The 461373-nt window shown below is 70.5% G+C and carries 350 protein-coding genes, 1 tRNA gene and 7 pseudogenes (2 of these 358 running past the window's edge); 188 read left to right on the top strand and 170 right to left on the bottom strand.

The window, feature by feature from the left end; all coding sequences use genetic code 11:
- Positions 1-1721 carry the 5' portion of a protein kinase domain-containing protein gene (locus tag WME75_RS18100; protein ID WP_437492434.1) on the bottom strand. It extends 262 nt beyond the left edge of the window, so only the first 1721 of its 1983 coding nucleotides appear in the window; its start codon is at positions 1719-1721; the stop codon falls past the left edge of the window.
- A gap of 124 nt (positions 1722-1845) precedes the next feature.
- Between WME75_RS18100 and WME75_RS18095 the strand changes: the two genes are divergently transcribed.
- The 7 genes from WME75_RS18095 (at position 1846) to WME75_RS18065 (ending at position 14562) form a co-directional block, all read left to right on the top strand.
- A complete protein-coding gene (locus WME75_RS18095; RefSeq protein WP_437492432.1) occupies positions 1846-3714 on the top strand; it encodes a sigma 54-interacting transcriptional regulator in 1869 nt (622 codons plus the stop codon).
- A complete protein-coding gene (locus tag WME75_RS18090) occupies positions 3711-3896 on the top strand; it encodes a hypothetical protein (protein ID WP_437492430.1) in 186 nt (61 codons plus the stop codon). Before WME75_RS18095 ends, WME75_RS18090 begins: the two co-directional genes overlap by 4 nt.
- Before the next feature lie 237 nt (positions 3897-4133).
- Complete coding sequence (locus WME75_RS18085; protein ID WP_437492428.1) at positions 4134-4418, top strand: hypothetical protein; 285 nt, start codon at positions 4134-4136, stop codon at positions 4416-4418.
- A gap of 33 nt (positions 4419-4451) precedes the next feature.
- Positions 4452-5495 carry a hypothetical protein gene (locus tag WME75_RS18080; RefSeq protein WP_437492427.1) on the top strand — a complete coding sequence of 348 codons (1044 nt, stop codon included), beginning with the start codon at positions 4452-4454 and terminating at the stop codon, positions 5493-5495.
- 4 nt (positions 5496-5499) lie between these two features.
- Positions 5500-6849, top strand: a complete 1350-nt coding sequence (locus WME75_RS18075) for a hypothetical protein (RefSeq protein ID WP_437492425.1) — start codon at positions 5500-5502, stop codon at positions 6847-6849.
- The gene (locus tag WME75_RS18070) at positions 6849-12230 is read left to right on the top strand and encodes a trifunctional serine/threonine-protein kinase/ATP-binding protein/sensor histidine kinase (RefSeq protein ID WP_437492423.1); all 5382 of its coding nucleotides are present in this window, start codon (positions 6849-6851) and stop codon (positions 12228-12230) included. The genes WME75_RS18075 and WME75_RS18070 overlap by 1 nt, the downstream gene beginning before the upstream one ends.
- Before the next feature lie 211 nt (positions 12231-12441).
- A complete protein-coding gene (locus WME75_RS18065) occupies positions 12442-14562 on the top strand; it encodes a protein kinase domain-containing protein (RefSeq protein ID WP_437492421.1) in 2121 nt (706 codons plus the stop codon).
- 176 nt (positions 14563-14738) lie between these two features.
- Here WME75_RS18065 and WME75_RS18060 read toward each other — a convergent pair whose 3' ends face one another.
- The 5 genes from WME75_RS18060 to WME75_RS18040 form a co-directional block, all read right to left on the bottom strand.
- A complete protein-coding gene (locus WME75_RS18060; protein WP_437492419.1) occupies positions 14739-17063 on the bottom strand; it encodes a peptide ABC transporter substrate-binding protein in 2325 nt (774 codons plus the stop codon).
- A 179-nt stretch (positions 17064-17242) separates the two neighbouring features.
- Entirely contained in the window at positions 17243-18259 is a 1017-nt protein-coding gene (gene galE, locus WME75_RS18055; RefSeq protein ID WP_437492417.1) for a UDP-glucose 4-epimerase GalE, read from the bottom strand.
- 192 nt (positions 18260-18451) lie between these two features.
- A complete protein-coding gene (locus WME75_RS18050) occupies positions 18452-20863 on the bottom strand; it encodes a peptide ABC transporter substrate-binding protein (RefSeq protein WP_437492415.1) in 2412 nt (803 codons plus the stop codon).
- Between the two features lie 151 nt (positions 20864-21014).
- Positions 21015-21392 (bottom strand): type II toxin-antitoxin system RelE/ParE family toxin, encoded by a 378-nt coding sequence (locus WME75_RS18045; RefSeq protein WP_437492414.1) that lies wholly within the window; start codon positions 21390-21392, stop codon positions 21015-21017.
- Positions 21389-21667, bottom strand: coding sequence for a type II toxin-antitoxin system prevent-host-death family antitoxin (locus tag WME75_RS18040; protein WP_437492412.1), 279 nt, complete (start codon positions 21665-21667; stop codon positions 21389-21391). The genes WME75_RS18045 and WME75_RS18040 overlap by 4 nt, the downstream gene beginning before the upstream one ends.
- A gap of 142 nt (positions 21668-21809) precedes the next feature.
- Between WME75_RS18040 and WME75_RS18035 the strand changes: the two genes are divergently transcribed.
- Positions 21810-26279 (top strand): hypothetical protein, encoded by a 4470-nt coding sequence (locus tag WME75_RS18035; protein WP_437492410.1) that lies wholly within the window; start codon positions 21810-21812, stop codon positions 26277-26279.
- A gap of 29 nt (positions 26280-26308) precedes the next feature.
- Here WME75_RS18035 and WME75_RS18030 read toward each other — a convergent pair whose 3' ends face one another.
- Together WME75_RS18030 and WME75_RS18025 are read right to left on the bottom strand one after the other, a co-directional pair.
- Positions 26309-27310, bottom strand: coding sequence for an OmpA family protein (locus WME75_RS18030; protein WP_437492408.1), 1002 nt, complete (start codon positions 27308-27310; stop codon positions 26309-26311).
- A gap of 240 nt (positions 27311-27550) precedes the next feature.
- A complete protein-coding gene (locus tag WME75_RS18025) occupies positions 27551-28600 on the bottom strand; it encodes an RNA polymerase sigma factor (RefSeq protein WP_437492406.1) in 1050 nt (349 codons plus the stop codon).
- Between the two features lie 148 nt (positions 28601-28748).
- Here WME75_RS18025 and WME75_RS18020 point away from each other — a divergent pair, with 148 nt between their 5' ends.
- The 3 genes from WME75_RS18020 to WME75_RS18010 all read left to right on the top strand — a co-directional run bounded on the left by WME75_RS18020 (position 28749) and on the right by WME75_RS18010 (position 30701).
- Positions 28749-29345 (top strand): L,D-transpeptidase family protein, encoded by a 597-nt coding sequence (locus WME75_RS18020; RefSeq protein ID WP_437492404.1) that lies wholly within the window; start codon positions 28749-28751, stop codon positions 29343-29345.
- Positions 29346-29451: 106 nt separating this feature from the next.
- Positions 29452-29877, top strand: a complete 426-nt coding sequence (locus WME75_RS18015; RefSeq protein WP_437492403.1) for an EVE domain-containing protein — start codon at positions 29452-29454, stop codon at positions 29875-29877.
- 32 nt (positions 29878-29909) lie between these two features.
- The gene (locus WME75_RS18010) at positions 29910-30701 is read left to right on the top strand and encodes a hypothetical protein (protein ID WP_437492401.1); all 792 of its coding nucleotides are present in this window, start codon (positions 29910-29912) and stop codon (positions 30699-30701) included.
- A gap of 217 nt (positions 30702-30918) precedes the next feature.
- Here the strand turns inward: WME75_RS18010 and WME75_RS18005 are convergent, their stop codons facing one another.
- Complete coding sequence (locus WME75_RS18005; protein WP_437492399.1) at positions 30919-31743, bottom strand: fatty acid desaturase; 825 nt, start codon at positions 31741-31743, stop codon at positions 30919-30921.
- Positions 31744-32098: 355 nt separating this feature from the next.
- Here WME75_RS18005 and WME75_RS18000 point away from each other — a divergent pair, with 355 nt between their 5' ends.
- The 5 genes from WME75_RS18000 (at position 32099) to WME75_RS17980 (ending at position 39109) form a co-directional block, all read left to right on the top strand.
- A complete protein-coding gene (locus tag WME75_RS18000) occupies positions 32099-33181 on the top strand; it encodes a fatty acid desaturase family protein (RefSeq protein ID WP_437492397.1) in 1083 nt (360 codons plus the stop codon).
- A gap of 11 nt (positions 33182-33192) precedes the next feature.
- A complete protein-coding gene (locus WME75_RS17995; RefSeq protein WP_437492395.1) occupies positions 33193-34050 on the top strand; it encodes a hypothetical protein in 858 nt (285 codons plus the stop codon).
- Positions 34051-34323: 273 nt separating this feature from the next.
- Positions 34324-36942, top strand: coding sequence for an efflux RND transporter permease subunit (locus WME75_RS17990; protein WP_437492393.1), 2619 nt, complete (start codon positions 34324-34326; stop codon positions 36940-36942).
- A 513-nt stretch (positions 36943-37455) separates the two neighbouring features.
- Complete coding sequence (locus WME75_RS17985) at positions 37456-38571, top strand: AAA family ATPase (protein WP_437492391.1); 1116 nt, start codon at positions 37456-37458, stop codon at positions 38569-38571.
- Positions 38558-39109, top strand: a complete 552-nt coding sequence (locus WME75_RS17980) for a hypothetical protein (RefSeq protein ID WP_437492390.1) — start codon at positions 38558-38560, stop codon at positions 39107-39109. Before WME75_RS17985 ends, WME75_RS17980 begins: the two co-directional genes overlap by 14 nt.
- Positions 39110-39158: 49 nt before the next feature.
- Here the strand turns inward: WME75_RS17980 and WME75_RS17975 are convergent, their stop codons facing one another.
- Complete coding sequence (locus tag WME75_RS17975; protein ID WP_437492389.1) at positions 39159-40232, bottom strand: hypothetical protein; 1074 nt, start codon at positions 40230-40232, stop codon at positions 39159-39161.
- The gene (locus WME75_RS17970; protein WP_437492387.1) at positions 40213-41193 is read right to left on the bottom strand and encodes a hypothetical protein; all 981 of its coding nucleotides are present in this window, start codon (positions 41191-41193) and stop codon (positions 40213-40215) included. Before WME75_RS17970 ends, WME75_RS17975 begins: the two co-directional genes overlap by 20 nt.
- A 350-nt stretch (positions 41194-41543) precedes the next feature.
- Here WME75_RS17970 and WME75_RS17965 point away from each other — a divergent pair, with 350 nt between their 5' ends.
- From WME75_RS17965 to WME75_RS17945, 5 genes are all read left to right on the top strand, one after another.
- Positions 41544-41849 carry a hypothetical protein gene (locus WME75_RS17965; protein WP_437492385.1) on the top strand — a complete coding sequence of 102 codons (306 nt, stop codon included), beginning with the start codon at positions 41544-41546 and terminating at the stop codon, positions 41847-41849.
- Positions 41850-41911: 62 nt separating this feature from the next.
- Positions 41912-42769, top strand: a complete 858-nt coding sequence (gene bufB / locus WME75_RS17960; protein ID WP_437492384.1) for an MNIO family bufferin maturase — start codon at positions 41912-41914, stop codon at positions 42767-42769.
- Complete coding sequence (locus tag WME75_RS17955; protein WP_437492382.1) at positions 42753-43616, top strand: HvfC/BufC family peptide modification chaperone; 864 nt, start codon at positions 42753-42755, stop codon at positions 43614-43616. The genes bufB and WME75_RS17955 overlap by 17 nt, the downstream gene beginning before the upstream one ends.
- Positions 43617-43625: 9 nt before the next feature.
- On the top strand, positions 43626-44057 hold the full coding sequence (locus WME75_RS17950; RefSeq protein ID WP_437492380.1) for a secondary thiamine-phosphate synthase enzyme YjbQ: 432 nt from the start codon (positions 43626-43628) through the stop codon (positions 44055-44057).
- A gap of 134 nt (positions 44058-44191) precedes the next feature.
- Positions 44192-44944, top strand: a complete 753-nt coding sequence (locus tag WME75_RS17945; protein ID WP_437492378.1) for a lysophospholipid acyltransferase family protein — start codon at positions 44192-44194, stop codon at positions 44942-44944.
- 33 nt (positions 44945-44977) lie between these two features.
- Here the strand turns inward: WME75_RS17945 and WME75_RS17940 are convergent, their stop codons facing one another.
- Positions 44978-45880: an SGNH/GDSL hydrolase family protein gene (locus WME75_RS17940; RefSeq protein WP_437492376.1), complete on the bottom strand. Its 903-nt coding sequence runs from the start codon at positions 45878-45880 to the stop codon at positions 44978-44980.
- 148 nt (positions 45881-46028) lie between these two features.
- Between WME75_RS17940 and WME75_RS17935 the strand changes: the two genes are divergently transcribed.
- The gene (locus WME75_RS17935) at positions 46029-47408 is read left to right on the top strand and encodes a site-2 protease family protein (protein ID WP_437492375.1); all 1380 of its coding nucleotides are present in this window, start codon (positions 46029-46031) and stop codon (positions 47406-47408) included.
- A 49-nt stretch (positions 47409-47457) separates the two neighbouring features.
- Positions 47458-47913, top strand: a complete 456-nt coding sequence (gene dut, locus WME75_RS17930) for a dUTP diphosphatase (RefSeq protein WP_437492373.1) — start codon at positions 47458-47460, stop codon at positions 47911-47913.
- Positions 47914-48631: 718 nt separating this feature from the next.
- On the opposite strand, the pseudogene WME75_RS17925 reads toward dut, so the two are convergent.
- Positions 48632-49516, bottom strand: a pseudogene (locus WME75_RS17925) (serine/threonine-protein kinase); the annotation flags it as partial.
- A gap of 380 nt (positions 49517-49896) precedes the next feature.
- Between WME75_RS17925 and WME75_RS17920 the strand changes: the two are divergent.
- Complete coding sequence (locus WME75_RS17920) at positions 49897-52638, top strand: phosphoenolpyruvate carboxylase (protein WP_437492371.1); 2742 nt, start codon at positions 49897-49899, stop codon at positions 52636-52638.
- 171 nt (positions 52639-52809) lie between these two features.
- Positions 52810-54009 carry a 6-phosphofructokinase gene (locus WME75_RS17915; RefSeq protein ID WP_437492369.1) on the top strand — a complete coding sequence of 400 codons (1200 nt, stop codon included), beginning with the start codon at positions 52810-52812 and terminating at the stop codon, positions 54007-54009.
- Between the two features lie 138 nt (positions 54010-54147).
- On the opposite strand, the gene WME75_RS17910 is transcribed toward WME75_RS17915, so the two are convergent.
- The gene (locus WME75_RS17910; protein WP_437492367.1) at positions 54148-55155 is read right to left on the bottom strand and encodes an anion permease; all 1008 of its coding nucleotides are present in this window, start codon (positions 55153-55155) and stop codon (positions 54148-54150) included.
- Positions 55152-55769 carry a DUF47 domain-containing protein gene (locus tag WME75_RS17905; protein ID WP_437492366.1) on the bottom strand — a complete coding sequence of 206 codons (618 nt, stop codon included), beginning with the start codon at positions 55767-55769 and terminating at the stop codon, positions 55152-55154. Before WME75_RS17905 ends, WME75_RS17910 begins: the two co-directional genes overlap by 4 nt.
- A 132-nt stretch (positions 55770-55901) precedes the next feature.
- Here WME75_RS17905 and WME75_RS17900 point away from each other — a divergent pair, with 132 nt between their 5' ends.
- On the top strand, positions 55902-57701 hold the full coding sequence (locus tag WME75_RS17900) for an ATP-binding protein (protein WP_437492364.1): 1800 nt from the start codon (positions 55902-55904) through the stop codon (positions 57699-57701).
- Positions 57702-57743: 42 nt separating this feature from the next.
- Here WME75_RS17900 and WME75_RS17895 read toward each other — a convergent pair whose 3' ends face one another.
- Positions 57744-58235, bottom strand: coding sequence for a hypothetical protein (locus WME75_RS17895; RefSeq protein ID WP_437492363.1), 492 nt, complete (start codon positions 58233-58235; stop codon positions 57744-57746).
- Between the two features lie 312 nt (positions 58236-58547).
- Positions 58548-59048 (bottom strand): peptidylprolyl isomerase, encoded by a 501-nt coding sequence (locus WME75_RS17890; RefSeq protein ID WP_437492361.1) that lies wholly within the window; start codon positions 59046-59048, stop codon positions 58548-58550.
- Between the two features lie 179 nt (positions 59049-59227).
- On the opposite strand from WME75_RS17890, the gene WME75_RS17885 reads away from it, so the two are divergent.
- The gene (locus tag WME75_RS17885) at positions 59228-59878 is read left to right on the top strand and encodes a hypothetical protein (protein ID WP_437492359.1); all 651 of its coding nucleotides are present in this window, start codon (positions 59228-59230) and stop codon (positions 59876-59878) included.
- A 407-nt stretch (positions 59879-60285) separates the two neighbouring features.
- Here the strand turns inward: WME75_RS17885 and WME75_RS17880 are convergent, their stop codons facing one another.
- Together WME75_RS17880 and traA are read right to left on the bottom strand one after the other, a co-directional pair.
- On the bottom strand, positions 60286-62202 hold the full coding sequence (locus WME75_RS17880) for an OmpA family protein (RefSeq protein ID WP_437492357.1): 1917 nt from the start codon (positions 62200-62202) through the stop codon (positions 60286-60288).
- The gene (gene traA, locus WME75_RS17875; RefSeq protein ID WP_437492355.1) at positions 62199-64412 is read right to left on the bottom strand and encodes an outer membrane exchange protein TraA family protein; all 2214 of its coding nucleotides are present in this window, start codon (positions 64410-64412) and stop codon (positions 62199-62201) included. Before traA ends, WME75_RS17880 begins: the two co-directional genes overlap by 4 nt.
- Positions 64413-64713: 301 nt before the next feature.
- Here traA and WME75_RS17870 point away from each other — a divergent pair, with 301 nt between their 5' ends.
- The 5 genes from WME75_RS17870 to WME75_RS17850 all read left to right on the top strand — a co-directional run bounded on the left by WME75_RS17870 (position 64714) and on the right by WME75_RS17850 (position 69168).
- Positions 64714-65532 carry an SDR family NAD(P)-dependent oxidoreductase gene (locus WME75_RS17870; protein ID WP_437492353.1) on the top strand — a complete coding sequence of 273 codons (819 nt, stop codon included), beginning with the start codon at positions 64714-64716 and terminating at the stop codon, positions 65530-65532.
- 96 nt (positions 65533-65628) lie between these two features.
- Positions 65629-66797, top strand: a protein-coding gene (locus WME75_RS17865) for an IS3 family transposase (RefSeq protein WP_437492351.1) whose coding sequence is annotated in 2 segments (ribosomal slippage) — positions 65629-65881 and positions 65881-66797 — 1170 coding nt in all. Because the reading frame shifts where the segments join, the coding sequence is not laid out codon by codon here.
- Positions 66798-67243: 446 nt separating this feature from the next.
- Complete coding sequence (locus WME75_RS17860) at positions 67244-68599, top strand: SBBP repeat-containing protein (RefSeq protein ID WP_437492350.1); 1356 nt, start codon at positions 67244-67246, stop codon at positions 68597-68599.
- Between the two features lie 54 nt (positions 68600-68653).
- Entirely contained in the window at positions 68654-68887 is a 234-nt protein-coding gene (locus WME75_RS17855) for a hypothetical protein (protein WP_437492348.1), read from the top strand.
- A gap of 152 nt (positions 68888-69039) precedes the next feature.
- A complete protein-coding gene (locus tag WME75_RS17850) occupies positions 69040-69168 on the top strand; it encodes a hypothetical protein (protein ID WP_020736078.1) in 129 nt (42 codons plus the stop codon).
- An 18-nt stretch (positions 69169-69186) separates the two neighbouring features.
- Here the strand turns inward: WME75_RS17850 and WME75_RS17845 are convergent, their stop codons facing one another.
- The gene (locus tag WME75_RS17845; RefSeq protein WP_437492347.1) at positions 69187-73461 is read right to left on the bottom strand and encodes a DNA topoisomerase 3; all 4275 of its coding nucleotides are present in this window, start codon (positions 73459-73461) and stop codon (positions 69187-69189) included.
- A gap of 483 nt (positions 73462-73944) precedes the next feature.
- Between WME75_RS17845 and WME75_RS17840 the strand changes: the two genes are divergently transcribed.
- The gene (locus WME75_RS17840; RefSeq protein WP_437492345.1) at positions 73945-74610 is read left to right on the top strand and encodes a hypothetical protein; all 666 of its coding nucleotides are present in this window, start codon (positions 73945-73947) and stop codon (positions 74608-74610) included.
- 196 nt (positions 74611-74806) lie between these two features.
- Here the strand turns inward: WME75_RS17840 and WME75_RS17835 are convergent, their stop codons facing one another.
- A complete protein-coding gene (locus tag WME75_RS17835) occupies positions 74807-74950 on the bottom strand; it encodes a hypothetical protein (protein ID WP_437492344.1) in 144 nt (47 codons plus the stop codon).
- Between the two features lie 433 nt (positions 74951-75383).
- On the opposite strand from WME75_RS17835, the gene WME75_RS17830 reads away from it, so the two are divergent.
- The 3 genes from WME75_RS17830 (at position 75384) to WME75_RS17820 (ending at position 79593) form a co-directional block, all read left to right on the top strand.
- Entirely contained in the window at positions 75384-76877 is a 1494-nt protein-coding gene (locus WME75_RS17830) for a pectate lyase family protein (protein WP_437492342.1), read from the top strand.
- A gap of 116 nt (positions 76878-76993) precedes the next feature.
- The gene (locus WME75_RS17825; protein WP_437492340.1) at positions 76994-78100 is read left to right on the top strand and encodes a vWA domain-containing protein; all 1107 of its coding nucleotides are present in this window, start codon (positions 76994-76996) and stop codon (positions 78098-78100) included.
- Between the two features lie 437 nt (positions 78101-78537).
- Positions 78538-79593: a pectate lyase gene (locus WME75_RS17820; protein ID WP_437492338.1), complete on the top strand. Its 1056-nt coding sequence runs from the start codon at positions 78538-78540 to the stop codon at positions 79591-79593.
- 12 nt (positions 79594-79605) lie between these two features.
- Here WME75_RS17820 and WME75_RS17815 read toward each other — a convergent pair whose 3' ends face one another.
- Together WME75_RS17815 and WME75_RS17810 are read right to left on the bottom strand one after the other, a co-directional pair.
- Positions 79606-80280: an HD domain-containing protein gene (locus tag WME75_RS17815; RefSeq protein ID WP_437492336.1), complete on the bottom strand. Its 675-nt coding sequence runs from the start codon at positions 80278-80280 to the stop codon at positions 79606-79608.
- Positions 80277-81266, bottom strand: a complete 990-nt coding sequence (locus WME75_RS17810) for a diguanylate cyclase (RefSeq protein ID WP_437492334.1) — start codon at positions 81264-81266, stop codon at positions 80277-80279. Before WME75_RS17810 ends, WME75_RS17815 begins: the two co-directional genes overlap by 4 nt.
- 109 nt (positions 81267-81375) lie before the next feature.
- Between WME75_RS17810 and WME75_RS17805 the strand changes: the two genes are divergently transcribed.
- Complete coding sequence (locus WME75_RS17805; RefSeq protein ID WP_437492332.1) at positions 81376-82701, top strand: sigma 54-interacting transcriptional regulator; 1326 nt, start codon at positions 81376-81378, stop codon at positions 82699-82701.
- Positions 82702-82754: 53 nt separating this feature from the next.
- Here the strand turns inward: WME75_RS17805 and WME75_RS17800 are convergent, their stop codons facing one another.
- The 15 genes from WME75_RS17800 to WME75_RS17730 form a co-directional block, all read right to left on the bottom strand.
- Positions 82755-83576: a hypothetical protein gene (locus tag WME75_RS17800; protein ID WP_437492330.1), complete on the bottom strand. Its 822-nt coding sequence runs from the start codon at positions 83574-83576 to the stop codon at positions 82755-82757.
- Between the two features lie 28 nt (positions 83577-83604).
- Positions 83605-85329, bottom strand: a complete 1725-nt coding sequence (locus tag WME75_RS17795) for a protein kinase domain-containing protein (protein WP_437492328.1) — start codon at positions 85327-85329, stop codon at positions 83605-83607.
- 304 nt (positions 85330-85633) lie between these two features.
- Positions 85634-86815: a vWA domain-containing protein gene (locus WME75_RS17790; protein ID WP_437492326.1), complete on the bottom strand. Its 1182-nt coding sequence runs from the start codon at positions 86813-86815 to the stop codon at positions 85634-85636.
- 152 nt (positions 86816-86967) lie between these two features.
- The gene (locus tag WME75_RS17785) at positions 86968-87168 is read right to left on the bottom strand and encodes a hypothetical protein (protein ID WP_437492324.1); all 201 of its coding nucleotides are present in this window, start codon (positions 87166-87168) and stop codon (positions 86968-86970) included.
- A 356-nt stretch (positions 87169-87524) separates the two neighbouring features.
- Positions 87525-89195 (bottom strand): pectate lyase, encoded by a 1671-nt coding sequence (locus WME75_RS17780; protein WP_437492322.1) that lies wholly within the window; start codon positions 89193-89195, stop codon positions 87525-87527.
- 101 nt (positions 89196-89296) lie between these two features.
- Complete coding sequence (locus tag WME75_RS17775) at positions 89297-89656, bottom strand: cupin domain-containing protein (RefSeq protein ID WP_437492320.1); 360 nt, start codon at positions 89654-89656, stop codon at positions 89297-89299.
- A 24-nt stretch (positions 89657-89680) separates the two neighbouring features.
- Positions 89681-90352 (bottom strand): bifunctional 4-hydroxy-2-oxoglutarate aldolase/2-dehydro-3-deoxy-phosphogluconate aldolase, encoded by a 672-nt coding sequence (locus WME75_RS17770; RefSeq protein WP_437492319.1) that lies wholly within the window; start codon positions 90350-90352, stop codon positions 89681-89683.
- Positions 90349-91443 carry a PfkB family carbohydrate kinase gene (locus WME75_RS17765; protein WP_437492317.1) on the bottom strand — a complete coding sequence of 365 codons (1095 nt, stop codon included), beginning with the start codon at positions 91441-91443 and terminating at the stop codon, positions 90349-90351. The genes WME75_RS17770 and WME75_RS17765 overlap by 4 nt, the downstream gene beginning before the upstream one ends.
- 5 nt (positions 91444-91448) lie before the next feature.
- Positions 91449-92207 carry a 2-dehydro-3-deoxy-D-gluconate 5-dehydrogenase KduD gene (kduD, locus tag WME75_RS17760; RefSeq protein ID WP_437494860.1) on the bottom strand — a complete coding sequence of 253 codons (759 nt, stop codon included), beginning with the start codon at positions 92205-92207 and terminating at the stop codon, positions 91449-91451.
- 7 nt (positions 92208-92214) lie between these two features.
- On the bottom strand, positions 92215-93537 hold the full coding sequence (locus WME75_RS17755) for an MFS transporter (protein WP_437492316.1): 1323 nt from the start codon (positions 93535-93537) through the stop codon (positions 92215-92217).
- 53 nt (positions 93538-93590) lie between these two features.
- Positions 93591-94409 (bottom strand): 5-deoxy-glucuronate isomerase, encoded by an 819-nt coding sequence (locus tag WME75_RS17750; protein ID WP_437492314.1) that lies wholly within the window; start codon positions 94407-94409, stop codon positions 93591-93593.
- 154 nt (positions 94410-94563) lie between these two features.
- The gene (locus tag WME75_RS17745) at positions 94564-96315 is read right to left on the bottom strand and encodes a carbohydrate porin (protein ID WP_437492312.1); all 1752 of its coding nucleotides are present in this window, start codon (positions 96313-96315) and stop codon (positions 94564-94566) included.
- A 714-nt stretch (positions 96316-97029) separates the two neighbouring features.
- Positions 97030-98322 (bottom strand): TRAP transporter large permease, encoded by a 1293-nt coding sequence (locus WME75_RS17740; RefSeq protein WP_437492310.1) that lies wholly within the window; start codon positions 98320-98322, stop codon positions 97030-97032.
- Between the two features lie 20 nt (positions 98323-98342).
- Positions 98343-99011: a TRAP transporter small permease gene (locus tag WME75_RS17735; protein WP_437492309.1), complete on the bottom strand. Its 669-nt coding sequence runs from the start codon at positions 99009-99011 to the stop codon at positions 98343-98345.
- The gene (locus tag WME75_RS17730; RefSeq protein WP_437492307.1) at positions 99011-100063 is read right to left on the bottom strand and encodes a TRAP transporter substrate-binding protein; all 1053 of its coding nucleotides are present in this window, start codon (positions 100061-100063) and stop codon (positions 99011-99013) included. Before WME75_RS17730 ends, WME75_RS17735 begins: the two co-directional genes overlap by 1 nt.
- Positions 100064-100690: 627 nt before the next feature.
- Between WME75_RS17730 and pheS the strand changes: the two genes are divergently transcribed.
- Both pheS and pheT read left to right on the top strand, forming a co-directional pair.
- Entirely contained in the window at positions 100691-101740 is a 1050-nt protein-coding gene (gene pheS / locus WME75_RS17725) for a phenylalanine--tRNA ligase subunit alpha (RefSeq protein ID WP_437492305.1), read from the top strand.
- Between the two features lie 33 nt (positions 101741-101773).
- Positions 101774-104248 carry a phenylalanine--tRNA ligase subunit beta gene (gene pheT, locus WME75_RS17720; protein WP_437492303.1) on the top strand — a complete coding sequence of 825 codons (2475 nt, stop codon included), beginning with the start codon at positions 101774-101776 and terminating at the stop codon, positions 104246-104248.
- A 261-nt stretch (positions 104249-104509) separates the two neighbouring features.
- On the opposite strand, the pseudogene WME75_RS17715 reads toward pheT, so the two are convergent.
- Positions 104510-104695 (bottom strand): annotated as a pseudogene (locus tag WME75_RS17715) (alcohol dehydrogenase catalytic domain-containing protein); the annotation flags it as partial.
- 62 nt (positions 104696-104757) lie between these two features.
- On the opposite strand from WME75_RS17715, the gene WME75_RS17710 reads away from it, so the two are divergent.
- The gene (locus WME75_RS17710) at positions 104758-105111 is read left to right on the top strand and encodes a hypothetical protein (RefSeq protein ID WP_437492301.1); all 354 of its coding nucleotides are present in this window, start codon (positions 104758-104760) and stop codon (positions 105109-105111) included.
- 54 nt (positions 105112-105165) lie between these two features.
- Here WME75_RS17710 and WME75_RS17705 read toward each other — a convergent pair whose 3' ends face one another.
- On the bottom strand, positions 105166-106383 hold the full coding sequence (locus WME75_RS17705; RefSeq protein WP_437492299.1) for an MFS transporter: 1218 nt from the start codon (positions 106381-106383) through the stop codon (positions 105166-105168).
- A 158-nt stretch (positions 106384-106541) separates the two neighbouring features.
- Here WME75_RS17705 and WME75_RS17700 point away from each other — a divergent pair, with 158 nt between their 5' ends.
- The 7 genes from WME75_RS17700 to WME75_RS17670 all read left to right on the top strand — a co-directional run bounded on the left by WME75_RS17700 (position 106542) and on the right by WME75_RS17670 (position 114746).
- Positions 106542-107678: a pirin family protein gene (locus WME75_RS17700; RefSeq protein WP_437492298.1), complete on the top strand. Its 1137-nt coding sequence runs from the start codon at positions 106542-106544 to the stop codon at positions 107676-107678.
- A 752-nt stretch (positions 107679-108430) separates the two neighbouring features.
- Positions 108431-109276, top strand: coding sequence for a PAS domain-containing protein (locus WME75_RS17695; protein ID WP_437492296.1), 846 nt, complete (start codon positions 108431-108433; stop codon positions 109274-109276).
- A 368-nt stretch (positions 109277-109644) separates the two neighbouring features.
- Positions 109645-110517, top strand: a complete 873-nt coding sequence (locus tag WME75_RS17690; protein ID WP_437492294.1) for an ABC transporter permease — start codon at positions 109645-109647, stop codon at positions 110515-110517.
- Positions 110514-111368: an ABC transporter ATP-binding protein gene (locus WME75_RS17685; RefSeq protein WP_437492292.1), complete on the top strand. Its 855-nt coding sequence runs from the start codon at positions 110514-110516 to the stop codon at positions 111366-111368. The genes WME75_RS17690 and WME75_RS17685 overlap by 4 nt, the downstream gene beginning before the upstream one ends.
- Positions 111365-112411: an ABC transporter substrate-binding protein gene (locus tag WME75_RS17680; RefSeq protein ID WP_437492290.1), complete on the top strand. Its 1047-nt coding sequence runs from the start codon at positions 111365-111367 to the stop codon at positions 112409-112411. Before WME75_RS17685 ends, WME75_RS17680 begins: the two co-directional genes overlap by 4 nt.
- Positions 112408-112863, top strand: coding sequence for a nucleoside deaminase (locus tag WME75_RS17675; protein WP_437492288.1), 456 nt, complete (start codon positions 112408-112410; stop codon positions 112861-112863). The genes WME75_RS17680 and WME75_RS17675 overlap by 4 nt, the downstream gene beginning before the upstream one ends.
- Before the next feature lie 275 nt (positions 112864-113138).
- Positions 113139-114746, top strand: coding sequence for an amidohydrolase family protein (locus WME75_RS17670; protein WP_437492286.1), 1608 nt, complete (start codon positions 113139-113141; stop codon positions 114744-114746).
- Positions 114747-114807: 61 nt separating this feature from the next.
- Here the strand turns inward: WME75_RS17670 and WME75_RS17665 are convergent, their stop codons facing one another.
- The 6 genes from WME75_RS17665 to WME75_RS17640 form a co-directional block, all read right to left on the bottom strand.
- Positions 114808-115770 carry an SMP-30/gluconolactonase/LRE family protein gene (locus WME75_RS17665; protein ID WP_437492284.1) on the bottom strand — a complete coding sequence of 321 codons (963 nt, stop codon included), beginning with the start codon at positions 115768-115770 and terminating at the stop codon, positions 114808-114810.
- Entirely contained in the window at positions 115758-115937 is a 180-nt protein-coding gene (locus tag WME75_RS17660; protein WP_437492282.1) for a hypothetical protein, read from the bottom strand. Before WME75_RS17660 ends, WME75_RS17665 begins: the two co-directional genes overlap by 13 nt.
- Positions 115938-116194: 257 nt before the next feature.
- Positions 116195-116419, bottom strand: a complete 225-nt coding sequence (locus WME75_RS17655) for a hypothetical protein (protein WP_437492280.1) — start codon at positions 116417-116419, stop codon at positions 116195-116197.
- Between the two features lie 130 nt (positions 116420-116549).
- Positions 116550-116924 carry a cytochrome c peroxidase gene (locus WME75_RS17650; protein ID WP_437492278.1) on the bottom strand — a complete coding sequence of 125 codons (375 nt, stop codon included), beginning with the start codon at positions 116922-116924 and terminating at the stop codon, positions 116550-116552.
- 888 nt (positions 116925-117812) lie between these two features.
- Positions 117813-118388, bottom strand: a complete 576-nt coding sequence (locus WME75_RS17645) for a hypothetical protein (protein ID WP_437492276.1) — start codon at positions 118386-118388, stop codon at positions 117813-117815.
- A complete protein-coding gene (locus WME75_RS17640; protein ID WP_437492274.1) occupies positions 118385-119014 on the bottom strand; it encodes a hypothetical protein in 630 nt (209 codons plus the stop codon). Before WME75_RS17640 ends, WME75_RS17645 begins: the two co-directional genes overlap by 4 nt.
- Positions 119015-119240: 226 nt before the next feature.
- Between WME75_RS17640 and WME75_RS17635 the strand changes: the two genes are divergently transcribed.
- The 6 genes from WME75_RS17635 to WME75_RS17610 all read left to right on the top strand — a co-directional run bounded on the left by WME75_RS17635 (position 119241) and on the right by WME75_RS17610 (position 126237).
- Positions 119241-120158 carry a JmjC domain-containing protein gene (locus tag WME75_RS17635; protein WP_437492272.1) on the top strand — a complete coding sequence of 306 codons (918 nt, stop codon included), beginning with the start codon at positions 119241-119243 and terminating at the stop codon, positions 120156-120158.
- A 567-nt stretch (positions 120159-120725) separates the two neighbouring features.
- A complete protein-coding gene (locus WME75_RS17630; RefSeq protein WP_437492270.1) occupies positions 120726-121538 on the top strand; it encodes a multinuclear nonheme iron-dependent oxidase in 813 nt (270 codons plus the stop codon).
- Positions 121535-122179, top strand: coding sequence for a hypothetical protein (locus tag WME75_RS17625; protein WP_437492269.1), 645 nt, complete (start codon positions 121535-121537; stop codon positions 122177-122179). The genes WME75_RS17630 and WME75_RS17625 overlap by 4 nt, the downstream gene beginning before the upstream one ends.
- A 52-nt stretch (positions 122180-122231) precedes the next feature.
- On the top strand, positions 122232-123515 hold the full coding sequence (locus WME75_RS17620; protein WP_437492267.1) for a glycosyltransferase: 1284 nt from the start codon (positions 122232-122234) through the stop codon (positions 123513-123515).
- Positions 123516-123579: 64 nt separating this feature from the next.
- Positions 123580-124179: a 2OG-Fe(II) oxygenase gene (locus WME75_RS17615; RefSeq protein WP_437492265.1), complete on the top strand. Its 600-nt coding sequence runs from the start codon at positions 123580-123582 to the stop codon at positions 124177-124179.
- Between the two features lie 75 nt (positions 124180-124254).
- On the top strand, positions 124255-126237 hold the full coding sequence (locus WME75_RS17610; RefSeq protein WP_437492263.1) for a radical SAM protein: 1983 nt from the start codon (positions 124255-124257) through the stop codon (positions 126235-126237).
- Positions 126238-126355: 118 nt separating this feature from the next.
- Here WME75_RS17610 and WME75_RS17605 read toward each other — a convergent pair whose 3' ends face one another.
- A complete protein-coding gene (locus WME75_RS17605) occupies positions 126356-127441 on the bottom strand; it encodes a hypothetical protein (protein WP_437492262.1) in 1086 nt (361 codons plus the stop codon).
- A 303-nt stretch (positions 127442-127744) separates the two neighbouring features.
- On the opposite strand from WME75_RS17605, the gene WME75_RS17600 reads away from it, so the two are divergent.
- The 4 genes from WME75_RS17600 to WME75_RS17585 all read left to right on the top strand — a co-directional run bounded on the left by WME75_RS17600 (position 127745) and on the right by WME75_RS17585 (position 134004).
- On the top strand, positions 127745-128077 hold the full coding sequence (locus WME75_RS17600) for a hypothetical protein (RefSeq protein WP_437492260.1): 333 nt from the start codon (positions 127745-127747) through the stop codon (positions 128075-128077).
- Between the two features lie 12 nt (positions 128078-128089).
- Entirely contained in the window at positions 128090-131272 is a 3183-nt protein-coding gene (locus WME75_RS17595; RefSeq protein ID WP_437492258.1) for an SNF2-related protein, read from the top strand.
- On the top strand, positions 131269-132186 hold the full coding sequence (locus WME75_RS17590; protein ID WP_437492257.1) for an SWIM zinc finger family protein: 918 nt from the start codon (positions 131269-131271) through the stop codon (positions 132184-132186). The genes WME75_RS17595 and WME75_RS17590 overlap by 4 nt, the downstream gene beginning before the upstream one ends.
- A gap of 519 nt (positions 132187-132705) precedes the next feature.
- Positions 132706-134004 carry a glucuronyl esterase domain-containing protein gene (locus tag WME75_RS17585; RefSeq protein WP_437492255.1) on the top strand — a complete coding sequence of 433 codons (1299 nt, stop codon included), beginning with the start codon at positions 132706-132708 and terminating at the stop codon, positions 134002-134004.
- Between the two features lie 67 nt (positions 134005-134071).
- On the opposite strand, the gene minE is transcribed toward WME75_RS17585, so the two are convergent.
- The 5 genes from minE to WME75_RS17560 all read right to left on the bottom strand — a co-directional run bounded on the left by minE (position 134072) and on the right by WME75_RS17560 (position 141026).
- Entirely contained in the window at positions 134072-134386 is a 315-nt protein-coding gene (gene minE, locus WME75_RS17580; RefSeq protein WP_437492254.1) for a cell division topological specificity factor MinE, read from the bottom strand.
- A gap of 11 nt (positions 134387-134397) precedes the next feature.
- Positions 134398-135225: a septum site-determining protein MinD gene (gene minD / locus WME75_RS17575; RefSeq protein WP_437492252.1), complete on the bottom strand. Its 828-nt coding sequence runs from the start codon at positions 135223-135225 to the stop codon at positions 134398-134400.
- Between the two features lie 396 nt (positions 135226-135621).
- A complete protein-coding gene (locus WME75_RS17570) occupies positions 135622-138387 on the bottom strand; it encodes a sensor histidine kinase (RefSeq protein WP_437492250.1) in 2766 nt (921 codons plus the stop codon).
- Between the two features lie 9 nt (positions 138388-138396).
- Positions 138397-140547: an ATPase domain-containing protein gene (locus WME75_RS17565; RefSeq protein ID WP_437492249.1), complete on the bottom strand. Its 2151-nt coding sequence runs from the start codon at positions 140545-140547 to the stop codon at positions 138397-138399.
- Entirely contained in the window at positions 140544-141026 is a 483-nt protein-coding gene (locus tag WME75_RS17560; RefSeq protein ID WP_437492247.1) for a hypothetical protein, read from the bottom strand. Before WME75_RS17560 ends, WME75_RS17565 begins: the two co-directional genes overlap by 4 nt.
- Positions 141027-141540: 514 nt before the next feature.
- Between WME75_RS17560 and WME75_RS17555 the strand changes: the two genes are divergently transcribed.
- From WME75_RS17555 to WME75_RS17545, 3 genes are all read left to right on the top strand, one after another.
- Complete coding sequence (locus tag WME75_RS17555; RefSeq protein ID WP_437492245.1) at positions 141541-142305, top strand: S1 family peptidase; 765 nt, start codon at positions 141541-141543, stop codon at positions 142303-142305.
- Positions 142306-142552: 247 nt separating this feature from the next.
- Positions 142553-144427, top strand: a complete 1875-nt coding sequence (locus tag WME75_RS17550; RefSeq protein WP_437492243.1) for a D-arabinono-1,4-lactone oxidase — start codon at positions 142553-142555, stop codon at positions 144425-144427.
- Between the two features lie 482 nt (positions 144428-144909).
- Positions 144910-146037, top strand: a complete 1128-nt coding sequence (locus WME75_RS17545) for a substrate-binding domain-containing protein (protein ID WP_437492241.1) — start codon at positions 144910-144912, stop codon at positions 146035-146037.
- 37 nt (positions 146038-146074) lie between these two features.
- Here the strand turns inward: WME75_RS17545 and WME75_RS17540 are convergent, their stop codons facing one another.
- Positions 146075-146239, bottom strand: coding sequence for a hypothetical protein (locus WME75_RS17540; protein WP_437492240.1), 165 nt, complete (start codon positions 146237-146239; stop codon positions 146075-146077).
- Between WME75_RS17540 and WME75_RS17535 the strand changes: the two genes are divergently transcribed.
- Positions 146238-146681 carry an NADAR family protein gene (locus tag WME75_RS17535; RefSeq protein ID WP_437492238.1) on the top strand — a complete coding sequence of 148 codons (444 nt, stop codon included), beginning with the start codon at positions 146238-146240 and terminating at the stop codon, positions 146679-146681. The two genes, WME75_RS17540 and WME75_RS17535, sit on opposite strands and share 2 nt — an antisense overlap.
- A 96-nt stretch (positions 146682-146777) precedes the next feature.
- On the opposite strand, the gene WME75_RS17530 is transcribed toward WME75_RS17535, so the two are convergent.
- Positions 146778-147464, bottom strand: coding sequence for a hypothetical protein (locus tag WME75_RS17530; RefSeq protein ID WP_437492236.1), 687 nt, complete (start codon positions 147462-147464; stop codon positions 146778-146780).
- Between the two features lie 109 nt (positions 147465-147573).
- Between WME75_RS17530 and WME75_RS17525 the strand changes: the two genes are divergently transcribed.
- Positions 147574-148539, top strand: coding sequence for a DUF4423 domain-containing protein (locus WME75_RS17525; protein ID WP_437492235.1), 966 nt, complete (start codon positions 147574-147576; stop codon positions 148537-148539).
- 96 nt (positions 148540-148635) lie between these two features.
- On the opposite strand, the gene WME75_RS17520 is transcribed toward WME75_RS17525, so the two are convergent.
- Positions 148636-149307 (bottom strand): cyclase family protein, encoded by a 672-nt coding sequence (locus tag WME75_RS17520; RefSeq protein ID WP_437492233.1) that lies wholly within the window; start codon positions 149305-149307, stop codon positions 148636-148638.
- Between the two features lie 316 nt (positions 149308-149623).
- Between WME75_RS17520 and WME75_RS17515 the strand changes: the two genes are divergently transcribed.
- Positions 149624-151345, top strand: a complete 1722-nt coding sequence (locus WME75_RS17515) for an ABC transporter substrate-binding protein (protein WP_437492231.1) — start codon at positions 149624-149626, stop codon at positions 151343-151345.
- A 29-nt stretch (positions 151346-151374) separates the two neighbouring features.
- On the opposite strand, the gene WME75_RS17510 is transcribed toward WME75_RS17515, so the two are convergent.
- The 3 genes from WME75_RS17510 to minC all read right to left on the bottom strand — a co-directional run bounded on the left by WME75_RS17510 (position 151375) and on the right by minC (position 155209).
- Positions 151375-152964, bottom strand: a complete 1590-nt coding sequence (locus tag WME75_RS17510; RefSeq protein ID WP_437492229.1) for an MSCRAMM family protein — start codon at positions 152962-152964, stop codon at positions 151375-151377.
- Positions 152965-153172: 208 nt separating this feature from the next.
- Positions 153173-153745, bottom strand: a complete 573-nt coding sequence (locus WME75_RS17505) for a hypothetical protein (protein ID WP_437492227.1) — start codon at positions 153743-153745, stop codon at positions 153173-153175.
- Positions 153746-154363: 618 nt separating this feature from the next.
- Positions 154364-155209 (bottom strand): septum site-determining protein MinC, encoded by an 846-nt coding sequence (minC, locus tag WME75_RS17500; protein WP_437492225.1) that lies wholly within the window; start codon positions 155207-155209, stop codon positions 154364-154366.
- 210 nt (positions 155210-155419) lie between these two features.
- On the opposite strand from minC, the gene WME75_RS17495 reads away from it, so the two are divergent.
- Positions 155420-156211 (top strand): hypothetical protein, encoded by a 792-nt coding sequence (locus WME75_RS17495; RefSeq protein WP_437492223.1) that lies wholly within the window; start codon positions 155420-155422, stop codon positions 156209-156211.
- A gap of 149 nt (positions 156212-156360) precedes the next feature.
- Here WME75_RS17495 and WME75_RS17490 read toward each other — a convergent pair whose 3' ends face one another.
- From WME75_RS17490 to WME75_RS17480, 3 genes are read right to left on the bottom strand one after another with little or no spacing between them, the layout of a single operon-like run.
- The gene (locus WME75_RS17490) at positions 156361-156933 is read right to left on the bottom strand and encodes a hypothetical protein (RefSeq protein WP_437492221.1); all 573 of its coding nucleotides are present in this window, start codon (positions 156931-156933) and stop codon (positions 156361-156363) included.
- 2 nt (positions 156934-156935) lie between these two features.
- Positions 156936-158297, bottom strand: a complete 1362-nt coding sequence (locus WME75_RS17485; RefSeq protein WP_437492220.1) for a hypothetical protein — start codon at positions 158295-158297, stop codon at positions 156936-156938.
- On the bottom strand, positions 158294-159223 hold the full coding sequence (locus tag WME75_RS17480; RefSeq protein ID WP_437492218.1) for a hypothetical protein: 930 nt from the start codon (positions 159221-159223) through the stop codon (positions 158294-158296). Before WME75_RS17480 ends, WME75_RS17485 begins: the two co-directional genes overlap by 4 nt.
- 162 nt (positions 159224-159385) lie before the next feature.
- Here WME75_RS17480 and WME75_RS17475 point away from each other — a divergent pair, with 162 nt between their 5' ends.
- Entirely contained in the window at positions 159386-160237 is an 852-nt protein-coding gene (locus WME75_RS17475; RefSeq protein ID WP_437492216.1) for a DUF350 domain-containing protein, read from the top strand.
- The gene (locus tag WME75_RS17470) at positions 160234-161508 is read left to right on the top strand and encodes a glutathionylspermidine synthase family protein (RefSeq protein ID WP_437492214.1); all 1275 of its coding nucleotides are present in this window, start codon (positions 160234-160236) and stop codon (positions 161506-161508) included. The genes WME75_RS17475 and WME75_RS17470 overlap by 4 nt, the downstream gene beginning before the upstream one ends.
- A 280-nt stretch (positions 161509-161788) precedes the next feature.
- Here WME75_RS17470 and WME75_RS17465 read toward each other — a convergent pair whose 3' ends face one another.
- The 7 genes from WME75_RS17465 to WME75_RS17435 all read right to left on the bottom strand — a co-directional run bounded on the left by WME75_RS17465 (position 161789) and on the right by WME75_RS17435 (position 169750).
- Positions 161789-163267, bottom strand: a complete 1479-nt coding sequence (locus tag WME75_RS17465) for a serine/threonine-protein kinase (protein WP_437492213.1) — start codon at positions 163265-163267, stop codon at positions 161789-161791.
- Between the two features lie 408 nt (positions 163268-163675).
- The gene (locus WME75_RS17460) at positions 163676-164302 is read right to left on the bottom strand and encodes a DUF1349 domain-containing protein (protein ID WP_437492211.1); all 627 of its coding nucleotides are present in this window, start codon (positions 164300-164302) and stop codon (positions 163676-163678) included.
- Between the two features lie 253 nt (positions 164303-164555).
- A complete protein-coding gene (locus tag WME75_RS17455) occupies positions 164556-165446 on the bottom strand; it encodes a helix-turn-helix domain-containing protein (protein ID WP_437492209.1) in 891 nt (296 codons plus the stop codon).
- 140 nt (positions 165447-165586) lie between these two features.
- Positions 165587-166507, bottom strand: a complete 921-nt coding sequence (locus tag WME75_RS17450; RefSeq protein ID WP_437492207.1) for a pirin family protein — start codon at positions 166505-166507, stop codon at positions 165587-165589.
- A gap of 16 nt (positions 166508-166523) precedes the next feature.
- Positions 166524-166961, bottom strand: coding sequence for an OsmC family protein (locus tag WME75_RS17445; protein ID WP_437492205.1), 438 nt, complete (start codon positions 166959-166961; stop codon positions 166524-166526).
- Positions 166962-167497: 536 nt separating this feature from the next.
- Complete coding sequence (locus tag WME75_RS17440; protein ID WP_437492203.1) at positions 167498-168418, bottom strand: transposase; 921 nt, start codon at positions 168416-168418, stop codon at positions 167498-167500.
- 378 nt (positions 168419-168796) lie between these two features.
- Positions 168797-169750, bottom strand: a complete 954-nt coding sequence (locus WME75_RS17435) for a hypothetical protein (RefSeq protein ID WP_437492201.1) — start codon at positions 169748-169750, stop codon at positions 168797-168799.
- 328 nt (positions 169751-170078) lie between these two features.
- Between WME75_RS17435 and WME75_RS17430 the strand changes: the two genes are divergently transcribed.
- The 3 genes from WME75_RS17430 (at position 170079) to WME75_RS17420 (ending at position 174288) form a co-directional block, all read left to right on the top strand.
- On the top strand, positions 170079-170990 hold the full coding sequence (locus tag WME75_RS17430) for an NAD(P)/FAD-dependent oxidoreductase (RefSeq protein ID WP_437492199.1): 912 nt from the start codon (positions 170079-170081) through the stop codon (positions 170988-170990).
- A 517-nt stretch (positions 170991-171507) separates the two neighbouring features.
- On the top strand, positions 171508-172536 hold the full coding sequence (locus WME75_RS17425) for a hypothetical protein (protein ID WP_437492197.1): 1029 nt from the start codon (positions 171508-171510) through the stop codon (positions 172534-172536).
- Positions 172537-173061: 525 nt separating this feature from the next.
- Positions 173062-174288 carry a vWA domain-containing protein gene (locus WME75_RS17420; protein ID WP_437492195.1) on the top strand — a complete coding sequence of 409 codons (1227 nt, stop codon included), beginning with the start codon at positions 173062-173064 and terminating at the stop codon, positions 174286-174288.
- Positions 174289-174361: 73 nt separating this feature from the next.
- Here the strand turns inward: WME75_RS17420 and WME75_RS17415 are convergent, their stop codons facing one another.
- On the bottom strand, positions 174362-175543 hold the full coding sequence (locus WME75_RS17415) for an endo-1,4-beta-xylanase (RefSeq protein ID WP_437492193.1): 1182 nt from the start codon (positions 175541-175543) through the stop codon (positions 174362-174364).
- Between the two features lie 644 nt (positions 175544-176187).
- Between WME75_RS17415 and WME75_RS17410 the strand changes: the two genes are divergently transcribed.
- Positions 176188-176991 carry a phytanoyl-CoA dioxygenase family protein gene (locus WME75_RS17410; RefSeq protein ID WP_437492191.1) on the top strand — a complete coding sequence of 268 codons (804 nt, stop codon included), beginning with the start codon at positions 176188-176190 and terminating at the stop codon, positions 176989-176991.
- A 41-nt stretch (positions 176992-177032) separates the two neighbouring features.
- On the opposite strand, the gene WME75_RS17405 is transcribed toward WME75_RS17410, so the two are convergent.
- From WME75_RS17405 to WME75_RS17395, 3 genes are all read right to left on the bottom strand, one after another.
- The gene (locus WME75_RS17405; protein WP_437492189.1) at positions 177033-177596 is read right to left on the bottom strand and encodes a DinB family protein; all 564 of its coding nucleotides are present in this window, start codon (positions 177594-177596) and stop codon (positions 177033-177035) included.
- Positions 177597-177668: 72 nt separating this feature from the next.
- The gene (locus tag WME75_RS17400; protein ID WP_437492187.1) at positions 177669-178622 is read right to left on the bottom strand and encodes a hypothetical protein; all 954 of its coding nucleotides are present in this window, start codon (positions 178620-178622) and stop codon (positions 177669-177671) included.
- A gap of 2 nt (positions 178623-178624) precedes the next feature.
- Positions 178625-179260 (bottom strand): hypothetical protein, encoded by a 636-nt coding sequence (locus tag WME75_RS17395; RefSeq protein ID WP_437492185.1) that lies wholly within the window; start codon positions 179258-179260, stop codon positions 178625-178627.
- Positions 179261-179920: 660 nt separating this feature from the next.
- Between WME75_RS17395 and WME75_RS17390 the strand changes: the two genes are divergently transcribed.
- On the top strand, positions 179921-181324 hold the full coding sequence (locus WME75_RS17390; RefSeq protein WP_437492183.1) for a right-handed parallel beta-helix repeat-containing protein: 1404 nt from the start codon (positions 179921-179923) through the stop codon (positions 181322-181324).
- Between the two features lie 141 nt (positions 181325-181465).
- On the opposite strand, the gene WME75_RS17385 is transcribed toward WME75_RS17390, so the two are convergent.
- Positions 181466-183187, bottom strand: a complete 1722-nt coding sequence (locus WME75_RS17385) for a glycoside hydrolase family 5 protein (protein ID WP_437492181.1) — start codon at positions 183185-183187, stop codon at positions 181466-181468.
- A gap of 796 nt (positions 183188-183983) precedes the next feature.
- Here WME75_RS17385 and WME75_RS17380 point away from each other — a divergent pair.
- The 5 genes from WME75_RS17380 (at position 183984) to WME75_RS17360 (ending at position 189535) form a co-directional block, all read left to right on the top strand.
- Positions 183984-184226 carry a hypothetical protein gene (locus tag WME75_RS17380; RefSeq protein WP_437492179.1) on the top strand — a complete coding sequence of 81 codons (243 nt, stop codon included), beginning with the start codon at positions 183984-183986 and terminating at the stop codon, positions 184224-184226.
- Between the two features lie 316 nt (positions 184227-184542).
- On the top strand, positions 184543-186021 hold the full coding sequence (locus WME75_RS17375) for a DUF1592 domain-containing protein (protein WP_437492178.1): 1479 nt from the start codon (positions 184543-184545) through the stop codon (positions 186019-186021).
- 2 nt (positions 186022-186023) lie between these two features.
- Positions 186024-187454, top strand: coding sequence for a DUF1552 domain-containing protein (locus tag WME75_RS17370; RefSeq protein WP_437492176.1), 1431 nt, complete (start codon positions 186024-186026; stop codon positions 187452-187454).
- 96 nt (positions 187455-187550) lie between these two features.
- On the top strand, positions 187551-188972 hold the full coding sequence (locus tag WME75_RS17365) for a M64 family metallopeptidase (protein WP_437492174.1): 1422 nt from the start codon (positions 187551-187553) through the stop codon (positions 188970-188972).
- Positions 188969-189535: a hypothetical protein gene (locus WME75_RS17360; protein WP_437492172.1), complete on the top strand. Its 567-nt coding sequence runs from the start codon at positions 188969-188971 to the stop codon at positions 189533-189535. The genes WME75_RS17365 and WME75_RS17360 overlap by 4 nt, the downstream gene beginning before the upstream one ends.
- Positions 189536-189567: 32 nt before the next feature.
- Here WME75_RS17360 and WME75_RS17355 read toward each other — a convergent pair whose 3' ends face one another.
- Positions 189568-190626: a LacI family DNA-binding transcriptional regulator gene (locus WME75_RS17355; RefSeq protein ID WP_437492170.1), complete on the bottom strand. Its 1059-nt coding sequence runs from the start codon at positions 190624-190626 to the stop codon at positions 189568-189570.
- Positions 190627-190750: 124 nt separating this feature from the next.
- Here WME75_RS17355 and WME75_RS17350 point away from each other — a divergent pair, with 124 nt between their 5' ends.
- The 10 genes from WME75_RS17350 to WME75_RS17305 all read left to right on the top strand — a co-directional run bounded on the left by WME75_RS17350 (position 190751) and on the right by WME75_RS17305 (position 206114).
- A complete protein-coding gene (locus WME75_RS17350; RefSeq protein ID WP_437492168.1) occupies positions 190751-192457 on the top strand; it encodes a ribulokinase in 1707 nt (568 codons plus the stop codon).
- A gap of 11 nt (positions 192458-192468) precedes the next feature.
- Positions 192469-193974, top strand: a complete 1506-nt coding sequence (araA, locus tag WME75_RS17345; protein WP_437492166.1) for an L-arabinose isomerase — start codon at positions 192469-192471, stop codon at positions 193972-193974.
- A gap of 10 nt (positions 193975-193984) precedes the next feature.
- Positions 193985-194683 carry an L-ribulose-5-phosphate 4-epimerase gene (locus WME75_RS17340; RefSeq protein WP_437492165.1) on the top strand — a complete coding sequence of 233 codons (699 nt, stop codon included), beginning with the start codon at positions 193985-193987 and terminating at the stop codon, positions 194681-194683.
- A 113-nt stretch (positions 194684-194796) separates the two neighbouring features.
- Complete coding sequence (locus WME75_RS17335) at positions 194797-195738, top strand: ABC transporter substrate-binding protein (protein WP_437494858.1); 942 nt, start codon at positions 194797-194799, stop codon at positions 195736-195738.
- A 146-nt stretch (positions 195739-195884) separates the two neighbouring features.
- Positions 195885-197408: a sugar ABC transporter ATP-binding protein gene (locus tag WME75_RS17330; RefSeq protein ID WP_437492163.1), complete on the top strand. Its 1524-nt coding sequence runs from the start codon at positions 195885-195887 to the stop codon at positions 197406-197408.
- 53 nt (positions 197409-197461) lie between these two features.
- The gene (locus WME75_RS17325) at positions 197462-198463 is read left to right on the top strand and encodes an ABC transporter permease (RefSeq protein ID WP_437494857.1); all 1002 of its coding nucleotides are present in this window, start codon (positions 197462-197464) and stop codon (positions 198461-198463) included.
- Positions 198460-199455 (top strand): galactofuranose ABC transporter, permease protein YjfF, encoded by a 996-nt coding sequence (yjfF, locus tag WME75_RS17320; RefSeq protein WP_437492161.1) that lies wholly within the window; start codon positions 198460-198462, stop codon positions 199453-199455. Before WME75_RS17325 ends, yjfF begins: the two co-directional genes overlap by 4 nt.
- A gap of 451 nt (positions 199456-199906) precedes the next feature.
- Positions 199907-200839, top strand: coding sequence for a non-reducing end alpha-L-arabinofuranosidase family hydrolase (locus WME75_RS17315; protein ID WP_437492159.1), 933 nt, complete (start codon positions 199907-199909; stop codon positions 200837-200839).
- A gap of 582 nt (positions 200840-201421) precedes the next feature.
- Entirely contained in the window at positions 201422-204631 is a 3210-nt protein-coding gene (locus tag WME75_RS17310) for a glycosyl hydrolase 115 family protein (RefSeq protein ID WP_437492157.1), read from the top strand.
- A 292-nt stretch (positions 204632-204923) separates the two neighbouring features.
- On the top strand, positions 204924-206114 hold the full coding sequence (locus WME75_RS17305) for a zinc-binding metallopeptidase family protein (protein WP_437492155.1): 1191 nt from the start codon (positions 204924-204926) through the stop codon (positions 206112-206114).
- On the opposite strand, the gene WME75_RS17300 is transcribed toward WME75_RS17305, so the two are convergent.
- The 4 genes from WME75_RS17300 to WME75_RS17285 form a co-directional block, all read right to left on the bottom strand.
- On the bottom strand, positions 206089-208152 hold the full coding sequence (locus WME75_RS17300; RefSeq protein ID WP_437492153.1) for a PAS domain-containing sensor histidine kinase: 2064 nt from the start codon (positions 208150-208152) through the stop codon (positions 206089-206091). The genes WME75_RS17305 and WME75_RS17300 overlap by 26 nt on opposite strands.
- Before the next feature lie 295 nt (positions 208153-208447).
- A complete protein-coding gene (locus WME75_RS17295; RefSeq protein WP_437494855.1) occupies positions 208448-209725 on the bottom strand; it encodes a serine hydrolase domain-containing protein in 1278 nt (425 codons plus the stop codon).
- 635 nt (positions 209726-210360) lie between these two features.
- A complete protein-coding gene (locus WME75_RS17290; protein ID WP_437492151.1) occupies positions 210361-211491 on the bottom strand; it encodes a substrate-binding domain-containing protein in 1131 nt (376 codons plus the stop codon).
- 89 nt (positions 211492-211580) lie between these two features.
- Positions 211581-212888, bottom strand: a complete 1308-nt coding sequence (locus WME75_RS17285) for an ABC transporter substrate-binding protein (RefSeq protein WP_437492150.1) — start codon at positions 212886-212888, stop codon at positions 211581-211583.
- Positions 212889-213547: 659 nt separating this feature from the next.
- Between WME75_RS17285 and WME75_RS17280 the strand changes: the two genes are divergently transcribed.
- Positions 213548-214522: an SGNH/GDSL hydrolase family protein gene (locus WME75_RS17280; RefSeq protein WP_437492148.1), complete on the top strand. Its 975-nt coding sequence runs from the start codon at positions 213548-213550 to the stop codon at positions 214520-214522.
- Positions 214523-214619: 97 nt separating this feature from the next.
- Here the strand turns inward: WME75_RS17280 and WME75_RS17275 are convergent, their stop codons facing one another.
- From WME75_RS17275 to WME75_RS17255, 5 genes are all read right to left on the bottom strand, one after another.
- Positions 214620-215999, bottom strand: coding sequence for a cytochrome P450 (locus tag WME75_RS17275; protein WP_437492146.1), 1380 nt, complete (start codon positions 215997-215999; stop codon positions 214620-214622).
- A 117-nt stretch (positions 216000-216116) separates the two neighbouring features.
- Entirely contained in the window at positions 216117-216935 is an 819-nt protein-coding gene (locus WME75_RS17270) for a hypothetical protein (protein ID WP_437492145.1), read from the bottom strand.
- Entirely contained in the window at positions 216932-218074 is a 1143-nt protein-coding gene (locus WME75_RS17265; RefSeq protein WP_437492143.1) for an aromatic ring-hydroxylating oxygenase subunit alpha, read from the bottom strand. Before WME75_RS17265 ends, WME75_RS17270 begins: the two co-directional genes overlap by 4 nt.
- A 77-nt stretch (positions 218075-218151) precedes the next feature.
- The gene (locus WME75_RS17260; RefSeq protein ID WP_437492141.1) at positions 218152-218928 is read right to left on the bottom strand and encodes a hypothetical protein; all 777 of its coding nucleotides are present in this window, start codon (positions 218926-218928) and stop codon (positions 218152-218154) included.
- Positions 218929-218965: 37 nt separating this feature from the next.
- Positions 218966-220048 carry a latent transforming growth factor beta-binding protein gene (locus WME75_RS17255; protein ID WP_437492139.1) on the bottom strand — a complete coding sequence of 361 codons (1083 nt, stop codon included), beginning with the start codon at positions 220046-220048 and terminating at the stop codon, positions 218966-218968.
- A 908-nt stretch (positions 220049-220956) separates the two neighbouring features.
- On the opposite strand from WME75_RS17255, the gene WME75_RS17250 reads away from it, so the two are divergent.
- A complete protein-coding gene (locus tag WME75_RS17250) occupies positions 220957-222468 on the top strand; it encodes a hypothetical protein (RefSeq protein WP_437492137.1) in 1512 nt (503 codons plus the stop codon).
- An 84-nt stretch (positions 222469-222552) separates the two neighbouring features.
- On the opposite strand, the gene WME75_RS17245 is transcribed toward WME75_RS17250, so the two are convergent.
- Positions 222553-223908, bottom strand: coding sequence for a sialate O-acetylesterase (locus tag WME75_RS17245; protein ID WP_437492135.1), 1356 nt, complete (start codon positions 223906-223908; stop codon positions 222553-222555).
- A gap of 203 nt (positions 223909-224111) precedes the next feature.
- On the bottom strand, positions 224112-224786 hold the full coding sequence (locus WME75_RS17240; protein WP_437492133.1) for a universal stress protein: 675 nt from the start codon (positions 224784-224786) through the stop codon (positions 224112-224114).
- A 397-nt stretch (positions 224787-225183) separates the two neighbouring features.
- Between WME75_RS17240 and WME75_RS17235 the strand changes: the two genes are divergently transcribed.
- The 3 genes from WME75_RS17235 (at position 225184) to WME75_RS17225 (ending at position 226869) form a co-directional block, all read left to right on the top strand.
- Positions 225184-225975, top strand: coding sequence for a CBS domain-containing protein (locus tag WME75_RS17235; protein WP_437492131.1), 792 nt, complete (start codon positions 225184-225186; stop codon positions 225973-225975).
- Between the two features lie 190 nt (positions 225976-226165).
- Entirely contained in the window at positions 226166-226453 is a 288-nt protein-coding gene (locus tag WME75_RS17230) for a hypothetical protein (protein ID WP_437492129.1), read from the top strand.
- Positions 226450-226869, top strand: a complete 420-nt coding sequence (locus tag WME75_RS17225) for an outer membrane protein assembly factor BamB family protein (RefSeq protein ID WP_437492127.1) — start codon at positions 226450-226452, stop codon at positions 226867-226869. The genes WME75_RS17230 and WME75_RS17225 overlap by 4 nt, the downstream gene beginning before the upstream one ends.
- A 145-nt stretch (positions 226870-227014) precedes the next feature.
- Here WME75_RS17225 and WME75_RS17220 read toward each other — a convergent pair whose 3' ends face one another.
- On the bottom strand, positions 227015-228247 hold the full coding sequence (locus WME75_RS17220; protein ID WP_437492125.1) for an FAD-dependent oxidoreductase: 1233 nt from the start codon (positions 228245-228247) through the stop codon (positions 227015-227017).
- 89 nt (positions 228248-228336) lie between these two features.
- Between WME75_RS17220 and WME75_RS17215 the strand changes: the two genes are divergently transcribed.
- From WME75_RS17215 to WME75_RS17200, 4 genes are all read left to right on the top strand, one after another.
- A complete protein-coding gene (locus tag WME75_RS17215) occupies positions 228337-229347 on the top strand; it encodes a LysR family transcriptional regulator (RefSeq protein WP_437492123.1) in 1011 nt (336 codons plus the stop codon).
- Between the two features lie 354 nt (positions 229348-229701).
- Positions 229702-230112: a CBS domain-containing protein gene (locus WME75_RS17210; RefSeq protein WP_437492121.1), complete on the top strand. Its 411-nt coding sequence runs from the start codon at positions 229702-229704 to the stop codon at positions 230110-230112.
- A gap of 269 nt (positions 230113-230381) precedes the next feature.
- Positions 230382-232115, top strand: coding sequence for an acyl-CoA carboxylase subunit beta (locus WME75_RS17205; RefSeq protein ID WP_437492119.1), 1734 nt, complete (start codon positions 230382-230384; stop codon positions 232113-232115).
- A 2-nt stretch (positions 232116-232117) separates the two neighbouring features.
- The gene (locus tag WME75_RS17200; RefSeq protein WP_437492117.1) at positions 232118-235033 is read left to right on the top strand and encodes a biotin carboxylase N-terminal domain-containing protein; all 2916 of its coding nucleotides are present in this window, start codon (positions 232118-232120) and stop codon (positions 235031-235033) included.
- A 20-nt stretch (positions 235034-235053) separates the two neighbouring features.
- On the opposite strand, the gene WME75_RS17195 is transcribed toward WME75_RS17200, so the two are convergent.
- A complete protein-coding gene (locus WME75_RS17195) occupies positions 235054-236292 on the bottom strand; it encodes a YncE family protein (RefSeq protein WP_437492115.1) in 1239 nt (412 codons plus the stop codon).
- Between the two features lie 558 nt (positions 236293-236850).
- Here WME75_RS17195 and WME75_RS17190 point away from each other — a divergent pair.
- From WME75_RS17190 to WME75_RS17175, 4 genes are all read left to right on the top strand, one after another.
- Positions 236851-237789, top strand: coding sequence for a hypothetical protein (locus WME75_RS17190; RefSeq protein WP_437492113.1), 939 nt, complete (start codon positions 236851-236853; stop codon positions 237787-237789).
- Positions 237790-237983: 194 nt separating this feature from the next.
- Complete coding sequence (locus WME75_RS17185; protein WP_437492111.1) at positions 237984-240512, top strand: catalase; 2529 nt, start codon at positions 237984-237986, stop codon at positions 240510-240512.
- 813 nt (positions 240513-241325) lie between these two features.
- A complete protein-coding gene (locus tag WME75_RS17180) occupies positions 241326-242171 on the top strand; it encodes a glycoside hydrolase family 11 protein (RefSeq protein WP_437492109.1) in 846 nt (281 codons plus the stop codon).
- A 525-nt stretch (positions 242172-242696) separates the two neighbouring features.
- Positions 242697-244259, top strand: coding sequence for a hypothetical protein (locus tag WME75_RS17175; RefSeq protein WP_437492107.1), 1563 nt, complete (start codon positions 242697-242699; stop codon positions 244257-244259).
- A gap of 110 nt (positions 244260-244369) precedes the next feature.
- Here the strand turns inward: WME75_RS17175 and WME75_RS17170 are convergent, their stop codons facing one another.
- Complete coding sequence (locus WME75_RS17170; protein WP_437492105.1) at positions 244370-246688, bottom strand: nitric-oxide reductase large subunit; 2319 nt, start codon at positions 246686-246688, stop codon at positions 244370-244372.
- Between the two features lie 409 nt (positions 246689-247097).
- On the opposite strand from WME75_RS17170, the gene WME75_RS17165 reads away from it, so the two are divergent.
- Positions 247098-248453, top strand: a complete 1356-nt coding sequence (locus WME75_RS17165) for a PQQ-dependent sugar dehydrogenase (protein ID WP_437492103.1) — start codon at positions 247098-247100, stop codon at positions 248451-248453.
- Positions 248454-248488: 35 nt separating this feature from the next.
- On the opposite strand, the gene WME75_RS17160 is transcribed toward WME75_RS17165, so the two are convergent.
- Positions 248489-249979 (bottom strand): MFS transporter, encoded by a 1491-nt coding sequence (locus tag WME75_RS17160; RefSeq protein ID WP_437492101.1) that lies wholly within the window; start codon positions 249977-249979, stop codon positions 248489-248491.
- Entirely contained in the window at positions 249976-250521 is a 546-nt protein-coding gene (locus WME75_RS17155; protein WP_437492099.1) for a hypothetical protein, read from the bottom strand. The genes WME75_RS17160 and WME75_RS17155 overlap by 4 nt, the downstream gene beginning before the upstream one ends.
- A gap of 180 nt (positions 250522-250701) precedes the next feature.
- Here WME75_RS17155 and WME75_RS17150 point away from each other — a divergent pair, with 180 nt between their 5' ends.
- Positions 250702-251604: a LysR family transcriptional regulator gene (locus WME75_RS17150; protein ID WP_437492097.1), complete on the top strand. Its 903-nt coding sequence runs from the start codon at positions 250702-250704 to the stop codon at positions 251602-251604.
- 261 nt (positions 251605-251865) lie between these two features.
- Positions 251866-252513 (top strand): histidine phosphatase family protein, encoded by a 648-nt coding sequence (locus tag WME75_RS17145; RefSeq protein WP_437492095.1) that lies wholly within the window; start codon positions 251866-251868, stop codon positions 252511-252513.
- Here the strand turns inward: WME75_RS17145 and WME75_RS17140 are convergent.
- Positions 252482-253504 carry a phosphotransferase family protein gene (locus WME75_RS17140; RefSeq protein WP_437492093.1) on the bottom strand — a complete coding sequence of 341 codons (1023 nt, stop codon included), beginning with the start codon at positions 253502-253504 and terminating at the stop codon, positions 252482-252484. The two genes, WME75_RS17145 and WME75_RS17140, sit on opposite strands and share 32 nt — an antisense overlap.
- Positions 253505-253771: 267 nt before the next feature.
- Here WME75_RS17140 and nhaA point away from each other — a divergent pair, with 267 nt between their 5' ends.
- Positions 253772-255178: a Na+/H+ antiporter NhaA gene (gene nhaA, locus WME75_RS17135; protein ID WP_437492091.1), complete on the top strand. Its 1407-nt coding sequence runs from the start codon at positions 253772-253774 to the stop codon at positions 255176-255178.
- A 31-nt stretch (positions 255179-255209) separates the two neighbouring features.
- On the opposite strand, the gene WME75_RS17130 is transcribed toward nhaA, so the two are convergent.
- Both WME75_RS17130 and WME75_RS17125 read right to left on the bottom strand, forming a co-directional pair.
- Positions 255210-256949 carry a DUF389 domain-containing protein gene (locus WME75_RS17130; protein ID WP_437492089.1) on the bottom strand — a complete coding sequence of 580 codons (1740 nt, stop codon included), beginning with the start codon at positions 256947-256949 and terminating at the stop codon, positions 255210-255212.
- Between the two features lie 142 nt (positions 256950-257091).
- Positions 257092-259296, bottom strand: coding sequence for a bifunctional alpha,alpha-trehalose-phosphate synthase (UDP-forming)/trehalose-phosphatase (locus WME75_RS17125; RefSeq protein WP_437492087.1), 2205 nt, complete (start codon positions 259294-259296; stop codon positions 257092-257094).
- Positions 259297-260122: 826 nt separating this feature from the next.
- On the opposite strand from WME75_RS17125, the gene mbhE reads away from it, so the two are divergent.
- From mbhE to WME75_RS17085, 8 genes are all read left to right on the top strand, one after another.
- On the top strand, positions 260123-262441 hold the full coding sequence (gene mbhE, locus WME75_RS17120; protein WP_437492085.1) for a hydrogen gas-evolving membrane-bound hydrogenase subunit E: 2319 nt from the start codon (positions 260123-260125) through the stop codon (positions 262439-262441).
- Complete coding sequence (locus tag WME75_RS17115; protein ID WP_437492083.1) at positions 262423-262845, top strand: MnhB domain-containing protein; 423 nt, start codon at positions 262423-262425, stop codon at positions 262843-262845. Before mbhE ends, WME75_RS17115 begins: the two co-directional genes overlap by 19 nt.
- A complete protein-coding gene (locus WME75_RS17110) occupies positions 262842-263192 on the top strand; it encodes a sodium:proton antiporter (RefSeq protein WP_437492081.1) in 351 nt (116 codons plus the stop codon). Before WME75_RS17115 ends, WME75_RS17110 begins: the two co-directional genes overlap by 4 nt.
- Complete coding sequence (locus WME75_RS17105) at positions 263189-264679, top strand: proton-conducting transporter transmembrane domain-containing protein (protein WP_437492079.1); 1491 nt, start codon at positions 263189-263191, stop codon at positions 264677-264679. The genes WME75_RS17110 and WME75_RS17105 overlap by 4 nt, the downstream gene beginning before the upstream one ends.
- Positions 264680-264683: 4 nt before the next feature.
- Positions 264684-265181 carry a Na+/H+ antiporter subunit E gene (locus tag WME75_RS17100; protein WP_437492078.1) on the top strand — a complete coding sequence of 166 codons (498 nt, stop codon included), beginning with the start codon at positions 264684-264686 and terminating at the stop codon, positions 265179-265181.
- A gap of 1 nt (position 265182) precedes the next feature.
- Entirely contained in the window at positions 265183-265464 is a 282-nt protein-coding gene (locus tag WME75_RS17095; RefSeq protein ID WP_437492076.1) for a monovalent cation/H+ antiporter complex subunit F, read from the top strand.
- The gene (mnhG, locus tag WME75_RS17090) at positions 265454-265882 is read left to right on the top strand and encodes a monovalent cation/H(+) antiporter subunit G (protein ID WP_437492074.1); all 429 of its coding nucleotides are present in this window, start codon (positions 265454-265456) and stop codon (positions 265880-265882) included. The genes WME75_RS17095 and mnhG overlap by 11 nt, the downstream gene beginning before the upstream one ends.
- Before the next feature lie 62 nt (positions 265883-265944).
- Positions 265945-266403: a hypothetical protein gene (locus tag WME75_RS17085; protein ID WP_437492072.1), complete on the top strand. Its 459-nt coding sequence runs from the start codon at positions 265945-265947 to the stop codon at positions 266401-266403.
- An 8-nt stretch (positions 266404-266411) separates the two neighbouring features.
- Here the strand turns inward: WME75_RS17085 and gspC are convergent, their stop codons facing one another.
- The gene (gspC, locus tag WME75_RS17080) at positions 266412-267362 is read right to left on the bottom strand and encodes a type II secretion system protein GspC (RefSeq protein WP_437492070.1); all 951 of its coding nucleotides are present in this window, start codon (positions 267360-267362) and stop codon (positions 266412-266414) included.
- Between the two features lie 193 nt (positions 267363-267555).
- Here gspC and WME75_RS17075 point away from each other — a divergent pair, with 193 nt between their 5' ends.
- The 3 genes from WME75_RS17075 to WME75_RS17065 are packed head-to-tail and all read left to right on the top strand — an operon-like array spanning position 267556 to position 270852.
- Positions 267556-267900, top strand: coding sequence for a hypothetical protein (locus tag WME75_RS17075; RefSeq protein WP_437492068.1), 345 nt, complete (start codon positions 267556-267558; stop codon positions 267898-267900).
- Between the two features lie 37 nt (positions 267901-267937).
- Positions 267938-269482, top strand: coding sequence for an ATP-binding protein (locus WME75_RS17070; protein ID WP_437492067.1), 1545 nt, complete (start codon positions 267938-267940; stop codon positions 269480-269482).
- On the top strand, positions 269479-270852 hold the full coding sequence (locus tag WME75_RS17065; RefSeq protein ID WP_437492065.1) for a sigma-54-dependent transcriptional regulator: 1374 nt from the start codon (positions 269479-269481) through the stop codon (positions 270850-270852). Before WME75_RS17070 ends, WME75_RS17065 begins: the two co-directional genes overlap by 4 nt.
- 369 nt (positions 270853-271221) lie before the next feature.
- On the opposite strand, the gene WME75_RS17060 is transcribed toward WME75_RS17065, so the two are convergent.
- Positions 271222-271521, bottom strand: coding sequence for a hypothetical protein (locus WME75_RS17060; protein ID WP_437492063.1), 300 nt, complete (start codon positions 271519-271521; stop codon positions 271222-271224).
- A gap of 9 nt (positions 271522-271530) precedes the next feature.
- Between WME75_RS17060 and WME75_RS17055 the strand changes: the two genes are divergently transcribed.
- On the top strand, positions 271531-271674 hold the full coding sequence (locus tag WME75_RS17055; RefSeq protein WP_437492061.1) for a hypothetical protein: 144 nt from the start codon (positions 271531-271533) through the stop codon (positions 271672-271674).
- Entirely contained in the window at positions 271671-274319 is a 2649-nt protein-coding gene (locus tag WME75_RS17050; protein ID WP_437492059.1) for a KGGVGR-motif variant AAA ATPase, read from the top strand. The genes WME75_RS17055 and WME75_RS17050 overlap by 4 nt, the downstream gene beginning before the upstream one ends.
- Before the next feature lie 22 nt (positions 274320-274341).
- Here the strand turns inward: WME75_RS17050 and WME75_RS17045 are convergent, their stop codons facing one another.
- Complete coding sequence (locus tag WME75_RS17045) at positions 274342-275706, bottom strand: TAXI family TRAP transporter solute-binding subunit (protein ID WP_437492057.1); 1365 nt, start codon at positions 275704-275706, stop codon at positions 274342-274344.
- Between the two features lie 367 nt (positions 275707-276073).
- On the opposite strand from WME75_RS17045, the gene WME75_RS17040 reads away from it, so the two are divergent.
- Positions 276074-276946: an HPF/RaiA family ribosome-associated protein gene (locus tag WME75_RS17040; RefSeq protein ID WP_437492055.1), complete on the top strand. Its 873-nt coding sequence runs from the start codon at positions 276074-276076 to the stop codon at positions 276944-276946.
- Positions 276947-276999: 53 nt separating this feature from the next.
- On the opposite strand, the gene WME75_RS17035 is transcribed toward WME75_RS17040, so the two are convergent.
- From WME75_RS17035 to WME75_RS17025, 3 genes are read right to left on the bottom strand one after another with little or no spacing between them, the layout of a single operon-like run.
- Positions 277000-277416, bottom strand: coding sequence for a hypothetical protein (locus tag WME75_RS17035; RefSeq protein WP_437492053.1), 417 nt, complete (start codon positions 277414-277416; stop codon positions 277000-277002).
- A complete protein-coding gene (floA, locus tag WME75_RS17030) occupies positions 277413-278405 on the bottom strand; it encodes a flotillin-like protein FloA (protein WP_437494853.1) in 993 nt (330 codons plus the stop codon). Before floA ends, WME75_RS17035 begins: the two co-directional genes overlap by 4 nt.
- Entirely contained in the window at positions 278405-279799 is a 1395-nt protein-coding gene (locus WME75_RS17025) for an NfeD family protein (RefSeq protein ID WP_437492051.1), read from the bottom strand. Before WME75_RS17025 ends, floA begins: the two co-directional genes overlap by 1 nt.
- A gap of 165 nt (positions 279800-279964) precedes the next feature.
- Here WME75_RS17025 and WME75_RS17020 point away from each other — a divergent pair, with 165 nt between their 5' ends.
- Together WME75_RS17020 and WME75_RS17015 are read left to right on the top strand one after the other, a co-directional pair.
- Positions 279965-281440 carry an ATP-binding protein gene (locus WME75_RS17020; RefSeq protein WP_437492050.1) on the top strand — a complete coding sequence of 492 codons (1476 nt, stop codon included), beginning with the start codon at positions 279965-279967 and terminating at the stop codon, positions 281438-281440.
- Between the two features lie 184 nt (positions 281441-281624).
- Positions 281625-283460 carry a TrkH family potassium uptake protein gene (locus WME75_RS17015; RefSeq protein WP_437492048.1) on the top strand — a complete coding sequence of 612 codons (1836 nt, stop codon included), beginning with the start codon at positions 281625-281627 and terminating at the stop codon, positions 283458-283460.
- Positions 283461-283499: 39 nt separating this feature from the next.
- On the opposite strand, the gene WME75_RS17010 is transcribed toward WME75_RS17015, so the two are convergent.
- Entirely contained in the window at positions 283500-283781 is a 282-nt protein-coding gene (locus WME75_RS17010) for a hypothetical protein (protein ID WP_437492046.1), read from the bottom strand.
- On the opposite strand from WME75_RS17010, the gene WME75_RS17005 reads away from it, so the two are divergent.
- Positions 283750-285510 carry a TrkH family potassium uptake protein gene (locus WME75_RS17005; RefSeq protein ID WP_437492045.1) on the top strand — a complete coding sequence of 587 codons (1761 nt, stop codon included), beginning with the start codon at positions 283750-283752 and terminating at the stop codon, positions 285508-285510. The two genes, WME75_RS17010 and WME75_RS17005, sit on opposite strands and share 32 nt — an antisense overlap.
- Positions 285511-285547: 37 nt before the next feature.
- Here the strand turns inward: WME75_RS17005 and WME75_RS17000 are convergent, their stop codons facing one another.
- Together WME75_RS17000 and WME75_RS16995 are read right to left on the bottom strand one after the other, a co-directional pair.
- Positions 285548-286444 (bottom strand): hypothetical protein, encoded by an 897-nt coding sequence (locus WME75_RS17000; RefSeq protein WP_437492043.1) that lies wholly within the window; start codon positions 286442-286444, stop codon positions 285548-285550.
- A 408-nt stretch (positions 286445-286852) separates the two neighbouring features.
- Positions 286853-287749, bottom strand: a complete 897-nt coding sequence (locus tag WME75_RS16995; RefSeq protein ID WP_437492041.1) for a hypothetical protein — start codon at positions 287747-287749, stop codon at positions 286853-286855.
- Between the two features lie 320 nt (positions 287750-288069).
- Here WME75_RS16995 and WME75_RS16990 point away from each other — a divergent pair, with 320 nt between their 5' ends.
- Positions 288070-288369 carry a potassium transporter TrkG gene (locus WME75_RS16990; protein ID WP_437492040.1) on the top strand — a complete coding sequence of 100 codons (300 nt, stop codon included), beginning with the start codon at positions 288070-288072 and terminating at the stop codon, positions 288367-288369.
- 37 nt (positions 288370-288406) lie between these two features.
- On the opposite strand, the gene WME75_RS16985 is transcribed toward WME75_RS16990, so the two are convergent.
- The 3 genes from WME75_RS16985 to WME75_RS16975 all read right to left on the bottom strand — a co-directional run bounded on the left by WME75_RS16985 (position 288407) and on the right by WME75_RS16975 (position 290327).
- The gene (locus WME75_RS16985; protein WP_437492038.1) at positions 288407-289303 is read right to left on the bottom strand and encodes a hypothetical protein; all 897 of its coding nucleotides are present in this window, start codon (positions 289301-289303) and stop codon (positions 288407-288409) included.
- Between the two features lie 344 nt (positions 289304-289647).
- Positions 289648-289974 carry a DUF6968 family protein gene (locus tag WME75_RS16980; RefSeq protein WP_437492037.1) on the bottom strand — a complete coding sequence of 109 codons (327 nt, stop codon included), beginning with the start codon at positions 289972-289974 and terminating at the stop codon, positions 289648-289650.
- 71 nt (positions 289975-290045) lie between these two features.
- On the bottom strand, positions 290046-290327 hold the full coding sequence (locus WME75_RS16975; RefSeq protein ID WP_437492035.1) for a hypothetical protein: 282 nt from the start codon (positions 290325-290327) through the stop codon (positions 290046-290048).
- Positions 290328-290640: 313 nt separating this feature from the next.
- Between WME75_RS16975 and WME75_RS16970 the strand changes: the two genes are divergently transcribed.
- Positions 290641-291417, top strand: a complete 777-nt coding sequence (locus WME75_RS16970) for a hypothetical protein (protein ID WP_437492033.1) — start codon at positions 290641-290643, stop codon at positions 291415-291417.
- A gap of 291 nt (positions 291418-291708) precedes the next feature.
- Entirely contained in the window at positions 291709-292233 is a 525-nt protein-coding gene (locus tag WME75_RS16965) for a GNAT family N-acetyltransferase (RefSeq protein ID WP_437492031.1), read from the top strand.
- Positions 292234-292320: 87 nt separating this feature from the next.
- Here WME75_RS16965 and WME75_RS16960 read toward each other — a convergent pair whose 3' ends face one another.
- Positions 292321-293604 carry a hypothetical protein gene (locus WME75_RS16960; protein WP_437492029.1) on the bottom strand — a complete coding sequence of 428 codons (1284 nt, stop codon included), beginning with the start codon at positions 293602-293604 and terminating at the stop codon, positions 292321-292323.
- Between the two features lie 247 nt (positions 293605-293851).
- On the opposite strand from WME75_RS16960, the gene WME75_RS16955 reads away from it, so the two are divergent.
- The 8 genes and pseudogenes from WME75_RS16955 to WME75_RS16920 all read left to right on the top strand — a co-directional run.
- Positions 293852-295432 carry a CotH kinase family protein gene (locus WME75_RS16955; RefSeq protein ID WP_437492027.1) on the top strand — a complete coding sequence of 527 codons (1581 nt, stop codon included), beginning with the start codon at positions 293852-293854 and terminating at the stop codon, positions 295430-295432.
- A gap of 124 nt (positions 295433-295556) precedes the next feature.
- Positions 295557-296240: a potassium channel family protein gene (locus WME75_RS16950; protein ID WP_437492025.1), complete on the top strand. Its 684-nt coding sequence runs from the start codon at positions 295557-295559 to the stop codon at positions 296238-296240.
- A 166-nt stretch (positions 296241-296406) separates the two neighbouring features.
- The gene (locus tag WME75_RS16945) at positions 296407-299175 is read left to right on the top strand and encodes a TonB-dependent receptor domain-containing protein (RefSeq protein ID WP_437492023.1); all 2769 of its coding nucleotides are present in this window, start codon (positions 296407-296409) and stop codon (positions 299173-299175) included.
- Positions 299175-300305, top strand: coding sequence for a hypothetical protein (locus WME75_RS16940; RefSeq protein ID WP_437492021.1), 1131 nt, complete (start codon positions 299175-299177; stop codon positions 300303-300305). Before WME75_RS16945 ends, WME75_RS16940 begins: the two co-directional genes overlap by 1 nt.
- 141 nt (positions 300306-300446) lie before the next feature.
- The gene (locus WME75_RS16935; protein ID WP_437492020.1) at positions 300447-301529 is read left to right on the top strand and encodes a hypothetical protein; all 1083 of its coding nucleotides are present in this window, start codon (positions 300447-300449) and stop codon (positions 301527-301529) included.
- Positions 301530-301536: 7 nt separating this feature from the next.
- Positions 301537-302259 carry a hypothetical protein gene (locus tag WME75_RS16930; RefSeq protein WP_437492018.1) on the top strand — a complete coding sequence of 241 codons (723 nt, stop codon included), beginning with the start codon at positions 301537-301539 and terminating at the stop codon, positions 302257-302259.
- A gap of 289 nt (positions 302260-302548) precedes the next feature.
- Entirely contained in the window at positions 302549-303085 is a 537-nt protein-coding gene (locus WME75_RS16925; protein WP_437492016.1) for a sugar dehydrogenase complex small subunit, read from the top strand.
- Positions 303086-303125: 40 nt separating this feature from the next.
- Positions 303126-304052: pseudogene (locus tag WME75_RS16920) on the top strand (FAD-dependent oxidoreductase); the annotation flags it as partial.
- Between the two features lie 519 nt (positions 304053-304571).
- Here the strand turns inward: WME75_RS16920 and WME75_RS16915 are convergent.
- The gene (locus WME75_RS16915) at positions 304572-304898 is read right to left on the bottom strand and encodes a DUF2399 domain-containing protein (protein WP_437494851.1); all 327 of its coding nucleotides are present in this window, start codon (positions 304896-304898) and stop codon (positions 304572-304574) included.
- Positions 304899-305236: 338 nt separating this feature from the next.
- On the opposite strand from WME75_RS16915, the gene WME75_RS16910 reads away from it, so the two are divergent.
- Entirely contained in the window at positions 305237-306274 is a 1038-nt protein-coding gene (locus WME75_RS16910; protein WP_437492014.1) for a hypothetical protein, read from the top strand.
- A gap of 48 nt (positions 306275-306322) precedes the next feature.
- Positions 306323-307669, top strand: a complete 1347-nt coding sequence (locus tag WME75_RS16905) for a hypothetical protein (protein WP_437492012.1) — start codon at positions 306323-306325, stop codon at positions 307667-307669.
- A 72-nt stretch (positions 307670-307741) separates the two neighbouring features.
- Here the strand turns inward: WME75_RS16905 and WME75_RS16900 are convergent, their stop codons facing one another.
- Positions 307742-307939, bottom strand: a complete 198-nt coding sequence (locus WME75_RS16900; RefSeq protein ID WP_437492010.1) for a hypothetical protein — start codon at positions 307937-307939, stop codon at positions 307742-307744.
- 172 nt (positions 307940-308111) lie between these two features.
- Here WME75_RS16900 and WME75_RS16895 point away from each other — a divergent pair, with 172 nt between their 5' ends.
- Positions 308112-309221 carry a glycosyl hydrolase 53 family protein gene (locus WME75_RS16895; protein WP_437492008.1) on the top strand — a complete coding sequence of 370 codons (1110 nt, stop codon included), beginning with the start codon at positions 308112-308114 and terminating at the stop codon, positions 309219-309221.
- Between the two features lie 177 nt (positions 309222-309398).
- Here the strand turns inward: WME75_RS16895 and WME75_RS16890 are convergent, their stop codons facing one another.
- Positions 309399-310805 carry a spondin domain-containing protein gene (locus WME75_RS16890; protein WP_437492007.1) on the bottom strand — a complete coding sequence of 469 codons (1407 nt, stop codon included), beginning with the start codon at positions 310803-310805 and terminating at the stop codon, positions 309399-309401.
- 411 nt (positions 310806-311216) lie between these two features.
- Here WME75_RS16890 and WME75_RS16885 point away from each other — a divergent pair, with 411 nt between their 5' ends.
- The 18 genes from WME75_RS16885 to WME75_RS16800 all read left to right on the top strand — a co-directional run bounded on the left by WME75_RS16885 (position 311217) and on the right by WME75_RS16800 (position 341071).
- A complete protein-coding gene (locus WME75_RS16885) occupies positions 311217-312077 on the top strand; it encodes an SDR family NAD(P)-dependent oxidoreductase (RefSeq protein ID WP_437492005.1) in 861 nt (286 codons plus the stop codon).
- A 150-nt stretch (positions 312078-312227) separates the two neighbouring features.
- Complete coding sequence (locus tag WME75_RS16880) at positions 312228-313202, top strand: response regulator (RefSeq protein WP_437492003.1); 975 nt, start codon at positions 312228-312230, stop codon at positions 313200-313202.
- Positions 313203-313307: 105 nt separating this feature from the next.
- Positions 313308-319397 carry an AAA family ATPase gene (locus tag WME75_RS16875; RefSeq protein WP_437492001.1) on the top strand — a complete coding sequence of 2030 codons (6090 nt, stop codon included), beginning with the start codon at positions 313308-313310 and terminating at the stop codon, positions 319395-319397.
- 75 nt (positions 319398-319472) lie between these two features.
- The gene (locus WME75_RS16870; protein ID WP_437491999.1) at positions 319473-321077 is read left to right on the top strand and encodes a DUF262 domain-containing protein; all 1605 of its coding nucleotides are present in this window, start codon (positions 319473-319475) and stop codon (positions 321075-321077) included.
- Complete coding sequence (locus WME75_RS16865; RefSeq protein ID WP_437491998.1) at positions 321074-321643, top strand: HipA domain-containing protein; 570 nt, start codon at positions 321074-321076, stop codon at positions 321641-321643. Before WME75_RS16870 ends, WME75_RS16865 begins: the two co-directional genes overlap by 4 nt.
- A 216-nt stretch (positions 321644-321859) precedes the next feature.
- A complete protein-coding gene (locus tag WME75_RS16860; RefSeq protein ID WP_437491996.1) occupies positions 321860-322855 on the top strand; it encodes a DUF2169 family type VI secretion system accessory protein in 996 nt (331 codons plus the stop codon).
- Positions 322842-323414, top strand: a complete 573-nt coding sequence (locus tag WME75_RS16855; RefSeq protein WP_437491994.1) for a hypothetical protein — start codon at positions 322842-322844, stop codon at positions 323412-323414. Before WME75_RS16860 ends, WME75_RS16855 begins: the two co-directional genes overlap by 14 nt.
- A complete protein-coding gene (locus WME75_RS16850) occupies positions 323411-325612 on the top strand; it encodes a type VI secretion system Vgr family protein (RefSeq protein ID WP_437491992.1) in 2202 nt (733 codons plus the stop codon). Before WME75_RS16855 ends, WME75_RS16850 begins: the two co-directional genes overlap by 4 nt.
- Positions 325609-327792 carry a type VI secretion system Vgr family protein gene (locus tag WME75_RS16845; protein ID WP_437491990.1) on the top strand — a complete coding sequence of 728 codons (2184 nt, stop codon included), beginning with the start codon at positions 325609-325611 and terminating at the stop codon, positions 327790-327792. The genes WME75_RS16850 and WME75_RS16845 overlap by 4 nt, the downstream gene beginning before the upstream one ends.
- Positions 327789-328247, top strand: a complete 459-nt coding sequence (locus WME75_RS16840) for a hypothetical protein (RefSeq protein WP_437491988.1) — start codon at positions 327789-327791, stop codon at positions 328245-328247. The genes WME75_RS16845 and WME75_RS16840 overlap by 4 nt, the downstream gene beginning before the upstream one ends.
- 20 nt (positions 328248-328267) lie before the next feature.
- The gene (locus WME75_RS16835) at positions 328268-332281 is read left to right on the top strand and encodes a DUF6531 domain-containing protein (RefSeq protein WP_437491986.1); all 4014 of its coding nucleotides are present in this window, start codon (positions 328268-328270) and stop codon (positions 332279-332281) included.
- Position 332282: 1 nt separating this feature from the next.
- Complete coding sequence (locus WME75_RS16830; RefSeq protein WP_437491984.1) at positions 332283-333188, top strand: hypothetical protein; 906 nt, start codon at positions 332283-332285, stop codon at positions 333186-333188.
- Between the two features lie 5 nt (positions 333189-333193).
- Complete coding sequence (locus tag WME75_RS16825; protein ID WP_437491982.1) at positions 333194-335734, top strand: type VI secretion system Vgr family protein; 2541 nt, start codon at positions 333194-333196, stop codon at positions 335732-335734.
- Complete coding sequence (locus WME75_RS16820; protein ID WP_437491981.1) at positions 335734-336717, top strand: hypothetical protein; 984 nt, start codon at positions 335734-335736, stop codon at positions 336715-336717. The genes WME75_RS16825 and WME75_RS16820 overlap by 1 nt, the downstream gene beginning before the upstream one ends.
- Positions 336714-338045 (top strand): hypothetical protein, encoded by a 1332-nt coding sequence (locus WME75_RS16815; RefSeq protein ID WP_437491979.1) that lies wholly within the window; start codon positions 336714-336716, stop codon positions 338043-338045. Before WME75_RS16820 ends, WME75_RS16815 begins: the two co-directional genes overlap by 4 nt.
- Before the next feature lie 6 nt (positions 338046-338051).
- Positions 338052-339698 (top strand): hypothetical protein, encoded by a 1647-nt coding sequence (locus tag WME75_RS16810; protein WP_437491977.1) that lies wholly within the window; start codon positions 338052-338054, stop codon positions 339696-339698.
- A gap of 753 nt (positions 339699-340451) precedes the next feature.
- On the top strand, positions 340452-340688 hold the full coding sequence (locus WME75_RS16805; RefSeq protein WP_437491976.1) for a type II toxin-antitoxin system Phd/YefM family antitoxin: 237 nt from the start codon (positions 340452-340454) through the stop codon (positions 340686-340688).
- Positions 340685-341071 (top strand): type II toxin-antitoxin system VapC family toxin, encoded by a 387-nt coding sequence (locus WME75_RS16800; RefSeq protein WP_437491974.1) that lies wholly within the window; start codon positions 340685-340687, stop codon positions 341069-341071. Before WME75_RS16805 ends, WME75_RS16800 begins: the two co-directional genes overlap by 4 nt.
- Positions 341072-341252: 181 nt before the next feature.
- On the opposite strand, the gene WME75_RS16795 is transcribed toward WME75_RS16800, so the two are convergent.
- Complete coding sequence (locus WME75_RS16795) at positions 341253-341693, bottom strand: helix-turn-helix domain-containing protein (RefSeq protein WP_437491972.1); 441 nt, start codon at positions 341691-341693, stop codon at positions 341253-341255.
- A 73-nt stretch (positions 341694-341766) separates the two neighbouring features.
- On the opposite strand from WME75_RS16795, the gene WME75_RS16790 reads away from it, so the two are divergent.
- On the top strand, positions 341767-342633 hold the full coding sequence (locus WME75_RS16790; protein ID WP_437494849.1) for a class I SAM-dependent methyltransferase: 867 nt from the start codon (positions 341767-341769) through the stop codon (positions 342631-342633).
- Between the two features lie 106 nt (positions 342634-342739).
- Here WME75_RS16790 and WME75_RS16785 read toward each other — a convergent pair whose 3' ends face one another.
- From WME75_RS16785 to WME75_RS16775, 3 genes are read right to left on the bottom strand one after another with little or no spacing between them, the layout of a single operon-like run.
- The gene (locus tag WME75_RS16785; protein WP_437491970.1) at positions 342740-343468 is read right to left on the bottom strand and encodes a WG repeat-containing protein; all 729 of its coding nucleotides are present in this window, start codon (positions 343466-343468) and stop codon (positions 342740-342742) included.
- Positions 343465-345813 (bottom strand): glycosyltransferase, encoded by a 2349-nt coding sequence (locus WME75_RS16780; RefSeq protein WP_437491968.1) that lies wholly within the window; start codon positions 345811-345813, stop codon positions 343465-343467. The genes WME75_RS16785 and WME75_RS16780 overlap by 4 nt, the downstream gene beginning before the upstream one ends.
- Complete coding sequence (locus tag WME75_RS16775) at positions 345810-348338, bottom strand: hypothetical protein (protein WP_437491966.1); 2529 nt, start codon at positions 348336-348338, stop codon at positions 345810-345812. Before WME75_RS16775 ends, WME75_RS16780 begins: the two co-directional genes overlap by 4 nt.
- A gap of 99 nt (positions 348339-348437) precedes the next feature.
- On the opposite strand from WME75_RS16775, the gene WME75_RS16770 reads away from it, so the two are divergent.
- The 5 genes from WME75_RS16770 (at position 348438) to brxC (ending at position 354645) form a co-directional block, all read left to right on the top strand.
- Positions 348438-348725: a hypothetical protein gene (locus WME75_RS16770; RefSeq protein WP_437491964.1), complete on the top strand. Its 288-nt coding sequence runs from the start codon at positions 348438-348440 to the stop codon at positions 348723-348725.
- 221 nt (positions 348726-348946) lie between these two features.
- Positions 348947-349516, top strand: coding sequence for a BREX-6 system BrxE protein (gene brxE / locus WME75_RS16765; RefSeq protein WP_437491962.1), 570 nt, complete (start codon positions 348947-348949; stop codon positions 349514-349516).
- Positions 349513-350394 carry a DUF1819 domain-containing protein gene (locus WME75_RS16760; protein WP_437491961.1) on the top strand — a complete coding sequence of 294 codons (882 nt, stop codon included), beginning with the start codon at positions 349513-349515 and terminating at the stop codon, positions 350392-350394. Before brxE ends, WME75_RS16760 begins: the two co-directional genes overlap by 4 nt.
- Positions 350391-351029, top strand: a complete 639-nt coding sequence (locus WME75_RS16755; protein ID WP_437491959.1) for a BREX protein BrxB domain-containing protein — start codon at positions 350391-350393, stop codon at positions 351027-351029. The genes WME75_RS16760 and WME75_RS16755 overlap by 4 nt, the downstream gene beginning before the upstream one ends.
- A gap of 4 nt (positions 351030-351033) precedes the next feature.
- A complete protein-coding gene (gene brxC / locus WME75_RS16750; RefSeq protein ID WP_437491957.1) occupies positions 351034-354645 on the top strand; it encodes a BREX system P-loop protein BrxC in 3612 nt (1203 codons plus the stop codon).
- Between the two features lie 22 nt (positions 354646-354667).
- On the opposite strand, the gene WME75_RS16745 is transcribed toward brxC, so the two are convergent.
- From WME75_RS16745 to WME75_RS16730, 4 genes are read right to left on the bottom strand one after another with little or no spacing between them, the layout of a single operon-like run.
- Complete coding sequence (locus WME75_RS16745) at positions 354668-354955, bottom strand: hypothetical protein (protein ID WP_437491955.1); 288 nt, start codon at positions 354953-354955, stop codon at positions 354668-354670.
- Between the two features lie 56 nt (positions 354956-355011).
- Positions 355012-355539: a hypothetical protein gene (locus WME75_RS16740; RefSeq protein WP_437491954.1), complete on the bottom strand. Its 528-nt coding sequence runs from the start codon at positions 355537-355539 to the stop codon at positions 355012-355014.
- A gap of 1 nt (position 355540) precedes the next feature.
- Complete coding sequence (locus tag WME75_RS16735) at positions 355541-356017, bottom strand: hypothetical protein (protein WP_437491952.1); 477 nt, start codon at positions 356015-356017, stop codon at positions 355541-355543.
- On the bottom strand, positions 356008-356634 hold the full coding sequence (locus WME75_RS16730) for an HD domain-containing protein (RefSeq protein ID WP_437491950.1): 627 nt from the start codon (positions 356632-356634) through the stop codon (positions 356008-356010). Before WME75_RS16730 ends, WME75_RS16735 begins: the two co-directional genes overlap by 10 nt.
- 267 nt (positions 356635-356901) lie before the next feature.
- On the opposite strand from WME75_RS16730, the gene pglX reads away from it, so the two are divergent.
- Complete coding sequence (pglX, locus tag WME75_RS16725; protein WP_437491948.1) at positions 356902-360921, top strand: BREX-6 system adenine-specific DNA-methyltransferase PglX; 4020 nt, start codon at positions 356902-356904, stop codon at positions 360919-360921.
- Between the two features lie 486 nt (positions 360922-361407).
- Here the strand turns inward: pglX and WME75_RS16720 are convergent, their stop codons facing one another.
- Positions 361408-361812: a hypothetical protein gene (locus tag WME75_RS16720; RefSeq protein ID WP_437491946.1), complete on the bottom strand. Its 405-nt coding sequence runs from the start codon at positions 361810-361812 to the stop codon at positions 361408-361410.
- The gene (locus WME75_RS16715; protein WP_437491944.1) at positions 361790-362815 is read right to left on the bottom strand and encodes a hypothetical protein; all 1026 of its coding nucleotides are present in this window, start codon (positions 362813-362815) and stop codon (positions 361790-361792) included. Before WME75_RS16715 ends, WME75_RS16720 begins: the two co-directional genes overlap by 23 nt.
- 780 nt (positions 362816-363595) lie before the next feature.
- Between WME75_RS16715 and WME75_RS16710 the strand changes: the two genes are divergently transcribed.
- The 4 genes from WME75_RS16710 to WME75_RS16695 all read left to right on the top strand — a co-directional run bounded on the left by WME75_RS16710 (position 363596) and on the right by WME75_RS16695 (position 370787).
- Complete coding sequence (locus tag WME75_RS16710; protein WP_437491943.1) at positions 363596-364210, top strand: hypothetical protein; 615 nt, start codon at positions 363596-363598, stop codon at positions 364208-364210.
- A 73-nt stretch (positions 364211-364283) separates the two neighbouring features.
- Complete coding sequence (gene pglZ / locus WME75_RS16705) at positions 364284-367277, top strand: BREX-6 system phosphatase PglZ (RefSeq protein ID WP_437491941.1); 2994 nt, start codon at positions 364284-364286, stop codon at positions 367275-367277.
- A gap of 2 nt (positions 367278-367279) precedes the next feature.
- Positions 367280-368614: a BREX system ATP-binding protein BrxD gene (gene brxD / locus WME75_RS16700; RefSeq protein ID WP_437491939.1), complete on the top strand. Its 1335-nt coding sequence runs from the start codon at positions 367280-367282 to the stop codon at positions 368612-368614.
- A 7-nt stretch (positions 368615-368621) separates the two neighbouring features.
- Complete coding sequence (locus WME75_RS16695) at positions 368622-370787, top strand: DEAD/DEAH box helicase (RefSeq protein WP_437491938.1); 2166 nt, start codon at positions 368622-368624, stop codon at positions 370785-370787.
- 89 nt (positions 370788-370876) lie between these two features.
- Here the strand turns inward: WME75_RS16695 and WME75_RS16690 are convergent, their stop codons facing one another.
- The 6 genes from WME75_RS16690 to WME75_RS16665 all read right to left on the bottom strand — a co-directional run bounded on the left by WME75_RS16690 (position 370877) and on the right by WME75_RS16665 (position 374826).
- A complete protein-coding gene (locus tag WME75_RS16690; protein WP_437491936.1) occupies positions 370877-372109 on the bottom strand; it encodes a hypothetical protein in 1233 nt (410 codons plus the stop codon).
- Between the two features lie 6 nt (positions 372110-372115).
- A complete protein-coding gene (locus WME75_RS16685; RefSeq protein WP_437491934.1) occupies positions 372116-372679 on the bottom strand; it encodes a DUF262 domain-containing protein in 564 nt (187 codons plus the stop codon).
- A 70-nt stretch (positions 372680-372749) separates the two neighbouring features.
- Positions 372750-372992, bottom strand: coding sequence for a hypothetical protein (locus WME75_RS16680; RefSeq protein ID WP_437491932.1), 243 nt, complete (start codon positions 372990-372992; stop codon positions 372750-372752).
- A 47-nt stretch (positions 372993-373039) separates the two neighbouring features.
- Positions 373040-373786 (bottom strand): AAA family ATPase, encoded by a 747-nt coding sequence (locus WME75_RS16675; RefSeq protein ID WP_437494847.1) that lies wholly within the window; start codon positions 373784-373786, stop codon positions 373040-373042.
- A 196-nt stretch (positions 373787-373982) separates the two neighbouring features.
- A complete protein-coding gene (locus WME75_RS16670; RefSeq protein ID WP_437491930.1) occupies positions 373983-374468 on the bottom strand; it encodes a 3'-5' exonuclease in 486 nt (161 codons plus the stop codon).
- Positions 374469-374493: 25 nt separating this feature from the next.
- Complete coding sequence (locus WME75_RS16665; RefSeq protein ID WP_437491929.1) at positions 374494-374826, bottom strand: hypothetical protein; 333 nt, start codon at positions 374824-374826, stop codon at positions 374494-374496.
- Positions 374827-374897: 71 nt separating this feature from the next.
- Between WME75_RS16665 and WME75_RS16660 the strand changes: the two genes are divergently transcribed.
- Positions 374898-375749 (top strand): hypothetical protein, encoded by an 852-nt coding sequence (locus tag WME75_RS16660; RefSeq protein ID WP_437491927.1) that lies wholly within the window; start codon positions 374898-374900, stop codon positions 375747-375749.
- Between the two features lie 13 nt (positions 375750-375762).
- On the opposite strand, the gene WME75_RS16655 is transcribed toward WME75_RS16660, so the two are convergent.
- Both WME75_RS16655 and WME75_RS16650 read right to left on the bottom strand, forming a co-directional pair.
- Complete coding sequence (locus WME75_RS16655) at positions 375763-379101, bottom strand: protein kinase domain-containing protein (RefSeq protein WP_437491925.1); 3339 nt, start codon at positions 379099-379101, stop codon at positions 375763-375765.
- Positions 379098-380519 carry a sigma 54-interacting transcriptional regulator gene (locus WME75_RS16650; protein WP_437494845.1) on the bottom strand — a complete coding sequence of 474 codons (1422 nt, stop codon included), beginning with the start codon at positions 380517-380519 and terminating at the stop codon, positions 379098-379100. Before WME75_RS16650 ends, WME75_RS16655 begins: the two co-directional genes overlap by 4 nt.
- Before the next feature lie 292 nt (positions 380520-380811).
- On the opposite strand from WME75_RS16650, the gene WME75_RS16645 reads away from it, so the two are divergent.
- Positions 380812-382725: a M6 family metalloprotease domain-containing protein gene (locus WME75_RS16645; RefSeq protein WP_437491923.1), complete on the top strand. Its 1914-nt coding sequence runs from the start codon at positions 380812-380814 to the stop codon at positions 382723-382725.
- A gap of 212 nt (positions 382726-382937) precedes the next feature.
- On the opposite strand, the gene WME75_RS16640 is transcribed toward WME75_RS16645, so the two are convergent.
- From WME75_RS16640 to WME75_RS16630, 3 genes are all read right to left on the bottom strand, one after another.
- Positions 382938-383369, bottom strand: coding sequence for a hypothetical protein (locus WME75_RS16640; protein ID WP_437491921.1), 432 nt, complete (start codon positions 383367-383369; stop codon positions 382938-382940).
- Between the two features lie 149 nt (positions 383370-383518).
- Complete coding sequence (locus WME75_RS16635; RefSeq protein WP_437494843.1) at positions 383519-383791, bottom strand: immunity 53 family protein; 273 nt, start codon at positions 383789-383791, stop codon at positions 383519-383521.
- Between the two features lie 295 nt (positions 383792-384086).
- Positions 384087-384401 carry a hypothetical protein gene (locus WME75_RS16630; protein WP_437491920.1) on the bottom strand — a complete coding sequence of 105 codons (315 nt, stop codon included), beginning with the start codon at positions 384399-384401 and terminating at the stop codon, positions 384087-384089.
- A 223-nt stretch (positions 384402-384624) separates the two neighbouring features.
- Between WME75_RS16630 and WME75_RS16625 the strand changes: the two genes are divergently transcribed.
- The 3 genes from WME75_RS16625 (at position 384625) to WME75_RS16615 (ending at position 387528) form a co-directional block, all read left to right on the top strand.
- Positions 384625-385134, top strand: coding sequence for a hypothetical protein (locus WME75_RS16625; protein ID WP_437491918.1), 510 nt, complete (start codon positions 384625-384627; stop codon positions 385132-385134).
- Positions 385135-385437: 303 nt separating this feature from the next.
- Positions 385438-386025: a LysE family translocator gene (locus tag WME75_RS16620; protein ID WP_437491915.1), complete on the top strand. Its 588-nt coding sequence runs from the start codon at positions 385438-385440 to the stop codon at positions 386023-386025.
- Positions 386026-386088: 63 nt separating this feature from the next.
- Positions 386089-387528 carry a PLP-dependent aminotransferase family protein gene (locus WME75_RS16615; RefSeq protein WP_437491912.1) on the top strand — a complete coding sequence of 480 codons (1440 nt, stop codon included), beginning with the start codon at positions 386089-386091 and terminating at the stop codon, positions 387526-387528.
- 55 nt (positions 387529-387583) lie between these two features.
- Here the strand turns inward: WME75_RS16615 and WME75_RS16610 are convergent, their stop codons facing one another.
- The 6 genes from WME75_RS16610 to WME75_RS16585 all read right to left on the bottom strand — a co-directional run bounded on the left by WME75_RS16610 (position 387584) and on the right by WME75_RS16585 (position 393854).
- On the bottom strand, positions 387584-389368 hold the full coding sequence (locus WME75_RS16610; RefSeq protein WP_437491909.1) for a protein kinase domain-containing protein: 1785 nt from the start codon (positions 389366-389368) through the stop codon (positions 387584-387586).
- Between the two features lie 6 nt (positions 389369-389374).
- The gene (locus tag WME75_RS16605) at positions 389375-390130 is read right to left on the bottom strand and encodes a PP2C family serine/threonine-protein phosphatase (protein ID WP_437491907.1); all 756 of its coding nucleotides are present in this window, start codon (positions 390128-390130) and stop codon (positions 389375-389377) included.
- Complete coding sequence (locus WME75_RS16600) at positions 390127-390810, bottom strand: vWA domain-containing protein (protein ID WP_437491904.1); 684 nt, start codon at positions 390808-390810, stop codon at positions 390127-390129. Before WME75_RS16600 ends, WME75_RS16605 begins: the two co-directional genes overlap by 4 nt.
- Positions 390811-390917: 107 nt before the next feature.
- On the bottom strand, positions 390918-391379 hold the full coding sequence (locus WME75_RS16595) for a hypothetical protein (protein WP_437491901.1): 462 nt from the start codon (positions 391377-391379) through the stop codon (positions 390918-390920).
- Between the two features lie 232 nt (positions 391380-391611).
- Positions 391612-393042 (bottom strand): serine hydrolase domain-containing protein, encoded by a 1431-nt coding sequence (locus WME75_RS16590; protein ID WP_437491899.1) that lies wholly within the window; start codon positions 393040-393042, stop codon positions 391612-391614.
- A gap of 59 nt (positions 393043-393101) precedes the next feature.
- Positions 393102-393854 carry an SDR family oxidoreductase gene (locus WME75_RS16585; protein ID WP_437491896.1) on the bottom strand — a complete coding sequence of 251 codons (753 nt, stop codon included), beginning with the start codon at positions 393852-393854 and terminating at the stop codon, positions 393102-393104.
- 124 nt (positions 393855-393978) lie between these two features.
- Between WME75_RS16585 and WME75_RS16580 the strand changes: the two genes are divergently transcribed.
- Positions 393979-394893, top strand: a complete 915-nt coding sequence (locus WME75_RS16580; protein ID WP_437491893.1) for a LysR substrate-binding domain-containing protein — start codon at positions 393979-393981, stop codon at positions 394891-394893.
- Positions 394894-395023: 130 nt separating this feature from the next.
- Here WME75_RS16580 and WME75_RS16575 read toward each other — a convergent pair.
- The 3 genes and pseudogenes from WME75_RS16575 to WME75_RS16565 form a co-directional block, all read right to left on the bottom strand.
- Positions 395024-395176, bottom strand: a pseudogene (locus tag WME75_RS16575) (cytochrome P450); the annotation flags it as partial.
- Positions 395177-395197: 21 nt separating this feature from the next.
- A complete protein-coding gene (locus WME75_RS16570) occupies positions 395198-396625 on the bottom strand; it encodes a carotenoid oxygenase family protein (protein WP_437494841.1) in 1428 nt (475 codons plus the stop codon).
- A gap of 301 nt (positions 396626-396926) precedes the next feature.
- The gene (locus tag WME75_RS16565; protein WP_437491890.1) at positions 396927-398390 is read right to left on the bottom strand and encodes an FAD-dependent monooxygenase; all 1464 of its coding nucleotides are present in this window, start codon (positions 398388-398390) and stop codon (positions 396927-396929) included.
- 341 nt (positions 398391-398731) lie between these two features.
- Between WME75_RS16565 and WME75_RS16560 the strand changes: the two genes are divergently transcribed.
- From WME75_RS16560 to WME75_RS16545, 4 genes and pseudogenes are all read left to right on the top strand, one after another.
- On the top strand, positions 398732-399460 hold the full coding sequence (locus tag WME75_RS16560) for a dienelactone hydrolase family protein (RefSeq protein WP_437491887.1): 729 nt from the start codon (positions 398732-398734) through the stop codon (positions 399458-399460).
- A 133-nt stretch (positions 399461-399593) separates the two neighbouring features.
- Positions 399594-399716 (top strand): annotated as a pseudogene (locus tag WME75_RS16555) (LysR family transcriptional regulator); the annotation flags it as partial.
- 398 nt (positions 399717-400114) lie between these two features.
- A complete protein-coding gene (locus WME75_RS16550) occupies positions 400115-401272 on the top strand; it encodes a hypothetical protein (protein WP_437491884.1) in 1158 nt (385 codons plus the stop codon).
- A gap of 210 nt (positions 401273-401482) precedes the next feature.
- On the top strand, positions 401483-402304 hold the full coding sequence (locus WME75_RS16545; protein ID WP_437491882.1) for a hypothetical protein: 822 nt from the start codon (positions 401483-401485) through the stop codon (positions 402302-402304).
- 365 nt (positions 402305-402669) lie between these two features.
- On the opposite strand, the gene WME75_RS16540 is transcribed toward WME75_RS16545, so the two are convergent.
- Together WME75_RS16540 and WME75_RS16535 are read right to left on the bottom strand one after the other, a co-directional pair.
- On the bottom strand, positions 402670-403308 hold the full coding sequence (locus WME75_RS16540; RefSeq protein ID WP_437491879.1) for a hypothetical protein: 639 nt from the start codon (positions 403306-403308) through the stop codon (positions 402670-402672).
- Positions 403309-403466: 158 nt separating this feature from the next.
- Positions 403467-403880, bottom strand: a complete 414-nt coding sequence (locus WME75_RS16535) for a winged helix-turn-helix transcriptional regulator (RefSeq protein WP_437491876.1) — start codon at positions 403878-403880, stop codon at positions 403467-403469.
- 283 nt (positions 403881-404163) lie between these two features.
- On the opposite strand from WME75_RS16535, the gene gstA reads away from it, so the two are divergent.
- The 7 genes from gstA to WME75_RS16500 all read left to right on the top strand — a co-directional run bounded on the left by gstA (position 404164) and on the right by WME75_RS16500 (position 413477).
- Complete coding sequence (gene gstA / locus WME75_RS16530; RefSeq protein ID WP_437491873.1) at positions 404164-404784, top strand: glutathione transferase GstA; 621 nt, start codon at positions 404164-404166, stop codon at positions 404782-404784.
- A gap of 351 nt (positions 404785-405135) precedes the next feature.
- Positions 405136-406647 carry a hypothetical protein gene (locus WME75_RS16525; protein WP_437491871.1) on the top strand — a complete coding sequence of 504 codons (1512 nt, stop codon included), beginning with the start codon at positions 405136-405138 and terminating at the stop codon, positions 406645-406647.
- Between the two features lie 478 nt (positions 406648-407125).
- On the top strand, positions 407126-409024 hold the full coding sequence (locus tag WME75_RS16520) for a hypothetical protein (protein WP_437491868.1): 1899 nt from the start codon (positions 407126-407128) through the stop codon (positions 409022-409024).
- 151 nt (positions 409025-409175) lie between these two features.
- Positions 409176-410507 carry a xylose isomerase gene (gene xylA / locus WME75_RS16515; RefSeq protein ID WP_437491865.1) on the top strand — a complete coding sequence of 444 codons (1332 nt, stop codon included), beginning with the start codon at positions 409176-409178 and terminating at the stop codon, positions 410505-410507.
- Positions 410508-410587: 80 nt separating this feature from the next.
- Positions 410588-411268, top strand: coding sequence for an MOSC domain-containing protein (locus WME75_RS16510; protein ID WP_437491862.1), 681 nt, complete (start codon positions 410588-410590; stop codon positions 411266-411268).
- A 253-nt stretch (positions 411269-411521) separates the two neighbouring features.
- Positions 411522-412358, top strand: coding sequence for an AraC family ligand binding domain-containing protein (locus WME75_RS16505; protein WP_437491859.1), 837 nt, complete (start codon positions 411522-411524; stop codon positions 412356-412358).
- Between the two features lie 255 nt (positions 412359-412613).
- Positions 412614-413477, top strand: a complete 864-nt coding sequence (locus WME75_RS16500; protein ID WP_437491856.1) for a family 16 glycosylhydrolase — start codon at positions 412614-412616, stop codon at positions 413475-413477.
- 365 nt (positions 413478-413842) lie between these two features.
- Here the strand turns inward: WME75_RS16500 and WME75_RS16495 are convergent, their stop codons facing one another.
- Positions 413843-414205, bottom strand: a complete 363-nt coding sequence (locus WME75_RS16495; protein WP_437491854.1) for a DUF1330 domain-containing protein — start codon at positions 414203-414205, stop codon at positions 413843-413845.
- Between the two features lie 218 nt (positions 414206-414423).
- On the opposite strand from WME75_RS16495, the gene WME75_RS16490 reads away from it, so the two are divergent.
- On the top strand, positions 414424-415338 hold the full coding sequence (locus tag WME75_RS16490) for a LysR family transcriptional regulator (protein ID WP_437491852.1): 915 nt from the start codon (positions 414424-414426) through the stop codon (positions 415336-415338).
- Between the two features lie 326 nt (positions 415339-415664).
- Here the strand turns inward: WME75_RS16490 and WME75_RS16485 are convergent, their stop codons facing one another.
- The 16 genes and pseudogenes from WME75_RS16485 to WME75_RS16410 all read right to left on the bottom strand — a co-directional run bounded on the left by WME75_RS16485 (position 415665) and on the right by WME75_RS16410 (position 434260).
- Positions 415665-419162: a hypothetical protein gene (locus WME75_RS16485; protein WP_437491849.1), complete on the bottom strand. Its 3498-nt coding sequence runs from the start codon at positions 419160-419162 to the stop codon at positions 415665-415667.
- 49 nt (positions 419163-419211) lie between these two features.
- The gene (locus WME75_RS16480) at positions 419212-419751 is read right to left on the bottom strand and encodes a hypothetical protein (RefSeq protein ID WP_437491846.1); all 540 of its coding nucleotides are present in this window, start codon (positions 419749-419751) and stop codon (positions 419212-419214) included.
- Between the two features lie 13 nt (positions 419752-419764).
- Complete coding sequence (locus WME75_RS16475; RefSeq protein WP_437491843.1) at positions 419765-420379, bottom strand: DotU family type IV/VI secretion system protein; 615 nt, start codon at positions 420377-420379, stop codon at positions 419765-419767.
- Positions 420376-422061 carry a type VI secretion system baseplate subunit TssF gene (locus WME75_RS16470; RefSeq protein WP_437491840.1) on the bottom strand — a complete coding sequence of 562 codons (1686 nt, stop codon included), beginning with the start codon at positions 422059-422061 and terminating at the stop codon, positions 420376-420378. The genes WME75_RS16475 and WME75_RS16470 overlap by 4 nt, the downstream gene beginning before the upstream one ends.
- A 9-nt stretch (positions 422062-422070) precedes the next feature.
- On the bottom strand, positions 422071-422649 hold the full coding sequence (locus WME75_RS16465) for a hypothetical protein (RefSeq protein WP_437491837.1): 579 nt from the start codon (positions 422647-422649) through the stop codon (positions 422071-422073).
- A gap of 5 nt (positions 422650-422654) precedes the next feature.
- Positions 422655-424289, bottom strand: a complete 1635-nt coding sequence (locus WME75_RS16460; protein ID WP_437491835.1) for a hypothetical protein — start codon at positions 424287-424289, stop codon at positions 422655-422657.
- A gap of 22 nt (positions 424290-424311) precedes the next feature.
- The gene (locus WME75_RS16455) at positions 424312-424677 is read right to left on the bottom strand and encodes a GPW/gp25 family protein (protein ID WP_437491832.1); all 366 of its coding nucleotides are present in this window, start codon (positions 424675-424677) and stop codon (positions 424312-424314) included.
- A 75-nt stretch (positions 424678-424752) separates the two neighbouring features.
- Complete coding sequence (gene tssK, locus WME75_RS16450; RefSeq protein WP_437491829.1) at positions 424753-426024, bottom strand: type VI secretion system baseplate subunit TssK; 1272 nt, start codon at positions 426022-426024, stop codon at positions 424753-424755.
- 18 nt (positions 426025-426042) lie between these two features.
- Entirely contained in the window at positions 426043-426612 is a 570-nt protein-coding gene (locus WME75_RS16445) for a hypothetical protein (protein ID WP_437491827.1), read from the bottom strand.
- Between the two features lie 69 nt (positions 426613-426681).
- Positions 426682-428286: a type VI secretion system contractile sheath large subunit gene (tssC, locus tag WME75_RS16440; RefSeq protein ID WP_437491824.1), complete on the bottom strand. Its 1605-nt coding sequence runs from the start codon at positions 428284-428286 to the stop codon at positions 426682-426684.
- 78 nt (positions 428287-428364) lie between these two features.
- A complete protein-coding gene (locus WME75_RS16435; protein ID WP_437491821.1) occupies positions 428365-429432 on the bottom strand; it encodes a type VI secretion system contractile sheath small subunit in 1068 nt (355 codons plus the stop codon).
- 120 nt (positions 429433-429552) lie between these two features.
- Positions 429553-430449, bottom strand: coding sequence for a hypothetical protein (locus tag WME75_RS16430; RefSeq protein WP_437491818.1), 897 nt, complete (start codon positions 430447-430449; stop codon positions 429553-429555).
- On the bottom strand, positions 430446-431447 hold the full coding sequence (locus tag WME75_RS16425; protein ID WP_437491815.1) for a type VI secretion system protein IglI family protein: 1002 nt from the start codon (positions 431445-431447) through the stop codon (positions 430446-430448). Before WME75_RS16425 ends, WME75_RS16430 begins: the two co-directional genes overlap by 4 nt.
- Positions 431448-431479: 32 nt before the next feature.
- Positions 431480-432529, bottom strand: coding sequence for a hypothetical protein (locus WME75_RS16420; RefSeq protein ID WP_437491813.1), 1050 nt, complete (start codon positions 432527-432529; stop codon positions 431480-431482).
- 198 nt (positions 432530-432727) lie between these two features.
- Positions 432728-432931 (bottom strand): annotated as a pseudogene (locus WME75_RS16415) (AMP-binding protein); the annotation flags it as partial.
- A gap of 423 nt (positions 432932-433354) precedes the next feature.
- Positions 433355-434260: a hypothetical protein gene (locus WME75_RS16410; RefSeq protein WP_437491810.1), complete on the bottom strand. Its 906-nt coding sequence runs from the start codon at positions 434258-434260 to the stop codon at positions 433355-433357.
- Positions 434261-434620: 360 nt separating this feature from the next.
- Here WME75_RS16410 and WME75_RS16405 point away from each other — a divergent pair, with 360 nt between their 5' ends.
- Entirely contained in the window at positions 434621-435838 is a 1218-nt protein-coding gene (locus WME75_RS16405; protein ID WP_437491808.1) for an eCIS core domain-containing protein, read from the top strand.
- Between the two features lie 129 nt (positions 435839-435967).
- The gene (locus WME75_RS16400; protein WP_437491805.1) at positions 435968-436354 is read left to right on the top strand and encodes a DUF4280 domain-containing protein; all 387 of its coding nucleotides are present in this window, start codon (positions 435968-435970) and stop codon (positions 436352-436354) included.
- 111 nt (positions 436355-436465) lie between these two features.
- Here the strand turns inward: WME75_RS16400 and WME75_RS16395 are convergent, their stop codons facing one another.
- The 9 genes and pseudogenes from WME75_RS16395 to WME75_RS16355 form a co-directional block, all read right to left on the bottom strand.
- Entirely contained in the window at positions 436466-439558 is a 3093-nt protein-coding gene (locus tag WME75_RS16395; RefSeq protein ID WP_437491802.1) for a DUF3427 domain-containing protein, read from the bottom strand.
- A 76-nt stretch (positions 439559-439634) separates the two neighbouring features.
- Positions 439635-440909, bottom strand: a complete 1275-nt coding sequence (locus tag WME75_RS16390) for a hypothetical protein (RefSeq protein ID WP_437491799.1) — start codon at positions 440907-440909, stop codon at positions 439635-439637.
- A gap of 2 nt (positions 440910-440911) precedes the next feature.
- The gene (locus WME75_RS16385; protein WP_437491797.1) at positions 440912-442321 is read right to left on the bottom strand and encodes a hypothetical protein; all 1410 of its coding nucleotides are present in this window, start codon (positions 442319-442321) and stop codon (positions 440912-440914) included.
- Positions 442322-443072: 751 nt separating this feature from the next.
- Entirely contained in the window at positions 443073-443459 is a 387-nt protein-coding gene (locus WME75_RS16380) for an SMI1/KNR4 family protein (protein WP_437494839.1), read from the bottom strand.
- A gap of 39 nt (positions 443460-443498) precedes the next feature.
- Positions 443499-443789: pseudogene (locus WME75_RS16375) on the bottom strand (HNH endonuclease); the annotation flags it as partial.
- A 27-nt stretch (positions 443790-443816) separates the two neighbouring features.
- Positions 443817-444233, bottom strand: coding sequence for an Imm26 family immunity protein (locus WME75_RS16370; protein WP_437491795.1), 417 nt, complete (start codon positions 444231-444233; stop codon positions 443817-443819).
- A gap of 209 nt (positions 444234-444442) precedes the next feature.
- Positions 444443-444637: a hypothetical protein gene (locus tag WME75_RS16365; RefSeq protein ID WP_437491792.1), complete on the bottom strand. Its 195-nt coding sequence runs from the start codon at positions 444635-444637 to the stop codon at positions 444443-444445.
- Positions 444638-444900: 263 nt separating this feature from the next.
- Positions 444901-451527 carry an RHS repeat-associated core domain-containing protein gene (locus WME75_RS16360; protein WP_437491790.1) on the bottom strand — a complete coding sequence of 2209 codons (6627 nt, stop codon included), beginning with the start codon at positions 451525-451527 and terminating at the stop codon, positions 444901-444903.
- Between the two features lie 465 nt (positions 451528-451992).
- Positions 451993-453414 carry a hypothetical protein gene (locus tag WME75_RS16355; RefSeq protein WP_437491788.1) on the bottom strand — a complete coding sequence of 474 codons (1422 nt, stop codon included), beginning with the start codon at positions 453412-453414 and terminating at the stop codon, positions 451993-451995.
- Positions 453415-453811: 397 nt separating this feature from the next.
- Between WME75_RS16355 and WME75_RS16350 the strand changes: the two genes are divergently transcribed.
- Entirely contained in the window at positions 453812-455083 is a 1272-nt protein-coding gene (locus WME75_RS16350; RefSeq protein WP_437491785.1) for a Kelch repeat-containing protein, read from the top strand.
- A gap of 159 nt (positions 455084-455242) precedes the next feature.
- On the opposite strand, the gene WME75_RS16345 is transcribed toward WME75_RS16350, so the two are convergent.
- Entirely contained in the window at positions 455243-455470 is a 228-nt protein-coding gene (locus tag WME75_RS16345; protein ID WP_437491783.1) for an addiction module protein, read from the bottom strand.
- A gap of 745 nt (positions 455471-456215) precedes the next feature.
- Positions 456216-456512 carry an Ada metal-binding domain-containing protein gene (locus WME75_RS16340; protein ID WP_437491781.1) on the bottom strand — a complete coding sequence of 99 codons (297 nt, stop codon included), beginning with the start codon at positions 456510-456512 and terminating at the stop codon, positions 456216-456218.
- 289 nt (positions 456513-456801) lie between these two features.
- On the opposite strand from WME75_RS16340, the gene WME75_RS16335 reads away from it, so the two are divergent.
- From WME75_RS16335 to WME75_RS16325, 3 genes are all read left to right on the top strand, one after another.
- The gene (locus WME75_RS16335) at positions 456802-458178 is read left to right on the top strand and encodes a YecA family protein (protein ID WP_437491778.1); all 1377 of its coding nucleotides are present in this window, start codon (positions 456802-456804) and stop codon (positions 458176-458178) included.
- 413 nt (positions 458179-458591) lie between these two features.
- Entirely contained in the window at positions 458592-459491 is a 900-nt protein-coding gene (locus WME75_RS16330; protein WP_437491775.1) for an MbnP family protein, read from the top strand.
- Positions 459488-460534 (top strand): cytochrome-c peroxidase, encoded by a 1047-nt coding sequence (locus tag WME75_RS16325; protein ID WP_437491772.1) that lies wholly within the window; start codon positions 459488-459490, stop codon positions 460532-460534. Before WME75_RS16330 ends, WME75_RS16325 begins: the two co-directional genes overlap by 4 nt.
- Before the next feature lie 256 nt (positions 460535-460790).
- On the opposite strand, the gene WME75_RS16320 is transcribed toward WME75_RS16325, so the two are convergent.
- Positions 460791-460866: transfer RNA gene (locus tag WME75_RS16320), tRNA-Lys, on the bottom strand.
- Positions 460867-461106: 240 nt separating this feature from the next.
- Between WME75_RS16320 and WME75_RS16315 the strand changes: the two genes are divergently transcribed.
- On the top strand, positions 461107-461373 hold the 5' end (the start) of the coding sequence (locus WME75_RS16315; RefSeq protein ID WP_437491769.1) for a S1 RNA-binding domain-containing protein. It continues 498 nt past the right edge of the window; only the first 267 of its 765 coding nucleotides appear in the window; the start codon lies at positions 461107-461109; the stop codon falls past the right edge of the window.

Below are 461373 nucleotides of genomic sequence, written 5' to 3'. Positions count from 1 at the left end.
GTCCCCACGATCTCGCCGAGGACCGTATAATCGAGCCGACCGAAAGCCCTTGATCCGATTTCGCCCGAGATCATTGGGCCCGTGTCGACCCCGATGGAGACGCCGTGAGTGAAGGGCGAGTCCTCACCGGTGCGCAGGGCGAGGGCGTGGAGCTGGTCACGCACCGCAATGCAGGCCTCGAGCGCGCGAGAGAGGTGCCCCTCTCCACGGAAGGTGGCCATCATCGCGTCGCCGAGGAATTTCTCGATGACGCCGCCTCGCCCGGCGATCTCGGGGATCATCACCTCGAAGTTGGCATTGAGCGTCCATATCGCATCCTCGGGTGGCGCCTCGCCCGCGGCGGCGCGAAAACCGGCAATATCGATGAAGGCCACGGTCCCCTGCCACTCCTCGATTCGACCTTGATCCGGCGCGGCGCTGCGAATCCGCTCCACCAGGCTCGGGCTCACGAACATTCGCAGCGCGTCGTTCTCCTCGGTCGAGCGCGCGGTCTTGCGCAATTCAATCACGCGCCGCAGAGTCTTCTGAATGGTGGCCTCGAGGTCCTTGAAATCGATCGGCTTGACGAGGAAATCGAACGCGCCACGGTTCATCGCGGTGCGGATGTTGGTCATGTCCCCGTACGCGGAGACCATCACGGTCTGCACCGTCGGGTTGATCTCGGCGACGCGTGAAAGAAAGGTGAGCCCGTCCATGCCGGGCATGCTGATGTCGGAGAGGACGACATCGACGTCGGGGTGTTTGCGGAGCTGGTCGAGAGCGGTCTCGCCGTCGGTCGCAAAGATGAAATCGTATATTGACTTGCGGATCTGCTGGCGGAAGCGCTGCCGGACGAGCAGCTGCACGTCCGGCTCGTCGTCGATGACGAGGATCTTCGCGGGGCCCCGGTCCTTCGGCTCGGCCAGCGCGGCGAAGGCAGCGGCCATGTCGCGGGCGGACGAGAAGCGCTGGGCCGGGTTCTTCGCCAGAGCACGCTCGAAGAACCTGTCGACCTCCGGCGAGAGATCTGGCACGAGGCTCGACGGGGGCGGGAATGGCGCGATGGCGATGTTCATGATCATGGAGGTGAGCTGTTGCCCCTGGAATGGGGGCGAGCCCGTGAGCGCACTGTAAGCGACGACGGCGAGCGACCAGAGATCGCTGCGGTGGTCGACCTGCGAGCAGCGGACCTGCTCCGGGCTCATGTACAGCGGTGTCCCCACGGGGACGTCAGGCGAGGTGATGTCGTCCCCCAGCATCGACGCCACGCCAAAATCGAGGATCTTGACGACCTCGCCGGCGTCCGTGCGGGCGAGGAAGAGGTTTGCCGGCTTGAGATCGCGGTGCACGATGCCCACGCCGTGCGCGGCCGCGAGGCCCCGGCTCGCCTGGGCTACGATCGAGACGACAGCAGAGAACGGCAGGCGCCCGGCGCGCCGGAGCCTTGCGTCGAGGTCCTCGCCCTGGAGCAGCTCCATCACGATGTAGGGGGAGCCCGCATCGAACCCATAGTCATGGATCTGCACCACGTGCTGATTGCAGAGCTTGGCGATCGCCATGGCCTCCAGCTCGAAGCGGGTGCGCGAGACGGCCGAGGCGGCATGCGCGGGCGCCATGAGCTTCAGGGCCACCGGCCGCCGCAGGTGCCGGTCGAGCGCCTCCCAGATGTGGCCCATGCCGCCCTCCCCGATCGCCGTATGGAGCTCGTATCTGTCGGCGATGACGCGCTCGGGGACAGCCATGGTGGGATGCTAGCGGAGGGCGACGTTCTCCGTCAACGACGCACAGCCCCTCACGCGGGCCCCCCGAGCGTTGCCCGTCGTGGTCGAGCGTCCTGCGCTCTGATAGATGTGACCTTGAGCCAGGATGTCCGACCAGCAAGCCGAACGACAGCACGCCAGTGCGACGCAGACGCTCGCAGACCACCCCGCGTCCCCGCTGCTCACGCGAGCGGGACGCAGCGTCGCGCTCCTCGTGCACCACACGAGAGGGGTGCAGAGCGCCCTGCTCGCGCCTGACGAGCCCTTGACAATCGGACGCACGGCGCCCGCGCGCCTGTGCATCGAGGATCCGACGCTGTCGCGCGAGCACGCGCGCTTCTCGCTCGCCGGGGGACGGGTGCGTGTCGAGGACCTCGGATCCCGCAACGGCACGCGCATCGCGGGCCGCCGCGTGAAGGAAGCCGAGCTCGACATCGGCGACGAGGTGTTCCTCGGTGGCGTGGTCGTGCGGATTGAAGCCCTCGGAGCGACGGGCGAGCCGCTCGGCATCGAGGGCGAGGACAGGCTCCGGCGCCACGTCGACGAGGAGCTCGCGCGGGCCGAGCAGTTCCGCCGGCCCTTCGCGCTCCTCTTCGTGCGCTCCGTGCACGCGGGCTCGGCGGGGCCGGACGACTGGCACTGGCTCGAGGTGCTGCGCGCGCGTCTGCGCCCCGTCGATCGGATCGCGCTCTATGGAGTCGACACGGCGCAGGTGCTCCTGCCCGAGACGGGGGCGGACGACGCCGAGCGCATCGCGCGCGCTATCGCGGCCCCGGCCCAAGGCGACGTCGACCTGCTCGTCGGCGGCGCGGTCCATCCGGACGCGGGCAGCACGGCGGAGGCGCTCGTCGAGCGCGCGCGCGATGCCGCACGCCGCGCCTCACCCGCGCGTCGGGTCGAGCTCGTCACGAGCTCGTCCTGGACGGTCGAGGAGACCGTGGGCGGGGCGCCCGTCGCGGGGACCGCGATGCGCGAGCTGCTCGCGACCATCGAGCGCGTGGCCGCCTCGCGGATCCCGGTCGTCTTGCATGGCGAGACGGGAACGGGGAAGGAGGTATTGGCGCGACTCATTCATGATAGCGGCCCGCGCAATACGCGGCGCATGGTGCGCGTCAATTGCGGGGCCATCCCGAAGGATCTGGTGGAGAGCACGCTCTTCGGGTACGAGCGCGGCGCGTTCACGGGCGCGCTGCAGCAGCAGAAGGGCGTCTTCGAGGACGCCAACGGCGGAACGGTCTTTCTCGACGAGATCGGCGAGCTGCCGCCGGCCGCACAGGCTGCACTGTTGCGGGTGCTCGAGACCGGCAGCTTCAGCCGGGTGGGCTCGCCGCGCGAGATCGAGACCGACGTCCGCATCGTGGCAGCGACGCACCGCGATCTCGAGACGATGTGCGAATCGGGCGCGTTCCGGGCCGACCTCTATTATCGGCTCGGGGGGGTGGTGATCGATATCCCGCCGCTGCGCGAGCGCAAGGGCGAGATCGAGCCGCTCGCGTGGCGCTTCCTGCGCGTGGCGAACGAGGCCAATGGGCGGAGCGTGCAGGGCATCGCCAGAGCGGCGCTCGATCTCTTACAGCTGTACAACTGGCCCGGGAACGTGCGCGAGCTGCGCAATGCCATCGAGCGTGCGGTGGTGGTGACGCGGGGCGCGCTCGTGGGGCCGGAGGACCTGCCGGCGCGCGTGCGGGCAGCGCGCGCAGACGCGGAGCACGCGTCCGATTCTGGACGAGCGTCGGATCCTGAGCGCACATCTCCCGACATCGCCGCGGGCGCCCTTCCGCCCTCACCGCCGCCCTCCAGCGTCGAGGGCGCGCCGGTGCGGGGGAAGCTGCAGCAGTACGAGGCGAAGATCCTCCGCGATACGCTGGAGGCCGCGGGATGGATCCGGACGGAGGCGGCGAGGCGGCTCGGGATCCCGGTGCGCACGCTGTCGTACCGCATGAAGGTGCTTGGCGTGGCCAAGCCCGGTACGTGACGGAAGCCGACACGTACGTCATTGCTTTGACGATGTTGCCAGCCGGAGGCGGCCGGCAAAGTATTGCCGGCAAGAAGTTGCCGGCCGGCAAACGGTCGCTGTCGCGTTGTCCAGCACGTCCGATTTTTGTGCTCTGCACCGTCTCGGTGGTCCGCGAACCGCTGGCACGCCCGCTGCACTGACAGCTTCGCGTCGGGGAAACGAAGACCTGCCGGTTGACCCAGCAGCATCGGCGACTCCGACACGCGGCGCGCCTTTGCGGCGCGTCCGGCAGGACTCACGACGCGCGCGGCGGACGACGTCGACGCCAGAAGCCCCAAACGGAGCCGGGGGCGACGCGCGTGAGGGCCCAGGTGCGGTTCACGAAGGACGACGCGGGGCGATGCCCCTTGCCTTGCAGCGTCTCTTGAGGAGGCAACATGACTACACCGATCCCGTCCGCGCGATTTATCGAGTTTCTCAACCGCGTCGATGACCGAGAGTTCACGAAGCGGTTCCACGGCAACCCAGATGGGGTGATGAAGGAATATGGACTCAGTAGAACCGAGGCGGCTGCGATAGCCGACGCGGAGTACCTCAAGGGGTCATCGCGCGATGCCCAGGAGCAAGCTCTGCGGAAGATGTTCGAGAAGGTCGGGCTCGATCCAGACCTGTACACGGCTGTCATCAAGAAGCTCGCTGATAGCTACGATCCCGCCTGGTAAGGAGGCGCGGGGAGGCCTCGCGCTTGGTTCACTATGACTTGGCCGCTTGAACAGATCTTCGACCGTATTCGCTCTCATATCCCAGGGGCGCTCGTCACGCCGGGCGCCTGGGAGAGCGTCCTCGGAGCGGCGCGGCGCCTCCCGCCAGTCGTATCGTGCGCGTACCTCGAGTGCCGCCTCGGCCCGGGCGCGGCCGAGGTCGATCTCGGCGCCTCCGTGATGGCGGCGGAGGGCCCGATCCTCATGGCAGCTACGCCGACAGGCCTGCCGTCTTCGGGAGAGGAGGCCACGATCTGGGGCCGCGTCCAGGAGCTCGCGCGCATCTGGGCGGACCCGGCGTCGCCGCTCCATGCTCGGGTCCCCGTGATATGGCTCGAGCTCGACAGCGGCGAGATTACCCGCGGTCGTCTCATGCCCTCGGTGCTCCTGTGCGTGGACCCTTCTCTGCCGAAGGGCTCGGCCTCGCCGGACGCAATTGGCCACGGACTCGACGACTGCGCGCCGTCCCTGCAGGCGGCGCTCTCGGCGCTGTCGAGCGAACCTCTCGCACCCGAGGCGCGGGCCGCCCTCCATCGCTGCGTCGAGGCGCTGCCGGCCGGCGGGCGGATCGTCCACGTCGGCTTCATGGTGACGCGCCGCCCCACGGTGTTGAAGCTCTTCGCGGCGATGGAAAGGGAGCAGGTGCTCGGATACCTCGGCGCGATCCGCTGGCCAGGCTCCCTCGCCGAGGCGGCCTCGCTGATCGACACGTTCGGCGCGGGTCCCGACACGTTCCGGGTCGACCTGACGATCGGGGAGAGCTTGCTTCCGCGGCTCGGGATCGAGTTCGCGTCGAGGCGCGGCGCCGACCCCGGCCGGCGCGCCCTAATCGACCGCTGCGTCGAGCATGGCCTTTGCACACCCGAGAAACGAGACGCGTTGATCTCATGGACCGGCTCGACGCGCGAGGCGATCCCCGGGTACGCCCGGCCGGTGCGCCTTAGCCGCTGGATCGACATGAAGATCGTCCATCGCCCTCCGGAGCCACTCGAAGCCAAGGCCTACCTGGGTTTCATGTTCCACCTCTCACTCCTGTGACACCATGTTCAGCAAGATCAAAAACCTCTATTTCGCTCCCCTCATTTTCCTGGTCGGGACCATCGTGTGGTGCGGGTCGCGCCCTGATGCGGCGGTGCTTGTCCCCGAGGGCGAGGTTTACCTCTACTGTCCCGGGTATGAGAACGATCTACCGAAATTCGTTGACGCGTTGATGGAAGGCGCGGTTCTGCCCGACAAGCTCACGCCTTGCCTCCCTCTCGACGTCAACAAAAGCCTGAAAACGAACATCGTCGACGGGAAGACGGACCGGGCGATCCGTCAGCTCGACGCGTTCGGCTGGCAGATGTTCATCGCGCTGAACTGGCCGGTCGAGCAGGACGGAGGGTACCTGCGCTTCGCGCGGAGCCTCGGGGGCCCGGGCGCTCCTCGCTGGTACGGGTGGGACACGTCGGAAGATGTCTTCAACGTGAAGGGAGACGTCCCGGGGGGGCGGCACATCCTCTCGGACCGGCAGGCGGACATGCATCAACTTTGGGATCAGCGAGGCCAGCTGGTAGGCTTCGAGGTCCAGATGAACCAGGTTGCACGTGACACAATTAGAAACAACAAACTCAACACGGCGGAGGGACAGAGCGCAGTGCTCAGCCGTGTGCTCTTCCCGTGGGGTCTGGCCAACACGGATGAAAAGCGGCTGGGATCGATGGTCATCAAGCTCGCATGGAAGGCGCTGGGCGCGCAAGATCATCGGGAACGGTTCTTCCGGCGGGCGGCCGAGATGCCGGGCTCGCCGGAGCAGCGCGAGTTCGGGCTGGTGGGCATGCACATCGGGTACAAGCTGTCCTTCATCGATTCCAAGTGGGTGTGGATCACCTTCGAGCACATCGACGGCGTGGACGACGGGGGCGAGCCCGCCTGTCCGGCTCCGGCGCTGCCGCCGCTCGCGGAGCCGCTCTTCTATGACAAGCAATGCAAGCCGGAGGCCTGTCCAAAGAACGACCCTGAGAGCAAGAACCCCCACCTGGGTCCCAACCGGAAGGCCACCCAGGTCGTCCGGCGGGTCCCCATCCAGCCCGAGACAGTGGACTTCAATTGCAAGGTACGCGCGCTGCTGCACGCCCACGCGCCGCAATCGCCGGCACAGTTTTACAAGCTGATCGCCGCGCAGTCGGCCGTCAGGCGAGGGGAGAAGTGGCAGTACGTCCCATCCCACTCCCAGAACACGCTGCTCGAGACGTATCAGCAAGATTCCGAGAAAGAGGAAGAGCGCGGGTGCATGCAGTGTCACCTTCGTGCGCCGCTCAAGGCGAAGAACGAAAGCGGCGTCTTCATCGATGATCCGGGGCAGGGCGACTTCATGTACATGCTCACCCAAAGGCTTCAAATCCAGCAGTGATGCACCACCGCTATCAAGGCACCATGCACGATATTCCTGGGTATCAGACGAAGAGCGTCCTCCACGAAGGAACCCGGCTCGTCACGTACCGGGGCATCCGGAGAAGCGACGGGGCTCCTGTCCTCCTCAAGATGGCAGCGGCGGAGTACCCCTCGATGGAGGACACCGCCGGGCTCCGGCACGAGCATCGCCTGTGCAGCGGCCTCTCGCTCCCCGGCGTCCTCGCCCCCTACGCGATCGAGAATCACCAGGGCCGTCTGGTGCTCGTGCAGGAGGATTTCGGCGGCCTCCCGCTCTCCGCGTTCGCCCCCGATGCCATCGACATCGACGCGCTCCTCCGCCTGGCGATCCAGCTAGCAGGCACGCTCGGCGATCTCCACGAGCGTAGGATCGTCCACAAGGACATCCACCCGGGCAGCATCTACCTCGATCTGCGCACCGGCGCCGTGAAGCTGACCAACTTCGGGATCGCCTCGCAGCTATCGCGCGAGAACCAGAGCGCGCTCAGCCCCGCCGCCATCGAGGGGCTGCTCGCCTACGTGTCGCCGGAGCAGACGGGGCGGATGAATCGCACGATCGACTATCGCACCGACTTCTATTCGCTGGGTGTCTGCCTCTACGAGCGGCTCGTCGGCGGTCTCCCCTTCACCGCGACCGATCCAATGGAGCTCGTCCACTGCCATATCGCGAAGAAGACCGACCCGCCACACGCGGTGAGCGCTGCGCCCGCGGGCCTATCCCGGCTCGTGATGAAGCTCCTCGCCAAGACCGCGGAGGAGCGTTACCAGAGCGGGCGCGGGCTGCGCCGGGACCTCGAGCGCTGCCTCGATCAGTGGACGAGCGAGGGTCGGATCGCGCCGTTCGAGCTCGGGCGCGACGACGCCGCGTCGACGCTCCAGCCCCCCCAGAAGCTCTACGGGCGCGAGGCGGAGCGGGAAACTCTCCTCGCCTCCCTCGAGCGCGCCATCGAGGGCAGCTCGGAGATGGTCCTCGTCGAGGGGTACGCCGGGATCGGCAAGTCCACGCTGGTCCACGAGATCCAGAGACCCATCGTGCAGCGGTGCGGCTATTTCATCTCCGGCAAATTCGATCAGCTCGAGCGCGAGTTACCATATTCCTCATTCATCCAGGCGTTCCAGAGCCTTGCCCGCCAGATCCTGACCGAGGACGAGGCGCGGGTCGCCCGGTGGAGAGAGCGGCTCCGCGAGGCGCTCGGCGGGATCGCCCAGGTCATCATCGACCTGATCCCCGACGTGGGGCTCGTCATGGGCCCTCAACCGCCGGTGCCCGCGGTCGGCCCCGCGGAGTCGCAGAACCGGCTGAGGCTCGCCTTCCACCAGTTCATCGAAGTTTTCGCGCAGCAGGAGCACCCGCTCGCCGTTTTTCTGGACGACCTCCAGTGGGCGGACTCGGCGTCGCTGAACCTGCTCCAGGGTCTCATGCTGGAGCGTGATACACGGCATATACTGCTGGTCGGCGCTTACCGGGATAACGAGCTCGCGGCGGAACATCCCCTGTCGCTGCTGCTGGACAAGCTTCAGAAGGCCGCAAAGCCGTTGACGCGCGTGTCGCTCCGCCCGCTCTCGCCGGCCGAGCTGACCCAGCTCCTCGCCGACACCCTTGCATGCCCGGAGGCGCGCGTCGCCCCGCTCGCGACGCTTCTCTTCGGCAAGACCGAGGGCAACCCGTTCTTCGTGCGCGAGCTCCTGCACGAGCTCCACAGCAGCGGACTTCTGGTCTTCAACCCCGAGGCTTCGGTCGAGCGGCCGGAGGAGGGCCCGTGGACGTGGCGGCTGGAGGACATCCGGACAGCGCGCATCGCGGACAACGTCGTCAACCTCATGGTCGGCAAGATTCACAAACTGCCCGTTGAGACCCAGGAGATGTTGAAGCTGGCGGCGTGCCTCGGCGATCGCTTCGACCTGAACCTTGTCGCGCTCGCGGGTGAAAGGACGCCCGGCGAGGCGGCCTCCCTGCTCTGGGAGGCGGTCGGTGAGGGACTCATCACGCCGGAAGGCAGCGCGTACCTGCTGCTCCAGGACGCCGCGCCCGAAGACATCGCCGCGCTGAAGGACGTGCCGATGCCCTACGCGTTCGTCCACGACCGCGTGCAGCAGGCCGCCTATTCCCTCCTCGACACGGGCAGGCGCGAGGAGATCCACCTCCGCGTCGGGCGACTTCTGCTGCAGCGCTACGATGCCGAGCGCAGGGAGGAGAACCTCTTCGAGATGGTCAGCCACCTGAACGCGGGCGCAGCGCACGTGGTGGATGCCAAGGAGCGACGCGAGCTCGCGGCGCTGAATCTGCTGGCCGGACGCAAGGCCAAGGCGTCGAGCGCGTACGAAGCGGCGCTACGGTTTCTGGCCGCGGGGACCGCGCTGCTCGGCGAGGGCGCCTGGGACACCGATTACGATCAGATGTTCGCGCTAGCGCTCCAGCACGGCGAGTGCGAGTACCTGACCGCGCGCCTCGCGGAGGCGGGAGAGCGCTTCGTCACGCTCCAGGAGCGCGCCCGAACTCGCATGGATCGGGTCACCCTCCACACGACGCACATGACGCTCCTCCTGCACCTCGGGCAGCTGGACAAGGCCATCGACGCCGGGCTCACCGCGCTCCGGCTGCTCGGCCTCGCGCTACCCGCCGAGCCGAGCGCGGCCCAGGTGGGGCTGGAGCTCGTGAAGGTGCAATGGGGCCTCGCCGGGAAGAGCGTCGAGAGCCTCGCGGCGCTGCCGGATCGCATGACCCCCGAGATCCGGGCGGGGATGCGTCTGCTCATGAACCTCTGGTTTCCCACGTACCTGCGGAAACGCGAGAAGCTGGTGGCCCTCTTGATGCTCAAGATCGTCCAGCTCTCGCTGCTCCACGGCAACACCTCGACGTCGTCCTTCGGCTACGCGTTCTACGGCGTGCTCCAGAGCTCGATGTTCCGCCGGCCGCGCGCCGGGGCTGAGCTCGGGAGGCTCGCCCTGGAGCTCACCCGGCGCTTCGACGACCCCCCGGTGACGAGCAAGACGCTGTTCATCATCGCCTGCTTTCTGATACATTTCACGACGCACCCGCGGGCGGGCGTCGAGTACTTTGAGCAGGGGCTCAAGTACAGCCTGGAGGCGGGGGATCTCATCCAGGCCGGCTTCTGCGCGAGCTCGCGGCTCCCGCTCGTGGCCCTGCTCGGGACGCCCCTGCCCGAGGTGGCGGCCGAGACGCGGCGCTACCTCGACTTCGCGTCGCGCATCGGCGCCCCGCCGGTGATCCGGGTCGGCAAGGCAGTGCAGCGCTGGGCGTCCCTCCTCCGAGACGCCGCGCCGGCCGCCGTGAGCGACGCAGATTTCATGTGGGATCAGACGCCGGAGATCCCGGGGCCGGACACCTTCCACGTGCTGCATTTGCAGTCCGCCTACCTGCTCGATCGCCACGACCTGGCGATCGAGATCGCCGAGAAGATCCAGAAGGAATATCCGCATTGGCTCGAGCCGAGCATGTATATCACCGCATACCACGCGTTCTTTCACGCGCTCGCGGTAGTGGCGGTCTATCCCACCGCCCCTGCTAGCAAGAAGAAGGGTTACGGCGGGGTCCTGAGGCGGGGCCGGAGCACGCTCAAGCGCTGGGCCGAAAGCAGCCCCCAGACGTCGTCGTTCAAGTACGCGCTGCTCGAGGCGGAGGCGGCTCGCCTCGAGGGCCACGAGGCGCGCGCCGTGCTGCTCTACGACCAGTCCATCGCGCAGGCGCAGGAGCATGGATTCGTGCAGTACGCCGCGCTGGCGAACGAGTGCGCGGCCCGGTTCTACCGCGCCCGCGGGCAGCTCCGCGTCGCCCAGGGCTACGCGGAGGAGGCTCGCTATCTCTATCTCTCTTGGGGGGCGATGAGGAAGGTCGCGCTCCTCGACGAGCGATACCGCGACGTGCTCAGCCGGTCGGGCCCGAGAGGCGCGGCAGAGCCACCCCCCGAGCGGCTCGAGCTCCCGCATTCTGTGCGCCTGGATCTCACCTCGGTCATCAAGGCCGCCCAGGTCCTGTCCAGCGCGCTCGTGCTGAGCGACCTGCTCCGGCAGGTCATGCAGATCGTGATCGAAAATGCCGGCGCGCAGCGGGGATATCTCATCCTGGCCGACGGCGAGCGGCTCTTCATCGAGGCCGCGGGCGCGACGGACCAGGCTCACGTCGTCGTCCTCCAATCCATGCCGGTCGACAGCTGTCCGGACATCGCACAGTCGGTGGTCCACTATGTTCACCGCACCAGGCGGGACGTCGTCCTCGACAATGCGTCGGAGGAGGGCCTGTTCACCCACGATCCCTACGTGCTCCGGCAGCGGTCAAAATCGATCCTGTGCACCCCGCTGGGCCTGCACGGGCCGCTCGGCCTGCTCTACATCGAGAACAACCTGACGAACGGCGCCTTCACACCGAAGCGGATCGAAGTGCTGCGCCTGCTCTCGTCGCAGATCGCAATCTCGATCGAGAACGCTCGCCTCTACGCCAACCTGGAGCAGAAGGTCTCGCAGCGGACGGAAGAGCTGCGGCAGAATAACGTCGACCTGGAAGACACGCTGAAGCACCTTCGCGCCGCGCAGGCGCAGCTCGTTCATCAGGAGAAGCTTGCCGCCCTCGGGAAGCTCACCGCCGGGATCGCGCACGAGATCAGGAATCCGCTCAACTTCATCAACAACTTCAGCGTGCTCGGCAATGATCTGTGCGACGAGCTGATCGACGCCGCCGCCGATCCCGATCTCCGCGTCGCCGCGGTGTGCGATACCTTGAGCGACCTGCGCACGAGCACGCAGAAGATCCTCGAGCACGGCAGGCGGGCCGACGGCATCGTGCGTTCGATGCTCGAGCTCTCGCGTGTGCGCACCGGCGAGCGGCAGCCGGCGGAGCTCAATACGCTGATCGAAGAGTACGTCAAGCTCGCGCTTCCCAGCCTCCGCGACAAGGGCGACGAGCCCGAGGTCCAGCTGCTCCGCGACTACGACCCGTCGATCGGAGCAGTCGAGCTGATCGCGCCGGAGATCGGACAGGTCATGTTGAACCTGCTGAGCAACGCCCTGTACGCGGTCCGCGAGAGGCGAGCCGCCGAGCGGCGCTCCTATTCGCCCAGGGTGACCGTACGCACGCGCTCCGTGGGGGATCTCGTGGAGATCTGCGTGGAGGACAACGGGCCAGGGATCCCGCACGGCATCCGCGACAAGCTCTTCGAGCCGTTCTTCACGACGAAGCCTTCCGGACAAGGGACCGGCCTCGGCCTGTCGCTCTCGTACGATATCGTCGTGCAAGGCCACCGCGGGCAGATGACGGTGGAGAGCGAGGAAGGTCATTCCACCACCTTCCGCGTCTTGCTTCCGCGCGCCCGCGCGCACGATGAAGCGGCTCGCGAGCTTCGCTAGCGCCGATTCAATCACGATGGACTACGAGGACGCGAATCCGTGGAAAGATCTCGCGAGCTCGGTGATAGACATGATTCTATATTCCTGCGTGGACGCACTGTGCGACACCTACATCTGATTACGTTAAGTCGCGTTGAGCCCCGCGTCGCCCTGTCGCGGCCGGCGTGATGCCAGTTGACGCGATATGGGCGCGGGCGTAGGCAATGCTCGTGTGAAGGAGCGAACAGTCGGCGGGAGGTACGCGCTGGGGCGCGAGATCGGCCGCGGCGGCATGGGGGTCGTCTGGGAGGCCTTCGATCAGCTGCTTCGCCGGCCGGTGGCGACCAAGCTGATGATGCCCGAGAACGTCGTCTCCTTCGAGGCACGACGTAATTTCGAGCAAGAGGCGATGACGGTCGCCCGGCTCCGGAACGAGCACATCGTCCAGGTCTACGATTACGGGATCGACGAGGGTTCGCCGTACATCGTCATGGAGTTGCTCGAAGGGGAGGACCTCGAGAGCAGGCTTGGTCGCGCGTGTCAGCTTCCGGCGACGGCCGTGCTGTCGTTGCTCAGGCAGATCAGCTCGGGCCTCGAGGCCGCGAGCCTGGCAGGCATCGTCCACTGCGATCTCAAGCCGGCGAACATCTTCCTCGCCCGGGGCGCGTCCGGCGAAACCGTGAAGATCCTCGATTTCGGGGTGGGATGGCGGCTGTTCGAGGAGCACGATTGGCCGCGCGCGCGCCTCGGAACCCCGGCGTACATGAGCCCGGAGCAGGTCCGCGGCGCGGTCCCCCACCCCCTGACCGACCTCTGGTCGCTAGGCGTCATCGTTTACCGCGCGCTCACCGGTCGCTTTCCGTTCTCTCACGAGAAGCTGCCGGAGCTCTTGATCAGTATTTGCACTGACCCGTTCCCGCCGCTGTCGTCGCTCAACGCCGCCCTGCTCCCCGGCTTCGATCGATTCTTCGAGCGCGCCCTGGCGAAGGACCGGACCCGGAGATTCCAATCGGCCCGCGAGCTCTGCGCAGCGTTCGCCGCGGTATGCGGCGCGGGCAGCAAGCTCGCCAAGATCCTCGTCGTCGATGACGAGCCCGACATCCAGCTCCTGCTGGAGCTGCATTTCCGCCGAAGCCAGAGCGGCGCCGCCTACGAGCTCATCTTTGCCGACAACGGCCAGCTCGCGCTCGACGAGCTCCGGCGACACCAGGACATCGACGTCATCGTCACGGACCTCAACATGCCAGTCATGGACGGGCTCACCCTGCTCGAGCACATCCCCGAGGTGAACCCGCTCGCGAGGACGGTCATCGTGTCCGCGTACGGCGATATGATCAATATACGTCGCGCCATGAACCGGGGCGCATTCGATTTCCTCTGCAAGCCGATCGACCTCGATGACCTGGAGACGACCCTCGAGAAGTCCCTCCGCGCCGTGGAGCAGCAGCGACAGAAGGCCCAGGCGAACGAGGAGAACGACCTCCTGCGGAAGTTCACGAACGCGGCCCTGGTCGAGCGGCTCCGGGCGCTCGGGCCCGCGGGCGCGGCCGCGAGCGAGGCGCTGGACGCAACCGTCGTATTCATCGACGTCTTCCGGTTCACCCGCGTCGCGAAGGAGAGTCCGCCCGCCGAGGCCACGCGGCTGCTCAACGCCAATTTCGAGGTGATCGTCCCGGAGCTCCTGGCGCAGGGCGGCGTCGTGGACAAGTTTGTCGGCGACGCCGCGATGGCCGTGTTCCACGGGCCGGATCACCTCGAGCGGGCGCTCAGGGCCTCGATGGCCGTGCGCGGGCAGATCGAGACGATGGCTCAGCGCACGGGCAAGGACTCGCCTTACGCTCACGGCGTGTGCACAGGAGTCTCGACGGGGAGCGTCCTCGCGGCGGAGGTCGGCTCGCATGCGTGCGCGCGGCTCGGCTACACGGTGCTCGGCGAGGCCGTGAACGCCGCGTCACACCTGTCGCGTGCAGCGCTGTCCGGAGAGATCCTCGTCGATGAGGCGGTATGTCGTGCCGCCCGGAAGGGTTTCACGTTCGAGGACGCCGGCGCGCGGAGCATCTGGCCCAGGGCGGAGCCAACGACGGTGTACAGGGTGCTGGAGCGCGGGGCGGCGCGGCCCCTGCTCGGCGACGAGCCGACGGCCGTGGTGGCCATGGAGCCCACGCGGGCAAACCCCCGCGCCGCCGATTACGCCCCAGGCGACGAGGAAATCGCGGAGCAACGCGACGCTCCTCCGCACGTGCCGCGCGCTCGGATGGACGAGGTGCATGGTGCCCGCGCGCCAGGACCACTCGGGCAGCACCTGGACGAGGCGCCCGCTCGTCAGCTCGGGCGCGGCGGGGAGCCGCGGTAGCGGGCCGATGGCGTACGGGGCGCGACCGATGCCGACCGCGACGAGGCGATGGCCACGATCACCGTGCGCTCGATCTCGGCGTCACGCTGCGCGGGCCGGGGGCGGCGCGAGGATCAACGGGCGGCCCGAGTACGTGAAGGCCGCGTGCGACGCGTCGCTGGAGCGCCCGGGAACGCTCACTGCCCCCCTCCCAGCCGCCCCGGCGGCGGCATCTCCAGCGCCGGCGGGGGCTCGCCTGCCGGCCTGTGCTGCCAGTCGGGGTCGATCCAGAGCCATTTGATGAGCTGCGTGTTCCGCGCGTTGGGGATGTACCCCCTCACCCACGGCTTCACCAGGGTCGACTTCTCCTCGAAGTAGAGCGGGATCCTGAACATCCCGTCGAGCGCCCGCCGCTCGGCCGTCCGGAAGAGCCGGATGCTCTCCCTCGGATCGGCCATCGCGGCCGCCTTGCGGATCGTCTCGTCGAACTCCGCATCTGCCCAGCCGCTCCGGTTCTGGGGGCTGTACGACAGGAACGTCCCGAGCCACGTCTGCGGATGGTTGTAGTCGGCGTACCAGGCCAGCCGGATCACCTGGAAGTTGCCGTCGCGGAGGTTCTTGAGCATCACCCGCCACTCCTCGTTCCGCAGCGTCACGGAGACCCCGAGGTGGCGCTTCCACATGTCCTGGATGGCCACGGCGACCTGCCCGTGCCCCTCGCCCGTGTTGTGGAGCACCTCGAGCGGCGGAAACCCCTTCGCGCGGAGCGTGTCCCCCTCGCGGACGACCTCGTATCCGGCCTCGGCGAGCAACGCACGGGCGCGCGCGGGGTCGTGGCTGACCTCGGGGCTCGAGAACGGATCTGCGCCGCGCGCCCTGTCCTCCGCCACCTGCTCGGCGTAGCCGGATCCGGTGATGTCGGGCACGTAGTGGGTCGCGGGCTTCCCCATCCGCGTGATCTTCTCGACCAGCTCGCGCTTGTCGATCGCGAGGTTCAGCGCCCACCGCACGCGCGGGTCGTCGAGCGGCGGCTTCCTCGTGTTGAGCTCGTAGTACACGGTCGAGAGGTAGTCGATCCGCCGGAGGTCCTTCTTCCCGGACAGCCAGCCGAGGTGGTCGTACGGGAGCTCGGAGTTGTCGCCCAGATAATCGAGGTCCCCTGCCTTGTAGAGCTGCAGGGTGGCGTTGTACTGGGCGATCTCCATCCAGACGATCCGGTGGATCCTGAGCGCGTCATGGGCCCAGTACGCCGGGTTCCGCTTCATCGTGATCTCGTACCGGAACTTCCACTCATCGAGCTGGTAGGGCCCGTTGACCACGATGTTCTCGGCGCGGAACCAGAGCTCCGGCTCGCCGCGCGCCTCGAACGGCTCGATGACGTCGCGGCGCACCGGGAGCAGCGTGACGAAGCTCGTGAGATCGGTGAAGTAGGGCGTGGGCTGCTCGAGCTCCACGTCGAGCGTGAGGTCGTCCCGGGCCCGCACGCCCACGGCGGCGTCGTCTTCGACGAGCGCCGATGCCGCGACGAACCCGGCCGCCTCGGCGGGAAGCGGCGCCACCCGCGGCGCGGCGGGGTCGTACGTGGGGAGGGCCGCGTGGGGCGCGACAAGGGCGTACTCGGCGGACGCGGCCGGCGCGAGCAGGCAGCCCGGGAGATAGCCGCGGCCCTGCGGCCCCTGGAGCTCGAACCAGCGGTCGGCCGCGCCGTTGCAGGCGACCGGCGGGCCGGCCGCGAGGAGGGCGACCTCGGCGTCCCGCCACCCGCCGCCGGGGACCGCGTCGAGCGGCGCGGGCACCGGGGCCGCGCCGGCCGCGTCGAACGAGAGCCGCTCGCCGGCGCCGGTCTCCTCGTCGGGCTCGGCGTACGTCACCGAGGCCACCCCGGGAGGCGGCGCCGCGAGGGGCGGCACCCCCGATGCCACCCGGGCGGGCGACTGACCGAGCACGACGACGAACGCCCCCTTGGGGAGCTCGATCGCCGGCGGCGCGTCGGGCCGCGGCGCGGTGCGCAGCAGGGTGGCCTCGCGCAGCGCCTTGAGCTTGCCCAGGTTGAAGAGCTCGCCGTTCTTGAGAATGTGCAGGTTCGCGGCGGCGAGCGAGGCGGTGGAGGGGCGCAGCACGCGCTTCCACGCGTACTCGAAGTCGTGCGCCGTCACCGGCTTGCCGTCCGACCAGCGCGCCTCGGGCCGCAGGTGGAACCGGAAGATCCGGTTGTCGTCGCTCTGCTCCCAGCGCGTCGCCGCCCCCTGCACGGGATGGAGATCGCCGGCAGCGTAGGTGGTCAGCCCCTCGAACAGCTGCTGGAGCAGCGTGATGCTCACGGAGTCGACGGCCTTGCCGGGATCGAGGTACTCCGGCTCGTCGCCGTTGTTGACGTAGAAGGTCGCGACGTCCTTGCCGGTGCGCGCCGTCGTCCCGACGTACCCATCGCCCTCGCCCGTGCACGCCGCGAGCGCGAGCAGCGCACCGAGGAGGGCGACGCGCGGGCGCAGTGGCTCGTGGGTGAGAGCGAACGGCGTCATCGCGGCTCCTGGGTCCCGGGCTTCATGAGAGAATGAAGCGCAAAGTCACAGAGGACACAGAGGGAAGAAGAGAAGAGAGATGAAAGAATCTCCTTCTCTCGCCTCTGTGCCCGCTGTGCCTCTCTGTGGTTCAAAATCCTCCCATCACGGGATCAGGAACACGCCCGGGAGATGCCGCGTCAGTCGGCGAACCCCTTCGGGTTCTGCTCCTGCCAGCGCCAGCTGTCGCGGCACATGGTCTCGAGATCGCGCTCCGCGCGCCAGCCGAGGAGCTCCACCGCGCGCGCCGGATCCGCGTACACGGAGCCGACGTCCCCGGGGCGCCGGGCGACGATCTCGTGGGGGACCCGCTTCCCGCTGACCTTCTCGAACGCGGCCACCACCTCGAGCACGGAGTATCCGCGCCCGGTGCCGAGGTTGACGGTGAAGCTGTCGCCGACGGTGAAGATGCGCTTCAGCGCGGCGAGGTGCCCGAGCGCGAGGTCGACCACGTGGATGTAGTCGCGCACGCCCGTGCCGTCCGGCGTCGGCCAGTCGCCGCCGAACACCTGGAGCTTGTCGCGCCGCCCCACGAGCACCTGCGTGATGAACGGCGTCAGGTTGTTCGGAATGCCGTTCGGGTCCTCGCCGATAAGCCCGCTCGCATGCGCGCCGACCGGGTTGAAGTAGCGCAGGGACGAGAGCGACCAGCCCCCGGTGGCCGCGACGTCGCGCAGGATGTGCTCCACCATGAACTTGGATTGCCCGTAGGGGTTGGTCGGCCCGAGGCGGCACGCCTCGTCCAGCGGCACGCGCTCCGGATCGCCGTAGACCGTGGCCGACGAGCTGAACACGAGCTTCCGCGCGCCCCGGGCGTCGAGCGCCTTGAGCAAGCACACGGTCCCGGCGACGTTGTTCTCGTAGTACGACAGCGGCTTCGCGACCGACTCGCCGACCGCCTTGAGCCCCGCGAAGTGGATCGTCGCGTCGATGGGATGCTCGGCGAGCAACCGATCGAGCCCCGCGGCGTCACGGATGTCGCCCTCGACGAACGTCACCTGCTTGCCGGCGATCCGCTCCACGCGCTCGACGGCCGCCTTGCGGCTGTTGCAGAGGTTGTCGAGGATGACCACTCGGTAGCCCGCGTGGAGGAGCTCCACGCAGGTATGCGAGCCGATGTAACCCGCGCCTCCGGTGACCAGGATCGTCTTGCTCATGTCGTTCTCCCGAGAGGGTCCATGCTGCTCTCCCCTGGATGAGGCCATGGCCCAGGCCAGCACGTCAACGGGCACGTCCCCTCACCCCCCGCGGCCGCTCGGCCGCGCGAAGGCGTCGCGCCGCGCGTCCGAGCGGCCGCGCGGCGCGGCTGTCGGACGGCGACGGAGATCGTGGTGGACGGGAATCGGCTGTCAGGGCGCCGCCGGCCCACCCAGCGTCGGGCCGAGCCGGCCCGGCGCCGGGAACTCGAGCTGGGGAAACGCGATCTCGTTCGACGGGTTGTCGCGCCAGCGCGGGTCGATCCAGAGCCACTTCACGAGCTGCACGCTCCGCGCGTTGCCCTTGAACCCCTTGACCCATGGCTTCACAAGCGTCGACTTCGTGTAGAAATACAGCGGCAGCTTGGGCATGCGGTCGACGGCCCGCTTCTCCGCCCTGCGGAACACCTGGATGCTCTCCTTCCGACCGGGCGTCGCCGCGGCGGTGCGCATCAGGTCGTCGAACTCCTTGTCGGCCCAGCCCGTCCGGTTCTGCGGGCTGTAGGAGAGCAGCGTGCCGAGCCACGTCGCCGGGTGGTTGTACTCGCCGATCCAGCCGAACCGCACGACCTGGAAGTTGCCGTCGCGCACGTTCTTGAGCATCACCTTCCACTCCTCGTTCCGCAGCGTGGCGGAGACGCCGAGGTGACGCTTCCACATGTCCTGGACAGCGACGGCGATCTGCTTGTGCCCCTCGCTCGTGTTGTAGAGGATCTCCAGGGCCGGGAAGTTCTTCGCCCGGTATCCGTCGCCCTCCCGGACGACCTCGTAGCCCGCCTCGGTGAGCTTCGCGCGGGCGCGCTCCGGGTTGAACAGGACGTCCGGCGACGAGAACGGGTCGACCCCGAGCCTCCTGTCCTCGGCGAGCGCCTCGTCGTAGCCCGAGCCCGTGTAGTCCGGGACGTAGTGCGTGGCCGGCGTCTGCCCGCCCCGCGTGATCTTCTCGACGATCTGCTGCTTGTCGACCGCGAGGTTGAGCGCCCAGCGGACGCGGACGTCGTCGACCGGCGGCTTCCTCGTGTTGAACTCGAGCCAGTACGTGGAGAGGTAGGGGAACCGCTTGAAATCCTTCTTTGTCGACAGCCAGTCCAGGTGCTCGGCGGGGAGCGAGGAGTTGTCGCCTCCGTAATCGAGATCTCCCGCCTTGTAGATGTTCATCGCGGCGTTGTACTGCTCGATCTCCAGCCAGACGACGCGGTGGATCTTCAGCTTGTCGCGGTTCCAGTACATCGGATTCCGCTTCATCGTGATCTCGTAACGGAACTTCCACTCATCGAGCGTGTAGGGGCCGTTGACCACGATGTTCTCGGGGCGGAACCAGAGCTCGGGCTCGCCGCGCTGGGCGAACGCCTCGATCACGTCCTTGCGCACGGGGAAGAGCGTCACGTAGCTCGTGAGATCGGTGAAGTACGGCGTGGGCTGCTCCAGCTGCACGTCGAGCGTGAGGTCGTCCCGGGCGCGGACGCCGACGGCGCCGTCGTCCTCGACGAGGAGCGCGTCGGGCACGAACCCCACCGGGAGCTCGCCCTGCGCGGCCGCGGGGGCCGCCGCGGCGTCGTACGTGGGGAGGTCCGCGTGCGGCGCGACGACCGCGTACGTCTCGCGGGGCGCGGCGCCCGCGCCGTCCTTGCCCGCGGCGGGGGGGACGAGCAGGCAGCCCGGGAGGAAGCCGCGCGCGCCGCCCCGCTCGACCTCGAACCAGCGATCGGCGGCGCCGTTGCACTGGCACGGCGGGCCCGCGCGGACGATGTCGACAACAGCGCCCTGCCAGCCGCCGCCGGACGCGGGGCCGAGCGGCGCGGCGCCGCCGGCGGCAGCGTCGAACACGAGCCGGTCTCCGGGGCCGGCCTTCGCGTCGCCCTTCGTGAACGTCACCGCGGCGGCGCCCTCCGGCAGCGCCGCGAGCGGCGCGATCGCGGTGTCGACCTGGATCGGCGAGCGCGCCAGCACCACGACGAACGACCCCTTGGGGAGCTCGATCGCGGACGGCGCGTCGGGCCGGGCGGCCACGCGGAGCGGCGCGGCCTCGCGCAGCGCCTTGAGCTTGCCGTGGTTGAACAGCTCGCCGTTCTTCACGATATAGAGGTTCGTGGCGGCGAGCGAGGCGGTGGAGGGGCGCAGCACGCGCTTCCACGCGTACTCGAAGTCGTGCGCCGTCACCGGCTTGCCGTCCGACCAGCGCGCCTCGGGCCGCAGGTGGAACCGATAGATCCGGTTATCGTCGCTCTGCTCCCAGCGCGTCGCCACCCCCTGGACCGGACGGAGGTCGCCGGCGCCGTAGGTGGTCAGCCCCTCGAACAGCTGCTGGATCAGCGTGGAGCTCGCCGAGTCGTTCGACTTTCCGGGGTCGACGTACTCGGGCTCCGTGCCGTTGTTGATGTAGATCGTCGCCTCGTCCTTGCCGACGCGCGCGATCGTCCCGGCGTACCCGCCTTCGCCCTCGCTGCACGCCGCGAGCGCGAGGCACGCGAGAGCGAGCGCCGCGAGGGCGCCCCGCGCCGCGCGACCGGCGCTCCCGCCACCCCCCTCGCCGCCGGCACCTCGTCGCTCCGGAGCCCGTCGCATGCCGCGGGAGTAGCACGGCGCCCGGGGGGCAGGAAGGCAGCGGCTGCCTGGTCCGGGCGCGTCGCAGGTGATGCGTGGCCTCGCCGCGAGGCGGCTGCACGGCCCGGCGGACTTCGCTACGGCCGCACGGAGATCCAGGACGTCCGTGCGCTCACCGGCGCCAGAGCGCCCGCAGGTCGAACGAGAGCTGGCGATGGTGCTTGATGGCGAGCAGATGAATGCGCTCGCCGCTGAGCGCATAGAGCAGCAGATAATCGCCGGCGATGTACTCCCGCAGCGACGAATCGGGGCCGAGACGGCGCTGGAGCGCCTGGATCCGCGCCTCGACCTCGGCCGATTGCGGCGCTCGCGCCAGGAAGTCGAACCCGATCTGAGGAGAGCTCTCCAGGCTCGGGATCACGTCGTCGAAGACAAGATCCAGCAGATCGCCGAAAGCGGAGGCGAGCTCCGCCTCCTCCAGAAACCGCCGAATTTCGTCCAGGTTGCGCTCGAAGTTCTCGGTGACCCGAACGGCGGCGCGACGGCTCATCGGCCGTGCTTTTCGCGGAGCTCCTCGACGCTCAGCGTTCGCCCTGCCTCGAGATCGTCGAGGCCCCGCTCCGCCTCATCCAGCAGCGTGAGGTGGACGTGCTCCCGCTCGAGGCGATGGTAGTGATCGAGCCTGCGCGCGTCGACGAGGGCGATGTAGCTTTCCCCGTTCCGCGTGAGGATCTTCTCGTGGCCCGCGCGAACCTCGTCTGCGAGCTCCGTGAGCCGGGCCTCCGCCTGGCTCAGCGGTACGATGTCTTCGGGAGAAATCGCCATGCGGTGCCCCTGTCGCATCGAGTTGAACGGATCTGGTAACGGATCCCCCGGGTCGTCGCAACCCGGCGGGGCAGTCGACCTCATCGAGCCGCGATACTACCGCAGCCAGCCCGCGGTCTTCGTGTAAGGTCGCGCGCCCGTCATGCTGCACGCCCGCGTGGTCGCCTCGTCGCGCGCTCTCTCGGTCTGCTCGGCGCTCGTCCTCGGGCTCCTCGCCGTCGGCTGCGGCGGCGCGGGCCCCCCGGGCACGGCGCCCCCACCGGCGTCGCGCTGCGATCCGGCGCACCTCGACGCGTGCGAGCGCGCCCTCGCCGCGGCCCTCGCCGAAGGCCGCGCGCCGCGCGAGCTCGCCCTGGGCTACGTCGAGGCCCGCGCCGCCCGGGACGCCGGCGACCCGTGGGCGCTCCTGCTCCGCGATCTCGACCGCCGCGGCGGAGCGACGCCGCGCGTCGCGGTCATCGTCGAGGCAGGCGCGGAGGCCGCCGGCAAGGCGCAGCGCGGGGGCGCGGCGGACGCGACGTGGATCCGCGCCGCGCCGCTGCCAGCCCCCGGCGCGCTGGGCGCCGACGCGCTGCTCCTCGCGATCGGCGAGGCCCTCGGGGTCGAGCACCTCGTCCACGCGCGCGCTCGCGGCGGCGGCGCGGTCCAGCTCTTCCCGAGCGACCCGCTGGCGCCGTTCATGGCCGGCGTCGCGCCGATCGCGCGCGGCGACGCGGCGCTCGCGCGCGTCGCGGACGACATCGCGCTCGCGGCGCTCGTGCGCCGCGCCTTCGGCGCCGCCGGCGGCTTCCGCTACGTCGAGGCCGCGCGCGCGGCCGACGCCCTCGCCGCCGCGCTGAAGGGGCGCGACCCGAACGACGAGCCGGTGCTGCGCGGCCGGTACGCGCTCCAGCTGCTCGGGACGGCCGGCGTCGCGCTCGAGGACGCCGGCGACGCGACCGGCGCCGCCGGCGCGCCCGCGGCCCCCCGGCTGGATCCTCCGCCCGCGCCGGGCGACACGCCCTACGGCGACCTCCTCCGCGTGCGCACGGCCCGGGACAGCCGCGCGGCGTGGCGCGCCCGCGGCGCGGCGGTGCTGCGGGCCGTGCCGGCGGACCGGCGCGCCGCGCTCGACGACCTGCTCGGGAAGGCCCCGGGCTGCGGCCGGGACGTCGCCCCGCCCATGGCAGGCGCGCGCGACCTCGTGTTCGCCGCGGCGCTCGCCGGCGCCCTCGCCCCGAGCGACGCCGCGGCTGCGCCCGCTGCATCGGCTGCGCCCGCTGCATCGGCCGCGCCCGCCGCCGGGAGCGCCGCGGCGGAGGCGCCGGGCAGACGGCTGCCGCTCGACGCGTGGCTGCCGCGCTACGAGGCGCTCGTCCGCGCCGTCGATCAGACGAGCACCGCGTGGGCGCACGCGCCGAGCCTGCTCTACGAGCGCGGCCCCGCGCCCGCCGCGGGCCAGGCGGGCAGCGCCGTCCACCGGCGCGTCACCGAGCTCGGCCTCGCGCACCTCGCCGCGCTGCGCGCGCTCGCCGAGGCCGAGCCGCGCCGCTACCGCGCGCTCGCGCAGATCCCCCTCGCCTACAGCCCCGGGGTGCTCGCCGACGAGCGCCTCCGCGACGCCATCGTCGACCTCACGCAGGTCGCCGTGCAGCGCCGCATGGCCGACGCGCGCGATCCGGAGGCGGTCCTCGGCGCGGCGCTCGCCGGCGTCTTCGCGGGCATGTCGTACCCGCCCGAGGTGCAGCCCGCGCACTTCCTGGCCCTCCAGGGCGCCCTCACCGCCAAGCTGCGCGGCGACCTCACCGCGCAGACCGGCTGGGGCGTCGCCGGCCTCTACGCCGCCGACGCGCTGTACAAGCTCCTCTCGGATCGGTCGCCCGATCTCGCGTTCTCGTCGGCGCAGATCGAGCGCGCGCTCTCGCCCGCGCCGGCGCTCCCCTACCCCGGCCTCGCGGCGCTCGCCGCGAGCCTCTCGCGCTACGCCGCGCTCGACGCCGCCGGCGCGCTGGATCCGCGGGCGATCGACGCGGCCCGGCTCCCTCCCGAGCGCCGCGCGGCGCGCGACGCGCTCCGGCGCGCCGTCGCGGGGCTCGCGGCGCGCGACGCCGGCGCCGGCGCGGCGGGCGACGTGGAAGCGCCGCCGCCCGGCCTCGTCGAGGACGTCACCGCGCTCGCCGACGGCGTCATCGCCGTGCTGCTCACCGAGCGCTCGCGCAAGCCGCCCCCGGCCACGGACGCCTGCCCCGCCGCGGGGCGCGGGCCGAGCCCCGAGGCGCGCCGCGCGCTCGCGCGGCTCGGCGACGTCCGCGGCCGGATCCTGCTCGCGCCGCGGTACAGGCAGGGCGACGGCGCGTGGGTGCGCCGGGCGCGGCTCCTCGTGACGCTCCTCTCCGACGCGCTCGATCTGCTCGCCGCGCCCAGCGCCGGCGCGGCTCGCGCGGCGAGCCGATCGAGCGCCGGCGCATCGGAGCCCCGCGTGCGCTTCACCGTCCCGACCGCGGACGCCGAGGCCGCCGTCGCCGCGGGCCTCTCCAGCTGGGGCGACAGCGGCCTCCCGGACGCGCTCACCGGCGGCTACGCCCTCGCCCGCGCGCTCCTCTCCTCCGCCACCGCGGAGCGCTTCGCAGAGCAGAGCGGCGCCCCGATCGGCCGGGTGCTCCGCGGGCTCGCCGCGGCGTTCCGCGAGGACACGGCGCAGACCGGCGCCGGGCAGGGCCCGGGCGGCGGCGCCCTCCTCGACGCGCTCGCGTCGCTGCCCGCCTCCCGGACGGAGGGCGACCTCCTGGGCCTCTTCGTCGGCTACGCCCGGGCGCTCTCGGCGCTCGGGCTGCGCGATCAGGCGGACCTCGGGCTGCTCACCTCGCTCCTCGGCGCGGCCGTGGTGGGCAGGCCGCCGTCGCCGGAGGCCGTCGCGCTCGCGAGCGAGAGCGGCAGCCGGGTCGCGTGGGTGCTCTCGTACCTGAGCGAGATCGCGGAGGCCCGGCGCGGCGTCGTCCCGGACCCGTCGGCCTACGCGGACGCGATGCGCAAGGCGTCGGACGACGCCTGCCAGACGGCCGACGCGGGCGACGTGCTCGCGATCATGGGCGCCGTGCGCGACTTCGCCGGCGGCCGGCGCGCCGAGGCGCGCGACGCGCTCGACAGCGTCCTCGCGGCCGCCGACGAGCGCGGCCTGCGCGTGCCGCGCATGACCTACCGCTACCAGGAGATGACCGCGACCCGCGTCTTCTCGCTCAGCTTTGACGTCTCGTACGGCGGCGGGCTCCTCGAGAGGTCGACGAGCTTCCAGCTCGGCCTCGGCCTCCGCACCCGCGGCGAGCCCTCGGGCGCCCTCACCGCGGCGCTCGCGCCCGAGGGCTCGCCCCGCAGCGACGAGGACGCGGGGCGCGCCTACGTCGGCGCCGCGGCGCTCGCGGCCGCCTACCACTTCCTTGATGGCGACGCCGAGCGCGGCGCCGCCGCGGCGCGCCGGGCCATCGCCGCCCTCTCGTTCGGCCTCCGGCTCGGCGAGCGGGCGCTGCGCCAGGACCAGCCGCTCGCCTGGGGACAGGACGCGCGCGCGCTGCTCGCGATCGACGCCCAGCTCGCGGCCGAGGCCGGCCACCCCTTCCTGGCCGGCGACCTCTGGACGCTCGTCCGCGGCCTCTTGCCCCCGGACGCGGACGACGCCGCGGTCGCGGCGCTGCTCGATCCGCTCCCGGCGGGGCTCGCCGCCGCTCCGGGCATCCAGCCGCTCGTCGCGAGGACCGCGCGCTCGCTCGCCGTGGTCGCCGGCCCGCTCGCGTGCACCGGGGCGAGGGTCGAGCTCGGCGGCTATGAAGCGCCCGACTGCGACGCCTACCCGCTCGCGCTGTCGCTGCGCATCGCGGACGTGCTCGGCAAGCTCCCGCACCTCCGGCGCGCGGGCAGCGCGGCGGCGTGCCCCGCCCTGCGCAGCCTCGACGGCTTCCTCACGGCCGCGGAGCGGGGGACGTACGATCCCGACGCGTTCACGGCCGCCGTGGAGGCGCTGCGCCGGAGCGGCCGGCTCTACGACGCCGGCGTGATGCTGGCGCGGCAGCGGCGCGAGGGGCACTGCGGCCCGCTCGTCCTCGCCGCCGCGCGCGCGCTCGGCCGCGCGCCCTCCCTCGGCCCGGCGCTGCGCGCCGACCTGCTCAGCGTCGCGGTGAGCTGCGCGGCCGCGGCGCTCGACGGGAGCGTCGTCGACGACGTGCTGGCGCTCGACGGCGAGACGCGCGCCCTCCCGGACCTCGGCCGCAACCTGAGCGTCGTGCTCTTCGCGACGGAGCTCGCCGTGCGCGCGGAGCGCTGGGACGTCCTCGCGAAGCTCGCGAAGCAACCCGAATTCGTCGACCGGTGGAGGGGGGACAACGCCGAGGCGGCGGCGACCGCGCACCTCATCGAGGCGGCCGCGGCCGTGCTCGCCGGCGAGCCGCCGCCGCGCGACGCGCGCGACCCCGGCGCGCACGCGAGGCTCTGCGGCGAGCCTCCGCCCGGCGCCCGCGCCGCGACGTGCGCCGACATCCAGCGCCTGCGCGCTGGCGCCGTGCCCGAGGCGCAGCGCCGGCAGCGCGCGAAGGAGGCGCTGGAGCGGCTGCTCGCCGCCGCGCGCGGGCAGGCCGCCCCGTAGCCGCCTGCCCCGAGCCCGTCGCCTCGCGCCTACTTCACGCTGGCGGGCTTCGTCTCTGCCGGCTTCTGATCGGCGGGCTTCGCCGCGGCGGGCTTCGTGTCCGCGGGCTTCGCCGCCGCGGGCGGCGCCGCAGCAGCAGGTTGCGCGGCGGCGGGCGGCGCCGCGGCGGGCTTCGCCTCGGCCGGCTTCGCCGCGGCCGGCTTCGCCGCGGCGGGCTTCGCGTCGGCGCTCTTCGGGGCCGGGGCGGCCTTCGGCGCGGAGGCGGGCACGCCGGCCGGCTTGAGGCCCTTGGTGGCGGCCGCGGCGCAGGCGAGCTCGACGCCCGTGTCCTTGCCATCGAGCCGCATGATCTTGATCTCGACCCGGCGGTTCTTCTCCTTCGCCTCCTCGGTCTCGCCCGGATCGGTCGCGCAGTGCGCGCCGTAGCCGGCGGACCGCACCCGGTTCTTCTCGACCCCGAGCGCCACGAGCGCCTTCACCACCGCGTCCGCGCGCTTCTTCGTGAGCGTCACGGTGGCGTAGTCGCTGCCGACCTTCTCGGAGTAGGCCGCGACCTCGGCGAACTGGATCTGCGGATGGTCCTTGAGGATCTGGGCGATGTTGGCGAGGAGCTCCTGCGAGGCGGGCTCGATATCGGCCTTGCCGGCGGCGAAGGCGATCTTCTCGTTGAGCTTCACCTCGCTGTCGAGGAGAGCGACCCTCGGGACGTCGGGACAACCGTCCTCGTCCTTGTAATTGTTCTTGACCTCGGCCTCGGTCGGGCACTTGTCGGCCTCGGCCACGATGCCATCTCCGTCCGGGTCGGTGGACTTGCAACCGTCCTTCGCGTCGGGCGGGAGGCCGTCCTCTTTCTCGGCGACGCACTTGTCAGCGCCGTCGTCGATCACGCCGTCCGCGTCCGCGTCGGGGGGCGGCGGCGGCGGGGCCGGGGGCGGCGGCGGCGCGGGCGGCTGCGCCGGCGGCTGCGCCTGCATCTGGGGCTCTCTCGCGCAGCCGCCGTTCGCGGCGAGCAGCGATACTGCGAATGCCATTCCAAGCCATCTCGTGGTTCGCATCTCCGGGGCTCCTCTCCTTGGCGTCGTTGATTGCGCCGAGCGCCAGCGTGTTTAGACGACTGCGCCGGAAACTGCGAGATTTAATCGCACGGCGAGGCGCGCGGCTCCCCCTCGGCAGCGCGTCGGACGCCGCTCCGGAGGTGACAGCGCCGCTGGCGAGCCATCGAGATCGACCCGGCCCCCCCGGCGGGTCGTTCGCTTTCCCGGCGGACGGAACTAGCGTTTCTTGGACGAGAAATCCATCGTGTCAGGCGCCACCTTACCCTTCAGATCAGGCGCCTGCGGCTTCTTCGACTTGAGCGGTTGTCGCACGGGCGCCGACAGCGTGGGTGGGGGTGCGGACGTCGGCGTGGGCGGCGGGGCGACCTTCTGGCGGGGCTGTGGCGAGGTGCGAGCGTCGTTCGAGTCCCGCTCTGTCGGCTTCTTGACGGGCCCCGGCGCCGTGGGCTCTTCGGTCGGGGTGCGGAGCGCGTCGAGCGCGCGCTGGCGCGCCGCCGCGACGCCCGGCGCGGTGCGGCCTCGAGGATCGAGCCGGTCCGCCTCGTCGAGCTGGTCGAGGCACCGGCGCCACGCCGCCTCGTCGCAGGCGCGCAGCGCTTCGGCCCGCAGCGAGCGCGCGCGATCCAGCGGATCGAGCGGCGACGGCGCCTCGATGGGCGGGGCGCTCGGCAGCGGCTCGGGCAGGGGCGCGACCTCGGGCAGGTCCCTCGTCGAGCGCAGGAGCCGGACGAGGACGATCGCGAGGATCGCCAGGGCTGCGACCGCGGCGAGCTCCGCGAGCCAGCGCTCCCGCATCCACCGCCGCATCCGCGACACGCGCTGCCGCACCCGCGCGGCGGGCACCTGCTCCTCGGCGGCGATGCTCTCGAGCTTCTCTCCTTCCCCTTCGCGGGCCATCCACGAGAGCGTCTGCTGCGCGTCGCGGGTCGCCGCGGCCTGCTCTTCTGCCCAGCGCGCCAGCTGGCGCGCCTCGACGGGCGGCGGACCGACCGGCAGGTCGGGCAGCTCGGTCGCGGTCTCCCGGAACGAGCGCCGGTGGTGGTCGGCCACCTTGTGGCGCGCGATCCCGAGCAGCCAGCGCCGGAGCTCCGTCGGATCGGCCGGGCGCGCGGGCGAGGCGAGCGCGTCGCAGAGGACGGTCTGCACCACGTCGTCGACCTCGCCGCTCGGCACCCGCCGTCGCACGAACTCCTCGAGGGCGCGGCGGATCCCTGGCTCGGCCAGGGGGTTCGTCGCGGGGGCGCTGCGCTCGGTGGTCATCGTCATGCTCATCGACCTCTGCATCGCGCGGTGGCCGCGGAGTGTGACGAGCCCGATCGAGAATACGGCAGACCTCGCGTGGGCGTCACACTCCGTCGCGCGGGGCCGACGGTCGGGCATGGTCCTCCCGCCCCCTGCTGTCCTCGCCGCCGCGATGCTTGCCGCGTCCCTCGCCCTCGCGGCCCCTTCCCTGACCGCCGTCTCGAACGGCCTGCCTGGCGCGGCGCCGCCGGCGCGGGCGCCCGCGGGTCCCGTCCTCGGCGCTCCGGCCGCTGCCGCCCGCGCGCCGCGCCCCCCGGGGGCCTCCTTGCCGCGGGTCACCGAGATCCGCATCGACAAGAGCGAGCACACGCTCGATCTCGTGGCGGGCGACGAGATCGTCCGGTCCTACCGGGTCGCCCTGGGGCCGGGTGGGCCGGGGCCGAAGCTCTACGAGGGCGACCGGCGGACCCCTGTCGGCACGTACCGCGTCGCCGGCCGCATCAAGGGCCTGTTTCATCAGTTCCTGCTCGTCAGCTACCCGAACGAGGAGGACCGCCGGCGCTTCGCCGAGCTCAGGCGGCGCGGCGAGGTCCCGCCGGGCCGCGGCGTCGGGCACAGCATCGGGATCCACGGCGTCGGCGGTGTACTACGCGCCGGCGTGCACAAGGAGAGCGACTGGACGCTCGGGTGCATCGCGCTCGACGACGACGAGATTGACGAGGTCGCGCGGCGAACGCCGGACGGCGCCAAGATCGTGATCACTGATTGAACGGGGGGGTGCTAGGGTAGCCGGTCACATCGACGGGCTGTCCGCCGATGATGGGAGCGCGACGGCCCGACCGGCGCCGCCCTCATGCCCGCCCGGGAGATCGTGCATGTCTCGCCGTTACTGGCTGATAAAGAGCGAGCCTCAGAAATATTCGTTCGCGCAGCTCATGCGCGATGGCCAGACGATGTGGGACGGCGTCCGGAACTTCGAGGCCCGCAACAACATGCGGGCCATGAAGCAGGGGGATCTCGTGCTCTTCTATCACTCGAGCGAGGGCAAGGCGGTCGCGGGCGTGGCGCGCGTCAAGCGCGAGGCGTACCCCGATCCGACCGCCGATGCGGAGGAGGACTGGAGCGTCGTGGACATCGAGCCGGTCGCGCCGCTCAAGGCGCAGGTGGCCCTTGACACGATCCGCGGCGACGAGTCGCTCGTCGAGATCTCGCTCCTGAAGCGGTCCCGGCTGAGCGTGGTGCCCGTCTCGAAGGAGCACTTCGATCGGGTGCTGAAGCTGGGCAAGACCAAGATCGCTTGACGCGGGCGCCCGGGGTAACGACTAATCCCGGCGTGAACCTCCGCCTTGGAGCCCGAGCTCTCGCCCTCCTCTTTCTCTCCAGCATCGCGTGCGGCGGCCCGCCGACGCCGTCCCCGATCGAGGGCGAGCCGATCTGCCCCGACTTCGAGATCGGCGCGGCGCGCGCGCCGATGCGCGGCAGCCTTCGCTTCCCGGTCGCGCTGACGGTGCGCGACGGCAAGGATCCGATCACGCGGACGACGCTCACCGGGCGCCGGTCGAAGGACGATCCGGCGAACCGCATCCTCCTCGGTGACGAGGACGCCGAGTACGAGATCGAGTGGGCGCAGTGCGAGAACGAGCGCGCGCCGAGGGCGCGCAAGCAGGCGCGCGACACGAAGGACGCCGCCGAGTACGAGTGCGGCAACGCGGCCGTGTACAAGACCGACAAGCTCGTCACCCGGAAGGGCGACGCCGCGTCGCGCACGGTCCGCTTCGCGGCCCCGCCGAAGCCGGAGTGCTGGGAGAGCGAGATCCCTCCGGCCGAGCCCCCTCCCTCGCCCGACGCGGGCGCCGAGCCGGCGGCCGCCGATGCGGGCGCTGCCGAGCCGGCGGCCGCCGACGCGGGCGCGGCCGACGCGGGCGCCGCCGGTGCGGCGGCCACGGGCGCCGCACCGGCGCGGGTGGACGCGGGTACCTCGCGCGATGGGGGGGCGGGCGGCGCTGCCAAGCCGCTCCCCCGCGCCGCCGGGAGCGACGCGGGTTCCCCCAGCGCGGCCGGGGGCGACGCGGGTTCCCCCCGCGCAGCCGGGAGCGACGCGGGTTCCCTCCCGCAGGGCGACTAGCTAGCGGGCGCGGAGGGGTCATCCCTCCGGGACGTAAGGAGAAGAGAAAACAACGCAAAGGCGCAAAGGCGCAAAGACGCAAGAAGAGGTCAAGAGACGCGAAGCCGGGCGCACCGGGACGCCAGGGCTCTCTCTCCTTCTGGCGTCCTTTGATTCTTTCTCTTCTCCTTGCGCCTTTGCGCCTTTGCGTTTTATTCTCTTCTGGCCGCTCGCGGCCCTAGCTGCGCCCACCGGGCTTCGTGATCGGCAGCCCCGGCGCCAGCTTCGCCGGGTTGAACATGCCCGCGCGTTTGTGGTGATTCGCGTGCATGTAGATCCCGTGCCAGAGGAGGTTGCCGAGCCGGTAGTACCCGTGGTTCAAGTTCACCGGCCTGAAGTCGCCGTCCGGCGAGAACGCGTTGTGCGTCGACCAGTTGAAGTGCACGAGGTGTAGAAAGCCGAGGATCGACGCCGGCACGAAGAGGAAGAAGAACCCGATCGGGCCGAGGACCACGTACCAGCACGCGATGAGCAGCAGGTTCGTCGCGTAGCTCACGTAGGCGCGGATCCGCTCGTAGCGGCGGCTCTCGGGCGTATCGCCGTAGAGCTCGAAGTAGATCTGCTGGAGCTGGCGCTCCACGTTCACCACCGTCCTCACCAGGAACACCCAGTAGCTGGCCACGACCGGGTGCGGATCCCTGTCGACATCATCCGAGTAGCGATGGTGGCGCTGGTGGATCACCTCCCACGAGGCGAACCGCGTGAGCGCCACGAGCCCGCAAAGCTCGCCGACGAGCCGGTTGATCGGCCGGGGAAAATTGTTGTGTGTCGCGTTGTGGATGAACACGCTGCAGAGGATCTGCGCATGGCAGACCAGCGGCAGGAGCAGCCAGAGGCGGTTGTCCCATCGCTCGATCAACGGCTCGTACCCGCCGAGGTGCATGCACGCGAGGAAGGTCGCGCACGCGAGCGCGTAGAACCCGTCGTAATAAAGGTAAAAATACCGGTTTCGTCGGAGCTGCGTGAACGGCAGCGACGTCAACGTGGAGACGATGACAGACACGTGCTTGAGGCCTCCCCCGCGCCCGAGGCGGCGCAGCGCTGGCGCGGATCGGACCGCGCAGCGCCCCCCGCGCCCCGGGCTGCTGCCGCCTGGACTCGCACATCGCCAGTCCAGGCTCCTCGAATACACCGGTTCGTCACTTCCGTCCACGGTCTCTCCATGCGCCCGCCCCGCTTGGCTGGATTTCGTCGCGCGCGGCCGGAACCCTGCGCGCAACGCGCGCGTGCGAACGCGAGTTCGCAGCTCGCCGGGAATCCCGGGAGACGCGCGACGCGGGTGACGCGACCGTGCGAGGCGCCTCCGCGCGGCTCTCTCAACATTGTTTGGGCTAGGCAAGGATGATAGTGACGGTGGGGTGACAGCCGAAGTCGCCACACCAGCTCCCGCATCCAGCGGAGCGGAGCGCCCCGGCGCGACCGGGGCTTCGGGGAGGGACGAGTCGCCCGCTCAGGGGGGGACTGCGGGTCAGCGGGGCGCGGTCGCGTGCAGCCTGCATCGGGACGCGCGCCGCGAGCCCTGGCTCCTGAAGCACCCTGCCGAGCGGCGGCAGATCGGGATCGTCGCCGCCTACCTCGGCGTGCTCGCCGCGATGTTCTGCGTGCCCGCGTGCCGCAACGTCCTCTTCTTCGCGGCGGCCTGCGGCCTGAGCTTCCTCAACGCGGTGGTCATCCACAACCACCTGCACCAGGGCATCTTCCGCAGCCGCCGGCTGAACAGGCTCTGGCGCTGCGTGCTCAGCTTCGGCGCGCTCTACCCGGCGTCGGCCAACGTCCCCTCTCACAACCTGGTTCACCACCACTTCGACGACGAGGGCCAGCCCGACTGGGCGGCGCCGGAGCACGTCTCGTTTCGGTGGAACCTCCTCAATCTGCTCCACTTCCCCAACGTGGCTGGGCCGAACACCTTCGCCGGCGTCGCGCGCTGGAACGCGCTCGCCGGCCGGCGCGAGATCGTCCGGCAATACCGGTTCGAGATGGCCTCCGCCTTCGGGCTCACCGGGGCGCTCCTCCTCGTCGATTTCTGGACGGCGCTCTTCTTCGTCGTGCTCCCGCAGCTCTACGGCGCGCGCTGCATCCTCCGGATCAACCTCCTCCAGCACGACGGGTGCGACGTCCAGAGCGAGTGGAACCACTCGCGCAACTTCGTCGGACGCGCCTTCAACTGGATCATGTGCAACAACGGTTACCACACGATCCACCACAACCGGGCTGGGCTGCACTGGTCGGTGCTGGCCGAGGCGCACCGGCGCGAGGTCGCGCCGCGCATCGATCCGGGGCTGAACGAGCCGAGCCTGCTCGGCTACCTGCTCCGGACCTACGTGCTCCGCTTCCACCGTCCGTCCCCCCGCGACGTCGCGCAGGCCGAGCGGTCCGCCCCGTCGATCGAGCTCTCGCCGCGCGCGCTCCGCCGCGCGGAGGCCGAGTCCGCCAGCGTGTAGGCGCCCGAGCGATGCTGTCGAGAGAGCTCATGGGCGCCCTCGCCCTGGCCATCCTCTGGGGGAACACGCTGCTCATCGTCGCGGCCGCGCTCAAGCAGCTCGCCGCCGTCGCGGCGACGCGCCGGCGGCTCGGCCCGCCGCGCGGCGACGGCGCCTCGCTGATCGAGGCGCGCGTCCTCGGCGGCGGCGGGCGCGGCGGCGCGCTCGCCGGCCGCCGGATCGAGCAGGTGGGCCGCGCTGGCGCCGGGGGCCGCGCGCTCGACGAGATCGTCTTCGCCGACAGCGCCCACGGCGGCGAGATCTACGGCGGCGCCGTCGTCGCCGGCGGGCGGATGATCGCGGTCGCGCCCGCCGTGGAGAGCGAGGTCTGGGTGTCGCGGGACGAGGTCCGCGCCGCGTCCGCGTGCCCCTCGGAGGCGCGGTTCGACGAGGCCTACAAGCACGCGCGCAAGCCGCGCGGCTTCTCCAGGACCGTGGAGGCCAGGATCTGCGCGGGCGCGCCGGTGTGGCTGCTCGGCGCGGTGGAGGGCGGCGCGGGCGGCGCGGGCGGCGTGGATCGGATGCGCCCGACGCTCGTGTCCAGCATGGATCCGCGCGCCTTTTGCCGCGGGAAGCTCGCGCTGCTCTCGCTCGGCGTGGCCGGCATCCTCGGCGCGCTCGTGGGCTGCACCGCGCTCGCGCTGTCGCGGCCGCGCTTCGGGCCCGCGAGCACCGCCGGCGCCGCGCTCTGCCTCGCGTTCTTCCTGCTCGTCCAGCCGCTCGGGGCCGCCCTGCGCGACGCCGCGCGCCCCCCGAGCGCCGCGCCCGCGCGCGGCCGCTGGGTCCGGAAGCGCGCGGTCAGCGCCTCGCGGGCGACCGCCTCCGGCTAGAGACGAGAGCAGCCGATCGAACACGTCCCCTGGCAGCCGGCCGAGCCGCTCGGCCGAGCGCTCGGCGCCGAGCTCGGCGTGCCACGTCACAGATTTCTTGCTATCGCTCCCCCGCGATCCTCGGCCGCCGCTGAGCGACCTCGGCCTCGCCCTGCCGCCGCGCCGCGCGCGATCCGCTGTTCCGCGGGGAGTTCGTTCCCTAGGACGACGTAGTCCACTCCGGCGCGCTCGCGCCCGCACCGCCTCCTTCAGCCCCGGATCCCTGACCTCCTCATGCCCTCTCCGCAGCTTCCACCCACGGCGCCTCGCCCGTCGACCTCCCCCTCCCAGGACCCCTCACCCCGCGCCGCGCCGCCCTCCTCGAAGGGCGGCGGGCTCACCGCGCGCCTCGCCGAGCTCCAGGTGAACCGGCCTGCGCTGCCGCTGCTCGCGGCCGGGCTCCTCACCGTCATCGCCCTCTTCCTGGCGACGCGGCTCCAGGTGCTGACGGGGTTCGAGTCGCTCCTGCCGGCGTCGCGGCCCAGCGTGCAGGAGCTCGACCGGGTCGCGGCCAAGACGGCCGGCGTGTCGACGCTCTTCGTCGTGCTGCAGGGCGGCGAGGGCACGCCCACGGTCGCGCTGCAGAAGGCCGCGGACGCGCTCGTGCCCGAGATCGAGCGGCTCGGGCCGCCGTGGGTCGGCAGCGTCGAGGACGGCGTGCACGAGGCCTTCAGCTATCTCTCGCCGCGCGCCGGGCTCTACGTCGAGCGCGACAGGCTCACGAAGCTGCGGGACGACATCGAGGCGCGGTACGCCTACGAGGTCAACAAGGCGACCGGCGCGCTGCTCGACGACGACGAGCCGCCGCCCGAGGTGAGCGCCCGCTCGATCGAGCAGAGCCTCGGGCTCCAGGGGATCGACGCGGGGCGCTACCCCGACGGCTACTACCAGTCGAAGGACGGCAAGACCGTCGTCGTCGCCATCCGCTCGAAGGTGCTGGCGAGCGATTTCGCCGCCGGCACCGAGGCGATCCGGCGCGTGCGCGAGGTCGTCGATCGCGTGCACCCCGCCTCGTTCGACCCCGGGATCACCTATGGCCTCGCCGGCGACCTGCAGACAGGGATCGCCGAGTACGCGGCGATCAACGAGGACCTGACCGACGTCGGCGTCGTGGGCGCCGCGCTCATCGCCGCGGTCGTGTTCCTCTACTACCTGCGCGTGCGCATGCTCGTCGCCATGCTGATCACGGTCGGCACCGGCGTCGCCTGGACGTTCGGGGTCACCCAGCTCGCGCTCGGCCACCTCAACATGGCGACCGGGTTCCTCTTCTCGATCGTCGCCGGCAACGGGATCAACTTCGGCATCATCTACATGGCGCGCTACCTCGAGGCGCGCCGCGGCGGCGCGAGCCTGCTCGAGGGCGTGCGCGTCGCCCACCGCGAGACCTGGCTGCCCACGCTCACGGCCGGCTGCGCCGCCGCGGCCGCCTACGGCTCGCTGCTCGCCACCGACTTCCGCGGTTTCCACGACTTCGGCCTCATCGGCGGCGCCGGCATGGTGCTCTGCTGGGTCGCCACGTTCGTCGCGCTGCCGAGCGTCCTCGCGGTGATGGAGCGGCTCAGCCCCCTCGACCGCGAGTCGCCGGGGTGGCTCGGCAGGTTCCGGCGGCGCACCCAGGGCGGCATCGCGTTCGGCGAGCCGTTCGCGCGGCTCGCGGCGCGGAGCCCGGCCGGTCTGACGGTCGCGGGGCTCGCCCTGGCCGCGGTCGGCCTCGTCGCGGCGGTCGGCTACGTGCGCGCCGATCCGATGGAGTACGACCTCCGGAACCTCCGCAACGACGAGCGGGTGCGCGCCGAGCAGATCCGGCTGGGCGCGCTCGCGGAGGAGATCACGGGCTACGTGGGCACCGACGGCATGGCGATCCTCGTGGATCGGCCCGAGCAGGTCGAGCCGCTCCGCGCGGCGCTCTACGCGCGGCGCGACGCGGCGTCCGAGGGCGAGAAGCCGTTCAAGGAGATCTACGCCCTCCAGGATCTGGTCCCGAGGGATCAGGACGCGAAGATCCCGCTGCTCCAGGAGATCAAGGAGCGCGTCCTCCGGGCGAGGAAGCGCGGCCTCCTCGGCGACGAGGACTGGAGCCGGATCCAGGCCATCATTCCGCCGGACGATCTCGCGCCGTTCGGCATCGACGATCTGCCGGCGGGGGTGGCGCGCGCCTTCACGGAGACGGACGGGACGCGCGGTCGCATCGTGTACATCAGCCCGATCACGTCCGAGAGCGTGCACGACGCGCACTACCTCTTCCGCTGGGCCGACGCGTACCGCGAGACGCGGCTCCCTGACGGCAGCGTCGTGCGCGGCTCGGGGCGCGCGGTCATCTACGCGGACATGTGGGCGGCGGTCATCGACGACGTACCGCCGGCGGTGCTCTTCTCGCTGGCCGCGACGGTCCTCGTCGTGCTCGTCGCCTTTCGCGGCGGCCGCCCGGCGTTCGCCGTGCTCGGCGCGCTGCTCGTCGGCGTCTTCTGGATGGCGGGGTTGCTCGTGCTGACGGGCGTGAAGCTCAACTTCCTGAACTTCATCGCCTTGCCGCTGACGTTCGGCATCGGCGTCGACTACGCCGTGAACATCGTGCAGCGGTACGCGCGCGAGGGCGCCGGCGGCGCGCTCACCGCGGTGCGCGAGACGGGCGGCGCGGTGATCCTCTGCAGCCTCACGACGACGCTGGGCTACCTCGCCCTGGTCCGCTCGCAGAACCACGCCGTGCGGAGCCTCGGCGTGGCCGCCGTGATCGGCGAGCTCGCCTGCCTCTTCGCCGCCGTGCTGGTGCTGCCCGCGGCGCTCGTCTGGCGCGACCGGCGCCGCCCCAAGGGCGCGGAGAGCTTCGTCGCCGTCGGCCGCCCGACGACCTGAACGCGGCGGCGGCGCTCCGCTCGCCTCCTGGCGGACGCGAACCGTCGCGACCCCCCCGGCGCCGGCCCTCCTGACGGACGCGAACCGTCGCGACCCCCCGGCGCCGGCCCTCCTGGCGGACGCGAACCGTTGCGATCCCCCCGGCGCCGGCCCTCCTGACGGACGCGAACCGTCGCGACCCCCCTGGCGCCGGCCCTCCTGGCGGACGCGAACCGTCGCGACCCCCCCGGCGCCGGCCCTTCCTGACGGACGCGAACCGTTGCGACCCTCGGCGCCGGCCCCCTCCCAACGGTTGCGATCCGTTACGGCCCCCGGCGCCGGCCCCCTCCCAACGGTTGCGATCCGTTACGACCCCCCGGCGCCGGCCCCTCCCAACGGTTGCGATCCGTTACGACCCCCCAGCGCCAGCCCTTCTCAACGGTTGCGATCCGTTGCGGACCCCACCCGCTACCCCCTCGCGTGTGCCAGAGAGCCGTCAGCTCGGCCCGTGCTATGAACCCGGGAAGCAACGCCATGTCCCCGAGGATCGCGCGCCTCTACGTCAACAACTACCGCTGCTTCATCAATTTCGAGCTCCAGCCGGAGCGACGCAGCTTGCTCGTGGGGTACAACGGCGCCGGCAAATCGTCCCTCTTCGATGTGCTCGCCGCGATCCAGGATCTCGTCATCTGGAACAAGGAGGCGTCCGAGGCCTTTCCGCCGGAGACCGTCGCCAGGTTCGGCGGCTCGATGGAGCAGCGGTTCGAGATCGACGTCGAGTCCGAGTGGGGCGTGTTCCGATACGCCCTGCGCCTGTCGCACGACGTCGATCGAGGCGAGACCGCGATTGCGTCGGAGGAGGTGACGCTCGCCGGAAAGCCGCTCTACGGCTTCGTCGAGCGGGAGGTGCAGCTCTACGGGGACGACCACAGGCCGGCGAAGGAGACGTTCTCGTTCTCGCCGCGCAGATCGTTCCTCGCGTCCCTGGAGCCGAAGCCGATGAACACGAGGCTCACCTGGCTCAAGACGTTCCTCCACCGCATCTGGGTGCTGCGCCTCGAGCCCGCGCGCATGACCGCGCTGGCGCGCACGGACAGCGACATGCTCCTGGAACGCGACGCATCCAATTTCGCATCCTTCTGTCGCTATCTCCTGCAGGAGGAGCCGGACGGCCTGCAGCGCGCTCAGGAGCCGCTCCGCGAGATCATCCCGGGTTTCCATCACCTCCGCATGCAAACGGCGGGTCGTACGAAGGTGCTCGTGGCCAGGTTCGGCTATCCAGGCGGCGAGGCGTATGACCTCGACTTCGACGCGCTGTCGGATGGTCAGAAGACGCTCATCGTGCTGTACGTGCTGCTCCACGCCGGCATGCAGCATGCGACCGTCCTCTGCCTCGACGAGCCGGACAATTTCGTCTCGATCAGCGAGATTCAGCCTTTCCTTGTCGCGCTCGCGGATGTGAGCGACGAGAGCGGGCTGCAGGTGCTCCTCATCTCGCATTCCTCCGAGGTCATCGACTACGTCGGAGCCTCGGAGGCGATCCTCCTGGAGCGGCCGGAGGGCGGGCACACCCGCGTCGGATCGATCGCGGCGGGAGGGCCGCTGCGCCTCTCCGAGCGCATGGCGCGAGGATGGCATGTCGCATCCTGAGGTCAGGCTGGTCGCCCTCTATGAGGACAAGGCACACGACAGCTTCTTGCGACGCTTCTTCAAGAAGCACCCCGGTCACGGGCGCGTCCGCTTCGAGAAGTGCGTCGACTCGAGCGGCGTGCTCAAGAGGCTGGGCGCCGAGGTCGACGCGCTGCGCTCGCAGAAGCACCAGCAGAACCTTGGCCTCGTCGTCGTCATCGACGCCGACGAGAAGGGGCTCTCTCACCGGCTGAGCGAGCTCGATGTCCGCATCGGGGCCGACACGAGCGACGGCAGACGCACCGCGGCAGAGCGCATCGCCTTGGTGGTCCCTGCGCTCGAGATCGAGACCTGGTACGTGCACCTTTGCGATCCCTCGGCCCGTCCGGTCGACGAGACCAAGGACTACAAGACGAGCCCCACATGGCGGGAGCTGGCGAAGGACCTCAGCGCCGCCTCGCGCCGCGCGGTGGATGCATGGCCGCCCGCGCCCGACCGTCCGGATCCAGCATCGCTCTCTGCCGCGCGCAACGAGCTGAGGCGCGTCGGCCTCGACTGACGCCTCGGCGTGGCCGCGTGATCTGCGCGGCGTTCTCGCGGCGCGCAGATCACGGCGCGCGCAGATCGGCGCAGCACCGCACGCCGGTCGAGTAGTCGAAGTGCGTGACATCGTGCGACACGACGCGCGACATGCACCCTTCCCTTGTCGCGCGCGCATAGAACCCACCGACGAAGGTGCCCTCCGGATCGTCGATCCACTCGTCCAGATTCCCCACCATGTCGGCGATCGCATCGCCCTCCCACGCGCTCGCGCACGCCGCGGTCTCGCCCGTCCGCCGCAGGAGCGGCGCGCCGCCGACGCGTACCAGGTTGAGCCGCGGATCGCTGTGCCCGAGGGTCACGTCGCGGTGGAGCACCGCGGCCGGGTGGCTCTCGCGGAACACGTTGCACTGCCCGTCCGCGTAGGTCGGCCCGTACGGGAACTGCTCGTCGCGCTCGCCGCGGCACGCCGTCCGCCACTCCTCGAGGGCGCAGAGCCGCTTGCCGGCGTTCCGGCACGCGAGCTCCGCCTGCGCGCCGCTCGTGTAGCCCTGCGGGAGCACCCCCCGGCGCGACACGGCGCGCGGCTCGAACTCGCGCTGCTTCTGCCACCCGGGGAGGAGCGGCAGCTCCATGCGCCGCGCCTCCGCGTCGCCGAGCTGAAGCCGCATCTTCGACCATGCGCGCTCGACCGACGCGGCCGCCTGCCGCGAGGGCGGATAGAACGCCGAGATCTCGAGGCCCGTCTCCCTGTCGAGCAGCACCGCCTCGTAGCGATCCACGCAGAACCGGCGCTCGACCCGCACCATCTCCGGCGGGCAGCGCGGCTCCGCAGGGGGCGCCGGCGCTCTCGGCCCGGGCGGCGCCCCCACGAGCGGCGGCGCCGCCTCCATGGCGCCCGCCCCCGCGTCCGTCGCGCCGGCCCCGGCATCCACGGCGCCGGCCCCCGCGTCCGTCGCGCCGGGCTCCCGCTCCGAGCGGCAGCCGGCGAGCGCCGCGCACGCGAGCGCTGTAGAGACGAGCGCCGCGCACGCGAGCGCCGCGACGAGCGCCCCGCGCGCGAGCGCCGCCGCCGCAGCCGCTCTCGCGTCGCGGCGGCCGGCGCGAGGCCGCTCGGGGCGCTCAGCGGATCGCGCCGGCATAGGGGTCCATGGACGCGGGCTCGCGGCAGAAGAAGCGGCGGAGCACGAGGTAATGGTGGAGCGGCAGGAGCCGCGTCTGCTCCCGCATCGAGAGCCCCATCCGGCTGATCTCGGCGCCCGGGAACGGCGTCTTCGGATAGCAGCGGACGATCCCGGAGAGCGCCTCGTACTCGTCGAGCAGCCCGAGCACGTGACCCACCTCGTGGGCGAGCACCGGCAGCGACCAGCCGGCCCGCATCGCGCTGAAGTAGGGCGTCCGCCCGCAGGTCGGCGAGAGCGGCACCGCGAGGTCGACCCGCAGCGCCCTCCCGCGCGCGTCGTCCGCGAGCACGAAGTCAAAGTCGTACCGCACCGGCAGCCCGAAGGCGCGCGCGTCGCGGTTCCAGTACCCCTCGACCTCGCTCGACCAGCGCGCGAGCAGCGCGCGGATCGCGGCCGGCGTCGCCCTGGCCGTGAACTCGCCGGAGCCCGGGCAGGCGTCCGTCGACGCGGAGCGCGCGTACGGCGTCCCGCGGCACGCCATGGCGCCCCCGAGCGCACCGGAGAGCCCGCAGTCGGGCAGCTCGAGCCAGCCCGCGCCCGCCGGCGGCTCGACCGCGATGCGGACCTCGACCTCCCACGCGCCGCCGCGCCGCCGCACGAGGTAGCTCATCGGGCCGAAGAAGAGGCCGTAATGCGGCATCATCCCGGCGATCCGTCGCTCGCCCTCCGGCACCTCCCCGCGGAAGACGTCGCGCGGCGCCGGCAGGCACAGGTACGCGTCCTTCGCGATCGTGTCGGCCAGGATGTCCCGGAACGTGGCCTCGCGCCCTGCGAGGAGGGCCCCGCTCATCCCCTCGAGCTCCGCGGCCACCGCCGCGACCGGAAGCTCGCGCCCGGAGGTCGCGCCGCCCGCCACGCCGGCCCCCTCGCGCGCAGCACCCCCGCAAGCCGCTGCCCCCAGCGAGAGCGCCGCGAGCACCGGGAGCGCCGCGCCGCCGTGGACGCTTTGTCTTGCGCCTGCAATCTGAAGAGAGTTACGTCGTCCGTGAAACGTTGCACGGTGGCGGTGCGTCCGGGCCGCAGCGGACACGCCGCCGGACGCCGTGCGCGCAGGGGGGACTCGCGTGGGCGTGGAGGTCAACGCCGCTCACTTACGGGGAGTCGGATGAAGAATCAACGCGCCCAAGGTGAAACCGCGGAACCGGGCGGGCGTAGTGACGCGTAGCGACGGGCTCGGCGCGGTCGCGGAGACCGGCGAGGCCCGATGAGCCCAGACGCGCGGGCGCGCCATGCGGGCGGGACACGCGCTGGGCTCGGTGCACTCGACGAATGACGAAGGTGGAGGTTCAGATGGCGATGGATATGGGCAGGTCGTTGGCGTTCACGGCGGTGTCGGGCATGGTGGCGGGCCTCGCGGGCTGCGGCTCGGCGCCGCCGCCCACCGCCGAGACCGGGACCCCCCCGGCCGAGCCGGCGACTGCAGAGGCGCCCGAGGCCGGCGCCAAGGCGTGCTGTGCCGGCAAGAACGAGTGCAAGGGCAAGGGCGGCTGCAAGTCCGATACCCACACCTGCGCGGGCCAGAACGAGTGCAAGGGCAAGGGCGGCTGCAAGCCGGCCGACTGCGGCGGCCACTGAGCGGCTGAGGCGCGCGACAGCCCGGCCCGCGGGGGCCGGGCGACGCCGCGACGTGGTGACCCATGGCGAACCTCGAACGCATGCGGCTCGGGCTCCCCGACCTCGGCGTCGGCGTCGGGCTGCGCATCCCGCACTACCGCCACATCTTCGAGCACCGGCCGCGGGTCGACTGGTTCGAGATCATCAGCGAGAACTTCATGGTCGACGGCGGCATGCCGCTCGCCAACCTCGAGCGCGCCCTCGCGAGCTACCGCCTCGTCCAGCACGGCGTCTCGCTGTCGATCGGCAGCACCGATCCGCTCGATTTCGATTACCTCCGCCGGCTCAAGGCGCTCGTCCGCACGGTGCGCTCGCCCTGGGTGAGCGATCACCTCTGCTGGACCGGCGCGCACGGGCTCAACCTGCACGACCTCTTGCCCCTGCCGTACACGGACGAGGCCGTGCGGCACGTCGCGGCGCGGGCGCGCGTGGTGCAGGACTTCCTCGAGGTCCGGCTCGCCCTCGAGAACGTGTCGAGCTACCTGACCTTCACCTCGAGCCGCATGAGCGAGTGGGAGTTCCTCTCGGCGGTCGTCGACGAGGCCGACTGCGGCATCCTGCTCGACGTCAACAACGTCTACGTCTCCGCGTACAACCACGGCTTCGACCCGGGCGCCTACGTCGACGGCGTGCCGCACCACCGGATCGTGCAGGTCCACCTCGCCGGCCACACGCACCACGGCAAGTACATCCTCGACACCCACAGCGATCACGTGGCCGACGCCGTGTGGGCGCTGTACCGGCGCGCGCTCGTCCACACGGGCGACGTCTCGACGCTGATCGAGTGGGACGACGATCTGCCGGCGTTCGAGGTCCTCGCGGCCGAGGCGGAGAAGGCGCGGGCGATCCGCGAGGAGGTGGCGCGTGCGCGCGCCGCCTGACGCCGCGCCCCCGGCCGGGCTCGCCTCGCTGATGGGCGAGCTCACCCGCATGTTCACGGCCGGCGCGCCGCTCCCCGGCGACGCCGAGCTCGCCGGCAGGTGCCGCGAGCACGTCGCCGGGAACGAGCGGCTCACGCCCGCCGAGCAGGCCGACATCTACCGGCGGCAGTTCTGGCTGCGCCACCACGACGCCCTCCGCGAGGACTACCCCGCGCTCGCGCACGTCCTCGGCGAGGACGGCTTCGACGCGTTCTCGCGGGCGTACCTCGCGGCGCACCCGCCCGCGAGCTTCAGCCTGCGCGACCTCGGGCGTCACGTCGCTGGCTTCGCGGCCGCGCACGAGGGGTTCCCCCCTGCCCTGGCGGAGCTCGCGCGCGAGGTGGCGCGCTACGAGCACGCGCTCGTCGATCTGTTCGACGGCGCATCTCCGCCGCCGCTCGATCCGGCGAAGGTGACGGGCATGCCGGAGGAGGGCTGGTCCACCGCCCGGATCGTCCTCCACCCGCTGCTCGCGCTGATGCAGCTCCGCTACCCGGCGCACGTCCTCCGCAGCGAGCTCCGGCAGGGCCGGTCGCCGGCGCTGCCCGCGCCCCGCGCCGTCCGCCTCGCCGTCTTCCGCAGCGCCGCCGATCTCACGATCCGCTACGAGGAGCTCGAGCCTCCGGCGTTCGCGCTCCTCGAGGCGCTCGGGCGGGGTGTGCCGCTCGTCGCGGCGTGCGAGGCGGTGGCGGCCGGCGAGGCGGCGGGCGTGCCGCTTGGCGCGCGGGTCGGCGCCTGGTTCCAGCAGTGGACGAGCTGGGGGCTCATCGCCGACGTCGTGCGGGGCGCCGGCGTCGAACGCGGCTAAGATGGCGCGGTGACCACCATCGTTCAGCGCACGCTCGAGGTCCGCACGAGCGGCCGTGGTTTCGTCGACATCACGCGCGAGGTCGCGCGCGTCGTCGCCAGCGCCGGCGTCGACGTCGGGCTCTGCGCCGTGTTCCTCCAGCACACCTCGGCGAGCCTCGTCATCCAGGAGAACGCCGATCCGGCCGTCCTCCGCGATCTGGAGCGCTGGATGTCGCGCCTCGCGCCGGAGGGCCGCGAGTACGAGCACGACGACGAGGGCCCCGACGACATGCCAGGTCACCTCCGGAGCGCCGTCACCCGATCGAGCGAGGTGATCCCGATCTCGGGCGGCCGCCTCGCGCTCGGGACATGGCAAGCCCTGTATGTCTGGGAGCACCGTAGTTCTCCCCACGCGCGCCGTGTGGTCGTGACCGTAACGGGCACCACAGCTGCGGGTTGAGTGGTATACTCGAGGTGTTCGACTCCTGGATGAGCTCGGCGCCCCCCGAGGGCTGCTCGTCCGCCGCGCGCGGCAGGGCCTGCCCGCGGGCGAGCGCACCACGCGACCCCTCACCCTTCAGCGGAAACAGAGCGATGAGCCTTCAGACGACGTTCATGGGGATCCTCGACACGGCCCGGATCTGCGTCCCGACCGTGGTGGACGCGGTGATGGGGCGCGTGACGCTCGAGCGCTGCGATGAGCGGCTGGACTGGTGGGCGCGCAAGGTCCTCGAGGACGCCGACGTGGATCTCGTGGTGCGCGGGCGTGAGCATGCCGCCGGCACGCGGCCGTTCGTGGTGATGTCGAACCACCAGAGCCTCTTCGACATCCCGGTGGTGTTCCGCGCGATCCCCGGGCGGCTGCGGATGATCGCCAAGAAGGAGCTCTTCAGCGTGCCGGTCTTCGGCCAGGCGATGAAGGCGGCCGGGTTCATCCGGATCCACCGGGGCAATCACGTCCAGGCCAGCGCGAGCCTGCAGGTCGGCGCCTCGATGCTGCAGGACGGCACCCGGGTCTGGATCGCCCCGGAGGGCACGCGGAGCAAGACGGGCGCGCTCCTGCCGTTCAAGAGCGGGGGCTTCCGGATGGCGATCGAGACGAACACGCCGATCCTGCCGGTCGCGATCGACGGGACGCGCCACGTGCTGAAGGCGAAGAATTTCGTGGTGCAGGAGCACCACCGGGTGGTGGTCACGATCATGCCGCCGATCGATCCGGCGCCGTACGGCGCGGGCGGCCGCAGCCGCCTCATGCGGGACGTGCGCGCCGCGATCGCGGGAGCCCTCGGACACGACCCGGGGCTGAGCCACCGGGGGGCGGGGGTCGCGACGTCGTCGCCGGCGTAGGGCGTCCGGCATCGGTCGCCCGGGCCTCCGAGATCAGAACCTCTCTATTTTTTGCTCGGATTTCTGCTCGGATTGCCGCTCGGACGCCGTCCCGCCCTGCTGGAGCGCGCTCTCCGGCGGCTGCGCCCTGGAACGGTGCTCCTCCGGCGGAGGCAGCCGGAGCGACCAGGGGCTGCGCCTCGCCGCCGGGTCGCCCTCCTCCTCCTCGCCGGGCGGGAGGTGCTCCGCCATGAGCCAGGACCAGAAGGCGTCGGCCCAGCGCGCGCCGCCCACCTCGTTCGGGTGGATCTTGTCCTTCTTGCGCGGGAGGGGGCCGGGGACCAGCGCGTCGGAGTCGAAGAAGCGGCACGGGGCCGAGTTCGTCCGGATCACGTCGATGATGCCGGTGTCCTTCCGCCAGAGCGGAGGGGAGACCCACACGCACGGGCGGCCGCCGATCGCCTTGATGATCCGCCGGATGGCGCCGGCATGGGCCGGGGGGTTGACGTTCTCCACCTCGTTCGCACCGAGGCTGATGATCACGAGGTCCGGCTGGTAGTTCGCGACAAGGAGCTCCATCCTGGAAGCCCAGGTCACCGTGTACGAGCTGGTCTCCGCCTTCACCGCGTAGCGCACGCGGTGCTCCTCCATCCGCGGACGGAGCGCCTGCGCGAAGCCCGCCAGCGCGAACGAGTCGCCGATGTGGAGGACCGCCGTGTTGGGCGGAACCGTGAACGCCGGCGGCGCGACGGGCGGCGGCGCGACAGCAGCCCCGGACGGCGCAGCCGGCGCTGCGGCCTCCTGGACGCGGCCCGCGGCCGGGGCGGCCCCGGACGGCGCCCCGCCGGCGGCCTCCCCCGGCGAAGACGGCCCGGGCGGCGGCGCGGCGCTGCACGCCAACCCCGCCGCGGCCACCCCGGCGAACGCCCATCTCCCGACCCGGATCTCCCTGCCCATGCTCGCTCCCACGGCCGCGTCCAGCGGGCGGCCGGAGGCGCCGGAGGGGCACGCGGCCGCGCGAAAAGGTCGCGCGGCGCACTCTAGGGCAGGGCGCGTCCGCACGGCAATCATTGAGCGGAGCGCCCCCAGGCCTTATTACATGCGCATGGGCTTCCGTCTGTTTGGAGTCTCGGTCGACGTCCAGCTCGGGTTCTGGCTCTCCGCCGCGCTGCTCGGGTACGGGATCGTGGCCAGGGAACAGTACCAGCAGTTCCTCGTGTGGATCGTCGTGGTCTTCCTGTCGGTCCTCATGCACGAGTTCGGTCACGCGTTCGCCATCAAGCGGCACAAGATCGAGCCGGAGATCACGCTGCACTTCATGGGAGGGACCACGACCTGGCGGTCGCTCCTGCCGCTCGGGCGGGTCCAGCACATCCTGATCAGCCTGGCCGGCCCCTTCGCCGGATTCCTCGTCGCCGGAATCCTGCACGTGGTGCTCCTCTACGTGCCGGGGCTCTCCGCCCTCCCCGTCATGGTGCTGCACGGGATGGAGACGCTCATCTACGTCAACGTGTTCTGGGGCATCCTCAACCTGATCCCCGTGCTCCCGTTCGACGGCGGCCACGTCCTCGAGCACGCGCTCGGCCCGCGGCGCGCCCGGCTGACGGCGGCGATCTCGGGCGTCGCCGCCGTCCTCCTCGCCATCCTCTTCCTGCGGATGGGGTTCTTCTTCTTCTCGTTGATCCTGGTCATGTCGGCGTTCCAGAGCCTGCAGCGGTTCCGCAGCGAGCCGGCGGTCTCGTCGCCCGTGGTCAACCGCCGGCGCGCCGCGCTCCACGAGGAGCCGGTGCCGCCCGAGACGGCGGTCCTGCTCCAGCGGGCGCGCCGGGCCGTGGAGGGCGAGCAGACGGGCGAGGCGATGGCGCTGGCGAACGAGGTGCTCGCGCAATCCCCGGCGCCGCCGAAGCACGCGCTCCGGGAGGCGCACGAGCTCATCGGCTGGTCGCACCTGCTCCTCGGCGACGCCAGGCGCGCGGGGGAAGCGATCGCGCAGGCGCGCAAGCACGGCGAGCCGGATCCGGCGCTGGTCGGCGCGGTGCACCTCGCGCTCGGGGAGCTGAAGCAGGCGCGCAAGGCGCTCGAGGCGGCCCGGGAGGCCGGCGACGACCGCAAGGAGATCGCGGGACCGCTGATCCGGGTGCTCGTGGAGCTGGGCGAGGTGGCGCGGGCAGCGGCGGTCGCGCTCGACATCGTGGAGCAGCTCTCGGAGGAAGACGCGCGGAGGATGGCGGAGATCGCGTTCACGCACGGCGCGTTCGACTGGTCGGCGCGGCTCTACGAGGCGATCTTCCGCCGCGCCGGCAAGAGCGAGGACGCGTACGGCGCGGCGCGCGCGAGCGCCAAGGACGGGAACCAGGAGGCGGCGCTCGATCTGCTCCGGCGCGCTGTCGCGGCCGGCTTCTCGGATCGGGCGCGCGCGTGGTCGGACACGGCGTTCGAGGCGCTCCGCGGCTCGGCGCTCGAGACGGTGCTGCCGCGCCCGTGAGCCGAAATCCCTGACGGGATCTCCGGCGCGCTGGACTAGGCTCCGGCGCGTGCGCATCCAGGTATCTTTCCTCCGGGTGGGACCGGTCGAGGTCCCGCCGCCCGCCTACAAGTCCGAGGGAGCCGTCGGGCTCGACCTCTGCGCCGCCGTCGACGCGCCGGTGACGCTCGCGCCCGGGGAGCGGAAGCTCCTGCCCACGGGCTACGCCGTCGCCCTCCCCGACGGCCACGAGGGGCAGGTGCGCCCGCGCTCCGGGCTCGCGCTCCACCACGGGATCACCGTGCTCAACTCGCCCGGCACCATCGACCCGGACTACCGCGGGGAGATCAAGGTCGTCCTGATCAACCTGGGTGCGGATCCGTTCACCGTGAACCGGGGCGATCGGATCGCCCAGCTCGTGATCTGCCCGGTCGCCCTCGCCGACGTGGTCCTGGTCCCCGCGCTCGCGCCGACGGCGCGCGGCGCAGGCGGCTACGGATCGACGGGCGTGCGCCGGGAGCCGTAGGTCCGCGCGTCGTCCCATCGCGCGCCGCCGAGGTCCTGGGATCGCGCGGCCACCGAGCGCGCTACCGATCCGACGCGAACAGCCGGACCACGGCGATCCCGATCCCCAGGACCACGAGGCCCACCGCGAGGTGGAAGAGCCGGAGCGGGCCGACGCCGATGCGCTGGCCGTCGAGGAGCAACGACGCGGCCCCGAGATCGAGGAGCGTGATGATGACGGCCGCGCCCGCGAGCCGCACCGGCAACGCGAACATGGCCATGAGCTCCGCCGTGCTCAGGCTGTGGCGCGCGGGCGCGCGGTCCATCCTCGGGGGCGGCATCCTGGACGGCGCGTGGGACGGCCTCGCGAAGGGCGCGGGCGCCGGGGGAGACCAGTCGAGCGCGAGCGGCACGACCGGCTCGGTCGGCAGGCTGTGCGGCGGGAGACGGCCGCCGCGCTCCGGCAGATCGCCGAGCGGCGGGGAGCGGCCGCCGCGCTGCTCCGGCAGATCGATCTCGCGCGTCTCCAGGTCCGCGAGCGCCGCCGGCCACGTCAGGCCCGCGCCCGGGAGATGCGAAGCGCGCGAGGATCTCGGCGCCGCGGGCGACGCCGAGGGGCGGCGGGCCGCGGGCGGCGCGTGGCTCCGGCCGGGCAGCGCGATCGGCGGCGCGCTCTGCGGCAACCCGAGCGCCTGCTCGACCTCGTCCCAGAATGCGCCGACGTCCCGGAAGCGCTCGCGCGGATCGACCGCGAGCGCCCGCCGGAAGACGCTCTCCAGCGCGTCGGGCACGAGCACGCCCTCGTTCCTCGGGGAGGGGCGGCGCTTCTCGTCGAGCACCGTGCCCATCATGGCGACGTGATCTCCGGCGATGATCTCGCGGCCGGCGAGCGCCTCGACGATGGTCACGGCGAGGCCCCAGACGTCGGTCCAGGGGCCCGTCTTGCCGAAGCGCTTCGGCGCCCATTGCTCGGGCGCGCCGTACGCGGGCGTGAACGCCGTCGAGAGGCCGCCCGACGTGGTGGCGGTCTGGCCGGCCATGACCGTCGCGGCGTCGCGCGCGCGGGCGATCCCGAAATCGAGGATCTTGACGACCTCGGCGCCGTGGAGCTGGGCGAGGAAGAGGTTGGCCGGCTTGAGATCGCGGTGCACCACGCACGTGGGACCGTTCGGCCCGGGGAAATGGTGCGCCGCCTCGAGCGCCCGCGCGACCGGGGTGAGCAGCCGGATCGCCTCGCCCGGCGAGAGCGGCGGCAGCCGCTCTGCCGCGCGGGCGGCGATGTGGCTCGCGAGCGTGCTGCCCTCGAGCCACTCCAGCGCGATGAACGGGACGAAGACGCCGGTCGCGGCCGAGATCACGTCGTGGTGCAGCGGCCGGACCACGGCGGGGATCGCGGCCGAGAGGCGGAACAGGAGCTCCGCCTCCTCGCGGAACTTGTCGAGGAACTGCGCGCGCAGCTGCTCGGGCAGCGCCCCGGGGACCTTGAGGCACTTCAGCGCGACCGGTGCACGGAACGCCTCGTGGTACGCCCGGTACACGACGCCGAAGCCTCCTTCGGCGACGACCCGCTCCACCTTGAACGCCCCCTGGGTCGTACCGACGATCCCGAAGACGTCATCGGTCATCCGCCGGAGCGTACACGAGCTCGATGCGGCTTCGAAAGGACCGGAGGCGCGGGCCTCGCAGCGGCGCCTGCTTGCCTGGCTGGCTGGCTGGCTGGCTGGCTGGCTGCCTAGCCGCGCGTATCAGGAGCGCCTCCGAGAGCCGGGGCTCCGGCCCACAAACGTCGGCCCTCGCCCCGCCGCGCACGCACCCGCTCCGAGCGCGCTGCCGGCAAGACATCGGGGCGAAAATGCAAGAGAAAAAGAGCAATCATTTTGACGACTTCCGCCATCATGTAAAATCTCTCCTCTGCAAAACGGCCCGTCCCGCGGGAGCGCCCTGGTCGTCCGCCCGGGCCACACTCGGTGGTCCGTTTTACGCCGCGTCGCGCTAGGCTCGCCGCATGCCGCCGCGTCGCCGTGAGGTCGATCGACCTCTTCGCAAAGAAGTCCGCCTGCTTGGCCGCCTGCTCGGTGAAGTGCTGATCGAGCAGGAGGGTGAAGAGCTCTTCGCGCTCGAAGAGCGCATCCGCACGCTCGCCATCCGCCGGCGCCGCGGCCCGAGCGACGGGCGCGCGCACGCATCCGCGGAGCTCACGAAGCTGCTCGCGAGCCTGCCGCACGATCGCATCGAGCCCGTCATCCGCGCCTTCACGGTCTACTTCCGGCTCGTCAACCTCGCGGAGCAGCACCACCGCATCCGCCGCGCGCGCGCCTACGCGAGGGACCCCGACGCGCGCCCGCAGCGCGGCTCGCTCGATGCCGCGATGCGCACGCTCAAGGACGCGGGCGTGCCCGCGGAGCGCGTGCGCGCCGCGCTCCGCACGCTCGACGTGACGCTCACGCTCACCGCGCACCCGACCGAGGCCGCGCGGCGCACCGTCCTCGAGAAGCTCTACCGCATCGCGAAGAACCTCGAGGAGCGCGACCGCTGCCAGCTCACGCCGGACGAGTCGGCGAGCAAGCTCGCCGAGATCCGCGAGGAGATCGCCGCGGTCTGGCAGACCGACGAGGTGCGCCGCGACCGGCCCACCGTGGGCGACGAGGTGAAGAACGTCGCCTGGTACATCGAGGAGATCCTCTGGGATCTGCTCCCCGATCTCCACGCCGCGATCGGGCGCGCGTTCGAGGCCGCGTACGGCGAGCCGCTCGCCGCCGAGATCGTGCCGCTCCGCATCCACTCGTGGGTCGGCGCCGACATGGACGGCAACCCGCTCGTCGTGCCCGCCGTGCTCGAGGACGCGCTGTTCGCCTACCGCGTCCGCGGCCTGCGCCGGCTCATCCGGGCGGCGCGCGAGCTCGGCGGCGCGCTCTCGCAGTCGCTCCGCCACGTCACGCCGCCGCCCTGGCTGCTCGCCTCCATCGAGGAAGACGCCGCCGCGATGCCCGAGGCGGCCGCGCACTTCGGGCCCCGCACCGAGGGCGAGCCGTGGCGCCGCAAGCTGCGGTTCATCGAGGCGCGCCTCACCGCCACGCTCGAGCACGCCGAGCACGGTCGCGCCGAGGCCCGCGCGCGCTCGGGCCAGGGCCCCGCCCACGAGGGGCGCGCGTTCGTGCGCCCGGAGGAGCCGACGCTCGCCGTCCCCTACCGCGAGCCCGCGGAGCTCGAGCGCGACCTCGCGCTCGTCGCCGACAGCCTGAAGGCCGCGCGCTGCGCGCACTCCGGCGAGCGCCGCGCGCGGGCGCTGCTCTCGCAGGTGCGCGCGCTCGGGTTCGCGCTCGCGGAGCTCGAGATGCGCGCCCCCGCCGAGGACGCGCGCGCCGCGGCGGCCGACGTCGCGGCGGGGCGCGTCGAGCCGGCGCAGATGGGGCCGGAGGCGCGCCGCGTCTTCGAGGCGCTCCAGCGCATCGCCGCCGCGCAGCGCGACGGCGGCGAGTCGGCCTGCCGCACGCTCGTCCTGTCGATGACCCAGAGCGAGGACGACATCCTCGCCGCGCTCGCGTGCGCGAAGGCCGCCGGGCTGTGGGACGAGGCCAGGTCGTGCGCGCGCATCGACGTCGTCCCGCTGTTCGAGTCGCTCGGCGCGCTGAACGACAGCGCGCGGATCCTGCGCGCGCTGCTCGCGCACCCGGAATACCGCCCGCACGTCCTCGCCCGCGGCGTGCAGGAGGTGATGATCGGCTACAGCGACTCCGGCAAGGAGGTCGGCCTGCTCGCGGCGAGCGCGGCGCTCCGGCGCGTGCAGGAGACGCTGCCGAAGATCGCCGCGGAGGCCGAGCTGCCGCTGCGCGTCTTCCACGGCCGCGGCGAGTCGGTGGCGCGCGGCGGCGGTCCGGCGCACCAGGCGCTGCTCGCCCTGCCGGCCGGCAGCGTCGGCGGCCGGTACAAGGCGACGGAGCAGGGCGAGGCGCTCGACCACAAGTACGCCCGCCCCGAGCTCGCGATGCGCACGCTGGAGCTCATGCTGAGCGGCGTCATCCTGCACACGCTGGGCGCGCAGCCGCGGCCGCCCACCGCGTCCGAGCTGCGCTACGCCGCCGCGTTCGACGAGCTCGCCGAGTCGGGCCGGCGCGTCTACCGCGCGCTCGTCTGGGAGGAGCCCAGGTTCGTGGAGTTCTTCACGGCGGTGACCCCGATCGACGAGATCGCGCGCCTGCCGCTCGGCTCGCGCCCGAGCAAGCGGCGCGCGGGCGGCCTGGAGTCGCTGCGCGCGATCCCGTGGGTCTTCGCGTGGACGCAGAACCGCGCCATCCTCCCGGGGTGGTACGGCGTCGGCAGCGGCCTGGAGGCGATGGGCCAGCGCCCCGAGGGCGCGGAGCTGCTGAAGGAGATGATGGCGTCGTGGCCGTTCTTCCGGGCCGTCATCGACAACGTGGAGATGGTGCTCGCGAAGGCGGACATGACGATCTTCGCGGGCTACGCCGAGCTCGCGCCGGCCGCGGCGCAGAAGGCGGTCGCGCCGCGGATCATCGCGGAGTACCGGCTGACGCGGTCGTGGCTCAAGCGGCTCACGGGCAACCGGCGGCTGCTCGAGGGCAACCCGACGCTCCAGCGGTCCATCTCGCTGCGCAATCCCTACGTCGACCCTCTTTCATTCCTGCAAGTCGAGCTCCTGCGGGCGAGCCGCGGCGGGGACTCCGGGTGCGATCGCTCGCTCCTGCTCACGCTGAACGGCATCGCCGCCGGCATGCGGAACACGGGGTGATCGTCGCTGCGTCGCAGCGCGACGCGGTCGTCCAGGCCGCGACGCGGCGCGCTCGTCGAGCGCCACGCGGCGCGGCACGGTCGTTCAACGCCGGGCGTCGTCGGGCGACCGCATCGAACGCGTGACAATCGCTCGGCCAACGCTGGCGCCGCGTGGTAGAAGGCCGGCGCCATGACCAGCATCGTCGAGTTCGGACGTCCCGACACCCTCCCGGCATCGGACAAGCGCCTGCTGCTCGTCTTCGACGGCGGCAATGCCCCCGGCTACTCCTCGGTCGCTGTCGCGCTGACCGAGGAGGCGGCGCGACGAGGCTACGAGGTGTGGGCCGCGACCGAGGGCTTCCGCTCCCTGACCGCGGACGCGCGCACTCAGCCCCAGTTCGAGCGCCTCATCATGAGCCGCCGCCAGCGCTACTCGCTGCTCGCGCAGGGCATCCCGGCGCGCTCGATGGGGCGCCGCGTGCTCGACGCCGGCAGCGATTTCCGGAGCGAGCGCTACAGCGGCTTCCTCGATCGCGCGCGGCGCAAGCAGGCCGCCGTGACGTTCAAGGAGCAGGGGTTCACGCACCTCATCTGCGTCGGCGGCAACGGCACGTTCGAGGGCATCAAGGCGTGGCTCGACGAGTTCGATGTCCGCCCGCAATCCGGCTTCGTCAACGTCTCCATCGACAACGACCTGGAGGGAGATCGCGCGATCGGCTTCCTGTCCGGCGTGGAGACGGGCGCCAACATCGCGCGCGGGCTCTACGAGGACGCGTACACGCACAAGCGCATCTACCTCCTCGAGATGATGGGCAACCGCAGCGGGCGGCACGCGCTGCACTGCGCGGTGGCGGCCCGGGCGCACCTCATCGTGCTCCCCTTCTTCCGCTTCCCCCAGGACGTGCTGAGCGAGCTCGCCGAGAGCCTCGGGCGCGCCGACTACGCGCTCGTGATCGTCGCGGAGGGCTACGAGGCCGAGCGCCGCCGCAAGGAGCACCCCGGCGTGTCGGCGAGCGTGTTCCTGAAGCAGCAGCTCGAGGGCGCGGGGCTCCGCGACTCCCCGGACAAGCGCGTCATCGCCGAGCCGTTCAGCCGCTACATCCGCGGCATCCGCCCCGCCTTCCTCGACGTGTCGGCCGCCTTCCTCAAGGGGTCGCTGCTCCTCTCGGCGTTCGATGAGGGGCGCACCGAGGTGATGCCGTACGTGCTCGCCGCGAACGACGTCGGCGTGCTGGATTTCGCCTCCATACGCCGCGAGGACGGGGTCGAGCGCGCCTTCCTGCCGCTGCTCGACCGGCTCGACCTGCAGCGCTTCAAGACCTGGATCCTCGACCACTTCGTCAGCCTCGGGGCCAGCCGCCCGAGCCGCGCGCCCGCGCCGCTCGGCTGAGCGGCGCGGCTCAGGCGACCGCGCCGGCCCGGCTGGTCGCGCGCGCGGTCCTCGAACCGCCGCCACCCGATCTCCGGGTAGGCGGCGTGGAGCGCCGCGAGGTCGACGCGCGCGCGGCGAATGCGCTCGGCCGGGCGGTCAGGGCTCGCCGCTGATCATGCGCGCGATGGTGTAGACGGTCGCGGAGAGGATGGCCGAGGCGGGGATCGTGAAGATCCAGGCCCAGACGATGCGGCCGGCGACGCCCCAGCGGACCGTGGAGAGGCGCCCGCTCGTGGCGCCGACCCCGACGATCGCGCCCGTGATCGTGTGGGTCGTGCTCACGGGGATGCCGAGCGCCGTGGCGCTGAACAGCGTCGCCGCGCCGGCCGTCTCGGCCGCGAAGCCGCCCACCGGCTTCAGCTTCGTGATCTTCATGCCCATCGTCCTCACGATGCGCCAGCCGCCGGAGAGCGTGCCGAGGCCCATCGCGGCGTGGCAGACGAGCACGACCCAGAGCATCGGCTTCGGGTCGTCGCCGCCCTGCTGGATCCCGGTGGAGATGAGGAGCGCCGTGATGATGCCCATCGTCTTCTGGGCGTCGTTGCCGCCATGCCCTAGCGAGTAGGCGGCGGCGGAGACCAGCTGCAGCCGGCGGAAGCGGGACCCGACCTTGCCGGGCGTCCAGCCGCGCGCGAGCACCCGGATGGCGTGCATGAGCGCGAACCCGATGATCGCGCCGAGCAGCGGCGACACAAGGATGAACGCCGCCGTCTTGCCGAAGACCGTCGCGTCGAGCACCGACAGCCGCTCCGCGCTCTTCACCGCGGCCCCGGCGAAGCCGCCCATGAGCGCGTGCGACGACGACGACGGCAGCCCCCACCACCACGTGAGCAGGTTCCAGATGATCGCGCCGAGCAGGCCGCCCAGGATGACGTTCGGGGTGATGAACGCCGGCTCGACGCCCTTCGCGATGTTGCGCGCGACCGTGGGCTCGAACAGGGCGAACGCGATGAAGTTGAAGGTGGCGGCCCAGATCACCGCGGTGCGGGGCGACAGGACGCGCGTCGAGACGATCGTCGCGATCGAGTTGGCGGCGTCGTGAAAGCCGTTGATGTAATCAAACACCAGCGCGATCACGAGGATGGCGAGGATATAGGTCGTCATGCGTGCTCGAGCACGATGCCCTCGATGATGTTCGCGACGTCCTCGCAGCGGTCGGTCGCGCTCTCCAGGAGGTCGTAGATGTCGCGCCACTTCATCACGAGGAGCGGGTCGTTCCCCTTCTTGAAGAGCGCCGCCAGCGCCGTGCGATAGTGCCCGTCGGCCGTGTTCTCGAGCTTGTTGATCTCGACGCAGAGCTCGAGGAGGTGCGGCTGCCGCTTCAGGTCCCGGAGCGACTGGACCGCCGAGCTCGTGACGGTGCACGAGTCGACCACCGCCTGCGCGAGCTGCCGCGCCTCCGGCAGCGTGTCGCCGACCTCGAAGAGCACGAGCCGCACGCTCGCCGCGTCGATGCAGTCGAGCACGTCGTCGAGCCGCGTGATGAGCGCGTGGATCTCCTCGCGATCGAGCGGGGTGATCCAGGTCTGGTGGAGGGCGGCCAGACATCCGTGGGTGATCTTGTCGCCCTCGTCCTCGAGGTCGGAGATGCGCTTCGACAGCGCCGGCGCATCGGCGGGCCGGTCGAGCATCTCCAGGAGGAGCTCGCTCGCCGCGACGCTCCGCTGCGCGTGGTTGGCCAGCGCGTCAAAGAAGACCGCATCACGGGTCAGTCCCATGCAGCGGGGCGTTTACCCGTCTCCGCGCATCACGTCAACGAGTCGTCACGAAGCAGACAAAACCAGGTAACATCATCCTCTTCGCCCCCGTCGCGCACGAGGCGCGCGCCGGGCGCTCGGCACGCGGGTGACATGGGTATTCGGAGCAAGCTCATCGCGTTCGCCGTGGGGATCGCGGTCCTCGCGGCGGTGGTGTTCGACGTCTACGTCGTGAAGACGCTCGGCGCGGAGCTCGGGGAGCACACGGAGGCCGATCTGGCCGCGCGGACGGCGCTCGTCACCGAGAGCGCCGCGAGGACGGTCGACCTCGCGGCCGAGGCGCCCGCGCTCGCGGAGGCGCTGTCGGCGAGCGCGGGGGCGCGCGTCACGTTCATCGATCCGAGCGGCGCGGTGCGGGGCGACTCGTCGGTCGCGCCGGAGCGGCTCGGCGAGCTCGAGGCCCACGCGACGCGCGACGAGGTCGCCGACGCGCGGCACCACGGCGCGGGGCGCAGCGAGCGCGTGAGCAAGACGACGCGGATGCGGATGCTCTACGCGGCGCGGCGGCTCGACCGGCCGGACGGGCCGTGGGTCGTGCGGCTCGCGTTCGAGCCGATCGCGATCGATCGAAGCCTGTCCGCCGCCCACACGCGCGTCGTGGAGGGCACGATCCTGGCCCTCGTGCTCGCCGTGGGCGCGGCGCTCGTCGGGGCGCGCGCGCTCTCCGGGCGGCTCGTCTACCTGACCGGCATCGCGCGGGAGATGCGCGCCGACCTGAGCCGGCGCGCGCGCGTGCAGGGGCGCGACGAGATCGCCGCGCTCGGCGGCGCGCTGGACGACCTCGCCGAGAGCCTGGAGCGCTCGCGGCGCGAGCTCGGGGGCGAGGGCGAGCGGTTCGGCGCGGTGCTCGAGTCGATGCGCGAGGGCGTGCTCGTCACGGACGAGCGGGGCGACATCACGCTGGTCAACCCGTCGCTCTCGCAGCTGCTCGGCATCCGCGGGGACCCGGTCGGGCGCCCGCCGATCGAGGTGCTCCGCTCCGCGAGCCTGCACGAGCTCATCGAGGAGGTCTCGCTCGCGCGCGCGGCGGCGACGCGCGAGATCCAGATCGCGCCCGCGGCGCCGGGCGCGGCGGGGCCGCCGGGGCGCCGGGTCCTCCTCGTGAACGCGGCGCCGCTCGCGCTGCCGGCGCAGGGCCGCGGCGCGGCGGGGGTCGTCGCCGTCTTCTTCGACGTGACGGAGCTGCGGCGCATCGAGGGGCTGCAGCGCAACTTCATCGCCAACGCGTCGCACGAGCTGCGCACGCCGGTCGCGTCGATCCGCGCGAGCAGCGAGACGCTGCTCGGCGGCGCGCTGGACGACGCGGGGGCCGCGCGGGATTTCGTCGAGGTGATCGAGCGGAACGCGGCCCGGCTGCACCGGCTCGTGAACGATCTGCTCGACCTGTCGCGCATCGAGGGCCGCGAGCGGCCGCTGTCGCCGGGCACGCTCGATCTCGCGGTGCAGGCCGAGGCGGCGGTGGCGCTCCTGCGCGGGCGCGCCCTGGACAAGCGGAGCGAGGTGATCGTGGACGTCGCGCCGGGCACGCTCGTCGCGGCGGATCCGCGCGCGCTCGACCAGGTCCTGACGAACCTCGTCGACAACGCGATCCACCACACGCCGGAGGGCTCGCGCGTGGAGGTGCGCGCGAGGCCCGTGAACGGGCGCGTCATCGTCGAGGTCGAGGACGACGGCCCGGGCATCCCGGCGGTGCACCAGGGTCGCGTCTTCGAGCGGTTCTACCGCGTGGATCCGGGGCGCTCCCGCGCCTCGGGCGGCAGCGGGCTCGGCCTGTCGATCGCGAAGCACCTCGTCGAGGCGATGAGCGGCGACATCACGGTGGCGACCGGCGACGCGGGCGGCGCGCTCTTCCGGGTGACGTTGCCGAGCGCGGCGGACAGCGCCCAGAGGTAGCCCGGGCGCCGCGCTGCCGGCCTCGCGCGGCGGGGCGGGCGCTCACGGCGCGCAGGCGGTGCGGCAGTCGTCGAACGACTTCTGGCACGCCGCCGGATCGGCGAGCTTCGGCATGCCGCCGTCCGCGGGGAACTGCGGCGTGAGGCAGGTCTGGAGGATCGACTGGCACTTTGTGGCGCACGCCGCGAGCTTGCTCGAGAGCGCCCCCGCGTCGGGCGTGGCGGGCGCGCCCGCGTCCTTCGGGGCGCCGCCGTCGCCACCGTCCAGAGGCGAGCCGGCGTCCGTCTTGGTGCCCGGCGCGGCGGGCTGCACCGGGGGGGCCTTCGCGGTCGCCGGGGGCGCGATCGGGGTCGGCGTCGCGGCGGGCACGGTCCCGGTCGCCGCTGGCAGCGGCGCCGTCGGGGGCGGCGCGGGGACGTCGGTCGGCGCCGGGGCCACCTCCTCGGGGTCGTCGCTCGACTTGCATGCCGCGACCAGCAGCGCTGGCGAGGCGATCATCACGGTGAGGGCAACGACGAGCTTGTGGGCGCGCATGGGTGCTTCATGCTGCGCCTCCGCCGAGAAGGCAACCCTCGCGCGCGGCGCGCGAGGTGCTGGACCGCGCGCGAGGCGATCGGCGGAGCGCCGCGCGCGCGGTGGGGGCATTTGCCCAGAGAGATGTCACATGAAGGCGGGAAGGCGGGAAGATCATTGATGATTCCCTTCCCGCCTTCCTGTTCAAATGACCCCACCACCCCGCGCGCGTCGCTTCAGTCGACGTGCGGGAGCTGGAAGAGGTGGCGTGTTGCGGCGCGAGATCGAGGCGCGCGCAAAGGGGTCTCGACGTGCCCAGCCTCGGCAGGAGGGCTATTCGGTCCTGAAGATCACGTGGAATCCATAGCGGGTCTCCACGACGTCGCTGAGCTGATGGAGGTCGAGATCGAACGCGGCATCGGCGAAGGGCGGCAGGACGTCGGCGCGCTCCACGGTGCCGAGCGAGCCGCCGCGCGACGCAGCGCCCGCCTCCTCGCTGTACTCCGCCACCACGACGTCGAGGTCGGCGCCGCCGCGGATCTTGTCGCGCGCCTCCATCGCGCGCAGGCATGCCTCCTCGCGCGTGCGCGTCGCGGCCTCGGCGCGGTCGGCGCCGGCGTAGCGGACGAGGATGTGCTTCACGCCGATGCGCGACGGCTCGTCGGCGCGGGCTCGCCGCTTCGCGTTGGCGGCCGCGAGGCATGCGGCGGCGCTCGGGGCGCTCGCCTCGACGGGGGCGGCCTCGCCCGGAGCGGCCTGGGGCGCGCCGCACGCGGCGGCGAGCGCCGCACCGAGAAAAAGGGCGAGAGGAGAGCGTCGTTCGTGCGGGCGCATCGTCCGCGAGCATAGCCAGGCGTTCACGAGATCGGAACATGGGGCGTACGCGGCGACCCGCGGGGGGGGTCTACCTGCCAGGGAGCGCTTGCTGCCAGGGGGCGGCTGTCCTGCGGATCAGCATCGGTCGTGATGCGCGGGGTTTGCATCGCGCGTCGCATCGCTGGTAAGAAGGCATCATGCAGCGCCTCCTCCTCTCGGCGGCACTGGGTGCCGCGCTGATCGTCGGTTGCAGCACCCCCTTTCGGGACAAACGCACGCCTTCCGGCGAGTTCTGCAGCGACATGCACGTGGTGCCGGCAGGTCAGCTGCCCGATCGCGAGTACCATCGCCTTCAGCCCATCGCGAGCGATCCCGAGGCCCGGACGGAGGCGGAGCGCCTCGAGTCGCTCCGCAAGGCCGCGTGCATGGTCGGCGGCGATGCGGTCATCGAGGCGGTCAACGAGGAGATCCGCACCGAGGACGGCCGTTATGCCAGCGTCGCGAGCGGGACCGCGGTGATCTGGGTCCGCCGCACGGACGGCGAAGCGAAGCCGATGACGTTCCATCCGGCGACGAAGCCCGCCGAGTCAGCGGCGCCGGCCGAGCCGGAGGCGCCGCCCCCGGATCAGGCTGCGCCTCCCTCGGAAGAGCCGTACGATGACGCCCCTGCGCCTGCGGCCTCGGCTCCTCCGGGCAAGCCTGGACAGCCGGCCAAGCCCGGTGCGAAGCCCTCGTCGCCGGCCGCCGCCGCGGCCTCGGCGGCCAAGCCTTCCTCGCTCGCCCCGCCCTCGTCGGCCACCCCGCCCTCGTCGGCCAAGCCCTCATCGCCGCCCGCGCCGAAGAAGTAGCGCGACGCAGCGCTGCAAGGGCCGCTCCGCCGCGGCTCGGCGCTCGATCTGCCCTGTCCTCCGCGAGACGCGCTGAGGGGGGTAGGCCGTGCGTCTCGCGTGGACAGGGCTTCTATCCAAACAGCCCCATCGACCTCTGCGACCTTACAGAGGCAGTGTTCTTCGCCGGTGTAGACAAGGTAGCTGGAGAACAGCCCCGTCGACATCCGTAGGCCCACGGGGACCGTGTTCTTCGCGCGGCGCGGGGAGGGCCGATGTCCGAGCCCAATTGACAACGCTCCTCCGGCGACGCCGGAGGAGCGTTGTCTCAGGCGAGTCCGGCGGGCCCCCGCGCCGCGCGAAGAACACGGTCCCCGTGGGCCGGGCAATCTGGCGCGCTCGCCCCCCCTGGGTCGACGCTCTCCTGGCTAGCGAGCCCCGGGAGCGGGCGCGGTGCCTTTCGGCGGCGCCGCCGGCGGCTGGCTCGACGAGGAGGGCGCCGGTGCCGGCGGCGCGGGGCTTCCGGAGCGCGGCAGCACGCCCGATTTGCTCGGGAGCCCCCCCGCCTCGCCGCGGTTGGGCAGCGGCGCTGCGCCGCCGGGCACCCCGCCTGCCGGCGGAAGCGCGGAGCCGCCGCTCGGCAGCACGTTCGACTTGAGGACCCCCTGGCCAGGCAGCGTCCCCTGGGTCGGCAGCGTGCCCTGCGATTTCTGCGGCAGCAGGCCGCCCGACGGCAAGATCTGCTCGCTCCCCTCGGGCGAGCCGGTGAGCGGCTTCGGCCCCGCGTTGCCGTAGCGCAGGATGCGGAAGACCACGCGCCGGTTCTTCGACGTCATGAACTGGCAGTCCGGCGTCAGCCGGTCGTCGGGCCCGACGCAGCCGGCGTCGTCGTAGATCGGCTGCGTGTGCCCGTAGCCGACCGCCTGGAGCCGCGAAGGATCGACGCCCTTCGCGATCAGGTACGCCATGACGCTCGCCACGCGGCGCTGCGACAGGGCCATGTTGTACAGGTCGGTCGCGCGCACGTCGGTGTGGCCCTCGATCCGCACCTCGCGGATGTCCGGGTTGTCGACGAGCACCTGCGCGACCGCCTCGAGGGTCGGGTTCGAGTCCTCGAGGATGATGTCCCTGTCGGTCGCGAAGTGGACCTGCTCGGTGATCACGATCTCGTCGCCCTTGATGAAGGCGAGCGGGCAGCCGTTCTTGCCGTGCGGGCCGGCGGGCTTGTCGGGGCACTGGTCGTCGCGATCGAAGACGCCGTCGCCGTCGGTGTCCAGGTCCGGACAGCCGAAGTTCTCGGGGCTCCCGGGCACGTCGGGGCAGCGGTCGGCCGCGCCGATGAGGCCGTCGCGATCCGGATCGTCGTTGTCGCGCTGCTGCAGGCGGTTGATCTCCTCCTGCTCCTGGGAGGTCTTCGGCTGCCACGTGATGACGTTGAAGAAGCGGACCGCGGGCGCGCCGAAGCCGCACGCCGCGCCGAAGCTCCCGCCGAAGGTGATCGTGATGCCGTGCTTTGTCTGCCAGCGCAGGCCGAGGAGCGCCTCGGCGGGGACCTGCCCGGGGTCGTCGGGGTAGCTCGTGAGCGACGGGTAGCCGTACACCTCGCCGATGACCGACAGGCCCCAGCGCTGCACGACGTACTGCTCGGCCGCCACGCCGAACTGCGCCATGTCGCCGACGCGCACGCCCGCGAACTGGTTGTCGGGCCGCAGCCAGATGCCGGCGTTCGCGGCGAGGAGCAGCCCGAAGTTGAACCGGTAGTCGGCGATGAGCGTCGCGCCGCCGCTCAGCGCGCCGTCGCTGGCGAACGCGTTCTGGTCGCCCGTGGGGAAGTTGAGGTTGCCCGAGATCGCCATCCCGAACCCCTCCTTGACCTGCTCCTTCCGGTTCAGGTACGGGAGCGAGATCTTCGTGGAGAGGCGGAGATCGCCGACGGTGGTGCTCTTGACCGACCCCTCGGTGCCGAACCGGCGCATGTTGCCGCCCTCCTGGAAGAGGATGAGCGGCATGGCCATCGTGACGTCGAACACGTCGAAGAAGCCGATGCCCGCGAGCAAGGCGAGCTCGAGGCGCCCGGTGATGGCGTTGACAGCCTCGTTCGTATCGTCGCCCGCGAGGAAGAGCACGAGCGGGTCGGCCGCGATGTCGCTGTAGAGGCCGATGGTCGGGGACAGGTTGCCGATGACCTCGGACTTCTGGACCATCACGAGGTCGCGCGGGGCAGCCGCCGGTCGGAAGACCTGGGCGTCGAAGCGCCCCTCCTCGGCGAGCGCGGGGCGCTCGGTGACGGTGGCGGAGAGCGCGAGGGCCGCGGAGAGCGCGAGGAGGTGCGGGCGCCTTTTCACGAGGCACCTCCGCCGTACCGCCGGCGCTGGCGTTCGAGCAACGCGAGCATCGCCAGGGCGATGATCCCGAACGGCCGCGGATCGGCGTTCCTGTCGCCGACGACCGAGACGCTGCAGATGTCGGCGAGGGTGCCGCCGCACGCGACGTTGTCCGGCATCGGGCCGAGCGCGCACTCCTTGGCGTCGGCCGCGTCGGTCCAGCGGCAGTGCTCGTTGCCGAGGCAGTCCACGTTCGACTTGCAGGAGATGTCGCAGGTGTTCGTCGAGAGGTCGCAGGTGTTGCCGCAGGGACACTGGGTGTCGGCGTAGCACTCGACGCACGCCTGGCCGTCGCAGTAGGGGGTGTCCTCGGCGCAGGTCGCCAGGCACCCGGGGTCGCACTCGTGGGTCTCGGGGTTGCACGTCGTGCCGGCGCACTGCTCGTCCGAGGTGCAGCGCACGCAGGCGGCGGTCTCGGCGAACTGGCCCATGCAGAACGGCGTGTCGCCGTCGCAGCTCTCGCAGCGCAGCCCGCAGCGCCGGTCCTTGACGCACTCCTTGCACTCGCCGCTCAGGCAGTACTGGCCCTCGCCGCAGTCCATGTCGTTGCGGCACGCGGCGCACGCCGTCCCGACGGGCCCGGGGAGGCAGAACGGCACCGGGGGCGTCTCCGGGTCGTTCGGGTCCTCGGGGCGCATGCAGTCGACGCACCCTTCGCCGCAGCAGTTCGGCTGCGCGTTCGTCGGGATCTCGTCGACGCAGTGGCCCGTCGGGGTGTGGCACTTCTTGCCGGCGGGGCACTCCGCGTCGACGAGGCACTCGACGCACATCGTGACGCCGCCCGGCTCGACCGCGGCGCAGTTCATCTGCGTGCCGTTGATCCCGTTAGGGCAGCAGTTGCAGGAGTTGCCCGCGCACTGGTCGGCCGTGTCGCACGGGACGCAGGTGCGCTCGACGCAGATCTCGCCGCGCGCGCAGTCCGGGTCCTCGTCGCACTCGTACTCCTCCTTGCACTCGTGCGTCTCGGGGTCGCAGACGAAGCCCTCGCGGCAGTCGGCGCTGGTGCGGCACTGGCCGCACTCACGACCCGCGTTGGTGTTGATGCAGAACGGCGTGTCACCCTTGCAGGGCGAGCACTCCTCGCCGCAATAGAACGCCGTGTCGCACGGGGCGCAGAGGGCGGCCTCGTTGCAGTAGTAGCTCCCAGGACAGCCGTTGTTCCCGCCGTGACCGACGAATCTGCGCTCGCACTGCAAGCACTGATCGAGATCGGGGAACGACGGCGAGCCGAAGAGCGTCTGGAAGAACTGCGTCGGCTGGAAGACGGTGAAGCCTTTCTCGTTCAGCTTCACGACGGGCGGCTCGTCCGCTGGGCGGTGGAAGTCCTGGAACTCGCCGACGAAATAGGACATCTCGAGCGCCGCGTGCTCGGCGACCTCCGCGTGGTGGATCTCGATCGGGTACAGGCCTGGCTTCTCGAACGTGACGGTGTTCGTGAGGCGCCAGGTCGGCAGGCCGAGCTCCGGCGGCCGGGTCATGACCGTCTTCATGGTCGTGACGCCGTCGTAGAACGTGAGGTTCACGGCATCATCGGCGTAGAAGCCGATATGGACGGGCTGGCGCGCGAGAGCCTCCGTGACGGCCAGGAACCCGCGGAGGCGGGAGCCAAAGGGAATCTCCGTGTCGTTGTCACGATCGTCCCACGGGAAGCTGCAACCGCCGACCCCGCAGGCCGGCGACAGTTCCCTGAAGTCGCCGTAGCTCCGCGGGTTGTTTATGTCGCCAGCGGTGTTGTTGTTGCTCAGATCCAGGAGGCTTCGAATGACGTAGTCGAGACGTGGCTCCCCGTCCCTGTGCTTCGTGGGATCATCGATAAGCCCGTTGGTCCCGCCGACGAAGTCGGGCAGGAAGACTTGCGCCGGCCTGTCTTTCGGGATGACCGACGCGGCGCAGAGACCGGTGCCCTCGACCTCAGGCAACTGCTCGATGGCGGGCTCTGAAACGGTGACCGGTTGCGGCGGCGGCGGCTCCTCCTGCGCGCGCAGGGGCGACGACAGCGCCGCAGACAGGGCCACAGTCGCCAGAGCGATGCCTCGAATACGCACGGCTCGCTCGCGGGTCCGCTGCGTCGCCCGCGAGTCCTCTGCACCCGAAGTCTGAAGCACGAGACCAAGGCTAGCCGCTCCGCGCCGCGATCTGCAAGAGGAAGGCTGCGAAAGCCCGCTCCGCATGTAGGCGACGGTCCTCTACCGCCCCATGGTGCGATGCTGCCATACGCGCGAGACGGCTGGCCAACAGCACGGGCGATCGGCCGCACACGCCTGGAGCGGATGGTCTGGTGACGGGAACGGCACGCGATCGACACCCACGCGCGACCTGCGGCTCCCCTGAGCCGATGACGCGCACGGGGCACCCGCGCGTTCTTGCTGCGTTGCGGCAAGATTGTGCGGAAAGAGCGCTGGCCGGGGCACCCGCTGGTCAGCGGCACGGCCCGCTCGCGATCCTGGACGAAGCCGCCTAAAGGATCGCTTCATGACGACTACCTCGGGCCTCGCCATCGTCACAGGCGCCTCGTCCGGCATCGGCGCGGAGATCGCACGGCAACTCTCGGCGCGCGGGCAGCCGGTGCTCGCCATCGGCAGGCGGGCGCACCGTCTTGAGGAGCTCTCCGCGCGGGCGGGCGCCGCCGGGCACGCGCCCATCCACCCGCTCGAGCTCGACGTCGCCACCGAGGGCGCAGCCCTCCGCGTGCGGGATCGGGCGCGCGAGCTGGGCGGGGCAGCCTGGCTGGTCAACAACGCCGGCACGACCCGGTTCGGGCCCTTTCTGGAAGGCGATCCCGCTGCGCAAGCCATGCTGGTGCGGCTCAACTGCGAGAGCGTCGTCGCGCTGTGCGCGGCGATCGTCCCCGATCTCGTGGCGCGCGGCGGTGGGCGCGTGCTCAACGTCGCGTCGCTCGCCGCGTTCCAGCCGACCCCGGGGCATGCGGTCTACGGGGCTACCAAGGCGTTCGTGCTCTCGTTTTCCGAGAGCCTGTCCGTGGAGCTCGACAGGACCGGCGTCACCGTGACGGCCCTGTGCCCGGGGCCCGTGACCACGGAGATCTTCGACGCGGGCGCGCCCGGCGTGCCACGCAAGAAGCCGCCGTTCGAGATCTCCGCCGAGGAATGCGCCGCGTACGGGATCGCGGCGGCCGATCGGGGTGACGTGGTCGCCATCCCGACCGCGCTGAGCAAGGCCACGGCCCAGCTCGCCCGCGTCCTCCCTCGCGCGGCGATACGCCGGCTCTCGGCGCGGATAGGGCTCTCGATCCTCGGCTATGGCGGTCTTCCGCGAGGTGCCCGAGGCTAGGACGAGAGCCCCGGCTCGTCCCGGCCGAGGCATCGGAACCAGGCCCTGGTCCTCCCCCGCTTCCGTGGACACCCCCGGAGGCACCAGGAGGCAGGGATGGGACGGAGAAGGAGGAGGGCGTTCACGCCCGAGTTCAAGGCGGAGGCGGTACGGCTGGCGAAGGCGGGCGACCGGAGCATCGGCCAGCTGGCGAAGGACCTCGACCTGACCGAGACGGCGCTGCGCGACTGGATCAAGCGCGCGGACATCGACGCGAGTCATGGCTTGTCGGGGGCGCTGACGACGCCGGAGCGTGAGGAACTGCAGCGGCTGCGCCGCGATGTGAAGCGGCTGGAGATGGAGCGCGACATCTTAAAAAAAGCGGCGGCCTTCTTCGCGAAGGAGAGCGAGTGAAGTTCGCGTTCATCGACGCGGAGAAGGTGCATTACCCGGTGCTGGTACTGTGCGCGGTGCTGCAGGTCGCGCGCAGCGGCTACTACGCATGGGCCAAGCGCTCGGAATCCCCGCGGGCCAAGGCCGATGCGCTGCTTGGTGCGCATATCAGGGCCGTGCACCAAAAGAGTCGGGGCAGATACGGCAGCCCGCGCGTGCACGCCGAGCTGCGTGCTCGCGGCATCCATGTCGGCAAAAAGCGGGTCGCACGGCTGATGCGTGCTCAAAGGCTCGCAGCGTGCAGGACGCGGCGCTTCCGCTGCACCACCGACTCGCGGCACAACGGCCCGATCGCGCCGAACGTGATCGCGCGGCAGTTCGACACCCAAGCCCCCAACCAAGTCTGGGTGACCGACGTGACGTACATTCCCACCGGCGAGGGCTGGCTGTACCTGGCCGTGATCCTGGACCTGTTCTCGCGCCGTGTGGTCGGCTGGTCCGCGAGCGCGACCAACGATCGCGCCCTGGCGCTCGCCGCGCTGACGCCCGCCTTGAGGGCGCGCCGTCCAGCGCCTGGGCTGGTGCACCACTCGGACCGCGGTAGCCCCTACGCCAGCGACGACTACCGCGGGGTGCTCGGGGCGCATGGGCTCATCCCGAGTATGAGCCGCGCCGGCGACTGCTGGGACAACGCCGTGGCCGAGAGCTTCTTCGCGACGCTGAAGGCGGAGCTGGTCGAGCAGGAGCGCTACCCGACGCGAGCGGCCGCTATCGCGTCGATCGGCGACTACATCGAGAACTTCTACAACCTGAAACGACGGCATTCACGGCTCGCCTACATGAGCCCGATCGAGTTCGAATTGAAGACCTACGTGACCGCGTTCGCGGCATAGTGAAACTGTCCGCGGAAGCGGGGGAGGACCACCCCTGCGCGCCGCGTCGGCGTGATAGCCTCCGCGTTAGCGTCGGCGCCCTCTCCTTGCGGCTTCCGGGCGCGCACGAGCCCATGCAACGACAAGCACGACCTTACGCGCTCGCTTCCCTCATCGGCCTGGGCCTGTGCGCCAGCGGGTGCGCGCTAGTTCTCGGTCTCGACGAGTTCTCCGACCAGGCTCCAGGCGGCACGGGGGGAGCCGAAGGTCTGGGGGGTTCTGACCGCACGGGTACTGGCGGCGCGGGAGGCACTGAGGATGAGGCCCCCGCATGCACGCCGGACGTGTCGGATGTGTGCTACGCCGGCCCACTGGGCACCAGGAATAGAGGCGCGTGCCGGGAAGGAATGCGCACATGCGGCGCCGACGGGACCTGGGGTGCCTGCGATGGTGAGGTCCTCCCCGCGGTGGAGCGCTGCGATGCAGCGGACGACGAGAACTGCGACGGGTTCCAATGCATTGTCTGGGCGACCGGGTTCGAGCAAAATGGCAGCGCCACGGCTTCCGCTATTGCGAGTGACGCCGAGGGAAACGTGTTCGTCAGCGCAGGTTTTTCAGGGACGATCACGATCGCAGGGGAAACCTTCTCCTCTGCCAGTGGGTCGAGCGATGTGCTGGTCCTCAAGCTGAGCCCGGCCGGTGTCCCTCTCTGGGCCAAGAAGTTCGGCGATTTCGGCGTGGACTATGTCACGGACCTCGCCATCGACTCCAAGGGAAATCCAGTTTTGGTCGGCCAGAGCCCTCAAGGGGGAGTTGACTTCGGCGGTGGACCGCTTCCGGAGGGTCCGTTCATCGTCCGACTTGGCGCATCGGGCGAGTATCTTTGGAGCAAAGGCCTGGGAGGCCGCGGCACACTCACCGGAATGGCCATTGACTCGAGCGACGACATCATCATCACGGGGAGATTCAGCCTGCCCATCGATCTTGGCGAGGGGCCGATCACGCCTGACGGCGAGGACATCCTCGTGGCCAAGCTCGACGGTGCCACCGGGCGCGTGAGCGGACCGGACCACTGGGCGCGCACGTTCAACGGCTCGTCATGGTACGAAGCTGCCACTGCTGTTGCGGTCGATAGCTCGAAGAACATCTTTTTCCTCGGTTGGTCGGATACGACAATCAATTTCGGCACTGACAATGCGCCGCTCCGAGTCGATGGTACCCAATTTGTCGTCAAGTTGACACCAGCCGGAAGGTCCGTGTGGGCCAGAGCGCTCAACGAACCTAGCTCAGGCCCCATCGATATAGCGAATATCACAGTGGACCTGTCAAGCCGTCCTGTGATAGTGGGCTCGTTCGCTCAGGAGATACATATTGGCGAGCACACAGTAATCGGAGGGGCCGGAACCGATAGAAACGTCTTCGTGCTGCAGCTCGAGGCGAACGGGATGCCCCGATGGTTGCGCGGGTTCGGAGAGGCTACCAGCGTTCAGCACGGGTTTGGAGTCACTCGGGATCCTTCTGGCAATCTCATTGTGGTCGGCACTGCGGAGGGAGAGGTCGACTTCGGCAGCGGCCCATTGAAAGCACAGGGACTTCAGAACGCCTTCGTCGCCAAGTTCACGCCCGACGCAGAGCTCGTATGGAATCACCTCACGGCGAACACGGGCGAAGACACGCTGCGCGTGGTCGCCACCTCACCGGAAGGCGAGACGCTCATCGCGGGCACGACGACCGGTCCGTACGCCGACTTCGGCACGGGACCGCTACCCGGCACCAGCGACGGGGATCGGACGCGCGTCTTCATCGCCAAGCTCGGCCGGTAGCAGGTCCTATCTCAGAAACGCCAGCTGGCTCACGGGGACCGCGGCATATCGGGCTTGACCAACCTGAACCCGCCGGAGGTGAACGTCGAGGCGCGCGGCGACGTGTCCTGCGATCTCTCGGGCTGCTCGGGAGACGTCGAGGTCGTGCCGGGCGCGGGCAAGGCCCTGTCCGGCTGCACCGCCGAGCCGGGGCGGACCTCGCCGTTCGCCACGACCGGCGTCGCCGCGGCCCTCGCCTCGATCGGGCTCGCCGCCGAATCGCAGGACGTCGCGCAGGTGAGCTCGTAGCGAAACGCCCCAGTGTGGCGCGCGCACCCAGGTGCGCACCCACGAGCGATCGGAACCATCGCCCGGACGCGGGAACAGCGCACCCTGCGCGAATTGGCACCCGCGTTGCTTCGCTCGTCGAGCACCCCGACACGGGGCCGGAGGTCACTTCGATGAGCAAGATTCTGCGTGGGATTGCGGCGGGCTATGGCGCGAAGAAGCTCGGAGGCGGGTGCTTCAGCACCATCCTCATCTTCGTCCTGCTCTGGTGGGTGCTCGGCCACTTCGGCATCTTCCGCTGAGCGCCGCCCACGCGTCGCTCAGCTCGACCGGCCCTTCTTCCGCTGCGCCTTGCGAGCGAAGAACGCCCGCCGCGGGTCCGACGATTTCGCGCCTTGCCGCTTCTTCACCTTCGGCGGGATCTTCGCGAGCGGGACATCGCTGACGCCGCGCGGATCGCCGAGGCGGCCGCGCGGCGTCAGCGACGCGCGCTGGTAGGCGATGCGCTCGCCCGCCTTCTCGAACGACTCGTCGCGCACCTCGACGAGGCCCGCGCGCACGAGGCCGCCGAGGAGGTGCTCGAAGTCGCGCCGCTCGAGCGACCCGTCGGCAAACGCCTCGCGGTGGAGCCGGCCGGTCGGCTGCTCGCCGTCGCGTAGCGCCGCGAGGATCCTCGCGATCGCCTGCGCCTCGTCGCGGCTCGGCGCCCGGAACTCCCGCGCCGCGCACGCGGCCGGCGCGCAGGCGTCGCAGAGGCCGCAGGGCTCGCCGGTGTCCTCCTGGTCGCCGAAATGGCGGACCAGGTGGAGCATGCGGCAGCCGTGGCTCTCGGTGAACCGCGCCATCTGCACGAGCTCGGCGAGCTTGTGGCGCCGCTGCGCCTCGTAAGGCCCGCGCCACCCCGGCTCGCCCAGGGTCACGCCCCCGTCCACATCCACGCGCGCGCCGCCGTGGATCCAGAGCTTCTCCAGGGCCTTGTCCGCGACCTCGGGATCCATGTCGAGATCGCCCAGGACCGCCTCCCGCGGGCGCGGCTCCGCGGAGAGGGTCCCCTCGATCCGCTGCAAGATCGCCGGATCGGGGTAGTCGCGCTCGTGGAAGAACTCGTGCATTCGCCGGTCGACATACGAGTGCATCAGCACGGCCCGCGACGGGAGCCCATCGCGGCCGGCGCGGCCGATCTCCTGGTAATAGCCCTCCAGGCTCCCGGGTAGCCCGGCATGGATGACCGTGCGGACATCGGGCTTGTCGATGCCCATGCCGAACGCGACCGTGGCGACGATGACCTCGGTGCTGCCGTCGAGGAACGCTGTCTGGATCCGGTCGCGCACCGGGGCGGCGAGGCCCGCGTGGTACGCCTCGGCCGGGAGGTCCCCCGCGAGGCCGGCGGCGAGCGCCTCGGCCTCCTTCCGGGTCGGCGCATAGACGATCGCGGGCGTCCGGCCCTCCTGCCCGAGCAGCGCGCGCACCCGGGCGGGGCGCTCTCCCGGGCTGACCTCGAGGATCTCGATACCCAGGTTGCTCCGCCGGAAGCCGTGAATGAAGCGCGCCGCGGACGTGAGCCCGAGCTGCTCGACGATATCGTCCTGCACGACCGGCGTCGCTGTCGCGGTGAGCGCGATGACGGGCGCTGGACGGAGCGCCGGGAGCCGCTGGCCGAGCATGCGGTAATCAGGGCGGAAGTCGTGGCCCCACTTGGAGATGCAATGGGCCTCGTCGACGGCGACGAGCACCGGCTTTCTGCGGGCGAGCAGCTCGGGGAAGCCGGGCACGCGGAGCCGCTCGGGGGCGATGAACAGGAAGTCGAGCGCGCCGTCCAGGTAATCGATACAGACCTTCCGGGACTCGGCCCGGCTCCGGCCGGAGTGGATCCGCTCGGCGGCAAACCCCCACGCCCGGAGCTTCGTGGCCTGATCCTCCATGAGGGCGATGAGCGGGCTCACGACGAGCGTCGTGCCGCCGCGGGCGATCCCGGGGAGCTGGTAGCAGAGCGATTTGCCGGCGCCGGTGGGCATGACGAGGAGCACGTCGCTCCCCGCGGCCGCCGTCCGGCAGACGGCCTCCTGGTAGCGGCGGAACGCGCGAAAGCCGAAGCACTGCTGGAGCAGCTCGAGGAGATCCGCCGGCCGGCGCGCCGGCGAGGGCGCGGCGAGCACGGCGCGCGGCGAAGGAGATGCGACGGCCGCCACGCGCGCCGCGGAAGGCGCGGCGGCCGTTGCGGCGCGCGCCGGAGTCGATGCCACGGCCGCTGCGCGCGCCGGAGTCGACACCACCGCCGCTGCGCGCGCCGGAGTCGATGCCACCGCCGCTGCGCGCGCCGGAGTCGACGCCACCGCCGCTGCGCGCGCCGGCGCCCGAGCCGACATCGGTGCGACGGCCGCCGCCGCGGCCGTCTGAAGGGCGCCGCGCGACGCGCTGCCCGCCGCGCTCACCGCGCTGCCACCTGGAGCGCGGCGGGGCGGCGCGCTCGGCGCCTCGCGGTCTCGGACATCCGGCGCCGCGGACGCAGCGCCGCGGCCGCTCCCGAAGGCCCGCGGCTCGCCGCGCTCCGGAAACGGAGACGCCCGCTCTTCCGGCCGAGGCGCAGCGCCGCCTGCCGGGCGCCGCCCGGCGCTCACCTCCTCCACCACATGGCGCACGTACGACTCGATGCCCTCCATGAACGACGGCAGATCGCCGCCGCCCCGGGCCATGCGGGCGAGCTTCGCCTCCCAGGCGCCCGTCATCGCGGGGCTCTTCACGTCCGCGTGGACGACCTCGATCAGCCCGACGCCCTTGTCGGTCGCGTGCAGCAGCTTGCCCTGGCGCACGATGTACTCGCGCCGGAGGAGCGTCTCGATGATCGCAGCCCGCGTGGCCGGGGTGCCGAGGCCCGAGTCCTTCATCGCCTCGGAGAGCTCCTTCTCGTCGAGGCTGCTGCCCGCGGTCTCCATCGCGGTGAGCAGCGTGGCCTCGGTGAAGCGCGGAGGCGGGCGCGTCTTCTTGGACTGCGCCTGCGCGTCGAGCACGAGCTGCACCTGCCCCCGCGCGAGGCCCGGCGGGAGCCGCTGATCCGCGGTCTCGCGCTCGCCTTCCCCCTCGCCCCCTTCGCGCTCCTCGTGCCCGTCGCCGCTCGATTCCGCCTTCCTGCGCGGCCTCGCCGGCTGCTTGCCGAAGCCGATGTCGAGCACCTTCCACCCGACCTTCTCCACGACGCTGCCCGCGCTGTGGTAGCGGTCCACGATCGGCGCGCCGGCGCCTTCGCCCCGGGCGCGCGTGGTGATCGCGGTGATGACCGTGGTGATCGAGGTGACGTGATCCTCGTGCCACGCCGAGAGCAGCCGCCGGCAGATGAGATCGAAGATCTTCTGCTCGTCCGACGAGAGCTCCGCGCGCGAGGACCGTGCGCCCGTGGGGATGATGGCGTGGTGATCGCCGATCTTGCCGTCGTCGACGAAGCGCTTGCCGAGCGGCCGGGTCCCCGTCCCCGGGGCGAGCATGCCCCGGTACGAGCCCTCGATCGCCTGCACCACGGCGCCGAGCGTGGCGGCGATCTCCGTCGAGAGGTGCCGGCTGTCGGTGCGCGGATAACTGATGAGCTTCCTGCGCTCGTACAGGGCCTGGGCCACCTCGAGCGTCTTCTGCGCGGAGAAGCCGTAAAGGCGATTGGCGTGCCGCTGGAGCTCGGTCAGGTCGTAGAGCAGCGGCGGCGGGAGGCGGCGAGACTCGGACCTCACCGCGTCGATGCGCGCCTCGCCGCGCCGGGCCCGCTCGACGATGCGCCGCGCCTCCTCTCCGTCCGGCGGCAGGCGCCTCCGCGACGGCGCCGTCTCGCCCTTCTCGTCGCCGCCGCCGGGTCCCGGCGCCTCGCGCGGCTCGTCGACGGCCGGTTTGTCGCGGAAATACGTGCCCTTGTAGGACGCGTCCGCCGCGCCCGCGCCGTCCTCCCGGAGCGGGCAGAAGGTCGCGACGACCTCGAGGTACGGCTCCGGGACGAACCGCCGGATCGCGAGCTCGCGCTCGACGACCATGGACAGCGTGGGCGTCTGCACGCGGCCGACCGAGAGATCCTGGTCGAAGACGAGGCTGTAGGCGCGCGAGAGGTTCATGCCGACGAGCCAGTCCGCCCGGCTGCGCCCGCGCGCGGCGTCGGCGAGGCCGTCGTAGCTGCGCGCGTCGCGCAGCCGCCGGAGCCCGTCGCGGATGGCGTCGGGGGTGAGCGACGAGATCCAGAGCCGCTCGACCGGCTTCTTGCAGCCGGCTGCCTCGTAGAGGTAGCGGAAGATGAGCTCGCCCTCGCGGCCCGCGTCGGTCGCGCAGACGACGCGCTCGACGTCGCGCCGGCCCAGGATCTTCCGGACGATCTCGAACTGCGCCCGCGTCCCGGGGAGGACGACGAGCGGAAACTGTGCGGGCAGCATCGGCAGGAGGTCGAGGCGCCAGCGCTTCCAGGCGGGGTCGATCTGGTGCGGCTCGGCGATGGCGACGAGGTGCCCCACCGCCCACGTGACGACATAGCCGCCGCCCTCGAGGAAGCCCTCGGCGCGCCGCGAGGCCCCGAGCACCGCGGCGATGTCGCGGGCGACGGCGGGCTTCTCTGCGACCACGGCGATCATGCGGCAACCATGCGACGACCCGGGGGCGACGGGCATCGCCGCGCCGCCCGCGGGGCGTTGATAGCGCGTGCCGCGCCCGGGCGGTATGGAGAAGCGCGCCGACGGCGAGGCCCGCGCTCCGGCGGCCATGCGCCGCGCCGGGCGATCACGGGCCGGGCCGGGCGGCCGCGAGCGGCGCCGCACCCCGCTGGCGCGCGACGCGGCGTTCGCCGCGAGCTGAGCGGGCTCGCTGGAAACGGTCGATTCGTGTCGTCGCCTTGACACACGCGCGCCGCGCGGGTTCACGTATTTCCCGGACGCACGGCGCCGCGCCGGGGAGCGCGGCGATCGGGAGAGAGGGGCATCGCGATGCGTGATTTGAAGGGGATCGTCGAGGTGGAGCTGCTCGTCGAGGAGAACGGCGCGCTCACGCCGACGCCGGAGTAGGTTCACCGCGACACGACGTACGTCGAGGGGCGGTCTGGCCAGCGCTATGCGCTGAGCGTGCGGAACCTGACGGGCGGGCGCGTGGAGGTGTTGCCCTCGGTCGACGGGCTCGACGTGCAGAGCGGCAAGGACGCCTCGTTCGACCTGCGAGGCATCGTGATCAGGCCGCATGACTCGTTCGAGTTCACCGGGTTCCGCATCAGCGACGCCGAGGTCGCGACGTTCCGGTTCGGGAGCATCGAGCAGTCGTACGCCGCGAAGATCGGCAAACCCCGCAACGTGGGTGTCCTCGGCCTGGCGGTGTTCGAGGAGCTGGCGCCGCCGCCCCCGCCTCCTCCACCCCCCTTCACGCCGCCGCCTCCGCCGGCGTTCGGCGGGCCGCCGCCGCCGGCCGCGGTGCGCGCGCCGGCGCCGCTTCCGGGGGGGTACGGCCCGCCGGCGCCCGCTGCTCCGCCGGCCCCGGCCCCGGGCTTCGTGCCGGCGCCCGCGGCGCCGAAGGGGCTGGGCACGACCTTCGGCGAGCGGCGCGAGTCGCGCATCACGTCGACGCAGTTCGACCGGGCGACGCCGAAGCCCGCCGCCGTGCTGGTGATCCGCTACGAGCAGCGCGAGGGGCTGCGGGCGCTCGGGATCGACGTGGACGGGCTCCACCAGCGCGAGACCGCCAGCCCCTTCCCCGCCGAGACCGGCTTCGCCAAGCCGCCGCCCGGCTGGAAGGGGTGAGCGCCGGGCACATCGGTTTCGTCGCCGGTCGCCGCCGGCCACCGCCAATCTGCGCACCGATGCCAGGCGCGAACCGTCGTTCCGGCGAGGAGAGCGGCGACCGTCAGGTCAGTACGCCTCGCCGGTCAGCACGCCGGCGCCGGCAGGGACGAGCGTGGGATGGAGTCGTCGGCGGGCGCCGCTCCGCCGCGCGCCTTCAGATCCGCCCGGCCCCGGCGTAGCTCTTGACCAGCGCCGGAACGTTCTCCGTCGGGTCCGCGGTGTAGGAGTACATCGCGACAGGGCCGAACGCCGTGCCGCGCGTCCCCGCTGGCCCGGTGGCGCGCAGCGATGTCGTCACGGGCTGTCCACAAGGCGCCGCTGGAGCTCCCGCCGGTGGCTGCTGATCAACGTGCGGTTGACACGTGGTGCGTCGATTTCGTCAAGCACGTCAACCAGTGGTTGACTCGGCGTCGCCACGGCGCGCTGCGACAAGGGTTTTCACGACGCGAGCGCAACGCGGCTTCCTGCGGGCCGGAGTGACCGCCGGCAGGCGGCTTCGAGAGGGCGGCCTCGTAATTGCTTATCGCGCTGCTCGCGGGCAAGGCGCGGCGCCGGCCAGGTTCGTCGACCGGCACCTCACGCGTGGCCCGGACTCCGCGATGCACAGGGCGCCATGCCGGGGCGCGCGTGCATCGCGCAGCGACGGTCAGCCGCGGTGCGCTGTTGTCGTCCGCGCGAGTTCGGCGCCTGAGCGCGCGGGTGGAGTGGGTCAATTCGAAAGGGGTTGTTGCATGAAAGCCGCTGTTCTCTCGTTCGTCTTCCTCGGTAGCGCGGTCCTGGCAGGCTGCACGGGCGCAGCAAGCGCGCCCGGGCCGAGCGATGAGGCGGCCGGGCAGGGCGGCGGCGCTCCGGGCGCGGGCAGCCACGGCAGCGCTGCGAGCGCGGGCGCTCAAGGCGGCGCCGCTGGCGCAGGTGCGGGCGGCCAGGGCGGCGGCGCGACCTCGGGCGGCCAGGGCGGCGGCGCGACCTCGGGCGGCCAGGGCGGCGGCGCGACCTCGGGCGGCCAGGGCGGGGCCGGCGGCGCGGACGGTTCAGCCACCACAGGCTCGGGCGGCTCGGGCGGTTCGGGGCCCGTCGGGGAGGTAGGCATGGTCCTCAAGGTGACGAACCTCGACGCGGACGGCCCGGGCTCGCTGCGCGAGGCGATCGAGACGCCCGGGCCGCGCACCATCGTGTTCGAGGTCGGCGGGATCATCGATCTCCACAGGGCCCGCCTCAACATCACCGAGCCCTTCGTCACGGTCGCCGGCCAGACAGCCCCCTCGCCGGGCATCACGCTGATCCGCGGCGGGATGAGGATCAGCACGCACGACGTGCGGATCGAGCACCTCCGCTTCCGGATGGGCGACGCCGGGGCTGCGCCGGCGTCGGGGTTCGAGCCCGACGTCACGACGGATGGCGCCTCGGCGTACAACATCGTGATCGACCACTGCTCGGTGGCGTGGGGCGTCGACGAGAACCTATCGGTCTCGGGCCCCCGCTTCGACGGCCCCACCGGCACATCGCGCCGCGTCACCCTCAGCAACAACATCATCGCCGAGGGGCTCCTCGAATCCGTCCACGAGAAGGGCTCCCACTCCATGGGCACCCTCGTGCACGACCACTGCACCGACGTCACCGTCGTCGGCAATCTCTACGCCCACAACAACGAGCGAAACCCCTGGTACAAGGGGTTCGCGACCGGGGCGATCGTGAACAACGTCGTCTACAACCCCGGCAGGTGGGCCATGCGGCTCGGCCCCGTCCTCAGGGAGTGGGAGAGCTCGGGCGTCACGCCGGAGCCCCCCAGGGTCAGCATCGTCGGCAACTACATGCGGCACGGCGTCAACACGAAGCCTGGACTCCCGCTGGTGGACACCAACTCGCTGGGATCCGCCTACCTCGAGGACAACATCGCCGTGGATGCCCTCGGCGCAGCGGTGCTTATCGCCTCCCCGGCGATCGTCATCCTCCCCGAGAAGCCCGTGTGGCCCGAGGGCCTCGTGGCGCTCCCCGCAGCGTCGGTCGTGGACTCGGTGCTCGCGAACGCGGGCGCGAGGCCCAGAGACCGCGACGAGGTCGATCTGCGCATCGTCGCAGACTTCCTGTCCGGAGGCGGCATGTTCGTGAACAGCCAGGACGAGGTGGGGGGCTACCCGACGGCAGAGCCGACCTCGCGGTCGCTGGAGGTCCCGGCCGAGGACATCGAAGGATGGCTCGAGCGTCTCGCCGGCGAGCTCGAGTAGCGGGCGTCGCCCGCCCTGTCGCCGAGGCCCGCTGGGCGAGGCCGCTGCTCGTGGAGAGCAGGCGCCGGCGCGGTGCTCGCGATGACATCACCAGGATTCCGCTTACAGGAGGCAGCATGCTGAAAGCATCATGGATCTGTTCCGTCGTCATGTTGGCAGCGCTATCAGGCTGTGCGTCGAGCAACGAAGGCGACGGCAGCAGCGGCGAGCCGGGCGCCGGCGGGCCGGGCTCCGGCGGCGGCCCCGGCTACGGCGACGGGACGGAGGGCCCGGGCGGCATGCCCGGAGACTTCAGCAGCCCCGACGACGGTACCGGCGAAAACGTGGACTGCGGGCGGCAGAACTTCAACGTCGAGCGCAAGCCGGCCAGCCTCCTGCTGGTCCTCGATCGCTCGGCGTCGATGCTGGACGATCCGAACGGAGACGAGGGGACACCGTCGAAATGGGACATCGTCGTGCCCGCCTTGCAGGAGGTCATCACGGCGACCAACCCGTCCGCCTCCTGGGGCCTGAAGGTGTTTCCCCAGGGAGACAGGGCGGGCAGCTGCAGCGCGGAGAGCTTCCCGAGCGACATCCTGATCCCGATCGCGACGAACAACGCGTCCACGGTGAACCAGGCGATCTCCAGCACAACCGCCGAAGGCGACGGCACGCCGACAGGGGATGCCATCAGCACGGCGGTCGAGTACCTGCAGTCGATCCAGAGCGACGACCCCAAGTACATCCTGCTCGCGACGGACGGAGACCCGTCGTGCCCCAAGAGCGACTCGGACGAGTTCGCCGTGCAGGCGATAACGAACGCGGCCGCCGCCGGCTTCCACACGTTCGTGATCGGGATCGCAGCAAGCTCGAGCAAGATCGAGACCCTCGACGGCCTCGCCGTCGCGGGGCTCGAACCGCGCCAGGACCCGGATCCGCTCGCGCCCAAGTTCTACCTCGCGGCCACGAAGGACCAGCTCGTGACGTCGCTGATGACGATCACGGGAGAGGTCTCGACCTGCCTGTTCCCGCTGAGCGCGCCGCCGCCGAACCCGGACCACGTCGGCGTGTTCGTGGGGGAACAAGCGGTCGCGCAGGACACCACGGGCGCGGACGGCTGGAACTATACGGGGCCCGACATGATGACGATCAAGCTGTATGGCTCCGCGTGCGAGCAGGTGGCGAGCAGCGGCGCCGGCTCCGTCAAGGTGATCTTCGGCTGCAAGGACGACCCGATCTTCTGAGCTGCCGTGCGCGCGCCGGCCGGGCGCCGTGCTCGGCCGGCGCGCGGATCCGATGGGGGAAATCGCCGCCGCCCTGGGGGCGCCCTCCCCCGGAGCATGGCGCGCTGTTCCCGTGCGGCGGGAGCGCGATCGGCCCGTGCGCGGAGCCCCTGCGCGTCAACCGCGATCGTCAACCGGTGTCGACCTCGCGTTGACACGTCGACCGCAACACACGTCCGCGCGGCGGCCCGACGTGCCGCCGCGCGATCCTGGATCGCCGCTTGCATTCACCTCGACGCAGAGGCCAGCTGAACGACGTGAGGCGTGGGTTCGTGGTTGCCCCCTCGACGGGGTTGCGTCGAGGAATCGACGGCGCCGGCAGGCGTCGTGCAGGCGCTTCCGGGCCGCGGGTCGTCCATCGTGAATCCAGAACGAGAGGTAGCGAGATGAGATTCGGAATGAAGTCAGCTTTCACTTTGCTGCTCGTGATCGGCGCCGCCGGAGCTTCCCAGCTCGGCTGTTCGGACGACGCGGCGACGCCGGACGACGGCGGCGAGGGGGGCAGCAGCTCGAGCAGCAGCACCGTCGCGACCAGCGGAAGCACGAGCGCCGCGACCGGCGCCGGCGGCGGCAGCTCGAGCAGCACGACCACGAGCACGAGCGCCGCGAGCGGCACCGGCGGCGGCACCACGAGCAGCACGGCCGCGAGCAGCACGAGCAGCGGCGCGGGCGGCGCGGGCGGCGAGGAGCCGCTCGGCAACGAGATCCCGACGGAGATCCCGGCGCCCACGAACGGCGGCGGCGAGATCAGGACCTCGACGACGGTGCTGAAGAACGCCGCCAACGGCGGCCAGAACGTCTACGACTTCAACAACCAGAAGATCGGCGTGAACAACACCGCCGACTGCGACGACGGAGAGGGCCAGAAGACGGTGTTCGAGGTCGAGGACGGCGTGACCGTCAAGAACCTCATCATCGCGGGCGGGCTCCCCGGCGGCAACGGCATCGTCTGCAAGGGCGACTGCACGCTCGATCACGTCTACTGGGAGGACGTCTGCGAGGACGCGGCGACCAACAGCGTCGACGGCGCGACGATGCGCATCAACAGCTCGATCGCCCTGCACTCCGCCGACAAGATCTTCCAGCACAACGCCAAGGGCGGCTCCACGACCATCGTCACGAACTCGTACATCGCCGATTTCGGGAAGCTCTGGCGCTCCTGCGGCGATTGCACCGCCAACGGCGGCCCGCGCAACCTGATCATCGACAACGTCCGGGTGGACGGCGTGAAGACGACGATCGCGGGCGCGAACCAGAACTACAGAGACACGGTCACGATCACGAACCTCTACGTCAAGGGGGGATACGACGAGGAGGACGACAAGCCGAAGATCTGCCAGGAGTACCGGGCCGTCACCGATCACATGGGCGAGTCGGAGAAGCTCCACGGCGGCGCGAGCCAGTGGAACACCGACACGTGCCGCGTGAGCAAGAGCGACATCAAGAGCTGGTGAGCGCCGAGCCCGCTACGCGCCCGCGCCGAGCTTCCGGCGCAGGTTGTCGCGGGCGAGCGCCTCGAGGCGCTCCCGGAAATACGGCGAGAGGAAGATGTGCTCCGCCGCGAGCAGCCTCTCGAAGAAGCTCCGCCGGCCCGCGGCGTAGAGCTCGGGCGGCACGGCGCAGTACTCCGCGGCGATCGCCCGGTCGTACGCGTCGAACGCCGCCGCGTCGCTGCCCAGGATCGCCATGTCGCAGTCGAGGAACAGCGCCTCGTCCTCGCCGACGTCGGCCGGCCCGAGCGATCCGTGGCGCGCGGTGAGCAGGATGAGCCGCGCGATGAGGTCCTCGTCGAGCCCCTCGCCCGGCAGCCACCGCGCCACCGCGTCGCGCGCCAGCTCGGCGCTGCGCGCCTCGTTGTCGCGGCGGCCGGGCGCGTACACGGCGTCGTGGAAGAGCGCGGCCAGGAACACCTCGCGCGGCCTCCCCCAGCCGACGTCGCGGCCGACCTCGTCCACCCGGCGGAGCACCTCGCGCACGTGGTCGAGGTCGTGGTACGCGCGCCCGGGCTCGCCGTACGCCGCGCGCACCGCGCGCCACAGCGGCTCGGGCAGGACCAGCCCGTCCGGCGCCTCCGGCGGCGCATCCACCGCGTCCCCGTCGGCGCGCGCCTCGCCCTCCCCGGAAGCGCCGTCCGGCCTCACACGAGCACCAGGTCCTCGGGGCGGAACCGCTCCCCGTCGTACGTCGCGATGCGCCCCTTCTCGATGACCTTCGCGTGGTTCTTGGCCAGGTTGGCGCGCCCCTGGATCTCGCGATCCGTCAGGAAGCAGTCGACGTCGGCGACGCACAGCCCGGCCGAGACCGTCAGCGACCGCTCGATGCGGCGGTAGCGACGGCGAGCGAGCCGCTCCTGCAGCGCGCGCAGGAACTCCACCGCCCACGCGCGCGTCGCGTTCGGCAGCGTGATCATGTACTCGTCGCCGCCGAACCGGTACGCGTGCCCGTGCGCGAAGACCTGCGCCTCGATGCTCTCCATCAAGGGCGGGAGCACGTGCAGATCGACCGCGGTCTCGGTGTGCTGCACGTTGAACGCCTTGAAGTCGTCGATGTCGATGAACGCCACGGCGATCGCGGCGCCGCGCAGCGCGCAGCGCGCCCGGTAGTGCGACAGATCCGGCAGGAAGAGCCCGGGCGCCTCGAGGATGTGGAACTTCTCGTCGTACTCGCGCGGCCGCAGCGGCGGCGCCTCCGGCAGCACGGCCTCGGCGTGCCGGATCGACATGTAGTCCGTCAGCTGCGGCACCTGGAGCGCGCGTGTGGCCCCGAACCACGGCGCGGCCATCAGCTGCTCCAGCCCGTGGACCTCGCGCCTGAGGTGCCGGATCGTGTCGGCGTTCACGGCCTTCTGCAGCGGCTCCTCGATCGCCGTGGCGCTGTCGCGCCGGAGGCTTATCAGGATGCGCTTGAGCAGCGGGCCCTGCGTGTCGTGGATCTGCACCTGCGGCTGGCGCAGCTCGAGCTGCCGGCCGAGGAGGCTCAGCTGCCCGATGAGCTCCGTCACCTCCGGCGGCTCGTAGCCGCGGAACTCCTGCCGGATCACGTCGGCGACGTCGCGGCGGAACGCGTCCGTGAAGCGGGCGACGCAGTGGGACAGGGTCTTGGTCTCCGACGGCGTGAACTCGGGCATCCCCGTGAGGATAGCCCGGCAGCGGAGCCGTCCAGCGCCCGGGACGCACCGCGCGCTGGAAATCCGCGCTGAATTCGGAGATGCTGCCCTCTCCCTCCCCGCCCGTTCAATGCACGACCTCACCCGGACGATCACGACCCTCCGCAGCGACGCGGTCGAGCTCCCGGACCTGCGCGTCCTCGTCACCCCACAGAAGGGCCCCCCGATCGAGGCGACCCTCGGCGTCGCGCCGCTCGTCCTCGGCACGAGCGGCGAGTGCGATGTCGTCATCCCCGACTCCCGGGTGTCGCGCCGCCATGGCCAGCTCCGGCTCACGCCGCGCGGCGTCGTCCTCACCGACCTCGGCAGCAAGAACGGCACGTTCATCAACGACGTGCTGATCATCGAGGGCTTCCTCACCCCGAGCGCCGTCGCCTCCCTAGGCGGCGTCCCCCTCACCGTGCGCGTCGGCGGCGCCCCGGTCGTCGTCCCGCTCTCCACCTCGGCCAGCTTCGGCGAGGCCCTCGGCAGCAGCGTCCCCATGCGCGCGCTCTTCGCCCGCCTGGAGCGCGCCGCGGCCACGTCGGAGACCCTCCTCCTCCTCGGCGAGTCCGGCACCGGCAAGGAGGTCCTCGCCCGCGCGATCCACGAGGCGAGCCCGCGCGGCGGCGGCCCGTTCGTCGTGTTCGACTGCAGCGCGGTCGCCCCCAACCTCATCGAGGCCGAGCTCTTCGGCTACATGAAGGGCGCGTTCACGGGCGCCCAGACCGCGCGCGCCGGCCTGCTCGAGGAGGCGAGCGGCGGCACGCTCTTCCTCGACGAGATCGGCGAGCTCCCGCTCGATCTCCAGCCGAAGCTCCTGCGCGCCCTCGAGGCCCGCCAGGTGCGCCGCATCGGCGCCGCCGCGTACACGTCCTTCGACGCCCGCGTCATCGCCGCCACGCACCGCGACCTCCAGGGCCGCATCGCGTCGGGCACGTTCCGCGAGGACCTCTACTACCGGCTCGCTGTCGTCGAGTCCGTCGTGCCCCCGCTGCGCGAGCGCAAGGAGGACATCCCGCTGCTCGTCGAGCGCTTCCTCGCGGCGCAGGTGCCCCCGCGCTCGCTCGCCGACCTTCCCCCGAACGCGCTGGAGCTCCTCCGCGGGCACCACTGGCCGGGCAACGTGCGCGAGCTCCGCAACACGGTCGCGCGCCTCGTGCTCTTCCCTCACCTCGCCGAGGAGGCGATCGTCAAGGTGGCGCCGCGGCCCACCGACACGGGCGTCGGCCAGTTCGCCGCGCTGCCGCTCCGCGAGGCGCGCGACATGGTCGTCGAGCAGTTCGAGCAGACCTTCATCGCCATGAAGCTCCGAGACAACGGCGGCAACGTCGCGCGGGCCGCCGCGTCGATGGGCGTCTCCCGGCAGCTCGTCCACCGGCTGATGGAGCGCTACGGCATCCGCAGCAAGGGCTGACAGGCCGGGCGGCGCGCGCACACGGCGCGGCGCTCAGGGCGCGCGGCGCGGCGTCAGAACGAGCCGCGGAGCGAGAGCCCGGGACCCTCGGGCGAGAAGGAGAAGCCCGCGACCGGCGCGGCGGGGACGACCGGGTCGAGCTGGAAGTACAGCATCGCGCCCACGGAGGCCGCGAGGAGGCCCACGCCCGCGGAGATCCCGCCGGCCTTCCACGCGAGATCGATCGCCTCGACCTCGTCCGCCGTACACCCGGGCGCGCACCTGCTGCGGAGCTCGCTCCGGTCGAGGTGCCCCTTGATGCCGAGGAACGCGCCCACGCCGAGACCGACCGCGCCGGCGCCGGCGAGCACGAGCGGCCAGCGCTGCCGCACCGGCGCGGCGGTGCCGGCCCCGGCGCCCGGCGGCGCCGCCGCGGGGAAGCGCACCGCGATCGGCAGCGCCTTGTCGCCCGGCGACACCGTGACCACGGTGGCGACGCGCGTCCCGGCCGCGTCCTCGAAGGTCAGCGTGTGGCGCCCGGGATCGACCTCGATGGGATCCCTCGGGAGCGCCTCGACGAGCGGCGCGCCGTCGAGGAGCACGCGCACGCGGCCCGGCGCGCGGCCCTCGGCGGACGTGGCCGACAGCGCGACGCTGGGCATGTCGCGCTCGACCCCCTCGCTCCAGCTCTGGCAGTCGCGGGCGAGCATCGCCGGGCACGAGCTCACGCAGACGCGGAGCTCGGACCGGGCGCGCAGCAGCGCGCGGTCGCGCAAGAGCTGCTGCGCTTGCTCGTACGACGCTGCGCACGTCTCGCCCACGCCCTGAGCGCGCGCGCGCGCGCTCGTGAGCAGCGTGACCGCCGCGGCGAAGGCGACGAGGAGGCCCCGTTTCATCGTCGCGTAAGCTACACGCTCCCGTCGTTCACAAGCACTCACGCTTGATCCGACGGATGCCGCTGCCGTCCAGGTAGTAGGGGGGCACGCAGCGCGAGCGCGGCCGCGCGCTGCGCGCGGGGGTCGCGGCGCGCACGCCCGCAGCGCGCTCCGGCGCGGCCCCGCGCGCGACCGGCTTCGGCTCCGCGGCGGCGTTCAAGGAGGCCGCAGGCGCCCGCGCGGCCGCGCTGGCGGCGGGCGCCTCCTGGACGGCCGTGGAGCCCTCCGGGACGGCCGCGGAGCCCTCCGGGACGGCCACGGAGCCCTCCGGGACGGCCGTGGAGCCCTCCTGGACGGCCGTGGAGCCCTCCTGGACGGCCGTGGAGCCCTCCGGGACGGCCGCGCCCGCGGCGGGCCTCCCCGGTGCCGAGGCGACGGCGGGCGGCGAGGACTCGCCGACGCTGGCGTGCTCGGCCGGCGCGAGCTCCGGACGCGCGCCGCAGCCCCTGCCGACGGCCAGCGCGAGCACCAGCGCGGCGGCCCCGATCGCCAGCGTGGAGGCGCGGACGAGCTGCGCGCTCGCCCGCCGCGCCGGCCCCGCCGCGACGATCGGCGTCGCGAGGGCGGACGCCAGGGGCCGCGCCATGTCCTCGACCGTCCTCGTCATCGTCGCGACCGTCACCGCGGCCCGCTGCGCGCGCGCGCGGTTGCTGGACGGCAGCGCCGGGCGCGTGTCGACCTCCCGCAGCGGCGCGTGCTCCGCGGCGGCGGGCCTCGACGGCGCCGGCGCCGGCACCGCGCGCCGCTGCGACGTCTCGATGGCGGCGAGGCTCTTCGCCCGCGCCTCGAGGAGCGTCCCCGCCGTCGCCTCGACCCACGCCCCGACCACGCGCGCGCTCGCCGGCGGCAGCACCTCCTCCAGGGTGGCCGCCATCTCCAGCGCGGTCGCGTAACGCCGCTCGGGATCCTTGTCGAGGCCCCGGAGCACCACCGCGTCGAGCGCCTTCGGCACGTCGCCGTACGCGCTCGGCGGCTGGACGACCCCCTCGAGGACCCGCCCGAAGATCTCCGCGTCGCACTCTCCCGTGAACAGCCGCCGCCCGGTGAGGACCTCCCACAGAACCACCGAGGCGGCGTAGATGTCGGCACGGCGAGTCAGCGGCGCTCCGCGCAGCTGCTCGGGCGCCATGTAGCAGAGCTTGCCCTTGAGCTGCCCGGCGCGGCTCACCTGGCTCCGCACCGCCGCGCGCGCGATGCCGAAATCGAGCACGCGCGAGATCCCGTCCTCGCCGACCAGGATGTTCTGCGGCGACACGTCGCGGTGGACGATCTGGAGCGCGGCGCCGCCCTCGTCGGTCGCCTCGTGCGCCGCGTGCAGGCCAGCGAGCGCGCCGGCGATGATGGCCGAGCCGACCGGCCGCGGCACCTGGACCCCTCGCCTGCCGGCCTCGCGCAGCAGGCTCGAGAGCGCCTCGCCCGCGATGTACTCCATGACCACGAAGAGCTCGCCGTCGGCCTGCACGCTGTCGAGCGTGGTGACGACGTTCGGGTGGCGGATGCGCACCGCGAGCCGCGCCTCGTCGAGGAGCATCGAGGAGAACTCGGGGTCCCTGGCGAACTGCGGGTGCAGCCGCTTGATCGCGACGGTACGGGCAAAGCCATGGGCACCGACGAGCCGCCCGAAGTGGACGGACGCCATTCCCCCGGACGCGATCACGCCGTGGAGCGTGTATCGATCGAGGGTCCTGCCCTCGCGCTCCTGAGCCGTTGCCATCGTTGCCCTGTTCTACAACATCTCGGCAGCGTTGCTGGATCGTAACATGCGCTCCCGTGCTCAGCTGCAGATGACGCCGAGCGGCGGGGAACGGGCGCTCGACCGAGAGGCGGAGGAGGTGTGACCCTCCGCCTGGAGCAGGTCGCGCTCGCCGTCGAGCGCTCCTGCCGCGAGGCGGGAGCAGGGCTCGACTGGATGAAGGTGCAACTGCGCGTGTCCACCGTGTCAACTCCCGGTTGACACGGGTCGGCGCCAGCGGCGCGCTGGCGGGCCGAGCGATGTGCGCGAGCGCGGCGGCCTCCGGTTACAGGGGAACCTCGATCACGCTCTCGCACGTGAAGTCGACGCTCAGCTGCGCCGCCACGTCCGTCTGGACCGTCGTACACGTGTCGACGCAGAGCACGATCTGCGTCGGGCTCGCGGGCTCGTCGTAGCGCCAGGCGTCCTCGGTCGCGCAGCTCTGATCGTACACGAGCTCCGTGGTCGCATTCGAGCCGTCCGAGTAGACCACACGGACCTTCTCCTTGTCGAAGCTGCTCCCGTCGGGGGGGAGCGGGATCGCCATCGTGCACGAGACCGCAGCGCTGCGGATCCGTTCGACGGCCGCCTTGAACGCGGCCGTGGTCTGCGAGGGATCGCCGGTGTCGATGAGGACGGCGCTCTCCGTGCCGCCCGCGGCGGCGATCTTGTGCAGGTCATCGAGGGTATCCGGCGCGCCCGGGATCGGGGGATTCTCGACCCCGATGACGTACGTGAAGGTACTGTCCGCGAGCGCCGCCTGGGCGTCGGCCACGACGGCGTCGATCGTGTCGGAGGCCTCGTCGCAGCCCTGCGGGTAGCCGTCCGTCACGAGCACGATCGCGTATTTCCCGGGGTTTTGCTGTCGCTGCGCCCCGATGAACGCGCTCGTGCCCCGCATCACCCACGCGGTCGGCGTGCCGCCGCGCCAGTCGCTCGAGGTCATCGGCTCGATCTGGTCGAGCGCCGCGCCGAACGCCGGAGAGGGGAGCGGCGTGAGCGGCACGTCCGGCGTCGTGTAAATCCCGGTCTCGCACCTGTCGTCGTCGTCGCCCGGCGCGGGGAAGAACGTGAGTGACGCCGTGAGCCCTTCGGCCCCGGCATCCGCGAAGAACTGCTTGGTCGCCGCGACCACGGGATCCCACTTGAGCGACTTGTCGTGCCAGTCCTTGTCACCCTTGCCCATGCTCCCCGACACATCGAACGCGAAGGCCAGGTACACCGGCTGAAGGGAAGCCGCCGCCGTCTGGGTGGCGCACGCTCCGTCTCCGCCCGTGGGGCTGCCGCTGCCCGCGCCGCTCGATCCGGGGCCGGCCGCGCCGCCGATATCGAGCGAGCCCCCTTCGCCAGAGGTGCCGCCGGAGCTCGTCCCTTCACCTTCTTCTCCCCCATCGCTCGGGCTGCTGCCGCACCCGAGCCCGACCGCAGCCACGCTCAGCATCGCCATGGCAACTGTAAGCACTCTCATATGTCGTCGGCTCCTTGCACCACCGCATGCCGGGGTCGTGCCGCCAGCAACGAGTCACCGGGATTGCGCGTGGTCCCAGGCCTCCAAAGCACACGGGGTGCCAGGGCGCGTGAGGCGCCGTCGTCGATGGGGTGTGCGGGGCGCAGGCGCCGCTATCTCGGGCCAGTGCACCGTGTCACGACGTCCTTCAGCGAGGCGTCGGCCGTATCCAGCGTGACCGTGTAAGGCGGGGTGAACGCGCTCCCCTGCCCTGTGTCCTTCCGGGTGGTTTCCGACATGCCGATGTAGGCATTCCCACTCGCCACGATCTGGGCGGTCGGATCGCCGTCGTAGAAGACGTGCGGGTCCTTCACCCCGTCGAAGTGCTGGCGTCGATCTTGAGGTTCTGGAGGATGACGTTCTGGATCGGCGCGTCGATCGACTTCCCCCGGACCTGGAGGCGGCCCCGGAGGGTCGCGCCAGGGCCCATCCCGATCAGGGATTGAACCGATTCGACGTCTCATACCCCATGGCCGTCTCCTGACTCCTGTGCTGAACGTGACGCGATCCACCCTCACGCGCGCCTGCGCGGAGCCTCACTCGACCTCGAAGGCGCCGAGGGTTCCGGCGGTTGCTGTACCTCTGTGGTTCCTTCCTTCATTGGATCATGGACAGACCTCGGCGACGCGGCACCAGCGAATCAGGGGCGAGGGCGGCCGTCGCGGGGCGCTCACTGCACCGGCGAGACGTAGGAGATGAGGACGCCCATGTTCTTGATGAAGCTCTCCACCGAGATGCCCGTCGGCGACACCTCGGCCTCGTACGTCGCCGGCGCCTTGACCGGATCGTAGGGCGAGGTGTCGTTGCGGTCGCCGACGTGCGTCGTGGCGTAGGTGTCCTCCAGGTAAGGCTCGGCGCTGCCAGCGCCGATATACGGGTTGGTGAGCATCTTGATCGTGGTCGGCCAGTAGCCCTCTGCGTTGAGCTCGCTGACGAGCTTCTGCGCGTCCTCCTCGGTCACCGCCGGGGTCGTCATCGTGCGGCCGGCGTAGAGATCGTCGAGCTTCACCTCGCGCAGCGAGAAGTACCGCGGCAGCTCCACCGGCCCCGTGATCGTGAGGGGCGAGCCCGCCGTCAGCTCGTCAGGCGACATGGCCTTCAGCTCCTCGTAGCGGGTGCGCATGGCAGCCACGTCGAGCTTGCGCGCCTGCCCGTAGTGGCCGATGGGCTTCTCGGGGTCCTTGTCGAAGTGATACTCGCCGTTGACGACGTTCGAGCCGCGCCGGTGGACGTAGAGCGGAACGTCGGTCCCGATCTCGATGTACGTGGGATGCGTGAAGTCAGGGAAGATCGCCGCGGCCTCCGGCGGCAGCTTGACCTTGTCCAGCCAGTCCAGCGCCTCGGGCACGCGGGCGATGAATTTCTCGTCCCCGGTCAGGTTGTAGAAATTGAGGAGCTGCTGGATGTTGTTGGTCGTCGTGTGCGTGGTCAGCGCCGTGGGCTCGTACGTGCGTGCGCCGACCGGCATACCGTCGCGCGTGAACTGCAAGCCCCACGCGGCCTGCGGCGCGGGCTGCTGCAGGGCGACGAAGCTGTTCATGGCGAGCTCGACGTTCTCGAGCAGCTGCGATTCGCCCAGCGAGAGGTGGCACATGATGAGGAACTTGATGTTCTCTCCGGCCACGTCGTCGTTGAAGGTGATGAGGCTCGTGTAGTCGGGCTTGTCGTCCTTGCCCATCAGCGGGAAGCGCTGCGGCCAGCCGCCCTCCGGGTACTGGCTCGTGGTGACGAAGCTGATCGCCTTGTAGAGCGGGTCGCGGAACCGCTCGTCCTTCTTCTCGAGGTACATGCGCAGGAGGAGCTGCGAGGCCACGGCGGTGCCGGCGTCGTCGAACGTCGCGTTGCCGTAGTAGTGCTGGAACTCCTCGAGCCGCCAGCCGTTCTTGCCGATGGTCTCGTACCAGTCCTTGAGCGACTCCTCGCCCTCGAAGTCGTGGATGTAGTTCCAGCCGCCAGCCTCGTGCTGGGCCGCGATCAGGGCGAGGGTGACCTGCTCGGCGGCCTTGTAATAGAGCTCGTCGCCGGTCGCGTGGTAGGCGTCCAGGTAGAGGTGACCCATCGACGGCGTGCCGGGCGGCTGCACCCACAGCATGGTGCGCTTCGCCTCCATCTCGCCCCAGCTCCGGGAGAGATCGGGGAGGTAGCTCCACACGTAGCCGCCCTTGTACGCGACCGTCTCGCTCATGAAGGTGGCCGCGCGCCTCATCGCGTCGAAGAACGGCACCATCTCCGGGGGCACGTCCGGGCCGGGACCTGGACCGGGCTCCGGGTCGCTGTCCCCGCCGCAGGCGGCCAGCACGACGGGCAAGAGAATCGACATCGCGAACATTCTGCGTTTCATAGGCTCCTCGGTCGCACGGATCCCCTGCGTCGGCCGCAGGGACCGTCAACAAGACGTCATTGTGAATGGGTGAGCAGGAGACGCCGGCCGGTCCCCTGCGTTCAGGGTCTGTAGTCCTCGCGCGCCGGCGTGAACACGTCGAGCACGACGCTCGGCTCGAACGCCCAGGCCTGGTGCTCGACGCCCCCGCGCACCACGAAGCTGTCTCCGGGGAGCGCCTCGAACTCCTCGTCTCCGCACGAGAACTTGAGGCGTCCGGAGATGACGTAGACCAGCTGGTCGTGCGGGTGGCTGTGGCGCGCGCCGGCCCAGCCGAGCTCCATGTGGTGCTCGACGAGCATCATGTTCGGGTTGTGGGCGAGGATGCGCCGCTCGAGCCCCGGCTCCGGCGTGAAGAACACGACCTCGCGGCCGGACACGCGCACGAGGCTCGGAACATCTCTCTTTTGATCGTGGATCATGCTTCTCCTGGCTCCTCGGGACGACTACGTGTGTGCGCCGTTCTTGAGCTCGGCCCGCGCGGCGCTGACCACGGACATGAACTCACGCGCGCGCTCCGTGAGGACCTCGTCCCCGCCGGCCGCGAGCGCCGCGGCGTCGACGAGCTCGCCGCCGACCCCGAGCGCCACGGCGCCGGCCTCGATGAAATCCTTGGCCGTCGTCAGGTTGACCCCGCCGGTCGGCATCATCTTCACGTCCGGGAGCGGCGCGCGCAGGGCGCGCAGGTACTTCGCGCCCCCCATCGCGGAGCACGGGAACACCTTCACCGCGTCGGCGCCGGCGCTCCACGCGGCGATCACCTCGGTCGGCGTGAGCGCCCCGGGGAAGACCGCCTTCCCGAGATCGTGCGCCGCGCGGATGACCTCCAGGTTGAGCCCCGGGCTCACGATGAACTGAGCGCCGGCCTCGATGCACCCGCGGGCGGCGTCCGCGGTGAGCACGGTGCCCGCGCCGACGAGGACGTGGCCCCCCATCCGCGAGGCGATCTCGTGAATGACGGAGAGGGCGTCCGGCACCGTCATCGTGATCTCGATCACCTCGATGCCGCCCGCGCGCAGGGCGCGAGCGGCCCGCACGGCGAGCTCCCCGCTCGGCGCGCGCACCACGGGGACGACGCCTATCTCCTCGATACGGCGGACGACTTGCTCCCTGTTCATCGCTCGATCCTCGCGCCGGCGCCGCTCATGGCCCTCCGCACCTCGGCGAGCGAGGCCATCGAGGTGTCCCCCGGGGTCGACATCGCCAGCGCTCCGTGCGCGACGCCGCACTCGAGCGCCCACTGCGGGCTCTGCTCGGCCAGGAGGCCGTAGATGATCCCCGACGCGAAGGAGTCGCCGCCCCCGACGCGGTCCATGATCTCGATGTCTCGCTGGGGGACCTCGTAGAACTCGCCCTTGATGTACAGGATGCCGCCCCAGCCGTTCACGCTGGCGGTCTTGGCCGTCCGGAGGCTCGTGGCGACGACCGAGATGTTGGGGTACGCCGAGACGACCTCCGAGATCATCCGGCGGAACCCGTTCGTGTCGAGCTGGCTGTAGCTGCTGTCCACGCCGGAGATCTCGAAGCCGAGGCCCGCGACGAAGTCCTCTTCGTTACCGAACACGCAGTCGACGTACGGCATGAGGGAGCGGTTGATCTCGCGCGCCCTCTGCTGGCCGCCGAAGTTCTTCCACAGCGAGGGCCGGTAGTTGAAGTCGTAGGAGATCCGCACGTCGTGCTCGCGTGCGGCCTCCATGGCCTCGCGCGCCACGGCGGCGGTCGTCTCCGACAGGGCGCAGAAGATGCCGCCCGTGTGGAACCAGCGCGCGCCGCGCTCGCCGAAGATGGCCTTCCACGGGAGATCGCCGGGCTTCAGCTGGGACGCCGCGCTGTGGCCTCGGTCCGAGCACCCGGCGGCGGCGCGCGGACCGAAGCCGCGCTCGGTGAAGTTGAGGCCGTTCCGCACCTCCCGGCCCACGCCGTCGTAATCGACCCAGCGCAGGTTCGACGTGTCGACCCCGCCCTGGAGCATCAGGTCCTCGATGAGGCGCCCGACGGCGTTGTCCGCGAGCGCCGTGACGACGGCGGTCCGGAGCCCGAAGCAGCGCCGGAGCCCCCGCGCCACGTTGTACTCCCCCCCGCCCTCACCGACGTCGAACGTCCGCGCCGTGTGGACGCGGCGCTCTCCCGGGTCGAGGCGCAGCATCACCTCCCCGAGGCTCACCTCGTCCCACTGACACCCTTTTGCGCTGCGAATTTGCATCTTCATACTCCTCATCGGCTCATCCAGCCGCCGTCGACGACCAGCACGTGGCCGTGGATGTACTTGCTCGCCTCCGCGCACAGGAAGAGCGCCGCTCCCGCGATGTCGCTGCCTTCGCCCCAGCGGCCCGCGGGGATGCGCTCGAGGATCTGGCGGCTTCGCGCCTCGTCGGCCCTGAGCGCGGCCGTGTTGTCCGTCGCGATGTAGCCGGGCGCGATGGCGTTCACGTTGATGCCCTTGACCGCCCACTCATTCGCGAGCGCCTTGGTCAGCTGGGCGATCCCGCCCTTGGACGCCGCGTAGGCGGGGACCAGGATCCCGCCCTGGAACGAGAGCAGCGAGGCGATGTTGACGATCTTGCCCGACCCCTGCTCGAGCATGAGCTCCCCGGTAAGCCGCGACAGCCGGAACGCGGACGTAAGGTTGACCTCGATCAGGAGGTCCCAGTCCTCGTCCGAGTACGCGACGGCCGGCGACCGGCGGATCAGCCCCGCGTTGTTCACCAGGATGTCGATACGCCCGAGCTCCGCCTTCGTCCTCCGGACGAGCTCCGCGTGCGCCGCGCGATCGGCCAGATCCGCGGCCATCCCGGTGGCGCGCCGCCCGAGCCTCCGCACCGCGGCCATCGTGGCCTCGCCCGGTTCGTCCTTGCCGTGACAGGCGATGTCCGCGCCGGCGGCCGCGAGCGCCGTCGCGATGGCCGCGCCGATCCCCACGGCCGAGCCCGTCACGAGCGCGACCTTGCCGTCCAAACGAAACGGATCGTTCATCATTGTCCTATGCCTTCTTCAATCGCGCGGCCTCGAGCCGCGGCACGAGCACGTGAATGATGGCGAGCGCCAGGATGTAGGCAGACGCCGCCATGAGGAACAGCGTCGAGTAGCTCCCGGTGAGCTGCAGGACGCGGCCGGCGATCTGCGCGATGAGCATCCCGCCGATGGCCCCGGCCATGCCGCCGAACCCGACGGCCGACCCCACGGCCTGGGACGGGAACATGTCCGTGGTGAGCGTGAACAGGTTCGCCGAGAAGCCCTGGTGTGCGGCGGTGGCGAGGCCCAGGAGGAGCACCGCGACCCACAGCGAGTCGGTCCGCGTCGCGAGGAAGACGGGCGCGACGCCGAGCGCGCACACGAGCATCGCTGTCTTGCGCGCCGCGTTCGCCGTCCAGCCGCGGCGCATCAGCATCGAGGAGAACCAGCCCCCGGCGATGCTGCCCACGTCGGAGAGCAGGTAGATGGTGACGAGCGGCGGCCCGATCTGGAGGAGGTTCAGCCCGTGCTTGCGGTTGAGGAAGTCGGGGACCCAGAACAGGTACAGCCACCAGAACGGATCGGTCATGAACTTGCCGATCGCGAACGCCCACGTCTGGCGGTGCGGGATGAGGGTGAGCCAGCCGATCTTGCCCGGCTCCGGCGACGGCTCGCTCGTGATGTACGCCCGCTCCGCCGGCGTGACGCGCGGGTTCTCCGCGAGGGGGGTGTAGAAGATCATCCAGGCGACGATCCACAGCGCCCCTAGCGCGCCCGTCAGCGCGAAGGCCGCGCGCCAGCCCCAGGCCACCGCGATCCATGGCACCACGAGGGGACACACGATCGCGCCGATGTTGGTCCCGGAGTTGAACAGCCCGGTCGCGAGCGCGCGCTCCTTCTTCGGGAACCACTCCGCGATCGTCTTGAGGGCGCCCGGGAACATCCCGGCCTCGCCGATGCCGAGGGCGAAGCGGGCCGCGGAGAGCCCACCGACGCTGCCCACGAGCGCGTGCGCCGCCGCCGCCAGGCTCCAGAACCCGACGGCGAACGAAAACCCGCGCCGCGTCCCGATGCGATCCATGAGGCGGCCCATCGTCAGCATCCCGATGGCGTAAGCGGCCTGGAACGCTGTGACGATGTTGCCGTAATCGAGTTCGTTGAAGCCGAGCTCCTTCTGGAGCGTCGTCTTCAGGACGCCCAGCACCTGGCGATCGACGTAATTGATCGTCGCGGCGGTGAAGAGGAGGAAGCAGATCACCCAGCGGTATCGCCCGATGCCGGCGCCCGCGCCGCGCGGCACCTCCGCAGGTACGTCAGCGACGCCCATCGTGGGCTCCGATTTCATGACCATGAAGCTATCCTCCTCACTGGAGCCCGGGTGACGCTGGCTCGCTCCCGCAATGGCTACTTGAGGCTTGCTTCGAGGCCGGAGCCGCGCTGGCTGAACTCCGGCTGGACATTGACCACGCCGAACACCCGATCTTCCCGCTCGCGGTGCGCAGCCATGAGCCAGACGAAGTTGATCGGGTGCCCGGGCGCCGCGACGTTCGGATGGTAGCCGGCCGGCATCAGCACGGCGTCGCCGTCCCGCACCACGGTGACCACCTCGGGCGTCTCCGGAGACGTGTAGACGAGCTGCACGCCGAACGCCGGAGGCGGCATATCGAAGTAGACGTACATCTCCTCGAGGATGTCGGTGTGCTCGTGCGGCGGCCAGCTGGTCCAGTGTCCGGGGGCCGACCGCGTGAACCCCGCGACGATGCGGCCCGCCTGCACGTTCTTGCCGAGCAGGATGCTGAGCTCGCGCGTCGTGGCGTCGCCGCCCGCCGTGAACTTGAGCGCCGCGTCCTTCTCGACGTCCCTGTAGCGCACGACCTGAAGGGGGTAGTCCCCCTCCACCTCGGCGCCGCACTCGACGAGGTCGACCGACGCGCTCGTGCTCACCTCGACGGTCGACCCGCGAGGCACGTAGATGGCGTCGTACCGCCCGAGCGCGATCGTCTCCCCGCCGTTCACCTGCACGGCGCACTCGCCGGCCATGCAGAGGAGCCCCACCTCGCGCCCGGAGGTCTCGAAGAGCACCTTCGACGCGGTCCCGTCGAGCAGGATCCGACCGTAAAACAGGCGCTTCATGGGGCTATCGGCCGGCGTCACGGAGAGCCTCCGCCCCTTGTGCGACGCGGTTGCGCGGACCACGACCTGCTGAGGATTGACTGGTTTCATCGCTTCAAGATCTTCTTTCTTTTGCTCAGACCCAATGAGTTCGCTTGCGTGTCACGTCGACTGTCGTGCCCGAGAGGGAGCGCGCGCGATGGCGCCGGGCCCTCGAGGGCAGCGGCGCGCTCGCGCGGCGAAGCTCCGAAACTGCGTATTTCCGTCAGAAGGCCGGGCTCGCCTTGATGTTCCACTCGACGTTCAAGCCGATGAAATGCTCCCACGTGCGCTGGCTGAACACGTCGTCCTGCGGATAGAGCGCCTTCGCGCCCTCGTCGCGCCGGGTCACGAGCCAGATGAAGCGAAACTGCGGGCGCTTGAAGTCGCCCTTGCCCGCCGCGTTCAGGAACGGCACGAGCCCGAAGCGCACGAGGCTCGCGCTGTGGTGGCTGGCTGCGGCGTGCGCGCCCGGCGCCGCGGGATCGGCGGGGGGCGGGACCCTACCGCGCCGCTGCGCCTGGTAAGAGGCCTCGACGGCGATACCGCCCCAGTCGCGCAGGAAATAATGCGGCCGCACGACGAGAATGCCTTCGTCCAGATCGGCGAAGTCGAACGGCTCGCTGGCGTTGCGGAACGAGCGCACGTACCCCGAGGCCATCAGCCCGAGTGGCCCCGTCTCGTAGTTGGCGCTCATGGTGAACATGAGCTCGTGCGCGCCGCTCGCGGTGCCGTCCGGCGCGGGCTGAGAGGGGGAGCCGAACTCGCCGTGCGCCGCGAGATCGCCCGCATAGCGGAGGAAGAGGTGCAGGTGCCCGTTGTTCACGCCGGTGGACGGGCTGACCTGCGCGCCGATGACGTACCCGGAGTCGCGCGGCAGGCTCTCGTGCACGCCGGTCTCCGCGGTCTCGCGCGTGCCCGACGGCATCTGGTGCAGCTCGCCGTAGAGCACGCCCTTGACGCCGCCTTTCTCCCCCACCGGAACGGTGTGGCTCGCCTTGAAGCTCGTGATGAGCCGCTGGCGATCGAGGAGGTTGACGGTCGCCGTGCCGGGCTGGTTGAGCGCCGGCGCGCGATCCACCGTCTGAAGGTAATACGGCGTGAGCGGCCGGTTGATGCCGGCGTGCGCCGCGAAGTACGTGCGCTTCGAGGGCAGATCGTAGCGGACGCCTCCGCCCAGCGTGTTCAGCCAGTCGAGCGGCCAGAAGTCGAGCAGCTCGGAGTTGTCACCGCGGTACAGGCGCGAGCCGATCCACACGGACAGCCCCTTGACGCCGAGATCTCGCTCCTCGACGAAGGCGTTGCGGAGCGACGTGTTGATGTTCCACGGCCTCGCGTTGTTGTAGTGGAGGGTCGGGGCGTCTATGGCCAGGCGGACGGCGACGCGCGTGGTGGCGCCGGTGGACTCCCAGTAATCCTGCCGCTCCAGGTCCAGCTGGACGAACGTGGACTCGTCGAGGCGCGAGCCTCTCCAGACGATGTCGGCATCGCGCGCCGGCCCCCCCTCTCCGTCCGTGGCCGCGACGGCGCGGCCGACGCCGCCGAAGAAGAACCCGCTCTCCGGAGGCGCCGGTGGCGTTGAGGGCTCTTCTTTCTGCTGCGGCTGCTGGGAGGGCGCGATGGCTGCGGCGGGGGGCTCGGCGCCTCCGGCGTCGGGGGCCGGAGCCGCGCCCTTCGCGGGCTCCGCCGCGGCCGGCGCCTCCGACGGCGGAGCCGTCGCGTCGGCGGGAGCCTCGCCCGGCGAGGGCGTCGGCGTCGCGGGAGCAGGCAGCGGCTGTCCATGGACGACCGCTGGAGACGCGCAGAGGGCCGCGCCGAGCAGGGCACCGACCAGGTTGCGCGCGCTCGCCCATCCTCTCCCGCCCGCGACGCGGGTAAACGATATGGACGCGTCTCCGTCTGTCGAGCACGAGCTGCGCTGCGGATCGCGCCGAACATCATGCCCAGGGTGGCAACAGGGATTGACGATCGAATTCAAGGGTACGCCGATCTCGTGGAGGGTTGGAGCTGCGCCAGCGCGAGCAGCGGGGCTGTCGTCGCGGCGAGCGAGACCCGACAGCACGTCCTGTGGCTCGCTCAGCGTGTGGTGCGCTGGCAGCGTCCACGCTGTCCACGCTTGAGTGCAAACGACGAGCCAAGGGCACACAGGGTGTTCGCGACGCCATGGCGCGCGCGCCTTGCCGAGGTCGAATTCCAGACCAGGCTCGTCTGCAACCGGCTTTGCGCCGGATCCGACCCGAGCGCACGACGTGCCCTGAGGCGACCCGGCGACGATCTGGCATGCTCACGCTGGACGAGAGGCAATTTCCCCCGGAACGCCGTAAACCCCGGGTTGACACGGGCGACAGCCGTGGTTGACGCGCGGGCAGTGCTCACATTTGCGCGGAGAGAGTTCACATGAAGGCGGGAAGGCGGGAAGATCCTTGATCTCTTCTTCCCGCCTTCCCGCCTTCCCGCCTTCATGTTCAAATTCAAATTGGAGCACTACCGACGCGCGCATGGACCGGCGCTGCCGCGCGCGGGTGCCTGCGGGAGCGGCGCGCTCCCGATGAGCTTCTGAGTCGAGGAGGGCTTGGATGGGGCGCCGGAGCGGAGCTCCTCCGGCGGTGCGCGGGGCGGTGCCGGCGTCGAGAGCGGTCTTCCCACCCTGTCGACGTGGCGCGCTGAGCGTCGCGGGCGCGGGGGGCGCGCCTCAGAGGTTGAACTGTGCCGGAAGCCAGAGCGAGAGCTGGGGCACGTAGCTGATGAGCATGAGAGCGACGATCATGGCGGCGAACATCGGGAGCATCGGCCGGACCACCCTGGCGATCGTTGTCTTGCCGACGCCGCACCCCACGAACAGGCAGGTGCCCACCGGCGGGGTGCACAGGCCGATGCACAGGTTCGTGACCATCAGGATGCCGAAGTGCACCGGGTTCATGCCCATCTCCGTGACGACCGGGAGGAAGATGGGCGTGAAGATCAGGACCGCAGGCGTCATGTCCATGAAGGTGCCGACGACGAGCAGGAGCACGTTGATGATGAGCAGCGTCGCGACCGGGTTCTGGGAGATCCCCAGCATTGCCTGGCTGACGCTCTGGGGCACCTGCTCGAAGGCGAGCACCCAGCTCATGGCCTGGCTGGCCCCCACAAGGATCATCACCACCGCGGTGGTCTTGGCGGATTTGAGCAGGATACGCGGAATGTCCCTGAGCTTGACCTCACGATACAACAGCGCCCCCAGCAGGAACGCGTAAGCCACGGACACCGCGCTGGCCTCGGTCGCCGAGAACACCCCGGTGAGGATCCCGCCCATGACGATCAGGATCATGAGCAAGCTGGGGATCGCCTGGGCAAAGCTCCGCACGATCACGCCGAGCGGGACCTTCTCGCTCACGCCCACCGCCTGCTTGCGGTTGGCCAGGAACGCGACGATCATGATGCACAGGCCCACGAGGATGCCCGGGATGACGCCGGCCAGGAACAGCGCGGCCACCGAGACGTTCCCGGCGACCACGGCGTAGACGATCATGATGTTGCTCGGGGGGATCAGGAGCCCGGTCGTGGCCGACGTCGTGGTCAGCGCCACGCTGAAGTCCCTGCCGTAGTTCTTTCGCTCCATCTCCGGGATCATGAAGCCTCCCACGGAGGAGACGGCGGCCGCCGCCGAGCCCGAGACGGCCCCGAAGAGCATGCAAGTCAGCGTGTTGACGTAGGCGAGGCCGCCGTGAAAGCGGCCGACGACGGCGCTGGCGAAATCCATGAGCCTGCGCGCCATGCCGCCCTCGCCCATGAGCACGCCGGAGAGGACGAAGAAGGGTATGGCGAGCAGCGGGAAGCTGGCGATGCCGGTCGACATGCGCTGAGCCACGATGTAGGCCGTGGGCACGTCGCCGAGCGAGGCGATCGTCAACACCGTGGAGAGGCCGATGCAGACGGCGACCGGGACGTTGAGGAGGAGCAGCGCGAAGAAGCTGAACACCAGGATGAGGACTTGGATTTCCATGGCGGGCCCGGGCTGAAGGGTTACGCGTCGGTGACAGGCGCGCCCTTCCGGGGCGACGCCTGCCCGGTGAACAGCTCCACCAGGTTTTCGATGCAGAACGTGAGGAAGAATATCCCGCTGATGGGCACGGCCAGGTAGGCGTACCCCACCTGGAGGCCGAGCGCGGGCGATACCTGCCTGGCCTCGAGCGTCTTCGAGACGAGCGTGAAGCCGCCGTAAGCCAGCGCGAAGCCGGCGAAGGAAGCCACCAGGAGCTCGATGGCGATCGCCGCGACGCGCTGGGCCGCCGGATCCATCTTCCCGACGAAGTAGTCGACGCCGAGGTGCGCCTTTTCGCCGTAGGCGAGCCCGGCGCCGAGGAGCGAGATCCAGACCAGGAGATAGACGGCGAGCTCCTCGGTCCAGCGGCTCTGGTTGCCGAGCACGTAGCGAGAGAACACGCCCCAGAGGGTGTCCAGCGTGAGCGCCGCGAACGCGGCGACCAGCACGACTTCCAGCATCCTGATCAGACCCGCGTGCAGCCGGAGGAGCGGCCCGATGGCGCCCGGCGCTCGCTCCCGCGCGTTCGCCGGATGGGCTGGCCCGTCCGGAACCGCCTCCGGCGCTTGCGCCGGCGGCGGAGGCTCCTGAGAGACGCTCGTCTCCTCGTCATCGAGGACAAGCTCGACCCCGCGCTCCTGAGCGCCCATCACTTGACCTCCTGGATCCGCTTGACGAGCTTGCCGAGCTCCGTGCCTTCAAGGCGGTCGTACATGGGCTGGACCTGCCTGCGGAACGGCTCCTTGTCCGGCTCGTGGACGGTCACCCCTGCCTTCCTCAGCCCGTCCAGGGAGTCCTGGGTGCCCTTCTTCCACGCCTCGCGCTGGAACGCGGCCGACTCGTCGGCCGCCTCCTCGACCCACCGCTGCGCTTGCGGGGAGAGCGACTCCCAGATCTGCTGGCTGAACAGGATGATGTCGGGGATGCGCGTGTGCTCGTCGAGCGAGTAGTGCTTGGTGACCTCGAAGTGACGGCTCGTGAAGAGGCTGGGCGGGTTGTTCTCGGCCCCGTCGACCATCCCCTGCTGCAGCGCGGAGTACAGCTCGCCGAACGCGATCGGCGTCGGCGCGCCGCCCATCTGCGAGATCATGTCCATCGCGGTCTTGCTCTGCATGACCCGGAACTTCTTGCCCTTGAGATCCTCAGGGCTCATGACGGGCGCGTCCCTCGTGTAGAAGCTGCGGCTCCCGGAGTCGTAGTAACAGAGGCCCCTCACGCCCACCTTCGTCCCGGCCGCGGCGAGATCCCTGCCCACGTCGCCGAGGAGCACCTTCCAGTAGTGGTCCTCGTCCCGGAAGAGGTAAGGCAGCCCGAAGATCGCCATCTCCGGGATGAAGCCCTCGAGCGGCGCGGTGGAGGTCTTGACCATCGCCAGCGCCCCTCGCTGCACCTGCTCGATGCTCTCGGTCTCGCTGCCCAGCTGGCCGTTGGGGAAGATCTGTAGCTGCACCGCGCCGCCCGATCGCTTGTCGAGCTGCTTCGCCATGTACTCCATGGCGACGTGCACCGGATGCGACTGATCGAGCGCGTGCGATAGCTTCAGGACCACTTTCTTCGCGCCGGCGCTCACCGCGCCGGACGCTTGCCCTGCGCTCGATCCCTCGGCGGACGCGGGGCGGGCCATCATGGAGAAGGCGCCGGAGGTGAGGATGATCCCCAGCAGGCAACCGAGCATGATGAAGGAGACGGATTTCTTGTCCATATCGATGCACGCTGGAATCGGGTTGATCGGTGAATGGTTGAACGGTACGGCGCAGCGCGGCGATGGCCCGGCCCGGACGGCCAACGGCGGCCCGCGGCAGGCGGGCCTCGAGGGCAGCCGGGCGCGGAGCTGCGGGGCGCTCCACAAATCGACCACGGTCACGGTCACGGTTTTGCAATCGCTTTTGCAATCGCTGCGCCAGGGAGGGAGCTGCGCTCTCCCGCGCTCTCCGAGCGCTTCGCGGGTCCTCTCGCTTCGGCCGCCTGGCCTGGCTCGATGAGCACCACCAGAGTCGGCGGCGCGACGCGGCGTCATCGCTCGTCGCCGGCGCCGGCGGGAGAGCGGCACGGCGGAGATCCCCATGCAGGCTGCGCCGACGCTGCTGGAGCCCCGTCAACCTCGAGTTGACCGAGCGCGGTCAACCTGGAGTTGACTGCGTGGACATCCGTTGTTGCGCGTGGGGCGTGGCGCCGATCGGGCCGGCTCCTCGTGCGCCGGCGGCCCGCGCCTCGTGACGAGGCGCGCTCCGTCGCCGCCGCCCGAGCCCCGGACGTCCCGCGCGGGCTGGCGCAGGGCGGGAGGTCACGGTCTTGCGTTGCCATGGCCTCTGAGGTAAGGGGGGCGGCAATGAGTGGTCCCGAACTCGGCCGCCTCATCGACGAGGTCGATCGCACGGTGGACATCCAGTTCGCCGCCGTCGGCGATCTCGATGAGCTGAACCGCCTGTATGCCAGCCTGCTTGGGCGCCGCGGCTCGCTCAATGCCTTGATGAAGCAGCTGCCCGGGGCGGCCCCAGAGGAGCGCAAGCTCCTCGGCCAGCGCCTCAACGCGGTCAAGGGCCGCGTGGAGCGCGCCCGCGAGGAGGCGACGGCTCGGATCAAGCGGACCGCGCGCGATCGCGAGCTCTCCGCGCCGCCCCTCGATATCACCCTGCCCGGCCGCTGGCGCGCGCCCGGCCGGCCGCACCCCATCATGCGGACCCTCGACGAGATCGTGGATATCTTCGTCGGGCTCGGGTTCGACGTGGCCGAGGGGCCGCAGATCGAGCTCGCGCGCTACAACTTCGATCTCCTCGGCTTCCCGGCGGATCACCCGGCCATGGACATGCACGACACGTTCTACGTGGCCGGCGATCCGGGCCAGAACGTGCTCCTCCGCACGCACACGAGCCCGGTGCAGGTGCGCGAGATGCTCTCCCACCCTCCGCCGGTCATGATCGTCGCGCCCGGCGTCGTGTACCGGCGCGACGACGACGCGAGCCACAGCCCCATGTTCGTGCAGATCGAGGGGCTCGTCGTCGACCGCGACGTGTCCCTCGCCGACCTCAAGGGCCTGCTCGAGGTCTACAGCCGCCGGATGTTCGGTGAGAACACGAGGACGCGCTTCCGGCCGAGCTACTTCCCCTTCACCGAGCCGAGCGCCGAGCTCGACGTGTCGTGCCTCGTCTGTTTCGGCGCGAACCGCGCCTGTCCGCAGTGCAAGGGGACCGGCTGGCTGGAGGTGCTCGGGTGCGGCATGGTGCACCCAACCGTGCTCAGGAACGTCGGAATCGACCCGGAGATCTACACGGGGCTGGCGTTCGGCATCGGCGTGGATCGCACCGCCAACATGAAGTTCGCCGTCGACGATATCCGCGCCTTCTACGAGAACGACGTCCGCTTCCTCGGAAGCCTCTAGGCGGCTCTCCCCTCGCTGCAGCGCTGACTCCCCATGTTGATATCCTACAAGTGGCTTCAAGAGATCCTCGGCGCCGATCCCGGCGTCGACGCGGTGACGTCGGCGCTCGGCCGCGGCGGGCTCGAGGTCGATCGCGTGACGCACGTCGGCGCCGCGCTGCGCCCGGTGGTCCTCGCGAGCGTCGTGGCGACGCGGCCGCACCCGAGCAAGAAGGGCCTCACCCTGGTCCGCGTGGACGCCGGCGGCGGCGGCGGCGGCGGCGGCGGCGAAGGGAGCGAAGGCGTGGAGGTGGCGTGCGGCGCGCCGGTCATCCCGGCCGCGCCCGCGCTCGTCTGCTATGCGCCCGTGGGCGCGCAGGTCGTCGATCGCAGCGGCGCGCTCGTCACGCTGACCGAGAAGGCGGTCGCCGGCTTCACCTCGGCCGGCATGCTCTGCGCCGAGGACGAGCTCGGGCTCGGGTCGAGCCACGAAGGCCTCCTGACCGTCGAGGGCGGGCGCCCGGGGCAATCGCTGCTCGACTGGGAGCCGCGCCTCGAGGACTGGATCATCGAGCTCAGCGTCACCCCGAACCGGCCCGACGCGCTGGGCCACCTGGGCGTCGCCAGGGACGTGGCCGCGGTGCTCGGCATCCCCTTCCAGCCGCCGGCCGTCGCGACGCCGGCACAGGCGAGCGGCGGCGGGGCGCGGGCGTCGGTCGAGGTGCGCGACAAGGAGCGGTGCCCCCGGTATGCCGGCCAGGTGATCGAGGGCATCCGCGTGGGCCCCTCGCCGCTCTGGGCGCGGGTGCGGCTGAATCGCCTCGGGGTCCGGCCGATCAGCAACATCGTCGACGCGACAAACCTGGTGATGCTCGAGCGGGGGCAGCCGCTCCACGCCTTCGATCTCGACAAATTGCGGCTGCCGATCGAGATCCGCAAGGCCCGGCCGGGCGAGACGTTCGTCGCGCTCGACGGGCAGACGCTGTCCCTGAACGAGGACGACCTCGTGATCGCCGACGCGGAGCGCGCCGTGGCCCTGGCCGGCGTGATCGGGGGCGCGGACAGCGGCGTCACCGCGACGACGCGGCGGGTGTTCCTCGAGTCGGCGTACTTCGAGCCGCGCGGGATCCGCAGGTCGGCGCGCCGGTACGGCTTCCACACCGAGGCGTCGCACCGCTTCGAGCGCGAGGTGGATCTCTCCGGGGTCCCGCTGTCGCGCGATCGCGGCAGCGCGCTGATCTGCGAGCTCGCCGGCGGCGAGGCGGCGGGCGAGCCGATCGACGCGTACGTCGCGCCCCGCGCCCTGCGCCGCCTGACGCTGCGGCTGCCGCGGTATGAGCGCATCATCGGCGCAGAGGCCCCGGCGCGGACGCGCGAGATCCTGGAGACGCTGGGGATCTCGATCGTGGAGCAGCAGGCGGATCGGCTGCTCGTCGATGTGCCCGCGCACCGGCCCGACATCGCGGAGGAGATCGACCTCATCGAGGAGGTCGCGCGCGTCGCCGGCTACGATCAGATCCCGAGCCGGCTCCCGCGCGTGGGCGCGGCCCCCGCGGGCGCGAAGGGCGATTACCGGCTCCGGCGCAGGGTGCGCCAGATCTGCACCGGGATCGGCCTGCACGAGGCGGTGACGTACTCGTTCCTGTCGCCGCAGGAGCTGAAAGCGGCGCGCTACGACAGCGCGCCGCTCCTCCGGCTGCTCAATCCGCTCTCCGAGGAGAAGTCGGTGATGCGGCCGTCGCTCGTGCCGGGGCTGCTGACGGTCGCGCAGCGCTCGCAGCGGTACAACGTGCCGCGGGTGCGGCTGTTCGAGGTGAGCCAGGTGTTCCTGCCGCGCCAGGGCGAAGCGGGCGGCGCGAGCGGCGCGGAGCAGCCGGCGCGGGTCGAGCGGCCGCCGGTCGACGAGCCGACCCGGCTGACGGTGCTCCTCGCGGGGCCGCGCGACAGCTATCTCACGCGGCCCGAGGACGTCGATTTCTACGACGGCAAGGGCGTGGTCGAGGCGGTGCTGGCGGAGCTCGCGGGCAGCGTGGCGCCCGAGTTCGACCTCGGGGGCGAGCCCCCGCCGTGGGCGCACCCGCGCAAGGGCGCCCGCGTCACGCTCGATGGCCGCGCCGTCGGGTACGTGGCGGAGCTCCACCCGGACGTCCGCGACGCGCTCGAGATCACGACCGGGGCCGTTGTGGCGGAGCTCGACCTCGCGGCGGTGGCGGCGGCGTACAAGGCGCCGGCGGCCGCGAAGCCGAGCCGGTTCCCGGCGATGCGGCACGACGTGGCGCTGCTGCTGCCGCTCGACGTGCCGGCGGGCCAGGTGCTCGAGCTGCTGCGGGCGACCGCCGGGGAGCGCTGCGAGAAGGTCGAGCTGTTCGACCGGTACCGCGGCAGCGAGCTCCCGCCGGGGACGCACTCGCTGGGGTTCGCGCTGTGGTTCAGGTCGCCCGAGCGGACCTTGACGGACGACGAGGTCGATCGGTGGACGAAGGCCGCGGTGGACGCGGTGAAGGCGCGGTTCGGGGCGCAGCAGCGCTGAGCGAGGCGGGCGGCGGGGTCCGAGCTCAGGCTTGCTGAGCTCGGACCTGCGCTGGCCGGTCCTCTCCGGCGAGCCGGGCTGGCAGAGCGTCATCGCAACCGGCGAGCCCCTCTCCCGCGCGAGCGGCCCGTCGATGAAAAGCGGGCCGCGCGCGCTGTCCGACGAAGTCGAACACGACCTTCGCGCCCGGAGCCCCGCGCCATTTCAACAGAGCGTCTTCAACAGCTCCTCGCGATAGTTGTTCGCAAGTTCCTCACCCTATTCGGCATAGCTGCCGGGGTTTCCGGCGTATCCGCCGTCGACGTACCAGACTTCGTCACCAACTCGAACGTGATGGACAAGCGAACCTGTTTCCTCGACGATACCCACTCCGTCGATACCCAGTATCGTCTTCGCTCTGGTGGCCTCGCCGTCGCCATCATAGACCGTGCCATTCTTCCGGTTCTCGCCCGCCCCGGAACCTTCGCGTCCAGCGCCTGTCTGGAGCCGTATCCAAGGAGGACTTCGTCATGGCTGAAGCTTTCCATATGGGCGGCTGGGGCATGTACCCCACGCTCGTCTTCGGGCTCCTGCTCCTCGCCGCATCCGTCCGTTATGCCCTCTCGCCCGAGCGGCGGTTCGTGCCGCTCCAGATCAGCCTGGGGATCCTGACGCTGGTGTCCGGCGGCCTCGGGTTCGTCAGCGGCACCATCAAGTCGCTCACGTTCATCGGCGCGGTGCCGCCCGATTCGCGCTGGCTCTGGATCGTCGGCCTCGGCGAGTCGCTCAACAACGTTGCGCTGGCGCTCGCGCTGCTCGTCCTCTCGTCCCTCGCCGCCACCGTGGGGGCTTATCGCCTCTCGCAGATGAACCCCGCCCGCTGACGCCCGCGCCCCGAGCCCACCCTCGGCGCGCCGCCGGGGGACGCGGCGGCAGGGCTATGTGCGCTGGGCGGCGGCGATGGCGACGCGCCGCTCGATCCCGAGGAACAGGAGCGGGATCGCGAGCGTGAACGCGATCGAGAGGGCGGCGACGACCGGCATGCCGTCGAGGCGCCTGTCCGGGAGCTCGTGGAGCAACCTGGCCGACCAGAACGCCGCGATCGCGGCCGCCATGTGCTGCACCGCCGACTGCATCGAGGTGAAGCGCGCCCGCTCGGCGGGGCGCGGCACCTTCGACGTGAGCGTGTTGTACGAGACGTTGCGGAAGGTCATGCCGAGCATGAAGACGATGAAGATGCCGAGCACCGGCAGCCCCGGCACGTACGAGAAGAACCCGGCGTAGAGGATACCGACGAGCACCGCCGCTCCCACGGAGCCCGTCTGGAACGCGCCGAAGCGATCGACCAGCGGGCCCACGGCGCGCATCGCGACGAAGCTGACCACGCCCCCCGCGAAGTAGAGCAGCCCGAGCCGCTCGCGCGGGTACCCGAGGTTGTACTGCACGTAGGCGGAGATGTTGGGGATCACCAGGAACGACGCCATCGTCACGATCGCCGTCGTCGCGTACGAGAGCATCACGAGCGGCCGGCCGAGGAGGGCGCGGAGCTCGCTCGGGGCGCTGCCTGACGACGGCGCGCCGGCGAGGTGATCTCGCATCGAGGGCAGCAGGAAGATCGCGAGCCCGGCGACGAGCAGCCCGAGCGCCGCGACGGCGAAGAACGGCAGCGGGAAGCCGCCGCGCCGGGCGAGCTCCAGCCCGGCCGGGATGCCGAGCACCGAGGCGACCGAGAACGAGCCCATCACGACGCCCATCGCCTTGCCGCGCCGCTCGGGCGGAATGACGTCGGCGACGATGGAGAACGCGACGGAGGTCGCGGGCCCGCCGAACGCCCCGGCGAGCACGCGCGCCGCCAGGAGGCTCGGCAATCCGGTCGCGAAGCCGCCGGCCGCGGTGCCGACGACGAGGCCGAGCATCGTCACCGCGAGCGCGCTGCGCCGGTCGAACCGGTCGAGGAAGAACGCGCCCGCGAGGCCCGAGAGCGCGGCCGCCGCCGTGTAGCTACCGCCGATGAGGCCGATATCCGACATCGAGATGCCGAGGGCGACCGCGAAGTCGGGCCCGAGCGGCATCACCATCACGAAGTCGAGGACGTTGATGAACTGGACCGCAGCGACGAGAAAGATGATGCTCCGCTCGGAGCGACGTGTGGACACAAGGATCCACTCTAACGTCAGAGCGACGCTCGGACGAGAGGATACGAGCCGCCGAGGCGCCAGGGTCGTCCGGGGCGCGGGCGGCGCCGGTGGTTGCTCCCGGGGCAACGCCAGGTTGCGCGTGCGCACCGTTGTCCCTCCCCGTGGGGCACTTTACAATGGCTGCCATGGATCGCCGCACTGCCCTCGGTGCCCTCGCCGCGACGCCCGTGGTCGCCGCGTGCGCCCGCGCCGAGCCCTCGCCCAGCCGCACCGATGAAGCCGCGCTCGCCGCGGAGGACGTCGTCCGCGACGTCGCGCCGCTCGGGCTCGGGTCCCCCTGGGAGACGCTCGACCCGTTCCTGTTCTGCGTCCACCACGACGACGCGTATCCGGCCGGCAACGAGCGGATGGGGCCGGCCGCCTCGCTCGCGGGCCGCGCCATCGGCCGCGATTTCGCGGGCAAGGACGGCTGGCGCATGTACCACGGCGGCGTGGTCCCCGGCTTCCCGCAGCACCCGCACCGCGGCTTCGAGACGGTGACGGTCGTGCGGCGCGGGCTCATCGATCACTCGGACTCGCTCGGCGCGGCCGCGCGCTACGGCCGCGGCGACGTCCAGTGGCTCACGGCGGGGAGCGGCGTCGTCCACGCGGAGATGTTCCCGCTCATCGAGAAGGACGGGCCCAACCCGCTCGAGCTCTTCCAGATCTGGCTCAACCTCCCGCGCGCCGACAAGCTCGCCGACCCGCAGTTCGTGATGATGTGGGGCGACACGATCCCGAAGCAGCTCGTGCGCGACGCCGCGGGCAGGGCGACCGAGATCACCGTCGTCGCCGGCAACTTCGGCGAGCTCCGCCCGCCGGCGCCGCCGCCGAGGTCGTGGGCCGCGCGCGCGGACGCCGACGTCGCGATCTGGACGCTCACGATGGCGCCGGGCGCGCGGTTCGCGCTGCCGGCCGCCTCGCCCGGCACGAAGCGCGCGCTCTACTTCTTCCGCGGCACCGAGCTGCGCGTCGGCGCCCGCCGCGTCCCCGCGGGCCACAGGATCACGCTCCGCGACGGCGCCTCCGCGCTCCTCGAGAACGGCCCCGACGAGGCCGAGATCCTGCTCCTCCAGGGCCGGCCCATCGGCGAGCCCGTCGCGCAGCAGGGCCCCTTCGTGATGACCTCGATGGCCGAGGTCCAGCAGGCCTTCATCGACTACCGGCGGACCGGCTTCGGCGGGTGGCCGTGGCCGAGCGACGACCCGGTCCACCCGCGCGCGGACGGCCGGTTCGCGCGGTACCCCGACGGACGCATCGACAAGGCGGGATGACCCTCGCCGGCGCGAGCCCCACCGGCGGCGCTCCCTGAACGCCGTCCGGAGCGGGCGCCGCGGACCCCGAAGCTCTGATCGACGTCCTTCGTCCCGGGGACGTCCTCTTCGTCCCGGGGACGTACGCGAGGACCGCGCCGGTCACCGCCGCGCGCACCTCGGCGGCGGTGACCTCGCGTGTCGAATCCGAGCAATCGAACCGACGAGCCGACCGAGCCGCGGCAGCCCCGAAGAATGGGTGAGCAGGTGCCGTAGTGTGAACCGCGGCGAGTCGGCGGTTGGCTCCTTATCTTCTGAGCACCGCTCTGGATCTCACGGGCTCCGCGAAACAATAGCCGTAGTACTCCGCGGCTCCGGCTCTGGTAGATGTGCTCAAGCTACAGCTCGAACATCGCGCACCGCGAGGGTCGGATCTCCACGAGGGCGAGGAACGTCTTGGTCGAGATCCACAGCTTCCGTCCGCCCGCTTCGGTGATGCGCTCCGGTGATGCGCTCCGGTGATGAACACGAGCCGATTGAGAGCGCCGACACGAGCCATCGACCACGCTTGACAGGCGTTGCGCTCCAGACAATCATGCGCTAAATGTGGCGGTTAGCACGTGGTGCCCTGAATGCAGCTCGAGCCAGACAACGATACGCCGCTTGACGAACAGGTAGCCGCGCTTCGGAGGCGCGTCGCGGAGCTGGAGGAGGAGCTGGCCGAGGCGCGACGGCCGCGCGCGCAGAGGCCTTCGGAGCAGCCGCATGGGCTGTTGACCCAGTTCTTCTCGGTGGACGCCTCCGGCCACGCCGCGCTCCTCGACGCGATCCCGGCGATGGTGTTCTTCAAGGATCGAGAGCACCGCTACCTCGCCGTCAACAAGGCCTACGCCGATCACTATCGCCTCTCGGCCGAGAAGATCGTCGGGAAGCGCGACGAGGAGATCTTCGTCCCGGAGGTCGCGCGCAGCTACCGCGAGAACGACGAGATCATCATGTCGGACGGAGTCCCGCGGCTGAACGTGGAGCTCCGGTGGAAGCTCGAGGACGGGAGCGACGGCTGGACGCTGGAGAACAACGTCCCCTTCCGCGACGCCGGCGGCCGCGTGATCGGGATGGTCGGGGTCGTGGTCGACATGACCGCGCGAAAGAGGACGGAAGAGGCGCTGCGGCAGATCGAGTCCGACCTCCTCGCCAGCCAGTCGCGGCTCCTCGAGACGATAGCCGCCCTCTCGACGCCGCTCCTGCCGATCGACGAGGGTGTCCTCGTCCTGCCGCTCGTCGGCCACCTCGACAGGGCGCGGTGCCGCCAGCTCATGACAGCGCTGCTGCAAGGCGTGGAGCGCCATGACGCCGAGCTCGTGATCCTCGATCTCACCGGCGTTCCGCTCATCGACAGCGACGTCGCGGATCACCTCCTGCGCGCGGTGCAGGCCGTGTACCTGCTCGGCGCGCAGTGCGTCCTGGTCGGCATGTCCGCGAGCACCGCCGGCTCGCTCGTGCAGATGGGCGAGGCGCTCGACGAGCTCGTCCTCCTGAGAGACCTCCGGGCCGGCGTGCGCTACGCGATGGCGCGGCGGAGGGCCATGGCCCACCCCCCTCCGATGATGCACCGGTAAACGGCGAGCCACGCCGCCCCGCTCTCCCGCTCTCTCTCGCCGCTCGTCGGGCGGCCTTCGGTGGGACTCAACCTCTCTCCTCGCACCTCCACCCAGCGTGCGCGACTCTGGACGCGAGCCCACGCCGCGGCGGAGTCCACCGGCGCGCGGTTGCGTGGCGGCGTGGCGGCGTGGCTCAACGACGCGTCGATGCGCCAGATCCCACTTGACGGTCTGCCGCCGGACTGGTGACATCGCTTCGGGATCATCCTCACGAAGGTCGGTTGGAAGGTCGGTTGATCGCCTGGCGCACAGGCGCGGACCATAGCTCGTCTTCGGGGCTGAATCGCCTCCTGGCTGGGCTCGTTCTGCCTCGGATGAACGTCACGATGGGAGGCACGGAGGCCTTCACGAGGATGCTTGTCGACCCGAAGCTGCGCGCGCCGTCGCGACAGTGCGGACAGGCGCCGCCCCGCTGGCTCGCGCTGGGCCGCGCTCTCCCCGGCCGGGCTCGCCTGCCGCTCGGGGCGGCGGGCTTTCTGCTGATGATCGCGGTCTACGCCTGGCTCCCCGATCGCGACGGGGCGAGAGCCGCCATCGTGCCGACGCTCGCGAGCATCGGGCGCGCCATGGCCGACGCGCTCGTCGCGAAGGAGCTCTGGATCGACGTCCAGCACAGCTTCCTGCGCGTCACGGCCGGGTTCGCCGCCGCCGCGATCCTGGCGGTCCCCCTCGGCGTGCTCGCCGGCGCGTTCCGGTCGATCGCCGCGCTGCTCGAGCCGCCGACCGAGTTTCTCCGCTACGTCCCGGTGCCGGCGCTGATCCCGCTGGTCATGATCGTGGCGGGCATCGGCGAGGGCGCGAAGGTCCTCCTTGTGTTTCTGGGCACCTTCTTTCAGCTGCTGCTCATGACCGCCGACGAGGTGCGGCGGGTCCCGGCGCCCCTGCTCCACGTCAGCCGGAGCCTGGGAGCGAACCGGCGCGAGATCGTCTGGCGCGTCCTGACCCCGGCCGCCCTCCCCGGGATCTGGAGCGCGCTGCGCATGTGCAACGGCTGGGCGTGGAGCTACGTCGTCGTCGCCGAGCTCGTGGCGGCGACCGAGGGCCTCGGCTTTCGCATCCTGCGCTTCTATCGCTTCCTCCAGACGCCGAGCATCTACGCCTACCTGCTGGTGCTGGGGCTCCTCGGCCTCGGGCTCGACTGGGTGTTCCGCGCGACCTCGCGCCGCCTCTTCCGCTGGACGCCGGGAGGCGGGGCATGAAGCTGTCGCTGCGCGGCGTCGGCAAATCGTACTCCGGTCGCGGCGGCGCGACGAACGCCCTCGCGCCGCTCGACATGGACGTCCGCGAGGGCGAGTTCATCAGCCTGGTGGGCCCCTCCGGGTGCGGCAAATCGACGCTCCTGCACATCGTCGCCGGGCTCGAGCCGGCGACCGCCGGCGCCGTCGAGCTCGACGGCGAGCGCGTCCTCGGCCCCGGCGCCGAGATCGGCCTCATGTTCCAGCAGCAGACGCTGTTCCCCTGGCTGAGCGTGCGGGAGAACGTCCGCTTTCCCTTGACCCTCGCCCGCAACCGCGCGCGCGCGCCCGGGGGCGCTCGCGACCGGCAGGCGGCCCGGATCGAGAGCCTGCTGCGCCTGGTGGGGCTCTGGGACTTCCGCGACGGCTACCCCGCGGAGCTGAGCGGCGGCATGCAGCAGCGCGCCGTCCTCGCGCGGGCGCTCGTCGTGCAGCCCGAGGTGCTGCTGATGGACGAGCCGTTCGGCGCGCTCGACGCCCAGACGCGAGAGCAGATGCAGGAGCTCTTGCTCCACCTCATCCAGCACCACCGCATCACGACGCTGTTCGTCACGCACGACGTGGACGAGGCCCTGCTCCTCGCCGATCGCGTCGTCGTCTTCTCCGAGCGGCCAGGCCGCGTCCTGGCCACGCTCGACGTGACCTTCGCGCGGGCGGCCCGCTCGTCGGAGCTCAAGCTCGACGAGGCCTTCCTGCACCAGAAGCGGGAGATCATGGCGTTGCTGCGCGGGCGCCCTCGATCCGAGACACAGCGCGACCGCCTGCTGTTCGGGCTCACCCACACGCAACTGGAACAGGGAGAAGGGGGATCATGAAACGAAGGACCGTCTTGCAAGAGCTCGGGGCAGCGCTGGCCTGCCTCGTCCTGTCCGTCGGCTGCTCGAACAAGGACGCGGCGCCGAGCGCCCCGGGCGCCGCCGCCGGGTCGAGCGCGCGCGCCGGGGCCGCGGCGCCGCCTCCCACGCAGATCAAGCTCACCGTCGGTCACGACCTGTGGATCGGCTACTCGGGTGTCTTCCTCGCGAACGAGCTCGAGCTCTTCAAGAAGGCCGGGTTGAGCGTCGAGCTCAAGCCGTTCTCGAACCCCGGCGACACGCTCGCGGCGCTGGCCTCGGGCCAGCTCGACGTCGGCCTCACCACCCTGCAGAACCTCGCGGTGCTGAACGGCAACAGCGAGACCGACGTCGTGGCCATCGCCCTGGTCGACAGCTCGAACGGCGCGGACGCCGTGGTGGCGAAGGAGGGCATCGCGACCCTGGCCGACCTCAAGGGCAAGACGGTCGCCCTCACGCTCGGCGAGGTCAACCACATGCTGTTCCTCTTCGGCCTCCAGAAGAGCGGTATCGGCCCCGGCGACGTGAAGATCACGAGCATGAGCGCCGACGACGCCGGCGCCGCGTTCGTCGCCGGGAAGGTCGACGCCGCGGTCACCTGGGAGCCGTGGATCACCAAGGCGACAAAGCACGGAGGCCACGTGATCTTCACGAGCGCCAGCATGCCCGACACGATCACGAACTCTGTGGTCGTGCAGCGGTCCAGGCTCGCCTCGGGGAGCGAGGCCTACGGGAAGTTCATCAGCGCCATCGATCAGGGGGTCCGGACATTGCGGAGCGAGCCCGAGAAGGCCTATCCTATCATCGGCAAGTACTTGAGTGCTTCGCCCGAGGACGTGAAGGGCATGCTGAGCGGCGACAAGATCTACGACCTGGCCGACAACAAGCAGCTCTTCGGCACCGCGGACAAGGCCGGCCCCGTCTATGCATCGTTGAAGTCCGTCGTCGACTTCACCGTCCAGTCCAAGCTCGTCAAGAAGGCGCCGGCGCCGGAGTCGCTGCTCGACCCGAGGCTCGTCCGATGAGCCGCGACGAGGCGCTCATGGCGCGGGCGCTGGAGCTCGCGCGCGGCGCGCAGCGCGCGGGCGAGCCGCCGTTCGGCGCCCTGGTGGTCGCCCCCGACGGCACGATCGTGGCGGAGGCGACCGACGAGGTGAACGGCCAGCGCGACCTCACGTACCACGCCGAGGTGGGCGCCGTTCGCCGCGCCTGCGCGGCCGTCGGGCCAGACTTGCGGGGCTACACGCTGTACACGACCGTGGAGCCCTGCCCGATGTGCTTCACCGCGGCCTGGCTCGCCCGGGTGAGCCGCGTCGTCTTTGGCTGCACGATGCGGGAGGTCACGGCGGCGACCGGCGGCGCGCAGCGCGAGCTGGCCGTCCCGGCGCGCTGGATGAACGAGAACTCCGGCGCGCCGCTCGATCTGGTCGGCGGCGTCCTCGACGATCAGTGCCTCGCGCTGTTCGGCCAGGCGTAGCGCGCTCGGGACTGGCGGGCTCGCCCTCGGGCCTCTGCGCGCGGGGACTGTTGCTGAGGAAGCAGCGCCGCTGAACCGCTGCTCGGATCCGAGCAGCGCGCGGGGCGAGCGCGCCGGAGGGGCGCCGAGATCTGCGGCCAGGAGGGCAAAACCCACCGGCGCCGGGGCCGAGGCACGCGCGTTGCAGCCAGCGTCTGACAGCTGACGGCGCTCCGGCACGGCCATCGACCCTCACCGGCGACATCGGCGCGCCCCTACCCTTCTCCGGAGTCTTCATGACCGACCGTATCGCTCGTCTCAAGGCCTCCCGCTCCGTGGCGGTCAAGGAAAAGCTCGACTACCCTGTCATCGACACGGACATCCACACCAACGATTACTCGCCGGCGCTCGAGGATTTCGTCGCCACGTACGGCGGCGCCAAGCTCGTCGACGATCTGCGCAAGGCGCTGAGCTCCCGGCGCCGCAACGCCGAGAACAGCAGCGGCAAGGACTGGTACAGCCAGACGCCCGAGGAGCGGCAGCATCACCGCACGGTCAGGTCCCCGTGGTGGGCGCGGGTGACGCGCAACACGCTGGACGTGGCCACGTACCACCTCCCGTCGCTGCTCGCCGAGCGCCTGGAGGAGCAGGGCTCCGACTACTCGGTGCTGTTCCCGAACAACACCCTCGCGCCGCTGGCCGTGAAGGACCCGAGCGCGCGGCAGGCGCTGCAGCGCGCGATCAACCATTATCACGCCGAGCTGTTCCGCAAGTACAGCGACCGCCTCACCCCGGTGGCCGGCATCCCGCTGAACACGCCGCAGGAGGGGATCGAAGAGCTGGAGTTCGCCGTCAAGAAGCTCGGGCTCAAGGCGATCAACATCGCCGGCGGCGTGCGCCGCCCGATCAAGGCGATCGCCGAGAAGTACCCGGCGGACCAGCACCCGGAGATCGCGAAATACGCGACTTACATCGATTTCTACGGTCTGGACAGCGAGCACAACTACGATCCTTTCTGGGCGAAGGTGGTCGAGCTCGGGGTGCCCGTGCTCACCCACTATGGCAGCCAGGGCTGGACGGGGCGCTCGTCGATCAGCAATTACATGAACAACCACATCGGCCATTTCGCCGACGGCTCGGAGGCGTTCGCCAAGGCGCTGTTCTTCGGCGGCGTCACCCGCCGCTTCCCGGGGCTGCGCATCGGCATGCTCGAGGGCGGGGCGGACTGGGGCGCGCGGGTCTACATCCACCTGGTCGACCGGTTCCACAAGCGCGGCCCCGAGGGCCTGAAGCACTACGACCCGGCGGCGACCGATCGCGCGCTCCTGGCCGAGCTGTTCCGGCGGCACGGCGCGGATCTCGTGAAGGGGCGCTCCATCGAGGGCGAGCAGCTGATCGCCGACACGCTCGGGGCCAGCTACACGAGCGACGCGCGCCAGCCTGGGCCGGAGCACCGCAACGACTTCGCGGCGGCGGGCATCGAGAAGGTGGAGGACATCCGCGATCGCTGGGTGAACAACTTCTTCTTCGGGTCCGAGTCGGACGACCGCACCCTCGCCGCCGCGTTCAACGACAAGGCGAACCCGCTCGGCGCGAAGATCAACGCCATCTACTCGTCGGACGTCGGCCACTGGGACGTCCCCGACCTGACCGAGGCGCTCGCGGAGAGCTGGAGCCTCGTGGAAGAGGGCGTCATCAGCGCCGAGGACTTCAAGGCGTATGTCTTCGAGAACCCGTACAAGCTCTACACCGAGGCCAACGCGAGCTTCTTCAAGGGCACGCGGGTCGAGGAGAAGCTGAAGCGGCAGGCGTCGGCCAGAGGCGCCGGCGACGAGCGGCGCGGCCCGCAGCCGGGCGCCCGGAGCGAGGGCTCACCCGGCAAACCGGTCGAAGTGAGCGCGTAGCCGCGACGGCATCGGCTGTCGCCCGGCCGGCCGGCCGCCGCGGCGAGCTCGACGGAGCGGATCACCGCAGGTGCGCGAGCGGGAGCCCCGCGACGGGCGCGCGGAACGTGAGGAGCCGCGGCATCGCCAGCGACCCCATGTAGCAGGTGCGGAGATCGGGCCCGCCGAACGTGATGCTCGTGGGCAGCTGCACGGTGTCTCCGGCGCAGGCGCCGAGATCGGCCGGCTCGATGGTGCCGCTCCGCTGCTTCACGGTCATCGCCTCCAGGACCGCGGGGCGCGGGTCCTCGAAGACGGTCTGATAGCTGCCGTCGGGGAAGATCACGGCGAGGCCGTTGCGGCAGACGGCCGCCACCCAGAGGTTGCCCTCGGCGTCGAAGGCAAAGCCGTCCATGTACCCGCCCACGCCGAGGCTGTCCGGGCCGAACTGCTCGGGATCGCCCAGGCTGCCGTCGTCCCGCACCGGGAAGCGGAGGAGGCGGCCGGGGATGGTCTCGACGGCGTAGAGGAACTCCTCGGCGGCGTCGAGGCGCACCTCGTTGGTCATGCTGAGGTTGTCGGCCACGATGCGCGGGCCCTTCTCGTCGACGAGCACGATGTACCCGTCGCGGAGGTTGCCCGCGACGGCGTTCCACCACGGGAGCTGCCGTGTCAAGACGGAGATCCAGAGGCGGTCCCGCGAGTCGATGAAGCAGAAGTTCACGGCGCCGAGGGGCTTGCCGTCGATGGAGTCGAGGAGGACCTCGGACCGGCCGTCGCGGTGGAGCTTGTAGACCTTGCCGCCGGACAGGGCGGCGACGATGAGGTTCCCCTGCCGGTCCATCGCCATGCCGTTCGGCTCGCCCACGTCCGGGCCGAGGGTCGCCTGCCTGCCGTCCGGATCGATGCGCGTCGCGATGCCGCGGGCGTCCGAGCTCCAGAGGGTGCCGTCGGCCTCCGCAATCACACACTCCGGCCGGACAAGCCCCTGCCCAACGTGCTCGATCCGCGACGGATCGAGGGTGAAACCCCTCACAGATGACATGAATTGACCTCCCGGCACGGCGCCTCGCCGCGCGCGCTCGACGCGGGCGAGCATAACATCCCCGTCCCGTTCACGAGGGGGATCTTCTTCGCGCTGACCACGGGGACGCCCTGGTAGCCGCGCGCGCCACCGAAGGCGGCGCCGTCGACATATGCGACGAGAACCACGAGTCCGACGATGGTTTCGGCAGGGTGCTTCGAACGGGGGATGATAACAACGCTGGAATGACGAGACTGGCGGTGTCCGCCCCGGGGAAGGACATCCTGGACTCGACGCCACCGCGTTCGTCGCCTGTCCGGGGAGCTGTCGGCTCGGGCTCCCGTGACGGGTCCGTCCCAGGACCCGGACGGCAGCAGGGTCGAGGCGCGATACAGCAAAGCGACGCCGCACGCGCTGGCGCGTCGACCGCGGGCGCGCGCGGTGCTCAGAGCGGGTTGAACGGCTCGAGCGGGGGCAGGTCCTTCGCCCTGCGCCCCTCGGCGCCGATCGCCGGGATCTCCTTGATCTTCTCGCGCGCACGGCCGGTGCCGTCGTCGATCGCGGTCCACTCGTTCCAGAAGTGGCCGTCGGCGACGAAGAGCTGCGGGTGATCGAACGGCGCCTGCTCGAAACGGACCCGCTCGTCCGTGAGCGCCTCCAGGAACGCCACCAGCGCCTCCTTCTCGCCGTCCGTCAGCCCGAGCGGCTCGATGTCCGGATCGAGGTTCGTCCGATTGGGCCCGAACCCCGTCGTGTCGCCGTCCTCCCCGTCGCGCCGGTTGCCGCCGCGGTTGTAAAATTCAACGACCTGCGCGAGCGTCAGCGCGCCGCCGTTGTGGAAATAATAGCGGCCAGTTGCTCGCCTGGAGCGCGTAGTTCGGTCCGCCTCTCGCGCCCGCCCCCGTGGGGTCGAACCGCTCGCGCCGCTCGGGGTCCTGGTTGCTGAGCCCGGGGCTGAGCTGGTTTCTCTTGCGATGGTCGGCGCCGGCGTGGAAGTGGCATGTCGCGCAGGCCACGCCGTCGCTGCCCGCCTGCATGTCCCAGAACAACGCCTTCCCGAGCGCGACGGCCTTCTCCTTGCTCTTGACGTACCGAGATAGGTTGTCCGGCTCCGGGACCCGGACGCCCCGGAGCGAGCCGATGGTCGGCGGCGGATCGCCCGGTGCGGGCGTCACGCCGTCGTCCGGCGAATGCGACGTCGGCGGCTCGCTGCCCCCGGGCGCGACAGGCGATGACCCGCCCGTCGCGAGCGACGACCCCGGTCCGGGATCTGCACCTCCAGAGCCCAGAGGCTCGTGTCCACCCGAGCCCTGAGGCCCGTATTCCCCGTCCGAGCAGCCGGCGGTCGCCGACAGGCCTATAAGGACGCCGGCGATCACCGCCCCGAGCCCGCATGAACGCGGGCCGCCAGGAAAGTCTCTAACAATCACGAGAAAACCTCCTTCGCTGCTGCGCGAGTGAATGACAGGCGGCGCGAACCGGCCCCCTCGCGGGACAGCGCGAGTCGCGGGCCTGTTCGTCCGTCCTGCGACGAGCGGATCTCGCGGGCGCCGACGTGTCGACGACGCTCCGCCCCCGTCGTTCGAGTTTCCTCAGTCCATCCGAGCCTCAGAAGGACACCGCGTGTCCAGGGCGCGCATCTACGTCTCCTCTCCTCACGGCGATCTCCTCTCGTCGCGGGCGCATGAGCCCGCGCGATGGATTCGAGGGACAGGACGGCCTCTGTCGAGGACCGGGCGAGGAGGGATAAGGGGGCAGCACGTCTCCCCTCATCGTGCCGGCGCCGCGCCGAGCAGGGTCAGCCGTGCGCGCCGCCGAGACCCTGACTCATCCACCGGCGCGCGGCAATGTGGTCGATGCCGCATCACACGCAGGAGCGACCCCAGCGCGGAGCGCCTGGCGATCGAGGGCAAGGCGGGATGGCTGGACTCGCCTCTTCGAGGAGGCCTTGAAGGAACGGGAAGAATGCCGAAGGAGCGCCGCCGCCTACATCCGCGACGGCGCTGCCCGTCCAGGGTTGGGGCCAGCGACCCAGGTTGGGGCCGGCCAGACTGCGCGCTCGATCAGCGCGAGCGCTTCCCGAGCGCGCGCTGCTTCGCCTTCAGGTACGCCGCCTCGTCGACCGCCTCGTCGTGCGCGAAGCGGACCAGCGCGGGCACGACCGCGGCCTCCCACGCCTCCGTGAGGCGGAGCGCGAGGAAGTCGCTGAAGAGCGCGTCGAGCGTCGCCTCGAGCGCCTCGACCAGGCTCATCCGCTCGTAGAGCACCTCGTGGACCTCGTCGTCCTTCTTCGTGAGCTCCGCCGGGATCGACAGGTTCGCGAGACCGAGCGTGTCCCCCTTGAAGAGCCACGCATACTCGCGCTCGCCGGACACCAGCCGCAGGCGCGCCTCGCGCGGGAGCTTGCCCTGACGCAGCGCCTCCTTCGCCTCGGGCGCCGCGCCCGGCGCCGCGGTCTTGAGCACGCTCTCATCCTTCTCGAAGGCGAGCGTGAGGCGCGCCTCCAGCCAGAGCGCGCACGCTGGCTCGCCCGTCGGAGCGAGGTTCGTCTCGAAGAGCATGCTCTCGAACCAGAGCCAGAGCAGAAACTCGCGCCCGACGAAGCGATTGCGCTCGATGCGCTCGACGAGGTCCGTCACTCCGCAGCTCCGGCCCGCGCGAGCGAGGTCGGCTCGAGCGCCTCCCAGAGCTTCTCCGCGCGCGCGTCCAGCTGGCGCCGTTCCGCCGCGGTGCCGGGGCTCTCCGGGACCAGCTTGAGGCGGAACGTCTTCTCGAAGAGATCCTGGACGAGGAGGTGCACGCGCGGCGACTGGCTGAAGAAGCGCGCCATGCCGGTCCCCGTGTTCCAGACGAGGTCGGTGCTCCTGGTGACCGGGATGAGCTGCCGCCGGAGCTTCTTCAGCACGAAGAGCTTGAGATCGGCGCGCGCCTTCTTCCCGAGCCGCTCCAGGCCCTTTCTCTCGAGCAGCGCCGCCTCCGCGTCCCGGAGGTGGACCTGCAGCAGCGGCTTGGGCACGACCCAGCGGTCGACGCGCAGGCCGAGGCAGACGTACTCGTTGAAGAAGACCTTCTCGTGGTCGAGGTCCACATCCATCGGGTCCTCGATCGAGCACCACCCGTGGCGCTCGCTCTCGTCTTCCTCCGGGACGAGCGGCTGCGAGGCGGCGGCGCGGACGCGCCTCATCGACGTGCCGGCGAGGTTGTCGGGCGGATCGCCGAGCACGAAGAACCGGGAGAAGGTGAGCTTGCCGCGGAGAGCACCCAAAGTCGCGCCTGCGTAGAGGCGAGCCACGCGCGACGCAAGGGATTTGGGACCTCCACGCACCGGGATTCAGTTGCCGCCCGCGGCGCGATAGCCGTCGAAGAGCGCCCTGGCCTCGAATCCATCGCCCCGGGGCAGTCGCCCCGAGGTCCCACGGGCAGGCCATGCTTGACAGGGGCGAGAGCCCTGGCGTCTCCTGTCCACCGCGGCTTTTTTCATGCCCAGCCCCATGGAGTTGCTGATCCCCGGCTCGCTCGACGACCTCCTCAGCGGCGCTCGTACCTCCGGGCGCTCGCCGAGCCGGCCCCTCGCCTCACCGCCGAAGGGCGTGGATGGGCTCGCCGGCCTGCCCACCGTCGAGGCGGTGCTGGAGGCGATAGCGGAAGGCCGTGTGCATCCCGGGGAAGTGTTCTTCATCGACGCGACGTCGGAGTACGTGGACGCCAAGCGCTTCCTCCGGGCGGAGCCCGATGCGGAGCTCGACGGTGAGGCGGTGCGGCGCTTCTTCGAGGTGGAGGGGGGTAGCCTGCTCCTCACGGGGGTGCAGGACTGCTTCCCGGCCGTCGGTGCGCTCACCAGCGCCCTGTCCGGAGCGCTCTTGGCCCAGGCCAACACGAACCTTTACCTCACGCCGGGCGAGGCGCAGACCTTCCCCCGCCACTGGGATACCCACGACGTGGTGGTGCTCCAGCTCGAGGGACGCAAGCGGTGGATCCTCTACGAGCCCCTCCTCGAGGCGCCGCTGCACCGCCACCACGCCTGCCGCACCGCCGAGCTCCGCGAGATGACCCCGCGCTGGGGCGAGATCGAAATGCAGCCGGGTGGAGCGCTGTACATCCCCCGCGGCTATCTCCACGAGGCCACGGCTGTCGGGGGCCCCTCCCTCCACATTTCCTCCGGGATCCACCGGATCACCTGGCACCGCCTCGTGGAGGTGATGGTGGCTGACGCGCTGCGCGAGTGCGCCGAGGACTTGACCTTCCGGGGAGACTGCCCCGCGGGCGGCGCGCACCTCGCAGCAACGGTCCGAGAGGGGATCGCGCCCCGCGTCGAGGCGCTGGTGAAGCGGCTCCGCGCGATCGATGCAGCGGAGGTGCTCCAGTCCCTCACCGAGCCGGCCGACGGGGATGGGAGCGATCCGAGCTAGAGAGCTAAAGAGTGAGAGAGCGAGCCCCGGGTCCGCTCGCGCGGGGCGCTTTTTCTTGCGGATGGGTGCGACCCCTCGGTAATCTGTAAGGGCTATCTCCCCTGCGGCCGCTGCAACGCCGCGTACTGGTCATGGCCCACTGCTCCAAGGAGACCACAGATGTCTACAACGAACCGCTCCAGAAAGGTGAACGTCCCCAAGCCCGCCGCCAGCGCGCACGTTTGCCGACATGATCCGACGCCTGTCACGCGGAAGATCAACGTCCCCAAGCCCGCCGCCAGCGCCCACGTTTGCCGGCACGACCCGACGCCGAGCAAGAAGACCAAAATTTCGCCGTAGTGCTGGAGGTGAGTCGCCATTCCCTCCGGCCGCTGGGTGACACGGCACGCCCCGGAGGGGACGACCGCCTGCAGGGACTCCTCCTGCAACTCGCGCGAGCTCGCCCGTTCCGGCCCATGTCGTCGCACGGCGACGGGCGAGCTGGATTCACCGATTCACGTGGACACGTTGTAGACCACCGGAACGCCTCATCGCCCGCGGCGGCGGCCTCCTCACGGGAGTGATCCGATGGCTGTTCACATCGGCATGAGCTACCATCCGGCTCTTCACGACCTGCTGTGGCGAGCCAGGGACGAGGGGCTCGTCGACTTCCTGGAAATACAGCCGGAGCGATACATCTACAGTCACTTCGAGAGGGGCCAGATGAAGCGGCTACTCTCCGACTTCGGCACGTCGTACTGCTTTCATTTCGCCTGCAACTCGCTGGGCAGCGCCGACTATCGCCTCGATCGCAACGCGCGGCAGCGTCGAAGCATCGTCAATCGGTTGGCCCCGACGTGGTGCTCGGATCACCTGACGTCGTGCCGCATCGGCGACTTTGACCTCGAGAAGAACCTACCTCTGCTGCGGACCGACGAGACGCTGCAGATCCTCGTGGAGAACATCAAGCTCTTTCAGGAGGGCCTCGCGGCGCCGTTCCTGCTCGAAAACATCGCCCTGATGTGGGAGCTGAAGCGATCGACGATCGCCTACGACGACTTCTTTGCCCGGGCCGTCGAGATGGCCGACTGCGGCATCTTGCTCGACCTCCACAACCTGTACGCCGACCAGCTCAACCACGGGCTGGACCCGAGAGCGTTCATCGATCGCATGCCGGCGCGCCGTATAAGGCAGCTCCACCTCGCCGGAGGCTCCTCGCACGACGGTTACTATTATGATGGCCACGATCACTCGGTCCCCGAGGTCGTCTTCGAGCTGCTGGAGTACCTCCTGGCCCGGGTGACCCCGGAGGCCGTGATCCTGGAGCGTGAGGCGCGCTTCAAGGACCTCCCCAGGGTGTGGGATGATCTCGTCCGGATTCGAGGGATGTGCCAGCGATGAATCGCACGAGCGTCGCCCGCTGGCAGGAGCGGTACCTGAAGAGCCTCGTCCATGGTGGGCCTGTCGAAGGAGCTGATCTCAGGGGCGAGCTATCCCGGTACAGCGAATCGTGCCTGGCGAGCATCGCGACGTCCTTCAGGGCTTCGGTACAGCACTCGGTCAAGAGCCACTACCCGGTGTTCTGCGGCCTCACGGCGAGGAGGCGGCGGCTCTGGGACTGCGTCACTTCTCAAGTCAGCATGGATACCGATCGAGGAGCCATGATCAAGAAGATCTTCGGCGTCCTGTATTCATGGGCGGAGCGCCTGGACAGCTCATGTCTCTACAGAGACCTCCTGAGGGTGGAGCGGGCGGTCGCCCTCGCGCAGTTTCATCAGGCGCGGCCCCGGATCACGGGGCGCTTCAAGATAGACACCTCCCGCTTCGGGATCCATGACAGCGGCCATCTCTACTGCATGAAGCTCGCATCGAACGTCATGGACCTGTATCCAGCCATCGATCGCATCAGCGTCCTTCAGGGCAGCGAAGAATCCATCTACGCGATCTACTACTCGCGCGACCGGCAGAGCGTGATGACGCACCGGCTTTCGCGGCAAGCGGCCGAGGATCCCGGCAATCTGTTGAGAGGTGAGTTGAGCTGAGGCGGACGCCGGGCGCGCCTGCGCCTGCGCCTGCATCGAGGAGATTTGCGCGATGAAGATCTGCATCATCAGCAAGTTCCCACCCATTCAAGGGGGCGTCAGCACCCGGACCTACTGGATGGCATATGCGCTCGCCAAGCGCGGCGATCAGGTCTGGGTCGTCACGAACGCCGACGAAGCAGAGGCAGATTGCCGGATGGTCATGACCCCATCCGACAGGCGGCGGCTACACGTCCGCTTCGCGAATGGTGGCTCCGTCCGCTGCGTCTCGTCGGAGCGCCCTGCGTACGACCTCTACGTCCCCTGGGCGAACCCGTACGTGACCAAGCTGGCCTCCATGGCGACGGACACCGTCAGGGAACATTCCTGCGATCTGATCTACGCCTACTACCTGGAACCGTACGGGATGGCTGCATCTCTCGCGGCGCAATGGACGGGGGTCCCCTGCGTCCTGGCGCACGCGGGGAGCGACATATCGGTCCTGATGACGAGGCCGTGGCTGAGGACCTCCTACGCCGAGATCCTGAAGCGGGCGCACAGGGTCGTGACGGCGAAGCACTTCGATGACCTCTTCGTGGGGCTCGGAGTGAAGAAGAGGCGGCTCTACCACCTCGGCTCCGACTCCCTCCCCACGCACTGCTTCCGCCCCGGTGCGCCGAGGCTCGACGTGAACGAGCGCCTGGCGCAGGCGCTCGCCAGCGATGACTGGCTCCATGCGTGCTTCCGCGAATCCGCCCCGAAGACCTTCGATCCCCGTGTCCCCACGCTCGGGATGTACGGCAAGATCGATCATGCGAAGGGCATGTTCGACTTCATCCGAGCGCTCGGAATCGTGAAGCGTCGGCGCGTCGACGTTCAGGCGATCATGATGTGCGGCGGCGCCGAGAGCAGCTGCCGCGAGCTCGCCGCGTTCATCCGCGAAAACCGGGTGGAGGAGAACGTCTGGTTGCTCCCGTTCATGCCGAACTGGGTGATCCCGAGCTTCATCAACGCCACCACAGCGACGTGCTTCCTGGAGCGAGACTTCTTCATCGATTACCACACGCCGGGCGTACCGAGAGAGGTGCTCGCGTGCGGCAACTGCCTCATCCTGTCGGGCGATATCCACAAGAAACGAGGTTACAAGGAGGGCCTCGTCGACGAGGAGAACTGCCTCCTCGTGCCGGATCCCAGGGACCACGAAGCGCTGGCCAGCAAGCTCGAATGGGTCGCGCAGAACCCCGGGGAGGCGGAGAAGCTCGGGCGTCGTGGTCTCCTCCTCTCGCGCATGTGGGAGGATTTCGACGAGTACATCGAGGATCTACATACCATGTTCCATGGATTCGTCAGCGCATAGGGCTTCACCGCGCTCCCCCTCCCCTCCCGGATGCTCGCCGCTGCTCCCTGAGGTATCGCTGGCGATGAAGATACAAGAGACGACGGTCAACGGACGCAAGGTCATCCTCGTGGATCACCTCTTCCGCAAGAAGAAGATCGAGCAGGTCTACCGGACCCTCTCGGAGTCCTACGTCTACTACCGAGGGCAGCTCAGCTCGAGCGCGGATCATTTCCCGAAGATGGTGGCGCACTTCGTGGACCTCGAGGCGTTTCAGATGCTCTTCTTCTACGAGGAGGTCTTCGGTCTCATGAAGCGGTGCTACGCGGACGTGCCCCTCCACCTCTACAAGGCGTACGTCAATCAGACGTGCTACGGCGACGTCAACTACCCGCACGTCGACTGCAAGCCGCGTCGCCGAGACATGACGGTGCTCTACTACGCAAATCCACGCTGGGACCGCGAATGGGGAGGAGAGACGATGCTCTACGACGACTCGGGGGCCTTCAACCTGGCCGTCTTGCCGGCTCCTGGGCGCGTCCTGATCTTCCCGGGCGCGACATGGCACTGCGCGGGCATTCCGAGCAGAGTGTGCCCCGTGTCGCGGTTCACGCTGGCCATGAAGTATACGCTGTCCGCGAAGGACGCGCGGGAGTACCGCTCGATCCGGCCGCGAGATGCGTAATCGAGGCTCCGTGCTCAGGGACAGAGCGGCGATTCGTGACACGAAAATACGCATTCAATCGATTGGGTGGTCGCCATGAGGATCAAGATACACCTGGTGTCGATGCCGTGGGCCGATGTCTATGTCCCCTCGGTCCAGCTCGGCGCGCTGAAGGCGCATCTTGATGTCGCGTTCCCTGGCCGTTTCACGACCCATACGTACTCTGCATTCTGCTCGGTGTTCCTCGACGCCGGCGAGTCGGACCTGTACTCGGAGCTCTCGGAGTTCAGGGAGTTTCCGTACTTCCTCCTCGCGCTGGAGCGGTTCATCCGGCCGCGCGCGTCCGTCGAGGGAGCCCCCTCTCTCGACGAGCTGCTCTCGATCGTGAACGCTCCGAAGCGCGGTCGCGTCAAGCTCACGAAGCGCTCACTGACCCGCCTGAGGAGCGCGACGCACAGGTACATCGACGCAGCGCTGGGGCCGGAGCTCATCCGGAATGGCGTGAACCTGATCGGCTTCACGCTCAATTACAATCAGGTCTATTCATCCATTTACTGCGCCCTCTACCTGACCCAGAGGTACCCGGATCACAGGTGCGTCTTCATGTTCGGGGGAGCGAGCGCGGCAGCGACCAGCGTCGCCGACGTGCTGAAACGGCTAGGTATCCGCGGGTTTGGTGTGCTCGGAGAGGGGGAAAAGAAGCTCGAGCGGCTCGCGGGGGCCTACCTGCGGACCCCCCTGAGCGAGATGGAGCGTCTCCACGAGAGCATCCCCGGCGAGGTACAGGGGATCTATGACATCCAGACCAACCAGATGGATCTCTTCAGGAGAGATCCGGCGAACTTCGCTTCGCAGCTCGCATCCATCCGAGACCTCGGCGTCCCGGATCTGGAGGAGTATTTCCGGGCCATCAGGAGAGTGTTCCGGGGTGCGGAGGCGATCCGGCCGTTCAGCAAGAACGTGATGGTCCCCGTCGAGGGGAGCCGGGGATGCTTCGCCAAGTGCGATTTTTGCGGCATCAACGTCAACTGGGAGGGCTTCAGAAAGCGACTCGCGGCGGATATCGTCAAGGACGTGCTGTCCGTCGTCAAGCGCTACGGGGTGCGGCGTATCCTGTTCATGGACAACGTCTGCGACACGTGGGCGGAGGGCTATGCCGATGAGCTGATACGGCTCAATATCCAGATTCCGGCGACGATGGAGCTCCGGGCGCACCACCCTGAGAGGTTCTGGACAAAGCTGGTCCTGGCCGGGGTCGATGCTGCTCAGGTCGGGATCGAGTCCCTGTCCTCGTCCCTGATCCGACGAATGAACAAGGGGACCAGGGCGCGGCAAAACATCCTCGTTCAGAAGTGGTTGAAGGAGCTGGGCATCCGCTCGCTCTCGAATCTGATCATCGGGCACCCCCGCTCGACGATGGATGACATCGCCGAGACACGGCGGATCATCAAGGAGACGCCTCACCTGGGGAGCTACAGCCTGTCGGATTATACGTTGTCTTATGGAAGCCCGCTCTTCAACCAGCTCGGTCCTGATGAAATGGCGCGGCTCAGGCCCGATACCTATCTGGAAGGACTGGAGGGCGTCGAGCGATTCCTCGTGCCGTACTACGGCTACTCGGCGCCCGAGGAGTGGTTCGAGCCCGGCGTGAAGGAAGGCTGGCGTAGCTTTGCCGGGTGGTACGAGGAGCTCGTCCAGTGGAAGCGCGGGATACCGGCCATGGAAGTTCACAGGGTGAGCCCGGGCGAGCTGCTCATCAGGGACGAGCGCTCCGGGGATCTCGTCGAGACGGTTCTTGAGGGAGAGCTGGCGTGCATCTATGATCTGTGCCACGCCGGCATGGAGCCAGGGCGAGCGGCAGCGGCCGCCGGGCTCCAGCAGGAGAAGGTCCTGCGGCTGCTTGGTGAGCTCGTCGAGCGGCGCCTCGCGCTCGAGGTGGAAGGCCACTTCATCTCCCTGGCGCTGAGGCCCAGGGATGAATTGCTCCGAAATCACTACGTAGCAGCGGCGAGCCGCGAGACGGAGGCGACGAGGCCCACGGAGGCGAAGCCGCAGGCGAGACGGCTCTCGCTGATATGATGGCAGCGGGATCACGACCAGTCCGATCGCGCCAACCGTGCCTGAGAGCAAGGATGGAACTCGCGGAGCGTTCGCGCTCGCAGGCAAGGCGCGTGCTTCGCCGTCCGATCACCCGGCATTACTTGATGATGGCCGGATCCTCGATCGTGAAACACTCGACCGACGACGCCGCGTATTTTACGGCGTTGTACCAGAACTGCGGGATCTGAAAGACCTGCGCCGCTGATCTCTGATAGCAGGGGCTGTTCGGGTCCGTGAACATCTGGGGGTTGAGGCACGACGCCGTCCCGAGCCATTGGCCCGAGTAGGTCACCCACTCGTCGCCATACGCGACGACACGGCCTTTGCCGACCTCCTCGTGCACCGCGAAATTGTTCGTGCCGTCGGTGCAATCGACGATCGCGGTCGTCGACTTGATCGAGCGCGCGACGTAGGCGCCCACGCTCTGGATGTCCTTGCCGATCGGGGTGTCCTGGTTCCAGGTGCCCACGCTCCCGGGGAGGGGTCCGCCGACAGGCACCGGGCCGCCCCAGCAGTTGCAATTCGGGCAGCCGTTCTGCGCAGGATCCAGCACGCCGTTGGCGTTGAACTGGATGTCCGTGAACGAGAGGAGCTGGTTGGTCGCCGTGACGTCGTGGACGGTGCATCCCTGTCCATTGCACTGATAACCGCTCAGCGCGATGAGACCACCGCCATTGTTGACCCAGTCCTTGAGCGCGTTCACCTCGTCAGCCGTGAACTGCCAGGGCGCCCCGTCGTCGTTCTGTACGCCCTTCGTCACCATCCACTGAAGGAGTATCACGTCGTACTTGGCGAGGAACTCCGGCGTGAGCGTGGGCTTCTCCGTGTTGTAGTTGTCGACCTGGGCCGTGCTCTGCGTGTTCAACCAATTCTGAAGCGCCGTGGTGCTGTCACTGCTGCACGGACCCCAGACACCTTCGTGGCCGATCGACGCGATGTTGATGCAGGTGCAGTTGCCTGCGTCATCGCAGGTCGTCTGGTTACCGGCGTCAGCCGGCGACGTGCTGCCCGAGCCCGAGGTCGTCAGCCCGAAATCGTCGCCAAAATCGTCGCTGCTGGTGCTGCTGCTGCTACCGGCGCCGCTCGAGCTCTGGCCGCCCGCGCCATTTCCCGTGGTGTTGCCCTCGCCGCCACCGGCGCCCGCCGAACAAGCGATGACGGGCAGCCAGAGGGATGCGAGCACAGCGCAGAAGCGAGTCGCGAAACGAGGTCTTATCATGATCCATGAGACTATCACTCCCCGCGCCTCGTTCGAGGTCCAAATTGATGAGGAAGCTCGCCACCCGCCGGCGCTACAGGCTCCTCGATCCCCGGCCGCGAGCGCTCCCCCTCCCCCCCTTCCCCGCTCCTCCCCCCCCCCGCGCGGCGGCTCCGGCGTGAGCACTGCCCCATCCTCTCCCGGCCGGGCCATGCGTAGGCAGCGCTACGAGCATGGCGCTCGGCCCGCGCGGCGCTCTGAGCGCAGAGACGCGCACGTAGGGTGTGGGTGAAAGAAATCGGCGCAAATGAAACGACCGGGTGCGCGGGCGCCGGACGCGGGCAACGTGACGCCGTGCGCCTCGTCTGCCCGCCGGTCGGGCTCGTCGTGCATCCACCTCAGCACGCCCCACGGCGCGCATTCCATCAAGCCATGATCTTTTTCCACGATAGGTTCTCCGATCCGCGAATCGGAGACTCCAAACAAATTCTGGCAATTTACTGGCTCATGACGGAATGGGTCACATCCGGGGTTCAGCGGCTGCGCTCCCGCCCGGCCAACCGCTATTTTTCACCGCGCGACGTGCGAAGCCCCTTTTCGTCCTGCCCGGTTGTGCAATGAATCTGCGCGTCGATGCCGCTCGTCTTTCTGCCCGACGATCTCCGCTTCTTCCTCTGGGACGACACGGCCCCTGAGCGGCTCGCGGCCCGGTCGCTCGGCGCGACGACCCCGGCGGAGGCGGTCGTGGTCTCCGAGACGGGCCGTGCCATCAGGAAGGCCGGAGAGGCCGCGCCGCTCCTTGACGGCGTGTCCGCCCTCGCCCGCATGGCCCAGGACGACCTCGGCCGAGCGCCGCCGTCCGTCGCCGCGTGGAGCCTGGCGAGCAAGCTCGCGCTCGACCTCGTGGTGCGCGAGCGGGTCGTGCCTCGCGTCACGCCCGCAGGCGCCACCGGCGGCAGCGCGGAGGCCCGCTGGGCGGCGTCGCTCGCCGCCCCGGAGGACGCCGCGCGCGTCGCGGCGCTCGCCCGCGCCATGCCGCCGGCGGCGCACGCGGTGCCGGCGGGCGCGCAGGCCGCGGTCGATCGCGAAGGTCGCGGGCGCCCCCGCGCGGCCGCCGCCCCGGAGGTCTGGTCCGCCGAGGCGCTGCTGCGCGCTTTCCTGGACGCCGTGGCGGACGCGCTCGCGCGCGGCAGCGCGACGAACCGCCCGAAGGCGCCGCCGCGGCGGGCGCACGCGCCCTGGGAGCACCGGCTGGTCCTCGCCCTGACGGGCGCGCAGCCCGCCCTCGCCACGGAGGGGCTCGCCGAGCGCGCGCTCGTCGCCGACCTCGACGCCTGGGTCCGGCCCGCGCTCGGCGCCTGCGACGCGCTGCGCGCCTGCTTCCGGCTGGAGCTGCCCGAGGGCGACCGTGGCTTCGTGCTCCGCTTCCTGCTGCAGGCCACCGACGATCCGAGCCTCCTCGTCCCCGCCGCCGACGTGTGGAAGGCCCGAGGACGCACGCTGAAGGCCCTCGGGCGCGCGTTCTCCGACCCGCAGGAGGCGCTCCTCGGCGCGCTCGGCGCCGCAGCGCGGCTGTTCGCGCCGATCGCGCGGGCCCTCGGCGAGGCGCGGCCGGAGCGCGTGGACCTCGATCCCGCGGAGGCGTGGGCGTTCCTCGCGCAGGCCGCCCCGGCGCTGAGCGAAGCCGGGTTCGGCGTGGTCGTGCCGGGCGAGCTCCTCGCCTCGGGGCAGCGCCGCCTGCGCCTCCGCATGCGCGTCGGCGCGACGGGCCGCACGGCCGGCGTGGTCGCGGGCAGCGCCGGGCTCGGCCTCGACGAGGCGCTCGCTTTCGCGTGGGAAGCGGCGCTCGGCGACGAGCCGCTCTCGGCGCGCGAGCTCGCCGCGCTCGCGCGGCAGAAGTCGCCGCTCGTCCGGCATCGCGGGGCCTGGGTCGTCGTGGTGCCCGAGGAGCTCGCCGAGATCAAGCGGCGCCTCGAGGCCGGCGGCGGGCGCCTCTCGACGCGCGAGGCGCTCGAGGTCGCGCTCGCGGGCGAGGCCCAGGTCGACGGCCTCTCGGTCTCCGTGGTCGCCGAGGGGGCGCTCGCGCACGCGATCGCGCGGCTGCGCTCGGGCGCGGAGCGCGCCGCCGCGCCGCCGGAGGGGTTCGCGGGGACGCTGCGCCCGTACCAGGCGCGCGGCGTCGCCTGGCTGCAGACGATGGCGAGCCTCGGCCTCGGCGCCTGCCTGGCCGACGACATGGGCCTCGGCAAGACGGTCCAGCTGCTCGCGTTCCTGGCGGGCCGGCGGGCGGCGGCGCCCGAGGACGCGCGTCCGGCGCTGCTCGTCGCGCCGACGTCGGTGGTCGGCAACTGGGAGCGGGAGGCGGCGCGCTTCGCCCCTGCCCTGCCCCTCGTGCGCCACTACGGCGAGGGGCGCGCCCGCTCCGCCGAGGAGCTCGCGGCGCGGGCCTCCGGCGTGGCCTCCGGCGCAGATGGCGCGCAGCGCGCGGGCGGCGCGGAGGCCGCCCGCGACACGGGCGGCGGGCTCGTCGTGACCACGTACGGCCTCCTCCGCAGGGACGCCGCGATGCTCGCCGGCGTGGACTGGGCCGCGGTCGTGCTGGACGAGGCGCAGAACATCAAGAACGCCGCCTCGCGCACGGCCCGCGCCGCGCGCGCCCTCCGCGCCCCGCACCGCATCGCGCTGACCGGCACGCCCGTCGAGAACCGCCTCGCCGAGCTCTGGTCGATCCTCGAGTTCGCGAACCCCGGCCTGCTCGGCCCGCTCGAGGCGTTCCGGCGCACCTACGCGGTGCCCATCGAGCGCTACGGCAACCGGGAGGCCGCAGAGCGGCTCCGGCGCATCGTCGGGCCGTTCTTGCTGCGACGGGTCAAGACCGATCCGGCCGTGGTTCCGGACCTCCCGCCGAAGATCGAGGCGCGGGTCTTCTGCACGCTCACGCGCGAGCAGGTGACCCTCTACCAGGCGGCGCTCGACGAGGCGATGCGCCGCATCGAGGAGGCCGAGGGCATCGCCCGGCGCGGGCTCGTGCTCGCGCTCCTGACGATGCTCAAGCAGATCTGCAACCACCCCGCGCAGTGCCTCGGGGAAGCGGGGCCGCTCGCGGGCCGGTCGGGCAAGCTCGCGCGCCTCACGGAGATGCTCGAGGAGGCGCTCGCGGGAGGGGATCGCGCGCTCGTGTTCACGCAGTTCCGCGAGATGGGCGACCGGCTGGTCCGGCACCTCGCGTCGTCGCTCGACACGGAGGTCCTCTTCCTGCACGGCGGCACGCCGAGGCTCGCGCGCGACGAGATGGTGCGGCGGTTCCAGGGCGATCCGCGGGGGCCGCGCGTCTTCGTCCTCTCGGTCAAGGCCGGCGGCACGGGGCTCAACCTGACGGCGGCGAGCCACGTGTTCCACTTCGACCGCTGGTGGAACCCCGCGGTGGAGGACCAGGCGACGGATCGCGCGCACCGGATCGGGCAGCGGAGCGCGGTGCAGGTCCACAAGCTCGTGTGCGCGGGCACCGTGGAGGAGAAGGTCGACCGGATGCTGGAGCAGAAGCGCGATCTGGCGGCGCGGGTCGTGGGCCAGGGCGAGGCGTGGATCACCGAGCTCGACAACGCGTCGCTGCGCGAGCTGTTCGCGCTGTCGCGGGACGCCGTGGCGATCGCGGGCGAGCTGGACGACCGCGACGAGCCGGAGGGCGAGCGGGGCGAGCGGGACGACGACGGTACGCCGGACGGCGCGCCGGAGGAGCGGCGCGGGCCACGCGGCGCCCGGGGGCGGGGTGCCGGGCGCAGCGTGCCGCGTGCGCGAGGAGAAGCGCAGACATGAGCCCGCCGGCGCGCTGGGTGCCGTTCCATCGCGAGGTCGGCCCGAAGCCGCCGCCGCCCGCGCGGGGCATCCGGATGAAGCGGGCCGGCGCGACCTGGTGGGGCAAGCGCTGGGTGGAGGCGCTCGAGCGGATGTCGCCGGACGACGCGGCCCGCCTCGCGCGCGGGCGCACGTACGCGCGCGCCGGGCGGACGCATGACCTCACGGTGAAGCCGGGCCTCGTGACCGCGCGCGTGACCGGCTCGCGGCCGCAGCCGTACAAGGTGATCCTCACGCTTGCGCGGCTCGACGACGCCACGTGGGCGAAGGCGATCGCCGCCATGGCCGAGCGGGCGAAGTTCGCGGCGGACCTGCTCGCGGGCCGGATGCCGGAGGAGATCGACGAGGCGTTCCGGAGCGCCGGGGCGAGCCTGTTCCCGGAGCGGTCCGAGGACCTCACCACGGCCTGCTCGTGCCCCGACTGGGCGAACCCCTGCAAGCACGTCGCCGCGACCCACTACGTGCTCGGAGAGGCCCTCGACAAGGATCCCTTCCTGCTGTTCGAGCTCCGCGGGCGCACGCGCGAGCAGGTGATCGAGGCGCTCCGCGCCGCGCGGGGCAGCGCGCCGGGCGGCAAGAGAGCGCGTGGGGGCCAGAAGGGCGCTCCCTGCGCCGCCGAGGCGCCGCCCGTGGCGACGGTGACGCTTGGCCCCATGGAGGCGAAGGACTTCGACGCCTGGCGCGAGGCGCCGCCGGCGCTCGACGTGACGCTCGAGCCGCCTTCCGCGCATGCGGCGCTCCTGACCCAGCTCGGCGCGCCGCCGGGCTGGACCGAGGAGCGATCGCCCGCGGAGCTCCTCGGCCCGCTGATCCGGGCGGCGTCCGAGCGGGCGCGGGAGATCGCGATGGCGGAGGGCAGAGAGATCACGGAGTGATCTGGGCGTACCCGCGCCTGCTGCGGCGCCTCGTTCGCCGCTGTCGTCGCCGTGTCCGCCGCCAGGGTGTCCCCCCACGACAAGCACCGCACGACCGCGTGCAACCAGGGACGAACTCAGGCGACGCGGCACTCTACCTGGGCTGAAGTTAGCCATTCTCACTGAATCTTCCGGCGCTGTCATTCGACCAGGACTCACCGTTCAGGCTCGCACGACGGTCGTCCCGTCGCGCCGTGAGCCGAATGAAGGCACCACCTTGTGCTTGACATCGAAACACGTTCGAATGTCGTATCGCACAGCGATGCTTGCCGCCGTTCCGGTGAGCGCAAGTCCAGCCGATGAACATTGATTATGCCCACCCCAGAAGGTCCATCCATGCGAACGTTTGCCCCTCGAATCACCGGCGTTGCCCTCGTTCTTTGCCTCGCAGCCGCTGCCTGCGGACAGTCCGAATCGAGCCCGTCCGGGCAAGGAGGCGCGGGCGGCTCGGGCGCCGAGAGCGCGACGAGCAGCGGCGACATGACGTCGAGCTCCGGCCCGGGCGGCGACATGACGTCGAGCTCCGGCTCGGGCGGCGACATGACGTCGAGCTCCATCTCCGGTTCCAGCTCCGGCTCCAGCTCGGGCTCGGGCGAGACCGCTGTCGAGAACGAGAGCGCCGATTGCGACGTTGCTGCCCTGCCGGAAGCAAGCGCCCTGAATCAGATTCCCAAATTACCCGACCCGTTCACCAAGCTCGACGGAGATCGCATATCCACCAGAGCAGAATGGCACTGCCGAAGGCAGGAGATACGCAAGCAAGCTGAGAAGTATATCTACGGCGAGAAGCCGACGCCCGACGTGGTGACCGGCACCGTCACCGAGAACAAAATCTCTGTGCACGTCGAGGCCCAGGGCAAGGAGATCGACTTCAGCGCCGACATCGTGTTGCCCTCGAAGGGGCGAGCCCCCTTCCCCGCGATCATCAACGTGGGCACGAAAGGCGGGATCGGCGGCATCACGCTGGGCGAAGGCCGCATCCTGGACCAAGGCGTCGCCGTCATCTACTACAACCACAATGAGCTCGGCAGGGAGGGCACCCCGGAGCAATCCAGAGGCAAACCCAACCCGGGGAAGTTCTATGACATCTACGGCGGCGACCACTCCGCAGGCCTCTTGATGGCATGGGCCTGGGGCGCCAGTCGAATCCTCGACGTCCTACAGATGTCGGGGGGCGACATCATCGATCCAACCGGCGTGGGTGTCACGGGATGCTCGCGCAACGGCAAGGGCGCATTTGCCATAGGCGTCCTCGACGATCGAATCGCGCTGACGATCCCCCACGAAACGAGCACCGCCGGGGTCCCGGCCTACCGCATCGCCGACGTGCTGGGCAGGGAGCGGACGGACCACAACTACTACGGGCTCAACTGGCTCAGCGACAACTTCGATCCATTTGTCTTCAAGAACAACGTCTCGAACGCCGTCAAGCTCCCCATCGACACGCATACCCTGATCGCGATGATCGCGCCGCGCGGCCTGCTCGTCCTCGAGAACCCGCATCAGGCCCAGATGGGCGCCCCGGCGGGCCATACAGCCACCGTGGCCGGAGCAGAGGTCTACAAGGCGCTGGGCGTGGAGAAGAACATCAGCTACCACTCGAAGGTCGCCGACAAGGCGCATTGCTCGTACAAGAACGAATACACCGTTCTCCTCGTCAGCAATATTGCGAAGTTCCTGAAGCACGAGGGCGAGGCCGCCGGAGAGCTCGTCGTGGGCTCGGGCGGCTCGCTCAGCATGTCGGACTGGGTAGACTGGGAAGCTCCGACGCTGAAATGACGGCGCTGTTCGCCGATCTTCTGTGGAGCCCTGGAGCCGGGTCGAGGCGCGCCACGCGCGCCTCGCGTCAGCAGTTCCGCGAGGCGGGGGCGCCCCCGCGGGACACGGCGGCGCGCACGGCGGCCCGCTCCGACTCGGAGAGCACGACGTTCAGCTCGAGCACGTCGCAATCGCCGCTCCGCTCCACGTTCACGCTCACCTGATCCAGATCGATCCGCTCGTACTTCGAGATGACCTGGAGCAGCTCCTGCTTGAGCCGTGGCAGGTAGTCCGGCTCGCCCGTCGTGCGCACGCGCTCGCGCGCCACGATGATCTGCAGGCGCTCCTTCGCCAGGGTCGCCGACTTCGGCTGCGTCCTCCGGAAATAATCCATGATCGACATGGCAGATCCCCCTAGGCGGTCGCCGCCTGGCCGCCGAAAATTCGGCTGAAGAACCCCTTCTTGGCCGACTCCAGGAAGCGGTGCGGGCGCTCCTCGCCGAGGAAGCGCTGGACCACGTCGAGGTAGGCCTGCGCCGCGTCGCTCGTCGGATCGAGCACCACGGGCGTCCCGGCGTTCGACGCCTGGAGCACCGCCGTCGACTCCGGGATCACGCCGAGCAGCGGGATGCCGAGGAGCTCCAGCACGTCCTGGTACGCCAGCATCTCGCCCTTGGCGACGCGCGCCGGCGCGTACCGCGTGAGCAGGAGGTGCGTCTTGATCGCCTCCTCGCCGAGCTCCGCCCTGCGCGTCTTCGCGTCGAGCAGGCCGAGCACGCGGTCCGAGTCGCGCACCGAGGAGACCTCGGGGTTCGTCACCACGATCGCCTCGTCGGCGAAATACATCGCCATCTGGGCGCCCCACTCGATGCCCGCCGGCGAGTCGCAGAAGATGTACTCGAAGCCCGCGGCGCGCAGCTCGTCCAGGATGCGCCCGACGCCGTCGAGCGTCAGGGCGTCCTTGTCCCGCGTCTGCGAGGCGGGGAGCACGTAGAGCGTCTCGATCCGCTTGTCCTTGATCACCGCCTGGCGGAGCGTCGCCTCGCCGCGGATCGCGTTGACCAGATCGTAGACCACGCGGCGCTCGCACCCCATCACGAGGTCGAGGTTGCGCAACCCCACATCGAAATCGATGGCAATCGTCTTGTAACCGAGAGCCGCGATACCGGACGCGAGGTTTGCGGTCGTGGTGGTCTTGCCGACTCCGCCCTTGCCCGAGGTGACGACGACTACCTTTGACACCAGAAACCTCCTTAAATAATAGTTCGAAAGACGTGGCTGTCCGACGGCCGAGCCCGCTCGGATGCCCGTCTCTCCGGCGCTGAGGAGGCGCCGTCGACGTGGTGAGAGCTCGGCGCCCACCCGATTCCATCGAGGCCGGGGGCGCGCTCGACTGGGTACGTCAGGGCGCGACGAACGAACAACTTTTTTGCGGCGAAACTTGCAGCGTACCCCGACCGGCAACCTGGATCCAAGTTCCCTACATGTAGGCACGTGCTAGATCCCGTGGATTTTGCGGGATTTTCGCGATGATGAGGCGGCCTGGTCGCCTGGATCTCGGGATCCGTTGCCCCGCTGCCCCTGCGCGCGCGCCCGGTGACGCGCCCCTCATGCAATGAGGCTCGTCCTTCGCGCTGGTCAGCCTCGATCGCATGGGGCGGCGCCCCCTGCGGCTTGCTCCGGCGTGGCCAGCGGGAGCGTGAAGAAGAACGTGGTGCCAGCTCCGGGCCGACTCTCCGCCCAGATCCTCCCGCCGTGGGCCTCCACGAAGCCCTTCGCGATCGTGAGCCCCAGCCCGGTCCCCAGACGCGCCGTCTCCGCCGCCTGCCAGAACTCGTCGAAGACGTGAAGGAGCTGATCCGGAGGGATCCCCGGCCCTGTGTCCGCCACCGCGAAGCGCGCCTCGTTACCGCGTAGCTCCGCTCGAGCGGTGATGGTCCCTCCCGCGGTCGTGAACTTGATGGCATTGCCGATCAGGTTCGCCAGGATCTGGAGGACCCTCTCGCGATCGCAGAGCACCTCGAAGCTGCCCCCGCCCGGGAGCTCGCCCTCGAGCGCCACGTGCTTCTCCGTCGCCAGCGTCTGCTGCATCGCGAGAGCGTCGTGGACGAGGGCGTCCGCCGCGTGCCTCTGCGTCACCATCGACAGCCGACCCGCCTCGATGGCAGCGACGTCGAGCAGGTCGCCGATCAGCCGGAGCATCTGCTGCGCAGCGACGCGGATGATCTCGGCCTTCTTCCTGCCTTGCGCTCCCGACTCGCCGGCTGGCAACATCTGCATGAGGAGAGCCGAGGCCACCAGGACGGTGCTCAACGGGTTTCTCAGGTCGTGAGAGACGATGGCGAGGAGATCGTTCCGCGTGCGAATGGCCCGCCGCGCCTTCTGGTACAGGCGCGCGTTCTCGAGGGCCGTGGCGGTCCGGCGCGCCACCTCTTCGGCCACCGCCAGATCGGCGATGGAGTAGCGGCGGCCCGACTCCGTCCCCACGAACGTGAGCGCGCCGATGGTCCGCCCGCGGGCCAGGAGCGGCACCACCATGACCGTTCCCGAGCTTTCTGCGTGCAGGGCCTCCTTTTGGCCCTGGTCGTCGGCGACGCTCTTCAGGGCGAACTCGGTGCTCGCGGAGAGGATGAGGAGCGGCTCGCCCGTCCGCAGCACCCTTGCCTGCGGCGTCTCGCGGCCCGGCCGTCCGGCGATCTGCTCCATCCGTTCGGCCATCCCCTGCTTCGCGGGGTCGACGGAGGTCTGCTGGAGGCGCTCGACGCGGCCGTCCTCCTCGATCAGATCGACGAAGTAGAGATCGGAGAGGGCGGGCACGAACAGACGCGATATCGCGGCGACCGTCTCTGCGTAGTCGAGCGACGAGGCGAGGACCGAGCTGACCTCCGCGAACAATCGCTGCGCCTTCTCGGCGCGCCTCACCTCCATGATGTTCTGGAAGACGAGCACCGCCCCCGACACCTGCCCTTCTCTCTTCAGAGGGGCGAACGTGCAGCTGACGTGGAAGGCCGCTCGATCCCGGCGTAGGAACAGGTCCTCGTCGCCCCGGGCCGGCTCGCCCGTCCGGATCGCTCGCAGCGCGGGGTGCTCTTCGTCGGGTATGGATGTCCCGGTCGCGTGTTGAATCCGGATGACCTCCTGAACGCCTCGCCCCAGGACATCCTCCGCTGTCCAGCCGAGCAGCCGCTCGGCGGCGGGGTTGAAGAAGATGATCCGCCCTTCGAGATCGATCGCGAGCACGCCCTCGCCGATGCTGCCGGTCACCGCGCGCGTGAACTCGAGCTGGTCACGGACCCGCTCCTCCGCCACCCTCGCGGCGGTGACATCCATCGAGACGCCTTGGAGCCGAGGCCCGCCGGCGCCGTCCTTCTCCAGGTGCACGCGGGTGTGGAGCCAGAGCACGCCGCCGTCCGCCGTCCGACAGCGATGGTCGCAGCGCTGGTCCCGCTCGGACGCCAGCGTCCTTCGAAACGTCTGCTCGAGCGCGCCGCGATCGTCCGGGTGGACGCAGCGGCTCCAGAAGTCGGGCTCCGCGAGCCACCGCCCGCGCGGATGGCCGAGGAGCTCCTCGGCCCGCGCGCTCACGTAGGAGACCAGAAACGTGCGCGCGTCGGCCTCCCACACGAACGAGCTATCGAGGTTGTCCACCAGCGCCTCGTAGCGCTGCCGCAACGCCTCGGCGGCGGCCCGGTGCCCGTCGGACTCGGCCTGTCTCCGCTGGGCGAGCTCACGCTCCGCCTCCGCGGCCGCCTGCTTGGCGTCGATGGCCGCCTGGCGATCGAGCGCGATCGCGAGCTGGTTGACCACCGCGTTCACGAACACGAGGTCCGGCTCCTCCAGACGGGCAGCACCCTCGACCTGGAGAGCGCCGAAGATCGGCCGCCGCTCGACGACGAGAGGGAGGAGGACGAAGTACCCGCGCTCCTCTGCCTCGGCCCGCTGGCCCCTGGCAGGCTCTCCGGAAGGCACGGTCGTCGTGGTCGGCTCGCCCTCCAGGTCGACCGACCACGCGGCATCCGATCCGGCGAGATAGGCGTACGAGGTCCTGGCATGAGACTTCGCGGCGTCAAGTCGATCGGCGCTGACCTCTTCGGCGTTCCAGACGATGGTCTCTGGCTGAGGGCGGCCTGGGCCCTCCAGGATGAGGAGCGCGGTGCGGAGGGGGAGCGCCCGCGCGACGATCGCGAGGATCGCCGGGACGGTCCGTCGGACGCCTTCGAATTGCGTGAGCTGTTTGCTGATCTCGTAGAGATACTGGACGCGAGGATACGCGCGCTCGAGACCTCCTGAGGCCGAGCTGTCGTCGCCGCGCCGCTCCGGCTGCTCCTCCGTGCGCTGGTCGCCGCGCCTCCGCTCCTCCTGGGGAGGACTTGGCAGCTCGTTCGTCCGGCGACCGGCGCTCATCCCCGCCCCCTAGGCCTTGTTCTTCTCGAGCAAGGGGGAGGACTCGCCGGCGCGCTCTCCGATCCGGACGCCTCCCTTCCCGACGGAGAAGTAGTAGGCGCCGAAGTCGTGCTCGCTGCCGCGCGTCTTCACGACCACCAGGGTCGGCCGGATCTCTCCTGGCAGGCGCGTATACCGGAGCACGACGAGGTTGTCGGCCACCGGAGAGAACTTGCGGTCGGTGATGGTCTCGCTGGAGTACATCGCGCTCGACTCGAGCGTGAGCAGGCAGGTCACGTCGAGCGCCTTGAACCGCGTGACCAGCGCGTAGAGGAGCTGCCGCAGCTCATCCTCCGCGATGCCCTCGTTCTCGAGCTGGCTCACGCTGTCGAGGACGAACCGACGCGTCTTCTGCGCGCGGATCTTGTCGGTCAGGAGCGAGAGGAGCTGACTCGGGCGGACACGCTCCCGCGAGAGATAGATGACCTCGGCAAGCCCCTGCTCGGTCGCCTCCTGGAGGGGCAGCCCCAGGGCGCCCGCGGCACGGATGATCTGTGCGGGCCCCTCCTCGAGCGCCACGTAGAGCCCCGGCTCCCCGCGCTTGCAGCCTTCGAGGATGAACTGCAGCGACAGGGTGCTCTTCCCGATGCCCGCGCTCCCGGAGAGGAGGGTGACGCTGCGCGCGAGCAGCCCTCCGCCGAGCAGCGCGTCAAACCCGGGTACCCCGGAGGGCAGGCGCAGCTCCGTCTCCAGGGGTAGCGGCGGCTCGGCGAACGCCGCCTCCGCGCTGTATCGCGGATAGATGATGATCCCGGTCGGGCCGATCATGATGCTGTGTCGACCCTTGAGGTGGGCGGTGTTCCTCAGCTTGTAAATCTCGATGTAGCGCTGGCGCTCGAGCCCTTCCTCCGTCGAGGAGAGGAGGACGACCCCGTCGACCACGGTCTCCTCGACGCCGAAGCGGCTGATCTGGTTGGCGCCGTAGGGGATGTCGGTGGCGAAGAAGCCGACCGCCTGCGCGTTGTGGACGACGCTCGCGAGCTGGAAGATCTTCTCCCGGTCGATCTGCGGGTCCTTGACCTTGTGCAGGAAGACCGAGACCGAATCGACCGCCACGCGCCTCGCCTTCATGCCGAGGATCCGCTCGTTCATCATGAGCAGGTGCCCCTCCACCATGATGTTGGGCTGCGGGATGAACACGATCTCGATCATCCCGCGCTCGATCTCGGCGTCGATGTCCCAGCCGAGGCCGCGGGCGGTCGCGAGCAGCCGCGCCTCGCTCTCCTCGAAGGAGAAGAAGATCCCTCTCTCGCCGGCCTTCGCGCCCCTGTAGATGAACTCGAGCGAGAGCACCGTCTTGCCGGTCCCCGCCACGCCGGCGATGAGGAGGCTGGAGCCGCGCGGGATTCCGTCTCCGAGGAGGTCGTCGAGCCGCGAGATGCCGGTCTTGAGGCGCGGCTCGTTACCCCCGACGTCCGCCCGGTAGATGGTGAGGCGAGGCGCGAACACGTCGATGCCGGCCTGCGTGATGATGAACGCGTGCTCGTCACGGCTGTGGTCGGTGCCGCGCATCTTGACGATCTGGAGGACCCGCCGCTGCTCGCCGGAATCCTGGCGCTGGTGGGCCAGGATCAGCCCGTCGACGATCGAGAACAGGGGGTTCGTCTCGATCTCGCTCTGCCCGAACTCTCCGAGGAGGAACGTGGTGGTCTCCCACGCCATGAGGCTGATCGCGAGCTCGTAGCCGAACTTCCGGAGCTCTTCCTTCGACCCCGCGAGATCGTCGAAGACCTTGAAGCTGTCGATGACGACCATGGCCGGCTTGACCTTCTTGACGTGCTCCATGATGAGCGCCGAGGTCCCGTCGAGGCCCTTCGTCCGAAAGATGGCGCCGAGGTCCACGAACTGGATGGCCTCGTCGAGCTGCTTGGCGTCGAAGAAGTCGAACTGGCTCAGGAAGCGCAGCGTCTTCGCGGTGGGCTCCGAGAGCGTGTTGAAGTAGAGGACCCGCGCCGTGGCCGAGGCGTTGTGGAAGCAGATCTGCTGGGTGAGGATCGTCTTGCCCGCGCCCGGCGGGCCGGCGATCACGATGACCGAGCCCTTCGGCAGCCCACCGTCAAGCAGCGCATCCAGATTTCGCACCCCCGTCTCGATGCGCGCGATGGCCGTCTTCTTCGTCATGACTCAGCTCCCTCGCCGTCCTCGCCCTCGTGGGGCCCGGGCGCGCTCGCCGTCCCTCGCTCGGTCCCGCCCGCCTCCTCCTGCCGCGCGAGACTCGAGAGCTCCGCGTGAAGCGCTGACGTGAGGATCTCCGCCGTCAGGTTTCCGAGGACGACGAGGAACTCGATCATGATGAACCGGATCCCCTCCGCGAGCTGGTCGCGGCGCAGGCCGCCCGCACGATCGTGAAGCTTCTCGCAACAGAGCCCGGTCGACTCCACACGGAGGGACGAGAGCATCGTGTATCGCTCGGAGGCGTTGTAGAGTACGCGATTCAAGATGGCGCCGAGCGTGACCTCTCCGAGGGTGACCAGGGCGCGCCGCCACAGGGCGGCGAAGGCGCGTTCGAAGACCTGGACGAGACGCTCGGCTGGCAAGCCCTCGGCGGCCCGCTGCATCCATGCATCGACGCAGGCGCTGTGCTCGCTCGCATCACGCATAGGCGCTACATCGCGTCTGGGGATCGCTGAGCGCCGCAAGCACGGCCGAGTATGAGCGTGCTTCGCGACGAGCGTCAAGGTCACCGTCGCATGTGGCCGTTCATGAGGTGCTCGTCTGCTCGATGATTGCCCGGCCCCGCGTGCGTCCGTCCGCGGCGGTGTCGCGAGGCCTCTGTGCATGCGTCCGCCACGCGTCCGCCACGCGTCTCGCCGTGCTGGAGGGCGGTCCCCCGCTGGCGCCCTGCGTGCTCATCCAGGGCGCCCCGCGCTTCCGATCGATAGGATCGTCGTGATGCGCACCAGAGAAAAGAACCGTCTGTGCGATTCGAGCGAAGGACGACCGGGGTCGCCGGCATCCACAAGGTAGCGATCGAGCGGCGGCGCAGGATCCAGCCGAGCCTCGAGAACCGAGGCCGACGGGGTTGCCGGCGAGCGTCATTTTCCGGCCCTCGGGGCAGCTCACGCCCACGCCCGGACCCAGCTCGCCCAGCTCAACAATCAAGCGGAGCTTATCATGAGAAAAGGCATCGTATTCGTGGCGGCAGCATTCCTTTCAGCGTGCGCGGGAGAGGTGGACGACCTACCCCTGGCCGAGACGGACGCCACGGCCGCAGGCATCATCGGGGGCACCATCGACGAGGGCGATCCGGCCGTGGCGATGCTGCAGATCACCCGTGGGGACGCTTCGGTCACCTGCACCGCTTCGGTCATCGCTCCGAAGGTGCTCCTGACTGCAGCCCACTGCGTGCAACCGGGCAGGGTGCAAGGCGCGACGCTCAGGGCCTTCTTCGGCACCGACTCCCGGAGTGAGGAGGAGACCTGGGTGAACGTGAAGGAGACCCACTTCGACCCCGAGTACGACCACGCGGACATCCATGCGGGGCACGACATCGCGGTGGCCATTCTCGAGGAGCCCGTCGCCATCCAGCCGCTGCCCTACAACCGGGCGCCCATGACCGAGGACATGGCCGGCGAGCCGGTCCGGCTGATCGGCTTCGGCGATGATGACGAGATCTTCGGGTGGAGCGGCGTCAAGCACCACGTGTCCACCATCGTCAACACCGTCACCCCGCTCCTGCTCGGCCTCGGCGACGCGGGTCACCACACGTGCCAGGGAGACTCGGGCGGGCCTGCGCTGATGGACATGAACGGCGTCCCCACGATCGTCGGTGTGACGTCGTTCGGCAACGCGAGCGCCCCCCGCATCTGCACCGACGGCTGGGATACACGGGTCGACCTCTACCTCGACTTCATCGATCAGTTCGTCAACGCGCCCTAGCACGCTGTCGCCCAGGGGCGAATTCGCGGCGGCTCACCGGTGCGCTCCGCCGCTCTCCACGAGATCTTCGGGCGGCGCGGCGACGGATCGCGCCGCGTCAGGTCGCCGCGGAGCAGGAACGCCACGTCCCTGTGTAGGTGCCCCACCAGCGTCCTCAGCCGCGGGGGACCGCGAGATCTCGACCGCTGAACGTGGACCTTGACTGGCTCGACGGGCTGCGTTGTTCTCCTCGCCCGAGGAGAATACAATGATACAGACCAGCAAAAAGGGACCCGACGGATATTGCCACCCCGCGAGCGAGGAGGAGCTCCTGGCGCTCGTGCAGCTAGCCCTCTCGGCATCACCGCCGCTCCAGCTCCGTGTGCGCGGCTCGGCGCACTCCGTCGCCAGGTCGATCTACACCGACGGCTACAGCGGCGCGGGGGCCCCGCCGGACGGCGCCATGGACGTGATGCTCGACAGGTATCGCGCGATCGGGCCGATCACCCCCGTGGACGGCGACCCGGATCACGCGATCGTCGAGGTGGAAGCCGGGTGTAACCTGGGGAAGAACCCCTACGATCCGACGCAGACATCGACGTGGCGCAACAGCCTCGACTACACCCTCCAGCAGGCGGGCTGGGCGCTCGAGGACCTGGGCGGCATCTCGCACCAGACGGTCTCCGGCTTCCTCTCCACCGGGTCGTCCGGCGGCTCGCTCATGTACTCGATCGACGACGATATCGTCGGCTTCAACCTCATCGACGGCACCGGCAAGCTCTGGGTCGTGAACCGCGACGACGCCGACCAGGAGAAGCGCGATCTGTTCTTCGCAGCGGGCGTGTCGATGGGGCTCCTCGGCGTCATCTCCAAGGTGCGCTTGCGCGTGCGGCGCTCGTTCAACCTCAAGGGCTCGCAGATCACGAGCTCCACCGCCGACGCGCCGATCGATCTCTTCGGCGACGGGTCGGACGGCAAGCCCAGCCTGGAGCGCTTCCTGCGCGAGACGCCGTACACGCGCCTCATGTGGTGGCCACAGAACGGCTTCGAGCGTGTCCAGATCTGGCAGGCGTCGCGGATCGACCCGGAGCCGGGCTTCAAGCCGAAGCCGTACGAGGAGCTCGGCCGCGCGCCGCAGCTCACCTCGCTCGCGGGCTCGCTCTTTTACACGCTCATCGGCAACCTCGACGACATCTCGGCCGTCCCCGGCAAGCTCACCGACTGGTACGCCCACCTCGACGGTGTGCTCTCGAGCGACAGCGACGTCAACGCGTGCAGCGGGCCCACGCCCGACAAGACGCACACCCGCAAGATCACGCAGGCGGAGGTGCTCGGCCATCTCGGCGGCGTTCTCAGGGATGCGCTCGCCAGACGGTCCAGGTCGCTGGAGGGCCAGGAGCACACGCGCGCGCTGCTCGGCACGGTCGAGCGCAAGGAAGGGGGCCTGCTTCATGACGTCATCGCCGGCATCATCACGGAGCTCGTGGCGCTGCTGCTGAACGGGGCGCTCGGCTCGCAGCAGGCGCAGATCCTCGCGAGCTTCCTGGAGCGGGAGATGCCGTATCTCATCAAGGACATCCTGAGCGCATTTGTCCCGATCGGAACGCAAGAGTTCTGGGATACGTGGATGTGCGGCCTGCCGATGGACAACCAGATGGACGACCAGCTCTGGCCCACGTGGTTCACGGAGCTCTGGATCCCCGTGGAGAAGACGGCCGACGTGATGCGAGCGCTCAAGACGTGGTATGACGGGGGCGGCGACGCAGCGACGGCGTACCAGCACGCCGGCTCGTTCTCGTGCGAGCTCTACGCCGCGAGGAAGAGCGAATTCTGGATGAGCCCCTCTTACGGCGCCGATGTGTTCCGCGTCGATGTGTTCTGGTTCGCGCTCAACGGCGGGGATCTGAACGATTTCTACAAGCCATTCTGGGAGTTGCTGAAGCCGTTCGGCTTTCGCCCGCACTGGGGCAAGTTCGCGCCGCCGCCGAGCTCGGGGAGCTGGGTCGACTACTATCGCCAGAACTTCCCGCGCTTCGACGATTTCATCGCGCTGCGCGCGAAGCTCGATCCGCAGCAGATCTTCGTCAACGACTACTGGCGCGCGAACCTCGGGATCCCCGCCAGGACGAAGAAGCCGCAGTGAGCTGTGTGAGCTTCGTCGCGACCGGCAACCAGGCGGCCGGCAAGCTGGCGGGAGAGCACCTCGGATGAGCTGTTGAACCAGCGTCGTTCTTTCCTGCGCCGGCATCCCATCGACGGCCATGCTGAGCAGGCGAGAGAGACCGTAAGAGATCGTAAGAGACGTGCGGCCGCCCAGGGGTCCCTCTCCTCCCGTCTCCTGTCGCTCCCATGCTCACATTTCGGCCTAATAACCGTGATCCACGGACATGGACATGGACACGGACATGGCCAAGGAGCGCGCTTTCCGAAGACGAATGCCCGCTATCGTGGCCCGAATTACATCAACAACATGAAGACCGCTGCGATCTTCATTTCGCTGCTCGCATGATTGTTTTCGTGCCCCTTGACGGCCCGTCCTCGGGCGTCGTAACAAGAAAGATCGAGCAGGCACGCTGGGACACCGCCCGCGACCGAGCGAACCCACGGACGAGGAGGAGGGATCTCATGACGACGATTGGACGATGCTGGATGGCGGCTTTCGGGTTGACGCTGACCACGGCGGCGTGCGGTTCGAGCGATCTCGCCGCCGAGGGCACGGACGTCACACCCATCACGCGAGCGCAGACGCCAGACAGCGAGTTCACTCCCGTGGAGCTCGAGGCGACCGTCGACAGCCTCGTCGCCGAGATGAACAAGAGCTCGCTCGAGCCGATGCAAATGGTGGTCCTGCTGAAGAGCCTCTCCGACTTCTTCGAGCCGATCGCCACGGGGGCGAGCCGAGCCATGGGGGAGCTCGAGGTCACAGGGAATGTGCTCGGGCCCATTGACCACTCGGACGATGTTACGACAACGCAGGACCTCCAGAACCAGCAGATCGATCTGGCGGTGGCGGACGGCGCCGGGGGGATCGCCGTCTCGCCCTTCGGCGACGTCAACATAGCCGCCATCGACAAGGCGGTCGCGAACGGGGTCCACGTGGTGACGCTCGACACCGATATGGCCGCCTCGAAGCGCTCGCTCTACGTCGGATCGCTCAACAAGTCTGCCGGCGCCACGGCCGCGAACACCCTGCTCACGATGCTGCCCGAGCCTCCAGGCACGGTGTTGATCCACGGCAGCATCGGCACGGATTGGATCGACGGATACGAACGGACGCAGGCGGCGCAGGACGTGATCGGGGAGGCCGGCTACACGTTCATCGTGACCCAGGCCGTCTTCGGCGACAACGAGGCGTACGACGTTGACTGGATGAAGTCCCGGATCGTGACCGCGGATCCGCCCGTCATCGGGCTCCTCGGCCTGTTCAACATCTCGCACCGGTGCGTGCTGGCCGCGGACGCCGCGGGCATACCGGATGTCCCCATCGTCGCGTTCGACTTCGACCCGAAGACCGTCGACTACATGCGCCAGGGGCGCATCAGGGCCACACACGCCCAGCGGCAGTACTACGAGGGTTACCTCGTGCCCTATATCCTCTACGGCATCCAGACCATCGGCCTCGACGCCACAAAGGAGATCCTCTCGCCGCTGATGGTCGACGGGAATAAAGTCAACATCGGCTTCGACATGGTCCCGTCGGGCAAGATCGACGCCTACAACGACTTCCTCCACACGATCGGCGTGATTCAGTAGCGGGGTCGCAGCGCGCGAAGGGCCTCGTGCGGCGCCGTCAGCAGCTCGACGCCCGAGGATCCTGGGTCCGGCCCGGCGGCGCCGAGGTGGCGCAGGGGGCGACCTCGCGACCCGCGGGCGGCTCGCGCAGCCCGCCGGGCAGGAGCCGCCCCGCGCGGTTCCCGCCCGGCGTCGCGGGCGCCGTGGGATAGACTGGGGCCATGACGGTCATCCGCTTCTATCGCGCCGGCGACGCCCACGGGGCCTTCTCCAACTTCTCGCGCCACCCGGTCTCGCTGCAAGGCAAGGTGTGGCCCACGACCGAGCACTACTTCCAGGCCCAGAAGTTCGCCGGCACCGACCACGAGGAGGAGATCCGCAAAGCCCCCGGCCCCGGCGAGGCGGCCCGCATGGGCCGCCAGCGGAGCCGCCCGCTGCGCCCCGACTGGGAGCAGGTGAAGGACGACATCATGCGCGAGGTGGTGCTGGCGAAGTTCACCCAGCACGAGGATCTCCGGCGCGCCCTGCTCGACACCGGGGACGCCGAGCTGGTCGAGCACACGAAGAACGACGCCTACTGGGCCGACGGCGGCGACGGGAGCGGGCGGAACATGCTGGGAAAGATCCTGATGGAGATCCGCGAGCAGCTGCGCCGCCCGGCGTGAGGGCGATCCGCCCGCTCCGGAAGGACCGAGAGGCCGTCGCGGGCCGCTCGACGGCGCCGCGGCGGCGAGCTGCAGCGCGCTGCCGCGGCGCGGCGCTCAGAACTCCGCCACGCGGAACGAGTGCCCGGCCACCGCGGCGTCCGGCCCGCTCCCGATCGGATAGCTCTCCGCGAGCCCGCCGATCGAGCCCTCAACGGCGCTGCTGCTCAGCATTCCGATCAGCCAGACGAAGACCTCCCTGAACTCCGCGGGATCTACCTCGGTGACCTCGTACGAGCCTTGGAGCGCGGCGAGATCGATCGCGTGGGTGAAGGTCGCAGCGCCGACCTGCGTGGCCCTGAGCGTGACCTCGAACGAATCGTCGAACGCGCCGTCCTCCGTCGAGAAGGCCATCGGGACGTCGATCTGCAGGTGATCGGAGCAGCCAATGTCGTTCCCCGGCTCGGCGCCGCTCGATCCGCTCCCGTCCGTCGGTCCCGCGAAGCGTGCGGCGACGAGCTCGCCCACGGAGAGCGTCGCTGTCGTGCTGCCGCCCGTCGCCCACGTGAGCGGGACGGAGCGCTCGCCGGAGACGGCAGAGAGCGCCTCTCGCGCCGAGAAGCCCAGCGGCGAGACGTCGTCTGCGCCGATGTCCTCCCCCGCCTTCTCCTCGCACCCCCCTCCCTCGTGGACTCCGCCGATCTGGCCGCCCTTCGGGCCGCCGCCCGCGCCATCGACGCACCCGAGGAGCCCTACGCCCGTCGCCGCCGCAAAAGCCAAAGAAAGCCAGCACCGCTCGCTCATGTTCATGACCTCCTGCGGCCTACCTTGCGTTCGCTCTCGAGGAGACGCCAGCTCAGCTTCGCACATTCCATACCGCAAAAAGGCCTTCAGATGTGCGAAACTGCGCTATGTGGACCATGAATCCCTCGCAAAAGAGCTGATCCGCGCGCTCCGCGGACGGCGCTCGCAGCTCGGCTTCAGCCGCCGGCTCGGCTTCCGCACCAACGTCGTCTACACGTGGGAGTCCGGCAGACGCTGGCCGACCGCGGCCACGTTCCTCGTCGCGGCGCGGCGCGCTGGTGTCGACGTCGCGGGGGCGGTGGGGCGCTTCTTTCCATCGACGCCCGCCTGGCTCGCGCACACCGACCCGGCGTCCGCCGAGGGCGTCGCGGCGCTCCTCTCGGAGATGCGCTCGATCTCGCCCATCGTCGACGTGGCGCGGCGCGCGGGCAGGAGCCGCTATGCGGTCGCGCGCTGGCTCTCGGGCGAGGCCGAGCCGCGGCTCCCGGACTTCCTGCGGATGGTCGAGGCCTGCTCGCTGCGCCTGCTCGACTTCGTGGCCCTCTTCGCCGATCCGGCGGCGCTCCCGGCCGCGAGCGCGGCGTGGCGCACGCTCGAGGCCCAGCGCCGCGCCGTCTACGAGGAGCCGCTGCTCCCCGCCGTGCTGCTCGCCCTGGAGATGCCGTCGTACCGCGCGCTGCCGCGCCACGAGCCGGGCTGGATCGCGCGGCGGCTCGGGTTCCCCGTCGAGGACGAGGCGCGCTGCCTCGAACGGCTCGCCGACGCCGGCCAGATCCGGAAGAGCCGCGGGCGGTGGACCGTCGCGCCGATCCGGACGGTGGACACGCGCCCCGACCCGGACGCAGAGCACCGGCTCAAGTCCTTCTGGGCCGGCGTCGGGCTCTCGCGGCTCACGCGCAAGGCCGAGGGGCGCTTCTCGTTCAACGTCTTCACCGTCTCCGCGGCCGACCTCGTGAAGCTCTCCGAGCTCCACGTGAGCTATTTCCAGAACATGCGCGCGGTGATCGCCGAGTCACGGCCGCCCGAGCGCGTTGTCGTCGTGAACCTGCAGCTCTTCCCGCTCGACGGCGACTGAGCCGCTCACGACCGCCGCGGCGGCGCCCCGAGCGTCCGCCGAGCGTCCGCCGCGGTCGGCCGCGGTCGGCCGCGCGGCGCGCGCGGCCGGTGCGATTCACACCATGGCGAACGCGCGCACCGGGAAGGTGCCGAGGGCGCGGACCTTCACCGGAACGGCGAAGAAGCGGGCCCCGGCGGCGGGGAGCGCTTCGAGCCCGGTCATGTGCTCGCAGATCGGGATGTCCGCGCCGAGCAGGACGGAGTGGACCGGCCGCGCGGGATCGGCCGTGTCATCGATGTTGTAGGTGTCGACGCCCACGAACGCGACGCCGGCGCCGGCGAGGAGCTGCGCCGCGTCCCGCGTGAGGAACGGGTGTCCCTCGAAATAGCGGTCGGTGCGCCAGTGGGCGCTCCACCCCGTGCGCACGAGGACGGCCTTTCCGGCGAGCTCGAGCCCCTCGAAGGCGTCGGCGTCGATCGCGCGCCCGGACCGGCCGCGCGCCTCGATGACCACGCTCTCCAGATCGGCCAGCGATTCGAGCGGCAGGCCGGCGAGGTCCTTGCCATCGGCATAGCGATGAAACGGGCTGTCCACGTAGGTGCCCGTGTTCGCGACCATGTCGATGCGCCCGATGTGGAATTCGACGCCTTCCGCGTAGACGCCGCGCGACTGCTCGCGCGAGAGGAAATCGCAGAGGACGGGCGCCGGCACGCCCTTGTACGTGATCATGCCGTGCTCGACGGCGTGGCTCAGATCGATGAAGAGTCGCGAGACGGGGGTGGTCACGGTCCGCTCCTTGGGAGGGTCTCCACGCGCAGGGAGCCTCCTGTCCGCCCGGCGGGGTCCCCGGGCCGCCGCCAGTTTCGCGAAAGGACGCGAGGAGATCCAGAAATCAGGCAAGGCCGGTAAGTTGACACGTGGCGACACGCACCGATAGAGTGTGACCACGGGGGCGTCGCGCACTGCCCCGGGGCTCCTCGGGCGAGCGTGATGTATTTGTGCCTCAGCGGGCGCGGGTTCGGGTGCTGTCATTGAAATGGAGCGTCGCGGGGAGACCGAGGTCGCCCGCGTGGAGAACTTGATGCCTGGGATGAGTCGAGCCATGCCGCGCCATGCTTTCATCCTGTCGGCGCTGGTCCTGTCGGGTGGTGCCACGGCGGGCTGTCGCTCGAAGGGAGGGACGCAGAACACCTCCGCCGCTCCGGAGCAGGCGGCGACGCCGGCGCCGGCGGCGCCCACGCCGAAGCCCGCGAAGGGCGCGACGATGGTCACGATCGCGCGGGAGCAGCAGGCCACCTGGGTGCGCAACTTCAACCCTCTGCTCGCCGAGGGGAACGTGCGCTTTCCGACGGTCGCCGGCATCTACGAGCCGCTGCTCGTCTACAACACGATGAGGACCGACTACACGCCGTGGCTCGCGACCCGGTATGCGTGGAGCGACGGGAACAGGAAGCTCACGTTCACGACCCGCTCCGGCGTCAAGTGGTCGGACGGAAAGCCCTTCTCGGCGAAGGACGTCTCGTTCACGTTCGCGCTGATCAAGAAGCATCCGGCGCTCGATCTCTCGGGAGTATGGAGGTTCCTCGGCGCGGTGACCGCGGAGGACGAGACCACGGTCGAGTTCATCCTGAGGCGGCCGTATGTCCCTGGGCTCAGCTACATCGGCCACCAGCCGATCGTGCCGGAGCACATCTGGAAGGACGTCGCCGACCCGGTCACGTTCGCGAACGAGAACCCCGTGGCGACAGGGCCCTTCACCGAGGTGAAGGTCTTCCAGAACCAGGTGTACGAGCTCGGCAAGAACCCGCACTACTGGCAGGAGGGCAAGCCGGCGGTCGACGGGCTGCGCTTCCCGGCGTACCCGGGCAACGATCAGGTCACCCTGGCGCTCGTCAACGGCGAGATCGACTGGGCAGGCGCGTTCGTGCCCGACATCGAGCGGGTCTTCGTCGCCAGGGATCCGGCGAACCATCATTACTGGTTCCCGCTCGTCGGCGGCACGGCCACGCTGTACCCGAACTCGACGAGGAAGCCGTTCGACGACGTGCGCGTGCGCAAGGCGATCAGCATGGCCATCGACCGGGACCAGATCGTCAAGCTCGCGGCCGACAATTACACGCACGGCGCGGACGCGACGGGGCTCGACGACTCGTACGAGCGGTTCCGGAGCGAGAAGGCGGTGGCGGCGGGCGACTGGGTGAAGCTCGACCCGCAGCGGGCGAACCAGATCCTCGACGAGGCGGGCTACCCGCGGGGCGCCGACGGGATCCGGACGAGGAACGGCAAGCCGCTGCGCTTCGAGATCAACGTGGTCAGCGGCTGGTCCGACTGGGTCCGAGCGGTGCAGATCATCACGCAGAACCTGCAGAGCATCGGTATCGACGCGTCGATGAAGACGTACGACTTCAGCGCGTTCTTCGCGGCGCTGCAGAAGGGCACGTTCGACATGTCGATGGGGTGGACCACCGTCGAGCCGACGCCGTACAACTTCTACCGCGATCTGATGAGCGCGGAGCTCGTGAGGCCGGTCGGCGAGATGTCGGCGCGCAACTGGCACCGCTTCGGCGCCAGGGAGGCCGACGGGCTCTTCCGTGCGTTCGAGTCCGCGACGGACCCTGCCGAGCAGAAGCGCATCCTGGACGCGCTGCAGATGATTTTCGTGCAGGCCGCGCCGGTGATCCCGCTCTTCAAGAACCCGTCGTGGGGCGAGTACAGCACGAAGCGGTTCACCGGCTTTCCCACCACGGAGAACCCGTACGCCAAGCTGACGCCGAACAACCCGCCGGAGTACCTGCTCGTCCTGACCGAGCTCCGGCCGAGGTGAAGGCCCCGGCCGGGCCGGGGGGCGGCGGCTCAGTTCGTGTCCTCGGCGGCGGGCCTCGGCTTCACGTCGAGGTTCACGGTCGTGACGCCGCCCTCCTCGACGTACGCGCCTTGGCCCGCGGGGGTGGCCGTGGCGGTGACCACGTAAGCCCCCGGTGCGACAGAGGGCACACGGAAATTGCCGTCTTTGTCGGTCACCGACGTGTGGCGCTCGAAGCCCTTCTTGGGGCCGCGGTTCGAGGCGATGAACAGGCGGATCCCGGCGAGGGGCTTGTCGCCGGCGGTGACGCGCCCCCGGAGCTCGCCGGTCCCCTCGCCAAAGAGGGAGATGTCGCGTTTCACTGTCATGCCCTCCTTGACCTTCACGGACACCATGGTCGCCTGGCTGCCATCGCGCAGCTCGACGCGCACCCTCCCGGCGGGCAGGTCGTCGATGCCATAGCGCCCCTCTTCATCGGCCAGCACGTTCACGAAGCCGACGGAGCGGGCGAGGAGCGTGATCTTGGCGTGGGGGATCGGCGAGCCGTCCTCCCGGCGCGCCACGCCGTGGAGGCTCCCGCCGGGGGACATGACCACCTTCACCGGCTCTACCTTGCCGCAGTCGGAGATGTTCAAGGCCAGCGTGGTCACCGCGTGGCTCCCGTCGTAGGCGCGCACCTGGACGTCCCCCGTGGGCACATGCTCGAGCCGGAAGGTGCCGTCGTCCTCGGTCTTCGTCTGCTGCACGTCGGCCGAGGATTGGAGGGCCTGCTCGCTCAGGGAGCCGGTGCCGAGTCGCGACTCGGCGTCGACGAACACGCCCGGCAGCGGCGTGCCCTGCGAGTCCTCCACCCTCCCCGAGAGGGCGCACCCACGGGAGAGCGCGAGCTCCACCGTGCCCGTCTGGCCGCGCTCGACGGTGAGCGCTTCGGAGAACGTCGGCGCGTGCTCCTCGGCCGTGGCCTTGAGGATCACGTTCCAGTCGGGGATCTGGTCGATGCGGAAGGTCCCATCGGGGCTCTCGAACGTCTGTGAGTACATCGCCGGCGGCGCCGGCGCGTCATCGGGAACGGCGGAGAGGACATCGATGGTGAAGCGGCGCACCGGCTCCTTGCGCTCGTCGACGACGCGCCCGGTGATGACGCCGCTCTGCGACAGCACGAGACTCACGGTGTCGCCGCTGTGCGCGATCGTGCTGTTCGGGCCGTAGCCGGCCAGAGCGACCTTGAGCTGGTATGTCCCCGCCGGCAAGCTGAGCTCGAAGCGCCCGCGCTCATCGCTCGTCACGGCGCGCGCGGTCGAGGGGATGTTGCCGGCGACCTCGAAGGTCGTGGCGACGACGGCCGCGCCCGCGAGCGTGTTGCCGTTCGTGTCGTAGACGTCGCCGACGATCCGCGGGCTTTCGGCCTCGCGCGGCCGGGACGGCGTGGGGGCCTTCAAGAGGGCCCGGTTCCGGTAGGTGGACGGTCGCCTGCGCGTCTCGCCTTCGGCCTCCTCGCTGCTTGCGGAGAGGGTCTCTTCGGCCCTGGGGCGGGCGAGCAGCAGCACCGTGGCCGCGATGGCGAGGGCGAGCAGGGCGAGCAGGAGGAGCCTGCCAGAGGATCGGTGAACGAGGCTTGTTCGTGAGCTGTGCTGTTGCATCGTCGTGTCTCCAGGTGGCGTACCCCGGCGACCGCGCGGTCGTGCGGTAGACGCCTGGCACAAAAAGGGAGAGCCGCCGGCGAAAGCCGGCGACTCCCTTCCCGCCAGAGACCGGCGCGCGCTGCCGCCGGTCACCGGAGCTCCCGTGTGCACTCCGGGAGCTCCGGACGGCCGCCGATCTGCGGCGTTCCGGATCGTGCGTCGAGGATCAGCCCTCGGTCACCGTCCCGTCGCTGTCCGCGTGCTCGCCCTCCTCGTCCTCCTCGTCCTCCTCGTCCTCCTCGCGGTCGTTCTCCTTGGCCTCGAACCAGCAACTGTAGTCGATGTAGTCGAGATCCTTGAAGCTGCACGCGCCGTACAGGTTGCCTTCAAAGTCTGAGCCTCCCGCAAACACCTTGACTGTCCGGACCTTGTTCTTGAAGAGGAGCTTGCTCTTCTTGTTGCGATCGTTGGCGACGAAGGTCGGCTTCTCGTCGATCTTCTTGCAGTCGTAGTTACCGGACGTCAACTTCTGCAACAGGTAGAAGTTGGCGGACTCCCGCACATCCCCCTTGAACTTCACCCTGCATGCGCTCGCACAGAATTCGATCGGGTAACCGAGGTATTCCCCCGCATCGTCATCCTTGAAGAAGGGATCGTCGCACCTCAGCTCGTTGGCGTCGCTGATATCGTCGTACCCGGTATCGATCTTGACGTCGAACCTTTGAATATTCGCCGCCATCGCGCTGGCGGAGAGCGTCACGGCAACGAGGACGAAAGACGGAAGAAGCATCTTCTGCATGGAACCCCTCCAATCATGATCACAGATACACGATCTCACGCCGGGACAGCTCGCCCGGCGCACAGCTCCGCATCGACCTGTGGTTCGGCGACGTCGGTCGCCAGCTCACCTGCCACTTGCGGGCCCGAAGGCGGTCACGCGCTCCGTCGAGCTCTGCGTGACAGCGAGCGGTAAGCTATTCCACGACTGCGCCGGTGCAAGCGCTTTTTCAGTTGGTGGTTTTGTTTCAGGGTAGTCGCGCTGGACGATAACTGTTTGTTCCAGCGTCGCCAGCTTGCGGGAACACGGGGTTTGTCCTCGCACCATCGCGCCTGTCTGGATCTGTCACCGATGCCCCGGCGGTGCTCCGGACGCGAGATGTCGACCGTCTCTGGTCCCGCAGAGGGCGTTCGAGCCGAACGTCAGCCGCCGTGTGCGAGCGGCGGATCTGCGGCGAAGGCTGCCAGTACGAACGCGCTCGTCCCGGGTGGTTTTCCGTGGAGGAGGCTCGGGAGCCCATGACGGCGAGGCCCCGGCGGGCCGTTCGCCCCGGATGGCGAGCCGCGGCGTCCCGAGCGGCGCGACGGGCTCGACGGAACGCCGCCGGCGCTGGGATCCCCGCCGGAGGGCGCCTGAGCGCTACAGCCGCGTGATCACGAGCCCGTCGTTCTGCACCGAGATGCGGGCGGGCTTGCCTCGGTGCTCGTCGGGGATCTCGTCGGCCATGAGGTAGCGGCCGGCGATGGAGACGAACTCCGCCTCGAGGCTCATGCAGAAGATGCTCGCGTCCGCGTTGTTGTGGGCGCCGGCCATGGCGCGGCCGCGGAGCGGCGCGTAGACGTGGATGTTGTCGTTGGCGATGAGCTCCGCGCCCGAGCTGACCGGCGAGAGGACCACGAGGTCGCCGTGAGGGACGTAGATGACCTGCCCGCTGCGCACCGGCTGCCGCAGTGTGAGGCCCGCGGGCGGCGGCTCGCCGGCCGCGTCCGGCGCCGGCGCGGCGTCCCTCGAGCGCCGGGCGGGCCCGGCCGCGCCGCGGTCCGCGGCCGCCCCTGCCGCCCCGCGGTCCGCCCCCGCAGGTCCTACCGCCACGGGCCCCGGCGTGGGGGTGTTTCCCTCGGCCGGCGAGTCCTTTCGCGGCGAGCGGGTGAGCGGCGTCCGCAGCACGCCGAGGCCGGCGGCGACGGCCCGCTCGCGCTGGGCGTCCGTCGGGTTGCGCACGGCGATGGGCACGAGGTTGTGCTTGCGCAGCAGCCCGGCGAGCGCGCCGAGGTCGACGGGCTCGTCGCCGAGGGCGTCGAGATCGAGCAGGATCGGCAGGTGCAGGAAGAAGTGCGGCATCTGCGAGATGTGGCCTTCGAGCTGACGCTCGATGGCCGAGACATCCGCCGTCCGCAGACAGAGCATCGTCATCGCGGGCATCGTGCCCTTGAGCGCAAATGCCTGCTGCTCCTGCCGCTTCTCCCCTCGCCTGCCCGACACCATCGCTGTCCTCGCTCGCAAAAAGGTGCTTCCGCCGCGGCACTGTACCCCGGATCCGTCAGCGCGCGCCGGAAAAACCGGCGGGCTCTCCGGCCGTCAGTCGGGCGTCACGGCCGGCGGGCCGCCGGTTGGCTGGTCGCCGGTTGGCCGGTCGCCGGTTGGCTGGTCGCCGGTTGGCTGGTCGCCGCGGACGATGCTAACGGTGGTTTGCCCATGCCCACCGCGCGCCGCGCCTCCGTACGGCGGCTCGACCCTCATCTCGGCTCGTCAGCCTCCTCGTCCTCGTCCTCCTCCTCCCCGCGCACGGGGGATCCGCCCGTCGACGCGCTCGATCGCCACTTCGCCCTGGAGATACCCCGGGTGTTCTCCGAGGCGGAGCGCGCGGCGCTCGTCGCGGGGGTCCAGGCCGCCCGCGATGAGTGGACTGCCGACTTCGGCGGCGAGCAGTTCTCGCTGGGGCGCGCCTTCTACACGCACCTGGAGCAGGGGCGCTCCCGGCTGTACTTCGCCGACGCGGCCGCCTCCGACGCCCGCGTCGAGCGCCGCCTCCCCGGGCTCCAGCGCCGGATGCGCGAGCTCGTCGCGGCGCTCACGGGCGGGCTCGCGCAGCCCCGGCGCGGCTTCTGCGGGCCCGGGGTGCACATCTTCCCCGCGGGGGAGAAGGTCGCGCGCGAGGGCGGCGTCATCCACTTCGACACGGAGGGGCTCTCCGACTACCACCTTTCCCGGCGGCTCCGCGCGATCACCGTCGTCGTGATGCTGGATCTCCCCGACGCGGACGGCGGGCTCAAGCTGTGGGACGTCCTCTACGACGGGCGGGACGACCCGGGCGACGAGGCGCTCTCCGCGCGGAGCCTCATCGCCGGCTACAGCCCCGGCGGCGCGCTCGTCATCGACAGCTATCGCCTGCACCAGATACAGCCATTTCCCGGCGACCGAGACCGCATCTCCGCGACGGTGCATGCCGCAGAGATCGACCGCGGCCGGTGGGAAACGTGGTTTTGAGGCGCCGCTCCAGCGCGATGTATAAATCTATATAAAAAGCAAGACACCAGGATAAGATCCTCCGTCCTCTGCCCCCTTCGCGTCCTTGGCGTTCTTGGCGTCCCTGGCGGCTTTCTTATCCGCCAGGCGCGGGCGAGCGCCGCTCTGCTCTATACGATCTTGCGCAGGTAGTGGAACTTGGGATCGGTCAGATCCTCGGCGGTGAGCGCCCAGCCCTCGTCGCGCGGGATCAGGTAGATGACGTCCGACTTGACGCTGGCGAAGCTCACGTGCCCGAGGTTCTGGAGGATGTGGCCGAACACGTCGCGGCGCCAGAGGCGGTCCTTGGGGACGTCGCAGATGGTGCGGATCATCCGATCGGTGGGCGAGCCGTGGAGCAGGAGGAACGCCATCGTGAAGGTCAGGTAGCGCGGCTGCCCGCGGTACGGATCCGCCGTCCCCGACGGCCCCTTGCGCGCCCCCTCCTCGGTGATCATGCCGCGGGCCCACATGCCGTAGTCGTTGAGCGCGCGGGAGTCGTCGTCGAAATAGTCCCAGCACCCCTTCTCGAGGACTGGCAGGTTGGACAGCAGCGCCACCTGCGCGCGGCGGTACTGGTGCCACTTCTGGTTCAGGCTCATCGTCTCGCAATGGCCCTGGATGGACTCGTGCAGCGTGCGCTGCAGGGCGCTCCCGGGGTCCAGGCGCGCGCACACCTCCATCGCGAAGATCGAGTGCTCCACGCCTAGCCTCCGTACCCGCCCGAGGCCCGGTTCCACGAGCCGCTCCGGCTGAGCGCCGCCCCGAGGATCGCGCCGGTGCCGAGCGCCACGACGACGGGCACCGTCCCGAAGCCGGTCGGGCTCGGCGGCGTCGCGCCTGCGGCGCTGCTGGTCGAGAACGGCGTCGCGCGCGCCGCCGGCGCATAGCTCTTGCCCGGCCGCCGCACGGCGGGCTCGACCGGCGCCTGCTTGAGCGGGGGCGGCCCCCACGGATAGTCCACCCAGAACCAGCCGTGCGACCTCGCGCTGCTACCGTAGTAGTACGGAGGCCAGTCCTCGGTGGCGTCCGCGGGCCTCGCCTCCGTGAGATCAGGCGCGAAGGCGCTCGCGGCCATCATGCCCACGCGGAGCTGACGCATCCGGTAGGCCACGAGATCGTCGTTGAGATCGTCGGACTCGGTCGTATCCGCCTCCGTGGGCACGACGTACAGCACATGTCGGACCCCGCGGTCCCAGAGCGCGTCGGCGGACGGCAGCCGCGCGACATGCCGGTTGTCGAACTGCGTCGCGTCGTCCGAATACGGCGAGAGCCGCTGGCGATCGAGGACGAACATGGTCGCGCGCGGGCCGGGGTGCGGGCGGGCGAAGAGCGGCTGATAGTACGCCGCCGCGGCGAGCGTCTGGTGCGCCTTGACGACGCCGCGTGGGTGCGGCCAGTTGTCGAAGGTGAACACCGGATCGAACGCCTCCGCCGCGCCGGCGGCGAAGGCCACCGACTCGGGGCCGTCCAGATCCACGATGACCGCGATGTCCCGGCGCAGGCCGCTGGCCGTCCGGGCGGCGAGGAGCAGCGACGCGAGCGCCTTGCCGCTCCGGTAGGCGCGCTCCATCGCCGCCGTGAAGATCGGCCGGAGCACGTTGCCGAGCGGCGTGATCGGCGCCGGATCCCCCTGGGCGACGAGCGTGGGCACGGCGGAGGGCGACTCGAACAGCGCGGGAACGTAGTAGGCGCGCAAGGCCTCGTCTCCGGGCCTGAGGTCCGTCGCCATCCTCGCGATCGCCGCCTGGTCGAACGGCTTCCTCGACTCGCCGTCGAACGTGACGCTCTCCTGCGCGGCGCCGAAGCTCCAGCCGAAGGTCCGCTGCATGTCGAGCGCCCGCTTCCTCTGGACCTCGTGCTCGTCGTCGGAGCACCCGTCGGCGGCCACGGCGATCGCCGCCGCGAACCCGGCGAGCCCGACCGCGCCGAGCGCGACCATGATGGCGCTCCGCCGCGAGGCGTCCTTCGGCGCCTCGGTGAGGCCCTTGTGCCACCAGCGCGCGCCGACGATCCCCGGCTTGTCGAGCACCTCGGCCCGCTCGAACGGCTCGTCCAGCCGGCTCACGCGGCGGCCTCCCCGGCGTCGCGCGGCGCGCCCGCGTCAGCCGCCCGCGCGGCGGCCCCCGGCGCCCGGCCGTGGTCGCGCCGAAGCGCCTCGATGAGCTCCGGGGTGAACGTGCCGTCGATGCGCACCGAGTACCTGAAGAACGGATCCGCCTCGACACCGTGGTAATCGTGATCGTTGAACCAGTAAGCCCGGCCGGCGACAGGCGTCCTCCGCCGCGCCCGCTCGTCCCACAGGAACAGGCGCTTGTTGCCCGCGGGACAGAGGGTGATGAAGTGTTCGGGCTCGCGCTCGACGCTCCGCCCCTCCCCTGCCACGCCGTCCCCGTCGCGGTGCACCGTGCCGTGATCGTTCGCCTCGAGACCCATGATGTTGCAGCGCCCGATCGACGAGAACGGCAAGCGCTTCACGTAGTCGATCGTCTTCGGGAAGAACGACCGCGCGAGGCGGGTGAAGTCCTTGCCTTCGCTCCGGCTCTTGTCGCTCCAGAGGCGGTTCGGGATCAGCTCGACATAGACCTTCCAGGGGAAGTAGACCCCATGGCGGAACTTGAGCCAGAGCATCTGCCGCCGCGAGAGCGGGATGTCGCGCTCCTCGCCGAACTCGAGGGCGTCGCGCGCCGAGCGGTCGATGGCCGAGGGGTCGTCCGAGAGGCGCTGGAACGTGGCGAACTCCTCGTCCTTGAGGCCGCGGATCACCTCGCCGTAGTCCCCGAGCGCCTCGCCGAGGCGCGACGGCGGCATGATGCCCATCGTGCGGTGGCTGCCGCCTGTGTAATCGATCGGCACCTGCGTGAGCCCGAGGCAGATCTCCTCGTGGATCTCGCCGAGCGGGGCGAGATCGAGGTACGGCTCGAGGTCGATATAGGGCCGCGCAAAGATGCCCTGGATGCCCTGAGTGCCGGAGTCGCAAGGAGGTTCGACCATGGTCCGTCGCGGAGGCCGGGCCGTCGCCGGCCGGTGGACCTACCCATATCACAAAGGGCGGGCCGCCCCGCAAACCCGCGAGCCGGAAAGCGCCTCGCGCGGGCCTTTCGCGGCGCGCGCTGGGGCTTGTGACGGCGCTGCGCGTTCTGTAGCGTGCGTCCCATGGATCTGTCCTACGTCATGGGGTTCGGGCTGGGCACGACGCTCGCTCTGCTCGCCCTCCTGCGCATCGGGCAGAGGATCTTCTCGCCGGCGCACACGGTCGCCCGCGATCTCACGGAGAGCAACGTCGCGCGCCGGCTGCTCACGGTGGGCCAGGTCCTCGCGGTGTTCCTCGTCGCCGCGAACGCCGTCAAGAACTGCCTCGACGGGTCGGGCTTCGCGCGCGATCTGCTCTGGGTGAGCGCGTTCGCGGTCGTGGGCCTGCTCCTCGTGATCGCGACCGGCCAGCTCGGGATCCGGCTCCTGCTCAAGGCGCGGCTCCCGGCCGAGATCGAGCGCGGCAACGCGGCCGCGGGGCTCGCGGCGGGCGCGCACTACGTGGCGACCGGGCTCATCACCTCGCGCGCGATCGCGGGCAAGGATCTCGGCGATCTCGCGATCTCTCTCGGCTTCTTCCTGCTCGCGCAGATCACGCTGCACGTGTTCATCACGCTCTTCCGGGCGCTCACCACCTACGACGACGCCGAGCAGATCCAGGGCGAGAACCTCGCCGCAGCGCTGAGCTACGCCGGCGTCTCGATCGCCGTGGCGATCATCATCGCTCGGGCGCTCGAGGGCGACTTCGAGGGTCTCTTCGTCTCGCTGAAGGGCTATGGCGGCGTGCTGCTCTATCTGTTCGCGCTCTACCCTGTCCGGCAGCTCCTCGTGCAGAGCCTGCTGCTCGGCGCGCCGCTCGCGCTGCGCGGCGGCCGCCTCGACGCGGGCATCGCGGCCGACCGCAACGAGGGCATGGGCGCCCTCGAGGCGGCGACTTACCTCGCGACCTCGATCGCCATCGCGCGCCTCCTATGAGCGACGCTGTCCGGGCCTACGACGCCTTCGCCGCGAGGATCGTCGAGACGGGCCTCATCACCGACCCCTGGATCGACGGCGCGCCGCGCTTCCGCGAGGAGCCGGTGCTCGTCACGGCGGCGGAGCAGCGCGCCCTGTACCGGGCCGCCGAGGAGGTCGCGGCGGTGTACAACGAGCTGTGCCTGCTCGTCGCGGACGAGCCGTCGCTGCTCGACGACTTCTTCTGTCTGACGCCCTGCCAGAAGGCGATGTGGCTCTCGTCGCAGCCGCTGTGGCACGGCGTCGCGCGCGCCGACGTCTTCCTGACCGACGAGGGCCCCGCGATCGCCGAGCTGAACTGCGACACGCCGACGGGCGAGGCGGAGGCGGTCGTGCTGAGCGCGCTCGCGGCGGCGGACCACCCGGGCGCGCTCGACCCCAACCGCGAGCTCGGCGCCCGGTTCTGCGCGATGGTGGACGAGGTCGCCCGCGCGCTCCTCGGCGAGGCCGCGACGCGGCGCCTCGGCTTCGTCTATCCCACGGAGTTCACCGAGGATCTCTCGGTGATCCGCCTTTACCGGCGCTGGCTCGAGGAGCGCGGTTACGCGGTGTTCCTCGGCTCGCCGTACAACCTCGGTCACGACGATCGGGGCCTGTCCCTGTTCGACGTCCCGTTCTCGATCCTGCTCCGCCATTACAAGACGGACTGGTGGGGGGAGCGCTCGAGCGTGTGGACCGACGAGCAGATCCCCGACGCCGAGCCGCTCGCCGGCCCGCTCGGCGCCGTGCTCTCGGCGGCGGCCGACGGGCGCGCCGCGATCTTGAACCCACTCGGCGCGGTGCTGCCGCAGAACAAGCGATCGATGGCGTTCATGTGGGAGCACCTCCACCGCTTCTCGCCGCAGGCGCAGTCGGTGATCCAGCGCCACGTGCCGGTGACGTCGCGGCTGGAGACGGTGCACCCCGAGCTGCTCCGCGCGCAGCGCGAGGACTGGGTCCTGAAGAGCGACTACGGCGCCGAGGGGGAAGAGGTGATCCTCGGGCGCCACACGTCCGACGACGTGTGGCGCGCTTCTCTGGCCAAGGCCCGCGAGGGCCGGTGGATCGCGCAGCGGTACTTCGCGGCCCTGGAAAACGAGCGGCGGGAGTCGGTCAATTACGGCATTTACCTCATCGCCGGCGAGGCGTGCGGCATCTACGCGCGCGTCCAGGCCGGCATGACGGACGCGACCGCGCTGAGCGCACCGGCGCTCGTCGTGGGCCAAAGCGTGGCCGGACCCAACCTGGGATAGCGGGATAGCCGACCCCGGGATAGCCAACCCAGGTTGGCGATGACCCGACCCAGGTTGGCGATGACCCGACCCAGGTTGGCGATGATGACCCGACCCAGGTTGGCGATGATGATGATGATGACCCGACCCAGGTTGGCGATGACCCGACCCAGGTTGGCGATGACCCGACCCAGGTTGCGGCATGGAGTGCGGCAGGATCGTGTCCTTCGAGAACGTCGATACCAGCAGCTCGGGCGCGCTCGACTTCAGGCCGACGAGCGGGATGGCTCGCCGTCGCTGCTCAGAAAATCGCGCTCTTCCGCACACCTGCGTCGGTCGAGCGTTGTCGCGGGGGCGCTCCGCCCGTGCTCCGCGGCGCCTCGGACGCGCGGACGGGGCGCGCCGCGGCGGGTCGCGGCGCAGGCTCCACCGGCGTCGCGGCGAGCCGCGGCGCTGTCAGGGGCGCCGCCGTCGCGAGCGGCGCTGCCGTGGGTCCGGCCGTCGGGACCGTCGAGCGCACGCTCGCCTGGGGCGCCCTCGGCGTCTGCGCCGTGGGAGCGTGGCGGACCACCGCGCGCGCCTCGTCGCCAAACGCCCGCAGCGCCGCGGAGGTGCCCTCTGGCCGCTGCCGGGGCAGCGCGGCCGCGAGCGCCATCCCCAGCCCGAGCGCCACGAAGAGGCCAGCCGCCGCGATGTGCACCTTGGTCCGCCGCGGCGGCGCAGCGAGCGTCGACGCAGCAAGCGCCAGCGTGCCAGGCGCGTCCGGCGCCCCGACCGCGGCCACGAAGGAGGCGATCATCGGCTTGATGGACGGGAATCGCTCTGCAGGATCCAGGGCGAAGGCGCGCGCGAACCAGCTCTCCAGCTCCGGCGGCGCCCCCGGGGACAGCGTCGACAGCGGGGGTCGCCCGCTGGAGAGGACGGAGGCGAGCACATCGGCGATGTTGCGGCCGGCGAAGGGCTGCTGACCGGTGAGCGCCACGTGCGCGACCACCGCGAGGGCCCACATGTCGAGCTGCGGATCCGCGTGCCCGTCGCACGTGTGCTCGGGGCTGAGGTAGGCCGGCGTGCCCAGCACCACGCCCTCGGCGGTCTGGCGGGGGAAGTCGGCCGCCAGATCCTGGCGGATCCACTTGGCGATCCCGAAGTCGGCGACCTTGGCCCGCAGGCGGCCGTCGCGTCCGTCGCGGAGCAGGATGTTCGATGGCTTGATGTCGCGATGCACGATCCCGAGGCCGTGCGCCACCGAGAGGGCCTCTCCGATCTGGCAGAGGAGCGCAGCGAGCTCGACCGCCGGCACCGGCCCTCGCTCCTGGATCAGCTGCCGGAGGGACCGGCCGCGCACGTACTCCATGACGAGGTACGGGCCTGTCTCAGGATCCTCGCCGGCGTCGTGCACGGTGACGATGAGGTCGGTCTTCCGCCCCAGCTGCGCCGCGACCTGCGCCTCGAAGCGGAAGCGCTCCATGAAGTCGATGGCCAGGTTCTGGCGAGGAAGCACGAGGAATTTGAGCGCGACATCGAAACGCCGGACACGGTCGTGTGCGCGCCAGACCTCGCCCATGGCGCCGTGGCCGAGCGGATGCACGAGCCTGTACCGTCCGGCGACGATGCGGTCTGGCAGGAGCGCCGCTCGAGTCTCGTCCTGTCCGGCGCCGCGCGGAGCGGCGGGACGCAGCTGCGACGACGGCACCGCCTGCTCGCTGAGCGTGGCAGCGTCGCGCGCGACGTTCTTCGCCGGGGCATCGGGCTGTTGACCCGGAGCGGGCGGCTGCAGCACGCCCGTGACCTTCGTACCGCCCCCGTGTCCCAGACCGGTGAGTGTACCCAAAGAGGGACGACCTGAGGCGAGAGGCCGGGACATGTCCGCAGCGTATCGCGAACGCGGTGGCCTTTGAATCGCGAACACCCGGGATCGGTCGCGCATGGATGCCTGCAAACCCACACGTACAGCGTCGCGAGGTGCACCTTTGCAGCACGCGCCGATGGCTGGCGCTCACGGCCCGGTGAGGGGCGTCGCGCGCTGCGCCGAAGACGCGGTGCCCCTCATGTGCCCCGGTCCTCCGCGGATGTGGGGAAGCCGCGCGCGCCAGCGGGTGATGCGCCGTTGACGACATGTGCGCGAGCGGCATGCGAAAGCCGGTCGACGGCGGACTGACCAGCGGCCATGGCGCCGGCGCTCGCGGCGTCACTCTCCGCTGCGGAGATCGCCGAGCCTCCGCGGCGCGAAGCGGATATCCTCGAAGACCGCCGTACATTCATCGCCCGTCGGCGACTGCGCCGAGAAGCCGACAGCGGCGTCCCCGGCGCTGTCGAAGGCGAAATAGCGGATGAGCCGCCACGCCGTCCCGTCGACGGAGGCGTGAAACGCGTAGGCTCGACCGAGCCGCGCCACGCGCAACCAGACGTGGTCGCTGCCGACGGCGAACGCGTTGCAGTCGTCCGACAGGCCGCGTGTGACGACGGAGACGATCGTCGGCTCACGCTGCGGCGAGAGCTCGAAGCAGAGCTTGGCCCACGCGCGCTCGTGCGCCCAGAGGAGCAGCACGCCGGCATCGTAGACCGCCGAGAAGCCGACGGTCACCCGCGCGCTGACGATGAAGTCCCCCTGCGGGGTGCCGAGCAAGCGCGGCGCGGTCAGCGCCTCGGCCGTGCCTTCCGGATCGATGAACAGGTCGGTCTTGCTGCCTGCCGTGATCGTCAGGCTCGATCCGTCCCCGGCGCTCCAGCTCTTCGGCGGCGGCTCCCAGAGGAGCGACATCGGCAAAGGCGCGAGATGGATGGGCTCACCTGCTTCCTTTCTCTCTTCTTGCATTGAGCAGATGTTACCAGGATCTGCGTCCGCCTCGCTGCTAAGTTGCGGCTGCACGTCAGCGGCGAGACCTGACAGGTCATGGCGCAGCGCAACCCGACCCAAGTTCGCCGGTGGTGCAATCCGACCCAGGTTGCAATCCGACCCAGGTTGGGGAGGCGACCCGACCCAGGTTGGGGGCAACCCGACCCAGGTTGGGGGCACCCCGAACCTGGGTCGGGTTGCTGGTTGCTGCCTGGATGCGTCGCTGGCTCGCTCAACCCAGGTCAGCTGAGATCGACCTGGGTGCGTCGCTGGCTCGCTCAACCCGGGTCAGCTGAGATCGGCGGCGGTGCTGGGCACGCCAGGCGGCGGGGGTGACGCCGTGGTGGCGCCGGAACAGCCGCACGAAGTGGCTCGGGTCGGCATAGCCGACGCGCTCGGAGATCACGTCGACATACTCGTCGGTCGCGAGGAGCCTGCGCCGCGCCTCGGCCAGACGTCCCTCCACGATCCACGCGACCACCGTGCGCCCCGTGGCCTGCTTGACCGCGGTCGTGACGTGGGCCGGCGTCCGGCGCACCGCCGCCGCGACCTCCTTCAAGGAGAGCGGCCCGAGGCACCGGGCCTCGATCACGGCCAGAGCCTCGGCCACGATCGAAGGACGCGGCGTCGGGGCGGCCCGGGCAGTGCCGCTCGCGCGCACGACCTCCGCGAGCACCAGGGCGAGCAGGCTCTCGGCGACGACCGGCAGCGCGCCCGCAGCTTGCTGCTCGCGCTCGAGCTCCCGGAGCAGATCGAGCACGTACGCCTGTCGCGCTCCCGGCAGTTCGACCACAGGAGATGCCCCGTGGCGCACGCGGTCGAGCGGAGCGAGCAGGTCGCCGTAGCGCGCCGGGTCGAGACACGTCCGGCAGAAGCCGATCCCCCACACATCCGGGCGGCTCGCGGACAGGACGCGGTGCGCGTCGCCTGCGGGAATCAGGTGGAGATGTCCGGCCCGCAGCTCGAATTCGCCGCGATGCTCGACCCGCATACGGCCTCCGACGTGCAGGGCGAGGGCGACGTAGGTGTGGACCGCCGGGCTCCGCATCGGTCGCATGATGTCGCCGGAGCCCGCATGCCGCATGAAACGGATCGGCATGGGGCCGAGATCGTCGTGGCTCATCGGCGGAGCGTACCACCTCTTCGTGGGCCTGGCTGCGCGAGTGGCGCGGCGACCGAAACGAGGCCAAGGCCATCGAAAAGGCGGCCAAGGACGTCGCCAGCTCGTATCCCCGTGATCCCGGAGCCGGCCGCACGCTCACGTCAGCCGCCCTCCGGGAGGGGGATGAACTCGGCGTCATCGCCGGGGATCTTGGGGAAACGGCCCTCGCGCCAGTCGGCCTTCGCTCGCTCGATGCGCTCCTTGGAGCTCGCCACGAAATTCCAGTAGATGTGGCGCGGTCCGTCGAGCGGGGCGCCGCCGATGAGCATGAGGTTCGTCTTGCCGATGGCCTGCACGGCGACGTGCGCGCGCGGACGAATCACGATCATCGCGCCCTCGCCGAAGCGCTTGCCGTCGCAGTCGATGGCCCCGTCAATCACGTAGATGGCGCGCTCCTCGTGCTCGTCGTCGATCGGCAGCGTCGCGCTGGCGTCGAGCTGCGCATGCACGTAGAGCGTCGGCGACAGGACCCCTGTGGGCGCCTCCGCGCCGTACGCGGTCCCGGCGATGACGTGCAGCTCCGCGCCGTGGCGGCTCACGACGGGCATCGTCAGGCGCGGGTGATGCTCGAAGCGCGGCTCGATCTCCTCGTCACGCTGCGGGAGCGCGACCCACGTCTGGATCCCGTGCATCCGTGCGCCGCGCGCCCGCACCTCGGGCGCCGTCCGCTCCGAGTGGACCACGCCGCGCCCCGCGACCATCCAGTTCACGTCGCCCGGCCGGATCGGCTGCTCCGAGCCGACGCTGTCGCGATGCACGAACTCCCCGTCAAGGAGATAGGTGATGGTCGCGAGCGCGATGTGCGGGTGCGGTCGAACGTCGATCCCCTGCCCCGGTCCGAACTCGACCGGCCCCATGTGATCGAAGAAGAGAAACGGCCCGACCTGCCTTCGCTGCGTCGATGGGAGCGTGCGTCGCACCGCGAAGCCGCCCAGATCCCGCGGTCGCGACTCGATCACGAGCTCGATGACCGAGCTGTCTGCGTACAGGCACTCCGGCTCCTTGTCGGGATATCGGCTCATCGAGATCTCCTGGTTCTCACGGCTCCCCCGGATCGACGCTGGCTCCAAAGGAGCCCTCAAGGTGTGCGGTCTCGAGCACCACGTCCGCCGTGGTCATCAGCTCGTGGATCAGGCAGCGAGCGATCACGGCGTGGAGCCGCGACCGAGCGGCCTCCGTCAGCGGGCCGTGAGACGCGAGGCGGATCTTGAGCACAGACTTCCCACGGCGCTCCTCGTTATCGTCGCGCTCGACGTGGGCCTCGACGCGCTCAAGCGCGATCCCCTTCTGCTCCGCGTACAACGTCGCCGTCAGCGTCTTGCATGCGGCGAGCGCCGCGTCGAAGTAGTCGTGCGGTCCCAGCCCAAAGTCGCGCCCCCCGGCCGCCTCCGGGACGTCGGCGCAAAAGATGTGCCCGCGCACATGAAGGTACTGGACGAGCTCGCCTGGACTCTCTGCCTCGCAGTGGATCGTCATCGGAATCTCCGCTCCACCGCGTACGGCCGCGTGCGGTTGGTTCGAGAGCCGACCGGCTGCCGCGCCGTCGTGGGAGAGCCTTGCTGTCCGCCCGTAGCCCCAGGAACATGCTCCGTTTTATCTGGAAAAGCAATGGCTGTAGTCGAAGATCAAAGATCAACGGACCCGGGTTGACAAAGATCAACGGACCCGGGTTGAAGATCAACGGACCCGGGTTGGCCGGTCGGGTTGACCGGTCGCCCGGTTAATCGATCGCCGAATCGACGAACCCGGGCTGCCCCATCAAGCCACGTCCGTCATCCGGTACGGAACAATTCTATCTGGCCCATTCGGCCCGACAGCGCCTCCGACGGCCTTACCTTCGCGCCGCTTCATGCGCTCCCGGCGCAGCATGACGGATGCGCATTCATTCTCGCATCCTGCCTCAAGGATGCGCCACTCGCTCCGCCGCATCCAACCGCACATTCCCCTCCAACGACGCGTCGAAGCCGTGGTCTGCTCCCGTCCGCCTCGCTGTCGCGCTCCCGTGGGCCGCTCTACACTGCGAGCGCCACATCCGTCACGCTGGCGCCATGAAACGTGCGCATCCACCACGTCCCCGCCGGGAAAAGGACGCTGCGCACGCCGGCGCACCATCGTCCGAGCGCGGCGCGGTACGACGCGCGAAACGCTCGCACAGCGGCCGCGGCGGTTCGCCATGCCTCACCCTGCTCACGGCCGACGGCGAATGTTGGATTGCGCTCGCGTAGTCCCTCGGAGCTCTTCGCTCGGTCGTAAGGGGAGACCTTGCTGACCCGCTCGGCACCCAAGACGCGGAGCCCTCGGCGCTCCACCTCCGCACGGGCCTGCGCTTCCTGACGCTCGAGCTCGGCAGCGACCTGCTGCCGAAAGCCCTCCGCGCTCTCCTGTTCGATGCCTGGCGGCAGCGCCAGCGGCAGCGTCGCGTCCTCGACCCACTGCGGATTCTCCGGGTCGAGATACGCCGAGGGGCGCCTCGCGTGCAGCGCCCCACGGCCGAGCTCCCCCACGTCCACCTTGACGCCCGGCCATTCCCTCGCATGCCGGACCAGGCCAGCGGCCACTGGGTTCGCGAGCACGTAGGCCATCTTGTCCACCACCGCCGCCGGTGTCGCGAGCCGTACCACGCTCGTGGCCTCGTGGTCCCATACTGGCCCTTCCCACTTGCGCAGCACCTTCGTGCCCAGCGCGACCAGGCGATGGAAGAACTGCAGGAAGCGCGGTAGCACGCCCTGCACATCGGTCACAACGAGGTGCAGATGCGTCGACATCGCGCAAAGCGCGTGAACTTCGACGCCGAAGCGACGGGCCGAGACTGCGAGGGCATAGATCAACAGTTGGTTGATGGCCACATCGGGCCGCAACAGAAAGTGCCGCCGAAGGACCCGACGGGTCAGCAGGTACGTCGCGCCGGGAGCGATCTCACGAGGCTGGCTCATGGCCGGGGCGCAGAAACAAGCGCCGTGCCGCGAGTCAGTGGCAATCATTTCAAGGACTTGCCCCGCGCGGCGGGTGGCGGCGGCCGATTTCCGCCAGTGCCCGCCACGCTCGTCCTATGTCCCGGTGCTGCCCCAACCCGCCCTGCGGCGGCGGCGCTCTCTCGGCGGCGGCGGCGGCGCTCTCAACCTGGGGCACGTATATCCCCGACCGAGGTTGCCTCCCGACCGAGGCTGACCGAGGTTGCGCCGACCGGGACCGGGACCGGGACCGCGACCGGCGACCGGCGCCGACCGAGGTTGGGTTACGACGACGACGTTGGGTTCGCGGCGAGGTTGGGTTTGCGGGGCGAGCGTCCGAGGCGGCGCCCGTCCGAGGTGCTACCGCGCGAGCCGCTCGAGCGTCTCCTCGACCGATGGTGCGGCGAGCCCGAGCTCCGTCGACCCGTAGCGCATGAGCGCCCGGCGGTCTGGTGGGGAGAGCGGCCGTGCGCGAAGAGACTTCGCCGCCGCGACGGCGTCGGCGCCGCACGCTGCGGGTAGGCTCGAGTCGAAGCGCAGCGCCCGGTGCATCCGGAGCATCGCGAGCACGTCAAGCGACGCGCCCGCGTAGTGCGCGATCTGATCGAGCAGGAACGTCGCCAACGCTCGCGGTACGGGGACAGCGTCGGGCACGTCCGTCGCGCGGAGCTCGTAGACGACACGCTGCTTCGACGGCAAGAACGTGGTTCGGTCGAACGTCGCGTCGCACGCGAGGAAGATCTGCGACGTCGGGACCAGCACGCGTACTGCCGGCGTCACGTCCCACGCGGCGATCGTGTGATTGCTCGTTGGCCAGAAAAGGCCGACGCCTCGGACGTCGAGCCGGCGCGCGAGCCCCGCGAAGAGCGCAGAGAGCTCGTCGCACTCCGCGGTCGCCGAGGGGGCATCTGACGACGCCAGCGGAGGTTTCTGCCTCCACGCGGCCCAGATGTGCCTGGCGGTCGGGTCGCGATCCGTGATGCTCCAGCGCAACCGAAAGGGGCCACCGTCGCGCGTCATCTCGAACAGCGTCCGGACGCGCACGAAGTCGCGGACACGCGCGGCGCTGCACTCGATCCTGTGCTCCGCGCAGAAGCGCTCCGCATCGGGGCGGCGCGCCTCCGTGGCGCACGCGTCGATGCGTGCGCCGAGGCGTATGGCGAAGTCGCGCATCGGCAGCGCTTCGGGAAGCGCCTCACGCTCGGTCGAGGTGCAGGTCTCGGCGTGAGCGGGAGCAGCGGGAGCGGCGAGCGCCGCGGCGGACGCGAGCGCGAGCAGGTGACGAGTTCCGGGGGGCAAGCGGCGGTACGGCATGCCCCCCCATCGCGTGACGGCGGCGGATTGTGACCGGATGCACCTTCCGAGCCATCACGGAAGAAGCCCTCTTTCCCGCTCACGCGCCTCGTGCCATCGCGCATCGAAAGAACCGACCATCCCGCCGAAAGACCGCCTCTTACGAGGGCGGGCGTCGGAAGCTACATCCTGGCTCGATGAGGATCCCGACATGAGCGTTGAGCTGACCCGCCGCGAATGGCTCGAGACGGGCGCACCTCTCGGTCTGGCGCTCCTCGTGCTTGGATGCTCCCGCGCTTCGATCGCTGTGCCCAACCCCGTTTTTACACCAGCACAAAGGAGAGAACTCATGCCGTATGACGCCGTGATCGTGGGAGGAGGGCCCGCGGGCCTGTCCGCAGCGCTCACCCTCGGTCGAGCCCGAAAGCGGGTCCTTCTGTGCGACGCCGGTCCGCCCCGCAACGCCGCGGCGGCCCTCGTCCACGGCTTCGTCACGCGCGATGGAACGCCGCCGTCCGAATTTCGCCGCATAGCGCGTGAGCAGCTCGCGCCCTACGACTCGGTCGACGCGCGCGACGTGCGGGTCGAGGGCATCGACGGCGATGCAGGGCAGTTCGTCGTGAGGACCTCAGCGGGCTCCGTGGAAGCCCGCCGCGTGCTCCTCTGCACTGGAATGGTCGACGAGCTCCCCTCCCTTCCGGGGTACCGTGAGCTCTGGGGCCGGAGCGTCTTTCAGTGTCCGTACTGCCACGCCTGGGAGGTGCGCGGCAGCGCGTTCGGCTATCTCGTGCCCGCAGCCGAGTGGCTGGAGTGGTCGATGTTCTTGAAGGGGTGGACGGACGACGTTGTCGCCTTCACCGACGGCGCGTTCGCAATTCCCGACGAGACGCGGCGGAAGCTCGATCGGGCGCAGGTCCGCATCGAAGAGCGGCGCCTCGCCGGGCTCCGCGCGCGCCAAGGACACCTCGCGGCCGTGCAGCTCGAAGGAGGCGCAGAGGTCCCTCGAGATGTGCTCTTCGCCAGGCCACCGCAGCGACAAGGGCCGCTCGTCGGCGCGCTGGGGCTCACGCTGGATGATCAAGGATTCGTCGTCGTCGACGGCCACAAGCAGACGTCGCGGCCCGGGATCTACGCCGCAGGAGACCTGACGACGCCCGTGCAGAGCGCGATCCTGGCCGCCGCCGCCGGCGCGCAGGCAGCGGGCACGCTGAACCACGAGCTGACATTGGCGCTCGTCCTCACCTCGACACCGTCACGGTGACCGTAGGTCTATAGTCGCTCAGCGCTGCCCATCCGGGGCCCGGGCGTCAAGCCCCAGCGCGAGCGTCGACCACGGGACCGCAGGTCCCTCTCACCGTTCGGAGCCGATGATGAACACTCGAATGCGCACAATGTCGGTGATGTCAACCTTCGTCGGGCTGCTCGTGGTAGCAGGTTGCGCATCGGGCGCAGGCAGCGACCCCGAGGGCGACGATGGCAGCTCGGCCTCGCCGGGCGCGACCTCGAGCGGGGGCTCGGGCGCGGGCGGGGGAGTCACGACCGGCGGCACATCGGGAGCTGGCGCGCCTGGTTCGGGCGGATTCGACGGCTCGGGCGGAACGGGCACCGGAGGGTCGGGGGCTGACGAAACGGGCGCCGGTGGAGCGGGGGCTGGCGAAACGGGCACCGGTGGAGCGGGGGCTGGCGAAACGGGCACCGGTGGAGCGGGGGCTGGCGGCAGCAGCGGTGGCGATGCGGCGTATCCCTGCGACGGGGACGCGAGCGGCTACAACGCCGTGGTGACAAGATCGGGATCCAGCTGGGTCGCGCAGAACGGCAGCCGCAACGTCTACAGCGGTGATGACATGCGATCCGCGATCCAGGCGGCGCTCGATAGCCTCAGCTCCGGCCGTACCAGCAAGGAGAGCGTCCTGGTTCAGGGCTCGGGAACCATGAGCGCGAGCTCGCGGCTGAGCGTCCCCAGCTACACCGTGCTCAACATCTGCGGCACGATCGACGTCACCGGCAGCGGGTCCGGCGACATGGCGCCCCTCTACGCGCGCGGCCGGACCGACATCGAGATCCCGAACGTCTCGATCAGCGGCACCCCGCTCTACGCCATGTTCTTCCGCGACGTCGAGGACCTGCGCCTCGGCCACGTCGAGCTGCGCGTCTCGAGCGGCCTCGGGATCCGGATCGACAATCATGGTCGCTCGGACCGCGCCGACAAGGTGACCAACATCGACATCGACCATGTGTACGCCGAGGGGACCAGCTCACACGGCGTGGAGACCTACGGCGTCGACGGCCTCCGCATCGGCACCGTCATCGCGCGCGACACCGGGGAATGTGGTCTCCTCCTGAACGACACGGTCAACGCCGAGATCGGGACGGTCGACGCCGTGAACGCGGGCGCGGGCACCGGCTACGCGGCGTTCCGCCTCGCCAACCGCGCAGGGCGCATCGGCAGCAGCTACCCCACCAACATCCGCGTCGGCGAGGTCATCGCCCGCGGCGGCGGGCGCGGGATCTTCTGCGTGTCCGAGAGCGGGGGCTTCACGATCGACCGCATCGACGTCGCCGACACGGGCAGCAACTCGATCCTGATCGAGAACTGTCACAACGTGAACGTCGCCGCGGAATCCGGGATCGTCACCGGCGGCGGCGACATCCGGCTCGCCGCACGCGATGAGTTCGCGAACTCCTCCGACATCACGATTCAGAACCTCACGCTCACGAACACCGCCGTCAACGAAAATCCCTGCGCCACGAACAGCACCTTCAGCAATCTCATGCTGGTGAACACGCGCGCCAACACCTGCGATTAGCCCCCAACGCAGCCCGGGTCGGCCGGCCGAGCCGGGCTCGCCTGCCGGTATGCAAGCCCACACTCCCACGACGGCGCGCCGACGTCGGCGCCGGCTCCTGCTCGTCTCGCTGTCGCGTGCCCCGACCGGACTGGACCCTCCGGGGTAGCCGGCCCTCCCGATACTGGGCTACCCCCAACCTCGGTCGGATCGTGCCCTCGATGCGTAGATTGATTATTGATAGAGCATCGCCTTCCCACGAGGGCGGATCGCCACGGCCCTATCGGTCATCCAGCGCGTACGGCCCGGCTGGACTACAAGTACCTTGTACGCTCGCCGCATTGCGCCGTGATGGTTTCACTATGATGCGACCGCTTTTCGGACCGCATTCCGCGCAAAGAGCAGCGTCATCGATTATACTCCTCGCCGATCACGGGGTTTCAGCGAGGCGCGGCTCTAAAAAATTCCGCCTCAGGTGGCCTCTCGTTTCTATGTGCGTCGTGCCGGCGTACCGCGCCTGACACGCGATCGAAGAGGAGTCGACTTATGAGATTGCCTACGATGGCCATTGCCTTGTCCATGGTGAATTTGGCCAGCGCCGCCTGCAGCGGGGCTCCGGAGGGCACCGCGGGCGACGGCGGCTCGCAGAACGGCACCGGCACCGGCGCCGGCACCGGCGCCGGCACCGGCACCGGCACCGGCGGCGACTACGATGACAGCTTCGGCGCAGGAGACGTTCCGGGGCCCGGCGGTGATTCAGGTGCGACCGGCGCCAGCAGCGGCGGCTCGACGGCCGCGGGGCAGGCGTGCGCCACCGAGACGTCCCAAGCGGGATTCCAGCAAGTCTACCTTGCGTTTGCGTTCGACGTGTCGGCCAGCATGGGGTCGAACGACGTGGCCTGGCGCGATCGGTCGCTCAAGTGGGATCCCATCTCCGCCGCGACGAAGCAGTTCTTCGAGGATCCCGGGTCCACCGGGCTCAGGGCCTCGATGACGTTGTTCCCCGGCCCGGCGCGGATGTGCAATGGCGACACCTACTTGACGCCGGACGTCGCGATGACCCCGCTGCCCTCTCCGGCGTTCGGCGAGGCGATGGATTCCGTCGTGCCTCCGATCGCCCGCAGCTGGCGCATCGGCACGCCGACGGCCTTCGTGATCGAGGGCACGACCGCGTTCATCGAGGAGCAGCGTCGGCAGAACTCCGGGGAATACGCGATCGTGCTCGTGACCGACGGCTATCCGGAGCAGTGCACCGGCCCGGCGAACTCGGTCGAGGCCGTCGTCGAGCGCGTCGCGGCGGCGCGCGCCAGCGGCATCTCGACCTTCGTGATCGGGGTCGAGAATCCGCCGGTGGAGGGCGCGCCGGCGAGCCTCGAGAACCTGCGCGACATCGCGGCGGCGGGCAATACAGGAGAGGCGTTCATCATCGACACCGGCAACGCTGCGCAGACATCAGCCGCGTTCAAGGAGGCCATCAACGAGATCCGCGGCGCTGCCGTCTCGTGCACGATCCCGATCCCGCCGCCCCCCGATGGGAGGTCGTTCGACAAGCAGAAGGTCGACGTGAAATATACGAGCGCCGTGAGCAGCACCCCGACGACGCTCGTCTATGACCAGGCATGCGCGGCCGCGGGCACATGGCGCTACGACGACCCCGCGAACCCGACCGCGATCGTGCTCTGTGATGACACGTGCGCCGTGGTGCAGTCCGAGGTCGAGGTGTCTCTGGGCGTCGACTTCACCTGCGAGGACGTGCTCGAAATCCCGTTGTGATCATCGAAGTGCCTACGCGAGCGAGATCCCTCCGCGGAGGGATCTCGCTCGGGTTCACCGCGTCAGCGTGAGCTCACTCACGCTCGAGGAACTCCATCAGCCAGCTCATGGCCGGCCGCATCCTGCCGTCCGAATGCTGGATGCCGGTGTTGTCCCTCCACGTGGCGCCGACGATGTAACCCCACAAGGTGATCCCGGGGACCGAGGGGTGATTCCAGAACATCGTGAACTGTTCCTCCATCACCTTCTTCTGCTGGTTGTCGTCCGCGATGCCGATGTCGTACTCGGTGATGTACACGGGCTTGCCCAGCTTGGCCATCGCGTCGATGTAGCCCTTGACGGTGTTGGTGTTGATCTTGAACGCGTCGTGGGCCTGCGCGCCGAGGGCGTCGACCGGGGCGCCCGCGTCGATCACCGCCTTCGCGATCTTCATGAAGTTGTTGTGGTCGTTCGGGTACTCGATGTTGTTGTAGTCGTTGAGGATCAAGACCGCTTTCGGGCAGTACTCGCGAGCCCACTTGAAGGAGTTGACGATCCAGTCCCAGCCGCTGGCGCCGTCGCCGCCGATACCGTTCTTGTAGGAGGGCGTGGTGTGGGGCGGCGGCTCGTTGACGACGTCGATGTACTTCGTGTCCGGGTAACGCTCGCAGAACGTCCGCATCCAGTCTTTCACGGCCGCCTGCTGATCCGTCCCGGAGAGGTTCGCGATCCAGCCGGGTTGCTGGCTGCCCCACACGAAGACGTGGTGCTTGAAGATGATGTTGTTGTCCTTCGCGTACTTGTAGATCGCGTCGAGCTTGCTCCAGTCTCGGTTGCCGCGGGACGACTCGACCTCTCCCCACTTGCCCTCGTTCTCGGGCGTGATCTGGTTCCAGTGCTTCGCGAAGCCATCGCGCACAGCGCGGTTCGTCGTGATGTTGCCGACGAACTTCCCGGTGGGGGGCTCGTCGCCTCCGCCGGTTCCGCTGGCCGAACCACCCGACCCGGCGCCGCCTTCGCCCGAACCGCCGGTCGTCGAGGAGCCGGTCGTCCCCGGACCTCCGGTACCGCTGGTGGTCGATCCGCTGGTAGCCGCCGTCCCAGTGCTGCCGCTGCCGCTGGTGCTGGTGCTGGTGCTGGTGCTGCTCGCTCCCCCCGTACCGCCGGCGCCACCGTCGCCTCCGTCACCCCCATCGGCGCATGCAGAGAGAGTCGCGAGCCCGAGCGCGATCCACGTCGTGCCGCACAGCCATCGAGAAGAACGGTTCTTGTTCATATTGGACTTCCGCAAGTTGAGCGATTGGAGTTGGTGATTCTTGAAGAGGGAGAGCCGATGGGCAGCGGCACGAGCCGGAGCGCACACGCTCAGCGATACGCACGCCAGCAGCTCGGCACCCACAATTCCCGCCAAGCCTGGGAGTGATCATGGCACGCGCTCGAAATTGCTCGCAATTGGAGGCGTGGCGACCCGACCCGGGTTGAGCGCTCCGCGTTGCGCTTCATATTGCGGTCGCATGTTAAATTTCCACCTGAAGCCGAATATCGTGCGACCTGTGCTGGCCACCCGACCCGGCCACCCGACCCAGGTTGAGTTGGCGCCGCCGCACGTTACAGTAACACGGTAACACCGTGCCTAAAGTTGCACAACCGGACCCTGGGTCGGGTGGCTGATCGGATCGACCCGAACCAGGTTGGGGTCGCTGGCGGCACAACCGGACCCTGGGTCGGGTGGCTGATCGGATCGACCCGAACCAGGTTGGGGTCGCTGGCGCTGGCGTTCGGTACCGTCCTACACCGCCGATCCACCCGGGCGACACAACCCAGATTGGACCGACACGCCCCAGGTAGGCCGCACCACCAGCAAGCCCGTCCCCGCCCACTTGCACCGTCGAAACCGCGCGTCTAGCGTGGTCCGCGGCCATGATCGAGCTGAGCCATTCGCAGGTCGAGCATTTCATCGCCGACGGATTTGTCCGCATCGATGCGGCATTTCCTCGGAGCCTCGCCGACGAGGCCCGCGCCATCCTGTGGCGTGACACAGGCATGGCTCCAGACGACCCGAAGACCTGGACGAAGCCGGTCATTCGACTCGGGCAGTACGGCCAGCGACCGTTCGCCGACGCCGCAAACACGCCAGTGCTCCGAGCCGCGCTCGATCAGCTGGTCGGCCGCGGGCGCTGGCAGCCGCCGACCGCTCTCGGCACGTTCCCCATTCGCTTCCCGTCGCCCGACGACCCGGGCGACACGGGCTGGCACATCGACGCGAGCTTTGGCACCGAGATCCCCGACTTCATGGAGTGGCGCGTGAACGTCATGTCGCGCGGCCGCGCGCTGCTCCTGCTGTTCCTCTTCTCGGATGTCAGCGAGGCCGATGCGCCGACGCGCATCCGAGCGGGATCGCATCTCGACATCGCGAGGCAGCTGGCGCCTGCAGCCGAGCAGGGACTGACCCTGCGTGAGCTGGCCGCGAACGGCTTCGCGGAGACGGCGCAGCGACCGCAGGTGCTCGCGACGGGCGAAGCGGGGACGGTCTATCTGTGTCACCCGTTCCTGGTCCACGCAGCGCAGCCGCACCGCGGCACGCATCCGCGCTTCCTGGCCCAGCCGCCACTGCTCCCGACCGAGCCGCTGCAGCTCGAGCGCGAGCGCGGCGACTATTCACCTGTCGAGCAAGCCATCCGCCGGGCGCTCGCCGGAGTCGACCAGCGACCCGACCCAGGTTGAAGCAGCCGTAGCCCTCTGGCGAAGACGCGCAGGTTTGCCCCCTACCTGCGCAGCCTCCGCGCATAGAGGAAGCGGGCGTAGCCGATCTCCGCGGCGTTCTTGGTGAGCTCGACGTTGGCCCACGCGACGACGTCACCGAACGGACGGTCCTGGAACGGCCATCGCGTCCGCCGCGTCGAGCGCAGGTCGTCGTCGGTGGCCTGCTCGAGCGCCGCTCGCCACTGTTCCTGAAGCCCGCTGAGCCACGCGCGCACGTCGTCGGCGCTACCAGGCCACGTCACGCTCTCGCGAGCGAGAGCTCCGTCGCCGAAGGAGTGGTCGAGCACCATGGACCACCAGAAGCCGAGATGCCACGTCAGCCACGCGATGCTCGCCGGGCCGAGGTCGTATCCCTCGTGCTCCGGCCAGTCGGCGCGCCACTGGCCATCGGGGGTTTTGCGGACGTGCAATCCCTCGTCAGCAGGGCGCCACAGGCACTCTTCGGTGGCGAGCCCGTCGAGGTGGAAGCTGGTGAGCTGCCACGCTATCTCGAACTGCCGGATCAAGTAGCCACGGGCCTCGCTGGCCATGGGCGGCGTCGGGACGTCAGGGCTGTCACCTCTCATGGCCCAGAACCTAGCATGGCCGCCCGCCGCCGTGCCTCCTCGCGCGCCCGCGCGCGGGAAGCCTCCCGGCGGTCATTCCTGCCGCCGCCCCTCCGCGTGCTCCGCCAGGAGCCCGCCCAGCAGATGGAACTCCAGATAGGCCCGCGCCACGTCGGTCGCCCCGGGCAGCGCCTCCCTCGCCTCCCCCAGCGCCACCCAGCCGCCGCCCTGCTCGAACCGGAACGAGAGCGTCTCCCCCTCGGTGAGCCCGCGCTCCCGCACCCGCCGCAAGATCGACACGCCCTCCAGCCCGAACAGGAACAGATCGCGGGCGATCACCGCGTCGAGCCACCGCTTCGACAGCGCCGTGAGCGACATCTCCCACGACCCTTCGCGCAGCATCTCCGGCACCGATCCGCGGCGGATGAGCGGCGCGTTCGCCCCGTCGAGCGACACGAGCTGCGCCCGCACGATGCCGTGATGAACCCCGAGCGCCCCGAACCCCACCGACAGATCCGCGACGCGATAGCCCGCCTGCGCCGGATCCTGCGCCGCGCCCGGGCGTAGATCCCGCGTGGCCATGATCGCCTTGACCGCGCGCAGAGCGAGAGACGGGCGCAGGCAGAGCTCACGCACCTCGTCGGGCGTGAGCGCGACGACGCGGGTGACCGCGTCCTTCACGATCACCTCGAAGGGCTCGAAATCGGCCGTCACCAGGGGCTCGCCCGCGCGCATGTGCCGGTGCAGATCGAACGAGAACACGCGCCCCTTCTTGAACACCTTGAGGTGCACTCCGAACGGGGATCTGCGCCCGCTCGCCGTGGTGCCCTCGGCCAGCAAGAGGACATCGCCGATGACGGTCTTCTGCGGGTAGGGGTGATCGTTGTAAAGAACGATGCGCCGCGCCCCGGTATCCAGATCGACCTGGGAGCGAGCATCGTCGAGGGCCAGGCGGTTGCCCTCGTGATCGCCGCGCGTACCCAGCCCGGCAAAGGGGCAGCGGACGCGCCCCGCGAAATGGTAAACCCCTCGATCACGAAAGCGCATGTTCACCCCCAGGCCTGGGGCGCAACACCCCGGCCGAAGACAGGCGCCGAGCCCCACTCCGCCACAAGCAGCGCGCCCAGCGACGCGCCTGCCATCAGCAGGCGCGCCGACCAGGGCGTGGGCGCGAAGTACGCCATTTCTCTGGACGGACGGTGGGCGAGGTTCACGTTGAGCGCCGGGTCGGTCGCGAAGTAGCTCAGCAGCAGCAGCGCGACGAACGCGCCCCAGGCCGAGAGCGCGCTGCCCGCGGGCAGGCCGTGCTGCGCGAGGTGGAGCGCGGCTGCCGCGGGCGGCGAGAGGTGCGCGGCGACCGCGAGGGGCGTCGTCTTTCGGGTGGCGATGACCTCGATGAGCCACGCGGGGACGCCCACGCCCACAGAAAAGACGAACGCCGGCCCGAGGAGCCACGCAGACCCGGTGAGGAGGCCGAGCGCCACGGCGAGGCCCGCGACGTGGCAGGCGAAGAGCATCTCGCCCATCCTGCCGGTGCCGAGCTTCTCCTGCACGTACCTCGCCAGAATCACGAGGAGCGGCAGGGCGCAGGACACCTCCAGGACGCGCACGAGCGAAGGGTAACCCGCCGCGCCGTCAGGTGGGAAGCGGCTCGCACGCTCACAGGCGTCGAACGGCGTGGGCACGCGGCGCCCTCCGTCCACCGTCGTCCGGTGCCCGTTCTCCACTCATCTCCACGATGGCGCGCTCTCCGGTATCAACTGCCCTGCTGCGTCGCGCCGCGCTCGTTGTGCCCACCCGGGAACACCGCTCATGCCGGACACAGGCCGTAGAGCTCCAACACGAACGCTGCCGGGACGCGCCAGGAGATCCCTCTGTCATCGATCCAACATTGATTTGCCAGGCCGCCTCTCGTTCGTCACATCTTGGTTTAACGACGTGACCCTCATCAAATATCAGGAAAACGCATGCCGTTCACGCGCTGGATCATAAGGACCTGGACGTGTGGCCTGTTCGCGCTCATCTCCGCCCCAGCCGGGGCGGTGGTGTCCCCGGCCAGCTCCGGCGGCTCCAGCGCTGCTTGGGGCTACCACCCTCCCGCGGAGGAGAGCGCCGCGTACCCCGACTTCTGCAGCCTCGATGCGCCCTACACCGAACCGCCGTTCACGGCAGACGAAGATACCCTCGAACCGTGCCCCACTTACGCTACCGAGTCGCCGCTCTGCACGGGAGATTTTTGTCCCGAGAGCAAGGTATGCGCTGGCACTCGCGTACTGCACGAGGATCTGAACGCGTGCCAGGGGCCGACCTGCTGTCTGGCGGGGTCCGTCGACCCGGACGGCGTGGTGGATGTCCTGCCTTACCTGACAAGGCCGGCGGAATGGCCCTTCTCCGCCGACCCCTCCGTGGACCGCAGCGACAACGTCGACGACAGCCCGGGCATCGCGCAGGCCATCGAATGCGCAGCGTCATTGAGGAACGCCAGGCGCACGGTGGCCTTCCCCGCCGGGCGGTACGTGCTGCGCGCTCCGCTGCGACCTCATTATAACGCGTTGACCCTGGCGGGGCCTGAGCTGTCTCCCGACGCCGCCCCTGGCGATCCGGAGACCGCGACGCTGGTGGCGATCCCCTGCAATCCGGAGCAGTTCCCCGGGGCAATCCAGGTCAGCCGGGCCGTCAGGCCGAACGGGCATGTGGTCGACGCAGTCGCTGGGCTCCGGATCCGCAATCTGCAGATCGAGCTCACGGAGGGGCCAAGAAAGACGGCCAACAGCGGGATTCATATCAACAACTGCTCGTCCTGCGAGGTGGAGAACGTCATCATGCGGTACGCGCCGCTCTCACCTCAGCTGCCTTCCTGCAAGCCTGGCAACCTGGATGGAATCACCTTTGCCATGGGGTCGGGGGGCGTGATCCGGAACGTGATCGTGGACGGCGTACCGAAGGGCGGCATCTACCTGGCATCGGTCGCCAGATACCATGCCACACCCCCGATCCTCGTGGAGAACTGCGAGATCAAGAACATCAACGGCCCCATCGGAGCCGGCGGGATCAAGATCGTCACCGCGAACGTGACCGTGCGGAACTGCGAGGTCCACCATAGCCTGATTCACCCTGGCGATGGCTCCACGACCGCCTACGGTGGGCACGGTTTGTGGATCGCGGCCCAGGTCCCCAGCAGGATCGCTCTCCCGGGCTCGGTGCCCAGGAATGTCGTGGTCCAGGACAGCTATTTTCATCACAACGGCGGCGCTGGCGTCGCCATGGCGAGCCCCGTCGTGAGGGAACGCCCGGAGCGGATCGTGCTCCGGAGGGTCAAATCCGCTTACAATGGGTACCATGGCGTGCATCTCCAGGCGGGCAACTACGTGGAGCTCCATGATCTCTGGTCCTGGGGCAACGGGTATTACGGCGTTCACCTGCAGTCGCGGACGTCGCTGGCCACGAACGCGCTCCGGGTCGGAACCGTGATCCTGACGAACCCGCTCGTCTTCAACAACGCCTTGCGTCCGGCGTCGGGCGCCTACCCTGGTATCATGATCCAGGCCAGCAACGTCACGATCTACGGGGGCGAGGTCGCGCGGTGCAGCGCATCGCGCGGGAGGCAGTCGAGATCCGTGCAGCAGCTATGCTGGCTGTCGGGTCCGACAGACGGAGAGGCGCTCTTCTACCCGGAGCACAACCGCGTCGCGGGCGTGGGCACGCACGACACGAGCGCGCCGGAAGCGCTTGTATGCCCTCATGAATGAGCGACGTCCGGCCGCGCTCGCGCCGCTCGGAGATGCCGTGGCGTGAAGCGCCGGTCATCCCGCCGTCGCTGTCGCTGGCCACAAAGAAGAACCGCCCGCAGGTCCAGGCCTGCGGGCGGTCATCATGATCCGCGACTCGGTCTACTTGAGACGGGCCAGCATCTCGACCTTCTCCGCGTCGAGCCCCGTCCAGGTGCCCCAGCCCGACTTCTCGGCATCGGTGTACGCGTGCTCGTAGATGCCACCCGTATCACCCGACTCGGGGTTGATGGACCAGTAGGTGAAGTCCGTCATCCCCTTCTTGATCAGGTAGTCGACGTACATGTTCTGCCACTCCCAGTCGTAGCGCTTGCCGGCAGGCAAGTGCGCCCACTGCTCGGCCAGCGCCGGATCCATCTCGTTCTTCGGCCAGGTCTTCACGCCGCCGAACTCGCCGGTGATCACGCAGAACTTCTCGTCGTGCAGGAACCCGAAGTGCTCGTCCCACTGCTTGCCCAGGGTCTCGACAGCCTGCGCGTTGCTCCGCTCCACGATCAGCCCGCACCCGGCCGCGGCGGCCGCCTCGTCCTCGAGCCCTTCGCATCCGGCCTTCGACTGATCGACGTGCTGCTTCTGAACGAACACCGCAGGCCCGTAGGTGTGGGGCGAGAAGCAGAGCCGATCCTTGGGGATCTGGATCGGGTAGGCCGTCTGTCCGTAGAAGTTCTCACCCCAGTTCGGGTTGAGGTTCTCATCGCCGTGGGGCTCCGGCTCCAGCTCCAGGCCCTTGCCGCCCGCGATCTGGTGGCTGCCCGAGACGCCCTGGACCACCGCGATCATGTCGTCATTCTCTTCCTTGATGACGTCGTAGCAGGCCTTGGCCATATCCGCCCACTCGCGCCAGCTGTACTTCCACGGCTCGTTGAAGCAATCGACGCCGATGATGTTCTTGATCCCGAGCTTCGCGGGCAGCTTCGCGATCGTACGGATGTCCGCGAGCCACTTGTCCATGTTGTAGGCATCATCGCCCTCAACGCAGTTGTAGTCGTCCGCCTTGTAGTCGTAGTTCTCGCGCTCGCTGTCGACGTACGGCTTGTTGTCGTCGAGCCTGCCCGCGCGCCACCCGAGGTGGTTCGAGCAGGAGTGGATGCCCACGATGACGTTCAGGTTGTTCGCGGAGGCCTGCTTGAGGAAGTCCTCGAGCGCCTCGAGGGCGTTGGCGTACGGGTAGACGCTCTCGTCGTTGTTCCTGATCCGGGGCGTGGTGGTGCTGTAGTTGCCGTCCGGGTGGCTGGCGACCAGGGTCTGCGGCGCGATGGGAAGCCGGATCGTGTTGAACTTGAGATTGGAGCTCTTGAGCTCCTTCATCGTGTCCTCGATGGTGCGCGGGGCAGAGTTCTCCGCCCACCACATCGACCCGATGAAGAGCTCCATGGCGCCGGGACGATCGAGATCGTCCTGCCCCTCGAGCCCGAACCAGTTGCCGCCGCGAACCTGGAACTCCGCGCCGTCGGCCGTCAGGCGGCCGTTATCGGGGTTGACCCGGAATTTACCGGCCGGCGAGTCATCGGTGGCCGGCGTGGGGTCCCCGTTCGGGTTGGTGGTGCCGCCACCGGCGCCCGAGCCCGTGGGGGTGCCAGCGCCCGCGCCCGAGCCCGTCGGGGTGCCAGCGCCGCTGCCGGTCGGGGTGCCAGCGCCCGCGCCCGAGCCCGTCGGGGTGCCAGCGCCGCTGCCGGTCGGGGTGCCAGCGCCCGCGCCAGCGCCGGCGCCAGCGCCGCCCGATCCCGAACTGCCCCCGCTCGCGCTGTCACCGCCGCAGCCGATGGCCAGCAGACCGGCGAGGGAGAAGGAACACAAGAAGATATGGCTTCCTCGGATTCTCATAACTTAGCTCTTTTCGTTAAGCACAAATTCAGCGCACGGAACACGGAGTCGAGCGTTCACGCCCCCCGTGATTCGACCGCTAGCCACTTCAAGATCAACGCTTGATCGCGCTCGATAGTCGACCCTGCGCAGAATTCGCAGACAGGCAACACACCACCGGTTGCCAACCGGCCGTGTACACTACCCGCCATAAAACAAGGGGTCAAGATGGGACGTGCCCCTCAATGTCGGGATGGTTGGATAATTACTGATAGAGTGTCGCTTTCCCGCGAGAGTGGATCCCTACACGAGCTATCTCACCAACCGTCGCGTGCAGCAGGGCTGAACGATGCGGCCGCCATCACGAGGAGCTTGACTTTCGGATCGCCGACGGATTTCTCGGCCCCCCAGCACGATGTCATGATGCCTTGTGTCAAGCCCCCACGGCATCATGATGCCCCGTGTCAAATCCCGGGCAACGGTGTGTCAATGCAACGTTCGCGGCAGCGGTCGCACTCGGTGGGAGGCACCGAGCTGGACCGGTCGTCCGCCTTGTCGGTCATCAGGTCCGGAGAATGGCCCCATGCGGACCGATCGGAGTTGACCTCGACTATGTGAGCGATCACAGTCGGCGCGAGGCTCCGCCTTCTCTGCTTCACCTTGCAGCGGGGCGTCATGCGCACCGGGACCTTCGTCCTCGACTTCAGCGCGATGAGAGACGGCGTGATGGCGGGCTTGATCCCGCTGCGCGATGCGTTGGCCTGCCTCGAGCTCAAGAAGGCGAACGACATCACGGCGGTTGCCCGCGAAGGCTGCCATGGTCGACGGTCTGACCATGAACAGCAATCCGTTCACCGCCGGCACGGTGACCGAGGTCGCGAGCGCCGCCGTCCCCGGCGGCACCTGGATCAGCGGCGCAGCGGCTCCGATCCGGGGCGGCCGCGCGGCGCGGTCCCAGCTCGCTTGCCACAGCCAAGATAGCCATGGGACTATCCACGCAGCACGGCGGACTCACCGGGAGGTATCGTGTGAATCGATCTTCGTTATTGGCCGCCGCTGAAGGCGGTGCTCGCGCCGCCTTGGAGCACGCCCGCGGCAAAGCTCCGAGGCGCTTCGAGGACCGATGTCGCGCAGCCGAAGCCCTGAAATCTTCCACGCGCGATCCTGATCCGAGCGTCGCGTGCGAGCGCCCGGAGGTGGAAACGTTCACTCGCAGCAAGCTCGCCTCTCGACTGCGGGGAATGATCGCATGCGCTTCGCTCCTCGTTGCAGGGTGCGTGGGCGAGCTCGGCGACGGCGCGCTCCCCCCGGGCGGCGACGCGAATCCCTCAGGGAGCGGAGACGGTCTGTGCAACCCGCGGCTGGAGCGACGGATCGTGCTGCTCGCCGACCTGCAGTTCTCGAACGCCATCCGGGATCTCCTGGGAGAGGAGGCCATCGAGCTGGACCAGGCGCCGGACGCGCGGACGAAGCCGTTTGTCAAGAAGGGCGTCGTGGCCGGGACCTCCCTTGTGCATTCGCGGCTCGCGAGGGCCGCCTATGCGGCCGAGAGCCTCGCGGGGCGCTTCGAGCAGGTGACCGGCTGCGCCCCTGACGGAGACGACGCCTGCGCCAAGGCGTTCCTGACGCGGTTCGCGCAGCGGGCGTTCCGCCGGCCGATGGACGCGACGGAGCTCGACAACCTGTGGTCCGTGGTTCGCCTCGGGAACGAGACGAGCTACGAACGCGGCGTCTCGCTCGCCGTCGAGGCGATCCTCGCGTCCCCCTCTTTCTCCTACCGCACCGAGCTCGGCGACGGCGCGGACGGCGATGTGGTGAAGCTCTCGGCGCACGAGACCGCGAGCGAGCTCTCGTTCTTCTTGACGGACAGCCTGCCCGACGCCGATCTCGCCGCCGCCGCCGACTCCGGCGCCCTCAACGACCCGGCGGAGCTGATGCGCCAGACCGAGCGCCTGCTCGAGAAGCCCGAGACGCGCCGCAGCCTGAGCACCACGCTGATCGCGGCGTGGGGGCTCAGCAACCTGTTCGGCACGGTGAAGGATCCAGGGCTCTTCCCCGAGTACACCCCGGCTCTCCAGGCAAGCATGTTCCACGAGACCGAGCTGCTCCTGGAGGAGCTCCTGTGGAACCGCGGAGCGGACGTGTCGGCCCTGCTCACCTCGAGGGAGACGTTCGTGAACGGTCCGCTCGCGCAGGTCTACGGCGTGGAGCACACGGGCGCGACCCCGGAGGAGTTCGCGAGGGTCGCGCTGCCGGCCGACGAGCGCGCCGGGATCCTCACGCAGCCCGGTCTGCTCGCGGCGCTGTCCCGGACCGACAACACGAGCGTCGTCGCGCGAGGGCTCTTCGTGCACGGCGCGCTGCTCTGCATGGGGAAGATCGCCGCGCCGCCGGAGTCGGTCGCGGACGCGATCCAGGAGTTGCTCGATGCCGACCTGACCGAGCGCGAGCGCGCCGACGCGCGCGCCGCGAACGGCACCTGCGCGGGGTGTCACAACCAGTTCGACGCGTTCGGCCTGCTGCTCGAGCAGTACGATCCGGTCGGCCGGTACCGTGACACCCTCGATGGGGAGCCGATCGACGCGCGCGTCGACCTGACCGGCAGGGGCGACATCGGGGGGATCTACGCGAGCGCCGTCGAGTTCGTCGACGCCGTCGCGGAGACCGATGGGTTCGCCACCTGCATCACGCGGCACCTCATGACCTACGGCACGGACGACGAGACGCTCACGCCCCGCGCCTGTCAGGTCGAGCGCGTGATCGCGGCGCTGCCGGAGGGCCAGCGGACACTAACCAACGTCGTGAGAGCCATCGTGACATCGCCGGCGCTGACCGAGCGCGCCAAGGGGGATTGACTGTGCGTTACAACCTCTCCTATGCATGGTCTCGCCGCCGCTTCCTGCAAGGCATCGGCGCCGCCGCGGGCCTCGTCACGGTGCTCAAGGGCCTCGAGTCGGCCGCGGAGGGCGCGACGCCGCCGAAGCGCTTGCTGATCGTGCAGCGCCCGGTGGGCACCGTGTATCAGAACTTCTGGCCGCAAGGGGAAGGGACCGACTTCACGCTCTCCCGCATCCTCGACCCGTTCGCGGCCATGAAGGCTCGCATGGTCGTGATGCGCGACCTGAAGCTGCCCTTCGATGGGTCCGTCGGCGGCGGCCACGAGCGCGGAACGGTGCTGATGGCCACGGGGCAGCGGACCAAGCAGCTGTATCCGGGCAACGGCGGCGACGACCCGATGGCCGAGGGGGCGAGCATCGACCAGCTGCTCGTGAAGCAGTCGCTCGAGCTCCAGGGCCCCCCCATCGCATCGCTCCAGGTCTCTTGCGACAACCGCGCCGACACGCCCGAGGTGTCGACCCGCCACATGTCCTATTCGGGTCCGCGCGCGCCGATGAAGCCCTACTACCAGCCGCTCGAGGCGTACCGGCGGGTGTTCGGCACGCTGATGCCGGGCGGCCCGACGGACGACAACCTGGATGCCCTGGCGCGGGCGCGCCTGGAGAAGAAGAGCGTGCTCGACTTCGCGATGAAGGACCTGAAGCGCCTTCAGAGCCTCGCGCCGAGCTCGCAGCGAGAGGCGCTGGAGGGGCACGCCGCCGCCATCCGCGAGGTGGAGAAGGAGTTTGACGCGGACCCGAGGGATCCCGCGTCCTGCGGCGTCCCGCAGGAGCCAGAGACCATCGACGTGAGCGGGCACATCGATCCCTACGAGAGCTCGCACGTCGTCTCGGAGCGCGACGACCTGAAGCACGCGCGCATCGGCGCCCTGCATTTCGCCGTGATCAAGGCCGCTTTCCGCTGCGACCTGACGCGCGTGGTCACGTTCCAGTGGGCCCCTGGCACGAACCACGTGAGCTTCGGCGAGCTGTGGCCCCCCGATTCCTCCATCTTCAAGGTGCACCACACAACGAGCCACGATCCCGATACGCGCGACACGCTCGAGTTCCTCACGCGGGTAGAAGAGTTCTACGCCGGCCACGTCGCCGGCTTTCTGCAGGAGCTCGCGGAGACGGAGGACGTGGCCGGCGGGAGGCTGCTTGACAGCACGCTGGTCCCCTACATCACGGAGGTCGGCACGCGAACGCACAACTGGGACAACATGCCTTGGTTGCTGTTCGGCGGCGAGGGCACAAAGCTGCGCGGCGGGCAGGTGTGGACCAACAGCGATCGCGGCCTCCGCTCCACCAACGACGTGTGGATGGCGTGCGCGGCCGCCTTCGGTGTCCCGGATCTCGTGATGGGGGACAGCGACCAGCGGACCACGGCGATCGAGGGGCTGTTCGGGTGAGCGGAGGCCGCAGGGGGCTCGCGCGCGCCTGCGGCGCGGGCCCCCAGCTCCCGCTGGGCGTCGATGCCACCGGCGAGAAATCGTGAGGCGAGAGCGATGAAATCGAGCTGCATGCTGCGCGTCTTGAGTCTTGTGGCGCTCTGCGCTTGCGGCGAGGCCCCCGGCACCGACACGGCGACGACGGGCAGCGGCGGTACGTCGGAGGGCGGCGACCTCGCGGCGGGCGGCTCAACCGGCGGCGGTGCAGCAGGCAGCGGCAGTCCCGGCGCGGGCGGCGCGGGCGGCGCGGCCCCGGGCGGCTCTGCCGGCACGGGCGCCGGGGGAGCCTTCGTTCCCGGCGGCGATGGTGGAGGCGGCTCCGCTTACGTCCTCGATTGCGGCACGAATGGCGTGGCCATCGAGAGCGCGGGCCCACCGGAGAACCGCGTCAACTACGTCATCGTGGGCGACGGCTACGACGCCACGACCGTGAACACAACGTACCTCGAGCACGTCGAGGCGGCGATGGGCCTGCGCTTCAGCAGCCCGATCGGCGAGCCGTACGGCAGATATCGCAAGTTCGTCAACATCTGCGCCATCAAGCTGGTCAGCCCCTCGAACGGCGTCCCAGGAGCGCTCGGTTGCTCGGGCGACGACGAGAGCCGCCTCGCAAACTGCGATACCCGTGCTGCGGATGACGCGCTCAAGGCGAACCTCCCCGACGAGCTCGAGGTCGACTGGCACGCCATCGTGTTGAACAACAGTCGCTGGTGGAACACGGGCGCCTCGTGGATGCTCTGGTCCGGCGGGCATTCGGACGCCGCCGGAGCGGCCCTGCATGAAGGTGGCCACGGCTTCCATCAGCTGGCCGACGAGTATTGCGCCAAGGCGACGGGCTCGGGCTGCGGCGCGAACACGTGCAGCGGCAGCGGCACCGAGTACGTCGAGGTGAACTCGACGAGCGATTGCACGACGACCGCGGGCAAATGGGACAAGTGGCTGGGTCATGACGCCGCCGACGCCACGGGCCTCCAGGGCACCTTCGTCGGCAGCCGCTACGTCGACAGCGGACAGTACCGCCCGTCTTCGAACTCGATGATGAACAGCCTGTTTGGAGACAACAAGGACACGAGCTTCAACCCGGTCTCGCGCGAGAAGATCATCATGGATATCTGGATGCGCGTCACGCCGATCGACTCGACCGATCCACCCGCTGGCGACGTCACGGCCCCGGCGACGCTCGCGGTCAACGTGATCGACCCCGAGGTCATCAGCGTCGATTGGACGCTCGACGGCGACGTGATCGCGACCGACGGCGGCCCCGTCTACAACGTCGCCGCGGCAGGCCTCGCCCCGGGCACGCACACCATCGTCGCCAGGGCCTACGACAATGCCGGCGAAGAGTGGGTGCGTTACCGCAGCGGGGAGTGCCTCGACCCGCCGCCCTCGACGAACCCCCGTCACATCGATCCCTGCTGGGGTCGCGACAGCTGGCTCCGCTCGCAAGAGACGGTGACGTGGACGGTGACCATCCCGTGAGGTCGGCGCGCGGGCGCTGGTTCGTTGCCGCGCTGATCGTCCTCGGCGCGGCGCTCTACGTCGTCCATCGCTCGCGAGAGCCCGATGGACGACGGCTGCCTTCATCTCGGCAGGGAGCGTCGCGGGAAGAGGCGCCGCGCGAGGGAGCGTCGCGCCGCGCGTCGGCCGGACCGCCCGCGGTGCTCGGCAGCACCGAGCTCGCCGCGGCGGCCCTTGACCTGCCCGTCATCGGGCCGAGCCCCGACGACCGACACGACGGCCCCGCTCACCCTCACCCGATCACGCCGCGTCACCTCGAGATCCAGCATGAGAACGGCCTGATCGCGCTGCTGAACGACGCGATGAGCGCGCGGAACGGCGCGCGCATGCGTGAGCTCGTGCACGAGGTTCGTCGCACGCACCCCAGGGACTCGGACCCGCTCCAGGACGGCTACGAGATCATCGCGGACTGCCTGGAGGCGCCCGGCGAGGCGTCGAGAGCGGCGGCGGAGGGCTACTACGCCGAGCATCGCGCCTCGACCGTGAGGCGCTTCGTGCGCACGATCTGCCTCGAAGGGCGTTGAAACGTGAACGCCTTAGGTCCCTCCCCGCGGGCTCACGGGTGCCTGAGGACCGCGGTGCTCTTGCGCAGGACGAGCTCGGTCTCGACCACGACGCGCGACGAGGAGCGCTGGCCGCTCTCGATCTGGTCGAGCAGGAGGTGGAGGCACCGGCGTCCCACCTCGGAGAAGTCCTGGCGGACGGTGGTGAGCGGGGGCGTGAAGTAGGCCGCCTCCGGGATGTCGTCGAAGCCGACGATGCTGATGTCCTGCGGCGGCTCGCGCCCGCTCTCGTGGAGGAAGCGCAGCAGGCCGAGCGCCATCTGGTCGTTCGCCACGAACACGGCGGTGACGCCCGGCGTGCGCACGAGCTGCGGGGCGAGCGCGTAGCCGGAGCGCGCGCTCCAGTCGCCGCGCAGCGGAGGCGGGATCTCGGCGCCGGCCGCCACCAGCGCCGAGCGCCAGCCGTCGATGCGCTGGTCGGCCTCGAGCCAGTCGGGCGGGCCGGCGATGTGCCACACCGTCCTGTGCCCCAGGTCGAGGAGATGCCGCGTCGCGGCCACCGCGCCCCCGAGCTGGTCGACGGCGACCACCGGGAACGAATCGTCCGGCCCGCCCTCGACGGCGACCACCGGGACGTCGGACGTGAGATGGCGGAGCGCGTCCACCGCCGACCGCTGCGGGGCGATGACGACGATGCCGTCGGCCCCCTGATCGCACAGCCGCTGCACGGCCTCCACCACCGGCGCGCGGCTGAGCGACTTCAAGCTCGCGATGCTGATGCCGTAGCCGGCGTCGTGCGCCGCCTCCTCGATCCCGAGCAGGGTCGACGCCGGACCGTAGAGCGCCGTGTCGAAGCTGACCACGCCCAGCGTCCGCGACCGCCCGGTGACGAGCGCCTGCGCGACCGAGCTGGGCCGGTAGTCGAGCTGGCGGATCGCGTCGAGCACCCGCTCCCGCGTGTCGCGATGCACGTGGGGGCTGTCGTGCAGGACCCGCGACACCGTCTGATAGGAGACGCCGGCGAGCTTGGCCACATCCACCATGACCGCGGCCCGGCGCCCGCCCTTCTTGACGCGGCGCTCCGGAAGCGGCCTCTCAACCTTGTCCGTCATCGGGGCGGGAGAATAGCCGTTGGCGGACGGATTGGAATTGACATCCATCATGTGAACGTTCACATTGTGTTCCGGGCCATCCTTTTTTGGCTCCGGCTTCGGCTTCACCTTGCAGCGGGTCGTCATGCGCATCGGGACCTTCGTCATCGGGATCGATTTCGGCACCGACTCCGTTCGCGCGGTCGTCGCGGACGCGAGCGACGGCGGGCTCGCGGGGGCTGCGGTCGCGCCGTACCCGCGCTGGGCGCAAGGGCTCTACTGCGACCCGCACGCGCACCGGTTCCGCCAGCATCCGCTCGACTACCTCCATGCCATGGAGGCGTCCGTCCGCTCGGCCCTGAAGCAGGCGGGCAGCGACGTCGCCGCGCGCGTGCGCGGGATCGCGGTCGATACAACCGGATCCACGCCGGTCCTGGCCGACGCGAAGGGCCGGCCCCTCGCGCTCTGCCCCGGCTTCGAGGAGGACCCGGACGCGATGTTCCTTCTCTGGAAGGACCACACCGCCGTGGCCGAGGCGGCGCGGATCAACGAGGTCGCCCGGACCTGGGGCGGCGTGGACTACACGAAATTCGAGGGCGGCGTGTACTCCGCCGAGTGGTTCTGGGCCAAGGTGCTCCACGTCATCGAGACAAATCCGGCGGTCGCGCGCGCGGCGGTCACCGTCCTGGAGCACTGCGACTGGATCCCCGCCGTCCTGACCGGCACAGACGATCTCGGGAGGATCAAGCGGAGCCGCTGCGCCGCCGGCCACAAGGCGATGTGGCACGCGGAGTTCGACGGCTATCCGTCGAACGAGTTCCTGGCGAAGCTGAATCCGCGCCTGCCCGCGCTCAGGGCCACGCTCGGCGCGCAGACCTGGACCGCGGACGCGCCCTTCGGGATGATCTCGCCCGGGTGGGCCGCAATGCTCGGTATCCCGGGTGACGTCGTCGTCGCCGTCGGCGCGTTCGACGCGCACATGGGCGCGGTCGGCGGCGACATCCAGCCGCACCACCTGCTCAAGGTCATGGGCACGAGCACGTGCGATATGCTCGTCGTCCCGAAGACGGGCGCGCCGGAGGTCCTCGTCGCCGGGATCTGCGGCCAGGTCGACGGCTCGATCCTCCCCGGCGCGATCGGCTACGAAGCGGGGCAGTCCGCCTTCGGTGACGTCTTTGCCTGGTTCAAGCGGCTCCTCAGCTGGCCGCTGCTCGCCATCCCCCCTGCCCTCCCCGGCGCCGGTGGCTCGCCCGGGGAGGCGCTGGCCGAGGCGGCGCCGCGCGCGGCGATCGCCGAAGAGGTCATCGACCGGATCATCCCCGAGCTGGAGCGGGCGGCCGCGGAGATCCCGCCGGATCAGAGCTCGGTGATGGCGCTCGACTGGCTGAACGGCCGGAGGACCCCGGACGCGGACCAGCGGCTCAAGGGCGCCCTCGTCCGCCTCGACCTCGCCACCGACGCTCCGCGGATCTACCGCGCGCTCGCCGAGGGGATCGCGTTCGGTTCGCGCTCCATCGTCGAGCGCTTCCGGTCCGAGGGGCTCCGCATCGACGGCGTCATCGGCGTCGGCGGGGTCGCGCGGAAGAGCCCGTTCACCATGCAGGTGCTGGCGGACGTGCTCGACATGACCGTCGAGGTCCGCGCCGGCGAGCAGCCGGTGGCCCTGGGCGCGGCGATGTTCGCCGCCACGGCCGCCGGCCTGCACGCCTCGGTCGAGGACGCACAGCGCGCGATGTCGCCCGGGACCGAGGCCCGGTATCGGCCGGACCCTGAGCGCGCCAGGCGCTATGACGCGCTCTACCGGGACTATGTCGCGCTCGGATCGTTTGTGGAGAGGAAGCTGACGCAATGAGCAGGGTCGCGATGAAAGAACTTCGGGAAGACTTCGAGGTGTGGTTCTTGACCGGCAGTCAAGACCTCTACGGCGAGGAGACGCTGAAGCAGGTCGCCGAGCACGCGCGGGAGATCGCCGCGCATCTCGACGCCTCCGGCAAGCTCCCCGTCAAGGTCGTCTGGAAGCCGACGCTCAAGAGCCCCGAGGCGATCCTCGCCGTCTGCCGCGAGGCCAACGCGACGCCGCGGTGCGCCGGCGTGATCACGTGGATGCACACGTTCTCGCCCGCGAAGATGTGGATCGCGGGGCTCCTGCGCCTGGAGAAGCCGCTCGCGCACCTGCACACGCAGTATAACCGCGAGCTCCCCTGGGACAGCATCGACATGGATTTCATGAACCTGAACCAGTCGGCCCACGGGGACCGTGAGTTCGGGTACATCGGCGCTCGCCTGCGCATCGACCGGAAGGTCGTCGTCGGCCACTGGATGGACGACGACGTCCTCGCCAAGCTCGACGTCTGGGCGCGCGCCGCCTGCGCCATCCTGGACGCGCGGCGGCTCAAGATCGCCCGCTTCGGCGGCATGAACATGAGAGAGGTGGCCGTCACCGGGGGCGATCGCGTCGAGGCGCAGGTCAAGCTCGGCTGGTCGGTGAACGGCTACGGCATGGGCGATCTCGTGGGGCGGATCGCCGACGTCGACGAGCGCGAGGTCGATCGCCTCGTGGCGGAGTACGACGAGGCGTACTCCGTCGCCCCCGCCCTGAGGAAGGGCGGAGATCGCCGCGGCGAGCTGCGGTACGCGGCGAGGCAGGAGGCGGCGATGCGCTCCTTCCTCGAGGAGGGCGGCTTCGGCGGCTTCACCACGACCTTCGAGGACCTGCACGGGCTCAAGCAGCTCCCCGGCCTCGCGGTGCAGCGCCTCATGGCCGAGGGCTACGGCTTCGGCGCGGAGGGCGACTGGAAGTCCTGCGGCCTGGTCCGCGCCCTGAAGGTCATGTCGGCCGGCCTGCGCGGGGGCGTCTCCTTCATGGAGGACTACACCTATCACCTCGTCCAGGGGAAGGAGCGCGTCCTCGGCGCCCACATGCTCGAGATCTGCCCCTCGATCGCCGCGGGGAAGCCGTCGCTGGAGATCCACCCGCTCTCCATCGGCAGCAAGGCGGACCCTTGCCGGCTCGTCTTCGACGCCGGGACCGGGCCCGCGGTGAACGTTGCCATGATCGACATGCGCGGCCGCATGCGGATCGTCGCCAACGAGCTCGAGGCGGTGGCGCCCGACAGGGCGATGCCGAAGCTGCCGGTGGCGCGCGCGGTGTGGATCCCCAGGCCGGATTTCAAGCTCGCGTGCGAGGCGTGGATCCTGGCCGGAGGCGCCCATCACTGCGCGCACAGCCGCGCCCTGACGATGGCGCACGTGGAGGACTTCGCCGCCATCGCCGGCGTGGAGGTGGTTTGCATCGGCGAAGGGACCGAGATCCGCGCGCTCAAGAACGAGCTCCGCTGGAACGACCTCGCCTACCGGATATCGCACTGAGGGACGGGATGTGAGCACGACCTATCGAGAGCTGCGCGAGCGCGCCTGGGAGGCGAACCTGGAGATCCCGCGCCGGGGGCTCGCCATCTACACCTTCGGCAACGTCTCGGCGTTCGATCGCGACCGGGGTGTCCTGGCCATCAAGCCGAGCGGCGTCGCGTACGATCGGCTATCGGCCGACGACATGGTGGTGGTCGACCTGGAGGGGAACGTGGTGGAGGGCAAGCTCCGCCCTTCCTCGGATACCCGGACGCACGTCCTGTTGTACAAGAGCTTCCGCGGGGTGGGCGGCGTCGTGCACACGCACTCGACCTACGCGACGAGCTGGGCGCAGACGAGCACGCCGATCCCGATCTACGGGACGACGCACGCGGATCACCTGGCCGAGGACGTGCCGTGCACCGAGATGATGCGCGCGGACGCCGTGCAGGGCGACTACGAGACGGAGACCGGGAAGCAGATCCTCGAGTGCTTCAGAGAGCGTAGCCCGGCCCACACACCGATGGTGCTCGTGGCGGGCCACGGCCCCTTCGCGTGGGGAGAGGACGCCGACAAGGCCGTGTACAATGCGGTGGTGCTCGAGGAGATCGCGAGGATGGCGTTCATCACCCGCGCGATCCACCCAGGCGCCGCGCGCCTGCCCGACGCGCTCGTGCGCAAGCACTTCGACCGGAAACACGGGAAGGGCGCGTACTACGGCCAGAAGTGACGCCGGACGTCGCGGGACGACGGCGAGGACGACCAAGATGCCCCGCGGGACGGGGCGATGGACACGATGAAAGGAGCTGCGCCTTGAAGAGGAGCAATTTTGTCACCACGACGATGGTGGCGCTGGCCGGGCTGGCGCTGATCCTGGCCGGGCTGGGATGTCAGAAGGAAAAGAAGCAGATCACGCTCGGGTTCTCCCAGATCGGCGCGGAGAGCGAGTGGCGGACCGCCAACACAAAATCGATCGAGGAGGCCGCCAAGACGGCCGGGTTCGACCTCAAGCTCTCCGACGCGCAGCAGAAGCAGGAGAACCAGATCAAGGCCATCCGGTCGTTCATCGCCCAGAAGGTCGACGTCATCGCCTTCTCGCCCGTGGTCGAGACCGGCTGGGAGCCCGTCCTGCGCGAGGCCAAGGCGGCCAAGATCCCGGTCATCCTGACCGATCGCGCCGTGGACGTGAAGGACGACAGCCTCTGGGTCACCTTCATCGGCTCGGACTTCGTCGAGGAAGGCCGCCGCGCGGCGAAGTGGCTGGACGAGAAGACGAAGGGTCAGAAGGACCCCGTCAACATCGTCGAGCTGCAGGGCACCGTCGGCTCGGCCCCCGCGATCGACCGCAAGAAGGGGTTCGAGGAGATCATCAAGGACAGGCCCGAGCTCAAGATCATCCGCTCGCAGACGGGTGACTTCACGCGCGCCAAGGGCAAGGAGGTCATGGAGGCGTTCCTCAAGGCGGAGGGCAAGAACATCCACGTCCTCTACGCCCACAACGACGACATGGCGATCGGCGCGATCCAGGCGATCGAGGAGGCCGGCCTCCGCCCGGGCAAGGACATCCTCGTCATCTCCATCGACGCGGTGAAGGGCGCGTTCGAGGCGATGATGGCCGGCAAGCTCAACGTGACCGTCGAGTGCAGCCCCCTGCTCGGGCCGCAGCTCATGAGCGCGGTCAACGACGTGGTGGCAGGCAAGACGCTGCCCAAGCGCATCGTGACCGAGGAGGGCGTCTTCCCGATGGAGACCGCCGCCCAGGAGCTCCCGAAGCGCAAGTACTGAGCGCCGGGGACGCGCTCATCTGCCCATCGAGATTTCACGGAAAGGTCGGGGACGGGGGGAGCTTCTTCCCGCCTTGGCCTCGGTTCGGTTGACAGCGCTGTCCGGGCGCGCGCGGCGGCGATCTCCGCGCCGGGAGGATGGGAGTGATGGGGAGCGACGTCGTGCCCGTGCTCGAGATGAAGCGGATCTCGAAGAGTTTCCCCGGCGTGCAGGCGCTCCTGTCCGTCGACTTCCGCCTGCTGCCGGGGGAGGTGCACACGCTCATGGGGCAGAACGGCGCCGGCAAGTCGACCCTCGTCAAGGTCATCACCGGCGTCCACCCCCCGGACGCCGGGCAGATCCTCCTCGATGGCCGGGAGATCAGGCCGTCGAGCCCGCAGGACGCGCAGCGGGCGGGCATCAGCGCCGTGTTCCAGGAGGTGAACCTGTGCACCAACCTGTCGGTCGCCGAGAACATCTACCTCGGGCGTGAAGGCGAGCGCCCCTTCGCCATCCGGTGGGGGGAGATGCGCCGGAAGGCCGCCGCCCTGCTGTCGGACCTCAACGTCCACATCGACGTCGCCGCGCCGCTCTCGACCTTCTCCCTGGCCGTCCAGCAGATCGTCGCGATCGCGCGCGCGCTCAGCGCCAGGGCCAAGATCCTCATCCTCGACGAGCCGACATCGAGCCTGGCCGAGGACGAGGTGAAGACGCTGTTCTCGGTCATCCGGCGCCTCACGGGGCAAGGGATGGCGGTCCTGTTCATCACGCACTTCCTCGACCAGGTGTTCGAGATCTCCGACCGGATCACGGTGCTGAGGAACGGCCAGCGGGTCGGCGAGCACCTGGCCGCGGAGCTCTCGCGCATGGAGCTCGTCACGCAGATGGTCGGGCGCGACGTCGCGGACGAGGGCCCGACCCGGGCCGAGCGCGCCCGGGCGGCGATGCCGGCGGGCGGGGCGGCGCCCTTCCTGCGGGCACGCGGCCTCGGCAAGAAGGGCTCGGTCAGGGACATCGACCTCGAGGTGTGGCCCGGGGAAGAGCTCGGCATCGCCGGTCTCCTGGGCGCCGGAAAGTCCGAGACGGTGCGGCTCCTGTTCGGGATCGACAGGGCGGACCAGGGCACCATCGAGATCGACGGCGCAGCGGCGCGCATCGGCTCGCCGCTCGACGCGATCGCGCGCGGGCTCGGGTTCTGCCCCGAGGACCGGAAGCTCGAGGGCATCCTCGGCGACCTCTCGCTGCGCGAGAACATCATCGTCGCCCTCCAGGCCAAGCGCGGCATCTTCCGCAACCTGTCCCGCGCACGACAGGACGAGATCGCACGCACGTACATCCAGCGGCTCGGCATCGTGGCGGCCGACGCGGAGGTGCCCATCTCCAAGCTGAGCGGCGGCAACCAGCAGAAGGCGCTCCTGGCCCGCTGGCTGGCGACCGACCCGCGCATGCTGATCCTCGACGAGCCGACCCGCGGCATCGACGTGGCGGCCAAGGGCGAGATCATGGGCCAGGTCATGGATCTCTGCGACCGGGGCATGGCGGTGGTGTTCGTCTCGTCCGAGATGGCCGAGGCGCTGCGCTACTCGGACCGGGTCGTCGTCCTGCGCGACAGGCGCAAGGTGGCCGACCTGGCCACCGGCGAGACAAACGAGCAGGCGGTGTACCAGATCATCGCGGGAGGCCCGGCGTGAGCGCGGCGGCCGCCTCCCTGCGCCGGCTCACCCGGAGGAGCGCCTTCTGGCCGATGGCGATGCTCGGCCTCCTGCTCCTCTTCAACCTCGTCATCAACCCGCAGCTCTTCGCGATCACGGTCAAGGACGGCCACCTGTACGGCAGCGTCATCGACATCCTGAACCGCGCGGCGCCGCTCATGATCATCGCCATGGGTCTCACCCTGGTGATCGCCACCCACGGAATCGACATCTCGGTGGGCGCGGTCGTCGCCATCTCGGGCGCGGTCGCGGCGGCGCTGATCGGCGGCGAGCTGGCCCTGCGCGGCGGGACCGGCATGGAGGACGTGACGCAGTTCCCGCTGCCGATCGTCATCGGCGGCGCGCTCGGCGTGGCGCTGGTCTTCGGCATGTGGAACGGAGCGCTCGTGTCGCTGCTCGGCCTGCAGCCGATCATCGCGACCCTGATCCTGCTCGTCATGGGCCGGGGCGTCGCCCAGCTCATCACGAACGGCCAGATCCTCACGATCTATTACAGTCCTTACCATGTCATCGGGAACGGCTTCCTGCTGGGCATCCCTGTCTCGCTGTTCATCGTGGCGGGCGTGGGCGCCGCCCTCTGGCTGCTGACCCGCAAGACCGCGCTCGGCATGTTCGTCGAGGCGATCGGCGTGAACCCGATCGCCTCGCGGCTGGCCGGGATCCGCGCGCGCTCGATCACCTTCGCCTGCTATGCGGTGTGCGGCCTGTGCGCCGGCATCGCCGGGCTCATCGTGAGCTCGAACGTCAAGAGCGCCGACGGCAACAACGCGGGCCTGCTCTTCGAGCTCGACGCCATCCTGGCCGTGGTCCTGGGCGGGACGTCGCTCTCCGGGGGCAGGTTCACGCTGGCGGGGAGCGTCATCGGCGCCCTCATCCTCCAGACGCTCACCACCACGATCTACTCCGTCGGCGTCCCGCCCGAGGTCAACCTGGTGGTGAAGGCCCTCGTCGTCTTCCTGGTCAGCATCCTGCAATCGCAGAAGGTCAGGGATCTCATCGGAAAGCAGCGCGCAGGGAGAGTGGCCGTTCCATGAGCAACACCGCAGCTGCGGCCAGGCCGTCCGTCCGGATCCCCCCGAGGCACCTGCCGCTCGCCGTCACCATCGGCCTCTTCGCGCTCCTGTTCGGGGCCGGGTCGTGCCTGTTCGAGGGGTTCTTCTCGCTGCAGGTGTTCCTCAACTTCTTCATCGACAACGCGTTCCTGGCGATCGCCGCCATCGGGATGACCTTCGTCATCCTCTCCGGCGGGATCGATCTCTCGGTCGGCTCGGTCATCGCGCTGACCACGATGGTCTCGGCGTCGCTCGTCGAGCACCACGGCGTCAGCCCGGCCGTGGTCATCCCGCTCGTCCTGGCCATGGGCGCGGGCTTCGGCCTCGTGATGGGGTTGATCATCCAGTACTTCGAGGTCCAGGCCTTCATCGTCACGCTGGCGGGCATGTTCCTGGCTCGCGGGCTCTGTTACCTCATCAGCATCGAATCCATCACCATCAGCCACGGCTTCTACGTCGACGTCTCGTCGCGCCGCATTCCTTTCCTGTTCGACACGTCGATCACCTGGAACGTGGTCATCGCCCTTGTGCTGTTCGCCGCGGCCGTCTACCTCGCGCACTACACGCGCTTCGGCCGCACGGTCTACGCGATCGGCGGGAGCGAGCAGTCCGCCCTGCTCATGGGCCTCCCGGTGCCGAGGACCAAGGTGCTTATCTACACCTTGAGCGGGTTCTGCTCGGCGCTGGCGGGCGTCGCCTTCACGTTTTACATGGTGTCCGGCTACGCGCTGCACGCCGGCGGCATGGAGCTGGATGCCATCGCCGCCGTCGTCATCGGCGGCACCCTGCTGACCGGCGGCTTCGGCACGGTCGTCGGGACCCTGTTCGGCGTGCTCATCCACGGCACCATCCAGACCCTCATCATGTTCGAGGGCACGCTCAGCTCCTGGTGGACCAAGATCGTCATCGGTCTGCTCCTCCTCGTCTCCTGCCTGCTCCAGCGGCTCTTCGAGCGACGCGCCCGGCCGGCATGACACGAGCGGGATGAAGGGAGCGCCGTTCAAGCGCGTGTTGCGCCAACAGGCCTTCGTGCTCGTGCGATGATCGTTCTGGAGTCGCGCGGGAATTCATAGTTTCACGACAAGCAGCTTGGAGGTCACCATGCGTTCATGGGCAGCAGGATTTGTCACCTTCGTTGGATTGATCATCGTGGGTTGCGCCTCGTCCGACACAGAGCCCACCTCGGAGGCGTCGAGCGCCTCGTCCGGGGCGACCGCGGGGAGCTCCGCGGGTCAGGGTGGATCTGGAGCTGGAACCGGAACCGGTACCGGTAGTGGAGGCGGCTCCACGAGCGGAAGCGGCTCCACGAGCGGGGGCGGCTCCACGAGCGGGGGCGGGGCGCAAAACGAGGGCGGTTCTCCGAACGCCGGCGGTGGCGGCGCCGGCGGCGCGGCGGGCGGCGATGCCTCGTCCACGGGCGGCAGCATGAGCCCTGGCTGCGGCGTGCCCACGAGCTTCAAATGGGAGTCGTCACCCGCGCTGATCACCCCGCCGAGCGGCTCTGTGTCCATCAAGGACCCGACCGTCCTGTTCCATGACGGCAAGTGGCACGTGTACGCGACGCACTATTCCAACAGCTACAACATGACGTATCTGAGCTTCACCGACTGGGACAAGGCCGGGGCGGCGCCGAAGACGCTCCTGAGCACGAACCCCAACCTGACCGGGTACAAGTGCGCCCCGCAGCTCTTCTACTTCGCGCCGCAGGACCTGTGGTACCTCGTCTATCAGAGCCAGCCGCCCACCTACTCGACCACCAAGGATCCGAGCGACGTCCGATCCTGGTCAGCGCCTCGGACCTTCATCGCGAACGAGCCCGCGATCGTCACCCAGAACAAGGGTTCAGGGACGTGGATCGACTTCTGGGTGATCTGCGACGACGCGAATTGCCACCTGTTCTTCTCCGATGACAACGGGCACCTCTATCGAAGCCAGACCAGCAAGGCCAGCTTCCCGGCTGGCTTCGGCACGCCGGTCATCGTCATGAGCGACGAGAGGTTCGACCTGTTCGAGGCCGCCAACGTCTACAAGATCAAGGGCTCGGACAAGTATCTTCTGATCCACGAGAGCATCGGCGACGGTCGGTATTTCCGCTCCTGGACCGCGGACAGGCTCGACGGGGCCTGGACGCCGCTGGCGGACACGCAGGCAAACCCCTTCGCGGGGAAGAGCAACGTCACGGGCGCCGGCTGGTCGAACGACGGGATCAGCCACGGTGAGATGCTCCGCGATAACCCCGACGAGACCATGACGATCGACACCTGCAACATGCAGTATCTCTTTCAGGGCCGGACCAGGGCCGGGGCCGAGTACAATTTGCACGAGTACAGCCTCGGACTGCTCACGGATGCGAGGTGATGTGAAGCCGTGACGATCCGAGCCGCTCGGACGAGCCCTGCGCTGGCATCCGTGGGCCTGCCGTCTCGAGCGTGAACGGCCGCGCGGCTGACAAGATCGCGCGCGCCACCGGAAGTCCCCTCGGCGACGGGACGAAGGGCGCGCCGCCCTCGCTGCGCCAGGCGTGATCAGACCGGCACGCTCCGGGAATACCTGAGCCGATCTGAGAGCCGCGAGCCTGGGGACTCCAGCGCGCCGCCCTGCGCGGGCAACGGGCGACAATCGACAACCTGGGTGATCTGGCAGGGCGAGCAGGCAGGCTCCGTCCTCCGCTGCAGCCTCGTGGTCACAAGGAGCTGCGTGCTCGCGTCTCTTTGTGTCTCTGATCGCGAAAGCGCACCTCGCGCGTGCGCTGGGGGCGTCCATGCGAGTGAACAGCCGGGAAGGCCGCACATGACAATCACGGAAGAAGATTGCAGAGCCAACGAATTGACGCGATCCAGCCAGGAGACCGCCCGCGCGCGGCGCGCCGGTCGTCCGTGCGCCGGCCCAGGCAAGCGAGCGCTCGGCGCGCTGTGGACCACGTGGAGGCCCATGGTGCGGATGGGGATCCTCTGCGGGGTGCTGCCCCTCTCCTTGTCGGTGCTGGGGGGCGCTTGTTCGGGATCGGACGGCGCGTCGCCGAAGCCCGGCGATCCGGGCGCGCAGGCGGGAGGAGGTGCAGGCGCGCCGACGGGAGGTGATGGCGCAGGCGCGCCGACGGGAGGTGGTGGCGCAGGCGAACCGACGGGAGGTGGCGCGGGTGAACCGACGGGAAATCCGGACCCGCCGCACCCCGAGGATCCGGAGAAGTACGTCGCGTTCGAGCCCGGGCCCGAGCGCTTCCCCATGGTCGCCGCCGGCAAGGCCGCGCCGCTCGTCGTGAGCTCGAGCGACTACGCGGGCGTTGTCCGGGTCGTGAGCGACCTCAAGACCGACATCGGCCGGGTCACCCAGGTCGAGCCCGAGATCTCGCTCGACGAGATCCCGGCGGCGGACGACGTGGTGATCATCGGGACCCTGGGCAAGAGCCCGCTCGTGGACCAGCTTGTGAGCGAGAACAAGCTCGATGTCACCGACATCGCAGGCCGGTGGGAGACGTCCCTCCTGCAGGTGGTGGACAACCCGGCGCCGGGCGTTCGCCGCGCGTTCGTGATCGCCGGCAGCGACCAGCGCGGGACGATCTTCGGCGCGTACGACGTCTCCAGGAACATCGGCGTGTCGCCCTGGCACTACTGGGACGACGTCCCGGCGCACAAGCACGGCGAGCTGTACATCCTGCCCGGGCGCTACTCGCAGGGGGAGCCGAAGGTGAAATACCGCGGCTTCTTCATCAACGACGAGAACCCGGCGCTGGGCACCTGGGCGCGCAACACCTTCGGCCCCGCGCCCAACTCGAGCCGCCCGAACGGCTTCAACCACGAGCTCTACGCCCACGTCTACGAGGTCATGCTCCGCCTCAAGGCCAATTACCTGTGGCCGGCCGTGTGGGGCAGGTCGCTCTTCGACGACGACCCCGAGAGCCAGGCGCTGGCCGCCGAGTACGGCATCGTGATGGGGACCTCGCACGAGGCGCCGATGATGCGGGCGCAGGACGAGTGGGATCGCTTCGGGCAATCCGGAGGCCGGTACGGCGGCAACGGGCAGTGGAACTTCGACAGGAACACGGAGGCGCTGAAGAAGTACTGGGCCGACAGCATCACGCGGATGAAGGACTACGAGAGCGTGGTGACCGTCGGGATGCGCGGCAACGGCGACCTGCCCATCGACAACGGCGGCAACATCGATCTGATGCAGCGGATCGTGGCGGCGCAGCGGGAGATCCTGGGCAAGGTCACGGGCAAGGACGTCACCACCATCCCGCAGGTCTGGACGCTCTACAAGGAGGTCCAGGCCTTCTGGGACGACGGCATGCGGGCGCCGGACGACGTGATCATCAACTGGTGCGACGACAACTGGGGCAACATGCGCGAGCTGCCCGATCTGTCGGCGCCGGAGCGGTCGGGCGGCTACGGGCTCTACTACCACTTCGACTACGTGGGCGGCGGCCGGAACTACAAGTGGGTCGACACGACCCTCCTCCCCAGCGTCTGGGAGCAGCTCCACCTGTCCTATCGCTACGGCGTCGATCGGCTGTGGGTGGTGAACGTGGGCGACATGAAGAACGAGGAGCACCCGCTCGAGTTCTTCCTGGACTACGCGTGGAACCCCGATCGGTGGCCGGCCGAGCGCATCCCGGTATGGGAGCGGCAATGGGCGGCGCAGCAGTTCGGGCCGGAGCACGCGGCCGAGATCGCCGAGGTGCTGACGATGTACTCAAGGCTCCAGTCGCGCCGGAAGCCGGAGCTGCTCAACCGGGTCATCACCCTCAACGCGAACGCCAGCATCGCCACGAACCCCAGCAGCGCCGTGGTCTACGCCGACGGCAGCCCCTTCAGCCTGATCCATTACGGCGAGGCGGAGCGGGTCGTCGCGGAGTGGCAGGCGCTCGCAGCCGAGGCGGAGCGGCTCAACGAGGCGCTGCCGGAGGCGTACCGCGACGCCTACTACCAGCTCGTGCTCTACCAGGTGAAGGCCAGCGCCAACCTGTACGAGCTCCGCCTGGCCGGGTTCAAGAACATCCTCTACGCCGCCCAGAAGCGCGCCGCCACGAAGGACATGGCCACGACCGCCGAGGCCCGGCTCGCCGACGACAAGGCGATGTCGAGCTACTACAACAACACGCTGGCCGGCGGGAAGTGGAAGGGCTTCCAGACGCAGCCCAAGATCGGCTACGGCGGGAACTATCCGGACTCGGGCTGGCAGCAGCCGGAGAGGAACAACGTCGCCATCGAGGACTTCATCTGGCCGGAGCTCCGGCAGATCAGCCTGCCGAGCGGGGCCGACATGGGCGTGGCCATCGACGGGTCGGACCGGGTCTGGCCCGCGCAGGGCACGGCCGCGGTGCTGCCCGAGCTCACCCCGTTCCAGACCCAGCCGGCCCAGTACATCGAGGTCTTCAACCGCGGTCAGGCGCCGTTCGATTACAAGATCGAGCCGTCCGTGCCCTGGGTGAAGGTCTGGCCGAACAACGGCGCGATCGAGAAGGAAGTGCGCGCCACCGTGACCGTCGACTGGGAGGCTGCGCCCAAGGGGACCACGGAGGTGCCGATCACGGTGACGGGGCCGAACGGCAGCTCGGTGGTCGTCCAGGCCATCGTCAAGAACCCGGACGTGAACCGCGACGCGCTCGAGGGGTTCGTGGAGAGCAACGGGTACGTCTCGATCGAGGCCGAGCACTTCACGCGTGCCGTGGGCGCGGACCCGATCTCGTGGCAGCTCATCCCGGACATCGGCCGGACGGCCGGGGGTATGACGCCCTTCCCGGTCACCGCGGCCAGGCAGACGCCCGGCGGAGAGAGCCCGCACCTCGAGTACAAGATCAACACCTTCACGTCCGGGAAGGTGACGGTCTGGGCCTACCTGTCGCCGAGGAACAACGTGCTGCACTCCGACGGGCTGAAGTACGCCGTGTCCATCGACGACGGGCAGCCGCAGGTCGTCAACGTCACCACCGCGCTCAACGGCATCCCGATGAACAAGTCGTGGGAGAGGAACACGTCGGACAACGTGAATCTCACGTCGACCACGCACACCATCGCTCAGCCTGGCGAGCACGTGCTGAAGTTCTGGATGGTCGACCCGACCGTGGTGGTGCAGAAGCTCGTGGTGGACACGGGTGGGCTCAAGCCGAGCTACCTCGGGCCGCCGGAGAGCTACCGCGCGAAGCCGTAGCGAGGCGCGAGCGCGCAAAGGCCCGGGATCCCCTCGTGGGCGGGCGATCCCGGCCTGGGCCACCACCGACGCCCCAACCTGGGGCGACCCAACCTGGGTCGGGTCGACGGGGGGCGACCCAACCTGGGTCGGGTCGACGGCGTTTTGCCACACTGAGACACTCCGCGACGTCCGCGCGCGCGATGGAGCGTCGAGCGGCGTCAGGCGCACGACGGGAACATCGCGCCCCCTGCCTGGCACATAGCTTGCCAGCAAGAAGGCGATCGCTCACCCTAGAGACCCCTCCACCCTCATGCCCACCCGCTTTGAAAGTCTGATCGCGCGCCTGCGCAGCGTATGGAAGCCGACCAAGCAACCCACCGCCCCGCGCGCCTACCGTTGCCAGTGCGAAAGGCCGGTGTTCTTCCGCAACAGCGAGTGCCTCGCCTGCAAGACGCCGCTCGGCTATGAGCCCGAGCGCGCCCAGGTGCTGCCGCTGAAGCCCGGCCCGACCGAGGGCGACTTGCAGCTCTGGCACGATACGGCGGACCCGCCCCGCCTCTATCGACGCTGCGGCAACTTCGACTCGGCGTCGGGCTGCAACTGGCTCGTCCCGGCGGCCGCCGAGACGCCCGCGCTTTGCGACGCCTGCCGGCTCAACCGCACCATTCCGGACCTCTCCATCGCCGATCACGAGGCGCGATGGCGCCGCATCGAGACGGCCAAGCGACGGCTCGTGTCGCAGCTCCTCGCGCTGAACCTGCCGGTGAAGTCCAAGATCGGCGACGACCCGGAGCGCGGCCTCTGCTTCGACTTCCTCGCGTCGCCGCCCGACGGGCCCAGGGTGATGACCGGCCACGCCGACGGCGTGATCACCCTGAACGTCGAGGAGGCGGACGACGCCACGCGCGAGCGCATCCGCGCCGCGATGCGCGAGCCCTACCGCACGCTGCTCGGGCACTTCCGGCACGAGGTCGGCCATTACTACTGGGACCGCCTGGTGCGCGACACCGCGTGGGTGGCGACGTTCCGGGAGCTGTTCGGCGACGAGCGGCAGGACTACGCCGCAGCGCTGAAGACCAACTACGAGCAAGGCCCGCCGGCCGACTGGCCGCAGCGCTTCGTCAGCGCCTACGCCAGCATGCACCCGTGGGAAGACTGGGCCGAGACCTGGGCCCACTATCTCCACATGGTCGACACCGTGGACACGGCCCTCAGCTTCGGCATCGACGCCGACGACGTGGAGCTCGACGCCGAGCCCTGGGGCACCGACGCGCTGTGGCGACCGGACGCGCCAGGGGCCGAGGGCTTCCTCGGCTTCCTGAACGCCTGGGTGGAGCTGACGGGCGTCCTCAACGAGCTGTCGCGCAGCATGGGCCAGCACGACTTCTACCCGTTCGTGCTGCCGCGCCCCGCCGTGGCGAAGCTGCAGTTCATCCACCTCGTGGTGAACGGAGCCCCCGCCCCGGCGCCCGCCGCTACCCCAGCCCCTTCGGCCAGGTGAACGAGAAGGCGGCGCCGCGCCCGACGTCCGAGTCGAGCACGACGGCGCCGCCGCTGCCCTCGACGATCTTCTTCACGAGCGCGAGCCCGACGCCCGTGCCCTCCGACCTGTCCCGCGCCTCCAGCGTCTGGAAGATGACGAACACCTTGTCGTGGAAGCGCGGCGAGATGCCCGGCCCGTTGTCCGCCACCGTGAAGCGCCAGTGCGAACCGACGTCCGCGCAGGAGACGACGGCGCGGCCGCTCTCCCTGTCGCGGTGGTGCTTGATGGCATTGCCGATGAGGTTCATGAAGACCTGCTGGAGCAGCGTGCGCTCCGCCACGACGCTGGGCAGGAGGCCGGCGACCTCGACGCGAAAGCCACCCGGCGGCGACAGGAGATCCACGACCTCCCCGATGAGCGGGCCCACCGCGACCACCTCGGTGGGCACCCGGGTGCGCCCGACGCGCGAGTACTCGAGGATGGCGTCGATGAGCGCGTCCATGCGCTGCACGCGGTTGCGCAGGAGCTCCAGGTTCCGCTTCGATACCTCGCTCAGATGCTCGTGCTCGTCGTCCTCGATCCACTGCGAGAGGTTCGCGATGCCCCGGAGCGGCGCCTTGAGATCGTGCGACGTGACGTAGGCGAACTGGTCGAGCTCGCGGTTCGAGCGCTGCAGCGCCTCGGTGAGCCTCGCCAGCTCTTCCGCGCGCTGGCGCAGCGCGAGGTCCGCGCGGGCGCGCTCGATGGCGATGGCGGCGAGGCGCGTCGCGACGCGGACGACCTCCTCGTCGGCGGCGGTCGGCACGCCGGGCGACGGCCTGTACACGGCCCAGGTGCCCAGCACCTCGCCCTTCGAGGAGAGGATGGGCGTGGACCAGCAGGCGCGCAGCCCGAGCGGGAGGGCGAGCTGGCGGAAGTCGGCCCAGAGCGGGTCGGTCGCGATGTCCTCCACGACGACCGGCGCGCGGCGGTGGGCGGCGGTGCCGCACGAGCCCGCGCGCGGGCCGATGAGGAGCCCGTGCACCGCCGCGTTGTAGGACGCCGGCAGGCTCGGCGCCGCGCCGTGGAGGAGTCGGAGGCCGTCGTCGCTCGCGAGCAGGACGGTGAAGCGGCGGCCGGCCGCGAGCTCCTCGGCGTCGCTGCACAGCGCCTCGAGCGTCTCCTCCAGGCCCTGGTGGAGGGCGATCATCTCGAGCACCTTGCGCTGCCACGCGAGGAGGATCTGCTGCCGGCGCTGCAGCGTGGCGTCCATCATCGAGCCGATCATGCGGATGGCCTTCCCTGCCCCGTCGCGCAGCACGAGGCCGCGGTCGTAGATGATCGCGTACTCGCCGTCGGCGCGGCGGAAGCGGTACTCCTCGCTCCACGTCGTCGCGGTGCCCTCGATCGCGTCGTGGATGCTGCGGTAGACGCGATCGAGGTCGTCCGGGTGGATGCGGCCCATCCAGCTCTCGGGTCCCGGCTCGAGCTCGTCGAGCCGGTAGCCGAAGGTGCGCTCGAAGTTCTCGCTCCACCAGACCGTCTCGGCGGCGAAGTCCCAGTCCCAAAGGGTGTCGTTCGTGGCCCTGGCGAGGAGGTGGAAGCGCTGATCGCTGAGGCGCAGCAGGTCCTGCGCCCTGCGGCGCGGCGTCACGTCCTCGAGCGCGCCCTCGTAGCGCACGACGCGCCCGGTCGTGTCGCGGATGGCGCGCGCGGTGATGCTGACCCACACGCGCGTCCCGTCGAGGCGGACGAACTCGATCTCGTGGCCGTGGACGGCGCCCTCGCGGTCGAGGATGCCCATGATCTCCTGCCGCTCCCTCGGGTCGCTGTAGAAGGTCGGGACGGGCAGGTCGAGGAACCGCGTGTGATCCGCGTAGCCGAGGAGGCGCGCGAACGCGCGGTTCGCGTCGATGAAGCGCCCCTCGGGCGTGGTCGTGAAGAGCGCGACCGGGCACCCGGCGTAGAACGAGGCGAGGCGATCGTCGCCGGCGAGCGGGGCGAGCTCCGCCTCGGCGCTCGCCTCCTCGGTGCGGGTCGCTGCGTGGGATGGGGTGATGCGGAGGTCGTCGTTCATTCGGGAGGGATCTCGCGGCGGGGACACCTCCCTTTGAGCGCGCGCGCCCACGACGGCAAGCGTCATGCGGTCCGCCGCAGCATCCGGCGCACGCCCAGGCGGACGGCCGTGTCCGCCGCGCCGCGCGTGGCCACCCCGGGCGATCGCGGGCGCGCGCCCCAGGGACAGCCTCCTCGCTGTCGATCACCGGAGGCGAGAAGCGCCTCCGGCAGCGGCGGTGTGATGTGCTGAATGGGCGCGAGCGCTGCGAGGGCACAACGCCGCTCCTGCCAGGGCGAACGATGGATTCAGACCGCTACGGGACATCCATCATCGACAGGTTGACCGCGTCGCTGACCTCCTCCGCGCGGATGTGCTCGATCATCGCGTCGAAATCGTCCCAGTACCACAGCTGGTCCTCGTCGACCCCGAGGTGATCGTAGCCCGGGAGCCCGTGGTTCGTGAGCAGGACGATCATGAGGTCCCGCGCCGGATCGGGGTCGATGACCAGGAGCGTCCCGGCGCCGCCTGTCTTGCTGTAGGCGACGGTCGAGGTGTGATCGCCGCCGGGCCACGCGCCCGGATCGACCACCTCCCATCCGAGCCCCTTGCCCGAATAGAACAGGTTCTGGGCGAACGTGATCGCCGGCGTGGGGAGCCCGAGGTCGCCCGTCTGCAGCGTCGTCATGCGCTCCACCGAGGACCGCGACGTCACCCGCTCCCCCGGACAGACGAGGAGCATCGGGTTGCAGAGCACGTCGGGGCCCCGGACGTGGACGCCCCGGTTCAGGAGCATCTGCGCGAACTTCGCGAGATCGAGCGCCGTCGAGAACAGGCCGTCGCACCCGGTGAGGTGGCCGTGCTGAGAGGTGCCCGTGTTCTCCTCGACGTCGTAGTCGGTCTCGTCCTGGACCTCGCCCCGCAGGTAACGCCCGCGCACGCTCGACCAGGCCGTCCCGACGAAACGATCGCTCTTCGCCGGCATGTGGAGCTTCGGCCGGTACGAGGTGCTCGACATGTCGAGCGGATCGAAGATGTACGCCTTCATCAGGCTCTGCAGCGAGCTGCCGCCGGCCTTCTCCAGGACGTGACCGAGAAGGCGAAACCCGAGATCGCTGTAGAGGACCTTCCGGCTCGGCGTGTAGAGCAAGGGCGCCGTGAGCATCGTGTGCCAGCGGTCGCTGGCGCCCAGGACGCCGTTCGCGTCCATGTCCTCGCCCGATACGTAGCGCATCAGGTCCCTGATCGTCACGAGGCGCTTGTCCGGGTTCGAGGCGTCGGCGAACTCGGGGAAGTACGACACGACCGGGTTGTCGATCTTGAAGCCGGGGAACCGGCCGGACTCCTGCATCCTCATCGCCAGGAAGACGGTGAACGGCTTCGTCATCGACTCGAGATCGAAGATCCCGTCGAGCGGCATGGGCGGCGAGGGCATGTCCGGCCAGCTCGCGTTGAAGCCGTCCCGCACGCCCAGCGCCTCGTGGAGCACGATCCGCCCGCGGCGGGCGACGAGGAGGACTGCGCCCTTGAAGTCGCCGCCCGCGATGGCGTCCTCCAGCGCCAGCGTCGCGCCGCGCAGCCCGGCGCGGCTCATGCTCACGGACTCCGGCTCCGCAGGCTGAAGGCGACGCGGCCACGCGCCGCTCGAGGGCTGAGAGACAAGGCCGTGAGCGACGTCCGGCGCGCCGAGACACGCCAGGACCGCCACGCAAGACACGAGAAATAACGTCGTTCTCATGGATGATGTCTCCTCGCCAGAGCTGCCCGGCGACAAAAGATCGAGACCTTCATGATAACGCGTTCTCCAGCGCGTCAGCTAGCCAGGTTTGTCCCGACATGCAGGCTGGTTCCACCTGGGCTCACGCCGCGCGGACACGGCGTGTCAAGACGAAACGAGCTCTCTTGTGCGTAGGTGACGCCGCTCTGCACACGTGTCCGATGAGCGCTCGCCAACAGACACGCTGCCAGACGTGACACAGATCACACGTCGTGAGTCGCGGTGACTCCGGCGTCGTCGCTCCGTTGTGACGCGGCGTGACACCGGGGTCGCCGGCAGCGCCCACCCGGCCTGTCCGAGCGCTCCTCGACGGCCGGCCGCCCGCCCGCCCGCCCGCCCGCCCGCGCCTACCGGCGGTAGCGCCGCTGGAGCCGCTTCATGAAATCCGGTGTGAACACGCCGTCCGCGCCGAGGCGGCCGTATCCGTTCTGGATGCTCCAGCCACGACGCCGCTACTGATTCGCGCCGATCGCGTCGAGGAAGGCGTTGTAGTCGTCGACCTTGTCCCCCGGCACGACGTCGAGGCCGAGGTTGAACCGGCTATCGTCGGCCATGTGCGAAGCGAGGATGTCTCTGGTCGCCTCGAGGCCGATGCTCTTCATGCCGTAGAGGATGTACGGCACGATGTACCCCTCGTAGTACTGCCGCTGGACGTGCGTGGCCAGGATGCGGCCGTCGCGCATGTAGCCGACGGTCTTCGGATCGAAGTCGAAGGCCACGATGGGGAGGCCCGGCTGGGCCGCGGCCTCCGCGGCCATCGCGCAGCGATACGAGACGCTGAACAGGCCGAGCATTCCCACGACAGGCGGGTCCGCGGCCTCGATCGCGGTCTTCATCGACTCGACGTCCTCGAGCTCTTTCTCGTTGGACCAGATGATCGAGCTCACCACCACGGTGTAACCGGCGCCCTCGAGCGCGGCCTTGGCGTGCTGCGTTCGATCCACCCCGTCGACCCAGGTCTCATCGGTGCTGCCGTGGATGATCACCGTCCCCGGCCCCTCGGGCAGCTGCTCGATCAGGGTTTCCCCTGCCGTGGTTCCGGCAGACGTGTTGCTGGTCCCAACGTAGATCGAGCGCCTCGAGTCCTTCAGGTCGGTGTCGAGCGTCACCACGTGGATCCCCTTCTCGGCGGCCTCATCGAGGACGGCCGCGTTGCCGTCGCCGAACGGCGCGACGCCGATCCCCTCGGTGCCGCCCGCCACCGCCTGTCGGATCTGTTCGTTCTGGTGCTCCACCCTCTCTTCCAGCTCGCCCATCCGGCCGAGGCCCGCGACCACGTTCCCCGTGGCCCCGAGCTCGCCCATGGCCCGGCCGGCGCCGGTGGCGACCGGCGCGAAGAAGCCGTCGATGGACTTCACAAGGACCGTCATCTGCATCGGCTCGAGCGAGCTCTCGTTGATCTTGGCGACGAGGTCGTCGATCGTCGCCTCGAGCTCCACCGGGGTGAATTCGTTCTCGACCGTCGGCGCCCGCTGGATGGGCTCGACCTTCTCGTCATCTCCGGGTGTGTCGCTCGATCCGCACGCCGCCGTCGTCAGCATGAGCCCCAGCGCCGTCATCCAGCATCGTCCGGTCCTCGTCATCGATCCCTCCTCTTGCTTCATGGCTTCAATCGCTCGCGGAGCCCCTGCGTGAGCGCCTCACCTGAGTGATGATCGAGCTCGCGGCGAGATCATTGGCGGAAGACGCAATCCACGGGAACGGGGGTGAGGTCGACGAAGGCGTCACCGTCAATGGTCCACCGCTGCATGAAATGGTGCTTGCTCGCCCCGTAGTCGTCGAACTCGTACTCGGCCGCTGCCCCGACGTACCGCAGCGGGATCCCCGCGCGGAGCTTGGCCATCGCCGCCTTCATGTCCCGCCACGAGGCCGCGTCGTGGCCGGGGCTGTTGAGCTCGCGGATGATCTTCTGCAGCTCGTATCCGGAGGACGGGATCGTCCCGGTCGTCGCCTGGGCGTACACGAGGCCCATCGCGAGGAGGACGACGCCGTCGTAGTAGAAGTGAGCCGCGGGCAGCGGCGCCTCGCCGTCCCACCGGCGCGAGAAGCGCCCGATGAAGGCGGCGGCGTTCCCGGTCGTGCAGTCGACCGTCTCCTCGGCCCCGCCCGCGACATGGCACTCGCTGCGCAGGCTGAGCGACGGAGATACCCCCAAGAATCCATCGAGAGAGCCCTTGGGGATGTTGGCGATGAGCACCTCGGTGCGCAGCGCAGGACCGAGGAACCAGGTGCCCGGGCGTCCGGAGACGGCCCATTCGGTCACGATGGTCGAGGCGGTGGCGGGGTACGCGGCCAGGAGCGTGCGTTCGGCGTGTGACGCGGACGCAGCCTTGATCTGGCTCGTGTACGTCCGCTCGCCCGACGTGAACGTCACCGAGGGGAGGAGCGTGCCCCCGAGCGACGTGAACCGGGTCGAGAACGCGCTGCTGACGCCGATGTTGTAGTCGTCCCGTGCCGTGAGGCTGTTCACGGTGTCGATGTCCTCGAGGACGGCGAGCTTCGCCAGGGCGCAGCCGACGTAGAGCGAGGAAGGGGCGAGCCGCATCCGCCCTCCCCTCGTCTCGCTGCGCGCGACCGTGGGCGCGGCGTACCCCGGCAGCATGTGAAAAACGTCGAGCGCCTTCACGTCGTGCGCGATCTCGCGGGCGAGATCGTTCTCCTCGGGCCCTATCAGGTAGGCGACCCGATCCGTGTAAAGCAGCTGGATCAGCTGCTCGATCCCACGCTCCGGGCTCGAGTGGCTGTCCCGGCTCCGGAGGTCGAACGGCCTCCCGTCGAGCCCCCCCGCGGCGTTCACGTCCTCGACGGCGAGCAACATCGCTTGCTCGAGGTTCCGGCCGATGGCCGACTCGCTGCCGGAGAAGGGCAGGAGGGCCCCCATGACGACCGCGTCCTCGGGGCCGGCGGGCGCCGTCGGAGCGCATGAGGCCGAGCTGAGGGACGCGAGCCCCACGAGCAGCCCGGTCCCCACGCAGCGCATGAGTCGTTTGCGTCGTTTGCGACAAACGATCCGCTCGCCGCCTCGATCCGAACGATCCGAAGCGGCAGGTATCCCAAGCAACATGTTCGCCCCTCGAGCGCGGATGACAACGCACCGAGGAGCGTTCTGTCAAGGGCGCATTGTTTATATCAGAGAGGATCGCGGCGGAGCATCGCGTGGACGTTCGAGCCACGATGCAACGCGACGCACACTCGTCCGACGCCGCTTGCCGTTTTCAGCGCCGTGATCTCGGTCCGTACATCGCGGCGTTCAGGCCGAGATGTGGGCATGACCACGCGGGTGGGGCCGGTCGTGGACGGGCCCGACGCCGGGCTCTCGGGGCGGCTTCATCGCGCCTCGTTCGATCTTCGGCGAGCTGCGCTTCGATGTGTGGGTGACGCGCCACGAGCCGTCCACGACCTGAGGAATCCCCTCAAATTTTTCGGAAAAAAGCGCCGAATTCGACTCTCGCCCGAATTGTGCAGTCCGCCGACGTGGGCGTGACGTCTCGCATCGAGGCATAGGCGGGTATGCCTATACCTGGAGCCAGGTGGCTCGGGTACGACGTCGTCGCAGTCACCTGCATCGGGCGATGCGAGGGCGGACGGAGATCTTGGAACAGAGGGGCGAGGGATGCATGGATGGATTGTTGACATCCGGTGGATGAGATCCTTTCGCACCTTGAAACCTCGGCGCCGAGCGGACACTGGAGAAATAAAATGCGGTCAATACGTTGCTACTTTGTTAAAAATCTGAGCGTTCTCGGTCTCCTGAGCATCGGCCTTTGGGCCTGTGGTGAGGCGAATGACGAGGGTACGTCCTCGACCGGCGGAGGCGCCCCTGACGGGGCCACCAGCGGCCCAGGGACGACGGCTACGGGCACGGGCGGTATGGGCCCTGGCGGCACCGGAGGCTCAGCGACCGGGAGCACCTCGGGCAGCGGCGGCGCAAGCACCGGGCAGGCCAGCAGCTCGGCCAGCGGCGGCGAGGCGGGCGGCACAGGCGGAGTGACGACCGGCACAGGCGGAGAGACGGGCGAGTGCGTCAAGGGCCAAACCAGGGGCAATCAAGTCGCGGTCATCGGCGAATCGTTCATCGCCGCGACTCACGGCATCACGCAGCAGATCGAGAAGCAGGCCAAGGCCAACGGCTCCCTCGCCGAGGGCGAGCGCTATATCGACAACTCGGTCAGCGGCACGACGCTGGCCGACGATCAAATCCCCAGCCAGTACCGCAAAGCTGCGGAGAACGGCATGATCAAGTACGTGCTGATGGATGGGGGCGGGAACGACTGCTTGTTGAGAGGGGACGGCGACGGAGCCCTCGCGGCGGCGGAGTCGTTGTTCGAGACCATGGCGGAGGACAACGTCGAAAAGGTGCTCTATTTCTTCTATCCAGACCCCATCGGAAACCAGTTCTCGTCGCTCAAGTCCTGCCTCGATACGCTCCGGCCGAAGATGAAGGCACTGTGCGACGGGCTCACGTCGCCGAAATGTTACTGGTTGGACCTTCGTCCGGTCTGGAACGGACACAACGACTACACGCAAGACGGAATCCACCCCACCTCTGCCGGTAGCATCGCCACCGGAGATGCAGTCTGGGAAGCGATGAAGACGAGCTGCGTCGCGCAGTGACGAGCGTGGGCGGCGTACCACCGCCCGTCTCTCGACGCGCCGCTGCAGCGGTCCTCGAGCGGAAGGCGCGTGGCATGGCGCTGCCGGGCGTGGCGCGTCAGCCGTCGAAGCGGACGCGCGTGCCCGCCGCGGGGCGGTGCACCGGGAGGTAGCGCGAGGCAGGGAATCCGTTCTGGAGCCTGGGGCCCGAGGCCGGGAGGAGCCGCCCGAGCGCGACGAGGAACTGGACGATCTCCATCCAGGCGAAGTGATAGCCGAGGCAGAAGTGCGCGCCGCCGCCGAACTGGGCGATCTCGAGCGGCGAGAGCGCCTCCTTGCGGCCGAGCCAGCGCTCGGGGCGGTAGCTGTCCGGATCCGGGTAGAGCTCGGGATCGCGCGAGAGCAGGATCAGCGGGATGCCCACGATGGTCCCGGCGGGGACGGTGCGGCCCTCGAGCTCGAAGTCGGCGACGGCGCGGCGGGCGTCGTGAGCCACAGGCGGGTGGAGGCGGAGCGCCTCGCGGAACACGGCCTCGGCGAAGGGGAAGCGGCGGAGATCCGCGGGCGAGCGCGGGAGATCCGCCGCGCTCGACGCCTCCTCGCGGAGCGCACGCCAGATCGCGGGGCTCTCGGCGAGGTGGGCGACGCACCAGGCCATGGTCGAGGCCGAGGTCTCATGGCCGGCGAGGAGGAGCAGGCGGAGGTTGCCCACGAGATCCTGCTCGGAGAGCGGCTCGCCGTCCTCGTCGCGGGCCTCTAGCAGCGCGGGCAGGAGGCCCTTCTCCTCGCCGCGGGCGCGCACGTCGGCGAGGATCCGGCCGATGCGCGCGTCGAGCCAGGCGCGGGCGCGGAGGCCGCGGCGTCGCGGCGAGCCCGGCACGTCGAAGGGCAGGTTGAGGACCACGAGCATCAGATCCTCGTAGTTGTGGCGCCACTCGGAGAGCTCGTCGTCCTCGACGCCGGTGATCTTGAACATCACCTCCAGGGCCAGCTCGCGGCTCTCGCGCAGCAACGGGACGTCGCGCCGGCCGACCCAGGAGCGGACCTTGCGCTCGACGCTCGTCGCGATGATCGCGCCGACCTCCGCGGCGTCGAGGCCCTTCGGCGAGAAGGGCCCGTTCATCGCGGTGCGGAGGCGGCGGTGCGAGGCGCCGTCGTGGGCCATCATCGTCTGACCGAAGAGGTGGCCGACGCCGCGCTCGGTCAGATACGAGGAGTCGAGGGCCTTGCTCTTGAAGAGCGAGAAGGACTCGTTCGAGGCGTAGACGAGCTGCCAGGCGTCGACGCCATGGCTCCAGAAGAAGAGGGAGCCGAAGCGGCGCCGGCCCTCGCGGAGCAGGCCGAGCTCGTCGACGGCGATCGCCGGCATGTGGCCCACGACCGGGAAGCGGCCGGGGAGGATGGGGAATCCATGCCGGGTCTCGATGCGGCGGGCGAGCGGGTTGCGGCCCTGAAGGAGCGGGAGCTCGGCGATCGAGGCGGGGAGGACGGTGCTCATGGCGTGTGTGACCTCGTCTTGTACCACCACGCCGGCCCGGCATGGGCGCCGGAATCGGAGGGGAGCGGACCCCCGGCCTGCCCGAGCGCGCCTCGCCGACCGAGCGGTTGCCCGCGCCTACCGCCGGTAGAGCCGCTGGAGCCGCTTCACGAACTCCGGCGTGAACACGCCGTCCACCCGGATCGAGTACCGGAAGAACGGGTCCGGCTCGACCCCGTGGTAATCCATGTCGTTGAACCAGTAGACGGGCGCGCGCACGATCGTGCGCTCCTCCCCTGCCCTGTCGCAGACATAGAACCGCTTGTCGCCGCGCGGATCGAACGAGATGGACTGCGCCGGCCCGAGCGCGCCCCCCGGCTCGGTGTCGCGGTGCGCGGGCGCGTGATCGTTCGCCTCGAGGCCGAAGATCACGCACCGCCCGATCTCGGCGAACGGCAGGCTCCGGATGAAATCGACCGTGCGCGGGAACACCGCCCTCGCCTCCTCCGAGAAGTCCTTGCCCGCGCCGGAGTGCTTGTCCTCCCAGCGGTCGTTCTCGAGCAGGTGATAGCAGACCTTCCAGGGGAAATAGACGCCGTAGCGGTACTTCAGGTACAGCACCTGCGCCCGCGTGAGCGGGTGATCGGTCTCGTCTCCGAACGTGTACTCGCCGCGCCGGTCGAGATCGAAGGCGGACGGGTCGTCGGCGAGCGCCACGAAGTCGCGGAGCTCCTCGCGCGAGAAGCCGGCGATGACCTGCCCGTAGTCCACATAAGGGTCCTCGTGCACCCACGGCGCGACCACGCCCATCCACTTCAGGCTGCCGCCGGTGTACGAGGGCTCGACGCGGCAGAGCCCGAGCACGATCTCGCGATCGAGCTCCGGGAAGCAGGACGTGTCGAGCAGCGGCGACAGGTCGATGTACGGGCGACCCCACAGGCCGCAGAGCTTGCTCATCTCGTCCTCGCGCCGAGCGCCGACAGGTACCTCCGCGCGACCATGCGGTCGAAGGCGTGGACGCCGTCCTCCACCATGGCGTAGGTCGACGGCGCGTAGCCCGGCGCGCGGAGCCCGCGCTGCTGGCGCTCGCAGATGGCGCGATCCTCGCGGTTCACGGCGTCCCAGAAGGCGAACACGTCGGCCGGATCGAAGCCGGGGGTGAACGCCGCCGGATGGAAGTAGGTGTCGGCGACCACGAGGGTCCGGTCCGGCGCGCGCGGGGTGAGCCGGTACGTGAGCAGGTAGTCGGGCTGCAGGCTCGTGAGCAGGCCCGGGAAGAGCATGGCGTCGCGCACGCGCCGCCGCTCCGCCTCGGGGACGATGAGCGGCCGCGCCCCCCGCCCCGCGCTCGTCGAGACCGTCTCGGCGCCGGGGGCGAGGTCCATGATCCCGCCGAGCCACGGGCCGTCCCGGCCCCAGGACACGGCGTCGCCGCACGGGGTGAGCCGCTCCAGCGCGGGGTGCACGCGCGGAAAGTGGTGCGACTCCTGGAAGTTCTCCACGCAGAGCTTCCAGTTCGCGGCGACCTCGTGCTCCACCCGCCTGCCCCGCCGGAGCGAGCGCAGCTCGGGGCGCGTGAGCCACGGCGGCGCGTCGCCGAGCGCGCTCTCGAGCGAGGGCGCCCCGGGGTCGAGCGTCACGAAGAGGAAGCCGAGGAGGGCGCCCGCCCGCGCGGGCAGGAGCCCGTGCGCGCCGCGGTCGAAGCCGGGGGGCGCGTGGGGCGCCGCGCGCAGGGCGCCGGAGAGCTCGTAGGTCCAGCCGTGGTACGGGCACGCGAGCTGAGAGAGCCGGCCGCAGGCGCCGTCGAGCAGCGTCGCCGCGCGGTGGCGGCAGACGTTGTGGAACGCGCGGATCTCCAGATCCGCGCCGCGGAGGACGACGACCCCCGCCGGCGTGAGCGGCGCGAGCAACCACTCGCCTGGACGGGCGATCTCGTCCTCGCGCCCGACGCAGACCCAGGAGCGCCCGAAGATCTCGGCCTGCTCGAAGGCGAGCACGCCCTCGTCCCAGTAGGCGCGCGCCGGCAGCGGGCGAGCGGCGGGGAGCGGCGCGAGCACCGCGTGGAGATCGGCGGGGGAGAGAGGCAGCTCCGGCAAGCGGCGCGATGCTACCAGAACGGGCAGCCCGGCATGCGTCGCGCGCCGCGCCGCGCCGCGCCGTCGGAGAGCGCGGCTCAGGGGGTCGGCTGCGCGCTGGGGCCGAAGGTCAGATCCGCCTCGTCGACCTCGACGCCGCGGAACCGCTGCACGTCGACGCACGGCGCGTCGACGTGGGGTGGGCACAGGTCGCCGTCGCACGTCTCCTCGGTCGTCCGCGTCACGACGCCGCTGACCGTCGACCCGTCGACCGTCATGGAGATCTGCACCCGGAGGCTGGAGATCCTCCTCGTGTCGCCCACGATCTCCCGGAACCGGTCCTCGTCCCCGTCGTCGTCGGCGTCGACGAACGGGTCCTCCACCTCGTCGCGATCGTCGTGCTTGTCGCCGTCGGTGTCGACCTCGTCGTCGCTCGTCGCGTCCAAGTCGTCGTCGCCGTCCTTGTCGGCGTCGACGAACGGGTCGATGTCATCCGCGATGCCGTCCCGGTCGGCGTCGGTGACCCTCTTGCGGAAGGGAAACTCGACGTCCTCGGAGCGGCCCTCGAAGAGGTAGGGATCGTCGTCCGTGGAGCCCTTCAGCGCGAGCCCGCCGATGTCGAGCACCGCCTCCTCGTTGCTCGGGAGGTAGAGGAGCAAGGTCTGGCCGTCCCGGAACGTTGTGGTGTCGTACTTCTCCGCGAGGAGCGGCCTGTCGTCGGGGAAGCAGCCAGGCGTCTCCTCGGACGCCTCCAGGGCGACGCGGTACACCGCGTAGTCGCCCGCCGAGAGGCCGCCGCAGGAGGCGACGCCGGCCAGAGAAGCCAGGAGGGCGGCGCGGGCCGAAAGCGCAAGAATGTCTCGTCGATCAAGCATGTTCATCTCCTCCGCAGCGCTGAGGGTAAGCCACGGTTCAGCACTCGAATGCGCTGCTCGCGCCGCACGAGTAGTAACACTGTTCGCAGTGCAAACATGTGTCGTAGTTGTAGTAAAGATCCCGCCCGTCCGGGTGCGCCTCCAGGCATTCATTGACGCAGGCGTCGTCCGCGCAGGTCACCATGCACTGGGCGAGGTAGAGGCAGTCGTCGCTGATGATGCACGCCTCGAGCTCGTCGGCGCAGCTCCCCTCGTTCGCGCACGCGATGCACCCGCTCGTGTCGTTGCCACAGACGGCGAGGTCGTCGCAGGCGGCGGGGGGGACTGTGCAGTCGACGACGTCCGTGCCCTCACCGCAGGAGCCGGCGCCCTCGGGCTCGTCGCACACGTCGTTGTTCGTGGTGGGGCACGGCTCGCCTGCTGGGCAGTCGGCGCGATCGGTGCCCTCGTCGCAGAGCCCGGTGCCCTCCGGCTCGTCGCAGACACCGTTGTTCGCCTCGGCGCAGGTCATGACCATGCAGTCGATGACGTCCGTTCCCTCGCCGCAGAGCCCGGTGCCCTCCGGCTCGTCGCACGCCCCGTCCTGCACCGACTTGCACGGCACGAGCTTGCAGTCGTCGACGTCCGTGCCCGCCGGGCACCGGCCGGTGTTCTCGGGCTCATCGCAGATGCCGTTGCCGGTGTACGGACAGAAAGAGAGGCAGTCGGCGGGGTCGGTCCCGGCCGGACACGTGTCGGTGCCCTGGGGCTCGTCGCAGATGCCGTCGCCCGCGCTGGGACAGTGATCGCGATTGCTCGGCTTGAGACAGCCGAGGAGGGCCGCCGCATGGGCGTTGCAGACCTCGGCCAGGTGATGACCCTCCACACACCGGCCCTCCAGACGGACACAATCGACGTACGCCGTGTGCTCGTCCTGGCAGCGCTTCTTGGCCCGCTCCTCGACGGCCTCCTGCTCGGCCTCGCACAGCCCTTCGCTGTCCCCGGAGCAGTCCTCGCAGGCGCAGCGCGCCTCGCAGACCGTCGCGTAGGCTGGCCGCTCGCCATCGCCGCGATCCGAGCTGGCGCACGCGGCGAAACTGCTGACGAGAGCTGCTGTGATCATCACGTGTCTGACACGCATGGGGTCTCCTCATCATCTTCTGAAGCGAGGGGTCGTCCCGCGGGGGCGCAGAGCGCCGCCGCGAAGCCGGCGAGGGCATACGACACGGCTGGCGCTGGAAGCTCCAGGTAACCTTCACCTGCGCACACCGCGCTCGATCCGCCTCTCGCTTCGAATGTGACTGTAAAATTCTGCCAAAGGAAAACGGCTACCTATACCAGCTCAGAAGGCGACCGGTCAATCACCGAGGGGACGCGCGGGCGGCGAGCAGCGGAGTGCGCGCCCCCGCGCTGAGCTCGGGCCGGGGAGAGGCGCAAGGGGGAGCGCGCAGCCCCGCGACCGCGCGGCGACGTGTGGCATGGGAGGCGCGCGGGGCGCTCGAGGCGGGGCGAGGTCAGCTGGAGGAGGGCGCGGTCGGGAGACGGGCGCGGCGGCGGGGCTCGAGGCGAGTGGCTCGGAGCGGGTGAACTCCTGAGGAAGCAAGGCGATGCGCGCGGGCGCAGGAGATATCAAGGACGTGCGCGAAGGCGCATGAAGAAGAGAGGCGCGCAGGTCGTGAGGAGGGCTCGCGCGGCGGAGGTAGAAAACGATCCTGCTGCCGGCAATGCGTGCTCCGTGAGCCGTGAAGCGGACGCGACAATCCCGCGCCGTCGCCCGTCGAAAAGCTGCTCTTGGCGGTGCCGGCGCGGAACGAGGCTCCGCGCCGCGGAGGAGGGGGCGGAATTCCCGGGTGCATTTGGCGCGGGAGAATGGAGACGGGGTGAAAAGATCCGTTGGCATCCGTGCCGTTTCGACAGAAGATGCGCGTGCGCCCATCGCGCTGCGGCGCCTCGCCTCCGACGGCCGGCACCGCGTCACTGGACCCCTACCGGCTTGGAGAGCAGCGGATGAAGATGCGATCTTTGGTGTGTCTGTTTGCACTTGGTTTGATGACCGCAGCGTGCGGCGATGACGACCCCTCGACCCCCGGGAGCGGCGGCACCGGGGGCGACGGCGGCGCCTCGACGACCAGCGGCACCGGCACCGGCGGCGACGGCGGCGGCACCGGCGGCGACGGCGGCGGCACCGGCGGCGGCGGCGGCGACGGTGGCGCTGGCGGCGGCACCGGTGGCGGCGGCACCGGTGGCACCGGCGGCACCGGCGGCGGCGACGGTGGCGCTGGCGGCGCCACGTCGAGCTCGGCGAGCACCGGCACCGGCGGCGAGGGCGGCGACGGCGGCGGCAGCGTCACCTCGTCGAGCTCCGCCACTACCGGCACCGGCACCGGCGGCGACGGCGGCGGCAGCGTCACCTCGTCGAGCTCCGCCACCACCGGCACCGGCGGCGACGGCGGCGGCAGCGTCACCTCGTCGAGCTCCGCCACCACCGGCACCGGCGGCGACGGCGGCGGCAGCGTCACCTCGTCGAGCTCCGCCACCACCGGCACCGGCGGCGACGGCGGCGGCAGCGTCACCTCGTCGAGCTCCGCCACCACCGGCACCGGCGGCGACGGCGGCGGCAGCGTCACCTCGTCGAGCTCCGCCACCACCGGCACCGGCGGCGCCGGCGGCGGCGAGCTCGGCGCCGACGGCGCTGCCTGCGCCAGCCCTGCCGAGTGCGCCGGCGGCGTCTGCTTTGATGAGACGGGAACCGGCTTCCCTTACGGGCACTGTACCGGCGCCTGCGTGACGGACAGCGACTGTGCCGGCGGCGGCACATGCGTCGCCGTGAGCACGTCCCTGAGCCTCTGCGTCGCCCCGTGCGAGACAACGGCCGACTGCCGTGACGGCTACATGTGCGACTTCGACTACACTTGCTGGCCGGGCTGCACAAGCGACGCGGAGTGCCCGGATGTGGGCGTGTGCGACGTGGGATCGGGCTTCTGCGAGAAGCCGGGGAGCCCGGACGCCGCCCCTTGCACGGTCGACAACGACTGCGCCGGCGGCCGGTGCCTCTCCGAGGCCAGCAGCGGCTTTCCTGGCGGCTACTGCCTGGGCGACTGCGATCCGGAGATCGGCGAATGCGCCGGCGGCGGCGCCTGCATCCCGTCGGGCGCCGGCGGCTACTGCGACATGCTGTGCGAGACCTCGGAGGACTGCCGCGAGAGCTATGCGTGCACGGACGGCACCTGCTGGCCGGCCTGCACCAGCGACGCTGACTGCACGCTGGCGGGCTACACCTGCACTGACTCGGGTCGCTGCGCGCCGCCGCCGGGCGATACCGCCGACGGAGGCACTTGCACCGCCGACGCCGATTGCGCCGGCCTCATCTGCATCAACGAGGCCGACTACTTGTGGCCGGGCGGCTACTGCATCAGCGATTGCTACCCGGACACCGGCACTCCCTGCGACGAGGGCGACGTCTGCGCCGATGACGGCTTCTGCTACACCGGGTGCGCGGCGGACGGCGACTGCCGCGAGGGCTATGAGTGCTGGGAGAGCATGTGCTTCCCGTTGGAGTGAGCCAGCGACGGTGAGCGCCCGCAGACGGCCCGTCCGATGCGACGACGGGCCGCTGCGGCCCTCTCCCTGAGGCGATGAGCCTCTTCAGCTGAGCTCGCCCCCGTCCTGGCGGCGGCGCAGGCCGGCGAGCGCGATCAGCGCGAGCGCTGCCGCCGTCGGCCCATGACCCGCGCCCCCCGCCGTCCCGCAGCTGCAGCCGCTGCTCCCGCCGGCGCCCCCGGGCGCGGCCCCGCTCGATCCAGCCGCGCTCCCGGCGCTGCCCGTGGCCGCCGTGCTCCCGCTCGAGCCGGCCGTGGCGCTCCCTCCTCCCGCACCTGCGCTTCCGGTGCTCCCGGCGCTGCTCGCCGCCGCCGTGCTCCCGCTCGACCCGGCCGTGGCGCTCCCTCCCCCCGCGCCCGCGCTCACCGCGCTGCTCGCCGCCGCCGTGCTCCCGCTCGATCCGGCCGTGGCGCCCCCTCCCTCCGCGCCCCCGCTCCCGGCGCTGCTCGCCGACGCGGTGCTCGACGGGCCCGCCTCGGCGGCCAGCGCGAGGTACGCCTCGGCGAAGCGCTGGCCGAGGAGCTGGTACGCGGCGGAGTCGAAATGCCACGCGTCGCTCGGCGGCCGCGGGGTGAAGTCGTCCGTGTCGACCCACGCGACCCGACGGTCCTCCTCGGCCACGGTCACCTGCGCCGCGCGCACGGCGTCGATGTTCGCCTCCTTGCCGGCGGCGATGGGCCCGCCGTTCGCGGGGTAAAGGTTGTCGCTGATCCGGCCGAGCACGACGGGGAGCTCGGGGACGCCGAGATCCGCGCGGACCGCCGCGATGAAGGCGCGCAGCGTGTCGCCGTAGCTGAACGCGGCCGACCACCCCGCCTCGTTCTCGCCCTGCATCCAGAGGAGCGCGGCGATCTCGACGTCGTGCCCCTCCGACTCGAGCCGCGCCAGGGCGTTGTCGAGCCGCGTCGGCTCGTCGGGGTAGCGGAGGGCGCGATCGCCGGCGTACGTCGCGGAGTCGAGCTTGCCGAGGAGCGCATGGTAAAGCTGGGATTTGTAGAGCACCTCCGGATCCGGCGCGAGCCCGCGCCCCCAGTGCTCGACGAGGTTCGTGCCCCCCTGCGCCACCTTCACGATCGCGATCCGGTGCTCGGGGTACGCCTCCGCCATCGCGCGGCCGAACGTGATCTCGGGCCCGTAGCGGCGCGCCTCGCCCTTCGGCTCGAGCGGCCCCCAGTCGGCGCTCGTCGCCGCGGCGTACGGCCCCCCCTGGCGCGCGTCGGGGTTGTGGTGGTCGTACCAGATGTCGGGCTGGCTCTGGATCTCGGCCGGAAGAGCGGCGCCCACGCCATAGCCGACCATGTTGGACTGGCCCGCGAGGACGAACACCTTCACCGGCTGCGCCATGGCCGACGCGGAGAGGGACATCACGCCGGCCGCAAGGACGATGCAAGACCGCTTCATGACACGCTATATCCTCCGCGCACCGCGCAACGTCAACACGCCGGGGGGGCGCCGCCGCGCGCCGCGGGAGGACGGGGGCGACGAGGGAGAGCAGAGACGGCGATTCTCGATGATGAATGCGTCGTTTTTCCGTTCCCGGCGCATGCACAGGGAGGTCAGGCGCTGCCTGGCAGGTGCGCAGTCCCGCCGGGCTCGCCTCGCGGTCACGTCCCTTCTGGCGTCGCGTGATAGGCAGCGCTCGACGCCGCGTAGACCCCGTTTGTCGCGTACGAGTAGCGGTGCGGCCGGACATGGTGCTCCGAGTGGCGTGCGCACCAGAGCTCGGCGCCGCCGGTCTCCTCCCGGCGCTTCAGGCACTCCGGGCAGGGCGGCTCGATCTCGGGCACCCGGCCGGCGGTCGCGTGATCCTTGGGCCGCATGATCGACACCGGGCAGCGCGCGAGCCGGGCGACGCGCTCGGCGACCGAGCCGAGGAGCAGCCGTTCGAGGCCGCGGTGGCCGTGCGAGCCGACGACCACGAGATCGGCGTCGAGGTCGGCGGCGAGCTGAGCGATGTTCCCGGCCGCATCGCCGCGCCGGAAGTGGACGACGACGCGCTTCAACCGCCTGCCGTCGAGCTTGCCACCCATGGCGCGGACGCGCTCGACCGCGCGCAGCTGGAGCTGCTGGAGCGCCTCGTCGGGCGTGGTGGCCGCCACGGGCACCCTCGAGAGCCCGATGCCGACCCAGCTCTCGGGCTCGACGTGGACCGCATGCACCTCCGCGTTCTCGCGGCAGCAGGCGGACTCGAGCGCCTGGTCGAGCGCACGGTTGCTCAGATCCGAGAAATCGACTCCGACGACGACAATGAACCGACCTGTTGCGCTCACGCTCGACATCACATCCTCCTCACCCTCGTTGCCAGCCACCCGGGCGGATGGCTCCGCTCAGCCCGGCACTCCGCCGGGCACGCTGCACGGACGAATTCGACGCACGCGACGCACGCGACGTACGTGACATATTCGACTTATTCAACGTACTCGCACGCTCCGTGCCACGCGTTCCGGACGCCGGAAAGCGGGCCGCTGGCGCGCGGTGGGCGCGGGCTCCCTCGCGAGCGGGACGCAGGGCGTGCATCCCGTTCGTCGCGGCGCAAACGGCGCGCGGCGGCGCGGATGCGGCCGCGGCATTTCAGGGCCGCCTCGGCGTTCGGGGGGATCTCGGGCGTGGCACGGGCGGTGCTCATCCGAGCGAGCGCCTCGAGCGAAGGTCGCGGAGGTGAGCGGAGAGATGACGATGACGACCCTTGGACCGATCAACGGAGAGCACCCCATCCCGCGCCACGCGCTCCGCAGCACGCGCATCGTTGGAGACGACGGCGAGGAGTCGGTCGTCGCGACCGTCTACTGTCCGTTGAAGGAGCGCTCGGCCACCGTGCCGGAGTGCGAGTCGTGCACTCGATTCCACGCGCTGCACTTCGACGCGCCGTCGCGCAGGACGTCCGTCGTTTGCGATACCGGCCAGTGGACCTCGGAGGTGAAGAGCGCGGATCCGCTCGCCAGCGTGAGCGACCACGTGAATCCGGCGGCGCCGCTCGCCGGCATCATGACCCGGGACGTCCTCTGCGTCCGGCCGGAGGTCACCGTCGACGAGATCACGACCCTGCTCGTCCGCCACGGGATCAGCGGGATGCCGGTCGTGGATGCCGACGGCAAGCCGGTCGGCATGGTGTCACGGGCAGACCTCCTCCGGACGGCGCAGGAGCGCGGCGACACCGAGGAGTCGGAGCGTGCGACCTTGCACCTCGACGAGGTCGCCCCGCTCGACATCGAGCTCGAGCAGGGCTTCCACGTGGTCGCGCCCGTCAAGGTCACCGCGCGCGACGTGATGACCCCCGTCGTGGTGCAGCTGCACGAGAGCGCGAGCATCCGTCAGGCAGCGTCGCTGATGGCCTACGAGGGCGTGCACCGGCTGCCGGTCGTCTCGGACGACGGCAGGGTGGTCGGCATCCTGTCGTCGCTCGACGTGCTGCGGTGGTTCGGGCGGAGCTGCGGATACCTGATCCCGCCGGCGCGCATGCGGGTCTGAGGGGAGCGCGAGGGGTTGGAGGGGGCCGTCCGAGATCGCGGCCGCGACCTTCGCCCTGACGAGCTCCGCGAGGCCGACCCCGCACGTCCTGGCGCCGGCAAGGTTGCCGCCCCCGCACGCTCGACCAGGCGGACAGCGGCGCCCCCAGGTTCGCGGCGCTGAGCACCGCGCCCGGTTGACGCTACGCGGGGTGCTGAAGATCTCGATCCTCCATGCGCGTGTCGCTCGATCGATGGCGCTGTACGAGCCGATGGCGCTGGACGAGCACGCCGAGGATCGGGATATCACCGAGGACCGAGACCAGATGGAGGTGCGGGCGGTGTTGCGCGTCCTCGCCTTTCCGCCGGGAGCCCATGCGAGCGCGCATCGTCCGCCGTGCGCACGGCGCGCGACCGCGCGGGTGCCCGCAGCTTGCCGCGCTGCCCCCCCTGCTGATAGCTGCTCGCTGGGCGCAATCAGGAAGAGAGGCAACGGATGAGCGAATACCGGACAATCGCGGCGGCGCCGGTGCTGGTGGCGGCGTTCCTGGATCAGATCTTCGGCGTCGACCCGGTCACCGGGCGCGTGCTCTGGGAGCACAAGCAGGGCGGCGCCGGGTATTCGTCCACCGCCCTCCTGATCACGCCTGCGGCGATCTACGCGGCGACCTTCAGCAGCGTCGCCTGCCTGCGTTACCCGACGGGCGAGCTGCTCTGGCAGGCGGAGACCGCCACGCAGGGCCGCGCCACGCTCCTCCTGGAGGGAGACCGGCTCTTCGTCGCCAAGCAGGGCGAGATCGAGTGTTTCTCGTTCACCGGCCAGAGCCTCTGGCACAACCGGTTCAAGGGCAAAGGGATGGCCGCGGTCGCCCTGGGCGTGCCGGGCAACGTCGCCCAGGCCGACGACAAGGACTGACGCGCACCGAGGCGTCGAGGTCCGGCGAGGCTCGTCCAGGTCGGCCAGGAGGCCACGTTTCACATCGATGTCGATTCCCGTAGAGCGCACCGCCGGGCGCTCCGGAGGAGATGCGCCGCCACGTCAATGGGAGATGAGCGATGGCTCATCCGCGAGTCCCCTCCCCGCCCCCGCGCACCTCGGCCCGCGCCTCCCAGTCGATGCGGTACGCGTGCACGCGCGCCTGCGCGGCGGCGCCGATCCGCAGGAACAGCGGCAGCGCCCTGTCGCGGAACCACTCCGCCACCGGGCCGGCGACGGCCTTGCGGCTGCCGTGCCGCCGCGCCTGGCGGACGATCGCCTCGACGCGCGGCCGCCGCAGGCGCTCGAAGGCCGCGAACGCCTGCTCCGGCTCGGCCTCGTCCCGGAGGCACATCGCGAGGAGCATGCCGTCCTCCATGGCCAGCGACGCGCCCTGGCCGGCGTGCGGGGTCGCCGCGTGCGCCGCGTCCCCGATGAGGCAGACCCGGCCGGCGTGCCAGCGCGGCATCGTGAGGATGTCGTGCAAGGGCCACGGACCGAGCACCTCCGGTGTCGCGCGCACCACGTCGGAGATCCAGCCCGGATCGCCCTTGTGCAGCGCGAGGATGCGCTCGCGCAGCGGCCCCGGCGAGGCGGCGCTCCCCGGGTCGGGCTCCCCGCTGTTGTGGAACCACCAGATCTCGCCCCCCGGCGCCGCGAACGCGCCGAAGAACGCGCGCCGGCCGAACACCATCACGTTCCATCCGGGCGAGAGCGGCGCGCCGGGGCAGCGCGCGAACCCGCCGAAATCGAGGAGCCCCGTGTAACCCGGCGCCGGCGCCTCGGGCAGCGCGCTCGCCCGCGTGCGCGAGCGGAACCCGTCGCACCCGATGAGCACGTCGCCGCGCGCCTCGCCCGCCTCACCGCCCTCGCCGAAGCGCGCCACGACCTCGCGCGGATCCGACCGGTCGATGTCGGTGAGCCGCATGCCGTACCGGATCTCGACGCCGCGCCGGACCGCCTCCTCCGCGAGCTCCGCGCGCAGGGCGCCGCGCCGGATCATCACGAGCCCCGCCCCGAACCGCCGCGCCGCGTCGCGCTGGTCGATCACGCCGATGCGCCGGCCGCGCGCGTTCTCGAAGCGGATCCCCGCGCAGGGCGCGCCCCGCGCCTGTACCGCGGCCGCCATGCCGAGATCGGCGAGCACGTTCATCCCGTTCGGCGCGATGCCCAGGAACGCCCCCTCGCGCTCCAGAGGCGCCTCGCGCGCCTCGAAGATCGTCACCGCCACGCCGAGCCGCCGCAGGAACATGCCGAGCACCGGGCCCGCGATGCCCCCGCCGACGAGGATCGCACGCCGCACACCTCGCTGTGTCATCCCGAAACCTCCTCTCGATGTCCGGGCCAGCATGGGGGCGACTGGCACTCATTGCCAGTGATGATCCGTGATGGTAATCATCACTACCCGTGAACTTATCGGCCATCGACCTCAATCTGCTGCTCGTCCTGCACGCGGTGCTCGAGGAGCGAAGCGCGGCGCGGGCGGCGCGGCGGCTCCACGTCACGCCGTCGGCGGTGAGCAACTCGCTCGCGCGGCTGCGCGCCGAGCTCGGAGACCCGCTCGTCGTGCGGAGCGGGCGCGGCCTCGCCCCGACGCCCCGCGCGCAGGAGATCGCGCCGCGGCTCCGGGCGGCGTTCGGGGAGATCGCCGGGGCGCTCGAGGGGGAGCGGTCGTTCGACCCGAAGGCGACCGCGCGCGCGTTCGCGCTGGCGTGCTCCGACGTCGACCAGATCTGCAGCTTGCCGGCGATCGCGCGGTCGTTCGCGGCGGAGATGCCGCGCGCGAACCTCCGCGTCGTGAGCGTCGACCACCTCGAGGCGGCCGGCGGGCTCGCCGGCGGCGACATCGACGCGGCGCTCGCGCCCGCCCACCCGCTCCCGCCCGGCCACCACGCCGCGGACCTCTACGAGCAGGACAGCGTGTTCGTTGTCCACCGCGATCACCCGTGCGCCCGCCGCCGGCTGACGCGCGAGCTCTTCAACTCGTTGCGCCACGTCGACATCCACCTCGCGCTCGGGCGCGGCGGCATCGGCAACCGAGCCGCCCAGGAGCTGCTCGCCGCCCACGGGCTGCACCGCCAGATCGCCGTCACGGTCCCTACCTTCTCCGCCGCGGCGGTCGTCGCCGCGAGCACCGATCTCGTCGCCGGCATGCCGCGCCGCATGGCCGAGGCGCTCGCGCGGATCGCGCCGCTCGCCATCGTCGAGCCGCCGTTGCCCGCGATGATCTTCCGCATGCAGCTCGTCTGGCACGAGCGGACGCACCTCGACGAGGGCGCCCGCTGCTTCCGCGAGCTCGTCATCGCCGCCCTGCGCGACGGCCCGCGCGCGCGCGGCCACGCGACGGAGAGCAGGCGCAGGGCGAAGAAGCGGGCCGCGCCCTCGGCGCGAGCCGGAGGGCGGAAAGGCGGGAGTTGACCTCCGTCCTCCATGGGAATCCCCACCTCGAACCCCCTCTCGACAGCGCGCGAAGAGGTGGAATCCGTTCCGTCCGACGCGGCCCGGCGAACGGCTTGCGTCCGCGCGCAGCCGCTGCGGGCGCGCGCTCGGGGACGGCGGGGGCTCGCACGTCCAGCGCGGCGCAGGCCGTGCATCGGCTCGGGCAACGCGTCGGGGCAACGCGCTCAGCCGCGTTGGCGGCGGTACCGTGAGCGCCGAGTTCCACCCAATGGTCCGCATCTTGCTACCCCATCAAATACCGAATCACTGAATCCGTGAATCACGAATCACGGTCACGAACCATCACGCAAGCCCAGCCCCGGCGGAGGCCCCATGAGCTCTTCCACGCTTCGCATCCAGGACTGCATGACCAGGAGCCCGCACTCGATCGGCGCCGATCAGAAGGTCGGCCTCGCCCGCACGCTCATGCGCGGGCATCGCATCCGGCACCTGCCGGTGCTGCGCGGCGGCCGGCTGGTCGGCATGATCTCGGAGCGGGACATCTACTGGATCGAGACGCTCAAGGACCAGCAGGGCGATGATCTCCTCGTGAGCGAGGCGATGTCGCCGTGCCCCTACGCCGTCGCGCCGGACGCGCGGCTCTCCGAGGTGGTCCGCGAGATGGCCGAGCGCAAGTACGGCTCGGCGGTGGTGCTGGACGGCGCACAGGTCGTCGGCGTCTTCACGACGACCGACGCCCTGGCCGTCCTGGCCGCCTTGCTCGCCGAGAAAGAGACCGCCTGACCGCGGCCCGGCCAGCGCGAAGCGACAGCCGGTCATCGCCCGTCGCACCCGGACCGGATAACCCACCTCGTCCCGGTGAATCGTGAGCTCCACGAGCGTGCGCTTCGACGCGCTCGCCTCCCCCGCGCCGGCGGCCGGCCCGAGCAGCAGCCGAGGTCGGGGCCCCGTGCCGCGCCCCACACGCGCCCCACGCGGGCGCCGGCCCGCGCCTCGCCGGGCGCGCGAGGTGCGCCCGGAGATCGCGCCATGGTACAGTGCATGTCCTGTCCATGAGTCCCCTTGATCGCAACGAACTAGCCACAAAGCCCGCCGCCGTCGTGCCCTCGCTCGACGATCCGCTCGACGAGCGCTCCGGCGAAGCGGCCGCGCCCGCCTCGGCGTACGACGCCGCGCTGCGGGAGGCCGAGGAGCTCCGCCGGCGCCCCTATGTGTCCGCGGGCCCGGAGAACATCATCCGGCAGCACAGCAAAGGCCGGATGACGATCTGGGAGCGCATCCGCGTGCTGACCCCCGAGCCGCCGCGCGTCATCTTCGAGAACTGGGGGCCCAACCTGGACGGCGCCTCGCTCGTCACGGCGATCCTGCGCATCGGCACCCGCGACGTCGCGCTCTACGGCCACGATTTCACGATCCGCGCCGGGTCGATGGATGCGACAAACGGCCGCAAGCTCGCCCGGCTGTTCCAGCTCGCGGGAGAGCGGGGGATCCCGCTCGTCGGCCTCAACGACAGCGCCGGCGCCTACGTCCCCGCGGGCGTCGGCGGGCTCGACGGCTACGCCGAGGCGTTCGCGGCGCTGCGCAAGATCAGCGGCGTGGTGCCGAGCATCATGTGCATGTTCGGGTTCAACGCGGGCGGCGGCTCCTACCTGCCGCGGCAGGGCAGCTTCGTCATCCAGCCGGGCGGGACGTTCTTCGGCCTGACCGGGGCGGCGGTCGTCAAATCGGTCCTCGGCGAGGTGGTCTCGCCCGACGACCTCGGCGGCCCGCGCGTCCACGGCGCCTCGGGCGTGGCCGATCTCACGGTGCCCGACGAGGTCGGCGCGCTGCGCACCACCGTCCGCCTGCTCGGCTACCTGCCGAGCAACAACCGCGAGAGCCCGCCCTTCCAGCGGACGAGCGACCCGCTCGACCGGGAGACGACCGAGATCGATACGCTGCTCCGCAGGACGATCTCGTCGCCGACAGGCTACAATACGCCGCTCGATATCAGCATCCTCATCCAGCGCATCTGCGATCACGGTGACTATTTCGAGGTGCAGCCGCAGCGCGCGCGCAACACGATCACGGCGTTCGGGCGGATCGGCGGGCGCGTCGTCGGCTTCGTGGCGAACAACAGCGCGGTCGCGTCGGGGCAGATCGACGTGGCGGCCGCCTACAAGAACGCGCGCTTCATCCGCTTCTGCAACCTCTACAACATCCCTCTCCTCTTCATGGAGGACACCACCGGGTTCCTGCCGGGAAGGGAGCAGGAGGCGATGGGCATCGTGCAGGCCGGCCGGGCGATGCTCGACGCGATCATCGACGTGCGCACCCCGCGCATCCTGCTGCTCGTGCGCAACGCGTTCGGCGGCGCCTATGCCTCGTTCAACAACTACGCGACCGGCGCGGATGTCGTCCTCGCGCTCCCCACGACGCGCGTCGCGGTGATGGGGCCGGCCGGCAAGGAGTTCGTCTACAAGGACGAGCTCCGCAAGGTGCGCGCGCAGGCGAGCGCCAGGGAGAAGGCCGGCGTCAAGGAGCGGCTCGGCCGCGGCACGGACGACGCGAAGGCGAAGGCCGAGGCCCGCGAGGAGGCCGCGGCGTGGCTCAAGGCGAGAGAGGCCGAGTTCAGCGCGCGGTACGAGCGGGAGCTCATGAACCCGCGCGAGGGGCTCAGCCTGGGCTCCATCTCGCGGCTGGTGATGCCGCACGAGCTCCGCTCGGTGATCGGAGAGAACCTGGAGTTCCTGCTCCGCCATTACCAGCCAGGGCCGTTCGCCGGCGTTCAGCGGGAGTTTCATTGACCATGGATGGTTTCGTGAGCAAGCGCGGTTACGACCGCAATCCGATGGTGGTGCGCGACCGCAGGCTCGGGCGATCGAGCTCGGCGTGGGTGCGCTCCTTCGCCGCCGAGGACGTGCGGCCGCTGATCGTCGGCCGGGGTCCGATCCGGAAAGAGGCGATGGACGTCTTCGCCCAGATGGGGATCGAGCGGTACGGCATCCTCCTGTCGGAGAAGGACTCGATCGTCTACACGCACGCGCTGGCGCCCGAGCTGCGCTGCATCCACCCCGCGCACGTGCACCGGGTGAAGGACTATACAGGCGCGACGAAGGACGAGCGCGTCAAGCGGATGCACGAGATCGTCGCGATCGCCCGGGAGGGCGGCTACACGCACGTGTTCGCGGGCTACGGCTTCATGGCCGAAGACGAGGAGTTCGTGCGCACCCTCGAGGAGGCGGGGCTCGTGTTCATCGGCCCTCGCTCGTCGGTCCAGCGCGCCGCCGGGCTCAAGGACGAGGCGAAGCGCACGGCGCTCGCGACCGCGGTCAGCGTGACGCCCGGCATCGACGACGCGACCCGGCGGATCGTGCTCCGCAAGTGGCCGGATCACGCGGCGCTGCGCGCGGCCGCGGCCGAGCGCGGGCTGGGCGGGCCGTCTCTCGCGGCGCGGCTCGCCGGGGAGGTCCCGCTCGCCGAGGCGGCGGACGCGCTGCTCGCGGCGGCGTACGCGCGGCGCGTGGATCTCTACACGACCGACGAGCTCTGCGCGGAGCTGGAGCGGGGCGCGGCCGAGCTCCTCGCCCGCCACCCGGGGCGGCGGATCCGGCTCAAGGCGATCGGCGGCGGCGGCGGCAAGGGGCAGCGGCTGCTCGCCGGCATCGCGCCCGGCGCGGCGGAGCCCGAGGCCGCGGCGCGCGCGCGGGCGGCCGAGGTCCCCGCGCTGGCGCGGGAGGTCCTCGCCGAGGTGAAGGCCGCGGGCGTCGGCGACAACAAGAACATCCTGCTCGAGCTCAACATCGAGGAGACACGGCACAACGAGATCCAGCTGATCGGCAACGGCGCGTGGTGCGTCGCGCTGGGCGGGCGCGATTGCTCGCTGCAGATGCACGAGCAGAAGCTGCTCGAGGTGGCGATCACGCAGGAGGGGCTCCGCGAGGCGATCGAGCGGGCGCGCGCGGCGGGCGACCCGCGCGGCGCGGCGTCGCTCGAGCGCGAGCTCGCCTCGCTCGCCCGGATGGAGGACGAGGCCGAGCGGTTCGGGCGGGCGGCGGGGCTGAACTCGGCCTCGACATTCGAGTGCATCGTCGAGGGCGATCATCACTATTTCATGGAGGTCAACACCCGGATCCAGGTCGAGCACCGGGTGTCGGAGCTCTGTTATGCTCTCCGCTTCGAGAGCCCGGACGATCCGGCCGACGCGTTCGAGGTGACCTCGCTCATCGAGTGCATGGTCCTCCTCGCGCGCCACGGGGAGCGGCTGCCCCGGCCCATCCGCGCGCGGCGGGAGGGGTCCGCGGTGGAGGCGCGCCTCAACGCCACGAACGGCGCGCTGGAGCCGCACGCGGGCGGCGTCATCGTCTCCTGGAGCGACCCGCACCCGCACGAGATCCGCGACGATCAGGGCATCTGCGCGAAGAACCCCGACACGGGGGTGTTCATGCATTACCGGCTCGCCGGCGCGTATGACAGCAACATCGCGCTCCTCGTGACCTACGGCGGCTCCCGCGAGGAGGCCTATCTGCGGCTCTGCGAGATCCTGCGCACGACCACGCTGCGCGGCAGCGATCTGCACACGAACCTCCTGTTTCATTACGGGCTCGTGCACTGGTTCCTCGCGCGGAGCGTGTGGGCGAGGCCGACGACGCGCTTCGTGGTCCCGTACCTCACGCAGGTCGGCCTGCTCTCGGTGGAGCTCGGGGGCCTCGATTTCGACGCGATGTGGGCCGAGCTCGGCGCCCGTCACGCGCGCCGGCTGGCGGCGCTGTCCGGGGCCCCCGATGGCGCGGACGGGGCGGCGCTCAGGAAGGTCTTTGCGCTCAAGGACACGCTTGTGCGCCGCCCCGTGGAGCGGATCTGCGCGGAGCCGCACCTCCTGTCGGCGTGGCTCAGCCGGAACATGGGGGCGTTCGAGGTCCGGTCGGGGCGGGTGCGCTGGCTCAAGAACCCGGTCGAGGTGCTCGCGGACACGTACTGGCTGCTCAACATGGCGCCGCAGCCGCACGCGCCCGCGGCCCACGCGATCTGGGATCACGACCAGGAGCTCCTCGCGCGCGCGCTCGGCTTCTATCGCCGCCTCGGCGAGCGGATGGGCCAGGCGGGCAGCGCGCCGTCGTGGCCTGTGCTGCGAGAGGTCCTGTCCCAGGACACCGCGCCTCCCGGCCATGACGGCGAGCTCTGGCGGAGGGTCCGCGGCTCCCACCTCGGCTTCCAGGCGGGGCTGGAGCTCCTCGACGCGCTGGTCCTCGCGGGAGAGGCCGCGCGCTTCTTCGAGCTCCACGTGCGGGAGGACGGGACGGTCGCCCTCCCCGAGCGCCTGCTCGACAGCGAGCTCTCGGCCCGGATGCGCAAGGTCCTCGCGCCGCCCCCCGCGATGCGGGCGAACGAGATCGTCGCGGTCACCGGCGGCATGTTCTACGCGCAGGAGGCGCCGGATCGGCCCGCCTTCGTGACGAAGGGGAGCCATTTCGACGCCGGCGATCCGCTCTACGTCCTCGAGGTCATGAAGATGTTCAACAAGGTGCTCGCGCCGTTCTCCGGCACGATCGAGGAGGTGCTCATCGACGGCGGCGAGGGGACGATCGTGCAGAAGGGACAGCCGCTCTTCCGCGTCAGGCCGGATGAGGCGCACGTGGAGGAGGACGCGGGGGATCGCAAGCGCCGCCGGCGCGAGCAGACGATGCGGTATGTGGACGCCGTCTTCGACCCGCAGGGGTTCTGAGGGAGGAACCGCGACGTTCCTTATCGCGATCGCGCCGCGACGCGCGCGAACGCGTCGGGAAAGAGGCCCACCTCGGCCTCGCTGCGCGTCTCCAGCGTCTCGGGATCGAGCCGGAGCACCTTGCCCGGCGTCACGGTCTGGTCGCCCTCGCAGACGATGAAGAGCCCGTGCTCCTCGTCGAGCTCCGCGAGGTGCGGCCTGAAGCATTCCCCGCTGATGTTCCGGATGACAGCGTTGCTGTCGTCCTGGGTCATGCCGATCCGCACGATCGTGTCGGGCACCTGCGTCGGCACGTAGATGGCGCTCCCGTCCGGGGTCCACGCGCTGACATAGGGCGCACCGATCGTGAGGATCGTCCTGGAGTCGTCGAACGTCCCCGACGCGACATCGAAGAAGCGCACGTCCCTGCTGTCGGTGTTGCTCACGGCGATGGTCTTCTGATCGGGCGACATGACGGCGGCATAGGGCCCGTAGGACGACGAGTGGGAGTCCGACGGCAGCGGCGGCCCGACAGGGATGAGCTTCACCTCGGCGTCCGGGTCCGTCAGGTCGACGATCGCGAGGGCGTCGTCGCCATAACAGGCGACGTAGGCCCGGGCGCCGTCCGGCCGCGAGAGGGCGATCCCGTTCGCGGCCTTGCAGACCGGGATGAGCGTCGGCGCGGCGGCGCCATGAGGCCAGTCCGCGTCGGGATCCAGGACCGCGAGCGAGGAGCGCGCCGCCGCGGGATCCTCCGGGTTGTCGAGCGCGCGCTTGAGATCGAAATGAGAGACGACCACGCGCCCGCCGTCCTCCGAGATCACGATGTCGCCCGGGTTGGCCTCGACGCGCACCTGCCCGAGGATGCGCAGGTCGTCGAGCGCGAGCTTCTGGACATAGCCGGCCACCGCGCTCCCGCCGTGCACCGCGTGGGGGCCGCTCGAGCCGGCGATGGCAGGGTACGACAGCGCGATGAAGAGCGCGCCGCCCGCGGCGTCCACGGCCACGCGGTGAGGCCCATCGATCGTCACGGGCTCGCGGCCCACGGGGAGGACGCCGAACCGCTCCCCGGTCTCGAGCGCGATGAGGGAGATCGTATCGGAGAGGCTATCGGTCACCACGCCCATTCCGCCGTCCGGAATCACGATCTCCGGACGCCGGTTCGGATAGGCGTCGCCCTCGTAAGCACCGTGGCGAGTTTCGATGATGGGATCGGGGTCGCTGCAGCTCGCCAGCGTCGCCGCCGCGAACGCACAACCCAGGAATCGCGCAATGACCATGGATGACCTCGAGACGAGCGCCGCCAGCCCGTGCTCGCCGCATCGTAGCAGCCGCCCGCGCAGGACGCGGCTTGCCCTACCACAGATCAGCCCGCCCGTGCGCTCCAGAGGCGCCTGACCGACGGCCGCTCCGGACGACCCTCGCCCAGGCGACGTCGGCGCCGAGCTCGCTCTCGAGGCACGCCGAGCCCACACTGTAAATTTTTACACGACCGGGGCCAGCATCCCTCCCCGGAGCGGCCGGTGCGCCCGCGAGCGCCGCGGTGAGGTGCGCGCTGTCATCTCCGGATCTGGGCCACGAGGACAGCGGCATCACGACGTCGAGCCGCAGGTCAGCGCAGCCCCTCGACACGGCGCCTCCGACATGGACCGCAGGCGGGCTCCTGTCACACGGGCATGACACCACGGCGTCACGACTGCATGACAGCGCCACGACGCTGTACCACGTTGCTCGCTCCTGATGGGCTGAAATCCGGGCGATCCCCGGGGTAGGCGCGCAGGCACGGTCAATGCAATGCTCTGAATGCGCAGGGTACACAACCAGAGACGGAGACAAGCATGTTCTACGACAGACGCATTCTGGGTGGTCTCGTCGCAGTTACGCTGCTCGCAGCAGGCTGCGCGGTCGAGATGGGCGATACGGGGGGAGCTTCGGAGGAGGCGTCGGCGAGCCAGGCCTCGCATGATTTCAGGCAGAAAGCCCCCGAGGAGGGCGCCGGCGACCCGCCCGCTCGAGACCTCGAGAGGGTCGAAGGCAAGGTGCTGAATCGATTCGTGGTGCCACGTGTCGGGACCGTATCGCTGATCGACGAGGATCCGCGCAGCGCGGTGCCCCAGATCGGCGTCCTGGTGGTCTCTTCGCCCGAGGACGACAAGCTGTTGCCGCTCGTCCACGAAGACGGGACCGAGATCACGCCGGTCGAGTATCTGCTGAGCGCCGACGCCTCGGCAGAGGTCTCGCCGCGGCTCCTCGAGCAGCATGCCTCGATCACCGGAGGCTACCAGATGCTCTCCGTGGTCTACAACGCGGGGCCGGAGGTGACCGCCGGGAACTGCGCGGCGGCCTCATGGCAGAGCTACTTCGACGATCAGACGCTCTCGTTCGGCGGCGTGGACGATTCCGAGCAACTGCTGAACATGACCACGTCGTTGCCGAGCTGGACAGCGAGCGGCTATCTGGGCAAATATTCGCGCATCGTCGCGGGAGCCTGCTTCGTCAGCCAAGGCGACGGCCACGACGACCTGACGGTGAGGATGGAAAGACGCGTCGACGGAAGCTGGCAAACCGTGAGTGGAACGCAGGCCACGCTCAATACGACGATCCATGGCGGCAAAGACCGCTATCTCTACATGAGCGGCTCGTATTGTTATGACCACGAACGCCGCATCACCGTCGCTGGGCGTCCCCCGGGGGGCATCTATCCACCGGACAAGTTCCACCTTTCGGGCGCGTGGGGAGGGCAGGCGAACGGCTGCTGGATCGCGTCGGGCGGCTGACGCGCGCCCCTCCCTACCCCTTCCGCGCTGGTCGTGCGCGCTCCGGCAGGGCGGCAAGCTCGTCTGCTCGGGGACAACACCGCGAGGCGCCGCAACGGACCCGGCCGCGCGTCGGTCGCCCGGGCGCCCGCCTGAAGCACGAGCGTTGGTGTGCTCCTTGCTGAAAGCCCCGGCTCCCCCCCGGAGGCCATCGCATGACCGATCCCAAAGACCCCGCGAAATCATCGTCAAAAGAGCCGGCACCGCGCGAAAAGGGCGCGGGCAGCGCCAAGCAATCGATGGGCGGCCCGTCGGCGAAGCCGCGGGCGGCGCGGCCGAAGCGCAGCCTCCTCGAGCGCGCGGCGACCGCGCTCGGCAGCGGGACGAGCAGCGACGACGCCGGCGTGCGCAACGTCGCGGCCGCCGACCGCCTCGACGCGAAGGTCGACGCCACCGAGGCGCTCGTCGCCGCGATCCCCGAGAACGTGAACAAACCCGCCGAGTACGCGCTACGCGGCCAATTGCCACAGGTGCCGCAAGGTGCCACGGCGACGCCCGAGAACCTCGACGCGACCGCGAGCACGATCACCGAGAGCAACGAGTCCGAGAAGAACGGCGCCAAGGCGGCGCCGGGCGCGAACCCGAACCAGGGGCCGCTGCAGAAGCACCGGGTCGACTCGCTCGGTCGGGCGCTGACGACGAACCAGGGCGTCCCCGTCGGGGATAACCAGAACTCGCTGCGCGCGGGGCTCCGCGGCCCGACGTTGCTCGAAGACTTCATCCTGCGCGAGAAGATCACGCACTTCGACCACGAGCGCATCCCCGAGCGCGTCGTGCACGCGCGTGGCTCGGGCGCGCACGGCTACTTCGAGTGCACAGAAGACATCACCTCGCTCACCAGGGCCGCGCCCTTCGCGAAGGTCAGCAAGCGGACGCCGGTCTTCGTGCGCTTCTCGACCGTGGCGGGCGAGCGCGGCAGCGCCGACACGGTGCGCGACGTGCGCGGCTTCGCCGTGAAGTTCTACACCGACGAAGGCAACTGGGACCTTGTCGGCAACAACATCCCTGTCTTCTTCATCCAGGACGCGATGAAGTTCCCCGACGTGGTGCACGCCGTCAAGCCCGAGCCGCACCACCAGATGCCGCAGGCCTCGAGCGCGCACGACACCTTCTGGGACTTCATCTCGCTCATGCCCGAGTCGATGCACATGGTCCTGTGGCAGATGAGCGACCGGGCGATCCCGCGCAGCTACCGCACGATGCAGGGCTTCGGCGTGCACACCTTCCGGCTCGTCAACGCGGCCGGCGAGGCGACGCTCGTGAAGTTCCACTGGACTCCCGTGCTCGGCACGCACTCGCTCGACTGGGACGAGGCGGTGAAGATCTCGGGCGCCGACCCCGACTTCCACCGCCGCGACCTCTGGGAGGCCATCGAGGGCGGCGCGTTCCCCGAGTACCTCTTGCAGATCCAGACGTTCACCGAGGCCGAGGCCGAGCGGTGGAGCTTCGACGTGCTCGACGCGACAAAGATCGTCCCGGAGGAGCTCGCGCCCCTGCGCACGGTCGGCCGGCTCGTCTTGAACCGCAACCCCGACAACTTCTTCGCCGAGACCGAGCAGGTCGCGTTCTGCACGCAGCACGTCGTCCCCGGCATCGACTTCACGAACGACCCCCTGCTGCAGGGGCGCAACTTCTCGTACCTCGACACGCAGCTGTCGCGCCTCGGCGGGCCGAACTTCCACGAGATCCCGATCAACGCGCCGATCGCCGAGGTGCACAACAACCAGCGCGACGGGTTCCACCGCCAGGCGATCCCCCGCGGCCGCGTGAGCTACGAGCCCAACTCGCTCGCCGGCGGCTGCCCCTTCCAGGCCGGCGCGCGCGGCTTCGCCTCGGTCGCCGAGCGGCTCCTGGCCCAGCAGGCCACGACCGAGCCGAGCAAGCTGCGCGCGAAGCCCGAGAAGTTCGCCGACCACACCACGCAGGCGCGCCTCTTCTGGGCGAGCCAGACGCCCGTCGAGCGCGACCACATCGCGCGCGCCTTCCGCTTCGAGCTGACGCGCGTGCAGACGCAGGCCGTCCGCGAGCGCATGGTCCGGATGCTGCGGAACGTCGACGAGGGGCTGGCCGCGCGCGTCGCGGCCGACCTCGGCATGCCGCTCCCCGAGCCGCTCTCGATGGTGGTGCCGCCCGTCAAGGACCCCGAGGTCGCCGTGTCGCCGGCCCTGTCGCTGTTCGCCCGGCCCGGCGACGGCCGCATCCTCGGCCGCCGCGTCGCGCTCCTCGTGGCCGACGGCGTGAGCGGCGCGGCGCTGGGCGCCCTCTACGACGCGCTGCTGCTCGCCGGCGCGGTGCCCCGCTACGTCGGCGCGCGCCTCGGCGTGGTGCGCACCGCCGAGGGCGACGAGCTGCCGGTCGAGGTCACGATCGAGGCCGCCCCGAGCGTCCTCTTCGACGCGGCGGTGCTGCCGCCCGGCGCGGGCGCGGCGGCGCTGGCGCGCGACGGGCTCGCTGTCGAGTTCGTCCAGCTCCAGTACCGCCACTGCAAGCCCCTCCTCGTGCCGGCGTCGGCCGCGCCGCTCGCCGAGGCCGCGGGCGTGAGGGCCGCCGCGGCCGGCGCGGGCGCCGACCCGGGCCTGCTCGCCACGCCCGACGACGCGGTGGCCGCGGCGGCCCCGGCGTTCATCAAGGCGATCGCGCTGCACCGCGCGTGGCAACGCCAGACCGAGCCGCCGGCCGTCTGACGGACCGATCTCTGAAGGCCAGCAGGCGGCGGACGACGACAATCACGCCAACACCGCTTCTGCTCGTCTCGCTCCTCGACGGCTCTCCTCAGCTCAGCCCCGCGGCAGCGCCAGTCCGACTTTTTGGACATGCGTGAGCCATCGAAAGACTCAAACAACTCTGGCAATTTGCTGTTGTTGTTCTCCTCGGGCTCACCGACAGGAGAATCCTCACCATAAAATTCTTCAAACCCGCTGCCGATACTGTTCAATCCACCGCACCTACGCGCGCGAAGATGCATGGATCGGATGTTGATACAGCTTCATTTTTCCAGGAGAGAGGCGGATCCCGGACGTCGATCGGGTTGAAGCGACCGTGCGCGTCAGCGTACCGCGGCTCGCGGCGCTCGGCCTGCTCGGGCGAGCGGCGCCGGTGGCGCGGGCGGAATCCCCGGGGGGGGGCGCTGCGCCCGCTGGCGGAGGGGATTTCGCAGGTAACGAGGGAGACGACGAGCGGATCCATGTGCTGTCGGCCACAGATGCGTTCGAGGGGACGGGCGGAGATCGACCCTCGGCTGGCCCTGGACCGGCAACTGAAACGCCCCTCCGGGTCACGTGGCCATTGAACGCTGGTGCCATCCGTGATCAATAAGTCGGTTGCCGGGAATCTAGTTACCTAGCCAAGGAGGAAACGTGCGTCCAGCTTCACTACAAATTTACGCTCTTGTCTTCGGGATCGTTGCCGTGGGTTGCGCGGGATCTGACGATTCGTCTGACGAGGCCGGATCGGGTGGCAGCAGCTCGGCTGGGACGAGCGGCGCGACCACGGGTGGCGTGAGCACGAGTAGCGGCACCGGCGGTGCGGCTAGCTCGGGTGGGTCGACCAGCGCGACCACGGGCGCCGCGACCACGGGCGCCACGACCACGGGCGCCACGACAACGAGCGGGACCGGGGGCGCGGGCCCGGGCGCGGGCGGGGCCGGGGGCGCAGGCGCAGGCGCAGGCGCGGGCGCGGGCCCGGGCGCGGGCGGGACCGGGGGCTCGGACGGACCCGCGAGCTCAAGCACGACCGGCGGCACACCTGTCGCGTGCACGGAGGCCAACAAGCAGGTCTGCAGTGATGACATCGGCACCCATTGCGGACTCACCTATGAGTACTGGAAGGACCGCGGGGACGGGTGCCTGACCAACACGGCTGATGGCTTCAGCGTGGAGTGGAGCAACATCAACAACCTGCTGGGCCGCAAGGGCGTGAGGCCGGGCGGCAAGGACCATATCGTCACGTACGAGGCCGACTATCGGCCGAACGGCAACTCCTACCTGGGCGTCTATGGGTGGACGACGAGCCCGCTCATCGAGTATTACATCATCGATAGCTGGGGCAACTGGCGTCCCCCGGGCGGCGAAGGGCTCGTGGGCACCGTCGAGAGCGACGGAGGCACCTACGACATCTACAAGACCCAGCGAGTCAACCAGCCTTCCATCGAAGGCACCGCGACGTTCTATCAGTTCTGGAGCGTCCGGAAGGACAAGCGCACGAGCGGAACCATCACCGTCGCCAACCACTTCGACGCATGGGGACGCCAGGGACTGACCCTGGGGAAGTTCTATGAGGTCTCGCTGGTCGTGGAGGGATATCAGAGCAGCGGTAGCGCCGACGTGAAGGTCTCGATTCAATGAGCGCTGGGCCGTGAGCACCGTCTCGCCCAGCGACTTGGAGATGTGAACGTTCACGGGCCGGGAGGGCGCTGAATCCACGGCGCCCAGGACAGTTGAACGGCGCTCTCCCGGAATCTCAGGTGGCGGGTCACGGTGTCAGGCGGCTTGTGTCGAGCGGCGGCACGACCGGCGGCACCGGCGACCCGCGGGCTATGGAGTGAAGGCGGCCCTTTCGATGCATCGATAGGTTGTGGACACAGCGTCACCTTTTTACGAAGGAGGCGGATCACGCAAGGAAACATCTGTCACTCGAGGTGAGCGTGGCGATTCGCCCTTGACATGCTCGAATGGCTTTGCTCTTCCTTTCTCCTCGGCTCATCCAAGAGACGGCGACGATCTCTTCGTAACGAATTTTCCACCCGCTTATCCGCCCGGAAGCCTCTTGCTCTGCAATGCAACCAGCTGTTGACCGAGGCCCCATCTGGCGTCTCGCCCAGCGGCTGCGCGGGAGCGTGCACCCGGCATCCAGCGGTCACTAGGAGCACCATGCGAATCAACGATCAGGCAGGCCTGTCCACCGTGTCCTTCGGCAAGAGTTCGCGGCGCACGCTCGGTTTGCTCTCCTGCGTTACAGCCCTCCTGCTGGGAGCCTGTAGCGGCGAAGATCCCGACCCCGGGGGCACCGCTGGAGCCGGAGGCGGGGGCACCCAGGGAGCAGGGGGAGCGAGCGGCACACCTTCTTCGGTCGCCAGCGGCGGCGACGCGTCCACCTCCAACTCCAACTCCACCGCGGCCACGGCCTCCTCGTCCACCGGAGATGCCGCCGGCAGCGGAGGCTCGAGCGGAGCGGGCGGCGCACACTCGACGGATCATTGCCTGGTCGGCTTCGATCCCCACCCCAGCGACGCGACGATGAGCGACGGGGCGGCGGAGTTCAGCAAGAACGGCCAGATCGATCTCACGGTTCAGCCGGAGGTCATCGCCTGGATGGAGCAGAACGAATGGCAAGCCGCCCATTTCGAGTGGCACAGCATCCGGCGCTGCGGCGGCGGCGGGTTCGGCGGTGGGATGAGCAGGGTCGATATCTGCAACTCGGCGGTCCCGGTTCCGTCGGACCAGGAGTGCAAGACGACGGGCGATGGCTTCCAGTTCCTCGCCATGCATCGGCACATGATCCAGTCGTTGAAGCAGCTCTGGCCGAAGCACTCCGAGCAGTTCGAGGGTTTCAAGAAGTTCCCCACGACGGCGGAGGAGCTGCCCCAGCAGTGGAGAGCGGACTTCAGGCCCTGGAGCGCCACGACGCTCGCCAATGCGAAGATCGCCGACGAGATCGACAAGCCGGAGAACCTGAGCCGCTTCCCGGACGAAGGTGCGTTCGGTATGTGGCTCCAGTGCTTCGCCGGTCAAGCCATCCCCGGTGCAAGTGTGTCGGCCAGCGGCCTGCATGGGGATCTCCATTTCAAATGGGTTCGCAGCAACAACGCCGACCACGGCCTCGGCAACCAGTTCACGAACATCGACAACTACATGTTCTGGAAGCTGCACGGCTGGATCGACAACGTCTGGGAGAAGTACCGTGTCGCCAAGGGCATGTCGCCCACCGACCAGAAGCTGAAGGACGCGGTGGCGGCCCAGTGCTACGAGATGGACGCGATCGCTCAGGTCATCAATCCTGAGCTGAAGCCGGATCCGGTCGATCCCCTCCCCACGGAGTCCGGCGCGTTCCACACCACGGTCCGCCCGATCCTCGAGAGCGACGTCAACAAGTGCAGCGGTTGCCACGGTGCGCAATCGACCGGCCCACAAGCAGGCCTGTCGCTCGGCGGCGACGTCAGCTCGGCGGACATCGTCGCGGGCCTCGTCAATCAGGCATCCAAGTCCGGCGGGCAGTTCAGGCTCGTGGTGCCGGGAAATCCGGACCAGAGCTGGCTCTACCTCAAGGCCGCAGGGACGGCTGCAAATGCCGGATGCAGGCCCTCCGGCGGCGCCAGCTGCCTCACGGGCGTCATGCCCCAGTCCGCGGACGGCAAGCCGACCCTGACGAGCACCGAGCTCGCGACCCTTCGCAAGTGGATCCAGGACGGCGCGCCCGCGCCGACGGAGCGGTAGACTCGCCCCGATCCGCCTCACCCACGGCCCGCTCGCCCCTGCTCAGGAGCGGCCCGTGGGTGGCACCTCGCGCAGCTGCGAGACGGGCGCCCGCGACGGATGAGGGGGGCTCAGGTCGCCGGCGCGCGGCTCGCCGCCGGAGCGGCCATCGCCGCCGCCTCGCCGGCCGCCGCGGGCCGCGCCGAGGCGGCCCCCGCCGGCCGCCGGGTCCAGAGCCCCGCGACGAACCCCACGAAGGCCATGACGCCGACGATGAACAGGGTGTCTCCGACGAGCCGCATCCAGCGCAGCGCCTCGATCACCGGCTGCTGGAGGAAGTCGGCGCTCCGCGCATACCACAGGCCGCGGTCGACGCTGGCCCACGCCTGCGCGAGCCCGATCGGCAGGAGGCTCAGGGCGATCATGAGGGCGAGCCCGCCGTTCATCCCCCAGAACGCCAGCCGGAGCCGCGCGTCGCTCCACACCGCGTCAGGGCGCAGGCGGCGGAGCATCACGAGCACGAGGCCGAGCGAGAGCAGCCCGTAGACGCCGAAGAGGGCGGCGTGCGCGTGCACGGGCGTCGTGTTCAGGCCCTGCATGTAATAGAGGGCGAGCGGCGGGTTGATGAGGAATCCGAACACGCCAGCTCCCACGAAGTTCCAGAACGCGACCGCGACGAAGAACTGGATGGGCCAGCGATAAGCCTGCATCCACGCGCTCCGGTGCTGCATCTGCCACGTCTCGTGCGCCTCCATCCCCACGAGGACGAGCGGCACGACCTCCAGGGCGCTGAAGCTCGCGCCGACGGCCATCACCGAGACCGGCGTGCCGCTGAAGTAGAGGTGGTGGAAGGTGCCGGGGATGCCCGAGATGAGGAAGATGCAGGTGGACAGGATCGCGGCGCGCGCCGCGCTGTCGGGCCGCACGAGGCCGAACCGCGTGAACAGGAAGGCGATGGCGGCGGTGGCGAAGACCTCCATGAACCCCTCGACCCAGAGGTGCACGACCCACCAGCGCCAGTACTCCATGACCGAGAGGTGGGTCTTCGCGCCGTAGAACAGGCCCACGCCGTAGAACAGCCCGATCGCCACGGTCGCGCCGGTGAAGAGCATCACGATGTGCCGGCTCATGTCGCGCCGCGCGAGGGCGGGCCAGAGCGCGCGCAGCATCAGGAAGAGCCAGAGGATGAGGCCGCCGAAGAGGGCGATCTGGAAGGCGCGGCCGAGGTCGACGTACTCGTACCCCTGGTGGCCGAACCAGAAGGACATCTCGAGGGCGAAGTGCTGCTTGACCGCCAGCCACTCTCCGGCGAGCGAGCCGAAGACGACGAAGACGAGCGCCCCGAAGAGGACGTTGACGCCGAGCCGCTGCCCTTTCGGCTCGCGCCCGCCCACGGCCGGCGCGAGGAAGAGCCCCGACGCGAGGAAGGCCGTCGCGATCCAGAAGACGCCGAGCTGGACGTGCCAGGTGCGCGTGACCGCATACGGGAGGTAGTCCGCGACCGGCAGGCCGAAGACCTCGTGTCCCTCGACCGTGTAGTGCGCGGTCAGCGCGCCGAGCGCGACCTGGAGCACGAGCAGGGCGACCACGACGACGCAGTACTTGCCGACGGCGCGCATCGACGGGGTGAGCTCCCACCCGCCCAGCGGATCGCGCTCCGGCGCGGGGGCGGCCGGCTCCTCGCTGCGGCGGAACGCGTGATACCACACGAGGGCGCCGATCCCGGCGAGCAGCAGGACGATGCTCACGATCGACCAGATGACGTTGGCGGTCGTGGGGACGTTGCCGATGAGCGGCTCGTGAGGCCAGTTGTTCGTGTAGCTGGCGCCGGTGCCGGGGCGCTCCGCGGCGCAGGACCACGCGGTCCAGAAGAAGAACGCCGTCAGCTTGTCGCGCCGACCCGCGTCGGGGACCGCGCCGGTGTGCAGCGCGTAGCTCTCGCGCAGGCCCGTGAGGGCCGGCTCGTCGCCGAACAGCGCGCGGTAGTGCGCCGCCGTCTCCTCGATCGCCAGGGCGCGATCGTCCGAGATCGTGAGCACCCCGGTCGCCGGGTCGACCCCGTTGTGGCGCATCGTCTTCTGGAGCCGCGCCTTGAGCGCGGCCTGCGCCTCGTCGGGCAGCGCCGCGAACGGCGCGCCGTGCTCTCGCTGGCTCCAGATCGACAGCAGCGCCTCGGCCTCGCGATGGAGCCAGTCGGCCGACCAGTCGGGCGCCTGGTAGGCGCCGTGCCCCCAGACGCTGCCGACCTGCTGGCCGCCGATGCTCTGATAGACCAGCTGCCCATCGAGGATATTGTCCTTCGTGAGCAGCACCCTGCCTGTCGAGGTCCGCACGATCTCGGGGATCGGCGGGGCCTTTCGGTATACCTCCCGGCCCATGAAGCCGAGGATCAAGAATCCAGCGGTGATGACGGCGGCGAGCGCCAGCCAGAGTCGTCGTAGGCTATGCATATCGACCTCGTTGTTCGCGTGAGCCAGGCGCGCGCCCGCGCCTCCGCGGCGCGGCTCGGGGCTCCGGTCGTGATGCCGGGCCATGAAGCATGCGGCGTGCCGCTCCGGTGCGGCCCTTCGTCTCGTGCATCCAGGTGGCCAATGTTGCGCTTTTAGCAACACGTCGACGTTGTAGAATTCACAACGGGCTCACGCCGGAGGCGCTGGGGCGCACGCTTTGCGCCAGGGCGCACCCGCGGCGCGACCTCCTCTGCCATGCCGAGGCGCCCGGTGCGCTCCCCGCTGGACACCGACCTTCCGGATCCGTTCGACGAGCTGCTCGCGTCGGACGCGACCGCGCCATGATGGGCGGGCTCATCGGTGGAAGGGAGCGGTGGACAGCGGAGGAGCCGAATGGCAACCAGAGTCCATGGACAACCGAAGATCAGACCGCCGGTGGGCCCGGCGTGGGGTGGCTCAGGTGCTCCTGATCGGCGCGGGCGCGCTGGCCTCGTGCTCGCCCAAGCGCGCCGAGGTCACGCCGCAGCCAGCGCCCACCGACAGGATCCTCACCGGCGCCGACGCGCTGGGCGACTGGACCACGGACGCGCCGGGCGTGAAGCGCAAGATCACCGTCGCCGCTCTGCCCCCGCCCAACGAGGAGGAGTCGGTGGTCAACAGGCCAAGCAAGGCAGATCGTCCAGCCGGTGTGTTCCCCAAAGTCCCGTCGGGATTCACCGTGACCGAGCTCGCCACGGGTCTGGAGGAGCCCCGCGTCGTGCAGGTGGCGCCGAACGGCGACGTGTTCGTGGCCGAGAGCAAGGCGGATCGGGTGACGGTGCTTCGGGACACGGACGGCGATGGCAAGGCCGACGTCCGCAGCGCCTTTGCCGAGGATCTCAACCGCCCCTTCGGCATCGCCTTCTATCCGGCCGGCGCCGATGCGCCGACGCACGTGTACATCGCGAACACCGACAGCGTTGTGCGGTTCCCTTACAAGGCGGGCGACACAAAGGCCAGCGGCCCGGCCGAGCCGCTGGTCACCAACATCCCCTCGGGCAAGGAAGCGGTGGGCGGCGGGGGCCACTGGACCCGCGATATCGCCTTCAGCAAGGACAGCCAGCGAATGTTCGTGTCGGTGGGATCCCGCTCCAACGTCGACGACGACGAGGACGAGATCCGGCGCGCCTGCATCCTGGCCTTCACGCCCGACGGCAAGAACGAGACGCTCCATGCGTCCGGCCTCCGCAACCCGGTCGGCCTGGCCATCGAGCCGGCGACGGGCGCGCTCTGGACCAGCGTGAACGAGCGCGACGAGCTCGGCGACAACCTGGTCCCCGATTACGTGACGCGCGTGCAAGAGGGCGGCTTCTACGGGTGGCCCTGGTACTACCTCGGCCCGAACCAGGATCCGCGTCACGAGGGCAAGCGCCCCGAGCTGAGGGACAAGGTCATCGTGCCAGACGTGCTGATCCAGTCGCACTCGGCGTCCCTCGACCTCTGCTTCTACACGGGCCAGCAGTTCCCGGCCGACTACCAGGGCCACATCTTCGCCGCGGAGCACGGCTCGTGGAACCGCTCGCGGCGCACCGGCTACAAGGTGATCCGCATCCCGGTCAAGGACGGCAAGGCGGCCGGCTATTACGAGGACTTCATGACCGGCTTCGTCACGAGCACCGGCGACGTGTGGGGTCGTCCGGTCGGCGTCGCGGTGGCCAGGGACGGCGCGCTGCTTGTGACCGACGACCAGAGCAACACCGTGTGGCGGGTGGCCTACGGCAAGTGAGACCACGAACCAAGGCGGCCGGCGAGCACGGGGCCTCACGTCGGTCGAGGGGCGGCCGAGGAGCGCCGCGCCGCTCCCCGTACTTGCGTGCCACGGCCTTGTATTCGCGCCAGCGCTCCCCGTGCCGGACCTCGCGCAGCGCTCACGATGCCGGCGGTCAGGGCCAATACGGCGCCGATCCCAAGTCCGACCCGAGGCGCTACGTCGAGGGAGGTGGTGGTGAAGAGCAGGGTCATGAGAACCGCCCCTGCCGTCTGACCGGTCAGACGAGCGGTGCCTTGCATGCCGCCCGCCGCGCCGCTCCGCTCCGGTGGCGCGGAGAGGAACATGTTGCGGTTGTTCGGCACCTGAAAGAGGCCGAACCCCAGGCCGCAGACGCTGGCGAACGCGATGAGCAGCCGAGGGTCGCCCTGCAGCGGCCACAGGGCGGTCGCCGCCAGGCCGAGGGCGAGGCAGGCGCCGCCGACAGCACAGAGCCACGCCGTCGGTACGCGGTCCGCAAGGCGACCGGCGACGACAGCTGTCGCAGCGACGGTCAGCGGCCAGGGCGTCATGTAGATCCCGGCCACGAGCGGCGTCTGCCCGAGCTGGTGTTGCAGGTAGAAGGGAAGCGCCACAAGGCCCGCCGTTTGGCCCGTGAAACAGCACACCGAAGCGATCACCGAGATCCGGAACGATCTGCCGCGCAGCAGGTCGAGCGGGATCATCGGGGTGGCCTTCGGCATCTCCCGACGAACCAGCCCCATCAGGGCGAGCGCCGCCATCGCGAGCAGCAGGCCGGCCGCGAGCGGCCGTGTCGGCAAGAGCTCCGCTCCGAGGACGAGCAGCGCAAAGGCGACGCCGTTCAGCGCGACGCTGCGCCCGTCGATCCGCTGCCCCGTTCCGGCGACCGCCGGAAGCGCGCGCGCGGCCAGCAGCGCCGTCGCGCCCACGGGGAGGTTCACCAGGAAGAGCCAAGGCCAGCCCATCGCCGCCAGGATCAGGGCGCCGAGGGCGGGGCTCGCGGCCGACGAGAGCGCGACCGTCAGCGCGTTCCAGCCGATGGCGGCGCCGAGCTGCTCCGGAGGAACGGACAACCGCAAGAGGGCGACCCCCAGCGCCATCACGGCGGCGCCGCCAAGGCCCTGGACGAACCGGGCGGCAACGAGCCAAGGCAGCGAGGGCGACAGGGCGCACAGCGCGGACGCCGCCGTGAACAGGGCGACACCCCAGACAAACACCCGGCGATAGCCGAGCCGTTCGCCGAGGGCTGCGCAGGGCAGAAGCGCCATGACGAGCGCGGTCTGGTACGCGGTGATGACGAGGACCGCCAGGGACGGTGTGGCGTTCAGCGCGCGGGCCATCGTCGGCAAGGCGACGTTGGCCATGCCCGCGTCGAGCACCACCAGGCTCATGGCGCTCAACACAGCGGCGATCGCGAGGGCGCGTCGCGGCGATGGCAGCCCGGCGTCGGCGTGGGCCTGCTGCGGCGTGGATCGGTCCAGGGGGGCCGTCGCGGCCCGCCCTTCGGCCAGGAGACGGGTCATGCTGCCGCCGTGGTCCAGACGCCGTTGCGTTCGACATACCGGGTGACCCGGCGCTCTTGCCGGTCCTCGACCCTCAGGTCTCGCTCCGTGAAGCGGAAGAGCAGGGCCGAGCTCGTCATGCACCGCGTGTCGTGAATGTCGCCGGGGAGGTACACCTGGACCTGGCCGGCCCGCACCAGGGTCGAGCCCCGCTTCACCAGCCGGACCTGGCCGTCCGGGTCCTCCACGCGCGCGTAGGTGCCCATCTCGATCTCGCCCTGCTGCATCGCATAGATCACCCACCCTCTGCCGTGGTCGTGGGGTGGCCGATAGAGGCCGGCGTGTTCGGTGTGCGCCAAGAGCACGAACCCATGGGTGGGGTCGCGATACAGCTCCTCATTTGTGGGCGCGCTCCGGTGAAGCGCCGCGAGCCACGCCTCTGACGGCGAAGCCTTGAGAAGAGTCTCCAGGTGCTGGCGGCACTCGGCGACCAGCTCGCTCGTCAGCGGCCCCCAGGCCGCCTTCGTGCCGTCGATGAATGTCTGCAGAGCGGTGTTGGTCATCGTCGTTCCCTTCGTTGAAGCGTCCCGGAAGGGTAGAGGGCCGCATGACCTACCGGAACGCGCGGCGTGTGCATGTTGTCCGTGCGCTGGACGCCATGGGACCCGCGACGATGATCTCGGCTCTCCCGCGATCTCGCCGCTGTCAACCGTCAAGCTCAAGGTTCATGCTATCTTCGGGGCATGTCGGCCCCCGACCTGAACCTGCTCATCACGCTCGACGTGCTCCTGGCAGAAGAGAGCGTGGCGCGCGCCGCTCAACGATTGCGGCTCAGCCCCTCGGCGATGAGCCGCGCGTTGGCTCGCCTGCGAGAGACGACAGGTGATCCGCTCCTCGTCAGGGCGGGCCGCGGCCTGGTCCTGACGCCTCGAGCGCTGGCCTTGCGTGAGCGGGTTCACCAGCTCGTCGAGGACGCTGAGGCCGTCTTGCGCCCGGATCAAGTGATTGACCTGACCGGGCTCGTCCGGACCTTCGCGCTGCGGACCAGCGATGGCTTCGTGGAAAACTTCGGCCCTGACCTCCTGGCACGAATCGGCGAGGAGGCCCCGGGGGTGCGCCTGCATTTCCTTCAGAAGCCTGACAAGGACAGCACGCCCCTCCGCGACGGTCGGGTCGATCTGGAGACCGGCGTCATTGAAGCGTCCCTTGGTCCGGAGGTGCGCAGCCAAGCCTTGTTCCATGATCGGCTGGTCGGTGTCGCGCGAGCCGGGCACCCTCTGAGCGACGGCAAGTTGACCGCCAATGCCTATGCCCAGGCGCACCACGTCATCGTCTCGCGCAGCGGCCATGAAAACGGCGCCGTCGAGCGACCGTTCCTGCCCCCCGGCCTCATCCGGAAGGTCGGAGCCATCGTCGGTGGCTTTTCAGCCGCGCTGTCGCTGGCGCGGGCTTCCGATCTGGTGGCCACGGTTCCAGATCGCCATACAGCGAGTATGCGCGACGGGATGTTCAGCTTCCGCCTTCCAGTGCCTGCGATCGGGTTCACCGTGTCCATGCTGTGGCACCCCCGGATGGACGCCGATCCGGCACACCGCTGGTTGCGAGCATGCCTTCGCGCTGTCTGCGCGTCGGAGAGCGCTGGTTAGAGGCCGTTGGGCCGCGCGCCGGGGCTCTCCGTCGCGCTGAAGACCGCTGGTGGGGCCGAGCGGAACACCGTGACAGCGCGATGAACAGCGCAGCGAGCGGGACAGAAGCGCACGTGGGCTCGAGCGCGCCCGCGCCGGCCCGCGCTCGAGCGCGCCGATCGAGCAGCCGCGGCGCCAGGATGAGCCCGTCGCGCGCGGCGCTCGATCGGGCCGCGGCTCACGCTAGCCTCCAGGCCGAGCGCCCCTGCTCCCCCTCGAGCCATGCAGCCCTGCCTCCTGATCCTCGTGCGCCACGGTCGCACCGCCGGCAACCGCGGTGGTCCCGGGACGCCGATGAGCGGGTGGACCGATACGCCGCTCGACGCGCGAGGGCGGGAGGAGGCCGCGGCGCTGGGCCGCCGCCTCGCCGGAGGCCCGGCGTTCGACGCCGTCTACGGAAGCCCGCTGAGCCGCGCGCTCGAGACGGCGCGGATCGCGGCGGGCGCGTGGGGCCCGGTCCGCCCGCACGAGGGCCTGCGCGAGATCTGCTGCGGCGAGGTGGACGGCGCGCCGCTCGAGGAGGTCAAGGCGCGCCACGCCGCGCTCTGGGAAGCCAACCTGCGCCAGGACGACGACGACTTTCGCTGGCCCGGCGGGGAGAGCTACCGCGAGTTTCGCGCGCGCTGCCTCGCGGCGATCAGCGCGATCGCCGCGGCGCACCCGGGGCAGCGTGTGCTCGTGGTCACGCACGCGGGCGTCATCGGCCAGATCGTCGGGGCGCTGCGCGGCGTCCCTCCCGCGCGGTGGGAGCCGTTCCGGCCGGGAAACGCCAGCCTCACGTCGCTCTCGTGGCAGGGCGAGCGCGGCGTGCTCCTGCGCTTCGACGACCGCGAGCACGTCAGCTCCAGCACGCGTCGGCCCGGCGGATGACGCGCAGCCAGTCCGCCGCGTTCCGGGCGGCGGCCGCGCGCGCGCTCGGCGCTGCGCCGGGATCGCTCGCCCCGCTCGCCGTCGCGAGGTGGTACCCGAGCGCGCCGGCGAGCGCGTTGGACGCGGCCGCGAACCAGTAGGCGTCGCGCAGCGGCCGGGTCAGCGCGGGGGCGAGGCCGCGCGCCGAAAGGTAGCCGGCGAGCAACGTATCGTGGCGGCGCCGCGCCTCCGGCTCCCAGTAGCCGAGGGCCTGGAGCCACGAGCTCACGTCCTCGAGCGGCGAGCCGATCCGCGCGCGCGCCCAGTCGAGCAGCACCGGCTCGGCGACGCCGTCGCGCCGGCGAACCATGACGTTGCCCGGGTGCACGTCGCCGTGGATCACGGCGCGGCCGAGCGGCTGGAACGCGAGGAGCTGGCGGCGCATCGCGGGCAGCGCCGCCACGACCCGCCGCAGCGCGGGCAGCGCCCGGGCGAGCGCGGGGACCTCGCCGCGGGGCAGGCGCTCGGCCAGCGAGAGGGTGCCCCGCGCCACGGCCAGGTTCTCGGTCTCGTAGTCCCACGCCGGCAGCGGGGCGCCCGGCGCCGTCTCCCCGTGGAGGCGCGCCAGCCGGTCGAGCACCCGGGCCGTGTGCCCGCTGTCGGTCCAGGGCCAGGCGTGCGCCGGCTCGATCCGCTCGAGGTAGAGCAGCCAGCGCCCGCGCCCGAGCCGCTGCGCGCCGAGCAGCTCGGGCGAGAAGCGCCGCGCGACGGACCTCGAGAGCCGCCGGTAGACGGCCGCCTCGCGCGCGGCCGCGCCGTGCACGAGCTTGGCGACGACCGCGACCCGGCGCGTCCCGGCGCCGCCGCGCAGCCGCGCGGTGACCAGCGCGACCTCCGAGCAGAGCCCGCCCTGGAGCGGGCGTATCTCGATGGCCGCGCCGCGCACGGCGTCGCCGTGCCGCGCGACGAGGAAGGCCGTCACCGCGGCGCGATCCAGGGCATCTCGTGTCATCCGTCGCCTCCCGGACCCGACGATGCGCCGAGGCCAGCTCACAATCCACACTGCGCCTCGAATCCGGTCCGCGAGCGAGAGCGACGGCGCCCGACGGCGCCGGGCAAGGCACCTGGCCCGCCCAGCCGTTGGCGCTGGATTCGTTTGCCTGGATGAGTATTCTCTCGCCCGGGTGTCGCGGCGGCGGAGCGCCGCGACAGGTCTTCACGGGACGGTCGGGCCGCCTTCCCCTTCCGCGCGCAACGTCGCGCGCGCCTTGGCGGTCCTTTGAGTCGATCCCCTTCTCAGCTTGCCCCCGGAACCTGGGCCCCTGCCCGCCGCATCGCCGAGCGCGTCCTCGGCCCGATCGAGCGCTTCCTGCACGTCGAGGCCGCCAGCGGGATCATCCTGCTGATCGCGTCCGTGGTCGCCCTCGCGTGGGCGAACTCGCCGTGGGGCGACGCCTACGACCACCTCTGGCACACCCCGCTCACGATCGGGGTCGGCTCGCTTGTGTTCACGCAGTCCCTCCACTTCTGGATCAACGAGGGGCTGATGACGATCTTCTTCTTCGTCGTCGGCCTGGAGATCCGGCGAGAGATCTACGAGGGGGAGCTCTCGGATCTCAAGCGCGCGGCGCTGCCGGTCGCGGCGGCGCTGGGCGGCATGGTCGCGCCCGCGCTCGTCTACCTGTCGCTCAACGCATCGCCGATCTCGCGGCACGGCTGGGGCGTCCCCATGGCGACCGACATCGCGTTCGCGGTGGGGGTCCTGGCCTTGCTGGGCAAGCGCGTGCCCCCTGCCCTGCGCGTGCTCCTGCTCGCGCTCGCGATCATCGACGACATCGGCGCCATCATCGTCATCGCGCTGTTCTACTCGTCGGGCATCGCGTGGAGCGGGCTGCTCATCGCCGGCGGCGGGGCGCTCGCGGTGCTGCTGCTCCAGCGCTTCGGCGTCCGCCCGCCCTCGGCCTACGTGATCCCCGGCGCCGTCGTCTGGTGGGGCATGCTCCGCGCCGGCGTCCACCCGACGATCGCCGGCGTCGCCGTCGGGCTGCTGACGCCGGTGCGCTCCTGGTTCGGCAGCGAGGGGTTCCTCGCCGCGGCCCGCGACGCGGTGAACCGGGTCGACGCGCTCACCCATCGCGAGAGCCACCGCACGGACGAGCTGATCGCGCCCCTCCAGCAGATCAGGAGAGCCCAGCTCGAGGCGCTGCCGCCCGTGGTCCGGCTCCAGGCGGGGCTCCACCCGTGGGTCGCCTACGGCATCATGCCGCTGTTCGCCTTCGCCAACGCCGGCGTCCGCGTCGACGGCTCCTCGCTGGACCACGCGGCCGCGGGGACGATCCTGCTCGGGGTCATGCTCGGCCTGGTCGTCGGCAAGCCGATCGGCATCTTCCTCGCGAGCTTCGCGATGGTCCGGCTCGGCGTCTGCGCCCTGCCGCGCGGCGTCGGCTGGCGCGGGATCACGGTCGTGGGCTGCGTCGCGGGCATCGGCTTCACGATGGCGATCTTCATCGCGGGCCTCGCGTTCGGCGACGCCGCGATGCTCGCCGCGGCCAAGCTCGGCGTCCTGCTCGCCTCGGCCGTGGCGGCCGTGGTGGGCCTCCTCGTCGGCAGGTTCGCGCTGTCGGAGGCCCCGACGCCCGGCGCGGCGCGGACGCTCGAGGAGGCCGAGATGTCGACGGAGCAGTAGCCGCCGCGGACGCTCGCCCGCGCGGCGGGGCTCAGCGAGCGCCGGCGTCCGGCGCCGCGCCGGTGTCCGCCGCGGCGCCGGCGTCGACCGGCGCGGGCTCCGGCGGCGCGCACGGCGCGATCGAGACGACGGCCCGCCACCGCGCGCCCTCGCCGACGTGCACCCGACCCGAGCGGAGCGCCGGCAGGGACCGGAGCGACGCGAGGACCGCCTCGAGCTCCCCGATGGGCTTCTCCCCGGGGTTCGGGGGCACCTCGACGCATCCGTGGAGCGCCTCCACGTCGTCCACCCAGGCCAGCGCGGGACGGGCTTCCTGGAGCCAGGGCCACCCGCTCTCCGGCTCGGCGACGATCGGCTCGGGCGAGAGGGCGCGGTCCTGCACCGCCAGCTCCGCGCCGAGCTCGCGCGAGAGCGCGCGCCCGAGCAGGTCGGCCGCCGGGGCGCCGAGCGCGGGGCCGACGTGCACGACCTCCACGACGGCCGGCTCGTTGTCCGGGAACCGGAGCCGCCACGCGACGAGCGGCCCCGCCGCGTGCGGCCACGCGCGCGCGAGCGACGCGGCGAGCTCCTTCTGGACGAGCGCGAGCTCCGGCTCCTTGCGCACCACGTCGACGGGCGTCGAGCTCGCCCTGAGCGACGCCGCCACCTCCTCCAGCGCGCTCGCGTCGAGGACCGCGATCACGTCGACCTTCGGGACCATGCCCGCGACGCCGGCGATCTTGTCGCGCAGGTCGTTCTCGATCCGCTCGGCCTCGTCGGCTCGGCCGAGCGTCACCAGGCGCACGGCGACGCTGCCGTGGTCGACCGAGACGCTCGACCGCACCGTGCTCTGCGGCAGCGCGTCCAGCATGCGCACGATCGCCGTGCGGACGCGCACCTGCCACGACACCCGCGCGAGCGCCTCCCGGAGCGGGGAGTACACGGCCCCGAGGAGCGCGAGCGGCATCATCACGCGGAAGATCCACCCGTGGCGCAGCTCGAAGAAGACCTGCAGCGCGCGCGCCACGCGACGGATCGCCCCCGGCTTCTGCTTCGCGAGCTCGGCGTGCTCGAGCTCCGCGGTGCTGACGGCGGTGTAGCCGAGGAGCAAGAAGCAGAGGATCGCGAACAGGAGGATCGCGCAGAGGTTCGCCGTGAAGAGCAGCGCGGCGCCGCTCGCGATGCTCTTCACCTGCGTGCCGATCCCGTAGCCGACAACACAGAGCGGGGGCACGAGCGCGATGCCGATGGCCGTGCCCGCGGCGGTCGAGGTCGTGTCCGAGCCGGGCCTCACGGTGGTGTAGGCGGCCGAGATCGCGCAGAAGATCGCGATGAGCAGATCGAGCGCCGTCGGCGAGGTGCGCGCGGCGATCTCCGACGTCACCTCGTAGAACGGCAGCATCAGCGTGAGGACCGCGGCGCTCGCCACGACCATGACGACGCTGAAGGCGACGCGCGTGAAGGAGCGCAGCGCCAGGAACGGCGAGCCGATCGCGAGGCCCATCCCGAGCTCGACGATGGGGCCCATGAGCGGCGAGATCAGCATCGCGCCGATGACGACCGCCCCGCTGCCGAGGACGAGCCCGAGCGAGGCGATGCCCATGGCGAGGAAGAGCTGGAGCCAGTACCCCGCCGCCCCCTTGGCGCTCCGCTCCAGCATGCTCCGGACGATGGCCTCACGGGCCTCGGGCTCGATGTCGAACGCGGCCGCGATGCGGTCCTGCAGGACCGCCCACGCGTGCCGCCCGGGCGGCGCTCCGGCGGGCGTCTGACGGTCGGGATCCTGATCCATGGCGCGCCTTATAACGCGCCCCTCCGCCGCGCTCTCCCCGGGAAGCGCGGGGCGCTCGCGGGCGACGCCGCGCAGCTGGCGGCGGCGGCGGCGGCGTCGGCCAAGGTCGTCAGGCATGGGCGAGGTGCGGCGTCCGGCGCGATCAGGCGTCGTATCCGGCGTCGAAACCAGCGTGGACCGAGCGCAGGAGGCGCCGGACCGCGCCCGCGTCGGGCAGCCGGTAGGCGGCGCGGCTGCTCTGGTTTCCGACGTGGATGGTGCACGCGGACGGCGGGAGCGCCGCGAAGATGTCCTCGTCCGTGCGGTCGTCGCCGATCGCGATCACCGCCGCCCGCGCGGGGACATCGTCGAGGATGAGCGGCACCACCCTGCCCTTGTGGACGCCGCGCGGCCGGACCTCGACCACCTTCGCGCCGGCGAGGAGCTCCAGCGTGTCCATGGGGATGCGCGCCTCGAGGCGCGCGCGCAGCTCGCGCACGTGCTCGCCCGCGAGCTCGGGCTCGGCCGTGCGGTAGTGCCACGCCAGGGTCACGGTCTTCTCCTCGATGAAGCTGCCCGGGGTGCGCCGGGTGACGTCCTCCAGGAGCGCTCGCACCTCGCCCTTCCACGCGGCGGCGTCCGACTCGAGCGCGACCCAGTCGTCGCTCGCCTTGGGCCGCGACCAGAAGCCGTGCTCGGCGTGCAGGTGGAGCGGCAGCGCGCCGAACCAGCGCTCGATGTCGGCGCGCCGGCGGCCGCTCACGACGTGCACGCGGTCGCGCTCGGACAGCGCCCTGAGCAGCGCGAGGAGCTCCTCGTCGGGCGCGGCGAGGTCGGGCACCGACGCGAACGGGACCAGCGTGCCGTCGTAGTCGAGGATCCACACGCGCTGCGGCGCGAGGCGGACGCTCTCGACGACGCTCTCGGGCATCCCCGGGCGCGACGCCACGGCGACCCCCGCGGGCTCCGGCGCCGCCGCGCGGTCGAGGTCCTCGAGGAACGACTGCGCCCAGGCGTGGACGTCGTGCGTGGCCACACGGCGGCGCAGCGCCGCCATCCGGACCCGCTGCTCGGCGGGCGGCATGGCGATCGCTCGCTTCACGGCGGCGGCGACCGAGCCGATGTCGTACGGGTTGACGGAGATCGCCTCCGCGAGCTCGGCCGAGGCCCCCGCGAATTCGCTCAGGATCAGCGCCCCGTCGTCGTCGACCCGCGCGGCGGCGTACTCCTTCGCGACGAGGTTCATGCCGTCGCGGAGCGGGGTCACCAGCATGACGTCGGCGGCGAGGTAGAGGGCGACCACCTGCTCGAACGGCAGCGAGCGGTGCATGTAGTGGATCGGCGTGGAGCACGTCGTACCGTGCTGGCCGTTGATGCGGCCGACCAGCTCGTGCACGACCCGCCGGAAGTCGGCGTACGCGCCGGCCATCTCCCGCGTGGGCACGGCGAGCTGGATGAAGCGGACCTGCTCGCGCAGCGCGGGCTCGCGCTCGAGGAGCCGCTCGATGGCGAGCAGGCGGCGCGGGATCCCCTTCGTGTAGTCGAGGCGGTCGATCCCGAGCACGATCTTGCGGCCGCGCGCCTCGGCGCGGATGCGCGCCGCCTCCTCCCGGACGCCGGGGTGGCCCGCGAGCCGCTCGATCTCGGCGGCGTCGATGCTGATCGGGTGGACCCCGAGCGCGACCGTGCGCCCGTCGTGCTCGATCGCCGCCTCGCCCGGCTCGACGCCGAGCACGTGCGCCGCCGACGCCGCGAAGTTCCTGCGGTAGCCGGCCGTGTGGAAGCCGAGCAGGTCGGCGCCGAGCAGGCCTCTCAGGATCTGCTCCCGCCACGGGAGGATGCGGAAGACCTCGGCGGACGGGAACGGGACGTGGAGGAAGAAGCCGATCCGCGCCCCGGGGAGGCGCCGCCGGAGGAGCGCCGGGAGGAGCATGAGCTGGTAGTCGTGCACCCAGATCGCGTCGCCGGGCGTGTACTGCGCGGCGACGACGTCGGCGAAGTGCTCGTTGACGCGCTGGTACGCCTCCCAGTCGAGCTCCGCGTCCAGGTTCACCTTGTCGAGCAGGTAGTGGAACAGGGGCCAGAGGACGCCGTTCGAGAAGCCGTCGTAGAAGCGGTGCTGCTCGGCGGCGCCGAGGTGCACGGGCACGGCGCGCATCCCGGCGAGCGCCGCGTCGGCGTCGTCGCGCTGCTCCGGTGTGAGGCTCGCCACGCTGCCCGGCCAGCCGATCCAGAGCGCGCAGTGGCGCTCGTGCGGGCCGCGCATGGCGGCGGCGAGGCCGCCCGAGGAGCGCGTGAGGCAGAGCGCGCCGTGCTCGACACGCACGCTGATCGGGAGACGGTTGGAGACGATGAGCAGTCGGGACATGGAACTCCCCTCCTCTACGGTAACGAGGCGCCGCCCGTCGGGCGCGAGGCGCGGCAGGGCCCTCATCCGCCGGGCGCGAGGCGCGCCGGCGCAGAGGGACGAGCCGCGCGCACGCGAGGCCGCGTGCCGTCGAAGACGAACAGGGCGCGATGCCCACCCGGGATCGTCGCGGGCGAGCGAATACTTTGAACTCAAAACATATCGCGCGGCGTCGCGCAAGCTGATCCGGCGCGCCGGCCGACGTCGCGCGTCGATCGATCCGCGATCGCGCCGCGCAGGAGCGTCGCGGCGCGTCGCGCGCCGGTGGAGGGCGAGGCGCGCTGTGGGCCGAGAGGTCCGCGGGCCGCGCGCGATCGCGGTCGCTCGGGAGGGCGCGACGCCGGCAGGCCGCGCGGGCGCGCTCTCAGGGCGGCGCGGCTCGCCGGTACGACCTGCCTGCCCGGTCGCTTGGCCAGCAACCGAGCGCGCAATCGTCGCACGCCGCACAGGCAGGCACACCTTTCGCTGCTTCACGGCAGTCCATGCCGATCGGATGCGACACCGACTTTTCTCCAGCCGCACAGCAGCTCGGAGCGCGGGTCGAGGCGCGGCTCGTCGCCGGGCTCCGGCACGTAGGGCTCGCCGGGATCGCGAGCGCCTGCCGAGCCCGCCTGGCGGTGCTCTCGCGTCGCTCGGAAAGCCGGGTCGAGAGACGATCCGGGCGCAGCGTCGAAGAGAGATTTCGGAGCTCGCCCGTCCCGGTGCTCGTCGCCGAGGGCGCTGATCGCCGGATCGCGTAGCCACATGCCAAGGGGGCCATGCACCGTTCGGCAACAAGGTACCTCGCATGCTACCGACCCTCGCATGGACCCTCGCTGTTCCCTTCCTCGGCGCAGCGCTCGTGCTGTTTCTCTCCTCGCGGTGGGCTGGACGCGTCGCGCTCCTCCCTCCTGCGCTCCTGCTCGTCATCATGCTTCCGCGGTGGCCCGAGGTGTCCGCGGGCGGATCCACGACGGTCCCGATCGAGTGGATCCCCTCCCTCGGGATAACGGCGAATCTGCGCCTGGACCGCCTCGGCGCCTTCTTCGTGCTGCTCGTCGCCGGCGTGGGCCTCGGCGTCGTCCAGTACAGCCGCGTCTACCTGGGACCGAAGGGCAAACCCACTTACTGGGCGGCGCTCCTCGCGTTCATGGGGGCCATGATCGGGGTCGCCCTCTCGGACTCGCTCGTGCTCCTCTACGTGTTCTGGGAGCTGACCACCATCGCGTCCGCTCTCCTCATCGGGATGGACTCCACCGATCCGGAGGCGCGGAGCGGCGCGATCCGCGCCTTCCTGGTCACGGGCGCAGGCGGCCTCGCGATGCTCGCCGGCGTGGTGCTGCTCGGACAGCTGGCTGGCACCTACAACCTGTCCGAGCTCGCCCCGCGCGCGGGCGAGATCGTGGCGAGCCCGCTGCATGTCACCCCGCTCATGCTCCTCCTCGCCGGGGCGTTCACCAAATCGGCGCAGTTCCCGTTCCACTTCTGGCTCCCGGGCGCCATGGCCGCGCCGGCGCCCGTCAGCGCCTATCTCCACTCCGCGACGATGGTGAAGGGCGGCATCCTCTTGATGGGCCGCCTGTTCCCTGTGTTTCATGCGTCCCCCGCTTGGCGTCCCGTCCTCGTCACGGTGGGGCTCACCACCTTCGTCGTGGCCGGATGGGATGCCCTCCGTGCCTGGGACCTGAAGAAGCTCCTCGCTTACAGCACGGTGGCCTACCTCGGCGTGCTGACCGCGCTGTACGGACTGTATACGAGGGCAGGGACGCGCGGTGAGCTGCTCAATATCGCGAACCACGCGCTGTACAAGTCCTCCCTGTTCTTGCTCGTCGGCTGGATGGAGAGGGTGACGGGGACACGCGATCTGTCGATCTTGAAGGAGGAGCACTGGTTCCGGCGCGAGCCGGTCGCCGGGGTCCTGATCGGGTTCGGCGCCGCCGCCATGGCCGGCTTTCCCTTCGTGCTCGGCTTCATCAGCAAAGAGGTCCTCTACGAGGCGCTGCTCTCCGATCGTTCCCCGGCCGGCGTGGTCGCGCTCGTGGCGGCCGTCGTGGGCGGGGCCTTCGCTGTCGCCTATGCCCTCAAGCTCTTCGTCAGCTCGTTCTGGGGCCCCGACATCCCGCCTGAAGATCGCGGCCACCCGAGGCGCCAGCTCTCGCCATGGCTGCTTGTCGTCCCGCTCCTCTTGCTCGCCCCGCAGGTGATCGGCGGCGTGGCTCCCGGGTGGCTGGGTTCCCTGCTCGAGCCCGGAGCCGAGCGGCTGGGGTGGCTCGCCGTGTGGCACCACGTCGACGCCCTCTTCGCCCTCAGCCTGATCACCATCGCGCTGGGGGTGGGCGGCTATCTCCTCTGGAGGCGAGTCGCAAAGCCTCCCGGCGAGCCGGAGACGCAGATCCTCTCCGACCGCATCTCCGGGGCCGTCCTCCGACTCTCGGGCTGGGCCGGTCGAGCCGCACAGGCAGGGGGGCTGCCGCGGTATCTGGCGGTGATGCTCCTCTTCGCCGCCGCCGCGTCGTGCGCCGCCGTCGCCCTGGGGGATGGGCTCTCCGCGACGAGGACGTGGGGCCCCGATCTCGGGATCTCCTGCCTTCCGGCGCTCATGATCGTCGCCGGCGCGGCGCTGACGCCCTTCGGGCGGAGCCGTATCGCCAGGATCGTGACCATGGCGGTCGCGGGGTACGGCGTCGCGGTCTTCTACATCCTCTTCCGCGCCCCCGACCTCGTGCTCACGCAGATCCTTGTCGAGACGGTCTCTCTCATCCTGCTCCTGCTCGTCTTTCGCAGGCTCCCCAGGCCAGGCCCCGACGTGCGGCCTCGCAGCACGCGCGTCGCTCACGCCGCGGTGGCCGGCACCGTGGCGGCCCTCGCGGCGGCCCTCGCCTGGAGCTCCGGTGTCCAGGCTCCGAGGGCCCCTGCCGGAGCCGAGCAGCTCGCGCTGTCGCTCCCCGAGGCGCACGGAAGGAACGCCGTCAACGTCATCCTCGTGGATTTCCGGGGCGCCGATACGCTCGGTGAGATCACCGTGCTCGCCGTCGCCGCGCTGGGCGTGGCGGCGCTGCGTCCGCGGCGCGCGCCGGCTCCGACGTCCAGGCATGGAGGGGGCGGGTCATGCGATCACCCTTCCTGAGCTACGTGGCCGCAGGGGTGCTCCCGCTGATCACCGTCCTCGCGCTCTTCCTGCTGCTCCGCGGGCACGACGCGCCGGGCGGCGGCTTCATCGCCGGGCTCGTCACGACCATCGCGTTCGTCCTGGCGGCCTTGGCCTTCGGCGTGGGCACCGTGCGGGCCGCGCTCGCCCCGCTCGCTTGCCGGTTGCCCTGGCTCGGCCTCCTCGTCGCCGCGGCGTCGGGGCTCCCGGCGGTCGCGCGCGGCCAGGCCTTCTTGACCCATTACCACCTGCAGATCGGCGCCGCCGATGCTCCCGCGCTCCGCCTCTCGACGACGCTGCTCTTCGACGCCGGGGTCTATCTCACGGTGGTAGGCGCCGCGATCAAGGTGCTCGACGCCTTCGCCGCGGAGGCGCCGCTGTGATCGGGGCCGCCGCGATCGCGGCCGGGGTGCTCCTCGCTGCGGGGCTCTACCTCATGCTGTCCCGCGACGTGCAGCTCGTGGCGATCGGCTTCTTCCTGCTGTCCAACGGCGTGAACCTCTTCGTGCTGACCGCCTCGGGGATGCCCGCGAGCGCCGCGCCGCCGCTGATCCCGGAGGACGATCCGGCCGCCGCCCTCGCCCGCCCCACGGCCGATCCGCTCGCGCAGGCGTTCATCCTCACGGCGATCGTGATCGGCTTCGGGATGGCCGCCTTCCTGCTCGCGATCGCCGTCGACCTCCACCGGAGGGAGGGGAGCGATGAGCCCTCCGGGAGGGACGACGCATGAACGCCACGATCGTCGTGGTCCCGGTGCTGCTGCCCCTGTTCACGGCGGTGCTCCTGGCGCTGCTCTCCGGGAGGCCGCGGATGGAGCGGTGGCTGTCGCTCGCCAGCGGCGCCCTCCTCTTCGCGACCGCTCTGGTGATCTCCGCCCGGACGAGCCGCGGCGCGATCCTCGTGCTCGCCCTCGGCGGCTGGAGCCCGCGCGTCGGCATCGTGTGGGTGACGGACTCGCTCGCCGCCCTGATGCTGCTGTTCGCGTCGATCGTCGCCCTGGCCGCGCTCGCCTACGCGCCCGGATCGCTGCGCGGCGCGCGCGAGCGGCGGTGTTTCTACCCGCTCCATCAGCTCATGATGGCAGGGGTCAACGGCTCTCTCGTCACCGGCGATCTCTTCAACCTGTTCGTGTTCTTCGAGCTCATGCTCCTCTCGTCCTTCGCGCTGCTCGCGCTCGGCACCCGGACCGGGAGGCTCCAACCGACGCTCACGTACGTGGTGATGAACCTCGTCGCCAGCGCGCTGCTCCTCGGCGGCGTGGGCGCGGTCTACGGCACGGCCGGCACCGTGAACATGGCCGAGCTCGCGGTGCGCGTCCGCGAGGGGGGCCTGCCTCTCGCCTTCTGGGGCGCGGGGGCCCTTGTGCTCGTCGTCTTCATGGTCAAGGCGGCCCTGGCGCCGGTATTTTTCTGGCTGCCCGACGCGTACCCGGAGGCCTCCGCCGTGGTCAACGGCCTCTTCGCCGGGCTCCTCACCAAGGTGGGCGTCTACACGCTGTTCCGCGCCGTTCCGCTCCTTGGCACTGCCGCGCCCGGCGGGCTTCGCCCGGCGCTCCTGGTGATCGCCGCGGCCACGATGGTGATCGGGGTCGTGGGGGCGCTCGGGCGAAGCACGACGCGCGGCATCCTGTCGTTCCATATCGTGAGCCAGGTCGGCTACATGATCTTCGGCCTCGCGCTGTTCACCCCGCTCGCGGTGGCGGCGGGGCTCTTCCACACGATCCACAACATGGTCGCGAAGACAGCGCTCGTCTTCGCAGCGGGCATCGTGGAGGGCATCGGCGGGTCGGATGCGCTCTTCCACGTCCGCGGGCTCGCGCGCACGCACCCGTGGGTGGCCGCGGGCTTCTTCGTCCCCGCCATGTCGCTGGCCGGACTGCCCCCGCTCAGCGGGTTCTGGGGGAAGCTGCTGCTCGTCGTCGCCGGCTTCCAGGCAGGGGCCTTCGTCGTCACCACGGTGTCGCTCGTCGTCGGCCTCCTCACGCTCGCGTCGATGCTCAAGATATGGAGCGCTGTCTTCTGGGGAGAGCCCACCGAGCAGCGGTTGCCTCGGGCCTGGGCCGACCGGGGCATGCTGAGCGCGACGCTCGGCCTCGGCGCGCTCACCGTGATCCTGGGGCTCGCGGCGGGGCCGATCCTCGCGCACCTCGAGCGGACCGCGACGGCGCTGCTGGAGGCGACGCCCTACGTGGACGCGGTCCTCGTGCAGCGACGATGAGCCCATGCACCACCTCGCGTTGAACCTGGTCCTCGCGATCGTCTGGGTCCTGCTCCAGGCGGACCTCTCCCTGGGGGGGCTGGTCATGGGCTTCTTCGTGGGCTTCGGCGCGATCGCGCTCACCGAGCGCGCGCTCGGCCGGAGCGTTTACTCCCGCGCTGCGGCCGGCGCGCTCGCCCTTGCCTGGAGCTTCGTCCAGGAGCTCGTCCTCTCGAGCCTCGCGCTCGCGCGCGATATCCTCCGCCCACGACCCGTGTTCCATCCGGCGTTCGTCCGCCTCGATGTGCGCGACCTGAGCCCCGTGGAGACGACCCTCCTCGCCTGCCTCGTCTCCCTGACGCCGGGCACCCTCACGGTCGACGTGGGTACGGACGAGCAGGCGCTCTACATCCACTCGCTCTACGCGCGCGATCCGGCGGAGCTGGGCGGCCGGCTGCGCCGCTTCGTCCATCTGATCCAGCGCGCCGCAGGCCGCGGGCTGCCGTCATCGCCGGAGGAATGACATGGAAGGCGTCGATCCGCGGTCCGCCGTCCTCTTCGCCTCGCTCCTCGTGCTCGGCGCCGGCATCGGGCTCTGCACGATCCGCATCGCGCGCGGGCCGACGCACTTCGATCGACTTGTCGCGTTCGATTGCCTGCTGATGAACGTCGTCGGCGTGGCGCTCGTGGCATCGATGCTGCTCTCGACGGACGCGTTCATCGACATGGTGCTTGTGACCGTGCTGTTCGGGTTCATCGGCACCATCTCGCTGGCCGCCTACCTGGAGGGCTCCCTTGTTCGCTAGCGCGCTCGAGATCGCCGCCGCCCTGGCGGGGACGTTCTTCATGTTCGTGGCGTCGCTCGGCGTCCTGCGCCTCCCGGACTTCTATGCGCGCATCCACGCGCCGACGAAGGCCGCGACGCTGGGGCTCGCGTGCCTGCTCGCCGCGCTCGCGCTGCACTTCAGGGAGCTCACGAGCGTGACAAAGGCGCTGCTGGCGCTGCTCTTCGTTGGCGTGACCGCGCCCGTCGGCGCGCACATCGTGGCGCGGGCGGCGTACCGCAGCGGCGTGCGGGCGCCCGGCACGCTGGTCGACGATTACGGCTCTTCCGTGCGGCGCCTGCGCGACGAACGCGGGCGTGCGGCGGATGAAGCGGATGAAGCGGATGAAGCGGATGAAGCGGATGAAGCGGATGAAGCGGATGAAAAAAAGGACGGGTGAGCCGAGCGCGCGCCGCCGTAATTGTTTTGACCTCAAACAATGGACGAGCTAGACATGCTGTCATGAGCCTGTCCTTCTCCGGGCCGAAGGGGTGGATCGAGCAGCGCTGGATCGTGTACGCGTTGATGCGCGACAGCATCCAGCACCACCTCGAGGACGGACGGCCGAGCGAGGAGTTCGAGGCGATCCACGGCGCGGCCGGGGCGCTCGGCGGGCAGCGCGTGATGCTCCCGGCGCGCAAGCTCCACGAGGAGCTCCGGCGGGCGCGGGCCGCGCTCTCGGGCCGCCCGATCGACGCGCTGGCGATCAGCGGCCGGACCCGCGCGGTCATCAGCCTCCGCTGGCCGCCTCCGGACCGGCGCGAGACGATGCTCGTCAGGGACTGGGGCGACTCGGTGCCGCTGCTCGGCGCGCCGGGCGGCGACAGCCTCGACGACGTCTTCGGCCACCTGCTCGACGGCCTCCTGCGCATCACGGAGGGAGCCTCCGAGTCGGATCGCGTCGAGGTCCTGGACCTGTAAGCGCAGGCTCACTGGATCCGCAGGTCGATCGTCATGTCCTTGCCGCCCCGCTGGACGGCGATCGCGAGGTTGTTCGCCGAGCGCAGCCGGGCATAGGCCTGGAGCGCGCTCTGCGGGTCGGTCAGATCGAAGCCGTTGATCGACCGGATCGTGTCCCCCTTGCGCAGGCCGACCGCGGGCAGCAGCGAGCCGGCCGTGACGCGCGTGAGGCGAACGCCGATCACCCGCTCTCCCTCCCGGACGGGGGCGATCCGCGCGGAGCGCATGAGCTCGCCCTGCTTCTCCAGGACCAGATCGATCGCCGTCCGGTCGACGATGAACTCGGTGTCGCTCACCTTCCGGATCTTCGACGCGATCTCGGCCGGGAGCGCGCCGCGCTTCGGCGGCTTCGACGGCTGCGCCGGCTTCGGCGCAGCGCGGGGCGCAGGCGTGCGCCGGTTGTCGCCGATGCGGACCTGACAGCGCGCCCCCGGCTCGGCGAGCCACACGCGATCCCAGCCGATCGCGAGGACGGAGCGGCCCTCGACCGGATCGCCCGCCCTCCGGAGGAGCGGCTCCCCTCGCCCGGCCGCGATCGTGGCGAAGGACCAGGAGGGATCCTCCGAGGCGGCGATCAAGACGACGCGCGCGCCCTCGCAGATCGGATCCAGCAGCGGATCTCCGTAGGTGACGGCGTCTCCGTCCTCCTCCGCTTCCGGAGGCCTCGGCGTGAGGGGCCCCGTCCTCGAGTCGAACGGGTTCCGCGCGAGGATGGCCGCCGCGCTTGTCGTGTGATCGCCGGCCTCCACGACGGGCCGCGGCGGCGGCGGCGGCGGCCGCGACCGAGCTCCGGGCAACCCGGAGAGCAACGCTTCCTCCACGAGGTGCGAGATCCCGGAAGCCTGCTGGTACGCAGCCGTCATGACCATGCCGCCGAGGAGCACCGGGAAAGTTCGCTTGATGAGGAGTTCCGGGATCACCGTCGCCTTCCAGATCGAGTGTCCACGCGAGCGCCGGTGCACCCCGCGATCCGCCAGCAGCCATGGATATCGTTGGATCGCGGGAGCCCGCGCGGGCGTTCCTTGCGCGCAGCGACCCTCGCGCGAGCGCAGCCTGCCCGCGGTGGAGCAGCATCCGTGCCCAGGTGGCTTGGGAGTTGCTGCCAGGTAGCGCATGACGAAAAGGACAGGGTCCGCACGGATCCCCCGCCCCATCGCCTTCCTCGCCACGTTCGCCGCGCTCGCCTCCACCGCCGGGCTTCTGGCCGCGAGCGCCGCGAGCGCCGCGGGCTGCGCTCCGGGGCCGCGGAACACGCCCTGTTCCAGCGATGCCGAGTGCCGGGGCCGCGACGACGATCTCGCGTATTGCATCAGCTCCACGTGCGTCGAGTGCCTCTCGAGCTCGATCTGCGGCGCCGGGAACGAGTGCGCCGACGGGCGATGCGTGCTCCGGTGCCGGGACGCGCGCGACTGCCGATCCGACCAGCTCTGCCGCGACGGCACCTGCGAGGCCCGATGAGGTGCGACATGGTGTCGCATCTGGGACAATGGATCGCATGAACGCGCGAAGCCAAGAGGGGCGGAGCACGATGGGGCTGACGCTCCAGCTCTGGCTCATGCTCCTCGTGCCGATCGTCCTGGCCGTGACGCTCTACGGGGCGGCGATCCACACGAGCCGGCACCGGTTCCTCCGCAGCCAGGCGGCCGCCGAGCTGCGCCACCACGCGAGCCTCGTCGAGGCGGCGATCGGCGGGGCCGTGGAGCGCGGCCAGGTCGAGCTGCTCAAGCACCGGATCGAGCGGCTCGCGCAGGCCGACCGTATCCTCGGGATCGCGGCGTTCGACGCGGCCGGGGTGCCGATCCTCGTGACGGATCCGATCGCCGGCGAGGCGGCGGCGCTCGCGGCGCTCGCGCGGAGGGCGCTCGCGACGGGCGCCGAGATCGAGGTGGAGCAGACGCTCGGCGGGGCGCCGGCGCTCGTGCGCACCGTCACGTTCTCGCAGCGCGGGCTGTCGGTCGTCGCCGTGGTCGTCCGGGAGCTCCGCTACCTGGACGCGTTCGCGCGCAGCTCGAACCGCGGGCTGGCGCTCGCGGGCGCCGCGCTCCTCGCCGCGACGGCGCTGATCGCCGCGTTCGCGAGCCGGGCGACGGTGGGGCGGCCGGCCGGCGCGATCGTGGCCGGCGTCGAGCGGGTGGCGCGCGGGGAGCTCGGGGTGACGGTGCCCGAGGGGGGCGCCGAGGAGCTCCGGCGGCTCGCGCGGGCGTTCAACGCGATGACCGCCTCGCTCGCCGAGGCGCGCGCCCACCTGGAGCAGGAGCAGGCCGCCCGGGCCGCCGTCGAGCGCAAGCTGCAGCAGGCGCACGCGCTGTCGGCCGTCGGTCAGGTGGTCGCCTCGATCGGCCACGAGATCGGCTCCCCCCTCAACGTCATCCTGGCGCGCGCGCGCCGCCTCGCCGATCAGCCGGGCTGGCCCGAGGCGACCCGCGGCGAGCTGGAGACGATCGCCACGCAGTCCGAGCGCATCTCCCGCGTCGTGGCGCGGCTGCTCTCCATCGCCCGTCCGCCCCGGCTCCTCGGCCGCGGCAGCGACGTGGCCCAGGTCGCGCGCGAGGTGCTCGCGTTCCTCGGGCCGGAGTGCCGGCAGCGCGGGATCACGACCCGGATCGAGCACGACGAGGCGCAGGTCCACGTGGTGCTCGACGCGGATCACCTGTTCCAGGTGCTCTTCAACCTCTGCCTGAACGCGGCGCAGGCGCAGCCCCACGGCGGCGAGATCGCGGTGCGCCTCGCGCAGACCGACGGCCGCAAGGCGTCGTTCGAGGTCGAGGATCGCGGCCCGGGCGTGCCCCCCGGCGTCGCCGAGCACATCTTCGAGGCGTTCTTCACGTCGCGGGGCGATCGCGGCGGCACCGGGCTCGGCCTGGCGATCGTCGAGGGGGTGGTGCGCGAGGCGGGCGGATCGGTCGAGCTCGTCCACACGGGCCGCGGCGGCGCCTGCTTCCGCGTCACCCTGCCCCGCAGCGCCGCCGCGCCGCTCATCGCGCGCGGCGTGGGCGGCGTGGGCGGCGTGGGCGGCGTGGGCGTGGAGACCCGGGCGTGAGCGCGCGCGCGAGGGTGCTCGTCGTCGACGACGAGCTCGAGATGGTGAAGCTCGTGGCCGACATCGCCCGCGACATGGGCCACGAGCCGACGACGCTGACCGCGCCGCTGCTCGCGCTGCCGCTGCTCGAGGAGCGCGAGTTCGATCTCGTCGTGACCGACGTGCGCATGCCCGAGATGGACGGGATCGAGCTCATCGAGCAGATCGCGCGCTTCGACCCGCGGGCGGCGATCATCGCCATGACGGCGTTCGGCTCGATCGACACGGCGGTCCGCGCGATGCGCGCCGGCGCGTTCGACTACCTGCCGAAGCCGTTCCAGCCCGCGGACATGGCGCTCCGGATGGAGCGGGCGCTCGGGCAGCGGGCGATGACGGTCGAGCTGACCGAGCTGCGCACGGAGGTGGCGCAGCGGTTCTCGATCGCGGGGATGATCGGGCGCAGCCGGGCGATCGAGGAGGTGATCACGCTCGTGCGGCGCGTGGCGGACAACCCGGCGACGGTGCTCGTGAGCGGCCCGAGCGGGAGCGGCAAGGAGCTCGTGGCGCGCGCGCTCCACGGCGAGAGCCGGCGTCGCGCGCGGAAGTTCGTGGCGGTCAACTGCGCGGCGATCCCGGAGACGCTCATCGAGGCGGAGCTCTTCGGGGTGCGCAAGGGCGCGTACACGGACGCGCGCAGCGATCGGCCCGGGATGTTCCAGGAGGCGGACGGCGGGACGCTGTTCCTGGACGAGGTGAGCGAGCTGGCGCTGCCGCTCCAGGCGAAGCTCCTGCGCGCGCTCCAGGAGCGCGAGGTCCGCCCGGTCGGCTCGGTGTCGTCGGAGCCGGTCGACGTGCGCGTCATCGCGGCGACGAACCGCGATCTGCGCGCGGCGGTCGCCGAGCGCGCCTTTCGCGAGGACCTCTTCTACCGGCTCGCGGTGATCGAGATCGCGATCCCGCCGCTCCGGCACCGGACGGACGACATCCTGCTGCTGGCCGAGCACTTCCTTACCCGCGCGGCCGCGCACGCGGGCAAGCCGATCGCGGGGTTCTCGGGCGCGGCGGTGAAGCGCCTGCTCGCGCACGACTGGCCCGGCAACGTCCGCGAGCTGGAGAACGCGATCGAGCGGGCGGCGGCGCTCTGCGACGGCGGTCGGATCTCCCCGGACGACCTCCCCGAGGGCGTGCGCGCCCGGCGCGGCGCGCCGGATTTCCTGGAGGTCGCGGCGGATCGGCTGATGACGCTCGACGAGCTCCAGCGCGAGTATGCGCAGATCGTCCTGCGGCGCGTGGGCGGCAAGAAGCAGCGGGCGGCGGCGCTCCTGGGCGTCGACCGGCGGACGCTGCAGCGCTGGTTCGGCGGGGGGAGCGACGGCGACGAGGGGGCGTGAGGGAGCGCGCGCGGGATGGCGGGTGTGCTGGCGGCCTCCAGGCCATCGGATCCGACCTCCCCGGGGCAGCTGGCTGCCTCCAGGCCATCGGATCCGACCTCCCCGGGGCAGCTGGCTGCCTCCAGGACATCGGATCCGACCTCCCCGGGGCAGCTGGCTGCCTCCGGGCCATCGGATCCGGTCTCCCCGGGGCAGCTGGCTGCCTCCAGGACATCGGATCCGGTCTCCCCGGGGCAGCTGGCTGCCTCCAGGACATCGGATCCGAGCTCCCCGGGGCAGCTGGCTGCCTCCGGGCCATCGGATCCGAGCTCCCCGGGGCAGCTGGCTGCCTCCAGGACATCGGATCCGGTCGCCCCGGGGCAGCTGGCGTCATCGTGAACCCTGGCGAGCCGAGCTGCCGCTCCGCGGCACGGGCGCCGATGACAACCGCCGCGCGCTTGCTCCGAGCAGCTCAAGAGAGCCTTCCGGCGCCACAAGGATGCCGGACTCAACGGCGCCGAGCTGAGCGACTCGTCGCTGCTCCTCGTCATCTATGCGATCGAGTGCGGCCTCAAGCGGGTCCTGCTCGACAGGCGAGGCAAGAAGACCACGCTCAAGCTCGACAAGGACGACCTGACGCACCACCTCGACGAGCTGCTCCGACTGGTCGGCCAGACGCCGCGCTTTCACGCGGTCAGGTTGGTGGAGCCCGACGAGGACGTGGGCCCGGACCGGATCCACGAGGCGCTGCGCTACGGGCGGCGCCTGTCCGTGGATTCCCGTAGAACGCTCCTGATCTCGGCAAAAGCGGTGCTGAAGTACCTCGAGGAGAACATCCGATGACCCCGTTGTACACATGGCGAGACGTGGAGCGCGCCCTGCGAGGCGAGGAGGCTCCGCCCTGGCTCGAAGTCTCGGCGGACCTCGAGGCGCTCAACGTCACGTGCGCGCCTGGACGCCGCGCGGACGTGGCGAGGCGACTCGCCGATGTGTTCGGACCCAAGATCGCCGTCGATGGCCTGACGCTGGCGCTCGAGTCGACGCTCAACGCACCCCGATCGCTCCGCATCGAGATCCACGAGTCAGGCGAAGACGCGACGCCGTCGCCTCACGTGGTCCGCCCCCTCTGGACCGACGCCAAGGAGGTCCCGGGCCATATCCATCCGCTCCCCGAGGGCTCTCCGAGGCTCGCCGCGTTCTATTCGTACAAGGGCGGCGTCGGCCGTACGACCACGCTTCTGGCCACCCTCGGAGCGCTGGTCGAGCCGCCCCCGCGAGGGGGCCATGTGCTCGTGGTCGACGCGGATCTCGAGGCCCCGGGGCTGACGTTCGAGATCCCCGGCCCCCCCGACCGCTTCTGCCTGCTCGACTTCCTCGCGCTCGTGCACGACGCGGACGACTGGCGCGCCGTGCTCCCGCTCGCCACCGAGCGGCTCCGCCTGAACAGCGAAGGGGTGGAGCTCTCCGGGGGTCGCGCCACCTTCTATTTCCTCCCGTCCCACCGCGACAAGGAGCAGCTCTTCGCGCAGCCGGTCACGATCGAGCAGGTCGTGCGAGGACCGGGGCGGGCGCACGTCATCGCGGAGGCGCTCGCGGCGCTGGGTCAGGCGCTCGGCGTCGATGTTGTCCTCCTTGATCTCCGCGCGGGCGTCACCGAGCTCTCCTCCCCTCTCCTGCTGGATCCGCGGGTCCAGACGATCCTGGTGACGTCGTGCAGCGGGCAGTCGATCCGGGGTACCACCTTCGTGCTGGAGCGTATGAGGAGCCGCGTGCGGAAGGAAAGGCGCCCCGAGGTGGTCCTCTCGATGATCCCTCCCTCCTTCACGAGCGAGGCCATCGCGCGCCTCTCCGGTGATTTGCAGGACTCCATTCCCCACGCCGCGGACGACATCGCGGAGGAAGCGGTGCAGGGCAACGTACATGAAGCCCGCTTCGCGGAGGAGCTCATCCGGTTCGATTCCGTCGAGCAGCTGCTGCGCGATCTGCTCCCCGGGACAGACCTGGGGAAGCGCGCAGCGCCCCGGCTCGCGGCGCTGCTCGCGCCCCGGGTGACGCCCGCGGCCACGCCCTCACCGGCTCCATCGGCACGCGGCCTGAAAGCGGTCGCAGCGGAAGCCAGGAAGCTCGAGTACGCGGAGGGCAACGCCAAGCTCGGCCTCCTCGTGACCCCGGCCCTCGCGGCGCTGGTCGATCAATTCCCCATGGGCCTCCCCGCCGCCGTGGTGCTGGGCGCGAAGGGGGCCGGGAAGACCTTCGCCTGGGGTCAGATGGTCCTGGCCGGCGACTGGCGGAAGTTCTCCACGCTGGTCTCCAGCAGCGCCCCCGCTCTTCCGCTCCCGGGTCAACATCAGGCCTTCGTCTTTCCTCTCCTCAGCCCGGTGAACAAACAGCCGGATCTCGCCGCGAAGGTGGCGGACGCCGAGCGTCTCGTCTGGGAAGCCCTCGGCCCGCGCCCTCCGGGCACGGAGGCACCGCTCACCGAGGACGCGATGCGCACCGACCTCGATCGAGCCCCCACGCGGGACACGGACGACACGGAGTTCTGGAGCCGGCGCGTCGCCGCGCGGCTCGGTCTTCCAGAGACCGCCGGGGTGAGCGTCGAGGCCGTCGCCGCCGCGCTCGCCAAGCGCGGCGTGGCCGTGTGCCTCGCGATCGACGGAATCGAGGACTCGTTCCAGCCCGGCCCCCAATCCCCCCTCAGCGAAGGCCAGCAACGTCTCCTGCGAGATCTGCTCCAGCGCTTCACGCTCCGGGTGCGCGACCTCCGCTCGGCCCACCTCGGCGTCGTCACCTTCGTGCGCCGCGATCTCGCGCAGGCGGCGATCGTGCAGAATTTCGGCCAGTTCGAGGCGCTCCATGGCAAGTTTTCCATCGTCTGGACGTCGACGGAGGCGCTGCGGCTGGTCGCCTGGATCCTCGATCGCGCGGGGCTCCACGTCATCGATCCGGAGCGCATCCCGCTCGCGCCCTACGACGAGCTGCGCGAGGGACTCAAGGCCTTCTGGGGCGACCGCCTGGGCTCCGAGCGATCCCGCGAAGCCCACACCGATCGCTGGGTCGTCGCCGCCCTGTCCGACTTCCAGGGCCGCCTGCAGGCCCGCGATCTCGTGCGGCTCGTCCGAGTTGCGGCGGAGAAGGTGCCCGACGAGCCGAAGCTGACGCCGCGATCGCTCCGCGATGCGCTCGTCGAGTGCTCGGCAGCGAAGATCAAGGAGATCGAGGTCGAGATCCCCGGCCTCTCGCCTCTGTTCGAACGTCTTCGCAAGGCGCCCGAGGAGCGGCGAAAAATCCCTTTTCAGGCGGAGGATTTCGATCTCGCGCGCGCGGACGTCACCTTTCTCGAGACCCACGGCGTGGTCATCCGTGTCGAGCAGGATGAGCTCTATCTCCCCGAGATCGTGCGGCACGGTCTCGGCTTCCGCATGGACAAGGGTCGCCGCGCCCGCGTCCTCGCCCTCTACCGCGCCGCGCAGGCCCGGCGCCCGTGAACCGGCGCCAGCGGGTCACGCGTCACGCGACGGGCGGCGGCGGAGGCGGCGAGGGCCGCTCGCCCTCGAGGCGCCGGCGCACGTACCCGAGGTGCAGGTAGAGCTGGTAAAGATCCGCCATCGCCCCGAGCGGGACCGACACGGCGGCGAGGTCGTCCTCCAGCTGCCGGAGCGTCGCGATCATCTCGGCGCGACGCGCTGGCTCCACCGGGCGCGAGAGCTCCCGCTGCGCGCGGCGCAAGATCTCGTAGTGGCGGTAGATCCGCGCGTTGATGCGCCAGGTGTAAAGGGGCTGCGCGATCTTGAAGATGGAGAAGAGCACCGTCGCCAGGGGCAGCAGCATGAGCTTGAGCCGGCTCACCATCGACGCCGGCCAGAAGGGCAAGACGCGCCGCAGGAACGAAGGCCCTTCCTCGTGGTAACGCCGCGCCTCGGGGTGGAGCGGCGCCTCCACGAAGCGCGCGGACGGGAACTCGCCAGGCGCGTCGAGGAGGTTGCCCGGCTCGTGCGCGGCGCGCGCCGCCTCGATCAGGAGCGGGATCAACGCGGGGTGGAGCGTCGCGTTGGCGAGCAGCGCGGCGGGCGGGGCGAGCAGGGAGCTCGGCGCGGGCGGGATGTTGCGCTCGAGGTCGAGCAACCCCTCGCTGAGAGGGACGCTGGAGAGGTAGGGATACCGGCGCACGAAGCTGTCGTGCCGGCGCAGGCTCATGAGGTGCACGCCCTCGGCGCGGATCAGCTCCTGCACCTGCGCGGAGCCGGGGCCGACGATGAAGAACGCGGCGTCGATGCGGCCAGCCTGCAGCGCCTCGGCGGCCTGCCGATCGGGCAAGCCCTCGAAGGGCGCGCCGGCCGCGGCCTGCGCGCCGGCGGTGACGCCGCTGTCCGCGAGCAGCCGCTGCACGACCGCGCGGGTGCCGCTGCCCTCGGGGCCGATGGAGAGGCGCTTGCCCGCGAGATCGTGGAGGCGATCGTCGGCCTGGTCGCCGCGGTGGAAGATCCAGAGCGGCTCGCGGTAGAGGCTGGCGAGGCTGCTCAGGCGATCGCGGGCCTCGGACGGCATGGCGCCGCCCTGCACGAAGGCGAGCGAGACCCCGCTCGCCGGATCGAGCAAGAGCTCCACGTTCTCGGCCGAGCCGGCCGTCTCGCGGATCTCGAGGGTGATGCCGACCCCGGCCAGGTACGCGCGGTACTGCTCGGCGAAGGCGTTGTAGCGGCCGGTGGGCTGGCCGGTGGCGATGGTCACGAGGCGGGGCGGCGGGGGCTCGACGAAGAGCAGGTAGGTCACGACGAGGGCGACGACGCCGACGAGCAGGAACGGGGTCCAGACGCGCAGGAGCTCCCTGCGGTACCCCTCGGCGACGTCGCGGCGGAAGACGAGCTTGATCATGAGCGGCTCGCCTGGACCTGTCCGCCTCGACGTGGACCCGCGCCCGCCTCGTTCGCGCGCGGACCGCCGGCGCGACCGGGGGTGCCAGGGAGCGCATGATGACCCCGTTGGGATCCCCCGGACAACACCGTTGCTCGATGGGTTCTCAGGCGCCGGCCGCGCGCGATCCGGGGCAGCCGAGATGGCACGTGTCGTGCTGTTGTGCCCGCAGCGTCCGAGGTGGGCTGACGACGCGCATGCTCATCGTGCGGATCGAGAGCGACTGCGGGGCTGCGCCTCGCCGCGCGAAGGTGAATCGCCCCGCTGTGCAGCAAACGGCCACACGACCCCGCGGTTCGCTCGGACCGACAGAGGAGGAGAAGAAGGAATGAGCCAGATTCAGAAGGCCTCGCGGCGCGCTGCGTTCGCGAGCGAAGTGGCCCGCCCGGTCAAGCGGGTGAGCGGCCGGACGGCGGCTGCGCGCACGCCGCTCGCGGTGCGCACCACGGGCGTCGAGATCGGCCCCGACGTGCGCGAGTACGTGCGGGAGCGCCTCGGCCGCAGGTTGGGCAAGTTCGCCATGCACATCGAGCGCGTCAGCGTGCGTCTGGAGGACGTGAACGGGCCGCGGGGCGGCGTGGATACGGCGTGTCGCATCAAGGTGGTGCTGAGCGGGCTCGAGAGCGTCGTCGCCCAGGAGGTCGCGGCGGTGCTCCGCGAGGCGATCGATCGAGCGAGCCACGTCGCCGAGCGCGCCGTCCGCCGCGCCATCGGCCGCTCGCGGCCGGCAGCCCAGGCGCTGCGCGGCGCGGGGCGGAGCGCCTCGCCCCCGCCCGCGCGCAGGGCTCGCGCCGCCGCCGACGGTGCGGCCGCGGGCCGGCGGCCCAAGCGCCGGCCGCTGCCCCTGCCCGAGGACGGCAGCCTGATCGGCCGGCGCGTCGGTCGCCACGCGGACAACCTCGCGCGCGCGGCCGAGCGGCCCGACAAGGAGCGGCGCGACGCCACGGTCGACACGGCGCAGCCCGGCTTCAGCGCCACCGACCGGCGCGCCGGCGGCAGCTCGACGGCCGCGCGCAACACGAAGCTGAACACCTCGCGCGCGTCCGCCACCCTCGAGGACTCCGCCAAGGACCGCCCCTCGCGCAAGTCGACGCGCAAGAGCGAAAACCGGCAGAAGCAGGACAACAACCTGCGACAGCGGCAGACGCGCGCGGCGCGCGCTCCGAAGACCCGGGCAGCGAAGGCCGCAGCGGGCGCCTAGCGCCACCCCCCGACGCGCCGGACGGGGGGCCCACGCCCCGCCCGCATGTCCGTTCAACCGTCGCGATCCACCCTGCGGTCCAGGACCTCCATCAGCGCAACGGTCCTGCGCAGGCTGCCCCGGTGGCGCAGCGCGCTCGCCAGCGGCGCGCGTCGGCGCACGGCGGCGCGCCCCGCGCCCGCGCCCGCGCGCCCCGCGCCCGCGCCCGCGCGCCCCGCGCCCGCGCCCGCGCGCCCCGCGCCCGCGATGGAGCCGCCCGCCGGCGACGCCCCGATCGGCCCCGAGAGCAGAGGCCCGGCGGACCGCGGCGCGGCGCGCCCGGGCCGGACCGCCGGTTCCCTGTCGAGCGGCGCGCGCGGGGTCGCCTCGCCGTCCTGACGCCGCTCGCGCCGCTGACCGCGCGCCGCGCCGAGCCATGACACAAGCGCGAAGAGCAGGAAGAGCCCGATCAGCAGATCGGCCAGGCTCACGGGTGCCCGCCCCGCGGCTGCAGCGCCTCCGGGGTCCCGTCGGCGCTGGTCACGTCCGAGGCGATGGCGCCGCGCATGTCGGTGTCCGCCTGGACGTTCTTCATCCGGTAATAATCCATGATACCGAGGTTGCCCCGGCGGAACGCGTCGGCCATGGCGCGCGGCACCTCGGCCTCGGCCTCGACGACCCGGGCGCGCATCTCCTGCTCCAGCGCGACCGCCATCGCGCGCCGCTCCTCCGCCTTGGCCTGGGCGATCTGCTTGTCCGCGTTGGCCTGATCGATCTGCAGCTTGGCGCCGATGTTGGCGCCGACGTCGACGTCCGCGATGTCGATGGAGAGGATCTCGTAGGCCGTCCCCGCGTCGAGCCCCCGCGAGAGGATGTTCTTCGAGATGTGATCGGGGTTCTCGAGCACCTCCTTGTGGCTGGCCGCCGAGCCGATGGTGCTCACCATCCCCTCGCCGACCCGGGCGATGATGGTCTGCTCCCCGGCCCCGCCGACGAGCCGATCGATGTTGGTCCGGACCGTCACGCGAGAGACCGCGATGAGCTGGATCCCGTCCTTGGCGACCGCCGCGATGCGGGCGGTCTCGATGACCTTCGGGATCACGGACATCTTCACCGCCTCGAGCACGTCGCGGCCGGCCAGGTCGATGGCCGCCGCGCGCTTGAACGGCATCGGGATGTTCGCCTTGTCCGCCGAGATGAGGGCGTTGACCACGCGCACCACGTCGCCGCCGGCGAGGAAGTGCGCCTCGAGGTCGTTGACGGAGATCGCGAGCCCCGCCTTGACCGCGCTGATGCGCGCCGTGACCACCGTGCCCGGCGGGACGCGCCGGAAGCGCATCCCGATGAGCGAGAGCAGCCCGACGTACGCGCCCGAGGCCCAGGCCGCGATCCAGAGCGGGATCGGGATCATGTAGAGCCCGATGAACAGCGCCGCGAACAGCAGCAGGACGAGCCCGAACAGGCCCAGATCGATCCCCATCATCTCGTCACCCCCCCTTCCCCTTCCGCCGCGATCCGGCGCACGACGACGCGGTTGCCCTCGACGCGGATCACCTCGACCGCCTCTCCAGCCGCGATGAACTCGGCCTCGGACACCACATCGACCCGCGCCCCGCCGAGGCGCGCGATCCCGGCCGGCCGGAGCGTCGAGGCGGCGATGCCGCGCTCGCCCGGGCGCGGCCGGCTCGCCGGGGGCTCCTGGCCGGCGGCGACGTCGGCGCCGAGGCTCGTCTCCAGGACCAGCCGACGCCCGAACGGGAGCCGCGGCAGGAAGCGCAGCGCGACGAGCGCGCCGGCCAGCGCGAGCGCGATGGACAGCGCGACCTGGGCGACGGCCTCGAGGGCGCGCTCGAGCGTCACGCCGGCGCCGACAAGGCTCATGCTCAGGCCGGCGAGCAGCGCGATCGCGCCGAGGACGCCGGCGATCCCGAAGCCGGGGATCACGAAGACCTCGAGGCCGATGAGCAGCACGCCGGCCGCGGCGAGCGCGATCTCCTCCCAGCCGACCAGGGCCAGCAGCCACTGCGCCCAGAAGAACAGCACGAGGCAGGCGACGCCCACGAGGCCCGGGACGCCGAACCCCGGCGTGCGCAGCTCGAGGAGCACGCCCATCATCCCGAGGCTCAGGAGGAGCGAGCTCACGGCGGGCATCGTCAGGAACCGGAGCGCGCGCTCTGCCCAGCTCGGCGACACGGCGTGGATCTCGGCGCCCTCCAGGCCGAGCCGGGCGAGCACGGCGTCGATGTCGTCGGCCTGGGCATCCGCGACGCCGAGCGAGAGCGCCTCGGCGGTGGTGAGCGTGAGCAGCTTCCCCGGCCCCACGACCCCCTCGACGACGACGTCCTCGTCCACCATCGCCTCGGCGAGCTCCGGGGGGCGCCCGCGGCGCTCGGCGGTCGAGCGGAACTCCTTCCTGACGTACGAGGTCGCCTTCTCCCCGGCGGGCTCCATCCCCTCCGCCCCGGCGCGCACCGGCGCCGCGGCGCCCAGGGTCGCGCCGTCGGCCATGACGATCTCCTCCGCCGCGAGCGCGATGAGCGCGCCCGCCGAGATCGCCCGCGGGTCGACGAAGACGACGGTGCGGAGCGGGGTCGCGAGCAGGGCGTCCCGGATGACGATCGCCGCGTCGACGCGCCCGCCGAGCGTGTTCGTCGGCAAGATCAGCGCGCGCGCCCCTGCCGCCTCGGCCCCGGCGATCGCCCGCTTCACGAAGGCCGACACCCCGGCGTCGATCTCGCCCTCGATCGGCGCGACGTGGACCCCCGGCGCGGCCGCGGCGCGCGCCGGCGACGCGAGGAGCGCGGCGACGAGCGCGAGCCCATACGGAATCCAGCGCAGAAGCCGCGCGCACGGGCGCTCTCCCCTCAGCGACACGCGTCACCCCCGGCCGGAGATCTAGGGCGGAGATCGACTCGACGGAAGCGCGCCGCTCACGCGGGCGAGCGCGGGCGGCCGCGGGCGAGCGCGGGCGGCCGCGCCGTTCGGGCCGCGATGGCGCGCCCGAGTTGCCTCGAGCATGAAATCGGTCCAATCGAGGTCATGAAATCAGCAGCGACGCGGCGCCAGCCCGAGCTCCGCCGCCCCAGGCAGGTGAGCCTGAGCACCCTCCTCGGGGCCGCGACATTCGTCCTCACCGGGACCGCGGTCGCCGTCGCCGCCGCGCTCACGGTCGCCTCGACGGCCATGCAAGAGGCCACCGTGATCCTCGGCGACGCGGTCGAGAGCGTCCGCCTGGCAGAGAGGCTGCAAGTCGACCTCTTCCTCGATGCGCATCAGATCCGCCGCGACACCCGGGTGGGCAGCGGCGGGGCGATCTCCACCTTCGCGGAGCGGGAGCACGCGCTGAGGAACGGCCTCGCCGAGGCTCACCGCTACGTGAGCAGCCCGGAAGAGAGCAGCATGCTCGAGGACGCGGAGCGGCGCGTCGACGCGTACCTCACCCGGCGCCGGTCCGCCGACGCTGGCGGCGCGGTCGCCTCGCCGGCCACGCTGGCGCCGGCCGTGGACGAGCTCGCCTTCGAGGACGCCTTCGGGGCGCTCGACCGTCTTGTCGAGATCAACCTCGATCAGGCCCGCGCATCGCAGGCGTTCGTCGCGCGCCTCGACCGGCGCGCGACAACCACCGGCGTCGCGGCCGCCACCTTCTTCATCGCCGGCGCGGCCCTGGTCCTCCTCAGCGCGCGGCGGCTCGTTTACGGCCCCATCGTCTCGATCCAGGAGGCCATCGGCCGCTACGGCGCGGGGGACCGCGCCGCGCGCGCGCCGGTCGTCGGGCCGCGCGAGCTCGGCGACATCGCGCGGGCCTTCAACGGCACGGCGGAGTCGCTGGAGCGCCAGCGCGAGGCGCAGCTCGCGTTCCTCGGCGGCGTGGCGCACGACCTCAGGAACCCGCTCTCGGCGCTCAAGATGTCCGTGAGCTTCCTCAACCTCGACGGTCCGCCGCCGGATCCGCGCGTCCACCGGACCATGGCGCTCGTCGGGCGGCAGGTCGATCGCCTCGAGCGCATGGTCGGGGACCTCCTCGACGCCTCGCAGATCGAGGCGTGCAAGCTCGACCTTCGGGTCGAGGAGCGCGACCTGCGCGAGCTCGCGCAGGAGGCCGTGGAGCTCTATCGCCCGGTCTCGCCGGAGCACCCGATCGAGCTCTCGCTCCCCGAGGCGCCGGTGCTCGTCCGCTGCGACGCGACCCGGATCGAGCAGGTGCTGAACAATCTCCTGTCGAACGCGCTCAAGTACTCTCCGGCCGGCGGCCAGGTCGACGTGGCGGTCCACGGGCGCAAGGACGGCGCCGAGGTCACGGTCCGCGATCGGGGGGTCGGGATCCATCCGACCGATCTGGGGCACCTCTTCGAGCCGTTCCGGCGCCTCAAGGCGTCAGCGGGCGCGATCCCGGGGACGGGCCTCGGGCTCGCCGTGGCGAAGCGCATCGTCGAGGCGCACGGCGGTCGCCTCCGCGTCGAGAGCGAGCCCGGCGCCGGCTCGGTGTTCCGGGTCGAGCTGCCGCGCGCGTCCTGACGGGGCGTGCCGCCTCCCGCCGCGAGCGACCGCGCGGCTCGGCGGGGACGGTGGCTTGACACCGCCCGTCGCGGCGGCGTGAATGCCGAGCGTGGATCCATCGCCGAGCCCGTCGTCGCGGCCAGCTGCGCCGCGCGCTGCTCCGTCCGGCGCCCCTGCCCCGTCGCCGCAGACGGTCACCTCGATGCTCGCGCAGCCCGCGCCGGTGGTCGCCGGCGTCCTCGCCGCCACCGTCAGGCTCCGGAAGCGCGCCGTGTGGATGCGGTCGGCCCCCCTGCTGGCCGGCAGCACCGTCCTCCTCGGGTTCGACCTCGCCCTGGCGATCACGCCGCGGGTCTCGGCCGCGGTGACCGCGCTGGAGACGCTGCTCGTGCCGGTGTGGCTCGCGGCCGTGATCGCGCTCGACCGCGCGCGAACGGCGCGCCCCGGCGCCCGGGCCGAGGCCAGGAGGCCCCGGCTCGCCCTGTTCCTGCTCGCGATCATCCTGCTGCTCGCGTGCATCGGCGAGAAGTGGCTCCTCTTGCTCGGACAGCCGGCCGGGGATCCGGGGCAGCGGGGCGTCGTGCTCTACCGCTCGTACACGGTGCTCGCGTTCCTCGTGGCCCTCGTGGCCTTGCTGGGGCGCCGGCCGCTCGAGCGGCTCCTGGCCACGGCCGCGGAGCACCCGGCCCGGCTCATGGTGGTGTCGTTCGGGGTGGCCACGCTGCTCGGCAGCTTCCTGCTCACCTTGCCGCAGTCGCTCCGGGACATCGCGGACGCCTCGTTCATCGACGGCCTGTTCATGTCCGCGAGCGCGGTCTGCGTGACCGGGCTCGCGGTGCACAGCGTCGCCGAGACGTACACGCCGTTTGGCCAGGCGGTCCTGCTCCTCCTGGTCCAGATCGGCGGGCTCGGGATCATGGTCCTGTCGACGTTCTTCGCCATCGTGGCCGGCAGGCGGCTCAGGCTCCGCGACGCGGCGGTGATGGCCGAGATGATCGACGCCGACTCGTTCGCCCGGCTCCGCCGCAACGTCGCCGCGATCGTCCTGTTCACGCTCGGCATCGAGGCGGTGGGCGCGCTCGCCTTGCTGTTCAGCTTCCTGCCCTACCACCAGATCGCCTCCGGGCCGGTCCCCGGCGAGCCCCTCTCGGGCGCCGGCGATCACCTCTGGGCGGCCGTCTTCCACTCGGTCAGCGCGTTCTGCAACGCGGGCTTCTCCCTGTTCGGCGGGGGGCTCGTCCCGCTCGTCGCCTCGCCCGCGGTCTCCGGCGTGGTGGGGACGCTGGTGATCCTCGGCAGCCTGGGCTTTCCGGTGCACGATGAGCTCCTGACCCGGCTCCGGCTGCGGCTCCGCGGTGAGCGGTCGGCGCGGCTGTCGTTGCACAGCCGGGTCGTGCTGCTCACGACGGCGGTGCTGCTCGTGGTCGGGGCGGCGAGTTACCTGCTGCTCGAGTGGCGCCGGTCGATGGGCGAGCTGTCGTGGCCCGTGAAGGTGCTGGCGAGCTTCTTCCAGTCGGCGATGACGCGGTCGGCGGGCCTCAGCACGATCGATTACAGCCTCATGGGTCCGGCGGCCTGGATGCTCACCTGCATCCTGATGTTCATCGGCGGGGCGCCGGGCTCGACCGGTGGCGGGATCAAGCTCACGACGTTCGCCGCGCTGTTCGCGGCGCTGCGCGCCGAGCTGCGCGGCGAGGAGGTGCCGCACCTCCTCGGGCGGGCCCTGCCGGCGGCCACGGTGCGTCGCGCCCTGGGGGTCGCGTTCCTCAGCATGGTGCTCGTCTCGGGGTTCCTGCTGGTCCTGCTCGCCCTGGAGCCGCACAACCCGATGGGCATCGCGCTGGAGACGGTCAGCGCGTTCGCCACGGCCGGGCTGTCGGCCAACGTCACGCCGTCGCTGAGCGCGCCGGGGAAGCTGGTCATCACGCTGGCGATGTTCATCGGCCGCATCGGGCCGCTGACCCTGGCGCTGGCGCTGGCGAACCAGGGGAGGACGCGGAGCTACCGGCTGCCGGAGGAGCGCGTGGGGATCGGGTGAGCCGGGGGAGCCGTCCTGCCTTCCCATCTTCATGTCCAGCTAGAGCCACGACCGGACAGCCGCGCGCACCGCTCGGGAGGGCGGCTTGACACCGCCCGTCGCGGCGGCGTGAATGCCGAGCGTGGATCCATCGCCGAGCCCGTCGTCGCGGCCAGCTGCGCCGCGCGCTGCGCCGTCCGGCGCCCCTGCCCCGTCGCCGCAGACGGTCACCTCGATGCTCGCGCAGCCCGCGCCGGTGGTCGCCGGCGTCCTCGCCGCCACCGTCAGGCTCCGGAGGCGCGCCGCGTGGATGCGGTCGGCCCCCCTGCTGGCCGGCAGCACCGTCCTCCTCGGGTTCGACCTCGCCCTGGCGATCACGCCGCGGGTCTCGGCCGCGGTGACCGCGCTGGAGACGCTGCTCGTGCCGGTGTGGCTCGCGGCCGTGATCGCGCTCGACCGCGCGCGAACGGCGCGCCCCGGCGCCCGGGTCGAGGCCAGGAGGCCCCGGCTCGCCCTGTTCCTGCTCGCGATCATCCTGCTGCTCGCGTGCATCGGCGAGAAGTGGCTCCTCTTGCTCGGGCATGCGGCCCAGGACCCGGGGCAACGGGGCATCGTGCTTTACCGCTCGTACACGGTGCTCGCGTTCCTCGTGGCCCTCGTGGCCTTGCTGGGGCGCCGGCCGCTCGAGCGGCTCCTGGCCACGGCCGCGGAGCACCCGGCCCGGCTCATGGCGGTGTCGTTCGGGGTCGCCACGCTGCTCGGCAGCTTCCTGCTCACCTTGCCGCAGTCGCTCCGGGACATCGCGGACGCCTCGTTCATCGACGGCCTGTTCATGTCCGCGAGCGCGGTCTGCGTGACCGGGCTCGCGGTGCACAGCGTCGCCGAGACGTACACGCCGTTTGGCCAGGCGGTCCTGCTCCTCCTGGTCCAGATCGGCGGGCTCGGGATCATGGTCCTGTCGACGTTCTTCGCCATCGTGGCCGGCAGGCGGCTCAGGCTCCGCGACGCGGCGGTGATGGCCGAGATGATCGACGCCGACTCGTTCGCCCGGCTCCGCCGCAACGTCGCCGCGATCGTCCTGTTCACGCTCGGCATCGAGGCGGTGGGCGCGCTCGCCTTGCTGTTCAGCTTCCTTCCCCACCACGAGATAGTCTCCGGGCCTGTCGCCGGCGCGCCCCTCTCGGGCGCCGGCGATCACCTCTGGGCGGCCGTCTTCCACTCGGTCAGCGCGTTCTGCAACGCGGGCTTCTCCCTGTTCGGCGGGGGGCTCGTCCCGCTTGTCGGCTCGCCCGCGGTCTCCGGCGTGGTGTCGGCGCTCGTGATCCTCGGGGGGCTCGGCTTCCCGGTGCACGAGGAGCTCCTGCGCCGGGCGAGGCTGCGGCTCCGCGGCGAGCGCCCGCCGCGGCTGTCGTTGCACAGCCGGGTCGTGCTGCTCACGACGGCGGTGCTGCTGGTTGTTGGGACCGCGGGCTTTCTGATGCTCGAGTGGCGCCGGTCGATGGGCGGCCTGTCGTGGCCCGTGAAGGTGCTGGCGAGCTTCTTCCAGTCGGCGATGACGCGGACGGCGGGCTTCAACACGGTGGATTACGGGCTCATGGGCCCGGCGACGTTGATGCTCGTCTGCATGCTGATGTTCATCGGCGGGGCGCCGGGGTCGACCGCGGGCGGGGTCAAGGTCACGACGGTCGCCACGCTGTTCGCGACGCTGCGCGCCGAGCTGCGCGGCGACGAGGCGCCGCACCTCCTCGGGCGGACCCTGCCGGCGGCCACGGTGCGCCGCGCCATGGGGGTCGCGTTCCTGATGGTGGTGCTCGTCTCGGGGTTCTTGCTCGTGATGCTCGCCCTGGAGCCGCACAGCCCGATGGGCCTCGCCCTGGAGACGGTCAGCGCGTTCGCCACCGTCGGGCTGTCGGCGAACATCACGCCGTCGCTGAGCGCGCCGGGGAAGCTGGTCATCACGCTGGCGATGTTCATCGGCCGCATCGGGCCGCTGACCTTGGCGCTGGCGCTGGCGAACCAGGCGAGAGCGCGGAGCTACCGGCTGCCGGAGGAGCGCGTGGGGATCGGGTGAGCGGGGGACGGGGCGCGCGGGAGCAGGGGGCGAGCGCTCAGGAGCCGGTCGTGGCGAGGAGCGCCCTGGCGTCGCTGACGACGGCGGCGCGGCGGATCCAGCGGTCCAGCTCGGCGATGTCGGTGCTCGCGAGGACGCGCTCCCGGACGTCGACGGGGACCTCGAGGCCGCGGGCCTCGAGGAAGGCGAGGACGTCGTGCGCCTTGGCTTCGAGGATCCCCTGCTGCCGCCCCTTCTCCACGCCCTTGGCTACATAGCTGCGCGCGAATTCACTCTGAAACTCGTATCCGCTTTTCATCATCGCCTCCAATATCCGCCTCGCCGCTGCGTTCAGCGAGGATAGCACCAGGTCTCCGTACAGGGCGCGGCGCTCCTCATCGAGCCCGGCTGCCGCCGCCAGGAAGGCCACGCCGATCGCCTCCGCCGCCGCGCTCTGCCCGTGCGCCATGGCCGAGAGCACGGCCACCTCGGGCGCCGCCTTCGCCTGCTCGGCGTCGGTGACGACCGGGACGCCCTCGGGGCCGAGCACCAGCGGCGTCAGCGTCAAGCCGGGGTGGCCCGTGTCGATCGGCTGCGAGCACCATCGCGCCATCGCCGCTTCGATCGTCACGACGAGCAGCCGGGTCGGACAGCGGTGCCGGGCCCTCGTCTGGACGACGTACACCGGCCAGACGTACGGCTTGTCCGGGTCCACGCCGAGCTGGACCTCGACGACGATCGCCATCGCGGGCCGCCGCTGGTCGCCGACCAGCAGCACGACGATGACATCCGCCCGGCGATCCGAAGGCACGATCTCGGTGAGATCGGAGGACTCGACGCGCGCCTCGGTGAAGGCCGGGATCGGCTGGCCGAGCGCGTCCTGCAGCATCTCGGCGGCCAGCGTCGGCCGGTTCTTGAACAGCTCAACCAGGGCTTCATGGGTGACTGAGGGCATGGGGCCGTCTCTCGGGTAGGTACAGGCATGCTGGTTTCAGCGGCGTGGCCGGCGCGTGCGGTGGGTCCCGCAGGGGCCGGTGCAGCCGCCTCTCATTCCTGAATTCCGGGCAGCTCCCCGGGCTCGTCACGTGAAGTGACCGCCGTGCGCCCCGACATCAGGCACAGGCCTTCACAAGAGGCGAGCGGACGCCGCGAACATTCCGCTCTTATTGGAACGCGGGTGCGATGGCCATCGGCCGGGGACGAACCGAGCGCCCGATGGCGATGTTCATCGGCCGCATCGGGCCGCTGACCCTGGCGCTGGCGCTGGCGAACCAGGGGAGGATGCGGAGCTACCGGCTACCGGAGGAGCGCGTGGGGATCGGGTGAGCGGGGGACGGGGCGCGCGGGAGCAGGGGGCGAGCGCTCAGGAGCCGGTCGTGGCGAGGAGCGCCCTGGCGTCGCTGACGACGGCGGCGCGGCGGATCCAGCGGTCCAGCTCGGCGATGTCGGTGCTCGCGAGGACGCGCTCCCGGACGTCGGCGGGGACCTCGAGGCCGCGGGCCTCGAGGAAGGCGAGGACGTCGTGCGCCTTCGTCTTCAGGGCGCCCTCTCGCATCCCCTCCTCGCGACCTTTCGCCACGTAGCTGCGCGCGAACTCACTTTGAAACTCGTATCCACTTTTCATCATCGCCTCCAATATCCGCCTCGCCGCTGCGTTCAGCGAGGATAGCACCAGGTCTCCGTACAGGGCGCGGCGCTCCTCATCGAGCCCGGCTGCCGCCGCCAGGAAGGCCACGCCGATCGCCTCCGCCGCCGCGCTCTGCCCGTGCGCCATGGCCGAGAGCACGGCCACCTCGGGCGCAGCCTTCGCCTGCTCGGCGTCGGTGACGACCGGGACGCCCTCGGGGCCGAGCACCAGAGGCGTCAGCGTCAAGCCGGGGTGGCCCGTGTCGATCGGCTGCGAGCACCAACGCGCCATCGCCGCTTCGATCGTCACGACGAGCAGCCGGGTCGGGCAGCGGTGCCGGGCCCTCGTCTGGACGACGTACACCGGCCAGACGTACGACTTGTCCGGGTCCACGCCGAGCTGGACCTCGACGACGATCGCCATCGCGGGCCGCCGCTGGTCGCCGACCAGCAGCACGACGATGACATCCGCCCGGCGATCCGAAGGCACGATCTCGGTGAGATCGGAGGACTCGACGCGCGCCTCGGTGAAGGCCGGGATCGGCTGGCCGAGCGCGTCCTGCAGCATCTCGGCGGCCAGCGTCGGCCGGTTCTTGAACAGCTCAACCAGGGCTTCATGGGTGACTGAGGGCATGGGGCCGTCTCTCGGGTAGGTACAGGCATGCTGGTTTCAGCGGCGTGGCCGGCGCGTGCGGTGGGTCCCGCAGGGGCCGGTGCAGCCACCTCTCATTCCTAAATTCCGGGCAGCTCCCCGGGCTCGTCACGCGAAGTGACCGCCGTGCGCCCCGACATCACGCACAGGCCTTCGCAAGAGGGCACCTGGCGGGGGATTTGGGGCGGGGTCGACGTGGGCTGGGCCACCGGAGAGCGGGTGCGGCAAGTGGGAGGGTCCGGGAGCGATCGGAGCTCCACGGCCGGCATGCGCCGGCAGGGCGGGCGCTGCCGGCGGCGACGGTGCGTCGCGCCCTGGGGGTCGCGTTCCTCAGCATGGTGCTCGTCTCGGGGTTCCTGCTGGTCCTGCTCGCCGTGGAGCCGCACAACCCGATGGGCGTCGCGCTGGAGGCGGTCAGCGCGTTCGCCACGGCCGGGCTGTCGGTCAACGTCACGCCGTCGCTGAGCGCGCTGGGGAAGCTGGTCATCACGCTGGCGATGTTCATCGGCCGCATCGGGCCGCTGACCCTGGCGCTGGCGCTGGCGAACCAGGGGAGGACGCGGAGCTACCGGCTGCCGGAGGAGCGCGTGGGGATCGGGTGAGCGGGGGACGGGGCGCGCGGGAGCAGGGGGCGAGCGCTCAGGAGCCGGTCGTGGCGAGGAGCGCCCTGGCGTCGCTGACGACGGCGGCGCGGCGGATCCAGCGGTCCAGCTCGGCGATGTCGGTGCTCGCGAGGACGCGCTCCCGGACGTCGACGGGGACCTCGAGGCCGCGGGCCTCGAGGAAGGCGAGGACGTCGTGCGCCTTGGCTTCGAGGATCCCCTGCTGCCGCCCCTTTTCCACGCCCTTGGCTACATAGCTGCGCGCGAATTCACTCTGAAACTCGTATCCGCTTTTCATCATCGCCTCCAAGTTCCGCCTCGCCGCTGCGTTCAGCGAGGATAGCACCAGGTCTCCGTACAGGGCGCGGCGCTCCTCATCGAGCCCGGCTGCCGCCGCCAGGAAGGCCACGCCGATCGCCTCCGCCGCCGCGCTCTGCCCGTGCGCCATGGCCGAGAGCACGGCCACCTCGGGCGCCGCCTTCGCCTGCTCGGCGTCGGTGACGACCGGGACGCCCTCGGGGCCGAGCACCAGAGGCGTCAGCGTCAAGCCGGGGTGGCCCGTGTCGATCGGCTGCGAGCACCATCGCGCCATCGCCGCTTCGATCGTCACGACGAGCAGCCGGGTCGGACAGCGGTGCCGGGCCCTCGTCTGGACGACGTACACCGGCCAGACGTACGACTTGTCCGGGTCCACGCCGAGCTGGACCTCGACGACGATCGCCATCGCGGGCCGCCGCTGGTCGCCGACCAGCAGCACGACGATGACATCCGCCCGGCGATCCGAAGGCACGATCTCGGTGAGATCGGAGGACTCGACGCGCGCCTCGGTGAAGGCCGGGATCGGCTGGCCGAGCGCGTCCTGCAGCATCTCGGCGGCCAGCGTCGGCCGGTTCTTGAACAGCTCAACCAGGGCTTCATGGGTGACTGAGGGCATGGGGCCGTCTCTCGGGTAGGTACAGGCATGCTGGTTTCAGCGGCGTGGCCGGCGCGTGCGGTGGGTCCCGCAGGGGCCGGTGCAGCCGCCTCTCATTCCTGAATTCCGGGCAGCTCCCCGGGCTCGTCACGTGAAGTGACCGCCGTGCGCCCCGACATCAGGCACAGGCCTTCACAAGAGGCGAGCGGACGCTGCAAATATTCCGCTTTTATTGGAACGCGGGTGCGATGGCCATCGGCCGGGAACGAACCGAGCGCCAGACCGGCTTGTCCGCCGAGATCACTGCACACCGGCAGCGAGTACGCCAGCCGCGGTGGACACCGGCGCCGCGAGGCAGGCGGGCTCTATGGGGTCGCCGAAGAAGTCCCGAACCCGAGGTCGTCCTCCCCGAGCCATGTCAACCTGGCGCCGGCTGGGACAAGAGCAGTCAGGATGTGCGACACAGTCGAGCACCCCGCTAGAAACGCCTGGAGCTCGTCGACACCATGAAAATGTCGAGAGTACGGTTCATCGAACCCCTCGATTTCAACCAGCACCCGGAAGTCCCCGCCCGAGACGGGATCGCGCTCTGGGAACCCGATACGAACGATGATGTCGTGAACGTCGCCCGATCCGGCCAGGGTCATCTGGAGCGTGCGCATCAGCGTTCTGGGATTCGTGTACGTGTCCATGGGTCAGTCCTTGCACCTCTTGAGGCCAGCAGCAGCCTCTTGATCGCGGCGAGGCGCCACGTGGTCGAGGTTCACCCTTCCGGGGGATGAATGGGCGGATCGAGCGTTCCTCCGCCCGCAAGCTCGAGCTTGTCCGCCACCATCTTGGCGATGAATCTCGTGGCATCCTGAATTGCGTACACCCAATCCACCTGTTTCAATCGCAGACTATCATCACACTTGAACCCGAGCACATCGACGGCAACGGACCATGTGATGCCATCTGGATCGGGGCGGACATCGCTGATTCGGAGCGTGATGGTTCGAGGTACGCTTCCATCTGCAGGCGTGAATATCGTAACGAGCTCAAGCATAGGCCCTCTTAACATTCGTCCTCAGCCCGTGCCCCATGTCCTGCCCCGGTTCCGGAGCGTTCTCCTACCGGAGGACGGCGTCAACGGGAATCTATGTTACAATTATGTCCATGCCACCATCGCGCGTGCGGTACAGGTGCAGGTCGTGCTCGGCGGATGTGCGCCGGCAGGCGACGTCCTCGAGTCCTTCGACGAGGCGCACGTGTCACGCCGGCGCTCGCCGGGGTCGGCGATGCTGGACGCAGGGCGGCGCCGTCCCGCCGCGCGCGCCACGCTCGAGCCCAGGCGAGGTCTGAGGTAGGCTTGCCCGCTCATGAGTCTTCTGCTCTCGATGACCTCTTGCCCCAACTGCGGGGCGCCGCTCTCCGTCGAGCCGGGGCGGCGCAACGTCATCTGCATCTTCTGCAACACGAGTCTCTTCGTCGAGCGGCCCGCCACCGGCGCCGCCGTCGCGCAGATGAGGGCCCAGAGCGTCTCGAAAGACGACATCGAGCGCGTCAAGCAGCTGCTCGTCGACGGCAAGCGCGACGAGGCCATTGCCCACTATGCGCGGGCAGCGTCCGTGCCCAGAGACGAAGCCGAGCAGGCCGTGGAGAGCGTGTTCCTCTCGGCCTACTGGACGCTCGTCCGTCACTTGCCGATCAACGGCTTCGGCGTCTTCCTCCACGCGGTCTTCGTCTTCGGGGGCGCCGGGATCGCCGCCTGGGCCGCGACACAGGCAGTCGAATCGCCGGCGTACCTGGCGCTCGTCGCGGCGGGGGGCCTGTTCGCGATTCTACAGCTCGCGCGGTTCCTGCGTCACCTCGCCTCCACCCTGGTCGCATCGTTCGGCTCCCTCGGCCGCGGGCGCGTCCTCCGTTGCTCGGTGGTGCGGGAGTTCGTGAAGCGAAATGGCTTCCTCGTCGTGGTCCTCTTCGAGGTCGTCCCCGACGACGGCCGTCCGGCCTTCGTCGACCAGGAGACCCTCCTCGTCGGCGAGGAGTCTCTCCGGAAGCTCTCGCCGGGCAACGTCATCCGCGTGCGCTTCGATGGCGCTCGCAAGCGCGTCTTCCCGGCCACCCCCGTCACCGTGCTGGCGACGGGGGTCTGACGCGGGGCGATCGCCGAAGAGCCGCACGGGGTACGGGCGCGGCCTGCTGCCCGCCTGTCAGCTTGAGCGCGGAAGGTCGCCGCTGAACGACCGCTGTACCGCATCGCGCACGGCTCCGACGTTCAGGAGCACGCGGTCGTCGGGTACGTCGGTCAGAACAACCGAGGTGTCCCCGTGCAGGTGCAGGTCGTGCTCGGCGGATGTGCGGAAGACCGCATGCGACGCTGGCCACCTGGCTCTCGGAAGGTATCCCGGGCAGGCCGCTCAGGCTACTGTTCAGACCGACATCCCATGACATCCACGTTCGTGCGACCCGCCATCGAGTCCGATCTGCCTCGCCTCCCCGAGATCGAACGCTCGGCCAGCGAGGCGTTCCGGGGGACAGACCTCGACTTCGACACCCTGACGAGCGTGACGCCGGCGGAGGGCTGGCGAGATGCGCTCCGGGCAGGGACACTCTGGGTGGTCGACGACGGCGCCGGCAACGCCATCGCGTTCCTGGGCGCCGAGGCGATCGGCGGCGAGCTCCACATCCGCGAGTTCGACGTCGCCCTCGACCGCCAGGGCCAGGGGTTCGGCCGGCGCTTGCTCGGCCATGTGATCGCGTGGGCGCGCACCGCGAAGCTCCAGGCGCTCACCCTGACCACGTTCCGGACCGTCCCCTGGAACGGGCCGTTCTACGCCGCCATGGGCTTTCGCGAGCTGTCGCCGGCCGAGATGTCCTCGCGACTCGTGGAGATCTTGAAGAAAGAGGCGCATCAAGGCCTCGACCCGGCGCAGCGCTGCGCCATGCGGCTCGACCTCGGCGCGACATGACGGCAGGCGACACGCGCCGACGCCGTGCGCCTCGCAGCGCGCGATGGCCGCCGGCCGCGTGGGGAGCGTCAGCAGGACTCCAGGAGATCACTCCTTCGACAGATACGCGACCATGAAGCACATCTCCTGATTCGTCCCCTCCCCCCAGGGCACGTCCTGCGGCGGGAGCTGGAACTGCCCCTCGCTCTTCGCCGTGTTGTCCCAGGTGCACTCGGCGACGAAGCGATCTCCAGTCCCCCAGCGGAGCGGCTCGTCGAACATGTAGAGCGCCTGGTGGTGGAACTCGAACTCGCCGCGCGCCGCGCACTCGTCCGCGCCGCCGTCGCGCTCGACCCAGGCCCGGTAAGAGCGGCCGAGCAGGTGCATGTGCGGCAAGAGGCCGTACACGAGCTGCGGCGGGCCCTCGTTCGGCGTGCTGCTCCGCTCGGTGTGCGCCCCGGCGCCGGCGGGGATCGTGAAAGGCACCGGGCCGAACACATCCATGTAGACCTCGGCGCGGGGCGGCTCGCTCGAGAGCTGCAATCGAACTCCCGACCTGTCGAGGCTGCTCGTGCCCCTGCGACCGAAATAATGCATCTGCAGGACGAGCTGCTCGCCAGGCTCGACACGGACGCCGGCGCCCTCCGGCAGCCGCGTCACCCCGACGCCGGGCGCCCAGCTGTGGAGGAGCTGCCAGTCGAGCTCGATCACCGGATCGCGACACGGAAACGCACGCGTCCCCGGCGCAACACCGTATCCGATGCCCGCGTCGCCCCCGAGATCCCTGTACACCGCCATGTGGTGCACCACCGCGGGATCGCCCACCGCCGCCTCGAACGCCGTGATCCAGGCCGGCGCCGTGAACGGGTTGTCGAGGACCACGCAGAAATACTCGTTGCCGTCGTCGTCGAGCGTCACCTCGTGCGCCTCGGGCATCTCGAGCGTGGCGTCGGGAGACGCGATGGCGTCCGTCGCGCGCTGCGGCGGCGGCGCATCGGAAGGATCGCCGAGCGGAGCGCCGTCGCGCGCCCAGGCGTCGAAACGAAGGCGCTCCTCGGCGGTGAGGCTCATCCGCTCGGCGCCTTCATAGCTGCGGCAGCTCGGGTCCAGCACCGGCGGCGGCATGTCCCCAGCGCCCACCCGAAGGGCCATGAGCGCGGCCAGCCGCCGCGCCGTCTCCACGTCCGTCAGCGCCACCCCGCCGACGCCCGCGCCATCGTGGCAGGAAGCACACGAGCGCTCCACCAGAGGCTGAATGTCCCGATACCACGTCACCTCCGGAACCGGCGGAGAGGGAGTCACCCCGTCATCGCCACACCCGGCCGCCCCCACCACCCCAAAGACAAACACCGCCGCGCTCCGTGCTGTGCGCACGGCTCTGCACCACGTCATCGCACACCTCCTGGCCTACCGGCTGGTTCAGGGGCCGCATCTCTCCGGCAGGCCCCTGTCAATCAACCGTTTCAAACAAACGTTTAACAGGCGGGCGACGGCGCGTCAAGGGCAGGGCGGCCATCCCTCGCGCCGGTCACCGGCGGCCTCGGCCGCGGCCGCCCCGTGCCGCCGCAACAGCCCCGGGGAGCCGCGCCCCACACCGGCTACCCACACGCCGCCGCGCGCGATCGCGTAGGATGCTGTCATGCGAAATTTTCACCAGTTCCTGCCGGTGACGGCGGCTCTGATCCTCGGATCGCTGCACGCATCCGGCTGCTCCGGCGAGTCGTCCGCTCCGGCGGGCGCCACGACGGGTGGGGCGTCCAGCACCGGGGATCCGCGCTGCGAGCCGTCGGGCGGCGGGCCGCACTGGCTCGTCGAGGGGGAGACCGTCACGTTTCCCGTGGCGTGCGCGAGCGGCCTTACCTTTCCCGGCGAGGCGTTCGAGCTCGACCCCCTCCCCGAGGGCGCCGCCTATGACCCTGTCGCGCGCACGGTGACGTTCTCACCCGGGCTCGATCAGGCCGCGGTCTACGACATCGAGATCCGCGTCGCGCAGACGTCCGAGGTCGGGCGCGTCAAGATCGGCGTCGCCGACAACTGGGCCGATCCGTCGAACGTGCCCGTCGTCGATCCGGCCCGCTACCCCGAGGAGCACGGCTTGCCGGTGCTCTTCCTCTCGCCGGTCCCCGAGGCGAAGGAGTACGCCCCGGCCACGGTGATCTACCGCGGCCATACGTACGCCGCCGAGGCGGAGCTCCGCGGCGAGAGCTCGCTCTCGTACCCGAAGCGGAGCTACACCCTCAAGTTCCCCAAGAACGACAAGTTCAGCGAGCCGGGCGAGGCGGGCGGCTTCACCGATCGTCGCAAGGTCGTGCTCATCAGCACGTTCGACGACAACTCCTATGTCCGGCAGCGCCTCGCCTACGACCTCTGGAACCGGCTCGATCCGGAGCACCTCCAGATCAAGACCTACAGCGCGGTCCTCTACCTCGACGGGGAGTACGCCGGGCTCTACACCGTCTCGGACCACGTCGACGGCTATCTGATGGAGGATCACGGATACTCGCAGGACGGCAACCTCTACAAGGCGGTCAGCCACGCCGCGAACTTCGCGCTGGAGAACGCGTCAGGCGAGCCGAAGGAGACGCTCCACGACGGCTACGAGAAGAAAGAAGGGGCGCCGGCCGAGGGCGAGCCGGAGGCGTTCGCGGACCTGGAAGCTCTCGTGAGCTTCGTGGCCGAGTCCGACGAGGCCACGTTCGCCTCCGGGATCGGGTCGCGGATCGATCTGCGCGACTACGAGGATTGGTGGATCTTCGCCACGTTCATCGTGGCCAACGACTCGGCCGGAAAGAACAGCTACCACTACCGCGATCCGGTCGCGGGCGGCGTCTTCCGCTACGCGCCGTGGGACTTCAACGCGAGCTTCGGCCAGTCGTGGCAGACCGAGCGCGAGTCGGCCTCCGGCCGCGTCGAGTACACGAGCGTGAACCTCCTCTTCCGGCGCCTCCTGGAGGAGCCCTCGATCGGCGACCCGCTGCGCGCCCGCTACGGGCAGGTCCTGCGCGGCGCGCTCGACGACGCCGCGATCCAGGCGATCGTGGACGGCTACGTGGCGCGCATCGACGCGAGCGCGCGACGGGACGAGGCGCGGTGGGGCGAGGCGTACCGCAGCTACGAGGGCTGGAGCGGGCGCAGCGACTTCACGACGTACGAGGAGGAGATCGCCTACCTGAAGGCGTGGATCTCGGAGCGGTGGCAGCACCAGGACGGGCTCTACTGAGCGACGGCCCCCGCGCGGGTCGGCGCCGCGGCGCGGGCGCCGCGGCGCCGACCCGTGGCGCTGGCCGCGCATCCGTGCGACCTTCGCGGCGCCGCCGCGAGGGAGCGGCGCGCGACCGGAGACCATGAAATCGAAGAGCGTCCTTGTCATCGGGCTCGGCCGGTTCGGCACGTCGGTCGTCGAGACCCTGTGGAAGAACCGGGCCGAGGTGATCGCGGTCGACAACAACCCCGAGGCCGTCGACGCCGTGAAGGACAAGACCTCGGCCGCGTTCATCGGCGACGCCACCGTCCCCAAGGTGCTCGAGGGGATCGGCGCGCAGTACGCGGAGACCGCGATCGTGACCTTCGGCGAGCACTTCGAGCCGTCCGTGCTCTGCGTGGCCTCGCTCGTCCGGATGGGCGTGCGCGAGATCATCGCGCGCGCCGCCACAGATCGCCAGGCCGACATCCTGCGCGCCGTCGGCGCGACCCGCGTCATCCAGATCGAGACCGAGATGGGTCGCCGCGTCGGCGCCGACATCACCATGCCGCTCGCGCAGGACCTCCTCGACCTCGCGAGCCACTACCGCGTGGTCCCGTGGGACGCCCACGGGCCGCTCGTCGGACAGACGCTCGCCGACGCGAAGATCCGCCAGCGGTACCGGATCAACGTGCTCGGCGTGCGGCCGCACACGAACAAGCGACCCGGCGACAAGCCGCGGCTCGAGGCACCCACACCGGACTACGTGATCCAGGACGGCGACACGCTGCTGCTCGTGGGCGACAGCGACGACGTGAGCCGGTTCGTGGCCGAGGTCGGCGGCTGAGCGGGCGGCGCGCAGCCGGAGAGCGCGGCGCGCAGCCGGAGAGCGCGGCGCGCAGCCGGAGAGCGCGCCATCCGCGGACGCGCGCGGCGCCCGATCCCGGAAGCACGGTCTCGCCTGCCTTATGCGTCTTCTCGCCCCGGCGTCGCCATGCGAGAGGGCGAGCCGCATGGCTTCCACAGCGTCCTCTGCGATGCACCTCCTCGTCTCCGAAGCGCTGCTGCTCGCGGTCGTGATGACCGGCAGCACAGCGCTCGCGCAGCCCGCCGGCGCGCCTCCGCCCGCGCCTCCTCCGGCCGCCGAGGGCGACCCGGGCGGCGCCTCCGTTCCGCGCGGCGGCGCCGGCGCGGTCATCGTCCCCGAGCCGGGCACCGCCCCGCCGGCGCCCGTCGCCATCAGCGCGCCCAAGCTGATCACGTACTCCCCGCCCGCGTATCCGATCGAGGCCCAGCGCGCCGGCGTCGAGGGGAGCGTCATCCTCAAGCTCGACATCGACCGGACCGGGCGCGTGACAAAGGCCGAGGTCGCGACGCCGGGCGGGCACGGCTTCGACGAGGCCGCGCTCGCGGCCGCGCCCGGCCTCCAGTTCGAGCCGGCGCGGCGCCCGGACGGCACGCCGGCCGCGTCGCGCATCCTCTACCGCTACGCGTTCACGCTCACGCCCAAGCCCGCCGACGCGGCCGCGCCGGCGCCGCCCGCCGACGTCGAGACGGTGGTCGGGACCGTCCTGTCCGCGGGCACCGGCGAGCCGCTCCCGGACATCGCCGTCCGCCTCGTGCGGCCCGACGGCGGCCGCCAGGACGCGAAGACGGACCAGAGCGGCAAGTTCCGCTTCAAGAACCTCCCTCCCGGCAAGTACCGCGTCGAGGTCGCCGCCGCGGGGTTCGAGCCGTTCACGGCCGACGAGGAGATCGCGGCCGACGAGGCGATCGAGGTGCGCTACCGCATCTCGCTCGCGGCGCCGACGGACGGCGAGCCGCCGGGCATCGAGGTGACCGTGCAGGGCGAGCGCCCGCCGCGCGAGGTGACCCGGAGGACGATCGAGCGCCGCGAGATCGACCGCATCCCCGGCACCGGCGGTGACGCGCTGCGCTCGCTGCAGAGCCTGCCCGGCGTCGCGCGCAGCGGCTTCGGGTTGCTCATCGTGCGCGGGTCGGCGCCCCAGGACACGCTCACGTTCATCGATCGCACCCCGGTGCCGATCATCTACCACTTCGGCGGCCTGTCCTCGGTCGTGCCGACCGAGATGCTCGAGAAGATCGACTTCTACCCGGGCAACTTCAGCGCCGTGTACGGCCGCGCCATGGGCGGCATCGTCGACGTGGGGCTCCGCTCGCCGAAGCAGGACGGCAAGTACCACGGCGTGGTCCAGCTCGATCTCATCGACGGGCGCGTGCTCCTCGAGGGCCCCGTCCCGTACCTCAAGGACTGGACGTTCATCGCGGCAGGCCGCCGCAGCTGGGTCGACGCGTGGCTCGGGCCCGTGCTCAAGGAGGCGGGATCGAGCGTGACCCAGGCGCCGGTCTACTACGATTACCAGTTCGTCCTCGAGGGCCGCCCCTCCGCGAGCGAGCGCGTGCGCGCGAGCTTCTATGGATCGGACGACGCCTTCAAGATCACCCTGGACAACCCGCCCGAGGACGAGCCGGCGCTGACGGGCAACTTCGGGTTTCACACGGCCTTTCAGCGCTTCCAGCTCAGCTACGAGAACCGCCTGGGGACCCGCGATCGGCTGCTGTGGTCGATGGCCCTCGGCCGGGACGTCGTCGACTTCGAGGCCTCTCCCCTCACCTTCAACGTCACCTCGACCTCGCTCGACCTCCGGCTGGAGCTGTCGCACCGGTTCGCGCGGTACCTCACGATGAACGTCGGGACCGATCTCTCCGGCGGCGTCGCCACGGTCAATGTCCGCGCGCCGTCGCAGCAGCCCGCCGGCCACCCGTCGAACCAGCCGTTCTCGCTCGCCCCGATGCAGGACCAATCGTTCAACGGCGCGTACTCGCGGCCTGCCGCGTACGCCGAATTCGAGGTCGTCCCCTCGGCGCGCGCGCGGATCGTCCCCGGGGTGCGCGTCGATTACTCGCTCGACACGCGCACGGTCGACGTGAGCCCGCGGGTCAACGCGCGCTACGATATCCGGAGCGACTTCCCTCGGACGACGGCCAAGGGCGGCGTGGGCCTCTATCTCCAGGCGCCCCAGTTCCAGGAGACCATCGAGCCGTTCGGCACCGCTGGGCTCAAGTCGAACCGCGCTGTCCATTACGGACTCGGCGTGGAGCAGGAGCTCACGCCGCAGCTCGACGTGACGGTGGACGGTTTCTACAAGCAGCTCGATCGGCTGGTCGTCTTCTCACCGGAGAAGGACGGTTACGCCAACGACGGCACCGGGTACGCCGTCGGCGGCGAGCTGCTGTTGAAGTACAAGCCGGACGAGCGCTTCTTCGGCTGGGCGGCCTACACCCTCTCGCGGTCGGTGCGCAAGGACGGTCCCGACGAGGAGGAGAACCTCACGCAGTTCGATCAGACGCATGTGCTGACCGTGCTCGGGAGCCTGCGGCTCGGGCGCGGCTGGGAGCTCGGCGCGCGCTTCCGCCTCGTGTCGGGCAACCTGCAGACGCCCTATGTCTGCGATCCGGAGAAGAAGGGGTGCAATCCGAACCGGGTGAACGCGATCTACCACGCGTCCTCGGCCAGGTACTCGCCCATCCCGCTCGGGGGTGACTACAGCGAGCGGATGCCGCTGTTCCACCAGCTCGACATCCGCGCCGACAAGACGTGGAAGTTCAAGACGTGGCAGCTCGGCCTCTACCTCGACATCCAGAACGTCTACAACTACATGGCCGCGGAGGGCATCAGCTACAACTTCAACTACACGAAGCGGGAGTACGTGACGGGGCTCCCCTTCCTGCCCACGCTCGGGCTGCGAGGAGATTTCTGATGAAACGGACCGCACCGCCCGCGCGCCGCGCGCTGCTCGCCGCGCTCGCGACCCTGGCCCTGGGCATTCCCTGCTGCGCGGGGGCCAACTTCGCACCGTCGTCCGAGCTGGAGGGGCTCCGCGTCCTCGCGGTGACGGCGGACACCCCGTACGTGGCGACGCCGCTCGGCGACGGCGTGACGTTCGAGATGACCTACGCCGACGCGCCCGGCGCCGGCGCCGGCCCGAGGCCGGTCGAGATCATGTGGCTGGGTGGCTGTGTGAACCCGCCTGTCGGGATCGACGAGCACATCGGGTGTCTGCCGCAGCTCCTCGGCGCGGCGCGGGAGTTCGCCCCCGGGGGCGCGGCGGAGAACGGCGAGAACGAGGAGGCGGAGGGCGCGCCCAGGCTCTTCGATCGGGACGACATGACCGCGGAGCAGAGCGGCGAGCCGGGCAAGGCCAGGTTCAAGATGGTCTTGCCCGACGACATCCTCGAGGGCGCACAGCCGACCGAGACCGGGAGCGTGTACTCGACGGCCTATGTGTTCTTCACCGTGTGCGCCGGCCAGACCCGCGTGGCGGCGGCGGCGGCGGAGGCCGGGTTTCCGCTGGAATGCGTCGGGGAGGACGGGTCGGTGCTCGGCCCGGACAGCTTTGTCGTGGGCTACACGCAGGTATACGTCTTCAAGGACAAGCGACCCAACACGAACCCGCCGATCGACGGGTTCACGTTGAAGCTCGAGGACAGTGAGGTCACGCCGGGCGAGGGCGGTTTGCCCGTCGTGCAGCGGTGCGTTCGACAGGAAGCGCAGGTCCAGGGCTGCGGCCCAGCGGAGCCGGCGGAGGACGAGTGCACGACGTACGAGATCGAGGCGCTCGTGCCGTCCGACGCCGCCGAGCCGGACGTGGAGGCCGCCGGGCTCGGCGGGCCGCCGGTGCGCGAGGCGATCTGGGTCGACTACTACACGGACGGGGGCGGGTTCGACGGGGCGCGTCGCCTTGTGAGCGACACGGTGACCGGCGCCCGCGGCGGCAACGAGACCACGTGGACGCCGCCCTCGGAGCCGGGGCGTGTGTCGCTGTGGGCGGTGGTTCACGACACGCGGGGCGGCGCGAGCGTGATACGGCGGGAAGTGCAGGTGGAGTAGCGCTCGGATCGAGCGGACGCTGCCGCGCGTCCTGGCGGGGCGGCGGCCTCGGCCGCGCTCGTCCGCCGCGTCGCGCGCGGCGCGCAGGGCCGTGCGCGCCGGCGCTTGTGCCGGGGCGCGCGCTCCCGTACGCATCCCGTCATGCCGCCCCTCGATCTGCACGTCGCCTTGTTCGGCGCCTCCGGCGCCGGCAAGACGGTCCTCCTCGCGGCCTTCTACCGGGCGCAGACCCAGCCCTCGTTCCAGCAGGAGTACGCGTACAAGATCCAGGCGGTCAACAAGGCGCAGGGCAACCAGCTCCTCGGGCGCTTTTACCGCCTCGAAGACGGCAGGTTCCCGGACGGCAGCACGCGCTTCGACGAGTACGAGTTCGATTTCTTCCCGAGGGACCTGCCCGATCCGGCGCTCCGCATTCACTGGTACGACTACCCCGGGCGCTGGTGGGAGGACGAGCCGGTCGACGCCGACGAGCGCGAGGCGATGCGCCAGGGCCTGCTCCGGCTCGGCATGAGCCAGGTGGGCATCCTCCTCGCGGACGGCGCGAAGTACCGGAACGAGGGCACCGGGTACATCCGGTGGCTCTTCGAGCACTTCGCCGACGAGTGCGACCGGCTGCGCCGGGCGAGCGCCGCCACGGGCGACGAGGTGAGCTTCCCCCGGGAGTGGATCCTCGCCCTCAGCAAGGCCGATCTCTTCCCGCCGGACTACGCCGCGAGGGACTTCGAGCGCGAAGTCTGCCGGGACGCCGACGACCAGCTCGCGAAGCTCTGCTCGGTGCTCCGCGCCGAGCACGCGTTCGGACACCGCTTCATGCTGCTCTCGTCGGTCGCCGCCCCGGCCGACGCGCAGGTCGACCCGGGGACCTCGCTCGGCGTGCGCACCCTCGCCCCCGCGATCCTCGTGAGCACGGTCGAGGGCGCGGTCCGGGAGGCGCAGGCCGCGAGGAAGGAGAAGTCGACCGGAGAGACGTTCTTCCAGGGCCTGCGCGAGCTCGTGCAGTTCGTCGACTCCCTCGACGACTTCCTGCCGAAGCGATACCAGATCGTGAGCAAGATCCTGCGGTTCGTCTCGATCAAGGACTTCGCGACCACCCGGCTCGACCGGCTCAAGAAGGCGCGCGAGGACGCGATCCGCAAGGGCGACACCTTCACGGCGGTCCTGACCGCCATGGTCGCGGCCCTGCGCGACGACGAGGGAGCCCGCGCCTACCACCAGAACCAGTAGGGTCGTCATGCTCACGCCCGCGCCGCTGCCCCTCGTCGAGACATCGCGCCTCCTCTGGAGGACGCGCGGCGAGCACTGGGACTACGAGCTCATCTGCGTTCCCGAGATCCCGGCGCTCCCCGCCTGGCTCACGACGCTCGAGGCCATGATCGGCGACGCCGACGCGGGCGCCGGAGAGCCCCGCTATGGCCTGCTCGAGATCGACGGGCGCGGGCCGGACGAGCCGCGCGCCTATCCCTACGTGGCGGCGCGGTTCCTCGATCCGGCGCGGAAGGACTGGACCGGACGGCAGGTCCAGCACTTCGCGGTCTGGTTCCCCCCGGTCCCCCCCGAAGCGGTCGAGTCGTTGCCCGGGGCGGTCCCCGCCGACTGGCACCTTCGCGTGCTCGCCGGGCTCGCGGGGACGTACGGCTCGGGCGAGGTGTTCGGGCTCCCCGAGGCGGCGATCCGCGCCTGGAAGCGCAGCCATCAGGAGAGCCGCGCGGCGAGCGCGCTGGCGATCGTCAAGCGCACGCCGCCGGTGGCGCTGCTCGACGGCGAGGCCCTGCCCGCGCGGTGGAAGAGGGTGCCGACCGTAAAAAAAAAGTCCCCCGAGCCCCCGGGCGCGGCGGGCCTCCTGGTAGCGGGAGCAGGCGCTAGCGGCAAGGGCTGGCGATTCGGCTGCTTCACGATCGGCGCGATGATGTTCGTCGCCTTCTGTCAGCTGATGATCGCTTGCGGGGCGAGCTGAGGCGGTTTCGTCGACACCGTCGCTGAGCCGCCCGTCGACGCGTTGTACGCCTGGTCGTATCTCATCGCGCCGGACTCGGGCGAACGACCCTGACGGAGCGATCAGGCAGAGACGGTCACGCAGAGAGAGAATGGATACGATGGATGGGAGCGAGCCTCGTGAACCAGGCGAGATCGCGATTGACGCCGGGCACCTCGTCCCTCATGCCACCATGGCCTGCGCCACGAGCCTCCCCCGTGGCAACAGCGGCATCCAGCAGTTCAATTCGGGGCGGATCCTCCAGAGAACGATGGCAAGGCCCGGCACCTCGACCGCCCTCTCACGCGCCGTCGTCCGCATGGGCCGGCGCCGTTTCGCCCTCTTCACCTCCGCGCTGCTCGCCGCCGCCGCCGCCGGCCTCGCGGGGCACGTGATCCGCGGCCGGGCCGCCACGCCGCTCGACCGGTTCCTCGCCCTGTCCACGGTGCTCACCGGGGTGGACGACCTCGTCCGGGACCACGCGCAGATCTACCTCGACTGCCTCCTCGCACGTCCGGAGCAGGCCGCGGCGCTCGAGGACCTCTATGCCAGGGCGGGGCTCGTCGGCGACGCTCCGGCGTGCACCCTCGATGACCTGACCGCGCGGGGCGTCTTCGACGACGGGCGCCTGCGGGCGCTCGCGGACGAGATCCTCCTGTTCTGGTACACGGGCGAGTACGACGCGGCCGACGGGCGCGCGCTGGCGACCTACGAGGGCTCGCTCGCGTGGAGATCGCTCCCTTACGCGAGCGCGCCGGGCACCTGCGGCGGGGCGATGGGGTTCTGGGGCGAGCCGCCCGCGGGATGAGGCGGCGAGGCGCGCTGCCGCCGCCCGGAAGGAGCTCGGTATGGGGGACAGGCTGCAAGCGGATGTGGTCATCGTGGGCGCGGGCATCGCGGGGACGCTGGCCGGCTACCGGCTCGCGAAGGCGGGCGCCAGGGTGCTTGTGCTGGAGTCGGGGCCACGGGTCGACCGCGACAAGGCCGCCAGCGCGTTCCGGAGCGCCGTGGTCAAGACGCTGGAGGTCCCCTTTCCGCGCTCCGTGGCCGCGCCTGCGCCCAGCGAGGGCGCTCCCGGCGGGTACTACGTGCAGGAGGGCCCGGATCTCTTCAAGAGCACGTACCTCCGCGTCGTCGGCGGGACGACCTGGCACTGGCTCGGGACCGCCCTCCGCTTCCTGCCCGACGATCTCCGGATGAAGACCCTTCATGGAGTCGGCGTCGACTGGCCCCTGGCGTACGACGCGCTCGAACCCTGGTACGTCGAGAGCGAGATCGAGATGGGCGTGGCCGGCGACGAGAGCCTCGGCTCGCCGCGCAGCGCGCCTTACCCGATGGCGCCCATCCCCCACAGCTACTCGGATCTGCGCATCGCCGACAGGATCTCGGCCCTCGGCTATCGGGTGACCGCCACGGCGCAGGCGCGCAACAGCGCCGCGTACGACGGCCGGCCCGCGTGCTGCGGCAACAACTCCTGCATCCCGATCTGCCCGATCGTGGCGCGCTATGACGCCTCGGTGCACGTGAAGAAGGCCGAGCTGGCCGGCGTGCGGATCGTGGAAGAGGCCATCGCCATCGCCGTCGGCGTCGGCCCTGACGGGCGCGTGTCGCGTGTCCTGTTCAAGCGCCCGGACGGCACCGAGCACGAGGCCTCGGGCAAGGTCTATATCGTGGCGGCGCACGGGATCGAGACGCCCAAGCTGCTCCTGATGTCCCGGACCGACGCGCTGCCGGACGGGGTCGCGAACCGGAGCGGCCAGGTGGGGCGCAACCTCATGGATCACCCCATCCAGCTGAGCTGGGCGCTCGCCGGGGACGCGCTCGGGCAGCCCCGCGGACCGCTCTCGACGGCGGGGATCGACGCCACGCGGAACAGCGCCTCTCGGGGGGTGCGCGCCGCCTTCCGGGTGGAGCTCGGCAACAGCGGGTGGCAGTGGCCGATCGGCGGGCCGGGGGTGCTGGCGGCCGATCTCGTGCGCAAGGGTCTACGGGGCAAGCGGCTCTCTGCAGAGCTCGCGTGGCATTGCACCCGGCAGCTCTGCGTGTCCAGCTTGATGGAGCAGCTCCCCGATCCCGACAACCGCGTCACGCCTGCCTTCGATCAGCGCGACGCGCTCGGGTTGCCGCGGCCGCGTCTTCATTACCGCGTCGACCCCTATACCCGCGACGGCATGACGGCCGCGCGCGCGATCCACGACCGGATCTTCGACGCGCTCGGGGCCACGTTCCGCGAGCACCGGCTCGAGCACGAGGGCGCCGGGCAGAGCGGGCAGCCGAGGCGACGCGATCCCTTCTCAGCCCACCCCCTCGCTCCGCCGCAGATCCTCGAGCAGCGCCTCCACCACCCCCTCCTCGTGCACCGCGCGCCGCGCCTCGCGCATCGCCGCGCCGAGCTCGTCGTCCCAGACCGCGGCCAGGCTGCCGTGAGGTGCTGTCGGGCGCCCAATCTCATGGGATGGCAGGATGGCGCCTTCCCTCCGTCGAAAGGAACCTTCGGACAAGCTCGCGGACGACCCGCGCAAGGGAGCTCTCGCGTTTGAAGCTCGAGCTGCGCTTGGCCGAGGTGCTCCAGGGTCTCGCCAATCCGTCCTGCGTGTCAGCGGGACCTGACCATGCAGCACGTTTGATCACGGCCGCATGAGGCAATCTCGCCTCCATTTTCCGCTTGCCCATTGTTTCTTGAGACCACACTATTATCCTGCGATGAGGGGGCCGCGCGTGCGCCGCCCCCTCGGGGTGTCCGTCGGTTCGACCCCGCGAACCATAGGCTCTGACGGACGAACGTCGCGAGCGGCCCGAGCTTGGGGAGAGCGGGCGAGGAATCCTTCCGTATCTCGAGCGAGCACGCCCGCCGCATCGGGCCGCTCGCGACGTTCGTCCGTCAGAGCCCGGGACGCTCCACGCGCCCGCGTCACTGCCTCGTATCCCGACAGCCATGCTGTCGCTCGGAGGTGCGCCCGTGAACCCAGCGATCGTCCTGCCGCTCGTCGTCGTATCGTCGTGCCTCGCCTCCGCCGCTGCCGCCGCCGAGCAGGCGTGCGGGTACTCCAGCGCCGGCTGGAATGCGCCGAACGGCGCGGCCGTGTTCAGCGCCGGCTCCGGGCCCATCGGGGACGTCCTTAACGCCGTCGGCGAGGTCCGGACGCACTCGATGCTGTCGCATGGCCCCGGAAAGTGGGTGACGCACGCCACGATGAAGCAGCCGAGAGAGAACTCCTGGCCTGCGGTGTGCAGCGCGCCCGTCAGGCCCAGCGACCTGCTCGAGGGCTATCCTGGGCTCGAGCAGGTCAACCAGGGCGGGATCTACCGCTTCCTCTACGGGAGCGGCGCGAGCGGCTCGACCGCGCTGACCTATCAGGTCGGCGATCCCGTGAAGGCCGCGTCGATCGGCAACACCATCTGGTGGGATGTGCCTTACTACGCCGCTCCCTCGATCATCGACGAAGCAGCCGCGTTCACTCGACTGAGCATTCGCGGCGGCCCGGTGCGGTACTCGTTCTACCAGTACCGCAGCACCGAGGGCACCCCGACCGGCGGCCCGGCGTGGAACAACGGCATGGTCTGCTCCTCGTTCCTGGCCTACGCGCACCATGCCGACGGCCAGGGCGCCATCCCCCCGTACACGTACAACCACACCAAGCTCGCCAGCGCGGCCAACGCCCTTCACGCCGGGGTGAGGGGCGACTGCGAGGACAGCCTGGGGTTCTGGGGCTCGCTCGGCACCTCGATCGCCTGCTTCGCGGACGTCTGCGGAAAGGCCGCCGATCAGGTCGCAAACTGCATGGCCTCTCACGCGTGCGACACCAGCAGCAGCAGCTTGTGGAGAGGCGTCCGCGACGACCCGAAGACCGTCGCCGTGTCCATCAGCCCCGACCTCATCGGCGGCTGGAGCGGGCACGCCTGGGGGACGCAACCCGGCGCGACCGTCTGGTCCGCCGATATGAACCACAACGTCCAGTGGAACTCCGGCGGCAACGTCTACGGGTGCTGGTACTGACGAGCGTTTGACGAGCGTTCGAGCACAAGGACGCGAGGAGCTCAGGCCATGACGACCAAGATCGGCGCGCATCGGTCAAAGACGCGATGGGCCGGTGTGGCGGCGCTCGCCGCCGCGCTGGGGCTCTTGATCTGGTGCCTCCGCGCTCCCACGGCCCCCGAGCCCGTTCGGGCGGCGCCGAGGGCGAGCGCGCCCGAGGCCCCGCCGAGCGCAAAACGCGCGGCGAGCGTCACCGCGGCGAGCGCCACCGCGGCAAGCACGAAGGCGTCCGCGGAGGATCCGGCCCCCCTCATCGACGAGGTCGAGGTCGAGAAGCCGGAAGTGTGCGCCGGCGAGGAGAACCTCATCGCCGTGCGCTCCCATACCACGAACGGGACAGATGAATACCTCCACACCGTCATTGGCAGGCACACGGGATCGCGGGTGCCGCTCCGCATCTGGCCCGATCTGGACGGATCGTACGCGATGCCCACGATCTCGGTGTTCGGGCGAAACAACGTGATGAGTCAGATCGAGGTTCCGAGATACAAGGTCAACGACTGCAAGCCGGAGCGGATCGTCGCCATCACCCACAGGCTCCTGCCCAACACCGCCGATGAGGTCGAGCTCACGGCGCGGATCGTGGACGTCGGGGTCAAGGACGACCCCCACGCAAGGCCGTTCAAGCCCGCGAGCTATGCCTGGGTGTTCGACGACGGCGATTCGGAGGAGACAAGGGCTCCGTTCGTGACCCACAGCTACGAGCGCCGTCGGCAAACCGCGCTCGTCTCCGAGTTTCTGCTCCGGGTGGAGGTCCGGGGCGAAGGGGGGGAGAAGCTCACCGGCCGCGCTCTGCTCCAGATCCCGAACATGGTCTTTCAGAACCTCGCCGAGCGGGGGATCGTGACCCTCGTGGCGACGCCGGCGCGCCGCTTTCCCGAGCAAGACGGCGACGGTGTGGTCCGGCAGGCCTTCCGCCTCTGGCATCACCGCGACGCGCCGGTGCGGATCGATACGGTCACGGCGGTGCGGCACTACGCGAAGGCTTCGGACAGCTCACCGCCCGAGGAGGTCTCGCTCGGGCTTGTCGAGATCCCACCGGGGCAGGGAGTCGATGTGGAGGTAAGGCTCGACGCGGTCGACGAACCGGACGTCTTCACGATCACGTACCTTCTCGAGGGGAAGACGGCGGAGGGGTACGCGGCGCGCGGGACGTTCTCGCTGATGAAGCCGCCGCCCGTGCCGACCAAGGGGTCGAGCACCCCGGTCACGGAGCCGGTCCTCCTCGCCAAGATCAAGCGGGCGCGGGAGCTCCTCGCGCAGGAGTTCGTCACCGACGAGGACATCTGGCGCCTGGAGCGAGAGGGGAAGATGGCAGATCTCGACGGCTCGCCGCCGCGCACGCCGGCGCCGTAGCCCGGTGAATACGCGAAGATCTCGCGAAGAACACGGTGACAGCGCGGGCAGCCGAGGCGACGCGATCCCTTCTCAGCTCTCCCCCTCGCCCCGCCGCAGATCCTCGAGCAGCGCCTCCACCACCCGTCCTTGTGCACCGCGCGCCGCTCCTCGCGCATCGCCGCGCCGAGCCACGTGACGCTGGCGGCCGGGCTCGGGTAGGATGGTGGACATGATGTCCACGATTCGCTCCACCGTACCCTCCTGCGCCACCATCGTCGCGCTCTTCATCCCATTTCTTCTCTGTCACTGTACCGAGCCAAGCTCGGATGGAGACAATGCCGGCAGCGCTGGTCAGGGGGGAGCGGCCTCCGGGGGAGGCGGCAGCAGCGCGACGGCCGGGAGCTCGAGCGGGGGAGGCGTATCCGTCGCAACGAGCTCGTCCTCTTCCACTTCGGAGGGTATGGGCGGCTCCGGGACGGGCGGAACGGGGGCGGGCGGAATGGGGGCGGGCGGAATGGGCGGCGCGCCGGCGTTCGAGCCCGGCTTCATCCTGGGCGCTGATATCTCCAGCGTCCAGGAGGCGGTCGATAACGGCGCGACGTACACGGACACGGATGGAAGCGAAAAAGGGATGCTCGAGCTGCTGAAGAACCATGGATTCAACTATATCCGGCTCCGGACGTTCGTGGACCCGAGCGCCTCCTATGGATATGCCTTCGGGACCGGCGGCGCTTGCGCGAAAGATGAGACCTATTGCGACAAGGACCACACGATCGAGCTCGGCAAGCAGATCAAGGCCGCAGGCATGGGGCTTCTGCTCGACCTCCATTATAGCGACACCTGGGCCGATCCTGGCAAACAGATCATCCCCGAGGCCTGGCGGAGCGCCCGGTCGATCGCCGAGATGACGGGCCTCTTGAAGGCCTACACGAAGGACGTCGTCGCCGGGCTCGTCAGCGCGGGCGCGCGCCCGGACATGGTGCAGGTCGGCAACGAGATCACGCCGGGCATGCTCATCCATGTGCCGTCCGCGAGCACAGACTGCTGGGGCAACAATTCGGTCGTCAATCCGGAAGGCCTCACCGGGCGAGCGACGAACCAGAACTGGGACAACCTGGCCGCCCTGCTCAAGGCAGGCATCGCCGGGGTCAAGGAGGTCGATGACACCATCAAGATCATGCTGCACGTCGAGAACACCGAGGACGTCAGCGGAGTCACGTGGTGGGTCAACAGCGCAAAGACGCGAGGCGTCGCCTTCGACGTCCTCGGGCTCTCCTGCTACACGGAATTTCAGGGCCAGCCTCAGGTATGGCAGAACACCTTCAATACCCTGGCCGAGACATTCCCGGATCTATCGTTCGCCATCGCGGAATACAATCCAGAGCGCACGAAGGCCAATCAGATCATGCGCGACCTGCCGGACGGCAGAGGGCTCGGGACGTTCTTCTGGGAGCCGACGCAGAGCGGTTCATGGGGCTCGTCCCTCTTCACGCAGCAGGGCGGCACGTACAGGGCCAACAGCGACGACTTCGCGGAGTTCGACGCCATCAAGGCGAGCTTCGGCCTGTAATGGAGCTCGCCGGCGACAGGCTCGGCGACGACCTCCGGTCGCTCTCGGCCAGCAACCGGCGCGCCCAGCCCACCACCGCCTCTGCGTGAGCGACAGCCTCGAAGGTCACGCGTGAACGGCCCCCGGGCGCCCCCGGGGGTCGTGATCCAGCGGCCAGCGCTGCCGCTCGTGCCCCCGCTACCGCGCCGGGGTGAGGGTCACCTTCAGCATCTGGTTCGACGCAGGATACAGATAGCCGTCATCGACGGGGCGCACCTGGTCCGTGGGATCGTCGGCGCCCATCTGCGGCCCGGCCTGGCGCGGCGCCTGGTCAGGGCCCACCCCGGGCCACTGGTTGGCCTCGGTGCCCGTGTCCCAGACCGAGACCTGGTCGGAGACATCGCCGCTCACCGGCTCACCGCTCGCGTCGAACAGCGCGATCCCCTCCTCGCTCGGCGCGAAGAACAGATCGTTCGATTGCCCCAGCATCGACGCGAAGCTCAGCCGCTCGCCGGGCCGCGCCGCCACCGTGAAGCTGAACTTCGCGCCGGGCAGCAGCGGCCCCGGCATCGAGGCGTCCACGGGCGTGTTGTAGACAAGCACCGACGAGACCCCGCTCTCGCCCCCGACCTCGGCCTCCAGCGACCCCGCGAGCGTGGTCGGGTTCCCGTCCTCGGCCAGCATTTCGAGGCCCTTGCCCCGGTCCGCCTCGCCCGACCTGAACAGGGGCGCTGCGGCCCCGTGCACCACCGCGACGCCCGGCGCCGCCGGCGAGGTCAGCCCCGCGCGGGGCATGGCCCCCTCGTGCAGCATCATCGGGTTCCCGTCCTCGGCCTGCGCCTCCAGCCCGTTGCCGGGGTTCGCCTGCCCGACCGTGAACAGCGGGCTTTCCATCGTGTGCACAACGAAGAGCCCCGGCGACAGCGGCACGGCGGCCGGCTCCCCGCCCTCGGGCATCAGCGTCCCCACCTCCGACATGTTGGTGATCCGGATCGTGAACTCATTGCCCGGCTCCGGCGTCACCGTCACCTGGATCACCTCCTCGACCGCCGGGTAGGTGTAGCCATCCTGGACCAGCCGCACCGTGCTGTCCGGGTCCGGAGCGCCCGTGTTCGCGCCGCCCTGCCGGGGCGCCTGGTTCGGCCCCGCGCCCGGCTCCTCGTTGGCCTCGCTGCCCGCGTCCCACAGCAGGATCTGGTCGGTCACGTCCCCGCTCACCGGGTTGCCCGCCTCGTCGTGGAGCGCGATCCCGGCGCCATCGGGCGCATAGAACAGGTCATTCGACTGCCCGAACATCGTCGTGAACGACAGCCTGTCGCCGGGCAGGGCGCCGACGCGGAACTCGAAGCTCTTCTCGGGGAAGAGCGGCCCGGGCACGCCCTCGCCCACGGGCGTGTTGAACACGCCGGCCACCCGGTAATCCCGCGCGGGGGTCACGTTCTCGAGGGTCACTTCGAAGCGCGTGGCCGCATCCCCGCCAGCGGCCCCGCCGGCGCCTCCCCCGCCCATGCCGCCGGCGCCGCTGGTATCGCCGCCTCCGCCATCGCTGCAAGCAGCGGCGAGGGTGAGGGACAAGGCCGACAGCGCGCGATTCCGAACCTTCATGACGATCCTCCAGAAGCGGTGAATGAGATGACGCGACCTGGATCGCCCTCGCCGCGGCAAGCCGCGTGGCAGCGATCGTTCCTTCAACACGCCCCGGAGACCGGAGCGGCCGCGGGCGCCCGCATGGCGCCCGCCTCGGCCTGCGATGGCCCGTGGCGCGTCGTTCGATGGTGCTACGCGGCCGGTGCAGGTCGGTTTCGCGCCCCTCTCACACGCCTGCACGATCGCGCTCGGGAGGAATTTTGCAACGCGTCAACGCGACGGGGTTCAGCGCTCGCTTTCTGCAGCGCGTCGTCAGGTGGCCACTCACGCCGGAGGATCGTGGCTCGACGCGCCGGCGCCCTTTACACTCGCCGCGACCGTCGCGCCATGGCGGGCGCGACCCCGACCAACACCTGACGGAGCTCCCCAGTGAACCACCCCCTCGCATTGACACCTGGCCGCGTGGCCGTGGTGACCGGCGCCGCCGGCGGCATCGGGCTCGCCGCCGCCGAGCGCTTCGCGCGCATGGGCCTGAAGGTCTGTCTCGCCGACCTCGACGGGCCGGCGCTGCACGAGGCCGCCGCGCGCGTCGCCGCCGTCGCGGCCGGCGGCGCGGCCGACGTGCGCGCGGCCCCGACCGACGTCGCCAGGCTCGAGGACGTGCAGCGCCTGAAGCAGGTCGCCTACGACGCGTTCGGCGAGGTGGCCGTCCTGATGAACAACGCCGGAGTCGGCAACGGCGCCGGACCGTGGAAGGACTACGAGCGCTGGCGCCGGCTGATCGAGGTCAATCTCTGGGGCGTGATCCACGGCGTGCACGCGTTCACGGAGGCGATGCTGGCGCAGGACACCCCTTGCGCCATCGTCAACACGGGCTCGAAGCAGGGCATCACCACCCCGCCGGGCGACGCGGCCTACAACGTCTCCAAGGCCGGCGTGAAGGTGCTGACCGAGCAGCTCGCTCACGAGCTGCGCAACGTCGCCGGCAGCAAGGTCACCGCCCACCTGCTCATCCCGGGGTACACGTTCACCGGCATGACCGCGCGAGGCCCGGAGAAGCCCGCCGAGGCGTGGACCGCCGATCAGGTGGTGGACAGGATGATCGCCGGCATGGGCCGCGGCGATTTCTACATCCTCTGTCCGGACAACGCGGTCACGCGCGAGATGGACGAGCGCCGCATCCAGTGGGCGGCCGACGACGTCATCCAGAACCGACCCGCGCTGTCGCGCTGGCACCCCGACCACGCGGACGCGTTCGCGGCGTTCATGGCGGGCAAGGCGAAGCCCTGAGGCGTCACCCCACAAAGTCGGCACACATCTCACAACAAACCCTGGATATGTAAGGGGAATCGCCGCGATGCCTGTCGACCTGGGCTCGCGCGCCGCAAGGCCTTGACAGGTCGGAACGGCTCACGCCTTACTGGCCGTTCCAGAGAGGTCATGCAGCCGCCCCGATCCCCTGCGCTCGTGCTCATCGCTGACGACAATCCACTCAACATCGAGGTGCTCTGCGGCGCGCTTGCGGGTGAGGGGCTGAATCTCGCCATGGCGGGTGACGGCGAGGAGGTGCTCGCGGTGGTCGGCCGCGAGGAGCCGGATCTGATCCTGCTCGACGCGCTCATGCCCGGCCTCGACGGCTTCGAGACCTGCAAGCGGTTGAAGGCCAACCCGGCGACGAGGGATATCCCTGTCGTGTTCATGACGGCGCTCGCCGATGAGCATTACAGGATCCAGGGCTTCAGCGTGGGCGCCGTGGACTACGTGATAAAGCCCTTCGAGAGAGGCGAGCTCCTGGCGCGCGTGCGGACCCAGCTCTCGCTCCGGAGCGCGACGCGGGCCATGAAGGAGCAGAACCTGCGGCTCTCGGAGGAGATCCGCGAGCGCGACGCCGCCGAGCGGGCCCTCGAGCGCCGCACGGCGCAGCTGTACGAGGCGAACGCGCAGCTCGCGCAGGAGCTCTCGCAGCGCGAGCAGTCCGAGGCCGCGAGGGCGGCGCTGCACGAGCAGATCATCGCCGCCCAGCGCGAGAGGCTGCGCGAGCTCTCGGCGCCGCTCATCCCGATCACCGACGGGATCCTGGTGATGCCCCTCGTCGGCACGATGGACGTCGAGCGCGCCAGGCAGGCGGTCGACACCGCGCTCCGCGGGGCGAGCGAGCGCGGCGCCGACTTCCTCATCTTCGACATCACCGGCGTGAACGTGGCCGACGAGACCGTGGCGAGCATGCTCGTGCAGGCGGCGAGGGGCCTCGGCTTGCTCGGCACGCGGGCGATCATCACGGGCATCCGCCCCGAGGTGGCGCAGGCGCTCGTGCGGCTCGCCCTCGGCCTCGGTCAGCTGGTGACCAAGGCCACCCTGCAGGCCGGCGTGGCGCACGCGCTCCGGGCGCGCGGGAGCGCGTTCGGCGCCCCCTGACGCCCCTCGAACCTCCGACGCGACGCCGACGAGGCGTCCTGCCCTCGATCAGCCGATGCCGAGAGCCGTGCAGGGCCACAGATTCGCCCGAGGAGACCAGAGACCATGATGCAGCTCGTGGATTATCTATGGGGCGAGACGCTCTATGAAGGCCTCGAGACCCGCGTCCAGCGCGCCGTCAAGAGGCCGTCGGGCGAGCGCGTGGTCGTCAAGCAGCCCGTCGCGATGACGCCGAGCTCGCGCACCGTCGGCCGGCTCCTGCACGAGCACCAGCTCCTGACCAGGCTCGCGGATGTACCCGGCGTGGCGCGCCCTCTGGCGCTCGAACAGCAGGGCGGCGGCGTGGCGCTGGTGCTGCACGACGCCGGCCTGCGCTCGCTCGACCGGGTGCTGGCCGAGCGCGGCCGGCTGCACGTCGAGGCTGCCCTGCGCCTGGCCCTGGGCGTGTGCCGCGTGCTCCAGGGCGTGCATGCGGCCGGCGTCATGCACAAGGACGTCAAGCCGCAGAACATCCTGGTCAATGAGACCTGGACCGAGGTCGTGCTCGTCGACTTCGGCATCGCCTCGGAGCTGGCCCAGGAGGCGACCGAGGCGAGCCTGCCCGACGCGCTGGAAGGGACCCTCGCCTACATCTCGCCGGAGCAAACCGGGCGCACGGCCCGCGGGCTGGACGCTCGCACGGATCTGTACTCGCTGGGCGTGCTGCTGTTCGAGGCGCTGGCGGGACGGCGGCCGTTTCTCGACAAGGACCCGCTCGCGCTGGTGCATGCGCACCTGGCCAAGGCGCCGCCCGCGCTCGACGAGCTGCGCCTCGCCGAAGGCGTGCCCAGCGCCGTGGCGCGGCTCGTCGAGCGCTGTCTCGAGAAGCACCCCGAGCAGCGCTATCAGACGGCCAAGGGCCTCGCCTCGGACCTCGAGCGGGCGCTCGCGGCGTGGACCGAGCGCGGCCACATCGAGCCATTTGCCCTGGGACAGAGGGACTTCTCGCCCAAGCTCTCGCTCCCGCAGACCCTGGTGAGCCGCGACGAGGAGAGCCGGGAGATCGCCGCGGCCTTCGAGCGCGCTGCGGGTGGGGCGGTCGAGGTGCTGCTGCTCGCAGGCCCATCGGGGGTGGGCAAGACGGCCCTTGTGCGCTCGGTCTACCGCGAGATCGCCAGGGCGGGCCGGGGGCTGCTCCTCGCGGGCAAGCACGATCAGCTCGGGCGCTCCGTCCCGTATGCCGCGCTCGCCCAGGCCTTCTCGGGCCTCTTGAACAACCTGACCGCCAGTCCCAGGCCCGTGTTCGAGTCGTGGCGCGCGCGCATCGACCGAGCGCTGGGCCCGAACGCGCGGGTGATCGCCGACCTGGTGCCGGAGCTGGAATGGCTGATGGGCGCGCTCGCGCCGGTGCCCGAGGTGCCGACGGAGATGGCGTACAACCGGCTCAAGCTGAGCTGGATCGACTTCGTGCGGGCCGTGACCGACGCGTCGCCGCCGCTGGTGCTGTTCCTCGACGACATGCAGTGGGTGGACCCCGCGTCGCTGGAGCTGCTCAAGGTGCTCTTGACGGACGTGGGGCGCAAGCACCTGCTCCTGATCGCAGCCTATCGGGACAACGAGGCGGAGCCGGGCCACCCGCTATGGACGCTCGTGGAGGCGGTGTCGGCGAGCGGCGTGACGACGCCGCGGCTGACCGTGGGGCCGCTCTCCGAGGCGTCGGTGGCGCAGTGGCTCACGCTCGCGCTGTCCGCCGAGCCCGAGCGGGTCAAACCGCTGGCCGGCGCGCTGCATCGCAAGACGCACGGCAATCCCTTCTTCCTGGGGCAGCTCCTGCTGGAGCTCCATCGTCAGAAGCGCGTGCGGCGCGATCTGGAAGACGGCGCGTGGCAATGGGATCAGGACGCGGTGGAGCGCGCGGCGGTCACCGACAACGTCGTGGATCTCGTGCTCCGCAAGGTGGTGGAGCTGCCCGCGAGCACGCAGGACGTCCTGGGACAGGCGGCGTGTGCGGGCCACAGCTTCTCGTTCGAGGAGCTGACGGTGCTCTCGGGCAAGGAGCCAGCCGAGGTCGGGGCCGTCCTGTGGCCCGCGGTGCTCGCGGGGCTGGTGCTCCCCAGCGATGGGCATTACCGAGAGGCGCAGGCGCTGGCGCAATCGCTGGCGCACCTGAGCCGCGATCTCGAGGCGCGCTACAGGTTTCTGCACGACCGCGTACAGCAGGCGTTCTACGAACGGATCCCGCCGGAGCAGCGAGCGAGGACCCACCTCGCGATCGGCCGGAGGCTCCGGGCGGTGTTCGAGCGCCAGGGGGGCTCGAACCAGAGGCAGCTGGAGATGGTGAGGCACCTGAACCTGGGGGCCGCGGCGCTCGAGAGCGAGGGGGAGCGCAAGGAGCTGGCGAAGCTGAACCTGCGAGGAGCGAGGGCAGCGAAGGCGAACGGCTCCTACAAGCTGCAAGCGACACTGGTGGAGCAAGCGCAGCGGCTCCTGGGAGAGCGCGCGTGGGAGGACGAGCCGCAGCTGTCGGTGGAGATGGCGCTCGAGCGCATCGAGGCGGACTACATGCTGCGCGCGTTCGACGAGGTGCACTGTGGAGCGCAGGCGCTGCTCGAGCGGCCGCTGCCCGCGCTGCCGAGGCTCGCGGCGCAGGAGCTGCGCGTGCGCGCGTTTCGCGCCGCCGGGCAGCTCCGAGAAGGAGAGCGCCTCGGGCTCCTGGCGCTCGCGGAGCAGGGCATCCACTACCCCGAGAGCAACGAGGCGTGCATCGCTCAGATAAAGCAGCTGCTCGGGGAGTGCAATGCATGGCTCGACCAGCACCCCGAGGGCTTCACCAGGATGCCCGCCGATCCCTCCCCCGAGCATTCGCTCTGCGATGCTCTCGAGGCCGCCATGGGGCTGTGCGCCGTGATCGGCACTCGCCCCGCCACCTTTGCCCTCGCGGCGGTGCGCAACACGCACCAGGCGATGAAGCGGGGGGCGCTGACGTCCGCGGCGCCGTTCTTCATCGGGATACTCGCCCACGCGCCATCGGCCTTCCTCGGAGATTACCGCGGAAGCGTGCGCTGGACGCGGGAGGGAGAGCAGGCGGCGATACGCCTCGCCTCGCCCTTTTTCCCGGAGTGCTCCTTCATTCGAGGGCTGTATGTGCCCCACGAGTCTCCCGTGGAGCAGAGCCGGGCCTGCTATCAAGCCGCGCTGCGCGCGGCGACCGTCTCCGGCTCCTTCGTGGGCACCAGCTACGGCCTGCTCGGCGAGCTCTATTACGTGGATCTGTGGGGAGGACGCCCGCTCGACCAGGTGGCGAAGCGGGAGGAGACGCAGCGAGACCTGATGGCGCGGGCCGGCGATGCCCACGGACGGCAATTCTTCGCGCTGGTCGCAGACTACGCCGCCTTTCTCCGCGCCGCGACGCGTCCCAGGCCCACCCCCGAGCAGGACTGGCTCACCGAGAGCTCGCGCTCTTTCCTCGCGAGGGGCAATGGGCTCGTGGCCGAGCTGGCGCGCATCCTGGAGGTGCACCTGTTCCTTTCGTTCGGCGAGCACACGCGGGCCCTCGAGCACGCCGAGGAAGCCGAGCGCTTCCGTCCTGCCGTCTACGGGACTCCCTCCGTGACGGACATCCCGCTCTGGCGGGGGCTCGCCGCCGCGAAGTGCTGCGTGTCCACGCGCCCGCAAGCGGATACACGCCCGCAAGCGGATACGCGCCCGCAAGCGGATACGCGCCCGCAAGCGGATACACGCCCGCAAGCGGAGCGCGCACGGCTCCTGGCCACGCTGGACCACGCCATCGAGCGCTTTCGCACCTTCACCGAGGGGTGCGCGGAGAACTTCGGCCACAAGCTGCGGCTGCTCGAGGCCGAGCGCGCCCGCCTCGACGGCCGCACCGACGACGCGCTCTCGGCCTACGACGACGCCATCGAGCAGGCCCACGCGCAGGGCTTCCTGCACATCGAGGCCCTCGCCGCCCAGCTCTGCGCCGACTTCCATCTCTCGGCGAACCGCGAGCGCCTCGCGGCCCACTACCTGCGCCAGGCCTGCGACGCCTATGCCCGCTGGGGCGCGCTCGCCCTGGTCGCCCACCTCCACGAGCAGCATCCGACCTTGCTCCCGGGCCCCGCGGCGGCCCTCGCCGCCGAGCGCGCCCCCACGACGGCCTCCATCAACACGACCGACACGACCGGCAACGCGGCGCTCGACGTCGCCACCACCGTCCGCGTCACCCAGGCCCTGTCGAGCGAGCTCGTCCTCGGCGCCCTCATCGGCCGCATCCTGCGCCTGCTCGCCGAGAACGCCGGCGCCGAGCGCGCCGTGCTCGCCCTGGTCCAGGGCGGCGCGCTGCGCGTCGAGGCCGAGCTCGCCCTCGATCCCGAGCGCCTCGCGCTCGACTTGAACGAGCCCATCGGCGCCTCCGCCCGGCTCCCCAGCTCGGTTGTGCAGTACGTCGAGCGCAGCAAGGTGCCGGTGGTGCTCGGCCAGGCCGTCACCGACCCTCGCTTCGACACCGATCCTTATCTGCGATCCCGGAGGCCGCCCTCGTTGCTCGCCGTCCCCCTGGTCCACCAGGGGCGTCTCTCGGGCGTGATGTACCTCGAGCATGCGCACGCGGTCGACGCGTTCCCCCAGGCGCGGATCGAGCTCTGCGCGCTGCTGGCCTCCCAGGCCGCCACCGCCGTCGAGAACGCCACCCTCTACGCCGAGGTGCGGAGCAAGACCGAGGCGCTCCAGGCGGCCAACGCGCACCTCGAGCAAGAGGTCGAAGAGCGCACCCGAGAGCTGCGGGCCGCCAAGGAAGCGGCGGACGCCGCCAACCAGGCCAAGAGCACCTTCCTGGCCCACATGAGCCATGAGCTGCGCACCCCGCTCAATGGCATCCTCGGCTATGCCCAGATCCTCGAGCATTCGACCTCGCTCTCGCCGGCGGAGAGGAGCGGAGTCCAGACCATCCGCCGCTCGGGCGAGCACCTGTTGACGCTGATCAACGATGTCCTCGACCTGGCCAAGATCGAGGCCGGCAGGATGGATCTGACCCCGAGGGAGGTCCAGTTCCCCGCGCTCCTCGGCACCGTGACCGATCTCTGCCGCGTGCGGGCCGAGTCCAAGGGGCTCGCGTTCTCCTCGCGGGTCTCCGGGCCGCCGCTCTCCCACGTCCACGCCGACGACAAGCGCCTGCTCCAGGTGCTGCTCAACCTGCTGAGCAACGCCATCAAGTTCACCGAGCGCGGCCGCGTCAGCCTCCAGGTCGATGTGCTGGAGGGGAGCGGGCCCGAGCGCACCGTGCGCTTTCGAGTCGAGGACAGCGGTCCGGGCATCGCGCCAGAGCACCTGTTGCGCATCTTCGAGCCGTTCGAGCAGGTCGGCAGCGAGGTGGCCCGCGCCGAGGGGACGGGGCTCGGCCTGACCATCACCCGACAGATCGTCGAGCGGATGGGCGGCCGCATCGAGGTGCAAAGCCGGCTCGGCGAGGGCAGCGTCTTCACGGTGACGCTGCGCCTGACCGAGGCGCGACCTCCCGCGAGCGCCGCGGGCGCGGCGCTCGGGTGGGAGCAGATCACCGGCTATGAAGGCGAGCGGCGTCGCGTGCTCGTGGTGGACGACCACGCCGACAACCGCGCCGTGCTGCGCGATCTGCTGGTGCCGCGCGGCTTTCTGGTCCTGGAGGCGGAGGGCGGCGAGGCGGCGCTGGAGCTCGCGGCCGAGCACACGCCGGCCCTGGTCGTGATGGATCTGGCGATGCCGGGAATGGACGGCTACGAGGTCACCCGGCGCCTGCGACAGCTCCCCGCGCTCGCGCGGACCGTCGTCCTCGCCTCATCGGCGAGCGTCGCCGGGGGCGAGCTCGAGCGAAGCCGGGAGGCCGGGTGCGACGATCTTCTTCCCAAGCCAGTCGAGGCGGGGGCGCTGCTCGATCGGATGGAGCGCTCGCTGGGGCTCTCCTGGATCCGCGAGGAGCGGCGGGGACCGCTCCCCTCGCCGGCCGCCCTCACCGAGCCCGAGCTCGCCGCGCTGCCCCGTCCGCAGCCCGACGATCTGGCGCGGCTCCTGGATCTGTCGAGCCGAGGGAGGGTCCTCGAGTTGATCGAGGAAGCGAAACGGTTGCAAGAAAAGGACGAGCAGCTGAGACCGTGGCTGGCGCGGCTCTCCGCGCTGGCGAAGAGCTTTCAGTTCAAGGCGGTTCGCGCGCTGCTCGTCGACAGCCGCCGAGAGCCACCGATCTGAAAACAGCGCGCGGCGCGCCCGTCGGTGCCGCACGGTCGACTCGACCCCGACCTGTCGGGTCGGTATAGTCGCGGCATGGTCCGTCGCGCCGCGCCCCTCGCACTCGACACCAGCCCCACCTTGCGAACCTGGAAAGTCGAGGATCTCATCAAAAAGATCGTCGAGGGACGGCTCACAACACCGTTTTTTCAGCGGCCGCTCAAATGGGACGACGCCGATCGGGTCGCGCTGTTCGACAGTATTCGACGGGGTTTTCCCATCGGTACGCTCCTCTTGCGCCAGCGCCCCGCCGACGGCAAATCTGCGCGCCTCGGTTCGCTGGAGCTGTCGGCGCCTCAGGACGGCAACGTCTTCGAGATCGTGGATGGGCAGCAGCGGGTACATACCCTGGCGGCCGCCGCGCTGTTGCCGAACGACGGCGAGCTGCGGCCGATCTATTATGATCTGGAGACGTTCACCTTCGGCGTCGTCCCGAGGAGCCGGAGGAAGCTCCCGGATCACTGGTTGATGGTGGCCACCGCAATCGACGTGACCAAGCTCGTGGAGTGGCTCGTAAACGTCGGCCTCCCCAAGAAGCAGCGCAGCGAGGCCATCGCCGTTGGAAAGCGCCTGCGAGAGTACGACGTCCCGAGCTATATTCTCGAGACGGATGACGTCGCGATCGCCCGCGAGGTCTTCCGCCGCACGAACCAGAGAGGACGCGATCTCACGGAGAGCGAGGTCTTCGATGCCTTCTTCGCCACGCGCGGGGCGCAGGGCCAGCTCAGCCTGGCCGGCGTCGGACGCGCGATTGCCAAGACGGGCTTCGGGGCGATCGACGTCGAGACCATTCGGCGCTCCGTGCTCACCATCCTGGGCAAAGATCCGCTCCGCGCCACGGCCACCGATCTTGACAAGAATGACGTGAAGAGGGTGCTCCCACAGGCTCGCGCAGCGCTGGAGCGCGCGGTCGAAATGATGCGAGGAGCGGGCTTTATGCATGTCCGCATCGTACCTTACACTCTGACATTCGTGATGCTTGCCGCCTTCTTTCACAGGTTTCCCGAGGTGCAGCCACGGACACGCACCCTCCTTCGGCGCTGGATCTGGCGCGGCGCCCTCAACGCCCAGCATCGCGGCGAACGGTCGCCGCTCCGCGCCGCGCTGCGGGCTATCCGGGACCTCGCCGAGAGCGAGGCGGCGGCGGAGCTGGCGCGGCAGGCCGCCGAGGCAAAGCCTATCGTCTGGGGCGACGGTGTTCGCAATCCGGCCCGGCTCGACTATGCCGCCCCGCGCATTCTCTGTGCCGCCATGGCGCGCCTCGATCCTGTCGACGTTCGGGACGGGACCCCGCTCGACGTGAGTCGCCTCTTCCGCGACGAAGAAGAGCCTTTCGCGGTCCTCGCCCCGGACGTGAAAGGTCCGCTCGGCCAGAGCCTGGCCAACCGGCTGTTGCATCCGCCCGTCGAAGCCGGCGAGCTCCTCGCCGCACTGGCCGTGCTTCCAGCGAACGCGTGGGAGAGCCACGCGATCGACGCCTCGATCCTCGACGCCCTCGCGCGCGGCCACAACGACGAAGCGCTCGAACGGCGTGCGAAGCTGCTCGCGGAGAAGCTCGGGGCCGTGCTCGATGCGCGGGCCGAATGGAAGCAGAATGATCGGCCTTCGATCGATGCGCTCCTCGAGGGAGCGGCTGAATGAACACGGTTCTCGATGTCCATCTCGGCCCTATCGCCGTGGGGACGATCGAGCTGTCCTCGTCGGGGGAGCGGATCTTCCGCTTCTCCGGTGCCTACCTCGACTTGCCGACTTTCGAGAGCGTCGCTGCGCTGCTGCACGCGGTTGACCCGGGTTGCTCGCGCGAGTTCATCCGTCGCCTCGTGTTCATGATCTTGAGTGGAACCGAGGACGCTCACCTCAAGAACTGGGCGCTCCTGTATGACGACGAGGGCGTGCGCGCCCGCCTCTCGCCCGCCTATGACCTGCTCTGCACCATCGCCTACCAGGGCAATTCGTCACCGCGGCTCGCGCTGCGAATCGCTGGACAGCATGACGCTCGCCAGCTCACGGGCCAGAGCTTCGCCGCCATCGCGGAGAAGCTTGGTGAACGCTTCGACACCGTCCTTGCATGGATCGTCGAGGACGTGGAGCGCATGCGTGCTTGCTACGCGAGCGATAGCGCGCACTGGCCGTTGCCGTTGGTCGCGCGCGAAGCCCTGGACAGGCACCTCGATAGCCTCCCGCTCGCGTCGGGACGCGCCCGCTGACGCGCGCTCGCCAAATAGCCGATCCTGAACCGTCAACGAGCGCGCTGGGCACCGGCCGCAGGCTCGCGGGAGCGCGCGGGCACGGGGAAAGGGCCTCCAGGCTGGGGCACGCCGCTGCTCTCGGGGAAAGCGCAATGATTCTGAGTCGATGCTCGGCTCACGGCGCATTTCTTGGTACCCCGCTGCGCGTTCGGATAGCTTGCCAGGGGCCGCCGAATGTTTTCAAACGCCACGCCCTGCGCCGCTCTGGCGGTTCCCCTGCACGATGAGCGGGGCGTCGACGTCGTTGTTCTCCTGGTCAAGGCCACCTATGGCAAGCGCGGCCCCGGGCTCGCGCTCCTGGACGAGCAGGCTCCCGTTCGATTGAGCGACGTCCCCACCGACGAGGGCGCTGTCCGCGAGGGGCGCGAGTCGAGCATTCGTTATCCCGGCGACGTCTCGTGCGAGAAGCCGGGGGCCGACGTCGTGATCGTCGGCAGCGCGGTCTCCACGAGGGCCGTCACGAGTCTCGACGTCGCCGTGCGCGCGCCGGGGCGGTCGATGTCGCTCACCGTGCACGGCGAGCGGGTCTTCTACGAGAGCGGCCTCGGCATCAAGATCTCCCCGGCCGCGCGGTTCGAGCGCGCCGCGATCACCTACGAGCGCGCCTATGGCGGCAAGTCGAAGGACGGCACCGTCGTGGACTGGCACAACCCCGTGGGGCGCGGCGTCCATAAGTCGGCCTCGGAGCTCGACGGGGCTCCGGCCCCGTGCATCGAGGATCCCGCTTACCCGATCACGGACACCGACCCGACGGCGCCCGCCGGATTCGGCGCCATCCCGATGTGGTGGCTGCCGCGACGGGCGCTGTCCGGCACGATGGACGCGGCCTGGCAGCGCGAGCGGATGCCGCTGCCGCCGCTCGATTTCGACAGGCGATTCCATCACGTCGCCCACCCCGGTTTGCAGCTGGATCGGCCGCTCGCGGCGGGCGACGTCATCGCCACGCACGGGCTGTGTCCCGAGGGATTGTTCGACGTCACCATCCCCGATCTCCCGCTCGTCGCGCACCTCCGCCGGACGATGGGGCCGCCTGTGTCCCTGAAGCTCGTGCTCGACACGGCCATTCTCGAGCCCGACGCGGCGCGCGTCGAGCTCACGTACCGGCGCGTCGTCCCCCTCGGCCGGGGGGACACGCTGCTCCGGGAGGCGCGGCTCGATGTCGACGCGTGACGCCCTGCTGCGCGCCCTGCCCGCCGACAGCCGGCTCCCCGAGGCGCTCCGCGCGCCCATCGAGGGGGTCTCGCTCGGGCACTACCTCATCGTGGAGGCGGCGCGGCTCGACGGCCTCCCCGTGCCCGCCGTGCTGGCGTGGCTCGACGTCCCGCAACGCGCGTTCGCCCGCGCCGAGGAGCTCTGGAGCGAGCGCGTGTCCGACGCGCTCGCGTGCGACGACGAGCGCTTCGACGCGCTGTACGAGGACGCGCTCGGCTGGGCGCTCTCGCTCTGGGCGCGGCCCGTCGATCCGCTCGACCGCGACATCGGCGCCTGGATGACGTTCCAGCGCCACGCGCTCGATGCCATCGACCCGGGCGAGCTCGCCCGCCGCGCCGGGCTCACCCCGGGCGACGAGCTGCGCCTCGCGCGCCTCTGGCGTGCGCGCCTGGCCGATCCCGAGGTCCTCGCCCTGGCCGAGGCGGCGATGTCCGGCCCGCTCGCGCCCCTGCCCGCGGTCGCCGTGTCCCCCTTCGTCTTTCCGCCGGCGCCGGTGCCGGTAGAAGAGCGCCCGTGATCAACCAGGCAGAGCTCCAGCTCGAAGGGCTCGACGGCGCCGAGATCGTCCGGGTCAGCGGGCGTGAGGCCATGAACGAGCTCGGCGCGTTCGTTGTCGAGGCGCTGCTCCCCGACCCGCACCTCGACACGGCGGCGCTCGTCGACAGGGACGCGGTCCTCGGGCTGGCCGACGCGAGCGGCTTCACGACGACATTCCACCTCGTCGCGCTCGAGGTGTCCCACGAGGGCCATTCGCGGGGCAAGGACCGCTATCGCATCACGCTCGGGCCGCCCGCCGAGCGGCTCGCCCTGCGCGTGGGCCACGCCATCTTCCAGGACAGGACCACCCAGGAGATCGTGGCCGAGCTCCTGCTCCGCGCGGGCTTCCCCGCCTCGCAGGTGAAGTGGCGCCTCGCCGGGCAGTACGCGAAGCGCGACTACACGGTGCAATACGGAGAGAGCGAGTGGGCGTTCATCGCGCGCCTGCTCGCCGACGAGGGGATCAACGCCTGGTTCGATCGCGACGACGACACGCCGCTCCTCGTCTTCGGGGATCACCCGAGCTCCCATGAAGGGATCGAGGGGCCGAGCCCCGTCGTGCCCTTCGAGGACGCGAGCGGCAGGACCACGATGGCGCTGGCGTTCCACGCGCTGCGGCGGAGCTGGTCGATCGTCTCGACCCGGGCGAGCCTGCGCGACATCAACGTGCAGAACCCCGATGTCCCCGTGGACGGCGACGCGGGCGAAGGCGCGCTGGAGGTCTTCGAGTACCCATCGGGCCTCGTGAACCCGAAGGCGGCGGCCGCGCGGGCCCAGGTCCGCCTCGAGCAGCTCCGCCGCCATCGCTCGACGCTCGTGGGCGAGAGCGGCACCGCGCGCCTCCGCGCCGGGCGGGTCGTGCAGATCACCGGCGCCGCGGACGCGTGCTTCTCGGGCCGGTTCCTGATCACCGCCGTGGAGCACGAGCTCGTTCAGGCCTCGCGGGAGCAGCCCCGCGGCGCGCCGTACAGGAGCCGCGCCACCCTCGTCCCCTTCGCCCCGGAGGCCCCGTATCGGCCCGAGATCCCGCGCTCGCGCCCCGTCGTGTCGGGGATCGAGAGCGCGATCGTCACCGGCCCCGCGGGGGACGAGATCCACGTCGACGACCTCGGCCGGATCAAGGTGCGCTTCTTCTGGGACCGCTCGGGCGTCGGCGACGACAAGAGCTCGCGCTGGGTCCGGACGCTGCAGATGAACCTGACGGCGCCGCAGATGTTGCCCCGCGTTGGCTGGGAGGTCCCCGTGGTGTACGAGAACGGCGACCCCGATCGGCCGTTCGTCCTCGGGCGCATCTACAACGGCGGGGCCGCCCCGCCCTACGCGCTGCCCGACCGGTGCGCGACGAGCACGCTGCAATCGGCCACCTCGCCGGGCGGCGGGACGACGAACGAGATCCGGATGGGCGACGACGGCGGGAGCGAGCAGACCTTCGTTCATGCGACGAAGGATCAGACGGTATCGGTCGGCGGCTCGCATTCGATCGAGGTCGGGGCGAACCGGCTGGATACCGTCCAGAAAGGGCAGCAGCTCCTCGTCGACGGCGGGCAGACGACGACGATCGGGGGCAATCAATCGATCATCGTGGGCGCGGACGGGAACCTCGTCGTCAAGGGGGCGCGCTCGGAGAGCATCGGCGGCAACGAGACCCTCGGCGTGACTGGCACCTACAAGACGGCCGTGGACGGCGCGATCGTCGAGCAGATAGGCGCCCTCTACAGCCTGCGCTGCAACGAGTACAACACGAAGGTCCAGGGGGCCTTCACGCAGGTCATCGGCGCGGCGCTCTCCACGACCGCGGGGCTCGGGAGCAACCAGTCGGTGGCGGGCGCGCGGACCGAGCTCGTGAGCGGCGTCCGCAGCTTCACGGCCGCCCTCGCCTACGCCGACGGGACCACGGGTCGAAAGAGCATCACCGCCGGGGCCGCGAACGAGACCGCGAACGCCAAGGTGGCCTTCAACGCGGGCGCCCGGGCGACCCTCCAGGCGGGCGGTGTCCTGTCGATCGAGGCCGGGGGCAAGCTCGTGTTCGAGGCGGGCACGATCTCGGTCAAGGCGGCGACGCTCACGGCGAACGGGGGGAGCACGATGAAGCTCGCGGGAGCGCTGAAGTCGTCGTCCACGGTCAAGCTCGACGCGCCGTCGGTCAAGAAGAACGACAAGGTCAAGGTGGGGCCGTGAGGGCCGCGTTCGAGCTGACCGTCGAGGGCGCCCCGCCGCTCGCGGTCCAGTCGTTCGACGCCTTCGAGCGCACCCACGTCGGCGGCAGCGTGCGTGTCCTCGCGCGCGTCGCTCCCGGGCGGGACGAGGCGCTCGTCCCCGACGAGCTGCTCGGCAAGAAGGCGACGCTCGAGATCACGCCGAAGGACGCGCTGCGCGACGTGGCGCGGCGGTTCCACGGGGTCGTCGATGCCATCGAGGCCTCGGGGGTCGGCGCGCTCTTGACGATCGTCCCGCGCCTCATGCCGCTCGAGGACGGGTCGGATCACCGCATCTTCCTGGAGAAGGACGCGGTGACCCTCGCCGAGGAGCTGCTGCTCGAGGCGGGCCTCACCCTCGACATCCGCGTGCCGGCCCGGCCGGAGCCACGGATCCAGTGCGTCCAGGCGTTCGAGTCGGTGCTCGCGTTCGTGCGGCGGATCCTCGCCGAAGAGGGGATATCGCTCTGGGTCGAGCACCAGGAGTCCGAGGACGTCGTGGTGCTCGGTCAGGACACGTCGGCCTGCCACGATCTCCCGGGCGGGGCGCGCCTCCGGGTGGTGCAGGACGGCGGGATGACGACCGGCGAGGTGGTCACCGAGGTGCGGTTGATCCATCGGGTGACGCACGACGGGGTGGCGGTCTCCGATTACGATCCTGACCGACCCACCGTCGATCAGGCGGCGTCGGTGGGCGAGCAGCGCTTTCAGCGGTTCGCGTACCCTGGGCGCCATCGGTCGCCCGAGGCGGGCGCTGCGCGGGCGCAGCTCCTCCTGGAGGAGGAGCAGACCGAGGGCGTGCTCCTCCGGGCGCGCACGACCTGCCGGCACGTCGCGGTGGGGTTCATCGTGGAGCTCGAGGACGCGCCGCGGGACGACGAGAACGGGCGGTTCCGGATCCTGGAGGTGCGGCATCGGGGCAGCGATTTCGCCGCGAATGGCCCGGGCGATCTGCGCTACGAGGCCGAGTTCATGGCGGTCCCCGCGGCGCGGCCCGTGCGGCCGAGGCGACAGCCGGCGAAGGGGCTGGGCGGGCTGCAGACGATGACGATCATGGGGCCGCCGGGCGCCGAGATGCACACCGACGCGCAGGGGCGGGTCAAGGCGCGCTTCCGCTGGGATCGCCTCTCGCCGGAGGACGACACGGCGAGCGCGTGGATCCGGCCGGTGCAGCCGCCGCTGAGCGGCGGGTTCTTCCTGCCGCGGGCCGGCTGGGAGGTGCTCGTCGGGTTCATGAACGATCCTGCGCCGACGGGGGATACCCCGCTGGAGCTCGGGCGCCTCGACAACGGGCAAGCGCCCCCGGCCGAGAGCCTGCCGGGCCAGAAGGTGCGGTCCAACTGGGGGACGCAGAGCACCGGGGGGAGCGGCAAGCAGAACCAGATCCGGTTCGACGACGCCGCGGGCAACGAGGGAATGCACCTCGCCGCGTCGAAGGACGCGACCGAGAGGACCGAGAACGACAAGGTCGTCCGCGTCACGGCGGACGAGGAGAACATCGTCGGGGGCAACCACACGAGCACGGTGACGCTGCAGCAGGTGACGGCGGTCACGTCCGGACAGACGTACTCGGTGGGCGGCAATCGCGACGTGACGACCACGGGCGTGCTCGGGATCTTCGCCGCGAGCGAGAGCGTCAGCGTGGGCGCCACGCGGAAGCTGACGGTGGGGGGCGACTACGAGATGAAGGCGGCGACGCTGAGCCGCATCGTCGGGGCCGCGGAGAACGTCGTCGCGATCCAGAGCACGAACCGGCATGTGACCGGCGCCTCGACCGTCGCCGTGGGCGGCACGTGGGCCGAGATAGGCGGCCTCACGGCGTCGATGGGCGTGCTCGGCGCCAGCACGCTGACCGCCGGCGGCCCCCTCACCGTGAGCGCGAAGAACGTGTCGATCAACGCGTCGGTGCTCTCGGAGAGCTACGCCGGGATGTACCGGGCGCACGCCGGGGCGGATTTCACGGTCGGGGCACCTGTCATCAAGCTCAAGGCGGGCGGGGCCATCCGGGCCAAGGGCGCCGACGTGTCGTTCAAGGCGAAGACGAGGATCGTGCTCAAGGCGGGCGGCGTCACGGTCACGATCACGCCGGCGTCGATCACGGTGAAGGGGAAGCTCAAGGGCGACTCGACGAGCGTCGTGACGACGAAGGAGGAGGTCAAATGAGCTCTGCGAGGACGATGAAGCGGGCCGGCAAGGTGGTGAATCTCGGCCACCGCACGGAGACAGCGCCGCCGCTGGGAGGCGGCGCCCATTTCGCGAAGCTGCTGAGGAAGCTCGCCGAAGGGCGGTACGAGGCCTCGCTCTTCGGCGGCGAGCCCATCGAGGTGGGCGTCCTGCCCGACGTGGATCTCGAGCTCGCCGACAGGTGCCTCGCCGAGCAGGGCATCGTCCTCGTGGGCATGGCCGGCGGCGACGCGGTGATCTTCGGCGCGCTCCAGACGAGGGAGCGCACGGCGGAGGAGGTCGTCGTGGAGGCGCCGCGGCGGCTTGTGCTCCGGGCAGGCAAATCGAGGCTGGAGCTGTCGGCCGACGGCCGCGTGAAGCTGTCGGCCGACGCCGTGACGGTGGACGCTCCGCGCGAGGTGCGGCTGGCGAGCGCGCACGTCGAGATCCCCTAGATGAGCCCGCCGGAGCGACCATGAGCAGCGTCGGCAAGAAGGAGATCGCCACAAAGAAGAGCGGCCACGGCGCGGTCGCCCCGGGCGCGATCAGCCCGGTCAGCCCGCCGGCGCCCCCCGTCCCGACGCCCTTCGTGTACACGGCGCGCACCGCCAACAAGAGCGGGACCGAGCACAACTCAAGCTACTGGATCTGGGACACGCAGGCGCTTGTCGAGGGCAGCCAGATGGACGTCGACCCGCCCGCGAACGCGCCGTCGAAGACCGCCGGCGGCGACCTCGTGACGCACGCCGACACGAAGATCGCCGTCATGCGGACCGGCTCGATGGTCGTGAAGGCGGCCGGCAAGAACGTGTGCGGCACGGGCGATCTCGTGAACATGAACGTCCTGACCGCCCAGCAGCAGATCGCCCAGATGGTCGTTCCCCTGCTGAACAAGGTCGATTTTGCGCGGGCGTCGAAGTCGACCGCGAAGGCGCACGCGGTCAACGAGGAGTACTATCGAGCGTTCCACCCGGAGCGCGCGAACCAGACGAACGTCGGCGATCCGATCGACGTCGGCACCGGCTTCGTCGTCGACGACGGCGCCGACCTGACCTTGCCGGGCCCGATCGAGCTCGTATGGCGGCGGACGTACTCGTCCGGCTATCCCAAGCGGCGGACGGCGCTCGGCAAGGGCGGCTGGGTGCACTCCTTCGAGCAGTGGGTGCAGCCGGGCGAGCAGGTGATCCGGCTCCACGACGCCGAGGGGCTGCCGGTCGACTTCGCGGTCCCCGCGCCGGACGAGGCCAGCTTTCACCGCGGCCGGCGGCTCGAGCTCCGCGCGGCCGGCAAGCGCTACCTGATCCGGAGCCTGGACGACCGGCTCGTCCGCGAGTTCAGCGCGCTGCCGGACGGCCGCTTCGCGCTGGTCTCGATCACCGACCCGTACGGCCACAGGATCGAGCTCGAGTACCGCGGGAGCGTGCTCGCGCGCATGACCGACAGCTGCGGTCGCGACGTCCGCGTGATGAGCGACGAGCGAGACCGGGTGGTCCGGGTCGAGGTCTGGGCGCGCGCCCCGGGGAGCGAGGAGGCGCCCGCGCTGCAGACCTGGTTCGATTACGACTATCACGTCGAGGGCACGCTCGCGTCGCACACAAATGCGCTCTCGCACATCAAGCGATGGGAATACGACGGCCTGCACCGGATGGTGAAGACGACCGCGCGCAACGGCATCTCGTTCCAGTACGAGTACGACGAGGAGACAGGCCGGTGCGTGCGGACCTGGGGCGACGGGGGCTTGCACGACGTCCGCCTGACGACCGACGACGACACGGGCGAGGTGCGGACCCACGGCACGAGCCGCGCGCGGCGATATCACGTGAAGGACGGCATCGTGGTGCGCGAGGAGACGTTCGACGGCGGCTGGGCGTCGGAGCGCGGGCGCGACGAGGACGGACTCCTGATCCGCCGGGGCAACGCCGCCGGCGAGGCGATGACGTACGAGCACGACACGCGCGGGAACCTTGTGAAGGAGACCGACCCCGCGGGCAACGTCACCGCGTGGGAGATCGAGGGCGACGCGCCGGTGCGGCGGGTCGACGCGGCGGGCCTGGAGACGCGCTACGGGTACGACGACCGCGGCGCGCTTGTGAGCGTCACGCTCCCGACCGGCGCGTCTTTCAGCCTGGCGCGCGACACGGACGGGCGCGTCGCCGGCGCCTTTGGCCCGAACGGCACGCTCGCGACGTTCACCTACGACGAGCACGGGAACGTCGCGTCCGAGACCTCGGGGCGCGGCGAGACGACCTGGTTCCACCACGACGCGCTCGGCAGGCCCGTGGCGCGGGTCGAGGCGTCGGGCCAGGTCACGCACACCGAGCGCGATCGGCTCGGCCAGGTGCTGGCCAGGGTGCGGGCCGACGGGACGCGCCTGGCGGTGACGTATGATCCGGTGGGAAACGTCACGAGCACGACCGACGCGGCCGGCAGGACCACCCGCTTCGAGTACAGCGGAACAGGGCACCTGGCGAAGATCGTCCCGCCGGACGGGCAGGTGGTCGCCCTCCTGCATGACGCCGACGAGCGCCCGGTCGAGATCATCAACGCGCTGCTCGAGCGCTATCGCCTGGAGTACGACCGCGCCGATCGCGTTGTGTCGGAGCGGACCTTCGATGGCCGGCTGATCACGTACCGCCACGATCGCGGGGGGCGGGTCACCCGGATCGACTATCCCGACGGCGAGTGGCGGGAATTCGGCTACGACAAGCTCGGAAATGTCGTGGAGGACCGCGGGCCCGACGTGCAGATCACGTTCGAGCGGGACGCGCTCGGGCGGATCGTGCGCGCGGTCTGCGCCGACGCGACGGCGAAGGTGGTGACGGAGCTCGAGCGGGACAGGCTGGGACAGGTCATCGCCGAGCACCAGGACGGGCGCACCGTCCGGTATGAGTACGACGCCTGCGGCCGGCGCACGGCGCGCGTCGCGCCGGGAGGCGAGCGGACGGAGTACCGCTATGACGACGACGATCTGCTCGTGGGGATCACGCACGAGGGACGAGCGATATCCATTGAGCGCGACGGGGAGGGCCAGGAGCGGCGCCGCGACTTCGGCGCATGGCGGATCGATCAGGACCGCGACGTCCTGGGGCGGCTCGTGCAGCAGCAGGTGATCTCCACGGGGGCGGCGGGCGCCGCACGGCTGGCCGTGAGGCGGCGGTATGATTACGACACGGCAGGCCGCCTGACGTCGGTGAGCGACGGGCCTGACGGCCAGGGCGGCGCCACAACGACGTACCGCTACGATCGCGCGGATCAGCTGCTGGAGGCGGCGAGCGGCAAGCGCCGGGAGGCGTTCGCGTACGACCCCACGGGCTCGCTCGTCGGCGCGGTGCGCGGCGCTGGATCACCGGATCTCGCGCAACGCTGGTCGCTCGGCCCGGGGAACGTGCTGAGAGCGGCGGGCGGCGCGCGCTATCTTCACGACGGTCGCGGCCGGCGTATCCAGCGCATCGAGAAAGACGGGGCCGGTGGCGGCGGCGAGAGGGTGACGCTCTACGGGTGGGACACAAAGGATCGGCTCAGGGAGGTCGTCCTCCCCGACGGCAGGCGGGTGCGCTTCACGTACGACGCCTTTGGCCGGCGGGTCCGGAAGACCGTGCTCTCTGCATGGGACGGCGCGGCCCTCGACGCGGCCCTGGCGGGCGGCGCGAGCGGAGGCGCCCCGGTGGAAGCGTCGATCGATTTCCGGTGGGACGGCGACGTCGTCTGCGAGGAGAGACACGTCACGGCGCAGGGGGAGCGAGCCCGGGTGCACGTCCACGATCCGGGCAGCTTCACGCCGCTGCTCCAGGTCGAGCAGGGCACGGTCTTCGGCGTCGTCGTCAACCAGGTCGGCACGCCGACGGAGCTCGTGGACGAGCGCGGGCGCGTGGCGTGGCGGGCGCAGCACGGCGCGTGGGGTGACGTCGTGTCGGTCGAGCGGGATCCGCACACGTTGCCCGTGGAGAGCCCGTTCCGGCTCCTCGGCCAGGTCGCGGACGACGAGACGGGCCTGTGCTCGACGAGGTTCCGGTACTTCGAGCCGGCCCGCGGGAGATGGCTCTCGCCGGATCCCATCAACGTCCATGGCGGGTTGAACCTGATGGCGTTCGGCGGGGCGCCAACCCAAACGTTGGATCCTCTGGGTCTGGCGTATGATCCCTGGCAGCCGCACTCCGCCGGCACAAGCGACTGGAACGACGGGAAAGGCACGCACTTCTACACCGGCAATCCGGGCGTCGAGCTGGGCGTCCGGACCGACGGCAGGGGCAACGTCACCTTCGAGCGGGTGACCGGCACGGAGAGGAGGCCCGGACCGGTGCAGGATCAGATCAACGCCGCGAACGAGCGGCTGAGGACCGACGCGAGCTGGCGATGGCAGCTGCTCCGGAACCTCACCGAGGGCATCCAGCGCGCCTCGACAGGGACCCCGAACGACAGGGCCCTGGCCGCGAGGATGGAGCAGGTCAGGGCCGCTCTGGCGAGGCTCATCGCCCACAAGGGCCACTGACATGCTCTTACCGCAACCCACCGTCGAATTCATGAACGAGCTCGCCGCGCGCCGCGCGCCGGAGATCGAGCTCTACCAGGAGCTTGGCTTCCCGGACTTCTTCTACACGGGCGGCGAGCTGTCCGACCCTCCCAACGAGGTTCAGTTCCTCACGTACGGGCCTCGCGAGTGCGAGGTGGTGCTGAAGGGGAGCCGGGTGATCGGTCATCCGCATGAGGTCACAACGGACGATGTCCCATGGGATGGCGTGGCGCGGCCGAGGACGTTCCGGGAGTACCGAGCGCACGTGCAATCCCTCGCGCCGCGGATCTCGCCGAGATCGCCCCTCGGACGGGCTCTCCATGAGCTCCGGTCGGTGGACCGACGCTTTCAGAGCGCGGAATGGCTCCGGCTGATCGACTGGTGGGCGCTGAGCCGTGTGACGCGCGACAGGCACCTGGAGCCGCTGCTGAGGAGCGCGCTCGTCCAGGTAAGCGCGGCGTTCCACGGCGGCAGTTTGACCGCTCTCCGGCTCGCCGCGGAGCTCGTGGCGCCCGGCTTTGCCAGGGATACGCTCGTCGCCGCGGGCCACTGGCCGCCTTCGCGCCTCGGCGTCTCCACGGCGCGCCTGGAGGCCGCGTTTCCGGCGGGCTACCCCGACCGGTACAGGGTTTATTGCCGCGCGACCGGGGAGCACCTCGGTCCCCTGTACCAGGTGCGGCCTCGGCTCGACCGCGATCTTCAGGAGGAAGAGCTCTTCGCGGAGGAGGATCGGCGGACGAGCGGGTCGCTCGGCGCCACCGGCTATGTCCTCACCGGCGATGGCCAGCTCTGGCGGCGGGAGCAGCACAGCTGGCGTTGCTTCGGTCCCGCGCTGGACGCGCTCCTCGTGCGGCCCCCGAAGGCCGAACGAAGAAGGCTTGGCTGACTCCCATGCACGTCACCCTCTCCCTCGATCCTCCGGCGACGACGCACACCATCGAGCTCCACCTCGTGAGCGCGCTCGGCCGCGCGACGCGCGCCGAGGTCGACGTCTCCGCGCCCGAGCCGCTCGATGGCGAGGCCCTCCTCGGGACGCCCGCGCGGATCGAGATCACCGGCGACGACGGCGCGATCGCGGTGCACCACGGCGTCGTCGCGAGCCTCGCCGCGGTCGCCACCGCCGACCCGGGCGCGCAGCGGCTCTATACGATCGACCTCCGCTCGGCCATCGAGTGGCTCACCTTGCGCAAGGACGCGCGGGTGTTCCGCAGGACGACCGCCGCGGCGATCGTGGAGGAGCTCCTCGCCGGCGCCGGCATCCAGGGCGACGCCTTCGTGAACGAGGCGCAGCCGCCGCCGGAGCGCGAGCACGTCACCCAGTGGAACGAGACCGACGACGTCTTCCTTCGCCGGATCTGCGAGGAAGAGGGCCTTTATTTCCGGTTCGATCCCAGGGAGGGCTTCGACGCGTTCGTCCTCTGCGACAGGTCCGAAGCGGCGCCCGAGGCCCTGCCGGAGCCCTTGATGTTCGTCGATGAATCGGGCCTTTACCCCGGGAAACGCGTGGCCTTCGCCGCCAGGCACATCCGCAGGCGCCGCCCCGGCAAGGTGGCCCTGCGCGATCACGACCCGGCCAAGCCGGCCGTGAAGCTGGAGGCGAAGGCCGAGGGCGGCCTCGATCCGGAGAAGGCCGTGGAGGTCTACGAGGCGCCCGGCCGGTTCCGCACCGAGGACGAGGGGCAGCGCGAGGCGCGGCTGCGACTCGAGGCGCTGCGGGCCGACGCCGATGTCCTCGAGTTCGACACGACCGCCCTCGAGCTCCGCCCCGGCGTGCAGCTCGAGGCCGACGCCGCGCTCTCGGTGGGCGTCTCGCCGAGCGGCAAGTACTTCGTCGTCGAGACCTCGCTCACCTGGAGAGCGGGTGAGCCCGAAGGCAGGCTGCACGTGAGGGCGATCCCGCTCGGCGTGCCGTACCGGCTCCCGCGCGTCACCCCGCGCCCGCGCATCCCGGGCATCCAGAGCGCCACGGTGACCGGCTCGAGCGGCGAGGAGATCCACACCGACGCGGCCGGCTGCGTGCGCGTCACGTTCCCCTGGGACCGCGGGGGCCCGAGGGACGGGACATCGAGCCTCCCGATCCGCGTGATGCAGGCCAATCTCCCGGGCTCCATGCTCCTTCCGCGCGTGGGCTGGGAGGTGCTCGTCGGCTTCGAGGACGGCGACCCCGATCGGCCCTACGTGCTCGGGCGCTCCTTCAACGGCCGGCAGCTGCCCGCGTTCGGCCTGCCCGCCAACAAGACGATGACCGCGATCGGCACCGTGAGCTCTCCCGGCGGCGGCAAGGCCAACATGATCTCGCTGGAGGACGCCGCGGGGCGGCAGCACATGGTCTGGAGCGCCGGCTTCGGCAAGACGACCACCGTCGGCGCCGACATGCAGAACCAGACCGTGGGGTTCGAGAACATCCACATCAAGGGCGCGCAATCGTGGCAGATCGGCGGCAATGAGACGCTGTCGCTCGAGAACGCGTGGACGGTCGGCGTCGATCGCCAGACGGCTTCGGTGGGCGGCAATCAGGACATCACGATCAACGCCACCGGCACGACGAAGGTGGGGAGCGAGACCGTCTCGATCGGCGCCAACCTCATCGAGCAGGTGGGCGATCCGATCAGCGGACTCAAGGGCTTCGCCGAGGCGGCGGTGCTGGCCGGGGTCGGACAGATCCCCGGGGTCGGCACCGCCCTCACGAAGGGCTATTCGTGGGGCAAGGCGCTGGGCAATGGATACCGGAACGGCGGATTGAGCGGCCTCGCGACGGCCGCTGTGCAGACCGGCCTCGGCGAGGTCGCCGGCCGGATCCCCGGCGGCGACGCCATCGTCGCGGCGGCCGACAGCGCCGGCCTCACGCCGTGGTCCGAGCAGGCCAAGCAACGCGCGGCCGAGCAGCAGGGCGGCGGCGGCGCGGCGGGCCCCGGAGGCGCCGGCGCGGGCGCCGCGGCCGCCGCGCCGGGGCACCGCAAGCTTGTCGTGAACGGCGCGGTGACCGAGGTGATCGGCGCGATCCACGCCATCCAGACGCCGGGGGCGCTCAAGTGGACGACCCTCGGCGCCTCGAGCTTCGCGATCGGGGGCAGCCACGCCACGTCGGCGGTCCGCATCTCGCGCCTCACGATGGCCGCCTCGTCGGACACCGCGGCGGCGACCTCCCTGCGGGCGACCGCCGGGCTCGGGCGCAACGTCAAGACCGCCCACACCCTCAAGGCGGGCGGCGCCATCCGGCTCGACGCGGGCGCCGAGTTCGCGGTGAAGGCCAGCGGCGCGCTGTCGATCCAGGCGGGCGGTCCCCTCACCCTCGACGGCGGCACCGTTGTGTTCGACGTGGGCGACGGCGCGTCCACGGTCTCGGTGCACGGCGGCGGCCTCACCCTCGAGTCCGCGACGATCACCATCAACGGCAAGACCCAGCACACAGGCAAGGAGAGCGCCGGCTGATGGCCCTCGGCGTCGCGGAGATCTCCCTCGTCTCGCCGCTCGGGCTGAGCCCGAGCGAGCATGTCTTCTTCCACCGGGCGGAGGTCAACCCGCACGCGGGCGGCGCGTTCACGACGCGCGACGGCGAGGCCCTCCCCGTCCACCACTGCCCGTGGATCGCCCCCTCGCGCCCGTGGTCGTCGCGCATCCGCCTGCTCGCGAAGCAGGCGCTGGCGCGCGCGGCGCCCGCGTCGAGGAGCACGCCGATCCTCCTCGTCGCGCCCCCGGAGGCGCTCGAGGGCGAGGCGGACGTCGCGCGGTTCCTGACGCTCGCGGGCCACACCGTCGTGAGCCGGCGCTCGGGGGCGGCGGCGTACGTGCCGGCGCTGCAGGAGGCGCACGAGCTGCTCCGGAGGGAGCCGGAGGTGGTGGTGCTCGCCGTCGACTCGCAGATCCGGCGGCAGGACCTCGAGCGGTGGCTGGAGCAGCGCTATTCCGCCTTCACGCGCAATCCCCTGCCCCCCTCGGAGGGCGCGGCCGCGGTGCGGCTCGTCGCGGGCGCGGGTCAGGGCGCGCCGCTCGCGGGCAAGGTGCACTCGTACGCCGCGGCGGAGAGCGACGCGCGGGACGACAACGATCTGCCCACGGACGGCGCCGCGCTCACGCGCGTGTTCGCGGCGCTCCGGCTCCGCCCGTCGGTGCCGCTGGTGGTCGGGCCGCTCGACGTGGATCCGCTCCGGATCCGCGACTTCCATCTCGCGTCGGTGCGGCACCGTGCGCGGCTCGAGCGCGCCGAGATGCCGAGCTTCGAGGGGCAGATCGGCCTCTTCGGCAGCGCCGCGGGCCTGATGTCGGCGGTGTTCGCGCTGGCCTGGCTGCGGCACGGGCTCCCCCTCCCCGGGCCGGCCGGCGCCGGGCAGGTCGGCGGCCGCGTGGCGCTCGCCTGGGCGCGGTCGGGCGACGGGACCGTGGGCGCCGCGCTCGTGGGGGACGAGCGGTCATGAGCGTCCGGAAGGCGTCTATCGGGCTCCAGCGGGTGGTCCCCGCCGCGCCCCTCGCCGGGCGGGATCCGCCGCCTGCGGAGCGGGATCTGGGCGCGCTCGACTGGCAGGGAGAGGTCCGCCTCGACGCCGGGCGGGCGGCGGGGCTGTCCGCGGCGCTGTGGCAGCAGCACGTGCGGACCGGCCTCCTGGAGCGGGCGGTCGCGCTGGGGGCCGATCATCGGGCCGGGCCGCACCTCGAGCGGCCCGAGGTCGCGCGCCGCCTCCTCGCGCACATCGACGCGCTCGCCGAGGCCGGCCTGACGCCCGCGGAGCTCGCCGCGTTCGCGGGCGAGGCGGACCTCGAGCACCCCGGCGCGGCGTGGGCGCTGGCGATCCTCTTCGGCTGCCTTGAAGCGGCGGGCGTGGAGGACGCGTTCGAGGGGTGGCTCGCGTCGCTCGACGGCGCGGCGTTCCCCACGTACGGGGGCGTGCTCGAGATCGCGGAGGCGATCGCGACCCAGCCGAGCGAGGATCTGCGCGATCGCGCGCGGCGCTGGGCGGCGAGCGTGGAGCAGCCGGTGCTCGCGGGGATCGCGCTGGAGATGACGCCGCCTGGCGAGCTCCCGGGCGAGGCGCTCGCCGCGCTGGCGCGGGTGCGGAGCCCGCTCGTCCAGGCGGCGGTCGAGCGGTACCTCGCGCGCACGCCGCTCGACCCCGCGCGCCCCGCGCCGGCGCGCGCCTCGTGGATCGACGTGGAGAGCCCTGCCTTCGCGTACGAGGTGGCGCGCGCGCGGATGCTGCAGCGGGACCTCGAGCCGCTCGACCGGGTGCGGAGGAGGGATCCTCGCGCCCTGGCCGCGCTCGGGCCGCACGCGCTCGACGTGATCGCGCTCGCGGGCTACGCGGGCGATGGCGAGCTCGCGCGCGACCTCGCGGCGGGGATTCCCTCGACCCCGGGCTCGCTCGACGCGATGGGGCGGATCGGGCTGCCGTCCTTGTTTCCGCGCCTCCTCGCCGAGCTGGGGAGCGACGAGCTCGACGAGGACGCGCACGGCGCGCTCGTGACGGCCCTGGGCGACCGCGTCGCGGCGCCCACCGTGGCGGCGTGGGAGGCGGCGATCGCGGCGCTCCCCGCGGCCGCCGAGGCGGCGCGCCTCCGGGGGGGCGAGCCTCATTCTCCGCGATCGGTGATCGCCGAGATGCGGCGCCCGGATCTGTCGGCCGGGGCCGTGCGCGTGCGCGCCGACGAGCTGCTCGCGCGGGCCGGAAGGCCGGCGCAGGTGGCGTGGGATGCGTTCGGGGCGACGCTGGAAGGTGCGTTGTCGGATCTGGCTCGCCTGGCGCGCTGAGGGCTTATGTCGAACCAGGAGACGGTCATCTCGTTGGAGTCGTATGCTGCCGTGATGGCCGGGCTCGGGGCCGGGCTCGACCTGTGGCGGGCGCTCGCTCACGCCGGCGTGCCTGCAGCGGCGTGGGAGCGGGCGTCGGAGCACTGGCAGGCGAGGATCGACGAGAGCGCCGCCTCGGATCTCGAGGTGCTTGTGGCGTTCGACACCGCCCTGCTGGCCGCGAAGCGGCGGTTCGAGCCGACGTTCGAGCCCATCGCGTCGGACGTGCTCGCGTGGGCCCATTTTCGCCGGCATTTCGTGACCGCGGCGGAGCCTGTCGCGTTCCTTTCGCGCCACGAGCTCCCGCTCGCGGCGTACGCGAGCCTCGAGGCGAGCTGGGCGAACCGGGTCCTGGCGGACGAGGCGCTCGCCGCGACGCTCCGGAGCCACATGGAGGGGCCGCTCGAGGAATGTCCGACCCTGACGCGGACGCCGTCGCCGCTGCTCGCCGCGGCGGCGGTGGAGGCGCCGGCGGTCGGGGGGCCGGCGCTCGGGGCGCCGGTGGTCGGGGCGCCGGCGGTCGGGATGCCGGCGGTCGGGACGCCGGCGGTCGGGATGCCGCCGGTCGGGATGCCGCCGGTCGGGGCGCCGCCGGCCGTGCAGCCGCCCGCGATGGTGCCGGCCCAGGTCGCGCGCCCGATCGTGGAGCCGCCTTCGCCTCCGTCGATGCGCGAGGAGCGCGCCCAGCCCGCGAGGGCTCGCAAGGGCGCGACCACGGCGATGGCGGCCGTCCCGTTCACGGACGGCCTGCCGTTCCAGGACCCCGCCCCGCAGGGCCAGGCGCCGGCGGAGGCGTCACCGCCGCCCATCCCGCTCGAGCGGTATGCGGTGATGCTCGCCGACCACACGCTCTTCGGCATGACGGAGGCGCAGCTCTGCGAGAAGCACCGGCTGACGCCCCCGCAGCGAGCGCAGGCGTTCCAGTACTGGCAGGGTCGCATCAGCGCCGATCCCGCGCTCCAGGGTCGCGTGAAGGCCGTGGTGACGCGCTATCAGGCGGCCCGCACCAAGGCGGGCGAGCGCGCTCCGGCCAGCTCGGCCACGCCATCGCCGGCGATCGCGCAGGCGAAGGCGCCTCCGGCCGCGGCGGTGTCGCGCGTCGACTTCGGCAGCACCGTCGATCCGAGAGACGTCGTGATGTCGCCGGTCTTGCCGTTCATCGCCGGTTCCTCGCCCCCGTCGAGGCCGACAGGCGGTCGCAGGGCGAGCGTCGATCACGGGGCGACCGTCGCTCCGGGAGCGGCCGCGCGCCCGGGCGGCAAGAGCGCGGACCCGCTGCCGTTCGTGAGCCCCGGGCCCCCGTCGGCGCCGGCCTCGCGCCCGGTTCCGCCCGCCGGCGCCCCCGCGGCGGCCGCGAAGGCCGCGGACGGAGCCGCCAGCGGGCCGGTCCAGTTCTCGCTCGAGCAGTACGCGTCGCTCACCGTCGACCTCGCGCTCGAGCCCGAGCGCGCCCCGGAGACGCTGCGTCGCTACGGCCTCACCCCCGCACAGAGGACGCTCGTCGACGCCACCTGGACGGCGAGGCTCGTCCAGAACCCCGCCGAGCGCAGCGCGTTCGAGGCGGCGTGCGGCTCGTACCGGGCGTGGCGCCTCCGGAGCACGAGCAGGCCGTAAGCCTGTCCCCCGGGAGAGGTCAGCACGCCCATCCTACGCGGGAGAGATGTGCCAGCCAGCCTCCATCTGTGCCAACGGAGGGGGGTCGAGCACTGGCTCAACCGCAATGCATTGCGACACACCGGGGTCCGGACCCCTCCGAAGCGCTCCGCCGAGCGTCTATCCGGCAGAATTTGTGCCAAAAAACGCTCGAAATTGCGCAAATTTGTGCCATTTGCCCCTTCGAAGCGCATGATTTTGTGCCAGATGGGGGGTCCGGACCCCTCCGGATCGCAATTCAGAGCGCTCGCGCGGGCTCGAGACCCCTTCCGGACCGCATTCCGGCGCGTGCGCCGGGGGTCCCGGATGCTCGTCGGCGGATCGCGGAGCGCGCGGCGAAGGCTCGAGACCTGTCGCGGCCTGGCAGGCAGCTGGGACGGAGGAGGCTCGCAGCACGGCGTGGGCGGCCAGCGCGCAAACGCTATCTCGCGCAGCCCTGCTCGAAGGCGCTCGTGGACTTCGATGCTCACGCGCTGTTCAGGCCGGGAGAGCAGCGAGCCGGCCGGATCGCACCGCTGTCCTCGAGCAGCTCGGACGTCGTCCTGTGACGCAGCCGCGACGAGGAAAGTCAGGTGGATGCGGAGTCGCAAGCGCCCCTGGCCACCGAGATGACGAAGGAATTGCGAAATTTTCAGGACGAGCTTCACCGCGCATCGGCAGAGCAGCGCGTTTCTCGTTCCGACCCGGCGATCGCCGCGATATCCTCGAGGCGGTATGGTGCAAGTCACGCTGGATGAAGCGGTCGCCCGCCTCGACGAGCTGATGGGCGCCGCGCGCGGCGGGGAGGCGGTCGTGATCGTGCACGGCGGGGCTGCGGTGCAGCTCGTTCCCGTGCCGACGCCTGCCGGGACCCCCGGAAAGCGGCGGAAGGCCGGCGGGGCCGCCGGGGAGATCTGGATGGCTCCGGATTTCGACGCGCCTCTCGACGACTTCGCGGAGTACGAGCGGTGAAGCTGCTCGTCGATACGCATATTTTTCTCTGGTTCCTCGCGAACGATCTGCAGCTCAGCCCCGCAGCGAAGAGCTCGCTGGAGGAGCCCACGAACGAGCTCGTGATGAGCGTGGCGAGCCCCTGGGAGATCGCCATCAAGGTGAGCCTCGGCAAGCTGTCGATCCCCGGCGATATCGGGGCGTTCCTCCAGCATCACATGGCGGTGAACGACATCGAGCTCCTCGATATAAGGTTGCGGCACGTCGCGCGCGTGAGCGACTTGCCATTCCATCACCGCGATCCCTTCGACCGCCTCATGATCGCGCAGGCGCTCGTCGAAGACATCCCCATCGTGAGCCAGGACGTCGTCTTTGACGCTTACGGCATCAAGCGCATCGGCTGATGCCTGACCTCGTTCAAGCCACCGCCGCGGCGAAGGACACGATGAGCTCCTTGGCGGCGGGTGATGCAACCGCCATGGGATCGCCGCCGGCAACCCGGACGCGTGCAGCACCTGGCCTGCCGGTCCCAGCGACCCGCTGCGCGCCGGCGGTCGCCGTCGCGCTGGCGGCCCCCGGCCGGGCTCAAGTGGACCGCCTCCGCCGGGGAGCTCTCGGTGCAGGCGGATCGAGACGACCGGCGCCGGCGAGCCGGACGATACGGCGGAAGTGCGGACACTCCATGTGGCTCGGCGCGGAGCACGCCGCTGCGTGGCGCAGGCCGTCGCGCATGGCGCCCAGCCGCTGGATGGTCCGGTCCAGCTCATCGGCCTTGGCGGTCAGCCGCTCCCGCTCGACGCGCAGGCGACCGTCGGGCGCGAACATCTGCGCGATCTCGTCGAGCGAAAACCCCGCCACCCGGCCGAGGGCGATCAGCGCCAAGCGCTCCAGCACCCCGGGGTCGAACAGGCGCCGCAAGCCCCGCCGCCCGGTGGAAGCGATCAACCCCTTCTCTTCATAGAACCGCAAGGCTGAGGCGGGCACGCCGGAGCGCCGGGCCACCTCCGCGATATCCAGGTCGATCACCCTTGACCTCAAGTTGACTTGAGGTCGCAGACTAGGGTGCATGATCGCCGAACGCAAGCCGAAGAAGACTCCGATGTCCGAAGCCAATCAGCCGAATCGCGACCAGGCCGCGCTGTGGAACGATGCCGGCGGGCCCATCTGGGTGGAAATGCAGGAAGTGCTCGATGGCATGCTGGCGCCGCTCGAGGCGCCGCTCCTGGAGGAGGCCTTCCCCGGCGAGGGCGGCCGCGTGCTCGACATCGGCTGCGGCGCGGGCGCCACGGCCCTTTTGATGGCGCGGCGCCTCGGGCCAGCGGGCCACTGTCTCGGCGTGGATATCTCCGGGCCCCTTGTGGCGGCCGCCAGGGCACGCGCCGCCGCCGAGGGCCTGGCTTCCGCCGCCTTCGTCCAGGCCGACGCGCAGACCCATGGCTTCGAGCCGGACTCTTTCGACGCGGTGATCTCGCGTCTCGGCGTGATGTTCTTCGAGGATCCTTCGGCGGCGTTCGCCAACATCAGGCGCGCCACGCGACGCAATGCAAAGCTTGTGTTCGTGGCCTGGCGCAGCCCCGCCGAGAATCCATTCATGACCACGGCCGCCCGCGCCGCCGCGCCCTTCCTGCCCAACTTGCCCGCTCCGGCCCCCGACGCACCTGGCCAATTCGCCTTCGCGGACAGAGACCGGGTGCAGCGGATCCTGGACGCGAGCGGCTGGACGGACGTCGACATTCGCCCGATCGACGCTCCGAGCGGCGTCGCGGAGAAGGACCTGCTCACCTACGTGACAAAGCTCGGACCGGTGGGCCTGGCGCTGCGGGACGTGGACGAGCCGACGCGCGCCCGAACGGCCGAGGCGGTCCGCGCTGCCTTCGACTCGTATATCCGTGATGGCGCGGCCCGCTTCACCGCGGCCTGCTGGCTCGTGAGCGCGCGCGCAACCCCGCGAGGCGATCGAGGGTGAGTGAGGAGGAGTAGAGCCGCCTGATCAGCTCTTGCGGCGCGTCGAGAGCGTCCTCGGGCGAGCCCGCGCGGCGAGTGCCGGGGCGTGAGCGGAGGCCGATCCAGGATCAGAACATCGCCGCGAGCGCGCTCCGCAGCACGGTCACCGTGCCCCCGGCCTCATCGATGACCTCCAGCGATCCATCGAAGCGCTCGACGCGCGCCTGGCCATTGTAGAACGGCTCCACCATCGCGAACCGCCGCGCATACGCGGGCTGCGCGCGGTCATCCACGTGCATCCATCCCTGCTCATCACGAGCGCGCGCGAAGCCCTTGTGGAACACATCGAGGTCCAGAAACCAGCGACCATGCACGAGCTCACCCCGTGCATCGATATGTGTGGAGCGACCGTCCTTGCCCTGTGCGACCGCGACGCCATCGCGGTAATCGCCCGCGTAGCCCCACCGCGCCGTGTAGGCGGGGCGCCCGGCCAGATCGATGTGGCCGTAATGTCCCTCGCTGTCGCGGACCGCGCACCGGCCGCCCTGGTAGTTTCCGCACCAGGAGTGCCGCTCTGGATAGAGCTCGGCGCCATCCGGCAGGATATGACACCAGCCCTCGAGATCCGAGACGGCGGCGCGCCCCTCGTAGAACCCGAATGTCCTCCGGAACCTCCGTGTGTAGGCGGGCGCCCCGCGACCATCGATGTGCCACGCCTCGCTCCCGCACCGAACGGGGGCGATGCCCGGGGCGTGGAACGCGAGCACCTCCTCGAAGCGCGCCGCGTACAGCGGCTCGCCGTCCACCACGTGGTGCGTCCGCTCCGGGGCGACCCGGGCACGTCGCCAGTCGCTCATGGCTCCCCCGCCGGCCGCCGCATGTTGCACCCCAGGCAGAGAGCACGGCTCCGGTACGTCTTGAGCAGCCGCTGGTAAGGTTCTCCGTTCCAGCTCTCCATCAGCCCCGCCTCGTGGAGATCGCCGAAGTCGCCAAGCGTCCTGCGCTGCGCGTCGGGGGCGCAGCACGGATCGAAGCGTCCCTCGGCGCTGACCCACGCCTCCTGGCCGAGAAACGGGCAGCGGCCGCCCGGGGCCACGTCCTCGGGCGCGGAGTCATCGAGCAGGAAGAGGTTCTCGAGCAGCACGTGCTTGCCGTTCGGCAAGGCCCGCTCCGCCGCCGCCTCCCGGGCGGCGAGCACGGCCTCGTTCCAGCGCCGGATCGCCGCGGCATCGCGGCGCATGGAGAGCGCCGCGATCTCCTCGAAGTGCGCCCACAGGTGGTGTCCCTTGACGCGATCCACGCCGAGACGGACGGCGAGCCGCACGATGTCGGCGAGCTCGGCGACGTTCGTCTCCAGGAACGTGAGCTGGAACGTCACCCTGCAACGGTTGCCGCCGGCCGCGGCGTGCGCGTCGCGGACAGCGATGAACGCCTGCACGTTCTCGAGCACGGCCTCCCAGCGGGAGCCGAGCATGATCAGCTCGTGCGTCTGCCGCGTGGCCCCGTTCCAGGAGATCTTCACGTCGGAGGTGATCGGCACGAGCCGTTCGGCCCACTCCCGGGCGCCCCGTCGCGGGAAGGTGCCGTTCGTGGTCAGGTTGAGCTTGACCCCGTGCTCCCGGCACAGGTCGGCGATCTCATCGAAGTGCTCGTACAGGAGCGGCTCGCCCATGGTGGAAGGGATCACCTCGCGGAGCCCGTGGCCGGCCGCCTCGGCGATCACGCGGCGCACGAGCTCGATCGGCATCAGCCGGCGCGGCTTTCCAGCGGCCTTGCGCGCCTCCTGGAGAGGGCTGTGGGGCGAGTGCTCCTCGCACATGATGCAGCGGAGATTGCAGGTGTCCGGGTTCGTGTCGAACGTGATGCGCCATGGCCCCTGGCCGGGCTCGATCCGGGCGGCGTCGCGGCGGGCGATGACGTCGGCGTAGATGCGCTCCATCGCCTCGATGTGGCCCGCGAGGTCGGGCACGTGCCCCGACTCGGACTGCGCGTATCCGCGCTGGCCCAGGCGGCGGGCGAGCGCGGGATCGTCGGCGAGGCGCTGCATCTGCCGCGCCATCGAGGCAGGATCGCGGTGCTCGAAGAGGAGGCCGTTGACCTCGTTGTGCACGTACTCGGCCATGCCGCCGGCGTTCGCGGTGATCACCGGCACGCGCGCCTCTAGCGCCTCGTGAATGACGAGCGGCGAGTTCTCGACCCAGATCGAGGGCACGACGATGCAATCGACCCTGTCGAAGACGTCGCGCACGATATCCTTGTTGCGGTACTCGGGCAGCCACTCCACGCGAGCGGCCGCGTCGCCCGGCAGTCGCTGCGCGATCGCGCGGAGCGCCTCGGTGTCCTGCCCGCGCGGCCGGCCCCAGATGCGGAGCCGAGCGTCTCCCCTCACCTGGCCAAAGGCCTCGATGAGCTGGTGGATCCCTTTCGCCGGGATATGCGTCCCGATGTACCCGAAGGTGAACGGCTCCCCGGGCGATCGGGAGCGTCCGCTGAGACGGGAGAGGTCGAAGCCATAGTCCAGATAGACCAGCTTGCGCTCGGGCAGCCCGAACGCCTGGCGGTACAGGTGCTCCAGGTAGCGCGCAGGCGCGATGAACACGTCCACGAGATCCGTCATCTCACGCACGTGACGCATCCGGCGCGCTACCCAGTTGGTCCAGTAGGCCACGTCCTGCTCGCGCTCGTCCGGTGCCCCGGAGAAGAAGCGCGCGTAGCAGCGTTCGGCGCACTTCCGGTCCTCCTGGCCGTCGCACGCCGCCCACAGATCGTCGGGGTTGGCTGGGTGCGTCTGCATGAGCTGCCCGCGCGGGCACATCACCCAGTAGTCGTGCAGCGTGTACACGATGGGGATCCCTCGCCCGGCGGCCTCGGCGACGAGCGAGGTCGAGAGGTGGTTGAGGTGACCGATATGGACCACGTCGGGCCGGAGCCGGTCGCAGAGCTCGGCGAAGCGCTGGTCGACGCCGGCGTGCCGGTAGCCGTCTCGAGCGCGCGGCGTGTTGACGAGGTGGAGCGAGATGCGCGGATCGTCGGTGTCCTTCTCGTGGCGGAGCGCGTAATCCTGCGCGAACGGGTCCTCCTCGCGCGTGAAGACGTGGACCTCATGGCGGCCGGCGAGGCCGCGACAGAGCGTCTGCGTGTAGACCTCCGAGCCCGCGTTGTAGCGCATCGGGTAGCCGTGGATGACCTGCAGGATCTTCATGAGCTCTCCTTGCCACCGCTCCAAGCGTCCAGCTCTCGCCAGAATTCGCGCCTCTTCAGCCCCATCGCGCTCGCTTCCTGGCGGGCCAGCTCCGCCTCTCGGCGGGCGCCGGCGTGATCACCCTGCGCGCCGCGAAGCCGCGCGCGGAGGAGGAGGAGCCAGGGGACACGGACGCGGTAGCCGGTCTTGCGGAGGAGCGCCTCGGCGATGTCGAGCTGCTTGGCCGCCTCTGGCAGCAGGTCCTCGGCGAGAGCCACACGGGCCGTGGTGAGCGCCGCGACGACCTCGCTGAGGCGGAAGCCACGCCCTTCAATCATCCGGCGCGCCTCATCGAGATGCCCCCGGGCCCGCTGGAGATCCCGGGCCACCCAGAACGAAGCGCAGTCGACGAGACAGGACGCGAGGTGGTCCCATCGCCCGGCATCTCGGACGAGCGACACGGCCTCCTCGAACCGCTGGCCTGCCTCGTCCGGTCGCCCCAGCGCGAGGAGCGTCCGGGCGAACACGCGCATGGACAGGCCGCGGTTGAGCAGCGAGCCGGCGTCGGGATCGCCACCATGGGTCAGCTGGAGGGCCCGCGCCGCGCGCTCGTGGGCGAGATCGATCTCATCCAGATCGAGCAGCAGCACCGCGTGGTTTGCGAACGGGTAGTGCGCCACACCCGCTTGGCCGGCGATCTCTCGATCGCGGATCTGCTCGATCTCCTCGTAGGCAGCGCGGGCCTCGTGCAGCCGGCCGACCCGGTGCATGAGGTAAGCACGGAAGTCCCGCACATTGAGGCGAGGACGCAGCTCGCCAGAAGCGTCGGCGTAACGCACGGCGCTCTCCGCGGACTCGAGCGCCTTCGTGAGGTTGCCCCTCAGCGAGTGAACGGAGGCCAGGTTGCGCGCGGACTCCGCCGCTCCTCCCGGGAGGCCGGCATCGACCGCTGTCCGCACGGCGCGATCGAGGAGGCGCACGGCGTCGGAGGCCTCGCCTTGCACGCGGAGGAGAACTCCCGCGCTGTTCTCGAGCCAGTGTCGCTGCGAGGAGGCGAGGTCTCCCTGGACATCGAAGGTGTTCCGGTCGAAGAAGGCCAGAAATGCGCGCCGGTCTTCCGCCACGGCGCCGTGCAGCTTGAGGCTTGTGTGACGCTCCCCCTGACGGATGCGGTCGTGCAAGACATCGAACGACTCGGCCCATCGCTGGGCCTGGACGCCGTGCGCGACCGCTGCATAGAGCATGTCGAGGTCCTCGCGCCGGACCGCGCCCTCGTCCGCGGGAGGAGCCTGGTCGCGAAACCGCTCGAACAGGCGCTCGTGTGCGGCGCGGACCCCGGCGGGATCGCCCGCCTCGAGCCGGCGTCGCCAGAAGCCGCGCACGAGGGCGTGCTGATCCCATATGCCCGGTGCGATCTTCAAGAGGAGCGCGGTCTTCTCGAGGCGCGCGCAGGCTCGCCGCAGGTGCTCGCGTGACGCTTCGCCGAGCGCCGCGGCGAAGCCCGAGACGCCTCGCCAGGCCGCGGCATCGGCGAGCGTGGCCAGTTCGGTAGAGCGCTCACAGAGCGCGACGATGCCGAGCACGGCGCGCTCCTCGGGGTTCAAACGCTTCTCGTGGAATGACAGGATGCGGTGGATCCGGCCGCGCTCGTCGATATCCTCCGCGCCGAGGTCGAGATGGTCGAGCGCGTCGATCTCGCCTCCGTGCGCCTCGCTCAGGTAGTCGGCCACGAGGGCGAGCGAGAGTGCGTGGTGACGCAGGCGAGCTGCCGCGCGCGCGAGCTGCTCGTCGGACCCGCTCACGCCTCGGCGCCGCAGCACTTCGATGGCTGACGTGGAGTCGAGAGAGCCGAGATGAATGGGGACGACCCCCGTACCCTGGAGAGCCTCGAAGGGCGGGCGCGTCGTGATCACGCAAAGTCCGCCGTTCATCTGAGCTGCCAGATCGCGGACGAGGATCCCCATCGGTTTGTCGATCAGGTCTCCTCGGGCATCCTGCAGCGGCTCCAACCCGTCGATGACGACGATCGTGCGGCGTCCGCGCACGCACCGGATCAGCCGGCTCACGCTCTCCAGCGGGTCGTCCGAGGGCTTCTCTCCGAGCGCGGCGAGCAACACGGACACGGCCGCCGACGCGCACGGGCCGCCGCTGCGATCCTGATCTTCGATGGAACAAGAGATCACGGCATCGACCCCGCCATAGGCCGGTTGCAGGCCGTCGAGCCAGGTTCGGACGAGCTGTGTCTTGCCGGCTCCCCCCTCGCCGACCACGACGACGACGTGGGTGGCGCCATGGGCGAGCGCGTCGTCCAGCACGCGCTTTTCGTCTTCGCGGCCCACAATCCCTTGTTCAGGCGGAGGAAGGTTGCCAAGGTCGACACACATCGGGCCGTGTTGAGCCGCCCGCAGCGCGTCGCGGACGCCCCGCGCGACCTCGACGAGCGCTGCGTCGCGATCGGCGGCGGTCGCGATGGACACAGGCGCCGGGATCGGCCGGAAGACACGTAGTACCTCGTCTTCGTCGTCGATGCAGGCGCTCCACCGCACGAGCGAGACCTCGGCGCGCCTCCGGCGAGCAAGGGCAGGACGGGCAACGCGGATCCACGAGGGCCAAGCAAGCAGCCGCGCGGTGACAAGGACGACGATATGCGTGGCCGCGCGGAGGCGCTCTTCGAGCCCGCGCTCCACGTGTTCGCCAGCCCCGATGCGGGCGTCCAGCAGGTCGACGCGTTCTTTGCGGCACACCTGCTCGAGGTGAGGGCGAAGAGCCTCCGCGCTGTCGTCGTCCTCCGGACAGTGAAGCAGAAGCAGCTGCATCCTGAGCAGAGGGTCGCACGGAACACGCACGGCAGAACACCTTTCCGTGCGTTCCTCCCCATGCGCAAGGACCTCGCCGGCTTCGTCCGAGGAGGCCCCCGCGCCAAGCGACGCTGAGTGGCACCATGAGGAGCGAAATGCCGGCCATCGCGGTGCCCGCATGGCAAGCGAGACCTCGCCCGGAGCCCCGCAGAGCCCGGCCGCCCTCCCTCGTCGCCGCGAGCGAGGCCGTCCCCATTGTTCCGCAGCGTTGCGCCCTGGTAGCCTCCCCGCAACGCGGCGGCGGACCTCCGCGGGGCTCGGCTCCGGGGCCAAACCGCCCGTTCCCTGCTCCAGCCATGTCCCACCGCCTCAGCCCCGCCCATCTCGACGAGATCCTCGCGCTTCAGCTCACGGTGGCGTGGGCGGGGGAGGCTGCCGGGGAGCCGCCTCGCCTCGGGTGGTGGAGGTCCGACCTCGTCGATCCCGAGGCCGGGGGCGACCTCTTCGTCCGGCTGCTCCCGAAGACCGCGGCCTGGGCGAGCCTCGCGCTCGTGCGTGAGGCCGCGCGACGCGTGGACGAGGCCGCGCGCGAGCAGCTCGCGCGCGGCGACGCGGTCTGGAGCCTGTTCCACCTCGGCTTCGCGGTGGACGAGCAGCTCGCCGACCGGCTCGCGCACCATCGGCACCAGCGGCGCCCGCCCGCCGAGGTGCTCGGCGCGAGGTTCCTCGTCGGCCGGCCCTGGTCGAAGGCCACCCTCGAGGCGACGCTCGCGAGCCTGGGCCAGCCGAAGGTGCAGGTCACACCGGCAGGGCGGCGCCTCGACGCCACCGCGGCCTCGCCGGTCGAGGCCGCGGCGCTCCTCGCCGCCTCCCTGCTGCCGCTCTCGGCCAGCTACCCGCTACCGTTTCTAGAGGCGATCGCTTGAACGCCGCGTCGGTCGAGATCCCGGCCCCCACGGGGACGGCCCCGCGGAGCTCGATGCCGGATCCGACGCCGGGCGGCGGTCGCCCAGCGGAAGCGACGGAGGTCCACACGCGGCTCCTGCGCTGCATGCTGGCGGTCGACGACTGCTACGCCTACTGGCAGCACGCCGGCGAGGCCCCGCCGGCCGGCGCGAATCGAGGCGCCGCGCCCGCGGGGCCCTCCGCCGCCGACCGCGCTCGCGTCGCGTTCGAGCGCCGCTGGTTCGGCACGAAGAGCGAGGCGCGCGTGCGCACCGTCATGACCGACATGATCGAGCGGTTCGACGCTTACCCCGAGGCGCTCGCGCTGCTCCACCGGCTCGGGACGGTGCCGTCGAGCCTGCGGCCCTTCGTCTGCCACGTTCACACCCAGCTCGCCGATCCCATCTACCGCCGCTTCACCGGGGAGCTGCTCCCGACACGCCGCGAGCAGGGCCTCACGACCATCGACCGCGACACGGTCGCCCGGTGGGTGGACGGGCTCCAGGCGGGGCGCTGGGGGGCGAGCACCTGCATCAAGTTCGCCTCGAACCTCCTCGCGACGGCGCTCGACGTCGGGCTCGTCAGCGGGCGGCGCGATCCGCGCAAGCTGCCCCAGGTCCCGGTGCCGGACCCGATCCTCGGGTACGCGCTCTACCTCCTGCGCGACGTCCGCATCGAGGGCTCGCTCACGGACAACCCCTACCTCCGTTCCCTGGGCGTCACCAGGACCGCATTCCACTCGTTCGCGGCGCGCATCCCGGGCATCCGGTTCGCCGAGCTCGGAGGCGTCATCGATCTCGCGTGGCTCGAACCGAGCCTGACCGCCTGGGGGCTCCGCTACCTCGGGGCGAGCGCATGAGCGGCTACCAGCACCCCACCGAGCTCGGTCGGGCAGTCGACGCGTTGCGCGAGGACCTCCTGGGCGACGACGGCCCCCAGATCAGCACCGTTCGCAACTACAACTTCGCCATCCTGCCGTACGACCCAGAGGACGAGTTCAAGCTGCGCCGGGCCATCCACGAGCTCTCCGAGACGCTCCGCGACGCGGGCTGGAACACGGGCACCATCCCGCTGAACGCGCTCCTGCTCGCGCGGCTCCGCGCCCAGGGCAGCGATTTCCTCGAGTCGATGATCCAGCGGGAGAAGCGCCTTGCCACGTCGAGCGAGCCGGGGCGCGGCCTGCGGACGCTCAAGGAGCGCGTCGTCACGCTGCTCGAGGGCCCCGAGGGCATCGCAAAGGACGTGATCCGGGAGATCGATCGCCTCCTCGACGAGCGCTCGAGTAACCCCGATCGCACGGTGATCTTCCTCGGGCGCGCCGGGTCGCTCTACCCGTTCTTCCGCACCTCCGCGCTGCTCAAGCACGTCGCCGGGCATACGCGGAACGTGCCGGTCGTGCTGCTCTATCCCGGCAACGTCGTCGGCGAGACCGGGCTCTCCTTCATGGGCGTGCTCCCGGCCGACCGCGACTACCGCCCAAGGATCTACCGGTGACCCGATGTTGATTGGAGACCTGTTCGAAAAAGACGTCACCCGCGCCATCCCGCCGGTCGTGTACTTTCACGAGCAAGAGCCGACCGAGCTGAAACGCGAGGTGGAGGAGTACATCATCACCGGCGGCTACCCGGCCGGCGACCCGCGCGCCACCGAGGGGGGGATCCACGAGCAGTTCGTTCGCCTCCTGTCCGCGATGCACCGCGAGCTCCAGAAGCCCGGCGGACCGGAGCTGCCCGCGAGCTGGATCTCCGGCTTCTACGGCTCCGGCAAGTCGAGCTTCGCGAAGCTCCTCGGCCTGGCGCTGGACGGCCGGAAGCTCCCCGGCGGGAAGCCGCTCGCCGAGGCCCTGCTCGCCCAGGATCACTCCCCCGGCGCGCCCGACCTGCGCGCCGCCTGGCAGCGCGTCGTGACCGGGATCCAGCCGGTCGCGGTCGTCTTCGACATCGGCAGCAAGGCCCGGGACGACGAGCACGTCCACGCCGTCGTGGTGCGGCAGCTGCAGCACCGGCTCGGCTACTCGACGACCAGCAACCTCGCCGCCGAGTACGAGCTGAAGCTGGAGCTCGAGGGGCTGCACGCCCCCTTCATGGACAAGGTGCTCGCCGTGCACAAGAAGCCCTGGGGCCAGCTCAAGGACAGCCAGCTCGTGGAGGACTACCTGTCCGCGGCGCTGCACGCGCTCCAGCCGGACCTCTTCACGCACGCCATGGCGTGGGTGGACAGCCGCACCGGCTCCCGCTTCGAGGACAAGCGATCCGCGGACGAGGCGGTGCAGGCCATCCAGCAGATGATGGACCAGCGCTGCCCCGGGCGGACACTGTTCTTCGTCGTCGACGAGGTGAGCCAGTACGTGCACGACGACCCCGACCGGCTGCTGGCGCTCCAGTCCTTCGTGGCGGCGCTCGGGCAGCGGATGAAGGGCAAGGCCTGGTTGCTCGCCACCGGGCAGCAGAAGCTCGAGGAAGGGACCGGCGTCGCCGCGCCCATCCTCAAGCTGAAGGACCGCTTCCCGCCTTCCCTGCGCGTGCACCTGGGCGTCGCGAACATCCGTGACGTCGTCCACAAGCGCCTGCTCCGGAAGAAGCGGCTCCTCGAGCCGGATCTGCAGGCGCTCTTTCACGCCCACCGCTCCGAGCTCGCGCTCTACGCCTACCGCGGCGACGAGATCTCGGAGACGGACTTCGTCGAGGTGTACCCGCTCTTGCCGGGGCACATCGACCTGCTGCTCGACATCACCACGGCCCTCCGGTCGCGCTCGGTGAGGACGCAGGGCGACGCGCACACGATCCGCGGCTTGCTCCAGCTCCTCGGCGACCTGTTCCGCGAGCGGGATCTCGCGCGCTACGAGGTGGGCCGCCTCATCACCCTCGACCTCGTCTACGACGTGCTCCACAGCGCGCTCGGGGCCGACGTCCAGATGACGATCGCCCGCGCGCTCGATCTCGCCGCCAAGCAGAAGAACGCCCTGATGGCGCGTGTGGTGAAGGCCGTCGCCCTGCTCGAGCTGGTGCGGGACCACCAGAAGACCTCGGCGGAGCTCATCGCGCGGTGCCTTTACGAGCTCGTCGGGCAGGGCAACCTCCAGCCGGAGGTCCAGAAGGAGCTGGACGTCCTCGCCGGCGAGAGCCTGCTCGGTTACTCCGAGAAGACCGGGTACAAGATCGAGAGCTCGGCCGGGCAGGAGTGGCAGCGCGAGCGCGAGGGCTACGAGCCGGGCGCGGAGCAGCTCTCGGAGCAGGTCGTCAAGGCGCTCGAGCTGCTCCTCGGCGACGCGGAGCGCCCGTCGCTCCAGGGCCTGTCGCTCCCCTGGCTCGCGCTCTTCTCGGACAGCGTCCGATCGAAGGACGTCCACATCAAGGACGAGCGCAAGTACACGGTGGTGACCGTGGACTTCCAGTTCACGAAGGGCGAAGGCGCCGAGCAGTGGGTGCCCCGCAGCGACACCCAGGCGTACCGGGATCGCATCGTGTGGGTCGCCGGGGATGTGGACGCCGCCCGGCACGCCGCGAAGAAGCTCGTGCGGTCGGAGCGCATGATCGAGCGCTACGGCGCCCGTCAGAGCTCGCTGGGCGACGACAAGCAGCGCCTGCTCATCGAGGAGCGGAACCGCCTGGACACGGCCCGGCGGGAGCTCACGGAGGCCGTCAAGGGCGCGTTCATGACGGGTCAGCTCTACTTCCGCGGGCGCGAGAGGTCGCCGCGCGACGCGGGGCCCACGTTCACCACGGCGCTCTCCGCGTTTGGCAACCTGATCGTGAGCGAGCTTTACCCGCACCCGACGATGTTCTCGGTCTCCGAGAAGGACATCCTGTACCTCATCGAGAACACGGAGCTCACGGCGCCGCCCCCGGTGCTCGGCCAGGATCGCCTCGGCATCCTGAGCCTGGACGCGGGGCGCTACGAGGTCACCTGCACCGGCCGCGTCCCCACGGACGTCCTGGCGTACGTGAGGGAGCACGGCGGCATCGCCGGGGCCACGCTCCTCGCGCATTTCGGCGCGCCCCCGCACGGCGTGCCGCCGGACGTGCTCCGCGCCGCCGTCGTCGGCCTGCTGCGCGGCAGGAAGCTCCGCATCGAGATCGCCGGGGCCGGCGAGATCACGAGCCCGCGGGACGAGGGCGCGCGGGAGCTGCTGAAGGACACGGGGCTCCGCAAGGCGAAGCTCACCGAGAACACGGTCGAGGCGCTCTCCCCGCGTGACCGGAACGCCATCTGCGCCCTGTTCCGGGATCTGCTCGGCAAGGACGTGGCCCGGGACAACGACGCCATCGCCGACGCGGTGGCGGAGCGGTTCGCCCGCGTGCGCGAGCGGCTGACCGAGCTCGGGACGCGCTTCCGCCGTCTGCCGAAGGATGCCGCCTATCCGGCGGCCCTCACCAGCCTCGAGCGCGCGCTCGAGACGTGCCGCCGGGATCGGCGGGTGGAGCCGACGGTCCTCGCCGTGAAGCGCTCGCTGAACGTGCTGCGGGACGGGCTCACGCTGCTCCGCCGGATGGAGACGGATCTCACCGACCAGGCCAGCGAGGTGCTCCGCCAGGCCGAGGACGCCCTGAACCACGCCTGGCCCGGCCTGGAGGCGCTGTCCCCTTCGGAGGACGCGCGCGCGGCCGCGGGCGCCATCCAGGCGCACCTCCGCACCGAGCGCCCCTGGGAGGACACGGCGGAGCTCCTGCCGCGCGTGGAGCTCCTGCGCGGCGAGCACCGCGCCCTCCGCCGCGCGATGCTCGACGCGCACGCGAAGGAGGTCGACGGCGCGGTGGAGCGCCTCAAGCGGCGCAGCGGCTTCGAGCGCCTCGACCCGGATCAGCGGCACCAGGTCCTCCGCCACCTGCGCGAGGGCGCCGCGCCGAACACGGACGAGCGCGCGGTGGCCCCGGCCGTCGAGATCCTCGAAGGTCAGCTCGAGACGCGCCGCGAGGCGGCCGAGGCGAAGGCCCTGGCCCACCTCGACGCCCAGCTCGAGACGCTGGGCGAGACGCCGGTCGTCGAGGTGATGCTCGACCTCAGCGGCCGCGAGGTCGACAGCGCGGCCGACCTGGAGCGCCTGCTCGACGAGGTCCGCCGCCGCATCCTCCACGAGCTCGCCGCGCGCCACCGCGTGCGGCTGCGGTGAGCGCCCCGAGGCGCCCGCGCGCTCAGCCCTCCATCTCGCCCCGTTCGTTGATCTCCGGTGTGCGAGAGACCTTGTCTCCCCAGCTCGTGTAGCGCTTCGCGAGCTTGCCTCCCCTGGTGAGGATGCCGGCGCGCTTGAGGAGCGCGATGTCCTCGTCGACCGACGTCGCGTTGAGGGCCTGAGTCAGCGCCTCGACCGTCCACTCCGGGCCCTGCGGCGGCGGAGCGGCCCCGGCCGGCCCACGCCGCGTGTTCGTCTTCGCCGTCTTCTCCGCCTTCGCGAGCTCTCGAGCCTTACGCGTCTTTGCCATAAGGACTATCCTTTCGCACCGACCAGACGGCGAGGATCGTCCGGCGCCTCGCCGCGTCAGAGATTGATGCTCTTTAACAGGCTCTCCGCGGCGGCGCGATGCTCCGCGCACGCGGGTTTGAGCGCCACAGCGCGCTCCATCGCCCTGGTCCGTTCATGGATGGCCTCGTCACGTTCGACGAAGAGGACCGTCGCCGCCAGCTCGAGGACACGCCAGAATGCATCCTTGAACAGCGGTGCGAGCTGCTGGACGCGCGGATCGCTTCCGTCCGTGTTCTCCTCGATCCACGCTCGTCCGGGTTCGGTCAGCGCGTACGTGTACTTCGACTGCTCGTCGCCGTATTCCGCCCGGTCCTCCCGGAGAAGGTTGGAGGCGATGGCCTCCTGCAATGTGTCGGACAGGGCCCTGCTGTAAGGACCGTAGTGGTGGTATTTGAACGGCGTGGCGCGGAAGTCATCCACCCCCACGCTCTTGAGCAAATAGGCCGATTTCTGCAGGCGAATCCTGCTCTCCAGGCGGCCGCCCATGGCGGCGACCATGGTGAGCAACCCCCGGAGCGCGCTGCCCCGCTGGACCGATTTCATCTTACCCCTTGCCTCCTTGCAGCTTCTTGAGAACCGGCATCATCTCACTCAACAGCGAGGCCTTGATCTCCTCTGGAAATACGAGCCGGTGGAAGTACTTGGTGTCCTTCAGGGCAGCGACGATCCGACTTTGTGGATTCTCCTCGAGAGGCCGGGGATCGGGGCCCTCCCCGACGAGCCATATGGACTCATCCGGCGACTCGGAGCGCCAGTCATACTGCTTGTAGCTTGTTCTACCGGGCTCATCCACCGACACATAGTAGTCCACTGTGGTGTCATCCACGCCCAGCAGCCTCTTCGTCAAGGACTTGGCGTGTTCCTCCAGCTCGTTGAGGCTCCTGCGCTGGGCGGCGTCGACATCGATGGTCTTGAAGAGTCGCCGGCACAGCAGCCTGTCGGCGAGGTCGCTCAGCACCTTGTCAGAGTGGTGTTTCCATGACTCGATGAGCGACCAGACATGGAACTCGCTCAGGCGCATGTATTGGCGCAGCTCGATTCCCTGCCCATGCTCCGCGAGCGCCTGAAGGGGATGGACGCCCGTGTGATCTCCGGGTGGGAAGACCGACTTATCCCCCAACCGGTGCAGCTCGCGTCTCGCCGCCTCTTCTTGTCGATGTAGTAGACGATCCGGGCGGGCAGGTCCGAATCCGCGTTCTTCAATGTCTTGCTGATCGCGGAGTCGTCCTCCTCGATCAGCCGCTGGGTCATGACCTCGTGGTCGAACTCGACGCCATGCTCTTTGAGGATCTCTTCAAGCGTGTGAGAGAACGGACCGTGCCCCACGTCGTGGAGCAGGGCTGCCACGCACGTCGTGACCTTGTGATCAGCGTCGGCGGGAATATCGCAGTTGCGCTCGATGCCCTCGTACATCTCCCGCGCCAGGTGGGCGACCCCCATGCTGTGGGAGAAGCGCGAGTGCTCGGCCCCGTGGAAGACGAGGTTCGTAAGGCCGTTCTGGCGGATGTGGCGCAGGCGCTGGAATTCCGGACAATCCACCAGTTTGCGCACAAGCCAGCTGATCCGGAGATCCGCGTCGCTCCCCGCCGGGAAAGGCTGCGCGAGGTCGACCGCGCCGTACCGGATCTGCAGGTGCACGGGGTCGCGGTAGAACTTCGGACGCGGCATGGGGGAGCTGGAGCCTCGCGAGGGCCGAAAGTGGATACATGAAAAGGTGTTCAGCTTCAAGCTGAAAGCCCCATGCCGCGGACGATGGCTCCTCCGGGGCCGTCCCCGCTGTTCCAAGGAATTTCCTCCTGATACTCTCGCGGAAACGCGGCGGTGGACGTCCTCGGGCATGGCTCGATCCGAGCTGACCGCTTCCTCGCTGCTCGCCGCGCACCCCCGCGTTCGCCGCCGTCGACCATGACCCCGACCCTCCTGACAAGCGACGCGAAGGAAGCCCTTCGCAAGACCGTCCGCGGCCTCCGCGGCCGGCTCATCGACCAGCTCACCGAGGCGGCGCGAGGCGAGTATCGCCTCGACGTCGCCCTCGCGAAGGCCCAGCTCCCGGAGGCGCGCCGCTGCCGGCGGGAGCGCCTCGAGGCGTGGATCGACGAGCAGGCGCGGAGCGCCCGCAAGCCGAAGGACAGGAAGGCCGGCAAGGGCGCGGACGCGGAGCTCCGCCAGCGGTTCCTGCAGCAGGCCGCGAAGGAGGCGGCGCACACGCTGCTCAACCGCCTCGTGCTCGTGCGCATCCTGGAGCACCACGGCGTGCTCCGCCCCGCGGTGGTGACCGGCGGCTGGAGCAGCCCGGCGTACGAGCAGGAGTTCGTCCACTATGCCGGTCCGCTCGCGACCGACGACACGCGCGGCTACCGCGCGCTGCTCGACGCCGTCTTCGCCGAGCTCGCCGTGGATCTGCCCGGGCTCTTCGGCCCCGTGGGCCTCACGCCGCTCTTCCCGGTGCCCGCCGCCGTGCTGCGGGAGGTGATCGACGCCCTGAACGACCCGACGCTCGCGTCGGCGTGGGGCGACGACACGACGCTCGGCTGGGTCTACCAGTACTGGAACGACCCGGAGCGCGAGCAGCTCGACGCGAAGATCGCGGGCGGCGGGAAGATCGAGCCGCACGAGATCGCCAGCAAGACGCAGATGTTCACCGAGCGCTACATGGTCGAGTGGCTGCTCCAGAACAGCCTCGGCCTGACGTGGCTCGCGATCTGCCGGAAGCCGGAGAACGCCTGGACGCCGGAGGCCGAGGCCGTGCTGCCCGTGCTCGAGGCGCGCCGCGCCGCGTGGCGGGCGAAGCGCGAGGCCGGCGAGGTGGCGCTCGACGCGCTGATGCCTGTCGAGCCGGGGATCGAGAGCGCGTGGAAGTACTACGTGGAGCAGCCGATCCCGGAGGACGCGGTGGCGAAGGCGCCGCCGTCGATCCGGGAGGTGAGGCTGCTCGATCCGGCGTGCGGCTCCGGGCACTTCCTGGTGATCGCCTTTGGCTTGCTCGCCGACCTGTACCGCGAGGAGGCGAGGCACCGGGGCGAGGCGTGGAGCGACGAGGAGATCGCGGAGAGCATCCTCGCGAACAACCTGCACGGCATCGACATCGACCCGCGGGCGATCCAGATCGCCGCGGCGGCGCTCGCGCTCCGGGCAAGGTTGTTCGCCCCCGAAGCGCGGCTCAGCCGGATGAACCTCGTCGCGCCGAGCTTGCGGCTCGGGGACCTGCCGGAGGACGATCCGGCGCTGCTGGAGCTCTGCCGCGAGCTCGAGCGCGAGGCCGGGATCGCCGAGGCGCTCACGCGCAAGCTGGTCAAGGGGATCGCGGGCGTCGACTACCTGGGGTCGCTGCTCAAGGTGGATGAGGCGATACGAGAGGCGCTGAACGAGGCGACGCGGCAGATCGAGCGCGGCAAGGCGGGGCAAGGAGACCTGTTCCGGGGGTTTGCGGTGCAGCGGGAGGAGCTGTCGTTCGATGCGGCCAGGGAGGCGGTGGTCGAGAAGCTGGAGCGCTTCCTGGAGGCGCACTCGGCCTCGGAGGACCTCGGGCTGCGGTTGCATGGGGAGCAGCTGGCCTCGGGGGTGAGGTTCGTGCGGCTGGCGAAGGAGGGGAGTTACGACGTCGTCGTGGGGAATCCGCCGTACCAGGGGCTGAGCAAGACGGCGCAGTTCGAGTATGTCGCGAAGCATTATCCGCGGGGGAAGGCGGATCTGTATGCGGCGTTCCTGGAGCGGGGGCTGGAGCTGGTGCGAGAGGGGGGAATATCCGCGCTGCTGACGATGCGAGGGTGGATGTTTGTTAAGCAGTACAAGGAGGTACGGGAGCACCTGCTGCGCACCTGCGACCTGCGCGCCCTTGTCGACTTTGACTCGGGCGCATTCGAGGAGGTGTCTGCCGCTCAGGTCGTGCTATCGGTAGCATGCAGTGTGTTCCGGCGTGACTCGCTCAAATCCTCTGCAGTGGCGCTGCGCCCGACGCCGATGGACGACCGCGCCAGTGCTGGGATGACCAGCCGCAAACGCGCTGGGCTACTCGCTCAGACGGGGCGATGCAAGTTCGACCCGAAGGGCTTCGAGGTCATCGAGGGCGCGCCCATTGTGTACTGGTGGACGAAGGAGTTTCTCGATCGGTATTCGAACGCGCCCAAGCTGGGAAAAACGCACAAGGTCCGAAAGGGCGTGTGCACCTGCAACGATCCTCGCTATGTCCGGAAAGCACACGAGGTCATCCGGGCACGCACACTCACAATCCGCTGCGATGAACCAAAAAACTGGAACCAGCACGCGCAACGATGGTCACCTACAATCATGGGAGGTGATGGTCTCGAGTGGTTCGAGCCGCTTCGCGATGTAGCACTCTGGGAGCATCGCGGTCTCGAAATGAAGACAGATATCGAACATGCCTACGGTGTCGTTACCAAGAGGATACAGAGCGAATCTCTGTATATGGAATCAGGCGTCGCATTTGCGATGATTGGCAGCCATTTCGGAGCGCGAATGCATCGCTGGCGCAGCATCTTCGGCAACATGGGATCTTCCGTGTTTCCGATTGATAGAGCCGCCGTTACTTGCACCATGAACACAGGCGTTGCGCGTAAGATTCTAGCATCACTCAATCCCGGCGTTCACTTTGAGGTCGGCGACGTCAACCGCCTCCCCATCTTCCCCGTCGCCAACGCCGACGAGATCTTCGCCACCGTCGAACGCGCCTTCACCGAGCACGAGTCCCACCGCGAGCCCTCCGTCGAGTTCCGCCGCCCCGGCCCCTCCCCCTGGCGCCACGCCCAGGACTGGGCCCAGCTCGCCGTCGATCGCCCCGAGGGCGCCCCCCTCCCGCCCTACGAGCCCGTCCACGACCCGCCCGCCCCGGAGGCCCCCGTCTCCTTCGCCCTCGGCGTCGCCCTCGGCCGCTTCGACGCGGGCGGCAACGGCCTCCTCGACGCCGCGCCCCCCGACGCCCTCCCCGCCGGCATCCTCTTCGTCGGCCCGAGCGACCACCTCCCCGACTCCCTCCCTCACCCCGCCTCCGCGCCCCTCCTCGGCGCCTGGGCCGAGCACCAGCGCTCCATCTGCACCGGCAAGGAGCAGCCCCTGCGCGACTGGCTCCGCAAGGACTTCTTCACCTACCACAAGGCCCTTTACGAGAACCGCCCCATCTATTTCCCGCTCAGCAGCGACAAGCGCAGCTTCGTCGCCTGGGTGAGCATCCACCGCTGGACGGACAGCACCCTGCAAACGCTGCTCGCCGATCACCTGCACCCGCTCCAGCGCAAGCTCGACGGCGAGATCGCCGACCTCGCCCAGGCCCGCGCGAGCAGCGACAAGAAGACCGCCATCGCGGCCGAGAAGCAGTACGCCACCGTGAAGCGCCTGCGCGACGAGCTCGCCGGCTTCATCGAGGCCGTCAGCCAGTGCGCCGAGCGCGGCGCCCCGCCCACCGACCCGGCCTGCCCGCCCCGCGCGGCGGACGCGACCTTCCGCATGGACCTCGACGACGGCGTGATGATCAACAGCGCCGCCCTCTGGCCCCTGCTCGCCCCGCAGTGGAGCGACCCGAAGAAGTGGTGGAAGCAGCTCTGCCTCGCCGACGGCCGCAAGGACTACGACTGGTCCCACCTCGCCCGCCGCTACTTCCCCGCCCGCGTCGACGAGAAATGCCGGAAGGACCCGAGCCTCGCCGTCGCCCACGGCTGCTTCTGGCAGGACCACCCCGCCAAGGCCTACGCCTGGGAGCTCCGCCTCAAGGACGAGATCCGGCCCGACTTCACGCTCGACGAGCCCGGCTCCGACGGCCACAGAGCGCGCTTCCTCCTGGAGCACGCCGCCGAGGCCCGCGCCCTCGAGGCCGCCGAGCACAAGCGCCGCGAACGCAAGGCCGCCAAGGCCGAGGCCGACGAGCCCGGAGAGCTCGACGCCGGCGAGGCGGAGGACGAGGAAGCGGGCTGAAGCGCTCCGGTTCAGGGGGCGTACCCGTCGTTCCTCGGCATGGGCTGCCTCCTCGGACAGAGATCGCCTGGGAAGCGGCAAGATGTCATGAGTCTTGACAGGATCGAGGCCGGGATTTGCCGTGAATTGGACCAATTTGTGCGTTTAAATTCACATAGGCCGAGAAAAATTGTCACGATAGTGAAATTAATTCTCCATCCAGGCTGTCCGAAGCCCATTGCGTGAAGTTAAACTCTCCATCCAGGCTGTTCGAAGCCCACGGCGTGAAGTTAAACTCTCCATCCAGGGTGTCCGAGGTCCATTGCGTGAAGTTAAGGCTGATCGGGCGTGACCTTGGCCCGGCGGGCTTCGCCTCCGCTGGACAGCGAAACCCGATTTCTGAAGCTTCCGCTCGCTCCTTTCCCTCGGGACCAGCCTTACCTGGTCGCACCCTTCCCACCTTCATGTTCAAATCCGGCCACCACCGCCGCCGGCGCTCTGACCTGGTCACGATGACTCGGTCGAGACAAGCCCGCGCTCGAGGTACTCGCCCCCGACGAAGCGGCCGATGATCACGACGGTCCGGCCGTCTCCGGAAAGCGTCACCTGCCCGGCGCCCGCGGCCACGGTTCCGAAGCACGTATCTGACAGCTCGATCAGATAAGGGGACTCCATGCGTCCCCCCTCGCCGAGCGCATGAAGAGCGCGCTCCCAGGCGGCGAGGACCTCGGGGCAAGGCGCGCCGCATCCTTCGAGGAAACCGCGCAGCAAACGCTCGTCCCACGAGCGGTTGAACTTGGCACGGCGCCGGATCCAGGAGAGGAGCAAGGGGTGGATCTCTTCTGGGTTGCTTGTTGCCATCGTGGTCCCCATCGCGCTCCGGCTGAAGTCACAACCGAGCAAGCCGTCCATCTTCTAGCAGTACCCATGGGGACGAAGCCGAGTACGCCTCGGTCCCCGCAATGGGCAGACTTGGCGCATCCGTGAGCTGTTCGAGCCCCTTGTCTCGTAGTCGCATCCCACGTTCGGTGAGGCGATAGACGAGCGACTTCATCGGAACGTCGGGATTCGGCCCAGGCGCGCGCTCCACAGCCGCGCTCGAATCATGATCCGCCCAGTGCTCCAGCCGGCGTGGCAGAAACAGATCGCCCGTGCAGGAGAGGAGATGCCACAGACCTATTCGCGCCTCCGATTTACAGACGGCTAACGCCAGCGCAGTCTGCCATTCAGACGAGAGAAGGGCAAAAGTGATCTCGTCGAACCGACTGAGATGCAGGGTTCCCTCCGTGGTCCTTCTTGGAAAGAAGCAGGAGAGCAGCGCCCATAGGGGGGCAAGCTCCGGAAATCCCTCGACGCCGTGGACGCAGCTTTCGACGAACGGCAACGGGTTCTCATCGACGTAGCTGTCCCAGAGGCGAACGGCACGTTCGTACCGCTCACGCGGCCAGGGGCGCGCCTTACCGATGCGCTCGAGAAGAATTTCGTCAGGATGATCAGACACCGACTCGGAACAGGTAAACGGACGAGTCAACACCTCGCGGCTCGCTGTTGCCGAGGGCGGAACCGGCTCAAAATCGAGGACCAAGACGTCGTGGTGCGCGATCCCAAGCTGGTGTAGCCAGCTACAGGCCCTCCAGAGGTTCACCCGCTCGTGAAGGCTCGCCGACACCCACAAGACAACGGGGGGCTCCCAGTGGACCTCGGACGAATAGAGCCTATCCCATGCCTCGCTCGAGCTCCACCACATCTGACGTGCTCGAATGTTCTCCTGAGCGCTTCGGCGACTCGGACCGACGACGAGACGCTCGGACGCGCGCACGACATTCGCGGCACCGATCTCCAACAGATGCTCTGCGGTCAATGCGTCGAAGGCGACGTGGGTCGCTTCACGAATATCAGGAATGCTCGTCGTCATCAATAGAACCCACACTTGTAGCACTGCCTGAATTTATAATCATGGTCCTTCCAGCAGTTTTCCTGACATATAGCGCAAAGCGTTATTCCTTCATCGACGAAGCGCGTACATGGATAGGGCTTCGCCATGCATGCTTCGTACATCTCGGTACATTTATTGATGGGCGAGCACCCTGCCATCAGCGCGAACGATTCGCTGTCCACTTCTTCGGATCCACCTCCGTCGCCGTCTCTGAGATAATCTCCCGCCCCTACGGATTCTGTCGGGTATCCAGCACCGGCGCTTCCCGGTTCCACTGTATCGCAGGCGTACGACAGGTCGCATGCCGACGCGAGTACCATCACGAGCCCGCCGCACAGTACGAGCGCGCTCGCCTTCTTCAAACCGTTTCCCATGTCGTGCTCCCCTTCCGGGCGAGCGCACCGTTCTGTCGGCCGAGAGATGGCGTCAACAGGTCGCCGGGACCGATGTTGTGTCCACATCCCCACCGCCCCCGCCACCCAGGATCCACGTCCCGGGGTTCATGCCAGGGATCGCGGGGATGTTCGGAACCGGAGCGGTGCGCGCCATGGGGCCATGGTCACCGGCGGCTCCGCTCTGTGTCAATTTCAGCGGCGCACCGGCCTGGGATGCGCCAGACGGCTCGATCCGTTGTGATGCGTGAGCGGAGCGGCCGCCGCCATCGCGGCCCCCCGCGGCAGCTACCTCGAGCTGATGCTCGCGCTCGAGCCACACGGCAACGGCCTCCACCCCGCTCACGTCCTCCTCCACCTCCCCGGCGTGAACAAGGAGACCGTCAAGGAGACGCCCGTGTTCGAGCTCTACAAGGCCGGCGTGGTCTTCGAGAAGAGCCTCGGCACGCTCGTCCGCGAGGCGGCCATGGGGGCGGCGACGCTGGGTTCACTGCGCTCGCGCGGGCTGTGGTGTACCGCGGCAGCGCCCTCGATCGCCGCCGAGGCGCGCTCAGAGGACAACCCGCTCCAGCTTGAAGTCGAGGACGGCTCGAATCGCATCGTAGTCCTCGTCGGCCGTCAGGACGGTGGCGCCGAGGGAACGCGCCGAGAGCGCGATCAACACGTCATTGACCAGCGAGGCTCGGCGCACCTCACGCCCCGCCTCACGGAGCCGCCGCAGCGTTCGTCCGGCATGGTCGAAGAGACAGGTTCGTATCGAGGAGGACCTTCCGGAGGATCATCGAAGCGCATCGTCGAAGCCGCCGATCGCCTTGACGCGCCGGTGGACCTTCAGGATCGGCTCCTCGCCGAGGACGAGATCGAGCGCCCGCTCGATCGTCTCCTGCTCCGTCTTCGCGCCGAGGAGCTTCTTGGCACGATCAATCTTGGACTGATCCAGTTTGAGGTGCTTGTGCCGCGGCATGTTCATGATTCAGGCTAGCGTGAACATGCCCAGCCCGCCACCGAGCTGACTTCTGACGCCTCGTGCCCCCGTGATACGTTCTCCCCACGACATGCCCACCGCGGATCCCCACCGAGGCGCGGCGAGCCGGGCGCTCGCCGCCGAGGTCAACAAGAAGGTCCGCGAGCGTGGCCTCGTGGTGTGGATCGACGCGGATCAGCAGTACACCACGCTCGTCGACGCGCTCCGCGAAGGCGCCTTCGGGTTCTCGTACCCCGTGGTGGCCTACCGCGGCAGCTACCTCGAGCTGATGCTCGCGCTCGACCAACAGGGCGACGCGCTCCACCCCGCTCACGTCCTCCTCCACCTCCCCGGCGTGAACAAGGAGACCGTCAAGGAGACGCCCGTGTTCGAGCTCTACAAGGCCGGCGTGGTCTTCGAGAAGAGCCTCGGCACGCTCGTCCGCGAGGCGGCCATGGGGGCGGCGACGCTGGAGCAGGCCGACGCCTTCGTCCGCGCGCCGGGGCTCAGCCTCGACAAGGCGGACCGCTGGCTCGACGAACTGCAGGCGCAGCCCAGGGGAGAGATCACGCTGCTCCTCGAGAGCCGGGGGCTCGATGACGTCGTCCTCGGGCTCGTGGCCGACGATCCGCGACTCCGCGCCCACCTCCCCGAGCACGGGGAGCAAGTCCTCGCGTTCCTCGAGAAGGGCCTCGGGCTCGGCGCCGCCTGGCGCACCTACCGCATCGGCCAGGCGGAGCTCACCGCGACCGCCGTGGCCACCCTTGTCGCGAGCTGGCTCATGGCCGTGGAGTTCGTCCACGACCTGAAGGAGGCCCCGGTCACGCCGGAGCTCCAGGCCCTGACCCGGCTCGGTCCGCTCGTGAAGGACTGCCGCCGCCTCGCCGCGCGCTTCAGGGAGCAGCACCCCGACGCGTACGAGCTCTTCGCCACCGAGCTGCAGGAGCACCTGCAGCAGGAGCGGACGAGCCACCACGCCGGCGCGCTCGGCGCCATCGATACGTTCCGCTTCGAGGAGGCCACCATGCGCGCCGCCGCGCTCGGCGCGCTGTGCCGCGGCGAATGGGACGGCGCCGAGGAGATGGCCGGGGCGCGGACGCCGGAAGCGTGCTTCTGGGTCCGCCGCTCGCCGGCGTTGCAGCGCACCTGGGAGATCCTCCGCCAGGCGGCGAGCACGGGCCGCGCCCTCGCGGCGACGCGCAAGGGGCTCGACCGGTGCGGCTCGCTCGACGAAGCGGTGGAGCGCTACGCGGAGAAGCTCGCCCCGGTCGACCGCCAGCACCGGCTGTTCGAGCAACGCGCCCACGCCCTGCTCGCGTCCGATCTCGACGACTACGACGCGCTGCTGGAGGTCCGCAAGGCCGTGCGCCGCGCGTACCGCGGCTGGGCGGACGCGACAAACCGGGCGTTCTTCGAGCTCTGCGTGGCGCACGGGCCGTTGCCCGGGCGCAGCCTGCGGCAGCGGTCCGTCTACGAGGACGTCGTGCACCCCCTCGTGGAGCAAGGGGGGCGCGTGGCGTTCCTCCTCGTCGACGCCCTGCGCTTCGAGATGGCGCAGGGCCTCGCCCAGGAGCTCCGGCGCGAGAAATACCGCGCGAGCCTCGGCGCGCGGCTCGCCGAGCTGCCGACCGAGACCGCGATCGGCATGAACGCGCTCACCCCGGTCGAGCGGAACGGCCGGCTCCGCCCGGCGATGAGGGACCGCAAGATCGAGGGGTTCGTCGCGGGGGAGTTCAGGGTGTGCCACCCGCCCGAGCGGGTGCGCGCGATCAGCGAGCGGAGCCTCCCCGGCCCGGCGCAGAGCGCCGAGGACATCGAGCTCGAGGAGCTCCAGGACATGGGCCTCGCGCAGCTCAAGCGCCGCCTCGGCGGCAAGCCTCCGCTCGTCGTGGTGCGCAGCCGGGAGCTCGACACCGCAGGCGAGCACGGGCTGCACCTCGGCACCTTCGATCACACGCTCGCGCTGCTCAAGTCCGCGATCTCGCTCCTCTCGCAGGCCGGCGTCGAGCGCTTCGTCATCGCGTCCGATCACGGCTTTCTGCTGCAGGACGCCACGGCGGACAACCTCCCCTTCGGCGCCAGCAAGCAGGTGCCCGAGCGACGGCACGCGCTGTTGCCAGAGCCCTCCGGGATGCCGGACGTGCTCGAGGTCCGGCTCTCGGCGCTCGAGTACGACGTGGAGGAGGACCTCTACCTTGTGCTGCGGCCGGACACGGCGCTCTGGCAGACGAGGGAGAAGATCGCGCCCTTCGTGCACGGCGGCAACAGCCTGCAGGAGCGCGTGATCCCGGTCCTGGTCCTCGACCGGCAGGTCGTTCGCGGCAAGACGACGTCCCGCTACGAGGTCGTCGCTCACCCCGAGCCAGCGCACCTGGGGCGCCAGCGCCTGCGCCTGGCCGTGCGGCTGCAGAGCCGCGAGAACGCGTCGCTCGGCTTCCTGGCGCCGAAGAGCATCAGCCTGGCGCTGCGCGTGCAGGGGCGCTCCGACGTGCTCATCGGCCTGCTCGACGCCGGGCCGCCGGCCACCCTGTCGGACGGGCGCGTCCTTGTGCCGCCGAACCGCGACGAGGCGATCGTCGAGTTCGAGATCGAGGGGCAGGCCGACGAGAAGGTGCGCGTCGAGGTGTACCACCCGGATGCGATCGAGGAGGTGACGCCGAAGGTGGTCGAGGGCTTCTTCGACGTCGCGCGGAGCCGCCACCTCCCGAAGCCGCGCGCCGCCGGCGGCAGCGCGCCCCCGCCGGGGCAGAGCCGGCCGCCGAGCGCCCCGCCTGCGCCCCAGGCTCGGCCGCCCAGCGCTCCCCCTGCGGCGCAGGCTCGGCCACCCGGCGCTCCCCCTCCGATGCAGCCCGCGCCCGCCACGCCGGCGTGGGGCGAGCTCGTCGCCGACGACGCCTACCGGCGCGTCCTCGAGATCATCGCGGAGCGCCGCACGATCAACGAGGCCGAGCTCGCGCAGGTGCTCGGGTCGTCGCGGCGCGTGCGCGCCTTCGCCCGGCACTTCGACGAGCTGGTCCGTCGGCTGCCCTTCGAGGTGGAGGTGCTCACGGTGAATGGCATGAAGGCGTACGCGAGAAAGGACTGACCATGGCATTCCGCGACGCGGCCCACATCTTTCAGCGTCTGCGCAACGGCACCGTGCCCGACCGGGGACTGGAGGCGTTCGCCGTCGGGATCGAGCGGCACAGGAAGGAGCTCCAGCGGAAGCTCGACGAGGTGAAGAACGGCGAGGGGGACGTGAAGTTCCTCCGCGGCGGCTACGGCTGCGGCAAGACGTTCATGGCGAACCTCGTCGTCCACGACGCGCAGAAGAGCGGTCACGACGCGCAGAAGAGCGGCTTCGCGACGAGCTTCGTCGTGGTGTCCGACAACGATCTGCACTTCCACCGGTTCGACGAGCTCTACCGCAAGGTCGTCAGCGGCCTGAGCACGCCGGCCTGCGCTCAAGGAGCGCTGGGGGACGTGCTCGACCGCTGGATCGGCGGGGTCGAGGAGGGCCTCGTGAAGCTCGGCCTGAGCGAGGACGATCCGAGCTTCGATGACCGGGTGCTCGCGAAGCTCGACGAGCAGCTCGTGGCCCTCACCGGCGGCCGAGCGCCCGCCGACATGATCCGCGTGATCCGGAAGGTGTTCGAGCTGAAGCAGGCGGGGCGCGTCCAGGAGGCCTCGGCCCTCGTGTCATGGCTCTCCGGCAGCTCGAACGTCGCCGCGAGCCTCAAGAGCATCGCCGGCGTGAAGGGCGACATCTCGAGCAGCGACGCCATGGCCTATCTCCGCGGCATCCTGGAGATCATCAAGAGCGCCGGCTACACCGGGCTCGTCATCGTCATCGACGAGGCGGAGACGATCTTGCGCATGCGCGGCGACGTGCGCGGAAAGTCTCTGAACGCGATCCGTCAGATCGTGGACGCCGCGAGCAGCTATCCGGGGCTGCTCTGGGTGTTCACGGGGACACCCACGTTCTTCGACGATCGGCAGGGCGTGAAGGGCGTCGAGGCGCTCTATGCCCGGATCAAGTACGAGGAGTTCAACGGGGTCCCGAGCCTGCGGCAGCCGCAGCTCGCCCTCCGGCCGTTCGACCGCGAGCGCCTGCTGAAGGTGGCGCTCAAGCTCCGCTCGCTGCACCCGGATCTCGCGCCCGAGGAGGCCGAGCGCCGGTTGCCGAGGGAGCTCGTCGAGCAGCTCGTCGACACGGTCACGGCGGGCTTCCGGGGGGACGTGGGCGTGGTGCCGCGCCAGTTCCTGCGGACGTTCGTGAACGTGCTCGACGTGCTCGCGGACGACCCGGACCAGGACGCGCGGGGTCTGCTCGGGTTCGAGCCGGCGGGGCTGACCCCCGAGGAAGAGGCCGTGCTGGCCGGGCGCAAGCTCGAGGAGCCGCCGCCGGACGACGCCTTCGGCGGCGCCGGTGTCGCGATGTGAGGCGGCGATGAGCGTGTTCTCCCGCTTTCCTGAGCGACTGCAGCACGCCATCGCGCACGACCTCGGCTTCACGTCGCTCCGTCCTGTGCAGGAGCTCGCGGGCGAGGCGATCCTGGACGGCAAGAACGCCGTGGTGCTCGCGCCGACGGCGGGGGGGAAGACCGAGGCGTCGATCTTTCCCGTCCTCGCCGGGCTCCTGGCGGCGCCACCGTCGGGCGTGGGGGCGCTCTACGTCGCGCCGATCAAGGCGCTCCTGAACAACCAGGAGGTCCGCCTCGGCGACACCACCGAGATGGTTGGCCTGCGCCGGTTCGTCTGGCACGGTGACGCGCCGCAGGGCCAGAAGGAGGCCTTTTGCCGGGAGCCCGCGGAGCTCCTGATGACGACGCCGGAGTCCCTGGAGGTGATGCTCATGTCGCCCCGGGTGCCGGTGCGCCGGCTGTTCGAGGATCTGCGCTGCGTCGTGGTGGACGAGATCCATGCGTTTGCCGGGACCGACCGGGGCGCGCACCTGATGAGCGTCGTCGAGCGCCTCGCCGCGCTCTCGCGGCACGACGTGCAGCGCATCGGCCTCAGCGCCACGGTCGGGAACCCGGAGCACATCGGCCGCTGGCTGGCCGGGAGCTCGGCGCGGCCGAGCGTCGTGGTCGACCCTGCGCGGCCGAAGGCGCAGCGCCTCATCAAGGTCTACCTCCGGGAGGACGCGAGCGACGTCGCGCGCGAGGCCCTCCGGGAGGGGCGCGGCAAGAAGAGCCTGTTCTTCTGCCAGTCCCGGGCGCTCACCGAGGCCGTCGCCGACGACATGCGCGACGGCGAGATCGAGGTGTTCGTCCATCACGGGTCCGTCTCGAAGGAGGAGCGGTATGCCGCCGAGGAGCGCTTCGCGCGGGGCACGAACGCCTGCATCGTGGCCACGTCCACGCTCGAGCTCGGCATCGACGTCGGGGGGCTCGATCTCACGTTCCAGGCGAACGCCCCGAGCACCGTGTCGTCGTTCCTGCAGCGCATGGGTCGCACGGGCCGGCGGACAGGCACCGTGGCCAACATGACCTTTCTGTGCGAGGACGCGGTGTCCGTGGTGCAGAGCACGGCGCTCATCCTGCTGGCCGCGCGCGGGTGGGTGGAGAGCGTCAAGGAGGAGACGCGCGCCTGGCCGGTGCTGGTGCACCAGCTGCTGGCGATGACCCAGCAGCACGGTGGGATCAGCGCGGAGCGCTGCTGGCAGGTGCTCGAGCGGGTGCCGGACTTCCGGGGCATCCGGCGGGAGGAGGTCCTCGAGCTTGTCGAGCACATGAAGCGCGAGGGGTATCTGTTCGAGTCCGGAGGGCTGCTCGGTATGGGGCAGACGGCCGAGCGCGTCTTCGGCAGGAAGAACTTTTTGGAGCTCTACGCGGTGTTCTCGAGTCCGGTCCTCTACAAGGTACAGACCGAGTCGAACCGCGATCTGGGCAGCCTGGAGCAGGCGTTCGTGGATCGCCTCGTGGAGGAGATGAGCACGTTCCTGCTCGGCGGGCGCGCCTGGCTCGTCGTGTCGCTCAACCACGGGGAGCGTCTCGTGCGTGTCCGCAGCGCTCCGCGCGGCAAGAAGCCGAGCTGGGGGGGGTTCGTCCCGCAGTTCCTCGGGTTCGAGGTGTGCCGGGCGATGAGGGAAGTTCTTACGAGCGACGAGGAGTACCCGTTCCTCGACGTGAAGGCCAAGGCCGCGCTCGCCGAGTGGCGCGGCGACCTCGGCCAGCTCCTCCGGCGCAGCGGGGACGCGCTGCAATTCGACGGCACGACGGTGACCTGGTGGACGTTCGCCGGCGGCCGGATCAACCAGACGCTCAAGTACGCGCTCGAGTGGAGAGGGGGCTGGAAGGTCGTACCCGACAACTTCTCCATCAGGATCCAGGGAGACGGCGTGGGTTTCGAGGCGGTGGGTCGTCTGCTGGACGAGCTGCGACGACCGAGCTTCTGGGAGGCCGCCGAGACCCGCCGCCGGCTGCTCGCGCTCGTGCCCGAGTACCGCCTGAGCAAGTTCCAGCGCGTGCTCCCCGAGGCCTGGCAGGTCGAGATGGTGGGCGGGTACCTGCTCGACTTCGAGGCGACGGCGCGGTTCCTGGCGGGGGGCGGGTCCGTCACGAAACAAGGCACAGGAGCGGTCCCGATCGGTAACGCTGGTGCCCCTCCGTAGCCGCTCGCCAGTGACCCCGCCCGCGACGCTTTCGTGATCCAGCGGGGCTCTGCGACGCCTGAAAAGGTGGCCCATGCCATCCTGGAGCTTCAGTACAGATCCAGGTGCTCCCCGCAGTGGCCGATGTACACCACCGACTGGTCGCCCTTCTCCGCATCCTTCTCATCCCTGGGCTCCTTGCAGGCGAACACGTGGACTCGCGTGCGGTTCCCCGGCTTCGCGTGCATGTCGAAGAGCTGCTTCTCGGCGAAGCCCGGCACATGCAACTCGCGCTGTTTGCCGAGCGTTGGCTTCTTCAGCGTCTGCGCCTTCTCCTGGGACATGTCGACGCAGCACGCCAGTTTGTAGCGCTCCGCGGCCGATTCGCGGGGGAGCCCGGTGTCCAAGGCGCGCGCGTAGGCATCCAGGGCGCGGATCGCCTCGAACAGGATCGCGGCGTCGCAGTCCAGTTCCCAGCGCTTCGCCGAGCTGCGCGCGGTGTCGAGGATGCGAACGCGCTCGGTGTGGAGGACTGCTTGCTCCAGCACCGAGAGGGTCGTCGTCACGTTGGGCCGGCTCAGTGCGGCCTCGGCCTCGGCGGCCTCATGGGCCGTGCGGAGATTACGCAGCTCGATCTGGCGCTCTCCGCGCTCGGCCCGATAGATGGGCTTGTCAAGATAGGGGTTCGGACCGTACGACAGGATCCAGCTGGGTCGACCGCACGAGAGGCCGTGGTGCGCCCCCGTGAGCAGGACCTCCACGAGCCAATCAGGGGCCTCCAGGCACGAGGGGTCCGTGTCCGTAGGGCAAGGGCCGTCATCCACTTCCAGGTTCTGCACCCAAGGACCCGAGAGGAGCTGGAGGAGAAGATCCAGCACGTTGTCCCAGTCGGAATCCATCCGGTGCTGATTCCTCCACCAATAGTACATCGAGGCTCCCGTCCCGGAAGCCGGAGCGAAGGAGAACTCTTCATCATCAACACAAGCTTCGCCACGCTCGATCTTCGCGGTGCCGTAGCCCGAGCCTTCCGGCTCTCCGAGCGTCAGAACGAAGTCCGTCTCGAAGTCCTCGATTCGGCTCGACACCCCGATCGCGAACCGGCGCTCTTCTCGAGAGTAATTCAGCGCCTGCTTGAAGCTCCCGATATCGACCCACTCGCCCGACAGCCGCAGGTGGCCAGCGTCGCCCACCTGCTGCTCTGACTGCATCAGCGCCAGCAGCGCATAGATCGTCGAGCTCTTCCCCGCGCTGTTCACCCCCGCCAGCAGCGTGAGGGCGCCGAACGTCACTCGGGTGGGTTCGGCGAAGCAGCGAAAGCCGTCCAGCATGATCGCGGTGAGCACCTGGAATCAGCCTCCTTCCCTGGTTCCGTCGTCGCCGGGCGGCGTCGACAGGTTCAAGCGTGAGAACACATCGAGCCTCAGCTCCGGTTCCGCATCCGAGTCCAGCACCATCACCGTCAGCGGGGTGTCCTCGAACCGGCGCCGCAGGCGGACGGGCAGGTCCGGGAAGCGCTTGCCGACCAGCTCCGGCAGGAGGCGGAGCCCGGTGAGGGCGAGCTTGCCTTCCAGGAAGCCGAACAGGGACAATAACCGCTGGAGGCCATCGAGGATCTGCATACTCCCGTCGCGGGACTCGGCGACGTAGAACGCCGGCAGCGGGAGCCGGAGCAGCACCGACTCGACAAGTTGTGCCTGGACGGCGGGCGACCAGTCGAGGTCGGGACGGAAAGGACGGCGGAGGATGAGCGTCTGGTCGGCGAGACGGCGATGAAGCTGGAGGATCGTCCACTCGACTTTCAGGATCGGGATTCGCCGGTTTTCCGGGGCCTCATTCGCAAGGAGCGCGCGCCGGACGGAAGGAGCGTCCGCAGGAGCGCCGGACGGGTCTGCCTTGGCTGCTGGTTTCGTCATGACGAACCCTTCCAGGGTAGCGGAAGCTGGGGCCGCGCGTGAGCCTTGTCTAGCAGCCAGCCGTGTTCGCTCATGCCTCGGCTGCCCCGCCCGCGCCTCCCAGCCGCCCCTCGGCCGCTTCGCCTTCGGGTACCGGCGCGTCGTGCCCGTATCGTACGAGACGCACACGCTGGCGCCGATCTTGCGAAGCGCGTCGAGCGCCGGCGCCTCGGTCGAGCCTGCGGGCCTTCAGGCTGGCGTCGAGGTCGCGCAGGCCCGACGCCAGCGCCTCCGTGATCAGGATCTCGTAGAGACCGCGCCGGCTCGCCGTCATGGACAGCGAGTCTACGGCAGATCGCCGCTTGCGTGCTCGTCCTACGTTCACTCATCCTCCCTGAAGAGCTCCCGGAAGAACCGCTCCCTGTGCAGCAGGAAATCCCGCGTCAGCGCGAAGTGCTCCGTCTCCTCGTACGCCACCTCCGCGATCCCCTCCTCGGAGAGCCGGTAGATCGTCGCGTCCGGATAGGCGAGCACGATGGGCGAGTGCGTCGCGACGATGAACTGCGATCGCCCCTTCCCGACGAGCTCGTGCATGCGCGCGAGCAGGGTGAGCTGCCTTCCGGGCGACAGCGCGGCCTCCGGCTCGTCGAGGAGGAAGAGGCTCTCGGGCTTGAACCGGTGCTTCACCAGGGCCAGGAACGACTCGCCGTGCGACTGCTCGTGCAGCGACGTGCCGCCGTAAAACTGGGTCGCGGCCAGCTCGTCCACCTGCGTGGCGACGTTGAAGAAGCTCTCGGCGCGCAGGAAGAAGCCGTTCTTCTCCCGGCGCGCCCCACGCACGAGCCGCATCGCGGTGTGCAGCTCGGACTCGGAGCGCCGGGTCGCGAAATTGAAGCCCTTCGAGCCGCCCTCGGCGTTGAAGCCGGCCAGGAGCGCGAGCGCCTCGATGAGGGTCGACTTGCCGGAGCCGTTCTCGCCGACGAAGAAGGTCACCTTGGGATGGAGCGCGAGCTCCTCGAGGGCGCGCACGGCGGGGATGCTGAACGGATACCTGGAGAAGTCCTCGACCCGCTCGCGCAGGAGCTGGACGGAGCGGATGAAGCCGCCCGGGAGCTGGGCGCGCTTCATGAGGAGATCGAGGCCGTAGACGCCGTGCCCGTCTCCTCGCCAGACGAGCAGGCGGCGGCGGCGGCGGCGAGGAGCAGCGCGCACCGAGACAGCGCGTTGCATGCAGGATGGAGTGCGCGCACGCGGCGAGTATACACGCCCCCGCGGGTCGATCGAACGGCGGCGACGGGCGTCCCCCCGGCGCTCGGCGCGCAGGTCAGGCCCGCGCGGCCAGCACGATCCCCGCGCAGGCCTCGGCGTCGCTGAGGGCGTCGTGGTGGCGGAGCGCGAGGCCGAGGTGGCGGCACACGTCCGGCAAGGTCGTGGGGCGGATCTGCCAGCGCGTCCGCGCGAGCTGCACCGTGCACTCGAAGCGCAGCTGCGGAGGCTCCATGGCGAAGGCGGCGCAGCAGGCCCGGAGGACCGAGCGGTCGAAGCTCGCGTTGTGGGCGGCGATGAACTCGGCACCTTCGAACAGCGGAGTCACCCTTCGCCACACCTCCGAGAACCGGGCCTCGCCCGCGACGCGCGCCCAGGAGATGCCATGCACCCCGGTGAACTCGAAGGTTCGCCGCGGCGGCTGGATCAGGTGATGCACGCGGTGGGTGATGCGATTGCCCTCGACCCGCACCGCGCCGACGGCGCACGCGCTGTCGCGGTAGCGGTCGGCGGTCTCGAAGTCGAGGGCGACGAAGGTGGTCATGCGGGCCGAGTGTGCCGATCGTACGTCACGGAGTCGACGTATACGGCGTCCAGACCTCGCAGTCGAACCGCTCGTACAGGAGCGTCACCTCCTGCCGGCGCCCGCCGTACCGCTCGAGGCACAAGGCCTGCGCGTCGGCGCGCGCGCGCGCGCGCACGTCGCCCTCCGGGAGGGCGCCCTCCCCGCCGACCGGCAGCGCTGTCACCGCGGCGCGACAGCCGCTGTCCGCGCGGCGGTCACCTGTCACGCCGCCGTACCACCTCGACGCGGAGAGCGCGGGCGATCCGCGGATGACGCGCCGCTCGCGGGCGTGGCACGGCGCGTGCTCCTTGTGTCCGGCGCGCAGGGCGGCGAGCATGGCCCCTTGCATCCTTGATCGGCGAGCTCGCCGGAACGAAGGCTCGAAACTCTTTGGACGAGGAGATCGCGATGAAGTGCTCTGCTGGTGCGCTCGGGATCGTGGTGGGCGTCGGGCTCTTCACGGCGGCTTGCGGGTCGGCGTCGCAGCTCGAGGGCGAGCTCGAGGGGCCGGGGCTCGAGGTGATGTGGGGCAAGCCCGGAACGCAGGACCCCAACGGCACCCCCAAGCACGCCTGGCACACATGGAAGGAGCCGCTGGTGGGGGCGCTGAAGCGCCCGTTGCTCCAGAGCGACCACACGTTCAACCCGGAGATCGTCGACGTGGGGTTCCTCGACGATCCGGAGGGCGAAGAGGTCTTCGATCACGCCTTCCGCTGCGCCGTCGCGAAGGACACCGTCGTGATCCACGGCGACCGCGAGTACAAGGGGCGCGGAGCGGTGATCGGCGCGTCGGGCTGGGTGAACGGCGGGCTCGAGATGGACGTGATCTACAACGTGCTCGAGTGCGTGATCGCGTTCGTCAACGACAAGACCGACGGGGTCGACGTCCTGCTCACGGGCGCCAATATGAACGATGACAAGGGGGATCACGACGGCTTCATCTACAGCGAGGCGGTCTGGTGCGCGAACGTCGTCCCCCCGGGCTTCGTCGGCGTGGAAGTCTATGCGACCGAGTCCTTCGAGAAGGAGTGCGGGTACGACATCGAGGAGGCGCTGAAGCGGCGGTACTGCTACCAGGAGGGCTCCTGCGGCCTCGAGTACATGGGGCTCGTGACGGAAAACAGCGTATGCGAGCCCATCGGCCCGGCGGAGGATGGCCATTACCGCTGCAAGGGGAAGCCGTGCACGATGACGTGGCTGAAGAACCCCAAGCCCCACTGGTGCGAGCGCGACCGCCGTCCCCGTCTCCGTCCCGACTGAGCTCCGGGCGTGCTCAGGGCGCGGCGGGGCCAGGCGCCTCGCCCGCGAGCCGCCGCGCCTCGGCGAGGCGCGCGCCCACGGTCCGGGCGCGCAGCGGGTTCGCCTGGATCGCCGCCTCCAGGGCCGCGACCTCGCGCAGCGTGGCCTCCGTCCGCGCGGCCGCGCCGGGCGCCGCCGCGGCGCGCAGACGAAAGAGCCCTCCCTGGGCCACGAGCGCCCGGTCGGACCGCGGGTTCAGCCGGAGCGCCGCGCCCGTGTGCCGGAGCCCCTCGTCGATCTCGGCGGCGGCGTCCTCCCGGCGCCCCGCCCGGAGGGCGGCGCGGGCCTCGTGGAGCTCGGCCAGCAGCGCGTAAGGCAACGGATCGGCGCGCGGCTCGCCGACGAGCAGGGGGCGGAGCGGGACGAGCGCCGCGTCGAGCCGCGCCGCGTCCGGACGGCCCCGCCGCGCGCTCCACTGGAAGGCGAGGAGCTCCGCCTCGGCGCGCTGCACCCGGTCCCACACGTCCCCCGGCGTCTCGGCGAGCCGGCGCTCGAGCGTCTCGCGCACGATCCGGATCGCGTCCGCCGGGTCCTCACCCCGCGCGAGCCGGACGCGCGCCTCGAGCATCGCGAGCATCGCCCGCAGCGACTCCGGATACGCGGCCGCGCCCGGCGCCATCTCCCGCGCGCTCGCCTGGACGCGCGCGAGCGCCGGGCCGGGATCGACCCCAGCGTCCAGCGCGTGCAGCGCCAGCGCGTGATCCAGCCAGAGCCGCCAGTAGGGAGCCCCGGTCCACGAGGGATCGCTTTGACGCATTGCGTCGATCGCCCCGTGCATTCGCTGGACCCTCTCCTCGGGGGAGCGGCCGGCGCGGACGAGGTGCTCGACCTCGTAGAAGCCGGTGGTCAGCCGGGAGGTGCGCGCGCTGCCGAAGCCTGGATCGAGCGCCAGGAGGTGGTCGCAGCGGGCCTGGGCGCGCTCGAACGAGCCCTTCGGGTCGAGGCCGCGCAGGGACTCGTAGCGGCCGCGCTCGGCGTGGACGACGCAGAGGTCGTTGAGGGCCCAGACGAAGTCCGGATCGCGCTGGAGCGCGGCCTCGTAGCCCTGGATGGCGCGCTCGAGGGCTTCGCCCTGGTCGCGGCCGATCCCGTCGGCGTGGTAGGCCCGCGCCCGGAAGACCAGGGCGGCCACGTACCGCGCCATGGCGTCGTCCGGGCTCCTGGCGAGCGCCTCCTCGGCGCGCGCGGTGGCCTCGCCGAGGGCCGCCTCCGCGTCCTCGCCCTCCTGCATCCCGCTCGCGACCCACCAGGCGAAGCAGCTGTGGACCCAGGCCAGCTTCACGGTCGCCTCGGGGCTCCGCGGGCTCGCCGCGAGCGCCCGCCCGCAGGCCTCCCGCGCCCGCTCGAAGCTCGGGCGCATCGAGGCGCCGTGCTTGCCGGCGGCGTTCATGGTCTGGGTCCAGAGCTCGCACGCGCCGGCGTGGACCGAGGGGTCGGAGCGGCCGTGATCCGCGGCGATCCCGTACGCCTCGGCGGCGCGATCGAAATACCCCTTCATCTTCTCGAAATCGAAGGCGGCGTCGTGGCGGTAGCGGCTCCCCAGCGCGAAGAGCACGTCGCCCTCCAGCTTCTTCGCCTCGTGAAGCCAGGGCGCCCCCGCGAACGCGGCCCGGGCCTTCTCCAGCGCCTCCTCGTGCCGGCCCTCGGCGAGCGCGAGCAGCCCCTCCACGTACCCGGGCGCCTCGATGGCGCCGCCGAGCGCCGCGCGGAGGTGCTGGACCGCCGGGGCCTTGAGCTCGACCTCGAGCGCGGCGATCCGGGCCTCGCGCTGCGCCGGATTGCGGAGGCGGCGGGCCTCCTCCAGGCCGCGGCGGTAGAGCTCGGAGAGCGCCACCCCGGCGGCGTAGTCGAGCCCCGGCGACCGGTAGCCGGCCTCCTCGGCCGCCCGCAGGTGCTCCAGGGCGGCGCGCGGCTCCTGGAGCGCGAGCAGGCCGCGGCCGAGCGCGTACTCCCCGGGGCCGCGGCCGGGGCCGCCCGCCTGCGCCATGCGGGCCTCCACGGCCTTCAGCCGGGCGCGGACAACGTCGCGCTCGCGCTCGACGTCGTGGAGCGGCATCCCGTGGGCGCCGCGGAGGAAGAGCTCCATCTCCTTCACGGTCTCGCCGAGCTCGCGCGCGAGCGTGGCCTGCTCCGCGGCGGCCCGCCGGTCCCGGACGAAGAGGCCGGCGACGACGAGCGCCGCGACGACGAGCGCGCTCGCGCCCGCGACGGCCGCGCGGTGGCGCCGCGCCAGCCGGGCGAGGCGGCGGCCGAGGGAGGCGCGGCGCGCGAGCACGGGATCGCCGTCGAGGAAGCGCTGCAGGTCGTCCCCGAGCGCCCGCGCCGAGTCGTAGCGGGCGCCGGGCTCCCTCTCGAGGCAGCGCATCACCACCGCCTCGAGATCCCGGGGGATGTCGCGGTCCAGCGTCCGGAGCGGCGGCGCGTCGGCCTCCAGCACCTGGCGGAGCACGTCCATCACCGTGCCCCCCACGAACGGCGGGCGGCCGGCGAGCAGCGCGTAGAGCGTCGCGCCCAGGCCGTAGACGTCGGTCCGCCGGTCGAGGGCGCGCACCTTCCCGGCCGCCTGCTCGGGCGCCATGTACGCGGGGGTCCCGAGGAGCGCGCCGGTGAGGGTGAGCCCGCTCTCGGCCGCGTCGCGGGCGATGCCGAAGTCCATGAGGTAGGGGCGGTAGGCGCCGTCCTCGCCCCGCTCCAGCATGACGTTGCTCGGCTTGACGTCGCGGTGCACGAGGCCGAGCCGGTGCGCCTCGTGGAGCGCCGCGGCGACGGCGCGGACCACGCGCACCTTCTCCTCGAGGGTCAGGTCGCCGCGGGCTTCCTGGAGCGAGGGGCCGTCGATGTGGCGCATCACGAGGAAGGGCACGCGATCGGCGACGCCGGCCTCGTGGACCTCGCAGACGTTCTCGTGGCGGAGCCGCGCCTGCGAGCGCGCCTCGCGCAGGAGGCTCCCGTCGACCTGCGCGCCCGCCGAGAGGAGCTTGATGGCCACGCGCCGGCCGAGCCGGAGATCCCGGGCCCGGTAGACGACGCCCATGCCGCCGCGTCCGAGGAGGTGGAAGTCCTCGAAGCGGGCGTGGAGCGAGGGCGGGATCGGCGAGGGCGCCTCCTGCGCGTCGGCGGCGCGCTGGCCCTCCTCGCCGAGGCCGAGGTCGGCGGTGGCCTCGGGCGCGCCGGGCGGGGCCTCGGGCGCGCCGGACGGGGCCTCGGGCGCGCCGGACGGGGCCGGGCCGGTGAGGGTCGCGTCGTCGCGGCCGCGCCGCGGCCTCGGCTGGGCCGGGACGCGGGGATCGTCGGTGTCCGCGGGCGGGATCATCGGGCGCGGAGACCGTGGCGCTGGATGAGCCGGTGGACGAGCTGGCGCGAGACGCCCATCGCGTCGGCCGCCTGCGAGATGTTGCCCCCGTGCTGGCGGAGCTTCTCGGTGACGTAGGCGCGCTCCAGCTCCTCCAGCACGACCTCGCGCGCCTCGGGCAGCGGCAGCTCGAGGAGCGTGCGCAGGCGGGCATCCCCGGGCCCCGACGCGCCGGCGGGCGAGGCGCCCGAGGGAGCCCCGCCGGGCGGATCGGGTCGCGCGGGATCCGGGCTCGCGGCCCCCTGCGGCGCCGGCGGCCCGGCGCCGACGATCTCGTGGAGCAGCTCGGGGAAGAGGACCAGGCGCGCCACGGTGTTCCGGAGCTCGCGCACGTTCCCGGGCCAGTCGTAGGCCTCCAGCAGCGGGAGCGCGCCCGGCGGCAGGTCGGCGAGGGCGCGCGGCGGATCCCGCGCGAGGAGGAAGCGCTCGACGAGGAGCGGGATGTCGTCCTTGCGCTCCCGGAGCGCGGGGACGTGGACCTCCACCACCGAGAGGCGGAAGTAGAGATCGGCCCGGAACGAGCCGTCCTGGGCCTTCGCGCGCAGGTTCCGGTGCGTGGCGGCCACGATCCGCGCGTCGAAGGGCGCCCAGTCGTTCGAGCCGAGCCGGCGGATCTGCCGCCCCTCGATGGCGCGGAGGAGCTTCGGCTGGAGCTCGAGCGGGAGCTCGCCGATCTCGTCGATGAAGAGCGTGCCCCCGTTCGCCTGCTCGATCAGGCCCGGCCGCGCCGCCGCGGCGCCCGTGAACGCGCCCCGGGCGTGGCCGAACAGCTCGCTCTCGACGAGGTTCGGCGCGATGGCGCCGCAGTCGACGACCACGAAGGGGCCGTCGTTGCGGCGGCTCCGCGCGTGGATCGCCTGCGCCAGCACCTCCTTGCCGGTGCCGGACTCGCCGAGCAGGAGCAGGGTCTCGTCGGTCGGGGCGGCGCGCTCCAGCTTGGCGAACAGCGCGCGCATGGTGAGGCTCCGGCCCGCGGCGCCGCCGAACGCGTCCGCGGCCGAGAGCGGCAGGACCGCCGCGGGGCCCGCGGGGCCGACGACGATCTCGGAGCCGCCGGCCGTGGCGGGGACGCCGGGCGGGAGGAAGGCCTCGCGGATCCGGATGTCGCGGACCAGCGTGCCGTTCTTGCTGCCCAGGTCGCGCAGCAGCACCCCCTGCTCGGTCATCCGGATCTCGCAGTGCCTGCGCGAGGCGCGCGGATCGGCGAGGACAAGATCGCAGTCGGCGCCCGCCCCCACGACGAGGGGGCGCAGATCGAGCGGCGCGGTGAGCGTGCGCCTGTCCGGGAGGGTGACCGTCACCGAGACCGCCGGGAGCCGGAGGGAGCGCCCCTGATCGAAGCTCGTGAGCGTGCAGGTCGCCCCGGGATCGTCGCTCATGAGCGCCATGGTGCCCCTGGAGAGGGCCGCGTCAACCCGGAACCCGTGCGCCCGCGAGAACGCGCCGGCGCTTGCGGACCCGCGACAGCGGCTGTCACGCGCGCGCAACGGCCGCTGTCGCGCGCGCGTGACAGGTGTCCCGGCGGCGTGTCGGCGCGGGGCGCGGCGGTCGCCAAAGATGCGCGGATCAGCCTGAAAACGCGGCGATCCGCGCCACCGACCGAGGGCGGCACGCGGGTTGCGATGCGTCCTCATCGAACGCGAACCAACGCGGATTGAGGAGGATACGGACATGACGTCTCGAACCAGCGGCGCAGGCAAAATGGAGCACCAGGGGATCTTCGGGGCGCGGCGCGGGGCGCGGCTCGGGCTCGTCGGGCTCGCCGTGCTGGCGAGCGCCGTCTCGGTGAGCCGCCCGGCGGCCGCGGTGAGCGCCGAGCCCGGGATCCGCGCGATCCCGCTCGATCCGACCGGCGCGACCTTCCGCGCCGAGGTGATCGGCGACGAGCACTTCGACTACCTGCGGATGGCGGACGGCACGGTCGTCGTGCTCAACGGCCTCTCGGGCGACTACGAGGTCGCCGAGCTCGGAACGGACAGGCGCAGCGGCGCCCTCGCGCTCGTCCCCTCCGGGGTGCTTGTCCGCGATCTCCGCTCGCAGGGCGGCCGCGTGGATCCGGCGTTGCTCCCGCGCATCGACGACGACGCGCTCGACGCCCTGTGGGAGGCGGCGATCGCGCGTTCCCCGGGCCCGCTCTCGTACGCGGCGGGTCCGACCGTGACCACCGGGGTCCGGCGCCCGCTGCTCACCATCCTGCTGGAGTTCACCCAGGGGGGCGGGCTCACCGCCCCGAACGCGTTCACTGGCACCTTCTCGACCGACATCGCGTACTGGAAGCAAACGATGTACGGGAGCCTCCCGGGCTCGGTGAACCATTATTACGCCGACATGTCGCGCGGGAAGTTCTCCTTCACCCGCGCGAAGGAGACGCAGGGCACCGCCAACGACGGCATCGTCCGGATCCGGCTCCCGTTCGCGCACCCGAACAGCCACAAGGACTATTCCTTGATCCAGCTGTACCTGAAGGAGGCGCTGGTGATGGCGAATCCGTACGTCGACTTCGCCTCGTTCGACAAGAACGCGGACGGCAAGGTCCGCGGCGACGAGCTCAACGTGGTCTTCGTCGTGGCCGGCTACGAGGCCGCGAACACGCAGAAGACGCCGTCCGTCTGGGCCCACGCGAAGGGCTTTGACACGCCGATCACCCTCGACGGGAAGTCCCTCACCGGCTACGTCGCGCTTGGCGAGCGGCAGATCCACTCGGTCGGCGGCGTGCCCACCACGATGCCGGCCACCGTGGGGGTCATCGTCCACGAGCTCGGGCACGCGGCGGTCGGCCTGCCGGATCTCTACAAGGGCCCGACGCCGCTCGGGGCGTGGTGCGTGATGGCGAGCGGGAGCTGGGGGTCGACGAGCGGCTCGCCCGCCGGCACGGTGCCCGTGGCGATGGGCGCGTGGAGCCGGCTCCATGCCGGATTCCTCGTGCCGACCGTGATCGAGCCTGGGGCCGCGCCGCAGGACATTCCGATCGTTCAGTCGGACGGCGCCGAGTTCTTCGGGCAGAGCGTCGAGCCGACGATCTACAAGATCAAGACCTCGGATCCGGACCAGTACTTCCTCGTCGATAACCGCCAGAACGAGGGCTACGACCGCGGCATGCAGCGCTGGTTCAACTTCGATGACGTCTCCGGCGGCGTCGGGATCTACCGGGTCGACGAGGCCAGGAAGGCGGGCAGCGGGAAGATCGCGTTCATGGCGAGCAATTCGGGCTCGCCGAGCTCCCTGGCGAACGTCTACAACGAGGAGGGGGGCCGGACCTTCACGCCGCTCACCGATCCGAGCAGCGACGACGGCGACGGGCAGTTCACGGGGCTCTCGGTCACGGACTTCACCGCCTCCGGCCCGATCATGCTCGCGCACGTGAGCTACGTGCCGTTCGACTGCAACGCGATCACGGCGTCGGTGGCGGAGCACGAGATCCATGGGCGTGTTCAGAAGCAGATCCTGGACGTCGGGGAGGAGGACCAGATCTTCCTCGGATACCGCACCACGGGCGCGCATCAGGGCCTGGGGTTCGACAAGAACGAGGTCGTCACGCTCCACGTGGAGGCGCCGGGGATGTGGAGCGTCGGGGAGTGCGACTGAGCGGCGTCATCCGGAGCCAGGGCCGTCGTCCTCCGCGGCCAAGCCAGTGTCATTCTGGGCGGAAGCTCTCCTTGCACGTCAGGGAGCAACGTGCGCCTCGACGCGGAGGATGATCCACCTCGGGGAAGCGCGTCAGAAGGCCCTGTGGATCGTGTAGACCGCCGGAGCTCCACGCCGCTACGCTAGCGCGTCAGGAGGTGCGACGTGGGGCATCACGTTCGTGCTTCCGCTTCCAGCATGGCCTGAAGCGCCGGATGGGAGACGATCAGGGCGAGCAAGTTGGCTCGTCCCCCGGCAGCAGCGTGCAGGAAGTGCTCGCATGCGTCCATGGGATCCTCATGCCAGGTTGTCACGACCTCCAGCGCGTTTCCAGCCTCGATGATGCTGTCAAGCGCATCATGAAGCTGTTCGGCTTCGGGCCCCACGCAGCAGAGCTCTACGCACCCGAGATCGATCAAGTCCTTCGTTATCGCCTCCGCCTGCTCCCGCTCCGGTGCATTGAAGGCGGGCAGGAGCGCGACGAAAGGTCGCTGGATCGAGTAATCGGCAGATGCTCCCGGCGAGCCGATGACGAGCTTCCGGCTTCCTGCGAGGGTGAGGCCACGCGCTGCCATATCACTTGCCCTCATTGTGCTCTTCGACATTCTCCATTCCATGAACGTCTGGCTCTCTCTTTCGAGGCCTGATACGCGACTGACCGTGGAGCCGCCGGCGACGGTCACGCCGCCGTCGGTCGTCTTCCTGGGCCGGCGTGTCTACTCCTGGAGCCGTCTCCTCCACCCCTTGGGGCGGGTCAGCAGTGCGATGTGCGGATCCACGCCCGAAGGATCTCCAGGATCTCCTGAAGATTACCGGGACCACCATGGCCATGGAAGCGTCCATCCTTCACATCACACCGCACCCAGTCATCATCGCTTCTGTGCTCCGAGACGGGCGTGGGCGCGTCAACCGTACCCACGTCAGCCACGACGGACCATCCCGGGTTATCCAGCGTGTCAATCCGAATTCCGTTCCGGTGCTCCCACTCTCCATCGCATTGTGAGCGGTACCAATCCTGAAGCCACATCAACGTGTCCATCTCCGTCTCCTGAGGCAGCAATCCGTCCCGTCGGGCCAGCTCGCGCGTTCTTGGTGGCCGGTCGAGTGGTCTTGGGGCCCAGCTTCGACTGACCGTTCGCGCCGACATGCGCCGTCGCTTTGTGCACGTGAGGAGTGTCGATCTGCCTGCCGCTCGCCTTATGCAGGCCACGGGACGGTGTCTCGAGATACCATGGGCATACTATTCGTGCTATGTCGGGCCTCCGCCTTCAAGGTCTTGCACCCCCCTCGCGCTGGCGAGCGGGCGGGTCGCGAGGGCGAACTCAATCTGTTCCTCGAACGCAGAACTCGACGGCCTCGATTCGGATGACGTCGCCTGACTGCATCTCGATCTCCATGCACGCGACCTCGCCATCTGTGGGGAAAGGCCCCCGCACCTCGTTGATCGAGACGCTGAATCCCCAGGGCAGCTGCCTGGTGGACTCCAGTCGACGCACCGAAGATGCCACCACCACGAGCTGCGGCTGCTCTGCATCACCGGTCCGAACCCGGAGGCGCACCTCGCCAGACTCCCAGCGGAGTTCGATCGTCTCGAGCGTCGCGTCGTGTAACGATCGCCACGTCTCGTCCGCGGTCATCCGCCACCTCCAAGTGGGAGGCGCGCACCAGGTGATTCCGGCGGAACGACGTTGCTGTTCATATCGATGCGCTGGCCTGCGGGGTTGTTCACATGTCCATGAGATGATCTAGCGTTGGGATGCGACAGTATCCGCTGCTGCCCCGTCTGAGGATCCAATTCAACGACTGGCGGCGCCGCCCAGGCCGCGGCAGAGACCGATGCAACCGCTGAGTTGCGCCTGCATGCTGAAACCACCAACCAGCTCAATGTATAATGCGCACGAACGGCGTCGCAAAGAACGCACACCACACCGTAATTCCCGCGATGTAGGCAGCAGCAGAGAGCAGCGCTATATATCCAACAAGACTCCGTTTGAGCAGCAGTCGGTGCGCCGCAAAAACGCTCAGAGCGACACCCATCCCGCTTACCAGAACAAACATGACCTCGGAGACGCCGTGCACGGTTATCAGACCCGCTCCCTCTCCTGTCTTCCAGCAGATCGTAGCAGCGTGGGCGATGCGTGCACCGACCATCCAGTGCTGAGCCACCGCGCCAGCGAGCAGACCGACCACCAACACCTTCCACCTGAGACGCACAACACTTACATCACTGGCAAGCATGGCTCATCTTATTTCACGGTCAAATCGCCGTACTTCTCGATCTTGTCACTCGACCAGAATATGCCTCCATACGACAAAAGCGTCCTCGGCATCACGAGGAAACACAGATTCAATTGCTTCATCAACGGTTGACCCCTCGAGCTCGTGAGGCGTTCGCCACCGGGGGCAGCTCGCCTGAATCCAAAAATCAGTACTCATAGGATTGATCCTCCCCCGCTTCCGCAGCGTAGCCGCGTTCTCCGCCGCAACGTCAAGATCCGAGCTCCACCACGGTCTGGCCCGGGTCGTCCTCGCCGGCTTTCCCCGGGCGCCTGGATCCGAGCTGTACCGGTCGCGCGGCTGACACAGTGCTTTCGCGCGGCGCGGCCCCTGTGCCTTCACGGGTGAACGGCGCCCTCCTAGGCTCCGGGCCACACCTGACCGGAGCCACCCACGATGACCGAGCTGCTGCCCCTGGCGACCTACTGCTTCGTGATGTCCAGCACCCCGGGGCCGAACAACATGATGCTCACCACCTCGGGCGCCAACTTCGGCTACCGCGGATCGCTGCCGCACATGCTGGGCATCTGCGCGGGCGGCGCGGTCCAGACCTTCGTCACCTGCCTCGGCCTGGGCGCGCTGTTCACCGCCTACCCGGTGCTGCACAGCGTGCTGCGCGTGGCCGGCGCGCTGTACCTGCTGGTGCTGGCGTGGAAGCTGACCGGCGGCGCCGCGGTCCAGGGCGCCGAGGTGCCGCGGCCGCTGTCGCTCGCGCAGGGGGCGCTGTTCCAGGCCGTCAACCCGAAGAGCTGGGTCAAGGCGATCACGCTGGCGTCGGTGTTCATGCCGGCGGGCATGGGCGTGGCGAGCGGCGCCCTGCTCGTGTCCGTCGTCGGCCTCGTCATCGTCTTTCCGTGCATCTCGGCGTGGGCGCTGTTCGGCGTGGCGATCCGCCGATTTCTGACCGACCCGCGACGGCAGCGGCTGTTCAATGGCATCATGGCCGGCGCGCTGGCGGTGCTGGCGCTCCTGTTCCTGCGCTGACCGCTTTTCCTGCGCTGACCGCTTTTCCTGCGCTGACCGCTTTTCCTGCGCTGATCCTGACCCATGTTCTCGCTCGACCGCGACTCCGCCGTTCCCCTGGCCGACCAGATCGAGGCGCGCCTGCGCGCGCTGATCGAGGGCGCGCAGCTGCCGCCGGGCGCGCGGCTGACGTCGATCCGCCAGCTGGCCGGTCAGCTGGGCGTGAGCCCCAACACCGTGGTGACGGCCTACGACCGGCTTGTGGCGGCCGGGCTGCTCGAGTCGCGCGGCACGGCCGGGTTCTTCGTGTGCGAGGCAGCGTCGGCCATGCCCAGCGAGGTGTGGCTCGAGGCCGGCGAGGAGCAGGAGCCTGTGTGGCTGGCGCAGCAGTCCAACGACCAGCGCGCCGGCGTGCTGCTGGCCAGCAGCGGCGCCCTGCCGGCGAGCTGGCTGAGCGACGCCATCCCGGCCACCGTGCTCCAACGCGCGCTCGCCCGGAACGACGCCGGCATGGCGGCGCGCTGCCCGCCGCAGGGGCTGCCCGAGCTGCGCGAGCGCATCGCGATGCTGCTGCGCTCGCAAGGCATCGCGGCCGACGCGGGACGGTTGATGACCACCTGGGGCGGCACGCACGCCATCGACCTGATCTGCCGGAGCTACCTCCAGCCGGGCGACGCGGTGCTGGTCGAAAACCCGGGCTATTTCCTGATGTTCGGTCGCCTGCGGCAGGCGGGCTGCCGGATCGTGCCGGTGGCGCGCAGGCCGGACGGCGTGGATCTGGAGGAGCTGGAGGCCGCGTGCCGCGAGCACCGGCCGAAGCTGCTGTTCCTCCAGAGCGTGCTGCACAACCCGACCGGCTGGGGCTCGAGCGCCGCCAACCTGCACCGGGTGCTGATGATCGCGCACCAGCACGGGGTCCTGATCGCCGAGGACGACGTGCACGGGCACTTCCACCCCGGGCACCCGACGCGGCTGGCGCAGCTCTCGGGGCTGGAGGGGGTCATCTACTACTCCAGCTTCTGCAAGGCGCTGAGCCCGGCGCTGCGCCTCGGCTACATCGCGGCCGAGCCAGGGCGGCTGAAGCCGCTGCTGCGCGAGAAGATCTACTCGGTGCTGACGACCGGCGCGCTGAACGAGCTCGTGCTGCTGGAGGTGCTGTCGGCCGGCCGGTGGCGCAAGCACATCGACCGGCTGCAGCAGAAGCTCGGCGCGGCGCGGAACGCGACGGCGCGCCGGCTGAGCGACGCCGGCGTGCTGCTCGACCATCCCGGTGAAGGCGGGCTGTTCCTGTGGGGCGCGGTGCCGCGGGGCGTGGACGTCGACGAGCTGGTGAAGGACGCGTACCTCAACAAGATCCTGCTCGCGCGCGGGGCGACGTTCATGGCGGATGGGGCGAGCGATCCGCATATCCGGTTCAACGTGGTGTTCAGCCAGCATGTGAGCGTGTCGGAGTATCTGGCGGAGCGGTTCGCGGCCCTGGAGAGCGCGCGCAGCGCGATGGCGAGGACGGGGGCGGTGGCGTAGCGCGCAGGGAGGGGCGGCGAACGTCGAGAGGGCCGCTGGGACCACGAGATACCGCTCAACGGGGGGCCTCCTGGACCAGATACAGCGTGGCCACCCAGCCGACGCGCCCGCTCGCGACGACCTCGGCCCACGCCAGCTGCTCGGCGATCCGGGTGCGGCCGGTGAGGCGCAGGGCCGTGCCGTCGGGCAGCGGGAGCCCGTCGCTCCCCGTCGACGGCGCCGCGCGCAGGTACGCGCCGGTGCCCCCGGTATGGCCGATGGTCGCGCGCTGCGCGAGCACGGCGCAGGGCTGCGGGCGCGGCATCGGGGACGCGCCCGGCGTCGCGAGCAGCCTCGAGGTGACGAGGACGCCGGCCGCGCAGGCGCCGGCGGCGGCGATCGACGCGACCGAGGTGAAGACCACCCTCCCCCGCGGGAGCCATGCGCGCGCCCGACCCCCAGCCCCAACCCCGGTCGCCCGACCCCCAACCTCGGTCGCCCGACCCCCAACCCCGGTCCCCCGACCCCCAACCTCGGTCGCCCGACCCCCAGCCCCAACCCCGGTCCCCCGACCCCCAACCTCGGTCGCCCGACCCCCAACCCCAACCTCGGTCACCCGACCCGCCGCCTCCTTGACCACCCGCGCCACAGCGCCCCTGTCGAGCCCGAGCCCCGCCCCCGCCCGGTCGAGCCACGCCCGCTCCGCCGCGCTCAGCGCGCCGTCCCGCAAGCGCCCGCGCGCGTGCAGGCCGAGCCAGCGGATCCGCTCGGCCTCGGGCGCCGCCGCCGGATCGCGGACCCGCGCGATCGCGCGCTGGAACCGCTGCTCCGCCGGGAACAGGTCGATCCCGGTGCGCTCCCGCCGCTCGCACCACGGGCAGCGCGGGAGCGCCTTGTCGTGGAGGTGCGCCGGGCTGCGGGCGCAGCGGACCATCTCGCGCTTCGCGCGCAGCAGCGCGGCGCGCCACGCCGCCGCGCCGGGGCGTTCGGCCGGCGCGCCATGGCCAGGGCCGAAGCAGCGGATGAAGAGCGCCTGCAGGCCGGGGTGGAGCGTCGCGAACGGGATCGCGCCCGCGGCGGCCCGGACGCCCGTCACGCCGGGCACGAAGGGGCAGAGGCCCAGGCGGATCCGGGCCGGGATGCGCTCGGCGCCGCCGGCGCCGCCCGGCGCGAGCTCCCCCTCGAACGGGTGCGCCCCGCCGAGGAGCAGCTGGTGAATCAGCACGGCGAGGGCGAACGCGTCGGACGCGGGGGTGCGGGCTGCGCGGCCAGGATCGGCGCCGCAGAGCTCCGGCGCGGTGTACTCCGGCGTGAGCACCGGGCAGCCGTGCACCTGCCCTGCAGCAGGATCACGGATCTGGAACGAGTCGGCGTCCACCAGCGCGACGCGCCCGGAGAGCGGGGAAACAAGGATGTTCTGCGGCTTCAGGTCGCCGACGCAATGGCCGGCGCGGTGGACGCCCTCGACGAGGCGCGCGAGCCCGGCCGCGAGGACGCAGAGGTCCCGCTGGGTGAGCCACCCGGCGATCTGCATGCGCTCGTCGGGCACGAGGCAGCGGTGGACCTCGATCGCCCCGCGCTGCAGGGGCATGAGGAACCCCGCGAACGCCGCGCGCCCCTCGGCCTCGGTCAGCAGCGCGACCGGCCAGGCGAGCGCGCGGCGGAGGAGCCACGACGGCCGGCGCTCCAGCATGACGCGCAGCTTCCGCTCGCGTCCTTCGGCCCTGTCGGGGCGGTAGATCTTGGCGCAGAGCGCCCGGCGCCCGCGGACGGCGAAGACGGATCCCTCGCCGCCCGCGCCGAGCTCCTCGCCGAGCTCGACGACCCTCCCCGCGGGATCCCGGTACGCCTTCGCGCTCATGCGCGCTCACGGGGACGCGCGCAGCAGCGCGACGGCGAGCGTCTTGTCGTCTCCCGAGCTCCGCCGCAGCGGCTCGGCGTCGAGCAGCCGCGCCACCTCGCCGCCGGCGGCGGCCGCGTCGGTGACCTCGGCCGCGAACTCGAGGAGCGGGGCGCAGAACGGCGCGAAGGGCGCGAGGGCGCGGCCCCGCGCGAGCGCGGCGCCCTCGCAACCGTCGGTGAAGGCGCAGAGCGCGTCGATGCCCTCGTGGAGGTCCACGCGCAGGCGCGCCTCCCACGAGGGCGAGGAGACGAACCAGGTCTCGTTCGCGTATTCACCGCGATCGGGCGCGCTCAGGACCACGAGCTCCCCGTCGCCGCGGCGGCGCCCGACCACGGCCCCGTCGCCGAGGTGCGCGACGGCGACGGCGTCGCCCCACGCGACGGCGGCCACAAGCGTGCAGGCGAGATCCTCGGGCGCGAGGGCGCGCGCCTCGGCCTCGCGGAGGAGCGCCTGCCGGCCGGCCGCGCAGGCGGCGCGCACCGCGTCGCCGAGGGCCCGGGGACCGGCCGGCGCGAGCTCGCGCAGCGCCTCGACGACCGCGGCCGCGACCGCGGCGGCGCCGATCTCCGGATGCGCGGCGGATCCGGCGCCGTCGCACAGGCACAGGCCGACCCCGCGCCCGCCGGCAGGGCCCCACGCCCAGGCGTCCTGGCAGGGCGAGCCCTCCTGCTCGTGCTGCGGCCCGCGCACCGACGCGCCGAACACGAGCCACCCCGTCACGACGGCAGCGCCCCCCACCCGGCCGGCCCGGTGGGATCCTCGAGCGGGACCTCCTCGCCGGGCCGGGAGCGGCTCCGCGCCTGGAGGCTCCTGCTGAGCCATTGAAACATGGTGTCCCACTGCGCCTCCTTGAGCCGGAGCGGCGCGCGATCGGGCGAGAGCTCCTTGAGGCGCTGGAAGCCGGCGGTCTTCGTGCCGACCGCGAGGAGGACGAGCCGCCTCTCGCGCTCGGCCTCACGGACGCGGCGGACGGCCGCTGGCCAGCGGGCGGTGTCGGTGGGCTCGCCGTCCGTGAGGAGGAAGATCAGCGGGCGGTAGTAATCGAGGCCGCTCTCGCGGTAAGCGCGCTTCTTGGCCTCCAGGAGCTCGAGGGCCTGCTCGATCGCCGCGGCCATGGGCGTATCGCCCGCTGCGACGAGCACGGGGGGCTCGAAGACGGCGGCCTCGCCGAAATCGCCGTGGACCGTGACCTTGCCGCCGAAGGTCACGACCGCCAGCTCGACCCGGTTGCGGGCGACGGTGTCCCGCGCGAGCGCGGCGCGGAGGCCGTCGAGGCCGGCGGCGAGGTCCGGGAGATCGGCGGTCATGGATCCCGAGGTGTCGACGAGCAGGACCAGCGGCTGGCGGGGCTCGCGGTTGTTGTCGTTGACCCGGACCCGGTCGACAAGGGACGGCGGCATGCCGGAATGGAAGGGCAGCCGGCCGCGGAGGGACAAGAAACCGGAGGGGCTTCTGGTGGAGGCGCTCCGCCTGCGGCGGCCTCTAGTTCCCCGTGCCCTCTCGTCTACTACCGCCCCTCGCTCCGCTGCCGGCACAGCCCCGTCGCCCCCTTCGGCGCGCTGTCGCTCGTCCAGCACATCCGGCTGCGACCCAGCCGGATCTCCACCTCCGGCGGCAGCTCTTCCGGCAGGAGCAGGCGCCACGCCTCGTCCTCCGGCTGCTTGAACAGCGCGTAGATCGCCACCCGCCCCTTCTCCGGCAGGGGCACCATGAGCACCTGCCTCACCCCCGGGAGCACCGCCAGCGCGCTCAGGACCGAGTCGTCCGGCGCCATGGCCATGCCCGCCGCGTCGTCGTATGACTCCGTCGAGAAGGCCTTGCCGTCGATCGCGCGGGCGAGCACGTAGCACGAGCGGGCGTCGTTCATGTCGGCCGCGGGGGTGAGGGTGAGGCGGAGCTCCCTGGTCGAGCCGCCGCAACCCGGGAGCGCGAGCGCCGCCCCGAGGATCATCAGATACGCGACGCGCATGAGGCGCCCATCTTCCCGCGCCGGGGGCCGCGCGGGCAACTACGGCGCTATCGTCGATCAGGACGCCCTTCCGGGGCCATGATCCCGGGGAGAAACGGCTGGGCGGAGCAGAGCTTCGACCCTGTGGGCTGCGCTACCAGGCCGGCCGGCACTGCGAATCGCCGGGTTCTCACCCGGCTCAGCCTGGTCGCCCGGGACGCCGAGCTCCATCCAGGGATCAGGCCGACATCACCTAGGCGACGTCGGGCCGTGTCATCAATGGCGACCGCAGATGCAGCATCAGATCGGGGCTGGTCAGGGGCACGGTGCGCCACGTCGCCTCCGCTGTCCTCGCGTCGGCGTCGACCACCAGCCGGACCCGGTGCGGGGTGGTGATGACGTAGAGCTCGGCGACGAACGTGTTGCCCTGCCAGGCGCCGGCCGCGACGACAGGGCGGCCGAGCGGCGAACTTTCCCGCCATTCGCCGTGGCCGACCTCGACGTTGAGGAACGACCCGAATCGCAGGAGCCATCCACCGTCCACGGGATCGACGATCACCGTGGTTCCGTCGGGCAGCGCCGAATCCTCGGCGGAGGCGTCGAGTCTCGCCTTGGCAGAACGCTCCGGGGCGGCCGAACCCGGCGCCGGCGCGAAGGACAGCCGCCGCAGCCGCTCGGCGAGGATCTCGTCGTCCCGGGCGCTTCCCGCGTCGTCCAGGCCGGGCAGCAGGCACTCCCACAAGGGGTCGAGCACGGCCTCACCCTGCGGTATGGCGCCGGTCACGACGACCACGAGATCGTGCGACGGGACGACCACGCACAGCTGGCCGAAGGCGCCGTCACCGCGATAGCCGTGACGCGACATCCAGAACTGGTAGCCGTACCCGCAAAGTGAGTCGGGGTTCTCCGACCAGTCCTCGACTTGCAGTGTCTCGATGTGCCGTCGGGTCGCGAGCTCCACCCATTCGCGCGGGACGAGCTGCCGGTCGCCCCAGCGGCCTCCGCGCAGCAGCAGCTCGCCGAAGGCGGCGACAGCCTCGGTCGTGAGGTGCAGTCCGTGGAATCCGAAGGCGGCACCGCTCGCCACCCGGTCCCATTCGGCGTGCTCGACGCCCATCGGCTTGAAGAGGCGCTCGTCGAGCAGCTCCGGGAGGCCGCGGCCGGTGACCCGTTCCACCATCCGGGCCAGGACGAAGGTGGTCGAATTGTCATAGGTGTGCCGTGTTCCCTCCGCCTCGGTGAACGGTACGCGCAGGAAGCCCTTCACCAGGTCGCCCGGTTCCAGTTGCCAGGCCTCGGCGAGGCTGTCCGTGCGGTGTCCGGCCGTCATCGACAGCAGGTGGTGAACGTTGATGCGGCGCCCCTGCCCCGAGATGTCGGCCGGAACGTGGTCGGGCAACACGTCCACCACCCGATCGCCCAGCGAGAGCAGCCCGTCGGCGATCGCGAGCCCCACGGCGACCGAGGTGAACGACTTGGTCAGCGAGTAGAGAAGGTGCGGGCGTTCGGCCGAGTACGGCGCCCACCAGCCTTCGGCGACGACGTGACCGTGGCGTACGACCATGAGGGAGTGACACTCGACGGACTGCGCTTCGAGCCGGTCCAGCAGCGCGGCGATCGAACGGGACGACATCCCCGAGGCGGCCGGTGTCGAGCGCGGCAGCAGGGTGCGCTGAGAAGGCATCCGGGCACCATAACGAGATCCGCCCGATCGAGTTACCGGATTCTGCTTGTTCAGAGCGCTCAGACCTGCGCCATGCCGCCGTCGACGAAGAGCTCGGCTCCGTTGGTGAAGCTGCTGTCATCGGAGGCGAGGAAGACGGCGGCCTTGGCCACCTCTTCCGGCAAGCCGAGCCGCCCGAGGGGGATGCTGGCGACGAGGCTCGCCTTGATCTGCTGCGCCTGCTCCTCGGTCGCGCCGAGCCCGTGCAGCCCTGGGGTGTCGATCGGCCCCGGGCTGATCACGTTGACGCGGATGCCGCGGTCCTTCAGGTCGAGCGCCCAGGTGCGCGCGAAGCTCCGCACCGCGGCCTTTGTCGCGCTGTAGACGCTGAACGCAGGGGATCCGGTGGAGGCCGTCGTCGAGCCGTTGAGGAGGATCGACGCCCCGTCGCGCAGCAGCGGCAGCGCCTTCTGGACCGTGAACAGCATCCCCTTGACGTTGGTGGCGAAGGTCTTGTCGAAATGCTCCTCGGTGATCGCGCCGAGCGGGGCGAACTCGCCGCCGCCGGCGTTGGCGAACAGGACGTCGATGGGGGCGCCTTGCTGCTTCACCACCTCGAAGAGGCGATCGAGATCGGCGAGGTTGGAGACGTCGCTCCGGACGCCGGTGGCCCTCTCGCCGATCTCCTTCACGGCCGCGTCGAGCTCCGCCTGCCGCCGCCCGGTGATGAAGACGCGCGCGCCCTCCGCCGCGAACCGCCTCGCCGTCGCGAGGCCGATCCCCGTGGTGCCGCCTGTGACAATCGCTACCTTCCCGTGGAGTTTGTCGCTCATGGTGTCCGTCCCTTGATCGCGGCGCTCAACGTCGCCGGCCCCCTGGAGTTAGAGCCGAAGCGGGGGGCGGCCAGCCGCCGATCGTGGCACGCTGCGTTCCGCTAGCAGAACGAAGAGATCACCGATGCAGGATCTGAACGACTTCTTCTTCTTCGCCGAGGTCGTGGCGAACGGCGGGTTCGCGAAGGCGGGGCGCGCGCTGCGGCAGCCGAAATCGAAGCTCAGCCGGCGGATAGCGCAGCTCGAGGCGCGGCTCGGCGTTCGCCTCATCGAGCGCTCGTCCCGCCGCTTCAGCGTCACCGAGGTGGGCCAGGCGTTCTATGAGCGTTGCCGATCCGTCATGAGCGAGGTGGCGCTGGCGGAGGCTATCGTCGCCGAGGCGCAAGGCGAGCCGCAGGGGCTCGTCCGACTGAGCTGCCCCACAGGCATGATGGAGCTGGTCGGGCCCATCCTGCCCTCTTTCATGGAGCGCTACCCGCGTGTCGCCCTGCAGGTCATCCCCACCAATCGGCGCGTCGATTTGATCGAGGAGCGAATCGACATCGCGCTTCGAGTGCGCACAAAGCTCGACACCGACGCCACGCTCACCCGGAAGACGCTCGCGAAGAGCCGTCGGTTCCTCGTCGCGAGCCCCGCCCTCGCGCGTCGCCTGGGCGGCGCGCCGGAGATCGCCGCGCTCGCCTCCGTACCGACCCTCAGCCAGAGCGAGCAGGCCGGCGAAGATGCGTGGGAGCTCGTCGGGCCCGACGGGCAAACGCATGTCGTGCATCACACGCCGCGCCTCTCGTGCGGCGATTTCGCCGCCCTGCGAGAGGCGGCCATCGCAGGGCTGGGCGTGGCGTTGTTACCCGATCACATCGCTGCGGCGGACTTGAGGGCTGGTAAGCTCGTCCGCGTCTTCCCCGAGTGGTACGTGACCGAGGGCATCGTCCACCTCGTGTTCACCTCGCGCCGCGGCTTACCGCCCGCGGTCCGGGCGCTCATCGAGCACCTCGCGAGCCACATCCATGACGACGTGATGAAGGAGGGTATCGACTGAGGATGCTGTCGCCCCGAAGGGCTCCCGCCGGGGTCAATCGTCCAGGCAGCCCGTATCGAGCAGCGCCATCTCCCCGGGGATTGGGGAGAGGGACGTCGGCGCAACTCAGCAGAATTCGCCGCGGCAGCAATCAACGGACGATCACGCGCACCGGAGAGCCGGGCAGACCCTGCAGCCCCACCCGCACCGGCTTCCTGGACACGAGCTCGAAGCTGTAGCGCCGCAGCAGCGTGCCCAGGATCAGCTTCATCTCGTACAACGCGAAGGCGGCCCCGATGCAGCGCGAACGGCATCCCGAGCCGCGTTACACGCTGGGCCGCCAGTTGCCGTGGAACCCGAATGGCACGCGGTGCGGCAAGCGGGCGACCGCGACGGGTCCAGCGGGGAGGCCCATGGCATCGAACACCAGCAAGTCGCTGCGCTTCTCCTGTTCACGCCAGGCCACGGCGAGCAGCCAGCCGTCGCCCTCGGCCGCGTCCTCCGCGCGCGGCACGAACACCGGCTCGGACACCACGTCGCCGTGCGGCAGCGTGTGAATGCTGCGCTCGCCGGTGTCGAAGTCGAATCGGGCGAGGCTGTTGTAGAGCACGCTCTCCGAGTCGTCTCGCGCGCGCGAGGTCGCATGGCAGGTGTAGAAGCCGTAGCGGTTGCGCCGCCCCGTGTAGCGCTCGTCGATACGTGGAAACTCCGCCACGAGATCGTCGAGGTAGTCGCGCCGGAACCCGGCGCCTGCATCCGCCAGGTGAAAGGTCCAGCGGCACAGGCGCGCCGCCATCGCCTCGGGGTCGCCGGGGCGGCCCTCGGCATCGGGCAGGCCGGGCGCCGTCTCCGACTGCATGACGTAGGCCACGATGGTGTCGCCGTCGTCCCAGGCATTCATCACATGGAACATGTGGCAGGCGTCGGTGTGGAACCAGCGCAGCGTGTCGGCCGCCTTCCCGCGCTGCATCACGCCGACGTGGGTCCGCAAGCTTGCGTCCCAGGCCAGCAGCGGCTTGCCGCGCATGGCGCGTTCCACGCTGAGTGTCAGCGGCGTGACGGGGAAGAGCACATGCCCGCGCGTCACCATGAAGTCGTGCACCATGCTGGCATACGGCGCTGTGAACGACTGAAGCTGCGTGACCTCGCAGCGCGTGTCCATCACGCCATAGAGCATGCTCGGCGAGCAGGGGCCGTCGGGCGAGTACGCGAAGAAGTGCAGCTCGCCGCTCTCGGGGTCGATCTTGGGGTGCGCGGTGCAGCGCGAGGTCACGCGGTCGCCGAAGCTCTGGTGCCCCTTGGAAGCCAGCGTGCAGGGGTCGAGCTCGAAGGGCTGATGCGACTCTTCGAGCGCGAACAGCCGATCGCCGTGCCAAAGCATGCTTGTGTTGGCCGTGCCGCCGTTGCGGCCCTGCGCCAGCGGGTCGCTGGTGGCCGGGTTTCCGAAGGTGCCGAAGAGCGCGCGCCCGGCTTCGTGCTCGAGCTGCCACTTCGGCGTGCGCGCCCAGCGGTTGCGGTACGACACCTTGCCGGCGCCGATGTGGAACGCATGCACCATGCCGTCGCCGGAGAACCAGTGATAGTCGTCGTCGCGTGGCGTGTACTGCGGGTTCGGGCCGACACGGTACAGGCTTCCTTCCAGCTCGGGCGGCAGGGTGCCCTCGATCTCGAGCGCCGCGATGTCGTGCTCCTCGCGGAGCGGCGCGTAGTTGCCGGTGAAGAAATGAGGATTCTTCTGCGTTTTTGCGTTCACGTGAGGCCTTCGGATGAGCGGCGGCCATGCGTCGGTCTGCGCAGCGTAGTGCTGGCGCAGCGTGGCCATGTCGCCGGCGCTGCAGTGGGGCGTGTTGAGCTGAAGACGCGCGAAGCCATCGCATGCGAGATGTACCGGATGCCGGGGCGACCGGCCAGCAGGCGCTCGAGCGCGACGGCGCCAGCTCGAGCAGGCCTGTGCGTGGAAGCTGACGAGCGACATCAAGTACCGGTTCGTCACCGACATCGCGAGCCTGGGCGCATCGCCGGGCGACCGGGTGTGACGCGGGCGGCCGAGCGAGCTACGCCCCCATGGGCGGCCCGAACCACGTGGTCAGGGCCTCACGAAGGCCCTGGTCCGTGCCGTCTCCCACCCACGCGACGTAGCCATCGGGCCGGATCAACACGGCCCTGGGCGCCGCGACCGCGCCGAGCACCGGGAGCGCCCACACCCCGGCGTACCGCGCGTCGACCCGCTTCACCCGATCCGCCCAGGGACCGAGGTCGAGGGCCCCGGGCTCACCGAGGTCGAGCAGCACCGGCCGGGCCTCGTGCAGCAGCGTGAACACCCGCCGTGGCCCGCCCTCGGTCTCCACGTCCAGATCGGGCATGCGGCGCCCGAGCAGCGGGTGTCCCGCGCCGAGGTCGTAGCGGATGTCCAGACCCGAGATCAGCCCGGCGTACCGCTTGCGCGCCTCCTCCAGCGTCAACAGCTCGGCCAGGGTCTCGCGCAAGGCCTTCGTCCGCTCGTCGCCCCGAAGGACCGCCGTCGCCGCCATGGTGTGCTTGAGCACCCGCGCCCCGACCGGGTGCCGCTCGGCCTGGTAGGTATCGAGCAGGCTCTCCGGCGACGTCCCGTGGACCACCTGCGCCAGCTTCCACCCCAGGTTCACCGCGTCCTGCACCCCGAGGTTGAGCCCTTGCCCGTTCGCCGGGGAGTGCACGTGCGCCGCATCGCCGGCCAGCAGCACCCGCCGCTCCCGGTACGACGCCGCCTGCCGGGTCGCATCGCTGAACCGCGAGAGCCACGTGACGCCGTGCACCCCGAAGTCGGTCCCGTAGGAGGCGACGAGCGCCTCGCGCAGGTCGTCCAGGGTCGGCTCCTCGTCTTGCCGGATCTCCCTCTCGCTCAGCACCGCCCGCACCCGCTTGCCGTCCTCGAGCGGCCCGATGCCATAGACACCCTTGTCTCCCTGGCGCATGCCCAGCGCCGGCTCGACCATCTCGCCCTCGGCCACCAGGTAGCTGACCGACGGCTCCCACCCCGGGAAACCGATCCCGGTCTTCTTGCGGATCAGGCTGCGCCCACCGTCACATCCGACGAGGTACGCCGCCCGCAACGACCGCCCATCGGACAGCGCGACATCGACCCCGGCGTCCTCCTGGGCGAACCCCGTCACCTCACACCCGCGGTAGCTCGGCACCCCGAGCTCCTCGACCCACGCGGCGAGGATGCGCTCGAAGTGCCTCTGCCACAGCGCCAGCCCGTAGTTGTGGCGCGTCGGAAAGTCGCTGAGATCGAGGGGCGTCGTCGCGAACGACGCGACCTGAGCGGTCTTCCCTTCCGCGAGGAAGCGATCCGCGATCCCGCGCTGATCGAGCACCTCGATCGTGCGCGCGTGCAGCCCTCCTGCGCGCGACCCCGCGAGCTCCTGGCGCTCGCGCCGCTCGACGATGGCGACGTCCACCCGCGCCAGCGCGAGCTCCCCCGCCAACATCAGCCCCGTCGGACCCCCACCAGCGATGACCACTGCGTGCTTCGTCATGGTCAGGCACTGTGCCGCATGATCCGGGGCTTCCAGCAAGCCCCTATGTCTGATATACGCTTGCAGCGGGAACGGGAAAACGTCGCCTTCCCCCGCGCGCTCCGTGCGTGCTCCCCCCCGCGAACCACGGCGCGCAAATACGGCGCGGCCCCAGCGAGAAAGGCGCAGCGAAGATCCGCGTTGCGGATCCTCCCTGCGCCCTGGAGGCCAGGACGTCGAATGCTCGCATCCCTGCCGGTCGCGAAGGGCGACGCAGGGGGCGCAGCGGCCGGAGCTTGACGGGCGGCGGCCGCTCTGCGCAGCTGGAGCGCTGTTCACGAGCACTCCCGAAAGGCACGACCTTGCGATTCACTTCCGAACAGCGCCTCGACGACGGTGTCCTCGAGCGCAAATTCACCCTCGGCGAGATCCCCGGCATCCTGTGGACGCCCGGATCCGCATCCGCACCGGCTCCGCTGATCCTGCTCGGCCACCCCGGCGGACTGCACAGGATGTACCCCCGACTTGTGGCCCGGGCCCGGCACTCCGTAGCGGAGGGCTTCGCCGCGGCCACCATCGAGCTCCCCGGAGGCGGTGACCGGCCCCGTTTCGCCGCCGTCGAGGAGGCCCGCGCCGACCTGCTCCGGGCGCTGGCGGCCGGCGAGCCGGTCGACGAGATCGTCGACCGGCTCGTCCTCCCACTGGTCGAAAAGGCGGTCCCGGAATGGCGGGCCGCCCTGGACGCTCTCCTTTCGCTGCCCGAGATCGGCGGCCCGGTCGGGTTCGCGGGAGGGGTGATCGCCATCGGCCTCCGGCTGGCGGTGGTCGAGCCGCGCATCTCGGCCGCCCTTCTGTTCGCCGGGAGTTTCGTGCCCCGCATCATGTTCGCGGAGGCCCGGCAGGTCACCATTCCGCTGCTGGTCCTGCTGCAGTGGGACGACGAAGGAAACGACCGGCAGCTGGCCCTGGACCTGTTCGACGCCTTCGGCTCCAAGGAGAAGACGCTGCACGCCAACATGGGCGGGCACACCGGCGTCCCGCAGTTCGAGGGGGACGACGGGAGCCGGTTCTTCGCCCGGCACCTGAAGTGAGGCCGGGCCGTCAGGCCGGCAGCAGACGATAGGAGCTGTCGGCCCGGATGCCGCTCATCGAGGACAGGTCCCGGCCCTCCTCGATGAGCGGTGGCCAGCAGATGCACAACCGCCTCGACCGCGGCGGTACCGGCCCTCTTTCATGGAGCGCTCCCCGCGTGTCGCCCTGCAGGTCATCCCCACCCATCGGCGCGTCGATTGGATCGAGGAGCGAATCGACATCGCGCTTCGAGTGCGCACAAAGCTCGACACCGACGGCGTGGAGTGAGGCGACGCCCGCGTGGAGCGAGCTCATCAATAGCCGCCGTTCTCCGGAAAGGCGCGCAGGTGGGCGGGGCGCTACGAGCGACTGGAGAGGAGCGGCCTCGGCCCCATCTCCTCCAAGCAGCGTCGTTCGTGACAGAAGGCTCGGGCGCGGTGAGCTTACGTGAACCCCAGCCGTTGACTCGACGGCGCCGATCTATTTTGAAAATTTCTACGTTCGACTCTCGTCGAACGCTCTCTGTGCTATAGCCCCCGCGTTTGCACCTGATTCAGCACACTCGCCGAGGGTATCCCATGCAAATCTCTCTAGAACGCTTCGGGCTTGCAGCCTCAGCGTGCGCCGTGGCCGGTCTCCTCGCTCGCGGAGCCTCGGCGCAGCCGGCACCTTCCGTGGAGACCACGTACGTCGAAGCGCCCGCGACCGATCCGGGGCGCGTGGAGGGCTGGTCACCGGGGCTGCTCCTCGGCGGCACGTTCAACCTGGCCAACAACCGCAGCGTCGTCGGGCAGGCAGACGGGACAGGCGTATCCCTGGGCTTCATTCTGGAGGGCTCCCTCGACTTCAACAAGGCCGCCCATGAGCTCCGCATGACGCTCGGGGCTGGCGCTGGCGTGACGCGCACGCCGGCCCTGGATGCCTGGGTCAAGACGCGCGACGCGCTCGCCTTCGAGGCGATTTACCTCTACCACGTCGTGCCCTGGTTCGGGCCGTTCGGTCGCTTCGCTCTCGATACGCAGATGTTCCCTGGCAGCGACCCGCGCTCGGCGCCGACGACCTACGCGATCACGCGCGCGGACGGGACGACCGAGGCGATCACCGGGGCGCGCCTTCACCTGAGCGACCCGTTCCAGCCCGTGACGCTCAAGCAGTCGCTCGGCGTCTTCGTCCAGCCTGTCAACCGGGAGTCTGTCCTTGTCGAGGCGCGCGCCGGCGCTGGTGCGCAGGAGGTTCTTGCGTCGGGCGTGCTCGCCCTGGGGGACGACGACGGGACGCCCGAGGTCGAGGTGAGCGAGCTCTCGGGCTATAGCCAGCTCGGCGCCGAGGCTGTCATCGAGGCCTCGGGCGCGCTCCGTGAGAAGCAGATCACGTACAGGGCGGGCATCGCCGCCCTCTTGCCGATCGTGTATTCGGATCTGGACGCAGGCGATGAGCGCGGCGCGCTGGACCTCATGAACGTCGACATCGTCGGGGGGCTCTCCTTCAAGCTCGTGGAGTGGGCGTCCCTCGATTACCAGCTCCATGTCGTGCGCCAGCCGCAGCTCATCGACGCCTGGCAGGTGCAGAATAACATCCTGCTCACGCTCTCCTATGCCGTGGGCTCGAAGGTGCCAGGGTTGCCGCCCTGCGTGCCCTGCAGGCCGGTGCCAGCCAAGGCGGAGCCCGCGCCGGCCCCGGTGCCCGCGCCGGCCCCGGAGCCCGCGCCGACGCCTGCGCCCACGCCGGACGCGGCGCCCGCGCCTGCGCCTGCGCCCGCACCGGACGCGGCGCCCGCGCCTGCGCCTGCGCCCGCACCGGACGCGGCGCCTGCGCCTGCGCCGATTCAATGATTCATAAGCGCTAGCAGATAAACACCATCCGCCCTTCGAGGGCGGCGGCGCCTCGTGGAAGCACGCTCCCTCGGCGCTCTTCTCGAAGACGCCGCCCCGCGCGAGCCGTAAGCCGCGTGTCCGTTGTCACCGGGTCGGGTCGGCGTAGCATTGTCGTCGCGGCGCGCCGCCTCGGCCCGCTGCGCTCGAAAAGGGGAACATCCTATGCACATGCAACTAGTTCGCACTTGTTTTCGCGTGCTGTCGGTCGCTTCGGTCGTCGTCCTCCTGGGGTGCAACGTCGAGGACGAGAGCCCGGATCAGGGCAACGGCGACGTCGACGGGGGCGAGGACGAGGCGATCGGCACCGCCGAGCAGGCGTTTGCCGCGTTCGGGTACAGCAGCGCCACCGCGACGTCGGGCAACGCCTTCCAGAACCTCGGCACCTGGAGCGGGAACGCGGCCTACATCATGGGCGTGACCGGAAACCTCCGGGACGGTGGCAACGTCGCGATGTACAGCTACCTCGGCACGGCGCGCGTGTTCGCGCACGCCGACTCGGGTGTGTCGGTCCGTGCCTACGGTGGGCTCGCCAACCCCGGCACCATGATCACGCAGGTCGGTTACTCCAACAACAGCTATACCACGACCAGCCCCAGGGTGTACCTCGCGTCCACCAGCAACAACCGACGCTGCTTCCTGACGCAGGTCATCAACTACGAGGGCGGCGACAACTTCGCCGACGCGTCGGACTACATCGGCGTGGAGAAAGACGGCGGCTCTTGGTACCTCCACGGGCAGGGGAAGGTCGCCGGCTACGCGAGCTGTGTACAGGTGACGGACTACCTCGGCGAGGCTTACCACGGCATCCAGGCAGGGTCGGTGAACCTCGGCCCCGCGGTGAACGGCAAGACGTGCTGGCTCAAGGGGATTGGCGGCATTCTCCGCGGCGGCGTCTCCACCGGCGTGGTCGTCCAGTACGACGCCACCCAGTCCAGGTGGGAGATGAACGTCTCCACGAATACGCAGGGCTTCGTGGAGTGCAGCATCTAATCGGCCGAGGTCCGGCGCCGGCGATCCTCTCGAGGACCGTCGCGCGCTCGGCTTCGTCGGCCGCTCGCGCTCAGGCGGTCGCCTTCTTGCGCTTCCGCGCCGGGAGCGCACGGCCGCTACGAGGAGTCTGACTTTCAGATAGCGTTTGAACTTCTTACCCGCCAGAACGCCGAACAGGCTAAAATTCAGCTGAATTCAATAGATTGTGGCATCCGTCAGAGCCGCCGAGGAGCACGCTGGAAGGGCACGGCACCCAGTCAGACGAGAGACCACAAGGGCGCGAGAGGCGCAAGGGAACAGAGATAGAATTATATTCTTCTCCCCCCTTGCGCCCCTTGGTCCCGGTAGGGACGGCCCGTGCTGACCTACCTTCGGTCAACCCGGACCGCCCCCCGGACAGAACCCGGCGAGCGGATTTCCCGCACCGGGCTCCCACCTCGGGTCGACGGACTGGCTCGCGGTAGAGCCGGCCAGGGATGATGGATGCGGGGCTGCAGGAGAGGGAACCGCTGCTCGAACCCCGTTCGTTGCTGCCGGGACCAGTGCGCGCGCTGGCTTCTCCGCTGAAGCTGGCGGTGCCAGCTTGCGCGCACGCGTTCCCGAAACTGCTGCAACGCCCGGTAGTTTGTGGGCACCCCGTAGTACCGGAAGTGCCCTTCGAGCACGCTGGAGAGCCATGCGTGCTGGGCTCGCACGGGCTCATGCCGACGCTCGCGCATTTCTTCGCGCAGGCTCGCCAGCTTGGCGTTCCGTTTCTTCCGCGAGGTACGACGCTTCAGCTGGAACTCGCCTCGCCGGCTTACGCCGGCGATGTGCGTGAACCCCGTGCCGGGCGGGGGATTCGTCGCGCTCTGCACGGTGAATACAGCAACGAGGACGCAGCCAGGCGACGAATCCGGGTTCTGCTTCTCAGCCTCCTCGATGGCCTTCTTGTAGCTCTCCGTTTCATCCCTTCGGGAGACTGTCGTCTTCGCCCGGGAGACTGTCGCCTTCACCGTCTTCACCGCCGGCGAGCTCCTCACAAGTCGCATGCTGCGCCGCGCAGGCGTTCTACTCGCGAACGGACGCACCACGACGTTGGAGATCACAGGGCACGATATGAAGGGCGAGTATGCAGCGACGGTTCACGCCCCATACAGGCCAGCTGGCGCCGGCCCCGCGCTCAGGCGGCGTCGCTTCGCGCCGGGGCGGCCGCGCGCCTGCGCGAGCGTGCCCCGGGCCCCGGCAAGGTGTGAGGCTCTCGGACGTTGAGCTTCCTGCCGACCTCGACGATGGCACGGAGCGCGGGCACCAGCTCCTGGCCGAGCGGGGTAAGTTCGTACTCGACCGAGGGCGGCGAGGTGGGCATGACGCGGCGGCTGACCACGCCCTTGGCCTCGAGCTCGCGCAGGCGCGCGCTCAGCACCCGCGCCGAGATCTGCGGGATGTCGACGCGCAGCTCGCCGAACCGGCGCGGCTGCCCGCTGAGCGACCAGATGACGTTCGGCGCCCAGGCCCCGCGCAAGAGCGCCATGCACAGCGTCAGCGGGCAGAGGGGCGGCGGGGGGACGCGATTTTTTCGGACCGGCAGTGCCATGGGTAACCCCGAAGATACCCCTTTTTCATGTATCCAGCACCTGGCCAGTATCCAGGAGTAACTTCGCGCGCTAGCTTGCGGGCTCGATGGCGCCGGCCCCGAGCGATCGGGGCTGGCGCGCCGCGGCCCTCGCCGAAGCGACGGGCTTCGCCGGGGCGCGCGGGGGCCTTCGCCGACCCCCGCGCCCGCCCTCCCCTCGCCGCCCCGAACGCCCGGGGGCGCGTCGCCGAGGCGGGGTCGTTCGGGTATCTCACCAACACCACATGATTCGAGGGATGCTTCCATGAAATTGTATTTCGCTCCCGGTGCCTGCTCTCTGTCTCCGCACATCGTCGCCCGCGAAATCGGCATCGAGCTGACGCTCGACAAGGTCGACATCGCGTCCAAGAAGACGTCGTCGGGCCGCGACTTTTCGGCCATCAACCCGAAGGGGTACATCCCCGCGCTCGAGCTCGACGGCGGCGAGGTCTTGACCGAGGGGCCGGCCATCGTTCAGTACCTGGCCGACCAGAAGCCCGAAGCGAAGCTCGTGCCGCTGCCGGGCACGATGGCTCGCTACCGCGTGCAAGAGACGCTCGGGTACATCAACTCTGAGCTGCACAAGACCTACGGCCCGCTCTTCAGCCCGAAGACCTCGCCCGAGCAGCGGCAAGAGCGCGAAGAGTACCTGCGCAAGCGCTACGGCGTGATCGAGGCGGCGCTCGCGAAGGGGCCCTACCTGTTCGGCGAGCAGTTCACCGTGGCCGACGCCTACCTCTTCACGGTCACCAACTGGTCGAATTTCGTCAAGCTCGACCTGTCGGCCTTCCCCAATTTGCTCGCGTACCAGCGGCGGGTGGCCGCGCGCCCCGCGGTGCAGGGGGCGATGCGGGCCGAGGGGCTTCCGGTCGACGGCGACAAGTAAAGGGGGCGTCGCGCGGGCCGCCCCCGGCGGTGGGGCGCGCGCCGCGAGCGCTCACGGCGGGGGCGCCTTTCTGGCCCTCTTCGGCTCAACGCAGGCGGGGGCGTCGGCGCCCTCGCCGGGCAGGGCGGCGCCCCGCAAGAGCAGCGCCCACTCTTCGGACCAGCGCGCGAGCGACCGGAGGGCCTCGCACCCTCGCTCAAGTAGCAGCGGAGCACGGCATCGTGCCGAAGAGCTCGAGAAATCGTCCGCAGAGTTTAAAGGAACACGGGATGGCGCGGAATAGGGCCATAGACGAGCCAGCGCATGACGTGCCGGTTCGACGGGAGACGCCTCTTTCCTCGAGATCCCAACATGAAAAAAGCCATTCTCTTCGCCTTTGCCCCGCTGCTCGCGGCGTGTGACGCGGGACCGACGACAAGCGCTGGGCCCGATCTCCGAGATCGCGAGGAGGCAACGCTGCCATCGGCCGCCCTCGTCGATCCGATCGTCGCGCGCGGAGCGTTTGCCACGGAGGCCGATCGCGAGCGCTTCGAGGCCGACGTGCTGCCCTCGGCGCGAGCGTTCCTCGCGTACTGGGCGGAGGCAGGGCTGAGCGTACCGCATGCGCCAGCGCGGCTCTTCATCTCTCCGCCGCGCGGGACGAGCGCGACGGAGGCCCTGCCGCAGCTCTACGGCGAGAGCATCTTCGACGATCTGCGCGCGCTCGAGGCGGAGGTCGCGAGCGCGCCCTCGAACCGGGCAGCGATCGAGCGGATCGATGCGTTCACATGCGAGCGGCCCCCCTTGCATCGCAACTTCCTCGAAGAGGTCGAGGAGCACGCGGACAACCCCGACATCGGCCCGGCAGACATTGCGCAGGCGCTGCGCGGGGAGCACGAGGAGCTCCTGGGACCTGATGGAACCTTCTCGTTTGGCACCGACAACGGCGAGTTCGAGCTGCCGCTGCGCAGGAACTGCTCCTACACCCTGCTCGGACACTCCACGCAGCCCACGCGCGCACACCCTTACCTGGAGAGGGACGTCGTGAATCACGAGCTGGGCCATGCGCTGCACTACGGCCTCTGGCTCGCCTCCGGTCCGCTCGGCGAGCGCCTCAGCACCGCCGCGAACGAGGCCATCGCCGACATTCTCGCGCACGTGTTCGACGGGGATCCCTGCCATGGCAAGGTGCTGGGCGAAGGGGGCACGCCCGTCGACTGCCGCCGGAGGATGGACGTCTACGAGGAGTCCGTCTCGGATGCATTCTGGCGCTTCGGTCGCGCCGATCACGAGACAGGCCAGTCGCTCCGGCAGCTGATCTGGACCCTGCGGGAAGAGGTGCCGGCGGACGTGCTCCGAGTTGCCATCGTCGATGGGATCGCCGCGGTGCAGGTCGCGCTGAATCAGATCGACGCGGAGCCGCTCGCCAACGTTCCGGTGTTCGACGACGAGATCCTGGCCGCGCGCTACCGCTTCGTGCGCGAGGTTGACGCGACGAGCGCGTTCTTCCACGCAGTGTGCGCGCGCCTGGGGGATGCGCCGCCGGCCTGCGGCGAGCACGCCCAGCGCATCGGCGATCCGCGCGTCGCGATGCGCGAAGCGTGGCTGGCGAACGCGCCGACCTCGATCGGTCGGAGCGGCGTCACCCTGGCGGATGGCCGTCGCGTGGCGTTCGAGCTGGAGGGCGCGCTCATCCGGCAGATGACGGTCACGCTGGCGGACGGCGAGCAGCGGAGCTACCCGGGCGATCCCGATCTCGGGCTCCCCGAAGTGGAGCGTGAGCCGACGAGCGGCCGCATCACGCTGTGGTTCCCGGAGCCGGGCTCCACGGCGCCCGGCGCGCAGGTGGGGTGGACCTCCGACGGGGAGCTGATCGCGCGCTGAAGCACGACGGGGCCGCACGTGGAGGCGTCACAGTTCGCTCGTGCAGCGGAAGCGGTGATGGATAGTCCGCGGGAGCGTGCCGCGCGCCCGCGGGGCAATGCGGCCCCAGCAGCAGAACGCGTCCAAAGGTTTCAGTGTGATAGCAAATGTCGCGCTTCGATGGATCGAAAGTTCCGTGACGACACCCCTCCAGGTGTCCAGGCGAGCGAGTCGATGACGCCACGGAAAATCATCTGAAGGCTCGCGCCCCCTGGCGGCATCCATCCCGGTGTGCGGCCCACATCCGGGCGGCGCGCGATGGCTCGAGCCCCTCTGCGGCAGCCCTGGGGAGGATCCGGAGGGGCATGAGAGGCCGGTCATCGACGATGTAGTTGCACATGAGTGAAAGCATTGTCGTCTATCATGGTTTGAATATTTCACCCGCAGCATCTATGCGTTCCCAACGCGGTACCACCCCTTCTTAATGGTTGAATGTCCCATGAACCAAGTGCGCTTGATTACCCTTGCGGCCCTGCTCCTGCCTGGACTCGCGTTGAGCGGAGCATGCTCCAGTGAGCCACCCAACAACCCGAAGGAATCCATCCTGGATCCCGATGGCGATGAGACGCCCGCCGGCAATGGCGATGAGACGCCCGCCGGCAATGGCGATGACACGCCCGCCGGGAATGGCGATGAGGCGCCCGCCGACACGTCGCCGGACTCGCAGATGTTCACCTGTCACGCTTCAAAGTCGCCCATGTTCACGAGCCGCGACGTGTTGAACATGCGGATCTCTGCCGATTTTACGAAGCTGAACAGTGCACCCACGAAAGAGGAATCGGGCTCACAGGCCGTGATCGAGCTGAGCGACCAGAGCGGCGCGGCGCCGATCACCGCGAACATCATCGCCCGGGGAGTTTCGCGCTTCCATTGCGGCTCTCGCCCGTTCTCGCTCAAATTCGAGGAAAAGCAGAAAGATAACATCTTCGCGCACCTCGGCAAGTCGGTGAAGTTCGTCACGCATTGCGGAGACAGGGAAGGCCTGTCTCCCACGCTCAAGGCGGATTCTATCGAGACCTACGAACAGCGCCTGCGGATGGAGGACACTGTTTATCAAGTGCTCGATCAGCTGCAGGTGCCCTCGCTCAAGACGCGGCTCGTACGGCTCACCTACCACGACGCGCCGACCGGCAAGGAGGAGACGCACCTCGCGTTCGTGCGCGAGCCCGAGGACGAGATGGTCGAGCGCTGCGGCATGGTGGAGTTGGAAGAACTGTCCGGGGTCGATACCTCGCAGCTCAAGGTGGACCCGGTCGGTCTATTGCTGTTGAACCTGCTGCACGATTTCGTGATTCAGTACGACGGGATCGATGGGAAGAACCTGGTCACCATGGTCGACGTCGATCGCAAGGCGATATTTTACGCTCCCTACGATTTCGACCTGGTCGGCGTGTCCCGGCCAGATTACGTGGCCAACGAGGGGCGCACGCTCGAACAGAACCGAGACGCGTTCGCGGACTGGCTGCGGCGCAACCAGAGCCCCACCCTGTTCGACCAGATCGATAGGATTCTGGCGCGAGCCGAGCCGATGCAACGCGCCGTCGATCAGGCGAACATGAACGAGGAGAACCATGAGGTCTTCTCCCGCTGGCTCTCGCTCTACCTGGGTCTCCTCCAGGATTTTCGCGCGTGCGAGGGTCACACGGACGACCCGTCGCGACCCCTGTGCCACGTGGAAGACGACCACGGTGATCGCCCCGATTCGGCCAGCGTGGTCGATCCCGGCGAATGGAGCGCGCGCATCGAGCCGCCCGGCGACGTGGACATGTTCGCCGTCGATCTGCAGGCGAACACGATCTACTCCTTCGGTGGCCGCGTGCCGCTCGAGCTCCTCGATGCCCAGCAGGATCTCGTGGCATCGGCCTCGGACCGGACCGTCTCGTTCAAGCCGAGCCAGACGGGCACATACTACCTCCGAGCTTCGCTGGGGGAACAGCTGGTCTCGTCGCCGCTGCTCCCGAGGCCCGATGAACTCGATCGCTACATCTCCCTCTACACGGACGATCACGGGGCGTCCCTGGAGACGGCGACCACGCTGGAGGCCGGCGAGGCCGTCGAGGGCAAGTGGGAGCTGGCCAGGGGAGAAGACGAGGACTGGTTCTTGCTGAGCGCCGGCGCATCGACCAGCGTCCACATCGAGCTGCGGGATACGGACACTGGCCTCATCGAAGTGAGCCGGCGCGGGGCGCCGGCCGAAGAGCTCCCCCTCGAGGAATATCTCCTGGAAGGTGACAATGACGTGTCGTCGCTCTTCGAGCAACCTGGCGAGTACGTCGTCCGGGTCATCCAGCTGCTCGGCCTCCGAGCCAACGGCTCCTATACCGTGACGCTGCAATAGCCCGGAGCTCCTGGCGCAGGCACGCCGGAGCCCATGCCGGCGCAGGTCGCGGTAGGTGTGCGGCCTGCACCCTGACGCACACTTCGTAAATACTCTTGCCTAAGTCCCCCCTTCGATGTAAAACACACGGAGACCACGAGCTGGAGATTTTATGACCGTTGTGACCGGAGGCAGAGAGTACTTCCCTGGTGTTGGCAAGATCCCTTACGAGGGACCTGAGTCCGACAACCCGCTCGCCTTCAAGTGGTACGACGCCAACCGCGTCGTGGCTGGCAAGGCCATGAAGGACCACTTCAAGTTCGCCGTGTGTTACTGGCACACGTTCTGCGGTCGTGGGCACGATCCGTTCGGTCCGGGGACGATCAACTTCCCCTGGGACGAGGGCAAGGACGCGTTGACCCGTGCTCGTATGAAGATGGACGCGAGCTTCGAGTTCATCACCAAGCTGGGCGCGACGCACTACTGTTTTCATGACATCGACCTGGTCGAAGAGGGCGATAGCCGCGCCGAGACATCACGTCGCCTCCAGAGCATCGTCGAGTATGCCAAGCAGAAGCAATCCCAGTCGGGCGTCAAGCTGCTGTGGGGTACGGCGAACCTGTTCTCCAACCCGCGTTACATGAACGGCGCCTCCACGAACCCGGATTTCTCGGTGGTGGCGTACGCCGGTGCTCAGCTCAAGGACGCCCTCGACGCCACCATCGCGTTGAACGGCGAGAACTATGTGTTCTGGGGTGGCCGCGAAGGCTACATGAGCTTGCTGAACACGGACATGAAGCGCGAGAAGGATCACTTCGCTCGCTTCTTGACCATGGCGCGCGACTACGCGCGCGCGCGCGGCTTCAAGGGTGTCTTCTTCATCGAGCCCAAGCCGATGGAGCCCTCCAAGCACCAGTACGACTTCGACGCCGAGACCGTGATCGGCTTCCTGCGTCAGCACGGCCTGGACAAGGACTTCAAGCTCAACCTGGAGACGAACCACGCGACGCTCGCCGGCCACACCATGGACCACGAGATGCAGGCGGCTGCGGACGCCGGTATGCTCGGCAGCATCGACGCCAACCGCGGCGACAATCAGAACGCGTGGGACACCGATCAGTTCCCCTACAGCATCAACGAGACGGTGGAGATGATGCTCATCCTGCTCCGCAGCGGCGGGCTCCAGGGTGGCGGCGTCAACTTCGACGCCAAGCGTCGCCGTAACTCGACGGATCTGATCGACACCTTCCACGGACACATCGGCGGCATGGATGTGTTCGCGCGCTCGCTCCTCATCGCCGATGACCTGATCCGCAAGTCGCCGCTCGAGTCGATGCGCGCGGCGCGTTACGCGTCGTTCGACGGCGGCAAGGGTGCGGAGTTCGAGCAGGGCAAGCTGACGCTGGAGCAGCTGGCCGAGATCGGCGACGCGCGTGGTGAGGTCAAGCTCGCGAGCGGTCAGCAGGAGCTGTACGAGAACATCGTCAATCGGTGGATTCGATGAGCTGAGCGATCGAGGGGAAGACAGGCGGCCGACGCTGCTGCGCGCCACGCGCGTTGCGCCGGCTGCCCGAGGAGCCATGCATGATTGAGCCTGTCGAGCCCAGCAAGGAAGAACTCATCGCGGCGCGCCCGGGCAGCGTCGATACCGAGCGCCTGCAGTTCGTCGGGCTGCGCGGCGATCCGAGCCGCCACCTCGGCCGCGCGGCGCTCGAAGCCGGCATCGCGTCGTTGAGCGCGCCGCTCGACGACGGCAGGGTGGCGCTGATGGTCGCGCGCGGCCCTGCGGGCGAGCGGCAGCTGCACACCGACGCCGTGCTCACGGTGGAGGGCGGCATGCCGGGAGATCGCTGGGCGACGCAGACCGAGTACGGCCCCGACTATCAGCTGGCGACGACGCGCGCGGACGTCGCGCGCCTCATCGCCAACGGGCAACCCCTCGATCTTCACGGCGACAACCTCTACCTCGATCTCGACCTGTCCTCGGACAACCTCCCGCCCGGCACGCTGCTGCGCGCCGGCGACTGCCTGCTGCGAGTCACTCCCGTCGCCCACAACGGCTGCAAGAAGTGGGTCCAACGCTTCGGCCTCTGTTCGATGCAGCTCAACCTGGACCCCGCATACCGTGCGCTGCACCTGCGCGGAATCTACCTGCGCGTCGTCGAAGAGGGCCGCGTCCGCGTGGGAGACTGCGTGCAGGTCGTCTCTCGCGGCCCGGTCGCGAGCCGAGCGCCGTCGAACGGCAGCGCGGGCGCGGACGCCTGAGGCGCCCAGCCCAAGGCGCCGGGAGGTCAGCGGGCACGAGCCTGCTCCGATGAGGACTGCGCCTGGAAGCCGGACTTCGAGCGCCCCGTCGCCTGAGCTCGCCACGCCCACCGCTCGGCGGACATGCTCCCATCGAACACCTCGAGGCACATCCAGGAATGTGCGTTCGAAGGTCCCCGGCTGCCCAAAAGGGCCGCTGCGGACCTCCAGCGCAGTGCTTCCCTGACCAGGCTGCACTATCCTTGGGCTTACCTTGAACCTCCTGTGGCAGTCGTTCCCCATGCCCGAAGGTCGACGCGCCCAGGCCTGGCGATATCATCCCGCCTACAGGCGGCCCGCCCATTTTCACGACGAGCCGGAGTTCAATCTCGTCGTCCGGGGAACGGCCATCTTCCGCGTGGGGCATCGTCGCGTTCTGATGGGCCGCGGAGCGCTGCTCTGGTATCCGCCCGGGCTGGATCATTATCTCGAAGACGCCAGCCCAGACGTCGAGCTGTATGTGGTAGGGTTCCGGCCCGAGCTGCTCGATGCGTTCGCGCGCGAGCACGGCCGGGCGCCGAGCTTCTCTCGGCCTCAGCAGCGCCTTGACGGGGCGGCCTTACTGGCTTGTGCAGACGCCATGGCGCAGGTGCCCAACAGCCGCGACAACCCGGCTGTCGAAGGACGGCTGCTCGATCTGTTTGCAGTGCTGGCCCCGATGACACCTCCTCCGCAGGTGAGCCTTGGCCACCGGGCTGCGGCCCTGCTGGTCGAGGCGCCAAGCCTCCGCCGCGACGAGCTGACCCGACGCCTGGCCAGCAACCGCGGCGATGTGAGCCGCAAATTTCGCCGGGACCAGGGCCTGTCTTTGACGGAGTACAAGAACCGGCTGCAGACGCTGAAGCTCCTCGAGCTGCTCGATCAGGGCTGCGGCCGCTTGACTCATGCGGCGCTCGAAGCCGGGTTCGGCAGCTACTCGCGCTGTCACCAGGTGATCAGAGGGTTGCTGGGCATGGCGCCCAGCGCGCTCCTCGACCCTGGCACCCGGAAGCTACTCGCCGACAGGCTGGAGCCGTTGAGCGCACAGCACGAACGCCGAGATCCCGGGTAGCTCGCGCACCCAGCTCCATCGTTTCCGGCGCCGCTGCTCCGCGAATCGGCGTTCAGGCTGCGAAAACGCACAAACCTTGATGCTCGCCGTGCGGCGGCTGAGTATTCGGTCGGCATGCGAAGTCGCTCAGCCCTTGCCTTGCTCGCGCTCCTGGCTTTCTCGGGATGCTCCAACGACTCGCCGGATCCGGACGCCTCCCCCGCCGCTGGTGGAGCTCCCCCCAGCACGGCGACGGGTGAGGCTGCTGCCGGCCCCATGACCGGTGGCCATGGCGGCATGCCGCCGGAGACATCCATGACCGGTGGCGCAGGGGGTACGGGCGGCGCAAGTTCCGGTGGGACGGGCGGCGCAGGGACAGGCGGCGCAAGTTCCGGTGGGACGGGCGGCGCGACTGCCGGCGGCACGGGTGGCGCCGCTGGAGGTGGCGCTGGGGATGGCAGCTTCGAGCTCGTCTGGGAGGATCCGTTCGACACCGTCGATCTCACGCGCTGGCAGCTGATGACCCACAGCTGGGACGGCAATCTCGCGCAGTTTACCGGCGAAAACGCTGCGGTCAGCGACGGCATCCTGCATCTCTCGCTGACGGCAGCCAACGATACGAACAAGCCCTTCCGCGGCGTGGAAATGCGCTCTCGCGAGACGCTGACCTACGGAAAAATCGAAGCGTCAGCTCGGTTTGCGCGGGGCTCCGCGGTCGTCTCTTCTCTGGTGCTCATCTATACCCCATGGCCCCCCGACGACTGGAACGAGCTCGACATCGAGTTTCTGGGCAAAGACGCCGATCGCATTCAGTTCAACCACATGGTGAACATTCCGCCCGCTGATCCAGCCACCGGCCACCTCCAGTTCCCCGAGCTCGTCACCTTGGACCAGAACCCCGCAGCGGGCTTTCACACCTATGCCATCGAATGGGTGCCCGGAGAGGCGCGCTTCTACGTCGACGGAGCGCTCATGCACACTGCCACCGAGGAGATGGCACGCATGGTCCTCCCTCAGAACATCCTCTTGACGATCTGGGCTTCTGGGTCGCCGGATTGGGCAGGCCCCGTCGACAGCAGCACCGCCCCCACGCGCGCCGAGTACGACTGGCTTCGCGTCTACCGCCACGTCGGTCCGTAGGTGCTTCGTGGGTTCCGAGCCACTGAGAGCGGCTCTGACGCGCGCAGCTCATCCGAGCTCGCAGGCTCCAGCGCGTGGACATGCGGACGGTCGTCCCGGCAATCCGGCTTGCTCGATCCAAGGCGGGCAGGAGGCGAGAGGGCGTCGCTGCCGGCCACGCGGCGCGAGGCGCCCGTCCTCCGCGGCGCGGAGGGCGTCGACGAGGACGTCGAACCCCCGGTCGCTGTGCCCGTTTACAGCGGGAAATTGAACAGAGAGGCTGGGAGTTTTTCTGAGATTTTACTCCCCGTCTCCTCGCCTCCCTGTGAATTTTCCGAAAAAGCAAGCACGCGAAGCGCCGAGGCGCTTCGAGAGCGCGGAGTGCTTCAGCCGAGCGGGTGTGTCGGCTGGAGCACGGCTTCGCTGAGCGCGGAGAGGCGCACGGGGTCAGCGCGGTGGTACTCCGGGTCGGCGATCATGTCCGTGAACGCCCTTCGCGAGGGATACCGGACGAGGGCGACGCAGTCCCAGGACTGGCCGGACTCGGCGCAGAGCGCCGTCGTGCCGTCGCCCGCGTAGAGGATCTCGCCGCCGTGGCGGGCGAGGACGGGGCGCGCGAGCGCGATGTACTCGAAGTAGCGCTCGCGGCCGCCGTCAGGGCGGAAGCGGAGGAGGTTCAGCATGACGACGGGCTTGCCGTCGTCCTCGCGGAGAAAGCGATCGAGGTCGGAGGGGGTGATCGTGATCATCTACTTCAGCCTTTCCTTCGGGATGTCCGTGAACATGACGATGCTCTGTCGATCGGGACCGCGGACCACGCCGCGAGGTACGTCTCGCAGGTGGCGACGCGGGGGTCGGCGAAGGCGGTCGGCGCTGCCGGACGGGGCGCCGGGGCGCAGCCGATCGCGGGCGCGGCGAGGAGGCCCGCCATTGCGGCGCGCCGCGGACGCGCGCATCGTCGCGCGGCATGGCCGCGATCGATTTCGAGGTGTCCGTCCCGCAGCTGCGGTGCTTCCTCGCGGTCGTGGACGCGGGCTCGGTCGCCGAGGCCGGGCGCAGGCTCGGGATGTCCGCCGCGAGCGTCTCGAAGGCGATCACGCGGCTCGAGGACGGCGCCGGCGTGAGGCTCCTCCATCGCTCGACGCATGCGATCTCCCTCACCGACGCCGGCGAGGCGCTGCTCGAGCCCGCGCGCGAGGCCGTGCGCGCGGCGGAGGCCTTCGCCGAGACGGCCGCGCACGCGTTCGATCGCGGCGACGGCGGGATCGTGCGGCTCACGGCGGCGACCGGCATGGTCCGGCACGTCCTCGCGCCGCTCGTGGGCGAGCTCGCGCGCGTGCATCCGGACATCCGGGTCGACATCCGCGCCACGAACCGGGTGCTCGACCTCGCCGAGGGCGGGATCGATCTCGCGATCCGCTCCGGCCCGTTCGACGGTCTGCCCGGGCACATCGCCCAGACCTGGTTCGCCGCGCCGTGGGTGCTCTGCACGACGCCGGGCTACCTCGCTGGCCGCGCGCGCCCCGCGTCCCTGCGCGATCTCGACGGGCACGACCTCGTCGCCTTCCGGAACGGCAGCGGGCGCGTCTTGCCCTGGCCGCACCGGGACGGCAGCTACGAGCCGGAGGCCCGCTTCACCTTCGACGACGGTGACGCGAGCTTCAGCGCGATGCTCGCCGGCGCCGGCATCGCCTGCGCGCCGCTCTACGTCGCCGCGGCCTCCCTCCGGAGCGGCGCCGCGGTCGAGGTGCTCGCACCGCTCCGCGCCGAGCCGGTCCCGATCTCGCTGCTCCGCCGCGAGCGGCGCCTGACCCCCGGCCGGCTGACGAAGCTGATCGCGTTCCTGAACACGCACGCCCCGGCCCTCTCCGACTTGCTCTGAGCCCACGCCCGGACTCTGGCAGGCCGCGGCGGCGCGCTGTAGACGCGGGCGAGGAAGGGCAGTCTTGCCCTCGCGGAAACGTCAGCCCCAGTCGAGGAACGCGGCGACGAGCCCCGAGAGCACGACGACGATCGCGAGCCTGCCAACCCCGGAGGGTTCCTCCACGGGTCGACGACCCCTTCGCCAGCCCCGGAGGGTTCCTCCACGGGTCGACGACCCCTTCGCCAACCCCGGAGGGTTCCTCCACGGGTCGACGACCCCTTCGCCAACCCCGGAGGGTTCCTCCGGACGTGACGGATCCCGCAGCTGTCGCGCGGGATCGCCCGCTAGTCCGCCGCCACCGCGGTCACGCAACGCCGCCCCCGGTTCCCCGGCGGCACCACGAGCGCCCACGGGGCAGGCTGCATGTCGAACGACACCGGCGGATCGAACGGCCAGGTCACCACCCCCTCCGATCCCGCCGCCGCGCGGCAGAGCAGCCGGTAGAACCGCCACGCAGAGCCGCTGATCTCGATCGTCTGCGCCCGCGTGTCGCTGGCCCCGACAAGCGTCTGCTCCATCCCGGCGCTCGCCGCGCTCGACGTCCACCACGTCACCGCCAGCGCCCGCCACGCCGGCGCCTGGTTGAACCCGTAGACCGTCGTCTCGCCCGAGCGCAGGAACGAGCGCGTCACCCCGATCCCCGCCCCGTACTGCACCTCCGGAAGCGCCTGCGGCCGCACCTGGAGCGCGATCGCCCTGGGGTTGCCCCCGTCGTCCCACAGCGCCGTCGAGAGCTTCTCCGCCCAGGTCGCCAGCTCCACCGCCTCGCCCGGCACCCGCACCGCGCGGGACCCGGCCGGCGCCTTCGGCGTGCACCCGGCCGCGCTCCCCTTGCGGCACACAGGGCCCAGGATCAGATCCACCCCCGACCGGAACGTCCCCTTCGGCCCCACCGCCGCCAGCAGATCATCCGGCGACACCTCCACCTCACCCCGCGGATCCAGCGGGAACCGCACGAGCAGCGGCGCCACCTGCGGCCGCATCTGCTCCCGCCACGCCGCCTCGATCGTCCGCTCCACCCGCTGGAGCGCCATCCCGTAGGCCAGCGCCACGGGCGACAGGAACGGCTCGCGCTGCGCCTTCTCGTGGATGCGCGCCCCGTCCAGCCACGCGGTCACCTGCTGCAGCGGCGCCGGCTTGTCGATGTCGAGGATCGCAAGCCCGAGCTTCCCGATCGGCGGCAGCCGATCCGCGAGCGGCGCATCGGCCGGACCCGGCGCCGCCGGCGCGCCGTCGTCGAGCGAGGGCACCATCGGCGAGATCACCGCGTAGTACGCGTCGAGCGCCGGGTACTTCCCCTTGTCGCCCGCCATCACCTCGACGATCGGCCGGAACGCGGCGAGCGCGTCCGCGAGCACCTGGAGGGAAACGTTGCCCTCGGGCTCCACGCGCGCGTTCTCCGCCACCGTCACCCAGAAGTCCGTGAACCAGGAGGCCGGGCCGATCATCGCCTCCAGATCGGCGCGGAGCCCCGCGGCGGAGGTCACGTCGAGCCGGAAGCTCGAGACGTACGCCCACAGCGCCGCCCGGTGCTCGGACGCGTGGCGCGCGATGCCGTCGGCGACCAGCCGGGTGAACGCGGCCCGCCCGTCGCGGGGCACCCGCGCGCCCTCGAGCGCGGCGTCGAACGCGAGCAGCGGCGGCTTGATCTCGGCCTCCACGGCCCGCGCCGTGAACGTCCCCGGGAGGCTCCGGGTAGGCCCGCGCTGGCGCGTGTCGCCCAGGCCGACCGCGGGGTAGTCCGAGGTCCGCGCGAAGAAGAGCGACCGCCCCGCGGCGCCCACGTCGTCGACGAAGGCCCGCACGTACAGGCCCGACCGGCTCGAGCGGAGCAGATCCGAGAAGGCCCTTGTCTGGTAGGTGCGCGTGGGGCGGCCATCGACGACGATCGCGTGGGCGGCGTCCTTCACGCCGGCATCGCCCCCGACGACCGCCAGATCCTTCAGCGCCTCGCGCAGGCTCTTGCCCTTCGCCGAGGGCACGGCGAGGCTCCCCTGCCCCACCATCGCGAGGAGCCCCTCCAGCGCCTCGCGGTTCTCGGTCACCCACCGCGGCTCCCGCCGCCGGGCCGCCACCGACCCGAGCAGCGCGTCGACCTCCTCGTCGCCGCGCACGGCCCTGAGCTCCTCGATCACGGCGTCCAGCCCGTCCACCTCGACCGCGCCGCCGATCGACTCGGACAGCGCGGCGCCCTGCTTCTGCAGCGCGTCGAGCCCGTCCTTGTCGAGGGTCTCCCGCCGCAGCGCCTCGTCGAGCGCGCCGAGCCAGCCCTCCCAGTCCGCCAGCGAGACCTCGGCCTCGCCGCCCGACGGCGGCTCCACGCTGCCGGACCAGGGACGCTCGCTGCGCTCGATGTGGTCGAGCGCAATCCGCGCCGGGATCTCGAGCGCCGCGGCCCAGGCGTCGGGCGCGCGCCGGATGCGCTCGCCGAGCGCGTTGTCCCTGGAAGCGTAGAGCAGCGAGAGGGCGTAGATGCGCCGGCCGCGCTCGCCGCCCCGCGCGGGGGGGAGGAGGTAGAGCTCGCGGAGGCTCGTCAGGAAGCGCTCGACAAGGTCCCGCTTGTCGGACGGGAACGCGACGCGCAGCGGGGGCCAGAGCGGCCCGAGCGCGGAGGAGAGCGCGTCGGCCGCGGCGGCCTCGGCCTCGCGGGCCCTCACGTTCCCAGGCCAGGTCCTCGGCGGCGCGCGCCTCGCGTCCCCCGCGGCCCTCGCCAGCTGATCCACCGCGTCGCCCGCGCGCCCGAGCAGGTGAAGGTGCCAGCCGTAGACGCCGAGGAGCAGCGCCGCCCCCGCGACAACGGCCAGGACCGCGGTGCGCGCCCGCCGGCGGTCGAACGCGCGCGCGTCCCGATCGACAAGCGCGCCGTCGAACGAGAGCGGATCGCCGAGGACCGCGGCGCCGCCCTCCCCGTCCGGCAGCCCCGCCAGCACGATGCCCTCGAGCGTCGGGGCGGCGGCGGCGCCGCGGCCGCCGAGCAGCGCCTCGAGGAACGGCGCGAGCGCGCCGAGCAGGCCGGGGCCGGACGCGGTGAGGAACCGCGTCACGCGGCCCAGCGCCTCGGTGGACAGCGCCGCGAGCGCCGGGGAGACGTAGGTCCCGAGCGGCGCGATCGCGGCGGAGAGCTCGGACGCGCTGCGGCCGGCGGGGACCAGCTCCGCCGTGTGGCCGGCGTCGCGGGCGATCGGCGCGAGCTCGCGGAAGCCCTCCGCCGCCTCGTCGAGGTGCGTCAGGCACACGCGCACCCGCGGCGGCGTGCCGCGCAGCGCGGTGAGCAGGTCGACCTTGGCGCGCGCGAGCGCACCCAGCCGCCGCAGCCCGGCCGGCGACCACGAGGGCGCGCCCGCGTCGAGCACGACCACCACGAGCGGCACCTCCAGCGAGAGGGGCTCCCAGAGCTCGCGCAGGGCGCCCCGGGCCTCGGCGCGCGTGTCCTCGAGGAGGTCGCCCGAGATCTCCTGCACGAGCACCTGCCGGCCGGCGAAGGGGGTGAGCCGCGGATCCTCGGGCGCGTCCGGTCCCCCCAGCGCGGGGCTGCCGCCCTGCTCGAGGGCGGCGACGACGAGCCGCGACTTGCCCGCGAGCCGCTCGCCGAGCACCACGACGACCGGATCGCGCCGGGCGCTCGCCGGCAGGCCGCGCACGAAGCGCGACCACGCCGCGCCGAGCGAGGGCGCGCTCGGCGCCTTCGGCGCGCGGCGCCGCTGCCGGACGAGCAGGACCACCGCGAGGATCACCAGCGCGACCCCGACCACCGCGAGCGCGACGATCATCCAGAGGCTCACGGCAGCGCGCTCTCCGCGCGGCCCGGCGGTGCCGCGCTCGCCGGTCGCATCAGCTCTCCACGGGGGGCGGGGGCCGCGCCGGAAGGAGGAGGAGCGCCTCGAGGATGTCCTCGGCCTGCTCGAAGGCCGGGAGCAGCGCCGCTGGATCGCGCTCCGCCCCGGGCGCGCCCAGGGCGGCGCGGAGGGGATCCAGCGCCGCGCGCGCGACCGCGACGAACGCCGGCGGCGCCGCCGCGGCGATCGCCTCCTCGATCTCGGCGAGGAGCGCGACGGGGTCCCGGGGCGCAGCCTCGCTCGGCGCGACGACGGCGAGGTCCCGGGGCGCAGCCTCGCTCGGCGCGACGACGGCGAGGTCCCGGGGCGCAGCCTCGCTCGGCGCGACGACGGCGAGGTCCCGGGGCGCAGCCTCGCCCGGCGCGGCGCGGCCCTCCACGTCGACCGGATCCGCGGGCGGCGCGGCGGGCAGCTCGCGCGGAGCCTGGACCCGGGGCCGCGGACCGCGCGGCAGCGCACCCGGGCGCGACGCCGTCTCGCGCCAGCGCGCGAGCACCGGCGACGTGGGGTGCTTGCTCTCGGGATCGGCCGCCACGGCGGCCACTGCATCACAACCCGCGCGTGATGGCCAAGAGGACGAGCTGCAGCGCGAGCAGGGCGCCGACCACCGCCGCCACGTGGTGCCAGCGCGGCCTCGCCTTCCGCGACGCGGCCTGCGCCGCCTCGGCCACGAGGGGCGCGGCCGGCGGGAGCCTCGCGGCGAGGCGCTCCTTCCAGCGCGGGATCTGGGCCGGTGCGTCGACGAGGCGCCCCTCGAAGCCGGCCCTGAGGCAGAAGAGGTAGGCGCCGACCACGAGCGCCGGCGGCGCGGCCAGGCGCAGCAGGGCCGCCGCCTGCTCGTAGAACACGTCGCCGCCGTCGCCCGCCGGGAACAGGTCGCGCTGGAGCGCCGGCCACGCGGGCGGCTCCTCCGGGTCGAGCCGGGTGAGCCGGCCCTCGACCCGCTCGTCGAGGAGGAGCACGAGCGGCACAAGGGCGGAGACGGCGTCCTCCTCGCTCGCCGGAGGCGAGAGCGCCGCGAGCAGCTCGTCGAGGCGGCGGCGCAGGCGCGCGCGCAGCGCATCGAGATCGGGCCGCGCCGCCCGGTCCACGAACGCCGCGGCGATGAGGCGCTCGGCGTCCTGGTGGGCCGCGACGATCTCCGCCCAGATCCGCGGGGTCACGCCCGCCCCCCGCCGGCCGGCAGCGCCCGCCGGGGCGCGTCCCCGCGCGCGTCGATCTCGACGTCCACCGGCTCCTCGGTCCATGCGTCGAGCAACTCGACCACCTGCGCCGCGAGCCGCCGCAGGAGCGGCGCGTCCTCCGGGCCGCGCCGCCGCAGCGCGAGGCGGTAGACGCGCCGGACGCCGCCCGCGCGCCGCGCCGGATCGGCCGCCTCGGCGACCTCGAGGGAGTCCACGAGCGCGTGCGCGCCCCGGTAAGGCCCGTCTGCGCCCGTGCCGAGGATCTCCAGCACGCCCGTCAGGTCCCGCTGCGAGAGCGAAGGCCGCATCCGCAGCGAGAGCACGTCGAGGCAGCGCGCGGGATCGCGCGCGAGCGGGCTCTCCTCGGGGCGGCGCAGCGGCCCGAGCGCGCGGAAGGAGATCGCCGGCAGGTGCCGCGTCTGCGGCACGATCGCGAGCCGGCCCACCGCCGAGGACCAGAGGCCGGGCTGAGACCACCGCGCGTCCACCTGCACCTTCGCGGGCCGCTCGAACGCGCCGGCGATCTGCAGGCGCAGCCGCGGCGGGCCGCCCTCCTCGTCCTCCTCGAGCTCGTAGGTGTCGCCGGCCTGTCCACCGCCGGGGCTGCGTCCGGACAAGCCGGGCTCCGCCCCGGACCCCAGGGCGAGCGCGGCGGGCAGGATCGGCGAGAGCCCCCGGTCGTCGCTCCGGTAGACCCCGCGCACGCCCGTGAGCTCGACGGCCTCGAGGACCGCGCTCGGGCTCTGCACCGGGTAGCCGTCCCGGGTGCCGTCGCAGAGGACGGGCGCGGAGAGATCGGTCCAGGCGTTCACGGCGGGCACGACGAAGAGGTGGAACGCGTCGCGCGGCACGACCATGTCCGACGGGAACGCCTCGTCGAGATCGAGGTGGATCGTGAGCGCGCTCCACGGCGTGGACGCCGCCGGCACCGCGACATGGACGAACAGGTCCTGCTCCGGCAGGTGGAAGAACCCGCGGATCCGCGCGAGCGCGCCAGGTTCACCGACCTCGTCGACGAGCCGCCGCGGCGGCTCCGCGCCGAAGGCGAGCCGGCACGGCGCCTCGCGCCCGTCGCCGTCGGCCACGGCGAACGCCCGCACCGCGTGCTGCTCGAGCGCGTCGTGCAGCGCGAGCGAGGCGCGGTAGTCGTTGAGGCGCCGCACGTAGATCGGGAGCTCCACCGCGCCCTTGATCGGCCGGAGCGCGCGCAGCCGGAGGGTGAGGCGCAGCCGGCGCCGCACCTCGACGAGGGCCGCGCCCTCGATCTCGAGCGGCAGCACCGCGAGCGGCCGCGCGGTGGAGAAGATGCCGGCCTTGCCCTCCGGCGCGGAGACGCGGAGGAGCGTGCCGGCGGGCAGCCCCGACGGCTCGATCAGGCCGCCGTCCGGCGCCGCCTGCACCATCATCGCCGCGGGCGACGTCGCGAGGAGATCGTCGAGGGTGCCGGCGGCGATGCGCCGCACCGCCGCGCGGGTCGCGGCGGCGGCGGCGGCGCGCGTCCGCGCCGAGAAGAACGCCATCGCCTCGAGGATCCGGCGGACGTCGGGGTCGTCGCGCCCGGGCAGGAGGCCCCCCTCCGCCTCGCGCCGGGCCGCGAAGGCGTCGAGCGCCTGGAGCTCCGCCAGGAACATCGCAGAGAGCCGCTCGCTGTTCGCGCTCATGCTCCCTCCTCAGCCCAGGTTGATCAGGCTGCCCTGCACGTTGGTCAGGCTGCCCTTCAGCGTGGCGACGCCGGACGACTCCAGCGACATCATCCCGTCCGCCTTCACCTGCACCTGCACCCCCGACATCGAGGCCTGCGCCTGCGACAGCTCGAGCTTCCCCCCCGAGGCGACCGTCGCGCCCGCGCTCGCGAGGGAGAGCGTGCTCGTCGACGCGCCGCTCAGGCTCACCTCGGTCTGCCCCTCGGCCGCGATCTTCTGCCCGGAGACGCTCACGTTCGCGTCCGACGTGAGCGCCATGTCCTTCGCGCTCTGCGCGGTGAGCGTGTCGCCGCTCTTCCACGTCGACGCCTTGCCCGAGGAGAGATCGATCGTCTCCTCCGCCTTCACCTCGAACTGCTTGCAGGTGATGGTGATCTTCTCGGCCACCTGCTGGATGATGCTCGTCGCCTGATCGCCCGCGACCTTCAGCTCGATCTTCGTGCCGTCCATCTTGATGGTTTGCGTGATCTTGGCGTCGGCGTTGGTGATGGTGACGGTGAGCCCCGCGGCCTTGTCCATCTCGATGGTGCAGACGAGGGTCCCCATCGCGGCTAGCCCTGCTTCTCCTCGACCTTGAGGGTGAGCTTGCCCTCCTCGAGCTGGAGGAGGACGGTGTCCTTGTCGTTCGTGCGCAGGACGCGGAGCACGGGCTTCTCGTCCTTGTAATCGTGGAGCACCGACGTGCTGTTCGTGGCCGACTTGCCCAGGAACAGGTGCTGCCCCTGCCCGTCCGCGGGGGCCCTGGCGTCAGCGCGCCAGTCGAGCAGCGTCAGGACGCGCGCCCGGGTGAAATCGAGCGCGCAGAGGACCCGCTCGCCCTTGTAGAGCGGCAGGTAGAGCGTCCCCGAGCCGGAGGTGGGCTCGTAGGGCGCGGTGATCTCCTGGTCCTCGAAGAGGGGGATCTTGATCGTGTAGCGCTCGACCGAGGTGCTCGAGTCCGTCGCGAACTGGTAGGTGATCTGGGCGTCCTCGCCGACCGTGCTCACCACCTTGCCCTCGAGGTACCCGGGGAAGCGCGGCTCCACGATGGGCGGCAGCCGGAGCGCGGGCTCGGCCTTGCCCTCGAGGTGGGCCGACATCGAGAGCTCGAACGCCGTCGTCGGCTCGCCGTAGCCCTGCTCCGGCCCCTCGTCGACGGCGCGCGCCTCGATCGAGAGCCGGTGGACGCGAAAGGGATCCGCGGCGAGGAGGAGCGCGGCGCTGTGCCCGCCGGTCGCCGAGATCGACACGAGGCTGCCCGGCGCCACCTGCACGGTGGGGAAGCGGCGGAACACCACCTCGACCTCCCGCCCCGGCAGGAGCGGCCGCGCCTTCTCGAGCGCCACCCGGCCGTCCACCTCCGCGGCGATCGGCGTGCGGATCAGCGCGTCGCGGAACACCCCCGCGGCCGCGTTCGCGTTCTCGCCCACCTCGGTGCGCGGCGACTCGGTGTACGAGCAGCGCACGCGCGGCTTGTGCCGCGGGATCGCGGGGAAGACCGAGGTGAGCCGCGCGAGGTCCTCGGCGGGCAGCTCGGCGGCCGCGCCGCTCGTGTCCTTGGCCCCCTTGATCGAGTACGCCCGCGCCGCGTGTTCGAAGGTGAACACGCCCATCCGGTGCCGCACGTACCAGAGGACGAGATCGTAGAAGCTGCTCCCCCCGGCCGGGTCGAGGTGGAAGAAGATCAGCGGCTCCGCGGTCGTGATCGGGTCGAAGTCGTAGGTCAGCGTCGCCTTCGCGCCCTTGTGGGCCTCGATGACGTCCTTGAACGACTTGTTCGTGGTGAGCTCGCAGGGGAAGTGCTGGCGCCACAGCGCGCGCGCCGGATCGACGAAGCTCACCCGGTAGTACCGGGAGAGCGCGTCGGCCGCCTCGCCCTCGGGCTGGTGGACCTCCTCGCGCAGCGCCCGCTCCAGCACCACGCCGCCCGTCTTCAGGACCGCGTCGGACGGCTCGGTGTCGGTCTCGAGGTGCCCCGCCTGGAGGGAGAGCGAGACCTCGGCGAGGTCGGGCTTCTGGAAATCCTCGAGGATCGCGTCGGCGTATTTCCCCTGCCGGCCGTCGTCGGCCTGCACGACGAACTCCACCCAGCCCTCCACGCCCCAGGCGTGCATCTCGATCCCGAGGCCGCGCACGTCGCCGCCGGGGATCTCGTGCGCCGTCCCCGCCAGCGTGAGGGTGAGCGAGATCTGGAGGCGCTCCCTCACGACCGCGCCCCTCCCCTCGGCCCTACGCCGCCGGCAGCACCCGGACGCTGCGAAAGACGCTGTGAAAGAGGATCGCGAACGAGCAGGCCTCGCCCTGGCAGCGCCCGCTGAGCCGGAAGCGCACCCAGAGCGCGCGATCCCGCCCGATCAGGGTGAGCTGGGGCTCGGTGAGCCGCGGCTCGTGGCGCTTGACCTGCTCGAGCATCTCCTGGGAGAGCGCGCCGATGAACGGCTTCGTGGCGTGGATCCCGTCGTAGCCCCCGATCCCGAAGACCTCCACGGCGCCGGCGTGCCCGCGCTTCGCGTTGAGCACCGCCTCGAGGTTCCGCGCGATGCTCTCGAGCGCGCGCTCGTCCGGATTGCCGGAAAGCTTCCCGAAGAACGACACGATCCAGCGCCTCCGTGGCCGAGGGGGTCCGGGCCTGTCCCCGCGCAGCCCCCGAGCGTTGACAGGATAGCGCCATCACGGCCGCCTCCAGCAGAGGATGACCTGGTGGCCCTCGAGGTGCGGCGGCGGGTGGAACGCGAGGGCGCGCTCGCGCGCCGCGTGCGCCCACTCGCCGCCCTCCTCGCCGGCCGCGCCGCCGACCACCCGGTAGAAGTCGACCGCCCCGCCGAAGCCGTGCCGGAAGGGCGGGCTCGACGTGGGCGCGAGCCGCAGGCCGCGGAGCGCGTGCTCGCGCACGATCCGCAGCCGGGTCGGGCTGGCCAGCCGCACGCCGTCGAGCGGCACCTGATCGGCCGCGCGCGCCTTGAGCACGGCCACGTAGACCTCGGGCGCCGAGAGCGCCTCGTCGGGCAGCTCGGCGGCGACGAGGCGGCCGTTGTCCGGGAGGAAGGCGACGGCCGGCGAGGACGGCTGCGGCGCCGCCGTCCGGCGCCCGAGATGCGCGAGCACCTCGCCGAAGCAGCGCGCCGGCGCGTCGTGATCGTAGGCCGGCGGCCGCCACGGCGAGGCGTGCTCGTCGAGCAGGTAGACGTCGAGCGAGAACGCGCGCAGCGCCGAGAACACGGCGTAGGGGTGGAGCGGCACGCCGCGCTCGATGTCCGCGAGCAGCGCGGCGAGCTTGCGCGCCTCCAGCCGCACGCGCTGCACCGGCCCGAGCGACTCGCCGCGGCCCAGCGCGTCGAGCGCCCGCGCGTCGAGCGCGCTCTCCAGACCGGCGAGATCGCCGCGGAGCGAGGCGAGGGCGCGGGTGAGGTAAGGGGTCGTGTCGAGGCGCAGGAGCGGCGGCGCCGAGGCCTCGTCGAGGCGGAACGCGCCGCGCTGGAGGACGAAGCGGCCGAGGGGGACGCGGCCGCGGGCGCCCAGCGCGGCGCGCTCGGTGGAGAGCTCGATGACGTGGAACACCCGCGGGATCTCCCGCGGCGAGGGCAGCTCCATCGGCGGATCGCCCTCGCCGCCGTCGGCCTCGGGGTCGAGGACGTGGGCGAAGACCTCCACCTCACGCCGCCCGGCCTCCTTGAGGTCGAGCGGCGCGCGCATCCTGGCGTTGCCCGGGACGTCGATGAGCGCGCCCTCCGGCAGCACCGCGGTGAGGGCGGTGACCCAGAGGACGCCGTCCGTTGGATCGTCGCCGTTCCACGCCAGGCGGGCCACGCCGTAGGACGGCGCGCTGAGCCCCGCGCGCAGCGCCGTCTCGGCGGCGAGCGCCGCCTCGAGGCCGGCGAAGTGCTCGGGCAGGAGGATCTGCCCGATCCGCCACGTCGGACGAGCCAGGGTGGAGGCGGCCATCGTGCTCCCGGCGGCCGTTCAGCCGACCGTGAGGCCCCAGGCCTTGGCGAAGTTCTTGCCGTCGCCGACCGCGATCTGGAGCGCCTGCGCCGTGGGCTGCGGCTTGATGCCGGTGGTGGCCGCGTAGTTCTCGGGCGACTGCACCTGGGTCGAGGCGTCGTCCGCCACGGCCAGGTTGAGCTCGTCCCCGTTCTTCTCGAGGATGCCCTTCATGTCGGTCTGGTTGCTGTGGAAGCAGAGGAAATACTTCTTCGCCAGCGGGTCGTAGTCGTAGACCGAGAACTGGAACTCCGCGAGGACGTTGGTCATCGACGTGTAGACAAGCGTGAGGAGGCTCTGCTTGTTGGTGATCGAGACCTGGCCGGCGAAATAGATCGCGTCGGTGACGCCCGTCTCCCACTGAATGTCGGACAGCACGGCGACCACCTTCAGATCCGTCGTCGGGTTGGTCGGGTCCTTGCAAGTCTGGTCCGCCGTGAGGGCCGTATCGCCGAGCTTGAGCTTCGTGATGAAGCCGACCGGCGTCTGCTTGTCCTTCTTGTAATTGTATCCCTGGTAGATATCGAGGGTTCTACGAAACGTCGGCATGGCCGCTCATCCTTTCTCGCGCGTGGGGGGCTCGTCCTCGTGGACTCGTGGACTCGTGGCCTCGTGACCTCAGGGTCCGCCGAGGGCCGCCTCGAGGCGCAGCTCCACGTCCATCCCCTCGAACTGGACGTGCGGCAGCACGGACAGCGTCGCCTTGTACCAGCCGAAGGGGCCCGGCTTCGGCTCGACCTCGACCGCGACTGCCTTGAACGGGTAATAGAGCAGCGTCAGGTCGTCGGGGTTCGTGATCGTGGTGACGTACTGGCCCAGCCAGCCCTCGAGGACCCGCTGGATGTACGGCCCGTCGGCGGTGCTCCCGATGTACTCGCGCATCATCCGCTTGACGAAGTGGGCGATGCGGGTGACCGAGAAGGTATACGCCAGGTTCGTCACGAGGTGCGCGTTCTTCGTGCTCAGGTCCTCGACGAAGAGGCGCGGCTTCTTGATCGACTGGGAGCTGAAGAACGTGGCGGTGGCCTCGTTCTTCTTGTGCACGAGCGGGATGAAGCCGTTCTTCGCGAACTGGAGCTCGCGGTAATCGGGGGTGGCGATCTCGACCGGGGGCTGGATCTCCTCGTAGCCGTTCTTCGTGTACGTGTGGACCGTGAGCCCCTCGACGATGCCGCCGCCCTTCGGGCCGCGGATGTGCTGGGCCCACCCGCTCCGCTCGTAGGAGCGCACCATGTTCCTGGCGAAGAGGATCGCCGAGTTCCCCCAGAGGAAGTTGCTCGCGTCGTCGGTGCGGCCGGGGTGGACGGTCTCGCCGAACCCGATCTGGTTGCCCCGCTGGATCGACGCGCCGTTCGCCCAGGGGTGGCGAAGCAGGTAGCGCGGCAGCGTGAGGGCGAGGTAGGCCGCCGCGTCGGTGTCGCGGAGCGCCTGCCATTTCCCGAACCTCGGGTGCGCGAGCACCGCGTCGAGATCCCCGATCTGGGCGACCTCCTCCATCGTCTTGCTGGGCTGGAAGAACGTCGGGTGCACCGCCGACACGAAGGGGCAGTGGCTCGCGTTCGCGACCTTGCTCATGGCGCTGAGCCACTCGACGTCCTCGTCCGAGGAGTTGAACTCGTAGAGGCCGATCATCGACGCGAACGGCTTGCCGCCGTAACGATCGTACTCCTCGATGTAGACCTTCCTGAAGAGCTCCCCGCCGAAGATGTCGGACTTGTGGTCGACGAGGTCGTTGAAGAGCTCCTCCTTGCTCGCGTCGAGGAAGTCGATGGTCACGTCCTCTTCGTTCACGCTCGACGCGAGGTCGTCGAGCCCGCGCCACGCGGCCTCCAGCGCCTGGAAGTCGTCGTCGTGGTAGACGAGATCCAGGTAACCGGCGACCTTCTTGTCGATCTCCGCGGTGAGCCGGCCGATGGTGTCGAGGATATCGCTGAAGCTCTTCAGATCACGGTTGATGTCGTCGCTGTTCACGAGGAGCACCGCGAGCGCGTTCATGAAGCGCGCTCCCTCGTTGAGCTCCGTGCTGCGATCGTCGAAATGGAGCGGCGCGGCCACGCCGGCCGGCGCGTCCGCGCCGGAGGACAGCAGCGCCCCGGGGGCGGCGACGGCCGCCGCGGGCTTGCTCGCCAGGCTGATGATCGCCTTGGGACTGCCGCCGGGATCGCCGTTCTTGTAGAGATCTCCGGGCGTCTCTCCGAGCGTCTCGAGGAGGCGCTCTTGCAACTCTTTCGCTTTGTCCGTCAGAGCCATCGCTGATTCTCCCGCCTCGTCTTGCCGAGCGCTCTCACAAGGGACCGGTGCTCAGGTGTCATCGCCGCCGCCTCCGCCCGCCGGGATGTCGCCTTTGCCCACCGGGGGCGCGGCATCGGACGGCTCGATCTGGAGCAGCGGGAAGCTCTCGCCCGCCCAGGTCTTGAGCTCGCGGAACCCCGCGAGCTTCCCCTCGATCGCCGCCGTGGACTCGCCATAACCCGGGAGCATGTCCTTCAGCCGCTTGCGCAGTTGGGGTCGGTTCCTGAGCCCCGATTGCAGGTCCAGGAGGAGCTGCTTGAGCACGCGCAGGCGGTACACCTCGGGGATGCTCGTGGCGACCGCGTCCGGAGCGAACGAGTCGACGGAGGTGAACGGGATCGTCCGCTCCGCGTGGCCAGGCTGCGATTCTTTGACGGTGACCGCGAAGGCCTTCACCTTCCGGTCCCCCGCGGCCGCCGCGGCGCCGTCCTCGTCGCCCTCCTCCACCGGCGAGATCGTCACCCGCTTGTCGTCGAGCGAGATCTCCCGCATCTCCAGGAACCCGGTGAGGATCCCGACGACCTTGTTCGTCGCCGGATCGACGTAGGTCCCGGTGACGGCGCCCGTCAGGTCGATCTTGGCGCCCTTGGCCTTCGCCGTGCGATCGGCGATGGTCACCGTGAGGGAGCCGTGGACCCGGACATCGCCGGTGATCTCGGTCATCCCGTTGTCGCCCTCCGCGCTCCGGAAGTGCGCCGACCCGCTCAGGCTGAAGGCCGTCTCTCCGGGCTTGTCGAGCGCGGTCAGGGGGATGAGGCACGTCACCTTGTCGAAGTGGATCTGCCCGGGGATGGCGCTCCGGAGCGGCCGCAGCGCCTCGTCCCCCTCCGGGATCCGCCAGATCGGGATCACCTCGCGCAGGTGATCGTTCACCGTGGTGCCGCGCTTGATCGTGCGGACGCCCCGCGTCCCCAGGTCGGGGAGCAGGTTCCCTCGACGGAGGGATCGACCAGCGAACTCTCCGAGGACGAGCAGGCGATAGGGCAGGTTCTCCTGCTGCACCGTCCCGGTGATGTCGGTCCGGTAGGTAATTGTCAGGCGGGACTTAAAGATCTGCTCCTGGATCGGCTTGCTCAACGCCGTCCTCCTTCTTCGCTCGGCACAGTGGACGCTCAGGGGCGCTCTCTGCGCAACGCCATGGCCCCCCGGAACGATGCATAGGCTCACACGCCCATCCTCCGCGGACCAACTTTCAGGTCACGTGGGCGGGACCCGCCCCTCGAACAGGAGGGTCGCCTTGGGCGGGCGCGCCCGCACGATCGGCTCGAATCCGAGGTGGGACGCGCCCACCAGATCAAGCCGACCATCGGCCTGGCGATCGAGCAGGAGGACGCGGAGGTGAAGGCCCGTATCGCCGAGCGCGGGCAAGACGCGCGCATCGAGGCGGCGCCGCGCCTCCGCGGCCCAGGGCGCGCCGCTCCAGGTGGTGGACTCCTCGGCGACGAGGATCGCATCGAGCCCGGGCGCCGTGATCTCCGCCTCGCCCCCGAGCGCCGCGAAGCCGAGCACCGCCTGTCCGAGGCGCGGATCCTGCGCCGGCATACCGCGCCGCACGGGCGCGCGGCGCACGCTCACGCCGAGCTCGGGGTAGACCTTCTCGAGCAGCCAGTGGAGCGCGAGCGGCGAGGCCGGCCGCGCCAGCGCGAACGCGTCGCGGCGCACGTCCGCCGCGCGGGGGAAGAGCCGCTCGGAGCGCTCGGGCAGGAGGGCGTCCACGCGGTCGCGGAGCAGGCGATCGTCGAGCAGCGCGAGGACGCCCTCCAGCGCCGGGCCGGCGCGCGGGTGCGCGAGCAGCTCCAGGAAATACGAGGGCAGCGGGCTCGTGCTGCTCCGGAGCCCGAGGTTCAGGGTCACCACCACGTGATCGGGCGCGATCTCGACGTCGTGCACGATCGCGGAGCGGGTGGAGAGCGACGGGTGGCAGCGGAACCGGATGGCGCGGTCGGGGAGCTTCTCCCGGAGCAGCGCGATCAGCGCCGGCGCGTCGAGCGCGCTCGCGCGCCGGCGGATGGCCGCCTCGAGCGCCGCGGGGCCGTCCTCTTCGGCGGGATCCTCGTCGGGGAGCTCGCGGGCGGCGGTCATCGCGTCGCTCAAGGCTCGAGGAAGGCGTCGAGATCGACCTGATAGAGCTGCTCCAGCGCCTCCCACGCCGGGCTGTCCGCCGCGGCCCAGTGCGGCGCGATCGCCTCGATATGCGTGCTGAGCAGGCGGAAATGGGGCGCGAGGAGCGCGGGCAGGTAGACGCGCGGATCGAAGTCGTCCACCGCGGCCTTGATGTCCCGGGCCACGATCGCGGCTTTGCCCATCTCGCCCTGCTCGACGAGCCCGGCGAACGCCTCGAGCTTGCGAATGAACCGCTCCAGCGCCGGCGAGACCTGGATCATCCGCGCCCCCGGCGCCTGCGGCGCGGGCTCGCTCGGCTCGATCCCGGCGGCAGGAGGGGCCGCCCCGGCGGCAGGAGGGGCCGCGCCTGCGTCCGCATCCACATCCTTCGCGGCCGCGTCCGCGCCCGCTTCCGGGGCGGCGATCGGCTCCGGCGGGGGCTCGCGCTGGGGCATTCTCTGCAGGCAGAGCTCGATCCGCGTCTTCAGGCCGGCGAGCTCCACGACGCAGCGCGGGGACGCGATCCGCTCGGCGGCGGCGGCCTCGAAGGCGGCGGCGGCCTCCAGGCAGGCGCGCGCCAGATCGCGCTCCACCTGCTCCACCCAGGCGCGCCAGGTGGCGTCGCGCGCGCTCTCGTGGAAATCGATGCTCGCCTTCACGCTCCGGAACAGCAGGCAGAGCGCGGAGTCCACCGCCCGATCCCGCCGCGCCGCGGGCCGGAGCGCCTCCCAGCGCCGCCCGGTCGCGCCCGTCAGGACGTCCAGCATCCCCGGGAGCGCCGCCGGTCCCCGCTCCCCGAAGACGCCGAGGAGGAGCGCGGCGATCGCCCGGACGTCGGTCCCCCCCGCCGCGAGCGCCTTCGTCGCCTGCCTCGCCGCCTCCTGATGCTCGCCCGCCTGGACGAGGCGCACCAGCGCGTCGACGGCCGACTCGGCCATGTCCTGACCGGGGCCGTCGAGCGCGCGCGAGGCGAGGGCGATATCGATCATGCAGCGGATCCGATCCGTGCGGCGGCCCGCGCTCAGGCCCCGAGGACCAGGCCCCGCAGCCCGGCGAGGCGGCGGAATACGGGGTGCTGCGCCTTCGCCGCCAGGAAGCCCGACGAGTATTGCCGCTGGCACCACGCGGCGTCCACTTTCCGGCCCTGCATGCGGGGGTAGAGGGGGAGCACGGTGACGCGATCGGGGAGGAAATCCTCGCCGAGGTCCTCGCGGATGGCGGCTTCGATGGCATCGGAGAGCGCGGCGCGCGCGGGGGTGCCGTCCGGCGGCGCGCCCGCGAACGCGAGGAGGATGAAGGCCCAGCGCGCCCCCGGGTCTCCGGTGGGGATGGGCACCACGCAGGCGCCCAGGATGCCGGGCACCTCCGAGACCCGCTCCGCGAGCTCCGCGGCCGGGAAGGCCCGCCCGGCGCGGCGGGGGACGAGCGTGCCGCCCCACAGGAGCTCCGTGCCGCGCCGCGCGAGCACGAACCACCCGTCCTTCTTCGGATCGCCGTCGGGCATCGGCACGAAGACGCCTGCGCCCCCGGCCGCGGGCTCGCCGCTCCCGGTCGCGTCGAAGAGGGCGTGGGGCTGCCCGGCCGCCGGCAGCGCGAGCGCCTGGACGCTGCCGGGGCGCCTCGTGGAGAAGAGCACGGCGCCGCCGGCGGCGGCGTCGACGAGGAGATTCGTGGAGGGCACGCCGGCGAGGTCGTTCTTCTTGACGAGATCGTTCCAGGCCACCCAGTCGAGCGGCTCGTCGACGCTCCGCACCCACTGGCGCAGCTTCGGCGGCCGCGCGATCGGCGCCTTGCGCAGCGCCTCGCAGAGCGCCGGGGTGATGCCGAGGGTGGTGATGGGCTGCTCTTGCAGGAGGGCCGGGCGCGAGAGGACGTCGGCGGGCGTGAGGTGCACGAAGGTGGCGCCCGCGAGCAGGGTCGCGAGGATCGCCGCGGGGTGATGCTGCTGGGGGTGGAAGCCGGGGAGCGCGAGGGCGTCGCCGGGGCCGAGGCGATACGCGAGCACGGCGTCGTGGAGGGCGCGCTGCCACGCGGCGCTCGCGGGCAGGTCCACCGGCTCGGCGAGGGGCACGCGCAGGGGCGAGAAGAGGCGCGCGCAGGGCTCGTCGGGCGCATAGGCATGCGGCGGCGCGGCGTGCGGCGGGCCGTCGCCGGCGAGCGGCAGGGCGCGCTCGGCGAAGGGCCCGATGGGCGGCGGGGCGGCGGGATCGACGACGACGTGGGCGGGCTCCAGCGCCTTCAGGCGGCGGAGCAGGGCGCGCTCGCCGGCGGGGGCGAGGAAGGAGACGACGAGGCCGAGGCGGAGGGCGGCGCCGAAGGCGATGAGCCAGGGGATGCCGAGGGGAAGGACGAGGGCAACGGCGGCGCCTGGGGCGACGCCGGCGGCGGCCCAGCGCCGGGCGCAGGCGGAGGCGCGGGCGGCGAGATCCGGATAGGAGAGCGATTGCCACCCGGCGCGGCGCTGATAGGCGATGAAGGCCGCGCGGCCGGCGCCGGCGTGGCGGCCGATGGCGTCGTGGTAGAGGTCGTAGGCGTGGCCGGGGCGGCTGCGCGGGGCGGGGCCGACGCGGCGAGCGTGATCGGCGAGAGCGGACCAGAAGGCAGGGGGATCGTCGTGGCTCGCGGCAAGCCAGGCGAGCTCGGGGACGTCGTCCTCGCGGGAGAGCTCGAGGGAGCGGAGGGCGGCGGGGAGGTCCAGGGGCGGGAACGTAACGGCGGCTTCTGATGGATGGCAACATTGTGCCGGGTGCGGCCGAGCGGGTGCGGCCGAGCAGGTTACCCCGCCTGGGCTCAGCGGAGCGCCTCGGCGGCGCTGGTTGCGATCAGGGCTGGATCCCGCCCCGGCGCCAGCGGTGCCGACACCGCGGCCGGGACGGCCGGCGGGCGCAACGTTGCCTCAGGAGAGCACGTCGGCAGCGGTCTTCGCCCCCAGAACGTTCTCCGCCCACCGATCCAGGATGGCGCCGTCCTCACACGCCAGGATGCGGTCGCGCTGCTCGTCCGAGAGCGTGATCCCAGCCCGCGCGAGGAGCCGGAGCAGCACGTCGCGCTTCCCCTTGAGCTCGCCTTGAAGCTCGCCGTCGCGGAAGCCCTCGCTGACGCCGCGCTCGAAGATCTTCTGCGCGAACGGGGGGAACGTCGCCTTGCCTTGGGTCTGCCGCTCCATGACCAGTGCCTCCAGAGCCCGCCTCATGGGCTCGCGCAGCGCGTCGTAGATGATCTGAAAATACACCGCCGCATGGTCCAAGTCGAGCCGCGCCAGCGCGTGGACGGCCGCCTGCACCACGGCCATACCGTTGGGGTCATTGCCGTGCGCCACTGCCGCGAGCACGGCGAGCTCGACCTCTCTCTCCGCCTCGGCCAGGTCGGTGATCGCCGGCATGACGGTCGGACCGAGCACCAGCGGCTTGACATGCCCGAGCCCCAGCCCGAGATCGATGTCCTCCGCCGCCCAGGCGGCCACGACCGCGTCCGTCGCGACCACGAGGACGGCCGTGTCGCAGCGCTTCCTGGCGCGCACGACGGCGACGTACACCGGCCAGGAGTACTTCTTGTCCCGATCCTCCTCGCGCTGGACCTCGACGACGATCGCCAGCACGAGCGCACCGGCGGCATCCCGCAGCTCGAGCATCAGGTCGGCGCGGAACTCGACCGGGAGGAGCTGATCGAGCGACGACTCGACCACCGCCGCGGAAGCGTGCGGCGGCACGTCCACGTGGAACAGAGTCGTCATGAAATGGGGCGCGAGCTCGGGCTTCTCGCGGAACATCTCGACAATGCCATTGTGCTCGAGCGTCGGCATGCGGGGCTCTATGGGCGGTGGACGCCGTGGCCAGAGGGGGCTGGTGCACACGAGCGACCGATAGCCGACCGGCCGCGGCGGGGCGCTCGCGCGGCATAACGTATCGATACTGGTAGGTGGTGCCAGCGAGAAATCCGACGAAACAGCTGATTTGGGGCGCACCACTCGTGCGGTTGCACGTAATGCCGTCCCGGGAAACACCAGCGACGAAATGTGACCGCAAATCGACCACCGACAGGAGCGCGACCTCATCTGCAACACCCCAGGCCCTCGGTGGAGCGCCGTGCGCGCGGAGCCGGGTTCTTCGGCAAGCTTCTGGAGCCTCCGCGGGCAGGGGTGATACCCTGCTCGTCATCGGCCATGCGTCCCGCAGCGCCCCCCCGCGTCATCCAGGCCTTCTTCCCCGAGCGCCGCGTGCCTGCGGGCACCGCGGTCCAGCGCTTCGCCCGCACGGTCCTGCCGCCGCACCCCGCCACCGCCGCGCAGCCGCGCGCCGCCATGGACCCACGGCAGCGGCCCCCGCACCCCGCCACCGTCGCTCAGCCCCGCCCCGGGCTCAGCTTCGCGCCGAGGCCGCCGCACCCCGCCACCGTCGTCCAGCCGCGGGCGCCCTTCGGCGCGGTGCCCCGGGCCGCGGGGGTGGCGCAGCGCAAGGAGGCGGACGTCCACGCGTTCCAGCCGCCCACCGGCTTCCTGGAGGGCCCGGCGAAGGCCGGGCAGAAGCTCCCGCCCTCGGTGCAGCTCCGCATGGAGCGCTATTTCGGAGCCGATTTCTCCGACGTGCGGGTCCACGTCGGCCCCGAGGCCTCCTCGATCGGGGCGCTCGCCTTCACGCTCGGCTCTGATCTCTACTTCGCGCCGGAGCATTACCAGCCGCACACGCACTATGGCCAGGAGCTCCTCGGCCACGAGCTCACGCACGTCGTGCAGCAGCGGGAGGGGCGGGTCGCCAACCCCTTCGGCGACGGCGTGGCGGTGGTGCAGGATTTCGAGCTGGAGGCCGAGGCGGACCGGCACGGGAAGGCGGCGGCGCAGGGGAAGATCGGGCCCGGGTCGTCAGGGCCGGCGCCCGGCGGCGGAGCGGGAGGGCCAGCGGGAGCGCAGGCGAAGAGCGGCGGGGCGCAGGCGAAGGGGGGTTATCGGCTGCTGGTGGGCGCCTACATGCACGACAGGGAGCTGCCCGAGCCGGTGGCGGGGCACAGCTTCGTGGCGATCGAGGAGCCGAGCGGGGAACGGCGGGCGTTCGGGTTCTCGCCGGCCCGGTATTCGAGCTACGATCCGCAGCGGGATCTGGGGCGGCTCAGGAGGGGCGTCGAGGGCGTGGTGCACGACGACAAAGGCGCCTTCGACAGGCCAGGGGTGAAGACGCGGGACTACGCGATCACGGGGGAGCAGGCGCGGGCGGCGATGGCGAAGATCGCGGAGTACGAGTCGGGGCGATACCGATACAGCCTGGACAAGCGCCAGTGCTCGACGTTCGCGCTCGACGTGCTGCGCGCGGCGCGGGTGCCGGTCCCCGAGGGCGGGGCGGCGCCGGGGCCGAGGGTGATGTACGAGACGCTGGACGACGAGAGCTGAAGAGCGGAGGAGCCGAGATCGACGTGGGCGTCTTCGGCGCAGCGCTGGAGACCTCCGGAGGGAGCGGCAGGGAGCCGGCCCGCTTGAAATCTGGCCTTTCATCGCCCCCCTTCCCTATCCTCCCCCGCCATGGCCGTTCAAGTCTGCGCGGGCGCCACAACGATGTGCAGCTTCGGCATGGCCCCCGCCACGCTGATGGCCCTCCCCGTCCACCAGGCCATGGCCACCCTGCCCGCCGCCAACATCTCGGACTGCGCCCCGGTGCTCAATGTCCTCCCCTTCGGCGCCTGCTCCTCCCTGGCGAACCCCACCGTCGCCGCGGCCACCGCCGCCGCCCTCGGCGTCCTCACCCCCATGCCCTGCGTCCCCGTCCCCGCCGGCACCTGGATCCCGGGGAGCACCAAGGTGCTCCTCAAGGGCATGCCCGCCCTCGACAGCGCCGCCAAGCTGATGTGCGCCTGGGGCGGTGTCATCCAGATCCTGAACCCCGGCCAGACCAAGGTCATCGACGGCTGAGCGCGCCGCCGGGGCGATGAGACAAGACGCGAGGTGGTCCCATCGCCCCGAATCTCGGAGGAACGACACGGCCTCTTCGAATCGCTGGCTCGCGAGCGGGCGAGGCCCACATCACGCCACCGCCGCCGCGAACGACGCAAAGAGGTCCCCCGGCAGCGCATGGTGCAGCCTCCACGTGATCGCCATCGGCAGCTCGGACGCGTGCCGCACATAGCTCGCCGGGCCCAGGAACCAGAACGCCCGGTCATCGCTGCGCAGCCGCGCGAACAGCATCACCGCCGTGCCGAGCGCCTCGTGCTGCTGATACCGCCTCCCCGTCTCGCTCTCGGCGCGGGTGCTCGACTGGCTCTCCCAGTGGATCAGCTGCCGGCTGATGGCATGGTCGCGGTAGCGCGTCGTCGGCGAGAACTGCCCGCTCGTCTTGTCGAGCGTGAACGCGAGCAGGTCGGCCCCGGCGTCCTTCGCCCAGTACACGCCGGTCTGCCACGGCGCGACCTTCGCGCCGCCCCCGACCCCGAACGCCGCCAGGATCTCGATGCGCGAGTAGCGCGCGTGCACCTCCAGCGGCACATCCGGGTGGGTCGCGAGCGCCCGGTGAACATGGTCGACGCGGCCCGCGAGCAGGTCCATCACCTCGACGAGCTCCGCGCGCACCTGGGGGTGCGCCCAGACGAGAGCGCACGCCTGCGCAAGCGAGGTCGCTTTGCCGATCGCGCGATCGGCCACGGTGGCGACGAGCATGCGCAGGAGCCGGCGCTCGCGGAGGCTCATCGCTCCCGGATCCGGACATGCCTCGGACGCGAGCAGCCGGCGATACGCCTCGATCCGCACGAAGTCGTCGACGTGCAGCAGCCGCCCGCACGCGCGCCGCAGCGCCTCCTCGTGCGGCCCCGCGCCCAGCAACGAAAGCCCCGCATCGGCCCGGAGATCTGACCACGACCGCTGTCCGGCAACCACGTCCTCGATCTCCAGCCCGGTCTCCTCCAGGAACCGCGCGAGGCTCACGTCGCCGCCGCGGGCGAGCCGTCGCAGCTCCTCGATCTTGGCCGTCCACCCCGACGGCACGGCTTGCCGGATGTTCTCGAGCACGAGCTCCGACGCCTTCGGGTCGAGCTCCATGTGGCAGCCCGCCGGCAGAAACGGGAACCCGCCCTCGATCTGCTGAACGAGCTCCTTTCGGCTCCCGCCGAGCACGGCTCCGAAGCGGCGATCGAAGCGGAATTCGCGGCGATGGTGCCCCACGAAGTCGAGCACCGTGCAGACGGTCTTGCCGGCGCTGCGCCGCAGGCCGCGCCCGAGCTGCTGCAGAAAGAGCGTGGGGCTATCGGTCGGGCGCAGGAGGATCAGCGTATCGACCGCAGGGACGTCGATGCCCTCGTTGAACAGGTCCACGGAGAAGACGACGTTGACGCCCCGCGCGCCGAGCTCCGCGAGCGCCGCGCGCCGCTCGCCATCGGGGCTGTCCCCCCACACGGCCGTCGCCGCGATGCCGGCCTCGCGGAAGACGCGCGCCATGAACCGCGCGTGCTCGATGCTGACGCAGAACCCGAGCGCCCGCATCTTCCGCGGATCGTCGACGTGCGCGGCGAGCTGGGCCACCACCTGCCGGGCCCAAACGTCGTTGGCCGTGAGCAACCTGGAGAGGCCATCGACGTCGTAACCGCGCCCGCGGCGCCAGGGCAGCTCGCGCAGATCCAGCCCGTCGTGGATGCCGTAGTAGACGAAGGGGACGAGCCGGTGCTGGTCGATCGCGTCCCAGAGCCGCAGCTCTGCGGCGATCCGGTCATTGAACCAGCCGAGCAGCGGGAGCCCATCGCTCCGCTCGGGGGTGGCCGTGAGGCCGATGAGCTCGACGGGCTGCACGTGCTCCAGCAAGGCGCGGTACGATCGTGCAGCGGCGTGGTGGAACTCGTCGATGATCACCACGTCGAAATGGCGCGGATCGAGATCGTCGAGCCCTGCAGCGGAGAGGCTCTGAATCGAAGCAAACACGTGCTCGAAGCGTCGCGGGCGACGGCCGCCGACCCACAGCTCGCCGAAGGCGTGATCGCGCAGGCCATGACGGAAGGTCGCGAGGCTCTGCTCCAGGATCTCCTCGCGGTGCGCGACGAAGAGCAGGCGCGCGCGGGGCATCGCCTCCCGGAGCCGGGCGTAGTCGACGGCCGCCATGACGGTCTTTCCCGTTCCGGTCGCCGATACGAGCAAGTTGCGGTGATGCCCGCGCTCTCGGGAGAGCGCGATCTGCTCGAGCAGGCGCTCCTGAAACGGCTCGGGGCGGAGCTCGATCGGACTGAGCATCACCGAGGACGTTCCGCTCGATGCCTGCTCGACGCGCGCGAGGAACTCCTCGCGGTCGTACGGCACGAAATCGCCGCCGTGCCAGTAGCTCTCGAAGACTGCGGCGACCTTGGCCACGACATCCGGGTTGCGGGCGCCGGACACGCGAACATTCCACTCGAGTCCGTTCGTCTGCGCGGTGTGCGTCAGGTTGGAGGAGCCGATATAGGCCGTCGAAGAGCCCGACGCTCGATGAAAGAGCCAGGCCTTCGCGTGCAGGCGCGTCGTGCCCGTGTCGTACGAGACGCCTACGCGCGCGCCGATCCTGCGGAGCGCGTCGAGCGCCGACGCCTCCGTCGAGCCCGTGTACGTGGTCGTCAGCACGCGCAGCTCGCGGCCTGCCTCACAATGCACGCGGAGCGCCTCGAGGAGCGGGGCGATGCCGCTCCGGCGGACGAACGCCATGACGACGTCGATGCGGTCCGCCGAGCGCACCTCCGTCAGGAGCTGGTGACCCACCCGGGGCTCGCCAGGCGCGTTGGTGAGCAGCGTCGTGTCGAGGAGCGGGATGAGCGGCTCGGCGATCGTCTCCGGCTTGCCGTCCGGCCGGCGCCCCACGATGGCCCGGAGCACCATTCCCGGCTCGACCGGCGCATCCGGCTGGACCTCCGCGCCGGCGATCACCTCGTCGATCTGCGCGACGAGCCTCCGCGCCAGACCCACGCCCACGCTCACCCGCTCCTGGTCGGGAACACCGGCGATGGCGCGCTGCACGATGCGACCCAGATGCAGCGCGATGCGGTCGGCGGCCTCCGCGACGCGGAGCGCCCCGGTGCGGGCCTCCAGGCTGGCGTCGAGCTCGCGAAGGCCCGAGGCCAGCGCCTCCGTGATCAGGATCTCGTAGAGACCGCGCCGGCTCGCCGTCATGGACGAGCGAGTCTACGGCAGATCAGGGCGCGCCCAAGAGGCATCACCAGCCAGGCCCCCGATGAAACGCCTCCCCTCAATCCTCGCAACCGCAGACGCCTCCATGATGCGAGCAGCAGCCACGGTACGAGGGGCGGCCGCACAGGCAGCTCGGCGAGAGCGTGCCGTCGCAGCACTGCACCCGGAGGCTCGCCTGTCGCCTCTCCTCGGCGGCCTCTTTCATCAGCTGCAGTCTCTCCTCCGCCGCCGCTTTGAGCTCCTGCCGCCGCCGTTCCTCCTCTTCTCGCCGCCGCCGGGTCTGCTCCACGCCCGCGTCGACGTCCGGCCGCAGCCGCACGACCTGCTCGAGGAGCCCAGCGCAGCGCTCCGACCGCTGCACGTCGGTCCCCCGGAACTCGTCCAGCGCGAGCTCCGCCTGGCTCAACGCGGCCTGGGCATCGTCCCACCGCCGCTGCGTTGCCCTGGCGGAGGCGACCTGCACCTGACGTGCAATCGCCGGAGCGACGTCCTTGAACCGCACAGCGGCCGCCCGCTCCCTCTCCGCCCGTCTCTGCTCCTCCTCGGCGCGCTCCCGCTCCTCCTCGACGCGCTCCCGCGCCTTGCGGGCGGCTTCCTCCTCGGCGCGCTGCTGGATGGCCTCGCGCTCCCTCGCGTCGACATCCGCCTCCGTGCGCGCGGCCTCCTGCAGCGCCGCCCCCTCGACACAGGTGCTCCGCGCCTCCAGGAGATGCGACCGGGCCAGGTCGAAGCTCGCCGCCTCCAGCGCCTCACCCGCGCTGCGGCGCGCCTCCTGACAGGCGGCGAGCGCCTCCACGCGGGCACGCTCGTCGGCGCTCTGCTTCGTGAGGAAGCCCGCGAGGCCCACGCCGAGCAGGCCGGCGACAGCTGGGTAGATCCCCCACGGCGCCTGGCGCGACGCCCGTGCCGCGGCCGCGAACGGCCGCGGAGCCCCCGCGACGCTGTCGCCGATCGCGATCGCCAGGCCGGCAACGACGCCTGCCCCGAGCACGGTGAGCGCAACGGGTCCGGAGGCAGCGCCGATCACGTAGAGTAACAGCAGCGTGTAGACCTGGGTCCCGGCCCACCCGAGGCGGAAGCCGAGCCTTGCCCTGGCCTCACCTGTGTATCGCCCCTCCGAGCGGGCGATCTCGCGGAGCACGAGCCGCCCGAGCAGGATCGCCGGCACGCCGGCGAACGGCCCGAGCACGATGGCCGCGACGCCCAGCAGGAAGAGCGTCTCGCTCGACGGATGGGGCCGCGGGAAGAGCCCCTCCAGGCTCGGCACCGGGCTCGGGCCGGGCGGCGCTGCGGGAGGCTCGGGCGGCGTGCTGGGCGGATACTGATCTGCCATCGTCACGTCTCCAGCGCCGCGAGCGCCTCCTCGATCCATCGGATCTGCTGCGCTTGCAGGTCGTCCGGGATCTCGTCGGCGCGGAGGGCCTCGAGCGCGGCGAGCAGGTGGCGGCGCTTCGCTGCCGCGGTCTTGAGCCCATCCACCTTCTCCAGGACAGCATCGACCTCGATCCGGGAGGCCTCCAGCAGGAGCTGATCGCGCAGTTCCTGGAGCGTGAGCCGGTCGAGGCCGGCCCGCACGGCGCTCCTCCGTCCGGCAGGTCCCCTCGCCGCCTCGAGCTTTGCGAGCGCCTGATCGAGCGTTGCCTGCTCCTCTGCCCGCAGCGCCCGCTGGCGGCGCGCCTCCTCCTCGACGCGCGCCTCCTCGATTCTCCGTGCCTCCTCGATCCTCCGCGCCTCCTCCTCGAGCGTCCGCGCCTCCTCCTCGAGCGTCCGCGCCTCCTCCTCGCGTCGCTGCTCCTGCTTGATCTCTGCCCGCAGCGCCCGGAGGCGCTCGGCCGCGTCCTCATGGCCGCCCTGAGCGACCAACGCCTTGAATTCGCGCACGGCGGCGGAGCGGGACTCGTGATCTTCCAGCAACCTCGCCAGCTTGTAACGCAGGCTGCGCGACAGCTCGGGGGGACAGCTCGAAGCATCCGCAGCTTGCTTCAGCGCCGTCGTTGCCTGGTCGATCTCGCCCAGCGCGACGTGCGCATCCGCCAGCGCGCACGCGCCCAGGGGATAAGCGGGGTCGGCGATGGAGAGCTTGAGCGCACCTAGCGCCTTGCGCGGAGCCCCGGCGAGCACATGCATCTGGGCCAGCGCGACCTCGACGCTGCCGGCTCCTCCGCCCTCCGGGCGGAACGACAGCGGCGCAGGCAGCCCGGGGAAGGCCAGCGCCATGCCCGAGGAGAGCCGACCGATGCCATGGACTCGCGCAGCGACCCGCTCCAGGGCCGCGAGGGCATCCTTGTATCGTGCGCGGCTCGCGGCGTCGGCTGCGACGAGCAGCCACGCGTCGGCCTCGTGCCTTCCGCGGTGCTCGAGCGCGCCGAGCATCTCGACAGCCCTGGGATCCGACGCATGGCGGGCCGCCACCGTGTCGAGGAAAAGGACTTCCAGGCGCTCGCGCCGGATCCGCCGGGCCACTCGGTAAATCGCGTAGCCGACGCCGCCGACCCCGAGGAGGATCCAGACGGCGGGGATCCTCAGCATCATCACGAGCGCGAACAGGATCAGCGCAACAACGCCGGTCAGCGCGGCGAGCACCGCGAGCACCACGAGCGGGCGGCCGCCCCCCGATCCCGCCCGCCCGCGCCGTGCGAGGCGCTCGCGGTAAGCGATATAACCTGTGCCGACGAGCACCAGCGCGACCCACGGATACGGCGTTGCGAGCACCTCGCCGATCGCCGCCAGGATCGCCGCGAGCACGTACAGGCTGAACGCGATCGCGATCGCGACCAGGATCGCGACCGCTCCGGCAGGGCCACCACCCCGCCCGCCTCCTCGTGGAAGACGCGCACGAGGAAAGAGTCGAGGGCCACGGCGTCCCATTCGTCACGGTCAGGTTCGGCGGGGACGCCCGTGCTTGTCAACGCTCCGTTGCGTGGCGCCGTCGCCTCGTCGCCATCACCTGTCCCGTGCGCGCCGTGCGCGCGTGGCTCGACGCTGCTGCGCTGCCTTCACATGGCCCCCTGTTGTCGGGATCAACCGCTGGAATCACCTCGGCGACCGCCTGTCGGATCGCGCCGTCGGCCTGATCGTGCAGGCCAGGGCCCGCGAGGCGGGCTTGATGATCGAGGGCATCAGCGCCGATTCGCTCCACGTGGGCCCGCCCGACGAGCCTGTGCCCGGAGCGCGTTTCGCTCGGCGGGTTTCCCCTCGGCCGCGCGGCTTCCCTCCATCTCCTCCGCAGGCGTTACCCATGTGTTCGGAGACTTCCTCGGTACTATGCACGCGTCTGACTCCTCGGTGCTTTGGGCCACGGGTTGCGGCGTGTCGCCTCTCCGTGGAGGGATCCCTTGTGTACTCTGGAACGACCGGGCACCGATGATGTCTCCGAAGTCATCGCGCGTGCACGCGAGCGTCAGCTTCATGTCAGGCAGGCCATCGTCGCTCTCAGTGGAAGCGCTTTTGCTGCTCACCCCGTCCCGAGAACGGGCGTATCATTTCCAAGAATGTATCAAAATTCGATGTCACGGGAATAGCTCCGGGAGGCTTCAAGGTCACCAAAGACGGGCTGAAGATCGCAGCAAACGACAGCGCCGCGGTCGTCTCCTTGAAGGACAAGACAGAACACATTCCCACCGGAGTCAATCGCGATCGGCAGCAGCTCATCTTCCAGTCGTTCGGCGAGCGTGGTCAGGTTCCAGTTGAGATCGCTCGACTCTATCGAGCTGCCAATTCCGAAGAAAACTTGCACGTCAGTCGACGCACCAGGCAAGCCTTCGACGTCAACTGTGCCTGGCGTAGGGATGCCGCCGTTGAACTCGAGTAGAAATCGACGATACTGCTCCGGAAGAATCGCCCCGATGCGCTGCTCGAATTTTGATATATCTGCATCAGTGATGCCTCGGCCCAGGGGTTTCGATGGTTGTCATGGCATTGATCACTGCCTCCCAAATGCGAAGCCACCAGTGTGGCCTGTCATCCTGTGGATGTTCGAAGATACAAGCTGCATCGTCGTCCCGTCTTGGTGGTGGTGCCAGGTGTAGCCCTCGGGTCCGAGCGCATCAGTCGACGACATCGGCTCGCCGAAGCCGTCGTGGACCGAGACCGTCGTGCCCCGATCGGAGTCGTCGAGCTGCCGGACGCGGCCGGACGCGTCGCGCGTCGTGCGCGTCACAGCGCCGCCTCGATCGGTGACCGTGTGCAGCATGCCGAACGGGCCGCAACTATAAAAGCTATTCCCATAATAGCTTGCTCATCAGGGAAGAATCTTATCTAGGTGCACCTCCAATGCTACCTGTCCAGACAGGCCATCCATTGGCAATGATTTTTCCATCGCCGGATCGCACGGTTCTTCACGAACGAATAAGCCAAGCCGACGCTCGTCATAGTACCGAATCCACGTCTTTCCTGTCGTGTCGTCGCGGTACACGAAACCCGGCATCTTCCAGCGGCTTATGTCCAGCTCTGAATCGGTGCCGATTATCGGCCATTCCCTTCGGATGAGTCCGAGGTCTCCGAATAATCGCATCATCACAGCATCTTCAGGTCGTAGCGTCCTGGTTGCGTCATCGGAGAAGATGGTAGAACGTCGAGGTCCGAAAAAGTATCCGAATACCTCGCCCATGCCGTTCGCTCTTGCCACGAATCCGGTTCCATAACCGCCCGAAGGCAAAGGTACAGCGAACTATGTGCCAACCCCATAGGAGATCTTTCTCTTCTTCACTGCTTACTCCAGCACGTTGGCAGCGTCGATATAATCTCGGCGCCTTGGATTTCTAGGGCTAACAGGATTGATCTTGTTCATGCGTGGCTTGTAGTGCTCATGAAGCACTTGCTCCCTTCCTCGTTGCTCCGCATAAACATCTGTTCGCCTATCCACCTTCAAGTCAAGGTGTTTTGTGTTCGGATCACGAACCCTCCCTCGATCTGGACATAGGGGTTCTGCGACCCGTCGATCGGCGCCGTGGTCACCGGCTGCGGCACGTACCCGGACGCGCTTCCGGTCGTGCTGACGTCGATCGGCGGCGCCGCCGACCCATCCTGGGTGGCATTCGGCGTCGCTCCTCCACGATGCATCTATTCGGGAGTGAGCGCCCTTCGAACCCATTGACCCCCCACTGACTCGCGTTCCGCCTCGGTTTGGTCGGGTAGATCAAGCGTGTTTATTAGCGTTGGATCGCGTTGAATAAGGTGCTCTCGTCCAATCACATGGTACTCTTCATGGCTGCCGTGTGGCTCGCCGCAAAGATACATCCAATCCCCCTGCTCTCTCGCGACAAGGAGCACGGGTCGACTGCCGTCGAAGATGTGCGAGCAAACAAAACTGGCCGCTTCATGGTTCATCGTCTTAAAAACTCCTCCTGCGTTTGAGCTCCTTTGGACCGATTGCACGTTCGGCACGATGGAACTAGATTTTCGTCCGTCGTGGGTCCGCCGCGCGAGTACGGTTGTCGATGATCGGCTTCATACGAACTCGGCCGACCGGGCTCCTTACTGATTTCGCGTCCGCAGTATTCGCACCGCGGCGTCCCATCGGCGTCTTTGCTCTTTTCAAAGGTTCGTTCCCGTTGCGCTGTGGTAGGTCGCCGCTGACCTACCGCCTTTCCTCCACTACCCGACCCTTGCGACATCATCGCCTGCGACAGCCCCTGGAGCCCCGCCGCGATGTTGCCGACCCCACCGACGACGAGCCCGGTCGACACCACGATCGCGGGCACACCGACCGCCGCGCCGATTCCGGTGGCGCTCGTGACGCCACCGAAGACTTCCCCCGTCAAGCCCCCGATCGTGAGGGCAATCCCACCCACGAGCTGCCCGATGGCCAGGCCCATCCTGGCCTCCGGGGTCCCATGAGCCACCACGCCGGCGGCGTCCAGCAGCTCATGACCCACGCCGGCGAAAGGAACGGCCCCGAGCAGCAATCCGGCGACGAACCCTCCCTCGACCTGGACATAGGGGTTCTGCGACCAGTCGATCGGCGCCGTGGTCACCGGCTGCGGTACGTACCCGGACGCGCTTCCGGTCGTGCTGACGTCGATCGGCGGCACGGCGCCGCCCGTCTCGGCAGCCATGGTGTTTGGTTCGACGTCGGCGCGCGCCCCGCGCGCCGAGGATGGAAGGACCAGCTCGATTTCGATCGGCGGCAGGCCGAGCTCGTCCGAAGTGAACTCCGCGCCGGCAGCCCCGTCCTCCGGGAGCGCTTCCTGAAAGCCGCCCGGGTCGACGTACGCGAGCGGGTTGTTCAGCACGTAGCTGTACGGATTCCAGCTCTGCCCGAAGGACGGAATCGAAACGATCGGGTCCGTGGTCAAAAACCGCCCGATCCTGGGATCGTAGATCCTGCCCTTCAGGTTCACGAGCCCGAGCTCGTCGTCGCTCTCGTGCCCCGTGAACCCCTGCGTCGTCTCGCTGGAGAACGACGCAGGCGGGCGCTCTCCCCACACGGGGTTTCTCCGCTGCCCGAACGGGTCGTAGCTCCGCCGCTCGATCACGTCGCCGTCCTCGTCGGTGAGCGCATCGACGGAGCCGAGGTGATCGACATGCACGTACCGCGTGCCGTCATCCGGGCCTCCCCGGGTCACGATCGCCACCACGCGCTCCGGCGAGTGGACGTGGTACCGATGCTCTACCGTGCCCGACGCCGCCTCGGTGACCCGTTCGTACAAATCGCCGAAGTAGAGCGTCTCCTTGTCCGGCGTGGTCTTGCGGATCCGCTGCTGGTCGCCGTCATAGGCGAACGTGATGGTGCTCGTGCCCTGCGTGATGCGCTCCGGCAGGTCGAACGGCGTATAGCGCACGGTCGTGCCGCCGGGGCGCGCGATCTGATCGCCGACCGCGTCATAAGAGAAGCTGTCCGTTCCCGCGCTTGTGACCGCGTGCGGGTGCACCGGGTCGTCGTAGAGAAGCGTTCCGACGTCCGACTTGAAGGTGAGATTACCGTTCGGCGCGTAGTCGTAGCGGAGCGCGCAGGGCGCCGACGCGCTCTCCACCTCGCCGAAGTACGCGCAGGTCAGCCGGTGGATCGCGTCGTGCCGGAAGCGCTCCGTCGTGTTCCGGGGCTGGAGCGCGTCGGTGCGGCGGGTGAGATTCAGGCGATCGTCGTAACCATAGTCCAGGTCTTGCACCTCGCCCGCGCCGCTCTGCGTCACCATGTGCCTCAGACGCTGCTTGTCGGCGAGGTAGCTCCGCTCCGTGACCGCGCCATTGCCGAACACCTCCTCCCGGAAGCGCCCCGCGCTGTCCACGTCCGTCAAGCGCCAGTACGCGGCGTTCGTCTGGCTGTCGCGCACGGCGAGCACATGGCCATGCGGGTCGTGGTCGTGGGCCACGACGAACGACGCCGCGCCGGAAGGCGCAGGATACGTGACCGTATCGATCCGGCCGAGATCGTCGTAGCCCAGCTTGGCTTCCAGGGGAGCGCCCTCTCCATCGATGCGGAGCGTGATCGTCTCGGTCTGGCTGAAGCGGGTGTATCCGTACGTCTTGTCGCCATCGGGGCTCGCGAGCCTGTGGAGCTTGCCGAGCCCGTGCGCCGCGGTGTCCCAGGTCCACTTCGTCGTCAGAAGCTCGGCGCCGAGCTGATCCACGCGCGTGTCGGGTCGGCCGAGCGCGTCGTACGTCCACGTGATCTCGCGTCCGAGCGCATCGGCCTGTGACATCGGCTCGCCGAAGCCGTCATGAATCGAAAGCGTCGTGCCCCGATCGGGGTCGTCGAGCTGCCGGACGCGGCCGAACGCGTCGCGCGTCGTGCGCGTCACCGCGCCGCCTGGATCGGTGACCGTGTGCAGCATGCCGAACGGGCCGTAACCATAGCGGGTGATCCCGCCGGCCGCATCGGTGATGGCCTCGGTTCGCCCCAGCGGATCCTGCTCGGTCACGGTCACGTGATCGAGCGGGTCGGTGACGCGCGCGAGCAGGCCGTCGTACTCGGCCGTCGTGACCGCGTTCCACGGCGTCGTATGGCGCACTTCGCGGCCCACGGCGTCGTGCTCGTAGCGGTCGTACAGCCGCTCGCTCTCGGGCGTATCCTCGCTGACCGGCACCGAGCGCCGCGCGATGTGCTCGCCCAGCGCATCGTAGCCGATCTCTTGCAGGATGCGCTTCGCCTCGCCCCAGCCCTGCGACGGTTCCGGCTCGGGCCCGTACCACCACGACCGGATCGGGCGGCCGAGGCTGTCGTACTCCACCGTGTCGTCGGCGCCGCCGGTCGTCGTGCTCTGCTGCATCACGCGCCATGCATCCTGGCTCGGGCCGCCGTCCTTTGTGCGCGAGAGCGTGACCGTCGTCGTGGTGCCGTCCGGGCGCGTCTCGATGCCGAGGCGCCCGAAGCCGTCGTACTTCCACTCCGTGACGAGCTGATTCGGATCGACCCGCTTGAGGAGCACGCCGAGCGCGTCGTCGTACTCCACGATCGTCGTGTGCTCGGCCGCGTTCACGTACTTCTCGGGGAACAGGCCCTCCTCGTCGAGCTCCGTGGTGGATGTCCGCTTGTGGCCGAAGGCGTCCTCCGCCGTGACGCCGGTGATGTTCCCGAAGTCATCGTGCGTGTACGTGAGCGACAGCTTCGTGTCGGGAAGGCCGTCGTCGCTCTCGGTCGACTCGGTATCGACCTCGCCGTGGATCGTCGTCGTTCGCGTGAGGGTCCGGCACTGCGACAGCCCCGCCGCCGCGCTGCACTCCTTCTGCGTCTCGAGCTGGCCGAGGACCCAGCGCTCGGTGTCGTTCTTGAAGGTCCGCGTGACGTTGAGCGTGAGGTCGACGCCGCTCGTCGAGACCTCCTCGGCGCGCACGTTGCCGAACTCGTCGAACTCCGTGACCTTCGACACCGAGTCGCGGAGCAGTGTCGCGCCGTCGTCTCCGCCCTCGACCTGGCGCACGTAGGTCTCGATCGAGGGCATCGCGCCGCTCGGGGGCGGATAGACCCCTTGCGCTCGCCTCACCCGGCGCTCGGTCGGCAGCGTGAAGTACGTCGCGCCGTCGTTCGTCGGAACGACCGTCCGCTTCACGTCGAGGAACGAGAGCTCGATCTGGTCCGGCCTGGGCTGGCTGGGCAACCCCGGCGCCCAGCGCCACGTCCGCTGGACGTGCCCCGCGAAAGGAAAGACCTGCAGCTCGTCGTCGTACGTGACGTGGTCGTAGACGTCGATCCTCGCGGCGCCCGTATCCAGATCGGTGACGATCCGCTCTCCGAACCCGAGGAATCCCCGGCCCAGCCGGTGGTAGCGCCCGTCGCGGTAGCTGACCTCGAAGCGCCGCGGTCGATCCGCGCCGCTATTGAGCGCGTACGCGCTGACCACCCGCCGAGGGCCCACGATGCAGCGGCGCGGATAGCCGCAGTCGTCCGCCGCGCTGGAACGCGCGAGATAGAGCGCACTCTTCCGGTCCGGATCCGCCTCCGCGCCTCCACTCGTGACCGACGCATCGGCCAGGTGGCCGTACGAAATGCTCACGTTGGGCACGAAGTCCGGCTCGGTCGGGTCGTGCGCGTTCATCCCGTCGGAGACCGCGACGAGGAGATCCTGATCGGCCGAGAGGTTCTGGAAGATGTTGAATACGCCGCCGAGCGGCAGGATCACGTCCTGGGCGCCGTCCCCATTGACGTCGCCGGTGCGCGCCCCGTGTGGATCGGCCAGGGTGATGGCATCGCCGAGGCTGGCCGCGAACGGCACGCCTGCATCGACGAGCTTGAACGGCGGCCCCGCGCGGTCGCCGGTCGCCTGCAGGACGGCCCAGGACGGGAGCGCATCGGAGCCGCCCAGCAGCATGCCTGGTGGAACGGGCGTGAGGAGATCCTGCCGCCCGTCGCCATTGAAGTCGAGCGGCACGGCGAACCGAAAGAATGCGTCTTGATCCGACAATCCCAGCAAATCGCCGAAGCTGAACGCGTTCACGGTCCGGAACGACGACGCCACGAACGTCGGCCCGGTGTTGAGGTAGGTGATGAGCTCGTGGTGGCTGAAGCCGGATTCCACGGCATCGGGTAGGCCATCGCCATTCACGTCGAGAAAGACGACGCGGCCCCCGCCCCACACGACGGGGAGCTCGGTGTCGATCACCTCCCAGCGTCCCTCGCCCCGGCGCATGATCGCGTCGTAGCTCTCTCCGAGGAGGACCGTCCCGTCACCGAACCGCCGCAGGGACGGCACGATGAGATCGATCTTGCTGTCGGCGTCGACGTCGAGCGTGTGCAGCTCCGTATCGCAGGGATAGCCGGTGAGCAGCTCGATCGATTCGCCCGTCGGGTCGAAGCCCGCGGGCGTCGCGCCGCGCACAGGCCGCCAGAGGTGGACGGTCCACACGGAAGAGGCCGGAATCGGCGATTGTCCCAGGCGGTCGTGGTCCTCGCACTGGAGCAGATCCGGCATGCCATCGCCGTCCAGGTCGGCGAGGTGCATCGAGCCGCCGGGGCTGCTCAGGCTCGGCGGCGCGGGCGTGACCCCGAGCGGGAACGGCCGGCGGATCTCCGTGTCATGAAGCGCGAAGGTCCGGTCCGGCCGGGACAGGAGCACATGCCACGTGGTCTTGGCATCGTAGGCGTCGTGGAGCAAGACGTCCCTCCGCCCATCATCGTCGAAGTCCAGGACCGTCCCGAGCTCGGGCTGGAGAAGGGCCGGGTCGGAGGGCCCAGCCGGATCGGCGACGAACAACCAATCCTCGAGGAAGGCGAGCTCCGCCGGTGCGAGGTAAGTCGGTGAGCTGCGCGGTCCTAGGTTTCGCGCCACCCGCCACGCGGTGATCGGATTCGACGGCGTGCTGAGCCCCGCGACCATGTCCGGAATCACCAGATCGTCGAGCCCGTCGGCGTCGATGTCGAACACCATCGGGCTCGCCAGCTCGGAGACCGGCTTGTCGATCTCCGTCGTCAGCCGCTTGAACCCCGGCTTCCCGTGACTGTACTGAAAGCGGGTGGGAGGCTTGCAGACCCGATCGCTCGCGCACTCCTCGACCTCAGTCAACAGCGTCCGGCTCGTCGTCGGGCTGAGCTCGTAGCGGAATCCGTAGCTCCTGACCAGCGCGTCGCCCGGACCGAGCATCTGGATCTCCTCCAGGCGAAGCGAGCGCTGGAGCGCCATGCCGCCCGAGTAGCCGGTGCGAATGGCGGCCGGGTCCTTGGTGCCATACACGAAGCGCACCGCCCGGGAAGGCGCGAGCGACGGCGTACCCTCGAAGCTCGTGTAGCGGATCTCGTCCACTGCGTACTCGGCGGCATGACCGTCCTCGGCCTCGGCGAGGCAATACGCGTACGTCATGGCGTTGCCGCGGCCGTCACGGGCCTCGTTCGCGAGCCACACGCGCGGGACGCTGCCCCGCGCGAGCGGCTTACTGCCCTCGGTGCGCCCGTACTCGACGACGCGGCCATTCGGCAGGTGCGCCTCGAAAAAGAGCGCCTCGGCGGGCGCACCGCCCTCCGGAGGGTAGTGCCCGACCACCTTGACGAAGGTCTCCGGGAACGTCCGGTACTCGATGGTTCCCGGTCCCTCTCCCACGGGGACGAGGCGCTGGCCGTCGAGGCAGAGCTTGTCCTCGCGGTCGTACCGCACGCCGCGGATCTCCCCGTCCTGCGCGAGGCTCTTCGAACATCGCGTGATCGCGGAGAGCCCTGCGATGGAGAAGCTCGCGCCGAGTACGCCGTCGCTTCCATCGCTGCGATAGACGAGCTGGAGCCGAGGTCCCATGCCAGCGCGGGAGGGCACGGTAGCCAACTCCATGGTGTACACGGCCTCCCCGGTGCTCGTGATCGAGAACGTCCCCGGCAGGGTGCCGGCGGCGACGGTCTCGACCTCTGGCGTGGGGCGGGACGTGGCGGGGCCATGCGCGCGCTGGGTCCGGCAGGCGATCAGGCCATGAGCCGGATCCATGGGCGGGTCGTCGCGCACACACTGGCATCCTCCCTGCGCGAGCACGCAAGCGAGAAACATCCAGAGCGGGATCATCGCCCGGAGAACGCGTCGAAGAACGAGCGCCATCGCAGCCTCCCTCGCACCGAGGAGGCCATGGCGCGGCGGCCCGCGTCAAGCGCTGATCTGAAGTCGGTCCCCCTTCCCTATGCTGAGCTCAAGGCATTCATCAGGGTGTCTGTGCGCGGCCAGCGTGCACGCGGCAACAGGGATTGCGCTGTGTCCATAACACTTTTGGTCGCCCGCGCTGGAGGCGCAGCAAGGCGAGCTCCATCGGACAGTGCATCCACATCATCGCTCGCCATTGCACTGGGTGCGGCCTTTGCGGCGCTCACCGGGGTCGACCCTGCCATCACCGGGGCCATGATGCCCCGCTCGACGAGCTTCCTCCTGCGCGTTGACGACTGCACGGCGGCCGTGCGTGACCACCTCGGCGGCGATCCGAAGAGCGGCGCTGTTCGTGCTCCTTGGCTGGCGGCGAGACCGGGCGGAGGCGCTCTTCTGCGATCGTAGGACGGCGACGGGGCCTGCTCCCTACGGTTGCTCGTCCGGGATCCGGAGCTCGTTCCACGCCCACTGCGCGGCATCGTCAGGCGCCACGCGGATCGCCTGGATATCATCCCGTCCGATCGGGAGGACGTTGCCCTCCTCGTCCCTTGTCAAGACGACCTCAGGCCAGCTGAGGTCGATGACGCGCACGCGCCGCGCCCGCGACCACGGATCGGCCCAGCCCGGCGCTGCCCCGATCACCAGGTCGACGGCCGCGCACTTCTCGCGGGCGCTCTTCAGCTGCTGGTGGAGGCTCACGTCGCCGGGCAGGGCCCAGTCGGTGGCCAGCGCTTCGTCGAGGGGGCCATAGCGAAGCCGCACGGAGCCGTGGAGGACACCGTACTGGTAGAAGGCGTGGAGCGCCTTGACATCGCTCTCGATCCGGCGCGCAAGCCGCTGGTGGTCGCCTTCGGACAGGTAGCGCGCCACCCGCTCGGGCTCGCCGAGAGGACGGCTGATGCGGGTGGTTCCGGCGATGACGAGCTCCGGCGTGATCTGGAGCGTACGGCCCCGGTCCAGGCGCCTGGACTCCTGCGGAGGCCCGAGGTCCACGACCCGGCAGCGGTCCGCGTCGAACCCCAGCGCGTGCAGCGCGTCGCGGATGTGGAGCCCTGCGATCACGTCGAATCCCGCGAGCAGCCCGGCGAGCTCGGCGGCGTCGCGGCCGATGAAGGTCTGGATCGATCGCGGGCCGACGTCGAGCAGCGCCACGGCCTGCGGATGCGCGGCGGAAGGGACCACGCGAAGGACGGCGCGACGGGACGCGCGCGCGATCTCGGCGTCGCGCTGCGCCTCCGCGTCGAGCTCCGCGCGACGGACCGCCCTGTGCTGCTCCGGCGCGGTGCGCTGCGCCTCCGGCTCCGAGCGCTGCGCCTCTCGCGACGAGCGCTGCGCTCGCTGGACGAGCACCGGCTGCGACAGCTCGCGGATGGCCCGCCGCATCGCGCCGAGGCCGGGCGCGGCGAGGCTCAACGTGAGCCGTCCGCCGTCACCGGGGAGGAAGAGGTCGCTCTTCCCCGGCCCGTTGCGGGGGCCGAGCTTCTCTCGGTGCCTCGTGAGCCCGGCGAGGAAGGTCTCGATCTCCTCCGCCTTCATCGGCGTCTGCCGCGCATCCAGCACGGCCGCGGCCTGTCGGATCCACGGCAAGCGCGTCACGGCCTGATCGCGGAAGGCCGCCTCGATCTCGTCGAGGGACAGGGGGACGTCGTCACCGGGCAGAGGAAGCGTGGACGCCGGGGGCTGCGGCTCCGCGCGCTCGTCGAGGAGGTCGGGCGCCCGCAGCAAGGTGCGCAGCAGGCGGAGATCGACGACCCTGGGGCGCCGATCGTCCCGCTGGGTACCGCGCGCCGTGCGCGCCACGGGACGGAGCTGACGATCCTTCGAGATCCGGGGATTCGGCTTCGCCATGGGCGCGCACCGTACCGCAACGTCCGTCTCAATTCAGCACTGCCGACGGGCTCACGACGTCCGGGGTCGGATGGGAGTCGGTCAGTTGAGAAAACGGATCTGGAATGAGAAAATTCAGAAGCCAACCGGAATGGCCGAAGCGAATGACGCGGTGCTTTTCCGGTGAACCGTCGAGATTTTCCGCGCCGAATCTGGCAAGGCCTCCACATCGGATCCTGGCACGGACAGGAGAAGCGCAATGTGCGTCTGCGTTGCGGGTGACCGCCCACGGAGCGGACCCTCCGGGGGGAACTCGCGCTCACCGACACGATCCTCTGGTATGATCCACTGTTGCGCTCGTGGCGCGTCCCCGCAGGGGACGGCTCCGCCCTCCCCCAACACCCGACGAGGTCTTACCATGTCTCCCACCGGTCGCTGCCATCGTGGTCTGATCGCCTTCCTCTCCCTGGCCGCGCTCGCGGCCGCCGGCTGCGGTCCTGCATCGGAGCTCGCGGACGGTGCGCTCGAGGAGGCGGAGCTCCAGGTGAACGCGGCGCCGTCAGCCGACCACCACGCGAAGAAGCAGAAGCAGAAGCAGAAGCAGAAGAAGTGCCGCGGCCATATCGGTGTCCACGCGGAGTGGTCCTCTGTGGCGCCGCTGCCCCGGGCGCGAGAGCGGCACATCGCCCTGCTCATGCCGGACGGCCAGGTGATGGTCGCCGGCGGCAGTGGCGACTACCCCTACCCCACGACGGTCGACTTCTACAATCCCGCCGCCGACGCGTGGACGACCGGCGGCACGCTGCCCTACCCGCTGGCCCCCGTGGGCGCGGCGCCCCTGCCGGACGGCCGGGTGCTCTTCAGCCCGGGCGGGCTTGTCTACGATCCGAGCACGGGCGCGACGACGAGCGTCCCCCTCACGCCCGGCGAGGCGGCCCGTGGCTGGGAGTTTGCCCAGACGGCGCTGACTCCCCTGCCGAACGGGCTGGTGCTGCGCACGGGCGGCAGCGACGACAGCAGTGTTCTGAAGGAGGCCGTGCTCTACGATCCTGCCACGAATACATGGTCCACCGCAGGGTCGATGTCGGTGACTCGCCACCTGCATACGGCGACGCTGCTCCAGGATGGGCGCGTGCTCGTCGCCGGCGGGTACACGTTGAACGGCAACGAGATGCCCGCGGGTCGCACCGGCGTCGAGATCTACGATCCGGCCACGGGCGCCTGGACGGCGGCGGCGCCGACGAACCTGCCTCGCATGCAGCACACGGCCACGCTGCTGCCCAGCGGGCGGGTGCTGGTGGTCGGCGGCGGCGGCGCGATCTACGGCGGCACCGAGGAGGAGATCGTTGTCCTCGTCGATGCGGGCGAGACCGCCGAGATCTACGATCCCGCGAGCGACACGTGGACGCTGACCCCGCCGCCGAATTTCCGCCACAGCTGGGCCTCCGCCGTGGCGCCCATGTCCCACGGCCGCGTGATGGCCATCGGCGATGAGGGCGCCGAGATCTACAAGGAGGCAAACAACACGTGGACCGTGATCGACGACCCGATCCCGAGGGCCTTCCACACCGCGACGACGCTGCAAGACGGCTCGGTCCTCATCACGGGCGGGTATGACGCGACATATTTCTCCAATCCGCCGGCGATCGAGAGCGTGGAGCGCTACGGGGGCTGCAAGAAGAAGCGGTGACGCGTCCAGGGGCGCTGCGCGTGCCTGGCCGACGGACGGCGAGCAGCTCCGCCTCGAAACGGGCGCCAGCCTGCTCGTCGCGCTTCCAGTACCCAACGGAAGGCTTCGTGGGCTTCGCGCTCGGCCTCGGGCGCGATGGACAGGACGCGTCGCGCCATGTCAGCCCCGCATAAAGATGCGCTTCCGGGCTTCCTCCCAGGGGATCGGCTGGGTGCGCCCGGTGCAGAGATCCTCTAGGCGACGTAGAGCCTCGTCGGTCCACGCGCGCTCGATCTCCTCGGGCGGCTCCTCGCCCACGCTGTCGAGCAGGCGGAGCGCGATGACGCGCCGCTCGCTCTCGGGGAGCTTCAACACCTCGTCGAGGATCTTCTCGGCCGGGTCGCTCATGGAGCGCAGTATAGCCGTCCCGGCCACGCCCTGAGAGGTCAGGTCGGGCGAGCCGAGCCACCTCGGGAGAGCGGCGCCCCTCGTGGCGCGAGGTGCCGGTCGTTCACTTCGGGCGATCCGGACGCGAACGGCGTCCGCCATCCGCATCGCGCGGCACCTCACGCGATGCGCCCGGACCTCCTGTGGGCGACCACCGAGCGCTGGGCGGAGCAGGAACCGTGGCAGCGGTGCGCGCCATGGGGCCACGGTCATCGGCGCTGCGCTTTGTGTCAATCTCAGCGGCGCACCGGCCTGGGGTGTGCCAAACGGCTCGATCCTGTGCCAAGCGAGGGGGGTCCGGCACCGGCACAGACGCAATGCATTGCGACACACCGGGTCCCGGACCCCTCCCGAACGTGCCACGGACCGTCTTCCGGGGGGATTTCTGTGCCAAACAGCGTCCGAAACTGCGCAAATCTGCGCCACCACCCCCTCGGAAGCGCCAGTTTTTGTGCCAGATGGGGGGTCCGGACCCCTCCGGACCGCAATCCACTGCGTTCGCGCGGCCTCGGGACCCCCTCCGGATCGCAATCCACTGCGTTCGCGCGGCCTCGGGACCCCTCCGCACCACGATCCGCGTCGAGCAACCAGCCTCCCCGAGACCGAGGTCCAGCGCGACCTCGTAGCCTGCATCGGTGCCGGCGGTGTTCTCTGCAGCCGTGGCGATGTGCGACTTCGTCCACCACTTCAGATCGTTGACCGCCGGCTAGATGGCGTCCTGGTTCCTTCTCCACGCGGCGAACCGATCACGCATGCAGTTGCCACACGGCCGGTAGCCGGCCGAGACGGCGGCATCCTCGTCGGCGAAGAAGACCCGATGCTGTGTGTAGGCCTCTCCGTAGTTGCGGATGGAAGCGAGCGCAGATCCGCAATCGAGACGGCCGTAGATCTTGGCCTTCGCATTGCCACCCAGCGTGCCCGGCGCCGTGCTCTCGTACTTGTGCCCGTCGGGACCGAGCAGCCTATACGCCCTACGGGCGCTGCGATCGATGGCATCATCCATGCTCGCGACGATACCGGAATCACCGGAGCGGTGCGACGAAGTCTGCCGGATCCCTCAGCCCGGCACGTCGTACCCGCGCAGGCGTCCGCCTCCGACATCGTGCTCCGCGCTGCGCTGCCGCGGGAGCAGCGTGTCGTTCCATCCATGGGCCTCCGGACGCGGACGAGATCATGGCCCGGTGAGATCGTCTAGCTTTCCGTCGATGCGTTTGAATTTCTCACGAAATCAAACCGATGCTGGAGGATAAGCGGGCTTGCCGCTCTCTGTCCGCGCGGGTACCCAGGCTGGCGTGCAACACGCGGAGCACTTCCTCTCACGCCTCGATCGCCTGCCGCGCAGCGAGGTGGATCTCGCGCTCGAGCTCTACCGCGACCCGGAGCTGCTCCGCGCGGTGCTCGACGCCGCGACGCTGCCGGAGCGCGTGGAGCGGGTGGCGATCTCGCTCGATGATCCCGTGCAGGGGCCGTTCCTGGTCGTCACGCGCAGCGGCCACTTCGTCACGTGCCTCGGTCGGGGGATGCGGGCCGGGGATCTCTCCATCGTGAAGCGCGGCGAGCTCGACGCGATCGCTCGCAAGGTGACCCGGCTCCGGGAGAAGATGGTCCTCGCGAAGCAGCTCGGCGGAGAGCGAGCGCACGCGCGCCTGCTGCGGCGACTCCTCGTGGCGTCCGACTCGGTGAGCCGGGAGGAGTTCCTCGCCGTCGCGGCCTGGGAGCCGCTCCTCGGACCGGTGTTCCTCGACCTCTACCTGGCCATGGGGCGGGAGCTCTCGCTGCAGGGGCCCATGCTCCGGACGCGTCGCAGCCGCAGGGCCCAGGACGAGGAGGTCCTCCACGCGTACTGGAACCTCCTGCACGCCGCGGGGCACATGGCGCTCCTGGGCGCGATCACGGCCGATCGAGAGCAGTACGTGTCGCTCACCGACCAGCACAAGGGAGCACGGGCCGCGTTCAGCTATCCCCTCACCGGGACGGGCGTCGTCACGTTCATCCTCAAGGGTTCGTGGGCGGCCGCGCGCCTCGGCAGGCTCATGCTGCCGGATTACAAGCGGGCACTGGTCGAGGACGTGAGCTTCTTCGAGCTGCTCGACACGCTGTTCGCGCTCCTCGCGATCGGGACCCGGGCGAAGAACACCCGCGCCGAGATCGTGAAGGCGCTTCACGCGGCGCCCAGCACCGCCCTCACGCCGCAGGCCAAGCGGCTCCGGGACGTGATGGGCCGCGAGGTGCAGCTCTGCTGCGAGATCACAGCGCAGCTCCTTGAAGCGCCTGCCGAGGAGCTCGAAGCGATGCTCCGCAGGATCGGCGAGAGGTACTTTGAGCCGGACGCGGCGCAAGCGGATGACCCGATCCCGGAAGAGCTCATCCGCACGCTACCGTTGATGTCCTGGGCCGACGGGATCACGGACGGCAAGAAGCTGCTTGTGTCGCTGCACCTCATCGCGGCCACGGCTCGTGGCACGCCGGAGCAGTTCTACCTGCCGGGCGAGCTCACCGAGGCGCTCCACCAGCCCTGGACACCGGCCAGTACATGGATGGTGCTCGACCCGCTGCTGAAGGCGGCTCAGGCGGGGCGCAGGCCGGGCGCGGGCACGGCATCGATCGGGCGGCAAGATCCCTGTCCCTGCGGAAGTGGACGTAAGTGGAAGAGGTGCTGCGGGAAGTAGGTCCAGCGGGAGGCTCTGTCATCGACCGCGCGCGCCACGCTCGCGACCCTCCCGAGCGCGCCGCCGCCCGTGACGCGCATCTCGCGCAGCATCGTGGCGCGGCGGCTCGCCGGTAGCCTCGATTTCGCCCAATTTTCCGACAAAATGAGGGGATCGTTCAGGCCATGATCCCCACGAGCACTCGCCGAGCTTCGCGAGCGACGCCTTGCCCTGCTGCACGCTGTACGACTGCATATCGTGGACCCCGCCCTCCCCGCGTGTCGCCCAGCGAAATCCCAGCGATGCGTCATCTGTTCCCGTGTGGTGCGTCATCGCGTACAATCCATCCCGCGATGAAATCTCCTGGCTTGTTCCGGTCCATCGGGTTGCTATTAGGCGCCGCAGCCGCTTGCGGCGCGTGCTCGAATCAGCAGATGGCGTCCGGGACCGGCGGGGCGGGCGGCAGCCAGCCCGACGGGTCCGGTGGAGCGAGCAGCACGGGTGGAGCGGCCGCCCACCCCGACGCCGGCGGCGCGGGCGGCCAGGGCGAGGCCACCGGGCCGAGCGGTTGCGCAGAGCGGCCGGCGTCCATCAGGACCCAGGGCACTCTCGTCGAGCTCGCGTTCGAGCTCGTCCTCGGCGGCAAGCCGTTCCTGTTCGGCGAGCCGAACGTCGCGCCGGACGGCAGCACCGTCACGCCGCTCAACGTTCGCTTCTACGTCTCGCACGCGGCGCTGATCGAGGCGGACGGCGATCTCGTGTTCGTCGATATCGTCGGCCCGGACGGCGCCCCCACCCCTTACGGGGTCCACTTCTACAACGCCGAGGACCTCGGCTCGGCCACGCTCCGGCTGCGCGCTCCGGCTGGCAGCTATGAAGGCGTCAGCTTCGTCTGGGGCTTGCACCAGGCGTGCAACATCTCCCGGCCTGAAACGAGCGTCGCGCCTCTGTCGGAAGCCTCCCAGATGACGTGGCCGCACACGGGCTACCTCTTCCTGCGCTACGAGGCCACGGTGGCTCCGCCGGCCGGGGGTGGTCCCGTCGATCCGGACGGAGGGACGGCCAGGGTTCCGCCGGCGGTCCACATGGGAGGCAACCTGGTCATGGATCTCGCCCCCAGGACCGAGGTACGAGGCGCCCTGTCCGTGCCCGCGAGCGGCGCGACGGGCAAGGTCGTCCGGGTCGTCATGGACGAGGTCTTCGGGGGCGCCACGGCGGACGTCGACTTGACCGGGTTCGTCGCGCCGCCCGGGCCCGTGGGAGACGAGCTCCTCGCGGGTGAGCGCCTGCGGCGCGGCATCCCCGACCTGACGGTGTTCGCCTTCGGTCCGTGATCCCGAGCTTCCACCGTGGAGGGGCCATCGGCCTGGCGGCGCTGCTCCTTGCGGGCGGATGCGGCGACGACGGGTCGGCGGCCCCTGGACCTTTGCCGCCACTCGTCACGGACGCCATCCCCGCCGGGTTTCCGGCGCGCACCGCGGCGGCCAGAGCGCCGGTCGCCAACGCGCTCACCGAGGCGAGGGCCCAGCTCGGCAAGAGGCTCTTCTTCGACAAGCGCCTCTCTCGCACCGGCGAGATGGCGTGCGCGAGCTGCCACCGCCAGGAGTACGCCTTCGCCGATCCGGACCCCGTCTCCCGGGGGGTCGAGGGCCGCCTGGGACAGCGGAACGCGCCCGCGCTGGTGAACCTGGCCTGGGGCGAGAGCTTCTTCTGGGATGGCCGCGCGGCCACCCTGGAAGAGCAGGCGGGGAAGCCCATCGAGCACCCCGACGAGATGGATCTACCGCTCGCCGAGGCCGTCGCTCGCGTCGCCGGCGATGACGTCTACGTGAAGGCGTTCGCGGATGCCTATGGCGGGCCTCCCGGCGAGGAGTCCTTGCGCCAGGCCATCGCCAGCTTCGTCCGTTCGATCGTCAGCGCCGACAGCCCTTACGACCGGCACCAGCGCGGGGACGACACGAGCTTCGGAGACGCCGCGCGCCGCGGCGAGGCGCTGTTCCTGACCGAGCGGGCTGGCTGCTTCCATTGCCACCCGTCCGGAATGCTCACCAACGAAGGCTTCTTCAACAACGGCACCTACCTCGACGGCGGCGACGTCGGGCGGCACAAGATCACCGGACGGACGGGAGACCTTGGAAAATTCAAGGTGCCCGGTCTGCGGAACATTGCGGCGAGCGCCCCCTATATGCACGACGGATCGCTGGCGACGCTGGAGGAGGTGGTCGACCATTACGATCGCGGCGGGCTGGGCCATTTCTCCACCGATCCGCAGATCGATGAGCTGGGGCTCTCTCCGGACGAGAAGGCCGATCTTGTGGCGTTCCTGCGGTCGCTGACCGATCCCGCCTTCCTCGGCGATCCGCGGTACCGCCCCTGAGCGGCAAGCCAGCCAGGGGCAGGGCGCCATGTCCCTGGATCTCCCTCCAGGCCCGTGGCCGGTGGTGCCCCGGCCGTCCAGGTCCTCACCGCCCACCTACACCTGGCGCCCCCCAGGTCTACGCCCACGTCGTCCGGAGGACCTCGTGGCCGCGATCGGCCTGCTCGGCGGCGGTGGTCACCGGATGGGAACGGCCTCTCCGGGCACTCGTTGAGGCGCGCTTTATCAGCGGGCGAAATCCTCAACGATTTGGTGATGGTGGGTCGACAGGGACTCGAACCCTGGACCTACGGATTAAAAGTCCGCAGCTCTACCGACTGAGCTATCGACCCGATTCAGCGGCGGGCGAAGCTAGCAGAAGCCCCTCACAGGTTCCACCTTTCCTTTCCACCCGCGTCGTCGCCCATCACCCGGCCCCCTCGCCCCTGCCCGCTTCCTCGCCCATCCTTCCCGTTCCCACCTCCCCTCCCTTTCCCCCCGCCCGTCTCACCTCCCCGATTTCCACCCCGTCCCTCGCTTCCCTCTCACCGCCGCCTTCCTCACGCCCTCGCCTCGCGCTATGAGGTCGCGCCATGTCGCCGTCACGCCCATCCGCCGCCTCCAACGAATCGTTCGCTTCGCTCTTCGAGCAGTCGGAAGGAGCTGGCAAGCAGCGTCGCCGTCAGTACCACACGGGTGAGACCGTCGAGGTGACGGTTGTCGCGATCGCTCGCGAGGCGGTCTTCGCGGATATCGGTGGCAAGCAGGAGGGCATGTTCGAGCGCCCGGCCCTCAGCGACGGCGACGGCCAGCTCCGGGTGGCGGTCGGCTCGCGCGTCTCGGCGGTGGTCTCCGGCATC

The sequence above is a fragment of the Sorangium sp. So ce1014 genome (assembly GCF_051521505.1).
Lineage (GTDB): Bacteria > Myxococcota_A > Polyangia > Polyangiales > Polyangiaceae > Sorangium.
Note: the sequence above shows the minus strand (reverse complement) of the source record. Positions and strands in the feature narration are given on the sequence as shown.

What these genes read in the sequence shown, in the direction of transcription:
- WME75_RS17535 (WP_437492238.1), top strand. Translation starts at nt 146,238, where the DNA reads ATGACGGTCATCCGCTTCTATCGCGCCGGCGACGCCCACGGGGCCTTC.
- WME75_RS16995 (WP_437492041.1), bottom strand. Translation starts at nt 287,749, where the DNA reads ATGCCCTCAGTCACCCATGAAGCCCTGGTTGAGCTGTTCAAGAACCGG.
- tssK (WP_437491829.1), bottom strand. Translation starts at nt 426,024, where the DNA reads ATGGCCGCCTCCACCCTGGCTCGTCCGACGTGGCGGATCGGGCAGATC.
- mbhE (WP_437492085.1), top strand. Translation starts at nt 260,123, where the DNA reads ATGCTACCGACCCTCGCATGGACCCTCGCTGTTCCCTTCCTCGGCGCA.
- traA (WP_437492355.1), bottom strand. Translation starts at nt 64,412, where the DNA reads ATGCGGAGCGGGCTTTCGCAGCCTTCCTCTTGCAGATCGCGGCGCGGA.
- WME75_RS17615 (WP_437492265.1), top strand. Translation starts at nt 123,580, where the DNA reads ATGAAGATACAAGAGACGACGGTCAACGGACGCAAGGTCATCCTCGTG.
- WME75_RS17755 (WP_437492316.1), bottom strand. Translation starts at nt 93,537, where the DNA reads ATGGTCATGAAATCGGAGCCCACGATGGGCGTCGCTGACGTACCTGCG.
- WME75_RS16630 (WP_437491920.1), bottom strand. Translation starts at nt 384,401, where the DNA reads ATGACCGCGGACGAGACGTGGCGATCGTTACACGACGCGACGCTCGAG.
- WME75_RS16960 (WP_437492029.1), bottom strand. Translation starts at nt 293,604, where the DNA reads ATGACGTGGTGCAGAGCCGTGCGCACAGCACGGAGCGCGGCGGTGTTT.
- WME75_RS17900 (WP_437492364.1), top strand. Translation starts at nt 55,902, where the DNA reads ATGGGTATTCGGAGCAAGCTCATCGCGTTCGCCGTGGGGATCGCGGTC.
- WME75_RS17670 (WP_437492286.1), top strand. Translation starts at nt 113,139, where the DNA reads ATGACCGACCGTATCGCTCGTCTCAAGGCCTCCCGCTCCGTGGCGGTC.
- WME75_RS17100 (WP_437492078.1), top strand. Translation starts at nt 264,684, where the DNA reads ATGCACCACCTCGCGTTGAACCTGGTCCTCGCGATCGTCTGGGTCCTG.
- WME75_RS16675 (WP_437494847.1), bottom strand. Translation starts at nt 373,786, where the DNA reads ATGAAGCGCGCCCAGCTCCCGGGCGGCTTCATCCGCTCCGTCCAGCTC.
- WME75_RS17995 (WP_437492395.1), top strand. Translation starts at nt 33,193, where the DNA reads ATGCTGTCGAGAGAGCTCATGGGCGCCCTCGCCCTGGCCATCCTCTGG.
- WME75_RS17940 (WP_437492376.1), bottom strand. Translation starts at nt 45,880, where the DNA reads ATGGGCAGGGAGATCCGGGTCGGGAGATGGGCGTTCGCCGGGGTGGCC.
- WME75_RS16840 (WP_437491988.1), top strand. Translation starts at nt 327,789, where the DNA reads ATGAGCTCTGCGAGGACGATGAAGCGGGCCGGCAAGGTGGTGAATCTC.
- WME75_RS16410 (WP_437491810.1), bottom strand. Translation starts at nt 434,260, where the DNA reads ATGCCGACGCTCGAGCACAATGGCATTGTCGAGATGTTCCGCGAGAAG.
- WME75_RS17780 (WP_437492322.1), bottom strand. Translation starts at nt 89,195, where the DNA reads ATGAAACGCAGAATGTTCGCGATGTCGATTCTCTTGCCCGTCGTGCTG.
- WME75_RS17385 (WP_437492181.1), bottom strand. Translation starts at nt 183,187, where the DNA reads ATGAGAATCCGAGGAAGCCATATCTTCTTGTGTTCCTTCTCCCTCGCC.
- WME75_RS17790 (WP_437492326.1), bottom strand. Translation starts at nt 86,815, where the DNA reads ATGAGAGTGCTTACAGTTGCCATGGCGATGCTGAGCGTGGCTGCGGTC.
- WME75_RS16865 (WP_437491998.1), top strand. Translation starts at nt 321,074, where the DNA reads ATGAACACGGTTCTCGATGTCCATCTCGGCCCTATCGCCGTGGGGACG.
- WME75_RS17505 (WP_437492227.1), bottom strand. Translation starts at nt 153,745, where the DNA reads ATGCAGAAGATGCTTCTTCCGTCTTTCGTCCTCGTTGCCGTGACGCTC.
- WME75_RS17435 (WP_437492201.1), bottom strand. Translation starts at nt 169,750, where the DNA reads ATGCCGTACCGCCGCTTGCCCCCCGGAACTCGTCACCTGCTCGCGCTC.
- WME75_RS16565 (WP_437491890.1), bottom strand. Translation starts at nt 398,390, where the DNA reads ATGACGAAGCACGCAGTGGTCATCGCTGGTGGGGGTCCGACGGGGCTG.
- WME75_RS17005 (WP_437492045.1), top strand. Translation starts at nt 283,750, where the DNA reads ATGCGGTCGGCCCCCCTGCTGGCCGGCAGCACCGTCCTCCTCGGGTTC.
- WME75_RS16345 (WP_437491783.1), bottom strand. Translation starts at nt 455,470, where the DNA reads ATGAGCGACCCGGCCGAGAAGATCCTCGACGAGGTGTTGAAGCTCCCC.
- WME75_RS16490 (WP_437491852.1), top strand. Translation starts at nt 414,424, where the DNA reads ATGGCCGCGATCGATTTCGAGGTGTCCGTCCCGCAGCTGCGGTGCTTC.
- WME75_RS17795 (WP_437492328.1), bottom strand. Translation starts at nt 85,329, where the DNA reads ATGGCAACGGCTCAGGAGCGCGAGGGCAGGACCCTCGATCGATACACG.
- WME75_RS16770 (WP_437491964.1), top strand. Translation starts at nt 348,438, where the DNA reads ATGCGTGGCCGCGCGGAGGCGCTCTTCGAGCCCGCGCTCCACGTGTTC.
- WME75_RS17665 (WP_437492284.1), bottom strand. Translation starts at nt 115,770, where the DNA reads ATGTCATCTGTGAGGGGTTTCACCCTCGATCCGTCGCGGATCGAGCAC.
- WME75_RS17550 (WP_437492243.1), top strand. Translation starts at nt 142,553, where the DNA reads ATGATACAGACCAGCAAAAAGGGACCCGACGGATATTGCCACCCCGCG.
- WME75_RS16875 (WP_437492001.1), top strand. Translation starts at nt 313,308, where the DNA reads ATGATGCAGCTCGTGGATTATCTATGGGGCGAGACGCTCTATGAAGGC.
- WME75_RS16965 (WP_437492031.1), top strand. Translation starts at nt 291,709, where the DNA reads ATGACATCCACGTTCGTGCGACCCGCCATCGAGTCCGATCTGCCTCGC.
- WME75_RS17140 (WP_437492093.1), bottom strand. Translation starts at nt 253,504, where the DNA reads ATGACACGAGATGCCCTGGATCGCGCCGCGGTGACGGCCTTCCTCGTC.
- brxD (WP_437491939.1), top strand. Translation starts at nt 367,280, where the DNA reads ATGGCATTCCGCGACGCGGCCCACATCTTTCAGCGTCTGCGCAACGGC.
- WME75_RS16880 (WP_437492003.1), top strand. Translation starts at nt 312,228, where the DNA reads ATGCAGCCGCCCCGATCCCCTGCGCTCGTGCTCATCGCTGACGACAAT.
- WME75_RS18020 (WP_437492404.1), top strand. Translation starts at nt 28,749, where the DNA reads ATGCTTGCCGCGTCCCTCGCCCTCGCGGCCCCTTCCCTGACCGCCGTC.
- WME75_RS17620 (WP_437492267.1), top strand. Translation starts at nt 122,232, where the DNA reads ATGAAGATCTGCATCATCAGCAAGTTCCCACCCATTCAAGGGGGCGTC.
- WME75_RS17450 (WP_437492207.1), bottom strand. Translation starts at nt 166,507, where the DNA reads ATGAGCCGATATCCCGACAAGGAGCCGGAGTGCCTGTACGCAGACAGC.
- WME75_RS16580 (WP_437491893.1), top strand. Translation starts at nt 393,979, where the DNA reads ATGCAGGATCTGAACGACTTCTTCTTCTTCGCCGAGGTCGTGGCGAAC.
- WME75_RS16695 (WP_437491938.1), top strand. Translation starts at nt 368,622, where the DNA reads ATGAGCGTGTTCTCCCGCTTTCCTGAGCGACTGCAGCACGCCATCGCG.
- WME75_RS17985 (WP_437492391.1), top strand. Translation starts at nt 37,456, where the DNA reads ATGTCCCCGAGGATCGCGCGCCTCTACGTCAACAACTACCGCTGCTTC.
- WME75_RS16470 (WP_437491840.1), bottom strand. Translation starts at nt 422,061, where the DNA reads ATGAGCGCGAACAGCGAGCGGCTCTCTGCGATGTTCCTGGCGGAGCTC.
- pglZ (WP_437491941.1), top strand. Translation starts at nt 364,284, where the DNA reads ATGCCCACCGCGGATCCCCACCGAGGCGCGGCGAGCCGGGCGCTCGCC.
- WME75_RS17750 (WP_437492314.1), bottom strand. Translation starts at nt 94,409, where the DNA reads ATGAAACCAGTCAATCCTCAGCAGGTCGTGGTCCGCGCAACCGCGTCG.
- WME75_RS16975 (WP_437492035.1), bottom strand. Translation starts at nt 290,327, where the DNA reads ATGCTTGAGCTCGTTACGATATTCACGCCTGCAGATGGAAGCGTACCT.
- WME75_RS17685 (WP_437492292.1), top strand. Translation starts at nt 110,514, where the DNA reads ATGAAGCTGTCGCTGCGCGGCGTCGGCAAATCGTACTCCGGTCGCGGC.
- WME75_RS17480 (WP_437492218.1), bottom strand. Translation starts at nt 159,223, where the DNA reads ATGGTCGAACCTCCTTGCGACTCCGGCACTCAGGGCATCCAGGGCATC.
- WME75_RS17155 (WP_437492099.1), bottom strand. Translation starts at nt 250,521, where the DNA reads ATGACCAACACCGCTCTGCAGACATTCATCGACGGCACGAAGGCGGCC.
- WME75_RS16890 (WP_437492007.1), bottom strand. Translation starts at nt 310,805, where the DNA reads ATGAAGGTTCGGAATCGCGCGCTGTCGGCCTTGTCCCTCACCCTCGCC.
- WME75_RS17460 (WP_437492211.1), bottom strand. Translation starts at nt 164,302, where the DNA reads ATGCAAGAAGAGAGAAAGGAAGCAGGTGAGCCCATCCATCTCGCGCCT.
- WME75_RS17270 (WP_437492145.1), bottom strand. Translation starts at nt 216,935, where the DNA reads ATGAGCAAGCTCTGCGGCCTGTGGGGTCGCCCGTACATCGACCTGTCG.
- WME75_RS17355 (WP_437492170.1), bottom strand. Translation starts at nt 190,626, where the DNA reads ATGACGGACAAGGTTGAGAGGCCGCTTCCGGAGCGCCGCGTCAAGAAG.
- WME75_RS16870 (WP_437491999.1), top strand. Translation starts at nt 319,473, where the DNA reads ATGGTCCGTCGCGCCGCGCCCCTCGCACTCGACACCAGCCCCACCTTG.
- WME75_RS16720 (WP_437491946.1), bottom strand. Translation starts at nt 361,812, where the DNA reads ATGGACGGCTTGCTCGGTTGTGACTTCAGCCGGAGCGCGATGGGGACC.
- WME75_RS17190 (WP_437492113.1), top strand. Translation starts at nt 236,851, where the DNA reads ATGTTCTACGACAGACGCATTCTGGGTGGTCTCGTCGCAGTTACGCTG.
- WME75_RS18080 (WP_437492427.1), top strand. Translation starts at nt 4,452, where the DNA reads ATGACTTGGCCGCTTGAACAGATCTTCGACCGTATTCGCTCTCATATC.
- WME75_RS16525 (WP_437491871.1), top strand. Translation starts at nt 405,136, where the DNA reads ATGAAAAAAGCCATTCTCTTCGCCTTTGCCCCGCTGCTCGCGGCGTGT.
- WME75_RS16955 (WP_437492027.1), top strand. Translation starts at nt 293,852, where the DNA reads ATGCGAAATTTTCACCAGTTCCTGCCGGTGACGGCGGCTCTGATCCTC.
- WME75_RS18025 (WP_437492406.1), bottom strand. Translation starts at nt 28,600, where the DNA reads ATGACGATGACCACCGAGCGCAGCGCCCCCGCGACGAACCCCCTGGCC.
- WME75_RS16355 (WP_437491788.1), bottom strand. Translation starts at nt 453,414, where the DNA reads ATGGCGAAGCCGAATCCCCGGATCTCGAAGGATCGTCAGCTCCGTCCC.
- WME75_RS17335 (WP_437494858.1), top strand. Translation starts at nt 194,797, where the DNA reads ATGGTGGCGCTGGCCGGGCTGGCGCTGATCCTGGCCGGGCTGGGATGT.
- WME75_RS17870 (WP_437492353.1), top strand. Translation starts at nt 64,714, where the DNA reads ATGACGACTACCTCGGGCCTCGCCATCGTCACAGGCGCCTCGTCCGGC.
- WME75_RS17920 (WP_437492371.1), top strand. Translation starts at nt 49,897, where the DNA reads ATGCCGCCGCGTCGCCGTGAGGTCGATCGACCTCTTCGCAAAGAAGTC.
- WME75_RS17935 (WP_437492375.1), top strand. Translation starts at nt 46,029, where the DNA reads ATGGGCTTCCGTCTGTTTGGAGTCTCGGTCGACGTCCAGCTCGGGTTC.
- WME75_RS16970 (WP_437492033.1), top strand. Translation starts at nt 290,641, where the DNA reads ATGAGTCTTCTGCTCTCGATGACCTCTTGCCCCAACTGCGGGGCGCCG.
- WME75_RS18085 (WP_437492428.1), top strand. Translation starts at nt 4,134, where the DNA reads ATGACTACACCGATCCCGTCCGCGCGATTTATCGAGTTTCTCAACCGC.
- WME75_RS16625 (WP_437491918.1), top strand. Translation starts at nt 384,625, where the DNA reads ATGCTGAAACCACCAACCAGCTCAATGTATAATGCGCACGAACGGCGT.
- WME75_RS16930 (WP_437492018.1), top strand. Translation starts at nt 301,537, where the DNA reads ATGCTCACGCCCGCGCCGCTGCCCCTCGTCGAGACATCGCGCCTCCTC.
- pglX (WP_437491948.1), top strand. Translation starts at nt 356,902, where the DNA reads ATGACCCCGACCCTCCTGACAAGCGACGCGAAGGAAGCCCTTCGCAAG.
- WME75_RS17475 (WP_437492216.1), top strand. Translation starts at nt 159,386, where the DNA reads ATGGATCTGTCCTACGTCATGGGGTTCGGGCTGGGCACGACGCTCGCT.
- WME75_RS16940 (WP_437492021.1), top strand. Translation starts at nt 299,175, where the DNA reads ATGAAACGGACCGCACCGCCCGCGCGCCGCGCGCTGCTCGCCGCGCTC.
- WME75_RS16390 (WP_437491799.1), bottom strand. Translation starts at nt 440,909, where the DNA reads ATGGCAGATCAGTATCCGCCCAGCACGCCGCCCGAGCCTCCCGCAGCG.
- WME75_RS16855 (WP_437491994.1), top strand. Translation starts at nt 322,842, where the DNA reads ATGTCGACGCGTGACGCCCTGCTGCGCGCCCTGCCCGCCGACAGCCGG.
- WME75_RS17910 (WP_437492367.1), bottom strand. Translation starts at nt 55,155, where the DNA reads ATGACGACCTATATCCTCGCCATCCTCGTGATCGCGCTGGTGTTTGAT.
- WME75_RS17260 (WP_437492141.1), bottom strand. Translation starts at nt 218,928, where the DNA reads ATGCTTGATCGACGAGACATTCTTGCGCTTTCGGCCCGCGCCGCCCTC.
- WME75_RS17405 (WP_437492189.1), bottom strand. Translation starts at nt 177,596, where the DNA reads ATGAGAGGTGACAGCCCTGACGTCCCGACGCCGCCCATGGCCAGCGAG.
- WME75_RS17555 (WP_437492245.1), top strand. Translation starts at nt 141,541, where the DNA reads ATGAGAAAAGGCATCGTATTCGTGGCGGCAGCATTCCTTTCAGCGTGC.
- WME75_RS16785 (WP_437491970.1), bottom strand. Translation starts at nt 343,468, where the DNA reads ATGAGCGACTGGCGACGTGCCCGGGTCGCCCCGGAGCGGACGCACCAC.
- WME75_RS16350 (WP_437491785.1), top strand. Translation starts at nt 453,812, where the DNA reads ATGTCTCCCACCGGTCGCTGCCATCGTGGTCTGATCGCCTTCCTCTCC.
- WME75_RS16835 (WP_437491986.1), top strand. Translation starts at nt 328,268, where the DNA reads ATGAGCAGCGTCGGCAAGAAGGAGATCGCCACAAAGAAGAGCGGCCAC.
- WME75_RS17420 (WP_437492195.1), top strand. Translation starts at nt 173,062, where the DNA reads ATGAGATTGCCTACGATGGCCATTGCCTTGTCCATGGTGAATTTGGCC.
- WME75_RS17885 (WP_437492359.1), top strand. Translation starts at nt 59,228, where the DNA reads ATGCAGCGCCTCCTCCTCTCGGCGGCACTGGGTGCCGCGCTGATCGTC.
- WME75_RS17315 (WP_437492159.1), top strand. Translation starts at nt 199,907, where the DNA reads ATGAGCCCTGGCTGCGGCGTGCCCACGAGCTTCAAATGGGAGTCGTCA.
- WME75_RS16945 (WP_437492023.1), top strand. Translation starts at nt 296,407, where the DNA reads ATGGCTTCCACAGCGTCCTCTGCGATGCACCTCCTCGTCTCCGAAGCG.
- WME75_RS16810 (WP_437491977.1), top strand. Translation starts at nt 338,052, where the DNA reads ATGTCGAACCAGGAGACGGTCATCTCGTTGGAGTCGTATGCTGCCGTG.
- WME75_RS17250 (WP_437492137.1), top strand. Translation starts at nt 220,957, where the DNA reads ATGACCGCAGCGTGCGGCGATGACGACCCCTCGACCCCCGGGAGCGGC.
- WME75_RS16715 (WP_437491944.1), bottom strand. Translation starts at nt 362,815, where the DNA reads ATGACGACGAGCATTCCTGATATTCGTGAAGCGACCCACGTCGCCTTC.
- WME75_RS17415 (WP_437492193.1), bottom strand. Translation starts at nt 175,543, where the DNA reads ATGAACAAGAACCGTTCTTCTCGATGGCTGTGCGGCACGACGTGGATC.
- WME75_RS17130 (WP_437492089.1), bottom strand. Translation starts at nt 256,949, where the DNA reads ATGGATCAGGATCCCGACCGTCAGACGCCCGCCGGAGCGCCGCCCGGG.
- WME75_RS16600 (WP_437491904.1), bottom strand. Translation starts at nt 390,810, where the DNA reads ATGCCGCCGTCCCTTGTCGACCGGGTCCGGGTCAACGACAACAACCGC.
- WME75_RS17845 (WP_437492347.1), bottom strand. Translation starts at nt 73,461, where the DNA reads ATGATCGCCGTGGTCGCAGAGAAGCCCGCCGTCGCCCGCGACATCGCC.
- WME75_RS17540 (WP_437492240.1), bottom strand. Translation starts at nt 146,239, where the DNA reads ATGGCCCCAGTCTATCCCACGGCGCCCGCGACGCCGGGCGGGAACCGC.
- WME75_RS16740 (WP_437491954.1), bottom strand. Translation starts at nt 355,539, where the DNA reads ATGAAATCGGTCCAGCGGGGCAGCGCGCTCCGGGGGTTGCTCACCATG.
- WME75_RS17735 (WP_437492309.1), bottom strand. Translation starts at nt 99,011, where the DNA reads ATGGGCGCTCAGGAGCGCGGGGTCGAGCTTGTCCTCGATGACGAGGAG.
- WME75_RS16360 (WP_437491790.1), bottom strand. Translation starts at nt 451,527, where the DNA reads ATGGCGCTCGTTCTTCGACGCGTTCTCCGGGCGATGATCCCGCTCTGG.
- minC (WP_437492225.1), bottom strand. Translation starts at nt 155,209, where the DNA reads ATGGTGTCGGGCAGGCGAGGGGAGAAGCGGCAGGAGCAGCAGGCATTT.
- WME75_RS17945 (WP_437492378.1), top strand. Translation starts at nt 44,192, where the DNA reads ATGAGCCTTCAGACGACGTTCATGGGGATCCTCGACACGGCCCGGATC.
- WME75_RS17000 (WP_437492043.1), bottom strand. Translation starts at nt 286,444, where the DNA reads ATGCCCTCAGTCACCCATGAAGCCCTGGTTGAGCTGTTCAAGAACCGG.
- WME75_RS18015 (WP_437492403.1), top strand. Translation starts at nt 29,452, where the DNA reads ATGTCTCGCCGTTACTGGCTGATAAAGAGCGAGCCTCAGAAATATTCG.
- WME75_RS16400 (WP_437491805.1), top strand. Translation starts at nt 435,968, where the DNA reads ATGGCCGTTCAAGTCTGCGCGGGCGCCACAACGATGTGCAGCTTCGGC.
- WME75_RS16590 (WP_437491899.1), bottom strand. Translation starts at nt 393,042, where the DNA reads ATGCCTTCTCAGCGCACCCTGCTGCCGCGCTCGACACCGGCCGCCTCG.
- WME75_RS17635 (WP_437492272.1), top strand. Translation starts at nt 119,241, where the DNA reads ATGGAGTTGCTGATCCCCGGCTCGCTCGACGACCTCCTCAGCGGCGCT.
- WME75_RS17740 (WP_437492310.1), bottom strand. Translation starts at nt 98,322, where the DNA reads ATGGAAATCCAAGTCCTCATCCTGGTGTTCAGCTTCTTCGCGCTGCTC.
- WME75_RS17590 (WP_437492257.1), top strand. Translation starts at nt 131,269, where the DNA reads ATGAGCCCGCCGGCGCGCTGGGTGCCGTTCCATCGCGAGGTCGGCCCG.
- WME75_RS17775 (WP_437492320.1), bottom strand. Translation starts at nt 89,656, where the DNA reads ATGATCCACGATCAAAAGAGAGATGTTCCGAGCCTCGTGCGCGTGTCC.
- WME75_RS16860 (WP_437491996.1), top strand. Translation starts at nt 321,860, where the DNA reads ATGTTTTCAAACGCCACGCCCTGCGCCGCTCTGGCGGTTCCCCTGCAC.
- WME75_RS17195 (WP_437492115.1), bottom strand. Translation starts at nt 236,292, where the DNA reads ATGGTCATTGCGCGATTCCTGGGTTGTGCGTTCGCGGCGGCGACGCTG.
- WME75_RS17020 (WP_437492050.1), top strand. Translation starts at nt 279,965, where the DNA reads ATGAAATCAGCAGCGACGCGGCGCCAGCCCGAGCTCCGCCGCCCCAGG.
- pheT (WP_437492303.1), top strand. Translation starts at nt 101,774, where the DNA reads ATGTTGATATCCTACAAGTGGCTTCAAGAGATCCTCGGCGCCGATCCC.
- WME75_RS16830 (WP_437491984.1), top strand. Translation starts at nt 332,283, where the DNA reads ATGCTCTTACCGCAACCCACCGTCGAATTCATGAACGAGCTCGCCGCG.
- WME75_RS17175 (WP_437492107.1), top strand. Translation starts at nt 242,697, where the DNA reads ATGCGAATCAACGATCAGGCAGGCCTGTCCACCGTGTCCTTCGGCAAG.
- WME75_RS17380 (WP_437492179.1), top strand. Translation starts at nt 183,984, where the DNA reads ATGGTCGACGGTCTGACCATGAACAGCAATCCGTTCACCGCCGGCACG.
- WME75_RS17625 (WP_437492269.1), top strand. Translation starts at nt 121,535, where the DNA reads ATGAATCGCACGAGCGTCGCCCGCTGGCAGGAGCGGTACCTGAAGAGC.
- WME75_RS17310 (WP_437492157.1), top strand. Translation starts at nt 201,422, where the DNA reads ATGGGGATCCTCTGCGGGGTGCTGCCCCTCTCCTTGTCGGTGCTGGGG.
- WME75_RS16595 (WP_437491901.1), bottom strand. Translation starts at nt 391,379, where the DNA reads ATGCGCGTCGCGTATCTGATGATCCTCGGGGCGGCGCTCGCGCTCCCG.
- WME75_RS17565 (WP_437492249.1), bottom strand. Translation starts at nt 140,547, where the DNA reads ATGACGAAGAAGACGGCCATCGCGCGCATCGAGACGGGGGTGCGAAAT.
- WME75_RS16365 (WP_437491792.1), bottom strand. Translation starts at nt 444,637, where the DNA reads ATGCATCGTGGAGGAGCGACGCCGAATGCCACCCAGGATGGGTCGGCG.
- WME75_RS17235 (WP_437492131.1), top strand. Translation starts at nt 225,184, where the DNA reads ATGACGACCCTTGGACCGATCAACGGAGAGCACCCCATCCCGCGCCAC.
- WME75_RS17145 (WP_437492095.1), top strand. Translation starts at nt 251,866, where the DNA reads ATGCAGCCCTGCCTCCTGATCCTCGTGCGCCACGGTCGCACCGCCGGC.
- WME75_RS16535 (WP_437491876.1), bottom strand. Translation starts at nt 403,880, where the DNA reads ATGGCACTGCCGGTCCGAAAAAATCGCGTCCCCCCGCCGCCCCTCTGC.
- WME75_RS18035 (WP_437492410.1), top strand. Translation starts at nt 21,810, where the DNA reads ATGCTGCACGCCCGCGTGGTCGCCTCGTCGCGCGCTCTCTCGGTCTGC.
- WME75_RS17330 (WP_437492163.1), top strand. Translation starts at nt 195,885, where the DNA reads ATGGGGAGCGACGTCGTGCCCGTGCTCGAGATGAAGCGGATCTCGAAG.
- WME75_RS16635 (WP_437494843.1), bottom strand. Translation starts at nt 383,791, where the DNA reads ATGTGGCTTCAGGATTGGTACCGCTCACAATGCGATGGAGAGTGGGAG.
- WME75_RS16520 (WP_437491868.1), top strand. Translation starts at nt 407,126, where the DNA reads ATGAACCAAGTGCGCTTGATTACCCTTGCGGCCCTGCTCCTGCCTGGA.
- WME75_RS17445 (WP_437492205.1), bottom strand. Translation starts at nt 166,961, where the DNA reads ATGACGATCCACTGCGAGGCAGAGAGTCCAGGCGAGCTCGTCCAGTAC.
- WME75_RS18095 (WP_437492432.1), top strand. Translation starts at nt 1,846, where the DNA reads ATGTCCGACCAGCAAGCCGAACGACAGCACGCCAGTGCGACGCAGACG.
- WME75_RS18050 (WP_437492415.1), bottom strand. Translation starts at nt 20,863, where the DNA reads ATGCGACGGGCTCCGGAGCGACGAGGTGCCGGCGGCGAGGGGGGTGGC.
- WME75_RS17905 (WP_437492366.1), bottom strand. Translation starts at nt 55,769, where the DNA reads ATGGGACTGACCCGTGATGCGGTCTTCTTTGACGCGCTGGCCAACCAC.
- WME75_RS16645 (WP_437491923.1), top strand. Translation starts at nt 380,812, where the DNA reads ATGACGTCTCGAACCAGCGGCGCAGGCAAAATGGAGCACCAGGGGATC.
- WME75_RS16895 (WP_437492008.1), top strand. Translation starts at nt 308,112, where the DNA reads ATGGGCGGCTCCGGGACGGGCGGAACGGGGGCGGGCGGAATGGGGGCG.
- WME75_RS16745 (WP_437491955.1), bottom strand. Translation starts at nt 354,955, where the DNA reads ATGGCAAAGACGCGTAAGGCTCGAGAGCTCGCGAAGGCGGAGAAGACG.
- WME75_RS17850 (WP_020736078.1), top strand. Translation starts at nt 69,040, where the DNA reads ATGAGCAAGATTCTGCGTGGGATTGCGGCGGGCTATGGCGCGAAGAAG.
- WME75_RS18060 (WP_437492419.1), bottom strand. Translation starts at nt 17,063, where the DNA reads ATGACGCCGTTCGCTCTCACCCACGAGCCACTGCGCCCGCGCGTCGCC.
- WME75_RS17325 (WP_437494857.1), top strand. Translation starts at nt 197,462, where the DNA reads ATGGCGATGCTCGGCCTCCTGCTCCTCTTCAACCTCGTCATCAACCCG.
- araA (WP_437492166.1), top strand. Translation starts at nt 192,469, where the DNA reads ATGAAAGAACTTCGGGAAGACTTCGAGGTGTGGTTCTTGACCGGCAGT.
- minE (WP_437492254.1), bottom strand. Translation starts at nt 134,386, where the DNA reads ATGTCGATCATGGATTATTTCCGGAGGACGCAGCCGAAGTCGGCGACC.
- WME75_RS16660 (WP_437491927.1), top strand. Translation starts at nt 374,898, where the DNA reads ATGAAGTGCTCTGCTGGTGCGCTCGGGATCGTGGTGGGCGTCGGGCTC.
- WME75_RS17440 (WP_437492203.1), bottom strand. Translation starts at nt 168,418, where the DNA reads ATGAGCCAGCCTCGTGAGATCGCTCCCGGCGCGACGTACCTGCTGACC.
- WME75_RS17975 (WP_437492389.1), bottom strand. Translation starts at nt 40,232, where the DNA reads ATGCCGGCGCGATCCGCTGAGCGCCCCGAGCGGCCTCGCGCCGGCCGC.
- WME75_RS17570 (WP_437492250.1), bottom strand. Translation starts at nt 138,387, where the DNA reads ATGAGCGCCGGTCGCCGGACGAACGAGCTGCCAAGTCCTCCCCAGGAG.
- WME75_RS17825 (WP_437492340.1), top strand. Translation starts at nt 76,994, where the DNA reads ATGCTGAAAGCATCATGGATCTGTTCCGTCGTCATGTTGGCAGCGCTA.
- WME75_RS16790 (WP_437494849.1), top strand. Translation starts at nt 341,767, where the DNA reads ATGTCCGAAGCCAATCAGCCGAATCGCGACCAGGCCGCGCTGTGGAAC.
- WME75_RS17170 (WP_437492105.1), bottom strand. Translation starts at nt 246,688, where the DNA reads ATGCATAGCCTACGACGACTCTGGCTGGCGCTCGCCGCCGTCATCACC.
- WME75_RS17800 (WP_437492330.1), bottom strand. Translation starts at nt 83,576, where the DNA reads ATGAAACGGGGCCTCCTCGTCGCCTTCGCCGCGGCGGTCACGCTGCTC.
- WME75_RS17105 (WP_437492079.1), top strand. Translation starts at nt 263,189, where the DNA reads ATGAACGCCACGATCGTCGTGGTCCCGGTGCTGCTGCCCCTGTTCACG.
- WME75_RS16330 (WP_437491775.1), top strand. Translation starts at nt 458,592, where the DNA reads ATGGCGTCCGGGACCGGCGGGGCGGGCGGCAGCCAGCCCGACGGGTCC.
- kduD (WP_437494860.1), bottom strand. Translation starts at nt 92,207, where the DNA reads ATGAACGATCCGTTTCGTTTGGACGGCAAGGTCGCGCTCGTGACGGGC.
- WME75_RS17990 (WP_437492393.1), top strand. Translation starts at nt 34,324, where the DNA reads ATGCCCTCTCCGCAGCTTCCACCCACGGCGCCTCGCCCGTCGACCTCC.
- galE (WP_437492417.1), bottom strand. Translation starts at nt 18,259, where the DNA reads ATGAGCAAGACGATCCTGGTCACCGGAGGCGCGGGTTACATCGGCTCG.
- WME75_RS17470 (WP_437492214.1), top strand. Translation starts at nt 160,234, where the DNA reads ATGAGCGACGCTGTCCGGGCCTACGACGCCTTCGCCGCGAGGATCGTC.
- WME75_RS17400 (WP_437492187.1), bottom strand. Translation starts at nt 178,622, where the DNA reads ATGCGCTTTCGTGATCGAGGGGTTTACCATTTCGCGGGGCGCGTCCGC.
- WME75_RS16820 (WP_437491981.1), top strand. Translation starts at nt 335,734, where the DNA reads ATGGCCCTCGGCGTCGCGGAGATCTCCCTCGTCTCGCCGCTCGGGCTG.
- WME75_RS18075 (WP_437492425.1), top strand. Translation starts at nt 5,500, where the DNA reads ATGTTCAGCAAGATCAAAAACCTCTATTTCGCTCCCCTCATTTTCCTG.
- WME75_RS16615 (WP_437491912.1), top strand. Translation starts at nt 386,089, where the DNA reads ATGTTCTCGCTCGACCGCGACTCCGCCGTTCCCCTGGCCGACCAGATC.
- WME75_RS17770 (WP_437492319.1), bottom strand. Translation starts at nt 90,352, where the DNA reads ATGAACAGGGAGCAAGTCGTCCGCCGTATCGAGGAGATAGGCGTCGTC.
- WME75_RS17495 (WP_437492223.1), top strand. Translation starts at nt 155,420, where the DNA reads ATGCCCACCGCGCGCCGCGCCTCCGTACGGCGGCTCGACCCTCATCTC.
- WME75_RS17070 (WP_437492067.1), top strand. Translation starts at nt 267,938, where the DNA reads ATGAACGCGCGAAGCCAAGAGGGGCGGAGCACGATGGGGCTGACGCTC.
- WME75_RS16610 (WP_437491909.1), bottom strand. Translation starts at nt 389,368, where the DNA reads ATGAGCGCGAAGGCGTACCGGGATCCCGCGGGGAGGGTCGTCGAGCTC.
- WME75_RS16500 (WP_437491856.1), top strand. Translation starts at nt 412,614, where the DNA reads ATGACCGGTGGCCATGGCGGCATGCCGCCGGAGACATCCATGACCGGT.
- WME75_RS18030 (WP_437492408.1), bottom strand. Translation starts at nt 27,310, where the DNA reads ATGGCATTCGCAGTATCGCTGCTCGCCGCGAACGGCGGCTGCGCGAGA.
- WME75_RS18040 (WP_437492412.1), bottom strand. Translation starts at nt 21,667, where the DNA reads ATGGCGATTTCTCCCGAAGACATCGTACCGCTGAGCCAGGCGGAGGCC.
- WME75_RS17200 (WP_437492117.1), top strand. Translation starts at nt 232,118, where the DNA reads ATGGATGGTTTCGTGAGCAAGCGCGGTTACGACCGCAATCCGATGGTG.
- WME75_RS16735 (WP_437491952.1), bottom strand. Translation starts at nt 356,017, where the DNA reads ATGCGCCTGAGCGAGTTCCATGTCTGGTCGCTCATCGAGTCATGGAAA.
- WME75_RS16650 (WP_437494845.1), bottom strand. Translation starts at nt 380,519, where the DNA reads ATGAGCGACGATCCCGGGGCGACCTGCACGCTCACGAGCTTCGATCAG.
- WME75_RS17730 (WP_437492307.1), bottom strand. Translation starts at nt 100,063, where the DNA reads ATGGACAAGAAATCCGTCTCCTTCATCATGCTCGGTTGCCTGCTGGGG.
- WME75_RS17895 (WP_437492363.1), bottom strand. Translation starts at nt 58,235, where the DNA reads ATGCGCGCCCACAAGCTCGTCGTTGCCCTCACCGTGATGATCGCCTCG.
- WME75_RS18045 (WP_437492414.1), bottom strand. Translation starts at nt 21,392, where the DNA reads ATGAGCCGTCGCGCCGCCGTTCGGGTCACCGAGAACTTCGAGCGCAAC.
- WME75_RS17150 (WP_437492097.1), top strand. Translation starts at nt 250,702, where the DNA reads ATGTCGGCCCCCGACCTGAACCTGCTCATCACGCTCGACGTGCTCCTG.
- WME75_RS17430 (WP_437492199.1), top strand. Translation starts at nt 170,079, where the DNA reads ATGCCGTATGACGCCGTGATCGTGGGAGGAGGGCCCGCGGGCCTGTCC.
- WME75_RS17595 (WP_437492258.1), top strand. Translation starts at nt 128,090, where the DNA reads ATGCCGCTCGTCTTTCTGCCCGACGATCTCCGCTTCTTCCTCTGGGAC.
- floA (WP_437494853.1), bottom strand. Translation starts at nt 278,405, where the DNA reads ATGGGGATCGATCTGGGCCTGTTCGGGCTCGTCCTGCTGCTGTTCGCG.
- WME75_RS16685 (WP_437491934.1), bottom strand. Translation starts at nt 372,679, where the DNA reads ATGACGAAACCAGCAGCCAAGGCAGACCCGTCCGGCGCTCCTGCGGAC.
- WME75_RS16755 (WP_437491959.1), top strand. Translation starts at nt 350,391, where the DNA reads ATGAGCGGCTACCAGCACCCCACCGAGCTCGGTCGGGCAGTCGACGCG.
- WME75_RS17820 (WP_437492338.1), top strand. Translation starts at nt 78,538, where the DNA reads ATGAAGTCAGCTTTCACTTTGCTGCTCGTGATCGGCGCCGCCGGAGCT.
- yjfF (WP_437492161.1), top strand. Translation starts at nt 198,460, where the DNA reads ATGAGCAACACCGCAGCTGCGGCCAGGCCGTCCGTCCGGATCCCCCCG.
- WME75_RS16655 (WP_437491925.1), bottom strand. Translation starts at nt 379,101, where the DNA reads ATGATCCCGCCCGCGGACACCGACGATCCCCGCGTCCCGGCCCAGCCG.
- WME75_RS17075 (WP_437492068.1), top strand. Translation starts at nt 267,556, where the DNA reads ATGACGAAAAGGACAGGGTCCGCACGGATCCCCCGCCCCATCGCCTTC.
- WME75_RS16640 (WP_437491921.1), bottom strand. Translation starts at nt 383,369, where the DNA reads ATGTCGAAGAGCACAATGAGGGCAAGTGATATGGCAGCGCGTGGCCTC.
- WME75_RS17300 (WP_437492153.1), bottom strand. Translation starts at nt 208,152, where the DNA reads ATGAACGACGACCTCCGCATCACCCCATCCCACGCAGCGACCCGCACC.
- WME75_RS17680 (WP_437492290.1), top strand. Translation starts at nt 111,365, where the DNA reads ATGAAACGAAGGACCGTCTTGCAAGAGCTCGGGGCAGCGCTGGCCTGC.
- WME75_RS16825 (WP_437491982.1), top strand. Translation starts at nt 333,194, where the DNA reads ATGCACGTCACCCTCTCCCTCGATCCTCCGGCGACGACGCACACCATC.
- WME75_RS17185 (WP_437492111.1), top strand. Translation starts at nt 237,984, where the DNA reads ATGACCGATCCCAAAGACCCCGCGAAATCATCGTCAAAAGAGCCGGCA.
- WME75_RS17455 (WP_437492209.1), bottom strand. Translation starts at nt 165,446, where the DNA reads ATGAGCCACGACGATCTCGGCCCCATGCCGATCCGTTTCATGCGGCAT.
- WME75_RS17675 (WP_437492288.1), top strand. Translation starts at nt 112,408, where the DNA reads ATGAGCCGCGACGAGGCGCTCATGGCGCGGGCGCTGGAGCTCGCGCGC.
- WME75_RS17980 (WP_437492390.1), top strand. Translation starts at nt 38,558, where the DNA reads ATGTCGCATCCTGAGGTCAGGCTGGTCGCCCTCTATGAGGACAAGGCA.
- WME75_RS17410 (WP_437492191.1), top strand. Translation starts at nt 176,188, where the DNA reads ATGATCGAGCTGAGCCATTCGCAGGTCGAGCATTTCATCGCCGACGGA.
- gstA (WP_437491873.1), top strand. Translation starts at nt 404,164, where the DNA reads ATGAAATTGTATTTCGCTCCCGGTGCCTGCTCTCTGTCTCCGCACATC.
- WME75_RS17690 (WP_437492294.1), top strand. Translation starts at nt 109,645, where the DNA reads ATGGGAGGCACGGAGGCCTTCACGAGGATGCTTGTCGACCCGAAGCTG.
- WME75_RS16950 (WP_437492025.1), top strand. Translation starts at nt 295,557, where the DNA reads ATGAAATCGAAGAGCGTCCTTGTCATCGGGCTCGGCCGGTTCGGCACG.
- WME75_RS16985 (WP_437492038.1), bottom strand. Translation starts at nt 289,303, where the DNA reads ATGCCCTCAGTCACCCATGAAGCCCTGGTTGAGCTGTTCAAGAACCGG.
- WME75_RS17015 (WP_437492048.1), top strand. Translation starts at nt 281,625, where the DNA reads ATGCTCGCGCAGCCCGCGCCGGTGGTCGCCGGCGTCCTCGCCGCCACC.
- WME75_RS17220 (WP_437492125.1), bottom strand. Translation starts at nt 228,247, where the DNA reads ATGACACAGCGAGGTGTGCGGCGTGCGATCCTCGTCGGCGGGGGCATC.
- WME75_RS16670 (WP_437491930.1), bottom strand. Translation starts at nt 374,468, where the DNA reads ATGACCACCTTCGTCGCCCTCGACTTCGAGACCGCCGACCGCTACCGC.
- WME75_RS16980 (WP_437492037.1), bottom strand. Translation starts at nt 289,974, where the DNA reads ATGGACACGTACACGAATCCCAGAACGCTGATGCGCACGCTCCAGATG.
- WME75_RS16340 (WP_437491781.1), bottom strand. Translation starts at nt 456,512, where the DNA reads ATGGATGATGCCATCGATCGCAGCGCCCGTAGGGCGTATAGGCTGCTC.
- WME75_RS16780 (WP_437491968.1), bottom strand. Translation starts at nt 345,813, where the DNA reads ATGAAGATCCTGCAGGTCATCCACGGCTACCCGATGCGCTACAACGCG.
- WME75_RS17515 (WP_437492231.1), top strand. Translation starts at nt 149,624, where the DNA reads ATGCCGCGCCATGCTTTCATCCTGTCGGCGCTGGTCCTGTCGGGTGGT.
- WME75_RS17610 (WP_437492263.1), top strand. Translation starts at nt 124,255, where the DNA reads ATGAGGATCAAGATACACCTGGTGTCGATGCCGTGGGCCGATGTCTAT.
- WME75_RS17240 (WP_437492133.1), bottom strand. Translation starts at nt 224,786, where the DNA reads ATGTCGAGCGTGAGCGCAACAGGTCGGTTCATTGTCGTCGTCGGAGTC.
- WME75_RS17305 (WP_437492155.1), top strand. Translation starts at nt 204,924, where the DNA reads ATGCCCACCCGCTTTGAAAGTCTGATCGCGCGCCTGCGCAGCGTATGG.
- WME75_RS17040 (WP_437492055.1), top strand. Translation starts at nt 276,074, where the DNA reads ATGAGCCAGATTCAGAAGGCCTCGCGGCGCGCTGCGTTCGCGAGCGAA.
- brxE (WP_437491962.1), top strand. Translation starts at nt 348,947, where the DNA reads ATGTCCCACCGCCTCAGCCCCGCCCATCTCGACGAGATCCTCGCGCTT.
- WME75_RS17890 (WP_437492361.1), bottom strand. Translation starts at nt 59,048, where the DNA reads ATGCGCCCGCACGAACGACGCTCTCCTCTCGCCCTTTTTCTCGGTGCG.
- WME75_RS17165 (WP_437492103.1), top strand. Translation starts at nt 247,098, where the DNA reads ATGGACAACCGAAGATCAGACCGCCGGTGGGCCCGGCGTGGGGTGGCT.
- WME75_RS16405 (WP_437491808.1), top strand. Translation starts at nt 434,621, where the DNA reads ATGCGTCCCGCAGCGCCCCCCCGCGTCATCCAGGCCTTCTTCCCCGAG.
- WME75_RS17510 (WP_437492229.1), bottom strand. Translation starts at nt 152,964, where the DNA reads ATGCAACAGCACAGCTCACGAACAAGCCTCGTTCACCGATCCTCTGGC.
- WME75_RS17830 (WP_437492342.1), top strand. Translation starts at nt 75,384, where the DNA reads ATGAAAGCCGCTGTTCTCTCGTTCGTCTTCCTCGGTAGCGCGGTCCTG.
- WME75_RS17805 (WP_437492332.1), top strand. Translation starts at nt 81,376, where the DNA reads ATGCACGACCTCACCCGGACGATCACGACCCTCCGCAGCGACGCGGTC.
- pheS (WP_437492305.1), top strand. Translation starts at nt 100,691, where the DNA reads ATGAGTGGTCCCGAACTCGGCCGCCTCATCGACGAGGTCGATCGCACG.
- WME75_RS17255 (WP_437492139.1), bottom strand. Translation starts at nt 220,048, where the DNA reads ATGCGTGTCAGACACGTGATGATCACAGCAGCTCTCGTCAGCAGTTTC.
- WME75_RS16445 (WP_437491827.1), bottom strand. Translation starts at nt 426,612, where the DNA reads ATGCCGACGTTTCGTAGAACCCTCGATATCTACCAGGGATACAATTAC.
- WME75_RS16510 (WP_437491862.1), top strand. Translation starts at nt 410,588, where the DNA reads ATGATTGAGCCTGTCGAGCCCAGCAAGGAAGAACTCATCGCGGCGCGC.
- WME75_RS17710 (WP_437492301.1), top strand. Translation starts at nt 104,758, where the DNA reads ATGGCTGAAGCTTTCCATATGGGCGGCTGGGGCATGTACCCCACGCTC.
- WME75_RS17530 (WP_437492236.1), bottom strand. Translation starts at nt 147,464, where the DNA reads ATGAGCGAGCGGTGCTGGCTTTCTTTGGCTTTTGCGGCGGCGACGGGC.
- WME75_RS16900 (WP_437492010.1), bottom strand. Translation starts at nt 307,939, where the DNA reads ATGAAGAGCGCGACGATGGTGGCGCAGGAGGGTACGGTGGAGCGAATC.
- xylA (WP_437491865.1), top strand. Translation starts at nt 409,176, where the DNA reads ATGACCGTTGTGACCGGAGGCAGAGAGTACTTCCCTGGTGTTGGCAAG.
- WME75_RS17365 (WP_437492174.1), top strand. Translation starts at nt 187,551, where the DNA reads ATGAAATCGAGCTGCATGCTGCGCGTCTTGAGTCTTGTGGCGCTCTGC.
- WME75_RS16935 (WP_437492020.1), top strand. Translation starts at nt 300,447, where the DNA reads ATGCCGCCCCTCGATCTGCACGTCGCCTTGTTCGGCGCCTCCGGCGCC.
- WME75_RS17275 (WP_437492146.1), bottom strand. Translation starts at nt 215,999, where the DNA reads ATGAGCACCGTCCTCCCCGCCTCGATCGCCGAGCTCCCGCTCCTTCAG.
- WME75_RS16815 (WP_437491979.1), top strand. Translation starts at nt 336,714, where the DNA reads ATGAGCGTCCGGAAGGCGTCTATCGGGCTCCAGCGGGTGGTCCCCGCC.
- WME75_RS16425 (WP_437491815.1), bottom strand. Translation starts at nt 431,447, where the DNA reads ATGATCGATATCGCCCTCGCCTCGCGCGCGCTCGACGGCCCCGGTCAG.
- WME75_RS17115 (WP_437492083.1), top strand. Translation starts at nt 262,423, where the DNA reads ATGCGATCACCCTTCCTGAGCTACGTGGCCGCAGGGGTGCTCCCGCTG.
- WME75_RS17045 (WP_437492057.1), bottom strand. Translation starts at nt 275,706, where the DNA reads ATGATCAAGCTCGTCTTCCGCCGCGACGTCGCCGAGGGGTACCGCAGG.
- WME75_RS17295 (WP_437494855.1), bottom strand. Translation starts at nt 209,725, where the DNA reads ATGAGCCGCGCCGGGCTGCGCGGCGCGACGCTGGCGCTGGAGGACGCC.
- WME75_RS17560 (WP_437492247.1), bottom strand. Translation starts at nt 141,026, where the DNA reads ATGCGTGATGCGAGCGAGCACAGCGCCTGCGTCGATGCATGGATGCAG.
- WME75_RS17225 (WP_437492127.1), top strand. Translation starts at nt 226,450, where the DNA reads ATGAGCGAATACCGGACAATCGCGGCGGCGCCGGTGCTGGTGGCGGCG.
- WME75_RS17085 (WP_437492072.1), top strand. Translation starts at nt 265,945, where the DNA reads ATGAGCCTGTCCTTCTCCGGGCCGAAGGGGTGGATCGAGCAGCGCTGG.
- WME75_RS17245 (WP_437492135.1), bottom strand. Translation starts at nt 223,908, where the DNA reads ATGAAGCGGTCTTGCATCGTCCTTGCGGCCGGCGTGATGTCCCTCTCC.
- WME75_RS17700 (WP_437492298.1), top strand. Translation starts at nt 106,542, where the DNA reads ATGGCTGCCATGGATCGCCGCACTGCCCTCGGTGCCCTCGCCGCGACG.
- WME75_RS17810 (WP_437492334.1), bottom strand. Translation starts at nt 81,266, where the DNA reads ATGCCCGAGTTCACGCCGTCGGAGACCAAGACCCTGTCCCACTGCGTC.
- WME75_RS17095 (WP_437492076.1), top strand. Translation starts at nt 265,183, where the DNA reads ATGGAAGGCGTCGATCCGCGGTCCGCCGTCCTCTTCGCCTCGCTCCTC.
- WME75_RS16665 (WP_437491929.1), bottom strand. Translation starts at nt 374,826, where the DNA reads ATGCTCGCCGCCCTGCGCGCCGGACACAAGGAGCACGCGCCGTGCCAC.
- WME75_RS16925 (WP_437492016.1), top strand. Translation starts at nt 302,549, where the DNA reads ATGGCAAGGCCCGGCACCTCGACCGCCCTCTCACGCGCCGTCGTCCGC.
- WME75_RS17350 (WP_437492168.1), top strand. Translation starts at nt 190,751, where the DNA reads ATGCGCATCGGGACCTTCGTCATCGGGATCGATTTCGGCACCGACTCC.
- WME75_RS17290 (WP_437492151.1), bottom strand. Translation starts at nt 211,491, where the DNA reads ATGACGAGGACCGGACGATGCTGGATGACGGCGCTGGGGCTCATGCTG.
- WME75_RS16495 (WP_437491854.1), bottom strand. Translation starts at nt 414,205, where the DNA reads ATGATCACGATCACCCCCTCCGACCTCGATCGCTTTCTCCGCGAGGAC.
- WME75_RS16680 (WP_437491932.1), bottom strand. Translation starts at nt 372,992, where the DNA reads ATGACGGCGAGCCGGCGCGGTCTCTACGAGATCCTGATCACGGAGGCG.
- WME75_RS17915 (WP_437492369.1), top strand. Translation starts at nt 52,810, where the DNA reads ATGACCAGCATCGTCGAGTTCGGACGTCCCGACACCCTCCCGGCATCG.
- WME75_RS16620 (WP_437491915.1), top strand. Translation starts at nt 385,438, where the DNA reads ATGACCGAGCTGCTGCCCCTGGCGACCTACTGCTTCGTGATGTCCAGC.
- WME75_RS17765 (WP_437492317.1), bottom strand. Translation starts at nt 91,443, where the DNA reads ATGAAGATGCAAATTCGCAGCGCAAAAGGGTGTCAGTGGGACGAGGTG.
- WME75_RS17630 (WP_437492270.1), top strand. Translation starts at nt 120,726, where the DNA reads ATGGCTGTTCACATCGGCATGAGCTACCATCCGGCTCTTCACGACCTG.
- WME75_RS17285 (WP_437492150.1), bottom strand. Translation starts at nt 212,888, where the DNA reads ATGCGCTGCGTGGGGACCGGGCTGCTCGTGGGGCTCGCGTCCCTCAGC.
- WME75_RS16585 (WP_437491896.1), bottom strand. Translation starts at nt 393,854, where the DNA reads ATGAGCGACAAACTCCACGGGAAGGTAGCGATTGTCACAGGCGGCACC.
- WME75_RS17160 (WP_437492101.1), bottom strand. Translation starts at nt 249,979, where the DNA reads ATGACCCGTCTCCTGGCCGAAGGGCGGGCCGCGACGGCCCCCCTGGAC.
- WME75_RS17585 (WP_437492255.1), top strand. Translation starts at nt 132,706, where the DNA reads ATGACGTCGAGCTCCGGCCCGGGCGGCGACATGACGTCGAGCTCCGGC.
- brxC (WP_437491957.1), top strand. Translation starts at nt 351,034, where the DNA reads ATGTTGATTGGAGACCTGTTCGAAAAAGACGTCACCCGCGCCATCCCG.
- WME75_RS17545 (WP_437492241.1), top strand. Translation starts at nt 144,910, where the DNA reads ATGACGACGATTGGACGATGCTGGATGGCGGCTTTCGGGTTGACGCTG.
- WME75_RS16465 (WP_437491837.1), bottom strand. Translation starts at nt 422,649, where the DNA reads ATGGGGACCCTCGTCTGCACCATCGAGATGGACAAGGCCGCGGGGCTC.
- WME75_RS17125 (WP_437492087.1), bottom strand. Translation starts at nt 259,296, where the DNA reads ATGTCCCGACTGCTCATCGTCTCCAACCGTCTCCCGATCAGCGTGCGT.
- WME75_RS16395 (WP_437491802.1), bottom strand. Translation starts at nt 439,558, where the DNA reads ATGACGGCGAGCCGGCGCGGTCTCTACGAGATCCTGATCACGGAGGCG.
- WME75_RS16805 (WP_437491976.1), top strand. Translation starts at nt 340,452, where the DNA reads ATGGTGCAAGTCACGCTGGATGAAGCGGTCGCCCGCCTCGACGAGCTG.
- WME75_RS17205 (WP_437492119.1), top strand. Translation starts at nt 230,382, where the DNA reads ATGAGTCCCCTTGATCGCAACGAACTAGCCACAAAGCCCGCCGCCGTC.
- WME75_RS18070 (WP_437492423.1), top strand. Translation starts at nt 6,849, where the DNA reads ATGCACCACCGCTATCAAGGCACCATGCACGATATTCCTGGGTATCAG.
- WME75_RS17210 (WP_437492121.1), top strand. Translation starts at nt 229,702, where the DNA reads ATGAGCTCTTCCACGCTTCGCATCCAGGACTGCATGACCAGGAGCCCG.
- WME75_RS16545 (WP_437491882.1), top strand. Translation starts at nt 401,483, where the DNA reads ATGCAACTAGTTCGCACTTGTTTTCGCGTGCTGTCGGTCGCTTCGGTC.
- WME75_RS17965 (WP_437492385.1), top strand. Translation starts at nt 41,544, where the DNA reads ATGACGAAGGTGGAGGTTCAGATGGCGATGGATATGGGCAGGTCGTTG.
- WME75_RS17050 (WP_437492059.1), top strand. Translation starts at nt 271,671, where the DNA reads ATGACCCCGTTGTACACATGGCGAGACGTGGAGCGCGCCCTGCGAGGC.
- WME75_RS16905 (WP_437492012.1), top strand. Translation starts at nt 306,323, where the DNA reads ATGACGACCAAGATCGGCGCGCATCGGTCAAAGACGCGATGGGCCGGT.
- bufB (WP_437492384.1), top strand. Translation starts at nt 41,912, where the DNA reads ATGGCGAACCTCGAACGCATGCGGCTCGGGCTCCCCGACCTCGGCGTC.